We start from the raw sequence: 461,373 nt of genomic DNA on the forward strand, positions 1-461,373 counted from the left end.
TTTTCTTCCAGCAGTTGACCAAGCTGGCGTTGACGCACACGAGTAATCAAAGTAGACATTACTCTTCAACCTCCTCTGCGGGTTCCTCTTCTTCAACCAAATTCATGTACTTCGTTTTTAACGCTTCCTTTTGCAAATCATAAATCTTTTTGCAGCCATCCATCGCCATGGTTACGGCTTTCTCGAACTCTTCGGGAGAGAGGGTGCCGTCCATCTGCAACAGTGTTACTGCGTCCAAGTTTGGCATGTAAGCAACTGGAACGTCGGCGGCGCCTAGTTTGTCTTCGGCGTCGTACAAGTCCAAGACCACGGTGTCTTCAACTTTGCCTGCAGCGCACGCAACAACGAGGTCACGCATGGGTATGCCTGAATCTGCAAGGGCTAATGCGGCTGCGGTTATGCTTGCGCATCGGGTTCCACCGTCAGCTTGCAAGACCTCCACGAACACGTCAACACCTGTGCGCGGATACAAATCCAAGAACAACGCGGGTTCTAAGGATTCTCGGATGACCTTGCTGAGTTCGACTTCGCGTCTGCTGGGTGCGGGGGATTTGCGTTCGGGGACGCTAAACGGTGCCATGTGGTAGCGGCATCTTAGCACCATGCGGTCGGGTCGTGAGAGGTGTTTGGGGTGCATTTCACGTGGACCAAACACTGCGGCTAAGATCTTGTTTTTTCCGTGTTCTATGTATGCTGAGCCGTCGGCGTTTGATAACACGCCTACTTCGAGTTTAAGTGGTCTAAGCTCGTCGGCTTTCCTTCCGTCGAGACGTACACCTTTTTTGTCGATTAGTTTTTCATGTTTTTCATTCATTTTGTGGGTCCTCCACTTTAGCTTTCTCTTCCTTGAGCAACTGCGTGATACGGTCGGTTAACCCTGTAGTGTGGGATTCCTCTTCGATTTTCCGTATAGCAGACATTGCAAGGTCTTCATCTTCAAGGTTCTTGCCCGTGACCAAAATTACGCCGTTCATACCCAAAATTATCTGGCAATTAGACTCCTGCTTTATCATGGAAATCATGGAGCCTTTCCTGCCTATGACTCGGGGAATCTTGGTTGGGGTGACGCGCATGATTTGTCCGCGGGTGATTTTTCCCAATCCAGGTTCGCCGACGGTTAGTTGGGGGTCGTGGGCGCGGTCGTATGAGGCGATTTTTGCTACGATTAAGTCTCCAGAGTTGAGAACTTGGCAGAGTTCGTCGTTTTGGGGCTTAAAAGGTCGGCTTAAAACGTCAGATGCACGCAGTAGCGCATCGTAGGGAGCCTTGATGTCCACGGTCCAACCGTTGAACCCGACTTCCTTAACAGAGCCGATGATTAAATCGCCTACTTTGGGAACGTAGAACGCACGTAACGCCACAACATGGACTTTCTTGTTTTCTAAATCTACAAGTCCAAGGCGAGAGGAGAAAATCTTTCCTGCTTCGTTATACGTGTTTTCTCCTGGTTGATACTCGCCCTCTGCAAGCAGCTCGCCAGGCGTTACCAGTTGTTTTGCTTCAAAATATGTTGGCATGACTCAATTTTTCCTCCATTACTCAAATTCAATCTTTTTTTCGTTACTTCATTACCTTTGCTTCCCCAGCGCCCTTCGTAACCTCGCCTAACTTGTTTAGGAAAGAGGCATAACTACCACCAGGCATCTCAATTACGCCATACCAAGAACCATCAGCACGCCACTGCTCATTGCTTATAGAACCATAAGTTTTGATAGAACCATAAGCGCGAACCGCATACTGGGCAGGTATGGTAACGGCGACTTTGATTTGCTCAACTTTCAAAGGCAAAATAGGACGCAGCAAACGGATGATTTCTCGGGCTTGCTCGTCAATGGATTTGTAGGGGTCTACGGAGTAGCGGATTTGTTCCATGGCGTTTTCTATGCGCATGGGCGGATGGGGCAGGTTGGTTTTGGGGTCAACTGCTTGTCGGCTGATGAAGTCGATGATTTGCCTGCGTTTGTCTTCCACCATTTTGCGGCGCTGGTCAGTGGTTAACTGCAGCTGGCCCTTCTTGATGATGACATCAGCTATGGCGAAAGGGTCAACACTGTCAAAAGCTTTGCGCAGTTGCTCGTCCGCGACGCGGGTGCCTTTGTTGGCATCAGAAAAAACGGTTTCTGCCGCGAGAACATCGGTTATGGCGCTGATTTTGCCGTTGCGGTAGTCTAGAGCCTTTTGGGGTTTAACTAACACTTCGAAATGTTCATTATCCTTTGTGAGACGCGCAATTGTGAACTTTTCACTCATCAACGATTCACTTGCCCGAACTAAACTGTTTGATGTACGCTTCTACAGCTTCGTCCGAGAGCATCTCTAACTTCTTTGTGGCTGTGGGGATAACTGCAAGTTTTATGCGGGGCGGCAGTTGCCGTGCTTCAAGGGCCTTTACGAGGCACTTTACGGTGAGTTTTTTGTTGTCTTCTAGGCTCATGTCTTCTTTGTATTCTTCTTTGAGTATTGAAATAACGGTTTCTCTTCCAGCGCCCAAAGCGGTTGCCTTGTAGCCGCGGTATGTTCCAGAAGGATGTGTGCCAAAGACGCGTGGTCCAGTTTTGTCTGCGCCACCAAAGATTATGCTCACGCCAAAGGGTCTTACACCTGCATGTTGGGTGTACATTTGCTGTATGTCGCAGATGCGTTTGGTTACAACTTCGGTGTCTATGGGTTCATCGTATGTTAGTTTATTACTTTGAGCGTAAACACGTGCTTGGTCAATTAGAATGCGGGCGTCAGAACTCAAACCCACAATAGCCGCGCCAACATGCTCGTCTACACGAAAGATTTTCCAAGAATAACCCGCTTCTTCAAGGGGTTCAAGACTCTCCTCAGCGCCTAAGACAACACCCTCTGCACATTGAATGCCTAAGATGGTGGCTCCACGATTGACCAACTCCATTGCATACTCTACTTGGAAAAGCCTTCCGTCCGGGGAAAAAACGGTGATTGCACGGTCATATGCTCCTGGTGCTGCAAATACGGACATAACTATTACCTCATTTTACTCTTTACACTATTCGCCAAGTCACATACGTTAACCACAGTAAAAACCTTTCCTTTAAACCAACATCGGCATTCGACTATGACAAAAACAGGTTTACAGCTAACTGTCCAGCAAATGGCGAGTTTAGGGCTTTTTTGTTTGGAATATCGTCTTTAGGCAGAGGAGGGGGAGGTTTGTTTTTGTTTTATGGCTGCTAGTTTTCCGCCTGCCTGTATCATTTTGCAGTCTAAATCGCAAAGTTCGCACCGCACGGGAATGGTTGCGCCTGTGGTTAGGTTTTTGATTGTGAGGTCAGCTTGGAGGTTTTGGGTTTCCAGCTCAAGCAGGTCGCCTTGGGAAATCTTGTCGTAGTCGTTTTTATCAGCAAAGGTTAGGGGCACAATGCCAAAGTTAATCAAGTTAGCCAAGTGAATACGCGCGAAGCTCTTGACAATGACTGCTTTTACACCAAGGTACTTAGGCGCTAAGGCAGCGTGTTCTCTACTTGAGCCTTGACCATAATTTTCACCGCCGACAATAAAGCCGCCTTTGCGGTCCAATGCGCGCTCTGCAAATTCGGGGTCCACGGGTCGAAAAGTGTGCTTGCTGATTTCTGGTATGTTACTGCGCAAAGACATAACTTGGCTGCCTCCTGGGAGGATGTCGTCGGTAGATATGTTATCACCCGTTTTGAGCAAAACTTCGCCTGAGAGTTTTTCGGGGAGCGTCGTGAAACTGGGCAGGGGTTTGATGTTGGGTCCCATGAGGATTTCGGTTTGAGCTGCAGTTTCGGGGCGTATGAACATGTTATCGTTTACCAAAAACTCTGCGGGCAGGTTGATTTGGGGGTAATCTTTGAGGTCACGCGGGTCAGTAATTACGCCTGTTAGGGCGGCGGCTACGGCGGTTTCGGGGCTGACTAGGTAGATTTGGGCGTCTTTGGTTCCTGAGCGTCCTTTGAAGTTGCGGTTAAACGTGCGAAGCGTCACCGCACCAGTTGGGGGAGCTTGCCCAATACCAATACAAGGACCACAACCGTTCTCAATCACACGCGCACCCGCACGAATAATATGCACCAAATCACCGCTAACCGCCAAATTTTCCAACACCTGCCTCGAACCCGGCGAGATGGTCAAACTAACAGAGTCGCTAATTTTCTTTCCTTTGAGCAGTGCGGCGACCAGCTTCAAATCGCGTAGTGACGAGTTGGTGCAGCTTCCTATGCAGACCTGCGCAACGGGGGTTCCTGCGACTTCACGCACCGTTTTGACGTTATCGGGGCTGTGGGGCAAGGCGATGAGGGGCTCGACCGTGGAGAGGTCTATGTCGATTGTTTCGGTGTAGGTGGCGTCTTCGTCGGCTTTAAGTTCCACCCATTGGTCTTCGCGTCCTTGGCTTTTGAGGAACTCGTGGGTGATTTCGTCTGAGGGAAAAACCGAGGTGGTGGCGCCTGTTTCGGTGCCCATGTTGGTTATGGTTCCGCGTTCTGGAACAGTTAGGGTTTTCACGCCTGGACCAAAGTACTCTAAGATTTTGTTGACTGCGCCTTTGACGCTTATTCTTCGTAGGACTTCTAGGATGACGTCTTTGGCGGAAACAAACGGTGAAAGTTTGCCTGTTAAGCGTACGCCCACGATTTTGGGCATCTCCAGATAAAACGGCTCCCCAGCCATAGCTGCTGCAACATCTAAGCCGCCTGCGCCTATGGCAATCATGCTCATGCCGCCTGCTGTGGGGGTGTGGCTGTCACTTCCCAGCAAGGTGTATCCAGGGCGCGCAAAACGTTCAAGGTAGACTTGGTGGCAGATGCCGTTTCCGGGGCGGCTAAAGGTTATGCCGTATTTAGCGGCTATGCTTTGCAGGTAGAGGTGGTCATCAGGGTTGCGAAAATCGTTTTGAAGCATGTTGTGGTCAACAAAACTCAGGCTCAGTTTAGTGCGAACCTTGGGAATGCCCATCGCTTGGAACTCTAAATAAGCCAACGTGCCCGTAGAATCCTGCGTCAACGTATGATCAATAACTAACCCGATTTTTCCGCCGCAAACAGTTTTGCCGTTTAAAACGTGATTTGCAATTATTTTTTCAGATAAAGTCTTGCCCATGATTTTTCCCGCCAGACAACATTTTTTCAGTAAAGACCAGGTGATTTAGTAGTTTAGGGGATGAAAAAACACAGATTTAAGGCTCACGCCAAAAAAACAAAAAACATCACACAAAAACAAACAAGCCAAACAACAAACAAAAGGAAGAAGGGGTTACTGTTGGTTTATCATGGTGTGCATGAGGTCGGTTTTGGTGACCATGCCTATGATTTTCTTTGGGTTTTCGGGGTCTACTACGAGGACTCGTCCGGTTTCGTGTTTGGTCATTTTCTTGAAAGCATCCATGGCGGTGTCGTCGGGTTTGACGGATATGGGTTTTTTGTTTAGGATTTCTTTGACGGTTGTGGTTGCGCGTTTTGATTTGTCGGTTTGGGAGGCTTCTTCTAAGGTGATGAGCCCGATGGGTTCTTCTTTTTGGTTTACGACGGGGTAGCCGATGTGGTGTTGTTTTGCCATGAGGTCAAGGAGGTCTTGGACGGAAACGGTTCCTTGGACGGTTTTGACGTTTTTGGTCATGATGTCGGCGACTTTGACTTGGGAGAGTTCTTCGGCTTCGCGTAGCATGAGCACGGGGAGGTAGCCGTATTTTTCTTCGAAGTGCTTGGCTTCTTCAAGGGCAGATTTACGTTTCTGAATCGCAGCGCGAACGACCCGTTCAAACACGCGGGGCTCTTGCTCGATAACCCAAGTGTTAATCACGCCGTTTTCCACTGCGTCATAGAAGAAGTCTTCGCCGTCTTTGGTTCGAATGATTACTGTGGACCATTCTTCAAGCGGGTAGGCACTGCCTACGGATATGTCGGCTAATTCGTTGGTGAAGTCCGTGCAGGTTCGGCAGCTGGGCATGATGATGCTTTCGATTTCGGATATGGGGATGCGTATGGTGTCTTTTTCGGTTTGCACGATAAATTTGGAGGAGAGGCGCATGTGTTTGATTTCTGAGGGTTTAACGTGGTAGTTATCTTCGATGTATTTGAGCAGGGCGCTCATGGAGAATGTGCCAAAACAGAATAGTCCGATGGTGATGTCTAGGTTGTCTCCGATTTTGTGTTGCCAAGCTTCCAGTTTGCGAAGGGCTAAAACGTGGCAGGGCACACCCACGAAGGCGATTTTTTGTTTGCCGTATCCGTAAACTGCGCTGCCGTATGCTTTGGCTACAGGGGAGGGGAAGAATTTGCTGCCCACAGCCGAGATAATGTCGTCTTGTACTACAGCTACGGAGGCTTTGGGTTTAGCGGGATTATCGGGTTCGGCGCGGGATACAATGGCGCTGTCAAAACGCTTCTTTTCTACGCCATAGGTTAGAAGTGAAGTAACCACTCCTCCACCGCGGCTAAGCTTTCGCAGTTCAGGGTCAGTGGCTTGCGCGAGAACTATTTTACGGTAGTAACCCAACGCTTCATTCTTGCCAGGCGCATCAGAAACGGCTTTAAGAGTTCTTAGCAAAAGCGCCTCAGAATGCGGACACGCCTCATAACAAATCGGACACAAATCCAAATCCTTAGAGCAATCATGCAAACGCCGATGCTTTTCACCTTCAATAGATATTGCATGGGTAGGACAAGCAGCCTCACATGCTCCACACAAAGTACAGAACCCATTGCTGATTATTTTTTTGTTCAAAACATTATAGGCTATGAGAGAATCGCTTTTGGTCTGCATGGCACCCTCACTTAACTACATAATGTTAATGACCCCGTTTAAATACATAGCCATATAACCTCCTGCGTTTTGACCTTAAAGAAAAACATTGATGCTTTGCCAACGGTGCAGAGCAGTTAGCGGTAAAAAACAGCGGCGGAGAAAGCAGGTTTAGGGCTGTTTATGTACAAATCGGGGTTGCAGGGTGGTTTAAAGCAGGAGAAGCAGGTTTTTTCTTGATTTAGGATAAACCCGCGTTTGGGTAGTTCTACTTGAAACGGGTTGTAGGGGTTTCTAATTGAATTTATAAGTTAGTTTTACCTATAAAGGATATTTAGCGTTCTGTGCAAGCTGGAGAGACTACACTGGACGCACCATAAACATCAATGAAGGAACAAATAAGGAGGATGAAAAATACGGAAAAACAACAAGACGTCATATTCGTCGGAAACAAACCACCAATGAGCTATGTCTTAGCTATCATAACGGCTTTTTCTTCAGGGAGCCTAAAGGAAATAACCCTTAAAGCAAGAGGTCAAGCAATAACCACCGCAGTCGACGTTGCTGAAATCGCCCGAAACCGCTTCATAAAAGACCTCAAAGTAAGCAAAATCGCAATCGGAACCGCCGAGATGCCACCACGAGAAGGCGAAACCAGAACCCGCATGGTATCCACCATAGAAATAAGCGTAAACAAACCATAGCCACCAAAAAAGAGCAACAACACACAAAAATTGCTCTCCACTTCTTTTCTTCTTATTTTCGCTTAAAAAAAGCACAGGAAAAAGAGAGAGGGGAAGCAGCGTTTAGTCTGGGCTGTTTTGGTTTGGGGTTTGTTGTTGTTCGCGCATTTTGAGGTATGTTTGGATTTTTGAGACGATTTCTTGGAACGCTTTAGCTGCAGCGGAGTCGGTTTGCTCCACAACAAAGGGTTTGCCTTGATCAGCTTGGGCGCCAACGCGGGGGTCTATGGGTATGCTGCCAAGAAAGTCTACGCCTGATTCTTTGGTCATTTTTTGGGCGCCGCCCGCAGGGAATATGTCGGTTTTTTCGCCGCAGTGAGGACAAATAAAGCCGCTCATGTTCTCCACCACGCCGATGATGGGCATGTTTAGCCTACGCGCAAACGTTATAGCCTTCTTAACAATGGTGCTAGACAACTCGCTGGGCATAGTAACCACCACCACGCCATCAATTTCAGGCAACAACTGCGCAACACTCAACGGCTCATCACCAGTCCCCGGAGGCAAATCAATAAGCAAAACATCCAACTCACCCCACACAATATCTTGCAAAAACTGGCGAATAGCCCCCATCTTCAACGGTCCACGCCAAATCGTAGGAACCTCCTCATCCACAAAAAAGTCAATCGAAACCACCTTCATACCCAAAGGCCCAGATACAGGAAACGCACCCGGAGGACCATACTGAACCTGCGCACCAGTCAAACCCAGCAGCCGCGGCACACTAGGACCATGAATATCCGCATCCAAAACCCCCACCGCAAGCCCACTCTTAGCTAACGCCGCCGCCAAATTCACCGTCACCGTACTCTTACCCACGCCGCCTTTACCGCTAATAACCGCAATTTTATGCTTAATTTTACCCATACGGGCCTTGAGAGCTTGCTGCTGTTCCAAAAACCGTTGCCGCGAAGCTTCCATAGGACTAACATCATTTGAAGACATAAAACACCACAAACCCCCAAAAGGCAAACTACACTAAAAAGCATTACGCACCAAACAACAACCCCCCCCCTCCCCCCTTTTCTGCATACAATTAAAAACAGCCAGCCCAATAGACGCCAAACAGAAACACGCCACCCAAACAAAAGCTAAATATCCCTGAACAAACTATGAATGCAGAAAGCCACCAACGGGCTGGTAGTTCAGCGGTATGAATGCTTGACTTGCACTCAAGAGGTCGGGGGTTCAAATCCCCCCCAGTCCACCAATAAAGGGGCACCAAACATGCACAATTTTTTTCAAACTGTTTTTGGCATAGCTTTGTTTTCAGGTAGCCAAATAACTGTGTCGCAGGCAGGGTGACGTAGTTATTTTGGGTTGGTTGTGGGGAGGTGGATGGTGAAGGTGGTGCCTTTGTTTGGGGTGCTGTGGACTTTTATGGTTGCGTTGTGGGCTTCGAGTATGCGTTTGGTTATGGAGAGGCCTACGCCCATGCCTTTTGCTTTGGTGGTGAAGAACGGTACCCAGAGTTTGTCTATGACTTCTTTGGGCATGCCTATGCCGGTGTCGGAGAAGCTGATTTCGGCGTAGTTTCCAGTTTTTTTGCTGGTTATGGTGAGGGTGCCGCCGTTTGGCATGGCGTCAAAAGCGTTTTTTGTTAGGTTGCTAAAGACGCGCTGCATTTTGGTGGTGTCTACCCAGAATTGGGGTTGGTTTTGTGTTTTGTTGATTACTTGGATGTTTTCGGGGATGCTGAAGCGGGAAAGGATTGTGTCGACTAGTTTTTTGGGGTCTGTTTGGGTTTTGTCTAGTTTTATTTCGGTGGAGTAGTCAAGGAGGTCTTTTACGATTTTATCGGAGTATTCTACGCAGTCGTTGATGGTTTCAAGCAGGGCGGTTCCTTGTTCTCCAAGTTGTGCACCGTATTTGTTTTGTAGAAGGTAGGAGGCACCTTTGATTCCAGTTAGGGGGTTGCGCAGGTCATGGGCGACCATGGTGGAGACGTCTCGCATGGCGTCGAGGCGTTGAGTTAGGGAGTCTTTGACGGCTTTTGCGACCAGGGCGGTTTCTTCACTGGCGAATCTTGGGAGGTCATCGGATTCTGTTTTTTCAAAAGAGGTTTCCTGCACGTATGATGCCAGTTTGGTCATGGGTTCTACGACGTTTCTTTCAAGGAAAATCAAAGAGGCAATAGCAACTAAAACTGAAAGCACTGCAAGGAAAATAAAGGAGGTGTTCATGACGAATTGGCTTTGCTGGTAGGCTAACCTGTTTTGGAAAACCTGCAGGACAAACAAGGGTTCTGAATGAATATCCTCAACTATGGTGTAGCCACAGACAACTTCTGGGCTTTGTTCTTTTACCACTATGGGATTGCCTGCAAGCAAAGAAGCCACTGCCTCATTTTCGGTAGCGCTAAAATCAGGTATTGTGCCTAAAGAGAAGTTCATGTACATGATGCTTTGCAGTTGCTCAAGTTCTTGCGCATTCACATATTTGCCAAAAAGCATGCCCCCCGCGATGGGACCTTCAAAGCGGCTGTTCACAATCGGAGCCGTAGCCACAAACACGGGCTCCTCATCCAAGAGCATAAGACCAAAGTTTTTGTCCTCAACAGAAGAAAACAGCCAGATAACATCATCCAAGGCTAGCGCTTGCTTTGTGTTTGCAGAGGTCTCAATCAAGCTTGAATTGTCAAGGGCATAAGATTGGCAATAAAGCAAGGTTCCGTTGTTGCTTCGAACGGCAACGAGGTTGATGTTTAGGTTTTCAAAAGTTTCTCCAATAAAGTTCAAGTCAGGATAGTCAGGGGTTTGGTTTTGGACAAAAGCATAGGTATCATCCAAGGCAGAATGGTCTTTTACGGTTCCCGCTAAAACCGAGAGGCGATAGTCTATTGTGCTTAGGGCCTGATTGATGCCTTCCTCACTTTCGCGGTACTCCAAACTCTCAAAGCTGGGCTCAATAACTATCACTGTCACAACATAAAACGCCAAAAAGAACAATAAAGCTACAAGAGAAACAGCTATTATGGTTTTTGTCTGTAATTTCGTAACAAAAGCCCTCCGAAGGCGGTATCTTGCGCATATTCGAAACCTTTTCCAGCAATTTAAAAGCTATGAAGCGGTGATAAACTAAAAAATCGCATCAAACAAACAACTGTTAGCAAAAACAAGAAATATCACGGACTCACAACGGTTTTTGATACAAAATTCAAAAATCCTACAGCACATATAGAAATAATTTACAGGACAACTAGGCATTTGACACGCAGCACATCCACAGGTGATTTAGCCACAAGCAGCCATTCAGGCACAAACCTAGTGCGGCTTAGTCGAAGATTTTTATCTTTTCAGCCTCTCGCGATTCAGCTTCTATGAGGGTGTAGTATACAGCGAGCAGGGTTAGTATCATGGCGGCGCCGATTATGAGGGCTTCTTTGGACATGCCTATGAGCAGGGTGATTAAGCCGATGATGGCAGCTATGGGGAGGATGGGGTAGAGGGGGGTTTTGAATGTGGCGGGGGTTTTGTTGCGTCTGAAGTGAATCAGGGAGAAGCTTGCGATGAGGTAGCAGAAGATTAAGCCAAAGTTGCTTATGGAGGTCATGATGTAGATGTCGCCTGAGAAGAGCATGAGTATTCCAATTGCTGAGGAGATTAAAACGCCGTTTACAGCTACGTCGCGTTTTTTGTCGTATTTTCTGACGAGTTTGGGTAAGAGTTTGTCTGAGCCTATTTGGTAGAGAACTCTTGAGGAGCCCAGGATTATTGCGAGAACTGCTGAGGCGGTTGCGATTAGAGCGCCGATGGATACGGTGGTGAAGAGCCAGTCAGGGGCACCTGAGGATTGCAAGGCAAAAGAGAGGGGGTCAGAAGAGATTGTGTATTGGCTGGAGGGCAGCAGAAATAGAAGAGAAACTGCAACCAGAACATACAGTATCATGCTAATTATTACGGAGAAGATAATGGCTTTGGCTGCTCCTGCGCCGCCGCCTTTGACGTTGTTGGTTATTGTGGAAATTGACTGAAAACCCGCGTACGCAAAAAATATCACTACGCTAGAAGCAAAAATGGCGCTTATGTTGCCAGGTTGGAAGTCGGAGACAAAGTTTGCGGTTGCCAAGGAAGAGTTGCCTAAAGCAAAAAGCAAGGCAAAAGCCACGAAAACCATTAGAATACCGATTTTTATAACAACCAAACCCAAGTCGACCTTTGCGGCTTTGCTCACGCCTAAAATGTTGACTACGGCGAGAACCAAAATCAGGATGATAGCAAATATGGTGGGGTAAACGTTGGAGTTTAACCCGATTAAGCCGTTTAGGTAGGAGCCAAAGCCAAGGGATATGGGGGCTATTGAGGAGGCGTAGCTAAAATAGAGCATGATGCCAGTTATGAAACCAAGTTCGCTGCCAAAAGCTTCGTAGGCATAAGAGTAAGAGCCGCCTTCAGCTTTAGGCATGATGGAGCCTAATTCGCCCAGTTCAAGCCCAATAATTAAAGCGATAACACCGACGATAACAAAGGCAATAAGCGAAGCCGAGCCAGCCAAGGCAATAGCAGTTCCACTTAAAACAAATATACCCGCACCAATTATAGCGCCAAGCCCAACCGCCGTCGCTGCCTTAACACTTATCATCCAATCAGAATCTGCCTAACCCGTATATTGCATTTACGCCCAAGCAGCCCCGCAAAAAAGAAAAACCACAAAAAGCAAAACAAAAGAGGGAGAGCCCAAAAGGGCGAATTAAGAGTTTTGTCGGTTAATGCCGAGGGAGGCTTTTTTCCCACCAGATCAGAGCTTGAAGAGAAGGGGTTTTGTCTTCGAATTTGTAGTCGCCAGTGCTTGTTTGTTTGAGGGTTTTTTCTAGGTACGCGTGGAGTTTGGTTTGTTCTGCGGGGGTTAATTCTTTGCCGTCGTTTCTTCGGGCAAACCTGTTTTTTATTTCAGATACGGCTTCGTCTACGCTGCGGTAGAGCATGGTGTTGGAGGGTTGGACTTGGAAGATTTCGACGTTGGGGCTGATGCCCATTTGGTAGAGCACGTTGCAAAGAGCCAGGTAGGTACGGGTTTCTCCGTAGGGTCTGCCCATGGCGTTGTGGATGCCGATGTCGAAGATTCGTTTGCTTGCGCCCCAAACTAGGTAGGCGTAGCGTTTTGTTGCTTCATCCATTTTTTTAAGGAAGGTTTGAACGTCCTTTTCAAGTCCCATGGAGCGGCAGGCAATTACTATATCGTGGGGTTCTATGTCCACGCCTATTTCGGTTTGCTCGATTAGCTTGTTTATGCAGGTGATGTTGGATACTCCTGATTCTTTGGCGTTTTGGGCTAGATGGTTTAGCATTTCGCTTGAGCCGTCTAAGGCGGTGACGTGTTTGCAGGCTTTAGCCATGGGAATTGCTAGCATGCCCGCGCCCGCGCCTACATCTAAGGCGGTCCAGTCAGGACGAAGCTTGAGGCGCTCCATAACTTTCTTGCCGTAATCGCTTTCGTTTTGTATACGGTTCCACCGCGCAGCGTTACTATCCCACAAGGAGGCTTTGTCTGCATGCCCCACCATGAAAATAGCGCCTTCACGCCAAACGCTGTTCCAATCAATAGCGTTAACATCCATTATTGAACAAACTCCAAGTTAGATTCGAATGAAAACACCATTTTCTGGAAGTTCCCGATGTATTTTTGCTAAACATAACCGTAACCAATTTAAGTATAACACGATATGTAACTGGAAACATAACGGGAATGGAAGTATAATGGACAATAAAAAAGTTATGATTGTAGGAATAGTCGCAGTTGTCGCAGTTGTCATTGCGGTCGTTTTTGGAGCTCCCGCGTTGATTAACGATGATCCTGGTTCAGGCGCTAATGGAGACCTTGTTCCAGTTACTGTTGATTCGAACCCTGCTGGTTCAGGTCAAATCAAAGTTGACGGCACCGTTGTTGTTACTCCTGCCAGTTTTGATTGGGAAAAAGATTCCACGCATACTTTGGAGGCTTTGTCATCTGATGATAACTCGGCTGATATGAAGTACAGTTGGGTTAGCTGGAGTGATGGCGGCGCTCAGACTCACGATTACACCGTGAATGAAGAAGCAACCGTAACAGCCACCTTTGATGCCCAATACAAAGTCGAAGTTGCACAGACAGGGCTGGACAGTTCTGCAAACGAGAACATAGTCACAGTGCAGATAGGCAGTGATAATAGCCAAGTTTACAGTTTAGCAAGCCTGCCTGTCAGCGCATGGGTAACCCCAGGAACACAGGTAACCTACAGCTTTGAAGGCAACGTTTCAACAACCGTGCCAGACGCATACTTCATGCTATCAAACACACACACCGAAGAAACCCTCACCATAAACGAGCCCCAAACAGTAACAGGCGCATACACACGAGCAATAATTGACGCAAAAGGCAACATAATAAACGTACCCGACCCCTCTGACATCAACCGAATAGCAGACTCATGGCCCGCACACAACACCGTAGTTGTAATGTGTGGTGCGAAAGAAAAACTAGTTGCAACAGCCACCATAAACACTGTTAACCCCATGTTCCAAAAGATTCTGCCGCAGATAGAAACAATGCTAACGCCGTTTAACTCAGATGGCACAGTCAACATAGAAGAACTCATGGTTCAAGACCCCGACATCGTGTTTGTTTCTGCAAGCGGAGAAGATGCAGCAGCCGCAATGGAGAGCAGCGGACTGACAGTTATAAGATTGCAGTTCTACGACTTTGACGACATGGTCCACACCGTACACCTAACAGGATGGATACTTGGAGAAGAAGCACTAGACAAAGCAGTTACATTCATTGACTACTTCAACGGCGTACGAGACAACATATTAACCGTAACTTCGCACATCGCCGAGGAAGACAAACCAGTAGTGCTACACATCACAGGCACAGCTGACTCACCCCTAAGAATCGACGCTGGAGAAGGCCTCATCAACACATGGATTAACCTGTGCGGAGGAATCAACGCAGCAGCAGAAGTCGGCGGCAACATGCAAACAGTTTCATTAGAGCAAATACTAGCGTGGGATCCAGAGATGATCCTTATTGGACAGGCCACAGCCAACGAAATGAAAGACGACCTCTTGCATGATGAATCCTGGAGCGAAGTTACTGCCATACAAAACGGAGACGTAATCGCTAACCCAATGGGCGTCTTTGACTGGGCACGCTACAGCGTTGAAGAAGCATTAAACATCCAATGGGTATCCCAAACACTACATCCAGACCTCTTCGCAGACATTGACATCAGAGCAGAAACACAGTACTTCTACTCAACATTCTATGACTACAACCTTACAGAAGCAGAAATCGACTCAATACTACGGTAAACACAGCAAACATGAGCTGAGAAAATGGATCAACAAAAAGCCAAAAGCAAATGGTCAAACCCAAAACTCAAGGGCGCAGCCTTGCTCTTGGCTCCCATCATCATTTTTTTAATTTCTTTATGTTTAGGAAGATACTCAATTCCAGTAGACACAGTTACCAAGATTTTGGTTTCCCCCTTTGTGCATGTTGAGCCGACATGGCCCAGCATTATGGAAACAATCATATTCAACGTAAGGCTCCCGCGTTTGATAATGGTCTGCCTTGTAGGCGCAAGCTTATCAATTTCAGGAGCAGCATTTCAAGGTATACTAAAGAACCCGCTGGTGTCCTCAGACATCTTGGGTGTAGCGTATGGAGCAGGCTTTGGCGCCGCATTAGCCATTTTGCTGTTTCCAGACGCCAGTTCAATCCAGCTTTTCGCATTAGGTTTTGGCATGCTCGCAGTAGGACTAGCTTACGGCATAAACAGCATGTACAAACGCTCATCCACCCTAATCCTAGTCCTGTCAGGCATAATTGTAGGCGCATTTTTTTCCTCACTAATCTCACTAATAAAATACACTGCTGACCCCGAAACAAAACTGCCAGAAATCGTGTTTTGGCTACTGGGAAGCTTTGCATCGATTACAATTAACGAAGTTATTCAATACGCAATCCCGATGGTGGTCGGTATAGTGGTTCTTTTGCTGCTAAGGTGGCGAATAAATGTCTTGTCGCTTGATGACGCGCAAGCTAAAACGTTAGGGTTAGACATCAAGAAATATCAGGGCATCATCATCTTTTTCGCCACGTTAATTACTGCATCCGCAGTTTGCGTAAGTGGAATAATTAGTTGGGTAGGGCTTATTGTGCCCCACATCGCCAGAATGATAGTAGGTCCCAACAACAGCAAAGTCATACCCGCATCAATTCTGATAGGCGCATCTTACCTCATGATAATTGATGACGTCGCCCGAACATTGGTACCTAACGAGATACCCATTGGTGTTTTGACTGGAATTTTTGGGGCACCGTTCTTTGGGTACTTGTTGTTTAGGCAGAAGGTGGGTTGGTCTTGAAGTTAGAAGTTAATAAGGTATCGTTTTCGTATAAGCAAGGAACTCCCGTGTTCAAGAACATCTCATTTACCCTCAACAAGGGTGATGTTTTTTGTATCTTAGGACACAACGGCGCAGGCAAATCAACACTGCTAAGCTGCATCGGCTCCCTATTCACCTTAGACAGCGGCAACATCCGACTAGACGACAAAGACATCTCAACCCTACCCCGTATGGAATTAGCAAAAAAAATCGGGTACATCCCCCAATTCCACAACCCCGTCTTCCCCTACTCCGTCTTTGACTTCGTTTTAATGGGCAGAACCCCCCACATAGGCACCTTTGCCGCACCCAAAAAAGAAGATAAAAACATAGCCAAAAGAGCCTTAGAAGCTGTGGGCATAGATTACCTGATAGAAAAACCTTACAGTGAAATTAGCGGCGGAGAAAGACAGCTGGTCATGTTTGCCAAAGCATTAGCCCAAGAACCTGACATAATCCTTTTAGACGAACCCACTTCACACTTGGACTTTGGAAACCAATTCAAAGTTCTTGACTTAATAGAAAAACTCTCACAAAACGGGTTCTCAATCATAATGACCTCACACTTTCCAGACCACGCATTCATAGTCTCAAGCATGGTAGGAGCCATGAAAGACCAAGGATTCATAGACATAGGACCCGCAAACGACGTAATAACCGAAGAAAACATGAAAAAAATCTACGACCTAGACGTCAAAATAACCACCGTCGAAAAAGCCAACAGAAAAGTCTGCGTACCCCTAAAACACAACCAAGCCTACAAAAACTTTAACTTCTCAAAATAAACCACATACGCTAACTGCGTGGCACCAAAACCTGCAGGTGCAAGGCGAGGGTTATTCGTTGCAGAGTTTGGTTTTTGCTGTTTGCAGGTCACGTTGTTGTTGCTTGGTAAGTTTGGGGTAAGAGAGATTGAGTTTTTCAATTTGGGCGACGATTATATCTGAGATTAGGGTGCGCGCTATCCATTTCTTGTTTGCAGGTATTATGTACCATGGAGCGTGGGTAGTGCTGGTTTTGTTAAGCATGTCTTGATATGCTTGTTGGTAGTCTTCCCATCTGGCGCGTTCGGAAAGGTCAGATAGCGAGAATTTCCAGTGTTTTTCAGGGTCTTTGAGGCGTTTGAGCAAACGCTGTTTTTGTTCGGATTTGGAGATGTGCAAGAAAAACTTTAGGATGACGGTGCCGCTTCTGACGAGGTGGTGCTCAAAATTGTTGATGTCTTGGTAGCGGTTGTTCCAAAAGTCGCCGTTGCTGTCGGGGGCGGGAAGTTTTTGTCGGGCTAAGATTTCGGGGCGGACTTTAGTTATGAGAACTTCTTCGTAGTAGGAGCGGTTGAAGATGCCTATGCGTCCTCGTTCGGGCAGGGCTTTGGAGTGTCGCCACAAGAAGTCGTGGTCTAATTCTTCTTCGGTTGGGGTTTTGAAGCTGAAAACTTGGCAGCCCTGCGGATTCAAACCCGACATCACATGCCTAATCACGCCGTCCTTACCTGAAGTATCCATACCCTGCAAAACAAGGAGCATCGCGTACGTGTCGCTTGCCCAAAACAGGCGCTGCATCCCTGCAAGCTTTCGTTTGTTCTGGACTAGAATCTTGGTGGCTTGCTCTTTAACGGCGTTTTTATCTTCGCTGCCTGTTTTCTCAGACGCCCAATCTGGAAGCCAAGCAGCATCAAAATCTTTCAAACTAATTTTTCTATCAGAAGCCAATTTAAAACTTTCAACCATGCCCAGCCCCATAAACAAACAGCCACCATACACAACAAACAAGCGCCAATCGCGTAATAACTTTTATCCAAAGACGCCACCACAAAAAAGCATTAAATAAACCAAACAAAAAGCAAAGAATTTTTTGTGGGAAAACAAAGCCAAGTGTAGTGGTGTTGGTTAAGTCGACAGTAAAACCGTGGAATCAGGCAATACTTATTAAGAATTCAGATTCAAGGCTAGGTTGTGATTTAGATGTCTAGTCCGAATTTTAAGAGCATGCCTAAAAAAGAGGTCACTAAGAAAATTGATGCCCGTAGGATAGTGGCAGCAGCACCCAGACGTAACAAAGCTAGTTTGTCGGTTGCGGTGAAGGTTCTTGGGGAAACACAGCCTGAGGTATTGGGAAAAGGTGCAGCGTATGCCTTCTCGAAGGGAGGCGCATTTTTGGGGAAAGCAGCGTTAAACACGCAGGGTACAGCGCGGTTGGATGTTAACTTACCTGTAGTAAATACGGGGCAGTCGTTGCGAGTAGTTGTTGGTCCGAATATGGAAGAGAAGAAGATTTCAGTTGGAGAGCTACTGCGGTTGGGTGGCGAGCAGGTTTTTGTGCAGGTTACGCCAAAGGATTTGCACAAAGCAGTTGAAATCAGGGTTGTTTCTAAACAGGTGCTTTGTTGGTTGCTAAGTGCTTGTGTTGTGCAGGGAACAGTTGTAAAAAGAGTTGTAAGCGGCGGCATCGCCATGGATTTGCCTGTCTGCAATGCAACCGTGGAAATCTACGAAGTAGACGCCATACCCAAAATCATCGCCAAACTGCCCTTGGATATTATCGAGCGTATACGAGAATTCCTAATTGACCCGCCTCCACCAGAACCAGTCATTAACCCACGCTACGAAATCGACATAGGACCATTGCCGCCTCAGCCACTGGTCATAGGTGATTTGAAAACAAAAACTCAGCTGATGGAAGAAGTAGAAAAACCAGCGGCAATGATGCTTAAGAAAAGCAGCTGTGAAGCCGCAGTTACTGAAAACTCTGCCCTGTCACTTCTTGAAGGCGGAGAAACCAAAAAACTCCGTGTACTAGCAAAATCGACAAGTGGAGAACAATTCAGGCAAGTCCTCATAAACAATGCCCCTCTGGTCAAAAGCATAATCTGCCTGTTCCCCTTCGCAACTGCCCACATGGATCTGGTTGCAACAGCCACAACCGCCGAATGCGGCAAATTCAAAGCACTCTTCTTTAGAGGCTGCAACAACCCCGACGTACCCGACCTATACTTCAAGGTAAAACAAAAAATCTTCCCCATACTCCCCCCAATGACCATCTATGCCCCCACGCCTGTTCTGTGCAATACTTTGTGGAATTACCAATGCGGAAGCCAAGAAGTAACCCTGCATATAGATCACCCGCTTGCCAGAGTCTGCCCGCCCTGCCCGCCAGTAAATGCACCATTAAACTGGGTGCTGTTCATGGCTATAGGCAACCATCCCCTAAGCAAAATGCGCGGCACCGGAACCACCCTGCACACCACCACAAACACTGCAAACGTTGGCTTAACAGACACTGATGCACCCTTTGGAGAAACCCTACGACCCCGCATAGAATTTGACAACAGCCTGCGTGAAGATTTAGGCGTCAAGTACTATCAGGTCTCATACCGCAAAGGAACCACAGGAAGCTTCATCCCGATAACCGCGACCATTAACCGCCACTACACCCACGAAGTAGACGACGACTTAGTTCTGGAAGCCTACAATCTTGGACCTAAATCCGAAAAATCACCAGGAGTCCCCTTGGCAAATAAGAACCTCTTTGAAATCCCGCCTGCCCTGCCACCTACTGGACAATGGAGCATACCCAACGCCGTCGAAGACACCGCGAGTGCCAAATTCAACACCTTAGACTTAGCGCCCCTAGAAGATGCAGGAGTACTTTGGCCAGAAAGCGGCTTGTACCAGATAAAAGTCGACCTCTTTGACGAAAACGGGCAACGCGTAGACATCGATGCTTTGGGCATTACCTTCCGCGTGCCAACCTCAACGGACCTTTCAGGAACCGTAGAAACCGAAGATGCCGCATGCGTAGCCCTAACCAATGATGGCGCATTCTCACCTACAGGCTTGGTTGAGGATGATGACGGTGATGGAAAGAAGAGCATGATCATCGCGCTGCACATTGACAACAGCCGCTGCAAAGCAGAAATTCCAGCACCTACCCTTGATGGCGTTGCTGCAGGAGACGACTGTGGCGTAATGAAATACCAAGTTGGTCCACCCCCACTAGAAATACCCCAAGGCTCAGTGCAGATGAACTATCGCCCAGCACATCCCTCAGGCGTAGGAACACAAGGCTTCGCAACATACATATTCACACTGACCCGCGGAGGCAACCCCTCAGTAACCCTCAGCTCAGGACGCACCCCACTACCCCCCACAATGATGTCAACAACAAGCACCGTCAACGACATACTAGGCATATGCGACACCGCAGGCTTTGTCGAGTACATGCGCGTCTACGCAAAAGCAACCTCAGGATGGCGCAGACTCCACGAATACGACGCCCAAACCGTAAGAGGATTCGTACTAGCACCCAAACCCAAAACACCAACAACCCCAAGCCCCTAACCACCCAAAACCAAAAACCAAAGGCAGAAACAACCTGCCCCAACCCTTTTTCTTTTTTTTTAAAAAAAAACTTGAGTTTTCTTCAAACAGACCGCTTGTGTAGACCCCCCTCCCCTTTCTGCATAGAATCAATATTTGGATCCTAATAGGCTGCTAATAGGTTGGTGTAAAAGCAAAGAAAGTCAGAAAGTTCAAAATGTAGGGGAGCAAAGGAGGAGATGACCTAAACAGCGTTTGTCTTCTAAAGTTTGGTTTTCAGGTGGAGGCGGGTTTGGGGTTAGTGTTGGGGGTTTGGGCGGAGTAGTTTTGAGAGTATGGGTAGGACTACGGTCATGGAGCCTATGACGGTTATGGCGACTATTGTTAGAAAGTCGCTGCCCACGATGCCTAGGGCAACGCCTTCGTAGGCGATGATGAAAGACATTTCTGCGCGTACTGTTAGGGCCATTGTGAATGTCCATAAGGTTTTGCCGCGAAAGCCTGAGATGCCTGCGCCCAGCAAGCCGCCGATTATTCTTGCGGCTAAAGCTACACCCAAGACAATTAAGCCTACACCAAGCGCAGCGGGTATGTCAAAGGGGTTTATGACTAGACCGATGCTGGTGAAAAATACTGCCGCGAAAATCTCGTTCATCATAAGGAGCCGGTTGGCTAGTTTTTCTCCTGTTTTTTTGTAGGGTATGATTGCGCCCATGATGAAGGCTCCTGTTACGGCGGCTAAACCGATTTGGGTGGATATGAAGGCTAGAATCAAGCCTAAGCCTAGGAGCATGGGGAAGAGGACTTCGTCGGAGAGGAAGTGTTCGAAGCGTTTTATCATGATGGGGAAGAGTTTGCTGCCTATGGATATGGCTAAGAGGATAAAGAGGGTGGCAACAAGGCTGACTTGCAGTAGGTTATCAACAGAGAAGGCTCCTTGCGAGATTACGCCTAAAGCCACTGTTAGTATGAGAACGCCTGCAATGTCGTCAAGTATGAGAGCGGTGATTAGGGTGGAACCAGGTTTTGTCTCCACCAACCCTGCAGCGCTAAGCATAGAGGCGACCACGCTTGTTCCGCTGGGAGCCAAAACCGCGCCCAAAAGAAAAGCCGCCTGCCACGACCACCCCAAAGACAAAGCCAAACCGTAACCAAACAGCACCGACAAAACCACGCCAAACACAGTCAACAAGAAAGCCTTCTTGCCCAACCGCCAAAACGCAGAAGCATCAAACTCTAAACCCGTAGTAAACAAAATCAACACTGAACCCAGCAGGGCAAGCAGGTTAATCACTGTCAAATCCGTGATGAGCCCTATGCCGCCTGGTCCACCTATGAACAAGCCTACCAAAATGGCGCCTATAACACTGGGTAGTTTGAGTTTTTTGAACAGCTCTGAGCCCAGTGAGGAGGCAACAATGAGCAAGCCTATCTGGAACAGGACAAAAACTGCTGAACTTTCAGCCATAAAACAGAGTAAAACATGAACCTATATGTGCATTACCCGACAAAAACTGGATAAACATCCAACACAAAACGGAGTACGCTAAACAAAAACCGTCAGAAAAGCTTTCAAATGAAAACAAACGCAGAAAAAAGGTGCGGGTTAGGTGTTGGTTCGTTTTAGAGCTACCATGCAGCAGGCAAAAAAGAATACGCCAAAGCCTAAGAGTGTAAAGAATGAGAGATAGGGGAAGGGCTGGGACAGCGCGGTTGCACGTAAGCAGCTGCTGGAGTGGGTAAGAGGCAGGCAGTACAGGGCGGTTTTGAGAAATTCTGGAAGCTCATTTAACGAGAAGAAGGTGCCGCTTAGAAAAGTCATGGGCAACAACACAAGGGCGTTGAAGGTGTTCATGTCCTGATGGGTCTTTGCAGTAACCGCAACGAACACGCCCAGAAAAGAGAAAACAAAACAAGAGCAAATCAGCATAAACACAAAAACGGGCGTGACAGTTATGTCAGGGGATATGACTACGCCTACGATTAGGATGGCGGTGGCGCTTATCATGCCGCGTATAACCCCGATAAGAGATTTGCCTACGGCGATGGCAAACAGGCTAATGGGTGACATCAAAAGTTCGTCGAAGCTTTTGTGGAATATGCGGTCAACGTTAAGTTTGGAAGCAGCACCCGTGAAGCTGTTGGTCATGGACGTTAACGCCAAAATGCCTGGAATAACAAAGGCTAGGTAGCTTACGCCTTCAAAGCTGATGCCGCGTCCCAAGCCATAACCAAAGGCGATCAAGTACAAAAACGGATTAACCAAGCTTGTGGCGATTGTTCGGATTCGATGGCGCCTCATGAACCGCAAATCAGACCACAAAACCGAGTAAATATCTCGCAGTTCGCCAACGGCGCGCGATATGATTGGAGTGTTGCCTGAGTTAGCCAAGTTTGTGTCCTCGTTTAGTTTTACCGTTTTTCGTTTGCTTCTTCTAAGAGTCCTTCCGCAGCCAGATAAAGCCTCTGCAGCTGCTTTTTCATTTCGTCGGTTGTCTGCCACATGCCCCGTTCAATGGCTTCCAATAATCGTTCGGTCATGTTTTGCAGGGCGTAGGGGTTGACTTGTTTGAGCCATTGCTGCATCTTCTCGTCAAGCACGTATTTTTGGGCTAAATCCTCATACATCCAGTCCTCCACGGCTTCAACGGTGGCGTCCCAGCCAAACACGGAATCCATCGAACGCGACAACTCGCCTGCGCCTTGATAGCCGTGACGTTGCATGCTCTCAATGTACTTGGGGTTCAAAAGGCGGCTGCGTAGAACATGGCAGGTTTCCTCTTGGGTGCTTCGGACTTTGACGCGGTCAGGGTCAGAGCTGTCTCCGCAGTAAGAGTTGGGGGCTTGTCCGCTGAAGGTTTTAACGGCTGAGACCATGCCGCCGTGAGCGTCGTACCAGTCGTCGCTGTCTAGTATGTCGTATTCGCGGGTGTTGTCGTTTTTCACGGTGAGGTTTAGCTGGCTAAGACGCTGCTTGAATTGCTCGGGCACTGCGGCGCCATACGTTTTTCGTCCGTAAGCGTAGCCGCCCCAGGTGACGTAGATGTTGGCTAGGTCGGCTTGGTTTTTCCAGTTCTTAGAGTCAATAGCTTCACTTATGCCACAGCCATACGTTCCAGGGCGCGCACTAAAGATGCGGTACTGAGCCTGCTCTTTAACAACCTCCGCGGATTCGCCTTGTGCAAGGCGCCTTTGGGTTTCGGCGGCTACGTGTTTGGCAAGGTAGTTTTTGTCTGGAGATTCGTTTAGCTGGGCAACTGTGCGTACGGCGTCGTCAAGCACGTTGGCAACGTCGGGGAAGGTGTCTCGGAAAAGCCCGCTGATGCGTACGGTAACGTCTATGCGCGGATGCTTAAGCTCCTTTGCGGGTATGGCTTTAACGCCCTTTACTCTGCCGCTGGTTTTCTCCCAAACAGGCTCCACACCCATAAGATACAAAATCTGCGCCACATCATCCCCCTTGGTTCTCATTGTGTCGGTTGCCCAAACGACCATGCCGATGTTTTCGGGGTATTTGCCTTCGTCTTTGAGGTAGCGTTCAAGCAGGGCATCGCCCATGGATACGCCAACGCGCCAAGCAGCAGGTGACGGGATAGCGCGGGGGTCAACAGAGTAAAAGTTCCTGCCTGAGGGGAGTACATCGCACATGCCTCGTGTAGGCGAACCCGAAGGACCCGCAGGAACATAGGCGCCCTCGCAGGCAGACAAAGTGTGCTTTAGTTCATCTCTGGTTTGGGTTATGGCGGGGGCAAGAAAATCTGCGACGTACTCAAGGACGCAGGTTATGTGGGGGCTGGTTTTGCCTAGGACTTCTTGGGCGGTTTGGGTTATGGCTTGTTTGTTGAAGTCTTGGGTGTTGAAGGCTTTTATCAACTCAAGGCTCTGCTGGGTAAGCTGTTTGAGCAAATCGCCGTTAGTTTTGCCCTTGCCACACATTTTTCCAGGGTTTGACAGTAGCTCTTCGTAATTGTAGCCTTGCAGTTGGGCAATTGCTTCTCGCAAAGACGGCACCTCGCCGTTGCTAAGCCGCGTCAATGTAGCCAAAAACGTTTCCAAGTGCAAATCAGAGGGTGCTTCACCTAGAATGTGCAGTCCGTCTCGGATTTGCGTGTCAGAGAGTTCGTGTAGGTAGCTGTGCAGGGTTTCTAAGAAGGCTTCAAAATCTGCAAAGGCGCTTTTTTGGGTGATGTTTAGGTCTTGGTTGAATTTGGTTTGGCAGGTTTTGTCCCAGATGGGCTGTTGCATGTGGGGGAGCTTTTCGGGGTCGGAGAGCTTGGCGTGGTAGTAGTCCTGCAACATAACTTCTAGCTCAGCTATGTCGCCATAAGCATCAGCGTCGTGCATGACAGGAATTAGGTGATCTATAAGGCAGCAGTAGCTTCGGCGTTTGGCTTGGGTGCCCTCTCCAGGGTTGCTGATGATGTAGTGGTAAATGTGGGGCAAATCGGATATGGCGGCGTCGGGGGCGCAGGAGGCAGAGAGCCCTATGGATTTGCCTGGGAGCCACTCAAGGGTGCCGTGGGTGCCTACATGCATGATTACGTCTGCTTTGAAGGTGTCGCGTATCCAGCGGTAGTAGGCGTAGTAGTGATGGGGCATGGAGAGGTCGGGGCTGTGGTAGATGCTTGCGGGGTCTTCGGTGAAGCCACGGGGGGGTTGCATGCCTACGAAGATGTTGCCGTTGATTAAGCCTGCTATGAGAAGGTTGCCGTTTAGGCTTAAGAGTTTGCCGGGGGGGTTTCCCCAGTCTTTTTGCATTTTAGCTTGGGCATCGGCGGGCAGTTCGTTGAACCAGTTCATGTACTGGCGTAAGGGGATTTTGTCTAGGGCTTTTTGGTTGAGTTCTTGACTGCTTGACCAGCGGCAATCATTGGTAAGCCCAGAGAGCACGGTTTCTATGAGGTCTTGGCTGCTTTCGGGTATGCTCTCCACAGTGTAGCCCGCCGTTTTTAGGCCACGCAGCAAATTTAGAACCGACGCGGGGGTGTCAAGCCCAAAAGCTTTGCCGATGGTGTCGTTTCTGGGCGGGTAGTTGTGGAAGATTATGGCTACGCGTTTGTCTTTGTTTGGGGTGTGGCGTAGTTTTGCCCAGTTGAGGCTTAGGCGAACGAGTTTTTGGATGCGCTCGGGTAGGGGTTTGAATTTGATTATCTTGGCGCCCGTTAGTGGGTCGGTTTCGCGAAAATCCATCGCAGCTGCGGGCACGGTGATTAAGTCGCCGTCGAATTCGGGCAACGCAACAGACCTTCCGATGTCCACGGGGTTTAAGCCTTGGGCGCTTTTTTGCCACTCCTCGACGGTGTTGCAGGTTAAGATGGCTTTTATGATTGGGACCCCCAGTTTGTTTAGGAAGACTGTGGAGGCTTTGGGGTCAGAAACGCTCATGGGCAAAGAGAAAGACAACACATTTATGACAACGTCAACTATGGATTTGCCGTCTTTTACGCAGTAATTCTCAACTAGCCACTCCAAACCTTTGGTACCTAAGGCTTCGTCTTTCACGCCTTTGAAAAACAGGGGCAGCACGTTTGCGCCTTGCCGTTCGACTTCACGGATTAAACCGTCGATGAAGTCGGTGTTTCCGCCCAGCAGGTGGTTTTGGTTAAACCAAAGGCAAATGGTGGGTTTGTTGGGGGCGAGCTTGGTTTTTTCGTACTGCTCCAGCGTGGGGTAGTAGTCAAAGTCAGGATGATACAGGCCTTCCCATTGGGGGCGTTGCGATGCGTCTACGGGGTAGGTTGTGCCTGTGAAGCGGTTTGCGAGGTACAAGAGCAGGTTGGCGAGGTTCTTTTTTCCGCCGTACATTAGGTAGCTTAGGATAGCTTGGTAGTCTTCGGGTTCAACAGTGCAGTGCTTTAAGAGGTCTTGGTTGCGCGCCAAAGAAGCAGAAGAAACAAAACAGGGAACTCCCGCAGCCTTCACCACGCCAATTAGGCTCTCAGTTTCAGTTGAGCTGCCCATCAAATGCACAACTGCAACATGCGCGGTTTTAGCAAACTCGGTAAACGAATCCACAGCCCCAAAATCGTCAAAATCGCGAGCATGAGCCACACTTTGAACCCTAAGCTTCACAACTTCGCCGTTTTTGTTCACGTCCTTAACTGCACAAATCAAGGGAACAACATCGTTAGGAATTGTGGTTATAAACGCGATTCGCAGAGGGTTCATAAGTTAACCTCCATATCTAAAGGGGCTACTGCTTTTTTTGTTAATTGATTGTTTGTTTTTGGGGTCATGACCAGTTTTGTCTCCGTTTGCTAAGCAGTAAATACAAGAAGAAGGGAACACCGAGCAGGGCGGTTAGGATGCCTACGGGGATGTCTGAGCGGTACAGGATGAGTCGGGATAGGGTGTCGGAGAACAGGAGCAGGCAGGAGCCTAAGACGACGCTGCAGGGTATGAGGAAGCGGTGGTCGTTGCCTATGAACATGCGAGCTATATGGGGGGAGACTAGGGATATGAAGCCGATGATGCCTGTGAAGGCGACTATGCTTGCGGTTGCTAAGGTCACCAAGACCATGGAGATGCTTATGACACGTTTGGAGTTGACGCCTACGCTGGTGGCTGTTTCTTCGCCTAAGCTTAACGCGTTTAGATCCCATGATTGGCGCATCATCAAAAAGGAAGTTATGGCAACAAAGGGCAAAACAAACAAGACGTTTGTCCAAGTTGAAGAAACAAAACTGCCCAGCAACCAGAAAACCACAGAACGCACAGCTTCATGCTCAGGAGTCACATACTGAATAAACGAAAGCAAAGCCGAAAACAAATAATTCACAGCCACACCCGTCAAAATAATCGTCTCAGGATTCACACCCCGCAAACGACCAATACTAAAAACAATTAGCATAGCAACCAAGCTGAAAACAAAAGCGTTCACAATTACCACGTAACCAGAGTAACCAGAAAAAACTCCAAGCTGAAAAACAATAGCCAACGCCGCACCAAAACCTGCCCCCGCAGAAATCCCCAAAGTATATGAAGAAACCAAAGGATTGCGCAGGGCACCTTGCATGGTTGCGCCTGAAGCGGCAAGACCCACACCCGCAATTATGGCTAAGACGATGCGTGGGAGCCGTATGTTCATGACGATGCTTTGTGTTAGTTCGGAGCCAGGGTCTATGTTAAGGAACGGAAAAAGTTTGGAGAGAAAAACGTTGATGACGTCTCCAAGCCTTGGGTCACCAGCGCCAAAGTTTAACGAGATAAGCAGGACTATTATGAAGATTACAAAAATGGAGAGGATTGCAAGAATTTTTCTTTTCTTGCTTTTAGTGTAGGCTAGTTTAAGTTGTGCAGCGGCACTCACGGGTAAGTATACACGCCTTCAAGTTCTATTCCGTAGAATTTCGTGTTGAGTTCTTGATGTATCGCTGTGGGGTCAATGTCGGTGAACAGGTCAGGGTAGAACCATTTTGCCCAGTTGAGCAAACCAATGGGGTACCTTAATCCTGTGAAGATTGATGAGTCATAGATGAAGACGCGGTCGTTTTTAACTGCGTCAACGGTGCTTAGTTGGGGACGTTCCATGATTTCATTCCATACTGTTTCGTAGTCGGATAGTGCTTTGGTGTCGCTGCTGATCATGCGGACTATAACGTCGGGGTTGGCGCTTGCCACGAACTCCGGAGTTACAGTAGAACCTTCACCGTCAGCATTGATGTTTATTCCACCAGCCTCTACTAGATATTGGTTTCGCACACTGGTTTGGGTAACGCTACGCCAAACAGTGGACATCTCCATGTAAACCAGCTGTTTGTCGGTTTCATCAAGGTTGGCCACGCGAGTATGCACAAGCTCCACATACCCTGACAGGTAATCAATGATTTCATCAGCTTGTTCGGAGTTGTCAGTGAGGGTACCTAGCAATTCTACAAAGTCAGGCAGACGGGTAAAGTTACCTGGTTGTTCAATGATTACTGTGATGCCTGCGTCGTTAAGCATTTGGATGGTGTCGGTTTGGCGTGCAATCATGGTATCAGCAAACAGCAGTTGAGGTTCTTGCTCTACTATCAACTCCATGTTGGGGTAATAGGAAGAATCACCAACTACAGGCACTTCCAGAACTGAAGGTGGATACAGACAACCAGAGCTACGGCCTACAAGACAATCCTGTGCTCCCAAAGCGCAAATCAATTCAGTAATACCCATGTTAAGGCTAACGATACGTGTCGCTGAAGCATTAATGGTCAAGACATTATCTCTCGCATCAACATAGGTTATCTCTGGATTAGGCGTAGGAGTAGGTGTGGGAGTTGCGGTTGGTGACGGGGTTGGAGTAGCGGTGGGGGTAGGGGTGGGAGTAGCAGTGGGTGTTGCTGAAGGCGTGGGGGTAGCAGTTGGAGTGGGGGTTGGGGTGGCAGTGGGTGTGGGCGTTGGAGTCATGGTGGGGGTTGCGGTTGGGGTAGCAGAAGGCGAGGGGGAAGCTTCGGGTGAGGTGAGAGTGTAAATTCCGTAGGCGGAAACACCTACAGCGGCAGCTACGATAACTACGGCGATGATTAGAGTCATTTTATTCATTCTTTCACCTCCAAGGATAACTGTTTGAACATGTTGGTTGGACTGCAAAAGCGGTTTATCACAGCAAATAACGCAAGTAAACAGGGATTTTTGCTTAGGGCGTGCGAGGTTTGGCTGTGGTTAATTGGGGTTTTGGAGGGCATATTTACCACTTTGTTTTTGGTTGGATTAACCATCCACATATATAAAATTTTGTTTAATTGAAAGCAAATCAGGGTTGAATAGAAAAGCTTTGCGAGACAAGAGTAAACAAGGCAGCAACCGCAGAAATCAAGCGCATAACTGCCAAACTGGGCAGCAGATTTTTGAATTGCATTAAAAAAGTTGGGGGAAAGAGGGTGTTGTGGGCGGTGTTTTTGTTGGCGGGTTTAGACGCTTTTTTTGTTGAGGACAAAGATGCTTGCGAAGAAGAATGCTACGCCAAAGCCCGCTAGAGCTATGAGGGATAGCCAAGGGAAGGGTTGTGAGAGGGCAGTGGAGCGTAAGCAGGTACTTGCGTGGGTTAGAGGCAACGCGTACAGGAAGGCTTTGCCGATTTCGGGCAGGGCACTTAAGGAGAAGAAGGTGCCACACAGGAAAGTCATGGGTAAAATCACCAAGCTGTTAAACGCGCTCATGCCTTGATGGGAATCTATCACAAACGCGACCAGCACGCCAAACAATGCGAACGTGAAGCAGGAAATCAGCAACGTCACCAAAAACAGTGGCGTAATCAAAAGCTCAGGGAACAAGACAAACCCAACCGCCAAGATCGCGAAAGAACTAATCAAGCCACGCACTACGCCGATGAGGGCTTTTCCAATGACAATGGAGTACAAGCTTACAGGCGACATCAAAAATTCGTCAAAGCTTTTGTAGAAAAACCTGTCCACTTGAAGCTTTGAAGCCGCGCCGCTAAAACTGGTGGAAAAAGAAGTCAAAGCAACAACACCAGGAATAACAAACGCCAAATAACTAACGCCCTCGAAACTAACGCCGCGTCCCAAACCGTAACCAAACGCTACTAGGTACAAAATGGGCTGAACCAAACTAATAGCCACCAAGTGACGCCAGTGCCTACGCAGGTTTCGCAGGTCAACCCACAAAACCGAATAAACATCGCCTAAAGCGCTAAACATTAGTTGCCCCCCACTTTTTGTCCTGTTAACTCGACGAAGACGTCTTCAAGGTTTGAGTCGCGAATCACTACGGTTTTGGCTTCAGCAGGCAGGGACTGGACGTATTTGTTGGCGGATGCGCGGTCAGCAAAAAAGCGGTAAGTGCTCTCTTTGCCTATGAGGGATTCGACGGCGATGTTTCCGAGTTTTTCACGCAGCGCTAAGGGTGAGTCTAGGGCGATTAGTTTTCCGTGGTGCATGATGCCTACGCGGTTACAAAGTGCTTCGGCTTCTTCGATGTAGTGGGTGGTGAGAAAGATTGTGGTGCCGTCGGCGTTTAGGCGCCTTACTAGGTCCCAGAGTCGGCGTCTTGCTTGAGCGTCTAAGCCTACGGTGGGTTCGTCAAGAAACAGCACTTTGGGTTTGTGCAAGAGGGAGCTGACTATGGCGGCGCGTTTTTTCATGCCTCCTGAGAGGGTGTCGACCATGCGGTCTGCGCAGTCAGAGAGCTCCACGTAGTCGAGTAATTCGCTTATGCGGTGTTTACGCTCCGATTTATCAAGATGATGCAGCCTTGCACGGAATTCCATGTTTTCGCGAACAGTCAAGTCACGGTCCAAACTCAGGTGCTGCTGCACCACCCCAATGACTTTCTTGACTTTGTCGGCGTCCTTGACCACATCAAACCCGCTTATCGTCACGCTGCCAGAGGTTGGCTTAGTCAAAGTCGTCATCACCCGAATCGTAGTAGTTTTACCTGCCCCGTTAGGACCCAAAAACCCGAAAACCTCGCCCGTGTGCACTTTTAAGTCTAAACCGTCAACAGCTTTCACGGAGCCATAGTTTTTTGTGAGTTGGTCAGTTATAATAAATTCATCCAAGTTTGTGCCCCCATTTTATACAGATGTTTACAGTCAAGTTCATTATAGTTTATACTCATTCTGTTTTCTCCTAAGTCACTCTTTTATACCGTCATTGTTTTTCAGTGCTTGGGTAACGGCGGTTTTGGTTGCTGCACCAATTAACTCGCCGATTTTTGTGTGTCCACTGGTTATAAGCAAAGGCTTGCCCAAAGTTCCTGAAACCACAACCACGTTATCAGTACCCGTGCCCGTTGCCTGAGCAGAAGGAGTGTACGTGCTTGGAACATGCAAATCCTCAAGCGCCGCAGTTTTCGCCTCCGTCACCGTAATTACCGCCCGCGCCATAGCACCACTTTTAAGCCGAGCATTTGTCAAAACGAAAATGTTAATGGTTCCAAGGGGACCAACGAATTTTCCGTTGCGCTCTACATAGTTTGCCACGTCCACGCCTGTGCGCAGTGCGTTACCTTTTGCGCCTGCAGTTGCCAAACAGCAAACCTGGAATTCTTCGTAGGATTTCTCGCAGACCGCCAAGTTATCCATGTTCACGCCCGTGCTTAGAAGAGCAACATCTTTGGGTTTAATGCCCAGCGAAAGCGGCAAGCGGCGTTTGAAGGCTTTGTAGTTTTGCATGGTGCACATCGACAGCTTTGTTGGAGTGTAATTGTTAGCTACGTAACTGACTTTTTTGTATCCGTCCAAGGTTGATAGGACACAGCGTTTTTCTTTGAACCCAACAACTAAGGTGTTAAGGTCGTAGCCGTCGTAGTTGTGGTAGACTACTTTTGCTTTTACGCCGTCCAAACTAAGGTTTAGTTTTTTTTGTTTCATTTTTGTTGCTCCTTGTTTTTGGTTTCGTTTTGGCTCTCAAGCAATCCTTCAATTTCTAAGTAGAGTTGTTGAAGCTGTTTTTTCATATCCTCAGAAGCGTTCCACATGTCACGTTCAATAGCTTCAAGCAAGCGCTCAACGATATTTTGCAACGCGCAAGGGTTCACGTCCTCAAACCACTGTTGCATCTGCTTATCCAAAGCGTACTTGTTAGCCAAAGACTCATACATCCAGTCCTCAACCACCTCCACCGTAGCATCCCAGCCCACAACAAAATCAAAAATACGCGAAAAATCCGCAGCTCCCTGATACCCGTGGCGCTTTACGCTTTGGATGTACTTGGGGTTTAAGATGCGGCTGCGCATGACGTGGCAGGTTTCCTCTTGGGTGCTTCTGACTTTGACGCGGTCAGGATCAGAGCTATCGCCGCAAAATGAACGGGGCGCTTTGCCGCCTATAACGCGCACTGCGTTAATCATGCCGCCATGAGCATCATACCAGTCGTCGCCGTCGAGTATGTCATACTCGCGCGAATCCTGGTTCTTCACTGTCACGTTGATTTTGCTAAGGCGCAGTCGGAACTGTTCGGGTACTGCTTTGCCGTAGGTTTGTTTGGTGTAGGCGTAGCTGCCCCATGTGACGTATATGTCGCTTAGGTCTTTTTGGTCGTTCCAGTTTTTAGCGTCAATGGCGTCGCTAACTCCGCAGCCGTAGGCTCCAGGGCGGTCGCCAAAAATGCGGTAGCATGCTTCTTCACGTGCCTGCGCCGCGTTTGCGCCTTCGGCGGTTTTCTGGGTTACTTCGACTTCTACGTGTTTGGCGATAAAGTTTTGCTGATGCGACTCCTTGAGTGAGGCAACCAAGAGTACGGCTTGGTCGATAAGGTGCACGATGTTGGGGAAGGTGTCGCGGAACAATCCGCTCATGCGCACCGTAACGTCGATGCGGGGGCGCTTTAGCTCGTCAAGGGGTATGGCTTCCACATCTACGACACGACCACTGGATTCCTCCCATACAGGGCGCACACCCATCAGGTACAGAATTTCGGCTATGTCGTCGCCCTTGGTTTTCATGGTGTCAGTTGCCCAGATGACTATGCCTACGCTTTCGGGGTATTTGCCTTCGTCTTGCAAGTAACGCTCAAGCAGCGAATCCGCCAAAGCTTTGCCAACGCGCCAAGAAGCCTGCGACGGAACCGCGCGCGGGTCAACAGAATAAAAGTTTCTGCCCGTGGGCAAAATATCTGCTAAGCCGCGGGTTATGGAGCCTGAAGCGCCTGAAGGGACAAAGCCGCCTGAGCAGCCTGATAGCGTGTTAGATAATTCGTCGGTGGTTGCCGCTAGTGAGGGCACTAGAAATTCTGAAATGTAGGAGAGGCAGTGGCTGATTTTGTCGTTTGTTTCGCCAAGGACCTGCGTGGTTATGGTGGGGATTTCTTGTTTGTTGTAGTCTTTAGCGCTGAAGGCTTGGATGAGTTCAAACGCTAAATTGCCCATCTCCTTGAGAACATCACCGTTAGTTCTTCCATCCGCACCAAGTTTGCCCTTGTTGGCAAGCAAAAACTCGTAATCGTAACCCTTCAACTCAGCAAGGGATTGACGCAAAGAAGGAACCGAGCCGTTGCTTAGCCGTGTTAGGGTAACCAAAAACTCTTCTAGGCGCGTATCGGTTGGGGGTTCACCTAAAATGTGGAGTCCGTCGCGGATTTGGGCGTCCGAGATTTCGTGGATGTACCCGTGCAGGGTTTCGATGAAATCATCAAAGGCTTCAAATGCTGATTCTTCGGTTACGTTGAGGTCTTGGTCTAGCTTAGCTTGCACGACTTGTTCCCAAATCAGCTTTCGTATAACGGGCATTTTGTCTTTGTCAACGGCTTTGGCGTGGTAGTACTCTTGCAGTTGCACTTCAAGCGCGGCAAGTTCCTCATACGTGTCAGCGTTGTGCATAACAGGAACCAAGTGCTCGATAATGCAGCAGTAACTGCGCCGTTTTGCCTGCGTCCCCTCCCCAGGGTTTGTGATTACGTAGGGGTAAATGTTTGGCAGGTCTGAAATTGTGGCGTCAGGAGAACATGAAGAGGAGAGACCTACGGATTTGCCGGGGAGCCACTCTAAAGAGCCGTGGGTTCCGATGTGCATGATTACGTCTGCTTTGAAGACGTCGCGTATCCAGCGATAATAGGCGTAATAGTGGTGGGGCATTGAGAGGTCAGGGCTGTGGTAGATGCTGGAGGGGTCTTCTAGGAAGCCACGTGGGGGCTGGAGTCCGATGTAGATGTTGCCGTTGAGTATGCCTGAGATGAGCAGGTGGCTGTTGTGGCTAAAGAGGTTGCCGGGTGGCGCGCCCCAGTCATGAAGCATCTTTTCTTGCAGGTCAGGGGGCAACTCGGCGAACCATTTTAGGTACTGCGTGTTGGGGACTTTGGCTATGGCGCGTTCATCAAGCTCTTGCTTGCTTGCCCAGCGACGGTCATTAGTCAAACCGTTAATAATAACATCCATCAACTTCTGGCTACTCTCGGGCATGTAATCGAGCAAGTAACCCTCATCTCGCAGTCTCTGCAAAATGTTCATAACTGAAACCGAAGCATCCAACCCAAACGCGTGCCCGATAGTATCGTTTCGCGGTGGATAATTATGGAAAATAATCGCCACCCGCTTCTCTTTGTTGGAGAGCCTGCGTAGTTTGCCCCATTTTATGCTTAGCCGAGCCACTTTTGCGATGCGTTCGGGTATGGGTTCGAAGCTAATTATTTTGGTGCCTGTTTGGGCGTTGGTTTTGGAAAAATCCATGGCGGCTATGGGTACGGTTATGAGGGCGCCGTCGAATTCGGGCATGGCTATGCTTGCGGGCAGGTCCATGATGCTTAAGCCTTGGAGGGTGCTGCGCCATTCTTCGTAGGTGTTGCAGGTGGTTATGGCTTTAATCACTGGGACATCGAGCTTTTTTAGCAAATCCGACGCGCCAATTTTAGAAGATGGCGAAGCAGCCAAAGTAAAAGCAAGGGCGCTAACTACGACATCGACTAGGGGTTTGCCGTTTTTCATGCACAGGTTCTCTATGACCCATTCTAAGCCTTTGATGCCTAAGGAGTCATCTTTTATGCCGCTAAAAAACAGGGGAAGAACATTCACGTTTTGGTTTTCGAATTCGCGTATTAGGCTGTCGATGAAGCTTGTGTTGCCGCCTTGCCATTGGCTTTGATGGAACCAGATGCCTACGGTTAAGCGGTTGGGCTGAACTTTTGCTTGCAGGTATTCATCAAGGCTTGGCACGTCTTCAAAATCAGGATGATAAATGCCTTCCCATACAGGCGAAGAAGCAACATCAAAATCGTAGCTGGTGCCAACAAAACGGTTAGACAGGTACAGTAGGAGGTTTTCGAAGTTCTTTTTTCCGCCGTAGTTAAGGTACCTGAAGGCTTTTTGGTAGTCTTCTTCTTCAACCGTGGAAAGCTCGCGGTATTTTTTGTTTTGCGCAAAAAAAGAGCCCGTAATTAAAATGGGGGCACCCACGGTTTTAAGCGAGGAGACCAGCGTGTCAAAGTCTGGCAAATCACCCATCAGATGCACAAGGGTTATGTCGGTGGTTTTAGCGAACTGTATGAATTCGTCTAGGGCGCCAAAGTCTTGAAAGGTGCCGCCGCTCCAAATCCTTGCGGTTGCCACTTCTTTGCCAAAGCGTTTGTTTACTGCGTCAAGGGCAGATATGAAAGGAAGAGCATCTGTGGGTATGGTGGTGGCTAAGGCTAGTTTAAGCGGGCGCATTTTTGCTTCACCGTCACCGTTTAGGCGTGCTGTTTGGCGAATTCTACGGGCATGACGTTGCCTTTGAGTTTGTTGAGTCCCGAGATTAGCGGCGTGATTTGGGGGATGCCCATGAAGGAGCATGAGACTTTGGATTTGATGCCGTAGACTTGTTCGATGTTTGGTTCGTTTATGACTTCTTGGGGGGTTCCGCATGCAAAGATTTTGCCGTGTTTGATCATTACCATTCGGTCTGAGAAGCGGCAGGCTAGGTTTAGGTCGTGCATTGTGACGATTACGGAGCGGTCGCCTTGTTGGGTTAAGCTTCGAAGTATGCATAGGATTTCGAGTTGGTGGCGTACGTCAAGTGAGCTTGTGGGTTCGTCAAGCAGCATCACTTTGGGTTGCTGGGCTAGGGCTCGGGCTATGATGACTTTTTGTTGTTCACCGCCGCTAAGTTCATTGAAGTGGCGCATAGCTAACTCGCCAATGCCTAGATAGTCTAGCATTTCGGCTACGATTTCGGTGTCGCGGTCGCTTAGGCTCCAGTTGACGTAGGGTCGACGCCCCATGAGAACAACATCAAAAACGGTGAAAGGAAAAGTGCTAGTTGAGCTTTGCGGAACGTACCCCATGAGTTTGGATAGTTCTTTGAGTTTGATTTTGCTGCAGTCTTCGCCGTCGATAAGAACAGAGTTTTCTTTAGGTTTTAGGATACGGTTTATGCATTTGAGCAGGGTGCTTTTGCCTGAGCCGTTTGGACCTACAATGCTTAATACTTCGCCTGGCTCCACAAAAAGCTCCAAATCCTTAAGAATTGGAACACTTGCGTAGCTAAACGACAACTTGTTTATAGTTAGATTCATCTCCAACTTTGCCTCCTTTTACTTAATAACATATAAATGAAGAACGGGACACCCAAAAGGGAAGTTACAATACCCACGGGCAACTCAGCAGGCGCAAGAATCAGTCTGCCTACTGTATCAGAGCACAAAAGCAAAGCAGCCCCAACAACAAGGCTACAGGGAATAAGAAAGCGATGGTCGCTTCCAATTAGCATCCGCGCAAGATGCGGAGAAACCAAACAGACAAACCCGATAACGCCCGTGAAGGATATGACTGCGGCTGTGGCTAAAGTTCCCAAGATCAGGGTTACAGCTAGAACCTGTCTAGAGTTTACGCCTAAGCTAACAGCTACAGATTCGCCCATGCTCATGACATTGATGTTCCATGATTGCTGAATCATTAAAACCACCGTCAACACCACAATAGGCAACATAATCATGATGTTTTGCCAAGTAGCCGAGTTAAGCCCCCCCATAAGCCAAAACACCACCGCCCGCACAGCTTCATGCTCAGGCGCAACATACTGAATCAAAGACAACATAGCCGAAAACAAGTAACTAACCGCTACACCTGCAAGAATAACGGTCTCAGTTGTTATACCACGCAGACGGGCAATGCCGTAAACAAGCACCATAGCAAGCATGCTAAACAGGAAAGCATTAGCAATAATCAAGTAACCACCATACGCGGAGATTACTCCTATTCCAAAAACGATAGCTAAAGCGGCTCCAAATCCCGCTGCAGAAGAAATTCCCAAAATATACGAGGACACAAGGGGGTTTCTTAGTACTCCTTGCATGGTAGCGCCTGAAGCTGCAAGACCTGCGCCTGCAATCATGGCTAAGACGATACGGGGGAGCCGTAAATCCAAGATGATGGTTTGGGTTAATCGGGTTCCCGCATCAAAACCCGCTGAGGGAAAAAGCTTTGAAAACATAACGCCCATGGCTTCGTTAAATCCAGGGGAACCAGCGCCAAGGCTAATTGAAACGATAAATGCTATGATTAATGCAAGAAAAATGGAGAATATGGCAAGGACTTTGCGTTTCTTGCCTTTGGTGTAGAGCTGTTTTAGTTCTGCAGCGGTGCTCATGGGTAAACGAACACTCCTTCAACGTGTGTCCCGAAAAACTTTTGATTTACTTCAGCGTTTATGGCATCGGGGTCTATATCGGCAAAGAGGTCGGGCTGACACCATTGTGCCCAGTAGAGGTAACCGACTGCGCAGCGGAATCCACCTCTAGCGACCCAATCGCAGATGTAGACCCTCTCGTTAACTATGGCGTCGACTTCGTTTAGTGCAGGTCGGGTCAGGATTGAGTCACGTGCAACTTGGAAGTCTTCTTCGGTGTGTGTTAGGCTGCTTATCATGTAGATGATAACTTCGGGGTTTTGTTCTATCACGAATTCTGCGCTTAGCACGGGGGCGTATTCAGTTTGGTTTTCGGCAATGTTTACTCCGCCTGCCTGGTCTAAGCCGGGCGTGACGAAAGTGTTGTATGCTTCGTACCATTCGAGCATGACTCGGGGTCGCTGTTCAGGAGTCAAAGTTGCAATGCGCTCCTTGACTAGCTCGTTGTAGTACTGCACGTACGCAACGTATTCCTCGGCGATTTCTTGGCTGCCAACTACGGAAGCGATGTTGGTTACGAGTTTGCAGCTAAAGTCAACTATAGTTTCGTTGGAGTGTTGGGAGGGTTCAGGGTCAGAGGGGTCAGCTACGAAAACGGGTATACCTGCGTCTCGAAGCTGGTTTAGGTAAACTTCGTTGTAGGATAGCATGGAATCTGCGAAGACTACGTCGGGTTCAAGCTCCAAAATCAGTTCCACGTTTGGCAGGTAAGAGTTTTCGGCAACAGCGGGAATTGCAAGTACAGAAGGCGGCAAAGTAGAAGAGGTGTCGCGTCCAACGATGCGGTCTTCACAGCCCAAGCCACAGAGAATCTCTGTTAAGCCCGAGTTTATGCTAACGATACTTTCTACGGGAAGTTGCAGAGTCATTTGGTCTCCAGCGCCGTCAGTAACAGTGATGATTTCGGGGTATGCGAATGTGCCTTCTATGTCTACGCCGTAGAATTCCTGTATCATCTCGGTATGCACTTGAGCAGGGTTGATGTCTGCGAACAGTGTGGGGTGGAACCATTTAGCTAAGTAGAGCAAGCCAATTGCTCGTCTAGCTACGAAAGCGGTGTTTTTTATGACGTAGACTTCGCCGTCTTGGATGGCTTTGACTTCATCCATTCCAGCGCGTCCCATGATGTCGGTTCTTAGAGTTTGGAAGTCACTGTACTCCTCTCCGTCCATGTACGTGAGCATTCGAATAACTACGTCGGGGTTTGCTTCAACAACAAATTCAGCACTCAACGGCGGGTTTTCAGCGGTAGCGTTTTCAGCAATGTTTACTCCGCCTGCGGTTAGTATCATTTCATCGTAGGTAGAGTTTGGACCAGTGCTAAACCATGGCTGATACCATTCAAAGAAGACAAGGGGTTTTTCTTCGCGAGTCAAGTTTGCAACGCGTTCTACCACGAGGTTTTCGTAGTACATTTCAAAGTCTATGAGGGTAGCGGCTGTTTCTTGGGCTTCCAAGATTGTGCCCAAGTTTTGTATGAAGGTGTTTCGTCGGGGCGCCATGGACATTTCAATCATAACGGGTATACCAGCGTTGCGCAGGGTCTGCTCGATGTCATCGTCTAAGCCTTCACTTGCAATCACCAACTCTGGCTCTTGCTCCAAAACTAACTCCAAGTTAACGCTAAACGAGGTCTCTGCAACTACAGGCACCTCCAACACAGAAGAAGGCACAATAGCTGCCTCATCCGTGGTCAAATCTGCGCGGCCTACAATTTTGTCCTCCCCACCCAAAGCACAGATAATGTCAGTTCCGATAATCGAAACTATACGAGTCACAGGCAAAGTCAACTCCATAGAAACACCAGTCGTGTCAACTATGGTAATGACTTCAGGTTCGGGCGTTGGCGTTGGAGTTGCTGTGGGTGTCGGGGTGGGAGTAGCGGTTGGCGTAGGCGTCGCAGTTACAGTTGGTGTAGGCGTAGAGGTGGAGGTGGATGTTGGGGTCAGCGTTGGAGTGGATGTTGGGGTCAGCGTTGGAGTGGCTGTTGGTGTAGCAGTTGGTGTGGGGGTGGGAGTTGCTGAGGGTGATGGGGAGGGTGAGGGTGTTGCGTTAAGGAGGGTGTAGGCTCCGTAGGCAGAAGAGGAGGCGATTAATGCGATGAGGACGATGGATAGAATTGTGGTTTGTTTTTTCATGTTTTTCACCTCCTTGGTTAGTTGTTCCAAGTGAGTTCTGGACTGTAACACAGGTTGTCGCGCACTGCTGAGGCTATGGGGGCAGCGCTGAGTTCTTCTAGCCGTAGGTAGCGCCCTTTCATTTCGTCGCATATCTGCTTTACAAGCCCAAACGTGAGAAAACCACGCTCAGTATCTATAGCAATTGATTTGACCCCTTCAAAACCGATTTCACGAGCCATCAACTTGGCTTCCTCCACGGGGTCACCGCCACTAAGAGGCACATTTGCACGTCCGTCAGAAACTAGAGCCAACAGGGGAATTGCTTCCTTGTCACGCTTGAGGTAATCATGAATTGCTTCCAGCCCTAAAGATAGCCCGTGAGCTAGGGGAGTGCGTCCGCCAGTAGGCAACCCCGACAAGAACCGTTGTGCAAGCTCGACGCTGTTGGTTGGAGGAAGCACCAGCTCTGCACGGTCTCTTCTGAAAACAACCATACCCACACGGTCACGACGCTGATACGCATCAAGCAGCAAAGACAAAACCGCGCCCTTCGTGGCGACCATACGTTCCTCTGCCGCCATTGAACCACTCGCGTCTACCACAAACATAATCAAGCTGCCAACTTTACGTTCTCGAACTTTCTCGCGCAAATCCGACTTCTGGATAAGCAAAGCGTTTTGGCTATTAGTTTCTTGGCGACGTTGACACTGAAAAGGCGCTGCCGCCCGCAAAGTCGCATCAAAAGCCAAATCCGAAAAAGCCCCCTTGGGAACTGCACTATCCACGTACCGGCCCGTCCGGGAGTTGCTTATACTCTTAGACCTGCGACCTGCACCTTTACGTTCAACCTCATCCAAAACAGGCGTAGACAAAGGCTTTACCATGTAGGGCGCGTCGGCTTCGAAGACCTGCTCGTGGGCATCAGCTTGGTTGGATTCAGGCTGCTTCTTGTCTTCAGGTTGATTATCGGGAGAAGAGTCGTCTTGAGGGGGCGGAGGTGGCTGCTGTTGGGGCGGGTTGTTGTTTTGGTTTTTGTTTTCGTTCCATTTCTGCATGGTTTCTTGGAGTTTTTGCTGCTCCAGCTTGGGTTCCTCGAAAGGTTGGCGGCGTCTGCGGTGGGCTAGGGCTAATTCGGCGGCTTCTTTAACGTCTTCTTCGGTGACTTGGGTGCGTCCTTTGAACGCAGCTATGGTACAGGCGGTTTTGTAAATGGTGATGTCGGCGCGGTGTCCGTCCACGGCAAATTCAGTGCAGATAAGAGTGATTAGGTCAAGCATTTCATCGCTTAACGTTACTTGGGGTAGCAGTTTGGTTGCTGCGATGATTTTGCGGCGGATTTCTTCTTGGGCGTCTTGTTGGGCGTCAATAAAACCTGTGGGGTCGGCTTCGAAAGCTATGCGTCGCCTGACGATTTCGGCTCGTGCTTCTCGATATGGGATGCCTTTGACCTCAACGGATAATGCGAAGCGGTCTAGGAGTTGGGGTCGAAGTTCGCCTTCTTCGGGGTTCATGGTGCCGACTAGCACGAATTGGGAGGGGTGCATGAAAGAGACGCCTTCGCGTTCGACGTAGTTTACGCCCATGGCGGCGGCGTCAAGGAGAACGTCAACTAGGTGGTCGTCGAGCAAGTTTACTTCGTCGATGTATAGGATGTTTTGGTTGGCTTCGGCGAGTATACCTGCTTCGAAGCGTTTTTCGCCTGTTTTGATGGCTTTTTCTATGTCTAGGGTGCCTACGAGGCGGTCTTCGGTTGCGCCTACGGGCAGGTCGACTACGGATACAGGGCGTTTGGAAACGGTGAGCACTTCACCAGCGGCTACTTTAGCGCTGCATGTGTTGCAGAGCTCTTTTGGACGCTGGGGGTCACAGTGAAACGGACAATCAGAAACAACACTAACCTCAGGCAAAAGATTAGCTAAAGCCCTAACCGCCAAAGACTTCCCTGTTCCCTTCTCGCCCCTAAGCAAAACACCGCCGATTTTGGGGTTAATCACGTTAAGCATAAGAGCAAGCTTCATCTTGTCTTGACCAACGATGGCGCTAAAGGGAAACACCGCTCGGTTTCTCCATTTCATTTATCCATTCATCTCTTGAGTGGTTGGATTATCCAAGAAATTATATAAACGTTAGTTTAACCAAAATTAACAACCAGTTGAACAAAAATTACAGTGCCAAACAAGCCAGCCGTAAAACCAGAAAGCAGTTCTGAAACTGTGAAAACCAAGCTAAGAGGGGGAGGTTTTGTGGGGGATGGTTTCCTTGAAGTGTATGTTGAGGGGGAGTTTGCTGTTGGGAGCTAGGGTTATTTTGTCGCCGTCTTTTAGGGTTTGTTGCTGGCAGGGTTTTAGCAGGCAGTTGTTAACGGCGGTTCCGTTAGTGCTGTTACAGTCCTCCACAGTGCACTGATTCTTCAAAAGCAACCGTTTAGATTCCCCACAAGAAAAAACGTTAACGCAATCAACCACTCTTATCCTAACATGAGGAACACGGGAGACGAAGGGATTTCGGATGCAAAGATTCTGCTTAAGCGAAGGGTCCACATCGCTTTGAATCATAACAAAGGGGCTTTTTGATTCGCGCCCAATCACCACCCCCGCAGTCAACAGGTATTCAAACGGGGTTTTTGCTTCATCTTCAAAAAACAGTTTCGTCTGTACCTGAACAGTGGGGTTGTATTCGTAGATGGATTTGCAAAACTCGCAGGTCAAAATGGCGCTACCTGTGGTGCATGGAAGTTTTATGGTGCCGCCGCAGTTTTCGCATTTAACCTGTTTTTCGGTTAAAAAAAACCCGTTAGACATCTATGCAGGCTTCCTTTTTGTTATTGCGGGTTTTGTTTTTGAGGCGCTAAAGACGCTAAGTAAGTCGCGGATGCTGGGTCGCTCTGCAGGGTCAGGACTTAGCATGTAGCCGATAAGTTCAATGTACACCTTGAGTTCTTCGCGTGCTTGGTTGCCATAGGATTTTTGCAGGCGCTGCAAATCACCATTAAGAGTTCCCGTGAGGATTTCGCGGAAAACTTGCCCCAGCGAGTAGATGTCACTTTTTGAGGATCCTTTTCCTTCGCGCATTTCAGGTGCCATGTAGGGTAAACTGCCCCGCGGCGCTGCTACGTTGCCTAACGTGATGGCTTTTGCTAATCCGAAGTCGCCTAGTTTCCAGAGTTTCTTTTTGTTGTCGTAGAATACGTTGGAGGGTTTGACGTCGAAGTGTATGGTGCCGTGTTGGTGGGCGTATGAGAGGGCAAGGCATAAATCGTTCATGATTTCGGTGCATTTTAGAAGGTCTAGGGGTTCGCCTAACGCGAGTATGCTGCTTAGGGTGCCGCCGTTGAGGTGCTCCATTATGATGTAGGGGTATTCGAGGTCGCCTTGGTCTTCTATGTCTACTTGGCGTACGCTTACGATGTGATCTTCTCGCAAATCGCTAGTCAGCTTTGCTTCTTCAATGAAGCGCTCAACCACAGAGGGGTTAGTCACAAACTCTGCTTTAAGAGCCTTAAGCGCCAACTCTTCACGAAACTTGGAACGCCGCACACGGTAAACTTTGGCAAAACCGCCCTCACCAACCTCCTCAACAATACGGTACTGTCCACCAATAACGCGGTTAACCCTAAACGGCCAACCTGCACGCTTTTTAGAGCTACTGGTGCCTTCGCCGCCCTCACGAATAGGGACTGCAAAACCAAAAATCCGCTCCGTCAAAGCCGTTCCTTCAACATCTTGCATCTCCACATCAAAATCGGGAACAACCAGCTCGGAAGTTTCAGGAGCCCGCAGCCGCAACAAAAATTCCTCGGTTTCGTCGCTTTTAAGCCGCGGTATGTTACAGTCCACAAGCCCAGACTGTATGACTGCGGGGTCAAGGGGCAGGGCAAAACGCACGTTTTTCGCGTCGCCTTCTCCGATGTTGGAGATTTTCACGGTTAGGGAGAACACCTTTTTTTGTGCTACGGCTTGTGGGATGAGCAGGTCTACTTTGAGGTTGGGTTGGGGGGTTGTGACTGTTATGTCGGTTTTGGGGAGGGGGCTGTTTAGAGGGTTGCCTAAGAGGTCTTCGTAGTACAAGGTGAGGTCGCTAAGGTTGTGGGTTCCGCTTTTTTTGGGTTTGAGGCTGATTTTGAATTTGACGCTGCCATGCGCGGCGACGTTTCCAATTTTTGTTGGCTCCAGCACTTCGAAGGTTGGGTGGCGTTCGAGACCTTTGAGTTCGGTGTTTTGAGCCGCCCCCAAGCCCTGATTACACACGTCAAGAACTAGCCTGAAGGGTTCTTGATAGTAGGCTTCGTAGCTGCGGTTTTCGTTTACCACCACCAGCTTAGGAGACAGCGGCGCAACCTCCAAAACCGCCCAAGTATTAACCTGCGGATCTAAGTCTAAGCCGTTAACTGCTCCACCCAAACCAACCCCCACAGACAGGTTCCCATGCATGTTCGAGTGGTACTGGTATTTGCCTGTGAATTTTCCGCCGTAAAGCTTGTGGGGCAGTTTGGGTTCTTCTTCAAGCTCAAGACCCAAAGGCAACGTCGCCTCGATTTTAGGGTCAGAAATCTTGCAGGGACAAGTTATCTCGATATTTAGGGTTGCTTTTTGTCCGACAGTGACTTTTTGGGGTTCAAACCATGCTTTCACATGGGGTTTGTCTTTGACGTTGGTGTAGTAATCATGCAAGGATTTTTCGATGACCCCGTGGTTTAGCATCTCCAAAAGAAGCCAGTTCACATCCTTAGCGGGAAACCCAAAATGAGCCACCAGATCCAACAAGCCAAGCGTTCCCTGCCCACCTGAAAGGTACTCCACATCCTTTTTTTCTACAACGACTATTTTGGCAGATTGGCCTTTTTCAACGCCGTTGCTTACAAAGTAGTGGTTGCCGACGTTTTCGTTTTGGAGTTGCTTGATTACTTGGGGAATTTCTTCGTAAACTGCGGATTCATCGACATTCAACTCCTGCGCTAAAACTTGAATGCTGATGCTCCTCATGAACACACCCCAGATGATAATACTCTGTTACAAAGCTCATAAATTCTTTTTCCATACACCTCAACCCACAAAAAACTCGCAGCAAACAGACAAAACTGCAAAACCATTGCAAAAACAGGGTTTTCGCTATGAACTGCTTTTGCGTGAGGTCATGCCTGTTATGTCCATCGAGACCAGTTCAATGCCATATTTGGAAAGCTCACAGACAAGGCGCGGACGCAAATCAAAACTAACCAACTGTTCACGGTTAACGTTCTTGAATTCATCCAAACTTTTGGATTTTACCACATCACGCAAAACCGAAACCAAAACCCCACTGCGCAACCAATCAACCACCTGCGCGGCAGCAAAAACACGGCTGCCTTTGACCATTTCCAAAACAAAACTTTTGACGTCTTCTTTGCTAAACATAACCCTAAAAGTAACTGTTCCGCTAAGCCCGATTTGGTAGTTGTCCTTGGTTGTGGGACCATTGTAGACGGGGATGCCAAAGAGTTGGCATTTGGGGGAGATATCGACCCAGACGATTTCGGTTACACCTCTGGGCACCTCGTGTTTGCCTGAAGATAGAACATTTTGCACTACGCCGTCTTTTATCAGGACCGCTTTTTCGAATTCGGTAACCACAATTTCGTCTATGTCGGCGACTTTTGGGTAGGCTTGGTTGGGGATTCGCCAAATCAACTCATCAAGCGAGGGGGAGTTGACGTTTCGTGAGACGGTTTTCTTTTTTAGGAAAGGCAAAAGCCGACCTCCAGGATAGTTCATTCTCTGGTAAAATAGGTATTTTAGGCTAACGCACCATTCAAGAAAACACGCGGGGTTACATGCTGGGGAAGTAGTATCTGGCGGTGTTGTCTTTGCTTAGGACTTTGCGGGCTACGTCTTGGTTTTCGAGTTTTTCTAACACGAGGGTGCTGTAGTCTTTGGGCCAGCTGGTTTGCTGCATGAGCTGCTCAAGGGTTAACCCGCAGGTTTTGAGGTGGGCGTCAGTGTTAACCAAGTCGAGAACGGTTTGGTAATCCAGTTTAAGGATGACGGTTTTTTTGCCGTCAGCAAACAACGCGACGCTATAAATCAAGCCGTGTTCAACCAGAAGACCCAAAGCCCGCTCGACATCAAGGTAGCTTGCGTTGACGTCAAGATTTTGCTTTTTGAAATCGGAGTAAAAATCGTTTAGGGAGACAAAGGGGCATTGTTTTTCTTCGTATATTTTGATTAGTTTGATTGCGCGTTCGCTTACTTGCTCGGTGAAGGCTTTTTTGAATATGCCCTTTTTGGCGTCTGCCTCTGGGAACGCAAAGGCGGCGAGGTCTTTTACTTGATTGTAAATTTGGGGGGCGCGGGTCTGCAGAATCTGCAGGAATTCTCGTTCATCCACCGTGGCTGAGAGGGATTTTACGAGTTGGATTGTTTCCACATTTTTGGCTGCGGCGCGGATGTTTTCTAGGCAGGTTAAGGCTTGGGGTTTAGTTGCGGGGGTTAAGGTGGAGAGTTCTTCACGGGCGGACTCTAGCATGATGAAGCAGTCGCTAAGCAGCATCAAATCCAGATACGCTACTCCGTTGACCGCGGCGTTCTTTTTGGGTTCGACAGGTAAAGAGGAATTCAAGGAACGACAGAGCCTTTCGACCGCGGCGCGGGTAGTTTCTAATTCTGCTAAAAATGCGGGGTCGTTTAGGTTCAAAGCTGTGTGGGAGGCAAGGGAGAGTTCGCGTTGCAGGCGACTGAGCTCTTCTGCGGCTTCCTCTTTCACGCGTCTATCAAAACTTGCCATTTCCGCGGCATTTCGCGGGAGATTGTTTAAAGAAACCACAAGACGCGTACGCGCGGCATCAAGCACCTTCTCTGAAGCTCTAAACGCCGCAGATTTTGCCAAATCAAACAACCGCCCATCCAAAGGAAACGACATGCCAGTTCCCAACAAAAACAAGGCAGAAACAAAATTTAAGCCTTAGCGAAGCAACCGAACAATGCAGTCTTTCTTTTTTATCCACCGCGCCAACTTGCGCTTGACAAGTATTGAGAGAATTTCTTGCTTATCTTCGTCAGGCAACCCCGCCAAAGCAGGCTCCAAATCCGCTAAACCGTCAACCCCGTTGATTATGCGAGTTTTGTTCTCTTTAGTTAAAGCGTCAATTTGGTCTGCCCAGCCATCCAAGGAGCGCCAGTAAACCCTTAACAACTTGCCTTTTTTGTCCCACCATCTGCCATAGCCCGCCTGCACCAAAGCATCCAAAAGAACCTCAAAAGTGTCGGCGTCAAACTTGCTAAAAGGCTCTTGGCGTTGCAGGTCAGCGGGGTTTATGATGTGGAGGTTGCGGGTTTGAGTAAACTCTAAAACATATTTGACCCAAGTGTCCTTCCAGTTCGCTAGCAACTCTGTGCCTTTTGGGGCAACATACATCCACGGCTTGCTAAGCCAGTCATCTTGGGGGGTGGGGTTCAAGATGGATTAGCTCTTTGCTTTCTGTCGGGGTTTTGCTTGTTTTGCTGCAGGTTTAGCTGGGGTTGTGGGTACTTCGGGAAGCTGTGTAGACGTGGATTTTGCTGGGGGTTGTGGGGTTTTTAGTTTTTCGAATTCGGTGTTTATGGCGTTTTCTTCGATGCCGTAGCCTTCCAGCTCGGTCATTGACTGTTCAAGGTTTACTTGGGTGATAAATGAGAGGTGGCTGAGGGCTTTAACGGCTTTGTCTTTTTCTGAGGCAGAATCACGTAGCAGCTTGTTGACTTTCTCTAGGGTTTCAGAAGTAGGATGGTCAGGCTGCATCAACAGTTGAAGCCGCGCAGCGTCTAAGTCAGCCATTATGGCTTCTTCGTTGTTTCGCAGCTTCTTGCACAGCAAATAGACGGCTAAGCGGCGTTTTGCGGCGTCGGTCATGTCTTCTTCGGTTAGGGCTTTGGCTTTTTGCTTGTTTTGCGCGCTTTCTTCTTTGAGGATTTTGCTGCGTTTCTCATGCTCGGAGATTTCTATATCCAACGAGTCTAACAGGTCTTTTTTGTTGTCTTTGAGTTTAAACAAAACCCTCTCGCCTCAAAGGTTATTTTGTGTCCTCGGCACTTTGCCCTTTCAAGCTTTGACGCCGCTGCTGTAACTCTGAGAGTTTAGCTTCAGGAAGCCCTGATGCGGGACCTTCCGCGATGACTTCGCTGACCATTTTGTCCATGACTTTGTCTAGGTCTTTGCCTGTGGTGGGTTCGACGCTGAAGGGTTCGTAGTCTTTGAGTTGGTCGAAGATTTGTCCTGTTTTGAACCCGATTTTCTCCATTTGCTGCCCGACTTTGCCCATGACTTGTCCAACGCCGCGGGTCTTGAGCAGGTTAAGCTTATCTAAGCTTTTGCTTATTTTGCCAAGGCTCAACCCGATGTTTTCAACGGACTGCGCGTTGCTTAAATCAAAAATCAGGTTCTCCATGTTTATGACGAACATGTCTAGGGAAAATGCGGTTCGGTCGGCGCTTAGGTGTTGTTGGGCGTACATTTTGGCGCGGTAATCATCGCCTTTCACTATGCAGTCTTTGGCTTGGTCGTACAGAGTGCTGGCGCGTTGCTTGTACTTATCACGAGTACGAGCAATCTCCTTGCTGTACATCTTTAAGTCAATAACCAAATCCTCAAGCGGTTGACCCCAAATAAAATTCCTAAACTTTTCTGTAATAGGCATGGAAGTCCCTAACCATAAGTCACGATATGCCAATAAAAAACTTGTCCCACCATCAGACAACCCATCTGTTACATCCGTGAAAGCTTATTATGGGTAAACAAGCATCTAGAAAAGAAAAGGGTGCTTTGCGCTTGTCGTCTCGTCTGTATAACATGGCAGTTAATGCAGCTAACGAAGCAGCAAAATGCGATTCAGAAGGAAACAAAGAACAGGCAATAAGCAAGTACCTGCAAGCTTTTGATTTACTTACCTCCATAATCCGCCACACCGACAACAAAAAACTCAAAGACTTCTACGCAACACGCGCCGAACAATACCTGTCTAGAGCCTACGCCTTAAAAACTGCATCAGGCAAACCTGCGCAATCCGCAGCCCAGCAAAGCCCAGCCGACGACGCTGAGGACACGCAAGAAAAAGAACAACTGCAAGCCAAAGTCGCATCCATGATTTTACCTGAAAAACCCAATGTTTCATGGAACGACATCGCAGGGCTACAAACCGCCAAAGAAGCCATAGAAGACGCCATAATCCTGCCACTGCGCCGCGTAGACCTTTTCAAGGGCATGCCAACGTGGAAAGGAATTTTGCTATTTGGTCCACCTGGTTGCGGGAAAACGTTGCTAGCGAAGGCTGCAGCTTCTGAGTGTGAAGCGACGTTTTTTAGTGTGAGCGCGGCGGATGTTATGGTTAAGTGGGTTGGAGATTCAGAGCAACGCGTCAAAGCATTGTTTGAAGCAGCTAGGAAAAATCAGCCTGCAATTGTGTTTATTGACGAGGTTGATTCGTTGGGTATGAACCGAAGCGGGGAAGAATCAGCGGTTTCCACGCGGGTTTTAACGCAGATGTTGCAGATGATGGATGGCGTGCAGGGTAAACCTGATGACCGCGTAGTGGTTTTGGGTGCTACGAATCGTCCGTGGAACTTGGATTCTGCCATGCTGCGCAGATTTGACAAGCGAATTTTGGTGACGTTGCCCGACGCCGCTGCCAGAGAAGAGATGTTCAAAATCACCATCCAAAAAATGCCCAGCTTCAAAGTAGCATCCGACGTGAACATGCACAGGTTAGCCCAACTCACCCAAGGGCTTAGCGGGGATGACATCAAAAAACTCTGCATAGACGCATGGTATCGTCCCATACATGAGCTTAAACAGCAAAATAACCTTGAATCAGGAACCCCGCGCCCCGTAACGGAGCAAGACTTCACTGAAGCCCTAAAAACCAGAAGAGCCTCCGTGTCAACCAACGAAGTAACACTCAACGAGCAGTGGGCACAACAATACGGCATGAACTAAAAAGAAAAAGGGAAGGGGTTATGCCTGGGGGTTTAGGGTGCTAAGCAGGTATTTTCGTATGTAGCTTTTTGAGATGTAGTGTTGGTTATCGTTTGAGAAGACGCCTTCTATTTTTTGGGTTTCCATGCTTTTGGCTAAGAGTTTCATGGTTGCGTCGGTGTTGTATTGCAGCTGGAAAGCTAAAGTGTCAACGGAGATGTGGTCTACATCCTTGAGGGTCTGCAGTAGAGGCTCCATAAAAGTGGGGTCTTGTAGAACTTGGTTTACAACAAAATCCATATCCCCACTGTTGGCTCGTGAAAGGAGGGTTTTGAGGGAGTGGATTTTTTCTATGTCAGAGTCTTGGATGAGTACGCGGGCTTTTTTGTTGTTTAGTTTGTTGTTAAAGTGCAAGTTTGTTTTTGTGAGTTGTGTGATTTTGGAGGTTTTGTTTTTGCTTCTGCTCATGAGGGTTTGCAGGGTTAGGGATTTGGCTAATGTGGTGTATTTGGTTAGTGCTTGCGTGGCTGTTTGGGGCTGGTTTATCTTGATGTAAGCTAAGCAGGCTTTGGCGTAAAGCTTCAAAGCAGAAAACGGCTTGTCTTTTTGCAGCATCTTATCTGCCCGCGCATACAAGACGTTGCCTATGTTTTTGCGGTAAACCCTAATGGCGGGAACAGAAACAACTGCGCCCGTGACGCCAATTAGCCCTACAGTGAAGAGTATTGTGGTGAGTGACCAGAAGGGAGCAGCAGGCGGCGGAGGCGTTGGAGACTGTTGGGGGTCGGGGGTGGTTGTGTGAACGGAAGCTATAGTGTAGGTTACGCCGTTTAGCATGAGCTCATCAGCGTAAAGTGGCTCGCCTATGCCGTTTGAGCTGACAGAGTCGTAGTCTATGGCGACGCCTATGAACAGTACCATAGCGTTGCTGTAGATGTCTTGCCAGTACGTAAGCGGCTCCCAAGTGTCTTCGTGCCCCGACAAAGAGTTAACTGCTGCAGACCACACGCCGTCGGTGTTGGTTATGGCTGCCCATTCGCCATTGTGCGGAGGTTGAGTTGGGCTGAGCAAAACCCTGTCGGAAAAGCCGTCATTGTCCTGATCAAGGTAGAGCAGAAAACGCGGCACCGCATTGAAATACGAAGCGTAAACGGAAAAAGACCCCGCCGAAACCAAATTTACGCTACACGGGTACAACGCAATAGCCCAAGAACCCGCTGCGGCGTTCACAGGAATGTTTAGCCGTGCAGAGTAAGGGCTTGCATGAGTCTTCTCGTTAGAAAACACTGCCTGACCATCATATCTACGGTCCAACTGCACATTAAGAGAAGTGAATTCAGGCGTGGGAGTCGGCGAAGGAGTAGAAGTGGGCGTGGGAGTTGGGTTGGGTGTAGCAGATGCGGGAATAGGGGTTGGTGTTGGGGTTATGGTGGGCATTAGTGTTGGGGTGGGGGTTGGTGTTGGGTCAGGGACGGATGAGGCTTGGGGGGCTGTGGGGTTTGGTTCATTCAAGAGGGGCAGGTATTCTACGGTGCCTAAGTTGAAATCGTCCTTAAAATCTACAATTGACTGGTCGATAGTTTGCGTGTCGGTGGTGCCCCACCAGTTATAGATAGCGCCAAAGACACCAATGTTTTGGCTAGGGGACAAATCTACGCTACGTTGGGTGTTACCGAAAATGTTGTTGCCTAGAATAACGATAGAGTCGGGAATTGATGTTACGTATAAGCCCCACATGTTCTGGGTAAGAGTGTTGTTTTGGATGTTGGCTGACGCGTAAAAGTTGGAGATTCGTATGCCGTTTATGCCTTTTATGATAAGGTTGTGAGTTATGGTGGCTGTTCCTGAGGAGGCTATGTCAACGCCGTTAAAGAAGCTGCAGATTACGTTGTTGTTGATATATGCTGAGGCGTCGTTTGCGATGCGAACGCCGTTGGAGCCAAAGGTGGGCGAAAACAAGTTGTTGTTGGTGAATTCAAGTTTGCCGCCGTTGATTTCTACTTTGCCTGTGATGTAGTTGTTGTTCAGTTTTAGGGAGACATCAGAGAGGACTGCGGTAAAGTTGAGTACAGCGTTTTCGATGATGCACCCAGAATCTGTTATGGCATCCCAAGCAGTTGCAGAGTATTTGAAGTCTACATGTCCATCGTTTAGAACTATTTTTTCTGCGTCGTTGCCTCTTGCAGTTAAGGTGCCGTTTACCTGCAGGGAGTAACCTGCGAGCCCCACAGTAACCCCGGGGTCAATAGTTAAGGTTACGCCGCTGTTCACTACCACAGGTCCCGTGAGAATGTAGGGGCTGCCTGCCCGGTTCCAAGTTGTATCCAAAGTAATCATGCCAGCGACAAAAGTGGGACCAGAAGAGGGTTCAAACAAATCAAAATCCAACGTAACAATGTTTGGCTCTTCAGAGAAAGGAACAAAATCAACCGTGCCCAAAGTGAAGTCATTTTTGAAGTCGTATATGGTCTGGTTTATAGCCTGAATATCGGTGGTGCCCCACCAGTTATAAGCCGCAGCTAGGTCTTCACCAGAACCCAAACAGATGCTTGAGTCGTTGTTATCGTAAAAGTTGTTGTACATAATAACCGACGAAGCATCGGGCGCTTGAATGCCTACAACGTTGTTGGATATGGTGTTGTTTTTAATAGAACCCCCGCCCCCGAATATGCCGTATTTGTTGTTGGAAATCTCGTTGCACAGAAAAGTTGATTGGCTACCGATTTTTGTTCCGTAGACGTTATTGGTTATTTTATTTCCTTCAAGAACCACTGAGCCGCCGACTATGCCGTCCCAGCAATCGGTTATGGTGTTGTTGAAAAGGCTAAGCGGTCCAGACACGGAAATTCCGGTGTTGTGGCGGTTACCAGAGAAGATGTTGCCTGAAATTGTTGGAGACCCCCATTTAACGCTCATGCCGACGTTGCTAAACTGCAAGTTGTTGTTTGTAATTAAGGGGGAACTGGTAATTCCGCTAATGTCGATTACTGTGTAGTAGGTTAACCCTGTAAAGGTGTTGTTGTTAATCTTGGGAGAAGCATCCTCGATGTGCAAGGTGACCTCTTCGAAAAACGCGTTTTCAATAATGCAGCCTAAACCAGTTTGTTCATCCCAAGCTACACTGGCTAACGAGAAAAGTATTTTCTCATTATGGGATATAACGGATTGATTGCTGTCGATGAAGCGGATGCTGTTAGAACTGTTGCCTCTTGCGTGCAGGGTTCCGTTTACGTGCAGGTAGTAATTGGTGAAGTCTACGATGACGCCAGATTCGATGGTCAGGGTTACACCTTCAGATACAAGCACACTGCCCGTTAAAACGTAAGGACTATCCTCTTTTGTCCACACCGTATCCGAAGCTAAAATACCGCTAACAAAAGTAGAGTCCTGCGCACAAACAACAGACACGAAACAGCAAAAGGCAAACCCGCTAAGCAGCACAACAATTAGCAATGCACCCAAGAGCGAATTCTTCATTGCATGCCCCATTATAACCAATACAACAAAGGGTATTATTGCTTGCGGAATCACAAACTACAACGCAAAACAAAGGCACACAAATCAAATACAAACAAACTTGAGCAACGCAAATGTGTAGCAAAAAAGAAAAAGGGTTAAGGTGTAGAGTTGATCCAAACCCAATCAGGATATTCACTAACTGTGGCGGTAAAGGTTTTGCCTACGGGAACAGTAACAACACCAATCAATGGCACCTCAGCACCATCAACAAGTATACTAATTACTTTTGAGGCATCATAATACGCCGTCATAGCTCCGCCATAACACGTAAACGTTGTCCCATTACATGCAACTATATTCGCCATGCCAGTGTATCCACCATATGGTACTATGAGATAGTTTCCGTAATTTGGATAGGTAACTAAACCCACAGGCATTTGTGTAAATCCAGAGAAAGTTCCTCCAGCAGCCACCAAAACCATGTCTTTTACCACTGAACCTTTGGCTACAGTATTATTGACATTTGCATCAGAAACTGCTTTTATATTCCATCCTTTCCAAAGATTTGGGGCAGCATGATTTACATTTGCATCTGTAAAAGCGAAAATGTCGGAAAGTGCATCCAATGAAAAACCTTCAATGACATTGCCTATTGCATTAGCAGTACAAGTGACAAATACTTGATTGGGAGCGGGAAAGCTATAGGAGTTGTCACCATACACCGCATTGTACTCTGCGTAATCAAGCAGTATGGGTCGTGTTAAAGACTCACTGTGAATTCCACCAATACTGTTATGTGAAGCATATTGTAACCAAATGCCAGTTGTGTTGCTGTAAGTTGATGGCAAAGACCAAACTGTTATTCCACCGTTACCGCGCAGCATGTTAATTTGTTCCCCATGAGCATAAGCTTCAGGCGACGCAGTTACAAGCATAGCAACAGCATCATTTTTGAAGAGTTCAATGTTAAGTATGCCGCTAAATGTACAATCCCCAGAGTTTGCGAGCGTACTTGTTTGCGTGAATCGCATACCACCAGAACCATGGATAACATCCATTGCGATGTCTCTAAAATCTATGTTGTTGGGGTTTTCGATGTCAATTAGCCATTTATCTTCGCCACCGCCAGTTATTTCTAAATTATCAAGCGTAGAGATGTCTCTAAATGAAAAACCTGCATAGCTTGTGGTATCCCCGTTATCATCTCCAACAACAGCAGACCCAGTGGTTACAATCTTGAAATCATACAGAGCAACTTTGGCATTATTCTTTATCGTCCAGACATCCCCACCTGGGGGTCCAGTAAGTATTGTTGTTGCGCCTTGACCGTGTATATTCCATTCACCAAGTTCAGGTTCTCCAAAATCTCCAGTTATAACAGCGGCAAAATCCGAGAATTCTCCAGAGGTAAAAACGATTTCTCCACCATTAGGACACAAGGCTAAAACGTCAGCTGCTACTTCGCTAGAATTTATCGATATAAAATCCTCAATGTATCGGCCTGCACGGTCTTGACAGAAGTAATAGTCACTATCAGCGCCGGCTCCAATACTTATAGTATAGGGACTGCCTAAGCCATCTTCATTGTTGATAAACTCTCTTTCGGCACCATTAACAAAATCCTTCACCAAAACGTTTTCTGACACGTTTAATGCAGAATAGTTAAAGGCGATGTCTTTGAGATAGATTTCGTCTCCAGCCGTAGCGATACCCAGTATGCTTTCTTGAATTTCTGTAGCGTTTATAGTATCATAAACCGTTAACGTTTCCATGGTTGACCCGTTTACACAGTAATAAAAGCTGTTTGCTTCGTCTGGTCTGATTATATAATCTGCGGTGGTAGCTGATGCATTAAGATAAAGTGGCAGATACTCTGCAGGGTCTGCGACATGCAGGGTGTAACTGTTGCTTGTTAACCCATTGTTGTCTGTACATTGGACATTTATGGCTACAAAGCTATCTACGGCGTCTATGTAGCAGAACTCCAAAACGTTGTCTGTGGTATGGGTCATACTGTAGCTTTCCCCCTTTCCTAGTTGTAGATTGCGTCCGTTAATTGAAACATGCATTGCATCGTTGGCAGTTACTATCCAATCGTACCTTAGAGGTGCAGCATATTCAGATGTGCTGTTTTGTATCTGAGCTTTGTAAACGGCACTTTCGCCCGCAGACAGTTTTGCACAACCAAATAAAACCAATGCCAAGAGGGATTGGTCAGTTGAATCTGTAGCGGCTGCTGAAGGCACAAACGTATCGAAGGCGTAAAAACCAAAGGCTATACCTGTAAGCAGAATAGCAGATATTAAAATCGCCGATGTTTTGGAGACCGCTTGCTGGTCAAATTTTAAATTTTTCATTTAATTCCCCATTTTATTAGTAACACTTCCGAACATTTAAAATTCACCATCAGGTGAATCATTAAAATATTTTTCAACATAACTAACACATCAAATAATATTACTACTTAAAGAACCAACCACAGCATAAACCAAAGCCACACAGATCAAACATAAACAAAACTTGGGCAACACAAACGTTACAGCAAAAAAAGAAGGGGTGGGTGGTTATTTGCGTCTTCTTAGAACTATAGCTGCGGCTGCAATGACCACGATGATTGCGGCTACTGCGATGGCTATGTAGGTGCCAGTTGGCGTTTCACTTGTGGGTGGGGGTGCAGTTGATGGGGAAGCTGTTGCGGGGGGTTGAGATGGCGCGGGTGTTTGTGTCTGTGTGGGTGGTTGTGTGGGTGTGACGGAGCCTTCGGGTGTTTCGGTTACGGTGAAGTAGGTGGTTGCGTAGGAGCTACCGTAGGATTCGGAGCCTTCAAAGGTTGCAGTGACTTGATATGTGCCGGGTACAGGGGGCATCCAAGCTATGGCAAAGCTGCCGCCCATGTCGCTAACTGCGGTTCCGATGTCTTGCCAGTTGCCGTTGGGGTCAGTGGCACTGATTTTTACGGGGACACCTGTTGCGTCAGCGGGTTTTTCTTGTTGCTCGTAGAGGTATTCCATCCATGCTTGCATGTCATCGTCGCAGATGGCGGGTGTGCCGGGTGCGCCTGGGGATTGGTCGGTTACGGTGCCGGTTATGAGTACGGTGGAGCATTCAGCTACGACGTCGCTGTTGAGTTTGACGGTGGTTTCTGTTGGGCCTTTGCCTACGCAGTAGAGTTGGTTGTCGTAGAAGTTGAGTCCTACGTAGTAGCCGTCGGATATGCCGCCTCCGCCGCCCCAGAAGCTGAGTTTGAAGATTTCGTCGCCGTTTGTGGCGTTGACGCATCTTAGGTAAGAGCCGCGCCACAGAGGCTGCGTTGGGGAGTGCTCGGTGGAGGTGGTGTAGATTTTGTCGTCAGAAACTGCCGCGATGCTAAGCGGGTAGAGTCCGTAGGGGGATTCGAAGCCTTCTTGGCTGGGGGTGTAGATCCATTCGATTTCGCCTGTTTTTATGTCGTACGCGATTAACTCGGAGCCGCTCATGCCGCTGCCAGATGAGAGCAGCAAGCCGTTGTAGATGTTGGTGTTCATGCCGTAGTAGTTCCAGTTATTTTCGGATTCAGTTGGTCCCCAGATCATATCGCCTGTTTCAAGGCTAAAGCCCCAGAACTGGCGCGTCATGGGTTGCTTGAAGAAGAACACACCATCCTCTGGGTCCACTGTTGGTCCACTCATTACGCCTCCGCCAAAGATTCCGCCTGTGACAAGGTCAGGAATTACGGTTTCGGGTGGAGTGTAGGTTATGTTCCACAGTAAGGTGCCTTCTTTTCCAGGTTCAAGGCTTAGAGCCCATAGTTGACCTTCCTCGATGTAGGTGCCGTTGTTCTTGCCAGAAGTTCCGCCAATCACGTACTGGTTTTCGCGCACTGCACGTATGCTGCCTGCGCCTGTCATGTCGGGGAGGCTTGCGTTTAGCGAGTAGCCGTTGTTGCCGTCAAAGGTGTAGTTGAGGTAGGTTCGCCACATCCAGTAGGTGTTGCCGTTGAAGGGGCGCATCCACAGGGCGCGGCTGGTGTTCCAGCATTGCAGGTAAAACGGAGCCGATGCGGGAGCATAGGGGTTGCTGGGGTCGGTTGTTCCAACGATGTTGTAGTATAGGATACTGCCGTCTGCGCCGTAGACGTTAGTGCCTCCTGCGGGGCCAAACATGCTGCCGCCGCCTGCCCATGAGGGAACGTTGATTAGTTCGCAGATGTAGTTGCCGGTGACTGCGTCAAAGAGCATCCAAGTGTTGCTATCGCCAGTTCCTGCGTATCCGCCCATAGCGCCAGTGCTCCATAGGTAGGGGAAGCCGCCGTGCTGGTTGGGGGATTCGTAGTTGTAGATTTGTCCAAAGGCTAGAGCTTCTCCGCTAATGCCGCCTGAGTAGTCAAAGCCTGAGTAGGTTATGCCAGTTACGGGTCCGGTGGTGTTGTGGTAGTATAATGTCTCGCCAGTGTAGAGGTCAACGCACCACCAGCCCATGTGGGGCGCGGCGATGCTGTTGTAGAAGATTTTGCCGTCTAGGATGATGGGGCTAAAGCTTAAGCCGTCGTAGTGGCTTGTTTGGTAGCCTATTGCACCGAATCGTTCGTCCATGATGCCTCCTGCCCATTCACTGCGTGTCCACAGTATGTGGGGGCTTTGGGGGGCTGATCCAAACGCGTAGTTGGTTGTGGATCCATAGTTTTGGGCTGCGCCGCGTAGCCAGTTGCCGACTAGGCTATACCAGCCGCGGTTCATGCTGTTTACTGGGGCTTCCCAGTATTCAGAGGGTAATGAGGGTTCTTGCCATGTTTGTATGGGTTCTTCTTGCACGGTAAAGTATGAGGGGTCGCTTGTGCTAGATAGGTAAATGTCGTTCATGCTTTCGTAGCCAAACGCGCCTGGACCCCAACCTGGATCAAACCCGTATGGGTCACCTGTTATTTTGTGTTCGTGGAAGGTGACGGTTACGGAGTATTCGCCTAGTTGGGTTGGACGATAGTTTGCCCAGCCGCTGCCTACGGGGTCGGATATGAAGTCGCCAAGGTTGTCTATTGTGCCGTCGGGTTTGGTAACTTCGACTGTGAAGGTCCAGCGGTCACCGTATTGTCCGTTTGCAGAAGGCGGGTATGCGTTGAGCCACCAGACAAGCAGTACATCCTGATTCACGCCGATGGGGTCATTGCAGGCTACAACGTAGCTCCATGTGGGCACTTCCCAGGGGGGGTCATGCGCGTTACTGACAGGCAGAGTCATAAGCGAACCAACGAGCGCTAGCAGTAAAAACATTGCAAGAAACAAAGTTGCTTGTTTATTTTTCAAAAGTTTCACTTATCATTTTCTCTCCTTTAGTTCAGGTAGTTTGCAGATGTGATTATATAGTGTATTTATAATTTTGCCATATCGCAAAAAATTCCATGGTTTTGCACGTCATTAAAAGCGTTTTAACGGGTTTTTTAGCGTCAACCCAGAAAAGTAAACAATACTTTTAAGTTGTTTTTGGCATCAAGTATGAATTGTTTTGAGGACTGCGTTATGAAGATGCGTGTGTTAAAGTTGCCCTCAGAGGTTCTCTTAAAGTGCCTGCAGGGCAAAGCCGACTTGGGGGTGGAGTTGCCCGTGGATGTTGAGCTTTTGGATTTAAAGTTTGATTTGGTTTTGGGGCAGGTGGTTGCCGTTGTAAGAAGCGAAAGCTTTGAGGACACAACAGAGTCACACCCCATTTCAGAGTTTAAAGCTGCGCAGAAAACAAGCATCAAACCCGCAGCAGCTAAACCCGTGCAAAAACCGCGTTTAACAACTCCGACGCGAGTTGCCAGAGTCGAACCCAAACCCGTAAAGCAAGAGCACACTTTGCCCGATTTAGACACCAACGCCGTAAAAGAAGAATTCACGCCAGAACAACAAGAACTGCTAAGCTTCCAAGCCCAAGACGACTACGTGCTCATCAAACCCACCCAGTACCTAAAAGCAGAATGGGACGAACTCAACGACATCGTAAAAAGCCTAGGCGGCAAATGGGTAAAAGGCAGCATAATCAGCTACTGGGCAGTACCCATGCACCAAGACTAAACCTGCGCCCCTTTTTGGCAGGTGCCCGTTGGGTTACGCTAGGGCTTTTAAGGTTAGTTTGGTATGTTTGGTGTGGTGTATTGTTTTGAAGGAGTACGATTTAGTGGTCATTGGCACAGGCTCGGGCATGGAGCTTGCAGACGCGTTCATTAGGCAAAACCCCAAAGCGCAAATCGCAGTTATCGACAAAGACGACCCCGGCGGCATTTGCTTGACGCGCGGGTGCATTCCCTCTAAGCTTTTGATTTACCCCGCAGAGGTAGTTAGAACAATCCAGCGGGCGGGGGAGTTTGGGGTGCAAGCAGAGATTTTGAAGGTAGATTCTAACGCGGTGATGGAGCGCATGCGCAGGCTCATAAAAGCAGACATCGACATGATACGTCACGGACTCTCAAACACCGAAAATATCGATTATTACCCCACCACCGCAGAGTTTACTGCGCCCTACACGCTAAAAGTTGGCGAGCAAACCATAAAGGGCAAAATGATTTTTCTGTCCACAGGCTCAAAACCTTCTGTACCCAACATTGAGGGGTTAGAGCAGACGGGTTATTTGACAAGCGATAGCATATTGCAGCTAAAGCAGCTGCCCCAAAGCTTCATCATAATCGGCGGAGGCTACATAGCCGCGGAGTACGGCAATTTTCTCTCAGCCATGGGCTGCAAAGTCACCATAATCGGACGCAACCCCCAATTCATACCCCAAGAAGAACCCGAAATCTCCACATTAGCCAAAAGAGAAATGCAAAAACACGCAACCGTGCTAACAGGCTACGACGTGCGCAAGGTCAACGCCACAAACGAGGGGAAAAAAAGCGTGACAGCCGCGGATAGGGAAAACGGAGAGGAGATGCAGGTCTTGGCAGACGAGATTTTTGTGGCGGCGGGTCGCAAATCAAACGCGGACATGTTGCATCCTGAGAAGGCAGGCATAAAAGTTGATGACAGGGGCTTTTTTGTGGTGGACGAGTACTTGCAGACCACTCAGCCTAACGTGTGGGCGTTTGGGGACGCGAATGGCACGTTGATGTTTAAGCATGTGGCAAATTATGAAGTGCAAGTTGCCTACTTTAACGCGGTTTTTAAAGAGAAGACCAAAGTCAAGTATGGCGCAATTCCGCATGCAGTGTTTACTGACCCTGAAATTGCCAGCGTGGGACTAAAAGAAGCACAAGCCGTCAAACAATTCGGCGAAGAAAACGTGCTAATCGGCTTTCACCTCTACGAGCAAACCGCCAAAGGAGAAGCCATGGCAATAAAAGACGCCTTCGTAAAAATCATAATAGAACGCAAAACCCAAAACATCGTTGGAGCCCACATCATAGGACCCCAAGCATCCACCCTCATACAAGAAGTCATCAACATCATGCAAATAAAAAAACAAAACGCCCTCTACCTACTCCAAGCCATGCACATCCACCCCGCCCTACCCGAAGTCATAATCCGCGCAGTCGGCTCCCTCATGACCCACCACGACTACCAAAACCACTTCTTAGAACACCACACCAACCTACTCCAAAACCAAAAACACAACCACAACCACGAACACGACCATGACCACAACTAGCACACAGAATAGACCCCCCCCTCCCCCTATGGTTTCTGCATAGAATTAAAATTTGGAACCTAATAGGCTGCTGATAGGGTGGTGTTTTTTTGGAAGGTGGGGCGTGACCTTTAGTGGGGTGTTTTGGTTGGGTTTGTTTGTGCCATAATGCTTATCTTTTGAGGTGTGAATCGGTTTGCTTTGTTTGTGAGGAGTAGATTATGGGTAATTTGATGGTTGCGGTTGTGGGTGCTCAAGGCTACAGTGGCAGTTTGGCGAAGAAAGGAACCTCCACCGACATTACATTGTATAATTTGAAGCGGGGGGAGGATACGGTGACGTTGGTTGAGCCTGCAAGGTATCCTGAAAGGTTGGCGCCGTTGTTTTTTGCTGCTTCTGAAGCTCAAAGCGCAGTTGTGGTTGTGGATGAGTTAAACGCTGCGTTGGGTGAGAGTTTGGTTATGCTTCAGTGCTGCGGCATACGAAGCGGTTACTTTGTTCTTCGCAACTATGTACCCCAAGAGAAGATTTTGCCGCTCATAAAAGGCACCAGCTTGGAAAATTTCGAGTTCGTCGCCGATGACCCAAACGTGCTACGTGAAAAACTTTTGACAGACGCCACAAAGCAGCAAAGCGAGCAGGCATCATTTGGGACAGTCCCTGTTGATCACGCTTTCAACGTCAAAGGCATAGGAACCGTCGCTTTGGGTGTAGTCATAAAAGGCGCAGTAGCAAAGCATGATGCCCTCAAAGCCCTGCCCGGAGTTAAGACGGCGCAGGTGCGTTCGATTCAAAAGCATGACGACGATTTTGACGCCGCCATAGAGAACGACCGCGTTGGGTTGGCGCTTAAAAACGTCGCCGTGGATGACCTTGACCGCGGCACCGTCCTAAGCAACGACCCCAACATCAAAGCGTCCAAGCAGCTAAAGGCGCAGGCAACCTTGGTCAAGTACTGGAACACGCCCATGAAAGCAGGCATGGTAGTTCACGTGGGGCATTGGATGCAGTTTCTTAACAGCAAAATCGAAGAAGCCACCGAAGAAAACGACCACCGCAAACCCACTTTGACGCTGTCGCTAGAAAAAGAGCTAGTGTACTGCGCAGGTGACAAAGCGGTGCTGATGTATTTGGAGGGCGGCAAGCTTCGCGTGGCAGGAACCTTGGAGCTAACCTAACCGCCTTAGGGCGCGGGTTGATTAGATTTTGATAAGTGGTTTAGTCAAATAGGCTTAAATTATGTGGGCGCTGCCCCTATTTTGGTGTCTGGTTTGGGCGTTGAAAACGAAGCCTTGCTTGATGTTTTGAAGCACCCTATTCGCCGCAAAACCATCATAGCACTGAGCAAAACGCATAGCCTGTCTTATACGGAGTTGATGAAGCAAACCCAAGCCGCAAACACAGGCAAACTCAACTACCACCTAAAAATCCTCGCCGACCTAATAGAAAAAGACCAAAACGGAAAATACCACCTAACCCAAAAAGGACAAAACGCCGCCCAACTTCTCACCGCCGCAAACAAGAAAACCAACACCGCAGCCCTGCGCACTTCTGATGCTGCGCTTATTGGCTTTGCAGGGTTTGTTTTGACCGTTGCAAATCCTGGGTTTTGGGGCTTTGCCGTAGCGGCGTGGTTGGGCGTGGAGTCTTTGGAGTTGTTTTCTGCCCTAAACATTGTAATGGCAGCGTTTGGGTTGGTTGTTCCAGGCGCGTTAATGTGGTTTTTGTCGGCTAGGCGGGCGGGTTCTCACAAGTTCTATGAGTTGCTCAAGGCACCGTTGTTGATGGTTCCTATAGCAGCGGCGTTGCTTTTGGTTATGGTTCTGCTCCACGCGCCCGTGGGGGTGCAAGTTGCCATTCCTCTTAGCCAAGCCACAGTTTCACACACAGCAGCCGCAGATGGTCCCACGGTTTCTATGTCTCAGTTTGGGTTTTCTTTGCTTTCCACGTCCTTGCTTGCCGTTGTGGTGGCGGGTATGGCGTTTTCGTTTGTAGGAGTCACTCTTGCCGAATGTGCCAGACGCCTAAAAAAGAAGGTTTTCTAAAAAGAGGGTTAGGTGTTGTTGTTTGTTTTGTCGTGGAGCATTAGGGGTAATCCTATGAGGGGAAGCGCCATTGCCCAGAGGTCGACGTTGTGTCCTAGGAACCATGCGTACCAGTCGCTCCAGCCGCCTACGGTTCCAAGGTATGCCCACATGATGTAGAGCCCCAAGAAGTAGGTGCCCATTAACGTGACGATTGCGCCGACTGTTTGCAGGTTAAGTTTGGATATGCTGGGGAGGTGGCTGTTTTTTCGGGTGAAATAAGCGGCGTATACCCCAAGCGCGAGCAAGCCTACTGAGGTTACTATGAAGCTTAGGATGTTGGCGGGGTAAGCCAGCATGTAATCAAGACCTTTTTGCATGATGGCGAAGACCCAGTTGCAGGTGTTGTTTAGCCAGAAAACAAAGATGTATACGGTTCCTGCGGTTAGTGCCCATTTGATTGCGCCTGTTGTGGGTTTGTTTGGGTTTAACTCCAAGAACAGTTTAGCTAAAACTATGGGAATTAGTATGGATTCGATTAGGCAGGGCAGTCCGGTTTCTATGAAGAAGCCTATGCCGTAGAATGTGTCAAAGCTTATGGTACCCCAGATGCCAGAGGGGAAAAGCACTGCAAAGTTGACGGCTTCTAACAGGATTATCCAGCGCAGCGACATCAACGCTTCAGGTCGGGAGAGGTCATGTCGGAACAGGTAGAACAGGATGGTGATTACGGCTATGAAGCCTGCGGCGGTTCGAAAACCTAGTCCGATGACGCCTGCGGTGTCGGTTAGTTCAATCCAGAACATGTTGTGTCCGATGTTGAAGGCGGCTTTGGCGAATTCGTAGAGGGAAAACAAGAACCATGACAGGGCAACGAGTAGTAATCCGAGTTTAAGCGGCATCGTAAAATGTTCTTTGGACATGTCTTAGACTCCACAAGATAGCAAGCAACAGTTGCTATTTTAAGTATATTATGTTTGTTCATTTCCGCGCTGACCAAAAGGGGCGGCGTTTACGTTTTAGGGGGCGGATTGGATGTAAAGGGGAGTTGGGTTAGGTTTAAATGGGGCAGGTGGAGAATAGGAGTTTAGGGTTTCAAGGAGAGTGTAATGAATTGCAGTTGAAAACTCGGCAGTTAAGGCAGTTTTTGCTTGTAGCTGAGGGTGTCGGCGCAGTTTTTATGGGGCTTTTTCTGGCGGCGTACTGGCTAGGTATTCCAACTAACGTGGTTTACCATTCTGACCCCGTGCTTCGGTTGGCTTTGCAGGGTCTTGGCGGCTTGTTGCTTGTTTTGGTACTGGCTGGACTTGTTCTCTTCTTGATTGCACACAAAAACGCTTAGACAGGCGATTCTATGGGTTTCCCCCAAACCGTGAAAGCTATCCAGCAACACATGACAAATAAGCATTCACGAAAAGACGAACTGAAAACAAAACTTTTCCTGCTAATAGCATGGTGCAGACTCAAACTCAGCGACAAATGGCGCCTAGCGTTCATAGGATTCATCCTTACATACATGGTTTTTCTGCTCTGGGATTTATCGTACATGTCTATTCGGTGGGATGAAGTAAACCACCTCAACAGCGGCTTGCTTTTAAGCACGGGACAGTTCACGTCGTACCTCACCGAAGGCGGCTTCTATCCGCCCCTTTTTGACCTTGTAACCACGGTTTTTTTCAAGGTAATAGGTGCAAGCGTGTTTAACGGCAGATTAGTGTCCCTCATGTTCTCGGTGCTCTCGCTTTGGGCAGTCTTTGAATTTGGCTACAAACTCTACGACGCAAAAATCGCCCTAACCGCCAGCGTCCTACTCGCCGTCATGCCCGCCTACATCTGGCTCTCGCGCATGACCATGATAGAAACCATGCTTATCTTCTTCTTCACCGTCTCGGCGCTCCTGTTTTTCATGTGGCTACACAACGACCAACGCAAATACCTACTGTGGAGCGGCATAACATTGGGGCTGGGCGTGTTAGCCAAATACCAAACCGTCATAGTCGCCGCGATAATGCTTTTGGGGCTTCTGTTTCTGTGCAGGGGCTACTTGAAAGAGCGGCTGCCTAAATTTGCGTTTTTGCTAGTGGTGGCAGTTTTGGTTTTTGTGCCTTGGATAGTAGCCGCATATCAGGTTTACGCGTCAGGCATGCTCGAAACGTGGCTCTACGCCATGAACATTGGAAACCCCGAAAAAACCCTCTACAGCCTCGGATTTAACAGCATAGGCATCAACAGGTTCCCCCACATATTCATCTCCATACCCCCGTGGCTACAGGTGCCGCTGTTCTACTTTTTCGAGATGACCTCACCCTACGCTGACATCCACCCTGTCTCGTTCTTCTTGTACGCGTTAGGGATAGGCGGCTTGGTCTTGTTTGCTTGGAGACGAAAACCCCTCGACAAGTATTTGCTTATCTGGTTTGTGGTAGTGTACGTGTTTTTCACGGTAATCCCCAACAGGCACTGGCGCTACATCGTTCCCGTCTTCCCCGTTTTGGCGTTCGCAGCAGCTAGCCTAATTTCTTCAGGGCTTAGCACTATGAGGAAAATCTGGGCAAACAAGCACCTAAGCATGAGCGAGAAACGTTTCTCCCAGTTTTGTGCGTGCATCCTAATCGGGTTTGTTGCGTTAGGTGCATATTATAACGTCCAAGACACGCAGGTCTGGCTATCAAAAGACCGCGTCCACATACCCATCCAAGAAGCCTCTGAATTCGCCGCAACCATCGTGGAGCCCGAAGACGCCATTGTAGTTATGTGTACGCAGAACTTCTTTAGTCAAGACATGGTACGGTTCTACCTAAACGCGCAGGGCAAATACAACAAAGTCCTAAACTACCCCTATCAGCCCGTCGACACCTACACACCCGACTTTGACATAGAAGAATTCATCAACCTATGCAAACAAAACAACGTCAAATACGTCTTCACCTACGAATACAGCGGCGACGAACCCTACTTCAACAGCACCCTAAGCCTGCAAGGCGTCTTCCAAATGCTCTACGACTCAGGCAACTTTAGCCGACTACTGCAAAACAACACCTACGCCTTCGGATACTACCCAAGAAGAATCTTTATACTAACTTTTCTTGGCTAATCCTTGACCTCAAGCAACTCAAAACCCGTTTTCTCATCCAACACGCGCTTAGCCGATGTCTCCGCCAATTCAAGCAGTATGACCTCGCCAATTAGCCAAACATCTATTCCCCTGCGCGTGCATCCTGTAGTTACGGTTTCGCCGCGTCCAAAACTTGCGTGCATATGCAATGTGGGTTTGCCGTCAGGGTTGGAGAAGAGGGTGCCTACGCCGCAGACTTCATGCGCGCCACACAGCAGCCTAACCATGGGGTCAGGGGGAAGCTCATCGTCGTTTTTGGGACCAACCACCACGCAACTCTTGTCCTTGATGCCGCCAACCAAAAAACAAACCCCACTACGAACACGGTTTTCCTTGGCAAAACGTTCAACAGCATCTGGCAAACGGTCACCATCGTGCAGTCGTAAAACAAAAATTCGCCCAAGCTTAGCTTCAGTAAACTCCATGACCAAACAGCCTCACCAATCATAGAGCATGCAGGGTATAAAAACGGTTTCAAACCGCAGTCAGGGGTTTTGGAAGAAGCTGGTTAACTGTTTTTGCTCTTTTTCTTCTTTGCTAAACCCCGCAATTTTTACTCCGACCCTGCGCAGCTCCAGCGTGGATTCGTTTAGGAATTTTTGCGTGAGGTCGTGTACGTGGTTTTGGATGGTTTGTTTGTCTTTGGCGGGTTTCTCAAGCGTGACAGAGCGGGTTTTGGTGCTCAGATTCACAAGTATTGCAAGGATGGCAACTTGTTTGTAGCTCATGTTCTTTGGGGCAAATTCAGCGTAGATTTCGTCGATGAGCTGATTGGTTTTCTCCAAAATGACCTCTAAGTCGCGGGTGTTCTCTTTTAAGGTGGCGATGCGGCTTATGGATTCGGCTTCCCCTGCTTCCTTCACAGGGTCATTGTCTACGCCGTTTGCGGCGTTATGGAAGTACACGCCCAAGGTTTTGCCAAAAACCTCCACCAGACGCTGCACACTAAACCCCGCTAAATCTCCCACAGTTTTGATGCCCAAAGCCGCCATCTTTGCGCTGGTTTTCTTCCCTACCCCCAACAGTTTGCCAACAGCCAACGGAGCCAAAAACTCCTTCACCTGCGCGGGTCGAACAACAGTGACGCCGTCGGGCTTGTTGATGTCGGATGCGATTTTTGCAACCAGCTTGTTAGGGGCAACGCCAACCGAAAACGTCACGCCTACCTCTTGTTTCACCGCCTGCTTCATCTGCGCAACCAACGCCTCCGCCGCCTCAAAATCGCCGCCAAGCTTTTTGGTAACCTCCAAGTACGCCTCGTCAATACCCACCTGCTCAAACACATCCGCAAACCCACGTAGCAGCTCCATTATTTTGTCGGAGAGTTTCTGGTAATAATCGTAATCCACAGACAAGAAAACCGCGTCTACTCCTTCAAGGCGCTTTTTAGCTAAGAACAAGGGCAGTCCTGATTTAACATCGTATTGCCTGGCGAGGTAGTTGGAGGTGCTTACTGCGCCGCTGTCTTGTGTGCGTCCGCTGTACACGCCCACCACCACAGGCTTACCCTTCAACTCAGGATTATGAAGCTCCTCACACTGAGCAAAAAAGTAATCCAAATCAACCAACATCACAACACGCCCATCCACCGCAGTCACCTCTTCTCCTCTTTGTTAAGCAACCATGAACCGTCACATGCTGCCGTGTTTAGCTTGGGTAAGCCTTCCCTGCACACCCCAAACTGCATCCCCTGCGCCACAGCTAAATCGCGTACCCGCTTGAGCATTTTGAAGCGCAACTCTTTGGCCAGCAACGTGTTCCCTGCTTGGCGTTCGCCTTGCTCGAAGTAAAGCGGCTGGAGTTTTTCTGCGATTTGAGGCAGAGCTTTGGTTAGGCGGCGCCAGTTGTCGGGTTTGGCTTTGTAGGTTGAACTGGTTACATGTTTGACACCCATGCCTGCAAGCTCAGCGATAAGCGCTTTGGGGTCATCGTTCACGTAGGGTATTATGGGGTCTATGCGCACGCAAACTGGAATATCCGCAGACGTTAAGTCTTGAGCGGCTCTAAGGCGCTCCTTCACACTGGGCGCAAAAGGCTCCAGCAACTGGGCAACCTGCTCATCCAACGTGGTTATAGTCAGCGCAACTGTTGAGGGCACCTTGCTTAGGAGGTCGTCGTCGCGGACAACAAGGTTTGATTTGGTGATTACTTGAATTTTGCAGTTGCTCTCCACGAGGATTTCGAGGCATTGGCGGGTTAAGCCCAAGTTTGCTTCCATGCGCGGGTACGGGTCAGAAGAGTTGCTTATAGAAACAGTTTCGCCAACAAGTTTGGCAGCTTCGCGCCTGAGCTTTGCTACGAGTTCTTTTTTGGGTCTGCAATCAGAGAAGTTTGGGATATAACTTGACGCGTAACAGTAAAGGCACTGGTGGTCACAGCCGCTATACGGGTTCATAGTCAACTTGGGCGGACAAGTGCACAGGCTATTCTTCCACGGGTCAAAACCAGAAATCAAAGGCGCCACAACAAACCACCACAAACAACAAGAACAAAAGCAGCGGGCAAACAAAAACATTAGCCACAAAAAAGCAACTTCGCGGCTTAATTTTCTTCAGCGGCTTTCTGCAGGGTCTGGGCTAGGCGGGGTTTTTTTGTGGTTTGGGGGGAGAGCATTTCTTGCACGAGTTTGTATTGGCGTTGGTAGATGTGGCAGTTTTTGCTGTGGAAAATCAGCTTGCCGGTTTCGAGGTTGAGGTTGCTACGGCTGTTGATTTCTGAGACAAACGCTTCGTTGAATAGTTGGAGCCCTGCGATGTTGGCGGGTAGTCCTGCGTAGGCGTCCCAGCTGCGAAAGTAGCAGGTGAGATGCATTTTGCCCTCCAAGATTTCGGTGTCGATTAGGCTTAGGCACGGGGGTTCAGATTTTTTGTGTTGTTTACCGAATTTGAGGATATCCTCCGGCAGGCGTATGACCATGGTGACTTGCCGGTCTTGTTGTTCTTCAACGTAGCGTTGCACTGCCTGCTCGATTTGGTTAATTGGGTGATTGAGCCTGCTTCCGTAGGTGTAGGTTTCTTCGTCTTGCTTTTCGCCACACCACAAATACTCCAACGCGTAACCCTGCACGTACTTAAAATCACAAGGCGCCTTATCACTAACCAAAGGACGATTCTCAGGATGCGCAATCTCAATGGACAAATTCAGCTTCCTAGTCTCCGTTTCTTCCGAACCAAACCCAACCCTGAAAACATCGCCCTCACGCCAAATACAGCTCAAAGCCTGAAACCAAGCATCAGAACAATCAAACGCCGAAATCTTCACATGCCTCACAACAACACCTCAAACAAAACAGGACACACAAAACCTACTCTACCCTTAGAGGATATAAAACTGTTCTCAATCCACAAAATACACCCGCACAGCCAACAAAACCAAAAACACTAGAAAAACCATTCACAAAAGAGATATACCTTCACAATCAGACAAAGTATTATGTCAAAACCGCTAACACTCATCACAAATAGAGACGAAAGTAAAAGGGCTCAAGAATTGTTGCTAAAAAAACTCGAGGAGAAGCAGGATAAAGAAGGGTATAACATCAAAATTAGGCATAGAGGAAGAATGCAAAAAAGAACAGTTCATTGGAGCACAAAACTAGGCATTTGGTGGGCACAAAACGATGATCATGACAACCGATTTTGGAACGCATTTGGAGTAGGAGAACCAAAGTGGAACAAGAAATCCAGTCTTAGTATTGTTTGCGAAATTAATCCACCCAGAGAGGGAATTAATGGAAGCAGTGGGGGCGCTTTTGCTAAAGAGGAAGACGAAAGGTATCTTCTTCACCGAGGAAGAATCGGAGGAGGCAAGACGAGAATAACTAAAGAACGCTTTCAAGAAGAGTTTAAAGAAGCCCTAGTAAGAATTGAAGGCGAAGAAAAGCCGCTTGCGGTTGTATCGTCTTTTAATGATTCTAAATTTGCTGAAAACATCGCGGCTTTTGTGAAGAAGGTTTACGGAATCAAAGAGAAACTATCTCAAGAAAACCGAGAAAACTAAACGCGTTTTTGAGAACAAAAAGAAAGAAAAGAAAGGTTTTTGGAGGCTTAGTAGGGCATACCGCCCATGCCACCCATACCGCCCATGCCTGGTGGCATTCCGCCCATTCCGCCTGGGGGCATTGGTGGGGCTCCGCCGCCTGTGCCTTTGATGCTGATGAGGTCGTCGATTTTGAGGATCATGTTGGCTGCTTCGGTTGCGGATTTGATGACTTGCTGTTTGACGCGTAAGGGTTCGAGGACGAGCATGTCGAGCATGTTGACGATGTCGCCCGTGTTGATGTCGATGCCAAAGTATTTGTTGTCGGCGTTTTCGTGTTTGGAGCGTAGGGCAACCATGATGTCGATGGGGTCTAATCCTGCGTTTTCGGATAGGGTTAGGGGTATGGCTTCGACTGCTTCGGCGAATGCTTCAACGGCTAGTTGTTCGCGTCCGCCCACGCTTACTGCAAAGGCGCGTAGGTGTTTGGCGAGTTCTGCTTCGGGTGCGCCGCCGCCTGCGACGATTTTGCCGTCTTCTACGGCGTTGCGTATGACGCATAGGGCGTCGTGTAGGCTGCGTTCGGCTTCGTCTATGACGTGGTCGGTTCCGCCGCGTATGACTACGGTTACGGCTTTGGGGTTTTTGCAGTCGCGGATGTAGATTAGTTTGTCATCGCCGATTTTGACTTCTTCAACAGTTTTGGCTTCGCCTAATGCGTCTGCAGAGAGGTCTTTTACGTTTGCGACGATTTTTGCGCCTGTAGCTCGGCTGAGTTTTTCCATGTCGCTGCTGCTGACGCTTTTGACGGTTAACACGCCTGCTTTGCCAAGGAAGTGTAGTGCCATGTCGTCGATGCCTTTTTCGCAGAAGACAACGTTTGCGCCTGCTTTGGTGACGCTGGTTGTCATTTCTTTGAGCATGCGTTCTTCTTCGTCTAGGAAAAGTTTCATTTGATCGGGGCTTTCGATGTTGATTTTGGCGTCGAACTCGGTTTTCTCGATTTCTAATTTGGCGTTTAGTAGTGCGATTTTGGCGCCTTCGACGAGTTTGGGCATTTGGCTGCTGGCGACTTCTTTGTCGATTACCATGCCTTTAACGAGTTCGGTTTCGTCTAGGCTTTGACCGTGTTTTTTGACGATTTTGATAAGGTCAATGTCTGCTTTGAGGGAGCCGTCTTGGTCTTCAGAGACTTGTTTGACGGCGTCTACGCTGATTTTGGCGAAAAGCTCTTTGGCTGAGGAGATGCCTTTGCTTGCCAGAGTGGTCAGAGCTAAATCCTGCAGGGTCTTCTCGTCGGTTGTTGATACGGGAATTGCGAGTTGGTTTAGGATTTCTTGGGCTTTTTCGCTGGCTTTCTTAAAGCCTTCAATGATTACTGTTGGGTGAACGTTTTTGTCTAGCAGACCTTCAGCTTTTGCTAAGAGTTCTCCTGACAAAACCACGGCGGTTGTTGTTCCGTCGCCAACTTCGTTGTCCTGCGCCTTTGCAACTTCAACAAGCATCTTTGCTGCAGGGTGCTGTACATCAAGTTCTTTCATGATGGTTGCGCCGTCGTTGGTAATTGCCACGTCGCCAAAGCTGGTGACCATCATCTTGTCCATACCGCATGGACCCAAAGTGCTCTTCACGGTTTCAGCCACAATCTTTGCAGCCATGATGTTATTCTTCTGAGCTTCGCGCCCGGTTGAGCGCCCGGTACCTTCCTTCAATACTATAACTGGAACTCCACCTTGAGACATACATTTCACCAATTCTCTTGTTTACAACTGTTAAATTTAAGAACGGAAATGAGTGCTTGGGGATATAAATTTTTTCCCATCTACAAAAACCAAACGTTCCGCAAAGACACACTAAGAACCAAAAAAGGCAGAAGGGGTTTTGCTGTGTGCTGCGTGCTATGGGACGTCGGCTTGTTTTTTGACTTTTATAATGTTGTATCCTGCGGCTTTGCGTAGCCTATTCATAACGGCCAGACCTAGTCCTTCTGGGGGTATGCTTTCAGATATTATCACGTCTATATCTTCTTCATCGAATTCGCGCAGTTTCTTGAAAAGGTTAGCGGCTACGTCGTGCATTTTGCGGCGGCTGCCCAACGATTTAACTACGTCAGCTTCGTATGCCCACGCAGTTTCGCTAGTGGCTAGTACGCCGACTTTTTTGTTGTTGAGCCAGTAGATGCTTATGAGCTCTTTTACGGTGGACATAACGGGGGTGATTCCGCCTTCAACAAGGATGAGTTGGGCTTTGGGCGCGTAATGTTTATGCTTCATTCCTGGGGAGCGCGCTTGGTCTTCGGTTATTTGGGTTTGAGAAACCACAAACGGATGCACTGCCACTTCGCCTATTGCTTGCTGTAGTTCTTCAAGAGTTACTGCACCAGGACGCAAAAGCATCGGCGGCTCCACACTCACATCCAACACGGTAGATTCCACGCCAACCTCAGCGGCGCCGCCATCTAGCACGGCGTCTATGCGTCCAGCCAAGTCCTCCATGACATGCGCGGCGGTTGTGGGGCTGGGTTTTCCTGCCATGTTCGCGCTGGGAGCAGCTATGGGACAACCACACGCCTTGATAAGCGCCAACGCCACGGGGTTTTTGGGCATACGCACCGCCACGGTATCCAAACCCGCAGTGGTCACCTCAGGCACCACCGAAGAACGCTTAAAAACTAAGGTGAGGGGACCTGGCCAGAACTGCTGCATGAGTTTTTCTGCTTTTTCTGAAACCTGCACGGCGAGGCTGTGGACTGTTTGGGGGTCTGCTACGTGCACGATGGGGGGGTTGTCTTGGGGGCGTTTTTTTGCTTCAAACAACGCAGTGACTGCCTTGGGGTTTAGGGCGTCTGCGCCTAAGCCGTAGACGGTTTCGGTGGGGAAAGCAACTAAGCCGCCTGTTTTGATGATTTCTGCGGCGGTTTGGATTGTTTCTTTTTCGGGGTTGGCGGGGTTGATTTGCAGAGTCTGGGTTTGTTTTGTCACGGCTAATGTCCTCCACGAGTTGTTTGATAGTATAGGTCGCTGTGTTTTATGTGTTGAGTTTAAGAACAACCGAAGTTTCCACTTGACGCATTGTGATGCACCAGTACGTCTGCAAGATACGGTCTGTTTCTTGGCGCGAAGAAACCAGCACAAACCCGTTTTTCTCGTAAAACCTTGTTGCCCACCAAGCAGCCTCCCAAGTCCCCACAAAAACTATGGGCGTTTTCGCTAAACCTAAAAGGTACAGGAGCAGTTTTTTGCCTATGCCTTGTTTTTGGCGGCGGGTTAGCGTGTAGGCATGGCGAATTAACGTTACGTCTTTGAAGCGTTCGATGCCCATGACGGCGGTTATTTCGTTGTTTTCTTTGAAGCAGAAAAGCTCTACGCCGCGGGTGATTTCTGCTTTGAGTTCTTGGGGGGTCATGTAGGGTTCTCGCCAGCAGTCAGGTGGAATTACGCCTTTGTATGCTTGCGCTGCGTCATTAACCACGCCCAACACGGCTTCAAACTCGCTGGGCGAAACCTTGCAGATCATACCCGTCACGAACGAAACTATATTTTTTCGGCTTCTTTTGTTTCTGCCCCTTCAGGATGAAGCACTTTGTCAAGCAGATGCATAAAAAACGCTTGCGCCTGCTGCTCGCTTACCTTCTCTAAGTAAACTGAAACCACACCAATTTTCTTCTTCTTGGCTGCCACATGCTCGGCGAACATGCGTGCGGAAATTGCGTTGCGGTCACCAAAAAGAACTGATGAAGAAACCGAGCCTAAATCGTGGGGTTTAGGCACTGCAATAGCCATAGTTCCCATTTTGTCTTCATTTTCGCTAAGCAAAACTAGGCAACTGTTTTTTGCTTCAACATATACGGCTAAGAATTTGTGCCCTTGTTCGGTGAGTTCTTCTTTTATGACGTTTGCGCGTTTATCCAAAGTTTGTGTCTCCAAGTTTAGGTGCGTATGTATGTGTGGTAAGCGCTTTGAAAGTTAAAGGTTTTCTCAACAGCCAAAACAGCAGCGGGCGGATAACTTGCATATTTAGCGCAAACAACAAACGCATAGCTGCGATAGTTACTACGGTGTTTAAGGCAACGCCGCATATTGGGGTGCTGGGGCTTAACGTTTTCTGGATGTACCTTACACTGGGCAGCCGCGTACGTAAAACCAGAAAAGCCTTCAAACAGCAACTCACTGCAAAGGGCATGTCAGCACAAGACACCAAACGCCTAAGCGCCTGCTACGAAGACCTCAAAAACAACCTCACCGCAACCCTCAAACAAGGCATAACAAGTGCAATACCCCGCTAAACCCAAAGCAAACGCCTTTTTCCTTGTTTAACCAAGCAACAAAATGTCTTTTCTGCAAGCTAGTTGGTTTTGTTGTTTTGTGCTGTTGCATTTATAGCTTGGCAGTTTCACTATGTGCTGTAACCACACAGGTTTAGAGGGCGCATCAGGTGATTGATAGGCAGCAAGCACAGAAGATTTTGGGGATACTTAGGGAAACTTTGGTTTTACCTGCTTGGATGAAACGCAAACGCAGCGCTTTTGAAACTTTAGTTGTCACCATTATCTCGCAAAACACTGCGGACACCAATACCGCCAGAGCCTACGAAAACCTGCAAAGCCACTTTGAAATCACGCCTCAAGCCCTAGCCACAGCCGACCTAAACCAGATTGAAGCAGCAATCAAATCGGCAGGTCTTTACAAAGCCAAAGCCCAAGCCATAAAACAGGCGTCACAGGAACTGCTGCAAAACCACGGCGGCACCCTACAAAACATCTTAGCGATGCCCACGCAACAAGCACGCGAGACGCTCATGCAGTTTCCAGGTGTTGGACCAAAAACCGCCGATGTCGTCTTGCTTTTCTCAGCCAACCAACCCACAGTACCCGTGGATACGCACGTTAACCGCGTCTCAAGACGTTTAGGATTGGCACCTGCAAAAGGCGACTACGAGGCAGTGCGCTGTAGCTTGCAAGAACTGTATGACCCCAAGGATTACTTGGCGGTGCATATGCTACTTATTGAGCATGGACGCAAAACCTGCAAAGCAAGACACCCGCGATGCAGCGAATGCGTGGTGGGCACTTATTGTCTAACAAGGGGGCAATGGAAATAGATGTCAAAGACCACTGCGCTGCCTACAGAGGTTGAACCCTACTTCCCCTACAGCAAAGTAAGGGCTAATCAGGACAAGTTCATAAGCACCATTTATGGCGGGGTGAAAGAGCGCCGCAGTGTTCTTATTGAGGGCACAAATGGGTTGGGGAAGACGATTTCTTCGCTTTCTGCGGTTTTGCCAACGGCTATGGAGAAGAACTTGAAGGTTTTGTATGTGGCGCGCACGCACAGGCAGCATGAACGCGTAATTGACGAGCTCAAAGCCATTGGCAGGCAGCGAAAAGTTACGGGGATTTCTTTGCGTGGGCGCAACGAGATGTGCCTGCACAAGTTTGACGCCAAACAAAGCTACGACGCCAAATCCCTCATGGAAGCTTGCGAGTTGCTCAAAGCCAAAGGCGAATGCCCCTACTACAAAAACTCTGACGCCCAAACCTACGACTACCTCCAACTCCAACAGCAAATCGCCACACGCAGCTACACCGCTTCTGAAATCATGCGGGTCTGCAAACGAAAACGCATCTGCCCATATGAGCTCATAAAAACCGCGCTCTCTGACGTCAATGTCATCGCCCTGAGTTACCTGTACGTTTTTGACCCCAACATACGCAACGCCTTCCTCAAAAACTTGGATACGCAGTTGCAGAAAACCATACTAATCGTGGATGAGGCACATAATTTGCCTGAAACTGCCATAGACATCTCCAGCAGCAGCCTCTCCTTGTTTGTTATGCGCCAAGCCGAACGTGAAGCAGAAAGGTTCGGATACGAACAAGCAGAAGCCTTCGCGCGGGTACTACACGACGAAACCGAAAAACGCGCCCAAAGCATCCGCAAAGAAGAACTAATCCCCCACGAATTTCTCACGGAGGTCATACTAGACAAATGCGGCATACCCAACCCAAAAAGCTTTGTGCAGTCGCTGGGTGAAGCAGGAGCCGCCGTAAAGAAAATCCTGTTAGCCGAGGGGAAGCATCCGCGCAGTTACATTCATGGCATGGGCGATTTTCTGCTCAGATGGATAGAAACCACTGGCGATGACTCATACATCAACATCTTAAGCAAATATTTCACCCGCGAAAACGTCCCCGCCGCCAAACTTGAAATCGTCGCGTTAGACCCCGCCAAAGTGACCATGCCCGTTTTCGCATCCACCTACGCAAACGTTGTCATGTCAGGCACGTTGCAGCCGCTGGAAGCATACAGCAAAATCACGGGGCTCCCCGAAAACACCATCCAGCACCTTGCAGCCTCGCCGTTTCCACGAGAACACATATTCTCCGCCGTATGCAGTGGCGTATCCACGTCGATGGAAAACCGCACCAGCGCAACCTACCAGACCATGATAAGGCGCATCCGCGAAGTCGTCGACAGCACGCCTGTTAACACGGGCATTTTCACGGCGTCTTTTGAAGTCTCCCGCGCCTTGCTCGCTGAGGGCTTGGAGGAGGCGTTGGAGAAGCCGCTGTTTTGTGAGCGTCGAGGCATGAGTTCTAAGGCAAACGAGGCTTTGGTGGAAGAATATAAGGAATGCGCGTTGGCAGGCGGCGCCGCCTTTATGGGCGTACAAGGCGGACGAACCTCAGAGGGCGTAGATTTTCCGGGGAACCAGATGAATTCAGTGGTGGTTGTTGGGGTGCCTTATGCGGAGCCTACGCCGCGGGTGAAAGCCCAAATCGAATACTACGAAAAGCAGTTTCCCCAGCAAGGACGCGAATACGGATACATCTTGCCTGCCATGAAAAAAGCTTCACAGGCTGCGGGTCGACCGGTAAGAACCTTGGAAGACCGCGGCGCGATTGTGTTTTTGGATTACCGTTTCGCTTCAGGCTACTGCAAAAGGTTTTTGCCTTCGTGGGTGCTACGTGACCTCAAAGTATTGCCTCAAGCCGACGGCGTTCTGTCAAAAGAGCTAAAACAGTTCTTCAAACCCTAATCCACAGTCTTCTTGGGCAACTCACGCAAGTTACCGTCCAAACGGGTTTCTCCAAAAACCACCAACGCGGGTTTGGCGGTGACGGCGGTTAAGATTTTTAGGCTGTTTCTTGTATAATCGATATCTTGCAGGATGCCTATGCCCAAGAATTTTTTGGTTTTGCCGTAGAGTCCCATGAGTAAGCCTTGTTCTTGTCCTTTGGGCACGCGTTTTTCTTGTTGTATGGTTATGTGGCTTTTGGGGAAGGTGTGCAGTTTAGAGTTTTCCAAGTATCGGGTGTAGCTGAGTTCGCGCAGGTCTTTGCGGTTTTCTTTGCCACGGTCAAGTGCAGCTACGGGAGATTCTACGTATTGTTGACGTAAATCACCAATGGCTGAGCACAGCGGCGAGAGTTCGTCGGCGCGTTGTAGGCAAAAAACCATGTCTGGCTCAAGCATCATAGACAGGCGCGTCTTAAACCGCAAAGCCTCCTCGCCCTCAACCCAGCCATCCGTGTTCACAACCAAAACCTCCGCCAAATCCTTGCCAAAAATTTCGTCACGCAACTGTTTGGTGCCCTCCACGGTCTTATCCGCGGCGCGGCTAGGCGAGGTTGCTCCGACGAAAAACGCGTTTTCTACGTCAAGCTTGAACAGGTCAGTGACGGGTTGGGTTACTTGGGTGTAAGCAACGGTGCTGGGGGCTCCAACGTCGGATTGCCCTAAATCTTCGTCTAAGATGACGACTTTGCGTTTTTCTTTGACTAAGCGGTTGATGAGGAAAGTGCAGAAACTGGATTTGCCTGAGTCCACTGCACCTGTGACCATGACCACGGTTGGCGTGTCTTTTTGGATGCTCTGCAAGGTTTCGTAGGCGTTGAACCATGATGGGGGGATTGTGCTGCCTTCTACTTCTTTAAAGCCAGCTTTTTCGCCTAGGCGCAAGCCGACTTGGGCGGTTTCGGTAACTTCGAAGGGTAAGCGTTTGCCTTCGCGGATTATGAAGCGGCGCGTATCCACCACTGGGTAACCGAAAACTTCTGCTTTGCCTGACGTGATAACGACTGAAGCTGGACCATCCACCAGCAATGTCCGTCCACGCTCAATTGTCCTGTCCACTATTTTTCCTCCTTTGAACATAACGGCCTGTCCTGCTCGCTATGCAAATAGCCGAAGCAATATGCCTCATCCGCCGCCCATGCCTAACCGCGCAATGATGAGTTGTTCCCTCTTCACGAACCACTTCCAAAGCGACCTGAGGTGGCATAACCCCGTTTAACTCTTCCACGAGGGTTTTGTAAACTGGAACGCCGTTGCCGACTTTCACGGTAACTTGCCTAGAGGAAACGCCCACGGTTCGCAGTACGCTTTGCACTTTGCCCAGCACGGCTTGTACGCTAAACTCGTTCTCGGCATCCAACACTGCGCCGTCAGCTACAACGGCTAACCCAAACGCTTTCCCAGGGTCTACGCCTATCACGACGTTGTCGTAAGCGTCTTTTCCCTGCAGAATCTTTCGGGCTTCACTGGCGATTAACTCTGGCTCAGCTTCACCGCTGTAAACCAAGATTCTTTCATGATTTATTAAGTGCTTCTCTCCCTCAGTGGTTAGGACAACTCTAATTTCCGCAGGCAAAGGCTCACTGGGAATCATACTCAAAAAAGGAACCCGTTTCTGTTTTAAAGCCCCAACTATCTGATAATATGCCTTACCCTGAACCGTCGCAACCGCAGCCTTAACCCTCATCAGTAAAACAATAACAACACAACTAACGCATAAACCTTCAGCAACAAAAACCCGAAAAAGCAGTTTTTGTTTTAGTTTCACGATAAACGGGTTTTACGCAAAACTTTATAACCGCGCCCAACGTTTTGCAAGATAAAAGGTGCAAATTGATGAAATTCGGCACATACGTGTTCCTACCAGAGAAAGCTGAAGGTTTTGACTTTCACTTATACCGGGTAAAACCAGAAGTCGGCAGACGCATGCCACCCCTGCCAGATATGTACAGCAACATAGCTATTTTCGGCGACAACGTTACCGCACGCAATCATCCCGACTGGATTAGCCAGTCACCCTTGGGTCCAGCATGGAGAACCAACAACAACTTTAACGTTCGCTGGGACATTCTTTGCCACACACAACCTGAACACAGAGAAGAACAGCTAGACTACATGGAGGACGTCGCACGCAACAGCCCAGGAGTTTGGCTTAACAGCATCCACTTTGCAGAGCACGGACACTGCACATGCCCCCGATGCAACGAGAAATGGAAGAAAAGCGGTCTTAGCTGGCTAGAATGGAGACGCAAAGAAGTCACTGACTACATGGCACAAGTAAGCGAACGAGTACGCGACCGCGCAAAGAAAAAATTTGTCATAGGCTTGCTTCCTGACCCCGTAACCAGCTACGAACGTTTTGGCATAAACTTTGATGACTTAGCCCCACTCACTGACGAATTCCTAGTTGTCATGTTCTCTAAGAACTACGCGACTCCATGGTACTGGGAAATGCTTACCCGCAACTTCAAGAAACTGCTCAAGAAGCCGCTAAACATTTCATTGTACGTGTTTGGTCCAGGTGACGATCCAAGAGAAGTCCCAACTCCAAGCGAGTTGCTTACAGTCTCTGTTCGTATGGCACGCGCTGGCGTAGACAACCTGCTTTACTTGACAGAAAAAGCTAGCCAAATGGAAGACTTCCAAAGAGCAGCTGTTGCCCAAACTGAACTCCGCGAACGCCTAAAAAGCTACGGCGGACAAAAGGGCCAAGAAGTTCTCGACCTGGTCACAAGCTGGGAAAAAATCGTCAAGTAAACCTCGGCAAAAAAATAACACCCTAGCAGGCAGCAACTTTTACGCTGCCACCTCTTTTCTCCCCACCCAAAACCACCAAGCATTTTTAGAAAAGAAAACAACAAGCACCACACAACTGTTAGCGTAGCGCCCACAGCGAAATCAAACAATCAAGGAAAGAAGGGCGCGGTTATGAGACTATGATTTCGGTGATGTATTTGACCCAGAATTGTGCCCATTTGTATTTTTCTGTGGTGGCAAATAGTCTGAAAGGTCCTCCGTCTGCGTGGGGTAGGGGGGTGTCGTTTTCTGCGTATCCTAGGAGCATGCGTCCTTGGCTTAGTTCGCGTAGAGTGTAGTTTTTGCTGTAGCCGTCGACTGCGATTATGGTTACCATGGATGCTTCGGGGGAGATGCCTGCGGTGTCTAGCAGCTCTATCATAGGCAGACCTGTCCAGTTGGAGGTCCGTTTTTCGCTTGCGGCAAATTCTGCTTCTACGGTTAGGGATTCAAACTCGTCAAGGTTATGTGAGTTGATGGTTAGGGGAGTTTCGACTTTGCCGGAGAGGGAAACTGTCCACAGCGTGAAGTCTAGTTGGGCAACGTTTTCTATTTGGTATTCAACTTGGAAGTAGGGCGCTACGAGTTTTATGGGTCCGCCTGTTTGGGGGGTTAGCCATTGTCCGTCTTTTGCTATGGCGAGCATGATGACGTTGTCGTTGTAGAAGTAGGGGTAGGCGCTGCTGTTGTAGGCTTGGTAAATGTTTAAGGTCGCTTGGTTACCCTGTGAACCAATTACGTTTATGGTGCCTGCATCCCAAAGAATCCCCGTGTAATTGCAAAAGTCAAAGAGGGGAACGCCAACGTAGGTTTCGTTCACGCAGTCAACGGGTACTGTGACGTTGGTTACGGGCAGTTCAGAGAGTTCTTTTACAGTCCAAGTTTGGTCAGACTCCACCTCGCCTGTAACTCGGATTTGCCCTTCTGGAGGTTCTCCCGCAGGCAACTGACCATCTGCTGCAGGCATCTGATAGTAAACCGTAGCGACAGTAGCTAAAACTATGACTGCAACTATAACAACTGAAAGACCCTTTGTCCTGTTATTCATTACCTGTTTCACCTAGACTAAACGATGCAGACCGTTATGTTTTAATAGACATGACGAATTCCATCTAATAAGTTTTCACCGCCAAAAAAATAAAACGTTGCGGGGCTTAGAATTGAGGACGAACGTTGTTGGAACCAGAATCTTTGTTTTGTTGCTTGTTGCAGCCGCATTGATGCCGATTCAAGCTACAGCCCAAACGCAAACCAACTCACAAGCACCCACACCGTTAGATGCCGCTTTAGATGCGCAGGTAACCCAAACCGAAGGAAACTTTAGCGTAATCTGGATAACAGACACCCAGTACCTAACAGAAAAGTACCCCACCTACTACGATAGCCTGTGCCGCTGGATAGTTAAGAACCAAGAAAAATACAACGCGAAAATGGTTATCCACACGGGCGATTTGGTCCAAACTGAAGGCAACCTAACGCAGTGGGAATACGCTAACCACTCTATGAGCCTGCTGCTGGACGCAGGCATTCCCTACTGTTGGGACGCGGGAAACCACGATTTCAACCAGACCTGCTGGGTAGGCAACCAGTACGCCGCTTTTGACCCCGAAAACTTTGCAACACAGCCTTACTGGATAGGCAGCAACGGGGACGGACGAAGCACGGCGGTTCACTTCACCGTAGACGACCACGACTTTTTAATTGTCAATCTTGAATACCTCGCCGACAACGACGCCTTAGACTGGGCAAACGAGCTTTTAGATGCTTACCCCCAATCTCACGCCATAGCAGCAACACACTTTTATTTGAACCGAACAGGCAACTATGAAAACTGGGCAGAAAACTTTCGCCAAACCGTTTTGGCAACACACTCCAACGTGTTCCTAACCCTTAGCGCACATGTTCACCCCTTAGCCAATTCAGGTCTTAGAAACCAAGTAGGCGACCGCCACGAACTGCTCTTTAACCGCCAAGACAAAGACAACTACATAGGAGCCGCAAGCCTGCGCATTCTCACGTTCAACATAGAAGAGCAATTCGTAGACGTGAAAACATTCTACATCTATGCTAACACGTTCATAGTTGACGAATACAACCAGTTCACGTTGCAGACAAACTTTAGAAACGATTTAGCTCCTGAAGAAGAAGCGGCAATCCCAGAGATTCCAAATGCGGCGGTTCTGGTACTGCTAATTGCAGGTGTCACAGCCGCACTGTTTGTAGCCAAACCAAAACTAAAACAAAAACCTAGCAGTTCTGCAGCTGTTTAAGCTGTGAAGAGCCTTCCAAAAACGGGCGGGGTTTGTTTTGGGGTGTGAACTCTATGTATTCTTGATGTTTTTTTGTTGTTGCGCTCGAAATATTTTTATGGACATATCGGTGACAGTGTAACAAAAATAAGGAGACTAATGAAATGAATTCTGGAAAAAAAGCTGCAGTTAAAATGCAGGTAATAGCAGTCTTAGCGATAATTGTAATTGGTGTTTCAGCTATAGCCATATGGCAAGCGCCTAACCTTTTGGAGCCGTCTGATTCGCCTTCTCCTAGTCCTAGTGCAAGCCCAGCAGTTACTCTTCCTGAAATGACTTTAACTGTTATAGGCGCCACTGGCGAGCAGGTAGTTCTTGATGAAAACGACATTGCTGAACTTGAAACCTACACAGGACCTTCAGGTTACAAAAGCAGCGGCGGCATGATTCAAGCTGTCGGAACATACACGGGCGTACCAGTACCTGTGCTCTGCGATTTAGTCGGTGGAATGACAAGTGAACAAACCCTAACAGTAACCGCCGCCGACGGATACTCCATGGTTTACACTTACGAACAAGTCCAAGGCGAAGGCTTCACCACATATTACGCCACAAACGGAAGCGAAGCAGAAGCCACCCAACCCATGGTCATGACAGCAAACTACCTCTTCAACGATGAACCCTTCGACGAAGAAAGAGGACCAATACGCATCGGCGTTGTAGGCCCTGAAGGATTACTCACTGAAGGCCACTTCTGGACCAAAATGACTGTCGAGCTAAAAATCACCGCCAACATAGCCGATTGGGTAGTTACCGTTTTTGAGGAAGACTCTGAACCCCTCAACATGGACCGTCAAGCGTGGACCGCTGAAATCAACCACTTCCCATTGGATTACACTGACGATAACGGAAACATCTGGACGGGCACAGCCCTTTGGAGATGGGTATCATGGTACAACTACAACGGCGGAATATCCAACGCCACCCTAGACGAAGGCTACAGCGTAAAACTCATCGCAGGCGACGGATACTTTGCAACAATCGACGACTCACAAGTAAAAATGAATGACAACATCATCATCGCTGGAGAACTAAACGGCGAACCACTCCCTGACCCCTACTGGCCTCTAAGACTCGTCGGCCCAGACGTTACACAATCAGACAGGGTCGGCAACATCATCGAAATCGAAGTAGTCCTAGACAACCCCACCGCATCAACTCCCGCACCCTCAATGACAGCTTCGCCATCAGCTTCCCCCTCTGCCACCCCAACTCCCACACCAACGCCTTCTGCATCACCCTCCCAAGATTACACTTTGGTAGTGAGCGGAACGACCGCGGTGGATATGCTGCGTGCAACTTTTGAAGCCCAAGTAAGCTTAGGCAGCGCAACTTACACGAACGCTGACGGCAGCGTACTTGCAGGCGCCCCCTTATACGCCATAGTTGACTGGGCACAGACGAGCGGCGTAGTAGAAAGCAGCACTTTAGATGACGGATACGTCGTCAAAGTCATCGCGTCTGACGGATACGCCAAAGCATTCAACGACACCTTCGTAGAAGGCAACACAAACATACTCGTAGCAAACACCGCAGACGGCGCTCCCCTTACAGGCGACTACTGGCCCTTAACCCTCACAGGCTCTGACCTTTCCCGCAAAGAAAACATCAAAGGCGTAGCACAAATCCAAATCTTACCCTTCGACCGCACCATAACCCTAACAGTTGTCGGCTCAAACGGAACTGAAGTTACCTTGTACCCCGCAGACATCGTAGCTTTGGAATCTTACAATGCAAACGGCGGAACCATGGGCAGACAAGGAAAAATCAACTACATCGGAACCTACATTGGCGTCCCCATCTTGACCCTATGTGATTTGGTAGGCGGAGTAACAGAATCCAACACCGTCAAAGTCATTTCCTCTGACGACTACGTTACAGAATACACTTACGCAGAAGTCAACGGCGAAGTAGACGTTTACACCCAAGAAGGCGAAGCTACAACCGCAACCGAAGACCTGACAATGATTGTCGCATACAACTGCAACGGAACTAGCATACCCTCTGATTTAGGTCCACTGAGAACTGCGATTCTTGGCCCTGAAGACTTGCTTACCCCTGGCTTCATGTGGGCAAAGATGGCTGTCAGAGTCGAAGTCATCTAACTCGGAGCATAGCATGGAGAAAAAGATGGAACCTGAATGAAGATGAAACAAAAATACGCTGTATTTGCTGTAGTCTTCGCGGTGGTTCTTCTCTCCGCCACCTACTTTTTTATTTCAAGCAACTTTTCGGGTAACGAGCCTAAACGTGTGTTGACGGTTTATTGCGCAACCAGCCTCATGTACCCGCTGGCGCATGTGGAGGAAAGCTTTGAAGCCGCGCACCCAAACGTGGACGTACAAGTTGAAGGACACGGCACCATACAGGTAATTCGGCACGTAACCGAGATGCACCACGACATTGACGTGTTGTTAGCTGCGGATTACTCGCTAATACCTAATATGATGTACCAAGCCACTATTCCAGGCACGGACGAGAGCTACGCAGACTATTATGTACGCTTCGCAACCAACGAGTTAGTTCTCGCGTACCTTGACAGCAGCCGAGGAGCAAACGAAATCAACGAGTCAAACTGGTACGAAATCCTAATGCGCCCTGAAGTTCAAATCGGATTTGCCAACCCCCAACTAGCCGCCATGGGTTACCGCACTTTGAGCGCGGTTCAACTCGCACAAGACTACTACAACTCCCCAACGCTGTTTCATGACCTCATAACCGCCAACATGGAACCTCCTATCAACTCGGTGCCCAACGGAGAAAACCAAACAATCATCATCCCCGAAGTGCAAGAACCCAAAACAGACAAGCTGTTTTTGCGCTCCAGCGAAGTTGACCTAATTGGGCTGCTTCAAACATGCTACGCCGACTACTGCTTCTTGTATCTTAGCAACGCCATCCAGTACGGCTTCGAATACATCGAACTCCCAGACGAAATCAACTTAGGCGCACCCCAATTCCAAGACACCTACGAAAAAATCCAGCTCGTCTACCGCCACCAAAGATACTCCACCGTCTCGCTTGACCGCAGCAGCGAAGTAATCTACTACGGCTTAACCATACCCAAAAACGCCCCCAACCAAGACCTAGCCGAAGAATTCATAGAGTTCCTCTTAGACGGACAAGGCAGAACAGATTTTGCACAAGACCAACACCCAATATTTGCACCCTGCTACACCGACAACCTAAACGCGGTTCCTGAAAGCCTAAAACACATAGTTGTTCCCGAAGGATGATGCGCTTTTAAAGCATCCTCTCCTTTTATTTGAAACAATTAACTGCCTCGCGGATGCGCCCAGTATGGTTTGGCTACGACAAAACTCCCCGTTCATTGCGGTCTCGTTTGTTTTAGGTTCCCTGCTGGTTTTGTTTTTGGTTGTGCCCATCTTAGGTTCCATAGCCAGCTCCGCCCCAGGCTTAACAGACGCCATAACTGACCCCCGCACCCTAAGCGCAATATGGACCAGCTTCTACTGCGCCTTTACAGCAACCGCGCTCATGCTGTTTCTGGGCGTGCCCTTCGCCTACCTGTTTGTGCGCCACAACTTTTTTGGCAAACGCATCCTAGACGCATTAATTGACATTCCGATTTTGATTCCCCACAACACCGCAGGCATCGCATTGCTCACCATCCTTGGTCCAGCTTACCCGTTTGGCGACATCCTAAAAGGCTTGGGCATAGGTTTTGTGGACACCGCTTGGGGGATTGTAATTGCTATGGCGTTTGTGAGTGCGCCGTTTATGGTTCGCAGTGCACAGGAAGCGTTTTTGTCGGTTGACCCTGCTATGGAGAAGGGCGGCAGAAGCTTGGGCGCATCTAAATTCCAAGTTTTCGCGCATGTAACCTTGCCTTTGGCTTTGCGTGGCGTGTTGACTGGGTGTTTGCTTACGTGGGCACGGGCTGTTAGCGAGTTTGGCGCAGTGGTTTTGATTGCGTATTTCCCACGCACAGCGCCAGTATACCTCTACGATGTGTATGTGGGGCAGGGGTTGGCGGCGGCGTTGCCAATTAACGGCTTGCTGATTCTGCTTAGCATCGTGATTCTGATAGTGTTTAGAGCGTTGGTTGCAAAACCGACCAAGGTATGGAGGTAAAAGGAGGCAAACAAAGATGGGGTTGAAACTGCAAGGTATTTCGAAGACGTGGCAGGGGTTTAGGCTGCAAGACATCAGCTTAAATGTGCAGGACGATGAGTACTTCATACTGCTTGGACCCACAGGCTCAGGCAAAACGCTGCTGCTTGAAACCATCATGGGCTTCCACAGACCCGACCACGGCAAAATCCTCCTCAACAACACCGACATAACCACATTGCCGCCTGAGAAAAGAAGAATTGGCTACGTTGCCCAAAACAGCATGCTCTTTCCCCACATGAAAGTCGCTCAGAACGTAGAGTTTGGCTTGAAAATGCAGCGTATCGAGGAATCGGTGCGTAAGCGTAAAGTACGGGAGGTTTTGGAAGCCACGGGCATTGAGTATTTGGCGCAGCGGTATCCTTCGGGTCTAAGTGGGGGCGAAAAACAAAAAGTAGCATTGGCGCGGGTGTTGGCTATTGATTCTGAGACGATTTTGCTTGATGAGCCGCTCTCGGCGTTGGATGCGGAAGCTGCCCGTGACTTGCGCGCTGAACTAAAACGTATCCACCAAACAGGCAAAACTATACTGCATGTGACCCACAGCCAAATCGAAGGCTTCAGCTTGGGCGAGAGCGTAGGCATAATGCGGCAGGGCACGTTGGTTCAGACGGGCAAAATGCATGAAGTCTTCGCAAAACCTAACAGTGAATTTTCCGCCAAGTTCTTGGGGTACGAAAACGTCTTCAAAGCAAACTTGAAAAACCGCGCCCAAGGGGTGGTTGAAGTGGAAGGGGTAGAGGTGAAAACTGCTGGTTCCGCAGGTGAGGGGGCGGGTTTTGTTGCGGTTAGACCTGAAGACATCGCCGTGCACATAGAGCCTGTCGTCGCCGATGAGGAACGCAACGTTTTGGCGGGAGAGATAGTTGACTGTATTGATCAGGGCAGTTTTGTTGCGTTGACAGTTGAGGCAAAGTTGACGCTCCAGACATTGATGACTAAAAGCGCTTTTCTGGAGAGCAGTTTCCAAACAGGACAACAAGTCTGGCTGAGCTTCAAAAAAGAAACCGTTAAAATCATCCCATAAGCCTTGTTCATCAACCAACCTGAACGGGGTATCGAGGCGCTCTAAAAGCGCTAAAAGCCAAAGCAGGGGAAACAGTTGTGCTTAACGCCCAAGTAGTAGAGGAACTGTCCAAGGTGCTCAAGCCTTTCGCGGGTAATCAAGACGCAAGCGCAGCCGTAGCACTCATGATCAAACCCACCAAAGAAGACCTTGAATTCTTGCTGGTAAAACGCGTCCAAAACCCCCACGACCCTTGGTCGGGGCACATGGCGCTTCCAGGTGGAAAACGAGACCTCAACGATGCAGATTTGCTAGAGACGGTGGTGCGTGAGACGTTTGAGGAAACAGGCATCGACCTGCGCGGCGGTAGACTGCTTGGGGTTTGTTCGGTGGTTTGTTCTGAGCGGCGACCTGATATGTGGGTTTTACCGTTTGTTTTTTTGGTGAAGGGCGAGCCGCAGGTGAAGTTGAGCCGTGGCGAGCTGGAAACGTTTGTTTGGGCGTCCTGTGGGCGACTTGAAGAGAGCAGGGGTACTGCTTGTGTGGGGGCGCGTGAGGTTTGCGCGTTTGTTTTGGGGGAAAACGTGGTGTGGGGCTTGACGTATAGGATTCTTGACGAGTTCATCCAGACCATTAAGCGTCTGCTAAAAACGCAAAAACTATAGCAGCAAGCAGGGAATTCATGGAAACAGCTTGGGCTCTTGGGCATCTTTATTAATGAACCAGACGGTTAAGCTGTAGTAGTGGTGAATGCATCGTGATGCGCCAAAAGGCTACCTCTCAAATTCTTGAAGACCTGCTCGTTGAGCTCCAACACAAAAACGTCACAATCCCCGAAAACATCATCAATAATTTGCGTTCGGCAAGAAGCCTCATGAATGTTGTGGAAGCAAGCCAAAACACCCGCGGCGAGGTTCCCGTGAAAATTGACGAGTACCTAAGCAGTGTGGAAGCGTATTTGGTAACGGAGGCAGGCAAAACGTGGGATGGCGAAAAAATTGATTCGTGGCTAAGAAAACTTGAAGTAGCAAACTGCGACGCATGCGCAACAACAATTATAGAACCCAGAAAAGACAACCGTTTCGTCACGGGCGTCCCTCGAGACCAAAAATGGGTACGCGTAGAAGCCATCGCCGAAATACCCCTAGAGAAGCTAGAACAGCTCGCAACGGAGAACAAACTGCAATTCCGCGAAGAAAACACCAAACAACTCGTCGTCTACGGCAGCCAAGACGACATCAAACAATTCATAAAAACCATGACCCAACAAACACCCAAAAAATAGCGGTACACCCCTTCTTTTGGTTTCCTTGCTATTTTCTGTTTATTCTAGGAGGAAGGGATGGTTTCTTTTGGGTTGAAACCCGCGTTACGGCTTTGACGACTTTTGTTGTGAGGGGTTTGGCGGGGGAGGTTTTTAGGGTTGCTTTGCGGTTTGTGGCGCTGGCTTGGGCGAATAGCGCGGCAGGGTTTGTGTTTAGTGATTGCTGGTATAGGGTGGAGAGGTTGTTTTTGAGTTGCAGGTGGTTTTGGTAGAGTTTGTAGCCTATGGAGCCCGTTTTTAACTCGGTTAAATCCAGTATGCGCAGGCATAGATCTATGGTTGCTCGGATAGGTTTGAGTTGGGGGTCAAAAGCTTCCTCGACAACGGTTACGTCGACTAGGCACACGGGCAAAACCCGTTTAGGTCCCCAGAAAAACAGGGTTACTTGGGGTTCTTTGGCTGTTGAAGGTTTGAGGACAGATTCGAGGGCAGAGAGGGCGGGGTGTAAACCGTTTTCGACTGCTATGGGGTTTTGGTTTGGATGCTCAAGCTGGTCAGCGGCGTCAAGTTCGAGTACCAGATAAACAAGCTCACAAAGACTTTGGGTTTTGGGGGCAACTTTAGGTTCATCTTGGTCCAGATTAGACAAGGTACGAGTGAGTGTTTGGGGGTTGTACTGGAAAACAAAAACAGGGTCATTTTTAGCGAAGGATTTAGCGTTGGCGGCTACAGAGACCAAGGCGCCTTTTACAAGGTTGGGTCGGCTGGGCACAGCGGGTCATCCTTTCGTGCTTATTTGCCTGTTTGGGATTTCTCGGTGGGTTCGGTAACTGCGGTGTCGCGTTCCCAGCCTTCGTTTTCGATTCTTATGGTCTGGATGGCGATGGCGTTTGCATTTGCATCTAACTCGGGCAGTGCCTGATACTCTGAAACCCAGCAGCGGTAAACCCGGTACGCGATGGCAAGCTGCCCTGCTTCGTTGTATAACTCAATTACCAAGTCTTTGCGAAAATCCTTCAAAGCCACCTCGTTTCCCAAGCCTGCACCAAAATTCCAGACCTTGTTTGCCCACTGCTCAAACTCTACATCATGCGTCACGCCCCGCTCCAAAACAATGGGGTCATAGCAGGTTCTACCAGGCGATTTATGCTCAATGCTAGGGTCGCCACCTTCCCTGTGCGTTATAACTTCTGTGACGCGACGCAGCGAACTCATTTTTGAAACGCCCGCGACGTAACGTCCATCCCATTTCACGCGGAACTTGAAGTTCTTGTAAGGGTCAAGCCGAGAAGAATTTACAGTAAACTGAGGCATCAAAGGCACCTTCTGTTCCCTATCCGCAGCCACAACTTATTATTTTTGCGGTAACCCCAACAAGGCGAACTTGGCAAAACGGCAAACAACTGACGATGTAGGGTCTAATCCGAAAGCTTAATTCTTTTGGCTACGTACCTGTTAGGGTGGAGGCGTGTTGTTGTCAAGTAAAGAGGAGCTTCCTTGTTGTGAACGGTGCGGCAATCCTATTGACGACTGCAAATGTGCTTGTCCGTATTGTGGCGAAACGTCTGGTTGTGACTGCTGTACAGGGTATGGCAGAGCAACAGGCGGCGGATAAAAACCGCGTTTTCGCAGAAAAAAGTTGATGCATTATTTGATGAGGTAAAGGTATGAAGAAAAGTATGAATTGGATGGCTGGTGGTCCGCAGGGTAGTGGTGTGGATACTGCCGCGAATATTTTTGGCAGAGCCTGTGGCTATGGCGGATTGTATGTTTTTGGAAGAAGAGAATATCACAGCAACATTAAGGGGTTGCATAGCTATTTTCATTTGCGAATGTCAGATGAGGAGTTGCTGGCAAATGTTGATGCGGTGGATTTGCTTGCGGCGTTTGACGCAGAAACCGTGGTTAGGCACATCGAAGAGGTTGTGCCAGAAGGCGGTGTTATAGTTGATTCCCAAACGCTCAGCACCAAAGCTTTAGATATCCAAACGTTGCCCCCAGAATTCAAAGCCGAACTCCAAAAGTACATGCAACAAAACGGCATCGGAGAAACCATAAACGACTTCCTAAACCACGCCAAACAAAAAAACATCCAAACCTTCGCAGTACCCTACTTGGAACTTCTTAATCAGATCGGCGAAAAACTGGGCATCGAGCAGATAAGCAAAATCACCCGCATGATAAACGTCCTCACCATCGGCATATCATTTGCGCTTTTGAACTACGACAAAGAGTTAGTGGAGCGGGCAGTGCAGGCAACGTTTTCACATAAAGAAAAAATCGCTAAAATGAACATAACCGCCCTAAACCACGCATACGACTACGCAGAGAAGAACCTGCCAAAATTCAACCATAAACTGCAAAAAACAGGCGATACGCAGCAGAGGCTTTTCTTAACAGGCAACCAAGCCGTAGCCATGGGCAAAGTTTTGGGCGGATGCCGAGTTCAAACTTACTACCCGATTACGCCTGCAGCGGATGAAAGCGAATATTTGGAGGCGAATGAGATTTTGAAGACCAGCGGCGAAGACGAAGCCATCATAGTTATTCAAACTGAGGATGAGATTGCGGCGATTAATTCTGCGTCGGGGGCTTGCTTGGCGGGTGCGCGAGCGGCAACGTCCACTTCTGGACCAGGCTTGTCTTTGATGGCGGAGGGTCTTAGCTGGGCGGGTCAATGTGAAGTACCAGTAGTGCTGACTTGTTATCAACGGGGCGCACCTGCAACGGGGTTGCCTACACGGCATGGCCAAGCGGATATGCAGTTTGCATTGCACGCGGGTCACGGCGAATTCGCTCGCATAATCTTAGCTTCAGGCGATATTCAAGAGTGCTTCTACGACGCCGCCAAAGTCTTCAACCTCGCCGAGAAATACCAAATGCCCGTCATACACTTGCTTGACAAAGCCATGGCAAACTGCAGCCAAACCTACCCTGTCTTTGATTACGGCAAATTCAAGATTGACCGCGGCGCGCTAGTTGGCGAGAAAGACCTGGAGGGCAAAGAGTACAAACGTTTCGAGTTCACGGAGTCGGGAATTTCACCGCGGGCAACGTTGGGCACCAAGAACGGGCTGCACTGGTACGCGGGAGACGAACACAACGAGGTGGGACACATTAGCGAGGAACCGTTTAACCGCAAAAAGATGGTAGAGAAAAGAATGAAGAAACTGGATTTAGTTGTTAAGGAAGTGCCTTTGGAGGATAAAGTAAAGTTGTTTGGTGATGTGGATGCGGAGAATATGGTGGTTAGTTGGGGCTCACCCAAGGGTGCCATAATTGAAGCTTTGCAGATGCTCAAGGAAGAAGGCTTTAAGGCGGGGCTGATGCAGGTACGCCTAATTAATCCCTTGCCAAAAGCGGAGATTCAAAAGGCGCTGTCAGGCAAAAAACGCATAATTGATGTGGAGCACAACTATTGCGGGCAGATAGGCGAAGTAATTAAGCAGCACACGGGAATTGCGCCTAACTATCACGTTCTTAAGTACACGGGCAGACCCATGACCACCACTGAAGTCTACGAGGCAATCAAACTAGTTTTGTCCGATAAAGCAAAAGAAAGGCAGGTGCTTATGTTTGGTTCTTAAACCTTCAGCTTTCAAAACCGACGTCTACGCTGACTGGTGCCCAGGATGCGGCGACTTTGGAATCATGAACGGGCTACAGATGGCGTTTGCAGATTTAGGGTTAGAACCCCACCAAATCGTATTGGTTTCAGGCATAGGATGCTCAGGCAAAGAAGCCCATAACGTCAAATGCTTTGGAGTCCACACCCTGCACGGACGCACCCTACCATTTGCGTTAGGAATCAAAGCAGCCAACCCCAACCTAAACGTGGTCGCGATAGGCGGCGATGGCGACGGCTTGGGCATAGGCGCAGGACACTTTGTTAACGCGGGGCGTCGCAACTTGGACATGACCTACATCATCCACAACAACGGCGTCTACGGATTAACCAAAGGACAAGCCTCCCCCACGTTGCAGCGCAAGTTGCAGACAAAGTCTTTGCCAAAACCCAACATCAATGAGCCTGTAAACCCTGTAGGGTTAGCTTTGATTTCGGGTTACTCTTTTGTGGCGCGTTCCTACGCTTATGATGTGAGGCATCTGCGGGATATGATAAAGCAGGCAATGCAGCACAAGGGCTTAGCGTTTGTTGAATGCCTCCAGCCCTGTCCCACCTACAACAACATCTACACCAAAGCATGGTACACAGGAGAAGACCGCAAAGACGAGCAGGGCAAGCCGCAGAGCAGACTCTACAAACTCGACGAAGAAGACTTCAAACCCAAAGTCAACAACTGGGAAGAAGACTTTGACAAAAAAGTTGCTGCCCTACAAAAAGCCCAAGAATGGGGCGACCGCATACCCATAGGTGTCTTCTACCAAAACGAACTCGAACCCACCTTCCAAGAACGCTACAGCCAAAGAATACCATTCTACAAAAACCGCCCCCCAGCCAAACAAAAACTATCAAACCAGCAAGGCTACAGCAACGTAAACCTCGACGCATTCATGCAAAACCTAAAAACCCTCTAAAACAACCCCCCACACCTTTTCTTCTTTTTTTGGATTTCACAAGTAAAGCGGATTTCTTGCGCATAAGGTAAGCTGTGTTTTGTTGGCAGCAGGCGTTAAGGTGCGGTTTGGGGGCTTTGCTGCTGTTGGTTGGTGGATAAAATAAGTAGCCGCCGTGTTGGCGGTTTGCGGGTTTGTGGGGTTTAGAGGACGGTTAGTTTGCCGTATTTTCCAACGTTGAGTTGGATTTCGCCTTTGAAGCTGGTTATGTAACCGTTTTCTATTTTGATTTTGTCGCCTTCTTGGACTTGGTCGATTTGTTCGTTCCACAGGGTTAGTTTGATGGTACCGCTGGTGTCTTCAACGATGACATCTGCCACCGTGTAGGTTTCGTCCTTGTAGCGGGATTGGACTTGACGGGGGGGATTTTTCATAACAACTGTTGCTTCAACTTCGACTCTTTTCATTCCATCTTGCAAATCTTTAATTTCCAAACGTGTTCTCTCCATCAATTTTGTCATCTTAGAACATAAGGTTCTGTCGAGAGGATATTACGTGCAAAAAAAGCCCTCCAATCATATAAAGATTACTTACATCGGCAACTCAACTAAAAAGACTATGAATTGCAGAATTAATAGCGGCTTTGGTTTTTTCTAAGTATTATTGCTCCAGTTAACACAGCTAATGCCAACAGTAAGATAACCGTGATGAGTGCCCAAGCTGGAAATTCTGGCGAGGGCAAAGTTGGCGTTGAAGTGGGACTTGAAGAGCCCAATGGAGAAGACGGGGTTGTTATGGTTGGAGTTGCCGTGGATGATTCTGAGGGCAAAGATTGGAGTATTTTTAGGGTTTGGGTGCTGCTCCAGCCGCTTGTTTCCCCACTGAAAACATAAGGATACAAATCAAAGATACTCTCCCCAGTCCAGTTCTGGTTCAGTTCACGATGCACACACCCCAAGTATGCTTGCACCTGAACATCCAACTGCCCGCCCTCAGGAACAATAAACTGCGCAGGCGAGTATCCATCGTAGTAGTAGCGGTCTTTGTCCACCAAATAAAAAAGCAGGGTAGTGTTTTCTGAATCTGACGGCGGGAGCATATCTTCGGGGTTGTATAGAACCCGCCAGTCTTCGTATTTGGTGTTATTTTGCGGGTGATAGTCTTTGACATGGAAGTTGTAATACAATCGGGTCGGTCCATAAGCAGTATCTACAGGAGCATATTTATGGTTCTTAATTGTTAGTTCAATGCCTTTTTTGACGTGATACCCTTCTTCAAGAACTACTGATTGACCTGTCTCAGGGTCAACACCATAAACTGGCGGCGCATCAAACGGTGAATCCAAAAAACGCAAGGTGAATTCTGGAACCGACGGCTTGGTAACCTGCGCCGCACAACATAGAATACTTAGGGGTAAGCCACCAGCAATTATGGCTACTAAAAGCAACGCCACAAGCCGCTTTTGCTTCACCCAACCACCCATTTAAAAATAAGGCATATTCTGCTTAAAAACGCTTACACTGCAAATGCAACAAAACCCGCCTTGGTGAACCTGTTGAATCTGCCTAAAAGAAAAAAGGCGAAAGGAAGGGGGGTTAGATGGCGATGATGTTTAGGAGCAGGTAGATGTAGGGTAGTACGAAGAAGGATATGGTGTAGGCTAGAACGGAGACGAGTGCGCAGTTTCGCCATGTGAGTTCTGTTAGTGCGTGTACGATTATGGTTCCTAATCCTGCGAGCCATGCTAGTGCGGCTATTTGGATGACGTAGTAGAGGGTTAGGAATCCTTCAAGGGCAGATTGGTAAGCCATTACGCCTGCGGGTTGGTCTTCGCCAGGGACTAGGGCTTGAGCTTCGATTGGGAAGTATACGTCGGGGAGGGTTGTAGCTGCGACGGTTGTTATTGCGGCTTGTATGCAGACAACGATTAGGGCAAAGCCTATGGCTATCATCAGGGGCTTCCAGGTTGTTACGCCTTTGAAGGCTTTGATTAGGAAGTAGAAAAGCGCTGAGGTTAAGAGCCATTGGATAAGGATTTGTAGCAGGGCGTTTTGGACGAAGAATATGTAGAAGTCAGTGCCGCTTGCGCTTATCACGGTGTCAGAAAGCCCGCGGAAGAACATGGCGTCAAAACGCAGGGTTATGTCTGAACTGGTGGGGTAGGTGAATTCAAGTTTTAGGTCGGTGAGGCTTCCCCACTGTGCATTGCCCGTGGTTGACCAGCCTTGCACGTCGGGTCCAACGGCTAAAGTGAGGTTATTCCAAACTTCAGTGTCTATGCTGGTGAAATACGAGGTTATGTCTTGGGCAAAGTAGTCGGCGGAGGAGTTATCGGAGTACAAATACAGCATGACACTGTTTGGAGATGCTTGAGGCGAAGCCTGCTTTATACGCATGGACATATTCGGGAACCCATCGGAGCTACAGTTAGCGGTGCCGTTGAAATCCAAGGTCGCCGCGAGGCTACTACTGTCGGAGAGGGCAATTTGCAAACTGCTGTTGCCATAGTTGGTGGCGTTTATGAAATCCGCCAAGTTGCTGTTCACAGATGCAGCCGCGGGAACTGTTGTCCACAAAGTAGTGTTTTGTGTCCAAGAGCCAAGCTGAGTCCCAGTGGGATAAGTTACCTCAAAATTCTGCTTAGAATAATGCGTGTTCCAAAAACTCGTCTGCAAAGCAACAAACAATATAACAATCACAATAGGACCAAAATAACGCGGGTTCTCCACTATCTTCTTGAAAGCTTTATGGGGCTTGTAGAGTACCGCAAGTATGTCAGTAACAAACAATCGCTTAGGCTCCGAATATAGTCAAATTTAAGACCGATTTAATAAGTGTTTGTTACATGCCGCTTTTTAGGCGGCGGTATGTTGTGTAGTCGACGTATTCGGCGAAGGGGTTGTCGGTTTGGTATTTGACGGTTAGTTTTTGTTGTTTGCGTTTCTCGAGCAGTTGGCGGGTTGTTCGCAGCAAGTAGGCGTCGCTTCCTGCGCCTGAGCCGTAGCTGGCAACTAGGATGTGGGCGTCGGGTTTGGCTATGTCAAGCACTGCGGCTAATCCGACAGGAGAGCAACCTGAGTAGGTGTTTCCGAACTTGTTAACCTGCAACGCGCAGCCGTACTGTTCCTCTTTAAAGCCCAGCTCCTTGGCGACTTTCACGGGGAACGCGGGGTTAGGTTGGTGGGGCACGAAGTAGTCCAAGTCGCTGGCTTGGAGGTTTTTTTGCTCCATAAGTTTGGATGCGGCTTTGCGTACGTGTTTGAAGTATGCGGGGTCGCCGGTGAATCTGCCTCCGTGCATGGGGAATGCTTCGCCGTCGCGGCGCCAAAAATCAGGCGTATCTGAAGTGCACGAGTACCAGCCTTCAATTTCGGCGATGACATCGTGCTTGCCAAAGATGAATGCAGCTCCGCCATAACCCACAAACAAATCCAGCTCTCCACCGGGGCATCCTCGCGGCGCAGCTTGGCTGTTGTCGGCGCCTATGACCATGGCGTATTTGACGTTTGAACGCGGGTAATTTACAAGGGCTGCGGCGTCTTTGAACATGCTGGTTGCGGCTTTGCAGGCGAACTCTGTGTCCACAGCGTCCACGCTTTGCAAATCGCCGTCTTCTTCACCAAGCTTTAGCACCTGAGCGACCTTGGAGGCGATAGGTTTTACGGCGTACGGGTTGGACTCTGACCCCACGTAGACCTTGCCTACCTGTGAGCTGTCGATGCCGCAGTGAATCAAAGCGGATTTTCCCGCCTCCACCGCCGCAGTCACAGCGTCTTCATCAACAAACGGCACCGCACGCTCCATACCACCCTCACGAATCCTAAAACGAGACGTGTACACGCCATAACCCACAATGCCGGGAAACTCGTATTCTTTGTTTTTGGCGTTTACGACGTATTCGCGGTGGGGATAGTATTCGTCGGCTAACGTGAAGGCTAAGGAGATGGTGGGGATGACTTCTTTTTTGGTTACGGAGTAGCGTCGGCGAAAACGCGGGACGACTTCGCGTCCTTCTAGGGAGGAGAAGTCTATGGTTTCGCCTTTTTTGATGATTTGGTCGGTGAGTCGGCAGGGGACGCGGATTTTGCCGTTGTGGAAGGCGACTATGCCGTAGACGTAGCTGCCGAGTTTGGTGAATTTGTTAGTGGGTTCGGTGACTAGGGTGCACAGTTCTAGGGTGCCTTTGTCGTAGAAGAGGTCTACGGCGTCCATTTTTTCGTAGCTTTTTCTGCCGCAGTCGCCGCAGTAGTCGCGTACGTCAAAGTATTCTTTGCCGCATATTTGGCATCGGCTGGCTCGGAGTCTATCGCCTAGGTAGGAGACTCTGCGTTCGATGGGTTCGCTGCTCATTGTTGTTTTCTCCCTAAAATGCAAACGTGACCTTTTGTGCCAAAGCCCTCCAGCTCTAGCGAGCATCCGTAACGGAGTTCCGCATCGCTTGGGGCTTGACGTGCACCTGCTTCTCCAAGCAGTTGCTTGCAGATTTCAAAAATCTGGGCGCCGCCAGTTGCTCCCCGCGGGTTACCATCAGCCTTCAAGCCGCCGTTAAGGTTAGTAAAAAGCTTCCTACCCTCAACCTCATAGTACCCCTGATAATCCTCACAGCTACTGTAAATGCTCTTCCAAGCCGTTCCTTCCTTGCAAAAACCCAAATCCTCCAAAGAAACCATCTCCGTCACCGTCGACTGGTCATACAACTGCAGCAAATCAATCTCTTCACGACTAACACCCGACATCTTTAGGGCTTTTTCCATGGCAAGCTTTGTCGCCACAAACCGCGTCAAATCCTCCCTTGTCGGATAATTCAAATAATCAGTTGCGGAAGCTGCGCCCAAAACGTACACGGGCTTGTCAGTTAGTTGTTTGGCTTTTTCTTGGCTGGTCAAAATAAGTGCGGAGGCGCCGTCGGATACAGGAGCAAAATCCAAGAGTCCAAGGGCTCTGCGAGCGGCTTTGCGAGCACCCAAAACTTGGTCTAGGGTGATGTTTCGTTGGTATTGGGCGTAGGGGTTTTTGGTTGCGTGGAAGTGGTTTTTGACGGCGATTTGGGCAAGGGCAGTGTTTAGTGTGTTTAGGTCGTTGCCTTTGATGTTGTATTTTTTGATGTAGGCGCGTAGCATGAGTTCGTGGTTGGCTTCGGGTGTGCAGCCTGCGTAGTAGCTCCAGGGGTCTTCTAGGAGCATGAGGTCGTCGCGGATTTTGTCCCAGCGGTCAGTCATCTTCTCGATGCCACCCACCAGGACAGTGTCATGGATACCCGCGCGTATGGCGTATATAGCCGTCAACAACGCAGCGCTAACCGAGCGCGTGATTTCCATAGGAACATGAAGCTCAGTAAGCTCGGACAGGAAGCCTTCTTCTAATCCGAGTTTGTTAGTAATTGGGAGAAAACAGTCGGACAGGTAGCAAGCTTCAAGTTCACGGCGTTCAACACCGCATTCTCTAGACGCGGCAAGCCAAGCTTCCTCAATTAGCCTCTCTGGCTTTTTGCCATAATGTTCCCCAAAGCTGGTTCTACCAACAGCGACTATAGCTGGACAATTCTGCATAATATCCGCCCTTTATGGACAGCAAATATCCTTTCCAAAAAACACTTTTAAGTGTTTGCCAACATCTAACGCCCAACCACTACGTATCAATTTGGGTTTTCCGCAGTTTCTGCTCCAAATCCTGTATGAGCTCAGTTAGAGCATGGGTTAGCTCCACGGGGTACGGCGTGGCGTTGGCGAGTTTTTTGTGTTTAGCTGGAAGTTTTTGGATGTTTTCCGCCGCAGCTGTGCGTATCTGATCCAAGCTGGGCAGGGCGTAACAGATTTTGCCGTCTTGCATAACCCGCCTAAGCAAGGGCTCGCCGCCCATTTCTTCACTATCTAGAGCGATGTAGTCTTTTTCGTAGCAGCCGTTGGAGTCGCAGAAGCGGTAGACCTGTTTTTTAGCGGGAAGCGTGATTTTGCCTTCGCTAAGCTTCATAATCGGAGAAGCCACGCCGTCTGCGCCTATGGTTTCGGCTAGTTTGTAGATGACATCGATGTAGGGGTAGTCGGCGGAGGTTCCAAGTTTTGTGCCTACGCCAAACGCGTCGATTTGCGCGTTTTCCTCTTGTAGCTTGGTGAGTTTGTATTCGTCCAAGTCGCCACTTGCAAACACTTTCACGTATTCTAAGCCGTTCTCGTCAAGCATGCTGCGGACTTTCTTGCTAATCAAAGCTAAGTCGCCACTGTCTAAACGCACGCCACCAAGCTTATGCCCCGATGCCTCAAGCTCCTTGGCTACGGTTACGGCTTTTTGGGCACCCGCCAAATCATCATACGTATCAATAAGAAGCGTAGATTTGCCTGGGAAGGTTTTGGCAAAAGCGCGAAAAGCATCAATTTCTTTTTCATACGACATGACAAAAGAGTGTGCCATGGTTCCGAAAATGGGGATGCCGTACGCTAAACCCGCAAGCACGTTGGAGGTTCCGCTGGCGCCTGCGAGGTAGCTGCTTCGGGCGACTTTCATGCCTGCGTCTATGCCGTGTTCTCTGCGCAACCCAAACTCGACCACTGTTTTACCGTTTGCAGCTTGCACGATGTGCGCGGCTTTGGTGGCTATCATCGTCTGCAAGTTGACCGTGTTTAACAGGAAAGTTTCGATAAGCTGAGCTTCAATAATTGGAGCGGTGACGCGTATGAGCGGCTCATTAGGAAAAACCACAGTGCCTTCGGGAACCGCCCAAACCTCCCCCGTAAACTTGAAATCGCGCAGGTACTCCAAAAACGCCTCGCCAAAACCTTGCTTTCGCAGGTAAGTCAGATGCTCCTCAGTAAAATGTATGCCCTCCAGATACTGCAGCACCTGCTCCAAACCCGCAAACAAAAAAAAGTTCCGATGCGGCGGCAACCGCCTAACAAACAAATCAAACGTCGCAGGCTCAAACTGGCCATTATCAAAATAACTAGCACACATAGTCAACTCATACAAATCCGTAAACAAAACCATGTGCTCCTCACTTTGAAAAGCCAAATAACCCTTCATACGTAAAACCAGCAACCCAACCACATTTAACAGTTTGCATCAACCCAACCCCCACAGCACCAACCTATCAGCAGCCTATTAGGTTCCAAATTTTAATTCTATGCAGAAACCATAGGGGGAGGGGGTCTACTTTACACTGAAACAGCCAAAAGCCAAAGGCAGAAAAGCGGATATAACCGTGGCGGGATAAGTTTGCGTGGAGATGCGGATGGGTAGGGAGTTGGATGCTTTTTTGGCGTTGTTTAGCAGGGAAACGCGCGAGAACGTTTTGTGCCTGCGTAAACTTGTTTTGGAGGTTTTGCACGGCGCATTTGAGCGGGTGGATTTTAAGGCAAAAATGATTACGTATGGATATAGCAAAAAGGAAGGCGAATGGGTTTTGGCGTTTGTGCCTCACCTAAAGCATGTTAACGTGGGTTTTAGCAGGGGCGCACAACTCTTTGACCCGCAAGGGTTACTGTCTGGTAGGGGCGAGTTAGCGCGGCATCTCAAAATCAAATCAGAAGCGCAAACCCAAGACCCCGCACTACGGCAACTTTTGGAGCAAGCGGCAAAACAAGAGCAAACCTAAAGAAACGTGTGTTTAGGTGAGGTATTTGCGTACGTAGATGCGTGTTTTGATTATGTAAGGCGTTAGAAGGATGGTTAGGATTGTTCCGATGGTTGCTAGTACGATGATGTCTCCAAAGACCCACCCGAAGAACACGGTAGGGGATATGTTAAGGGGTATGTTTCCAAATGCAGCGAGGGCGCCTACTCCAAAGATTCCTGAGACAAGGCTAGCGGCAAAAACTCCAACGATTAGCCATGTGAGCCATGTTTTGCGGTTTTCCAAGGCGGCTTGAGCAAGCAAGAGTCCGATGCTTACAAAGAAGGTTGCAATGAAAACTGTGGTCATCGAGTTCACTAAGGCAACTGCGGAGACCACCACATCTAAAGCTAAAAGCGCTGCTAACCCGTAGGTTAAGGTGGGACGTTTTAGGGTCAGCAGGGGCTTGAGTTTGAGGGAACGGTAAACCATCAAGGGGACTAGTCCTTCGAAAAGGTCAGCCAAAGACCACACAAGCACAAAATCCAAAGAGTAACCAAAATAGAGCCCCATAAACACGCAGCTCAAATAGCCTGCAAAGCAGCCCCAAAGCCCAAACCACAACGCCAAAGGAACATAAACCGCCGCTGCAATGTAAAGACCCGAAACACCAGGAACAGGCGAATTCTCAACAGGCGCAGCAACAACCGCCCAAATAGCCAAAACCGTACAAAGCACAGTTGCAACAACAAAAACCGCAGGCTGCCGCCACGAAACACCCTTACTTGCGTGTCCATCAGTTACCTGCAAAGCACATCACCCCAAAAGCGCAGCAACACCCATTTAAAATTTTTCACACACAAGCAACTGCAAAAAAGAAAACGCAGCTACAATTCAAAGAGGAAAAGAGCAAAGGAGCGGGTTAACTGAGTTTGTTTGTGATTTCTTGGATTTCTTTGGCAAAGTCGGCGGGTTCTTCGGGTTTCATGCCTTTCTTTGCAACGGTTAAAATGGTGAGGTAGCCTTTGTTTCTAAGTGCTTTATCTAAGCTCCTAAATACACTGCCTTTAAACAGACGGTAAGTGCAAAACAGAATCGCTTTTTTCCCGTCAGATTGCGGTAGTTGCTCTAAAAATGCGGAGGTTTCTTTGGCGGGGCGAAAACCCTCCACGGGCGTGCCCAAAACTAGCAAGTCACAATCGGCTACAACCGAAAGGTCACAAGAGTCGATACTGCACGACGGCGCATTTAGGGCTTGGGCGATAGCTTGTGCCATACGTTTAGTGTTACCTGTCCGTGAAAAATACAAAACACAAGGCTTCATAAACGCATATTCAACTGTCTCACCTAATATAATCTTCGCTGGCAGAAAAACAATTATGCGCTGCCAAGTAATGTTGTGTTGGAGTGTTGTTGTTTGCAGTTTAGGGTGGTTCCTAAGAATGGGGATAAGTTGTCTGTTTTGGGGTTTGGGGTTATGCGTTTGCCTCAGAGCAGGTTGGGTACTGTGTATGAAGAAAAAGCGGTAAAGCTGATTCGTTACGCTATCGACAGCGGCATTAATTACTTGGACACAGCAGCTCCGTATCATCGGGGAGAGAGCGAGAGAATTTTAGGAAACGCTTTACGTGATGGCTACCGCGAACGGGTTAAAGTTGCAACCAAGCTGTCTTCTTTTATGGTGAATCGCCCAGAGGATATGCCTAAAATTTTGGAGTCACAGCTAAAGAAACTGCAAACCGACCACATCGACTACTACTTGCTCCATGCCTTGAACGCCAAATCATGGGACAAACTGCAAAAATTTGAGGTGCTGAAATTTTTGGAGAAAGCCAAAAAACAAGGCAAAATAGTCAACACTGGCTTTTCTTTCCACGACTCCACTGCCACCTTCAAAAAAATCATAGACGCCAACGACGACTGGAGCATGTGCCAAATACAATACAACATCATAGACGAGAATTTTCAGGCAGGAAAAGAGGGACTGCAGTATGCGGCGTCAAAGAAGCTGGCGGTTATGATTATGGAGCCTTTGCGGGGCGGGTTTTTGGCAACCAAAGTGCCCAAGGAAGTTGAAAAAATTTATGCACAAACGGGCAAGGGGAGGTCGCCTGCTGAGTGGGGTCTGCGTTGGGTTTGGAATCATCCTGAGGTCACGGTTGTTTTGTCGGGCATGAGCACGCAAGAGCAGGTTGAAGAAAACGTTAGCGCATGTGAGGATGCTTTGCCTAACTCGTTGAGCCCACAAGAACTCACAGCCATAGATAAAGTGGCAAAGTGTTACAAGCGGCTAATGAAGGTACCCTGCACAGGATGTGCTTACTGCATGCCCTGCCCCAACGGCGTAAATATCCCAGGAAACTTTCACGTTTACAACCAGTACAGCATGTTTGGCCAAAAACTCTATTCACGAGGCGTATACGCGGTCCTACTCATGGGCGTAGGAAACCACGCAAAAGAAGACGCATCACTATGCATCAACTGCGGAGCCTGCCTCCAAAAATGCCCCCAACAAATCAACATCTCCCAAGAACTCAAACAAGTACAAAACACCCTCGGCGACCTAACAACAAAAATCATGCTCCCCATCATCAAACACCTCAACCCCCTCAAAACCAAACCCACCAAACCCAAAGAAGAAAACAAAGAAAACAGCAACACCTAAACTCTGCAAAACAAACCGCAAAAACCAAAGGTGGTAGCCCGTGAGAGATTCGAACTCTCGTCAATGGCTCCAAAGGCCACTATGCTTGACCACTACACCAACGGGCTGCGGGCTGGTTTTTGGTGCTAGAAATTTAACGATGCAGGTTTTTCCTAATAAGCATTCTCACTGTAAAAAGGAGGAGTTGTTTGAGGAGAAGGTGAGGGTTGGTTCAGAAGGTTTTTAAGAAATGGTGATATTTGGTATTTGGTATCTGCGAGTTGTGATACTGAATCCACCTATTCAAACCGTAAAGCTTTTATACATCGTCTAATCCTTTGCTTAGAATGCGCGGGCCGTATGTACATTTTTGTAAGCCCCCAGTAGGCGGGTTTTGTAGATTTGTGTCGGTTTTGCGTTTATTGAATGGAAGTGTGAAATGTTGAGCAAGGAAGCACCAAAGGTTCATCAGCGTTTAGCAGATAAATGCCCTGAATGCGGCAGTGAAAATCTTGTTCATGATTATGATACAGGGGAAACCGTGTGCGGAGACTGCGGTTTGGTCCTCTACGAGCAGATGCTAGACAAAGGACCTGAATGGCGTGCTTTTACGCAAGAAGAAAAAGCTTCCAGAAGCCGTGTTGGTGTCCCAACATCTTATAGTGTTCACGACAAAGGCTTATCCACAGCCATTAGCCAAGTTGACCGCGACGCCTTCGGAAGAAAACTCCCCCTCGCCACCAGACTGCAAATGTGGCGTCTTAGAAAATGGCAAATCCGATCCCGAGTCCACTCATCTATTGACCGCAACCTCGCCCAAGCCATGGCAGAACTCGACCGCCTCTCAGACAAAGTCTACATCCCCCCACCCATCAAAGAAAAAGCAGCCGTCATCTACCGCAAAGCCCTCGACAAAGGCTTGGTTCGAGGCAGATCCATCGCCGCCATCGCCGCCGCCGCGCTTTATGCAGCTTGCCGTGGAAGCGGAACCCCCAGAACCCTGCGTGAAATCGCCGAAGCCAGCTTAGTTGATAAAAAAGACGTTGCACGTTGTTACAGGCTGCTACTGCGCGAACTCGAAGTACACATGCCCATTGCTGACCCGCTAACCTACGTATCAAAAATCGCTGAACGCACAGGCATCTCGGGCAAAACCCAGGGCGCAGCCATAACCATCCTACGAGACGCAAGACGCAAACGCGCCGCCGCAGGAAAAGACCCCATGGGCTTAGCCGCCGCAGCACTATACATTGCCTGCCTGCAAAATAACGAAAAGAAGACCCAAAAAGACATTGCAGAAGCCGCAGGCGTTACCGAAGTTACCGTACGCAACCGCTACAAGACCCTAAAGAAACAGCTAAACCTAGAATTGCCTGACTAATTTAGTCGGTAGTTTCTTTTTCGTTTTCTTCTTCTTTTTCAAGTTCCATAAAAACTGGTCCCATGTAGCCGCATTCTTTGCATAGGTACTGCTGGGGCGTTAGCCACAAATCCAAAGCGTGATGCAACTCTAGTTTTGGGCTGGCGCATTTTGGACAGAAAATGTAGGTTGGTTTTTTGTGCTTTATGCGTTTGAAAACGCCGTGCACATCTTTTAGGGACTTCAACTTTGAGCCGCCCTTTTTAGGGTAAGTTATTGGCGTTCGATGTTTTCGGCGGGGTACCCGATTTTGATTAGGTATTGTTTGATGCGGTCGCGGTGGTCACCTTGCAGCATGATTAAGCCGTCTTTGGAGGTTCCTCCACATGCGCAGTACCCTTTGAGTTTATGAGCTATTTCAGATAAATCGGTTGTTTTCTCGTCTATGCCGTCAACGATGGTTGTGGGTCTGCCGAACTTTCGGGTTTCAAGTCTTATACGAATTCGCTGTTGTTCTTTTTCTATCTCGCCACAAACACACAAGTCTTTTGGGAGTCCGCAGGTTGTACAAACTTCAGCCATGACACTCAACAATGCATTGATTCGGCAATATATAAGAGTTTCAAGGGAAAACAGCAAAAACGCGCAGACAAAACCAGCACCAAAAAAGGGTTTAGGAGAAGCAGGGGATGTAGTCGCGGATTCTAAAGGAGGCGCCTAAGGAGTCTACGATGGTTTTGACTTTTTTTAGGTTGACTTCGGGCATTCTTATGGCGGAAACTTCAACGTCGAGTCCTGCGGCTTTGGCTTGTTTGACGAAGTTGGTTACGGCTTGAAAGCCGCCGTTGAAAACAGGTCTGCAGTTCTCGGCGTAGGTTTCTTCGTCGTTTCCGTTTAAGCTGACGCTTACTTTGTCTATGCCCGCCGCTTTGAGCTCACCCGCGACATCGCGGTTAGGATTGAGAACATAGCCGTGTCCGTTAGTGTCTAACCGCAAAGTCAACGTGGGGGCACGTTTTTTTATCCACCGCGCAACCTCAAGCAGCAAATCTAGGCGCTGTGTGGATTCGCCAAAGCCACAGAAAACCACTTCAGTCCAGCGCCGCGCAGTAAGGTTGCCTTCAAGTTCAGATAGGATTTGCTCAAGCGCTGGCTCCGCAGCATGTTTAAGGTTAAAGCCGCCCACGCCTTTTTTGAAGTTTCTAAAGCAGAACCAGCAGTTATTCGAGCATTTGTTGGTGATGTTTAGGTAAAGGCTGTTGTCAAGCCAGTAAACCGCTTTGGGGTTGTCGTCTTTAGCCATACAGTTGCCTTCTGCACCGCATAAATGAGGCACAGCAGCTTTCCATATAGTTTACGGTACAAACAACAAAAACAAGCAAGACTATCTCTTTTTCCTGTTGGCAAAAAACGCGGCTGCGGTAATGGCGGCAAGCAAGGGGAGCAGTATCCAAGGTTGGAGTTCTGGGATGGGGGTGTTGGATAGGATGGCTGCTATGTCGCCGGGGAGGGGTTGATTGTAATGTGAGGTAACGGTGAAGGTTAGGGTCTGCTGGGGGGTGAGGGTTGTGTTTTGGTATTCTATGGGTTGCCAGGTGCTGTTAAGTCCGGTGGTGTAGACGTTGATGTAGGGGAAGGGTTGGTCGAGTTGGATTTGGAAGTGTGCACTGGATTGGCTGCTTGCTGGGGAGAGGTAGGGGCTGATGTTTAAGTCGTAGAGGAATACGTAGCTGCCGTTTATTGTTTGCACGGGGTGTTCATAGTGGATTTCCAGCACAAAATCGTTGCGGGCAGGGTTAGCCAAGCAGGAAATCATTTCCCAATCCCCAATGTCAGTGGGATGCCGCGCCGAAGGGTCAATCTCGTTGTAATTGCGCCACGTCAACTCGGCACCGTCTATTTTGATTTGGATGTTTTGGGTTCCAGGGGGGACGGGATAAATCAAGGGCAAACCGTCCTCGCTGTTTTGGAGGTTGTGGTGCATGGGGTAGAGTCCGTCAACTTTTGCCCAGAGGGCTCCGTCGTGGTTGTAGATTGTGTAGTTGAGGTATTCGTGGGGCATGGCAAGCAGGCTAGATGCGGGGAGGTCTTGGCTGGTTATGGAGTTGCCCCAAGGCGCCATGAGGGGGTGTTGGTCGGTTTCGTTGGAGTTCACGGCGATTTGGTTTGGGTAATCGCTTATGCCGTCTTGGTTGAGGTCAACCCCTGTGAAGCTGCTCCAGTAATTACCCTCAACACCATTATCCCAACGGTTACAAGAACCCAAAAGCAAACTGCCCGACCAGTTGCCCACGAAATTGTTGTGAAACAGCGTGTTATTTGTGGCACCGTTCCAGAAATCAAACAAGCCGTAGTTGCCGAGGAAGTTGTTTTCTGTTAGGGTGCAGTTTGTGGTATCGTCTAGGCGCAGGGCGGTTTGGCTGTTTTGCAAGGTATTGTGGGTTATGAGGCAGTTGGAGGAGTTGACTAAGTGCAGGGCGTTGAAGTTGTTTGTGAGTTCGCAGTTTTCTATGTTGGCGTTAGTGGTGTTGACAAGAAGCAGTCCGTCCCAGTTGGGGGTGGATTTCCAGTTTTGCACGGTTAGGTCGTTGCAGTTTATGGCGGCTACCCAACCTGCATTATGGGTCACGATGAAGCCTGACTTGTTTACTAAGAAATAAACGGGCTTTTCGTTTACGGTGTTTGTCTTATCAATGCTGTGAAGGTGAGTTTCCAGGTTGCTTCCCCATAGCCTAAACCCGCACAGGTTATCACGCAGCACGTTTGCGGTCAAGGTGAGGTTTGTGCTTTGCCAGATGTCTATGCCTAAGCCTTTTTGTTCTATGGTGTTTGCGGTTAGGGTGCAGTTTGCGCTGTTATCCACCGCTATGCCTTGGGTGTAGTTACCCGAGAGCAGGCTGCTGCTGTTTGGAGCGGTGGGGCTTGAGAGATGGTTGTTTGTGAGTTGGACGTTTTGGGACCACAGAATCGAGACGCATCGGGCGCTGTTGGCGTTTAGGGTGTTGTTTTGGCTAAACTCTACGGATATAACCCCCGCATCCGTGTTTTGCAGGACTTGGTTACCCGTTGAGTTTTGCTTAAGTTCGATGCTGCAGTTCCCCAAGCTGTTTTCTTGCACAAGGCACCCGCTGCAATTAATCAGGTTTATGCCACGCAAAAAACGTTCAAAACTTATGTCTCTTAAGGTAACGTTATGCACATTTTCCAAGAGTACGCCACTTTCTGAAGAGTACCCCACCAGCCTATAACCGCGACCATCAAGCACTATATCACTTCTCTCCACCCCAATACCCGTGTAAATATCCCCAGTGAACCTGTACACGCCGTTGACGTATTGAATATGGGCGGTAGGGGGCTCAATTTGCCCATCGCTTCGGATGTAAATCCCAGGAGTGTACTGACCGTAATATGCTTGAACAGTCAAGGGAGAAGAAAATGCAGTCAGCCCTGCAACTACAAAAAACATCATGCAAACAAGAGCAAGGGCAAAGGGTCGTTTCCCAGTCAAAGCAGGTCATTTAACGATGCAACAAACAGGGCTTTATGACTTATGCCAAATCCACCACACAAAAGGGAAGGCAAACAGACTTAAACGCGCAGCCCCACAATTAAGCAGAGTTCTAAGGCAGAGTTGTATAAGAGGGATTTATGCATGAGCAAATCAGAAACAGGTAAGGCAAGTTTTGAGGTGGCAACTTTAGGTGGAGGCTGTTTTTGGTGTTTAGAAGCGGTTTTTAGCATGATTGAGGGTGTAGAAAAAGTGGAGCCGGGTTACGCTGGGGGTTATGTGGCGAATCCAAGTTATGAGCAGGTGTGCTCTGGAAGCACGGGGCACGCAGAAGTTGCACAGGTAACTTTTGACCCTGAAGTTACAAGTTTTAGGGAGATTTTGGAGGTTTTCTTTGCAGCCCACGACCCCACCACGTTAAACAGGCAGGGCGCTGATGTGGGAACCCAGTACCGCTCAGCCATATTCTACTACACACCTAAGCAAAAAGAAATCGCCCAGCAACTCATAGCGGAGCTGGAAAACCAAAAAGTCTACAATCAACCCATAACCACCAAAGTAGAGCCGCTACAGCAGTTTTACCCCGCCGAAAACTACCACAAAGACTATTATCAAACAAACCCCAACGCACCCTACTGCCAAGTTGTCATAAACCCAAAAATAGCCAAACTACGAAAAAAGTACCTATCAAAACTCAAAGCTGCCTACAAAAAATAAGAAGGGCTTTGGAGCCAAAGGGGGATTTTAGAGGTAGTCGTCGAATTGCCAGTAGTGTTCTTCTTCTTGCATGATGATGTCTTCGAAGAGGCGTTTGGTTGTGGTGTCGCCGCGTTTGGTGGCTTCTTGGATGATGGTGCGGTATAGCATGATGGCGTCGTTTTCGGCTTTGCGGTCTAGTTTTATGAAGTCCTCGGAGGTTTCGCCGACTTGAGGAAGCGGGTCAGGGTTGGTTGTAGCTTCTCCGTCAAGCATGTAGATGCGTTCGCTGATTTTTTCGAAGTGGTCCATTTCTGCCATGAAAACTTTTTTGAGCAAATCGCTTACGACTTGGGCTTTGTTGGATTCTTCGATGACTTCTAGAGAGGTGGTTTTGCGTCGGAGGGGAAGGTAGCTTGCTTTTTCGTGTTGGTTGACGTACTGTATGATTGCCATGATTTCTGAGGCTAAGGCTTTGTTAAGTAGGGCAAAGTAGTCGTCAGTGAAGATTTTGAGCCACTCAGAAGCGGGTGCTTCGGGGACGTCTTGGGATTTATCCTGCACGTTTTCGTATTCTTGGAATTTGAACAGGTGTTTTTCTTCTTCGCCGTAGATGCGTTCAAACAGGTCACGGGTTTCCCAATCGCCCAGCTGTTCAGCGGCTTTTATAATTGTGCGGTACAGCACCAAGGCTTCTTCTTCAGCTCTTATGCCAGCTTTAGCAAATTCGCTTAGGCTGTTGCCTACGGTGACTTTGTCGGCTTTGGTTGTGGCGGAGCCGCCAAGATAGTAGATGCGCTCGGTGATGTCGGCGGCGTGTTTCATCTCTGCAATCGCGAAGTCTTTAAGAAATTTACCTACCGCGTCGTAGGTTGTTTTGTCAAGCAAGATGTTTTCGGGGGTGACTTTGCGCATGAGTTTTTCCATTTTTGCATGCTGCAACATGTACTGAACTGAAACTTGAAGTTCCCTAGCAACAGCTTGGTTTAAAAGGTCAAAATATGATGAGGATGCTTTAACTGCCAAAACAAATCACAACTCCAATATAAAATACAATCAAAAAGATATAAAGATTCTTTGCAACCCGCCCTGGGCAGGAAAACCGTCGTGTTACTTTGTCAAGGCAAACAGCGTTTGGAAAAACTTTTATATCTTGTGTAAAATACTACACAGCGATGCAAGATTCTACATCCAAAGGCAGGCACAAAAAATGAAGATAACCACAAGACAAATCGCCATGGTCACCGTATTTGCATCCTTGTACGCTGTTTTAAGAGTAATACCCACTGTCCCCATGATAGGAGTTGAAGGAGCATCATTTTCTGTCGCGGACGTTTTGGCTCCAATTTACGGCATAATCCTTGGGCCATACGTGGGGGGCTTAAGCGTTATTGTGGGCACGTTTATAGGCATGAGCGTAAAGACGCCGTTCTTTTTGGGGCTAGATTTTCTGCCCGCACTGGTGAATACGGTTGCGTTGGGTTTTTTGGTTAGACGCAAATGGTGGCCAGTTGTGCTGCTAAACGTGGCTTTGTTTTTGGGTTTTGTTCTTAACCCGTTAACGCTAAATTTCGTGGAAATCCCAACTGGCAGCGCGTCGATAGCGGTTCCGTTCATGTGGATGCACATAGTTGCCTTCATAGTGCTGCTCTCGCCGCTGGGACGAAACGCAGGCAAATGGATCCAATCCCAAAAACCACAAAAAGCCATCGCAGGCTTTGCAGTTTTAGCCTTCATCGGAACCATGATGCAACACCTCATGGGCAACATACTCTACGAAAACATATTCGTCTACGTCTCAAAATTCCTAACCCCCGAATCCATCATGGTACGCTGGAACGCAGTCTTCTTCCTCTACCCCATAGAAAGAACCATACTAGTAATCTTTGCAACCATCATAGGCGTCGTACTAATCAGAGTCCTACAAAAATCCTTCCACAACATCCTAAACCTACCCCCACCAGAAAACCAACAAAAATAACCCAGCAACCACCGCTTTTTCTTTTTCAGTTAATGCCACGGGTTTAGGGGCAGGCATCGAAGAGGTTGGCGTCTTGCACGTAGGATTTGCCTGTTTTTAGGGCGATTTCTGCTTTGGCTATTTCGCTGCCCAAGTAGGCGGCGTGGTCTAAACGGCTCAACAGCCCCAGTTCTGCGATTTTGCTGTAGAGGTTCGGGGCGGTTTTTGCTTTTACTACGTGTGTGGGCGTGGTGGTTTGGGAGTTGGGAAAATGCAGGGCGATTAGGGTTTTTGCGTTGCGGTCTACGGCGATTTTGAAGATGCCTTTGGGGTCTTCTACCAAAGCGGGCATAGAATCGGCGGTGGTTGTATGCGCGGTTTTTTCTATGGCGGGGTTGTAGGGTTCTTCGCGGCTGCGTTTTTCTTTAAGCAAAAGCAGGTCCAGACCTAGGTCTTTGGGTACGGAGCCGCGGCGTTTAGATAGAAACATCATCTGCGCAGCAACAGCTTCTTCATGCACAGTTCCCTTGGCTTTAACGCTCTTCTCAGTTGCCAGGAGCATGCTCGCGTCCACCTCGGCAGACAAACGCGCAAGCAAAGCATTCACGCCAACAGAATCCGCATCAAACAACTCCGTCACGTTTGAAACACCCACAAACAACGGAACCTCAGGATTCCTGCGCGCGAACTCTTCGTACGCCACAAACGACTCCAAAACGTTAGATGGCTCCAAAATCAAATCCGCCAAAATCCGCTTCACGCCAAGTTTTTGGGCTTTGGCTATGATTTCTTCAAGAAAAACGACGCGTTCATGTGCTGTTTTGGGGAAGATGCCTTCGCGTTGGTTGGTTGGTATGGCGACTACGGCGACGTTTTTGGCGAAAGGCGCAATTTGCTCGACGTTGCCCGCATCCAAACTCAGAATCAACTGGGCACCTGCGTCTACGGAGGCTTTAATCTCGTTTGGGTCAAGCGAGTCGATGCTCACGGGAACATCCACAGCACGTTTGATGGCTTGGACGGCGCGTTTGGCATCTTCGGGTCGGCTGCCTCCTGAAACCATACCCACATCAACCACATGTGCCCCCGCAGAAACAAACTGCACCGCTAAACGCTCCAGTTCCTCATCAGGCATCAGGGCAGCATCCACGATTTCAGCCAAGACCCGCATCGGAAAGCTCTTCCCAACCGCCAAAGCTCCAATTGAAAAGTTTGCGGGTTCTTTTAGGAGGCGGTCGTGGTCGGCTTCAATTTGGGCTAGTTCTTGCAGGGCTTTTTTCTGAAGCCGGCTTCTGAGAAGGTCGCATGCAGGAGTAACAGGCGAGAGTTCTATGTTTTCGGTGAGGGCGTCTAAAACTGTGGGCAAATCCGCCGCGTAGCGTGGACCTTTGAAGGCGGGGGTGCCTGTGGCTTGGGTGATAACAGTGGCGTCTCCGCGAATCAAACCTGGAACCAAGATGACGTCGTACTCTTGGGTTTTTTGGGTTTTGAGTTCTTTGACGATGCCTTCAGGAGTTAGCAGGGCAGCTACGGGCAGTTTTAGGGCAATAACTGTGGTTTGCAGGGAACTTTCTTTGACGTATTGTTTGACGGTTTCTTCTGCGAGTAAGCCTGTTACTAAGAGTACCTTCAACGTTTGAGCCTCAACTTGGTTGGTTAGTGTTGTATGAGCTTGATGGTGGCGCCTTTATTGTTTGCTTTGGCTACAAAAGCCTCGCCACCTGTGCCGCTTTGCAGAAAAGCTTTCATTTTGGAGAGGACGGTTTTGGCGTCTTGTTTTTGGACTACGCCGTAAACTGCTGGTCCCCACGAGCTTTGCCCTGCGCCGTGGGCGCCGATTTTTTGTAGGAACTCGACGCTGTCGGCTACGGTTGTGTGGGAGTAGGTTCCGCCTTGGACAGGGGTGAAGAAGCTTCCGATGGTTGCTTGGACTTGGGTTAGGGCTTCTCCGAAGGTTTCGATGTTGGTTTCGGCTATGGCGGGGAGAAGTTTGAGCATAATTAAGCGGCACATTTTTCCTACGAGTTCGGGGGGCATTTTGGGCAGTTCTTTGAAGGCTTGCACTTCTTTTTTGTCCGACAAACCCGAGTTCACGTTGGGAACAGCAACGACAAAGCGCCAATCCGTGGGGAAGGGCTGGCGGAAAATCAACGGCGGAAACTTGCCCGGAACACACACCCCGTCCTTAAGCAGCTTGCCCCCGTCAACCACAAAACCGCCCTTATCAAAAATAGCAGTGCCAACGCCGGTTCTTCGCACTCTACCCATAGTCAAAGCGAGTTGCTGGGTTGAAACATCCACCTTGTAGAGCCGAGCAAGAGCAGTAGCCACCGCCAACGACATTTGGGTTCCTGAGCCAAAACCCGCATGCGAAGAAATAGCCTCCGCAACGTGAATGTGAGCACCCGATTTTATGGAGTAAGCATCCAAAAACCGCTTCGCCAACTGGGTTACTAACACGGTTTCTTGTCCTGTGACTTTGAGTTTGGATGCTTTTTGGGCTTCCAAGACTACGTTGGGACGGTTTATGCCTATGCCCAAGCCGCCAAACATGCGTCCCATATCGCCGTTAAGGTCAATGAGTCCCAGATGTAGCCGCGCAGGAGTTTTCACGTAAACCTTCACGGATTTGACCTCCAAGAACTGATTTTGCCGTTAATGTCTTCGAGGATTTGAGAGTACACAGAGTCAGGAGCAACCTTGGCTACGACCTCGCCGCACTCGTTAACGGTCTGCAGCAGCGCAGCTAACTCTTGCTGTTTTGTGGGGTCTTGGATGTAGGCTTGTATGCGAGTTGCGTGAATTATGGCTTCTAAGGTGGCTCCAAACGCGCGGCAATACGCCAGCGGTAAGGCAAGGGGGGCATCTATGTGCTTTACGGTGCAAAACACGGTTACGCGCTGCTCATCCAAAGCACAAATGCTACAGACGCAAACTTCCAAGCAGGCATCCGCGGCGCACAAAACAGGAGCCGCCACCGTTTGGGCTTTGGCAAACCAACTGGGCGGTAGTTTGCCGTTTGGGTTTGTGTCTTTGAAGGTAGTTTGGTAGAACAAGTTGATGTCAGAGGTTAGGTTGATTACGGCGCAGCGGATGTCTTGAAGGTTCTGGTAAGTTGAGGAGGAAACAAAAATTTGCAAACGTAACGTCTGCTCATCTTCTAAGGTGACGCCCATAGGAGCCGCGTTTGGGGTACCCTCCAAGTCACAGGTGGACACAATGGTCTCCACTATAGCGCCAGCAGAAAAACCCAAATCAGCCAAATCCACCAACCAATTCACCCCGCACAGAAAGTAAACCCGCTGTCCAATTTATTTTTTTCAACCGAATGTAACTTTTCACAACCGATAATAAAGTTTTTCTTAAACAAAAAAACTTCCGCAAACAAGCAACCCAAACTAAGAAAGACAAAAGAAAGAAAAAGAGGCAGAACCAGAGGGGTTATTTGCCTTTTAGTTTCTTGTAGGTGTGGAGAAAGACTTTTTCGTTTTCGGGGACGGGTTCTTTGAATTTGACTAAGACTTCGCCTGAAGATAGGGGTGCTTTGATTTCGCCTTTGATGCCTGAGGCGGCGACGACGGTTTTTCCTACGAATCTGCGGGCAGCTTCTGAGGCAGCGAAAAGACCGTGTACGGCGTATTCGTCGGGGGCGCTTTTTTGTTTTACAGTTCCTTGTTTGGTCTTTTTTGAGAAGAATTCGGGTTTGTTGTTGGTTTGGGTGATTCTTCCGCCGCCGATTATGCGGAATTCGCGGGTTTGCAGTCCAGGGTTCATTAAGAGGATGTGGTCGCCTCTTTCTGCTACGACTTGCTGTCTAAGTTCAATGTAGACTAGGCATTTTTCTAAGGTTTTCACGGATTTTTTCACGACGAATTTGCCATCTTCCATAACTCCGGGCATGACGTTTCCAAGCATTTCGTAGGAGCCTACGAATACGTCTACGTCGCTGTAGGGCGTCAATGAGCGTTTGTAGTATTTGTCTACTTCTAACTCGGTTATCACGCTACAGGTGGAGGTGATGGAGCCAGGAGAGACAGCTACGTAGCCTCTGTGGGCGTCATCAGGCTTTATGTCTTTAACCGCAATGCCCACCCTCTCACCAGCGGCAGCTTCCTTTTTGTCTTCGCCAAAGGAACGTATCGAACGCACCTGACCCTTCTTGTCAATGGGCTTGATTTCAACGGCGTCTTTGAGTTTCACTTTCCCACGATGAATCGTCCCCGTCAAAACAGTACCTGCACCCGCTATAGTAAACGCATGGTCAATAGGCATCTTAAAAGGTCCAGTCCATTGCCGAATAGGCGGGTTAAGGGAGTTTTGCAGGGTACTTTTGAGGTCATCAATTCCTTTGCCCGTTAACCCTGAAACCTCCACAATCTTTGCGTTCTCGTAGGGGGTTCCTTTGAGCAGAAGCGTGATTTTGTTTTTGACTTCTTCGACGCGTTTGGGAGAGGCTAGGTCGACTTTGTTCAGGGCAACTACGAGGTCTTTGATGCCAAGGTTTTTGATTATGGAAAAGTGTTCTGCGCTTTGAACTTGAAGACCCAAATCGGCTGCTACAATTAGCACGGCAGCATCAATAATGTTCGCACCCGCCACCACGTGTCTAACCAAGCTAAAGTGCCCAGGCAAATCCACCAAGGTAACAAGGTATTGACCCAAATTGAAAGCTGAAAAGCCCATATCCAAAGTCATACCGCGTCTAACGGAGTCGGGTGCCTTGTCCAGAGCAGCGGTTGAAGGTTTCTCGGTTAACTGTCTAGCAAGCATGGTTTTTCCGTGGTCAACATGCCCAAACAAGCCAACGTGAACGGGAATCAGGTCTTTGCCGTGTTCCATCGTGTAGCTTTTTGCAACCGCGTTAGCTTCACGGTGAAACAGCTCAACTGCGTCCACGGGCTTTAACCCATCTGCCAAAGCTTTCTTCACAACTTCTTTGCGTATTCGCGAAAGAGAAATGCCCAAATCAGGGTTCTTGTAGCGCGTCATGACCTCCATCATGGACTTGCGGGTTTCCCGCTCAATTCCTCGCGCTCTCAGGGATTTTTCGTTTTCCACGACTTTTTTGGGTTTAGACCGTTTGGGGCTCTCCAACCGCTTAAGAACTGCTGCGACGATGAGGTCGGCAATTTCGTCAATGTTTTGTTTGGCGGGGTTAACAACTGCGAGGGGTGTGTCCCATTTGTAGTCGCCTTTGGGGGGGTCAAATTTTTGGTTGATTTCTTCGATGAGCTCTGCGGGGATGGGGGTGCCGCGTTTTTGGTTCCATTCGATGGCTTGCTCGGCGGGTGTATCTACGAGGATGATGTCGTAGTCGGCGTCTGCGCGTTTGGCGATGTGGCGTATGTCGCTTCGCATGGACTTGTAATAGTTCAAGTCATCACTGATAACCAAGAAACCATGCTCCAACCCAGTTGCAAGAGCCTTCTCATACAAAGTCTTCACCGACATTTCCCTTTCAGGCTTAAACCCCAAAGAGGAATGCGAAACCATACGACGAAAATCATCCGAACTAATCACCATAGCCGACACCCCATGCTTATCCTCAAGCACAGAGGCAACTTTACGGCTGATAGTAGTTTTTCCCGAAGAAGGCAACCCACACATTATAAGCAGGTAAGGATAATTCTGCGACACCATTTTTCCTCTATTGTCCATCTGGTCTTTCGGTTTATAATTGTGTCTGTGAAAATCAGGCACAAGATACAAAGCAATAAAAGAACAACCTGAGCATTTAAGCCTAAAGACGTGGACTAATCACCTGTTGGGGTATTGTTTGTGTTGCCGTTTGACAAGTTGGAGGATACTGTTCCTAAGAGCATACTTGACCGAGGCTTAACTATACTGGGCACAGAACAGCGACCAATAAAGCTGCTTTTTGAGCAGCGAAGAGTGCCTCAGGAAGGCTGGAAGGATAGCCAAATTGAAACCCTGCTAAACCTGCTCGCTACAATGGATTCAGATAAAGACAGCAAAGCAGCATTTGTAGGCGAAAGAGAAGGCAGAGTCGCATCCCCCGCAGTTTCCAAGTTATCAGGCGGATTTCATCACGGCGTAGGAAGGTCAGGCAACTTAACTAAAGCCCAGCCCAAAGCCGCAGGCGGGTCACTCATGTATTTTTTCGCCAACAAACTGGCTACTGATGCCATCAAACGGTTTGGAGTCCCAAACATCAAACGAGCAGAGGTTTTTCCGATGGCAACAGGAATGACCCTGGCGCTTATTTTGTGTGCAGCAAGAAACCAAACCAAAGGCAAAGAGGTTGTTTATCCGCAGCTTGACCACAAAACGCCGTTGAAGGCAATTGCGCTTGCGGGGCTGCAACCAAAAACTGTGAAAGGAGAAATCCAAGGCGACGCCGTAAACGTCTCTGCTCAAGAGGTAGAGAAAGCAGTTGATGAGAACACGGCAGCGATACTGTCTACGACCACGTTTTTTTCGCCTCGAGAACCAGACAGAATCAAAGAGATTGCAAGAATTGCACAGGAAAAGCAAGTCCCCCATATCATAAATAACTCGTTTGGGGTACAGAGCCGCGAAATCATGAAACTCATAAGAGGCGCGGTGGATGCGGGGCGCGTGGATGCTATAATTCAAAGCACGGACAAGAATTTTCTTACCCCCGTGGGAGGGGCAATAGTTGCTTCGCCCAATGAAGAGTTTTTAGAGGAAGTGTCGGGGGCGTATGCGGGAAGGGCGACGGCTGCGCCTATTGTGCAGTTTTTAGCTGCGATGCTGTCTGTGGGGTTGGATGGCTACGAGGCGCTTAGAACCCAGCAGGAAAAGAACAGAAAACTCCTTGAAGCTGCCCTAAAAGAGGTTGCACAGAAACATTCACAGCGAATACTTGACGTTTACAACCCCATATCAGTCGCCATGACGCTGCAGGGAAGAGATGCCAAAAAAATAGGCAAAGCACTCTACACGGCAAGAGTCTACGGCGCAAGAGCTTTAGAACCCACAGATTTTGGAGTAAGCTGCCCCAAATACACCACGCCCTACATCAACTTCGACGCCAGCATAGGAACCCAACAAAACGACATCACCAAAGCCGCAGAAAGACTAAACACAGTTCTAAAAACCGTAACGTAGTGGCGGCGCCCAAGGGGAATTGAACCCCGAATCCTTCTCGGACTCACCGGATTTGAAGTCCGGTGCCAGGACCACCTAGCTGTAGGGCGCCCCGCATTGCTGACTTTTCGTATTGAAAGAAGGATATATAACTTGTCTCATCAAACGTTGCCTCGTAACGGCAATTTTGCGTTCACACAACAACAAAGCATGTTTTGCCCTAAAACCTCGGGGGCTCAACTAAGCTTTACACAACCCAGCCGCAGCTTATTCAAAAACAAGGGGCGTTTAGCGGACAGTTACCACAAGCAAAAAGGGAAAAAAAGGAGAGCAAGTGCTAAGAGACGGTGTCTAACCATCAGCCCAAGACGATTTTGTTTACTTGGTGGCCGTTTTGTTTTCGGGTTTGGCTGCTGGTGCCGTGGGTGTGGGGTTGCGTTTTAGCATTCTTTCTAGGGTTGGTCGCAGCTTTTCGGTTTCGGCTAGGATTTTTTCTTTGCCCAGCGCTTTTAGGTCTGCGTTTGTTTCGGTGATGACTTCGGCGTAGCGTATTCCTTCTGCGGCTGAGACGTATTCTACTCGGAACCGCTCGGGACTCATGCCCAGTTTGATGAGCATGTTTTTGAGGGCGTCGGTGCGGTCTTTCATTTTGTAGTTGCCGCTGATGTAGTGGCAGTCGTAGGGCAAGTGGCAGGCACCAACTAGCACCATGCCCGCGCCTAGCCTGAGCGCTTCTAAGATGAATTCTTTACCGACCCGTCCAGAGCACATAACACGAACAACCCTAACGTTCGCAGGGTACTCACACCTACTAATGCCTGCTAGGTCTGCACCCGCGTAACTGCACCAGTTGCAAAGGAAAGCCATGATTTTTTCTTCAGGTTTTTCTTCAAGCGCCGCTCGAACTTGAGCTAGGATCTGCGCGTCAGTAAAGTGCATCTGGGTTATGGCGTGCTGGGGGCATTCGGCTACGCAGGTTCCGCATCCATGGCAGCTGGCGGTGATGATTTGGGCGGGGGTTTTACCTTTTTCTACTTTTATGGCGCCATAGGGGCATTTGTCAACGCAGATGCCGCATTTTTTGCATTTGGATTCGTCGACAACAGAGATGATGGGTTCGATTTTCCATGTTTTTTTGGAGAGAACGGTTGCTGCTCGGGCTGCTGCTCCGCTTCCCTGCGAAACGCTTGAGGGAATATCTTTTAAGCCTTGGCAGGCACCCGCGTAAAAGACCCCGTCAGTGGGTGCGTCCATGGGTTTGAGTTTGGGGTGGCTCTCCATGAAGAAACCGTCTGCGCCTCTGGACAGGTTGATTATGCGTGCGATGTCGGCTGAGCCTTCTTTGGGGATGGCTGCGGTTGCTAAGACCACCATGTCAGCGTCCACTTCGATGGGGACACCAAGGTTAGCGTCTTCAGAGTGAATGACCATGCTGTGGGTTTTTGGGTCTTCATCGATTCGGCTGACTCGTCCCCGGATAAAGTTTACTCCGCGTTCTCTTGCGCGGTCATAAAATTCTTCGTAGCCTTTGCTTGGGCTTCGTATGTCCATGTAGAAAACGTAGACTTCTATGTCTTCCTTGTATTTTTCTTTGAGCTGTACAACGTGCTTGAGCGTGTACATGCAACAGAAGTTACTGCAGTAGGGATACTTGTTTTTGTCTCGGCTGCCAACGCACTGGATGAAAGCGATTTTACGGGGTTTTTTCCCGTCGGATTGCCTGATGACTTTGCCGCCGGTAGGTCCCGCAGCAAGAATAAGTCGTTCAAACTCCATAGAGGTGATGACGTTGGGGTATTTACCGTAGCCTAAAAGTGGCATATCGTAGGGTTCATAAACGTCAAAGCCTGTGGAGACAATAATTGTGCCTACTTCAATTTCGACTTCTTCGTCTTTTTGGGTAAAATCTATGGCTTGTCTTGGACCGCAAGCATCTACACATTTGAAGCATTCAATGCAGTAGTCTTTGTCGATTGCGTAGATTAGGGGCACTGCTTGGTCAAGGGGAACAGAAATGGCTCGGCGGGTGCCAAGGTTTAGGTCCCACTTGTTGGGGTACTCGACGGGGCAGACGTCTTTGCATTGCCCGCATCCCGTGCAGCGGTCATCAAGAATATAGCGTGCTCTCTTGCGGATTTTGACTTTAAAGTTACCTATGTAGCCGTCAACTTTGACTAGGTCTGAGTAAGCGAAAATTGTGATGTTTGGGTGTCTGACACAGTCCACCATTTTTGGACCTTCGATGCAGATGCTGCAGTCCAAAGTGGGGAAAGTTTTGTCTAATGCTGCCATGTGTCCGCCGATGCTTTGGGTGTTCTCAAGCAGGTAGACTTTGAAATCCATTTCTGCAAGGTCTAAGGCGGCGTTCATTCCTGCGATTCCACCGCCGATAACAAGTGCTTTTTTGGTTATGGGAACCTCTATGGTGTCAAGGGGCATCAAGAATCGGGCTTTTGCAACTGCCATGCGAACCGTGTCTTTTGCCCGCTCTGTAGCTTCCTGAGGCGCGTTTTGGTGGCACCATGAAGCGAATTCGCGGATGTTAGCCATCTCATAATAGAACGGGTTCAAGCCTGCTTCGCTAACAGTGCGCCTAAAAGTGGGTTCATGCATTCTGGGGCTGCAGGCAGCGATGACAACGCGGTTGAGTTTTTGGTCTTTGATTGCTTTTCGAATTTCTTCTTGCCCGGGGTCAGCGCAAGTGTAACGGTTCTCTTTCACAAAGACTACGTCAGGTATAGTTTTGGCGTAGTCAACTACTTGTTTGATGTCTACGGTTCCAGCGATGTTCAAACCGCAGTGGCAAACAAAAACGCCAATCCGCAAAGGTTCGGGTTGCTTAGCGGTTTCGTTTGTTTCCAATGTTTGTGGATTACTCATTCTAACGCGTCCTTAACAACAATTTTCCATTAGACCAGGTCTTTGGGCAGGCGGACAACAGCTTCACCCATCAACTTTTTTAATCTCACATATCAGCTTTTTTAATAAAGATATAAACGTTACTTGGAGCAGCCAATAATTCTCACGAAAAACAACCAATTACCTAATCACGTTTAAAGCCACACGCGCCAGCAAAAAAAGCAAAGTCTACAAATACTACCGCCGCAACAGCAGGACTAACAAACAAAAACAAATCAAAAAAAATAAACAAAAAGGAAAAGGGTGGCTATTTTGTTGGTTTTGTGTCGGTAGCTGCTTTGGCTGCTGGGACTGAAGTTGTTGTCGTGGTGTTGGCTGCTGGTTTTGGCATTGCTGCTCGGGCTGCTGCTTTGCGTTTTAGCATATTGTCTAAGAGTGGGAAGAGTTTTTTGTTTTCTTCTTTTATCTTGTCTTTGCCGATTGTCTGTAGCTGTGCGGTCATGTCTTTGACTATGCTGACGAATTTTTCTCCTTCAGCAGAGGACACGTAATCAACCCGTAGTCGTTCTGGGCTCAGCCCAAGTTTTTGCAGCATGTTAGATAAGGCGTCCATGCGTGCTTTCATCTTTACGTTTCCAGAGATGTAGTGGCAGTCGCTTGGAAGATGGCAGGCGGTTATCAGTACTCCTGCAGCTCCTTGCCTAAATGCGTCAATTACGAAGTCTCGGTCTACGCGTCCAGTGCACATTACCCGTATCGCTCTTGTCGTCGTCGGGTATTCAAGCCGGCTCGTCCCCGCTCGGTCCGCGCCGGCATAGCCTCACCAGTTACACATAAACGTTAATATTTTGTCTTCGGGGTTCTCCTCCAGAGCGGCGTGTATTTGTGAGGTTAATTGTTCGTCGGTGAAGTGTAGCTGCGTGAGGGCGTCTTGTGGGCATTCGGCTACGCAGGTTCCGCATCCGTGGCATTGGGCGGCGTTGATTTGGGCGGGTTGTCCAGGTGTGATGGTGATGGCTCCGAACGGGCAGCTTTTGGCGCATATGCCACAGGTTGAGGTTACGTTTTTGCATCTGTCGGGGTCGACTATGGAGACGATGGGTTCTATCTTCCAGCTTGGCTGTGAGAGTATGGTGGCGGCTCGGGCTGCTGCTCCGCTTCCTTGCGAGACGCTGTAGGGGATGTCTTTGGGTCCTTGGCACGCACCTGCTAAGAGCACTCCGTCCATGGGGGTGTCCATGGGTTTGAGTTTGGGGTGGCTCTCCATGAAAAAGCCGTCTGATCCGCGGGTTATGTGCAAGATGTTGCCTAGTTCTTCGGCTCCTTTGCTGGGTATGGCGGCGGTGCTTAGCACAACCATTTCCGCTTCAACTTCAAGGGGCTGCCCCAAAGTTGAGTCTTCTGCGCGTATGAACAGGTTCTTGGTTTTTGGGTCTTCCACGATCTGCGAGGGCTTACCGCGTATGAAGTTGATGCCCTTTTCGCGTGCTCGTCTGTAGAATTCTTCGTAGCCTTTGGCGGGAGTGCGCATGTCCATGTAGAAAATGTAGACTTCTACGTCGTCATGATAGTGCTCTTTGAGAAGTATAGCTTCTTTAAGACCGTACATGCAGCAGAAACCAGAGCAGTACTCGTACTTGTTTACGTCTCTTGAGCCGACACATTGGATTATAGCAACGGTTTTAGGCACTTTCCCATCAGAGGTGCGTATTACATGTCCTGTTGTTGGGCCACCTGAGGTGATGAGTCGTTCGAATTCCATGGCGGTTAGTACGTTGTCGTATTTGCCGTAGCCGTATCGGGGGTCGTCAGTTGGCATGTAAATGTCGCAGCCAGTTGTAACGATGATTGCTCCAACTTCTAGCTCCATTTCTTTTGGTTGTTGCTCGAAGTTGATGGCTCGGCGTGTTCCGCAGGCGTCTACGCATTTGAAGCACTCGATGCAGTAGTCCCGGTTAACTGAGTACACTAAGGGCACTGCTTGGTCAAACGGAATCGAGATGGCTTTTCGTACACCCAAGTTCATGTCGAACTCGTTGGGGTACTCAATTGGGCAGACGTCTTTGCATTCTCCACAGCCTGTGCATCTGTCGGCTATAACGTAGTTTGGGTTTTTGCGAACTTTGACTTTAAAGTTGCCTATGTAACCGTCGACGTTTAGTATGTCCGCGTTTGCTATCACTTGGACCTTAGGATGGCGCATTACCTCCACCATCCTAGGCCCTTCAATTCAAATGCTGCAGTCCAGAGTTGGGAAAGTCTTGTCGAGCTGTGCCATGTGGCCGCCTATGCTTTCTTGTTTCTCGACAAGGTAAACGTTGAATCCCATATTTGCTAAGTCTAAGGTGGCGTTGATGCCAGCGATGCCTCCGCCTATGACCAAGGCGTTTTTGTTTACGGGAACCTCCATGGTTTCAAGAGGCTTAAGCAGCCGTGCTTTAGCAACAGCCATCCGTACAGTGTCTTCTGCTTTTGCGGTGGCTTCTTTTGGGTTGTTGGGATGGCACCATGAAGAGAACTCGCGTATGTTCGCCATTTCAAAGAAGTACGGGTTTAAGCCTGCGTCGCTTACGGTTTTGCGGAAGGTCGGCTCGTGCATTCGGGGGCTGCAGGCGGCGACGACGACGCGGTTTAGTTTTTGGTCTTTGATTGCTTTTCGGATTTCTTCTTGTCCGGGGTCAGAGCAGGTGTAGCGGTTTTCTTTCACGAAGACAACGTCAGGTATTGTTTTGGCGTAGTCAACTACCTTTTTAACGTCTACCGTTCCGGCGATGTTGGAGCCGCAATGGCAGACGAAGACTCCCACGCGCAGAGGTTCTTCCTGCGGGGGGGCTTCGGCAGGTTTTTGTGTTTGTGGATTGCTCATTTTACAATCTCCTTGATTACCATTATTTTTTCTAGGGGACTCATCTTATCGTATAACCTCATCAGTTACGAATCGTTTGCTGACTAGGTTCTTTGCGTGCATGGAACATTTTGCCTTCAGCTCTTTTGCGGCGTCCATGGGGGAAGTTACACGCTCCAGCGCCTTGTTCCAAGTCCCAGAGCGAATTGGAGTGTGAAGCACCTTAGTGCGTTTAAGACTCAACGCCTCATCCTCGGGGCATACGACCTTGCAGGCGCCACAGTAGGTGCAGAACAGCTCGTTTGCCTGAACTTTTCCGTCTTTTAGTTCAAGAGCGCCGGGTATGGGGCAAACATCCAAGCAGTCGTGGCAGCCCTCGGGGCATTTGGATTGGTCAATGCAGATTTTGCCTTCAAATGTCTTGCGCACCTTAAGAAGACCAGGGGCACATTTGTATTCGCATACTCTGCAGGTTGGGCAGTACTCTTTTTTGATGTCTATTTGGGTTTTGACGTGGCGCCTTTGGCTGGGCAAGAGGGTGTCGAGGTTTTCTACGGGTTTTCCGTCGTAAGTGTTAGTGACTGTGATTAAGTCTAAAGGACAAGCGTCTTCGCAGCTGACGCATTCTGTGGGCGCGCACTTTGTTGTGTCCACTTTTATATCGCGGATTAACTCGGGGAAGCTTTCTTTGCTCAACACGTTGACGTTGGGTTCGCCGTTGATGGTTACTTTGATTGCGCCGTAAGGACAGATGACGTCGCAGATGCCACAGAATATGCATTTTTTCAAGTCAACGTCGACTTTGGCTTTCTGAGCTTTTTCTCCGTCAACCTTGGGTTGTTTGGTTACGGTTATGGCTTCTTTGGGACAGGCTAAACTGCAGATTTCACAGCCTACACAACGCGCTTTGTCAAGAGTTAACTTGTAATTCTTAACATGCAAAATCCATTCTAACGTTAAGGCTTCTGCCGTGTCTTTCTTTTGAGTTTGTAACGGCATATTTATCATTCACCAGCACACAGACATGAGATGCGCCGAGCTATATTCAACGCCCCATAATGTCTACTTGAATTTTGAGTGAGGTTTTTGTGATATAAAGATTGCTTGCGGATAAAGCGGAATCATACATAAACAGCATGGAAAACAGTTTTACATCAACTAGTAAAAAATAGTCATTCCTGATTTAAAACAGTTGTTACAACATAACACCGAAGTGTATCATCATCCCTAACGCGTACAACGTGCAACCCCACAGCCCCAAGCAAACCCAAAAAATCAGGCAACACAGTAACCCGCTTCAAACCCGTAACCACCACAAAACCCCCCAAAAAAGCAACCCGAACAAACTCGCGCAGCGCCACCAACGGCTCAGGCACATTTTGAAGAACCGTAAAAGCAAAAACTCCACCAAACACCCCCGCCCTAAAAGGCAAATAATCAGCATCCGCCAAAACAACACCAACATTCCCGCAGGCTTTGGCGCGTTTTTTTGCCTGAAGCAGCAACTCGCGCGAAACATCCACACCCACAACATCTTTAGCCTTGCCAGCTATGTGCTCAAAGAATAATCCTGTGCCGCAGCCCACATCCAAAACGGCGCTGTCAGGTTCCAAGTTAAGGTTGTCAAGGGCAGCTTGGTACTTGTCTGTTTGCTCTTGGCGGTAGCGTTGGTCATACATCTGCGCCGTCAAATCATAACGCTGCATTACAGTGCGTTTTTGCTTCCACGAATCCACAGTCTACACGCCTGCCTTCAAAATTCTTATGTACACTAGCGACTTCTAAAACAGTTTGGTTGAAAAACTTGTCGGAGCCCAAAAAAGCAAAGGTTCTAAAAAGCCCCCCGTTAGCGGAAGCGGCAGAAGCCATAGAGGAAGCATTGTCGCGAAGGCGCACCCTAATTGTTGCGGGAAGATGCAGCGTGCAGTATGATGGACGGGCGCGGTCTACTTTGGAGTTAGGCGAACGTCTGCTAATTATCAAGGAGGATGGCGCGTTGCTGGTTCATCGCCCCGTCGGGTACGAGCCTGTTAACTGGCAGCCCTCGGGAGGAGTTTTTCACGTGCAAATCAAAGACGAAACCGTGGAAGTGCAGGGAATTAGAAGAAAACCCCGCGAAAGCGTCAAAGTCACGTTTGAAGAAATCTTTATGGTCTCTGCATTAAAACTGCAGGATTCAGGAGAGTTTTTGCTGCACGCCACCGAACAAGACATGCACCGCGCCATACTACTCAAACCCGACCTTTTCGAAGAAGGCTTCAAACCCATAAGCTGGGAAAAGAAAGTCGAACCAGGATTTGTGGATATTTACGGCGAAGACCAAAACGGCAAACTCGTAATCATCGAAGTCAAACGCAAAACCGCAACCAAAGAAGCTGCCATACAACTCTGCAAATACATACAGCCCATCAAATCCAAAATAAACCGAGAACTACGAGGCGTCCTCGTCGCCCCAAGCCTAGGCAAAGACGTACAAGCACTCTTGGAGAAACAGGGCTTAGAATTCAAAGCCTTAGACCCCAAAAAATGCGCAGCAGCCCTCAAAAAAACCAGCACCACCAAACTCGAAACCTTCTTCAACCAAACCACACCATAACAGGCTTCTTCAACAGGTTTATTTCAAGGATAGCTAAGTTACCCAACAAAAAGCCTTGCGGTAACTTTTTTATGTTGATATTGTTAATTTGGAAATCACAACTTATATATCCGAACTAAGTTAAGACTATCACCTTACTTGACCTGAGGCTCAATAATGAGGGAAATACAACAACTCTTTTACGAAAAAATCCTATTTCTAAAGGAACATAGCACAGGCTTTAATTTTCTCACGTGTGCAAGGGTTTCAACCGACCTAATAACCACAGCTGCCATGTTTAATTACCAAGATGGCGTTTTCATTGCCGAAGTGTTTGAAGGCGTATTTTTTCAACTACAAAAAATGACCGATATTTTTGACATTGAAGAGAATGACCAGAAAAAATTGAAAGACACCTTTGAAAGCAATCTAACCACGGTAGCAGAATCATTTAAGAAAAGTGATAGAAATGAACTTTATCAAGCATTATCAAACCTGCGATATGAAACAACAAAACAGCAGTATAAATGTGCCCATACTCAAAATATGAAAGAGAAAAATTTCAACCCATTTGAAATTGAACAATAAGGTGAAATTATGGTTTTAATGCCACGACCATATAAAGAGGATAAGAAAATAGAACGAGACCTCAATAAAGGAGCAGCAACAGTCGTTAAACGTCCTTGCACTTTCGACCCCCAACGAAGGCACGAACAAATGAAGCGCCTTTCATTTAACATCTCAAAAAAAGACTTCCTTGAGAGAATGTTGAAACAAGAGGCACAAATAAAGTTCTTGATGAATGAACTGGAAAAGATAAAAGCAAACAGTCAACCGAAAATTGTTGTTGTAGAAGAAATTTCTAAAGAAGAGGGAAAAAACCTTATTGAAGAATATTTCAAGGAACATGGAAGCGCGGATATAGAGGATTTAATGTTAAATTTACGAATACCAATTCAAACTGTTGTAGAAATAATTGATGAGTTGCGTGAAGAAGGAAAACTTGTACCTAAAGGTGAATAAACAACTTGCCCCTTCATAGAGAAGCAAATTCCACCTTGACAGGTAAAAAAATTCTGATTGTTCATGATGGAATAAAGAAAGGGCCAGCCCTTTATGCGACAAAGGGTCGCCATAACGCACAGTATATGGAAGTTATTGGTACAGAAAAACCTGCTTTTGCGGTAATAGACTTGAAATTGCAATATGTTACGACGAGGCAATCATGATGCCAAAGTATGTTATGGAAAACGAAGCTATTGAGGGAAAAAAAATCTTTTGTGTTTTTGAAAAAAGACCATTATATGGAAAAGAGGAAAAGAGTAAGAGATCGAACGTATCTATAACTGGAAATCCTGCTGTTGCAGTTGTGAAACAGGTTTGGGAGTATAAAAAGAAGTAAAACTGAGGCGAGTAACTTAGTGGGACCTATTCAGGAAAAGTTTAATTGTAGAGGTTGTGTTTTGCATCCTAACGGTGATGATTGGGCATGAATTTTTGGAAGGATTTGCCTGCGGGGGATAACCCTCCTGAATTGCTGAACATGGTTATTGAAGTCATTAATGGTTCGCGTGACAAGTATGAGTACAATAAGGATTGGGAAGCGTTTGTTTTAGACAGGATTATTCCTTCGTCGGTGGTTTTTCCTGTAGAGTACGGTTTTGTTCCTCAGACGTGGTTTGACGACGGCGACCCCTTAGACATCATGGTCCTCAGTTACGCCCGTTTAACCGTGGGGTGCATAGTTAAAGTCAGAGTAATCGGCGCATTGATTATCGAAGACGAAGCAGGCTTAGACGCCAAAATCCTCTCAGTACTTACCAGCGACGCACGATTCGAAGGCGTCCAAGACATAACCGACGTCCACAAACACCAACTCGTAGAAATCCAAGAATTCTTCGAAACCTACAAACGCCTAGAACCCCACAAATGGGCAAAATCCCGAGGATGGAAAAACGCCAAAGAAGCCAGAGAACTCATCAAATACGCAATGGACAAATACCAAGAAATCAACAAAAAAGAAAAACAAAAACAATAACCCCAACCACCCTTCACCCTAGCTTTTCCGCGGCTTTTAAGCAAATAAGGGTTTTCACAGCAAAACGTGAAACACTCAGCAACCTATTTGGATGCAAATATTAATTCTATGCAGAAGGGGGGAGGGGGTACTTGTGCAGGCAGTTTGGGGAAGCATGGAAACGCTAATTTTTGTGTTGCTGCGGGTTAGGTGGAGAAGTAGTCGTTGAGGCGTTTTTGGTAGAGGTTTTTTCGTAGAAGCTTACCTTGGGTTAGCCATTGTTTTAGGGGGATTTGGAGGCGGGTGCTGGCGAAGTTAAGAGCTTGCTGTAGCGTGTTGAATTTGTGGGGTTTTTGTTGCATGGCGTGGCGTACGTTTTCGCGCACTTGCCAAACGCCTACGGGCATGATGTATCCAGGGCGGGCTTCACGCAAAACAATCGCGGTTGCTTGGCGGCGTTCTTTGACAAGATGTTCGCAAACTGCTAGGCGTGCGGAGTAGTAGCAGCCGCCGATTTGGGCGTAGGTGGTTCGTCCGTTGTAGCCTTCATTGTCAGAGTAGATAACTGTGTTTGCGCCTGCGGGGTTCCAAACAGTGCCAGGGTACCAGGCTTCCATGGATTCGTAGCTCCACGCGCCAGGAATCAAAAAAATCTCAAAGATGTTATCTAAGTAGTTGGATTCATAAACGCGGTATTGGTTGATTTCCGGGTAGGTTTTGACTTGTGCAACTAGGTTTTTGCTTATGATGTCGTCGACGGCGGTTATGCTCCATCGGGTGGGGACTAGGCGCCGGTTTTTTTGCACGCCAAAGGCTCCGACGCTAAAGGCTTTTTGGAGTTTGGTGACCATGACACCTTGTTTGTAGAGGTCAACTACGGCTTGGGTGGATTTGAGGTCAGTGTCGTAGTAGGCTTTCTCTACGCGTTGGTCAAAACGGGCGTTCCCCACATGCATGTTTTTGATGGGGGCGCTGGGTCCAAAGGGTTGGACATCGTCGCTAAGAAACAGGGAGCCTTGGGGTTTTTTGGAAAGGTTAAGTTCCATGGCGGTGCTCTCATCGGCTAGGGCGAGTTCGACGGTTTTGTCCATGATTTTGCCTGCGGACAAAAATTTTGTGGCGTGGACGCGGTGTTTGCCGCGTATGAGCAAGCTGCGAAACCCGACGATTTCATCCATAGACTTGCCAAACCATTGCTCGGGCAAATCATACAGGCTCGTGTCCTCATGCACGGGCGGAACCAAAGGACCCACATACACGTTGGGGTAGCCGATTCTGCCCACAAACACGCTAGGAGGCGAAACCCCCGATATGTCCGCACTAGACATCAAAGGCACGCTTCTTAGAAAACTGTTCACCTTAACCATCAGCGGGCATCTTGTTTTGCCGCATAAAAACCGCGCGCCCTTACACAGTACGCACAGGCTGTTTTGATGTGCCCGCGTAGAGAGTTGGCTTTCGACTTCAGAGCCGCCCGCTTGCTTTATGGCACTACGCAACCAGTTACCCGAAGAAACAACCGCACCCGCACGCAAAGAAGCCATGCCAACTACACAAGTAAGAAACAAGAAAATCTGCTCATATAGGTTCTGCACGCAAAAAACTCAAAAACCCAAAGTGAAAACCAAACAAACACGAAAAACATCGCACAAACAAGCAAGCCGCCGCACCAGAAAAGCCAAACGTGTCAGAAATCGATGCATATCGCCGCTGGAAATTTTGTTTATATCAAATTTTGAGTAGCAACAGTGTATGGAGACTTGCGTAGCATGAGAAAAGATACGGTGTTTGTTGCGTTCTTGGCGATGCTTCTTGTCGCGGGTGTAGGCGCAACTGTTTATGCAAAACCAGCAGTTTCAGTTTATGTGATGAATCCTACTAATCCGTCAACAAGTGCTCAGGGCACTTTATTGGGTACGCATTGGGTAGGTGAAATTCCTGTTAAGCTAACTAGTGGTGCTGAGACGGTTACGACGGTATCGTATTGTATGAACCCTGAGAAGGTCATTGAGGCAGGCAGCACTTACGCGGCGGTACTTGCGGCTGTGGAGGACACGGCGGCGTGGAGAGCAGTAAGTTATGTGTTGAGCTGGAATTACCCCACTGATGATACGTCAGCAGCAGTTGACCAAACAGCGATTTGGAGGTTGCTAAACAGAGGCTTTACGCCAGCATGGCTACAAGGAACAGCAATTGACAACGCAGGCAAAGAACTTGCAGAACTAGCGCATGGCAAAGACGTAGTCAGAAAAACAGACCAGTTCACATGGATTTCCCCCATCGCAGGCAACATGTCCAACGTGCAAGCTGTCCCAGGTGAAACAGTAACCTTTGCCGCCCAACTAACCACCCAAACAGGCGCCCCACGAGCAAACGTTAGAGTAGACTTCACCGCCACATTAAACATGCTACAGTTAAACTCAACCTACCTATCCCCCGCAACCGCGCACACTAACAGCCAAGGCATCGCGCAAGTCACCTTAACCGTACCCGCAGACGCCGCCATGGGCTCAACCATAGAAGTCAAAGCCTCAACACACAGCATATGGCCCCAACAATACGTCAACCTTAAAGACCCCGCAAAACAAGACCTAATTGGCATAAGCGAAAACTTCGAGTTAACCACCTCATGCAACCTGTGTGTACTAGCCAGCGTACTGGTGGTTCCTGAATACACCTTAGGAGCACTTGGCGCTTTGGCAGCATCCGCAGCAGCATTCATAATCGGGACTAAAATCAAAAAAGTAAACGCCAAAAACTAAAGCAGCCCCCACCACTCTTCTACGCACGTACTCTTAGGGATAATTTGCCTTCAAGGTGCTAGAGGCTTTTCCCACCAGTTTTTCTAGCCATTTTGGCATCCTAAACCAGATTTTCTCAGCTAACTGTGCCAGCTTAGAAATCCTGTAAGGTGCCAAGTTGGCGTCGATTAGTTTTAGTTTGCCATTGATTTGTCGGATGTTTTCTGCGCGGACGTCTAAAAGACCATATTTTTCGCCGATTTGCTTGAAACGGTTGAGTTCTTGGGGGGAAACATTTGTTTTTATGCCGTACTCTTGCAGCAGACAGTACTTGGTGTGCCAAAAAAGCTGTGCAAACACGTCATGCCGTAAACGTTTGGGAAGCCGTTTATAGACGCGGCGGTCGTTTTCTACGGCGGTTTTTTGCCCTATCTTAAGAACTAAAGCATTGTTTTCAAAACATAACAAAAAAGCGTGTTTGTACCAGCCTTCACCTTGAACTGAAACATCAGGAAAAACCTTTGAAATAATAACAGTAATCTCTTGAGCTGAAACAAAAGCGCCACCCCTAAGACGACGATACTCATCAACGAGCTTGTCGATGGACTTTGCTTTTCGATACAACGGCCTGTACTGCATAAAACCACCAACCCACAACAAACAAAACAACAAAACAAAGGTTAACCAGCATTAAAGCCACAGCAACAAAGAACAAGGACTACTTTGATAGTTTTAGCTCCTTTTTGAGTATGTTTTTGAAGCGTGTGTTGGAGATGTAGTGGTCGGCGTAGATTCTGCCGTCGTTAATTAGGGTAAAAGTCGCGTAGATGTTGGGGGCGTTTTGGGCGTCTTTTGCGGTTTTGAGCGGGGTTACTTTGAGGTCTAAGCCGTTTTCTTTGGCGATTTCTTGCAGTTCAGGTATGGAGCGGGCAACCCAGGGGCACTGCATGGAGTAGACAACGTTTAAGCCCGTGTATTGGTTTAGCTGTTTTTTCCAGTCTTTGAATTTGGGTTGGGCGCCAGGTTTTAGTTGTTTTACAAGTAGTTCGAAGCGGTCTTGGGTTTCCACGACTTCAAAGCCGTTTTTTAGGAAAAGCTCTTTGCCTGCCATGTGAGCCCCATCACTGGTGACCACAGCAACACCCAGCTTTCCCGCTGCTTTGGAGTCTTTGACTGCTTCCTCAACTAAGAGTGAACCGTAACCTTTGTTCTTGTACTTGTTAGGGTTCATCCACACACAATGAATAAACACGTAATTTTTTGCGTCTACTGCCCGCCAAGCATACTCCCCTGGCACGTACTCGATAAACCCAATGGGTTTTTTTACGCCTTGAGCAAAAAGCAGTTTGATGGTGAAGCCTTCCGCGAATCGTTTAGAGAGCCAATCCAGTTTTTTCTGATGACCCTCATGGGAAGGAGCCATAAAACAGGGACACCCAACTTCGCGATAATTCTTTGGAGTTAAAGCCTCAACAGTTACGGTATCGCTCATTTAGCCACCACAAATACAGTCGGGGGAGTGCCTTTATCGTTTTCTGTTAGATGTCTCGCCATCGTGCTTTGGTTTTGGCAAGAAGGAAAAGAACCATGGCTAGGACAAGTAGCACTGTCCAGTCTAGAGCAATTGTCAAAGTTGAAACGTCAAGGTATCCTGCGGCGTTTTGGGCAATCTGGGCAACATATGTTGTGGGAGAAAAGTAGGCTAGATACTGGAAGGGCATTGGAATGTAGGTTATGGGGTAGTATACTGGGGGTATTGTTGAGAAAAGCATGGAGATTAGCCGTGAGAAGGCAAAGCTTTGCACGATGTCGCTAGAGAAGGTTGATAGGGTAAAGCCGATTGCGATGGATACCAAAAACATCAAAAACAGCACAGCAACAAACTGCAAAAGACCAACTAGGCTAAGAGTTAAAAAGAAATGAGCTAGCACAGAGAGCACAATCAAAGCTGGAAGCGAATAGACAATCTCGCCCAGAGCGATTCCAAACAGGTAAGTTACCCAAGAAGTCGGGGAACTAACCACCATGTCCTGTAGTCTAAAGTCGTTTTTTAGGTGTGACAAATCCGTTTGGATGGACATGCCGCTTTGGAACATGGTCATTATGAAAGCGCCTGCTATGGCGGGTCCAATTAGGCTTCCGCGGCTGACCAAGACGATTAGAAACAGAAAAGAGAAAGGCGCAAAAACCGTGTTAATCAAAACAACAGGGTAATTTTTCATTTCGTAAATGGAGTTAACCAAGACGCCTGCGAGAATTTGGCTGGATTTGCTTCGTTTGCGCAGCGGCGTTTCTTTAGCGTTAGACATTGGCGTGGTCGCCTCTTTCTTGGCTGATGAGGTAAAAGAAAATGTCGTCTATCGAAACGGGGTTTATGGTAAATCGTCCGTTGCCTTTGGAGAGGACGCGGGCAATTTTAAACGCTTCTTCTTCATTGGTTAAAATGCGGACAAACCCGTCCTTGTCAGCTAAGACGTCTCCGCTGAGTTGTTCAAGAAAACTTTTTGACGGCTCAAAAAGCAGTTTGACGCTGTAATTGTGCTTCACGCTTTGCCTAAGCTGCTCTAAAGTCCCAATGCGAACCAGCCGTCCCTTCTCCAACACGCCAATGTAGTCCGCAAGAGCCTCTGCTTCCTCCAGATAATGCGTAGTTAAAAACGTAAAGCGTTCTTTGCCGGTTTCTTTGAGAAGGTCCCACAGTGCTCTTCGGGATATGGGGTCGAGTCCTGTGGTGGGTTCGTCAAGAAAAACAATTTCTGCCTCAGAAGCCAAAACCGTAGCAACGGAGACTTTTCTTTTCATGCCGCCAGAGAGCTTTCGGTTTAGGATGTTGCTGTATTCGCCAAGCCCCACGCGCTCCAGCCAGTAGCGTGCACGCCTCTTTGCCTCGCCATAGCTAAATCCACGCCAAAGCAGGTACGAGAACACGGTTTGCATGGGTGTCATCCAAGGCACTGGACGAGCTTCTTGGGGGACGATGGCGATTTTTTCTCTAAGCCGCTTTGGCTGCGAAATAACATCAACCCCGTTAACCACGGCTGCACCAGAGGTAGGTTCAAGCGCAGTTGCCAAAATCCTAACCAAAGTAGTCTTGCCCGAACCGTTCCTGCCAATCAGTACAAAGATGCCCCGTGAAGGAATAGAAAACGTCACCGAATCAAGCGCACGGGTCTTGCTGTCCCCATAGACCTTCACCAAATTATTGCATGTAACAGCGTGGGTGATATCTGTCATTTAACCGCCAAACATGACCCTGAGCGCTCAGGAATTTGTTAAGTCTTTCGGTCACCAACCCAAAAACCAAGACAACAAAAACCACCACAAAAACGCCAACCAAGAAGGAAGAAGTGGCGCCCAGGCCGGGATTCGGACCCGGGTCCTGCGGGCGACAGCCGCATATACTAGACCTAACTATACTACCTGGGCTTTGATGTGCTTCTTGAATACTTGCGTTTTTAGCTAATTAACCTTTCTTTGTAAAATTATGCGGGTTAGGGTTGGTGGTGTTGTTTTCCTGTTAGGTGGGTTATGTTGATGCGGAGCATGGTGGTTTTGGCGAGTTTTTCAGGTTTGATTTTGGCGAGTTTTTCTTGGGGGCGGTTGGAGAGCTGATTTACTAGTACGGTCATGGCGTGCTGTTTCTCCTCTAAGTCTTTTATAAGGTGTAGGGTGCCTTGGAAGTGGACGCTTTTGTAGGCGTAGTCGCATTCGTCGGTAACGCCGTAGTCCTGGACGGCTTGCCCCCAAACCTTGTTGTTGGCTTTTAGGTAAACGAGTTTTTTGCCGTCAGGGGCACAGTGAAAATAAAGGCAGTTTCGCGAGGGGTCGTAGCCGTGGCTTAAAGCAACCAAGTAAGGCTCATCACCCATGCACAACGCCACAGTAACATATTGAGTAACTGAAAGAACTTTTTTTAACGCTTCTGGGTCGGTGATTTCGCGGTCTTTACGGCGAACATGAAACGACATACCAAACCATAACAGGAAAAAGCCATATTAACCTTCAAGGTGCTCAGCGGGTTTTTGGGTGGCAACGGTTAGGGCTTTTTCGGCGGTGCAGGCGCAAAACAGCAGGTCATCAATGGTGGCTATAAGCGTGGGGAGTTTGCCGTTTAGCTGTATGGTGGTGGTTACGCTGTTGCCGTTTTGCTGGGTGGTTATGGTTAAGCCTTCGGGCGCGGCGTGGTTGTCGGGGGATACTGCGTTTGCTATGGCGACCGCGGTTTTAGGGTTTTGGTAGTTAAGAGTTATCGTCGCTTCCAATTTGTTCGCCTCGAAACTGTTTTGCCACCAACTCGTTTGCCAACGCCACAAACTCATCCACCTTGTCTAGGTCTACTTGGGCGCCTGCTGCGATGTTGTGTCCGCCGCCTTTGCCTTCGAACTGTTCACTGGCAGCTTGCATAACTTTGCCCAGGTTTACTCCTTTGTTTATTGCAAGGTCAGTGGTTCGCGCAGAGAATTTGACGACGTCTTCATCGGGGACTTTGGCGTAAGCTAAAAGCGGTTTTTCAACGTTGGGGAGGTTGGATACGAGTATGGAGGATATGGTGCCGATTATTTTTTCGTTGACGTAGTCTTCGCCGTTGACGACGTAGATGTTGTCGAGTTCTTTGAGGCGCTCAGGCTTTTCCATGACCCAGTTTAGGTATTTGTTGATACTTTTGCGGTATTCGTCGAGGGCTTGTTTGGCTTCTTCAAGTGCGGTGGTTCGGTCGCCCATGCACACGGATACGCCAAGGCTAGGTCGGTCAAGGCGCCCCGTAGAGTTCAAAACCACAGCAAATTCGCGGGCGTCCCGCAGCGGCGTTCCAGGCTCCTCAGCTGTTAAAACGTAGATGTGCCCAATTAGGTTGGTGATTTCGTAGTGCAAACCCTTGGATAGCAGGTACTCCGCCAACGCCGAGCATAAACGTTTCTTCTCCTCCTCAGTAAGGTCACGCAGCGCCCGCCATTTATCACCAGTCTTAAGCGGAATGTTCAAGCTGGACAGAAAAGCGAGGCTTTTGTCTTCTTCGCCGCTAATGCCAGGCAAAAACGGGTTAGTGGTTGAGGAGAGGGTGCGGTGTATGGGGCGAGTTTCCCTGCCAAAAAACGTCAGGTCCCTCTCGACTGCGAGCAGTCCTGCTTCTGTGGCGTCTTTGACCATAAGGGCGTTTAAGCCGTCAAGTTTGCGTTGGTCGTAGCGGTCTTGCATATCACCCAGTGCACCAACTATGGCTATAGGGGCTAAGTCGACGTTTTGGGGGTTTAGGGCGCGGGCTGCAAAGTAGGATACGCCTGAGCCGCTGACATCAGTTGCGCCGTCGATGCCGTGCAGGTGCGGGTTTACGTGGGTAAAGTTGGGGTTCTCGTTTGGCGTGGTGGTTTGGTGATGGTCAAGTATGACAACTTTGGTGTTGGGGACTTTTTCGTTGAGCAAGTCGATGTAGCCGCTGCCAAAGTCTGTGAGGATGATGAGGTCGGGTTTGTCTTCGGCTATTTGGTCGAGGATTTTTGCGTCTAGCCACTGAGTGATGCGTATTCGAAATTTTGCATCTAGGCGCTGCAGGGCTTTGCCCATGACTCCCGCGGCGGATATGCCATCAGCGTCTAGATGAGAGAAGAGGTGGATGAAGCCGTCTTCTTGGATGACTTGTTTTATGATTTGGGCTGCTTGCTCTTCGGTTTTCAAGAAAGCGTCAATTTGGTTTTGGTCAACAGGCATACAATTCACTTGGCGAGTTTGAATTCAAAAGGTTAGAAGGGGGTAGGGGCAATATGTGTTGTGTTTGCCCACAGGGTTAAGATTGGGGTTTAGGTGATGGATGCGATTTTTGGTTTGTATTTCCAGTTTTGCTGGAGGATGCCTTGGCGTTTGTAGTAGCGGGAGAGTTTGTGGATTTTGGCTTCGATGATTTGCATGTTGCGTTTGTTGTGGCTGTCTTTGTGGTTTTTGTCCATGTGAACTGCCATGCGTTGTGCTTTTTTCATGAGGTCTGAGAGGTCTTCGGGCATGGCGGGGGCAAGACCAGAGTCTTTGAGGGTTTGGCTGATGCTTTTGCCCGTGACGGGTTTAGCCAAAGGAATAGCATACTGGTCTCTTAGAACGGTGCCTATGCTGCTTAGGCTGTGACCTTCCTTAGCTAACTTTATGATAAAAGCCTCCACTTCCTCTGGCTCATATTTACACCAGCTAGGAGGACGCCTGCTAACCGGACGAATACTATGTGACTTTCCATGTTCCTGTTTCGGCATGTCTACACCTTAACACTTTGCAACTAAACACCCACATAAAACGCATATTTAAGAATAACTGTAGCAACCACAAAAACCATGTACCACACAAGACAATTTGAGAGAAAAACAGAGCCGTTTTGGCGTAATCTACAGGTCTTTCACAAAGGTACTTGTCTGCCACTACATTTTGTACCAGTTGGCGAATTTTTGCAGGGCTTTTGCACGGTGAGAGTGCTGGTTTTTTTGCTGCGGAGTCATCTGCGCGAAGGTTTGCTTGGTACTTGCGGGTTGGAAGATGGGGTCAAAGCCAAATGCGGTTTGGGGGTTGCTGGCTTGCTGTGTCTGGGTGATTTCGCCTGTGACTTCGCCTTCAAAGCACAGGGGCTCAGTTAGGGTGTCGTCGATGTAGGCTATGGCTGAGCGGAAAGTTGCCTTGTGGTTTTGGGTGCCTTGGAGGAGTTGGAGGATGCCGTCGTTGCCTAGGGTCTTGTAGGCGTACGCTGCGTAGGGTCCGGGGAACCCGTTGAGCGCATCTATGAAAAGTCCTGCGTCTTCGACAATTAGGGGCAGGTTAACGCGGGGGTATGCGTCTTTGGCGCTTGCAACGGCGATTTCTACAAGGCTGTTGCTTTGGATTTCCATGGCTTTTTCACGCAGCATAGCAGTGGCGATGTTGTTTTGGGTCAGTATGACACGGGCTTCGTTGAATTTGTGGATGTTACCTGTGGCGAAGAAAACAACTTTTCCTTTCAAACTAAAACTCACCATTATCCACCTTACCTTACAAGTCGTCTTGTTTTCTTTCAGAGATGTAGCGGCCTCTTTTTTCTATTTCCCTGATTTTCTCTAAAACCTTCCCAGCCGCCGCGGTGCCCCGTAGTTGTGTGTAGCCTTGGAGGATGGTTTTGTAGCAGGCGGGGGCGTTTTGGTAATGGGTGCTTTGCAGGGCGTGTTTGAGCAGGTGTAAATCGACGCCTTGGGCTTCGGTCTCAGAGGTTTTGTCGCCTAATCCAAAATCAACCAGAACTAGTCTGCCAGATGGGTCTATGAGCATGTTGGAGGTTGTTAGGTCGCCGTGGACTAAGCCGCTGCGGTGAAGTTTGCCAATCGCTTCTCCGATTCTAAAGCATAGGTCTTGGCGTTCTTTGTCAGGCAGCGTGTCCAGAAGCTGCTTAGCTTGTTTTCCTTCGATGTACTCCATGGTTATGGCGGCGTTTTTGGTGTCAACCATGTAGACGTTGGGGGTTGCGACGGCGGCGCGTTTGGCTTCATGCATCAGTTGGGGTTCACGGGCGGTTCTAAAGCGTCTAATCGTGTTGTCTAAGGCGGCGGGGCGGTATGCTTTGGGCAGACGCGTCTTAACAACCACTTTTTTGCCGTGCCAAACACAAACACTAAGGCTAGCTTCGGCTCCCTTCTTTAACAAAGTCATGTTTTGTTCACCCATGGCACATCCACCCTATCCACGCGCCACTTCAGGTGCACGTAGCTTTTATCCAAAGGCGTAACCAACCCGTGCAGGTACGCCAAAGTGCCTGTCCATGCAATCATCGCGCCGTTGTCAGTGGCGAATTTTAGGGGAACCACGCTAAATGCAGCGTCGTGCTCTTCAGATATTATTTTTAGCATCTCTTGAAGCCGCTTATTCGCCGCTACGCCACCCGTCAGGAGTACTTCGCGTTTTTCCGTGTGCGCTAAGGCACGTTCGGTAACTTCGGTTACCATGGAAAACGCGGTTTCCTGTAAGCTAAAGCACAAATCTTCAAGGCTGCAAACGCCCTTTTGATAAGCCGTCACCGCCGCCGTAAGCAAGCCACTTAACGACAAATCCATACCCTTCACCACATACGGCAACGAAACCAACCGCTCACCTTTCAAGGCAAGCTTTTCCACCACCGCCCCAAACGGCAAACCCCCCTCACGCTTGAGGCCAACTTCGCGGGCAAACACGTCTAAACAGTTCCCCAACGCGATATCTAGCGTTTCGCCAAATACGCGGTACCTGCCTGATGCGTATGCGGTGACCATGGTGTTGCCTCCTGAAGCGTACAGCGTTAAGGGGTCTTTGGCGCCTGTTTGAAGTTTGCCAATTTCGATGTGTCCCACCGAATGATTCACGCCTACCAGCGGCACTTCTAAATACGAAGCTAAAGCACGCGCGACGGTTGCGCCTGTACGCAAGCATGGACCCAGCCCAGGGCCTTGGGCAAAAGCGATGATCTCTAAATCTGCGGGTTTGACGTTTGCTTGGGAGAGCGCATCTTGGAGGACTTGGTTGGCGACTTGGGCGTGGTGTCTTGCGGCTTCTCGAGGGTGTATGCCGCCTTCTTCTGGGACGTAGCCGTCGGAAACGTTCGCGAGTATGTCGCCTTTGAAGGTTGAGATGCCTACTCCAAAGTCGTCGGCAGTGGATTCTATGCCCAAGCAAAGGCGCTTTTCTGGTGGAGGTTTTGTTGTCATCTTTTTTGTCTCGTCAGGGTTAAATCGGCATACGTGGGGGGATACATATTTTTATCTGCCGCGTTCGCATATATAACGTATATTTGGAACTGATTCAGATGCCAAAACGTAACGATCTAGAACAGAAGGCGTTGCATTTCGTTGTTAACACGGGTTATCAGGGGGTGCTTCAGTCGGAGCTGTGGCGAGAACTAGGTGCAAGCAGCAGGGAAGGTTCAAGAGTAGCTATTAAACTTGAAGAAAAAGGCTTGATCCGCAGGGAAAAAGAGTTGGAGGGCGGCAGATGGACGTACCGTCTTTATCCTAAACGTATGCCCGCGAGCATAGAATCCATTGTTGATTGTCCCTGCCTGTTGTGTCCTGACAGTTCACGATGCGACCCCACAACAGTTATCTCGCCTAAAAGCTGTGACCGCTTAACAGAGTGGATCATTAACTTAGACAAACCCGAAGAAGAAGCGGATTTACCCCAGTAACCAAACAGGGTTTTAGGAGGAATTTTGGGTGGGCAAAACCAAGACGTACATCAAGCAACGTAAAGAGGAATATTACTACAAGAAAGCCAAAGCTGAAAACTACCGCAGCCGAGCCACCTACAAACTAACACAGACCATAAACAAGTACCACTTCATACGCTACGGCGACATAGTCGTCGACTTGGGAGCAGCACCCGGCGGATGGATACAGTCAGCAAGAAAAGCCGCAGGCAAAAAAGGCTTCGTCTTAGGCGTTGACCTCAAACCCATCGAGCCATTTGAGCAAACGTATATTCGAACCATAATCCTTGACATGACCGAGCCCACAGCGGCAGAGCAAATCCTAAGTTTCTTGCCCCGCAAAGCAAACGTCGTAATCTCCGACATGTCCCCTAACATCTCAGGCGTTTGGGAAGTCGACCACGCCAGACAAATCGACCTCGCAACCAAAGCCTTCGAAACCGCACTACAAATCATGCGACCCGACGGCAACTTTTTCACCAAAGTCTTCGAAGGCGAACTCGTCAACGAATACCTACAAAAAATCAAAGAAAACTTTAGAGAAGTCAAATTCATAAAACCCAAAGCAAGCCGCGCCAAAAGCAGCGAAATGTACATACTCGCCCTAGGTCTAAAAGCCAGACACATAGAACCTGCTCCTGAAACTGCGCCTGAACCTGACTTGGAAGCAGTAGAAGAAGAGCAAAACTAATTTTTGTCACACCCCGCTACACCTTTATGTTGGTGGCGTTTGGTGAGGATTGTTTCGGCAGATTCTGCAGCGGCAATTTTGGATGAAGAGTTTGAGCCGCAGTTGATGGTTGCATGCGGAGCCGTATTGGTCGAGGAGCCCTACAATAGGGCGCGTGTGGAGTTGGTTGAGCCACTGTTTTTGGAAGCGGATGATAGCCGCGAAGTTATAGTTCGCGAAGCAGAGATGTGTTTGCGGTTGTTGGATTGTGTGGATGCTGATGTGGTGCATTTGGATATGACGTTTGGGGGCTTGTCGGTGGAGGAGCTCTCGCCTGTGGAGTTGTTTAACCAAAAACCGTCGCTGCGTGCAAGGCAAAACCTACTCAAAATCTTGCCTAAACTACGCAAAGTCGCCGCGGAAATCCACCGAAAACACGACATAGAAACCCTCGCCATAGGCAAAGAAAGCATACCCGTAAGAATCGCCGAGTTAACCACCGCCGCAATCGTCGAAACACTATTAACGGTTACTTCAATGATAGTCAAACCGTTTCACGTCCATAAATTACTGTTTAGGAATAAGCTTAAAACCACGAACCTCAAAGGTACGTACATAAAGTGTTTTGAAACATGAAAAAAACCGTTCAAGCCACCGCCATCATAGCTGCAGCCGCCTGCATATTTGTCATCGCAGGATACGGATTACAACAAAGCACCGCGCAACCCGAAATTGTGCAGACCGAAAATTACTGGGTGGAAACTGAACGGGGAAACCTGTTTCTCCACACCAACATAACCGTAACTAACAAAGGCGCAACAGGCTGGATAACCATATACGCCGAGTACCACAGTAACATCCGCGGTGACCTGCGACTGGGAAAAGCCCTGTACCTTCCCTCAGGCGAAAACTACACCATACACTTTAGCAACGACCGCTTAGACAAATACGCCAGCTTCACCCAAGCCTACGCGGTAGCAGGCAAAAAAACAGACTTCACGGTATAAACCGAGGGAGGGGAGATACTCGTCAAGAGCACTATGCTTAGACTCTTGACACGCTTTAAACTCGCTTTTCATAGTAAATTCCCGCGACTCGACCACACCCAGCTGGTACTCCTCGGCTAATCGCTGCTGCTCCTTAAAAAGACGAGCAACCTGCAAATAAATCGTGTAAGCAAAATACAATATACCCATGCAAAAGCCAAAGTCGCGCCAACACAACTTAACCCGCGGTAACGATTAATCTGGTTAACCTGCTCCCTGTATCTCCAACACTTGGCTAAGCTGTGCCGCCGCCGTAAAACAAAAAGAGTCTGTGCTGTTGGGGTTGCCTACAAGATGCAGCCACCAAATCTCCGAGTTTCCTAACCCATCGCTCGCGGCTTTCGCGCCCTCAAAATCGCCCCACGCTAAACCCTAAAGCCGCCGTAGCACAAACTCGACGGGAAAAACCCGCAGCACCGCATCGTCGAGGGGGAGGTCTAAGGGTTTTGTGTAACCACGTTTCTCGCGCATGAGAAGCTGGGTTTTCAAGGCTGCGCCGCCGCCGTAGCCGCCTAAACCAAAGTTGGATTTGACCACTCGATGGCAGGGGATAAGCGGGGCAAAAGGGTTAGCTGCCATGACGTTTCCGACCGCGCGGGCACCTCCACCAGCAGCTTTAGCTACACTGCCATACGAAGCAACATACCCCACGGGAACCAACAAGACCGTTCTGAGCACGCGTTGAGTGTAGGCGGGCAGGGTTTCTAAAGCTAAATCCACGTGTGAGATGGCGGTGTCTTTGCCGTCGTGGAGGTCTTTTAGAAGTGAGATGGTTTTTTTGGCGAATTCTGATGGGTTGGTGACAGCTTGGAACGGTACATCAAAGGGCAGGCGCTTTAGTAGGCTACGTAAAACCAGTTGTTCTCCGTGGGAAAAAGCTGTGGCATACACTTTTTTCTCTTCATACGCAACGCCAAACCAGACGCCGCCAGAGTTTTGCAGGTAAAGCTGCATCATTTTGCGTTGTTCACCAGTTAGTTTTGGGTGTTGTGGGTTTTTTAGGGTTGTGCAGGTACGTTGGGGTTGCTTGTGGTTTGTTGTGTGTTGAGATTAACTTAATTAGGTCGTCTTGCGTATTTGAACTGGCAAGGTGTAGGAACATTGGAAGGATATGGACCTCAGATTGAATCCCAGTCACCAGCTCAGGCTCCAAACGGAGTCTCTTGGGTTCCAGGCGCCACAACCGTGGGCGTTGTATGCAAAGACGGCGTAGTCTTGGCTAGTGAGAAGCGCGTTTCTTATGGCTACTTGGTTATGAGTAAAGGCGGCAAAAAAGTTTTCAAGGTAACCGATGAAATCGGCGTTGCCTGCGCAGGCTTGGTTAGCGACATGCAGGTTTTGGTGCGTGATGTGGAAGCCAACGCAAACCTGTTCACCATGGACGTAGGCAGAAAAATCTCAGTGCGCGCCGCAGCCAAACTCATGTCTAACATACTGTTTAACCGCAGAATGGCACCACTCATCACACAAACAATAGTTGGCGGCATAGACGACAAAGGACCCTCCCTTTGGGTTTTGGACGTTTTGGGGTCTGTTTTGCCCGACGACTACGCAGTGGTGGGTTCAGGAACAGAAATTGCCATGGCAATCATAGAGGACGGCTACAGCAAAGACATGACCGTGGAAGACGCCAAGAAACTGGTAACCCGCGCCATAAAATCTGCCATAAGCCGAGACATCATGAGCGGCGACGGCATTGACTTGCTGGCGATTACCAAAGATGGTGTAGTTGAAGAAACCGCCAAAATCTAACCTTTCTTTTTAAGGTTTAAAGCAGCAAACCAAAAGCTGCAGTTATTATTGGAGGCATAATAAGTTGTCTTTTGAACTTGCCGAGAAAGAAGGAAAATTCCTAATAGAGCTTGCCCGAAACACCGTCAAAACCTTTTTAGAAACAGGGCGAACGCTTAGTCCACCACAACAAACCCCAAAGAAACTGTTTGAGAAATGCGGCGTTTTCGTCACCATAAACTCAGTCAGGCAAAGCAAAAAGATGCTGCGAGGATGCATCGGCTACCCTTACCCAACTAACCCGTTGGTGGAAGCTGTTATTGATGCGGCTATAAACGCGGCAACTCAAGATCCACGGTTTCCCCCAATGAAGAGTGAAGAGTTGGATGGGGTGGTTTTTGAGGTGAGTGTGCTAACGCCGCCAGCGCTTGTGGAAGTTGCAAGCCCCAAAGAGTACCCAAAACAAATCAAGGTAGGCGTGGATGGCTTAATTGTTGAGCGGGGCTTTAGTAGGGGGTTGTTGTTGCCGCAGGTTCCTGTGGAGTGGGGCTGGGACGAGGAAGAGTTCCTGATCCAATGCTGCATAAAAGCAGGTGTATCCCCAGACAGCTGGCTAAGCAAAGACACGCGCATCTACAAGTTCACAGCCATAATCTTCGAAGAACAACAACCCAACGGCGAAGCCAAACGCAAACCCCTCTCCTAAAAGCAGTTTAGGACAACAAGTCTTCTATGATTTGAGCAGCGCGTTTTAAGCCGTCGTACTGGTTTGAGGCTTCGTTGAGTCTGGTTATGTTTTGTTTGTAGGCTGCGTGGTTTGTTTGGATTTGCTGCATGGCATGTCGGAGTTGGCGTTTATTTTTTGCAGTAATTGAGCAGTGCATGTCGGATAGTTTTGTGGCGTTGGCGAGTTGTTCAGCTTGTGTCGGAATGCAGATGCTGGGTTTGGCGTATTTGACAACTTCGAAACAGGTTATGTGCCCCCCGCTAAAGATAACTGTCGAGGCGTTTTGCATGCATTGTCGGCGTTCTTCTGCAGAAAGCCATGTGTGGACGTCGCAGTTGCCGATTCTGACGGATTTACGAGCTTCACCAGGCATGCCTAAGCTTATTACGCCCGTCACGCCGAGTTCTTGGAAGATAGGAAGCATCATCTGCATTAGCTTGGAGCGGGTGCCAAATGGACCGCTAATGGGTGCGAAGACATATTTGTCGGAGCCTGCTGTCGGAGTGGTGTCGAAGAAGCTGCCGACGTACTCGGTTTTGTCGGATACGCCAACGTGTTGCAGGTTGCCGATGTTGTAGTCGCAGATTGTGTCTGGTGGGGGGTTGTCGGGTATTATGATTTTGGCGCAGTCTTTCACGTAGCGCTCTGTGAATCGTTCGCCAGGGCTTAGCAGCGCAGAGAAGCCGTAGCTGGGGCGTATGAGGTTGGTGATGTAGACGGCGGGTATTTTCCATCGGTGGGCTAGGCGTAGCGCGTTTATGTCGCCGTCGGCTATTAGCATGTCTGGCTGGATTTCATGTATGTTGCGTCGCAGGTCATAGTAGCGGCGGATAACTTCCATGGCGTTGGAGGATTTGATTTGGAGTTTGCCGTTTTCGCCATCAAAGTAGGGCAGCGGAAACAGGGTGTTGATTAACGATGCGGAGGTTAGGATGCCGCTGCTGTTTTCGTACCATGCAGTTGGAGTGGCGAAGTAAACGTTATTGAAGACCTCGTTGAGCACAGAGTAGGCTTTGCCGCCTGAAAAAAAGAACAGTTCATGCCCGTTTTGCTCTAAACGTTTGCCCAAAGCCATAGTTCGGGAAGCATGCCCCAAACCCAACTCAGAACACGCATACATCAACCGCATAACCCTAACATTGAAACAGCCATTTATTTTAGATTATCCACAATCCAAACAAACAAGCCCAACACAGCCCAAGCAGCAACGGCAAATCAGGGAGGGAAAAAGGGTTTTAAGCGCAAAAAGGCAAAGTTAGGGTATGTTTGTTCCACGCAGGGTTTTGGAAGAGAAGCTTTTAGAGTTTGTAGCTGAAGACGTTGGACAAGGAGACGTAACGGCAGCAGCAGTTATTCCCGCGGGGCTAAAAGCGAAAGCAGTTGTTTTAGCTAAAGCAAAGGGCATAGTTGCAGGCGTTGAGGAAGTGGAGGTTTTGGCGCAGGCGTTTGGGTTACAATCCACGGTGCAGGTTACAGACGGCTCACAAGTCAAAAAGGGACAGGTTCTTTTAGAGCTTACAGGAGATGCCCAAACAATACTTTGCGTTGAACGCACCCTACTAAACTTGCTTTCACGCATGAGCGGCATAGCCACAACCACCCACAAAATCGCAGACAAACTAAAACAAGCCAACATAAAAACCCGCATAGCCGCAACCCGCAAGACCTCGTTGGGGTTTTTGTATTTTGACAAGAAAGCCGTCATGGTGGGCGGTGGGGATTCGCATAGGCTGCATTTGGATGATTTGGTTTTGATAAAGGATAATCATTTGGCTTTGGCAGGCGGCTTGGAAAACGCTTTGGAACGCGCCAAGCAGAACGTGTCAGCTTACAAGAAAATCGAAGTAGAAGTCACCTCCGCTGTAGATGCGGTTAAAGCAGTGCAGTTAGGAGCAGACGTGGTTATGCTGGACAATTTTGCGCCCAAGCAAATTAGGGAGTCGGTGGCGTTGCTGGAGGAGGCAGGTGTTTTGGGCAAGGTCCTGTTGGAAGTTAGCGGCGGCGTAACCGAGCAGAACATAGAAGAGTTCGCCGTGCAGGGCGTGGACATAATTAGTTTGGGGGCGCTAACGCACAGCGTGGAAGCGTTGGACATCAGCTTGAAAATGACCCCGCTCTGAAAACTCGTTATATGCCAAACAGTAGCAACGCGAGCACCATAAGGTTCATGGATGCGTGTGCGGTTGCGGCGGTGGTGTAGTTCCATCGGTGATAAATGTAGCCCAAGGCAAATCCGCCTACAAAAGAGGCTATGATGTATACGAATTCAGGGTCGAAGTGGAAGAGCCCAAATACCAAGGCGGAAACTATGGCGGCGGGCAGAAAAGAGAATCTTCGGGTGAGAGCGTTTTGTAGAAAGCCGCGGAAGGCGAATTCTTCGCAGATACCTGCTAGAGCAAGTGAGGTAGCGACTAGTATTAGTCCGAGAGGGGTTTGGCTTGTGTTTATGAGGAGGGTGTTGGATTCTTCGACGGCTTGGCTTACACCAAAGATAGAGGTAAGCAGTGAGGATACGGCAACGTTTAGGAGAATTAGAGCTGCGCCAGCGGAGATGCCTATTGCGATTGATTTTGGGTTGAAGCTTATTTTTATGTAGTTTTTGATGTTGATGCGTTTGAAGAGCAGGTAGCTTAAGGGCACAAGAAGAATGACCAGCTCGCCTAGAACCAAGGTGGGTTCAGTTCCCAAGGTTAACAAGAAAGCGCCGCCTAAGAAGACAAACAAGAAAAACGTGGTTAGGATAACTAAGCCTGCTTCAAAAACGGGAACAACATGGGACTGGTCTGCCAAGAGGATTCCTCTACAAAGTTGCTTGTGCACGCGCACTAAAAGGTTTTGTTACAACCATCTATAAAGGATTTGATTTGGGTTTGGCGTAGTTGTCGGATTCTGCTGAAAAGGTAAAGCTTAAGAAGTTAACTCGGGTTAGTTGTGGTAAATTACTTTGGGGTCAACTAAACTGAGCAGCAAAGTTTGTGTTATTGGTCTTGGGCAAGTTGGTTTTCCAGTTGCAGATTACGCGTACAAGAAGGGACTGGAAGTCTGCGGGTACGACATCAACCCCGCCACGGCAGAAAAAGCAATGCAGACAGGAGGCTTCAAAGCCACCACCCAATGGGAAACCATACCCCCCGCGGATGTCTACATAGTCTGCGTAACCACCAGCCAAACCGATCAGGGACCAGACCTCACACCCGTTTTTGAAGTCTGCAAAAAAATAGCCCAAAAAGCCCCATCAAACGCTTTGATATCCATAGAAAGCACCATAATCCCAGGCACATCCAAAAAAATCTACGAAACCATCCTGCAAAAACGCGTCGGGCTTGTCCATGCACCGCACAGGTACTGGGCAGACCAAGCAGACAAATACGGCGTAAACCAGCTTCGAGTCATAGGCGCCGTCAACACGCAAAGCCTGCAAACGGGATTAAAATTCTACCAAGACACACTGGGCATACCCATGCACACCTGCAACACCGCAGAAGTCGCTGAAATGTGCAAAATCACCGAAAACTCCCACCGTTACCTGCAAATCGCGTTCGCCGAAGACCTAAAGATGCTTTGCAGCCAAATTGGCATGAGCTTTGAAGAACTCCGAGCTGCCTGTAACACCAAATGGAACGTAGACATACCAGAAGCTCGAGACGGCATAGGCAGACACTGCCTCCCAAAAGACATCAAATATGTAACCTCCCTAGCCCCAAGCACCATGCTACAAAGCGCCATGCAAGTAGACAAACAATACCGCGAATGGCTAATCAAAAACCAACAATAGCGCGGCTTTTGCTTTCTGTTCTTTGGGTTATTTTATGTTATGCGTATGAATTGGCAGTTGAGGGTTTGGGCGGCTTTTTGGTCGCTATCTGAGTTGCCTATGAATAGGATGTTTTTGAGGGGGTGGTTGAGTTGTTTGGCGGCGGTTTGGAGTTGTTCTTGGCGGTTTAACGAGTCCTCACGGGTCAGCACCACATCGAAAGGCAGGTTCAGTTCTTGGATTAGCGGCGCGGCGAGTGCTTTACCCTGCAAAGTAACAAGGGCTTTAGGCTTGTTTACGTGCTTCTGATAAAGCGTCATGCCCTGTGGTTTGGGGGTGATTGCGTTTTTGGCGGCGTCTTCTGCTTTGTCCCAAGCAGCAAAAACTTTAGCTTTTAGCTCTGGGGGTAGTTGTGGGATTTTCTGGGTTAACGGGCAAACATCGGCGGTTCCAAGTATCTGCCTAAACTCGGCGTACATAGAAGGGTAGTCTATAGGTATGTCGACCAAGGTGCCGTCTAAATCAAAAATAACCGCAGCTATCACTGATACATAGCTCCCAAAACCTTGCCGTCACGAACCAAGCGTGCAGGAGCATCCATATGCCTAATCCAGTACACGTCTTTGGGCAACACGTCATATTTTGGCATGTCAGGAATGGTTTCTTTGAAGGCGAGGCGTATGTAGAGGTAGGGGATGTTGGCGCAGTAGTCGTTGCGGATTTTTTTGCTGGCAAAGGAGAAGAAGAAGCTGGTGGTGAACATTCTGCCAGGGTTGATTTCGGTAACGCATGCGACACCGTTTTGGTTTTCTTTTAAATCCACGCTTGCGATGCCGCTAAAGTTAGGGTCAATTGCCAAAACCGCTTCCGTGCCAGTTTTGTTTATGTTTTCGTCGTGTACGGTGCGCTGAATGGCGGGGGTTCCTGTGACCGCGGAGGGCGCGAGGTACGCGTAGATGTATTCGAGGCGTTCGCGAGCCATCGAAGTTATCAATTCGCCGTTTTTCCAGATGCTGTGAAAGGCGATGTTTCGTCCAGGCAGGTGCTCTTGAGCCATGAACTCCCAGTCTACGCCTCGGCTTCGCCAGTACTTTATCCACGCAAGGGCGGTTTGGGGGTTGTCTGCGGGGGTGCTGCCTCGTCCGCCTGCTCCGTGGGTTGCCCGTATCCAGAGGGGGCTTCCAAACTCGGCGAAGGCTTTGTCGATGTCGGCGTCACTTTGAATTTTGAGGGTTTTGGCGACAGGAACCAATTTTTGCTGCCATATACTGGCGGATTCAAGCTTATCCTGAGTGGCTTGCACGGCACGTTTTGACGGCAAAAACACGGGCGCATCAAGCTTATCACGACACTCCGACACAACCTCCACCTCCACGTCGGGTTGCGCATGCAAAAACTCCACCTTCTCCTTGCGAATGACCACGTTTAACGCGTCAATGTACCCTGCCTCTTTTGCCAGCGGCACCAAATACTTCTTGTCAGTAGACGCCAAATGCAAATAATCCACGTTCGCTTCTGTGCCTACCAAAAACAACGTTTCAGGCGCAACACGCAACGAACTAACAAAATTAATACCCGCTGGACCCCCAGCACCCGTACACAAGATTCTCTTCAAATTCTTCACACTCATAACCTTTAGTTCTTAGGCATAACTGCGAGTTTGGTTCAATATTACAGTCGCCAGTTTATATTTATTCGCAGTGAAGAGAGGGTTTGTGAGATAACGTAGGGATACAAGTTGGTACAGAATGTTTATATCAAGGCACATTAAAAATGCAACTTGTGATTTAATATGGGCGAGAAAGAAGTGGTTAGCAAGAAAACCTCCAAAGTTGTTGCTGTGGTTTGTTTTGCGTTGGTGGTTGCGTTGGCTGGGGTTTGTGTTTATGAGATGCAATTAGCAGGGCAGTTGTCAGACCAAGTCAGCAATCAAGAGGACATCATTGCAGGTTTACAGTCAACAGTAACGCAGAAGAATTCTGAAATAGCAGCCAAGAACCAGCAAGTCGAAGCTTAACAGAACAGGTCTCAAACCTGCAACATGAAATTGAGGTTAAAATAGAAACAAAACCAAAACTACCAGACCCAAATAGCCCAGCTCAACAGCCAAGTAGATAGCTTAGAAGCCCAAGTATCAGCAAAAGATGCAGAACTAGAAAGCAGCAACCATCAAATTGCCGTGTTAAACACTCAATTAAATGAGCTCAAAGTAGCCAAACTTGTTAACGTGGGCATAGGAGGATACGACAACAGGGCAAACCCTGATAACCCATTCATGATAATCGAGGGGTCAGTTTGCAATGTCGGAAGAGAAACCGCATACAACTGTGAACTAAAAATCATCGCAAACCAAGGAGAAAACCAAAGCATATTCTTCCTTACCCTAGGCACAGGAACAATACACGGACTAGGCACAGAAACATTTAGCACAAACATCTACTACACAGGCAATCCCATAGAAATGCAAAACCTAATCATAACCCCCCAATGGACAACCACACCCTAACCCCCAAACGCCGCACCCCCTTCCGTTAAACATACCACACCACTACAAATCAACAAAACGTATCAGATAACAACTACTCAACTGAGTAAAACAGCGCAAAACATCAAACCCATAAACAAACAAACCAAACCCAAACCACAACATATAAACCCACAAAAACCCACAAAAAGTAAGCACCAACAAACGCGGGGGCTGGTCGTCTAGCCTGGTTAGGACGTTGGCTTTACACGCCAAAGGTCGCCGGTTCAACTCCGGTCCAGCCCACCACAAAATTTCTGGAACCGTTTTTCTGTTTTCGTTTAGGCTACATTGTTTAAAAAAGAGTTGAGTAAGCGACAACCTGTACAGGAACTATTTTTTGTTGGCTTTTTTGGCGCAGGCGTCGCTACAGTATTTTTTCTTCTTATCAAAGGTCATGAAAACTTTCCCGCATACAGAGCATTTCTTTTCCATTTTTAGTTCCTCGTTAAGGCGTATATGTTGTGGATGGTCTAAATCTCTTTTGTGTTATTGTGGGGTTAGCTGGAGTTTTTTGGGGTTATAGACGGCGAATTTGGCTTTTCGTAGGCGTTTGCCGATTCTGCCAATTATGCCTGCGGCGTCGGTTCCTAGTTTGCAGACTAAGGCGTGTTCGAAGAGCCCTAAAGATTCTGTGTTGATGATGTCGCGGTTTAGGTATTCTTGCTCTACGGCAATGTCTATTTGGGTTTTGGAAGCGCCCAAAATGATTAGGCGGTCAAGCAGAGAGTCACGCCAGTTGTGGTATTGGATGATTTGTTTGGGGGCGAGTTCGGCTTCTACTGTGTTTTCTTGGGGGTCTGCGTTGAGGATTTTGAGTTGCAGGGGGAGGTTTTCGGTTATGCCCCATTGTGCAGCGATTTTTTGCAGGGGCAATTCTTCGCCGTTTGTGAGGTGTTTTTGCAGGTGCTTTAGGCTGATTTTGGCGAGAACTGTTTTGGGTTCGAAAACTCCGATGTCCACAAAGAGGTCGGCTTTGTCTTTTATTGGGGTGACGTAGCCTTTTTGGATGGAGAATTTCTTGAGGTTTTCTACTTTGCCGGGGCAGGTTCCTGCTTCGCGGTCAAGCAGGTTTTGGGCGATTTGTTCATCTTCGCCTTCAAGCGAGAGCAGGACCCATTTGCTATTTACGGTGCCCTTTATGGTTACTGTTACGTCTAGTTCGTCAAACATGCCAGAGAAGACTTGGCTGAGTTGTTTGAGTTGGTGAGTGTTGTAAATTCTTGTTAGAAGCGCTATGTCGGTCATGAGTTTTCCTCGAGGAGATGGGTTATTTCGTCGTGTACTTTTTTGACACGGTCAGCGGCGGCGTTTAGGTTTTCTTTTCTAAGCCGCTCAAGCGTTAACTCTACGGATACGCGCCCATAAGGTTCTACAAGTTTGTCGGCGTAAGAAACAATTTTCTCCTCCAAAGACAAAGGCACATACCCGTCTCGGGGCCAACCCAGCTTGCTTGCTTCCACCGCAGTTATTCCCCCGCCCACATGCCGCTTAATTATATCAATTACGCATTCAGGCAAGTTCTGTGCCATGGCGATTTCGGCTCCGACTATAGCGTGGTTTACCGTATGGGTTTTGGCTCTGCCAAGGTCATGGAGCAAAGCGCCGATTTCGACTACGTCAACGTTTACGGTGTAGCCTTTTTGTTGGAGGGTTTGGGCGGTTTCTTTAGCAAGGTCAGCTACTGCTATGCAGTGCTCGATAACTTCGTTTGGGCAGTTGTTGCTGCGAAGAAGCGCTATTGCTTGCTCCCTACTAGGAAGCTTGTCACTCACCTAACTCCTTCCTTAACTGCTCAACTTTTGCGCCTAACGACTCAACCATTTGTTGGTTTTCAAAATGAGACAAGGGTTTGCCGCAGACGTTACAGTGGAAAACTAGCTCCACAGCGTCCTCGAAGGGAACGCGTTTGCATTCGGGAGTGTCGCAGTAGTAAAAATCGTGAGTGGACTCGTATTCTAAGCGCACAGTGAGTTTTTCAAGGACACGGCGTTTTTGGCTTAAAATGAAGCCTTCAAGCTGGTCGGGTTGGAGTTTCCAGTGAAAAATGAACCAGCCTGTTTTGGGGTCGCGGGTGCGCCGTAAACTGACAAGGGAGTGGTCGTAGAGTTTGTAGAGAATTTTACGCACAGAATTTAACCGAATTCCAGTGCTGTTTGCTATCTCATCATCGGTAATCTCATCCTTGGCTTTAAGGTACTCAATTAACTGCACAGCCTCCTCCTCACCCAAAGAAGCCGCCACCTTCATCAAAGTCGCATCGTCAATAGTCGATAACATGGCACAATTCCTTTGTAAACGCGCTATATAATAAGGCAGGCTCTTCCATAAAACTCTTCTTCACTAAACCGCCAAAACCGTCAATTCAAAGTAGCTTCTTGCCTCTTTGCTGAGGAACAATCTTGAGCTTGGCGTCCTCAAAAGTCCGCCCCAACGCCGCGCCCTCAAAGAAACGGTCCAAAAAAATGGCAAGAGCCGCACATTCTGAATGAGGCTGATTCCCAACCGCCACGTTAAAATCCGAAACTTCATCATAGTAAAACTCGCCAGGAACCTTCTGGCTGCCAACTAAAACCAAAACGTCTTTTCCCAAATCACGTATGCGCTGCAGAACGTTGCTGGTTTGGATGTTTTCGCCATACGCGGTTAAGTGAACAACCACGCCGCCGCTTGTTTTCCAGTTGCTGACTGCTTTTTTCCATGGCGTTTTCATTTCAAAAAAGAAGTCGCCGCCCCAACTCTGAGTCACTTTGTCAAGGGTCTGCTTGATTTTTTCGTCAGCAACATCACACAAAATGAAACCTGAAGCACCCAACGCACGCGAAGTCAATGCGACATGCGTGGTAAGGCGCACATCACGCTGTGGACGATGCCCCCAACGCAAAACAACAACACGACCCGCCGCCACAGTTATTGCTCCTTTTGGTTTGGGGTGGTGTGGATTTGGAATTTGCCATTTAGGTCTTTGATGCGGCTTTTGATTTTTTCCACAAATTCAGGTTCAGCTTCAAAAGTTACTTCCACAGAGTCGTTGCTGTAGTTGATGCTTTTAACTTCTGCTTGTTTGTGCACACGCGAAACCAAAGACATAACTTCACTATTTACAGGCACACAAAACGATGCGGCGACGTAACCTTCCAGCTTGCGCAAAACCACTTTTCGCAGCAAATCCAAGTTGGTCTGGTTTTTTGCGGAAATCAAAAGATGGTTTATAGTGTCCCCTTGGAGTTGCGTAACTTTTTGGGTGACTTCTTCGGGGCTAAGGCAGTCGATTTTGTTGAAGACAGTTATTATGGGGACTTGGGAGGCGCCGATGCGGTCAATGGTTTGCAGGCAGACGCGGCGTTTGTTTTCAATCTTCTCTAAGGGCTCGTTTAAGTCCAAAACGAGCAGGATAAGGTCGGAGTATATGGTTTCTTCCAAGGTGGAGTTGAACGCTTCGATGAGCGAGAGTGGGAGGCGGTCGATGAAGCCGACAGTGTCGGTTAGCAGGATTTTGCGTTTGGAAACTTCGATAAGGCGGGTAGTGGTGGAGAGCGTGGTGAAGAGTGCGTTGTCTACTTTCGTGTCCTCTTGCACAATGGCGTTAAACAGGCTGCTTTTGCCCGCGTTAGTATAGCCTGCTAGGGAGATGCTGTAAAAACCCAGTTCTGTTCGCCGTTCACGATGCAACACGCGTTTTTCCCGCACCGCGCGCAGTTTTTTTCGTATGGTGTAGATTTGGCGTTTGATGGCTTCTTGGTAGATGTCGGCTTCGTAGACGCCTATGCCCATGAAGCCTGGTTGTTCGCCTGCTTTGAAGAGGTTGACTTTTTCTTTGGCGTGTTTGAGTTCGTGTTTGAGGGTGGCAAGCTGTATTTGGAGTTTGGCTTCGGTGGTGGTTGCGCGGTTGTTGAAGATTTCGAGGATGAGTTGGAAGCGGTCGATGATTTCGACTTTGGTTGCTTTTGCTAGGTTGTAGGCTTGGATGGGACGCAGGGAGTTGTCAAAGATTACTTTTTCGGCTTTGGCTTCTTTAACTAAGGCGGCGAGTTCTTCGACTTTGCCTTTGCCGATTTGGTAGCGTGGGTCGGCGCGGCGTAGCTGCTCCATTTGGGCGGTTACGGTGTAGCCTGCGGATACGGCTAAGCCTTTTAACTCGTCAAGGCTTGAGCTTTCGCGGTTTAAACGGCGCTGCACTATGATAACGTTCGTTCTAAGGTTTACTCTCCCTTGTCTTTCTTTTTGAACTCGATAAGGTCGCCAAGCGTCAATTCGCGGTTTGAAGCTTTAGAAACACTCTGAGCAACATCCTTCTCCTCCGCCACAGAAACCAACAACGAAACCTTCAACTCATGCTCAAGGCGTGCGATTAACTGGTTGGTTGGCGCAATTTTTCCAAGCTCGATTTTACGCAAAACCGAAGCTTTCTCACTAATTCTCATGCCTAAATCCTCCACACTTAACCCCGCTTTCTCGCGTGCATGCTTGATAACCTCAGCGTAATCCGAAATAACCTCCTTGGTAGTGTCCACCTTTGCTTTAACCACCCGCTTCTTAATTGGGATAGGTCCCTTAAACGGCGAACCCAAAGAAGGCTGCATTTGGGGAACAGGAGCAGGTTTTGGCGCAGCAGGCTCCCAAGTTGCCTGCCCATGCTTTGCACAGCTACCACAAACAGTTAACTTCGCGCCCTCAATAACAACGCGCATCGGACTCTCGCGAATTTTGCGACCACAAACTTCGCAACGCAATATACTCACCTAGATTGTTTTTATTGCATCAACGTATGTTTATAGTTGTCGAAAAAAATCAGGCACATTTAAGGAGAAAAACGCTTTGGAAAACCCCCTCACAAAACTTCGCAGTATTGCGGATTACCAGTTTGGAGCAGGCACAGGCAAAACGTTGTTCCCAGACGACATAGACGTGGAGTACTCCAAAGCCACAGGCAAAATCCGCTACATCAACCACCAAGGAACCCGCATAGCCACCCTACGCCCCACAGACGGCATGCTCTCGCTAAGCATACAAGCCGCAAAAACCCTAACCCAAAACAAAACACCACCCCCGTGCCTCATCACGGTGCAGCAAGACGTAGCGCCATTCATAGCCAAAGGAGGAGACACCTTCGCAGCCCACGTCACCCAAGCCGACCCCGACATACACGCCAAAGACGAAGTCATCGTCCAAGATGAACAAGGACAAGTGCTAGCCGTTGGACGCGCCATGCTTTCTAGCTCTGAAATGAAAGCGTTCAAAACAGGAGTAGCCGTCAAGGTCAGACACGGCACCCAATAAAAGTTAAGTATATTTGGTTCTAATGCAGAATACTTGAATGAAGGTAAACATACATGCCACGACATATGAACCCCCGAGATACCAAGCGCATGATGCAACGTATGGGTATGAATCTAGAAGGCGTAGACGATGTTAAAGAGGTCATAATCCGAACCCCCAGCAAAGAAATCGTTGTTGAGGCGCCTGAGGTGGCGATTGTGAATATGCAGGGGCAAAAGATTTTCCAGGTTGCAGGCGGCAAAATCTCTGAGCGTGCGCCTACTCAAAGTGGTGAAGCGGCGGCGCCGAAGGTTTCTGAGGAGGATGTGCAGTTGGTGGCGGGGCAAACAGGCAAGACTGTGGAGCAAGCCAGAAATGCGCTGCTTGAGTGTGAAGGCGACCTTGCAAAAGCTATCCTGCTGCTTTCTTCTTAATTTTTGTTTGTGGCTAAGCGGTTTATATACGCGGTCTCATACGTTTTTGTGACCTTAGATGGCGCCTTCATCAGATATTGTGGTAGTTGGACATTTTTCAGTAGATACCATCGTGTTGCCTAGTTTAGCGGAGGTGTTTGTGGGTTTGGGGGGTTCGGTGGCGTATTCTTCGTTTGCAGCTAGGCTTTTAGGCAGCAAGGTTGGGGCGGTTTCCAAGGTCGGCAGCGACTTTCTCCAAGAATACGAAAACAGGCTCAAACTATCAGGCATTGACCTTTGCGCCGTAACTCGCGCGCCAGAGTCTAAGACCACGCAATTTGAGTTGGTGTACTCAAAGGATTTATCGCAGCGCAGTTTGACACTTAAAAGCCAAGCTCCCCCACTCACCATCGAAGACTTGCCAGCAGACCTGAAAGCAGAAATCATTCATGTTGCGCCCATTGCCCGCGAAGTAACGCCAGAGGTTGTGGAGCAGTTGCGGGGTTGCTGCAAGGTTTTGTGTGTTGACCCCCAAGGAATGCTGCGGCACTTTGACGCAGACGGCAAAGTAAGTAACAACCAACCCGTAAGCAGGGAACTGTTGGGGTTGATGGATATTTACAAGTCCTCACTCAACGAGATTCTTGCCACCACAGGCAAATCTGACCTAAAACAGGCAATAAAAGCGGTTCATGATTTTGGCGTAGAAACTGTCATTGTCACGTTTGGGGCAAAAGGCGCAATCTTATCCACCAATCAGGGTGCAGCGTACAATCTGCCAACGTTTCCGTGCAGGGGGTATGTTGATCCGACGGGCGCGGGGGACGTTTTCATGGGCGCTTTTCTAAGTGAGCATTTGCGCAAGAAAGAGTTGTTGTGGTGTGGTTGTGTGGGGAGTGCGGCGGCATCGTTGGTTGTTGAGTCGGTTGGTGCTACAGGGTTTGGGTCAAAAGCGGAAGTTTATCGTCGCGCTGGGGTTTTGTATGAAAAAGAAATAAAGCAATGAATGCGTTTAGTGGGGTAGTTATGTGAGGCGTAGACTGTGGGTCGTGTAGATAAAGGTGAAAAATGCGGCGTTTCAGGCTGCAGCAAAGAAGCGGAACGTTCAGTTTCGATAGATAAAGCTAAGGCTGCGGGTTTGAACGTTAGCGGCGAAAAACGTGCGTACCTTTGTAAAGAGCATTATAAGGAATTCAAGAAGAAAACCAAGAAAGACAAGACCCTTGAGAAGTGGCGTTACGGCGCATAGGCTGCGTGAAACCAGATGCGGATATTGCAACTACATTCTAACTACATCGAATACACTCCTGTGGAGAAGGAAATTGCCCAAGCTGAAGAAGCCAGCAAAGAGCAGTGCCACATAAAAGAAGTCGTCGTTTTGTTCACGGCAGTTGAAGAAGGCGATACTGAGGCGTTGGCGCAAAAAGCCATTGACGAGACCCGTGCGTTTCTTGCCAAACTCAAAGTCAACCGCATCCTGATTTACCCGTTTGCGCACCTAAGCAGCGACTTATCCAGCCCGCTTGACGCACTCAAAGTTATCCAAGCCATGGAACAGCACGCCAAAGACAAGAGCATAGAAACCTACCGCGCCCCCTTTGGCTGGAACAAACAATTCACCATATCCATCAAAGGCCACCCCCTCGCCGAGCAAGCCCGCACCTACACCACATCAGACGCCGCCCAAAAAGACGCGGAGAAGGAGGAGCAGGGTGTTTCTGCTGCTTTGAAGGCAGAGGATAAGCTGGAGTCGTTTTGGCATGTCCTAACTCCTGAGGGCGAGCTAATTCCCGTGGCGGATTTCAAATTCAAGGGTCACCAGAACCTGCAAAAATTCACGCAGTACGAAATCAAAAAGGTGCGCGCTAGCCAGCAAATGCCCCCGCACGTACAACTAATGAAGCGCTTGGAAATTGCAGATTACGAGATGGGCAGCGACCCGGGCAACATTCGCTGGTACCCTAAGGGGCGTATGGTGAAGTCGCTTATTGAGCAGTATGTTACGGCGCGTATGGCAGAGTACGGAGCAATGGAAGTTGAAACTCCGATTATGTACGATTTTAATCATCCGACGTTGTCGAGTTATTTGAATCGTTTTCCTGCGCGCCAGTACGTCTTGAAGTCTGAGGATAAAGAGTTGTTTTTGCGTTTCGCGGCGTGTTTTGGGCAGTTTCTTATGGCGCATGATGCCCAGTTTAGCTACAAGCAAATGCCCGTGAAACTTTACGAGTTGACGCGTTACAGTTTTAGACGCGAGAAAAGCGGCGAAGTCTCAGGGCTACGCAGGCTCAGAGCCTTTACCATGCCTGACTGCCACGCGTTCTGCACCGATTTAGACCAGGCGAAAGCGGAATTCATCAAACGCTTCAACATGTCAATAGATGTTTTAAGCAACATCGGCTTTACCAAGGACGACTACGAAATAGCCATGCGCTTCACCAAGGACTTTTACGAAGAAAACAAAGACTTCCTCGCAACTCTTGCAAAGACCTTTGGCAAACCCATGCTCGCCGAAGTCTGGGCGGAACGCTTCTTCTACTTTAGGCTAAAATGGGACCTAAACTTTGTCGACAACCAAGACAAAGCCGCTGCCCTATCCACCGACCAAATTGACGTAGAGAACTCGAAACGCTACGAGATAACGTATGTGGACGAGAAAGGCGAAAAACAGCACCCGCTTATTTTGCACTGCTCGCCCTGTGGAGCTATCGAACGCAACATCTACGGGCTCTTAGAAAAAGCCTACCGCAAGCAAATGAGCGGCAAAGCGCCCATGCTTCCCTTATGGCTCTCACCCACGCAAGTACGCCTAATTCCTGTGTCAGACAAGTACCTTGAGAAAGTCGAGGAAATCGCAGACAAAATCCAAGCAGACTGCATCCGCGTGGATGTTGATGACCGCGCCATGACGCTGCAAAAGAAAATCCGCGACGCCGAAAAAGAATGGATACCCTACACGGTAGTTATCGGCGAAAAAGAGTTAGAGTCAGGCACGCTGTCGGTTAGAGACCGCGAAGTTAAGGGGCAATCCCAAATGCTAGCCGCGCAGGAATTAGCCGAGAAGATTCGGGGCAAAGTTGGGTGCATGCCGTTTAAGCCGTTGCCATTACCGCGTAGCCTTAGCAAACGTCCCCAATTCCATGGATGATAAACGAAACATATAGTTCATTGACGCAAGCTATATCAAATCATCCAGCAATATGGGGGACTACCTTTAGAGGAATAGCTATGGAGCAAGAACTCCTTATCTACATAGACGGCAAGTACGTCCCCAAGTCACAGGCGAAAGTTAGCGTTTATGACCACGGTTTCTTGTATGGCGATGGCGTGTTTGAGGGCATACGCGCGTATAACGGCGTAGTTTTCAAACTAAAAGAGCACATCCAAAGACTCTACGATTCCGCGCGTGCCATGATGCTAAACATACCGATTAGTCAAGAAGAAATGATTAAAGCAGTTGTGGAGTCCTGCAGAAAAAACCAGTTAAAAGACGCGTACATTCGTTTGGTGGTTAGCCGCGGCGTTGGAGATTTAGGGCTTGACCCGCGTAAATGCCCAAAACCTATAGTTATCATCATAGCTGACCACATCGTACTGCACGATGGTAAAGCTAAAACCGAGGGCATCACCGCCATGATTACTTGGGTACGCCGAGACCCCATCGACGCCACCGCCCACGAGATAAAGTCGCTTAACTACCTAAACAGTGTCTTGGCAAAAATTGAAGCCAACAGGAGCGGCGTTGACGAAGCCATCTACTTAGATAAGAACGGTTGCGTCGCGGAAGGTGTAGGAGAAAACATCTTTATAGTCAAAGGCGGCAAAATCACCACGCCCCCAAGCTCCACAGGCGCACTTTCAGGAATAACAGCCAAAGCAGCCAGAGAACTCGCCGCAAAACTGGGCTACACCGTATCCGAAGCCAACGTAACACCCTTCCAGCTACTCAACGCAGACGAAGCCTTCTTCACGGGAACCGCAGCAGAAATCGTGCCCATACGCGAAGTGAACTGGAGACAAATTGGCGATGGCAAACCAGGACCTGTCACCAAAGCTCTGATGGCGGAGTACAAAAAGCGGGTGCAAGACCCCAAGCAAGGCGTACCCATCTAAGCCGCAGCTTGGAGCCCACGTTCTTTTCTTTTTATTGTTTGCTTTTGATGAAGTCTTCCATGGCGTTGAGGGCTTGCTCTAGGGTTTCTATAGGTGGAAGAAATACTGCTCGGGCGTGTCCTGCCCCGTAGACGGGGTCAAAGCCTGAACCGTTAACGATTAACACGCCAGTTTGCTTTAGCAAATCCACTACAAAATCCAAGTCAGTTTTCCAAGTTGAGCCTACGCCGTGGATTTTGGGGAAAATGTAGAATGCTCCTTCGGGTTTTGCGCAGCTTACGCCGTCGATTTCGTTTAGGCGCTTCCAAGCGTAGTCGCGCCGTTCGCGCAGGGTTTGCACTACCTGTTTTATGTGGTCTTGCGAACCATCTAAGGCAGCCACGCCAGCTTTTTGCACGGGAGTGTTAGCAGATAAGCGGATGCGGCATTCTTTTTCCACGGCGTCTTTTAACTCGTCCAGTTCGCCGTTGGGGGCTTTGAAGTACATGTAACCCAAACGCCAACCTGTCATCTGGTAGGTTTTGGAGAAACCGTTTAACCCCACCACGGGCAAATCCTTGGCTAAGTGGGCGGCGCTTGCAAAATCGTCGGAGAAAGTGATTTGGTCGTAGATTTCATCTGATATTATTAGCAGGTCATGCTCAGCGGCTATGTCTACCATTTCTTTGACAAGTTTTCTGCTGTACAAAGCGCCCGTGGGGTTGTTGGGGTTGGTTATTACGAGCGCGCGGGTTTTGGAGGTGATTTTGTTTCGCAGATCGTCTAGGTCGGGTTGCCAGCCGTTTTCCTCTACGGTTTTGTAGGGTACGGGGGTGCCGTCGAAGAATCGGGTGTAGGATACGTAGGGGGGGTAAGTAGGTGCGGGGAAGAGGATTTCGTCGCCTTTTTCGATGAGGGCGGCTAGGAGCATTTGTATGCCTTCTGAGACGCCTTCGGTTACGAGTATGTCTTGCGCGTTTAGGCTGATTTGGTTTACTCGTTTTTCTTTGCGGGCGATGGCTTCGCGCAGTTCAGGCAAGCCTTCGGAGGGGGAGTAGCTGTTGTTGCCTTTCTCTAATGCGTTGCGAAGGGCGTCTTTGATATGCTGGGGCGTGTCTAAATCAAAAGCTGGAGGATCACCGACGTTAAGGTAGTAGATGTCTTTGCCCTGCGCCACCAACTCGTCAGCGTAGGGGATAACATCTCGAATAGCATACTCTATAGACTGCACTCGTCGTGTGACTTTAACGCTTGGCACGCTCTAATAGCCCCTATAAGAAGGCACCAATGTGCCCTTTCCAAAATAAAGTTTACGAAAACAGCAAACCACAAATCCACATAAAAACACAAATTCGCACCCAAAACAGCTCCGCCACCACAGATTTCAAAGTACCAGCCACCAAACAAAACAAAACGCAATTAACCACACAAAAACCAGCACAACACCCATCCATTCTAAAATAAAAGGTAAAGGGGGGAAGAGGGGTTATTTGGTTTGGTTGTGTTTTCGTCGGTTGGTTTCGGTTCGGGTTTTTTTGCGCAGCCACATGCCTTCGCCTAGGAAGAGGGCGGTTGCCATGGCAGTTGGCGAAATCAGGTAGTAGAGGTACATGTCGGGGGCAATTCCCTGAGTTATCAAGGGTAAAGCAATGATTATTAGCTCCACAAGCAAGATGCCCATAAAAAAGAAAGAGTAGAAGATGAGCCTGGGCACCAATGTTCTGCCAATCCATAGGTGTCCGCTGACTCCGACTTTTTCTTTGACTGCGTATTCGCCGTACTGGTTTTTCATGAGCAAGCCTAGGGATTCGAGTTTTTGCAGGTGCCAGTGGGCGATGCTTGGGCTGGTGAGGTTAGTGGCGCGCATGACTTCGCGGGGTCCTACGGGTTTGCCTTCTTTGACGGCGTAGGCGTAGATGTTAAGTGTGGTGCCTTCAAGTTCTTCAGTGGCTAAGTTAGTCACGGCTGTGTCCTCGGCGCAACAACTACTTCTATACGGGAATTGCTTGGCTGGAAGGTCTGGTCGTCAGCTAATATGCCGTTGTATATGTATCCGTTTGCAGTGTTTTCGAATTGCAGCTCGATTGTTTGGGTGGCAGTTGCGGCAGTGTTGTAGTAGGTTCCGTTAACCAACCATTCATCGACGTAATGTGAAGCAGAAGCATACAAGGTGAGTTTACCTGTTTGAATCAAGGTGTTTAAGCCTGCAAAGTCATCTAAGCATGCAAGGTCATCGCCCAGAGTATAGAAGTGCATACCTGTGCCGTTGAACTGGATTAGCTTTGATTCATGCGGCGCCCAGACGTTGCTGAATCCGCCAAGATTGCTTTCCCAGCCAAAAGGCAGCCAAGAATAGCATCTGCCATTACCCCAGTTGCCCCATTTAGGCAACGTAGATAGCGGCGCGCGGGTTCCTGTTTCACTATAATAATCCGCGTAGTAGAGTTCATTGGGCGGCAACCCAACGGTGTACACCAGGTTCTGCAGCATACCAGATGCTATCATAAAAGGCTGCATTGTCTCAACTGTTACTTTGCCTGTCACGTCAACCCATGAGCCGTTAATGTACATCATCGTTATCAAGTGGTTGCCCTGTCGGTCATAGTATTCAGCAAGGGGTACGCCTTCAAACCAAACACCAGTCTCACTTGCGTTCTCAGGCAAAGAAGGAACCGTACTGTTAAGGGTATGGTCTGCGCTAAAGGCGCGTGCCTCATCAGGAGTCAAAGGACCCTGCATAATAGTTTCGTATTCCTCGCCATCCCAACTGGTTCGCCAATAGGTTTGCGTGAGGGCCATCAAGCAATCGGGGTAAGGCATCGGCTGCCATGAACCATTGGACCAGTGGCGACCTTCAGGAATCCAAGTGACGTTTACCCAGTTGCCGTCGAGATAAACACCGTCAACAATCCCGCCGAAAAGGCGGGTGCGGAACCAGCCGTTGTCAGGGATTTCTACTGTGCCGTATATTTCGCCTCCCAGAATTGACTGGTGCACCGAAATTTCTTTGGCAGCGGTAAAGGCGATGTCGTACAATGTTGCGGGTTTGTCGGAGAGGTTAGTAACATTGAGGACAACGTTGTAGTCAACGTTTTTGGAGGTGTACGTTACGTTTACAGGGTCACCTAAGTCGCCATATGCGTTTGCGTTGGGGTATTCTGTGGTGTTGTGCAGGTAGTCGTAGGGGGTAAAGTTGGCGTAGACGATGTTGACGCTAAATTCTGCTTTGGGTCCTTCGGGGACGCGGGGGAGGGGATGAACGTTTGGCGGAGTAATTAGCATAGGCGAAGCATACGCAAAGCCTACGCTTAAAGCTAAACAAGCTACAAGAATCAATTTCACACTTGTTCTCATTCTATCACCACCTAAACCCCTCTACCCAAATGCCCTCTTAGCTCTATTCACCGAACACTTACGTTCGGACAAACGAACACCCACCAGCAAACAACAAACATAGAGGCTACACGAATATACGGTTTTTCACATCCAACAAAAACAGGACCCTTCAGCAGGCAGCAACATAGAAAAACCGTGAAGGACAAACCCGAAAATCCGATTTAAGTTTTCCAGAAAACGCTCATAAACTTTTATCTACTCCCAAAAGGCAGTATCATAAGGGTTTTGTCACTGGTGAATAACATGATTGGCTGGAACGGTTACGCATTACAAGTTGACCTCACCAAAAAAAGCTGGACCAAAAAAGCCTACAGCACAAAAGTCGCAGAGGAGTTCATAGGCGGCAGAGGCTTTGCCATCAAACACCTGTGGGACACACTACCAGCAGGAACAGAGCCCCTCTCACCCCAAAACAAACTCATCTTCGCCGCAGGACCCCTAACAGGATTTGCCCTGCCTAACAGTGGCAAACTAGTGGTCGCATCCAAAAGCCCCCTCACAGGCGGATACGGCGACGGAAACATCGGCACCTACGCGGCAGTGTACATGCGCAAAGCAGGCTACGACGCCCTAATTGTGGAGGGGGAATCCACAGAGCCTGTGGTTTTGCATGTTAAGGATGATTTGGTGGAGTTTGTGGATGCTGCGGATTATTGGGGTTTGAGTTCGTTTGAAGCTGAAGCCAAACTAAAGAAGCGGTATGGGCGTTTTGCGGGTGTTGTTTCGATTGGGCAGGGCGGCGAGAACAAGGTCAAGTTCGCGTGTGTTATGTCTCAGGAGGGACGTGCAGGAGGCAGACCGGGCATGGGCGCAGTTATGGGCTCCAAGAAACTCAAAGCCGTCGTGTTCGAAGGCACCCAAGAGTTGCAGGCAGCGCATCCACAGGAGCTAAAAGCGGATGCCACCGCAGGATTCAAAGACATCCTAACCAAACCCAAATACGAGTTCTGGAAACGCCAAGGAACCCTAGGCAACGTAGACTGGAGCAACCAAACCAGCGTCCTCCCAACCCGAAACTACAGCGAAGGCGTCTTTGCCCAAGCCGAAACGGTTAACGGATTTGCCGCAGAAGCCATTAAAACTGCGAATCGGGGCTGCCCAAACTGTAACATGACCTGCGGAAACGTGGTCACAGACGGCGAGGGATGTGAATCGGAGCTGGATTATGAGAACGTGGCGATGCTTAGCAGCAACATCGGGTTAGACGACATGGCGCAAGTTGCGGTTTTAAATCGCCTTGCCGACGAGGTGGGGTTGGATTCGATTTCTTTGGGGAACGTTATGGGTTTTGCTATTGAAGCGTCTCAGAAAGGCTTGATTCCTGAAAGACTTGAGTGGGGTGATTTTGAGCAGGCAAAACAGTTAATCCAAGACATCGCTTACAGGCGCGGCTTGGGCAATTTGCTCGCAGAAGGCGTACGCAATGTTGCGAGTAGAATTGGCGGTGACTCTGCAGGCTGGGCAATACATGTCAAAGGCTTAGAAGTGAGCGCGTACGACTGCCACGCAACCCCCGCCATGGCTTTAGCATATGGAACCAGCCCCATCGGCGCCCACCACAAAGACGCTTGGGTAGCAGGCTGGGAAATCGCCAACGACCGAGAAGGCTACAGCCAAGAAAAAGTCGCCAAAGTCATCGAATTCCAAGACGGTCGCGGAATCTATGAGTGCCTGGGCGTGTGTAGGTTTCCAGTCATAAACATGGGGTTAGACCGCGACTATTACCTGCGTTACTTGAACGCTGCAACGGGCAAACAGTTTGACTGGGATGTGCTGCTGAGGGTTTCGCAGCGTGTGTTCAATTTGATGCGTGCGTTTTGGGTACGTGAGCACCAAGGCAAATGGAGCAGCCAAATGGACATGCCCCCCGCCCGATGGTTTGACGAACCCTTAACAGATGGCGAGTTAAAAGGAGCCAGACTTGACCGCGCAAAATACGAGCAGATGCTACAGGCATACTATGAACTGCGGGGCTGGGACAAAAACGGCGTGCCAACACCTCAAACCCTAAAAAGCCTTGGGTTAACCCCACTTTAGGCAGCAACGAAACAAACAGGAGACGTTGTTAGTAGGATTTGGCGAAGTAGACGAGGTCTTTGGCTTTTTGGTTGCAGTAGATGCAGTTGGTGGTGGGTTGTTCTTTTTGGAAGGGTTCTACACGTATGGTGGCGCTGGTTTCTTCTTTGATTTTTGCTTCGCATTCGGGGTTGCCGCACCATGCAGCTTTCAGAAAGCCGCCTTTTTGGCTTAGGACTTTTTTGAATTCTTCGTAGCTTTTGATGTGGGTGGTTTTTGCTTCTAGGTTTTCTCGGGCTTTAACGTAGAGGCTGCGCTGAATTTCCTCAAGCAAAGCCTGCACCTGCTCCACCACATCAGCGTCGGCTACGGCGGTTTTTTGTTTGACGTCACGGCGAACCAAAGTAACCTGCCCCTGCTTAAGATCACGCGGACCAATCTCAACACGCACAGGAACGCCCTTGAGTTCCCACTGGTTAAATTTCCATCCAGGCGTGTATTCTTCGCGGTTATCAAAAACCACCGACAGCCCCCGCTCTTGAAGTTTGACCGCGGTTTCTTTGGCTTTAGCGGCTATATCGTTGGGGTCAGCACCCTTATACGGAATAGGAACAATGACAACTTGGATGGGCGCGATTCTAGGCGGCAACACCAAACCTTTGTCGTCTCCGTGGACCATAACTAAGGCGCCGATGAGTCGGGTGGTTATGCCCCAGCTGGTCTGCCAAACGTAATGGTCTTTTTCGTCTTCGCCGATGTAGGTGATGTTGAAGACTTTGCCAAAGTTTTGTCCCAGATTATGTGAGGTGCCCATTTGCAGGGCTTTCCCGTCAGGCATCATGGCTTCTAGGGCGGTGGTGTAGTCTGCGCCTGCAAATTTTTCGCTCTCAGTTTTGGTGCCCACGATGACGGGTATGGCGAGGTAGTTTTCCATGAGGTCACGGTATTCTTCGAGCGCGTAAAGCACCTGTTCTTGGGCTTGCTCGGCGGTGGCGTGGGCGGTGTGTCCTTCTTGCCAGAGGAACTCGCGGGTGCGCAAAAACAGTTTGGTAGCTTTGGTTTCCCACCTTACGATGTTGCACCACTGATTAAGTTTCAAGGGCAAATCACGCCAACTGCGAATCCACTTAGAAAACGCATCATACATTATAGTCTCAGAAGTGGGGCGAACCGCCAACTTTTCCTCCAAGGGAGTGCTGCCGCCTTGAGTTATCCACGCAACCTCAGGAGTAAACCCCTCAAAATGCTCCGATTCCTGCTTCAAAAAACCCTCAGGAATAAACATAGGAAAATAAACGTTCTTGTGACCAGTCGCCTTAATCTTACGGTTAATAACATCCTGAATTTTCTCCCACATAGCATACGCGTCTTCACGAATAATCATACAACCCTTCACAGGCGCATAATCCGCCAACCCAGAACGCAAAACAACCTGCGTATACCACTCAGAAAAATCCTCACCCTTCCGCGCAGTCACACCAATATCCGACATAACAATCGCTCATACGTCTCACACTCCCACAATATAAAACCATACCCAAACAAAAAAACTCAACAAACAACAAACCAAAAAGAAACACGTAAACGGGTAAACAAAACCACTTTTGAACGAGTTCTCGATTCAGCGAACAGGTAAAAAATAGGGATATAAACTTAGGACTTTCTGCGACACAAGAAGACTTTTTGGGACGTTTTAGGACGCAACCTAACCGTTTTTTAGGCGCTAAAGCGCGAAAGCAATCCAAAACGGGTTCTGCGTAAACCTATAGGGGGGCTGTTAGAAAGCAGAGTTAGTGAAATTTATAATAACGGGGGCGTGTTTTCTAAACGAGATTGTTATGCCTGATGTTTGGTTGGATACGGTTACGCCCAAAATTAGCATAGTTATTCATAGTTTGCTGCCAAGTTTGCACGCGAAGGGGTATAGTACGTTGGTTTCAGCTAAGAAACAGACGCAGACCACAGATTTGCTGGATGCGTTGGAGGTGCCGTATTATGCTGTTGGGGATTATGGGGCAACGGTGGAGGAAAAGTTAGCGGCAGATGCTAACCGAACATTAGAGTTTTTAGAGCTCTTCAAGAAAGTAGGCAAACCCAAAGTTTTATGGGCACACGGCGATGTGGCAGCCATTCGAACCGCATTTGGACTAAAAATTCCTATTGTGTACGCAAATGATACGGTGTTTGCTTATCACGTAGCGCGTTTGGCGGCTCCGTTGGTGGATTGGCTAGTTGCGCCTGTGAGTTTTGGTAAGTCATGGAGCAAATATGGCATATCCAAGAGCAGGATTGTGCATTATGATGGGTTGGAGGAGGTTTCGTGGATGCAAGGCAGCGGCTTTGAAGCGCCAGAGTTTGTTAAGGAACTGGCGGATATGCGACCTACGGTGTTGTTTAGGGACGCTGAGTACCAAGCTAGCTACTGTAGCGAAGTCAAGGTCGATACGCAGCGGCTTTTAGAAGAGTTGAGTAAGGTGGCGACGGTGGTTTATTTGCCGCGGTATGAGAAAGAAAAAGAACGCCTCAAGGATTTGGAGAATGTTTGGACGCCGCCTAAGCCCGTGTTAACCGCGCAGCTTTTGCCCTACATTGACTTGATGGTTGGCAGCGGCGGAACCGCATGCAGAGAAACCGCCCTCGCAGGCATACCCACCATAAACTTCCACTTCTGGGATGTGCAAGCGCGCTACCTTCACAAAAAAGGCTTCCCCATCCAAATCCAGAAAAACACAAACAAAATCCTAAAAGAAGCCAAGAAAATCCTGCAAAACCCCAAGCAGTACAAGATGGACACCAAAGAGGCGCTGTCAAAGTTGGAGTCGCCTGTTCCAGTTTGGACCAAATATATTGAGCGTTGCCTGCGCCCGACTTAAAGCCCGCAAAGGCGTGGTTGGTTAGTTGAATTTTCCTGTTTCTAGGTAGCCTTTTAGGTAGTAGAAGCGAATTAGCGGGTGGATGGCTGCGATGGTGGCGTCTTTGGTTTTGAAGGCTACGAAGATGCCTGTTAGGGGGGCGGTGAAGAAGCGTGAGAGGATGCTGTTGCGGGTGATTGGTGGGGGCTTGTTGGTTTCTATTTCGATTCTGCCCCATATCTCGTTTAGCTGCGTTGCATACCAGTATTGATGTTTTAGTTCTTGGTTTAGTCCTTGGCGTATGTGAACGGATTGGACGTTGTAGTCTACAATCCAGTGATAACCAGCCTGTTCGAGCCGATAAGCCAATGTGGTGTCTACGCCCGCGTTAACTTTAATCTTGGGAAAGCCCCCAATTTCGCGTATAGCCGCGGTTTTGTAGATGGTGTTATCCAAGGTTTTGCCTAACGTGAACGCTGCCATCTGTCGTGTCCGCAGCCAAGAAGCCAAATACGCTTCGCCACGGTACTTTTTTGCCACGTACTGCTGAAGCTTCTTAACACCATGGGGTTTGTTGGCAAAACGCATACCTGACGCCGCGCCGACCCCACGTTTTTCGAGCAGGGGCGGAATTGTTTTCCACCAGTTAGGAGTTAAAAGCAGGTCCTGTTCAAAACTTACAAAGTATTCGCTGGTGACGTGTTTGAGGGTGGTGTTTGCGCCGTCGCTTATGCCTGTGCCTTGGTTGTACACGACAGTCCAGCCTAAAGACTCCGCGATTTCCCGTGTCTCATCGGTGCTGTGGTCGTCAGCTATTATGCGATTTTGAACGTTTTTTGCGGGTATGACCTTGTTAATCTGCTTTAAGACGGCAGGCAAGGTTTGTGCCCCGTTTTTAGTCCACATCACCAAGTCAACTTTTTTGTTCATCGGGTCTGCGCAGCCTTCAAGTTATGAGTTTACTGTAGCTCTTAGGGGTAAAAACTTTTCCACTTCCCATCTAAACCTGCCCTTTAGAAAAGGTTTTGTTTAGCAGGGGAGAACTTATAATCTAAGGAGCTTTCAATAACAGAATAGCACGATGCAATCATGATAAAAATCAGGTTAGACGTGGACTACCCGTATCCGTCACGGATTCAAAGCTTCCTATTCACAGCCCTAAACACCCAAGTTGACAAAAACTACCTGAAAAACTCTAAAATCATCGCCAAAATGGTCAACGAATCAAAACAAGACGTCAAAGCATACTGGTTCTTCACTCCCCAAACCATACCCGACAACAAAACCTTCAAACTACTAGACCCCAAAAAACACGAAATCGCTCTACACGTAGCAACCGACCCCTACGGCGAATGGAAAACCCTAGAAAAAGCAACAGGACGCCAAGTCAAATACTACACCGTCCACGGAACCGCCCGCAAAATTGCACGAATAATGTGGAGACGCAAAATCTGGGAAGCAAAAGCCCCCATCCCCAAAAATTTCCCACTAAAATCATTTTACGACTTCCCCACCCTGCCTTTGGATTGGCTGTGTCACCGTGACCCTACGGACTTGGCAGTTAAAATCGCAAAAGAAAAAATCGCCAAAAACACAGTCATACATATTCACCCTGAATGGCTCTTCCAAAGCGGAACCTTCAACCCGCGAGGACCATACTACGAAACATTAAAGATACTTCTTGATGTGGATGGCGAATTGGATGGTTTGGCAGTGCACCGCCGCGTGTTTGCAAAGGTTGCTCAGTATCAAGAAGAGAAAGAATACCTAAAGGATTATGCGCCCTCGGAGAAGTTTTTGGGAAAACTCACAGACAGAGACGCCGACATTTTCACATTCATCGAAAGAACATGGTGCTGCCCCATAACCAACCCGCCCAGCAACTGGCTAAAAACAAAAGACAACATCGCGCTCCTACAAGTGCCCCCCTACGAAAAATGGCTGTCTAATGTGGGCAAAAAAACCCGAAACATGATTCGCAAAGCCAACAAAAACGGCGTAACAACCCAGACCGTGCAGCCCACAAAAGAGCTAGCACAAGGCATCTGGCAAATCTACAATGAAACCCCCATACGGCAGGGCAGGGCTTTTTCGCATTACGGCATATCCTTAGAGGCAGTGGAAAACCAAGTCATCAAAACGCAAAACAGCACGTTTATTGGCGCATTTTTTGAAGAGCAGCTAGTTGGGTTTGTGCAGCTTGTTCACGGCGACCAAATAATGGTCATGGCGCAGATTCTTTCTTTGCAAAAATTCTGGGACAAAGCCGTCAACAACGCCTTAATTGCCAAAGCAGTAGAAGTCTGCGCCACAACAGGCGAGAAATGGCTTATGTACGGTAGAATGGGCAACCATCCTTCACTGGACACGTTCAAAGAAAACAACGGCTTTGCCAAATGCAACCTCACAAGATACTACGTGCCCCTAACCCGAAAAGGACACATAACCGCTAAGCTGGGGCTTCACAAAAAACCCAAAGATGCCCTGCCAGAGAGCCTCAAGGGCGCGTTCATTCCGCTTTTTAACTGGATAAGCCGAACGAAGACCAAAATAAAAACGTAAAAAGTTTGGCTATAGTAGCAGGTCGGAGAGGAGTTTGTTTAGTTGTTCGCGGTTTTTGATGCCTCGAAAGATTGCTTTTCCGCTTGAGTATAGCCTGAAGCTGTAGTTTTGGAATGTGAGTTCGCAGATGATGCCTGCGAGACTGTTTTTTAGCGTGGCTTTTTTGCGTATACGCGCTAGGGCTTCTTCTTTTTTATCATACTTGAAAACGACAATCACGTCGCGTTCGGCGCCGCAGGTTCCTTCTACGCGGGCTACGTAGTCTTCGATGGTGCTCATTGTAGTTTCTCCAACTCCTGCAAAACCTCTACGAAGCGGTCTATTTCTTCTTTAGTATTATACAAGTAGAAGCTAGCGCGGGCGGAGGATTTTAGCTGGAAAATCTGGTGCAGGGGCTGGGCACAGTGGTATCCGCTACGAATCATAACCCCAAAAGTATCCAAAAACAACGCGACATCGTGGCTGCCAAGACCCTCTACGCTAAAAGGCATAATGCCGCATTTAAGCGAGGTATCTGTGGTTCCATGCAACCGAAGTTTACTGCAACACGAGAGCATGCGTTCCATAGCATACTTGGTTAACGTTTTTTCGTGCTCAAAAATCTCTTTCATGCCCCACTGCTGCAAATACTTAATCGCCGCGCCCAAACCAACGGTGCCTGCGATGTTTGGGGTGCCTGCTTCAAACTTCCATGGTGTTTCGTTCCAGCTAATGCTGCACTGCCGTGTTTGGGGACTGTAGGAGACATCGTTTATCATTTCGCCTCCGCCTTGAAACGGAGCCATCTCATCAAGCAAGTGTTTTTTGCCGTAGAGCACGCCTATGCCTGTTGGTCCCAGCATTTTGTGCCCCGAAAAAGCCAAGAAATCCGCGTCTAAATCCTGCACGTCCACAGGCAAATGCGGAACCGACTGCGCCGCATCGACCAGCATCAAAGCTCTGTGGTCGTGGGCAACTTTGGCTACGCGTTTGACGTCGTTGATTATGCCTGTGACGTTGGAGACTTGGCTTAGGCAGGCAAGCTTGGTTTTACTTGAAAACTTGGATTCAAAATCCTCGTAGTCCAAGGTGCCGTCGCTGTGAACCTGCGCGTACTTGATGGTGAAACCTTTGAGTTTGGAGATGAGCTCCCAAGGAACGATGTTGCTGTGATGCTCTAGCAAAGAAAGTAGGACTTCATCGCCTTCTTTGAGGTTGGGTAGCCCCCAAGAATACGCGGCTAGGTTTATGGCTTCGGTGGTTCCGCGGGTGAATATGATTTCGGCGGGTTGTTTGGCGTTTATGAATTTGGCGGTAGCTTCGCGAGCGCCCTCGTGCAGGTCGGTTGCTTCTATGGAGAGCGTGTGGACGGCGCGGTGAACGTTGCCGTTGTGGTTTGCGTAGAAATCGGCGATGGCATCTATGACGGCTTGGGGTTTTTGGGTTGTGGCGGCGTTATCAAAATAGATGAGTCTGTGGTTGTTGGCGGTGCGGTTTAAGATAGGGAAATCGTCGCGTATTTTGGGGACGTCAAGGATTATTTTTCTTCCTCCGTCTTGAGGCGTTTGGAGAGGGTTTTGGCTAGTTCTTCCTCTTCTAGGGCTTGCTTTTCCTCAAACGAGTGCTCTTCGGGTAGCCAGTTGGGTTTTTCGCCTTTCTTTTCGTAGTACGTGCGTATGGCACGTTTTAGGGCACCAACGGCTAGAACGCCGCAGTGGAATTTGATGCTGGGCAAGCCGCCAACTTCCTCGGTGACTTTTTTCCAGGTAATGTCTGTCCAAGCAGCTTGCAAGCTTAAGCCTTTGACGAGTTCAGTGACGATGCTTGAGGTGGCGATGTTCGCAGCGCAGCCGTAGCTCTCAAAAGAAGCCTTCTCAATCACGTCTTTCTCGGTAATTTTTAGGTAAAACGTCACCATATCTCCACATGAGGGGTTACCCGCTACGGCAGTAACGGTGGCGTCCTCCATTTTTCCTAGGTTTTTGGGGTTTCTAAACAAATCCAGAACTTTGGGGTTATAGGGTAGGGGGGTTCGCGACATGTTTTAATCAACTCCTGTTGAGCCTACTATGCCTCGTATGCGCTCCACTGAACTAGGAAGCACATCCAACACATAAGCAATATCATCTTTGGTGTGGTAGCGCGTGGGTTTCATGAGAACGCTGCCGTGGGCTTCGCTGTATTTTCTGCCAATGGCAACTAAGACGTGGCTGGGCTGAAGAAGTCGTCGGCTACACGCGCTGCCGCTGGAAACATACACGCCCTTCAAACTCAACTCAATAGTTAGGGCTTCACCTTCAGCACGCAAAAAACTAATGTTAACGTTATCAGGAGCCCGCTTATCACCCTTAGGACCATTAAAGCGCACATCCGACATCTTGCCCAAGATACCCTCAGCTAACTGGTTGCTCAACGCGCGCAGATGCTTTGTGGTTGCTTCAAAATCGGCAAAGGCCAGCTCGGAAGCTTTTGCAAACCCAGCTATGAGCGGCGTGTTTTCTATGCCTGGCCAGAGTTTTTGGGTACCCAGTTGACCTTCGATGATTTTTTCTGCATTCACGCCTTCACGTATGTAAAGTGCGCCGACTCCGCGAGGACCTTGGATTTTGTAGCTACTCAAAGTCGCCATGTCCACTTTGAGGTCTTGGACGTTGAAGGGAATTTTCCCGTAAGCGTCGCAGGCGTCAGTGTGGAAGAGCGCCTGTGGGTTTTTGTCTTTGACGATATCAACAGCTTCTTTGAGGGGCTGCACGGTGCCGATTTCGTTGTTAACGGCGGCTATGCTCACCAACGCGGTCTCTTTGTCAACGACACCCTTGAGTTGTTCTAAGTCTATGAAGCCTTCAGAGTCCACCTTGACCTTAGTGGTTGTGTAACCGTACTTTTTCATCAAATCCACGGCGACGTTCATCACGTTAATGGGTTCAATTTCGCTAATTACAATCTTCTTGCCCGTCTTAGGCGCAGCAAAAGCGCAACCCATCAGTGCCAAGTTGTTAGCTTCGGTTTCGCCAGGCGTAAAGTTGATTTCCTCCAAAATCTTTGCACCCACGCACTCGGAGATTTTCTTGCTCGACTCCATAATCGCGGTAAAAGCTTCCCATCCAGGCTTATGTGTTAGTGTCGGGTTCCCATACGCCTTCTCACTAAAGTAGGGCAACATCTCATCAAGGACTTCTTTTGGAACAGTGCTGCTGTTCTCGTTATCTAAGTAAACTTCATGCTTGATGCCCTCATGCAACTTCAAAAGCTCACGAACATTCTCAACCAAACAAACCACACCCACAACAACAAAACAATAACAGTCTTATAACTATAGCATCAAAACACTAAAAAACATTGACCCGCAAACCACCAAAACCAACACCAACAAACATTCACAAAAAACCAATCAAAACTAATAAAACCCACAAATACAGCTCACCTAATCAACACATGTTTAATTTATAGCCCAAAATCAGTTGGCTTGTCACGGACGCCACAGAATCCGTATACAAAAGCATCAACCAAACACACAAAAACTGTCACTGGTGGGGCTGGAAATGGGCATGTTTGGCGAATAAATGCTATTAACCTGCAGGGGGCTTTTACTGTAAAGAATTAAGCAGGTTTGTTGGCGAAGTCAAGTGAGAATTTCCGAACTCAATATTCCTTTGCAGCTTAAGGAGCTTTTGGTTCAGGGTGGGGTGGTGGAGTTGTTTCCTCCGCAGGAAGAAGCGGTAGCTGCGGGGGCGTTGGAGGGGGCGAATTTGGTTTTGGCTAGCCCTACGGCGTCGGGGAAGACGTTGGTTGCGGAGCTTTGCAGTTTGAAGCATGTTTTGGAGCGTGGGGGTAAGGTGGTGTATTTGGCTCCGCTTCGGGCGCTTGCCAGCGAAAAATTTGAGGATTTCCAACGGTTCAGTAAGCTTGAGAAGCCTGATGGGCGACCTGTTAGTGTGGGCGTGAGTACGGGAGATTTTGACAGCGGCGATTCGTGGCTGGGAAGATACGACATTATAGTAACCACCAACGAGAAAGCGGATTCGCTGCTAAGGCACCGTGCGAAGTGGATGGACGAAATCTCGCTAGTTGTCGCGGATGAAGTACACCTGCTCAACGAAGCGCAGCGCGGACCGACTTTGGAAGTTGTTTTGGCAAGGCTCATGGAGGTTAACCCTAAAATCCAAGTCCTCGCCCTAAGCGCCACCATGGGCAACGTCGACGAAATCGCCACATGGCTCAAAGCCCAATACGTCATAACCGAGTGGCGCCCCGTAAACCTCAAGGAGGGCGTTTTGCTGCATGATGAAATTCAATACAAGGATGGCGATGCCCGCAAGATTGAACGCGCAACCAGCAATGACGTTGTAAATTTGGCGTTGAATACGGTGAAGACAAAGGGGCAGGCGCTGGTTTTTGCTTCTACACGCAGAAACGCCTCTTCGCTGGCAAAAAAAATTGCGGATCAAACAAGCAAACAGCTTAGCAAATTCGCCAAGAAGGGCTTGGAACATGAGGCAGAAAGAATCCGAGGTGCCTACGAAAAAACCAAACTCAGCGAATCCCTAGCCAACCTTGTCGCTTGCGGCGCAGCATTTCACCATGCAGGCTTGGCGGGGGCACATCGCAGAATAATTGAGGAGCTGTTTAGGCAGGGCAAAATCAAAGTGCTAACCGCAACGCCCACCTTAGCGTTTGGCATGAACCTTCCCGCACGCACCGTCATTGTCCAGGATTACCGCCGCTACGAAGCAGGATACGGCTACTACCCAATTAGCGTCTTAGAATACAAGCAGATGGCTGGACGCGCAGGCAGACCCAAGTACGACAAGAACGGCGAATCCATACTCATAGCCAAAAACGCGGAGGAATCCGATTATTTGATGGAGAATTTTGTGTTGGCGAGTCCTGAGCGTATCTGGTCTAGGCTTGCAGTTGAGAAGATTCTAAGGGGGCACGTGTTGGCGACGGTGGCTTCGGATTTTGCGCATACCGAGAAGGGCGTGTACGATTTTTTTGGCAGGACGTTTTATGCGTACCAGTATGATTTGCGGGCTATGAAGGCGGTGATTAGCAAGATTCTCAAGTACCTCTACGACGAGCAGCTTTTGCATGTGGATAAGAGGAACCTGTTCGCGTCAAGGCTGGGGAAACGTTCCAGCGAACTCTACATAGACCCCGTCTCCGCCGTCACGATTCGCGAAGCCCTCCAAAACCCTCCGCCAAACTTAACCGAACTCAGCCTGCTGCATCTTATTACTCACACACCCGACATGGGACCTGTCATGCGCCCTTACCGCGAAGAAATCGAAATCATGGCAGTCAAAGCCGAACAACACCGCCACGAACTTTTCATAGAACCGCCCAACGAATGGGACGACCAGTTCGCCTTCCAAGAATACTTGGGTGAGTTGAAGACGGCGTTGATTTTGCAGGCGTGGATTGAAGAAACCACTGAGGACGAACTCATGGACAAGTACCGCGTGCAACCCGGAGATTTGTACCGCATCATCGAAAACGGCAAATGGCTACTACACGCAACCCAAGAACTCGCATCGCTACTGGGACAAAAAACGCTGTTGCCAATGCTCTTTGAATTAAACGAGCGCGTCGCTAAAGGAATCAAAAAAGAACTGCTGCCTATCGTGAAGCTCGACGGCGTAGGGCGCACCCGCGGACGCGTACTCTACGATGCAGGCTACAAAACAGTAGAAGACCTAAAACACGTCGACCTCGACAACCTCACCTACCTGCCCACGATTGGACCGCGCCTAGCCAAGAAAATCAAGGAGCAAGTGGGTGGGCAAGTCAAAAAGGAGAAGTGGGAGCAGCTAAAGAAGGGTGATGAGTGGAGCCAGAAATCGTTGGCGGATTTTTAGTTAGCTTTTGCGAAGGCGTGGGCTTGTTGTACTGCGGTGCCTAGGTAGTTTTTGGGGTTGAGTGCTTGGTCTATTTCGGTTTCGTTGAGTTTGCTGCACACGAAAGCGTCACTGAGCAGGGTTTGCTTGAAGGGCTGCTTGGCGACTTCGCTTTTTATGGTCAGTTGCCGTAGTAGTTCGTGGGCTTCTTGGCGGTTCACGCCCTTGCGGGTCAGAGCCATCATGACAGATTCGGACATGGCGCGTCCCTGTGTGAGGTTGATGTTTTGGAGCATGCGTTTTTCGTCTACGCGCAGGTTTAGCAGGATGCGGTTCATCAAAGAGAGCAGGTAATCGGTTAATATGCAGGCTTGGGGCAACAAGAAACGCTCAGTCGAGGACTGGGTTAAGTCGCGTTCGTGCCATGTGGTTACATCTTCAAGGGCAGGTATGGTTAGGCTTCGGATGATACGGGCTAAGCCACAGATACGTTCGCAGGTTTCGGGGTTGCGTTTGTGGGGCATGGTGGAGCTGCCCACTTGCTTTTTTGCTTCAAACGACTCAAACACCTCAGCAATCTCAGGGCGTTGCAGTTCGCGTATTTCAGTGGCAAAATTATCCAAAGACGACGCCACAACAGCCAAAACCCCGATGAGTTCGGCGTAGCGGTCACGCTGCACAATCTGCGTAGAAATCTCTGCTGCTTGGATGCCGAGTTTTTGCATAACCAACTCTTGAATGCGCGTGGCGTGCTCGCCCAGTCCGGCTTGTGTGCCTACTGCGCCGCTGATTTTTCCTACGATTACGCGTTCGCGGCACTGCTGTAGCCTTTGTATGTTGCGTTCAATCTCGTAGCCCCAAACGGAAAATTTGAAGCCCAACGTGATGGGAAGAGCATGTTGACCATGCGTGCGCCCTGCCATGACGGTTTCTGCGTGCTGGGCAGCTTTTTGCTTGAGGATTTGCTTGAGGTCGACGAGTTTGTTTTCGATGATGTCTGTGGCGTCTTTGAGTTGCAGAGCGTTGGCGGTGTCTACGATGTCGTAGCTGGTTGCGCCTAAGTGTACGTATGCGCCGCTGGAGCCGCACTGCTCTGAAAGCGCGCGAACCAAAGAGGCGAGGTCATGTTTGATTTCTTTCTCGATGGCTTTGATTCGCTCAACCTTAACGTATTGGGTAGTGGCTTTGCGGGCGATTTCCTGCGCGTCCTTCTCGGGGATGTTTCCGACTTTTGCGTGTGCCCAAGCAAGGGCGGCTTCTACGTCGAGGTATTTTTGGATTCGAGTTTCCTCATAAAATACACTAAGCATCTCAGGGGTACCGTAACGACCCGTATCTATAGGTAAAATCGGCAACTACTGTTCCTCGCCTGAAATGTTACGCCGCTTAAAGATTAATGTTTTACCAAAACAATACTCAACAAGAAGACGGAGACCATAGAACGTGAAGGTAACAGTTGCGGTTTTGGATAAAAAAGGCGAGAACGCACCCAAAAAAGCCCTCTTGGCAATAGAAACGTTGGATACGCAAACCAGCAAGCATTTTGGATTAGTGACACCCAAGCAAACCACCGTAGAGCAGGACATAGAAAACCTACGCACGCACAATTTGAAATCACAGGTAGCCATGGCGTTTGCCTCCACCCAACCACCCAAAAAGGGCAGATTCGAAATCCAAAACTATCAAAACGCAGCCTTGGTCTTCGACGCAACCATCTACAAGCAAAACCCGCCCACAAACCCTACAGAACCCTTCAACTCCCAACGCTTCACCAAAGATTTTGTCTCCCAAACCGAAGGCGACTACGCGCTTTTGACGCTTACAGAAAACCAAATCACCGCCGCCAGAGACCCCATCGGGATAGCCCCCCTACACTATGGAGAAACCGAGGACGTTTGTGCGTTAGCGTCTAACCGCAGCGCTTTGTGGAGTTTGGGTGTGGAGGATGTGAGGTCGTTTCCGCCTGGAAATGTTGGAGTTGCCAGCCGTAGCGGGTTTGAGTTTGAAGCGATTAGGACATGGTGTTGTGTTGAGCCTGTGGCGGTGAGTTTGGAGGATGCTTCAGCGATGTTGCAAAGGTTGCTAGAGGAAGCGGTTCGGGTGCGTTTGCATGGTGTTGAGCGTTGTGCGGTGGCGTTTTCTGGGGGTTTGGATAGTAGCGTGGTGGCGTTTTTGGTTAAACAATGCGGCGTGGACGTTGAGTTGGTGCATGTGAGCATGGAGAATCATCCCGAAACCAAGGAAGCCCAGAGGGCTGCGGAGGCGTTGGGTTTGCCGTTGCATGTTCACCTGTTCACGGAATCCGACGTTGAAAACATTGTTGGCAGAGTTGTGGGTTTGATTGAGGAATCTGACCCTGTGAAGGCGGGGGTTGGAGTGCCGTTTTACTGGACTGCCCAAAAAGCTGCGGAAGCGGGTTTGGAGGTTTTGCTTGCGGGTCAGGGCGCAGATGAGCTCTTTGGCGGCTATCAGCGTTACGTGACTGAGTACGTGCAGGCGGGGGAGGAGAAGCTTAGGGAGATGATGTTTGGGGATGTTGTGGGGATTTGTGAGAGTAATTTGGAGCGGGATTTGAAGATTTGTGGTTTTCATGATGTTTCGTTGCGGTTGCCGTTTGCGGGGTATGCGGTGGTGGATTTTGCTTTGGGTTTGCCTGCGTCGTTGAAGGTTGAGCCACGGGTGGATTCGCTGCGGAAACTGGTTTTGCGTAGAGCCGCTTTGGAGTTGGGGTTGCCAAGAAGCATTGCACAGAAGCCTAAGAAGGCGGTGCAGTACAGCACGGGGGTTAGCAACGTTTTGAAGCGGTTAGCTAAAAAGCAGGGCGTTACGTTGGGCGAGTACGTAAAAACTCTGTTTGAGAAACAAACAACTGTAGAGAATATTTAGTTAAAGAAAAGAAAGAGTGATGTAGGATAGGTTTGTAGTACTTTAGATGCTTGGTTAACCGAGAAGCAGACGCTTACTCGATTACCTGAATTGCACCTTGTGGGCATTGAGCTTCGCATGCTCTGCAGACAAGGCACTCATCAACTTTGACGGGAACGGATTTGCCGTCTTTCATTTCGTAAACACCTACGGGGCATGTGTTTACACAGGTTTCGCATCCATTGCACTTGTCGTCAACTACGATTTTAACCATTATTTCATACCTCTATTGAATTTTATCAAAAGTATACAAGAAGGATAAAAGCTTTTAGGTAAATCTACAGGGTTCTTAACGTAATCTACCTAAAAGTTCATCAAAGTGCGACTGCGCCTTTTCTTTTCTTCGCTCTAGCTCAGGGAGTTGTTTGCGGTAGGTTTCTATGGAGATTTCTCCGATTTTGCGGCGGGTTTCTAGGTTTTTGATGGCAATGTTGACTTCTTTGAGTTGGGCATCGGCGTGTTCTATTTGCTTGGCGAGGTCAGCGTGTCTGCCGCCTGCGTTTTGCATGGTTTGGTTTAGCTGGGTTATGCGTTGGTTTAGGCTGTTTAATCGGAGCTCGATGTTTTTGGTTTGGACTTTGTAGCGGCGCCGTGAGATTTTGCCTTTTTGCACTTTTGTATCCAAAGCCTGCAAATCAGAGAGCAGTTTGGTTTTTTCTTCACAGGCACTTGCGAGTTCTTCAACGCTATCCGAGCGCTCAGGAGCAGCAGCAACAGGAACGGAAACCTCATGGTGAACGGGGGCGGGTTTTTGGGTTTTGGTTCGGGGTCGCTTGTAGAGAGCTACGCCAAATACGCTTACAAAAGTTATAGCCCAAACCCACGAAGTTGGGCGGAAAGCAACCCATAGGGAACTGTAGTCAAAAGAGACGTGTACGGTGTTGTCTGGGGCAAGAGGGGTGTTAGCGCGGCTGATGCCGTATGCGTGAACGGTTAGGGATTCTTGGAACATGTCGCGGCTTAACGTTACGGCGTTGCCTAGTTCGTTGAGTGTGGGGGCGGTTATGGTTGCGCCTTCTGGGAGAGTTAGGGTTATGGATTCATAGTTAACGTAGTAGTTGAGGTAGGGGTAGGGGTCTATGCTTAAGGTGAAGTGGGACTGCGCCGTGGAGATGCTGGGCAGATTGTATTCCATTGTTATGATGCCTAAATCGTTTGTTGCCATGGGTATGTTTAGAGTTACGTTGTAGACTATGGTGTTGCTGCTTGTTTGCTGGGTTCGGGTGGAGAGGGTTCTGCCGAATTGGTCTTTGGCTACAACGTTTGTGGCGTTAGCAGGCAAGTTGAGCAATATGGAGTTTATGTTGATGCCTGAGTTGCTGGTTATGGTGTAGGTATCCGCGGATTTTACGGTTCCTGCAAAGTCCACGCTAAGGTTACGTTCCAAGGTGGATACTGTTACTGGATGGAAGTACCCGTAGGTTACTGTGAAATTAGCTGTTGCTGGCGCGTAACTGAAGGCTTCTAGGTTGTTTGTTGAGAAGTAGGTTGAGTTAACGCCTCCGTCGGGTTTGTCAACTTTGATGTTGCCAGCGCTTTGGGGAGGCTGCAAGGTCACGTTGCATAAACCCGCGGTTTTGGGGAGGCTTGGGTACGCGGGGAAATCAAGAGTGTAGATTGTTGGTGTCGATAAGGTTGTGAGGAGGTCGTTTTCGAAGGTGAAAACTATGGTGAATGTTGAGGTGGGTTGTGCTGGAAGGTTTATGCTTGCGGCGTAGAAGCCTTGGTCTTGCATTTGAACTCCTAAGGTTACGGGCAAAGCTTGATTGTTACTATCATACGCCATAGCGTTTAGCAGGTGCGAACCATATTTGAAGGGAAAACCAATCTGGAAACTGCTAGGCAACTGACCAGATGTATGGATAGTATCAGTTACGACCAGATGCCCCGACGATAAAACCTGCACCAAATGGTCCACCTGCTCTACAGTATAGTTAGCGGTTTGAGCATTTGCCGACTGCAAATTAACCTGAAGAGACAAAGAAACCGCCAAAAAAACAACAACCAAGACCACAACAGTTCGCTTCACACACTTTCCTCCAACGCAAGATTTTCTTAATGTACCGTAAGCTAATTTATTTACTTTTAGAAGATGCTATGAAACAGGTGTATTTAGATTTTCGGGCAAACCACACAAAACAGCAGCTAAACAGCAAAGCAGCAGAAAAAACTCTGCGCGCCGCAGGGTTAGAAGCCGCCTTCTTTGAGGTAGTAGTCGGCGTCTTTTTTGGAGCCAAAACTGCGTACGCCTTTGCTTTTTAGTTGGGCGCGGATTTCGCAGGCGTATTCGACGGGGATTTCGCCTCTTTTTTCTAGGTAGGCAACGATTTCTTCTGCTTGGGTTTTGGTGTCGCAGCGGCGTATGAAGTCAACTACGGAAGGGTTGTAGTGGCGAAACTTGTCTTCGGGAGCTGCCTCTTGGGGGAGGGCGTTTTCGCCTTGGGCTTCGAGTTCAGCAGCTTCAGGGTCTGCGCGAAGAGAGTCTATAGAGACCTTGTTTTGTTCATCTTCGTCTTCAAGCTCGCGAGATAAATGCGGAAACATTTTTTTGACGGATTCTTTATCAACACTCATGTAGCCACCTCCAAAGCCAAGGGTTACTTGTTCAGGCTAGGGAAAAACAGGTTTATGTCTTTTTTCGTTTCAACAAACGTTTTTGCGTCTAAGGCAAAGGTCAGGGGAGAAAGCGTTGGCTGGGGTTGTTTTTGAGGAGTTGTTCTAGCTCGTTGAGGTTTAACCCTTTGATTTCGCCGCCGAAAAACTCGCAGGTGCGTTTTTGTTTAGCTTCTTGAAGGTCGCGAACAACCACTTCAGCTACACAGTTGGGGGTTTGGATGTAAATGTGAAAGGAACTGCAGGTTTTTCCGTTTACTGTGGCGCGGACGGGTTCAGCTTTCAAAACCCTAAAGCCGCTGCTTTGCAACGTGTATAGGACTTCGTTGGGGTTGTCGTGGTAAGCTGATATGTCTATGTCGCTGCCTTTGCGTATGGTGCCTCGCCAGACACTGCCAATTAAGACGGGCCAAAACCGGTTTAGGGCGTTCATGAGGTTGTGTGCTTGGGTGCGCATTTGTATGAGCCGCTGCGTTCGTGCTTCGCCTTCGATTTCCTGAGCTAAAACGTCCAGTTCTAAGGCAACCTCCAAGTTAGACGGCAAAACGTGCACGCCCAAAGTCTGCGAAGCTCTAAGTTTGGCTTGCTTGTACTCTTTTTCCTGGCCAAAATACAGCATGTAAGCAGCTTCGCGGGCAACTTTACGCCGCGCAGAACCAGAGCCGCCAGCCAAGAACTTCACCGTGGGTTAGCGTCTTTGGATGCCTTCGTAGATTTCAAGGGTTCTTTTGCTGATTTTGTCCCAAGTGAATTCTTCAAGGACCCGTTTTCGCGCATTTTTGCCTAGCCAGAGGCGTTTCTCAGGGCTCTCTAGCGCACTCATGATTCCCCAAGCAATATCAGAAGGGTTGTTTGGGTCTATGTGAAAGCCACATTGTTCATCGCCGCAGCAAATAACTATCTCGCGCATGCCGCTAACGCCTGCTGCGCCTACAACTACGGGTTTTTCCATAGCCATGGCTTCTAAGGTTACGATGCCAAAGGGTTCATAAAAGCTTGGGAACGCGGCTACGTCGCAGGCTGCGTAGTGGATTATGCGTTCTTCTTCTGATATGAAGTCGAAGCGGAACTTGACGTATTTGTCCATTTTTATGGCGCGTGTCAAGTTTGAAAGGTACTCTTGCAGGTCGCCTACGCCTACGATGACCAGCTTGGCGTTGGGGTATTTTACCAGTATGTGGGGCATGGACAAGATGAGTTTGTCAACACCTTTAACCCCAACGAGCCTACCTACGAAAAGAATCATCAAATCATCCTCTGTTAAGCCGTAGAATTCGCGTATTTTGCGGGTTTGTTCTTTGGTTACGGTTTTGGGGTCATATTTTTGGGGGTCTACGCCGTTGTAGGCGACTTGGATTTTTTCTTTGGGAAAACCAAGATGCACCAGCTCATCTTTCATGGCGTGAGAAACCGTCACTATGACATCAGCCATTTTGCCACCGCGAAGTTCAATATTGCTCACTACGCTGCTGCCAGTTCCCATCGTACGCCCATACTCGGTAGAGTGCACGTGAAAAGCCAAAGGCAACCCTGCCTCCTTCTTAACCGTGATACCCCCCATAACCGAGAGCCAATCGTGGGCAACAACCAAATCATACGTTATGGAGTCGCGTTTGATGAGTTCATTAACCAGTTTTGCCGCCGTCAAATAATTGTAAACTAGCAGTTTGCTAAAGAAATGTATACCTCGTCCCCATTTGCGTATGTCTTCGGCTATGACATCAGGCAGCGAATCAGAAACGTCAAGGTGCAAGGGGCGGTAGATTTCTATGCCGCGCCAGATTTCGCGGGTGGGCAGCGTGCCCTCATCATCGTTCATGGTAAACACTGCCACGTCATGGTCTAAGAGAACAAATTTACGGGTAATTTCAGAAGCATAAGTACCCAAGCCCCCAACGATTTTTGGAGGATATTCATAAACAAGAACAGAAATTTTCATCCGTGGCTTCCACCGTTTCCAAAGACAAATGCCACTTGGTGCATACTAATACTTTGCTTATTTCAAAGCAGTAACTTCCCAGAAAGTTTGATTAGCCCCCATGCGCACTGTATTGGTGGGAGTGCGTCAGATGGATTTGTCACCAGCCAAATATGAAGTACTAGAAGAGATGCTACTATGCGATAGGCCCGTTAAACCGACCCCGTTCGCCAAGGATATCAAAAGAGAGTTTCCCGCGACTATGATGCATATTATCGGGTTAATCCGCAAAGGCTATGTGACTTCGCCTGAAAAAGGCTACTACCAAATTACAGAGGCAGGCAAAAAAGCCCTTGGAGTAACTGTCGTGGATAAACAAGCCGCCAAAGCCATGCTTACAAGCTTGCCCCCAGAAAAAGCGTTCCATTTCTACGAAAAAATCGCAACGCCCCTTGACCTGCACGCACGCAGCCTCAAAGACTTCTCAGAGAAAATCACGCAGCTAAGCCCCGAAGCCATAGACTTCCACGTAAAACGAGAAGACTTCCAAGCATGGCTCAACGACATAGGCGACTGTGAACTCTCAGCAAAAATAGAACTTCTAAAAAACAGAAAACTACCCCCTACAGAACAAAAAAACAAGCTCGTAGAAACCATCCAAAACCACTACAACAACCTAACCACAACAGCAACACAAACCCAACCCACATAAAATAAACAGTACCAAAAAAGTTTCTAAACAAAAAAAAACAGCCATAGCGAAGCCAAGGTAGGGAAGCCATAAAAAAGTAAAGTGCAAAGTATCAGGGTAGGTGCCGGGGTTGAGTGAAGTTAAAGTGGTTTCTGCAAAGGTTCCACAGGAGCTGTATAGTGAGTTGGTTTTGCGTGTTCCTGAAGGGGAGCGTAGCGATTTTATCAGGGAAGCCATACTTGAGAAGCTGCAAAAGACGCCTAGGGCGGATAAGTTGTTGCAGTTGGAGGGACGTATGAGCAAAATTGAAAGCGAGTTGGCGCAGGTGCGCAAATACTTGGCGGATTTGGAGTTGCTCACGTATGGACAGCAGAAAACAAATCCGCATAGTTTTTGCATAGACGAGTTAGACCACAAAATCGTCGATTACCTACTGCACTACAAAGGCGCAACCACCCCTGAACTTGCGCAGTACCTCAACGTCAACCGCTGGCTTGTTCTTGGCAGGCTGCGCAAAATCCAAAAAAACAGCAAAAAACAACACGGCAAACCCATCATCGACTACTACGCAGGCGAAAAATCAGGAAAAAAGAAAGCCTGGTGGATAAACGAAGACCTCACCCAAGACGAGTAGCGATTAACTTAAGTCCAAGACCCCACACCTCTTGAAGCACACAAACGGGTCCGTAGCCTAGCACGGATTAAGGCGTCGGCCTCCGGAGCCGAAGACCCTGGGTTCAAATCCCAGCGGACCCGCCACCGCCATGCAAACAAACATTTTTTGTGTTTCAAGCTAGTTTTATTAGCGTAAAGTGCGGTTAGGGTGTTGAGGTGGGTGAGCTGGTGCAGGATAGAGGTTTTTCTGTTCCAGTGGATTTGGTTCGTGCAGTGGCTATTGTAGCGGTTATTGTGCTTCACGCAACAAACGATGCGACTTCGTTTGATCCGCAGGCGCCGTTTGAGGTTTGGCGTTGGTGGATGGTTGATGTTTATCAGTCTATGTCGCGGGTTGGGGTGCCGTTGTTTGCGATGCTAAGCGGCGTGCTTTTGCTTTCTCCAGGCAAAGAGGAGGAACCGCTAAGTGTGTTTTTCAGGAAACGTTGGGCACGTATCGGTTTGCCGTTTCTGTTTTGGGGAGCAATTTATTTTGCTTGGGATTTTTTTTCTAGCCCTGCAACGTTTACGCCAGGCTTTGTAATACAGGGTGTGCTTTCAGGTCCGTACTTTCACTTCTGGTACCTGTACATGCTAATTGGGCTCTACCTTGCCACGCCGCTTCTGCGCATACTAATAGCCCACGCAAGCCGCAAATTAATCAAGTACCTCTTGGTGGTGTGGCTTTTAGGAGCTGTTTTTGTCCCGCTTCCAGCGCTTTTTGGACCTTACCATTTAGACGTTAATGTTTTTGTAATTCCTTTGTGGGTGGGCTATTTTGTTTTGGGGCTGTATCTAGCAAAGTTGCAGGTGCGCCGCGCGGTCCTAGGGGTTTTGTTGCTTTTGGGGTTAGCGTTAACAGCTGTTGGCACGTATTTTATGGCGGCAAATTATGGAGGCGCATTAACCTACTTTTTCCAAGACTACTTTAGCCCAACAATGATTCTAGCCTCCGCTGCGCTCTTTTTGCTGCTCAACACAACCCAAAAACGCCCCAGCCAAACACGCCAACCCAAAACTAATTGGCTACTTAGAAAAATCAGCGAAAACACCCTACCCATATACCTGCTACACGTGATAATAATTGAGTCTCTGCAACGTGGCTATTTTGGCTTCACCCTTAGCAGCAACACATTAAACTCCATCATCGAAGTCCCCCTAATCTCCATAGCTACGCTCTTCATCTGCCTCGCCATCATCCTCCCCCTAAAACAAATACCCATCATAAAAAAAATAATCGGATAAACACCAACCAAATAGTTGCCCACTCTACAGCCCCGTTCACATCTGTAATTGAACAAATGAACTCAAGATTATTTACTGGCTGTGTGGTTTTTTCTAAGATGGATGAGGTTTGCTGGGGCTCTGGAACCAAAATAGGGAGAGAGAAAGAATGAACCTATTTAGTACTGTACGAGTACGACCCCAAGAGACCACTCAGCCCTCATTTTCACCTTATTTTTTGTTAGCCATTTTTTTCTAAAAAAGGAAAGGGGGAGTTGTTTTGTGTTTGTGTTTATGCACGTTTGCGTAGGACGAGAACCGCTGCTGCGACTACGATGACTGCGATGGCTATTCCGATGGCGATGTAGGTGGTGGTTGGCATCTCACTGGTTGGTGGAGGAGCAACGGAGGGTGAAGCAGACTGAATTGGTGTGGGGGTTGGCTGTGTTGGTGGTGTGGTCTCTGATGGACCTGGCTGATCTGGAGTTACGGATGCTGCGACGGTGTCACCTACAGTGAAGTAGGTGGTTGCGTATGAGTTGCCGTATGCTGCTGAGCCTTCAAAGGTTGCAGTGACTTTGTAGGTGCCTGGAACTGGTGGAGTCCATGCAAGGGCAAAGCTGCCGCCTATGTCGCTAACTGCGGTTCCGATGTCTTGCAGGTTGTTGTTGGGGTCAATGGCGGTTAGGTGTACGGTGACACCAGTTGCTGTTTGTGGCATGGGTCGTTGCTGGTAGATGTATTCCATCCATGCTTGCTGGTCAGCATCAGATATTGCGGGGGTACCCATTGCGCCTGGGGATTGGTCTGTTACGGTGCCTTCAATTAGGACTGGTGCGCATTGGTCTGCAACTTTGGGTGAGACAGTTACGGTGGTTTCGCTTGGACCTACGCCGAAGCAGTAGATTTGGTTGTCGTTGGAGTCAAGGGTTATTGCGTATCCATCACCGATGGCTAAGCCGTTTGCCCAGCATTGAATCTTCCAAAGCAAAGTACCTTCGTATGCGTCAACACACCATAGGAAAGCGTCGCGTCGCAGAGGCGTGTTTGGTGAGTGCTCAGTAGAGTACAGGTAGATTTTGCCGTCAGCAATTGCTCCAAAGGACAGAGGCGCGTTTCCGCCGTAATAGTTTTCAAAGCCTACGTTGCCGCTTTCCCAGCGCCATAGTTCATGGCCAGTTTGTACGTCAAATGCGATTAGTTCGCCGCCGTAGCCACAGGATAGTAGCATGCCGTCATAGAAGTTGTAGGTCATGCCGTAGAAGTTCCACTGTTCCATTGGCTCTGTTGGGCCCCAGATCTGGTTTCCTGCTAGGTCGTATCCCCACCATTCACGGGTCATGGGTTGTGTGAACACAAATACGCCTTCTTCAGGGTACAGGTATGGTCCACTCATGAGTCCGTAGGGGTATGAGGACAAAACGTTGCCAGCCACCGTATCAGGGTAAACGGTTTCGGGCGGGGTGTAGGTGATGTTCCACAGTAGGGTGCCTTCTTTGCCTTGTTCTAAGCTCAAAGCCCATAGTTGACCTTCTTCGATGTAGGTGCCGTTGTTCTTGCCAGCAGTTCCGCCAATGATGTATTCGCCTTCGCGGACTTCATAGACTCTGCCTGCATCGGTCATGTCTTGGATTTGAACGTCTAGTGAGAAGCCGTTTCTGCCGTCAAATGTCTGATTCAGGTTAGGTCTCCAGAACCAGTAATCGTTGGAGGTGTAGAGTTCTTTGTACCATATGGCGTAGGTGTTGTTCCAAATTTGCAAGTGGTAGTTCGGGTTTGCGTTGCTGCCCAAGTTTACGATGTTATAGTACAAGATGCTGCCGTCAACGCCGTAAACCTGTGTTCCAGTAGCGCCAATTGTAACAGTTCCAGAGCCAGTTGTTACGCGTTGGGTAACGTTTGCTATGCTGCATACGTATGCGCCGCTGAACTGGTCAAACATATCCCATGTACCAGAGTCTTGATAGCCGTTGGTGCTCCAAAGGTATGCAAAGCCTCCGTGCTGGTTAGGCGAGTCATAGTTATAGATTTGACCAAAAGACAATGACTGCCCAGGGATAGAGCCTGTACCAGAGAAGCTGCCTCCTGAAACGACTGGACCAGTGGTGTTGTGGAAGTAGTCGATTGTTCCTGAGCGCAAGTCAACACAGTACCAGCCTTCTCGCGGGTTGGTTTGGTCGTTGAAGTAGAGTTTGCCGTTTAGAATTATGGGGTTAGACCAGTATCGTTCGTAGGATAAGCCTGTGTAGTAGGTGTTGCTGCCAAAACGTGCATCCATGACACCGCCAGAGTAGTAGGGCAAAGTCCAAAGCACATGGGCGCTTTCGGGGGCTGTACCGTAAGCAAAGTTGCTTGTTGAACCACATTTCTGAAGGGATGAGGGACCAAGCCAGCTAGCAGTAACTGCATACCAGTTTCGGTTTGCGCCGTGAACGGGTCGTGTCCAGTAGCCTTCAGGAACAGGGGTTTCTTGGTAGGCATCTATGGGGTCAGCTTGGACGTCAAGGTAAACAGGGTCGCTTGCGCTGCCTAAGTAGTGGTCACCAACTGTGGCTGCTCCGCGGATGGTATCAATTGTCTGACCTGGAGGCACGGGTAAACCGTCAATAACTTGCCCTGGCCAGCTAAAGACGAACTTGTAGGTGCCTGTCAGCGTTGGCGTGTACGAGGTAAAAGCTGAACCGACAGGGTCAGAATTAAATGGCCCCAAAGTTTCTGTTGACCCATCAGGCTTCGTGACTGTGATTTCAAAGTCGTGCCAACGGTCACCATATTGGCCGTTAGCAGTAGGTGGATAGTTGTTTAGCCACATAACAATGACCACAGACTGGTCTACTCCTACAAGGTTTGGCGTAACACTCATGTATGCCCATGTAGGAACCTCCCATGCAGGGTCATGTGCAGAAGCGATGGGCGTTGAAGCAACTGTCGCAAGGACAAATAAAAACAAAATTGCCGTCGCTGTTGCCTTAGTCTCACTTCTTATCATATTCAAAATGGTCATTTTCTCCTATTTGGTAGTTCTATATATTCGGGAAACGTTCAGCTATCTCTTAAACATTTGAATATAACCTTTTGCTCTAAATAAACACCCAAAAAACTGACAAAGTGAAACAAATACGCGCATCCAACCAGACTTTTAAAGACTAAAACCGCAGATAATACAGAAAATTAACCTAACAAACAAGAAAATCGCAAATATTCATCAACAAAACCGCGGAATGCGTCAAAAAAACCAAATATAAAGCGCAAAAACCAAGATTTGAAGCCTGAAAGGGTTTATGTGCTGCCCCACTTTAGGGTATGAGAGAAGATGACGAATTTGTCTGAAAACATTGTTGTTTCGTGGAGTGGAGGAAAAGATAGTGCCATGGCGCTTTATGAGGTTTTGAAGGATTCAGGCATCAGGGTTTTGGCGTTGTTGGGGACGTTTAGGCAAGATGATGACCGCATAAATATTCATGGTGTGCGGCGCGTGTTGGTTGAGCAGCAGGCGAAGGCGTTGGGGTTGCCGTTGGAGAAGATGCTTGTTAGGAAGGGCGCGTCGGATAGGGAGTACGAAAAAGAGCTGCTTGGGATTTTGCAAAAATACAAGGCGCAAAGCGTTGACAAGGTTTTGTTTGGAGATATTTTCCTAGAGGATATACGCAGGTTTCGTGAGGAGTCTTTGCACAAGGTTGGGATGCAGGGGGTTTTTCCGTTGTGGAAAAAAGATACAGGCGAGCTTGCGCGGGCGTTTATTGAGGCGGGGTTTAAGGCGGTGGTTACGGCTGTGGATTCAAATGTTTTGGGTGAGGAGTTTGTGGGTAAGGATTTTGATGAAGAGTTTTTGGAGGCGTTGCCTTTTGGTGTTGACCCCTGTGGCGAGAACGGCGAGTTCCACTCGTTTGTCTACGATGGACCCATATTCAAAAAGGCAGTTGAGTTCACTTTAGCCGAGAGGGTTTTGAGGGATAACCGTTTTTGGAACTGCGACCTAATGCCGTTGGATAACCAGGGGGTTTAGCCCAGCACGGATTCCACGTTTAAGTTGAGCACAACCTCAGAGATGTCGCTGGCGTACTCGGCGGTTCTGCGCACGCTCTCAATAATCAAACGCAAATTAGCGATTTCTTCAATTTCGACGTTTTGGAAGGAAAGCACTGCAGCTTTCTCTAGTTTATGCACTTCTTTTGTCTTTTCTATCACGGATTCAGCTAATTTGTAATCTCGTTTAAACAGAGCCATCATCGTGTTCTCAAACATGGCAACCGCCAAGTTGCTCATCTGAACAATTTTTTCTAAAAGCTCTATGCTTACGGGGTCTTTTAGAAGCAGCACGTTTTCAGCTATTTTTGTTGCGTGGTCAGCGGTTCGTTCAACAGATTTGGCTATGAGCCTATAGCCTAGGCAGTCGCGGGGGTTGTTTAAGCCTATTTCTTTGACTACGCGTGAGTTCAAGACCGCCAGTTTGAGCAGCCGCACTATGTAGAGGCTAAAGCGGTTGACTTCACGGTCAGTTTCGATTACGGCTTTAGCTGCGGCGTAGTCTAGGTTTTTGAGGGATAAGATGGCTTCGCGGTGCATGGAAGCGGCGATTATGGACATGCGGCTTAGGGCGCTTGTGACGGTGAGGTCAGGATAATTAAGCAGCACCTGCAAAGTCAAATCAGTAGGTGTATCAGTTACGATTTCAGTGCCCACCAAATAGTGCCTAGCAAAGGTTTTGAGGTGGTTGCGCAGTTTTGAAGATAAAGGCTGTTTATTTTGGGATTTTATATGAAGTATGTTGTAGCCAACTAGGTAAGCAGATATGGCTTCTCGTATTATTCCGTCCGAGTTGTCGTTTTGAGAAGCACGTATGAAAGCTTCGTCTTGCTTTTCGTATTTCTCAAATTTTGAAGGCAATATGGAAAGGGAGCCGTCGTCTTCTTCACGAAGAGCCATGGCGCTGCCTTTTTTAAGCTGGTTTCGGGTGACCCAGTCTTTGGGCAGGGACAAAATAAAGGTGGAGCCGCCTGTTACTTGCAGTTTCCGTTGCTCAACATTCAGGCTTTCGGCTATTTTTGTCAAAGTGACCGCCGTTTATGGTTTTTATATTGAGACTAATTATAAGGACATATACATACCATTTCTATATATACTATGAACTCTATGGAGAGCATCTATATAAAATCCACGCGGCACACTCTTTTTTGGAAAAAAGAGGAGATCAGAAAATGAAAACTTCGTATATGATAGGTATCGCAATAGTCGCAATAGCCATAATCGCAGGAAGCATAGTAGCATACACGTATATGGCTGCACCCGCAGATGAACCCTCACCAAGCGCAACCACATCACCAAGCGCTACTCCCACAGCAACGCCCCCCGCAAGTACAATTTCATTGAGCGGACAAGGAGCTTCATTCCCGTATCCATTGCTCAGCACCATGATAACTGAGTATACAGAAAGCGTTGCACCCAACACTATGATTAACTACCAACCCGTTGGAAGCGGCGGTGGTATCTCTGCGCTCATCGCAAAAACTTCAGACTTTGCAGGTTCAGACGCGCCTCTAAAAGCCTCTGAAGCAGAACAAGCACCAAACGCACTTCACATACCCGAAACCATCGGAGCAGTAACAGTAGCATACAACCTACCAGACATACCAGCAGGAGTACACCTAACAGGAGAAATAGTTGCTGACATCTTTGCAGGCACCATAACCATGTGGAACGACCCCGCCATACAAGACATCAACGCAGGCACCACATTGCCAGAACACGAAATTCTTGTTGTCCACAGAGCAGACAGTTCAGGAACAACTTTCATCTTCACTGGTTACCTAACTGCAATGAGCACATCATGGGCAGATGACCTTGGACAAGGCAAAACTGTTGCATGGCCAGTAGGTGTTGGTGCAAAAGGCAACTCAGGAGTAGCAGCTGTCATAATAGGTCAACCATACGCTATTGGTTATGTTGAGTTGGCATATGCTTTGGAGAACGACATGACTGTTGCAGCCATCCAAAATCCATCAGGCAACTGGGTAGTACCATCACTTGATTCAACATCACAAGCAGCCGCCGCAGCAGCATCAGCAGGTCTACCTGCAGGCGCAGACTCATGGAGCAACGTAGACATCCTTAACGCTCCTGGAAATGATGCATACCCCATAGTTAGCTTTAGCTACTTGATAGTCTACCAAGAACTTAACGTAGTCGAAGGCATGACTCAGGAAAAAGCAGAAACACTAGTCGACTTCCTGTGGTATGTGGTACATGACGGTCAAGACTTCGCAGCAGGCCTTGAATACGCACCGATTCCAGACAACGTGGTTCAACTAAACGAAGCCACACTACAGTCAATAACCTTCAACGGCCACACCGTATACACAAGCTAAATGCACACAAAAACCATCTCCAACCACCAAATTTTTTTATTATAACAGCAAATATTCAGCGAGCAGATAGCGAATGAGCAGCAAAATTAAAGGGGACACGGTATTTAAGGGGCTAACTGCGGTAGGTGCCGCATCTGCATTTGTCATCCTTATTGCCACGGCGGGAGTTTTGTTAGCAGGCTCAACCGATGCGCTTGGAAGATTTGGATTAGATTTTCTGGTTGGAACCAAATGGGTTGAAGGCGGAGTAAACCAGGTATTTGGAGTTTTACCATACATACTAGGAACCTTGGTGACTTCGGGTATTGCTTTGCTTATCGGCGTGCCCTTGAGTTTGGGCATAGCAATTTTCTTAGTAGAATTTTCACCTAAAACGCTGCGGGTACCCCTCGCGTACTTAGTCGAGTTGCTGGCGGCGGTGCCAAGCGTAATTTACGGTTTATGGGGCATCTTTGTTTTACGTTTCTGGATACGCGACCTTATCGAGGTTCCCTTGCACAACAGTTTGGGGTGGATTCCCATATTTAGCGGAACACCTTTTGGGTTGGATGTTTTAACGGGGGGCGTTATCTTGGCTATTATGATTATTCCGACCATTGCGTCGGTTTCAAGAGAAGTCATCAGTGCTGTTCCCAACTCTATTCGGGAGGGAGGCTACAGCATCGGCGCAACTAAATGGGAAGTTATCAAGAAATGGGTTCTAAGTTATGGGCGCTCAGGTATTTTTGGAGCTATAATTTTGGGGTTAGGCAGAGCTGTGGGCGAGACCATGGCGGTTACGATGGTTATTGGCAACACGATTGGACCCGCAGCCATTCCCACGTCATTGTTTAAGCCTAGCCAGACGCTGGCGTCTTTGATAGCAAACAACTTCTTGGAAACCGTAACGGGTTCAATGCAGCAGTCAGCATATATGGGTGCAGGCTTGGTTCTGCTGCTAATTAGCGTAGTCATAAACATAGCAGCTTACCTGATGGTTACAAAAGTGTTGAAGGTCAAGGGAGGCGCAGTAGAATGATAAGCGAAAAACTAAACAGCTACGGCTTTAGGAAATTCAAAAACAAGCTGTTCTTTGTGCTGTGCCTATTCTGCGTCATAGTCGCTGTCTTTCCGCTGCTAAGCATCCTCTACGAAGTCATAATACGAGGAGCGCCTCAGCTAAGCATAGACTTTCTAATACAAGAACCAGGACAATACGGAACAGGAGAAGGCGGCATTGGACCAGCCATACAAGGAAGCCTAATCCTAATTGGATTAACCAGCGCAATAGGCATTCCAGTTGGGATTCTTTCAGGAATATACCTCGCAGAGTTTGGAACCAACAAATACGCAGAGTTGATGCGAAACATAAACAACATGCTCACGCAGTTTCCCTCCATAGTTGTGGGTATAGCAGTGTTTGGCGCGTTTGCGTTTATTCTTTTGAATCCAAGGTCGGCTCTAGCAGGGGCGGCGGCGCTTGGGTTCATTTTGGTTCCTGTCGTTGCGCGAACCACTGAAGAATCATTAAAGCTTGTCCCCAACTCGGTCAGGGAAGCCTCGCTAGCGCTTGGGGTGCGTAGGTGGCGAACAATTCTTAGCGTAGTTTTGCCCACCGCAAAGGGAGGCGTCATTACAGGTGCTTTGTTGGCGGTAGCACGTGTGGCAGGAGAAACCGCGCCGCTCATCATGACGATTATAGGCAGCAATTATTTCTTCCAAGGTTTTGGCGCTCAGATGGATGCGTTGCCGCTAAGGATTTATTTGAATGCCATTCAGGCGTCTCCAGTTGAGCAGGCGCATGGTTGGGGAGCAGCGCTGGTTTTGATTTTGATGGTTCTCACGTTAAACATCGGCGTCAGATTGATAGCTAACAGAGAAAAATTGAAGGGAATAAAAATCAGAAGAGGCAACACAAAATGAGTAGCAGCAACAAAATGGAAAGCGTAGAGCTAAACGCATGGTTTGGCCCCAAACACGCATTAAAAAACATCAACATGGTCATAAAACCAAACGCGGTAACCGCGATTATTGGACCATCAGGATGTGGCAAATCCACGTTTATCCGAACGCTAAACCGCATGCACGAGTTAACTCCCAACGCCAAAATGACAGGGCAAATACTGCTGGACGGCAAAGACATCTACGGCTCAGACGTTGACCCCGTGCGAATCCGCCGCAGAGTAGGCATGGTTTTCCAAAAACCTAACCCGTTCCCCACCATGAGCATCTATGATAACGTGGCTGCTGGTTTGAAGTTGACAGGTGAGAAGAAGGGGAAGGATTTGGATGGTGTTGTCAAGCGTAGTTTGGAGCAGGCGTCGCTTTGGGATGAAGTGAAAGATGACTTGAAAAAGCCTGGGACTAGCTTGTCAGGTGGTCAGCAGCAGCGGTTGTGCATTGCAAGGGCAGTTGCCTTAAAACCTGAAGTCATCTTGATGGACGAACCCTGCAGCGCTTTGGACCCCATTGCCACATCAAAAATCGAAGAACTAATCGTGGAACTAAAGAAAGACTACACTGTGGCTATTGTAACCCACAGCATGCAACAAGCCGCAAGAGTCTCCGACTACACAGCATTCATGTACCTGGGCGTACTTGTAGAATACGGCGAAACCGACGGCGTTTTTGAGAATCCCAAAAATGAATTGACAGAAAAATACATAACAGGCAAATTCGGATAAGTGATAGTATGCACAGACTTTTAGATCATGGATTAGAAGAATTAACGGCTACAATTTTCAAGATGGGCGAAGTTGCAGAGAAAGCGTTGGCGATAGCGATTAGGAACTGCATTGAAGGAAAAAAAACAGCCGATGAAGTTAAGGAATTATCTGAAATCTTGGTTACCATGACAGTGGAAGTTGAAGAGAAAGCATTTGGGTTAGTAGCTAAGTATCAGCCTGTTGCATCAGATTTGCGTATAATAAACTCTTACATTAGGGTCGCGTACGATTTTGAACGGTATGGGCGTTATGCTTGGGATATAGCGTTTGTGGGTAAACGTTTAGGCGGGCTTGACAAGTGTGAAGTGTGGATGCTTGAGTACGTCAGAGAAATGGGCGACAAAGTCCTGTCCATGACACACCGAAGCGTAGAAGCATTAAAAGGACATGACACAGAACTCGCCAAATCCATCTCCAAAACCGAACCAGAAGTTGACGAACTCTACCTAAAATATTTTGACAAACTAGTACGAGAAGCACACGTAACCAACCAATGCACCATATCAAGCGTCCTCACCGTCAGGTACCTAGAACGCATAGCCGACCACGCCACATACGTCGCAGAATCCATCGTCTACATAACCACAGGACAAAAACTAACCCTACGATAACTCAGCAGCAAGCCGCAAAAAACCGCGGCGCACCCGGCTCTTTCAACAAACAATTTCTAAGCAAACTAACAAAAAGCTCTAGTTAGTTAAGCAGAGGGGTTTTTTGGTGGTTCTGTTGGGGTTATGAGGTTTTGTGGTGTTTTGAGGCGCAGCAGGCTTAGGCCTAGTCCTAGGAAGGGGATTGTCCAGATGTCCATGGTCATGGCGGAGTCCAAGTTGCCACTTACAAAAGAGTACGCTATGTACACTACGTAGTTTATGCCTATCATGGTTGTGGAGAGGGCGAACCATTGTATGCTGTTGCCTTTGTTTTTTGAGAGCAGGTGGGCGCCTGCAGCTGCGAAGACAACGGCGATGGACATGGCGGTTAGGGAGGCTAAAAATCCCCATGACGCGGAGCCGCGAAGTAGGAAGCTGTTGCCAATTACTTCTATCATGTCAAACCAGCGAAACACGATGTTAAACCACAGGGCGGTTACGTAGCCTACGATGGCGATGCCTACCCATTTGAGTACGCCAAGGCTGTTGTGGTTAAAATCGCGAACTTTAAAGCTTAAAAGCAGCAGAACTGAGCCTCCTGAAACTGCCATAAGCAGGTATGCTATGCCCAAAAAATTCAAGCCCACGCCCAGCCACCAAAGACCCGAAGGAAACAGCAAAACAAAGTAGGTGCCCTCCAAAAACAAGGCGGCTTCCACTAAATGTTCAAGTCGGCTATGGGAAAAAGAGGCTTCGTTGCCGCCCCAAACCATGAAAACACAAATCAAACTCAGGATTACCCCAAAAAACCGCGCGAACAAACCCACAAATGAGGACATGAACATGCCCAAGTTGCCAGTGTAGAAGTCAGGTCTGCCAAAGACGACGTTGAAGAGGTGTTCAAGGTTTGAGGGGAAAGTGAAGACAGCCCAGACCAGTAAAGAGCAAAAGCTAGCGAACACCCAGATTTTCACGCCGTTTCCAAGCTGCACTCCTAAACCGCCTCAACAGAGCAGATATTCATTCAACAGGCAAGAGGATGCTAAAAATGTTAACGCAAAACAGGTTACTTGTTGTTGGGTGCGTAGCGGTCGCAGTAGGCTTCGTGAGAGGGAAAAACAGAGCTTACTCGTTGGGCGCGTTTTTTTGCGTTTATGCGGTCAGCTAAGAGCACGACGTCGTGTATGGTGCTAAATTTTTCTTCTTCGTTGGTTTCTTCGCGTTTTCGCTTGATTTTGATGCAGTCATCCACCATGCAGGACAGCACGCATGCGCCGCAGTGAACGCATAAATCCTCGGTTATGCCAACGCCATCAGTTGTCCAGTACAACGCGTTAGTAGGACACGCTTTTATGCACAGCTTACACTGAACGCCTACGCACGTGTACTTGTTGATACTTATGCTGCCCTCAGGAAAAAGATCCTCAACCTTAGTAGAAGCCAACAGCTCCTTGCGCTGCGACTTCAAAGACTCCTTCTTTTTCTCCTTGGCTTTTTCCTCGCTATCAGAAAGCATATCAAATATATCTACAGCCATGAAATCAACTTGGACAAAGCGTTCAGTTTCGAATCTATACCCCTTAACCAACCGCGGCTGATTATAATTACTTATCCCATCCAAAAACGCAAAAGCAACAAAGAAAACAAACAAAAAGAGGGTTTAAGGGTTGTTTCTTCGGCGGCGCATAATCAGTATAGCCACAATGCACAGGGCAACTACGATTACTACGATGATGACAGTGATTTCTAGGAGTAGTTCGTTGGAGACGTCGACGAAGTTGCGTGAGAGCGTGTCGGTTGCTTGGTTGTCTGCGTTGTCGTAGGCTACGGCTTTGATGATGTGTTCTCCAAAGGAGTAATCAAACGTGTCAAATGACCACCAGAAAGGCGCAGAGTCAGCAGTAAACTGCAACTCATCATCTAAGTAAAACTCAACCGTGACTACGTCGTCGGAGACTTCGGTTCGTGCAGTTAAAAGCCCGCTGATGTCGCCTCCAAACCCGTAGCCGTTATCGCGGCGAAGACTCAAACTAACAGTAGGGTCTGCGTTAACCTGCACAATCAAACCAGTAGAAACACACAAAACAAACAGGACCAAAAACCCACAAACAACACTTCTAAACCTTTTCTGCATTTCCAATCCTCCACACACGGTTACCGATTATCTGTAAAAATGACCTATTAAACATACCCACCCCTAAACCAGCCGGGTTTCGGTACGCTTTAATATAGAGGCTGAGAAGGTTATGGTGTAATTGATGTGGTTCTATGGCGTCTAAAAGTTTGGTTGAATTGTTAAATGATGCGTTAGCGCGTGAACTTCAAGTTTCGATTCAGTACATGTGGCAGTATGTGCAGGTAACTGGCGTGGAAGGTGCTGTGGTTAAGGGTATTTTTAGGGAAACGGCGTTTGCTGAGATGCGACATGCAGAAAAAATTGCGCAGCGCCTAGACTTTTTAGACAGCGTCCCCACAACAGAGCCCCAACCCGTTTTCGTCGGCGGCAGCCTACTTGAAATGCTAAGCCAAGACCAACACGACGAAGAAACAGCCATAGAAACCTACAAACGCGGCATAAACCTCGCCCGAAAAGAAGGCGACTACGCAACCGCCCACCTACTCGAAGAAATCCTAAGCGAAGAAGAAAAACACATAGACACCTTTGGAAAACTCTTAGTAGGCAAAACCGACCCCTTCACACAACCAGACAACCCAACATAACCTCTCCCCTTACAAGACGCAAAAAGACAAAACACGACTTTCTAAGACATTTTACGACGCAACCAAACCCGTTTTCAGGCTTTAAAACAAAAAAACACGCCAAATTAGGGTTTCCTGTAGAATAGGGGGTAGGTGTACTGTGGCGTAAAAGAAAAGTTAACAAAAGAAGAAAGGGAGGGGCTGCTTAGCGCAGTCTCATGAGAATCATTTCGGCGGCGAGCACCATGGGATCCCAGGTTTCGTTTAGTGGGGGTGCGTATGCGGTGTCTGCTTTGGCTAGGTCGCGTACGGTCATTTGTTTTTGTATGGCGAACGAGAGGGCGTTTATGCGTTGGGTGACTTCTTCTCCGCCGACGACTTGGGCGCCGATGATGCGTTGGGATTCTTTTTCGACGATGAGTTTGACTTTTACGGGTTTGGCTGTGGGGTAGTAGTCTGCTTTGGTTTTGGAGGTTATGGAGCCTGTGACGTATTGGATTTTGTTGCGTTTGGCGGTGTTTTCGGTTAAGCCTGTTACGCCTGCTTCGATTTCGAAAAGGCGGGTGACTGCGGAGGCGAGGATGCCTGTGAATTGGGAGTAGCTGCCGGCTGCGTTTGTTCCTCCGACTTTGCCTTGCCTAACGCCTATGGTGCCGAGTTGGGCGCACATGGGTCTGTGGGTTAGCATGTTTGCGCTTTCTGCGCAGTCGCCTACTGCGTAAACGTCGGGGACACTGGTTTCCATGCAGCCGTTAGTTTTTATGCCGCGGCTCTCGCCGATGACAATGCCTGCGTCCATGGCTAGTTTAGTATTTGCGCGTACGCCAAAAGCGCTGATGAACAGGTCAGCTTCGATTTTTTCGCCGCCAGCCATAACAGCCGTGACTTTATCATCACCTAGGAATTCTTCGACACCTTTGCCAGTGAGGATGCACATGCCTTTTTCTTCAAGGTGTGCTTGGACTTGTTTTGCCATATCAGCATCAAGCATGGCAGGCAGGATTTGGGGCAGCATCTCAACAAGGGTAACTTTCAAGCCGCGTTCAATGAGGGCAACTCCGGTTTCAAGACCAATCAAACCCGCACCCATGATGACTGCGGATTTTGCGCCGCTCCTAACAGCTTGCCTGATTTTTTCGCCATCCTCCAAAGTTCGCAGGCTAAGAATGCCCTGTTTTTCTCTGCCCTTAATTGGGGGCATGAACGCGTCTGCGCCCGTGGCAAGTATGAGGCTGTCGTAGGGCAGGGTTTCGGTTTTGCCGTCTTTGTCAGTGTAGGTCACTGTTTTTTCTTTGGTATCTATGGCTGTGACGTTGGCTTCGCTTTTGAGGTTTAGCTTGAGCATTTGGAAGTAAGCTTGAGGATAAACAATTAGGTCTTTGAAGGAGGCAATTTGTCCACCAATAACAAAGGGCAGTCCACATCGTGAGTAACCAGCGTTTTTTTCGCGGTTTAGCAAGGTGATTTCTGCTGTGCGGTCTTTTTTGCGTGCCGCCGAAGCTGCTTCAACGCCTGCAGCGTTCGCTCCGATAACTATGATACGTTTAGCCATGTGAACGCCTTCATTTGCCTTGGTTCTTGTGCCATTCTACTGCTTTGTCAAAATCCATCAAGTTGGCAAGTTCAGCTTGCAGGTCTGCGGGTTTAACAACCAAAAGCCAACCTTGCTCGTAGGGTTCTTCGTTAAGCAACTCGGGGGTTGAGGAAACTTCTTCGTTGACTTCCTCGATAGTTCCGCTTATTGCGGAGATAAGGTCAGAAACAGCTTTTACGGATTCCACCGTACCATAAGGTTCACCCTGCTTTACTTCAGAACCAGCAGAGGGCAATTCAGCGTAGACAATTTCGCGAAGGGACTTCTGCGCGTAGTCAGTGATGCCCATGCGGACTTTGTCGCCTTCCACTTTAATCCATTCAAAATCATTCGAGTAATAGAGGCCTTCAGGCACTTCGTATCCTTCTACTTTAACCATTTAGCTTGCACCTTCTAACTAGGAATAAAGCTTGAGTACCGAAGCTTAAAAGTCTTCACAAAAAAGAAGAAACAAAAAAAGATGGTTAACGGTCTTTTTTGCCGTCTATCCAGTCTTCGGTCCATTGCCTTGCGACGGAATCAGGCACCTGAACAGGCGGATGCTTAAACGCGTAGGAGGGCATACTTAGCAGGGCACCTGAGATTTTGCGGTCTAACGCGATTTTGGCTGCGCGAATAAGGTCGATGACGACGCCTCCGCTGTTTGGGCTGTCCTCCACTTCAAGTTTGGCGCTAATGTTAATGGGGCGGTCACCAAACTTTCTGCCCTTGAGGCTGATGTAGCAGATTTTTTTGTTCTGCAAAAAAGGCACAAAGTCCGAAGGACCAATGCGGGTGGGCAAATCGTAGGGAACTAGGCTAGTGACGGCTTCAGTTTTGCTAATCCGCTTGGATTTGAGGCGGTTCTCCACAGTCATATTCTGAAAGTCCGTGTCGCCGCCAAGGTTAAGCTGATACGTTTCGTCGACGATCACGCCGCGGTCTAAGCAGAGCCTAACTAGGGTGCGGTGCAGAATCGTTGCGCCGACTTGGCTTTTGATGTCATCACCCAAGATGGGTACGCCTGCTTCTTCAAATTTGGCTGCCCACTCTTTGTTGGAGGCTATGAATTCGGGCATGCAATTCACAAAGGCACATCCCGCGTCCATGGCTGCTTGAGCGTAGAAGCGGGTGGCGTCGTGGCTGCCTACGGGAAGGTAGTTAACCAGAACTTGGGTTTTGGTTTCTTTGAGGATTTTGACAACGTTTGCGGGGTCGTAGTTGCTGTCGTCATAAACATTGAAGGTTTCACGCATGTGAGGCGCTACGCCGTCTAAAATTGGCGCGGACGAGACGGTGACGCCTAAGGGTGGGACGTCTGAGAATTTTTCGCAGCAGTTGGGTTTTTCCCATATGGCTTCGGAGAGGTCTTTTCCGATTTTGTCTTTGTTAACTTCAAACGCTGCCACGAACTTTAGGTCCCGTATGTGGTACCCGCCGTAGTTCACGTGCATAAGACCAGGCACGGTCTCATCGTCTTTAGCGTCTTTATAATATTGGGTTCCTTGAATCAGAGCACAAGCACTATTACCCACACCAACCAAAGCTACACGAATCTCAGGCAAACCAGCACCATCCATCAATGCTCACAGCTAACACGAATCTGCGCTATAACTTTTTTCTTTTTCTAACAAAAACCAACAAAGCAACCACAACAAGAATTACGGTTAGGATGATTGCAGCGGCGGTTACAAACGGGTTAAGCGAAGGGGAAGCGACTTTGGCGTATCCGAGGGGCGTGTATTTTTGGTTGAGGGTTATGTTAGTGGTTGTTTGGTTTACGCCGCCAAGAAGATAAAATGTGTCGTTCACGTTTTCTATGGCGTAGCTCCATCGGGTAATTGGCATGGGGACTCCAGTAGTCCAAGTGTCAGTTTTGGGGTCGTAAACTTGAGTGATGTTTGTGCGAGAATAGTTGGTGGTAGTACATCCGCCAAACAAGTAGATGTACGTGGGAGTTGCTGTTTGGGTGGTTGTGCCTGTTGTAGCGTCAAAAACGCCAGTTGGCATTGGTGCACCTTGGTTCCAGCTGTCGGTTTGGGGGTCATAAACCTGCACTGCATCAAAAACCGTGGTGGGATAGGGTGTTTTGTCTGCGCCGCCGATTAGGAAGAATTTGCCGTTGAGGATAACCCAAGAGAATTTTGTGACGAGTATTGGCGGGTTTGAGCCTTGGAGCCACGTGTCGGTTTGGGGGTCATAAACCTGCACGGTTAAAGCGGTTTGGTTTGTTTTGCCAAAGACGTAGATTTTGCCATCTAAAACCTCTGAAAAACCGCCGCTAACCGCCAAAGGAATAGACGCCGCCAAGCGCCACGAGTCAGTTGTTATATCGTAGACTTCGTTTTCGACAAACGGCAAAGCATCAGTTGCCCACGGATTTGTCGTGTGACCCCCTATCACGTAGATTTCGCCATCAACAACGGTGGCGTAGGGGTTCATTCTTGTCGTTGACATGGACGCTTTTGTTGCCCAAGCATCGGTTGCAGGGTCATAAACAAGCGCGGATGGCGGGTTAGTTCCCTCGCCACTAAAGCCACCTACAAAGTAGATTTTGTCTTCGTAAACAAGCAATGAGGCACCGTAACGGCTAAGCGGCGTAGGGGTTTTTGTTTGCCAATTATCTGCTTTGGGGTCGTATTCGTAATTGATGAGCATGTAAGAGCCGTCGCTGTTGTTTACGTAGTCGCCGATGGCGTAGATTTTTCCGTTTACAACTGCGGTGTTAACAGACTGCCACGGCGAAGGCAAAGGAGACAATGTAGTCCAAGAATCCGAACCAGAAAGGGCAGCATTCGCTAGAAGGATAAGAAGCAAAAGAATGGAAAATATTTTGTTCATTTGCGATTAACTCCTGCTTTTCTGCATACGCTTTGCCAAAACAGCAACCGCAGGCAACACCACAACGCAAGCAAACATAATCACCCAAGCAGGGAACTCGGGGACAGAAGGCGAAGGCTTCAGAGTTTGGCTAGGAGAAGTCGAAGGAGAAGATGGGGGGGTTTGTGAAGGCAAAGTGGGAGTTGGGGAGAGCGTATTTGGATTTATGTTGAAACGTATTGTTTCTGAAACGCCTGTGTTTTCTGAAGTAGTTGCTGCATAGACGAAGAGGTTGTGGTACCCGTCAGAAAGGTTGGTGAGGGTTGTGTTTCCCGTTATGGAAACTGGAGGGTTGTGGTCTAGACGGTAGCTCATGGTCGAAACGGGTTTATCCACAGTAAAGGTTAGCGCCACAGATGGGGTTTTGTATGTTGAGGTTGTGGGGGAGAGTATGGAAAGGTAGGGAGCGTTGAAGTCTATGGTGAAGTGGCTGGTTTTGCTGTTTTCAGTGGTTAAGTTGTAGATGCCACAGTAGGTTGCGTAGACGGTTATGTTGTGTTTGCCTTGAGGTAACACGGGCAAAGCGGCTTGCGCCGTAACGGTGGAAAAGAAATCCTCGCCTAATCCCAGATAAACTGTGGATACGGAAACGTTTTCTTCACCATCTAAACTGTACTCAACCTGTCTTGTTGCGTTTTCGAAATCAAAAAACGCACTGAGCGTCACGTTGAGCAAAAGCGAACCCGAATTATACGTCTTATTAGCAGGAGACCCAAACACTATTCCAGGCGGACCAGGAACAAAATTTGCCTCCGCCACTTCAAACTCCAAACCCGCAGGTAACAAAACCAGCAAACCCAAAACCGTCAACGTCGCAGCCACAAAGAAGCAAGGCTTTTGCATAGCCACCACAAAATAACAGACTACAACTGAGCCTAAGAGGGTTTTTGTAAGAGTTTCTTGACTAGAAAGCCAAATCACCACAAGGGCAAGTCAAAGTTTCTTGACCCGTCAGCTGTAAAACAAAAACAAAGCAGAACGTAAAAGCCGTGGCGTGGGAGGATTATGGTAAGATTAAAAAGGGAACTGGGGTTTACATTGGTTTGATGGGTTGATTGTATTTATGAGTAGTAATGAGAGTGAAGTAAACATAAGGTATGAGCCGTTTAAGGAGATAGTTGTTATGGAGCAGACAAAGTTTGCTTCTCCTGATGAGATGGCAAGGTTTACATCGGTTATTGCGGGCGGTAAACTGGCGGGGCTTTACTGGGCGGAAGGCGTGGTTTTCTTGTATTTTCCGTTGCCTCCCTCGAATACGGCGGTTGCCAAGATGCTCATAGAAAACGGTAAAGTCTACTGGACGTTTCTGGGTTACGCAATTATGCCACAGTACCAAGCCATCATAGAAACCAAAGAAAAAATGATAGTTCCCGTCATCGACATATCAAACAACCCTATGCTACGCAAAGTCGCCAAATGGCTCAAAGAACAACAATAAACAAAACCCAAACAACAAAACACAGAAAAAAATCCGCTAACCCCCACAGCTTTTATTGGCAAGTTGACAGCGGCGAAAGCAACATCAAAAATTTATAAGAACGCCGCAGGTTAAAGGCTACACAGTTCAGCTTTAGGGGGGGTTATTTTTTGCGTGTTTTTGCTAGGAAGTCTTTGATGTATTTTTCTGCGCATCCGTTTTTTTGCAGGTAGGCGCCGTAGGTTGAGAGTGCTTTCATGGAGCGGGCGGCGTCTTCAGGGGAGGTGTAAGAGGGAACGCCAAGTTTGTCGAAGCGGCTGCGGGTGTAGAGTGCCATTTCGGTTTCGCCTATGTCGCACATGACGATGGGTTTGGTGTATTTGCGTGAGATTTCGCAGATATCGTCGATGTATTTTTCGCGCAGCCCAGGCATGTGATGCAAGCCAAGGAGGATGATGCCGTGTATGTTGGGGTCTTTGAACATGATGTCGGCGGATATGGTGAACATGTCGTCGGTGACGGAGCCGGTGAGGTCAACGGGGTTGTTGGTGGCGGCGATTTTTAGGATGGTGCCGTCTTCTTTGAGTTTTTGGAATTGCTCAGCGGTTTCTTTGGAGAACGCGTTTACGGTTAAGCCTAAGAGTTCGCATTCGTCCACGGTCATGACGCCTGGTCCGCCTGCGTCGGTTAGTATGCCGATGTTTTTGCCAAGGGCGGGGGGCTGCATGGCTAAGACTTTGCCGATGTCGAAGAATTCTTCCATATCACGGGCGCGTATTATGCCTGCTTGCTCGAACGCGGCGTCGTAGACTTTGTCGGAGCCTGCGATGGCGCCTGTGTGGGAAGCTGCTGCTCGTGCGCCTGCCGCGCTTTTACCCGACTTGATGACCACGACGGGTTTTTTCACGGTGACTTTTTTGGTGACGTTTATGAATCTACGCCCATACTTGATATCTTCCAAGTAGACAAGTACGACTTTGGTTTCTTTGTCGTAGAGCATGTAATTGATGATCTCGGCTTCGGTTACGTCGCATTTGTTTCCAAAACTGACAAATTTGCTAACGCCCATCTGGCGACCTGTGAGGTAGTCTAGGGCGGCTACGCCAAAGGCTCCGCTTTGGGTTACCATGGCTATATCGCCTGGGAGGGGTCGGGGCGTGGCTATGACGTCTTCTCCTGTGGTTAGCACTTTGGTTTCAGGCAAAAACAAAGAGTCCACGCCAGTTTTAGAGTAGTAAACGCCAAGGCAGTTAGGTCCCAAGATACGTATGCCGCCTTTCTGCGCGATTTCCACGACTTCGTCTTCAAGTGCGGTGTTGCCGACTTCTTTGAAGCCAGAGCTGATTATGGCGGCGGTTTGAACATTTTTGGTTATAGCTTCTTCCATTACGCTGGGAACCACTTTTGCAGGAACAATAATAACAATAAAATCAACATCGCCTGGGATAGCCTTCAGTGAAGAGTAGCAGCGAAAACCCAAGATTGAATCGTCCTTGGGGTTGACGGGGTATAGTTCGCCTTTGAAGACGCCGCGTAGTTTGTTGGTTGCAAAGTTTTTGAAAATCACATATCCAGCTTTGTCCACCTTTTTGGTGGCGCCGATAACAGCGACAGAACGAGGATTAAAGAAGGCATCTAACTTTTTGAGTGTTTCTTCCATGGTTTATCCCAGCCGCGTCCGTTAGAATTATGCTCTGTTTTTTATGCTTTACTGCTCAAAAAATCAACTCTGGTTATATGCGACATGGTCAAGAAATGCTGCTTCAAACTAAACAGAGCAAAATTTGCGTGCTCTGCGAACCAAAACCACAGGTTTATGGTGTATCTGTGCAAGCATATCCCAGGTCACCGCGGTTGGAGCAACTTTGAAGCGTGCAGCCATATCCCACACAGTCGCGCCTGAGCCAGGTCCGCTGGCGTGGTCTGCAACGTTAGCTATAGTCAAAGCTTGAGATGCTGCAAGAGAAGCCCCCGCAACAGCAAGAGGCGTAGGGCGCCTGCGAAGCTTAAAGAATCTGCCCACAACATATGCGAAGACTGCGCCGTGGGAGTGGATGCCAACGAGGGGGTTTGGGCGTGGGGTGAAGTGGTAGTTTTTGAAGGTGTAGGTTTTGTCGGTGTCCACGATTAGGACGGCAACGTTTTTGTGGGTCGTGGTGTGGATTTGTTTTTGGATTTCTTGAGCTATAGCTTTTGGGTTGTTTAGGGGCAAGCAGACGTAGGCGTAGGGCAAGTTGGAGCCGTCTATTGCGCCTTCTGAACCAAACAGTAGAGCCTGCCAAAAACCCGCATACTCCAAGGAGACCTGTTTGTGAGCTGCACCCTCCCGTGGATACTGTTGTAGCCTGCGGCGCAAGCGTTGTCCAAGGCGGCAAACAACCCCCAAACAGCCCCCCCAAACATAAGGCATCCAAAAATTAGCCAAAACCCGCGCAGTGAACCCAGCCTCAAAAACTGATTCATCCACCAAGTTCCCCCGCGCAGTTGACAGCGCTTTTTCAGAGACCACCACAAAATCGCCATCCTCCACCCTACCCGATACAGCCCTTGCTATCTCCAGAGCATAATCTGTCTTGGGCTTCCAGTAAGCCATGTGAAGTGCCAAAGCATGATACTGGGTCATGTCCTTCTACAGAGGCACTTCTTGCGAGATTATTAAAAGATTAAGCTCCAAAACAGGCTACACAACAGAAAAAACGATTTTGTCCCCCACGCGGATTTGAAGTTTATCAGCGGTGCTACCTTGGTTTAGGGCGATTTCGAGGTAGCCGTGGCTGCCGACAAGAAGCAAAGGCTGCTTTGGTTCAACGTCGCCGTAAGTCTTGGAAAAACCAAGCTTCAACTGCGCACAAGGCAACTCCACAGCAAACAAATCAACATTCAAAGACTTAACGTCCACAGGGTACACATTAGTGATTACGTTGCCAAAGCCATCCACATGCAAAACCTCCCCCATCACCCGAGTTTCTTGGACGGCAACAGACGCAAAAGTAGGAGTTTCCAGTTCATCAATGGCTATTTTTTCCCCAAATGTGTCGATTGCTACACCGTTTGCGAGATGGGCGGCTGCAGGGGCGAAGATGTCTCTGCCGTGGAAGGTAGAGCAAACGTGTGGGAGGGTGAATTTGGGGTTTGTGATTTGGTGAGCGGCAATTATGGTTTGGGGTTTGGCGGCTAATAAAAGCAAGCCGTTGTCGGGTCCAACAAAGAAGCCTTTTTTGGTTTGTATGATGATGGGGCGTCGTTGGGTGCCTACTCCTGGGTCTACGACGGCGACGTGGATGGTACCTTGGGGGAAGTAGGGGGCAGCGCAAGATAGGGTGTAGGCCCCGTTTCTTATGTTGAATTTTTCTATTTGATGTGTTGTGTCCACTATGGTTGCTTTGGGGCACAGAGTAAGGATTACGGCTTTAAGTTGGGCTGCGTAGGGATCTTTTAAGCCAAAATCGGTTGTTAGGGTAATTATTTGCGGAGGCATTTTCGTTGCTCTACAGTAAGGGGTGTTTATGCTGAAAACGTTTTTGCCTACCAGGCAGGTTTAGCCGCCGTGTACTACAGGTATGAAGACTATTTCGTCGCCGTCTTTTATGGGGGTTTGGAGCCCTTTGAGGATGCTGATTTCTTTGCCGTTAACTAAGATGAGTGCGTTGGGTTTGGGTTCTTCAAGCTGCTCGTCTAAGAGGCTACTACGCATTTGGGGCGCAACCTTGGAGAGTTCGTTAATTAACTCGAGCATGGAAAGCGGCTGTGGACAATCAAGGAAGTAAGTGTCTTTGCCGATGGCGTGGCGCAGTGCCCCAATAAACTTCAAAGTCAAGGTCATAACGTTTGCTTCCTGCCAGTTATAGGAGGACAATTACGGATATATCGTTGACATTTGTTCCTGTGGCGCCTGTGAAGATTTGGTCTTGGAGTTTTTCGAAGAACGGGTAGGAGTCGTTGTCTGCTAGGAGGTCTTGCGCGTTTAAGCCTTGTTTTTGGGCTTTTTGCAGGGTGTTCTCATCAACTATTGCGCCTGCAACGTCTGTTGGTCCGTCTACGCCGTCTGTGCATAAGGAGGCAACTACGCAGTTTTTGATGTTTTGGAGTTTTAGGGCAGCGGCTAGGGCAAGTTCTTGGTTTCGTCCGCCTTTGCCTTCTCCTTTGACGGTGACGGTTGTTTCGCCGCCTAAGACAATTCCTGCGGGTCGGGGCACAGGATTTCCTGACAAGTCTACTTCGCGGGCAACTGAAGCGAGCATGGTGCCTACGTGTCTTGCTTCGCCCTCTAACGTGGAGCTTAGCAGCAGCGTGTTTAAGCCTTCAGATTTTAGGCAGTCAATTACAGCTAAACTGGCAAGACGGTTATTACCCACAACCACATTGTGAACTCGCTCAAACGACTTATCCCCCGGTTTAGGAGTCTCAGCAACGGCACCGGCAATGCCGTCAAGCAAAAACTGGCGTACCGAAAGCGGCGTGTAATCCCACAGTGCGTACTTGTCAAGAATGTTTTTGGCGTCAGAGAAGGTGGTTGGGTCGGGCACGGTTGGTCCTGAAGCGATTACGTCTAGGGGGTCGCCTACTACGTCGGAGAGTATGAGGTTTAGGACGGTTGCGGGGTAGGCTTTTTTTGCGAACCAGCCTCCTTTGAAGGCGGAGGTGTGTTTGCGTATGGAGTTGATTTCGTTTATGGTGGCTCCGCTTCTTAGCATGGCGGTGGTGAGGGCGCATTTTTCTTTTAGGGTGATGCTGTCTGCGGGCAGGGGCATGAGGCTTGAGCCGCCGCCTGAGATTAAACAGATTATGAGGTCATTTTGGGTGGATTTTTCGACGAGGCGTTCCATTTGTTGGGTTCCGTTTATGCCTGCTTGGTCGGGGGTGGGGTGGCGGGTTTGGTTTAACGTGATGATTTGGGTTTGGGGTTTTTCGCCGTAGGGTATGTTTACAAAACCGGTGGTTATGTAGTTACCAATTAAGTCTTCGAGGGCTTGAGCCATTAACCCTGAAGCTTTGCCTCCGCCCACCACGTAGACATGTTCAAAACGGCTTAAGTCAAAAGAGAAATCCTCTACGCTTAACGTGCTGTTTTTTAGCGAAAGCCTAGAACGCAAAAGAGTCTTTGGGTCGATAGCGTTTAGGGCGCATTGGAAGCTTTTGAGAACTATGTCACGGGCTTTTTGCAAAGTCGGCGTCTCACCGTTCTTGACAAGCTGGTTCTGGTTAGCTATTTGAAACATCAAAATACTCCCGCAAACAAGGCTACCACAAAAATAAAGAGTAAAAGCTAATAAACAATTGTGCACCGCCAAAAACCCAAAAGAAGCCGTTGGTTAGTTGTTTTGTTTTTGTTGGGTCAGGGTTTCTACGAAGTGGGATGCTGCTTGTACGATGTTGTCGGCTTGTTTCATCATGGCTTCGCTGTTGATTTCTTCTAGTTGCCCAAGCTGCTGTACGGTTTCTTCGATTTCTACAAGAAAATTCAGTATGGAATCGTCTTCGTTTTGGGGGTTGCCCATTTCTTCTCGAACCAAGATTTCGATAAACGCTGGTTCTCCAAGGCTGTAGTGGATGGCGCTTCGGGCTTTGCGGATGGCTTCCATCATGAGGCTAGGCGCCATGTAAGGGATTTTCTGTGCAGCTTCCAGTTCAGCTTTAGCTTCGCGAAGGTACCGTTGCGCCCATCCTTGCCTGTACGCGTCCATCAGGGGTTCCCCCATAAACAAGTTATACGTCTATTTCTTCTTCAAGCAGGTCGTCTTGGTCAGATTGAACATCCTGAGACAACGCTAAGGTGCGGGTTATGTATCCTGCGACTTTGTTGCGTATGCGGGTGGTGGTGCCTTGTGTTAGCTGGTCAACGGCGTGTTTGTTGTCGTCAAAGGTTACTCCGAATTTCTCTGGATAACGCGCCATGAGAGCTTTGCCCAAGCGTTTTACCTGTTCTGTTTTTACTTTTCCCATGTTTTGTATTCCTCCGTTATTGTGAACGGTTAATTTTGGTGTTTGACGCTTAGAAGCGTGAAAACAAGGTTTCAATAGAAGTGGGGGTTAATTTTAAGCTTACTGCTGTGCTTGGTTGGAAGAATCAAGTTTTAGGTCAAAGAACGCTTCAAAATTAGACATCACCTGTTCAGCGACGTCGTCGGGCTTCATGTTTTTGATTTCAGCCACCGCAGAAACCACCTCACTTACAAATGAGGGCTTAGTCATCTGCCCGTTGAAAGGCGCCTTGCGGAAAATCACTGGCCCGTCGGTTTCAGTTAAAAAATTCTCCAAAGGAACCGCAGTTACGACATCGCGTATGCCCTGCGAGTACACGACGGGGGGACCTTCGGTTATGTAGTAGCCGTGGTCTACGGCTTGTTTGAGCGCGGTCATGGGGTGGCTAAACCAGTGCAGCAAAACCCGCTTCAGATTGTACGAGGGCAACATGTCCACGATAAAGGAGGTGGTCCCGCGTGAGTGTATTATAGCTGGCAGGTCGAGTTTTTCGGCTAGATGTAGCATTTTGTCAAAGACTTTGAGTTGGCTTTCCCAGATGGATTCGTATTTGCAGTCTAACCCGATTTCGCCTATGGCTAAGACGTTGCCTTTCTGGTGCTCTTGCAAGATGAGCTCTGTGAGTTCTTCGGTTTCGCCTGGTTTGAGGACATTAACGTTCCAGGGGTGAATGCCCAAGGCGACATGCACTAGGTTGGGATGCTGCTGGGCAAGTTTTAGGCACTCAACGCTTGTTTGGTAATCCATAGCGTTAGATACCATCGCAGTTACGCCTGCAGCTTTGGCGTCCTCTATTAGCATGTCGGCGCATCCAGCGTACTGGGCGTCAGTAAGGTGTATGTGAGCATCCACTAATCTCATGTCTAAGACCTCGTCGCCAATATACCCAACAATGAGTTTTAAAAATTTTCTTTTTCCTGACAAAAACACAGTCGTAGCGGGCTAATTTAAAGAAATAAACAACAACAAAGGTTAAATATGGCTTCAAAAAGAAAAAGAAGGCACTGAGGGTCGTATATGGCTGATTTAGAACTAGCAGTAGCTCCGATGCACAGATTATGCAAGAAAGCGGGAGCAGACAGAGTAAGCGAAGCAGCGGCAAAAGAACTAGCCGAGGCACTAGAATCAATCGGCGTAAAAATCGCCAAAGAAGCCTTAGACTTCGCCATGCACGCAGGAAGAAAAACCATCAAATCAGAAGACATAGAAATCGCCACCAAAAAAGTAATGGGAAAATAAACAGTTTCCCCTCCTCCTTTTTGTCCCCAAAACCCTTCCAGGCACACCCCTCATCTCGAAGACAAAGCACAAACTGTTTTCTTAGCAAACACTCTACCCCCCTCCCCCTATCGTTTCTGCATACAATTAAAAATTGGAACCTAATAAACGGCAAATAGGTTGGGCGCTGTTGGGTGGGTTAGGCTGTTTTGGAGGAGTCCCAGAGGAACTGGAAGTATTCGCGTGCGAATCCGACTAAGCCGAAGTGGTTGCTCCAGATGACGAGGCTGGGTTTGTCTTCGCCTAGAAAGAGCATGGCTTCTTTGCCGTCTGCTATGACGCCGCCGCCAAACATGTGGTCGCGTACGCGCATTTCAGTTACGGTTGGCGTGTTTTTGAGGGTTTGCCAGTCTTGGGGTTTGCCTGCTGCCATAACCTTGACGCCCACGTGTTTTTTCACAGCCAAAAACAGCTGGTCAGCAGAAGCTATAATGGGTTGGGCGAAGATGGGGGCGGCTATCATGATTTCTTTGTTGGCTTTTTTTAGGACTTCTTCGAGTTTGGTTAGGACGGCTTGTTGCCCGTGCAAGATGAGTATGTCGGGGCGTTCGACGATTTCGCGTTTCTCGTACAGCGGCTGGAGGGCTTGGGCGATTGTTTGTTCCCAGTTTTGGTATTTATCTTCAAGGCGCTGTTTGGTTGAGGCGGTAGCCTCCAAAGGAGGCACGGGGTAATATTTGAAAGGACGGGTTTCGCTGCTTTTTATCCAGCCTTTCTCCTTGAGCGAGTTCAAAACCTCATAGATTTTACTGTAAGGCACCTTGGCAAAATCGCTTATCTCCATGGCGGTTAGCGGGTCATTGTAGAGCAACGTGAGGTACGCGTCAATTTCGTAAGCGTTCAAACCCATCTCGTGCAACGCGTCTTTTGTGTTTTCGCCGACAGACAAAACGGTTTCCCCTAAATCACCTTAGTAAACGTTTGGAAAGCTTATTATTTATTACACTTGCCATTTAGAAGTACAACCGTCCAAAGGTCAAGTGAACAGCATGAATGTAATCAAAGATACAAGGTCTCTTTGCCCTGAATGCCTCAAAGCAGTAGACGCTACCATTTACGAAGAAGACGGCAAAGTCTTCATCAAAAAAGAATGCGCCGAACACGGGTCATTCCAAGAACTCTACTGGTCAGACTACGACCAATACATGCGCGCCGAAAAATTCCGCTTCGACGGCGAAGGCATGGAAAACCCGCGCACCCAAAAAGACAAAGGCTGCCCCCTAGACTGCGGCATCTGCCCCGAACACAAATCCCACACCGCCCTAGCCATCATCGACATAACCAACCGCTGCAACCTCAAATGCCCCGTATGCTTTGCCAACGCCTCCGCAGCAGGATACGTCTACGAACCAACCAAAGAAGAAGTCACAAGCATGCTTGAGAACCTACGCGCCAACAAACCCGTACCCGCCACGGCACTACAGTTTAGCGGCGGAGAACCCACCATACGCAACGACCTCATCGATTTTATTCGCAAAGCCAAAGAACTTGGTTTTCGCCACGTAGAAGTTAACACAAACGGCGTACGCATCAGCAAAGACGTTGAATACGCCAAGCAACTCAAAGAAGCGGGTGTTAGCACGATTTACTTGCAGTTTGACGGTTTAACCTCTGAAGTTTACAAGTTCATCCGCGGCATCGACCTGCTAGACATCAAAATGAAAGCCATAGAGAATCTGCGGCAAGCAGGTTTTAACAGCATCGTTCTAGTCGTTACTCTCGTCAAAGGCGTTAACGACGGACAACTGGGCGATATTATCGATTTTGCCGTGAAAAACTTTGACGTGGTCAGATGCATTAACGTCCAGCCCGTCTCGCTTTGTGGCAGATTGCCCCAGCAGGAACGAGAAAAAATGCGCATAACCATCCCCGACTTCATGCGCTTAGTTTCTGAGCAAACAGAGGACAAAATTGCACCCTCAGACTTCTACCCCGTCCCCACCGTAGCGCCCATAGCCAAAGCCGTCGGGTCACTCAAAGACAAGCATTACATCGAATTCACAGGACACCCCCACTGCGGCATGGCAACCTACCTGCTCGTAGATGACGGCAAAATTACCCCGATAACACGCGTAGCCAACGTGGACAAATTCACCGACGCCATGAAAAAAATCTACGAAGATGCCTCGCAGGGACACAAGAACGTCGCAAAACTGCATTTAGTCGGTGCAGCACGGCACGTGAAGTTCAGCTTCCTGCGCAAATACATCCTCAAAGTCCTAACAGAGGGCAACTACGACAGCTTAGGCGACCTGCAGCGCAAATCTTTGCTGCTTACGTCTATGCATTTTATGGACCCGTACAATTTTGATTTGGAGCGGGTGCAGCGTTGCCTGATTCACTATGCATTGCCTGATGGAAGAATCATACCGTTCTGCACGTACAACAACATTCACCGTCCAGAAGTTGAGAAGAAACTTGGCGTACCAATTAAAGAGTGGCAAAGCAAGCATAAGGTTGAAATAACTCAGCCTTTCTAGAACACGGGAACAAGTGATATTCATGGGTGGAAAAAAGAAGCTCGGCTTAAAGCAGATGGAACGTACGCAGGCTAAAACCGACGACGCTAAAAAGAAAGAAAAAGCAGGTCCTCCAAAAGATAGGAAGACCAATATTAACGTGATTCCGCCAAACGCGAAGAACGAGAAAGTCGTCGCTGAAGCGAAAAAGATGCCTGTTCTGACGCCGTATGCAGTGGCTACAAAGTTTAACGTGCGTATTAGTGCCGCTAAAGAGTTCCTAAGTAATTTGGAGCAAAACGGCGCCGTAGAGTTGGTTTCAAGCAGCCACAGCCTCAAAATCTACAAGCCAAACAAGTAGCTGAGCGTTTTTTTCAGCTACCAAAATATCTACCAAAATTCATTTTTCAATTCATAGGAGTTGTAATTGTGGAGTCTTACCCCAAAAGAGTTTACACGCAAGAAGAACATCAACAAGCTAAACAATTAACCGACTCGGGATACAAACACGAACTAACAGTCAAAGGAAACCCCGAATTCACAGAAAAAGTCAACCAAGCCCTTGAACATGCCAAAACGGCAGGGCAATACGAATTCCTACGGACCTACCTGCGCGAAATTATAGAAATCGATGGGTTAACGCAGCTGCGCGAAACCGAAGTGGCAATCTGGGCAAACAAATTCGCCGTTGAAAACCCCGTTGACTTCGCCAGCCTACTGGTGCAAAAAGCGCATCACATGAAAGAGTACATAGACGGTGAAATGTACTACGGCGGCGCCTCAGAAAACCGTACCATACAAAAACGCATGGAATTCTTAGAAACCCTCAAAGAGAAAAGCAGTGACGAAAAAGTAAAAAAAGAGTGCCAACGCCTCTTAGACATGTGGCGTGACAGCTCACTAGCTTTCTAATCTAATCTAGTAACGTAACCCGTATCGGGGTTCCACTTTTTATCTTCTCGAAAATCTCCAGGTTTTTTGTTATCTTGCCCAGTTTGCTTACGGGGCTGTACGGTTGGGATTTGCCATAGAAAATGCACAGGGCACTGCTCATGGGCCAGTACGCTATGGTTCCTGTTTCCACTTTCGCTTTGGCTTTTTCGCCGCCCAGTTGCAGGGGAACTTCAAAGTAGACCTCTTCTTTCCAAAGAGCCGCACGCCCCTCCAAAGGAAGCTTGCCAACAATTGTTTCCACAGTGCGCGGAGCCAAAAACCTAACCAACTCGCCCTCTGCTTCACCTAAACCCTCAACAACAAACTTTATTTTAATTCTAGACACATCTTCGCCCAAACTTCTCAACTCCTAAAACATCTGCCAAACAAAGCCAGACGGGAAGCTAGTACACAAGTCAATATATAACTTTTACAGTAAACCCGCCAGCCACAACACAGGTTACTCCACGTGCAGTTGGCGCACAACCCCATAATCCGAAATCACCCGCATTTTACGTGCCCGCAACTCGGCATCCAACGCGGCGTCGCCCGTGTCCACTTTCAAGCTTTTAAGACCACGCAGTTTGCTCTCAGTAGCAACCACCACCACGTTATCCAAACCCACCCCCCGCAGAACCCGAGGACTTATCTGCTGGTTTCCGCGACCAAAAACAAACCCTTGCCCGCCAATTGGAGTCACCACAACCTGCACCGCCTCAGCCCCACGCAACGCGTCTAAGAGTTGGGTTTCAGTTACGTCTTTGGCTACAATTTTCTTGTTTACAAAAAGGTCAACACCCAGCAGCGTTTTTTTCTGGTCTAGCAGGTCGGCTATGGTTCGGGTGGTGGTTCCAGGACAGATGATGTAGAGGGTGTTGGGTTGCATGTTTTCTATGATGTATAGGGCAAGGGCGGCTTGGTTTTCTAGTTCGCTTTCGGTCATGGGGCTTGCGAGTTTGTTCGTTTGAATCAAATGCGGCTCATAAGGCGCCAGTACGTAACCGTACAGATGAGCGGATACTCTGCCTTCTCGAAAAACCGCTTCGTCAACATCCATAACCTCTGCCTCATGCAAAGGCAACCCCCGCCACAAAAAACGGGCTACAACCCGCGCCGCCGCCACAGGCGTTAGGGCAAAAACCGCGCTGTGCATCTTCACCCCCGTAGGCACCCCCAAAACGGGAACCTGCAAACCCACCACTGACAAGACGTTGCGGGCAGTTCCGTCACCGCCGCAGAAAACCAGAAAATCCACACCTTCCTTGAGCATACGCTGGGCAACCTCGCAGGTATCCTCAGGCACAGTCGACACTTTTGGTTTGCCAAGTACAGTGCATTCAAACCCACACGCGCGGGCTTCAGATTCACCCATATCGCCAGCACCCACCAGCAAATCCAAACCCGATTTCACAGCAGACAACTCGGAAAAAAACGCTTTTGCCTTCAACGGAGCCACAGGCTTAGCCCCCAACGCCAACGCCCGCTCCAAAATCTCCGCACCATCAGTACCCTTAAGCCCCACAGGACCCCCCATACCTGCAACGGGGTTCACGATAACGCCCAACCGTTTTACGGAAAGTTTCTGGGTGTTTGCGTTGCTGGCTTTGTTTTTTTCCATCTACGCGTGCCTTCTGTGTACTAACAGGGAAGCAACAAAATAAAAGCATACCAAGCTGAAAAACAAAGAATTGAGGAGACCACATGTGTGGTCAGTTGTGGTTTGTGGGGTTTATTGGGCTTCGCAGCCGATGAATTGTTTGTTGACTTTGTCGAGCCAGGGGTAGAGTTCGTGGAGTTTGTCCATAGATTGGGCGACTTTTTCGGTGGGGTATTCGTAGGGTTGTAGATTGCCGTTGAAGTATTCTTCGTAGGCTTGCATGTCGAAGTGCCCGTGTCCGCAGAGTACGAAGAGTATGGTTTTTTCTTCGCCTGTTTGTTTGCATCGGACGGCTTCGTCTATGGCGGCTTTTATGGCGTGTGAGGGCTCGGGGGCGGGGATGATGCCTTCGGTTTGGATGAAGAGTTTGGCTGCGTCGAAGACTTCGATTTGGTTGTAGGCTTGGGTTTGCATGTGGCCTGTTTGGTTTAGGATGCTAATTGTGGGGGCAATGCCGTGGTAGCGCAATCCGCCTGCGTGGATGGGGGCAGGCATGAAGTCGTGTCCAAGACTATGCATGGGAACTAGCGGGGTGATGCGGGCGGTGTCACCATGGTCGTACTGGTACTGTCCTTTGGTAACTTTTGGGCATGCGGTGGGTTCGGTGGCGACGAACTGGGTTTCTTTGGGGGCTTTCTTGGTGATTTTGTCGTAGTAGAAGGGCCAAATCACGCCTGAGTAGCTGCTGCCTCCGCCGATGCATCCGTAGATTACGTCGGGGTAATCGTCGACGAGTTCGAGCTGTTTTTTGGCTTCTAGGCCTTCTACGGTTTGGTGGAGCAAAACGTGGTTGAAGACGCTGCCGATTGTGTATTTGGCTTCGTTTTCATGAACTAGGGCGTCTTCGACGGCTTCGCTAATGGCTATGCCAAGGCTGCCTTTATTGTCGGGGTCTTCGGCAAGGATTTTCCTGCCTGCTTCGGTTTGCATGCTGGGGCTGGCAAAGCATTCGCCTCCAAAAGCGTGCATCATCATCTTGCGGTACGGTTTTTGGTCGTAGCTTGCGCGTACCATGTAAACTGTGGCTTTTAAGCCAAACATCATGGCGGCAAAGGAGAGTGCTGAGCCCCATTGTCCTGCGCCTGTTTCGGTGGTTAAGCGTTTGGTGCCTTCTTTCATGTTATAATAAGCTTGGGGGACGGCGGTGTTGGGTTTGTGGCTGCCTGCGGGGCTTACGCCTTCGTATTTGTAGTAGATTTTGGCGGGGGTTTTAAGGGCTTTTTCGAGGTTTACGGCTCGGAAAAGAGGTGAAGGCCTCCAGAGCTTGTATACTTCGCGAACTTCCTCGGGGATGTCTATCCATCGTTCCTTGCTTAGTTCCTGCTCAAGGATAGCTTTGGGGAAAATTCGTGGAACGATGCCAACGCCTGGTTCTTTGGTGTTGGGGTCAATGAATGGGGGGAGGGGTTTGGGGAGGTCAGGGGTTATGTTGTACCATTGTTTTGGTACGTCATCTTCAGGGAGGAATATTTTTCGGGTGGGCATGAGCTTTTTTCACCTTTAATGATGTTTGACACTGTATAGCGTGTTTGGTACTTAAACATACAGGAACATATTTATGCGTTGCTGTACAGAAACGTACCTGATGTGGAATAATATCAAAAGGCACATGGAAGCCTACCCTGAAAGGCTAAAAGTAGCCCACGTCCTAGTCGAAAACGGCCTAAGCATCAAAGACAAAAAAATCTACCTCAACCAAATCGAAATTCCCCCCGTACGCATCGCCCGAGCCGCAAACGTAGACAGACGCACCGTAAACGAAACCACAAACCTCATCAAAAACACCCCCGAACTCAAACAAATCTTCGAAGAAATCCGCCCCGCAGGACACTCCCTCAAAGAAATCGCAAAACACCTCAACTTAGGCGTCGTAGAAATCTCCGTCGAAGACGCCAAAGCCCACGGAATCCTATCAAAAACCGCAACCGCCCTAACAGAAGGCGGCTTAAGCATCCGACAAGCCATAGTCGACGACCCCGAACTCTCACCCGAACCCAAACTCGCCTTCATCGTCGAAAAAAAAATCCCAGGCGAACTCATATCCGAACTTCTTAAAATCAAAGGCGTCGCCAAAGTCTCCGTATACTAATTTGCCGCGCCCACAAACAGCAGTAAACACTAAACATGCAAAAAAGGTGAAATGCATTAACTGATGCATGGTATCAGACCACAGTTTTAAGAAAAACTTTATATGGCAATTATGTTTTGTTGTTGTTCGCATTTAAGGGGTTTATTGGATTTGTCAAATAATCAATCTAATGGAATGCCAATTCTTGTATTAAAGGAAGGTTCAAAAAGGTCCCGTGGAAGAGAAGCGCAGCACACCAATATTATGGCTGCAAAGATTGTTGCGGAAAGCGTCCGAAGTGCCCTAGGTCCAAAGGGTATGGATAAGATGCTTGTGGATAGTTTTGGTGACGTAACTATAACTAGTGATGGACGCACGATTTTGGATGAGATGGATGTGGAAAATCCCGCGGCGAAGATGCTTGTGGAAGTTTCTAAAGCTCAGGATAACGAAGCGGGTGATGGTACAACCTCAGCTGTTGTTATCGCAGGCGAACTCTTAGGCAAGGCTGAAGAGCTTATCGAGAAAAACATACACCCAACCATCATAGTTGACGGCTACAAACTTGCACAGGAAAAAGCCTTGGAAACTTTGGAGAAAATCGCCGTAAACGTTGACCTGCAAAAAGGGGATTACCTAAAACAAGCCGCAGTTACCTCCATGGCAAGCAAACTCGTTGCCGAACACAAAGACTACCTCGCCGACATGGTCGTTAAAGCCATGATGTCCGTGGCAGAAAAAGACGGCGAAGTCTACAAGGCAGACGTAGACGATGTCACCGTGGAGAAGAAAACGGGTGAGTCCCTCAAAGACACCAGCCTGATACAAGGCATTGTTTTAGACAAAGAAGTCGTACATTCAGGCATGCCCAAACGCGTAGAAGAAGCCAAAATCGCGTTGCTGGACACGTCGTTAGAGAACGAGAAAACCGAGTACGACGCCAAACTAAACATTGAAAGCCCAGACCAAATTGAAGCGTTTCTCAAGCAGGAAGAAGAAATGCTCAAAGGCATGGTTGAAAAAATAGCCTCAACAGGCGCAAACGTGGTCATCTGCCAAAAAGGCATCGACGATATGGTACAGCATTTCTTGGCGCGCAAGGGCATTTTTGCTATTCGCAGGGCGAAAAAGTCAGATATGGGAAAACTTGCCAAAGCTACAGGCGCGAAAATCGCAATTAACTTGGAAGACTTGAGGGCAGAGGATTTGGGTTATGCCCAAGTTGTCGAAGAACGCAAGATCAGCGAGGATAAAATGACTTTTGTTGAAGGCTGCAAGAACCCCAAAGCCGTAACCATACTCATCAGAGGCGGAACCCCACGCATGAACGCTGAAACCGAACGTTCAATCCACGACGCCCTATGCGTAGTACGCGACATCATCCAAGAACCCAAGGTCGTTGCAGGTGGCAGCGCTCCTGAAATGGAAATCGCACGCGTCCTCAAACAGTACGCTGAAACCATGCAAGGAAGAGAACAGCTAGCAGTTAAAGCGTTTGCAGAAGCCCTCGAAGCAGTCGCCATAACCCTCACAGAAAACGCAGGCTTAGACCCCATCGACATACTCTCCGAACTTAGGGCAAAACATGAAAAAGGCGAACAATGGGCAGGCATCGAAGTGCTCTCAGGCAAAATCCAAGACATGTCCAAAGCAGGCGTATTCGAACCAATAACAGTCAAAAAACAAATAATCAAATCCGCCGCAGAAGCAGCCATGATGATCATCAAAATCGACGACGTCATCGCAGCCCAAAAAATGAAAGCCCCCCCAGGCGGAGGAATGCCCGGCGGCGGCATGGGCGGAATGCCAGGAATGGGCGGTATGGGTGGCATGCCCGGCATGGGAGGAATGTAAATGTCTGCTCAAGCTAAAGTCGAAGTTGGTCCGCCAAAGGTTACGCGGTTTGAGAAAGCCCGTATCATTGGTGCAAGGTCGCTTCAGATTTCTATGGGTGCTCCTATTCTTACGGATGTGGATGATAGCTTGTCAAGCCCAATTGACATCGCAATTAAAGAGCTTGAAAGCGAAATCTTGCCCATGACAATTAGGCGAACCCTGCCAGACGGCACCTTCCAAGACATCCCGCTGAAATGGCTCAACGTAGCCTAAACCATTTTTTCTTGTTTTTCTTTTGCTTCTTTTAGTGCAGCGCGAATATTTGTCCAGTGTGCACCCTGCCAGTAAACACTCCCGCAAGCAGGGCATAACCAAAAAACATCATAATACAGTAGCGTGTTTTTCTCTACCTTGCCGGCTATGGTGTCTTTTGGGGCAGTTTGAAGGCGGGTGTTACATTTGGGGCAGCGCGTGTTTTCCAAATCAACTTCTAAAGCAATTCCTGTGCACGCGGCGAGGCGGGCTAGGCGCTCTGGCGAGGTGTTGCCTGTTATGTAGCAGGCGGGGAGATTTTTGGCTTGGGCTTGCTGGTAGAGGCTAAAGTCGCGGGTGAGCAAAACACGGTTTTCCGCCTGCGCCAACACTAAAAGCTCTGCATCAGAGAGGGCGTTGGAGTATTTGGTGTCGTAGCCCATCATGCGCAGCCAACGCGCCAACTTCCCGAGCATAGCATCTAACAGGAATTTCAGGCAAAGTCGCCTCGAAGAATAGGGGCGCTGCCTGCTTTAGCTACGATTTCGTGGTCATCCATAACCAGTTGCCCGTTAACGTAGGTTTTTGTGGGTTTGCCTTGAACTTCCCAGCGGTCAAAAGGCGAAAACTTGGTCTTCGAATAAAACGTGGAAGCATCAATTAGGTATTTCTCGTTGAAATCCACAACCACCAAATCCGCAAAGCCACCCTCAGATAAAACGCCCCTGCCAGATAAACCAAAAATCTCCGCGGGCTTTTCCGACAACAACCGCAAAGCCGTATCCAAGGACAACTTGTTTTTGTGCACCAAAGTCAACACCAAAGGCAAAGTGGTTTCCAAACCAACAACACCTGCTTTGATGTCCCAGATGCTGTTGGCATCTTTTTCATCCAATGTGTGCGGGGCATGGTCAGACCCGATAGTGTCAACTTCGCCTTCGGCTATGGCAGTCCAAAGAGCATCAACGTTTTCTTTGCTACGCAGCGGAGGCATAGTCAAAACGCGTGCACCCAAGTTTGCGTAGGCGTCTTTGGAAAGTAGCAGGTGATGGGGGGTTACTTCGCAGGTTATTTTTTTGCCTGAAGCTTTGGCTTTGGAGAGTGCTTGCAGGGCAGGTTTTGTTGAGAGATGGCAAATGTGCAGTTTAAAGTCGGGAATCGGCGAGGTCAACTTGAGCACGTGGTCTACGGCGGCGGCTTCAACTTGTTCGCTGTGGGCTTTTAGAAACGCGGCTACGTCGTGGCGGTTTTGCCGTCTAAGTTTTTCCACTGCTGCCTTGAGGAGTTGGTGGTCTTCGGCGTGAACTGCCACAACCGCGTTTGATTGGGCAACCTGTTCGAAGGCTTCTTTGAGGGCAACATCATCTGTTATGTCTAAGCCGCCGATTTTTTCTGCCATAAACAGCTTAAAACCCACGGCGCCTTGCGTGAGGATTTTTTTGATTTCGTTGGGGTTTTTGGGGAAGGCACAGTAAAAGCCAGTGTTAACTACTACGCGGCGAGAAGCTTTTTCCATGCGGGTTTTCAGGGAGTCGGCGTTAATGGTGGTGGGGGCGTTGTTTGGCATATCCAAAACCGTGGTTACACCTCCTGCTGCTGCGGCTTGGGTTCCCGTGAAAAAGGTTTCTTTGTAGGCGTTATCTTCGTCTCGCAAGTGAACATGAGAGTCAATAACTCCAGGCAAAACGAGCAGGTTGTGCAGGTTGGTTTTTTCGTCGGCTTTGGGCATGTGGGTTTCTTTGCCGATTTTGAAAATTTTAGTGTCTTCGATGGCTATGCAGCAGTCAACTATTTCGCCTTTAAGGTAAGCTTTGGCGTTGGTTAGTACGGTGTCAACAATCAAGAATACTCGCCTATGCTATGAAAGGAAGAGGGGGTTTATTTTGGTTATTCACACGCGCAGGATGTGCTTGAGAAGTAGGGGTTATTGGGTGTCTGCGCGGCATTCTTCGCACAGGTATTGTCCGTCGACGTTTTTGAGGTCTTCGGAGTAGACGGTGCATTGGTCGCAGTAGCCAGTGAGGGAGGGTTCTTCAAGGTCGACTTCTTCAGAGTTTTCGCATGCGATGCGGGAGCGTTCTTGGATGATTTCGATGAGCTCAGGCATGATGCCTAAGACGTCTTTGCTGGAGATTAACCCGACTAGGTCGCCTTTGTATATTACGCCAAGTCTTCGAATGTCTAGGCGGCTCATTCGACGCGCGGCATCGCTTATGGTGGCTTCAGGATCTATGGTTGCTAGGGGGGCGGTCATTATGTCTTTAGCTTTCACGGTGGCAGGTTGAAGGTTCTTGGATAAAACCCGCATGACCAAGTCACGTTCAGTTATGATGCCCAAAGCTTTGCCTTCCGGGTTGGTTACGATAACACAACCAAAAGCGTTCTCTTCCATGAGCTTTGCAATGCGGTTTGAAGGAACTTCTTCATCAGTAGTCACAACGGGGCTGCTCATAACATCTTTAACCAGCATCCTTGGCCTCAACCCAATTTCAGACAAACACTACACCTCCAAATTCAAGCCAGACTAACCATACAACTCAAAAAAGAGAACGCATAATTTAAGAGTTTTCCAACATCTACAAAGACAACAAAAGAATAAGCCACACAAAACAAAAAACATTTGTCCAAATAAACAAAAAACCCAAAACAAATTTTCAACATAAAACTACGCTAAAAACACGCCAAATACTCTATCAAGTTTTTTGTTGCCCCAAGAACATGTATATAAGGCAGTAGATGGACTATTTGTTTACGAGTTAAAAAGAGGTCCCAAAAAGTGCCATTTAAACGGAAAAGCCGAGGAAGAGCAAAAGGAAGTAAAGGAAGCAGTAGCTTAGTTCAATGCGGAAGTTGCGGACAGATGGTGCCGCGTGACAAAGCGAAACGGTCTACTCGCCGCGTGTCTTTTGTTGAGCCTCAACTAGCCAAGGAACTTAGGCAAAAAGGCACATACCTAGCATCTTGGGTAGACACGAAATACTACTGTATATCCTGTGCAGTCCACCGTGGCATCGTCAAAGTCAGAGCCGAAAACGAACGCCACACAAAATACCGCAGACGCCAATAAACCAGCCTTTTTAACAGGCAATTATTATTTTTCCTTTGTTTTCAAGATTTTGTAAACGTGCAGTGCTCTTTGTATTACGGTAAAGTTTGCCAAAACCGCAATTAAGATGACACCTATGTTTAGGGCGGGAAGCCAGAAAATCGCAACTAAGCTAGCTCCAGCAATTATCAAGAGGCGCTCGGCGCGTTCAGCCAACCCGACGGATTCCATTTTTATGCCCGCTGCTTCAGCTCTTGCACGGCTGTAGCTAACCATCAACGAACCAGCCAACGCAAGCAACCCAAACAGCAAATCACACAAGCCACTAAGAAGTATGCCCATGAGCAAAAACGCGTCAACATAGCGGTCTAGCATGGAATCAAAAAAGCCGCCAAAAACGCTGGTTTGCTTGTATGTACGCGCGATTATGCCGTCTAAAGCATCACAAAAACCCGAGGCTAAAAGCAAAACCACGGCGACAAGCAAGAACAAGGGTTGCTGGGGAGTGGTAACTGCGTAGGCACCAGCCGCAAAAAAAGACAAAACAAACCCGATTATGGATACGATGTTGGGGGTTAAGCCTATGGCGTGGGCGGCTTTTGCTTGCGAAGAGAGCATTTGTTGAACCCGTTGTTTTAGTTTAGTCAGCATAGGCAAAGTCGTAGTTTGTATGTTCACAGTCACTATTAAAGCTGGACTAAAAGCAAAAACAAGCGGTCAAGCTAAAACTTTGCCGCCTCACCTACGGCAGCGTTTTCCCACAGAACATATAAGGAAGGGAGTTCACCTACATAAAATCAGTAACGCTCTGTCGCGGACAGACGCACGCAGACCCGGCAACGTTACATAAACACAAAAGGAGTAAAATAAAATGGCAGAAAATGCAGACGTTATCTTCGTCGGAAACAAACCTCCCATGAGCTATGTTCTGGCAATAATCACAGCTCTCTCATCAGGCACACCCAAAGAAATCACACTGAAAGCCAGAGGCCAAGCAATAACCACCGCAGTCGACGTGGCTGAAATAGCCCGAAACCGCTTCGTAAAAGACCTCAAAGTAAGCAAGATCGCCATCGGAACCGCTGAGATGCCACCACGAGAGGGAGAGACCAAAAGCCGCATGGTTTCCACGATGGAAATAACACTAAAGAAGTAAACCCAAAGCAGAGCAACTAACTCACAAACCTTTCTTTCATTTTTTAAACCCCACAAAACATTTTCAACATCCAGGTTCTGTTCAGCACGTAACTTGTTCTCTAAAAGGAAAAGGTAACTGAGCTTAGGCAGGTTTGGGTTGTTTTCGTTTGTAGTAGACTAGGGGGTGGCGTATGTGTTGGCAGAGTTGGTCGGGGTTGGTGCAGACGCCGTGGGTTTTTAGGGTGGAGCAGCTTGGGGGGGTGTATTTGGTTCCTGAGCCGCGTTCACCAGCTATGTGTTCAACTTGGTAGAGGGTTAGGCGGGCGTTGTAGTCAGAGAAGGTTTTGAAGACTTCGGCGACTTTTTCGGAAGGCATGCCGATGGTTACAAGAAAGGAGGTTAGGGCGAATCTGCCTATGTGGGAGAGGTGGCGTCCATTTGTGGCGGCGTCTTGCAAGGCAACTATGCAGGGGGGAAAAGCGGATTGGGAGACGATTTTGGGGAAGCCGTCCATTTCGGATTCGCCGATTTTTTCTTTTGCTAAGTCGGTTATGTACTCGGCGATTTGGGTGATTTTAGGTGGGAAATCTGGGAGTTCTTTGGTTTCTAAGCGTTTTTCGATGCGTCTTTGGATTTCTTCTTGCAGCAGGCGGGCTATGTCGTGTTGGGGCAGGTAAACTTTGCCGTTTGTTAAGAGGCGGTTGACGAGTTTCCAGTTTTCGTCGCGCAAATGAGTGATGTTTCGCAGGTAATCAGCAACCCCAATCACAAAATCCAAGGCAATTTCGGGGTCTTTGTTTAGTTGTATGTCCCAGTCGAAATCTTTTGCTATGGCTATGAGGCGCTGGTTTGATTCGTGTTGTAGTGCGCTAAAAGCTTCCTTAGCCTCCGCCAGCGCGTAACGTTTCTTGATGAAAGAGTTCTTGGTTGCCAAAGCCAAGATAATTGCCACAGGAAAAGAGGGAATTTCCAAATCATTTGCTACGCGTTCGCCTGTCCACACGTACAAAACCGCGTTTTCCAGCCTTTCCTTGGCGCGGTTAAGGATACCGCTCAGTTCGGGGCTGTCTAACTCGTCAATGTCTAAACCGATAAGTTGCAGGTACGCAGCAGTTTCTTTTAAAAAAGGGTATTTGGCTATGTCGTTGGGAGTGAAACTTTGAGTTTCTTGCGACATACCCTTGGCTCTACTACTCGGTTTCTATGCGTGGCGCTAGGAAAAAGGTTAGTTTGCCTTCGATGGTTTGTTGGAAGTCTATGCGAACGGGCATGTCGCTGGAGAATTCTAAGGTGGCTATGTCGCTTGTGGCGGAGGCGGCTTTGATTATTTCGGAGAGGTAACTTAGACTGAAAGTGGCTTTGGATTCTTCTTTGACGTCTAAATCCAGTAGGGCGTCGTTGCCTTTTTGCAGGGTGATTGTTGCGCCCATGAGGTCGCCTGAAGCGCTTAGCACCAGTTTTTCTGGGTCAGCTTCGAAGCGCACGTGGTCACTTACCAGACCTGCGTCGTCTATGGCTTGACTTAGACCCTGAGTGGTGGTTTTGGCAACAACGTTAAAGGTTATCTTGGGGGTGGGAACCTCTTCTTCGGATGCTTCCAGCGTGGGCATGTTGAATTTTCTTGTGTATTTGCCCGTGATTTTAACTTGCAACCGACCCGTCTTATCATCTAGGGAAAGCTCGACGGCTTCGTCTTTGCTGGCGCGTTTAAGCAGTTTAAGCAACTCACTTATGTTTATGCACATAGCAGAGGATTCAGAGCAGTCGTACTCTTCAAAAATGCTTTTTGGCCATTCAAAATCAATCATGGCAACCCGTGAAGGGTCCATTGCACGCAGTTTCAAGCCGTCAGTTTCAATCTTGAAGGTGGCTTCGTCAACAAGAATAGAAATTGCGTTAGCCATGTCTTTTAGAAGTTTGGCGTCGGATACTTTGAGCTTAAACATTCAGGGTTCCTCTGTTCTAGTGCAATATGCTGTATGATTATTTAGATTTATGCTTTAAGGAAGACGCGGGTACATAAACTGTTCTAGAAGCTACAAAACCCAAACAAAAGGGTAGAGGGGGGATTTTAGCTGTATTCGCGGAAGGTGTAGTTGCATTTTGTGCAGCGTAGGAACTGGGTTGAGGATTCATCTGAGCCGCGGGTTTGTACTTGCCAGACGTAGGCGGTGTTGTTTCCGCATTTGGGGCATTCAATTCTGACGGTGGGGAGGGTTCGTAGCTTTTGCTCTTCTTTGCCGATGACTGCTACAAGCTGCTGGGGGTTGTGATGTATCACTTTTGCTATTGGGGGTTCAATTTTTTGGGGGGCTTCGGGTTTTTTGTATCCGCACTTGGAGCAGACAAGAGCTAAGGAGGGTTCCTTGCCAGCCTTGGTTTTCTTGGGTTCAAGACGGGAACCACATTTGGGACAAAATTCCATAGTTCTTAACTCCCTTTTCCGCTCTTTTCTAAGCATAATAACTTTTAACGTTTTCGTAAATGAGTATCCAACGTTCTATATAGAGCTTGTTCCAGACGCCACCAAATGAGCCACCCGCAAAGCTTCAGGAAGCACACTTCGAGTCGCAGTCAACTTCAAAACCGATTTCGCAAGCTCAGAGGGTATTCCTGCAACCTCAAAATACAAAGGCGTCTTCGCATCACGCACCCGAACATCAAAAAGCTCGCCAGCATTAAGAACCCCGCGCCAGCGAACCTCACTGTGAGGCAAATTAGATAGGGCAACACGGATTTTCTGCAAATCAGGCTTTTTATGCGTCACCGCAATAACGGGCACCCCAGTTTTTTCATAGAGCTCTTTTATGTCAACAACGTTAAACCCTGCAAATGTTATGCCGTTAAGCAGTATAACGCGCAGTTGCTTGTAGTAAGGCGAATTAACAATCATGCTGCTTATGTTTGAGGTAGCATCCAAAGCATCCACAGTTATGGTTGTGCTCATTACGCCTTCAAGCCAGTAGCCGCCCCTAAAAACCACACCCACCACACGAACCTGCTTGTTAGAGTGCGGCGTAAACTTGCCATCATCTATGCCCACAACGCGGATTTCAGGCTTTACAACACGCAACTGCCTACGAACCAACAGCACCCCACCTAAAAAGTAGAGAAACACGCATTATAAAATTTAACATAAAACAAGAAAGAAAAATACAAACCGGTAGGGAAGCAAAAGAGTGGTTAGTCGGCGAGGGCTTTTTCGAGTGCTTTGTTGAATTCTTGGTTGGCTTCGCGTGCTTTTTCTGCGGCTTGCATGAGGGCGTCTACGGGTTTGGCTTTGCCTTTCATTCGAACGTAGATGATGGGGTCAGAGGCTAAGGGGTGGGGGATATCGTAGCCTGCTTGGTCAACGTTTGGGTCTTCAAGCAGCTTCTTTTGCAGCAGGTTGCATACACCATGACCAACATCTTTGATTTCGATTTTGAGTTCGTTTTCGGTTTGTTTTAAAACGTTAATTTTCATTTTCTTGTGACCTCTTCGTTTTAGATGGCGTCGCTTCCGTAGTCAGGTGCTAGTTTGCGTCGTTCGCGGTTGCCGCATCTTGCGCAGTGCAGTTCGTGGCGTTGCTGCTCAAGTAAGTAGCCGCAGTTGGAGCAAAACGCGTGAAGTATGCCAAGGGTGCGGTCGGCGGTGGTTAGGTGGTAGACTTGGTTTTTTGAACTAATAACTTTGGCACGTATGATGTCGCCAGGTTTGCATACGTCACTCATGGAGTTAACGTAACGGTCGGAAACATCGCTTACATGCAAGATGCCGCTAAACACGCCAGACATTTTCTTTTTAGCGCCCACTTCAAAAATACGAACCAAAACGTTGTCGGATTGCGCGTTACCAACTTGCCCAACAACAGTTACACCTGCCTTGGGAACCACGGCGCCTTGAACAACAGGATAAACAGAAACACGCTTGTTTAACAGGTCCATAAGAGCCCTGCCAACGATTTTAGAGTAAATCACGCCATCTTTAACATAAGTTCCAGCGTCAGGAATGAACTCTTCAATAACACCCAAACGCTCACCGGGAAGAACCAACTGCCCGCTTTTCTGGTCAGATTTCAAAGCCATCGAAATATCCCTTTACCTTAAACACAAACATGCTATTTTGAACGTTAGCTAAACGAGTACATCTCATAGATTCGCTGCTGTGCAATAAACCTTTTGATTTGAGTTAGAAAGAAAAACAAGAAAGCTAAGAGGCTACCACGGGTTATATATTGGCAAATCAGTTTCTGATTACGTAGAGGTCAGTTATGATTTCTTGTTTGGCTTTGGTGTGGAAGTCGAACATGTGAGGAATTGTCATGAGTAGGGCGTAGGTGGCTTGAATTGTGCCGCCGTGTTTTTCGATGAATCTTTGAAGAAAGGGTGAAGGCGCAACTTGGAGTAGTCCATTGTTTGCTTTGATTTTTCCTATCAGGTGCTTGTCAGTGTAGGGGTGATTATGAAGCGAATAAACTGCGTTGCCTACTTCAAGGGCTTTTGATAGAAAACGCCTATCAGCCGCATGTTTTTGCACTCCAAAGGGCGGATTTTGCACAACCGTATCAAAAGAGCCCGCTATAGCGTCTATGTCGCCTGTCGCCCAGCCAGTTTTTTCTTTAAAACCCAGTGCAGACGCGTTCTCGTGGGCGGTTTTTGCTGTGGGCTTGTCAAGGTCTATGCCTACAACTGATGCGGCGCCTAGAAAAGCTGCGCCTAAGGCAAGTCTACCTGTGCCACAACCCAAATCCAAAACACGTTTGCCTGCTATGTCACCATAGTTGTAGGCGGCTAAATAGAGCAAATTTGCTGCTACATTTGGGGGGGTGGTGTATTGCTCAAGATGCGCTTTTGGCGTAGTGTGAGGCTTAATTGTTGAGAGGAAGCGCTCTAGATCTAGTTTGCGAATAATCCGTTTTTGAGCAGGTTCTCCCATGAGGATTCGCCAGTTAGCACTTTGAACTCATTTACTGTTAAAAGGGGTTTTTTGAATTTTGAAGCATCATCAAGTGAGATGCGCGGGCACGCAGTGTTCACGTACGCATCTAAAGTGGGAAATTCCAAGAGCACTTCAGGCACGATTTCGCGCACCGACAAAAGACAAGCCGCTTTGCCCAGCTTTTCCAATGCAGTTTTGATTTGCAGGGCGTCTTCAAGGTGTTGCTGTCCAGGCTTTGAGCTAATCAGAACCCCAAAGGTTTTGGCTTGCTGGGCTTCGTGGATGCTGGCGTAACGCTGCCGAATAATCTTTTGCACTTCATCCGTTAGGGTGTAGGCGGTGTTGTCGTAGAGGTCAGCGACTATGGTGGGTTTAGAGGTGGAAAGCGCAACACCTAAAGCATGGAATTTTCCTCCGCCCACAAACAAGAAAGCATCCACTTGCGTGGCTACGGATTTGACGTTGCTAAAGTCGCAGCCCATCACCTGCCCTGCGTAGGATAAGCGGTGGGCGTCTCCGATGATTACGGTTTTTCCTGCGCGAACCAGAATTTCCCTAGCCAGAGCCAAAGTTTGAACGTGCTGCACGGTTGTGGCTAACCCGATTTTGTCATACCCAGATAGCAAATCAAGTGAAGCATGTACGGCGTGGTTGATGGGTATGGTTGAACGGGCTTCTACGTAAACGGTGGGTAAGCGCGTGTGTTTGAGAAGTTTTGCGTGTCCAAAGTGGATGATGAGGTCAACGCCAAGGGCTTCAGCGTCAAAAGTTGCTAGGTCACAGGCGCCATAGCAGGGGTCAGCTGAAACTATGGGCAAAGACCCCGCCTGTTCGACAAGTTTTGCCAGCCGCGGCGCTTCAGGTTTGAAGCCTTCAGGCAACTGGAGCAAAACACGTTTAGCACCAAACGTTGCAATCTCTTGCCTGATGCGTTCTTCTTCAAAATCAAAACCCTTCAAGACACCACTTACCCAGCAACAATCAAAATAGCGTACCAAAGCAACGTTATAAGGATAACGCGAACACACCTGCCATAACAACCCGCATCAGGAAGCTTCCAAGCTTAACAAAAAACAGAAAACAGTTGGGAATTGGATACGAAAAATTGAAAATCAAAGACATAAAGGGTTTGCTGGGGCTCTGGAACCAAATAGGAGAGAGAATGAAACTGCAATGACCCTGCTGCTAACGCGTAAATCATTGCTCAGAGCCCACTCAGCCCCTTTTAGAGTCAAACTATGCCTTTGATGCCTTTCACAAAAAAAGAAAGGAAGGAGTTTTTGATAGATTGTTGGTTGGTTTATTGTCGGCGTCTTAGGAACAGAGCAGCAACACCAGCAACAGCAACAATAACAACTACAGCAGCAGCTAGCAAGATGTAGGTGCCAGTAGCATCATCAGTGCCTGGAGGAGCAACAGAGGGCGAAGGAGAAGCAGATGCAGAGGGCGTAGAAGTTGGCATGGAAGTGTCGGTGGGTGTTGGTGAGACTGATGCGGAGGGTGCTTCGACTGAGGTTAGGTATGTTGTTGCGTATGAGCTGTAGTAGGAGTCTGAGCCTTCAAAGGTTGCAACTATTTGGTATGTGCCTGGGACTTCAGGTGACCAGGTGAAACCGAAGTTGCCTTTGGTGTCAACGGTTGTTTCGCCGATGATGATTTCGTTGCAGTTGGGGTCAAAAGCTGTCAATTTGACAGTAACGCCAATTGCGTCTTGTGGCATGGGCTTTTGCATGTAGACGTATTCCATCCAGCTGCTCATGCTTGCGTCGGACATTGCTGCGTAGCCTTCAGCGCCGGGGGATTGGTCAAGGACTGTACCAGTTATGGTGAAGCATTCGTCGACAGCAACAGAGGTCATAGGAACAGCAACGGTGGTTTCGCTTGGACCTTTACCAACACAGTAGATTTGCATGTCGTACACGTTTAGGTATACGAGGTAACCGTCTGCGATGGGTGCGGGTTCTTCACCAAAGCTGCCGATTGCGTACCAGCCATCCATGGTCCAGATTTCTGAACCGTCAGTGGCGTTGATGCATCGGACTTGTGCGCCCTTGTATGGAGGCACGTTGGGGGAGTGTTCGCTAGTGAAAGCGTATACTTTGCCGTCTGCAATGGTTGCTACGAACAGAGGATACAAGCCCCATGGTGTTTGGTCACCGCTGAAGGTGTTGTTGTATACCCAGTTCACGTCGCCGCTGCGAAGGTCAAAGCAGTGGATTTCTCCACCATAGCCGCCAACGTACAGGTTGCCATAAGCAATTTGTCCGGGTGCTGGTGGGTTAGAAACTTGTCCGTAGTACTGGAAGGCACGGAAGTCTCCAACTGGACCCCACAATTTTGCTCCAGTGTCCATGTCAAAGCCTAGCCATTGCATTGTTTCTTTGTCAGTCATGGTAAAGACGCGGGTTTCAGGGTCAACTGGACCAAAGGTTCGGGTGATGTTTCCGTCAGGTGCATCATATGATTCTTGCCATAGCATTTCGCCGCGGTTTTCTGCTTTAGTGCTGATTGCAGTGACAGTTACGGTTGCGGGTGTTCCAAAGCTGATGAATGATGCAGTTGGGGTAGCGAACAAGACCATGTCGTTAGGAATAGCTCTGAGTATGGATGAACCTGCAGGCAGGTCAGGGATTGTTACGTTCCAGATGTAAGCATCGCTCATGTTGACAACTTTGCCAACAGGACGGTACTGATAAGCATCTGTGGTGTTTCCAGGGCGTGATACTAGACCAGTGGTTGGTTCTGCAGCTGAGCTCCACATTGCTAGCCAGTTATTGGTGTTGTCAAACTGGAAGTTCAAAAGCTCACCGTTTGAGCCAACAGCGCCGCTACCATATCCTCCCAAGATTGAGAAGGCGGTAGAGAAGCCACCGGGGACATCAGTCATGGTGAATAGCCATTCGCCAGTGCGTGAGTCATAAACTGTCCAGTTTGAGGGTGCTGCTGATGCAAAGAAGCCACCGCCGCCAGAAGCCTGGATGAGGTAGCCGTCACCGATAACACCGTGCTGGTTAGGTGATTCGTACAGGTACAGTGTACCAAAGGTTGGAGATATAGCATCGTTTTCCCAGAGGGTTTCGCCAGTTGCCAAATCAACACAGACAAAAGGCCCACCACTGGGGGAGTCGCTTAGGGGTGTGTCGTAGTAGAGTCTGCCGTTCATAATCATTGGGTTACCAAAGCGTCCTTCGTATGAAAGACCTGTGTAGTAGGTTGCTGCGGGGATTGAGAACTCGCCGCCAACTAGACCACCATCTGATAGGGGTTTGGTCCAGAGTACGTGTGCACTATCGGGTGCTGCACCGCTTGATTGGAAGCGGTCAGGGAACAGCGCGCCGCCTGGCCAGTTTGAGGCAAGGAGATCCCATGCGGTGTTTTGTGCTTCAATTGGTCGTGTCCAGTATTCAGTTGGAAGGGGATAGGTTGGTGCTTCAGGTACATCTTCTGCCTGTACTGTAAGGGTTGTAGATGCACTGCTGCCCAAGTAAGTGTCGTTTACGTAGTCGCTTGGGTTACCAGCAACGCCGTTTTCAGGGTTTTCCAAGTCTAGAATTTGGTCGGGCATTGAGAAGTCAAAGGTGTAAACACCAAGTTGGTCGGGAGTAAACAGTGAGAAGGCAGATGCTACAGAGTCAGAATTCATTGGACCAATGGTCATTGTTGTACCATCAGGTTTGGTAACTACAACGGTGAGATCTTCCCAACGGTCTCCACCAATTCCAGTGGATGTTGGTGGAACTTTGTCTAGCCACATGATAACGAAGGCTGTTTGATGAATGCCAACGGGATCAGGTGAGACGGTTATGTATGCGTAGGTTGGGATTTCCCATGGTGGATCGTGTGCGTCGGCAGTCGGTGCAAGCAACATGAAAGCAGATGTTGTCAATAGCAGAATTAAAGCAACTGAGAACAGAGATTTACTTAGTTTAGGTTTCATTCGTTTTTCTCCTTTAGATTTAATAGTAATAGTTGGTTGTTTCCTTATTTATAGTTTAACGAAAAAACTAAAAAAATACGGGCAAAGGTAATATAGCAAACGTAATGATTTGGACAGTGTAAGGAAAATGGGAATGTACAACTTTTTTTATACGGCAATGGAATAGTCTGTAGGGGGCGTGGATACACGAAAATAACCGAAATAGACCTAACGATATTGGGGGCTCTGCTACGGGATGGGCGAACAAAGTTTGCAGACATAGCAAAAGAATGTCAAGTTTCTAAAAACGCAATATGGAAACACTATGACGACATGCGAAGGGCAGGCATAATCAAAGGGTCAACAGTACAAATCAACTACCCGCATTTCGGATTCAAAGCATACGCAACCATAATTGCAAGTGTCGAAACAGAGAATATAGAGCAAATCGTCAAGAAGATGAGACAGATACCTAACGTTTACGTTGCAATGCATGGCTACCCAAAGTATAGCATAAACATTGGAGTTGCTCTCCGCGACATCGAAGAGCTGGACAGCGTCAAAGAGAAAATTAGAAGGGTAGCCAACGCCAAAGAAGTGAAAAGCAGCATCTGGATAGGCGTAAGAAACATTTTTGAAAACATAGAAAGACTATCGCAGGGTCAAAAAATAAAAATCTTCGAAGATGAACCCAAAATAGTAAACGCCCCAGCCAAAGAGGTCAAACTTGACAAAATTGACATGGAAATAGTTGAGAGGCTAGCTAAGGACGGCAGGATGTCGTTTAGAAACATTGCTTTGGAAATAGGAAAATCAACTGACACGATAACTAAACGGTACCAGAAACTAAGAAGAAACAACACTATCAAAGTGGTTGTCCAGTTTGACCCCACAAAAATCGGTTACAAGGCACTTCAGCTTTTTAGTTTATCCTTGTCTTCAAGAGGCGAAATCGAAAAAGTAGTAAACAAACTAACAAGCATGCCAGACGTAACCCACATCATGAAAGTCAGCGGAGAATTTGACTTACTCGTTTTTGCATTCAACAAAGACATAGAAGAACTCTTAGAAATCCAAAACCAAATCGCACACATCGAAGGCCTAACCAGAGTAGAAATGAAAGTAGGAAAAATGGCAAACAAATGGCCAATGCCCAAACAATACACATCTATATTCTAAGAAACAAGCTGCCTTAACACCAAAAAATTAGAGTACACGGTAGCTAAAAAGGTAAAAGAAAAGTTGATGAGGGCTAAATGTTGCCCTGTTGCGTGATGTTTACCATTCCCAGTCGGGAGTGGGTTTTTTGAGGGGACGTCCAGCGGCTATGGCTGCTTGCTCTGCGAGGCGTTCAAGAATAATTTTCTGTTCAATGGCGGCGACGTTTTGTTTTGTTGTTAGGACGGCGTCGTTGTTTACAGATATGCTGTCTATGCCTGCGCGGACAAGGAATTCTGCGAAGTCAGGCAGGTTAGAGGGACCTTCGCCGCAGATGCTTACGGTGCAGCCGTTTTCGTGGGCGACGCGGATTAGGCGTGCGATTATGCGTTTTACGGCGGTTTCTCTTTCGTCAAAGTATCCCATTTGTCCTAGGCGTTCGGAGTCGCGGTCTATCATGAGTATGCCTTGGGTCATGTCGTTGGAGCCTATGGAGAAGCCGTCGACGAGTTTGGAGAATTCGTCTGCCATGATTGCTATGGAGGGGGTTTCTGCCATGAACCAGACTTTGAAGTCTTTGGAGCGTTCTAGTCCTTCTTCTTTCATGATTTGAAGAACTTTCTTGGCTTCCCAGATAGTTCGGACCATCGGGAGCATGACGTAGACGTTTTTGAGTCCCCATTCGGTGCGGCATTTTACTATGGCTTGGCATTCTAGTCGGAAGGCTTTTTCGTACCATTTGCTGATGTAGCGGCTGCATCCTCTCCAGCCAAGCATGGGGTTTTCTTCGACGATTTCGTATTTCTCGCCGCCTTTGAGGTCACGGTACTCGTTGGTCTTAAAGTCGCTAAACCTGACGACTACGGGGCGGGGCTGAATTTCGCGGGCTACGGTGGCGACGCCTTCAGCGAATTTGTCCACGAGCTTTTGGCTTTGACCGCTCTCTACTAGGTAGAGGGGGTGCTCGCCGATGTAGTCTGCAAAGATGAATTCTGTGCGCATAAGCCCGATGCCTTGGAAGGGCAGGTCTTTGTATTTTGCTATCATTTCAGGGATGGCTAGGTTCATGTAAATTTTTGTGGCGGTTACGGGGGCTGCGGCGGCTACTGCTATTGTTGCGCCTTTGTCGTCTTTGGTTTTGACTGCTTCTTGCAAGATGCCTTCGTAGATGATGCCGTTTCGTGAGTCAACAGTGTATTCTTTGCCAGGCTTCATGACTTGGGTGGCAGTTTCGGTGCCTACAACACAGGGGATGTTAAGTTCTCGGCTTACGATTGCCGCGTGAGAAGTAACTCCGCCTTTGTCGGTAACTATGGCGCTGGCGATTTTCATGAAGGGCACAAAGTCAGGGTTGGTCATGTCGGTGACGAGTATGTCGCCTTTTTTCATGTTTTCGTTTGCATCGTCGGGGTTAAGGACGATTTTGGCGGTTCCTAATCCGTATCCTCGTTTGCCTGCGGATATGCCTTTTACGATGACGTTGAGTTTGTCAGCGGGTAAGCCTTCGTCTGCGCCTTCTTCTTCGGCGGGTTTGGAGCTCCAAACGGTTTCAGGTCGGGCTTGAACGATGAACATGTTCTTGGGGAAGGATATGTCTTGGTCAATTGCCCATTCGATGTCCATGGGTTTTTTGTAGTGTCCTTCGATGCGGGTGGCAAGCTTTGAAAGCGCCAAAAGCTCCTCATCGCTAACACAAGTAACCTTCTGCTCGTCTTCAGGAATATCCAAGTGAATAGTCTGACCAGTTTCAGGGTCACGAACGTACTTTATGGTTTTACGGGCAAGACGCCGGTCAATAATTTCCAAGGATTTCTTGTCCACCACAAAATCGTCAGGATTAACTGCACCAGAAACCACGGTTTCGCCCAAGCCGTAATTGCCTTCGATTACGATTTCGTTGGGGTTTCCAGTGACGGGGTTGATTGTGAACATAACGCCAGCGGCGCGGGAGTTAACCATTTTCTGGACGCCGACGCTGATGAAAACTTTTTCGTGGGCAAAGCCCTTTTCGTTACGGTAAAATATGGCGCGTGGCGTGAAGAGGCTAGACCAGCATTTCACGACTTTGTCAAGTAAATCGCTGGCGCCTTTGACGTTGAGGTAAGTTTCTTGTTGCCCTGCAAAGGATGCGTCGGGCAGGTCTTCGGCGGTTGCGCTTGAGCGTACAGCCACAAAAGTGTTTTTGAGCTTAAGTTTCTTGTCAAGCTCTTTATAAGCAGCTTTAATTGCATCCTCAATCTCTTTGGGCATTGGAGTTTTCTCGATAATTTCCCGAATCTTTTTGGATGCAGTATCATACTGTTTAGGATCATTTTTGTCGGTGATTACTTCGTTGATTACCTTGTAGATTTTCTCTGCAAGTTTTGTTTCTTCAAGGAATTTTTCGTATGCGTATGCGGTAACAGCAAAACCGGGGGGTACAGGCAAACCTGCGTTGATCATTTCGCCAAGGCTTGCGTTTTTGCCGCCCACACTGGGGATGTCTGTTACGCGTAGAGTTTCAAACCAGCTCACAAGTTCTCTGCTGTCGCTCATTCGGAGTTCACCTTTGCTTCAGTTGTAGCTTCATCAGCATCTTTTGGAGTGATTTTTTCTACAACTATTCTGGAGGTAAGAGGCAACTTTGCGTTTGCACGTTTAAGAGCGGTTTTGGCAGCTTCAAGCCCAGCGGCTTTAACCTGTACAACCACGATTGTTTGGCCAGGTTCGATTCGGGCGGCGGTTCCAACGGTTCGTCCAAAAGAGCGCCTCATGCCCTGCTGAAGCCTGTCAGCGTGTGCACCAAAAATCATCTTGTTTTCCCGCAGGATAACATGCGGATAAGGCAGAACTCTCATGTAGTATTCGCTAAGTAACTTGTCCATGAGAATACGGTTTGCAGCTATACGGGTAGCTTCCAACGCGCCATGACGAATCTGTTTTCGCTGCAACGCGACAAGACGTAACTCGTAATCCCAGGTTCCCTTTGTGTTACCCATTGTAAATTTAACGATCTTGGGTGGTGGAAAACCTTTCACATATTCCTTCCTAGTGTAAGCTTGCCCTTTAACAGGACCGAAGTTGCGAGCCTTCATTGACAATCCCTTTTTAGGGAATACCTTCACAGGGGTATTTAAACGATTTGTAGTCTGGTATATAGAAGAAACTTTCATCACCCAATAAGCATGAGAAAGGAAGAAACAGCTCCAAGGTGTTGCGGTCAAAAGCCTTTAACGTCTGATTTGAACCTGCCGCCAAGACAAATACAACCCGCGTCTTTAAACTTATTAATTTGTTCAAACCAAGTAAAGGTAAACAAAGAGATAAGGGAAGCCTGTGGCTAAACAAGAAAGACCTGATTGGGACAGATATTTTTTGGATTTATGTGAAGCGGTTTCAAAACGTGCCACCTGTGATAGGGGACGCGCAGGCTGCGTTATAGTTAAGGATAAAAGAATAATGACTACAGGCTATGTAGGTGCCCCTGCAGGACTGCCCCACTGCGACGAAGCAGGTCACGACATGCGCAGAGTCATAAACCAAGACGACAAAATCAGCCAGCACTGCGTACGCACACTTCACGCAGAACAAAACGCCATCATACAAGCCGCACGTTTTGGCATACCACTTGAAGGCGCCACGCTGTTTTGCAAAATGACCCCATGCCGAACATGCGCCATGATGATAATCAACGCAGGCATAAAAAGAGTCGTCTGCGAAAAACGCTACCACGCCGACCAAGACACCATAGAAATGTTCAAACAAGCAGGCATAGAACTAACCATCGCCAACGACGAATTTGAACAGTACGGCGACCAATAACAAGTTATTTTTGTAGTATGCAGATTTCTCTGCCGATTTTGTGACGCTCTTCCGCGTCAATAAACGATGTCAAGGGGCGTAGCGGCTCGCTTTTGTGGATGTCAACAAACGGGGTTTGCGCGAAGATTTGGGCGGGTTTGAACCCAAGCTCCACGGCGGTTTCTTGGATGTTTAGGGTCAAGGGTTTGCCTGAGCGTACTTTGATGTATGGAGCAACAAGAACTAAGTAGCCGTTTTCCCGCAGAATCTGGTAAGCTTCAGAAAGAAAATCCTCATACGCAGGCTTGATTTTCTGCAGAATCTTTTGAGCATAAGGCGTAGTTGGGAACTGTTGCAGGGCAGGTCCTAAGTCGGGTTCAGTTGCGATACAGTCGATTTCTTCACGCAGCTTACTTGTCAGTTTACGGGCGTCCCCTTGCAAAACCGCGTAATCCACATCAACATCTTCAAACGAATATTCGCGGGTTAGCCAAGACAGGTTTTGCCTAGAAGCCTCCACACACCAACGGTTAATATCCAAACCAATCACCTTAGCTTTTGCCAGCAAAGCCTCCTGCAGTATAGTACCCACGCCGCAAAAAGGGTCAAGAAAAACTTTCCCCGCCGTGCAGTGCGACAGGTTCACCATAATTTTTGCTAGCCGCGGCGGTATGGCAAAGATTTTGCGTTGCATGGGTTTTTCTACGTCGCGTTTTTGGAATTCAAACGGGTTATGCACGCCCACGGTTGCGCCCAAATAGGATTGCTGGTTGCCGATACACAGCAAGATTTCAGAGCGGCGGTCTAAGCCTTTTTTGAGAACCTCCACAGGAGTAAGATGGGGCTGTGAACGGTTACGGGGAAAACCCATGAACCTTGCTTTTTTGCCTTGGTTGCGCAGTTCGTCTTTGAGGCGGCTACCCAAGAATCGCTGGAGGACTTTTGAGGCATGGCGAAAAGTGGGATCAAAAGAGTAGACGCTTACGCCAAAAACTGTTTTCCCTGAATCTGCGCGGGGGATGTTGTCGGCTAAAACGTCAAGAGGCAAACTATCTTGGAGTTGCTCTTTGGCTTGCTTATCTTCCTTTACAAATGCTTTAGCAAGCTGTGAGGTGGGCAAGGTTGTTGTGGCTTCTCCGATTTTTAAGGTGCCGCCTAATTCGTCGATTACCTGGGAGTCTATGGGCTGAGAAGTTTTTAGGGCAAAGAAGTCCTTGTTGAAATCTTCCACTTGAAAACTGATGTTTCGGGATTCAAAGAAGGCTACTATCTCGGCTAAGGAGAGTTTCCAGTTCTTGCCTGAGATAAAGCAGTAAAGATTCTGTTCTAAAGACGACATCTGCAAGCTAAGAGGAACAACCGCGGCTTTTGAGAGTAACGGTTCCAAACACACTTAAAAACAGGGTTTAGCAGGCAACTGCGTGCAGCGGCGTAAAGGGTTTAAATGCTTGAGCAGGTACTCACATGAGGGAAAAGCATGGACATCATCACGCCTCTTGACATAGTTGCAAATGCACTTTACAATTCAGGCTGCATAAAATTTGGCGAATTCAAAATCAAATCAGGCGCAATTAGCCCGTACTATGTGGATTTGTCGCGGCTGCTTTGTTGCCCCAAAGAGTTATGCATTGTAGCGGATGTGGCGGCAGAAAAAATCAAGCAAATCTCAAAACAAGACAAAATAGACAAAATCGCATCCATCGAACTAAAAGGCGCGTTAGTTGCACCAAGCATCGCATGCAAAACAGATTTGCCCTGCATAATTGTTAGGAAAGAATCCAAAGCCTACGGAGTTACGGGACGGATTGCAGGCGCAGACGTTGAACAGGGCGAGGAAGTACTGTTTTTTGATGACGTCGTAAGCGAGGGCTTATCCAAAGTGGAGGGCGTAAAACCGTTGCAGGAGCTTGGCGCTAATGTGAAGCATCTGCTGGTTGTGGTTGACAGAGAACAAGGCGGCAAAGAAAAACTCCAAAAACTGGGCTTTCAAGTTCACGCACTCGCAAAGATTTCCCAAATAGTTGTTGCCCTGCACCGAAATCAACGCATCTCAGAAGAGCAAGCCAAAGCCGTTTTGCAGTACATCAAAAAATAACCTTGCAAGTTAGTTAGGGTGGAAGGGCAAGGACTGTGTCGTAGATTTTTTTGGCAGCTTGCGCAACCGAGTCTTTTGTGGTTTGTATGGTTACTTCGGGGTTTAGTGGCGGCTCGTAGGGTTGCCCCATACCCGGCACAGTCTGGGTTTTGCCTGTCAAAGCCTTGGAGTAGATGCCTTTAGGGGCATGGTAGGTTTGTTTGCGAGCGGCTTCGCGTTTGATGCATACGTCCATGGGGCATTCAAGGTAAACTTCGACAAAGCGGGGTAGTTGCTGGCGCAGTTTGTCGCGGTAACGCCGCAAGTTAGCCGTAGCATCCACTATGACGTTCACGCCGTTTTGAGTTAACAACGCAGCTATGTAGGCTAGTGCATCGTAGACTACATCACGTTCTTGGGGCGAGTAGGTGGGGTTGGGGGTTAAGATTTTGCGTAGCGCATCGGAGGATAAAAGCTGCGCGTGCAGATGTTTCTCGTTAAGAAGTTCAAGAAGTTTGCGTGATATGACCGATTTGCCGCTAGCAGGCAACCCAGTGACCCAAACACACCAGCCAGTTTCCACAGTAAACACCACTGCCCTGTAAATGAGAACTAAAATATCAAACTTGCCATAAACCAAAACCGCAACAGGAAAGTAAAAGCAGCTCTAAACAGGCAAACCACAAATTTTCAAGGAAACCAAACCCAAAAGGCACTGTCTGGTGCCCGCGCGGGTCTAGTTTGGAATGGCGGGTTTTGGGGTGAATGTTGCTGTGGTGGTGTACCAGTTTTCGATGGCTGTAGCTGCGGTTTTTGAGTATCCGTAATCTATGAGGAGTTTAAACAGGTTTGAGGTTGGGTTGTATTTCATGCTAATTCGCCAAGCTGTTTTTGTGAAAAAGAGTATATAATAGTGCTTTCCGATTTCGGAATATATCACTGTTTACTTTGAAGAGTTGAGATAAGAGTTTACATCTACCAAGTCGAAGTGGTCGTACTGCAAGATGTTCTTGACGAAGTTCAAGAGTTTGACCCTAACGTCTTCGCTAAGCTGGGGGTACCAAACAGGAGAAGCCACCACTAAGCCGCGCCAAGCAAAGAAGGGCTGGACTACGTTGAGGATTTCGTGGTCTTCGCTTTTTCGCAGGTAATTGTCCCAGAAAAGCCTAAACAAGCGTTCAAAAGGACCTTTTAGTTCGCCGTATTTTTGCACGGAGTAGAACAGGTAGTTTATGGTTAAGGCGGCGATGTCGTCTGCGGGTTCGCCCCATTCGCCTCGGCTGCGGTCTAAGACGGTGAAGTCTGCGCCTTCGCGGAAAAGCAGGTTCCAAGGGTGGAAGTCGCCGTGAACTTGGCTGAGCCTTTGGGGTTTCTCTTTTAAGCGCCAACGCCAGTCCACGCAGGCTTTTTCGACGTCAATTAGATATGAGGGCTGGGCAGAGTTGAATTCTTTGGGGTAGCTGTCTAGTAAGCCCATTATGCATTCGCCGTGCCCCACAAGGTCGCGTATCCTGCGGATGTAGAGGCTGCCGTCAGGGTTTTTACGTTTGTGAATCTTCACCAAGTAATCTGAAAGGGCTAGGCATCGTTCTTCGTCTTGCGCTGTGAGTTGACCTGTTTCTTTTATGCGGTCTAAGTCAAGATGGTAAAGTTTTCCTTCTATGAATTCGGTTACTATGAAAAACTCGAAGCATTTGCCAAGAGACTTGAGGTTTGAGCCTTCTTCAAAAGCGCCCACATCCACTGAGTGGACATGCTTGGGCAACCCGTTGAAAGCAGCGTTTTGCCAGATAAGAACCTGCGCACGGTCAGAGAAGTGGTCATGTCCAAAACCGCCTGGACGCATGGTCTCCAAAACTACGCGTTTGCTTTCTGAACCCATCTTAAATTCGATAACATAGGGGAAACCGTATCCAAACCCTTTGAGGTCACCTGAGTCTTCAGGTTTTTCGCCTAGCCGCCAGACACGCTGGACTTCCAAGGGGGTTTTGTATAGGGAAGTTAGGTAGTTGTGGATGACGGTTTTTGATAGGGAGAGGGGAGTAGCGTCGCTCAAGATTTTTCGCCTTTCAATACATTGATGTGAAAGACCGCTTTTAAGTTTTAAGAAAACTAGTGCACCCAAAGCCAACTGGAGAAAACTTTTAGAGGCGGGTTTGTCGAGGTTCAAAGTAAATTCTAAATAGGTAAGTAACAGTTCATTAAAAAGAAGGAAAGCATCATGGAAGAATTTCAAGTTAAAGATAAATCATTAGCACCCCAAGGGCACTTACAAATTGAATGGGCATCATCACACATGCCTGTTCTAAACCAAATCAAAGACCGCTTTAGCAAAGAAAAACCCCTCCAAGGCTTAACATTAGCGGCGTGCTTGCACGTAACCAAAGAAACCGCAGTTCTTGTTGAAACCCTCATGGCAGGAGGCGCCAAAGTCGCGCTTTGCGGGTCCAATCCGCTTTCCACCCAAGACGACGTCGCCGCTGCACTCGCAGATCATGGAGCTAACGTTTTTGCATGGCGAGGACAAAACACCGAAGAATACTACGAATGCATAAACAAGGTTTTGGATTATAAGCCAGTTATAACTCTTGACGACGGCGCAGACGTGGTTGGAACCATACACAGCAAACGTCCCGAGCAAATCAAAGACGTGAAAGGCGGAACCGAGGAAACCACCACAGGCATTGTTAGGCTTAGAGCCATGGAACAAGACAACAGCCTCAAATACCCCATCATCGCCGTGAACGACGCGTTAACCAAGCATTTGTTTGATAACCGTTACGGCACAGGACAAAGCACCATAGACGGCATACTGCGCGCCACAAGCGTTCTAATCGCGGGCAAAGTCTTTGTTGTCTGCGGATACGGCTGGTGCTCTAGGGGCATAGCCATGCGCGCCCGAGGCTTAGGAGCCAACGTAGTCGTAACCGAAGTCATACCCACCAAAGCCCTAGAAGCCGCAATGGATGGTCTACGCGTCATGCCCATCGCACAAGCAGCCACAATAGGAGACATATTCGTGACTGCCACAGGCGACATAAACGTCATACGCAAAGAGCACATGGAAAAAATGAAGTCAGGCGCTCTAATTGCCAACAGCGGACACTTTAACGTAGAAATCCAAACCAAAGGCTTAGAAGAGCTATCCAAATCAAAACGAACCATTCGCCCAAACCTAGAAGAGTACATGTTAGAAGATGGCAGGAAACTGTTCTTGTTAGCTGAAGGTCGTCTGGTGAATTTGGCTGCTGCAGAGGGTCACCCATCAGAGGTTATGGATTTGTCGTTTGCCAATCAAGCATTGAGCGCAGAGTACATTGCTAAATCGGAGAAGCTGGATTCAAAAGTCTACGCTGTCCCCAAAGACATTGACGAAAAAGTTGCTGAGCTAAAACTAAAAGCCATGGGCATATCAATCGACAAGCTTACAGCGGAGCAGGAAAAGTACCTTGCAACGTGGGAAATGGGAACCACATAATAGGTGTAGGTTCCTATAACACGGCAAACTTTAAAAGCACTGACCATATAAAGATGCTTCTATAAGTGGTGAACACATATGAGTAAAGATCAAGCAATAGGTGGAGCAATACTTGTCGTTTGCGTACTCGTCGCCATAGGCTACGTCATAGGTTTATTCTTCTATCAGCCACTCATTGACGCCTTTCCGATGCTAGAGATTGCATCGCCAGAAACAGTGAGGTACTGGTTTGTGGCTATCCCAGTTTTCGTAGCATTCATAGCGATACTGCTCATCGGCGCTTGGATAGGCTGGACAATGGCAACAACACCCCCGCCAAAACCAATTGAAGAAATAACAACAGAGATGGAAGACAACAGCAGCGCAGCTACAGACGAAAGCACGAAAAAATAACTTATTTCCCCCCTTTAACAATTTTTACCCTTCTAGTTTTTCTATTAAAACCAGCAAGAGCGATTTTTAGCAAACAAAAAAGAGAAAGAGCAAAAAAGGGTTATTCGACAGTGCAGGTTTCACTTGGGGAAGCAAGCTTTTTGAGGTCAGCAACACCCTCAGCGTAACCTGAAGCGATAATGACGTCGCCTTGCTGGATCTTAAAGTCAGGCTTTGGACGCAAAGTTTTCTCGCCACGTCTAATCGCAAGCACCCACATGCCTGTTTCCTCATCTACACGAGCTTCCTTTAGGGTCTTGCCTACCAAAGAGGAATCAGATGTTACGCAGGCTTGGGAAACGGTTTCTTCAGCTTCAGATATGGTGAGTTTGAGTACGGGGTGAGGTTCAATGCCTCTTAAGACGACTTCTGCCATTTCGGCTGCGGCGTCAGCGATTCGTTCAGTAGAGAAAGCCAACCTGATTAAGCCTAAGAGTCCTGAGGCGTCGGTTTTTTTGAAGGGAATATTCAAAGCAAGAAGTTCAAAGTCGGTGTGGAGTTTGTCCATGTACTCTTCAAGCCGCTGAACTTCCTCAGCTAAATCACGACTGTTAAGCAGCAGCGACGAATAAGCCAAATCCATCATCAACTCAGAAGTATCCTTAAGTTCAGCAAGACGCGCAACGATTTCTTCAAACGCTTCATGTTCAGTCAAGAATTATTCCTCCAAAGTGGTCAGCCGTCCCTCGGCAAGGTCCTTGAATTCTTTGGTTCCTTGAGGTGCCCCCCGAGTTATGAGAATATCACCTGAAAGCAGGATTTCAGAGCCTTTGGGGTTTATTATCCAGTCGCGGTTGCGGCGTATGGCTATGATGTCAATTCCCATGCGTGCAGCCAAGTCCAGCTCGCTTATGGATTTACCCGATATGACCGAGTCCACAGTAACTGTGGCTTTCATTAGGCGCTCTTCAACTTTTTCGAAGACCTCGCTGACAATCGGGTGCACGCCAATGTCGTTTTTGACGATGGCGGCTATGTCGGCGGCAGCATCAGAGATTTTGTCGGTTACCGAAGCAACCGTGGATACGCCAATTAAGTCTTCAGCGTCTTTGGGGTCGCCTCCTGCAGCAACCATAATCTCCAAATCAAGCTGGTAAGCTAAATCGTCAATGTGGCTTTCCAAAACCAAAACATCCTCAGCAAGCTCCTTATCATTAAACAAAGCCGCTGAGTAAGCCAAATCAATCATAAGCTCAGATAGGTTCTTCATCTCCACGAGAAGTTCGCGGACAGGTATAGGTTTGTACCGTATTCTTTCAAATTGGGGCATTCGCTTAGAATCGCTCCGACGATATTTATTAAACTGGGATATTTAAGTTTACCATCTTTAAAGGGCTAATACTACTATGGCAGCCAAGAGAGCACCTGTGGTTATGGTTGTTGCCAACGCGTTTTGTATGGGAAGGAAAGTGTTGATATCCAAACCTTTTTGGAAGGTCAGCAGGGAAATCGCGTACGAAGTTAATGTGATAAGGGCTAGGGCTATGGCGTTTGTTATGAGGGTTATGGCAAGGTAGAAGCCCAAGTTGTTTAGGGTGAAAGCTTCAAGCAGGGGTAAAGCCACCAACGCTAAGGCGGTGAAGAGAACAAGAGACGCAGCCCAAGCGCTTAGGATAGTTTTTAGGTGCCCACCAATCGAGGAAAACTTGGGCCTGAGCATACCCAACGCAAGTTTAGTGGTTGCCGTTGACCCAATTAACGAAGCTGCCGTAATGCCCAAACCCACAAGCGCAGGATACAAAGCATAGACAACTTTGAGTCCGTTTGCGTTGTTGATGGTTTGGAGCAAGGTTCCAGCTACGCCAAATATCAGGGCAACGGTGAGCAGTGCGGGAAGGGATTCGCGGATTGGCTGAACAAAATCCGAGCTGCGCAGGTTCTTGAAAACAAGGTAGAAAACCAGCAAAATATGCGCCAAGCCAATTGCGCCCATGGTCCAGGTGCCCAAACGGGGGTAAGAGTAAAACAGGGTGAGCGCGGCAGCGTAGCACAAGGTTATGGCTATGGTTGCGGCTACGGGCATTAGCGAGTACACGGTGACGTCGGGGTCTAAGCCGCGTTTGAAGGAAGCAAAAGCTACTTTTAGGGTAGCAAACAACACGAGCATGCCCAAGGCCATGGTGGAAAAGACAATTAAGCAAATGGAAGTTAAATCGGCAAAGGCTGCGCCCCACAGCAGGTAACCAAAAAGCACGAAAACTATGCTTAACGCGGCGCTTGCAACTAAAGTCAAGGCAACTACTGCGGCAAGCAACTTGTAGAAACCTTTGGTGTTTTTGGAGAACCGCGGATGAATCAGCCCAAGGTGCAGCCCCGTGACTAAGCGGTCAGTAAGCAAGCCCTCCAGCACACTTTTCGCGCCAATAACGCCTGGGTACAACGCAACCGCCCACGGGTAAGCCTGAAAAACTTCAAGCTGAGAAATCAAAACAAAACCCGCAATCAACCCTAACACGTCAAAAGCATAAGCTGAAAAAGCCTCTTTTAACGCATTAAATAACCGGGAGTTGCTAGCATGCGTCATTCAAAGTTGCCTCCAACAGAAGGGCACGAGAAGACACGTACTCAATGAATGCAACGGGGAACTTGGTTGCCAGCACCACTTCAGCAGCTGCCCTGAATTCTAAAAGGGTTGAAACCCGTTATTTAAATAGCTTTCTAAAACCTGCCCACTTGACAGAAGATTTAAAGAAAAAAGCACGCAGCCACCCGTTTTTCCCCAACAGGTTACGGTTTGGGCTTTTTAGGGGGCTGGTAGACGCACCAGGGGTCTTCTGCGAGGTAGTTGCCTTTTATGTTAGCGGGTTCGTGCAGGTCTCCGCAGTAGTCGATGAAGTCGCTTGATAGTCCGTAGGCGCGGGCGCGGCATCCTCCGCAGACGACTTTGTGGTCGCATTCGCCGCATTTGCCTTCTAGTTTGCTGGGGTCACGAAGAGCCTGAAAAACTTCATTGCCAAACCAGATGTCCTTAAACGAGGTTTCACGTATGTTGCCCAGCTTCACGGGCAGGTAGGGGCAGGGGGTTACATCGCCGTTGGTGTAGATGCGACAGTAGTGGAGTCCTGCGAGGCAGCCGCGTATCCATTGACGCATGTCCAGGTGCATGTCTTTGGCGATGCGCATGAACTGTGGTGCGCAGGAGGGGCGTACGTTTAGTTTGTGGTTTTTGGTTTTGGCGAAGGTGCCTTTTATCATGTCCTCGTACATGGCAGGGGATATGTCGGCGATTTTTGCTCCTCGCCCCGTAGGCACAAGGAAGAACAAGTGGAAGTTTTCTACGCCCAAGCTTTCAGCTAGGGAGAGTATGTCGTCGATTTCGTCATAGTTTTGCATGGTTAAGGTGGTGTTAACCTGTACGAGTACGTCGTTTTCCCTTAGCGCCTTGATGGCGTCTACGGCTTTTTGCCATGCACCTTCTACGCCTCGGAATTCGTCGTGCTTTTCGGGAACAGAGCTGTCAAGGCTTATGGATACGGTTTTGATGCCAGCGTCCTTGAGTTGCTTGGCGACCTGCGGGGTAATTAGGCTGCCGTTGCTTCCCATGCCCATGCGCAGACCCTTTTGGGTTCCGTAGCGGATGATTTCGTAAATGTCTTTTCGCAGGAGGGGTTCGCCGCCGCTGAGAATAAGCATAGGTCGACTCACCTGGGTTATCTGGTCAATGAGGTCTTTGGCTTGCTGCGTATCCAACTCGTCTGCGGGTTTTTCTGGGGAGGCGTTGATGTAGCAGTGGGAGCATTTCATGTTGCATTCGCGGGTGACGTTCCAGGAGAGGATGAGGGGGACGTATTTTTCGGTGTTTGTGGCTTTGGGGGAGTGCCCGATTTTGAGGTGGAAGTTGCATTTGCCGTCGGTTGCCATGCGTTGGGGCTGTGTTAGGGTGAAGGGAAAGGGCATTACGTTTTCGAGCATGGCTTTGGCGTGGGCAAAACAAAAGTGGCGGCAAAACAGCGAGGTGACCTCGTCGGGTATGTTGAGGTCTTCTCCGATGTATTTGTGACCGCCGTAGATGGGGCAGTTGAGGAATTGCATGTCGCCGTCCAAGTTTTCCATGTTCATGACGTATTTGATGTAGTGGTCGCTAAGCATGACGGACTGAAGCTTTTCTCTGCGCAGTCCCACTTTTAAAGTGACGTCAAGGGCGATGCTGACGGTTTCTTGACCAAACTTTTCTTGGACTTTAGCCATAGCCTCACTTACGCGTTCAACACCCAACGCCTTGGCGAACTCGCCCAAGTTCAATATGCCGCGGATGGTTTCGTATTCTTGGCGAAGGCGAGTTTGGGCTATGTGTTTTGTCCATTCCTCAAAAAGCGCTTCAAGCTCAGCGTTCAACGCAGAATCGTTGCTGCTTAGCCGTTGGGATAAGGCTTCAGTTTTTTTGTTCAAACCAAGAAACAAGTCAATTTTCTCTTGGGAGGTCAAGTTTTTTTGGGCTGCAACCTCATCGGCGTCTACGCTTACGGGCGCAGCATCTTTTAGAAGGTCATTGAGGTCCAAGGCAAAGTCGCCGTAAAAACGCTTCAACTCCGCAGCAATGTCAGGGGCGGGAACGTTGAGTTCTTTTAGCAGAACACTGGTTTCGGTTTCCATTTTGGTAACCATAGCCATGTGGTACAGCAACGACCCGACCATTCCAGGTTCAGAGTTTTTGCCCGAGGGGACGCCGTAGTAGATTTCTTGGAAGAGGCGTTTGGCTTCGTCAAAGTTTTGCTGTGAGAGGTTTGCTAGGAGTAGATTTTGTTTTTCGCGTCTTTGTTGCAGAAGAAGCGCCCATTTGTGGCAGTGTCTTTGGTCGTATTTTGTTGCCGACATGTCCACCAGCTTAGAAGCTATACACTTTGTTGCTTAGTAAAAACGTAGCGGTTTCTTGTCAAACAAGCAAACATTTCGTGCAGGAGCAGATACACATGAGCAGATAAGCTATTAAGAGGGACAAAACACTCATACGGTTACCTAGCAGGTGAAAAAGTTGAGTTACGATTTAATTTATGCCCTCGTTGGATTTTTGATTATGTTTGGAATTCTTGTTGGCATAGGAATCAATCAGCCACGGGGGGTAAGCGTTAAAACATGGTGTTATGGGTACCTAGCCATTTCAGTAGGCTTTGATGTGCTCGTAGTAATCGCGCTGATAGGAGCAGCCGAATACACATGGCTCACCAACCTCCTTCTCGGACTCGCAGCAGGAGCAGCCACAGGACTAGGCTTCCACGTCGCACACCACATCTCCGAAGAAGACGAACACGACCACAACCACGACAACAAACAAAAATCAATGTTCGGCTTCTAAAAACCAACCACCCACCTCTTCACTTTTTCCAACCCCAAACCCAAACACCAACCTATTAGGTTCCAAATTTTAATTCTATGCAGAAACCATAGGGGAGGGGGTCGAATCCCTCTTTGGCAGTGTAGTTTTGGTTGTTGGGAACCTTTGTTTTAGAGGGGGATGATTATGGGGCGTCCCATGTAGTTGGCTACGTTGACGGGGAGGTTGTAGACGGCTTCGATGTTTTGTGGGGTGATGACTTCGTGGTTGCCTGCGGCGAAGATTTTTCCGTTTTTGAGCATGATGAAGCTGTCGGCGTACTGCATGGCGAGGTTGATGTCGTGCATGGTCATGATGGCGGTTAGGTCGTTTTGTTTGACGACTTCGACAAGCGCGTTCATGATGCGGTGTTGGTTGCACAGGTCTAGGCTGCTGGTGGGTTCGTCAAGAAGCAGGACTTTGGGTTCTTGAACAAGGGCACGGGCGATTTGGACTTTTTGCAGTTCGCCGCCGCTTATTTCGTCAATGTATTTTAGGGAAAGCTCAGAGAGTCCAAGGCGGTTTATGGCGTCTTTGGTTATTTGCAGGTCTTTTTTGGAGACGTCCCAGGTGATGTGGGGTTTTCTGCCCAGTAGCACGGAGTCGAAAACGGTGACTTTGGAAACTTCGGCGCGTTGGGGTACGTAGCCTAGGCGTTTTGCCATTTCAGTTCGTGAGAGCCGCTGGATTTCTTCGCCATCCACCAGCACCGTTCCTGTTTTTGCTTTCAAAAGCCCGTTTATGCATTTGAGCAATGTGGATTTGCCTACGCCGTTTGGTCCTAGAATGGCTAGGATTTGGTGGACGCCTACGTTCATTTGGATATCTTGGAGCACGGGTGCGCCGTTTTTGTACGAGAATTCTACATCTTGCACTTTTAGTTTCATTTGCGATACCCCCGAATTAGTACATACAAGAACAGTGGTCCGCCCAAAAACGCGGTTATGACACCTACGGGAAGAACCAGTGGGGAGAGTATGGTTCGGGCTAATGTGTCGGAAGCAACTAGGATAAGGGCGCCGCCTATGGCGGAGGCGGGGATTACGAAGCGGTTGTCTGAGCCGATGACTCTTCGTACCATGTGTGGAGCAAGCAAGCCTACAAAGCCAATTACTCCCATTAACGAGACAATTAAAGCTGCAATTAGCGAGGAGAGGACCATGCCTACGATTATGTGGCGGTTCACGTTTACGCCTAGGCTGTTTGCCGTGTCTATGCCCGCGTCTAAAGCGTTGTATGTCCAACGGTTATAGAGGAAGAACAAGAACACAGGCACCGAAACCGCCACGATTAAGATGAGGTTATCCCAGGTTATGCGGCTTAAGTCACCAAAGGTCCAGTACACAATAGAGGCGATTTGTACGTCGCTGGCAAAGTACTGAATAGCTGTTAACCCCGCCGCGAATATGGAGCCCATGACTACGCCTGAGAGCACGATAGCTTCAGCAGAAACCCTAGTGAGCCTTGAGAGAACCAAAATCACCGCTGTGGAAACTAGGGAGAAGCCAAAGGCGCAAATGGTGACTATGTATTGGTTGTTTACTATGACCGCGTCGCGTGAGGCGCTGAAAAGTGAGCCTGCACCTAAAACGACGATGGCGAAGGCGGCGCCGAAGGCAGAGGCTTGGCTAAGACCCAGCGTGTAGGGTTCGCTCAACGGGTTTTTTAGCAGGCACTGCATCACAGCGCCCGAAACGGCTAGCATGGCACCTGCGACCACGGCGACAAGCACGCGGGGCAATCTGATGCTCCAGACGATGCCGCTTTGATTTATGATTTGGGTGAGAACTTCGGGAACGGACAGGTCAGCTGAGCCGATGGACAGCGCTAGCAGCACACACAAAACCAAAACGACCGCGCAGGCAACAATGAAAAGCACCTTCTTGCCAATGTATTTGGAGTAGTCAGGTGTGTTGTCTTGCGCAGAAAAAGCTTTGGGGTCTGACATTATTGTTCGCTTTCCACGTTTGTTTGGGGTTTGCGGGCGAAAACCATCTCGGAGATTTCATCGACAGGAACAATTTTGAGCACTTCAAACCCCACCTTCTTGAGCTGCTCAAGGTACTGGGCGCTGTCTACGACTTTATCAGAAGAATGCGGTCTGCTGCCGATTTTTTTGCCCTCAAACCCAAGTAGGTTCCAATCTAACGTTCGCAACGCACCCTCGCGCGTTTCATCCCTAAAGCGGCGTAGCACTACATCTCCTCCCTCTTTGGCGGCGTCAAACAGAATTGGTATGAGGGCGGGGTCGGTGCAGCTTTGGTTAAAGCTAGAGAAGATGGCGTCGTAGTTGGAGCCTACGGGGTCTTTGTAGAAGTCGCCAGGCAAAATGTGTACGTGGTCTGCGCCGTATTTGGCGGTGTATTTGCGGGCTATGGGTACCATGCGGGGTAAATCGAAAACGTAGGCTTCCAGGTCAGGGTTTAGTGCGGTTAACCCGATGGAGTATAGGGCGTGACCGCCGCCTATGTCTAAGACCCGCCGCCAGCTTTGCACGTCTGCGTTTTCTTTAAGCGTGTTAAGTGCGCTGGCTACTGAGCCAACTTCAGCCCATTCGGCAATGCTGTTTAGCCAAACATCGCCAAAAATTGCGGTGCGTTCTTGCATTATGGGTCCGCGTTTTAGGATGCTTGATAGTTTGAGCCAGCGGTTTGCGCTTGAACGCATTCGCTTGAGAGTGTTCTTCATGTAGTGTGGCGATTCTGAGGACAAATACGTGCGCGATAGCTGCGAGTTGACGTAGGCGTTGCTGATTTTTATGAGCAAACCTTCTTCGACTAAGGCTTCGCAAAACAGCTTCATCATATCCTCGTGGCACCCAAAAGCTTCAGCTAGCTGCTTAGAAGTCAAGGGCGAACCTGTTTTCTCAAACAGACCCATAGGCCAAGCTGTAAAAATCAAACAAGAACGCCTCAGTCCATCCAAAGAGCCCTCAAGCAAAACAGAGAACTCTTGGGAGGGAGGATAAGGCGGATTTAGCAGGTCATTAGCATCTTTCACGTTCATTACACTCCACAGTTTTCAAGCAAACTCTAAAGAAGAGGAGTTAGGTTAGGCTGACTTTTTGGAATGGCCCGTAGAGTTGCGTCATTTGGTCGTAGATGGCTGCGCCGACTAGGAAAGTGTAGATTTCGTCTGCTTTCGTGGCGGGGTTAACGTCTGAGAAGCTGTTGGGGTAGAGGACAGTTCCGACGTAGTATGCATCTGACAAGACGACGTCAAAGTTTAGGGCGTACCAGTTGTATCCCATGACGCCGTAGGTTTCGCCGTTTGCGATAGCGTCTAGTTCGCAGTAAACGTCACTGTGGCCTTGTACGTCTTGGCGGCAAAGGTCTAACCCGTTGTAGTCAACGAAAATTTTTTGTGGATTAAGGCTTGGCAGAACTTCGACGTCTATGTTCACCACTGCAGTTGAGTTCTTTGCCATCTCTGCAGTTATGACGTTGTTAGAGTTAGTTAGCGAGAAGGGCGCGTAGTAAGCAGCAGTGGAGGGCATGCCGTGGTATCCGCGTGAAGAAAGCCCGCCCACGTATACGCTGGGTTTGTCTGCGTCAGGTATAGTGGAGGTTCTAGCGTCTAAATCGTCAATTAAGCCGCTTACATAGTATATGACGTTGGTGGCGCGGTCTTGCTTGTTTAGCACATCTCCAATTAGGGTTAAGCCGTCGTAGAAGGTCTGGGTTAGTTCAGGTGTATCTAAGCCGCCGTAAGCAAGCCCAATTACAGGGATTCCTATCTGGTTTTGCAGGGCATCCAAATCAGAAACCACTGTATTTGAGTCAAAGACCACGTCAGGGTTTTGGGCAGCAATGAGTTCGGGGTCACCGCCAAACTGGGGACCAATCACGGGCAAGTCTGCGTAGTGGGGATTTGCCATCGCGTAGGGTCGTCCTGCAAGGTCAGTTTCATGTTGCTCTACTCCGCAGATCATGTCGCTTGCACCCATGTAAGTTACCAAACGCAGGGCACCGGGGTTGAGTGCTATGATGCTGTTGATTTCGGTGGGGATAGTTACGGTACGTCCGGTCATGTCGGTGATTGTGCGGGTTTGAGGTTCAGCGTTGGGGTTTTCTGATAGGGGGTTGTATAGGACCACGAAGGCGGAGGCACAGATGACTGCGACTAAGACAGCGGCGGCTAAAAGCAAGGTTTTGTTTGCCATGGTTTAGGCTCCGTTAATTTTTTTTAGCACAAACTCGGTAAGACCTGAAATGTCAACTTTTGAGGCGTCAAGTTCTTCGCCTGACAAGCCTTTTTGCTGTACATCTGAACTGAAAGCTACAATGCCGACCACGCGGTCTTTGCCCACTTTTTCAGCAACAGACTCTGCAGTTGCCAAATCCATTTTGTTTAGAACAAAATAGGCGGTTTTCTTGGCTTCGTTTGCCATGCTAGAAATTTTCTCAGAGAGACGTATGGATTCATAGGAGGGGTCTAAAACTGCTAAGGCTAAATCTACGTTTCCGCACAAGCCGCGCCCCAAGTGTTCTACGCCTGCTTCGGTGTCGATTATGGCTACGTCTTTTTCGCCCAGCTTTAGTTGGGCTACAAAGTCTCGGGATAAGCCGCCCATGGGGCATGCGCAGCCTTCACCAAAATGCTTGACTTTGCCAATTTGCATCAAATACAAGTTATCTTTGCTAGTTACGCAGTCAGCAGGCAACTGGTCTATGCCCCATTGCTCTTTGAAGAGCTTCTCCTTCTCGTATGCCGAGCGATTAGCCCACATCTTGTCAACCACTGCTTTTTTGCCGCCAAGCTCATCCATAAGCTCCTTAGGCTCATCTAACCCCAACTGGGCGCTTAAGCCAAAATTGGATTCATCAGAGTCCACAATCAAAACCCGGTAACCCTTTGCCTGCAAATTCTTTCCCAACAAAGAAGCAACAGTGCTCTTGCCGCTTCCACCTTTCCCGCATATTAGAATTTTCATTCCGTTAACTCACATCCGTATTACCTTTTCTCTTTTAAGTAGCACTATTTAGATATTACTATCCCAAAAAACAGTAACACCATGCTAAAACAGAAAACACGCTAAAAAAGCAGTCAATCAAGCATTCTTCTTTGAGGGCTTGTAGACTTGGGCTTGTTGGCTGTTTATGCCTTGCCACTTAACCTTGTAACCCAGCTGTGCAAGGATGCAGGAGGCGTCGGTTACGTTTTGGGCTTCGATTAGCTGGGTTGCCTGAGTCAAAGACAAACCCTCCGAGGCATTTAGGCGTGTTTGAAGCTTCGCGTCAATCTCGTCGAGCTTTGCTTTGGTTAGCAGCATGCTAGGCAACGCCACATAACCCTTGGGAGGCTTATCGGTAAGCACCGTTTGAACTGCTTCGACCGAAACCCCAAGGCGCCCAGCAAATTCAGCGTAAGAAAGAGCGGATTCAGTGAATTTGACAGGCAGGCTCTGCAGAAGGGTGATTTCTTTGGTTTTGACCTCTTCAAACGCGTCCTCTAAGTACCGTAGAATCGCCGACAAGGGAAGCCTGTTTTTGTAGTACAAAAAATGCAGATGCGGGCGCTTCTCCAAAGCAACTAGTTTCTCGCACGCCAACGCCTCATCAACCAGCAGAAGCATGCGCTCAGTTACTTGCTGTAGTTTTTTGGCTTTACGCAGCAAATACTCTTCAGTCCAAAAACCCACTACTTCAACGTAAATCTTAATCCCCAAGCGTTCAAGCGTGAAGTCAGGAACCATAACCTGCGTCCCCGCAATCACAGGCTCAGGCTCACGTTTTAGGCTCCACCCCGTGTGCAGGGCTTTGAATTGGGAAGCAAACCGCGCCTCAACCGCACTATCATACGAAGCCTGCGATGGCACAGCTGGTTTTCGCAGAAAGCTGGCGTGTTTTTGGCTTTCAATTTTGAAGCTGCAGATGTCGTTGGTGAATTTCCATAGGATTTTGGCGTTTATGCACCAGTCAGGGTTAGAAAGAATAGCAGGCAAGAGTTTGGCTATGCTTGTGCCGTAGCGTTTGGTTAGCTTAAAGAGGCTAGCTGGTCCGTCGATTTTCACCCAGAAATCTTGGTTTTCGCGGTAAGCATCGTAGATGAGTCCGAGTTTTTTTACGGTGTAAAATAGGCGTTGCCAGTTGCCTGTGGTAGTGAAGCTTAGTTCAGTGGAGTCAAAAAGCAGCGTCTGAGTTAGGCTCAGATTGTACTGTTTAAGCAACTCAGAAGCCTGCGGCGCATCAAAGTGCTCCAAAAACAGTTCCTCATCCAAATCCGCATACAACACCTCCTCAACCTCACTTGCCGACAAACTCACCTCAGCGCCGACCTTAGCAAGGACACTTTGGCGCATCTCCCAACTAGTTGGCACCCCTCGCGTTTCAGTTAACCCAAAAATCCTGCGACGCAAATCCGCGGGTTCCACCTTGCTTTTGCAAACAAAACTACCCCTGCGGTCAAGAAGCAAAGACAACCCACGCACAAAACGGTAATCTGCCCCGCCATCCTCCAACTCCGCCACCAAAGCCTTTACAGCTTTCTTTTTTTCGCCCACATGCTTCGTGTAAGCTTCAATAAGACGTTGGGCTAACGCGAGGTTCTCGTTTGAGAGTTTGGCGTATCGGGGTAAAATTTCGCCTTTGCGCCTCCAAACCATGAGCAGGTTGCTTGGGAGCATTACGGTTTTGCCTCCCGCTCCTTTGAATGCCTGCGGCGACTTATCCCCACTTCCATGGTCTCCTTAGAAATAATCTCGAGCAGCCGCGCCGTTTTTCCTTCGGTCTTGCGCAAAAGCCTACCTAGCCGCTGGACGTATTCGCGTTTGCTGCCTGTGCCACCCAAAACCAACCCAACCGACGCGTCAGGCACATCCACCCCCTCATCCAAAACCTGCGAAGTAACTATAACCTTGTACGTGCCATCGCCAAAGTTGGAGAGAATCTCGCGGCGCTCATCTCGGGGGGTTTGATACGTTACGGCGGGAATTAGAAAGCGTTTGCTTATGGTGTAGACGAGGTCGTTGTAGAGGGTGAATATGAGGATTTTTTCGTTTCTGTACTCCTGCAGCTTTTGGGCGAGCAATTCGAGTTTTGCAGTGGAGTTGACGGCAACACGAAAAGCTTTGTTTCGGGCAAGCAGGGCTTTTCGGGCGCGCGGGTCCTTGCCTGTTGTTAGGATGAATTTTTGAAAATCCGCCGCCCCACGCATAGTTATGCCCTTTTCGCGCAGGTAACTTTTGAAGGTGCCCATTTCCTCATCGTAAATCTGTTGCTCATTGGGCGTGAGGGGTATGGCAATTTTCTCGTATGTGTAGGGGGCTAAATGGGTGCCTGCAAGCTCTTCCACATCCAAGGAGTAAACGGGGTCACCCACAAGAGCGGGCAGCAGAGTGTGGCGGTTGTCGCTTCGCTCGTACGTGGCGGTTAACCCCATGCGGTATGGCGCAACGTACATATGCGCAATTTGCATGTACCCCTGCGAAGCTAGATGGTGAACTTCGTCAAAAACCAAAAACAAGAAACGGTTACCCAACTGATGCGCCTGTGAATAGGCAGAGTCGTAAGTTGAAACAGTAATCATGTGCACGTTGTGGTCGCCGCCGCCAACAGCTCCTGCCTCCACGCCCAAGCATTCTGTTATGCGCCGTCGCCATTGGTCAACCAAATCCAACGTGGGCACCACAATTAACGCGGGAACTTTGAGCTGCTCGATAGCTTTTAGGGCGATGAAGGTCTTTCCTGCGGCGGTAGGCAAAACCAAAACGCCTCGGTTTCCTGTGCGACTCCAGCTGTCCAAGGCTTTGTTTTGGTATTCACGAAGCTCAACCGAACACGCAAGCTGCTCACTGGGCGGCAAATTCAAAACCGCGTCCTCAAACTCCAAACCACTCTCACGCAAATACTCCAAAACCGCCCCATAATGATACGATTTGACACGGTAACAGCCACAGCGCGGGTCCCAACGACCATAAGGCGTCCCCACACCCCCACGCAGCAAAAGCGTACCCTTATCAAACCACAACCGAAGCATACAAAACAAAACACCCCAAAACAATTAAACCTACGCAAACAAGCAAAAACAAAAAAAGAAGCCATGAAGGCGTTGTTGGGGGGTTATTCGGGGAGTTTTTCTACGAATTTTTTGACTTTGTTGCGGTATTCTTTGAAAGCTGCGCGTCCTTTTTTGGTTAGGGCAAGTGTGGTGTGGGGTTTTTTGTCTATGAATTCTTTGGTGACTTCGATGTAGCCTGCGTTTTCGAGTTTGTTTAGGTGGGCGGAGAGGTTGCCAGGGGTCATTTGGGTTTGGGTTTGTAGGAAGAGGAAGTCGGCGCTTTCGATGACGTAGAGTTGTGCCATGATGGCTAGGCGGTTGGGTTCATGTATGAGGCGGTCAAGGTCTTGGATGTCGTTACCGGGCAAGGTTTGCTTCACCGTTTACGGGGTATTTCTTGATGAACGCTGCTAGCATGGCAAATCCCACGGCTATAACCGCTGCGCCTAAGGCTATGAGCAGGTAAGCAAAGAAGATTTCCAAGAAATGCCCTGCAGCCAAAACCGCAAAGGCCACCGCACCGTAGATGTATAGACGCTTGAGCCCCAAGGTGTATCCAAACAGGCAACACAGGGCAAAGCCGCCCACGCCCACGATGAGCAGGCCATTTTGGAATAGGAAGTCTGTCCATTCGCCGCCATGCAAAATGGCAAAGAGGAAGAAAGCTACCAAGCCGCTAGCTAAAAGTCCGATGTAGATTGCTGAGAGTTTGTTTTGGCTATGTCTTCCAAATTTTACAAATCCAATGCGGGGCATGGTGATTTTTTGTTTTGCGCTAATCCAAAGGGGCAGCACCAAGGCAATCAGGAAGGCAGGCAAAAACAAGCCGATGCTGTAGTCAAACATGGCATCCAACGTGATTCCCAGGCCAAAACCCAGAACATACACGCCCGCGAAGATATCCAGCAAACCGTCTTGATTATACGACATGTACGTACGCCGCTCCAACTCTTTTAAATTGGGTTGAGTAGTCAACATTTTCACCTCACACATACAAAGCACTGTCTAACATATAATACTTTGCATTACAAAGTACTCTACAACACCTTAACTAAAAAGGACAAACAACAAAACCAAACAACCAACCAAAACATGAAGGAAAGTGGCGCCGGGGAAGGGACTCGAACCCCTGCGGGCCTAGGGCCCACTGGCTGGCTTGCCCATTTGGCACGGCCCTTGTGTGCAATTTTGGATCTCGAGGCCAGCGCGATAACCACTCCGCCACCCCGGCTTGGAATAGAAAGGATACAGGCTGCATCTAAAAACATTTCCAGTTCTATCGCGTGACTAAGCTGCTGGTTTGACAAAAAGTTGGCACATCTGGCGTGGGGGGTGGGGTTGGCTTTTGATTTTTTTAGTGCAAACGCTTAAAACGCTTCTTTGCGTATCTCCTAAACCCCGTATATCTGGATTTAACTGGTCTGCGAGGTAATGTTGTGCCGTTAAAGCTTAAGCAGTTGGATTTTCGTTTCGAGAATAGCGTGGTGAAGGTTGTTGCTAATCGTAATTTTCCGCGGCTTGAGCTTGCAGGTTTTAGTGTGGGTCCTTTGGAGGAGGGCACTGAATACGACGTGTATTATTGGGTGGGTAAAGAGCTTGCTCAAGAGGGGATTGTGCATTTTCGTGAGGAGGACACGTTGGATTCTGCCAAGCTCAATAAGGTGCAGTGGAAAGAACGAATCCAAGTTGCCGCCAAAATCAGCGAGGTCTCACCTGACTTTTACCCGCAGATTCGCCGTTACCTCTTAAACGCTAAAGAAGAAATCACCAAACGCCCCGAACCCATCAAAGTCCAAGAATACGAAAGAGCCAAACACCTCGCACACGACATCATCAACGCCCGACTAAAAAAAATCGTCACCCTAGCCGCAGGACCCACCCCACAAGACCAATCAACTAGCAAACTCACCACCGAAGAAAAAATCCTCCACCGCCAACTCTCAAAACTAATCAATGAATGGCGCAGCAACATCCTAACCTACAAGAAGGAGACCCACAAACAATGACTACCACGCAAACCACTGTTGACCCGCAAAGCCGCTTCTTAGAATTCTTCAAGGACGAAAAATACCGCCACAAAATCAGTCAGATGGCGATTTTGGGCAAAGAAGACATCGTTGTTAATTTTGAGGATTTGTTTGATTTTGACCAAGCTCTTGCGGAGATGCTTCTTGAAAAACCTGAAGAGTACTTGGAGCACGCAAACAACGCCGCCTACGCGCAGCTAGGCATTGAGGACGCAGAGTACGCCCAGAAAATCGAGAAAATCACCACCCGCATAGTCAAACTCTTAGAACATGAGCAACTGCGCAAACTCGGCTCCAAACAGATGGGCAAACTAATCATGCTAGAAGCCATCGTGGTGCGCGCTACGCCCGTGCGACCCATGGTCATGCAAGCAGCATTCAAATGCAAACGATGCTCCACCATCAACATCGTCGAGCAAAAAGGACAGTTCCTCAAAGCCCCCACGGTGTGCCAAAGCCCTGAATGCGGCAAAGATGGCCCGTTTGAATTTGTTCAGGAACAATCCAAGTTTATAGATTCTCAGGATATTCGGCTTCAAGAACGCCCTGAAGACCTCCCGCCTGGCCAGTTGCCGCGTACATTGGCTGCAAAACTTATCGGCGAGGACGTGGTGGATGTTGCTAGGCCAGGTGACCACATATCGATTGTGGGCATTGTGCAGGCGTTTGCGCCGTCGCGTCCAGGCATTGGGAAGCTGCGTACGTTTATTTTGCAGTTAGAAGCTAACAGCGTTGAGATTTTGGGCAAAGAACCCGAGACTAGCCCGCCTACGCCTGAAGAGCTTGAAAAGATTCTTGAACTCGCCAAAGACCCCGAAGTCTACAAAAAACTCACAACCTCCATAGCCCCCTCCATCTACGGTTACCCCCACATCAAAGAAGCCATACTCTACCTGCTTTGCGGGGGCGTCTCCAAAAGCTTGCCCGACGTCAACGTGCGAGGCGAAATGAACGCACTACTTATTGGAGACCCTGGTACGGCGAAGTCTCAGCTTTTGCAGTACGTATCCAAAGTTGCGCCGCGGGGCTTGTACACGTCAGGCAGAGGAACCACCGCCGCAGGCTTAACCGCTGCTGTTGTCCGCGAAAAAGGAGGCAGCATGAGCCTAGAAGCAGGCGCGCTGGTGCTGGCGGATAAAGGCATTGCGTGCATTGACGAAATGGACAAGATGCGCCCAGAAGACCGCGTTGCCATACACGAAGCCATGGAACAACACACGGTTTCAGTTGCCAAAGGAGGCATCGTAGCCACGTTAAACGCGCGAACATCCGTTCTGGCAGCTGCTAACCCTGCATTGGGCAGATACGAACCCCACCGAACAGTAACTGAAAACATCAGCCTGCCCGTAACCATCCTCTCAAGATTTGACATCATTTTCGTGCTCCGAGACGTCCCCAACAAAGAAGCTGACAGCAAGATGTCTCAGCACATTTTGGAGATTCACCAAAGAGGCATAACCCCAACCGAAGCGCCCGTGGACGCCGAATTGCTGCGCAAGTACATAAGCTACTCGAAAACAATCAAACCCGAGTTAAGCGCAGATGCACTAAATCATTTGCGCGAGTTCTATTTGGCTATGCGTAGCGCCAGCGAATCCGAAGGCTCTCCCGTGGCGATTACGGCGCGTCAGCTTGAATCGTTGGTTCGTGTAGCCGAAGCCAGAGCAAGAGCAGCGCTAAGAGAAGAAGTCACAGGCGCCGACGCCGAAGCCGCCATAGCCATCATGAAACGCTCCCTAGAAGAAGTAGGCATAGACATGTCCAGCTACAAGATGGATATTGACATCATCATGACCGGCAGACCCAAAAGCGTACGCGACAAACTCCAAATAGTCCTCTCAGCCGTCGTAGACATGGAAAAAGAAAAAGGCACCGTAGAAAAAGACGACCTCGTAACAATGCTACAAGAAAAACACAAACTCTCCAGACCAGACATCGAACGCGCCATTAACGACCTACTACGCGAAGGAACCATCTACGAACCTGGAGAAGGCAAACTAAAGAAAATCTAACCAACACCACAACATAAGCCACACAAAACAGCGCAGACCCCCCTCCCCCTACTGGTTTCTGCATACAATTAAAATTTGCAGCCAATAGACGGCAAATAGGTTGGTTTTGGGGTGTGAAATGGGGTTAGGAGATGTAGGTTGTTTTTTTGTCTTCTTCTTTGCGGTCTTCTTCGGCTTGTAGGATGCGGTTTTCTTCGATTTGTTGGAGTTTGGTTAGCATGAGTTGGGTTTTGGTTATTTCGGGGTCTAAGCCTTGGAGGTCGATGTTGAAGTTGAACATGTTTTTTATGGTTTCGAGTACGCTTTGGGCTGCTAGGGGGTCGGGTAGGTAGCCGCGGGTTTCGCCTAGTAGGCATAGGGCTTGGGCTTTTTTGAATCTGGCTAAGCCAAGGATGAGTCCTGCGGTGCCAACTATGGGGCTTCCGTCGGTGCTTAGGGTTGCACCTGCTTTTAGGGCTTGGTCGAGCAGGGTTTGGTTGGTTGCTGCTGCTATGACTTGGGGTTTTTCTTCGGTTTCCACGCGGTAGCCCCCGATTGTTACGAGGGTTTGGGCGTTGTGTTTTTTGGAGAAATCCAGCATGACATCAGCGATTTCGTATTGTCCTTCGATGGTTTGGGATTGGCTATCGCCCGTGAACAAAATCAAATCATTTGGGCCGTCGGGGTTTTTGTAGAAGTAAAATGCTCCGCGCAGCAGGCGTATGCTGCCTTTCTTGTTAACCAAAACAAAATACGGGAAATGGGGCGAGTACAGGTAAGCGAATTTTTTCGCGTTAAGCTGTTTGATTAGGTAGCGCATGCTGATTTTGCCTACCAAGCCTAACCCGGGAAGCCCTTCGATTAATATGGGGTTGTTTGCTTGGATGGGCGCGATTTGTTTGACGTAGGTGGATTTCACTTTGATAATTGCTCCTTTTTGAGGGCTAGGCGGTATTTTAGGTATTTGTCGTCAGGGGAAAACTTTGCTGGGTGGGGTATGTGGACTTTGCCGCCGCATTTAGGGCATTGAGTCGTTTGTAGGGTGTAACTGTTGCATTTTTCGCATCGCCGCAGTAGCCAGACCACTATTTTTCCCTTCTAAAGGAGCCTTGACCGCCCGCCTTGGTTAGGTGGGTGACGACGGTTTGGGAGACTTTTTGCAGGACTTCTTCGGCGCGTTTCCAGTTTTCTGCTGAGACGTCTACGCCGTATTTGGGAGCGGCCAGAACGTAGAAGTGTACTTTTGCGTCCCGAGCTTTTTCTTGTTGTTTTTTGGCTTGGGCAAATGCGTCTTTGATGCATTTTATGCCGTTGGGTTTCATGCACCGCAGCTCCATGGTTCCTTTGACTTGAACCATTTTTACTTTGATGCGTTCGTCGGCAACTTGGGCAAATACGGTGGCGATGTCTTCGGGTATGCCCAGTTTCACAAGGGGTTCGGCGCCGTCTTTGGCTGCTTTTTCAAACCCGTCGTACAAGCCGTATCGGTCGTCAATTAGAACGCCTGCTTTATCGTAGAGTTCCTCAGCGGTCATGCCAACTTTTTCAGCTACTCCACGCAAAAGAGCATCAGCTTTGCGTTCTTTTTTCCACGACTTTATTTTTTCGATGCGTTCGCGTTTTGTTACACGCCTCAAAGAAAGGTCAATGTGCCCCTTGTTTACGTCAACACGCAAAACTTTGAGAACCATTTTTTGATTTTCGCGAACAAAATCGCGTATGTTTCGGATCCAAGAGGAGGAGATTTCGCTGACGTGAAGTAAGCCTCGTTTTTCGTATTCGTCTAAGCGTGCGTATGCGCCATAGTCAGTGACGTTTTCGATAGTGGCAATTATCAGGTCACCGGGTTCTGGCCATTGGGGCTTTCTCTCACTCATCTTGTAGGTTTCCTTTTGGGCGTTTATTCAAGGACTGCTTGAACGTCGCCGTTGATTTTTGCTTTTCCACCTGTAGGTTCAGCGAGCACGGCGTTACATACGTTGCATGTAACTTGGTTGACTGCGTTGCTAAAGACTAGCTGTTCGTTGCCGCATTTACGGCATTTCACACGCAGAAAAGTGCTGCTGGGCTTGGGTATAAGTTTGTTCCATTCACTCATAACTTTTTTCTCCAGTTTATCCAATGGTTAATTTCCTTAGGCGTATACCGTCTTTGTGTCTCATGTAGCTGCAGCTCTTGCATTTGAGCCTCAAAGTCTGTTTTTTGGTGGTTTTGGCGAACTGTTTTTGCAAGGGGAATCCTTGTCCACCGTAGCCTTCTTTTTCTCGGTCGTGGTGGCGTTCACCTTTGGCTAAGGCTCTGCGCTTCCCAGCTTTGTACAAGGAAACCGCGTGAGCTTTGTGAGCTTTGCATCTTGGACAGTACGTGGTCACTTCTTTAGGAACGTTCACGTTATTCACTACCAGCGTCCATTAAGAAAACATACCTTACTCTTATACCTTTTTCGTCCCCCAAAACAACCAGCCCATCCAGAGCAAAACAAAACACACAAAAACCCTACAAAGCTGCCCGAATCAAAACCAACCGCTCAAAAAAAGGCAACCCACAAGACACCACAACCTCCCCACACATACCATTCAAAGCAAACTGGGAAAGTGTCTGCTCCACCCCCGCCAAATTAGACTGCAACAAAAAAACCGCGCCCCCCACAGCCACGTAACCGCCAACTTGGGAGATGAAGCGGTCAATAACCTGCCTGCCCGTTGCACCGCCCGCCCACGCCCGCGCCAACCACGACGCATCCTCGTTTTGCTCAGAGGGAACGTAGGGCGAATTGAAAAAGATAAGGTCAAACTTGGCGGCTTTGTTTAGCGACGTGAAAAGGTCAGCTTGCAAAAACGCCACTTTGTTGTGGACTCCGTTTTTGTGTGCGTTTTGTTTCGCGCACCGTATTGCGTATGGGTTGATGTCTACGGCTACGACTTGCTGGGCTTGTTTTGCTGCTACTACGCTAAGTATTCCGCATCCCGCTCCCACTTCTAAAACCCGTTTGCCCGCGGTGGGGGGCAGGTTTTCGGCGAACAGGAAGGAGTCTTCGGCGGGTTCGTACACGTTTGGGTGTACTTCAAAGACGTAGTCTTCAAAAAACGCTTTTTTAGCTGCAGAGGGCATCGGATAACGCTCCAAAATCTTGAGGTGACAAATCCCTAGCACGCTTAGGGGGCAACTCGATTTTGGCGACCACCGCTTCAGCTTGAGTTTTGTCAAGTTTGCGTTCGTTGCGCAGAAAAGGCACCAGCGCGTTGGATAGTTTTTTATTGCGTTGCGTAAACAGCCACTTGGATAGCCGCCTAAAAACCCCCGTATCTCGCACTGCAAAAGGCAAAGTCTGCCAAGGCGTTAACCTAACAATCACTGAATCCACTTCAGGCTCGGGATAAAACATCCAGCGGGGAACCTCATCAAGCAACTCAGCGTTTGCAGCCTGATACGTAACAACACGCAGCCACCCGTACTGTTCACTGCCCACGGACGCAACCAAACGGTCTGCGAATTCTTTTTGCACAATAAACACCGCACAATCCAAGTTGTGGTCTAAAAGCCAAGTCAAAAGTTGTGAACTAAGATAGTAAGGCGGAATAGATACCGCTTTGTTGAAAACTGGAAGCTCTGCGCGTAGCACGTCGCCTTCGATTACGGTAATGTTGGGCGTGTTTTGGAGTTGTGTTTTGAGGACGGCGGCGATTTTGGGGTCTTTTTCCACTGCGACTACGGCGTGGCATTTGTCGGATAAAAAGCGGGAGAGAAAGCCAAAGCCTGCGCCTGCATCCAAAACCACATCTGAGCCGTTTAGGTTGGCGTGGCGGGTTAGCTGGGGAAAAACCGAGAAGTCCACCATGAAATTTTGCCCCAAGAGTTTGTTTGGGGTGATTTGATTTTTTTGGAGCAGGGACTTCATTTGTGAAAGAGTCATCGCAAGGGCAAACCAAAAGGGTTAGTGGGAGCGGGTGAAGAGGCGGTGTTTGCTGTCTCCTTCGAGTTCTTCTAGGACGCGTTTGGTGATTAGTTTTACGGGGCTGGGCAGTTCGGTTCGGTTTATGATGTCTTCGTAGCTTTGGAAGGGTTTGCGGTCGCGTTCGTTTATGACTTGCCACATGTACTTTTTGCCGATGCCAGGAATAAGTTCTAAAGCGTGCATACGAGGCGTGATTGCTCTGGCGGTGTTGAAAAAGCCTACAAACCATTGTTCGCGGTTGGTTACGATTTTGCTTATGGTTGAGGCTAATTCGGCTTTGGCGGAGGCGGTTAGTTCATCAAAGCCTATGCGGCCGATGATGTAGGTGACTTCTTCGCGGGAGTTCTTGCCCACGTATACGCGGTCAGCAGGCTTTAAGGCTAAGCCTTCCTTGACAAGAGCTTCCAAAACCGTGAAGAACGCTTCCCCCACACATTGAACCAAAGCGCCCGCTCGGTAACCAACCCTACCTGTAGGGCGGTAACCCGCGCGTCCATGAGGCAAAAAGTCCAGTATGTAGGCGTACTCCTCGTATTGCTTTTCCATAGTGTTCCCTCTATGTTATCCGCTTTTCAGCTTAAAAAGACTTGTATTGTTTAGCTACTTCAAAATCCGTTTTTCGTTCAAAAGCTCAACGATTGCAGCTAATTTTTGGGTTTCTATAATCTTGCGTCCGCCCGCCAAGAACACGCGCAACTCATCAACGGTTTCGGGCATGCAGTTGAGTATTTGAACCGCTTCAGATTCGTCGAGTTCATATTCGCCAGTTAGGGTTTGCAACAAAGAAGCCGCCACGTCAGGTTCGACCTTGGTGAATTTGGAGACATAATCCAAAGTGCGCCGCTGGAACTGGTCCAAGTTTTCTTCGCCAATTTCCTCTAGCAACGCTTTAACCTGAGGCAAAGTAAGCCTTTTTTCGTCACCCAAATCTGGACTGGTCATTTGTTTAGCTACCCTTGTATGCTTCTATATGTTCACATCGGACGATAACTTTGCGCAATGCATCACCTTGGGGAACACTAACCACGTAGCCGCGACCGCGTTTCTCAAGAATCTTGCCGATTTTACCGTGGAAACGTTTGTGGGGCAAGCTTTTCTGTTGGCTAGGGTCAATTTTGATGATGATATTCGCGCCGACTTGGTGTTCCTCTAAGTACTTGGTAAGTTTAGGTTTACCCTTCTCGCGAAAATGCTTAGTCATGAGTCGGCGGGTTCCCGCGCAATATCCCTTTGATTTCTTCATCCATTATTCACCTACTGGGTCATCCATTATAACGTTCAATACGTCAAGTTCAAGAGTTTTCGCCGGGTTGTTAAGTAACTCGGAAACACTGGGCGTTGTTCGGTTTTCATCGCCAGACACCAGTTCCTTAACGTAGAGGCCACCCTGGCATCTTACATACACCTCAGCCTCTGCAGGTGACACCTTCTTAACTTTAAGCTTATATATGTACCTTTCTCGGATTAAATCCGCGCGACGATGGACAACACGCAAAGGCGTCTGCTGCCTAATCAACGTACCACACAATTTCTCCTCCAACAATCGCAAATCCGCCTCCGACACCTCCTTTTCAAAGACTACTAGCACGCGATATTCTTTCTGCGCGTTTTCAGCCTTCTTCAACTTGCGAACAACATCACGGCTAGTAAACCGCAACTCAGAAACCTCCACCTTACCCACCGCCGCACCATTAATCGCAGCCGCAGCGGCTTTGAGGTCTAAGAAGCGTTTCTTGGGTTTAGTAACTTCTACAACAAACGGGCGCCCCGTACCTAGCATTCGCGCATCAATATCTTCCCTGCCTGAAGCATGAAAAGACGCATCCTCACCCTCCGCCGCCTCCAGCAACGGATTAGCAACAAACTCTTCCACGGACTCGGCGTACAGTTTGCCTGTGCCTTCGCATTCCTCGCAGCCTCTTCCATGGCAGTTGGAACAGAACCATTTAGACTGAGGCACTGTCCGAACAAGTTTGCGGTAGCGTCCCGCCACAAACAACGGGTTAACCTGGAGCCGAATCTTTTGCGTGAAGGGGTTTAGGATGACCATGATGTCGGGTTTGCGGTACTCGGCGGTTTTGCCGCTTCTAAGAGCTAACTGTTTGCCAATTAAGCGACCAAATTCGTGTTTTATGCTTTCGCTGTAAGCCACATCAAAGGCTGCTTTGAACTCGTCCTCGCGCTCCTCCACCGCAACAGGAAGCTCTATGCCCACTAAGAAAGTCGTGTACTCGTAAGCGGAGAGCTTTTCTAAAGCGGTAGAGACGATATCGTCGATTTGCGCGAATCGTCCTGAGCACAAAAAGCAGGTTGTGGGTTTGTCTTTGGGAAGGCGCCGTTTGAGGTGGTCTAGGGTGTTTTTGGCTTCTACTGAGAATCCGTTGAGCGCTATGGTTTTTAGGGTTTTTACGCCTGTGGCTTCTTTTGCCATGGCGGGTATGCTGGCTTGCAGGGTTAGGCTTAGTTTTATGGCTTCGCCGCGGCGGTTGTTTTCAACTCCGTAACCTAAAAGTGCGTATTGCCGTCCAAGGCAGTGGTTGCATAGGGGATACTTTTCAAGCATCTGCAACGCGGTTTCTAAAACGTTCATGCCAAAAGCCTACTTGAGTCCTTTAAGTCCTTGCGCGCCGCCAAGACCTTGCATGAAAGGCAGTCTGCTCTTTTTGCGTTTCATCATCTTTAGCATACGGCGCATCGTAACGTACTGTTTCAACAGTTCCTTGACTTCTTTTTCGGTGGTGCCAGAGCCGCGGGCAACACGTCTTACACGAGAATAATTGAAAATTTTTGGGTTTTCTTTTTCTTCAGGACGCATCGACTGGATGATAACGCGCCATTTCTCCAAGCGACCCTCAGCCATGTTCAACATGTCATCAGGAACCTTGCTAGACATGCCTGGAATCATCTGCATGACCTTCTTGAAGGGACCCATGCCTTTTACGGCTTCAAACTGCTCGTACATATCTGTGAGGGTGAATTTGCCGCTAAGTAGGGCCTTGGCTTTTTTGTCGGGAACTTTGACCTCGGCTTCCTGAACCTTTTCAAGCAACGTCTCCAAATCGCCCATGCCCAAAAGGCGCCCGACGAAGCGGGAAGGAATAAACTGCTCTATGTCCTCGACTTTTTCGCCTGTGCCGATGAATTTGATGGGAGCACCCGTAGCAGCCACTGCCGAGAGTGCACCTCCACCGCGGGCTGAACCGTCAAGTTTGGTTACCAGAATGCTGCCAATTGGGGTGGCTTCATGAAAAGTCTTAGCTTGCACAAGAGCCTGCTGCCCAATCGTGCCGTCAATAACCATCATGACCTCGTTGGGCTTGATTGTCTTCTCAAGGGTCTTCATTTCTTTGATAAGGTCCCGCTCTTCCTTGTGGCGCCCCGAAGTATCCACAATCACAAAATCCTTATCCTTAAAATGCCTCAACCCCTCAAAAACTACCTTCACAGGGTCTTTAGCTTTGGGGTCACCGTAAATTGGAACGTTAATGCGTTTTGCTAGCTGCTCAAGCTGAGCATAGGCGCCTGGACGGAAGGTGTCGGCGCATATTAATGCGGGTTTTAAGCCTTTTTTCTGGAAGTACCGTGATAGTTTGGCGGCGTGGGTGGTTTTTCCTGAACCCTGAATGCCCACAAGCATAAGCACATACCGCGAGCCAGGCTCCATCTTCAAAGGAACATTTTTTTCGCCCACAAACCGGGTTAATTCTTCGTACACCACTTTTATGACATGTTCACGCCTAGAAATTCCTGGGGGTACCTTTTCTTTTAGGGAGCGTTCTTCGATGCGTTTGGATATGCCCAAAACCAGTTGCACGTTAACGTCTGCTTGCAACAGGGCACGTTGAATATCACGCACCAACTCTTTAACCGTAGCCTCATCTATAACAGAGGAACGAAAAACCTTCTTTATCGCATCAGTAAGCGAAGAACCCAAACGGTCAAGAGCCAACGAGCATCTCCAAACCCATAAACAACCCAGCGCTCTTAAAAATATATTGCAGCAAAACCCCAGCTTCCAAAACAGCCACCTAACCAAACCCAAAACAAAGCTGAAGGTTTGTGAGCCTCAGTTTCCCCATATTAGAGTCTTCTTCATAAATTTCCGACGGCTCTTCATGCATCATCGGCTCAACAACTATACTTGGAAAAGAAGAAATAAACCTATGGAACTAGCTGCCCAGTTTCTAAGGTGTAAAAGGCGTGCTAGCTTGAAGAAGGGGGTTATTTGACGCGGGTGATTTTTATGCGTTCCATGATTTTCCAGTATTCGATTTCTGCGCCTGCGACGAGTTTGGATTTGACTTCTTCTTCGTCTGGGAAGGGCGCATCAAGGTACTCGTAGGTTTCTAGATCCATAATTTGAACGCCCGTGGGGTTAACAGCGAAAACTTGTCCGGGTCTTTTGTCTATGAGGGGAACTTCTGCGTTAGCATCTACAGGTTTTACAAACTGTCTTTTTTGATCGTCAAAAACGCCTATAGCAACTATTCTGGCTTTGGCAGCGCCGTGTTTGCCAGGTTTTGATTTAGTTATATCCACAATGCGGCAGGGTTCGTTATCAATTATCATATAGCCGCCAACACGTAAACTTCCAACGTCCATGGGTTTGGTCATACTCTCACCAATCGTCTAGTTAATTAAAAGCAATTTTAAACAACACCCATATATAGATTAAGGTTTTACCGATGGAATACAGCAGATTCGTTAAGGTTATTCACCCAAACATCTCAAAACTAAACAGGGGCAAGCCCGCGGGCAACCATGTACCCAAAAAACCAAAGTTGCTTCGTAAGAATGCCTAAAAAGGACAAAAAAGGTCAAATATATTCGTGGGAAATTTTATTGTATGGGTCTTAACAATTTTACTATAAAATCTCAAGAAGTTATTCAGAAAGCAGTAGAAATAGCTGCTGCTAATCAGAACCAAGCAATTGAGCCTGTGCATATTTTGAAGGCAATGCTGCTTGTCGACGAAAACGTGGTTCCTTTTCTGCTAAAACAGCTAAACGCAGATGTAACTCGGCTTTCAGCGTCGCTTGACAACCTAATTGATGCGCTGCCCAAGGTTACGGGCGGCGAACCGTACCTGTCTTCTAACTCAAACAAGGTGCTTAGGAAAGCTCAAGAGCTATCTTCGGAGAGCAAAGACCAGTTTGTCTCTATCGAACAGCTACTTGTAGCAATCGCAACGTTAAACGACTCCGCTGGGCGGCTACTGCAAAGCAGCAAAGTCTCAGAAAAAGGACTTAAAGAAGCCATAAAACAACTAAGAAAGGGATCAACTGTGAATTCAAAAACTACAGATGAAACCTACAACGCCCTAAACCGCTTTGCAATAAACCTCAACGGCAGAGCTAAAACAGGAAAACTCGACCCCGTCATAGGACGAGAAGAAGAAATCCGCAGAGTTCTACAGATCCTGTCGCGGCGAACCAAAAACAACCCCATACTCATAGGCGAACCAGGCGTTGGCAAAACCGCAATCGCCGAAGGATTAGCACACCGCATAGTAAACGGCGATGTCCCCGAAAACCTCAAATCCAAACAAATTTTTTCGCTGGACATGGGTTCTTTGCTTGCTGGAGCAAAATACAAGGGCGAATTCGAAGAGCGGCTTAAAAGCGTCGTAAAAGAAGTAGTTTCATCTGAAGGCGAAATCGTCTTGTTCATCGACGAAATCCACACGTTGGTGGGTGCGGGAGCAAGCGAAGGCGCAATGGACGCAGCCAACATCTTAAAGCCTGCTTTGGCTAGGGGTGAACTACGCGCGATTGGGGCTACGACGCTTAAGGAGTACCAGAAGTATTTTGAAAAAGACAAAGCCCTTGAAAGGCGCTTCCAACCCGTAATGGTCAATGAACCCGACTCAGCAGACGCCATCTCCATTTTAAGGGGTCTAAAAGAGCGTTATGAAGTGTTCCATCACGTCAGAATCAAGGACGAAGCCATCATCGCAGCAGTAGAGCTGTCCCAACGCTACATCACCGACAGGTTCCTTCCCGACAAAGCCATTGACTTGATAGATGAAGCAGCATCAAAACTTAAGCTAGAAATCAATTCAGCCCCTGAAGAGCTAGAAACAATAGAACGCAAAATACGCCAACTAGAAATTGAGCGCGAAGCCATAAAACGAGAAAAAGACGAAACAAAACGCAAAACCCTAAACCAAGAAATCGCCAACCTTAGCGAAGAAAGAAACAAACTCAAAGCCAAATGGCAAGCCGAAAAAGAAATCGTCGACCAAATCCAAAACAAGAAAAATGAAATTGAACAGCTAAAATTTGCAGAGGAAGACGCCAACCGCAGCGGTAACTTGGAGAAAGTTGCGGAAATAAAATACGGCAAAATCCCTCAAGCAACCAAAACCATCGAAACCCTAAAGCAAAAACTCTCTGAAATACAAAAAGACTCACCGCTAATCAAAGAAGAAATCGGCGCAGAAGAAATCGCAGAAGTCGTGTCACATTGGACGGGCATACCCGTTAGCAGGATGCTGCAAAGTGAAAAAGAAAAACTGCTAAGCATCGAAGAGGCGCTACACAAAAGAGTCGTTGGGCAAGACGAGGCAATTGCGGCGGTTTCAGATGCAATAAGGCGAAGCCGCGCAGGCCTGCAAGACCCCAAACGTCCCATTGGCTCATTCATCTTTTTGGGCACTACAGGCGTTGGCAAAACAGAACTCACCAAAGCATTAGCCGAGTTCTTGTTCAACAACGAGAACAACATGGTCCGAATCGACATGTCCGAATACCAAGAAAGACACACGGTTTCAAGGCTGGTAGGTGCACCGCCGGGCTATGTCGGCTATGAAGAGAGCGGTCAACTCACTGAGGCTGTAAGAAGAAAACCGTACTCGGTTGTTTTGCTTGACGAAATCGAAAAAGCACACCCCGACGTCTTCAACATCCTCCTGCAAGTCCTAGACGATGGCAGATTAACCGACAACAAAGGCAGAACAGTAGACTTCAAAAACACCATCATCATCATGACCTCAAACATCGGCTCGCACATAATTCAAGAAAACCTAGAAAAAGCAACCCCCGATAACAGAGAAGCAGTTTGGTACCAAACCAAAGAGCAGATTTTTGATTTGCTAAAGAAAACCATAAAACCAGAATTCCTAAACCGCATTGACGAAATAATCATGTTCCAGCCCCTCAACGAAGCTGAAGTGCGTAAAATCGTTGAAAACCAACTCAGAAGCATCCAAACTATGCTTGAGAAAAGCAACATCAAAATACAAGCCACAGAAAAAGCAGTAGACTACATCGCAAAAGCAGGCTTTGACCCCCAATTCGGAGCCAGACCAATAAAACGAGTAATCCAAAAAAGCATCCTCAACGAACTCTCAAAAATAATCCTACAAGGAAAAATCAACAAAGACGCAACCATCACCATCGACGAAAACAAAGGAGCACTAGAATTCAAAAACACCCCATAACAACCCAACCACCAACCCCCTACTTCTTTTAGAAAACTCCACTCAAAACCCCCAAACAACACCAACCACAATCATCTACGATACCGCCGCCTAAACATCACCAACCCAGCAACCAACAAGACGCATAGCACTACAGTCATAACCAGAACAAACGTAGAAGTGCTTACAAAACTGTTTTCTGAATCATCAATGCTAGGTGAAACAGACCCTTCATGGGAAGTCGGTTGCGTTGGAGAAGCAGAAACAGGAGAGGAAGGCAAAGAGGAAGTATGCTGGGGTGTACCCGTAAGCGGTGGAGTGTTTGTGGGGGTTGGGGAAAGCGTGGGGGTAGGCGTTAAAGTTTGCAGAGGCGTTGGCGACAAAGACGGCGTAGGCTCAGAAGACGAAAGGTCCCCACCGCCAATTCCTAGAGGATAAACAGCAAAAACCTCCCCACTATCCGCCCAAAGCTCCACCACAACCAAACTCACAAAACCAGGATACAACTCACACAAAGGCAACTCAACTTTCCAATACGGAAACAAAACCAAAGCCACATCCTTAGGTGTAGTTAACAAATCCGCTTTGATTCCATCGTTAAACACCTTAAGATTTTTTATTTCCTGATTGTCAAACGTGTAAGAAAAGTCAGCGGCTTTGGCTAAAGCTAAATCTACGGCGTCTTCTTTGGAAACGTTCACTGCAGTAGAGCCAATTTGGACATAAGATCTGTCATCTCCAAAAAGGTAAAAGTCTCCGTCTCTATAGCGTATGCCTAATGTTGAGAAAACGGCGCCGCCATAGGTGTTTGACCACCTAAAAGACGTACAAGAAGAACCAGTACTCGTAGAAGTGAGGGACACTTCAAGGGTTATATTGCCACTTGTTTTTGTTGCGTTTTCAGACAGATCAAGCGACTTGACCATGTTATGCATATCAGATATCGAGGAATCCTTAGTTAGGGATTGATATCGTTCAAGAAAGCCACTAATCAAATCGTTCATACTTGACGGTTGCGGTTGGCTGTAAATCGGCATTCCTTTCCGAACGTCCATTTTGCAGGAAGTAAGAGTTCCATTTACGAAGCGGAAAAGAACCTCTATCAAACTGTTTTCAGCACTAAACGAAAGAAGCCCATGGGTTAAAGATAACTTGTTCAAATCCTCAGGATACTCTGTAATTGGACCCACAACCACCTCCACATCATATTCTTCAACATCAAGCAGCACAACATCTGTCAAAAAAGCTAATACACGTTCGGGAGCAGACGAATCAGCAGAGTAAGCAAAAGGAGAGAAAGAAACGGTTGAGAAAGCAATTAGAAGGGTTAGTAGAAAGGCAGTAAGTGGGTGATTTGCTTTCATGTTGTTCTCCCAGTCCAACAAGCAACAGCAGTAAAATAAATTCTTCGCAACAGATTTAATGAGCATTATTCAATAACGCAGCGGATAATTTGAAACTATAGAAAAGAACAAACACATTTTAGTAAAACACACTCAAAAACCATCCAGCAATAACACTGCAAGCCATCCAGAAATCGGCAACAGCAAAAAAGAAATAATTTTTAGCAAAACGTGTGGGGCTTTATCGTGAAGTTAATATAGATTAAGGTGTCGCTATCTACTGAGCAGTGGAAGATGTTGTTTAAAAGCGTGGGGATTGTTGCTCGTTACGATAAGAGGGAAGCTTTGGCGTTGGCGGATGAGTTAGCGGCGCATCTTCAGAGTAGGGGTTTGCAGGTTTGCATGGAGGATACGTTGGCGGGCAAGGTTAAATCTCAAACGCAGATGATTCCGCTACAGGATATGCAGACCGATTTTGTGATAACCATTGGGGGGGACGGAACGGTTTTGCGAACGTGTTTGTCTTTACCTAAGCCTGAGCCGCCCGTGCTAGCCGTCAACATGGGAGTAAGGGGTTTTCTGACTGTTTTGGAGCCCAAAGATGCCTGCGCGGCCATGGACAAAATCTTAAACCATCAATTCCACATCGACAAATGCGCCAAACTTTGCGCAACCACTGCCCAAGGCGAACTACCTGACGCGTTAAACGATGTTGTCATATCGGGTGGTGAGCCGTCCAAGATTTTGTATATGCAAATCTACAAGGATGATGAGCCGATTTTGAAGTGTGAAGCAGACGGCTTTATAGTTTCCACGCAAACGGGCGCGACAGGTTACTCTTTATCTGCAGGCGGACCAGTTTTAGACCCAGAAATTGACGCGATTGTTCTAACACCGATTTGCTCGTTGACAACGTTTCGCTCACTAGTTTTTCCTGCAGATTCTAAAATCACAATAGAACTGCTTAGGCCTAAGGATATGCTAGTTTTGGTTGATGGCAACTACCGCCAAGGGCTGCCTGCTGAAGACGCCTCGGTTACGATTATGCGCTCTAAAAACGTGAGTTCGTTTATCAGGTTTGGAAACGACTTCTACGAGAGGCTAAAAAGCAGGCTGCTTTTCAAAGGAACGGGATAAAAATCCAAGACAAACGGGGTTTAGGCGCGGGCATTATGGTTTTGGACACTTCCGCGTTTATTGCAGGCTTTGACCCCTTTAGTTTGGGGGACTATTTGGTTACTTCGCCGTTAGTTAAGCAGGAAATCAAAGACCCCATGACGGCGCTACGTTTTGAGACCGCGGCGGAAAGCGGGCGGCTATGGGTTCAGGTTCCGCCTCAGGAGGTTTTGGAGCGGGCAAGAGCTGTGGCGTCTACGGTGGGTGATGCGTATTTGCTTTCAGAAACCGACATGCACGTTTTAGCGCTAGCCCTGCAGCTTAAAGAAGAAGGCAAACAACCACGCATCGTAACTGATGATTACTCGATACAAAACGTCGCCACCAAAATGCAGCTACAATTCAACGCACTCGCAACGCATGGCATAAAACGACTCCTAAACTGGATACGATACTGCCCCGCCTGCCACAAAACATACTCTGCCAACACTAAAACCACGACCTGCACAGTCTGCGGAACTCAACTTAAACGCAAACCCCAAAAAACACGCAAAAACCCACAAAAATAAGCTCTGCAAGCAGCGTAGGGGTTAGAGGAAGAGTAGAAGCAGCAGTAAGAGTAGACCTTCGATGCCAAAGATGGGAACAACGAGCTGTTTGGCTTTTTGTATGGCTTTGTCAACTAGGACGGTAAGGGAGGATAGGCTGTCGCTTCCTATGACTTGCACGTCGGGGATGGTTATTGTTAGGCTGCCTGATTTGCAGGGTTCGAGGTTTGCTTGGGCGGTTTGGGCGGCAGCTTTGATGTATTTGATGAGGGCTTGGTGGTTCATGGCTTCGCCTACGGGGTGGTAGCCGCGGCGTCCGACAACTACGGCGCTTACTGCATGAGTGTCAGTGGTGAAGATTTCGCTTTCAGAAAAACCCAGCGCGGCTAGTTCGGGGAGGATTTTTTCTCTAAGCCCTGAAACCATGTTGTTTCCGTCAATTATGATGTAGGAGGCGGTTTGCGTACCTGTTTTGATGGTTATGGCTGTTATGCCGCCTGTGCCCATGCCGTCTTTGAGGGTGAACTCTTCTGGGTAGACGGTGGCTGAGCCGACCTCAAACGGTGTAGGTTTTTGGGCAAGGGCTTTTTTGAGGGCTTTGGAGGCGATATGGTTTAGGGTTTGGATGGTGGCTTCTATGTTTACGTTTTCGGTTAAGCTGTTGTGGGCGTTTACTATGACTACGTCTTCTAATCCGAGGTTTTTTGCTTCTTTGTAGACAAGGTCACCGAGTTCTTGGGGTAGGTCTTCGGTGGTTTTGGGTGCTAGCGTGAAGGATAGTAGAGCGGTTTTGCCAAAAAGCTGGCAAGACGCGCAGACAAAGTCTTCAGAGGCACGTACAAGAGCTGTTGCCTTGTCGTTTTGGGCTTCAAACGCGGCGTGCTGTAGGATATGGTTGATGATTTTGTGGTTTTGCTGTTGCGAGGCTGCGTCAAGCTCATGACCAAGAAGACCAAGGGGAACGCAGGCGTTGCCGCCGTAACGTTGCTCAAAGTTTTGCTTAAGCAAGGAGGGCAAAAGGCTGCTGCCGATATTTTTGAAGGGCCCAGGGTGCACAAGGGGAATGAGGAAGGCGGCTTTGGGTTTTGGCGCGTCGAATTTGAGGATGGAGGCGTTGATGTTTTCGTTTTTTCCTAGTTTTTCTAGGAAGGCTTCTAAGGGGGCGTTTGCGCTTGTGACCCAGTTAAGCATGAAAGCTTGGAATATGGACATGGAAGAGATACCGTAGAGGTTTTTGCCTAAGCGGTCTAAGGAGGAAACCAGTAGCAGGGCAGCGGCTATGGCGATTAGGGGTGAAATGGCGATGAAGGGCACAAATTTCATGTAGGATACATCAAGCCGCAGCCAAAGAAGAACAAACGTAACTATGCAGGCAAGAGGGGAAAGCAGGCAGGCTGTTAGGCGCCGCAGGGAGGTGGCAGAGGAAGCAGCGAATAAGACGACTCCGCGCAGGGTGAGCATGGCGGCAAAGCCCAACAGGCAGAGTCTAATCCACCATAGGAAATCGACGGTTAAGCCAACGCCAACACCTATCAGTATGAAGAGGAGCCATATGAGCCAGCCTGCAAGGGAAAGGACGGTAGTTCGGCGTAGAACAAAAATGGGGTCACCAAGGAGGTACTTGCTTGTGAGTAAGTCGAAAAAAAAGTTCACGGCGAAGAGGCAAACACCAAGGGTAAGGCTAAAGGTTACGCCTTCAAAGGAGAAGTCAAAAACTGCGCTTGAGAGCCCAGCGATTAGGCATATTGTGGCAACTGCTGTGAGGGCGGTTTTAAAAGAGGGGAGAAAGAACATTGAGGAGTAGTGTTTTTGGGCTTTGTTTATTGACTGATTAAGGGCGTTTTCAGTTGCCAAATCCACCATCTCTTTTTGGATTTCTATGAGGTAGGATATGTCTATTAAAGGCTATCTAGGCGTTTTTGTTTGACCTAAAAGACAGAATTTAAGCTAACCACGCAAACAGTTCCCCATAGTTTTTACTTGAAACTGTTAAAGTTAAGGGCTTAAGAAAAGTTCTGGGTGGCGGATGTAACATGAAAATGTCACATTTACATGGGGTAACCGTTTTATCCCTAATGTATACTCTATAGTCAGTTTGCGAATGCTATGCCCGAGCAACAATTGCCCCCCTCCATATTCCAGATGCTCGAAAGAAACGTGGGCAAAAGAATCCAAGCAATAGTTGACCCCGCATATGGATTTGAGGGCACGTTAGCAGCGGTAACTAATGCACCAAACGGAATTTGGCTTTCTGAAGCCGAAGCGATAGTGCTTAGAGCCACGATTGCACAACCCATTCCCCAAGTGGCAAGCAGGGAAGAAAGAGGCGACCTATTTTTGAACCTAAGCTCGGTGCAACGGCTAGAAATACTTCAAACAACAACTACTGCATCAAGAAGAAGCAGAGAATAAAAGTTTTTAGAAGACCTTGGCTAAAACAGAAGCCACAATCAAGCCCACAGCAATAACCATAAGCAATTCAGGCCTAACTTTGATGCCTTCGGTTTCTTCCTCAAAAAACCTTAGCAAACCAGCACTTGCAGCAGGCATAGGACCTTGATCTTTTCGTTTACGACTCATAGCTTTTCTTCCACTTACAACCGTAAGCAAATACAGCTACACGCTTCTGCATTATTAACATTGCGCAGGTAACCCACATAAAAGCAGGTTACGCAACCAAATCGGCTAGGTCTACGCTGTGGTCGTAGATTTGCCTAAGAAAGGCTGTTGCAGCTAAAGTTTGGGGTATGACATCAACGGATTGTTCTCTTACGGCTTTTTCTATGTCTAGGGAGAGGGTTTCGATTTTTTTGCGCATTTGGCGTACGGTTTCGGCTGTGGAGGTGTCTTTGTTTGTGAAGGATTTTAGGGCATTTTCGTGGGCGGAGTAGCAGACAACTTGCAGGTCAGAGAGCAGTTTTCGCAGGTCATCAGAAAGTTTGTCGTTTAGTTCAAGGGTTTTGGAGGCAACTTGCACGCAGGCATCACCCATGTTTTCGACAAGACTTGCGGCCAAACGGTAATCCAAACATTCAATACTTGTTAACCCAAGCTTTTCGCCAAGCCGCGGATTCTGCAAAATAGTACGTAAAATGCGCACCAACAAGAAGTAGAGTCGGTTGTTTTCGTCGTCGCGGGCTATGACACTTTTGGCAAGCTGTAAATCGCCGTCGATAAAAGAGTTTAAGGCGTCACGGTGCATTCCAGCAACTATAGCATAGTTTCGACGCAAAATCTTTTCGGGGGTAAACCCAGAGGGGTCAAGCAGGCACTGCAGGACGATTTGGGAGTGGTTTTCTTCAACTATTTCCAACCCAATTAAGGAGGCTACAGTGGCTTTGACTACGTTGCGGGTATCAAAGTCGATGCGCCCTTTGCTTTCGATGCGTATAATATCAGAACCCAGCAGGTAGCGCCCGATGATTTCGCGCCCAAGATATGGGCCAATGGTTAGGGTGGTGAGTTTTTGTGTGGGTTCAGCGTTGTATTCTGGGTCTATGCAGATTCTCCCTTCGCTGGTTTCGTTTAACGCAACTAAGGTGCCCTTTTTTAGTCCATGATCTTCAGACCATGCACGGGGTAGGCAAACAAAAAAAGTTCCCGTTGGGGTTCTTTGTACTTTGCGTAAATCAGCCATTTAATGACACCTTTCGAGTCGGACTGGTATTATATGTGATGATACTACCTTAGAATTTAAGACCGATATATAAACATGAAATGGGATTTAAAAGGTTAGCATGGAAAGTATAATCGGTATAGATTTGTCAGGGGCTAGCAAAAACCCAACAGGCATCGCTCTGCTGCAGGGCAAAATGGTGCAAGCCAAACTGAGCCATTTTGACGGCGAAATCTTGGAAGATATAGAAATAAACAATCCTGTGCTTGTAGCAATCGATGCCCCACTGAGTTTTCCACAATGTGGGTTTACCCGAAAAGCAGATCGAGATATGTCAAGAAACGGCTACAGGGTTTTGCCGCCCAACTTTCCTCACATGCGCGAGCTCACAAGGCGAGCCGTAAAACTGAATAAACAAATACAAGAAAGAGGGTATAGGACAATTGAGGTTCATCCGACATCAAGCCGAAAAGCCCTGCAGATGCCGCTTAAAGAGTGGCGTGCAATCCAAGAAACCCTAAAAGCATTGGGGCTAAAAGGGGATATAGAAAATCGCCTGTTGGTTACTCATGAAATTGACGCAGTGACAGCGGCTTTAACCGCAAAACTGCACTTAAAAGGGCAAACACAGTTAGTAGGCGATGAGCAAGAAGGCTATATAATTGTTCCAAAGAAGAAGGATTGGAGAATATTAACGATATGACGCAGACGGGGAGGCTTCAAAAAGCTGTTGAAATCACTATTGCAGCAGGATACCAAATCGATAAAGAAGCCTTTGAATTTCTAAGTTCTTTACCCAATACTGATGACCCCACCCAAGTCGTAAACACGGCTTTGCAGAAAATAGAGATGCTAGAAGACAAACCGCTATTCCTTGGCAAAGACTTCTTGGAGTCGGCGCTAAAACAGCCAAAACACGAAAGCGCTAAACATCAGCCGCCTGCTTCGCAACCAAAAACCATACAGAAAACACAAGAAAAAACTAAAACCCCCCAAGAAAACAGCGACGTTAGACCTTACGCCAAGGATATAGAAGCCCAGATTAAAATTCTTGAAGACCCCACAACGCAGTTAACGTCCAACGGAACCATGGAGGAGTTTTTGGGATACTTCCAAGACCGATTCAAACGTATGGAAAAGCTGCTGCGGCAAAGGATGGATGTGAAATCTGCTACGCCGATAAGTGAGGCTTTGAAGTCGCAGCCAAAAACCAAACTCAAAATCATTGGCATGGTAACCGAGAAAAGAGATGCTAAGCAGCAGCTTTTGGTAACTATTGAAGATTTGAAGGCTAGCGCCACGTTTTTGGTTCCTACTAAAGCTGCTGATGAGGTGCAAAGGAAAGCCCAGCTGCTATTGCCCGACCAAGTCATCTGCGCTGCAGTAACCAAAACCCGAGGAAGACTTTTCCTAGCCGAGGACATCATCTACCCCGAAATAAGCCAAAGGTCTCCAAACAGAGCCTCAGAACCCGTTTATGCCGTTTTGACTTCAGATATTCATGTAGGCAGCAACAAATTCAACAAAGAAGCCTTCAAACGCTTCATACTCTGGCTCAAAGGCAAATACGGAACTGACGAAATGAAAGAAATTGCCAGCCACGTAAAATACTTCCTAGTAGCAGGCGACCTAGTAGACGGCGTAGGCATCTTTCCAGGTCAATCAAAAGAACTTACCGTGAGAAACATCCACCGACAATACCAGTACGCCGCAAAAATATTCTCACGTATCCCCGAACACATAGAAATCATAGTCTCCCCCGGAAACCACGACACCTCAAGAAAAGCTCTCCCCCAACCCGCAATATCTGAAGACTATTTACCCACCATCATAGGCAACAGAAAAATATACTCCGTAGGAAACCCTGCCATGGTCAGCATACACGGCGTAGAAGTTCTCATGTACCACGGCAGAAGCCTAGACGACATTATCGGCTCGGTTCCAGGCATAGAACACGAACACCCAGAAAACGCCATGAAACTCTTCATGCAATGCCGACATTTAGCACCCATATACGGCGCAAAAACCACCCTCTCACCCGAAAACCGCGACTTTCTAGTCATAGACAGAGTCCCAGACATCTTCCACGCAGGACATATCCACGTTTTTGGAGCATGCTACCACCGAGGCACCCTCATAGTAAACTCAGGCGGATGGCAAGAACAAACAGACTACATGGCAAAACTAGGCCTAGTCCCCACACCAGGCATAGTCCCTGTAGTAAACCTCCAAACCCTCCAAACTAAAGTACTCTCATTCGCCTAAAAAGAAAACATCAAATTAAAGTTAGTGCCTGTTTTTTAATGGTAAGTTTGGCTTGTAGGCTAGCATAGAGCTTAAGCGTGAGTCGGCTTCAAAGACTTCTTTGATATGTGAACGCGAAATTTCAAGGCGGATTTTTTTGGTTCGTCCATAGCGCCCCATGCTTACAACTTTTGAGTTTAACAGTCCCATGACGTCTAATTCGTTGATTAGGGAGCCTAGGCGGCGTTGGGTGAGAAGGTTGGTGCCGATTTCGTTGCAGAGTTCATTGTAAACGTCGTAGATTTCGCCTGTGGTTGCGCTGCTGTTGGTTTTGTTTAGGTGGTAGACGCTAAGAAGAACCAGTTTTGAATGTAAAGTCAGGTTTTTGAGGGCTTCTACGACCCTGTTGTGTTCAATATGTTTTTCAGCTTGCCTAACATGTTCTTCAGAAATCAAATTAGACCCCTCGCGTTCAGCAACTTCGCCAGCTACACGCAGCAAATCCAAAGCGCGGCGGGCGTCCCCATGTTCAGCAGCTGCAAGAGCCGCACAAATACTCAAAGCCGCCTCAGACAAACAACCATCAAAAAAAGACAATTTAGAACGTTCCAGCAAGATGTTACGGATTTCGCTAGCATCATAAGGTCTAAAAACCATCTCCTCTTCACTAAGAGAACTAAAAACCCTAGGATCCAAGAACTCTTTTAGCCGCAAGTCGTTTGAGATGCCCACCATAGCAACTTTGCTCTTTTTTAAAGCCTCATTTATACGGGTTAACTCGTAGAGCAAACTATCTCCGCGGTCTTTAATCAACGCGTCAATCTCATCTAACACAACAATAAAAATTGTCTGTGAATTATCCAAGCTGTTACGGAACCGTTCAAAAACCTCGCCCACAGACAAGCCAGTGAAAGGAATTGACAAACCCAAACTTTGACTAAGGCTAGCGAATATACGGTATTCTGAACCAGTCATGCGACAGTTGACATAGCAGAATCTGACAGGGGCGCCGTATTCTTTGGCTTTGGCTTCTAAGTGACTTAGGACATATTTGGTGACGGCGGTTTTTCCTGTTCCTGTTTTTCCGTATATGAATATGTTTGAACATCTTGCGGCTTTAAGCACAGGGGCTACTGCTTGGCCAAGAAGACGAATCTGATCTTCACGGTGAGGAAGCCTATTTGGCAGATAATCATGCCTTAGAACCTCACGGTCTTTGAATAATTTGGCTTCGTTAACGAATTTTTCGAAGACATCGTCTAATATGTTTGTGTTGCTCATCCTTTGTCCCCATATACATTCAGAGGTAACACCATTATTTCGAATGGAACAAATAAAGGGTACAGTACAAAAAAATGGTTACAACGCATAACATTTCTAAAACCAGTGGAAAAAACGCCAACACAAACAAGTAAGAAACCACAGGCACACCCCAGAATTTCTACTGGAACTCTGTAATACCTTTGTAAAGGTATGTTTGATTTCTTTTAAAAAGAAATATACTCTGTGAGACCAGTTCAATTTTAAGTATATTAATATATAGTGTTCAAGAAATTAGATGGATGAACTGTAATTTTTTTTTGGGCACATAAACGAGTTTGTTTTCCCCAAAGTTTTCGAGAGGAAATGAAGGGGTGTCTGTCCACTTATATCTGACAATGAAAAATCATGTTTTTTTGTTCACAACATGGTCTACTCCACGTTTGATACCCTTGTTTATACCCCTATTTTTTGTTCTTCAGAGTTTTATGTTCACAACATCTCTTTTTCTTCACACTCTTGTGAATACACTGTGAATCTACATTCTGAATATACTTTAAATGAAGCCCTTTTCTCTCAAAACGCCACGTTTTTGGTTCTTAACAGTAAACCAGACCCCCCTACACTTCTACTGGAAATACCAATACAAACCACTTTCAGAATTCATTTCACAAAACAAAAACATGTGAAGCCTGTAATCTAAAAACCTCTGCAAAAAACCACTATTTCACATATCCGACCGTTTTTATGGGTTTTTACAAACGCTTTTTTCACCATAACATCTATAAGCTGTAACGTACAAACTTGTGAACCCTGCAAAGGTGTGCACCGTAGATGCCTGCTAGAAAAATGCGTGTGGAACTGTTCGATAACGAGGGCAATCGCTATACGGTAGCCTTTGAAGGACAGGTAACCCGCGATAAGGCTTTGCGGCTTTTGGACCTTGTAGAGTTGCTTGGCGGCATGCCTGGAGAAAACCAACCTTCATCAACAACAGTAAGCACTCCTGCAGTTGGCAAAGTATCCAGATTTGAAAAAGTGCGCACAGTTGTCCAGAAAAGCTTCCCTCTTGTCTGGTTCTCCTCCAAAGACGTCCAATCCGTTTACGAACAAGACCTTAAAGAACCCGTAACCCTAAGTACCATCTCAACCTACCTATCACGCATGGCCAACAAAGGCTTCTTACTGCGAAGCGGCAGCTCAAACAACCTAAAATACAAAATTGCAACAACCAACCCCAACTCAGTCATAAAACAAAAAATCAAATAACCAAGCCACTAGCTAAAAGCTTTAATGGTGAATATTTTAGGGCGTAGGGTTTTGGGGGCTGCCAAGGAGGTTTTCCATTTCCTTTTTTATGCTGTACTTGAAGGGTAGTTTTCCTGTTTCCCTCTCTAAGTAGCCTTCTTCGTAGAGTTTTTTCATTAGCCTAGCCGTGTGTTCTCTGCTAAGATTCACTGTTTGCTTGATTTCAGGCGCAGTTTTTGGTCCTTGAGCAGATAAAAACTCTAAAACCTTCACTTCAGTTTCAGTAAGAGAAGCCATTGCTTTGTCACGTTTTATGGGCATAACTGGCACCGCAGAAATCTCTGGGTCGTCTACAGCTTGAGAAACAATTGTAGCGGCGGATGGTGGGTTTGCGATTTTTTCTTCTAAGGTTGTGATTTGGCTTTTGATTTTTTCTTGCCAAACTTCTACTTCAATCAGTTTTGCTGATATCTCGCTTGTGTTGTCTTTTGGTATTTTCTCTAAAACTTTAACGTTCGCCTCAGAGATATCATTAACAACCGCAGTTAAGTTTTCAAACTGGGCATTAATTTGCACAACCTGCTCTTCAAGAGGCTCTATCCTTCTCTCAAAACCATCCATTTTCCTAAGTCCACTATCAGCCCTCAACGAAGCATCCTCAACCTTAAACTCTACAGCATCGATTTTCTCATCCTCTCGCCTAATTTCCCTGTTGAAACTTAGCACAATATCCTCAACCAAACCCCTAGCCTTCTCGTACTCCTTTTGCGCCATCCTCAAACGCCTATGATACTCTAAAGCAGCATACCCTGTAACCGACAACAACACTCCAAGAAGGACACCCACAACAACTATTGCAAACTCAACCAAATCTGTGACCTCTGTGATACAAACGTGATTCTACCGTGATTTACGCGTGATTTTAACTGTTGCATCACACATCACAGTTTCCCATGGAAAATTTAAGGTTTACGGTAAACCCTGTGACATATTCCCTTATGACATCACATCTCACAAACTGTGACCTGCAACATCACAACCTCTATGAAAAACAGCATTTTAAAAATCTGGCAAATAATGGCTTATTTTGGGTAAAGAAACCTTTTTACTGGTATTTATTTGATGGTTTGTATGGTGGTTGTGATTGTGTGATATTTCACACTTCATGTGATTTCTCACATGTTTTGCTTATAAAGGATGTGTGATTTGTGACGTCACAATGGCCATTAAGAGGGGCTAGAAAGCTGTTTTAGACTCGCTTCTAGCTCTTCTCGTATCACATTTATGACCTCCAGGTGGCTTTCTAGTTCATTTTCCCCTTCTGGCATGTCTTGATGTGCTTCCATGTACTCCTTCAATTTGTTTGCTATTTCAAGATATGGGTCAAGAGTTGTGGTCTCAAAAATGCCTAAGTACCCTAGCAGCAACACTGTGTAAATGGATTTTATGATGTTCTCTTTTGCCTGTTTTAACGTCCTGTTAAAGGCTCCGCGGCTTAATTTGGCCTTTTTTAGGCGTAATCTGGCTTTTTCATCGTAGTTTAGTGATTTGCCTGAAATATTTTCGGCTAAAACGTCAATAATCAATGTTTCAAGCTGTGTTTTTGTTAATTGGCTGTTTTTAGCCAGTATTTTGACAACGGGGTCGTTTACGGCTCCGTTTAGCCATATTTGGACGCTGTCTTTGAGCTTCAACCTGCTAACTCCTTGGACATAGTAAATGAATACAATTTTGTATACGTGGGCATCCTTTAAAATTTTACCCTCTTAGACACCCACTTTAACACACAAAAACAGAGGTAAATATCCTTAAAAAATGTTTTCTAACCCCCATCAACCCTTAAAGTCAATGAAAGCTGATATTTGGATCTTTTTTCGATTTTAGGCCATGATTTGCCCTTTTTATTCTTTGATTTGTGGCGGTTATTTCTTTTGGTTTGTAATCAAACATGTTATTTCTTTACTTTATGCTGTTAGTATTGCCTGAACTATTGCAATTATGTGCTCCCCTTTTACTCACTGGATTGCACGTTTACGCTTAGTAGAAAAACATGCAAGACTGGTTTTTAACTCCTTTATGCCCTATCTTTTCACCAGTTTGATTGCTTTTTGCTGATGTGACGTCGTGATGTCACCTATCACATGTGAATCACGCGTGATGCTCTGTGATTAATGCTTGATATCACATGGTGTGATGCGTTAGTGATTCCTGAAAACTGCCTTGTGGCTTGTTTGGGTGCCGTTTTGAAAAGGGAGTGATTTGGGGTTGTTTTTTGTTTTTAGAGGTTTTCTGCGCTTTTCTTCATGTCTTCAAAGAGTTCTGGGCGCAGGTCTCTAAGCGTTGGGATAAACGCTTCAATAGCTCTCATATCACTTAACGTAACATCACAAATCACAAAGTCTTCCTCATCCACCTTTGCCCTGCAAACCACATCCCCAGCAGGGTTTACCAGTCGACTTCCACCCCAAAACTGCAAGCCTTCCTCTACGCCCACAAGGTTAACGTAAGCCAAAAACGCCGTGTTCTCCAGCGCCCTTGCAGCCGTGATAATTTCAAAATAGCTCCTGCGAACCGCCGGCGAAGCTGAAATTGCAACAATCAACTGCGCCCCCTTTAACCGTATCAAACGAGTCACTTCAGGGAAAAATAAATCATAACAAATACACAATCCAATTTTCCCCAATGCAGTATCAAAAACCGCCGCCTGATATCCCGGACGGAAATACCGTTTCTCCTCAAACACACTATGCGTAGGCAAATACATCTTACGGTACTTTCCAATGTATCCTTCAGGACCCACAAGAACTGACGTGTTAAAAATGGTCGCCTTGGTTTTTTCGCTTACCTCTGGCATCCCAAAAATTATGTGCATGCCCGTTTTTTTGGCGATTTCCTCAATTTTTTGTGTGGAGGGTCCTGGGATGGTTTCTGCTAGCTCGTAGATTTGGTCTCTAACTACGTATCCTGTGAGGGAGAGTTCGGGGAAGATTATGAGGTCAGCGTTTTGTTTTTTTGCTTTTAGGGTGTGTTCTTGGATTTTCTTGATGTTTTCCGCTTTATTTTCGCGTTTGCTGCTCATCTGCGCAAGAGCTAACCTTATTGTGTCCTTCATTTTCTTGTTTTCTCCTAGTAGTTGCTTTGGGGAAGCCGAAAATCGTTCCCGATGGTTCGGTATTCAAGTTTGGGTGCTAAGGGCATTTTTCTTTTATGCTCCACTTTTAGCCAACGCGCTTTCACCTGTTTGACTTGGTTTTCGTCTATGTTTAGTTGCTCTGCGATTTCTTTGGTGGTCATGAACCGCTCGAGCCCAAACAGCATCAAATCAAGCTCTTCGTATTTCATTCCTAGCTCGCCTTCTGCTGACTGGTTAGGCCACAGAGCTGGCGTGGAGGGTTTATCTGCAAGTTCCTTGGGTATCCCCAGATGCTTTGCTAGCATGCGGACTTGGGTTTTGTAGAGGTCCAGTATGGGGGCTATGTCTGCGGCGGCGTCTCCCCATTTGGTGAAGTAGCCCATCATTGCTTCTGATTTGTCTGAGCTTCCGCCGACGATCTTGTTTAACTTGTTAGCGTAGTAGTAGAGGTATATCATTCGGCTGCGGGCTTTGATGTTGCCTTTGCAGAGTTTGTTTGTGACGTCAAAGATGGGTATGGACTGGTAGAATCCTTCTAGGGCAGGTGTGATGTCACAGATTTTTGTTTGGATTCCAAATATGTCGGCGACTGTTTGGGCGTCTTGGATGTCTTGGTTGCTACGGGTTTCTTTTTCAGGCAGCATGAGACCCATTACGTTTTTGCCTCCTATGGCTTTGGCTGAAAGGGCTGCTATGGTGTTGCTGTCAACTCCGCCTGAAAGCCCAACAACTATCCCTTTTGCTCCAGTGTTTTCCACGTAGCTTTTGATGAATCTGTTTATCCTTTTTTCAACATCAACTAAATCCAGTTCCATGACCGATGGCGTTAGCTTCATGTCTTTCGTGTCCTTCCTGTTTTATGGTTGTAGGCAACTATTTAAGGACAAGCATAAATACTAAGCACGAATAACCTTTCCGATACAGAGGATGTTAATATGGGGCGAAGAAGAAAAAAAGTTATTCACATTCCAAAGAAACGTTTACCTAAATTCTTCTCCTGCCCTAGATGCGGAAAAGAAACCGTTTGTGTAGATATTTTGCGAGAAGAAAACCGCGCAACCGCAAACTGTAGCAGTTGTGGCTTGCAAGAAGAGTTCCCAATTAAACCTGCACAGGGCGAAGTAGATGTTTACTGCATGTTCACCGACAGCGTCTATGGGTCCTCACGAAAATCATCTATGACAAACACTGAAGGTGCCTAACAGGTAAGGTATGCAGCATGCTTGGGCGTGTTGAAAAGTATTTGCTTGAAAAACTTCGCTCTGACGGCGCAGTTCACATGACACTTTTAGACCCTGAAGAAGTAACAGTTGCCCAAGCCACCCAAATCGCCGAAAACTCTTGCAGCAACGGAACCACCGCCATAATGATAGGCGGCTCCACAGTTTCTTCTCAAAACCACCTCGACGACGTAGTGCAAGCCATAAAAAAAGCTGTAGACCTCCCCACCGTCTTGTTCCCAGGCAACGTAAATGGAATTAGCCGCTACGCCGACGCCATCTGGTTCATGTCCATGCTCAACTCCGTAGACCCATACTTTTTGATGGGTGTCCAAATTCTAGGTGCGCCTTTAGTGAAGAAGTACGGTATAGAGCCTATTTCTATGGGTTACATAATTGTGGGGGATGGCGGAACTGCGGGTATAGTTGGTAGAGCAATATCTGTTCCGTACAATAAACCTGAACTTGCAGCAGCGCATGCTATGGCGGGGCAGTACCTTGGAATGCGTTTCATTTACTTAGAAGGCGGGTCAGGAGCAAAAAATCCAGTTCCTCCTGAAATGATTGGCACCGTTAAGAAACTCATAGATGTTCCCCTTATCGTGGGTGGTGGGATTAGAACCAAAGAACAAGCGTGGACTGCTGCTTCGGCAGGCGCAGACATAATCGTTACTGGTAACGTGGTCGAAAGCGTGGGGTCTGCCCAAAAAGTCGCCGAGATAATTAGCGGCATCAAAAAAGTCAACCAATAACCCTTTTAGCTCTTTCTTGGCAAATGTTTTTCTTTAGAAACCCAAAAAAGCTGCGTTGTTCACCTGATAGGTAGAGAGCCTTATGCCTAGAGAAGTTAGCGCGTCGTATAATGATTACATTTCTTGCATGGAAACTGAGCTTAAGCAAATGTATGACTTAAGCGATAAGGCACGCGCAAAAGGTCTTGACCCCGCATTGAAAACTGAATGCATCATTGCGCATGACATCGCCGACTTGGTTGAGGGCTTGGTGGGTCCAAAAGGCGTAGCAGCTAGCATCCGTGAATTAAACAAAACGTTGGGGCGAGAGGAAATTGCGTTCAAGATTACTGAGCAAATTGTTCACGGCAAGTTTGGAGAGATGCACCCTGAAGAGGCTGCTGAGCAGGCGATTCGAACGGCTCTTGCCATTTTCACCGAAGGCTTAACCGCCGCACCCATCCAAGGCGTCGCTCAAGTTAAAATCAAGGCAAACAGCGACCAAACGCGGTATTTGGCCATTTATTTTGCTGGTCCAATTCGTTCGGCGGGCGGCACTGACCAAGCGTTAACTCTTGTAGTGGGTGACCACGTACGCAAACAGTTGGGACTAGATAAGTACAAGCCAACTCCCGAGGAGGTCTCACGGTTTGTAGAGGAACTTCGCACGTTTGAACGCTCCGTAGGCAGGTTCCAGTACCACATCCCTGACGCCGAACTCAAAAAAGCCCTTGACCTAATACCCGTAGAAGTAACCGGCACAGAATCTGACCCCGTAGAAGTTTCCTCCTACCGAAACCTCCCCCGCATAGAAACCAACCGCGTCCGAGGTGGAGCCCTGCGAGTTGTAAACGACGGCATAGTGGGACGCGCACTCAAAGTTTTAATCATCGTGGAAAAACTCGGTTTCCAAGGCTGGGACTGGCTAGCCGACTTCAAAAAGAAAAAAACTGAACAAAAAAAATCTGGCGGCTTCATGGACGACGTCATTGCAGGGCGTCCCATCTTCGCTTTTCCCTCTCGCCGCGGCGGCTTTAGGCTCAGGTACGGGCGTGCTAGGAACACGGGTTTGTCGGCGGTGGGTATTCATCCTGCTACGATGCTTGTTGTGGAGAGTTTTTTGGCGGCGGGTACACAGATGCGTTTAGAGCTTCCTGGAAAAGGCGGCGTTACCATGCCCGTGGACACGATTGAGCCGCCCGTGGTTTTGCTCAAAGACGACTCAGTGGTTAGGGTTTCCACTTCAAACTTTAAAAGCCTAAAAGGGCAAATCCAAAAAATCCTCTTTTTAGGCGACATACTCATCAGCTTTGGCGACTTCCTCTACACCAACAAGGCTCTTCTCCCCTCTGGGTACGTGGAAGAATGGTGGATAAAAGACCTAAAACACGCAATCAAAACACGTTTCAACGATGACTTAAACAAAGCCGCCACCGCTGCTGGCATTTCATCAAAGACACTTGAGAACTTGTTTTTGGACCCCTTGGGCGGGGAGTTTACTGTAAAAGACGCTTTTGCCCTCTCAAAGAGCTTGGAGGTGCCTTTGTATCCGCGGTTTAATTTTTTCTGGTCTAATCTTTCCTCCGCAAAAGAAGTTCAGCTGCTAAAAGATTGGCTCTCAAACTCCAAAGTAAGCTACGTTGACGGCTGCGTTACCTCGATTACTGGGGAACTAGACGAGAACACCGCGACTGTTCTACGTAAAATATATGCGCCACAAAAAGTCTTGGATGGACAAATTCTGCTTGAAGGCGAAGATGCCTGCGCTTTAGCATGCTTGTTAGGGTACGATAGCTCTCGAACCTTAGCGGATTCTGTGGATTCTGTGTTTGAAGCTGTTAGTGCTCTTTCGGGTGTGGAAGTTAGGGATAAAGCTCCGACTTTTGTTGGTGCACGCATGGGCAGGCCTGAAAAAGCTAAAAGACGCGAAATGAAGCCGCTGGTGCACGTTTTGTTCCCTGTTAGTTTGGCGGGTGGTTCTCATAGGGACTTGGTGGAGGCGGGGCGTAAAGGCCCTGTTTTTGTTGAAACCGTCAAGCGTAAATGCCCCAAGTGCCGTGACTTCACATTGAGCGTTTTGTGCCCCAAATGCGGATGTGAAACAGAGGTCGAGTATTTTTGTCCTCGCTGTGGCAGACCCTTAAAAAAAGAGGTTGGTTGCCCTGAATGCAAGGCTGAGGGCGTTCCGTATCAGCGTCAACCCTTCAATTTCAAGAAGCTAATTGCTGAGGTTTCCACTGGTTTGGGGATTCCTCCTCCTAAGCAGCTGCGCGGCGTTAAAGGCTTAACAAACGAGGACAAAACCCCCGAGATAATCCAAAAAGGCATCCTGCGCGCTAAACATAACCTCTCTGTCTACAAGGACGGCACCATCCGATTCGACGCCACCAACGCCCCTTTAACCCACATCAAACCTGGCGAAATCGGGGTTTCAGTAGAAAAACTGCGTCAACTCGGCTACACCTACGACATCCACGGCGCCCCGCTACGTGACCCTGAGCAGATTTTGGAGCTAAAAATCCAAGACATAGTGATTCCGTGGAACGCTGCGGAATATTTTGTTCATGTGGCTAATTTTATTGATGAGCTTTTAGAGCGCGTCTACAATCTTCCACGGTACTATAACGTGAAGGCTCCTGAAGAGCTTGTTGGGCACTTAGTTATGGGTTTAGCCCCCCACACCTGCGCGTGCATCCTAGGACGCGTAGTCGGCTTCACTAACCTTAAGCTGATTTATGCTCATCCAATTTGGCATTCTGCAAAACGCCGCGACTGCGACGGAGACGAAGACGCCATCATCTTGGCTTTGGACACGCTCCTAAACTTTTCCAAACGGTATTTGCCCGCGGCAATTGGCGGCATAATGGATGCTCCAATGGAGTTGATTCCGTTTGTTAACACGCGTGAGGTTCAACGGCAAGCCCATGACTGCGATGTTGACGGCGACTACCCCTTAGAGATGTACCTGCAAAGCCTCAAAAAAACCGACGCCAAACAACTAACCAAGATAATGGATTTAGTAAGCCACAGATTGGGGACACCCGCGCAGTTTGAAGGGTTCCTCTACACCACTCCCGTATCCAACGTGAACATGGGTAACTCCGAAAGCAGCTACAAACAACTCAAATCCATGATTGAAAAACTCAATCTCCAACTTGAACTGGGCGAAAGAATCGACGCCGTTGACGTTCGCCACGTAGCCATGAAAGTGTTAACCACCCATTTCATACGTGACATATCAGGAAACCTACGTGCATTCTCCACCCAAGCCTTCCGATGCAAATCCTGCAACAAACGCTTCCGACGCCTTCCCCTCCAAGGAAAATGCCCGTTTTGCGGCGGCAAATTCACTTTAACCGTGTATCGCGGCGGCATAGAAAAATACCTTGCGCCCGCCCAGCAAATGGTCGACAAATACGGCTTGCCCAACTACTACACCCAACGAATGATGCTTATCAAAGACGAACTTCACTACATGTTCGATAATAAAAAACCCAAACAAGCCAGCCTCCTAGATTTTGGGCAAACCTAAAAAGCTTTTCAACACCACCCAAATACTAACTATCAAGCAGGTGCCAACCATAAAACGTAGCCTTCACCCCAACGCTTACTTGCTCCACATCAAAAACATACGCAAAGGTCTCTCTGCCCGCTCAAAAATCCTCAACTACCTCGACAGCAACCAAGCCAGCGCCTCAGCCATCGCAACAAAAACGCGGCTCTCTTACGGCGTTGTGATGCATCATCTGCGGCTTTTAGAAACCGCCTCTGCCGTTAAACGCAAGGGCACGCGTCCCTACATTTGGCTAGCTACGGGTTCAGGGCAAACGCGCCTGTAACAGATTTTAGAAGGTGCATTGACAAGGTGCGGCGCCGCATTTGGGGCATTTGTGCGGGTACTTGTTTAATGCGGCTTTTTCCAAGTCAACATCAACAATGTTAGCCAAAGACGCCAGCCACGCGATGACATCTGCAAACTCTTTCTCCAGCGCCTCTTTATCGTTGCCCTCCAACGCTTCAGCTAACTCTTTAACTTCATCTAGTAGCCAATCAAACGTCCCCTTCACACCACGCTCAATATCCCTATGAAAAAACAACTGCCTCATCATATCCTGAAATTCCCTAATCTCCACCGTTCTACGCCTCCGCTTTAGCTGGTTATGGCCACAGTCCCAGAGTTTTTATGGCTTGGGCTACTCTGCCTACTCCGAGCATGAGCGCGCCTGTTCGCATGTCGCTTTCCTCTTTCCTGCTTAAGGCGTAGACGTCGTTGAAGGCTTTGGTCATTTTAGCTTCGAGTTTACGATTTACTTCGTGCAGTGCCCATTGTTCGCGGGTTAGGTTTTGTACCCACTCAAAGTAGCTAACAGTTACGCCGCCGCTGTTGGCGAGTATGTCGGGGATTAGGCAGGTTCCTTTTTCATGTAAAATCCTGTCAGCTTGGGGGGTTGTTGGTCCGTTGGCGGCTTCTGCGACTACTTGGGCTTTGATTTGGTCAGCGTTTTTTTGTGTTATCTGGTTTTCTAAGGCGGCGGGGATTAGTATGTCACATTGGCATTCGAGCAATTCTTCGTTGGTTTTGTTGGCGGCTTCTTTGAAGTTTTGCACTGACCCTGTTTTTTCTTTATGTGCAAGAAGTTTTGTGATGTTTATGCCGTTTGGGTTGTAGACTGCGCCTGTGGAGTCGCTTATGGCTACGACTTTGCATCCGAGTTCGCTGGCGGTTTTTGCAGCGCTGTATCCTACGTTACCAAACCCCTGAACTGCTACCGTGGCGTTCCCGAGTTTGAGGTTTATTTTTGGGGCGGCTTCTTTGATGCAGTGAATTACGCCTCTGCCTGTGGCTTCCAGTCTGCCTTCGGAGCCGCCAATTTCTACGGGTTTGCCCGTAACGCTTTCAGGAACACGGTACCCTTTGAGTTGGCTGTATGTGTCCATTATCCACGCCATCGTCTGCCCGTCCGTGTACATGTCAGGCGCAGGAATGTCGCGTTGGGGTCCTAGGTAGTCAAAGATTAGGCTTACGTATCTGCGGGTTAACCGCTCCAGCTCTTGGGTGCTTAGTTTTTTGGTGTCGACGCATACGGCGCCTTTGGCTCCTCCGTAGGGTATGTCGGCTATGGCGCATTTCCATGTCATGAGCATGGCTAGGGCGGTGGCTTCGTTGAATGTGCTGGTTGGGTAATAGCGAATGCCACCCTTGAAGGGTCCGCGGACGTCCCAGTGTTGCACTCGTAGTCCTTGGAACACTTCTACTGAGCCGTCGTCCATTCGGATATCTATGGAAACCCTGATGGAGCGTTTAGGATGGCTTAGTATCTTGTAGATTCCCCCATCCAAACCCAGTTTTTGAGAAGCCAACTCTAACTGCGCTAAAGCAACACTCAACGGCGTCTGGGTCATACTAGAATCTCCCAAAAGAGTTCTTTCACACAAATTTCAAAACTTCTCCCATTACCCCTTTTATTACGCGTTTATTTTTCGACTGCCTCACGTATCCTACGCAGTTCCTTGAGCATTTCCTGATTCACGTTCTTCGCTGGATCAGCTTTTGCCTCAACCGCAACAGGCTCCACACCCTTAACAAAATTCATAATCACGTCTTTGACCTCCTCGAAATCCTTTACGCCAAAGATTTCTGCTTCGCCTGTTTTGTATCCTGAACTGCTAGCTCCTGAAAAACCCGCCGTCTGTATTGACAGTCTGCCTATTCCATAGCGTCTGGAGATTGGTCCTTGATAGGTGTTAACGTTTGTTATACGATTGTAGGGTACAACACTCTTGGTTTTCCACCATACGCCTTTTCTGACTACTAGCTCGTCATCTTCCAGATAATATTTTATGGATATGTGGAATCTGGGAATCCAGTATGACGCAATTGCCACTACAATTAACAGTGGAGCTAAAACTGAAAGCGCCACTATAATTCCCGCCAACGCTTCTCCAATTAACACCAAACCCACTGTCAGCGGTATTATCCATGAAAGGAACCCGCATAAAAGCGTAATCGCAAGATATGTTTGGTACAGCTTAATCAACTGTACATCTGCTCCAAACTCTTTCACAAGAACCACATACTTCGCCTCTTAAACAAACTGTAACTTCTAATTTTCTTATTTAGCTTCCTAAACATCAAGTTTGCTCTTTAGCTAAAAAAGAATAACTCAAAGCAAAAGCTGCTGTTTTTCTTGACGTATCTTTCCTTCTTCGAGGCAGTTTCCGCAGACGCAGGTGAAGGGCAAGTTTCGGGTGTTGCAGATTTCGTAGTATTTGCATTCTATGCAGGGAAAGTCTTTGCCGCAGATTAGGCAGTTTTGTTTGAAGCCGACGTGTTTGTCGTTTAGGATTTCTGATATAGCGTCTATGGCTTTGTCGATGTTATTGTAGTCTTTTACGCTAAAAGTGCCGCTGCCACGGTCATAATTCAAACCCAACCGCAATAGCAAAACAAACTTTTCCTTTTCCATGCGCGGAAGCCTAAACGATTTTTTATTCAAAACAACCAAGTAGCATGCCTCCTAAAACTTTTTCATCTTCCGTACGAAATCAACCTCTTCAGGCTCCAACTCTAGCCACGTCATCAACGACTCCGCCTCCTGCTTCTCAAGCTTTTCTAACATTATTTTGAGAAACGGTATGAACTCTTCTTTGGCGGTCTGTTTTGAAACGTGACATTGGTGCCCGATTTTGCCGCAGATATTTGCTAGGGTGGTGCGTTTGCCTTTTGACCAAAACAGCGTAATGACCCTGATGGGCGGCGAAATCAACGTGAATGGTTTGTATGTTTCGGGTGAAACCCCTGCCGCTAATGCTAAGCAGTTAAAGAAGTATCGCAAAAGATGCCAGTACTCAACTCCTACTCTGCCACGGTACACGTCTGCTTGAGAAATAAAATCATACGCCCTAGCTAGCTCCTCTGGGTCAGAGTACCGCAACGGTAAATTATCCCCGATAGCCATGAGCAAATCATCATAGTTCGCGTTGGAACTAGACAGCAGCCTAGATGCTTCTTCTACGGATTTAGCTGAGAAATATCCGCGTAGGGTTTCGTCCATGTTGGTGTCTTTGTTTCTTATGCCCAAAACGGTGGTGTCCTGCGCGGTGAGGGTTTTGCCTTTTTCGGCGATGCTTTGCAAATCGTTTATGGCTGAACGCATGTCGCCGCGGCTGTTTTGGGCAATCATCTCTAACGCTTCAAACTCTGCCTCTATACCTTCTTGCTTGCAGATACTGCGCAAAGTAACAATAATAAGCGGGATTCTTACCTGCTGGAACCTGATTAGCACGCAAACTTTTTTGAGGGGACGCAGCTTTTGCAAGTCAGGGTCGTTAGCTGCCATAATCACGGGGGTACGCGCTTGCTCCACGATTTTTATTATGGCGCTTACTCCGCCGCGGTCTTCATTGCCTGCTATGCCGTCAACTTCATCCATGAACAAGATGTTGCCTTTGCTTTCCCGCGAAAACATGTCCAACGCCATAAACGAGGTCGCAGGCGACGCCACAGCTTTCACGGCTTTCTCGGTACGTGTGTCGCTGGCATTCATCTCTATGACTATAAAATTGAATTCTTTGGCTACCGCGTTCACCAGCGTAGTTTTGCCTACTCCGGGGGGACCATAAAGCAGCACCGCCTTTTTTTTGCGGCGTTTACTTTGCAGCCAATCAACAAAGGCAGCTTTGGCTTCTTCGTTTCCTACAACATCAGCTACTCTTTTTGGGCGGTATTTTTCAACCCACAACAAGTCCTCTTTCAAAGGTTCTCCCCTTGGGCTTTGCCAACTTTGCCGAACTGGGCAAGCAACGCACTAAGCTGAATGTCACTGTTGGCTCCCTGTGTCAAACGATAATCATACTCCCCGATAATGTTGGATAATTCGGCTTTATCCTCAGGCGTCAAAGTGGACATTTTGAAGAGTTCACGCTGCATCTGCCTTACAATTTCGGTTCCTGAAAAACCAAACGACCCCATAAGGTCATACATGATTTTTCTTGCCTCCACAAAGCTGCCATACAGTGCTTTGCGTATCATGATTTGCACTTGGGCGGGGCTTGCTTCTCCGATGACTTGGGCGACGACTTTTTCGTCAATCTGCTTGCTGTATGCTGCCGCGGTTTGCAGGGCGTTGATTGCGTGCCTGAGGTCTCCTTCAGCGTAGTCCACAATTTTTTCTGCTGCTTCCGATGCTAAGGTGAGGTTTTCTTGTTTTGCGATGTAACCTAAGTGGTCTATCATGGCTTTGCGTTCAAGCTTGCTAAAGCGAAATACGGCGCATCGGCTTTGGATGGGTTCAATGATTTTTGCTGAATAGTTGCATATGAGTATGAACCTAGACGTGCGGGAGCTGGTTTCCATGATTCTCCTAAGCGCGGTCTGCGCAGGACCTGTCATTTGGTCGCTTTCATCCAGTATAATTAACGCGAAGGGGACGTTTCCAAAGGCGGTTCGGCTGTAGCGCGAGAAGTCTTTGACTCTTTCTCTAACAGTGTCAATTCCTCTTTCGTCAGAGGCGTTGAGTTCAAGCGTAAACGTTCTCCAGTTTTCCCCGTACAGTTCACGGGCGATACAAAGCGCCAACGTGGTTTTTCCTGTACCTGGAATGCCCGCAAAAAGCAGGTGAGGCATAGTTTTTGGGTTTCTCATGAACGCCTTCAAACTTTCCACGACATCTTTTAAGCCTACAACTTCATCTAGCTTCTTGGGTCGGTACTTCTCAACCCACATCAATGCTTCTTCTTTAGCTGCCATGAAATAACCCTCAAATAACGCAAGGTAACGTATTCTGCTTTCCTAATTTACTTTTCCCACTTAAACGCTTAAAGGTGCGAAAACAAAACTTGGTTGTTTGCCGCGTAATTAGCCTATTGTGCTTCCTTCTGCAACGTCTTTTTCGGGCTGCAAAACTGAAACGTTGCCCTCTTGGTCTTCTGCCGCCAAAATCATGCACTGCGACTCCAACCCCGCAAGCGTACGCCTCTGCAAATTTAGCAAAAACACGCATTTTTTGCCCACAAGCTCCTCAGGCGTGTAGTACTGCTTCAACCCAGCTATCGCTTGCCTGTGCTCATCTCCAAAATCAACCACAACCCTAAGTAGCTTCTTAGACTTAGGAACAGCCTCCACCTCAAGAATCTTGCCCACACGCAAATCCAGCTTCAAAAACTCATCAAATGCTATCTCAGGCTTAACCTCTGCTTCAGTTTCCATGTCTACTCGCCAAAAAACCTCTACACAAATACCGTATTAAGGCTTCGCAAACAAAAACCAAAAACCCGCGCCTTCTGTTTTGCCTGCGCACAAAAAGAACTGTTGCCTACTCCTTGTTTGTGTTGGTTTGTAGTTTTGTTTCAAAGCTTTTGAGGTAGTCTTGTAGGGCTTTTCGGCGGACTTCTTGAGTTATGTCGCCGCGGGTGGCTTCGATTATTTTTCGGCTGACATCGTTTTTTCTTCTTAACCCCTGAACCATCATGTATGCTTCATCAAGGGCTTCTAGTTCTACGTAGATTTCATCCATGGTTTGCAGGCACTTTTCTGCTTTTTCCACGTTGCCTTCACGCAGCTCGTCTAGGGCTAATCGTCTGCATTCGCCCACGACATCTGCTAAGCCCAAAGCGTACTCGACGGGGGGCACTTCGATTTCTGCAACTGACAGGAAACGGTCTTCTTCAATGAGTGTTATGAAGATGTTGGCTTCGGCGTATTCTTGAAGGGCGTCGCTAAACATGCCTCCGTAAATTAGGGCGGGGTAGTCTTTGGCTGTTTCGCGAAGGTTGTGTATGTTTTCTTTGGCTTTTGCTAGTTGGGTTTTGGCTTCGTCGAGTTTTTTTTGGTGGCTAAGAAGTATGGCTTGCTTGGATAAACTGAGGGTTTTGCGGGTTTTCTCCTGCATGGCCTTGCGGGTTTCTTCTTTTTGCGTTAGCTCTTTTTTTATTTCTTCTAACAAGTCTTTCAAAGAAGTCATGTTCGCTTTCCACCCAGTATTGGTTATTCTAAAAATAGAGTTGGGGAATGTGCTTATAGGTTTGCTTTTTACTCTTCGGGTTGTTCTGGGCCATCCCATTTTTCAACGACGAGTTTATCGTCTCCAAGTTTAAAGCTTACTTTGACAAAAATGCTGTCAGCTCCCTTGAATGGGAACATGCTGTCTTCTGCTAGGTCCTTGGGCAAATAAACGAGGTATTTGCCGTCTTTTCTTCTGAACAATCGTCCTCTTCCTTCGCTTACCATAAGTCACCCTCCTCTTACTTTGTTCGGAGTTAACTGCAGTGTACCTAAAAGTGGGTATTTAAAGTTTATTTTCACGTTTCTACTGGCAACCCTGCTGATTAACTTCAAAAACCTAAAAAAATGAATGATTTGCTAGGCATAACCCGTTTTTACGAAGAAGAAAATCGGGTAGGCTTTTCCTGTTTACTCAACAAGACGACCCTGCTGTCAGGCGCCTCATCAATAAGCTTGTACCCTGTTTCTTTGGCTAACTGCGACGCAAACTCATAAACGTCCTTATGTTTGGGCATGTTGTCAAACCCTAAACGCAACCCCGAAAAACCAACATGCATGTACGCTTTGGCTTCAATATAGGTGGGGTTGGCTTTATCCACCAGCTTGGCATAACCCGCGATGTCTTGCATGTTCAAGTTTTTAACAAGTGTAGTTCGAATCACCGTTGGGCACTTGAAACTGGGCATAAACTCCAACGTCTCATTAACTTTCTCCCAAAGATTGGGCAACTGCGGGCGGCAGACTCTGTCGTAGGTTTTCTGGTTGGGCGCGCAAACAGAGACATACATTTGCGTGGGTTCCTCACTTAACTGCGAAAGCTTCTGAGGCAACGTGCCGTTAGAAACCAAAAACGTAGTAAGCCCCCGCGAATGAAGGGTGCGTATGAGCTCTCCCAAAGGCGCATAAAGAGTCGGCTCCCCCGTCAAGCTTATTGCAACATGCTTAGGCGTGAAAGCTTCCCTAAAATTTTCCATATTAATCCTCGGGTGCCCCTTATAGCCCCCTAAAATCCTGTTTTGCTCCTCCAGTATCCCTTGGGCGATTTCTTGGGGCGGATCCCACTGGGGTAGTTTCATTTCGTCCCAGCGTATTTGCAGGTCTCCGTTTTGGGCGCGCCAGCAAAACAGGCATTGTTGTGTGCAGTAAAACATGGCGGGCGACATTTGGATGCACTGGTGTGATTTGATGCCGTAGAATTTTTGTTTGTAGCAGGATCTGCCGCTGGTCAATGCTTCATAGAACCATTTGCATCTTTTCACGGCGGAGTGCTTAACTACTCTGTGGTACTTTTGTTTTTTTAGCGCTTGTATTAGCGAGGCTGGAACCAAATCTTCCAAAGGTTTCTCCCTTTTCGTGGCGTTTGTGTTAGAGAAAATGGCTTAAACAGTTATAAGTTAGCCCTGCCAAACGTGCGGTTCTGTTTTCTTTTCTGCACAAACCTGTGGTGGTTTTGGGTTCGTGGATTATGGGCAAAGTTTAAAATGTTTCTCAGGTAGTAGATTGTTCCATCACACGAAAACGTTTATTGAAATGAGGCGACAGTTGGTTGAAACATAAAGCTGCTGCGTTGACTCTTCTGCTTTTGATGAGTGCTGCTTTTCTGCTTGTACCTACCCCCGTTGTTGAGGGGCAATCTCCAGTAGGATTTACAATCCTGCAAGTTGTTATGCAAGGCGAATTCCAAGGTATAACTTCTGCATCTGTTGATGACCCCATAACCGTCAACGCAGGCATGAACACCTTCAATGGACCATACACCATGTTCTTTGACGGCTCTATTGTGGAAACCAACAACGCCACTGGGTATTATGTAGCCTCAAACTTCACTGTTCCACATGTTCCTGCAGGTGCGTATACTATAACCCTGCAAGATGACACTTTAGCAAGCAACACCACCTACAGCTTTGAGGTTATAACAGCCTACATCGTTGAACCCGTCGCTCCCGCTTCTCCTCTGCAGCTACAGGAAGGCAACGATGTAACTTTTGATGTTGCAGTTACTGGAGGCGAACCAAACACCCAATACAACGCCAACATAACCCTAAAACTGCCTGAACCGCTAAACACCACATATTCAAAAATGGTTTCTCTAACCACCTCTGATGTAGGAACCGCACAAACACAAATTACTTTTCCCGACTCAACATTTACCCCCTCAGGCTCCACCACCAACTACGCAGGAACCTACAAAGCATACTTCAACCTCACCGACAACCTAGCCCAAAAAAACTTTGACATAGGCATTACCGATAAAACCCAATACATCCGCCAAGAAACCGTAACCATAAACGCCGTTGACTACCAGCCCAGCCAAACCGCCACCTTAACCATCACACACGACGACACCACCGTTCTCTCTCAAACTCTAACAGCTTCAAGCGAAGGCAAACTATCCGCAACCTGGCAAATCCCAAGCACCGCAACTCTAGGAACCTACAACGTAACAATAACAACCCAAAACTCGCCCAAAGCAATTGTTGACTCACAAACTTTCGAGCTTCCAGGCGCCCCAATGATTTTCCAGACCGTAAACTTGGCTGGAGAACCAGTTAACGACGTTTTGCTTGAGGTATTGGACCATGCTTCAGGGGCGGTGTACAGTGAAACCACTGGAATTTATGGTACTGCTTCTATGAATCTTGAAGAAGGCGACGTGACGGTATCTGCCTACTTGCATTCGGCTAAAGTGGGTGAAACTCAGTTGTCCGTAAAAGAAAACGGAACCTACACCATAACCTGCAGCTTAACTAACCTAGAAATCCGAGTGCGAGAAAAAAATGGTGTTGCCATACCCTTTGTTGATTTGGATTTGTATTTTGAATACACCACACGCACGGGCGCAACAGAATCAGGTTACGCCACTGGGCAAACTAACTCTTCAGGCATCTTCGTTTTTCCCTCAACCCTGCCCAACGTGGACTGCATCGTTAACGCGTCAAAATACGGCGCCGTCTTCAACCTAAACAACAACACCATATCTGACCTGCCCGAGCAACCCTCTTCACAGGTAACCATACTTTGCCCCGAAAAAACGCTCGCCCTAACCGTTGTTGATTCTGGTCTAAACGCAGTACCCAACTCCCGTATTGTTCTTACTGAGCAAGACAGCGGACTATACTACACCAAAACCGCCGACGGCAACGGAGCCGCTCAACTCAGCGTAGTCTTTGGCAGATACGACGTAAGCGTCTACACTGCAAACGACGTTTTACTCAACCAAACCACCCTAACAGTCACAAGCAACACCCAAACCCAAATCAAATGTGTCTACAATCTTGACGTCTCCGTAAAAGTGGTAGACTACTTCGGAGCCCCTATATCTGGTATAAACGTCCAACTTAGCGGCGACAACGCAGAAACGCAAACCGCTACCACTCAAGGCGACGGCACCGTAGTCTTCACCAATTTGATTGGCGGCACCATAGAAATTGCAGCTTATCCGTCAGGCGATGAAAACTCGTTTGTGGCAACCAGCCTCCAGCTTGACTCCTCAACGGATGTGCAGTTGGCACTTGCCCAGTACGTCGCTTTAGGCTCCCTGCTGGTTGATGCGAGTTTGTTGCTGACTTTGTGCGTTGTCTTGGCTGCGGTTTTGCTGTTCTTGGGCATAGAACTGTACCGAAGAAAACGGCGTTAACCTCCTTTTGCAACCTTTGTGTGTAAATGGGCAATGTTTACTGGGAAGCAAAAAAGTTTATATGCTCTTTTTGATGTCTATCTCTTTTTAAGAGACTATCCGTGCAACGTTAAACTCTCTTATGTGGACACTTGAGGTATAACCGTTGGCCCAAGCAAAAGCTTGTTCTCCGAAATGCCCCTCTTTTAAATGCTCAAAAAAATCCGCGTACTTCCGACGTGACTCTGTCTGGTGCAGATGGACTGAAGAACAGTGTGATGTTGCAAACTGCATGTACTCTATGTGCGTTAAACGTCGCCTGCTCCCTCGTGGTATCTGTGGGGAAACCGTGAAACGTAAGACAGTAGAAAAAGATTTCGAAGACGTTCTGGATGAACCTGTGAAACTTAAGGGAAAAGCCCTTCGCAGATTCGGAGACGACGACTTCTACTAAACATACAGGATGCACAAACAGTTTTTTAACTAAACCTAAAGCTGCGCCAACCCTTTTTTGCAGGCGCTTTTGCTTGGTTATTTTGCCTGTATGCGTTTAACTACTGGCGGTTTTACTTTCTTTAGGATGCGGTAACCGCAGATTATGCATTTTGTTTCGCCGCCTCTCATATCCAATTCTTCAGCTGGAACTCTTGAGCCGCAACGCATACACTCGTAAACAATACCTGTTTCTTCCATACAAGTTACCTCGTCTACAAAGGAAAAGTATTTTGCTTTTAAACGTTTCCAATGCCCTTTACTTAACAAAGGGTGAAAGCTTGCCCAAACATGCAAAAAAGTCTCTAGCCAATGTTCTGGCAGCAGAAGGCGTTTTTGGGGTTTACAGTTCTTTTGATGTTGTGGGTGATATTGCAATAGTCAAGTCACCTTCTAAGGAGACCGCTCAGGCGGTTGGGAAGGCTATCCTTAGGCGTCACAGCAACGTGAAGACTGTTTTAGCTCAAACAGGGGGCGTTAGAGGTGACTACAGGCTGCGCAAGCTTTGGGTAGTTGCAGGTGAAAACAAAACAAAAACCGTCCACAAAGAATCAGGCTGCCTCTTTAGCATAGACGTGCAATCATGCTATTTCTCGCCTCGACTGCAGCATGAACGACGGCGCATCGCAAAGCAAACCCAACCCCACGAAACCATCGTCAACATGTTCGCCGGCGTAGGCTGCTTCTCCTTAGTCATAGCAAAAAAAGTACCCTCCACAAAAATATACTCCATAGACATCAACCCCACAGCGTACGAGTTCATTCAAGAAAACATCCAGCTAAACCACGCATCCAACCAAGTTTTTCCTATGCTTGGTGACGCCAAAGAACTCATCCAAAGCCACCTGCAAGGTCAAGCTGACCGCGTTTTAATGCCGCTCCCCGAAAAAGCCTTATCCTATCTCCCATGCGCTATTTCTGCCCTCAAACCCCAAGGCGGCTACCTGCACGTTCACATTTTTGAACACGCCACCAAACATGAAAACCCCAAAGAAAAAACCCGTAAAAACCTGCAAGAACACCTCGACTCCACCAACAAAAACTACGCAATTTCTCATATGCGGCTAGTGCGTCACACGGGTCCAAACTGGTTTCATTTAGTTGCCGACGTACAAATCACCTGACCGTTGTTTGATTTTTTGTTGTTTGGGTTATTCGTTTGCTGAGGAAATCTTAATAGTCTGATCTTGTGATACTCCTTTCGTGGGAATCTGTGATGAAACGAAAACTTATGGAAATTCTTGCTTGCCCCATTGATAAGCATCATCCGTTGGAGCTTCATGTTTTTGAAGAAACAGACGAAGTTGTCGAAGGCTTAATTGTCTGCCCCCAATGCCAAAGGTGGTATCCAATACGCGACGAAATCCCCGAGATGCTGCCTGATGATTTGCGAAAAGAAACCGAAGATTTGCCTTTCCTAAAGAAATGGAAAACTCAGGCACCCCCAAGCATAGTGACTGAGGGTAAACCCTTTAATCTAAAAGGGTAACAGGCCCGTTTTTTATTATAGTTTGATTGCTTGGTTTTTTTCTGATGATTGTTGGGCGGCAATTGCAATCTGTAGAGCTTTTATGCCGTCGGCACCTGTTATAATTGGTTGTTTGTTCTCTAAGATGCACTGTGCAAAATGCTCCAGTTCCGTTTTTAGCGGTTCTTTAAATGCGGTTCTGGGCTGCACCGACTGCTCCTTGTTTTCGATGACTACTTCTTGGGAAATGTAGTCAAGCTGCATAATAGCATCGCTACCCGTGACTGTCAACTTGCGGGTTTTGTACGGCGTTAACCAGTTTGATTCGATAAACGCGCTTCTTCCGCCTTCGAAGGTGAGCATGATTTGGGCGTAATCTTCAAACTGGCGGTGACGCATGCTTCCCAGTTTTGCATACACGCTAATTGGGTCTTCACCAGAAACGTAGCGCATAATGTCTATGTCGTGGATAGCTGTGTCTTTGACGACGCCGACATCGCCTATTCGTTCAGGCCACTGTGAGACTCTTTTGGCGGTTGCCGACACGAATTCTCCGATGCCCTTGGTTTCCACGGCTTCTCTGATTTGCTGCACTCCGGGGATGAAGCGCATCAAGAACCCAACTGAAAGCTTTAAGCCGTTGGCGTCGGCGGTTTTTATGAGGGTTTGTGCTTGCTGCGTGGTTGTTGCCATGGGTTTCTCCACAAGGACATGTTTTTCAGCATGCAACGCTTTTAGGGCTTCTTGGGCAAGCATAGTTGACCACGTACAGATGCTTACGGCGTTGACCTGCTCATCTTTTAGCATCTCGTCGCTGCTGGTGTACGCTTTTGCCCCAAACCTCTCCGCAATACTTTGAGCCCTTTCTTTGTTAACGTCACATATAGCAATTAATTCGGTGGATTCGAGTTCTTTGTAGATTCTTGCGTGGTTTTTTCCCCAAAATCCTGTACCTACAACAGCAACGCCTAGCTTTTTCATTTGGTTCCTGCTCCTAAGCCTTGATAGGTGAATCCTGCTGCATCCGCTTTTTGCGGGTCAACTTTTTGCGTTAAATCCACAATAGCCGCGGGATGCTTCATTACTACATGTAGCTTCTTAAGGTTTAACCTTTTAAGCTGGTCCTGCTCAGACAAAATCACGATGCAATCTGTGCCTTCCACGGTTTCGTTTAGGGTTCTTTTACCCGCGCGTGTGCCCTCCTGCCTTTTATCTGCGCTCTGGGGGTCATAAAAGTTGATTTTCGCGCCCTTAGCTTCTAGCAGCTCCACAAGATCTGCCCCTGCAGTTCCCGCCGTTACTGTGGCGCCTATAACCGCGATTTTTGCGCGTCTTACGGGTTTATTGCAGCTTCTAAGCGCCTGCTGCGTCAAATTAAACGCGTGCCTAACCATGTCCTCGTTTATTTTCCGGGCAACCTTGGGCAAATGAAATCTAAAACCAAGGTTCTCAGCGCTGTCCAAAAGCAAATACACCTCTTCACGCGTGTCCTCCTCCGCTATAGTTGGCAACGCAAGTTCACGTTTTCCCGCCAAAAGCTTGCTTGCTTCCCCGTAATCCACCCCTGCTTTTTCACAAAAAACCGCCAACTCATTAACAAACGCCACTTCTACATCGCGTTTAACAACCGAAAACAACGCGGCGACTTCCGCAGTTTTCAAATCAGAAATTTTTTTTACGCCTTTTTTTGTTAGGGTCTCAAAGATTAGGGCGGTTGCTTCTAGGCTTTTGTTGTCGCTGGCGGCGATTTTGATTTCTTCGTTGCCAATTTGTTCTGCTCCCTGAATTACGGGGTTGTAGGCTAAAGCAAAGTCTTCGCCTGTTTTGTATCCTGACGTGTTCTCCAAAGTTTCTTTAACTGCGGTTTCGATAACGCCCAATCCTGCGGTGCCCCCGTAAACCACCATGCTCCCCTTTGGAAGAGCCACGCCAACTTGCTTACAACAGCTAACAACTTTGGTGTACTGAGCCGCCTTCTTAGAATCAATTCTCGCGCCTACAGTTATTACAATTATGCTGCTTTGGACAACTGCCTTCTTCAAATCTCCCGTAACCGATATTCTCTCTGCCCTGAGGAACCTTTTGAGTTTGATTTCGGTTTCGTGGTCGCCGTTTTGTATACTGCCTTTTGATAAATGTCTGACTGCGCTTTGGTTAGCATCTACGCATGTTACTTTGTAGCCTGCTTCTGCAAAAGCTAGAGCATAAAAAACTCCTTTTTGCCCACACCCTACAATGCATACAGCGTAGGCGTTGCGTTTTTCGGGCGTGTCTACTTCTTCTTTTTTTAGTTGTAGGAGAGCAAGCAAGGAGGTATCGCCGCTTAAAGGATAAGCGGGCTTTCTTAAATTGTTTCAAGTATGGCTTCGAGTTTGCTTTGGTATTCTTTGACTAGGTCTTTGGCTCTTTGGGGTGTTTTGGCTTCTGCATACATCCTAAATGCGGGTTCGGTTCCGCTGGGTCGAAGCAGGATTGCGCTTTTGTCGTCAAACCAGATTTTTGCGCCGTCTAACGTGTTGATGTTCATGCCTTTTAGTTGCTCTAAGAGTTTCTCTAGCAGTTTTGGTTTTTGCTCGTTTGTGCATTCAACTGTGCCTTTTTCGATGAAGTACTGTGGCTGTTCTGCAACAAGCTCTGAAAGACTCTTACCCGTTTCCTCCATGATATTCAAAAGCAAAGCAGTCGTCATAGCGCCATCACGCACAGCTTGATGTGGACCATAAAAGACTCCTCCGTTTTCTTCTCCGCCCAAAACAGCGTTAATTTCCTTCATCTTCTGCGAAACCGTGACGCTTCCAACTTTTGTCCAGACAATCTCGCCCTTGTACGCATCGGCTACGTCCTTGATAAGCGTGGAAGAACTAACAGGGGTGACGATTTTGGAGTTGGGGTTTTTTATCAGGAACTGTTTTTCGACGACTGCAAAGCTTTTGTCGCCCATGTGGATTTGCCCCGTTTCGTCGACGAATATGGAGCGGTCAGCATCGCCGTCAAAGGCTACACCCAAATCTGCGCCTATAGCTTTCACGGTCTTTGATAACACCGAGAGGTTTTCTGGGCGCGGCTCAGGCATCCTTCCTGGGAACGTGCCGTCGATGTTGGCGTTTATGCTGGTTATTTTGCATCCTAATTCACGCATGAGAATCGGCGCGGCTAATCCTCCGACGCTGTTGGCGGCGTCAATGACAACATGGAACTGTTTTTTAGCGATTTTCTCTACGTTAACATGTTTTTTCATGGCTTCCACATATTCGCCGTTTACGTTGTCGAGTTCGTGGGTGCTGCCAAGTTTGTTCCAGGGGGCGTACTGGATTTTGTTTTCGAAGTAGATGTTTTCGATTTCGGCTTCTTGTTCGTGGCTGGTTTCTATGCCGTCGCTCCAGATGGCTTTGATGCCGTTGTAGTGGGGGGGATTGTGTGAAGCGGTTATGATTACTCCGCCGTCCATTTTGTGGTTTTTAACGGCGAACTGCAAGGCTGGGGTGGGTGCCATGCCTGCAAAATATACGTTGCAGCCAGTAGCCATCAACCCTGAAATGACTGCTTTGGAAAACATGGCTCCGCTGGTTCGGGCGTCATGACCTACCAGCAGGTTCTTGTTTGCTCCAAAAAATGTCCCTATCGATGACCCTGCTTTCACTGCTATTTCAGGGGTTAATTCTTGATTAACGACTCCGCGGATGCCGTTTGTTCCAAACAGTTTTTTTGAACTCATACTTTATTCTCCTTTTTTAACAGATTTGTTTTGTATTTATTTTTAGTGTATCTTCTGAAACTTCTTTGGCTGGGCAAACCTTGTATTTTTCTGAAAACGCCACTGCATCTTTGATTTTTGCTTGGTCTGCAATTATGCATCCCTCGCTGACTTGTACGTTCTTGCCTATAACGGCGCTCTCACCGATTAATGCTCCTGATATGACTGCGCCATCTTGGATTTGGGCGTCAGCAAAAACCACTGAATCTTTTATCTGCACGTTTTTTCCAACAGAAACGTTCTTGCCCAATACCGCATAAGGACCAACTATTGAGCCTTCGCCAATAGTTACGCCCTCATCAAACGCGACGGGTCCTTTTACTTCAAAACCGTTGCCTTTGGACTGCGCCTGTTTAGCTGACAGCTTATCAAGCAGCATCATGTTTGTCTGCAAATACTCCTCAGGCTTACCAATATCTATCCACAAACCCTCAACCTTATGCCCAAAAAACGCGCCTTTCTCAGCTAACTTGGGGAAAACCTCCCGTTCCATCGAAACCGCTCGCCCTTCAGGAATGTAATCAAAAATTTCTGGACTCAACACGTAGACTCCCGCGTTTATAAAATTAGTTGGAGCGGTTCCTTTGGGTGGTTTTTCGATGAACCGTTTGATCTGGTTGTTTTCAGAGAGTTCTGCTACGCCGTATCTGCTGGGGTCTTCTACTTCATGCAGGGCAATGGTGGCTATGGATTGACCTTGTTTGTGGTTTTCAAAAATTTCTTTATAGTTTATGTCGGTGAACAAGTCGCCGTTCAAAACTAAGAAGGGTTCGTCGTTGCCGATTAGTTCTTGGGCTTTTTTTATGGGTCCCGCGGTTCCCAACGGCATTTTTGGGGGGTCTTGGGAGAATGATAGTTTTAATCCTGCGGTTGGGGTGTTTTGCTGTCTTATGTGGAATTCTGTTAAGCCGTTAACTGCTAGCACGGCTTCTTCTACGCCGTCTTTTGCGAGGCGTTCAAAAGTCCATTGAAGCAGGGGTTTGTTGACGATTGGGAACAGGGCTTTGGGGCGTGTACACGTCAGGGGTCTTAGCCGAGTTCCAAAGCCGCCGATTAGGATTAGCGCTTTCAGGGAATCTTACACTCCAGCGTAGTATTCACCCCTTTTTGAAATATAAAGTGTTATGGACTTAAGCTCTTTACTCCCACTCTATAGTCGCAGGCGGCTTGTGCGTAATATCATAAACCACATGCGTAACCTCAGGAACCTCATTAGTTATTTTCGTCGAAATCCTCTCCAGCACATCGTAGGGTAGTTGCGCGAAATTAGCTGTCATGGCTTCGCGGCTTTCCATAACTCTTACCGCAACCACGTACCCGTACGCTCGAGAATCTCCCTTCACACCCGTCGCGCGAGTATCAGTTAAAACCGCAAAGTACTGCCAAAGCTTCTCACCCAAACCGTTACGCTCTATTTCCTCACGAACAATTGCATCCGCTTTCTTGGCGACCTTGACTTTTTCTTGGGTTAACTCGCCAATTATCCTAACCGCCAAGCCTGGACCTGGAAACGGCTGCCTATTAACCAATTCGTCGGGCAAGCCTAGCATCTTGGCGACTTTACGCACTTCATCTTTGTAGAGGTCACGCAGGGGCTCAACAATTTTCTTAAAGTCCATCTTGGAGGGTAACCCTGCAACGTTGTGGTGTGATTTGATTACGTCAGAGTTTTTTCTGCAGCCTGACTCGATTCTATCGGGATAAATTGTTCCCTGCAGCAGATACTGGGCACCTGATTTTCGTGCTTTCTCCTCGAAAACCCTGATGAATTCTTCGCCGATGACTTTGCGTTTCCTTTCAGGGTCAACGACGCCCTCTAATTTTTTGATGAAGCGTTCTTGCTCTTTGGCAATTACCAAGTTTATGTCAAATTTTTCAAAGGTCTCTTTGATTGCTTCAGGTTCGCCTTCACGCATGAAACCGTGGTCTACAAACACCGCCGTGAGTTTATCCCCTAACGCTTGAGCCGCCAAAGCAGTTGCCACACTCGAATCTATCCCTCCGCTTAACCCAATAATTGCGGGGGCTTGTCCTACGTCTGTTTTTATTTCTGCAACCATCTTTTCGATGAGGTCTTCCATTTTCCAGTTGGCTTCGCACTTGCATATTTCGAAGATAAAGTTGCGTAGCATGAGCATGCCTTTTTTGGTGTGTATTACTTCTGGGTGCCATTGCAAGCCGTAGATGGGTTTTTGTTTATGCCTGTACGCGGCTACGGGGCAGCTTGAGGTATGCGCAAGGGTTTCAAACTCTTCGGGCAACGACAAGACGGTATCGCCGTGGCTCATCCACACCGTTTCTTTCTCGTCTAACCCTTTTAGCACGCCTGCGGGTTTGTCGATGTTGACTTGGGCGATGCCATATTCTCTGCATGAGGCGGGTTTGACTTCGCCTTTGACTATCTGCGAGATGAGCTGGTGACCATAGCATAGACCTAAAACTGGCAGGTTCTCTAAGATTTTAGGGTTGATTCTGGGCGCGTTTTCGTCGTAGACACTAGAGGGACCTCCTGAAAACACCAGGCCTTTGACGTTGACTTTCTCGTTTAGCGCCTTGATTTCCTGTGGCGAGATGTCGTGGGGAACAATCTCTGAGTAAACGCCGTGCTCTCTTATTCTTCTGCCTATCAAATGGCAGTATTGCCCTCCAAAATCCAAAACCAAAACGGTATCATACTTTGTTTGCATCTGCTATGCTCACAGGTTTACTAGGGGGGCAAATTCTAGTAATTTAAGATTCCTCTTCATGTTTCGCTGTTGCTTGTGCTTTTTTCTGCTTTGTTTGTGTTGTTTGTTTTGAGAACGTGCGTTCGTTTTGTCTGCTGGGAAACTAAACTTTTATAAACACATTTTCTTTTTTATTAAAAGAACGTTTCAAAAAGGTTAACCTATTTGAAAAAACGTGCATGGAGTGAGCATCATGGAGTTAACTGATGTAGATACAAAAATCTTGAAGGCGCTACTGGAAGATGCGCGGTACTCGAGCAGGCAAATCGCCAAAAACGTTGGGGTATCTGTTGGTACTGTGCTTTCAAGAATCAAAAAAATGGAAGATGAAGGACTCATCCAAGGCTACTCCGTCATTTTAGACCACGAAAAACTCGGCTACCAACTAACCGTGGTTACCGAAATTACCGTTGCTAAAGGCAAGCTTGTGGAAACTGAACGTGAAATCTCCAAAATCCCTGGAGTCTGTAGCGTCTACGACGTAACAGGCTTAACCGACGCCGTTATCGTAGCAAAATTCCGAAACCGCGAAGATCTAGGCGACTTTACAAAAAAACTGTTGCACCTGCCCTTTGTAGAACGAACCAACACCCACGTTGTGCTAAACGCCGTCAAAGAAAACTTTCGCCTAATCTAACTTTCTCTGCCGCGTTTACTGCTGGTTTCTTTCTTTTTTGATGTTCTTTTCAGGAATCGCCATGGTCACTTTGGTTCCTGACGGAACAGGCTCGGTTATCCACACGTTTCCCCCAATAACCACATTGTCGCCAATTACCGCATCGGGACCCAGCAGGGTTGCTCCAGAGTAAATAACCACGTTGTTTCCGATGGTGGGGTGCCTTTTCATGCCTTTGATTATGCGTCCTTTTTCGTCTTTGGGAAAACTTAGTGCGCCCAACGTAACGCCCTGATACAACTTGACGTTATCCCCAATCTCGGTTGTTTCGCCGATGACTACGCCTGTTCCGTGGTCTATGAAAAAGTTTTTGCCGATTTCTGCTCCAGGGTGGATGTCGATGCCTGTTAGGGAGTGTACGTGTTCGTTTAGGATTCTTGGAATCAATGGAACTCCGCGTAGGTGAAGTTCATGGGCTACTCGGTGGGTGGTTATGGCGAAAACTCCTGGGTAGCTTATGATGACTTCTTCGGTGCTTACGGCGGCGGGGTCGCCTTTGTATGCGGCTTCTATGTCGCCTTTGAGTAGTTTTCGGATTTCAGGAATGCTTTCTAGCAGTTCGGTGACTACGATTTCTGCGCGGCGTCGGCACACATCTTGAGGGCACTCCTCGATTTTTCGGCATATGTGCTTAAGGCTCTTCTCAACCTCATCAGTTAGTCTAGTCTGAATAGACGTTAACGTGTTACCCAGCACGTATTTCACGTTGGACTTGGTGATTTCTGCTTTTCCCCTGTAGCCGGGGAAGAATACTGTTAGGAAATCTTCTAAAACTTCTATGACAGCTTTTTTTGAGGGCAAATCTTTTCCTTCAAGATGGTCCATGCCGCCAAACGTGTCATAGTTCTCTGCTATATCCTCAACAAGCGCGGGCAAGCTTGTTTGCGCCCAATCCTCCTTAGGCGTTTGTTTGCACTTCATTAACTCCTCTAACATATCATCTGGATTCCAAGGCTCCGCCCAGCGCCCCTTGGCTTTCTGCTTTGAACTATCAGACTTAGAGTTCATCTAACGTGCCTTCCTTGTGTAATTAGAAAAAGTTGGATATAAGAGAACCGACTCCAACCCCCGTGCGTTACTTCTCTTTTTGGGCTTCTTCAAACAGCTCAGTGCTTAGGTACCGCTCTCCAGTGTCGGGAAGAATTGCCACGATGGTTTTGCCCTTGCTTTCTGGTCTTTTTGCTATCTGCAACGCCGTATAAACAGCTGCGCCTGAAGAAATTCCTGTTAGCATGCCTTCCTTTTTGGATAGCAGCTTTGCAGTTTCGATAGCGTCTGCGTCTTTGACTTGGAAGACCTCATCCACCACGTCACGTTTGTAGACTTCAGGGACAAATCCTGCGCCTATGCCTTGGATTTTGTGGGGTCCAGCTTTTCCGCCGCTAAGAACTGGAGAGTTTTCAGGCTCCACCGCCACCGCTTTAAGCGTGGGCTTTAGCGCTTTAATGTACTGGGATATGCCCGTTATTGTACCTCCCGTGCCTACCCCCGCAACCAAAACATCCACCTCTCCCCCAGTGTCCTCCCAGATTTCAGGACCTGTTGTTTCCATGTGCACCATGGGGTTGGCTATGTTCTTGAACTGCTGAAGAACTACGCAGCTTGGCGTAGTTTGGGCGATTTCTTGAGCTTTTTCAATCGCACCGCCCATGCCCTCTGTGCCTTTTGAGAGGACAACTTTGGCGCCGTACGCTTGTAGCAGTTTTCGTCTTTCTATGCTCATGGTTTCGGGCATGACAATTATGATTTTGTAGCCTTTAACTGCCGCCACCATGGCAAGACCTATCCCCGTGTTTCCGCTTGTTGGCTCAACAATAGTGCAGCCAGGCTTTAGGACGCCTTGTTTTTCAGCTTGCTCAATCATACTCTTCCCAATACGGTCTTTGACGCTCCCCCCAGGATTTGACGCTTCAAACTTTACCAAAACTACCGCGTCTAGACCCTGCGCTAAACGGTTTAGGCGTATAAGCGGAGTTTTACCTATGACCTCCAAAACGCTATCATACACACGCTTCAATACTAAACAACAACCTTCTGGGCTTAAACGTTAAACGCCAACAATAGCCACAACCCAACCCCCGCTAATATACCCTACCAAAACCCCGCCAAACACCAAAACCACCCCTCAGGGGAAGTAAAGCCTTTTAACAAGTGCTTGATTTTATATTCTGCCGCCTCATATTTAGCATCGGCAAAACTTGCGGGGGTCGCCCAGCATGGCCAAAGGCGTAGGACTGAGGCTCCTATCCTGCAGAGGTTCGTGGGTTCAAATCCCACCTCCCGCACCAACTTTTCACCTGCAATGCTGATGCTGTGTTTTGGGTGGTTTTTCTTTTTGATTTGGCTGGTTTGTTGTGTTTGAAATGTTTTTCGTTGTTATGAGTTTGTAAAGTCGCTGGTTTATATACTTGTATATATTGTAAGTTGCTTGAGGACAACGGCGAACCTTTAGAAACCAAACCTTGAGGTTCGTAGTGCGTCAGCAATGCTTGACGTCTATCAATTAATTGAAGCTGGTTAAGCGTAAATGGTAAGAATTGGTGCGTACGAGTTTAGTTTGCGCGAGTTCGCGGGCGCATTGGGCGATTTTGGTCCGCTTAACCCGTTCATTTTAGGTTACATCGCCGTTTTAGGCTTAGACCCCGCGGGAATTTTCTTGGCTATGGGCGTCACTAATCTTATCATAGGCTTGGTTTACAAGTTGCCTTTGCCTGTGGAGCCGCAAAAAGCCATTGGGGCAGCGGCGTTAAATGAGCATTGGCTTCCTGGACAAATCTACATTAGCGGTTTGGCGTCGGGTTTGATCTGGTTAGTGTTGAGTTTTTCGGGGGCGGTTAAAAAATTTGCTAAGGTGACTCCAACTGTTGTGATTCGGGGGATTCAATTTGGTTTGATGCTTCTTTTGCTTTGGGAGGCAGTTTTGCTTGTTCAATCTAACATTTTGTTGGGGCTTGCTTCTGTGGGGCTTATCTTGGTTTTGATGAAAAACAAGTACCTGCCCGCCGCAATTGCCCTCTTTGCCGTCGGCTTGGTTCTTACTTTTGTGTATAACCCAAACATCAGCCTGACCATAAACTTTGCAATCCCCCAACTATGGATACCCTCCATAGAAAGCCTAACAGTAGGCGTCATAACCGTAATCCTTGCCCAACTAGTCCTCACCTACTCAAATGCCATACTAGCCACTGCCCTAGCCGTAAACGAACGCTTCCCCGAAAGCAAACTCCAAGAACAAAGCCTATCCAAAAACATGGGCTTCATGAACACCATCCTCTCCTTCATACGGGGCATACCCATGTGCCACGGCGCAGGTGGCTTTGCCTCACAATACTTCTTTGGCGCAAGAACGGGCGGTGCAATGATAATGGAAGGTGCGATAGAAGTGGTTTTAGCCTTCTTTTTTGCAGCTTCTATTGCCAGCATCTTTGACGCTTTTCCCGTAGCCATAATCGGGGGCATGTTGCTGTTTGCAAGCTTTGAACTTGGACGCGCATCCTTCAAACTGCGGGGAACAGATTTAGCCTTGGTGGTTGTTATGGGCGTGGTTTCTTTTGTTAGCAATCTTGCAGTGGGCTTTTTTGTTGGGTTGGCTTTGTTTTATGTTTTGAGAAAGGTGAAGCGTTCTAAAAATCGTGGCAAGTAGCCTTTTGGTGGTTTTGGTTTTTTGTTTTGGGGTTTGGAGTAACGCTTATTACTTAGTTAACTTCTTCTACTGAAGATAGTAATGTCTAACTTTGGTAAGGTGAACTAACTTTGAGTTTGTGTTTAAGCAATCTAAAACCTGGTCAAACCGCCATAGTGGTAAAAATAGCTGCTACAGGCTCAGTGAGACGCCGAATAATGGATATGGGTCTTTGCAGAGGCTCTCGTGTCAAGGTGATTTGCTGTGCCCCGCTAGGTGACCCTATGGAACTTGAACTCCGTGATTACAAACTTAGTTTGCGCAAGAAAGAGGCTCAGACGATTTTTGTGGAGGCGGATTCTTAGTGGATATGCCTTTGAGTGCTTTGCCTTTTGGTTGTGAAGCTAAAATCACAAGGGTCTGCGGAGGATGCAGCCTTGCCAAGCGGCTAACAGAGATGGGGTTAACCTGCGGAACAAAAATCAAAATTGTCTGCGAAGGCAACCTGCACAGCGGGCCTGTCCTTGTTGAAGTCCGCGACTCCCGCCTTGTCTTAGGACGCGGCGTAGCAACCAAAATTTTTGTGGAGGAAAACCCATGACCAAACCCGCCTACACGGTAGCTTTAATTGGCAACCCCAACGTAGGAAAAAGCGTCATATTCAACAGCCTAGTTCCTGGCGCCCGACAGCACGTGGGAAACTGGCCTGGCAAAACCGTTGAAAAAAAAGAGGGCTACTTCTCCTACCAGGGCGTCCAAATTAAAATTGTGGATTTGCCTGGAACCTACAGCTTAACCGCCGTCGCCGAAGACGAATTGGTCTCACGCAACTACATCCTAAACGAAAAACCCGACCTTGTCGTTGACGTCGCAGATGCTTCCAACTTGGAACGCAACCTGTACCTGACTTTTCTACTCATGGAGCTAGACGCGAAGGTCTTGCTGGTTTTGAACATGGCTGACATTGCCCACGAGAAAGGCTACAAAATCAACATCGAAAACCTCTCCGAAAAACTCGGAATACCCGTAGTCTCTACTGTAGCAACTAAAGGCAAAGGCTTAGGTGAGCTCAAAGAAGCCATTCTTGGCTGCGCCCAAAAACCGTTAGGCAAACGCAAGATTTCTTATGGTCCAAAAGTTGAGGGCTTGCTTGATTACCTCGCGGGCATTTTGCAAAAGGATGCGGTTCTTTCTCAAAAGTATCCGCTGCGCTGGTTAGCCATCAAGCTGGTTGAGAAAGACGAACAAGCCTTAGAGCTCATAAAAGATAGCCCCATAAAAACGCAACTTTTGGAGGTTATTTCGTGAAAGCCAAAAAAGTCCTAGGCGAAGATTTCGACTTGGTCTTAGCTGACACCCGATACGAACTCATAAGCGACATACTCAAAACCTCACTGGTACGCGGTGAACGCAAATGGGCAATCTCCGATGTCCTAGACAAGGTTTTCCTAAACAAATTCGTTGGAATCCCCGCTTTCTTTGCCTTGTTGTGGGCGGTTTTCCAGTTCACATTTGAAGCCTCCGCGCCGTTCATGGGGCTCATCGAAATGTTCTTTGCGTGGCTCTCTAACATGTCGGCGCATATACCCAACGAAATCGTTGCTTCTTTGCTAGCTGATGGGATATTTGGCGGATTAGGCTTCATACTAACATTTACTGCGCCTATTATGTTCATGTTCTTGGCGTTGTCTTTGCTAGAAGACAGTGGGTATTTGGCTAGAGCCGCCTTTGTCTTTGACCGCGTAATGTTCAAGCTGGGTTTGCACGGGCGCTCTTTTATTCCCATGCTGTTGGGCTTTGGCTGCAACGTCCCCGCCATCATGGCTACGCGAAGCATCGAAGGCACCAAAGACCGTCTAATAACCATCTTGACCGTGCCGTTCATGTCCTGCGCCGCGCGGCTACCCGTGTACATCCTGATTGCAGGCGCATTCTTTGCAGCCCAAGCCGCAACCGCCATCTGGTCCATGTACCTTATCGGAATAATAGTTGCCATACTCTTTGCGCTGCTTCTTCGAAAGACCCTCTTCAAAGGCGAACCCGCACCCTTCATCGTAGAGTTGCCAACATACAAAATGCCCACCTTCAAAGGGTCGCTGCTGCACATGTGGGAGCGCGGCTCGGCTTTCGTTAAGAAGGCAGGTACTTACTTGCTAATTGGTGCTGTGCTGCTTTGGCTCTTGTCTGTTTTGCCTTGGGGCGTGGCTCCTGGAAGCGGCGAATCGTTTGCTGGGCAAATCGGGCAAGCTCTTCAGCCACTGTTTGCACCCTTGGGTTTCAACTGGCAAATCGTTGCCTCCCTGATCTTTGCGTTCCTAGCCAAAGAAATCATGGTGGAATCCTTAGGTGTCATCTACGGCGTTGGCGGCGAAGCCGATATTCAAGCAGCACTGGTGGCTTCCATTAGCCCTGTTAGCGCCTTTGCACTGATGATCTTTACGTTGCTGTATGTGCCATGCCTTGCCACTGTGGGAGTCATAAAGAAAGAAACAGGCTCTTGGAAATGGACGCTCTTTGCTGTAGCTTCAGAGATAATCTTGGCGTACGTGGTGGCTTGGCTCGTCGTAGGCATAGGAGGCCTAATAATCTAAAGCAGGTGAAAAATGATGACTACAAACATTAAAATGACAAAACCTTGGGCAGTTTACTCTGCATGTTTAGGCTTGGTTTATTTCCTCTTTGGCGCCCTCGAATTAACGACGGGGCTGGGGCAAGCCTACGAACTTAGCTGGATGCAACTAGACATAAGCACCGCAGTAGTCTACCCTGACGTGTTCGGAGGACTTATGCTGGTTATCATCGGCATAATCTTCCTCTTTGGAATCTCGTCGCAATGGAAAGGCAAAACCGAAGGCGCATCGTTCCTAGTTGTTGGCACTTTGCTTGCAGCTGTTTTCTTTGCCGTCTACACTGCCATAATGCTCTCACACGCAGTCGGGTTTGGCTTCTTCCACATCGTCCCTGAAGCATACGCGGATATCATGGCTGACTGGGCAGAATGGGTCTGGCTTGATGATTTGCGTCCTGGCATCTGGCTTTTTGTAGCGGCTCTTCCAAGCTTGTACTTGACGCTAAAGATTTGGAAATCACGGCGATGAAAAATGTTCAAGGACATACTTAGGGCAATTGAGGATTTGGGTGTGATTAACCTTGCAGAGATAGCCCGCAAGGCGGGTGTTTCTGAGGCTATGGTGGAGCAGGTGTTGTCTTTGCTGTTGTCAAAGGGTTACCTCAAACCCCAAGCCTCCCCTCGAGCTGCAGCGGCGGTTTCCTGCGGTGGATGCTGTAGCTCTTGCGGGTCTAATTCTGGACGTTGCAAAAAAGTATATTTAATAACTGAAAAGGGGAAAAGATATCTGGGAACAAATATTGAATGACGCTGGACCTGTTGCTAGGCTAAACGTAACAGAAGAGACTTATGTTGAAACTATAGATGCCCTGTTAAATACGCGCGGATACGCTGTAGTAACTGACATCGCCAAAGAACTCAACGTCAAATCCCCAAGCGTCACCAGTATGCTAAAAAAACTCGACTCCTTAGGATTCGTAAAATACACCCCCTACCGCAACGTCTTTCTAACCCAAAAAGGACAAAGCCTCGCAACTTTTCTCAAAAAACGCCAAACCTCCCTTCAAACTTTTCTTAACCTGCTTGGCGTAGATGAAAAAACCGCTGAAGAAGACGCCTGCGCCGTAGAACACATCGTGCACGGGTCAACCTCCGAGAAACTTTCAAAATTCGTAGAATTCGTACAAACCACCCCCCAAGGCACAAACTGGCTAGACTGCTTCAAAACCTACGAAAAACTCGGCAACTGCCCCTACCCCGCCTGCCCCTTCATAAACAAAAAATGCAGCAACCCCCAAACACCCCAGAAAAGCTCCTAACACAAACATTTGAAAACTATCTCTTGCGTAGCGCATGCCTCTGAACTCAAAGAACGGTTTTTTACGCTTTTCCCTTAAACAGAGCTCTGTTGTTTTTGGGCTGTAATGCGTTTTCATTGGAAGAAGAAACTTGGCTTTAGCAGGCAGCGTTTGTTTTTGTTATTATGTTGTTATTTGGGTTACTTGTTCGCTTAGGGCTTGTATATTTGCGATTTCTCCTGTGTCCGCCCAGACGCCTACTGCTATGACGTTAACTCCTCCAGGGTATGTCATGTCCAGGTGCAATGTCACGTACCAGTACGGTACCAAGGTTAGTGGTTCTGTTCGGGGTTGGGGGTAGAATTCTGCTGAGACGGGGTCGTCAAGTACGATGAAGTTAGAGACGTGTACGCCGTTGGCGTCCCATTCGTAGTCTTCAGCGGCGGTTTTTGCGATTTCTATGGCTTGTTCTGCGGATATGTTTGTTTGGGCGTTTTCCACTTCGTAGATGAACCAGTCGTCTCTTAGTTCGGTTATGATGTGGTTTTCAGATACGATTTGGATTCGTTTGGCTGAGAAGTCGGTTTGGTTTTCGGTGTAGTGGATTAGAATTATGGCGTTGTCTCCTGAGGCTGCGATTTTTAGTTTGGTGTTGCCTAAGACTTGGTCTTCGCTGGTTCTGTTGGCGGCTGCTAAGAGGGAGAGCATTTCGTTGAGGTATTCGTCTCCTGAGGCGAGTTTGTATCTTTCAAGGATTTGGTCGCATGCTTGGATGGGGTCTGTGGGTTGTGTTTGTGTGTAGCGTGGGGGGTAGATGGGGAAGCCTTCAAGCTGGTTGAGTTGGAAAAGAGAGAAGTGTCCGTTTCTAAACCGCAGCGTTAGCTCCAGTTCGCTAAAGCTGTTTCTAAATGAGTACTTGAAGACTTCTTCTATAACGCCGCCTAAGTCTGCGCGTTCTTCTACGGTGCTGCTCTCAAGCGTTGCCTGATACTGGCTAATGTCCAGTTGAATCACGTCCCTGATGATGGTCATGGATTTGGCGGCGGAAGTGCTCCACGCAAGCAACTGCTCATTTTGCTTTTCAAGCCTTTCATAATCTGCGTGCAACGCTTGGTAATCGTCGGATAACTGGTTAAACGAAGCATACTGAACCGCTGACATGGTGGCTAAAACTATGATGGCTATTAAAAAGGCGGCGTAGAGGGTTTTCCATCTTAACGGTAGGGTTGAGAAGCGTTTGGCGTGGATGTCGGGCACTTCTTCTGCGCCTTTCATCATGGACACTGAGGCTTTGCCAAAGCTTGACAGTTTGTATTTGCCTGCCTCATCTTTGACGACAAGCTCACCCAAGTTTTCAAGGTGATACGTTAAATGTGAACTGGGGGTTCCTAGTTCTTCAAGCATCTGCGAAAAAGTCATGTCCTTCTCTGAGAGCATGCGCAAAATTTTTCGCCGAGCCGGATGCTTCAAAGAGCTAAACATTATCGAATAAGTCTCTTCTTCCGAGCTGAACATTCAAACCCCTTCTGAACAATTACACAGTTGCTTTTTTAGAGTTTTCGTAAAAACTCCCTTGTCAATAAACCTGACGTAGAACATTGTATAGTATTATTTTCTTGTGACAAGAAATCTGTACAAAAACTGTTTTATCCAAAAATCGCCCTTGTGCATTAACTGTTTGAGGCTTCACTATGAAGAAAACTACACGGCAACAAAAAAACACCTGCTTGGACACGGGTAGTTTTGGGTCTGGTCTAAAGATAAAATATTTTTCTGTTATGGTTTTTGAAGAGGATGGTAAGACTATTTTTCAGCCGATGGTCAACGGGAAAGACACTAAGGCTCTTGAAGAATTCTTCCAAAACGGCTCTCTTGAAGTTTGGCTTCCCAACGGCGCAGCCGACGCGGAGGGTTTTGATGTTTCCATCTTAAAGTATCGTCCTGTAGTTCAGGTTGCATCCAAGCAAGCCTGCGCAATGGCTAAAAGCGCTTCTAGAACCTCGCTGCGAACAAGCCCCCTAAACTCGACACACGCAGCAACCAAACCCATCGACCCCCACAACCCCAACAGTGAAGTCATAACCAAAAAATTACCGTAACACAGAAGGCAACCAAAATTGACAACTTGTAAAGCTCCCCTGTACATGGTAACGTGGCGGTGTACGCGCCGATGTGTTGGCAACTGCCTGTACTGCAGCTATACTCCTCCTGTTAAGCCCGAGGACGCTGAAGTAGACACGAAACTGGGCTACAAAATAGTTGACGAGGTTTACGATTTTGGTTCTCCATGGTTTGGAATAAGCGGCGGCGAACCGCTAGTGCGTGAGGACATTTTTGATATAATCGAGTACGCAAGGCGCATGGGCTTTGAAATCAGCCTCATCACCAGCGGCTTTGCCTTTGACGAAAAACGCTTAGACAAACTCGTCAAAAACGAAGTCCACACCGCTGTCAGCGTGGACGGCACCCCAGAATCCAACGATATCATCCGCGGCAAAGGCAGCTACAACAAAGCAGTTCACGCCATGAAAAAACTCTCCGAAAACGGGTTACTTGACTGCGTAGTAACCACCATGACCAAATACAACATCAAAGACATGGCGCACCCAGCAGAGCTCGCAAAAGAGTACGGCGCACGCATGGTCGTCTACCACAACTTGGTTCCTGTGGGCAGGGCAGAAAGTAACATGCCTGATTTGGCGCCTACGCCTGACGAGTACGAAACCGCTTTTAACGAAATCTACGATTTGCAGGTCAAGCTTTTGGGGCAAGTTAAGATTAATGTGTATTCGCCGTTTTATGCGCGGATTGTGCGTCAACGTAATCCTGTTGATTTTTGGGATTGGTTTAGGAACGGCTACTTGGGTAAATGCAGCATAGGCGGCAACTACGTTAGCGTAACTGAAAACGGGGACTACCGCGCCTGTGGCTTCCACGAAGGACACCGCATAGGCAACGTTAAAACCAAGACCCTAAAGACCGCGTGGAATGACCTGCAAGAATCCAGCTTGTACCTGAAACTGCGTGATAAAAGCAACATCAAAGGCAAATGCGGCGTTTGCGAGTACCGAGAAATCTGCGGAGGCTGCCGAACCCGCTCTGAATACTACACAGGCGACCTGTTCGAATCAGACCCAGCTTGCGCTTACATCCCAAAAGTGTTGCGAGGGGAATAAAGGGTTTCATTCACTCTCTCTCCTATTTTGGCCTGGTGGGTTCAACTCCCACCCCCCCGCACTCCCACTAACCCCTTCCTTCTCCACTAACAAACACCCCAACCCGCCCAAACACGAACCTATTTGCCATCTATTAGGTTCCAAATTTTAATTCTATGCAGAAACCATAGGGGAGGGGGGGGGGTCTGCCAATCGTTTTTTGTTTCCTACGCCGGTTTTTTTTTGTTTGTGTGTTTGGTGTGTTTGTATATGTTGTTTGGGGTTGGTATGTGTTTTGGGTTGGGTGTATTTAGTTTTCTGTTTGGGGTTGTTTATTGTTTGAATTGTATTTGACGCCGTTTAATTTTTATATACGTGGAAGTTGCTACTTCTCTTCAGGTGCTGCTTTGAATTCACCTTGTATGAGAGTTGAGTATGTTGAAGGAAGATAAACGGAAATTAATGCTTGACAAAGCCATAAAGTCACATAACTACGAAGCAAGCGCTCTTCTGGAAATTCTCCACAAAGCCCAAGAACTCTACGGGTTCCTCAACAAAACCCTCCTAACCTACATAGCCAAAACCTTATCACTTCCGCCCAGCCACGTTTTTGGCGTAGCCACATTCTATAGCTACTTCAAAATGCGCGCGCCTGGCCAGCATGTAGTTACTGCCTGCTTAGGAACCGCCTGCTACGTCAAGGGCGTTGACGCTATCGTGTCAGCCGTAGAACAAGAGTTCAACCTTAAACGCGGAGGCTCCACTGCAGACGGCAAACTTTCTTTGTCTTTAACACGATGCATCGGCGCATGCGCTATGGCCCCCACCATAATCGTGGACGACGAAGTTATCGGTAAAGCCACCAAAGAGGTTGTGCTTGCAAAAGTTCGTCTTGCCCTTGGAGGTGTAAAAGCTTGAAACTAGATGACCTGCAAAAAGTAGCCGAGCACGAAGTCGACTTCCAACACGCCTACAAGTACCGCATCAACGTCTGCTGCTCAAGCGGATGTGTGCCCTTTGGTGCACTCAAAGTTCTCCACGCCTTCGAAGACGCCGTCAAAGAATTCGGCGTAGAAAAAGAATGCAAAGTCGCGCAAACAGGCTGCGTTGGCACCTGCTCAGTTGGTCCCGCCGTAGTCATTGAACCTGGTGACCACCTCTACCAAAGCGTAACCCCCGAAAAAGTCCGCGAAATCGTACGCGACCACATCGTCCTAGGCTTACCAGTCAAAGAAATGCTCTACCGCAACGAAGAATTCTTCAAAAAACAAAAACGCCTTGTTCTTCGCAACGCAGGCAAAATTGACCCCTCTCGCATTGAAGACTACATAGCCATGGGCGGCTACTCAGCCATAGTCAAATGCCTCGCCACCATGACTCCCCAAGGCGTAATCTACGAAGTAAAAAGCAGCGGACTACGCGGACGCGGCGGCGCAGGCTTCCCCACAGGACAAAAATGGAGCCTCGTAGCGCGTTCACAAAGCAAACCCAAATACATCGTTGCCAACTTAGACGAAGGCGACCCAGGCGTTTTCGCTAACCGTACCTTAGCCGAAGCTGACCCTCACGCCATCATCGAAGGTTTGCTCATTGCGGCGTACGCTATAGGTGCTGAGAAAGGCTACATTTACATCCGTGCCGAGTACCCGCTTGCGATTCAGACCCTGCAAAAAGCCATAACCCAAGCGCGGTCTATGTCTTTGTTGGGTGATAACGTTTTGGAAACAGGCTTCAAATTTGATGTTGAGATGCGTTTTGGTGCTGGAGCATTCGTTGCAGGCGAAGAAACCGCCATACTTGCTTCTGTTGAAGGACGACGAGCAATGCCTCGACCCCGACCCCCCTACCCAGCAAACTCGGGACTCTGGGGACAACCAACCCTCATACAAAACGTCGAAACCCTCGCAAACATACCCCTAATCATACAAAACGGCGGTGCATGGTTCTCTAGAATTGGCACCCCCACATGCGCTGGAACCAAATGCTTCTCGCTCACGGGAAACATCAACAACCCCGGACTCATCGAAGTCCCCATGGGCATCACGCTGCGCGAAATCGTCTTTGACATCGGCGGCGGCATACCTGATGACCGCAAATTCAAAGCTGTTCTTGTCGGGGGTCCTTCGGGCGGCTGTTTGCCTGATACGCTGCTGGATTTGCCCATCGACTACGGCTCCCTCACTAAGGCGGGCGCGATTATGGGTTCAGGCGGCATCGTGGTTTTGGATGACCAGTCCTGCATGGTTGACACTGCCAAGTTCTTCACGGACTTTTGTGTAGACGAATCCTGCGGGAAATGTGTTCCCTGCCGCGCGGGGCTGCCTAAGGTGCATGAAATCTTTATGGGCATCATGACTGGGAAAGGCAAGATGGAGGATATAACAACGCTTGACAAGTTTGGCAACTTCATCAAGGACGCTAGCCTGTGCGGTTTGGGTCAGACAGCGCCTAATCCTGTTTTGACTACGCTGCGCTATTTCCGAGAAGAATATTTAGAGCACATAAACGAGCATAAGTGCCGCGCGGGCAAATGCTTCCAAAACAGCGCTAAACCAGAGGAGGCTTCCCAATGAGCATCGGAACAGTACAACTAAAAATCGACGGTACCGACGTAACCGTTCCCGAAGGCATAACCATCCTAAAAGCCGCCAAAGACAACGGCATAACCATCCCCACCCTTTGCGACCTCGAAGGGCTAAAGGGTTATGGAGGCTGCCGCTTGTGTATGGTGGAAATTCACGGCTCCCCCAAACTCTTCGCCGCATGTGTTACCCCCGTTGGAGCAGGCATGGAAGTTGTAACACAATCTGACAAACTCAAAGAATACCGCAAAATGGCAGTTCAGATGATTCTTTCCGAACGCACCCACATCTGCTCAGTATGCGTTGCAAACAACAACTGCGAACTACAAAAAATAGCCAACGAACTAGGCGTAGACCACGTTGGGCTTGAACGCAACTGGACCAACCACCCAATCGACTCCACCCACAACTTTTTGGTCATGGACCCCAACCGCTGCATCCTATGTACCCGATGCATCCGCGTGTGCGATGAAATCGAAGGCGTACACACCCTTGACCTCAAGAACCGAGGCAAAAACGCCGTAATCATCAAAGACCTAGACCAAGACTGGGGAGAATCGCCCTCGTGTACGTCTTGTCGCAAATGCGCTAAGGTTTGTCCTGTGGGCGCGATTTACGTGGAAAGTGAACCTCTCTCAAGTACTAAGGATAAGGAAATAGCTGAATTTGTTTTGTCACGGAGGAATCGTTAGATGGTTGATGTACAAAAAACTCGAGTAGCAACTGTTTGGCTTAGCGGCTGTTCTGGCTGTCACATGTCTTTTCTTGACCAAGACGAAGCCCTTGTAGACTTAGCCAAAAGCATCAAACTAGTCTACAGCCCCATAATGGACGTCAAAGTCTTCCCAGACAACGTCGACGTTACCTTAGTGGAGGGCGCAGTTGCAAACGAAGAACAACTAGAAATGCTCAAGCAAGTACGCGAAAAAACAAAAATCCTCATATCCCTAGGCGACTGCGCCGTAACAGGCAACGTACCCGGCTTAAGGAACTCTCTTGACGACAGCGCCGACACCGTTTTGAAGCGCGCCTACATAGAAACCGCCGACGCACAACCACAAATCCCAAACGACGTCCCAACCCTGCTGCCCAAAGCCCTGCCCCTGCATGAAGTCGTCACCGTTGACTACTACATCCCCGGCTGCCCGCCCCCCGCCGCAACCATAAACTACGTAGTCATAGAGTTGCTGTCGGGTCGAACACCTATCATGGAGGGTAAATCCAAGTACGGGTAAACGGAGGTTATGAAAAATGAAAGAAATTGTGATAAACCCTATAACCAGAATTGAAGGACATGCCAAAGTAACCATCACTCTAAACGATGACGCCTCAGTTAAAGACGCTAAATTCCACGTCATAGACTTTAGGGGCTTTGAAAAATTCAGTGAAGGACGCCCCTACTACGAGATGCCCAGCATAACCGCGCGTGCCTGCGGAATCTGCCCTGTCAGCCACTTGCTAACCTCTGCACAAGCTTGCGATCAAATCGTCTCCATGAACGTTCCCCCAACCGCCGTACTGCTACGACGCCTCATGCATATGGGGCAACTCATCCAATCCCACGCACTAAACTTCTTCCACCTCTCCGCCCCCGACTTCCTCTTAGGCATGGACTCTGACCCCGAAGAACGCAACATCTTTGGCTTAATTACCAAACAACCCAAACTCGCAATGCAAGGCATCAAACTACGCAAGTTCGGACAAGAAATCATCGAAAAAGTCGCAGGCAAACGCATCCACTCAGGAGAATGGATAGTCCCAGGCGGCGTCAAATGGCCCCTAACCAAAGAACGCGCCGACTACCTTCTAGGAAACCTTCCTGAAGCCCTAACCATCACCCTCAAAACGCTGTCGATGTTTAAGGGTTGGCTAAAAAACTGCGACGAAGAAGTCGAAAGCTTTGGTGACTTCCCCTCTTACTACATGGGCTTAGTCACCCCAGACGGCGGCTTAGAGCAGTACCAAGGCAACATACGCATAGTTGACAACGACGGAAAAATCGTAGCCGACCAAATCTGCCCCGACGACTACGCCAAATACGTAGGCGAAGCCGTGGAACCCTGGTCTTACATGAAATTCCCCTACTACAAACCCCTAGGCTACCCGCAGGGCATGTACCGCGTAGGACCCCTAGCCCGCTTAAACGTTAGCTCACACTGTGGCACCCCCTTAGCCGACGAAGAACTCAAAGAATTTAAGGCGATGGGCAAAAACGGCATAGTTCAAAGCACCTTCCACTACCACTACGCGCGCCTCATAGAAACGCTGTTTTGCATAGAAACCGCCAAAAAAATCCTAACCGACCCCGAAGTTCTCTCTGAACGCGTCTGCGCCAAAGCCTACCCCATCAAAACCCAAGGCATCGGAGTTGCTGAAGCCCCCCGCGGCACGCTGATTCACGACTACAAAGTCGACAAAAACGGCATCATCCAAAAAGTCAACATGATAATCGCCACCGAACACAACAACCTCGCCTTCAACAAAGCCGTCACCCAAGTCGCACAAAAATACGTCAAAGCCGAACAACTCCAAGAAGGCATGCTAAACCGCGTAGAAGCCGTCATCCGCGCATTCGACCCCTGCCTAAGCTGCGCCACACACGCCGTCGGACAAATGCCCCTACACCTACAACTCATAAACAGCAAAGGCAAAATCATAGACCAACAAAAACGCTAAACCCTCCTCTCTTTCTTGCTCTTCTTTTTTCACCCAAAATTTCGTAGCGCAGCTTTTGTATATGCGTTCTTAGGCTGAACTGAAAAAAGGAATGGTGGTTACATTTTTTCGGGTGCGGTGATTCCGATTAGGTTGAGGGCGTTGCTGAGGACGGTTTTGATGGCTTGGGTGAGTTGGAGGCGGGATTGGGCAAGTTCTGGTGTGGCTGCTTTTATGACGGGGAGGGCGTTGTAGAGGGTGTTGAATTTGTCGGCGAGGGCGTTTGAGTAGTCGGCTATTGTGTTGGGTTTGAGGTACTCGGCGGCTTCTATGAAGACGTCGGGGAAGCTGGCTAATGTGAGGACGAGTTCGGTTTCAAGTTTTTCTTGCAGCAAACTGCAGTCTGCGGTTTTGTCTTGTTGGGGGGCTTTTCGTAGGATGCTGCAGGCGCGGGCGTGGGTGTACTGCACGTATGGGGCGCTGTTTGTTTCGAAATTGAGCACGCGGTCCCAAGTAAAAACCACAGGTTTGCCTGGGTCAACATCGACTAGGGCGTAGCGTACGGCGCCTGTGCCTACGAAATTGGCGATTTCCCGCTTTTCCTCCTCGGTTAGCTGGGGCGAGCGTTTGGAGACTTCTTGGAAGGCTCTCTCCACGGCTTCATCCAAGACCTCATCAAAAGTTATGTAGTGTCCTCGGCGGCTGCTCATCTTGTAACCTGGCAGCGTAACTAAATTGTAAGCGAAATGCACAAAATTCTCTGCCCAATCACCATAGCCTAGGGCGTAGAGCGCGATTTTTAGCTGCAGCTGTGCAAGAGACTGCTCCATGCCAATTACGTTGATGACTTTTTGGGCTTGGCTAAACTTCCACAGCGTATACGCAACGTCGCGTGTCGTGTAAAGGGTAGTTCCATCACCGCGCACAAGCGTTAACGGCGTGATTTCGTGGTCTTCACGCAAACCCAGCTTCCCCCGCAAATCCAACGTTTCCACAACTTTTTGGGCGTCAAACTCTAACACGCCATCTTCACTGTAGACAAACGCGGTTTCCTGAAGCCTACCCAGCACGTCGCCAACTTGGTTGCTCCACACAAAATCGCTCTCCCAATCCCACGAATCATAAAACACCTCCACGCGCGATTGCGTCTGTCTAAAACCTTCCAGGCACATGTCGCTGACTTCACGAACTAACGCTTTAGCTTGCGCTTCGCCTTTCTCGTAGGCACGATTTAGCTTGTTGATTTCTTCTTCTGGGTTTTGGTCTTCGCCGATTTTTTCTGCCAACGCCGCAAACAGCTCAGGGTGCTTTTGTTGCAGTTCAGCGGCTATGGATGTCCACTCCGAGAGTTCCTTGTTGAGCTTGGCGGTTTTATCACTGTCTTCTGTGGTTTGGGTGAGTTGGCGTTTTAACCTGTTGATTTCGACTAGGCAGCTGGTTAACGTGTAGATTTTACCGATGTAGAGGTCAACTTTTTCGGTGGGCTCGGGTTTGCCTAGTTTGGCGTATCCGTAAGCGATAACGCTGCTTTGCCTTCCCACGTCATCCACGTAGTAGTGTCTTGAAACGTTGTGTCCTCGGCGTGTTAGGATTCGTGCGATGGCGTCTCCGAGCATGGGGTTGCGTGCTTGCCCGATGTGGATGGGATGCAGCGGGTTAACGCTTGTGTGCTCCACGATAGTGCGCTTAGGCGCGTCTGTTTTGACAAACCCGTACTCGTCCCCCAACTCAGAGATGGACTCTATGGTTAAGGCGGTGAATTTGGCAAAATCCACGTAAAAGTTGACGTAGCCGCCTGCCTGCGCGACTTTAGAGATTAGTTTGAACTCTGTGAGGTCAACTGCGTTTGAGACTTTGTTGGCAAGGTCAGCGGGTTTTTGTTTGAGTTTTTTTGCCAACTCAAAGCATACTGACGAAGCGAGTTGCCCAAAGTTTGGGTTGGACGGTTTGCTTAGTGGCAGGTTTTCTACTTGTACTTGGGGAAGTTCCCTGTTCAACGCTTGCTTAAGCACACTTTGGCATTCACAGCGAAACTCAGCAAAAGGATTTTGTGAAGTCACAACGGTTTTTCTCCTGAAATCTGGGGTACTTCAAGCTTTTATTTAGGTGGTTATATGTTTTATTAAAACGTCCTTATCTACGTATGGATGCGTCAAAGCCATGAAAACCCCTATTATTTACTCAGAAAAATGCCTCAACTACGGTGGATGGCACATCGAAGGACCCCCACGCATCAAAAAAGCCCATGACATCCTTAAAGAAAAAGGCTACCACTTCATTGAGCCACAACCTGCGCCTGAAGAGACATTGTTTGCAGCTCACGACGCCGACTACATCTGGAACCTAAAAAAGAACATCGTAGAAGACCCCGACACCCCCGCGTACCCCAACATCTACGAATACGCGGCACTTAGCGCAGGCGGAGCCCTCTTAGCCGCGGAACTCAACGGGTTCTCCATCATGCGCCCCCCAGGGCACCACGCAGGACGAAACGGCGCAGCACTAGGCGCATACACCCGAGGCTTTTGCTACCTAAACAACATCGCCGTAGCCGTAAAACACCTAGCCCTCCCCACTTTGATTTTGGACATTGACGGGCACCACGGAAACGGCACCCAAGAAATCTTTGAAGACGACCCAAAAGTCTGCTACATCTCATTGCACAGCTACCCTCATTTCCCCGGAACAGGCGCTGCCCACAAAGGAAACAGCCTCAACTTTCCCTTGGAGCATGACTGCGGCGAAAAAGTCTACCTTGAAACGTTAGATAAAGCGTTGGGTATGGTGGATTTGGAGAGGTTTGAGTTGGTGGCGGTTTCGGCGGGGTTTGATACGCATAGTGGTGATTTGGCTTCTTTAGGTTTAACAGAGCCTTGTTACCGTGAAATCGGTAAACGCATTGGCAAACTGGGTAAACGCACGTTTTTTGTGTTGGAAGGCGGCTATGTGGGCGAACAAAACGGTTTAGACCTTGACCAGTTGCTTCATGGTTTTGAAGAAAACCGTTAACCTGCCTTTTTTGTTGTTTGTGTTAAAATTGTGTGGTTTTCAAAGTTTACTCTAAAAGTGGAGAGAGGCATGTGCCTCGTGAATTAGGTTTTTCGTTTCCGTTGCTGCCGTAACGAGCAGGTTATTGTTTGCCTTTTTTGGCTTTGCCTTTTCGGCTTAGCCCTTCGAGTTTTTCTGCGACTTTTTGTGAGCGTTGTTCGGCTTCGGCTAGAAGCGGCTTCCAGTCTTTGTTGGTTACTGCGTCGTTTAGCTCTTCGCATTTTTTAGGCATCTGTTCTAGGGCGTCGTTGAATCGTTTTTCTGCTTCCTCATCTGTAGTAATAACCTCTAATGCTTCTTCGGGGCAGAACTCAACACATTGGGGTTCTCCATCACACAAGTTGCAGGCTATAGCCAACCCTGTCTCGGGATGAATGGTGATTCCACCGTGGGGGCATGCTTGTACACACCAGTCACAACCCTTGCATTTCTTCTCGTTAACCATCAATGCGCCAGTTTCTTCACACTGCGACAGAGCCTTCTCAGGACAAGCAGTCACACATTTAGCATCATCACAAGCACGGCAAGTAAGAGCAAAATTAAACAGCGGCTTCATACGGACAACGCGAATTCTAGAGTACAGCGGATTCCAGACTTCTTCCCCTTTCTCTTGGCTGCAAGTGTATTCGCAGATTCCACAACCCGTACACTTCGAAGGATCAACAGAGACGAATTTCCTTTGAGCGAATTTAGCAGATGACATTGCAGTAATCAACAATCCTTGGGCTATCTAAATATTTCTGTAACACAACCCGCTTTCCACGATACCAAACACCCATCCACAGCCACATAAAGCAGACCCCTCCCCTACTGGTTTCTGCATAGAATCTCTATTTGGAGCCTAATAGGTTGGTGTCGGTGGTTTGGCGGCTACTGTTGCGGCGTGGTTTTTAGGAACGTTTGTATTTTCTGCGCGAGTTTTTCGGGTTCTTCGACTGCTTCTCCGTCCCAGAGCAGGTACGGCGCTGCCCACGCATCGGTGAAGCATCCCTGCTGTATGCCCGCACGATTTATCATGCGCAAGTTCACATCAAAACCTTCCAAATTAGCCCCCATAGGACCCGACACCAAGACGATATTGAAGCTGCCATAACCCTGCGCCTTGTAGAACCACAATACCCTGCAGATGCCCTCTGCAAGCCCCATCCACTCGTTCTTGCTCAGCTCAAGCAAATGCGATTTCCCACGAACAACCGCCTGCACCTCATTGAGACCACGCAGCGGCGCAAACGGAACCAACCACTCCACGCCTCCAGATTCAAACAAGTACCGCTCGTTAGCGTCTTTTTCGGCGGCAACCAAATCACTCCAAAAACTGCTCTTGTTTTCTTGGTAGTAGGCTTGGCTTTTCTTTAGCATCAGCTCTGTCAAGTAGAAGGGGCGGTCACGCACCAAAACTTGCATGTGTGGATGGAAAATGCTTGAGCCCGCAGGCGTCAAAAAATTAAACGCAAACACGGGATACTTGATTTCAGGCGCAACCTCGACGAGGCGTTTGAGATATTTTGCCGCTCCTTCAAACCCATCCAGCAACAACTGCGGCGAAAACTCATCCAATTCCAAACTATGCGCCCTAGACAAAATCGCCAAAATGCTCTGCTCCGCATGCCCCAACAAATTCGGAATAACCGTAGCTTCGCCCTGAACTATCCTGCCCTCCGCAAGAAAGTTCTTGGTGAACATGGGCGTTTTTGACCGTACGCTTTCAGGGCAAAACGGGCACGTCGCCTTGGTTTTCTGCGCCAAATCTGCAACCAACTGTGCATCCGACTTTAGGAACCTGTCCACATAGTTTAGCATGCCTTTGATGACGGTGGTGTTTCTGCCCGTCAACGGGTCAGCACGGTACTCAAACGTTATCTGCTCCTCCTCAAAATTCTTCAGTGGACTAAGAATCTTTGCGTGCTTAACAACCCTGCTAAACTCCAAAGTAAACACCACCAAATACAGCGTCAACTAACCCTTAAACTCTTTTCATCACCCAGAAAATAGGGAAAAGACGCTTTTGGGCAGTCTGCGTTTTGCTGTGTCTTTTGGCGTGTTTGTTGTGTTCTTTGAAATGATTTGTGGTTTGCAATAAGTGTTAAATGAATTCTTGTGTCCTGAGCGTTGGATAGCTATGTCTGAAGCTGATTTAAAAGAAATTGCAGATTTGCTGGTAAAGCTAAACAAGAAGATAGACGCCGTTATTGAAAGGAAAAACCAATAATCTAACCCGCAAAATCCACCATCTTTAAACGCTGTTTGTTTTGTTGTGCCGTGTTCTTGGGATAACAAATTTCAAATATGACCCTTTTTATCAGGTTTTAGAAAAGGTGTGGATGTTAATGAGTGATTCTTATTTTCAAAAGAAGCTTGAGCCTATCAAGGTTAAGCCCAAGAGTGTTAATGAGTTATTGACGGATATGGCTAAGACTGCTTATCAGGGCAGGAAATTAGGCGAAGCAGTTGATGTTTGGGAGAACATGGTTAAGGAAAAGGATTTGACTATTGCTTTGGGTTACGCGGGCAGTATGAGTACGGCGGGGCAGTGGACAATTATTAACTGGCTTATCGAAAACCGTTTCATTGACGTTTTGGTTAGCACGGGCGCAAACGTAAGCGAAGACATCGTTGATGCCATGGGCTTTGGGTACTGGCAAGGCAGCCACCTCGCAAACGACCAAGACCTCTTAGACGCCGACGTAAACCGCTACTACGACGTGTATGGAAAAGAAACCGACTACCGCAAAATGGAAGAACTCGTAACCGACTTCGTCATGACGCTTAAAACCGACTACCCCTACAGCAGCGCAGAATTCTTCCACGAACTAGGCAAATACCTCACCGAAAAAAACATACCCGCCATAGCCGCAACCGCCTACCAACACGGCGTCCCCATCTTCAGCCCCGCTTTCCTCGACAGCGCATACGGCGAAACCATCCTCATGGCAAAAAACAAAGGCCACAAAATCATCGTCGACTCCGCCAAAGAATTTGAGCAGTTCGTGCAAATCGGAACCAAAACCAAAGACGTCGGAGTAATCTACCTAGGCGGAGGCGTCCCCAAAGACCTCACCCAACTCATCGCAATCTCCGTATCACCCATGACCAACGACCAAGGTGTAGCAGGCAGAAAAGGCGGCTTGCGCAAAGGTCTGCAGGAGTACTATTACCCCCACAAATACTCCATCCAAATCACCACCGACTCGCCACAGTGGGGCGGCTTAAGCGGCTGCACCCTAGAAGAAGCCATAAGCTGGGGCAAAATCAACGCCCAACCCAACACCCGCGCCGTCTGCTACTGCGACATAACCATCGGACTGCCACTAGTTACCCATGCACTATGCGAACGCGTAAAAACCAAACGCAACGGACCCGACATGTCCTGGATTTTTGAAGGCCTAAAATAAGCCTTCTTTTTTCTTATTTTTTGGTTTTGTTTATTCTGTCGAGTAGTGCTGTTGTCATTATGGGTAGGGCTATGGTGGCGTCGGCTTCTATGTGGGTGTGTTTGGCTTTTTGGCTGATTTTTCCCCATGAGACTGCTTCGCGGGGTCGGGCTCCGCTTAGGCTGCCGTCCCATTCTTCGGCGGTGCTGATGTAGACGACGTAGTCTAATCCGTTTTTGAATTGGTTCCACCATATGGTGTGGTGTTTGCTTATGCCTCCGCCGATGATGAGCGCTCCTGATTGTTTGGAGTCGTAGACAACATCGCAGAGGTTGCCTTCGTCTTGGAGCAGGTTTAAGCGAAAATCGTGGTCTTGGCTAAACATCCATGCTTGGTAGCCTACTGCGCCATCGGTTATGCCTGGTACGTGCACGGGTATGTTGTTTTTGGCTGCCCAATACAGAATCGAGGTTTCATCGCAGCAGCGTAAGCCGATTTCGCGGTTAAGCTCGGTCACGGACATTTCATGTTTGCCTTCCTCGTAGAGCTCCAAGAGCAAACCCTGAATTTTCTTTTCCAAAATCACGCCGTAGCTATCGTTAGGTACCAACACGTTCCCAAGCCTGTTCACGCCTTCGTCGTAGAGTTGGCTATCGTTCATAACAAAGCTGCCGCGGTAGTAGTCTTTCCAGCAGCGTGCAACATCATGATCCAGTGTGCCGCACGTCGTGATGATAACATCGAACAGGTTGCGTTTGACTAGTTCTCGAAAGACGCCGCGCAGACCCGTGGCGATAAGGTTTGCAGTAAATGAGAGGAACTTGGCGCAACCCTCTGCCTTTATCATATCCTCCAAGATGTCTACGCCTGTTGCAAGTTTGCCCGCGGTAAACCCCCATGACTGCCCCATCTGCTCAACTAACTGGTCTGTGGTCATGTTAGGAGAAAACCTGTAATCTTTGACTGCTTCTTTCATGATTTGCTCTCCTTGTGTTTATGCAATGAGTGTTGTTTGTGGATAAATAGGTGTCGAAACCGTTGGTGGGTTGTTTAGGCGGTTAGGTGGGTTATGCTGAGTTGACGCGTTTAATTGTGCGCTTGACTTTGGCTCTTTAGATGCGATACTTAAGATAGCTGAGCCTCAAACTTTCAAAATATGCGAGGAGGCTGACTTGCGCAAATCTTTGTTAGACAAGTTTGGACTTGCACGTTTGTGGCGGGTTTGTGGTTGAGTTGTTTTGGGTGGGGTGTGTATATGTTGGTGTGTTGATTTTGTGGAGATTATAGTTGCCTTTTTATTTGTCTGTGTTGTTGCTTGTTAGTAGGCGCCTATGTATAAAAAAATAGCAACAGAAGATGGAACTTATGTTGTATGATAAAATAAAAAACCCGCGCTCTTTTAGCATGCAAACTCTCCAACCTTGCCTCTTCAAGAAACACCCAAACTTCGCCGCTTTTCTTTGTATGGCTGTGAATTACCAAAATCAAACGCAAATAAACTTGGAATTACATACTGATAACACTGTTTTCTTGCATCAACTTAATAAGCATGGTCAAAGGATTAGTTAACTGGAACCCTTGCAGGTGTGTAATTTTGAAAGATATAGAACGTAAAATGCTCTCTGAACTTGTAAAAAACTCGCGAAGAAGCGACAGGGAACTAGCAAAAGCAATTGGCACCTCCCAACCCACCGCCACCCGCGTGAGGACCAAACTAGAAAAAGAAGGCTACATCAAAGAGTACACTGCAATACCTAACCTGAGCAGAATCGGCTACACAATCATGGCTTTCACCTTCCTGAAACTGAACACAGCTTTCTCTCAATCCCCACAGCAACTGGAGACTTTTAGGAAACTGCATTTTGACTCAATATCTAAAGATGTGCATGCCATTTTGCTAGTTAAGCATGGTATGGGTCTTGGGTACGACGCGGTTGTGTTGTCTTTGCACTCTGACTACTCTTCGTGCGACAGTTTTCGAAACCTCCTAAAAGAAAGCATGAAAGAAAACATAATTGACTTGAGCACTTTCCTTGTGAACCTTGAAGACGAATCTGGCAGTTTACCCCTAACCTTCTCGATGTTCGCTAACCAACTGCTCAATATAAAAAGCTAAAACGCCGCTGCTATCATGATAGTCTATAAGAACCCCGCGTCACGCAGCTTTAACGCTAACGCAATATTTCCCTTAAACTTGACTTTGCCCGTGAAAAACGCTTTTTCTGCGCTTAACTTGTTATTCACCAAGTCCATGTAGTCTTTCTCTGCAATCTTCAATGACAAGTCTGGTGCGGGGTGCTCTTTTTCTTCCACTTTTATTGTTTGGTCTTTTATAGTAACTGTCCAGCTTCCCCCATTAGGTCCTGATATGCTGATTTGAGCTGTAACATCTATCCCTGCCGCTTTGCTGGGGTCGAATCTTTGGGGCAAAACCTTCTCGAAAAACTCTCCGGGCGTAACGGCCTGCATGCCTTTTCCTTCTCGTTTATCTGAATAAATCTTTTTCTTTAGGTCTTGTAAGTTCCTTAGCTGAAACGTCCTTTGCAGGCTTGTACTTGTAGCCGCGCACTATCGCTACAGGTATGCCCTCACTGCTTTGCCCCATAACTAACTCAGCCGCCGAAGCCAACTCATCCCCAACACACGTCTGCTTCACCCTAAGCTTACGCCCAAACAGGTCCTTTTCCCCGCGCCTATCCCTAATTGCTCTAATACCCGCAACCCCTATCGCTATATTGATTTCTCCCATCCTAAACGGACGCCCATGCGTATCTGAAACAATAACTGCCACCTCGCCGCAACCTGCACATTTTTTGATTTCTTCTCTGATTTTCTGTGCGGAAGAGTCGGCGTCTTTGGGCAACAACGCAACCTGCCTGCGGCTATCATACACGTTTGATTGGTCTACTCCTGCGTTAGCTGAGACTATGCCCTGCTTTGTTTGGGTTATGAGACTGCTTGGACCTACCCGCACAATCTCCTCTGTTTCGCTAAGAATAACCTCGATAAGAGCAGGGTCTCTGCCCAGTTTGCCCGCAATTTCCACAGCTTTTTTTGAGGGCGTTATAGTATCCAAATCCACTACGCTTCCCTCTGCCTTGGAAACTGCAACATGCGTAACAACCACCACATCGCCTTCTTGTAGGGGCGTGCCCTGATTTTTGGCTGCTTCACAAATCATTTGCCCCAAATTATCTCCTGCCTTAAACAGCGGCAAGCCTTCAACTGCAATAACCCTAACAGCATCCAAGCGCAATTCCTCAACTATCAAAACTGGCTAACAAGAACCCCTTAAAGCTTACCGCAACTTGACTGCCAAAAGCTTGATGTGCATAAAAATAAGATGGGAGGCATGTTGCCTCTAATGTTTGTTTGAAGCTTTTGTGTTTAGCTTCGGAACTTTTGTAGTTTTTGCAGCATTTCTTTGTCGCCTTCGGCGTCGCCTGCACATGTGGCGATGATGCCGTCGACAAGTCCGTCTAGTTTGCCTGCGACTTCTTCAACTGTGTCCATGGTTGCAACTGTTGGCCAGCCGATCATCTTGACGGTTTCTACGTTTTTGGGTGTGCCTACTAGGAAGTATGCGTAGATGGGTTTGTTTAGGCGTTTGCATTCTGCGGCTACTGCTTTTAGTGTGTCAAAGGATTTTTCTTCGAGCCTCATGAAGTAGATGAAGTCCCAGTCGCCTCTTACGCGTTCTAGGGTTTCTTCAAGGGAGCGGCGTGCAGTGAGCAAGCATCCGAGTTTTATGTTCTTTAGCTTGATGTTTGCGCGCAAAAAGTCGCGGGCTTCCTCAGAGGACTTTAGCATTTTGATGGGGTCTCCGAATTTGGGGTTGTCACCCATGGTGACTGCCAATCCGTCAACACCCACGATGTCAGAGGCCAAAGCTAGACCGCCAACTTCAACGGGTCCTTTGTAGTGAAGAATGAATATGGGTACTATTTCTTTGTCGGGGTATTTGGTTTTTAGGACAGCGCTGACAACAACGCCGCTGGCTGCAGGATAACCCGCTGCGCCGTCAGTTACGTTCCATCCGTCAACTAAATCTTTGAGTTCTTCAGCTAGCTTGAGAAATTTGCGTGTGGGAACAAATTCATTTAGTATTTTCATGGAGCTTCCTCTCGGCTAAACGTAAGCGGGCTGGATTAAAAAACTTTTGCATCCCTCACCCTGCCTTGTTGATGTTGCATCTTGACTAGTTGTGGCTTAATTTTGGGTTGTTTTGTAAATACTTTATTTGACCTGTATAGGGTAATCTGCGGGTTTTGGTAAAAAAGCTGATATTTGTGTTTGTTTGGGGTGCCATGAGCGCGGTGGCTTGGCTGTGTTTTCCGCTGGGGTCTTAGCGGTGTGTGCGCGTCGGGTTTATTTTACCCCAATTTTTTTGGTTTTGACTGTTTCTCTGGGAAATGTAAATTAGTCCTGAAAGAGGCATATTTGTAGTTGTGTGATATAGTATGAAGATTGCAGTTTCTGGTAAAGGTGGCGTTGGCAAAACTTTGATTGCGGGTGGGTTAGCTCGTGGTTTTGTGGAACGCGGTTTTAAGACTATGGCTATTGACGCGGACTCTTCTCCTAATTTGGCTATGACCTTGGGTTTGACTGCCACACAGGCTCGCGAGATTTTGCCTGTATCTGAAAACAAATCACTGCTGGAAGCCAAAACCAACACTGGCTACTCAGGCATCTACCGCCTATCCTTTAGCGTGGATGACATAGTCAAAGAATACTCCGTAGCCACTCCGCTGGGCGTTAACCTCATGGTCATGGGCACCGTGAAATCCATGGGCGCAGGCTGCATGTGCGCTCCCGTAGCTGTCATACGCGCTTTGCTTAGGCACCTAGTTGTTGACCGAGACGAAGCTGTAGTTTTAGATTTTGAAGCAGGCGTTGAGCACATCGGCAGGGGAACCGCCAAAGAAGTCGATGCCCTTCTAACTGTAGCTGACTCTAACCTGAAATCCTTAGAGATTGCCAAACACATACATGATATGGCAGTCGAGGCAGGCATGAAGCATCTTTACCTCATAGGCAACCGCGTCATGAACGACGCCCAAAAACAAGCCATTCAAGACTTCGCCGACAAAAACAACATGAAAATCCTCGCGTTCGTACCTTTCGACCAACGCGTAATCGACGCAGACATGCGCGGAGAAACCCCCCTTCTAGACAAGGACATCTCTGCAGTTAAGACCATAGACAATATATGCGACACGTTGCTTAAAGAGAACCCTAGTCAACCTGCAACGGAGCAGAATTAGGAGGTTGTGTTTGTGAAAACTTTGGTAACTGTTGGTCGTGGTGGAACTGGAAAATCAAGTTTTACAGCTTTGATGGCAAAATGCTTCATAGATGCAGGAGCGGCGCCGTTGCTGCTTGTGGATGCTGACCCTGACCAGAACCTGGCTGAAATGCTAGGCGTAGACCTTGCAGCTGCAGGCAAAGCCACCATGGCAGAACTTATCGTGGATACTTTCATAAAAAAGGGCGGAACCACCGTTGGCGTACCCCCTGCAGAACGTATTGAAAGTAACATTTGGGCTAAGGGTCTTTACGAGGGAGATAATTTTGATTTCATGTCAGTGGGTACCAAATGGGTGGAAGGCTGTTATTGTATGCCTAACTCTGCATTAAAATCCGCGCTGGAATCTTTAACAAAAAACTACAAGTATATACTCATTGATTCCCCTGCAGGTTTGGAGCATCTGAACAGGCGCATAGCGTCAAAAGTAAACGACATTTTTGACATACTCGACCACTCCAAAAAAAGCCTTGACCACGTGAGGCGTGCTTATCGTATTGCTCAGGAGGTTGAGATGCAGTTTGACAATTTCTACCTTGTTGGCGGCTACCGGTTTCCTGAGGAACTTGCTGGTAAAGCGGAGGCAGAGCTGGAGTTTAAGTATGTAGGTAAAATCGTTGCGGATGAACTAGTGGATGATTACGTTCTTAACGGTAAATCGTTGCTTGAATTGCCATCTGACAATTCTGCATATACATCTGTTAAGTCTATCTTAAAAACGGCAGGTTACATACATCAATAAATCAGTTTCTTTTCTATACTAATCCTCCATTTAACCTTGCTTTCTTTGGGGTGCAACATTACTTTTCAGCCGATGCTTTGGAAAGGTTTAAAGCACTGCAAATTCAGGTATAATTCCAAACCTTTACTGAGGTTTGAAATTGACTGCTAAAAACGTGCGAGTTAAAATCGGCGAGATGAAGACCAACTCTGGTCTTATAAAAAACCTCGACTTATCTGTAGGGAAAATAATTGATGATTCATGGGAGGAACCCATGGGGCCTACGCCTCGTCCATCAATAGCGACCTTGAGAAACTGGGACCTAAAGCTTCTCAACCGGTACAAGCCTTTTTACATGCCTGCTTGTGACCTTTGCTGTTTGTGCACTTATGGGAAATGTGACTTGACAGCTGGGAAACGTGGTGCTTGTGGACTTGACATGGCGGCTCAATCCTCACGTATCGTGCTGCTATCCTGCTGTATCGGCGCAGCAACCCACACGGCACACGCGCGACACGTAGTTCATCACTTAATTGAAACCTTCGGACGTCGACACCCATTAGATGTTGGCGGCATGAACGTCAAAGTTGAAGCCCCCGTCACACGGCTAGTATGCGGCTTCAAACCCCAAACCATAGGCGACCTCGAAGACGCATTGGACTACGCTGAACAGCAAGTAACCCAATGTCTAGCTTCAACGCACACTGGACAAGAAGGCGGCAACCTCGATTTCGAGTCAAAAGCGTTCCACGTCGGCATGATTGACCACTTAGGCATGGAAATCGCAGACATCGCCCAGATATCCGTTTACAATTTCCCCAAAGCCGACCCCGAAGCACCCCTAGTGGAAATGGGCATCGGCACAGTTGACAATTCTAAACCCACCATCATGTGCATTGGTCACAACGTCGTGCCCTCAGTTGGCATCATCGACTACATGAATGACAACGGCTTAGGCGACAAGATGGAAGTTGTGGGTCTATGCTGCACCGCCATCGACAACACCCGCTACTACAAACGCGGCAAAATCGTTGGTCCCATTTCTTGGCAGCTAAGGTTCATACGCAGCGGCTTTGCAGACGTTGTTGTTTTGGACGAGCAATGTGTCCGAACAGACGCTTACCTTGAAGCTGAACGCGTAAAAGCCCCTGTAATCGCAGCCTCTGAAAAGAACTGCTTAGGCTTTAAAGACAGAACAGACGACCCCGTAGACGAAATTGTTAATGACCTTGTCAACGCCAAAGTTCCAGGTGTTTTGATTCTTGACCCTGAAAAAGTCGGCGAAGTCGCAGTTCGAGTAGCAAACATTGTTGCTCCGATGCGCAAAAAATACAAGGTTTTGCCCACAAACGATGACATCGTCCAGTTGGCTTCAACATGTAGGCAATGCAGCCTGTGCCAGCGTTCATGTCCTCAAAACCTTGACGTGCCCGGAGCCATACAAGCCGCATCAGAAGGCGACCTATCCAAACTACATCAACTCTACGAATCCTGCATCGGCTGTGGAAGATGCGAAGAAGTCTGCCCCCTCAAACTACAACTACACAGCTTCATCGTAAAAGCTGGCGAACAAGAAATGTACGCAGAAAAGAACTTCTGCCGTGCAGGCCGAGGCGCTGTCCAAGACGTAGAAATCCGCAGTGTCGGTGGCCCCTTGGTTCTGGGTGAAATCCCCGGTATCCTCGCAGTCGTCGGATGCGCTAACTATCCACGCGGCGGAAAAGACGTCTACGATATCTGCAGAGAATTCGCTTTACGACGCTTCATCGTTGTCACCACTGGTTGCTCTGCCATGTCCGCAGGTTCCTACAAGAACGAAGACGGTCAAACCCTCTACGAAGAATTCCCCGGAGAATTCGCAGCTGGAGGAGTAGTCAACATCGGCTCATGCGTTGCTAACTCACACATATCGGGTGCAGCCATCAAAGTAGCCAATATCTTCGCCAAACGCCCCTTGCGAGGTAACTACGAAGAAATTGCTGATTACATCTACAACCGTATCGGCGCAGTTGGTCTGGCTTGGGGAGCGTTCTCTCAGAAAGCCTCTTCGATTGCTGCTGGCTTTTGGCGGTTGGGTATTCCTGTTCTTGTTGGCCCCCACGGTAACAAGTACCGCCGTATGCTGCTTGGCAGACCAGACAAGAAAGAAGACTGGTACACCATTGACGCCCGCACAGGCGAAAAAATCTACGTCGGCGCTGCCCCCGAACACCTGTTCCAAAGCGTAGAAACCAAAGAAGAAGCCATGGTCGCCATCGCAAAACTAACCCTACGACCCAACGACACCTGGAAGGGACGCGCAGGCAAACTCAGCCACTACATCGACCTATACAAACGCCACTACGGCTCAATGCCCCTAGACATACCCATGTACATCCGCACCACGGCAGACATACCCATCACCATGAAAGACGAAATCACCGCGATACTCAAAGAAGCAGACTGGAAAGAAAGCAAGATCCCCGACCCAACGTTGCTTCCAAGAATGGTACGGACCATGAAGGAGTAGGTGAAAGACAATGGAACAAGCACAAACAGGTAAAGAAGTAACCATCACAATTGACGGAAAACAAGTAAAAGCCAAAGAAGGCGACACGTTAATCAACGTAGCAAGGCAAGAGGGCATCGACATCCCCACCCTTTGCTACCACGCTGAAGTTTCAACTTTTGGCGCCTGCCGCCTCTGCTCAGTCGAAGTCACCAAGCACGGCAGAACCAAAGTCGTCACCTCCTGCAACTACCCCATCGAAGAAGGCATAGAAGTTCAAACTAACTCTGAAAAAATCCGCAACGTCCGCAAAGGCATCTTAGCTCTTCTAATGGCAAGGTGCCCCAAATCCGTCAAACTCAAGAACCTAGGCAAAGCCTACGGCATCGAAGAGCACGGCTTATGGGAATCAGACCCTGACGAAGACTGCATCCTTTGCGGTTTATGCGTACGCGTATGCAAAGAACTCGTCGGCGTTTCAGCCATAAACTTTGCCCAACGAGGTGTCGAACGCGAAATCACAGCGCCCTACCACCGCTTCTCAGATGACTGCATCGGATGCGGCGCATGCGCCCTTGTTTGCCCCACAGGTTCTAAGAAAATCCGAATCCACACCTACGCAACAATGGCTCCCATGAAAGGCGAACGCGACGACATCTTTGGTGTGCACACAGACATTTTCTCTGCTAAACTCTCAAACCCCTCAGAGGGCTTCATCAAAGCCTTGCTGGTTGCAGGTTTTAACGCGGGCTTGTTTGACACAGCAGTTTTCGCCCAACGCACCGACAGCGGCTACAACGCCAAAGCAGTCATAGCTGAAAACGCAGAAGCCGTAACCTCGGCAAAGGAAGCACCCTTCATACGAGTAAAAACCATGTCCACTTTGCTAGACGCCATAGATCAAGGCAAACGCAAAATCGCCTTCGTTGGCTTGCCCTGCCAAGTCCGTGCAGTACGCAAAATGGCTCAGACCATGCAGCAAGAAATCCCAGACTTGGACATAACCACAATTGGCATGTTCTGCAGACAATCCTTCAACCCGCAAAAACTCAAAGCTGAAATCCAAAAACTTCTCAACGTCGACATTGACCAAGCAGAAAAAGTCCAGATACGCGGAGACAAATTCGTGGTGCAAGTTGCAGGCAAAGAATACTCTTGTAACGTGGATCAGCTAAACAACGCTATTGAAGCTGGATGCACTTACTGCAACGATTTCCCCGCCATGTTTGCTGACATAGCATTTGGTTCAGAGGGAAGCGCTGATGACTGCTCTACAGTGCTTATCCGAACCGAGAAAGGCCAAAACCTGATTGGCAAACTTGCTTTCACTAAAGGGGAAGTTGCAAAAGACCAGATTCAGCCTTTGTCTGAATCCAAGAAAAACCGTGCAAAAGAAAGCGTTGCTCCTGTCCTCAAAGAAATCATGGCGCAACGTGCAAGGAAGGTGCAATAAATGAGTGAGCTGCAAATAATAGACCAAGTTATAGACAAATACGTAGGCAAAGAAGGCGTTCTAATCCAACTCCTTCTTGACATTCAACAACAACTAAACTGGATACCCAAGGAAGCTGTTACCCGCATTAACGAGCGTTTGGGCATTCCAGTTAGCGACATCTACCGAGTTGCAAGCTTCTACACCGCCATCAGCCTCAAACCACGCGGCAAACACCTGGTTCGAGTCTGCGCAGGAACCGCCTGCTACGTACGCGGCGGACAAAGAATCCTCGACGCTGCTGAACAAGCCATCGGCATAAAAGCTGGCGAAACCTCTGAAGACCTCAAATTCACCCTCGAAACCGTAAACTGCCTAGGCTGCTGCGCCTTGGGACCAGTCGTTGAAATCAACGGCAAATACCACGGAACCGCCACACCCAAGCAGATTCAAAAAATAATCGACTACAAACGGAGTAACTAACCATGCAACCCCTAAAATCTCCCGCAGAACTTGAACAACTCCAAAAACAAATCATCTCACAACGCGACCCCAACCAACTAACCATTTCCATATGCACCAGCACTGGCTGCGAAGCTTTAGGCGGACAAGAAGTCCTTGACGCCCTCAAAGAAGAACTCAAAGCACACGGCTTAGAAGACAAAGTCAAAATCCGCGAAACAGGTTGCCTTGGCTTTTGCGAACAAGGCCCCAGACTTGTCATTTACCCTCAAGAAGTCTACTACTTCAAAGTAAAACCCGAAGACGTCCCCGACATCGTCTCCAAAACGCTGCTCAAAGGCGAAGTCGTCAAACACATCCTCTACAAAGACAACGTAACTGAAAGAATCACCGAAAAACTCTCCGACGTGCCCTTCTACAAATACCAAAACCGTCTGCTGCTCGAAGATAACGCTAAAGTAGACCCCAAGAAAATCGAGGACTACTTTGCACTTGGCGGCTACTCTGCACTAGCTAAAGCACTCTCAAAGATGACCCCTGACGAAGTGCTTGAGGAAGTCAAGAAATCCAAGCTTCGCGGACGCGGAGGCGGAGGCTTCCCCACAGGACGCAAATGGGAATCAACCCGCAAAGCAGAAGGCGAACCAAAATACGTCATAGTCAACTGTGACGAAGGTGACCCAGGCGCTTTCATGAACCGCGCATTGATGGAAGGCAACCCCCACAGCGTGCTTGAAGGCTTGATTTTGGCAGCATACGCCGTAGGCGCAAGCGAAGGTTTCCTGTATGTGCGCCAAGAATATCCCTTGGCAGTTGAAAACATGCAGTTAGCCATCAAAGAAGCCGAAAAATACGGTTTAGTTGGCAAAAACATCCTTGGTTCAGACTTTAGCTTCAACGTCGGCATACACAAAGGTGCAGGAGCTTTTGTTTCAGGCGAATCCACAGCTTTGATGAACGCCATCGAAGGAAAAGTCGGCGAACCCCGACCCAAATACGTCCACACCTCCGATAAGGGTCTTTACGACAAACCAAGCGTCCTAAACAACGTCGAAACATACGCTAACGTTCCCTTAATCATCAACAAAGGAGCAGACTGGTTCCAAACAATTGGCACCGAAGGTAGCAAAGGAACTAAAATCTTCGCTTTAGCAGGCAAAGTCAACAACACTGGCCTAGTCGAAGTCCCCTTAGGCATGACACTGCGCGACATCATATTCAAAATCGGCGGCGGCATCCGAAACAACAAGAAATTCAAAGCAGTACAAACAGGTGGCCCCTCTGGAGGAGTCATACCCAAAAAGTATCTTGACTACCCCGTAGACTTTGACGAACTCACCAAGCTGGGTTCTATGATGGGTTCAGGCGGCATGATTGTTCTTGACTCTGACACCTGCATGGTTGACGTAGCACGGTACTTCATCAACTTCCTCTGCGACGAATCCTGTGGTCAATGTGTCCCCTGCCGAGAAGGTCTTAAACAGGCACGCAAAATCCTTGACGATATCGTCGTTGGAGAAGGCAAACCTGGTGACTTTGAAAAACTAACGCAAATCGCCGAAACCATGAGTTCCGCGTCGCTGTGCGCTTTGGGTCAAACTGCGGCTAACCCCATGTTGACTACTCTTCGTCACTTCAAAGAAGAATACCTTGCGCACATCGAAGAGAAACGCTGCCCCGCTTTGGTCTGCAAGAAACTGTTGACCTTCCACATAGACCCCGAGAAATGCAATGGCTGCCACTACTGTGCCATGAGCTGCTCTGAACAAGCCATAGTTGGTGCTATTGACAAAATCCACGTAATCGATCAGGACAAATGTACCCAGTGTGGAACCTGCTTTGACATGTGTCCGCCTGAGTATTCTGCCGTACAAAAGCTCTCTGGAGAACCAGCGCCCCCAGCTTTGCCTGAAGACCACCGCTGGATCAAGCGTCCGTGGGCATTAGCTGAAATCTCTGCAACCAAGAAGTCCTTGATAATCGCTAACGCAGACATCGCCGCAAACATCGTTAACAGCGCCTGCCGCCCCTTGCTTGTTGCTGGCACTGAACTCATCGGAGCCGAATACGAGGGAAAGAGCCTGATTGACTACATCATAGAGTTCGTCCGCAAAGCTAACATTCCAGTAGTTGCAACCGCGCAAACAGTCAAGGCATTCCTAGACAAAGGCTACAAGCCCGCTGGAGCGATGTCCGCAACTGAAATCGGCAGCAGATTGGTTGACCCTGAATGGATGGGCATTGATTCACAAGGACCCCATGACATGGTACTCTTTGTGGGTGTACCTATGGTTACTGCTGTGGAAGTCCTCTCTGGTCTGAAGAACTTTGCACCCAAGCTAAAGGTCGTCAACTTGGACAACATGTACAACCAGCATGCAAGTTGGTCCCTGCCAAGCTCAACGGTCAAAGATTGGATTGGAACTCTCACAGCAATGACTGCAAAATTGGAAGATGGAGGAGAATAAGAAAATGTCAATGTTTGAAGATATCCCCGTAGACGTGGGCGTAATCTACGAAGGTGAACGTATCCGCAAAAACGACCTACAAGTCGAACTTGGCGGACCCAAAGTCAAAGAAAAATTTGAACTAGCCAAAGTTAGACCCGCAGACCAAGTTGAAGACGGCAAAGTCACCATTATCGGACCCGACATCAAAGACCTCAAAGAAGGCGGTTCTTACCCCTTTGGTATCCTTGTTGAAGCTGCAGGTTCAGAGCTTGACCAAGGACTGGAGGGTGTAATTGAACGACGCATCCACGGTTACCTCAACTACATTGAAGGCTTCATGCACCTAAACCAGCGCTACGACATCTGGACAAGACTTGGCAAAAAAGCATTCAACAAAGGCCTAAACAGCTTCGAACCCATGGGCAAAGTCCTCTACCGCCTCTTCAAGAGCGAACTACCCATCATCGAAAAACTGCAAATAACCTTTGTAACCGACCCCGACAAAATCCACGAAATGTACACTGCCGCACTAGCAGACTATGAAGCACGCGACGCAAAAGCCAGAGGCCTAAAAGACGACGAAGTCGACAAATTCTACGGCTGCGCCCTGTGCCAGTCCTTTGCCCCAAGCCACGTCTGCGTAATCACCCCCCAACGCTACAGCAACTGTGGCGCCATTAGCTGGTTTGACGGTAAAGCCTCAGCAAGCATCGACCCCAAGGGCCCCGTCTTCGCCATAGACCGCGGAGAACTAATCAACGCCGAAAAAGGCGAATTCTCAGGCGTCAACGAAATGGCCAAGAAACGCAGCATGGGCGAAGTCAACAAAGTCTGGCTATACACCGCATTTGACTACCCCCACACCTCGTGCGGATGCTTCGAAGCAATTGCCTTCTACATCCCCGAAGTCGACGGGTTAGGCGTAGTTAACCGCAGCTTCAAAGGCGCAACAGTCAACGGCTTGCCCTTCTCAACGCTTGCGGACTCTGCTGCAGGCGGACGACAAGTCGACGGATTCCACGGAATATCCATCGAATACATGCGTTCCAGCAAATTCTTTGCAGCTGACGGCGGATGGAACCGCATCGTTTGGCTACCTAAAGAAGTCAAAGAACGCGTCAAAGACTTCATCCCCGCAGACATCGTCGACAAAATCCCAACTGAAGAAGACGTGCAAGATGTTGACTCTCTCAAAGCTTTCCTCAAAGAAAAGAACCACCCCATAGTAGCACGCTGGACCGAAGAAGCACCTGCAGAAGAAGCATCTGCCGAAGAAGAAGCAGTTGACGCTGGCATGCCCGTAATGACTGCATCCGCGTTGCCCATAACCGCTGGCGGCTTCAGAATCATACTCAAAGACGCAAAAATCTACGCCAACAAAGTCATCATCAAAACCATCAAAGACGAAAAGAAAGAAAAACGGTGAAAACCTTGCCTCACCACAACAAAAAACCCGAAGATCCCACCGGATTAGGTCTTAGCCCAGACCTGCTGGATCTTCTCGCCAAGTTCCAAGAAATCGAGCTTGAAGACTTCGAGCTGGTCGCTCCAGAAATGGAGCTTGTTTGGGAACCAGCCGTAGGCGGGCGCATCATGCCCAAGCTCAAAGTTCCTGGTGTGGCGGGCGGCAAACCCACTGCTCTGTTGCAGGCAGCGTTTACCCCTCCAGTAGAAACCTACCCCGGCAAGATTGCACAGGTAAAACTTGGTGCCACTAAAGGTGAAGGCGGCAGCCGCGGCAAATCCGTAACTGTAGGCGGAGAAACCTCCCCTGCTTTCTACACTTTTGAACGCCCCATAGCAAATTCTCCAATTGTTACCTTAGACGTCTTCGACATGGAAGTGCCCCTTTCTAAAGCTGTCAAGATGCACGTGAAAGACGTGGTAGGCGACCCTGCAGCATGGGCAAAACTAGCTGTTGAAAAGTTCGGTGCCGACATGGTTACCGTTCACTTAATCAGCGTTGACCCTCTGCTCAAGGATGCTACTCCCAAAGACGCAGTGAAAACCGTTGAAGAAATCCTGCAAGCCGTCGATGTCCCCCTAGTTATTGGTGGATGCGGTGACCCCGTTAAAGACGCGGATGTTTTCGAAGCAATCTGTGAAACATTCCCCGGCGAACGATTCCTCATTAGCTCAATTACTGGCGACATGGATGTTGAGCGCTGCGCTAAATACGTCAAGAAAGCAGGACACGCAGCGTTATCCTTCACACCCATGGACCTAAACCTTGCACGCGAACTAAACCGCAGACTCTACGACTACTTAGCCCCCGAAGACATCGTCATGGATTTAACCACTGCAGCTTTGGGTTACGGACTTGACTATGCCTTCACGAACATGGAACGCGCAAGAATCGCAGGCTTAATGGGCGACAATGAACTGGCTCACCCAATGTCTTCAGGCACCACAAACGCTTGGGCTGCACGTGAAGCATGGCTCAAGATGGACGCAAAATGGGAACCACGAGAACTGCGAGGTCCTCTATGGGAAGTAACCACTGCGTTGACTTTGTTGCTTGCAGGTGTTGACTTGTTCATGATGATGCATCCCGCAGCTGTAAAGACCCTCAAAGACGTAACTAACAAACTTGTATCTGGCGGAAAAGTTGACCCCTCCAAATTCGCTGAATGGGTCTCCGTCAAGGCTTAAGGGAGTGAAAACCGAAAATGAGCAAGAAAGCTGGAATAAAAGAGTTAAGCCCCATAGACGTTTACAAGCTACTGCCAAAAACTAACTGCAAAGAATGCGGACAAGAAAACTGCATGGCTTTTGCCACCAAAATCGTCAACCGTGAACTCAGCATCGACCAATGCCCACCCCTGCTCAAGAAAGAAAACGAGAAATCCTACCAGAAACTCAAGGAACTGCTAAAACCCGCCGTTAAAGAAGTCACCGTAGGCGTTGGCGAAAAAGCCAAAAAATTAGGCGGCAAACTGGTCATGTACCGCCACGAATTCACCTACACTAACCCAACAGCCATAGCCATAGACGTAACTGACGAAATGCCCGAATCTGAAGTTGTTGCCCGTATACAGCGCACGGAAAACTTTAGCTACGAATACATCGGCTACACCCTAAAGCTTGACATGATTGCTGTTAGATGCACTTCTGGTGATGCGGAAAAATTCAAGGCTGTTGTCAAGAAGGTTTCTGAAACAACCAAGCTGCCCCTGATACTGTGCACTTTAGACGCAAACATCGCCGAAGCAGGTCTTATGGCTGCACCCAAATCCAACCCGCTACTGTACGCCGCAACCGAAGCAAACTGGAAAGAAATGGCAGAAGTCGCAATCATGTACAAATGCCCGCTTGTAGCCTCTGCACCAGGCGACCTAGACAAACTTGTCTCCATAGCCAAAACCCTAAACGCGTACGGCGTAACCGACATAGTCCTTGACCCTGGAACCTTCATAAACGAGGGCTTATCCGAAACCATTAACAACTTTACCATGCTGCGCAGAGCCGCATGCAAAAACGGCGAAGAACTCGCAGGGTACCCCCTCATGGGCGTTCCCATGGCAGCTTGGGTAAACAAAGGCGAAACCGCAGACGAAATCATCAAATGGAAAGAATCCTACATTGCCTCCATGCTGGTTGTACGCTACGCTGACATCTTGGTCATGCACGGCGACGACGGCTGGTCACTACTGCCAACAACTGTGTTGCGCCAAAACATCTACACTGACCCACGCAAACCCGTTGCAGTCTCACCCGAACTCAAAGTCTTCGGCACTCCTGACGAGAACTCGCCAGTGTTCTTCACCTCAAACTTTGCCCTCACCTACTACACCGTAGCCTCAGACATCGAAAGCAGCAAAATGAACGCGTACCTCATCGTCGTAGAAACCGAAGGCTCAGCCATTGACAGCGGAGTTGCTGGACGCAAACTAACCGCCGAACGAGTCGCAGACGCCCTCAAAGAATCAGGCGTAGAAAACAAAGTCAAACACAGAACACTAATCATCCCAGGCAAAGCATCAAGAATCAGCGGCGAAATCGAAGAACTCACAGGCTGGAAAGTCCAAGTAGGACCACGCGACAGCTCAGAAATACCCAAATATATCACAGAAAAATGGCAACCCTAAGCCACCCCTTTCTTTTCCCCTAAACTTTCTTTTATTTTGTACCCTTCCCATCAACCCTGACGCTATGTTATATTTGACGCATTACGACAAAAAACGACTTTTTGAGACATTCTACGACGCGTAAAACCCCCAAAACAAACCCCAAAACAAAAACACAGCCCTTAAAACAAACTTCAAATGCCCCTACCTATCTGCGGTTTGAAGCAAACCTGCTCTATTTTTTGCTGTGAACTTTGGCGTATGGTTCCCTGATTTTCGACGGCGCATACATACGTAAGTGAAAAGAAGCAGAAGGATAGTTAGTTTGTGTTTTCAAGGACTAGTCGGGTGGTGTTTACGTCGACTTCTACGATTTTGGTGTTGGAGAATTCTTTGCTTTCTCCGAGCACGTTTTTGACTGTGACGATGTTGTTTTGGGCTTTGGCGTAGACTACGTCTTTGAAGAGGATTTTTCCGTTTAGTATGACGTTAAATTCACACATGCTTTGTCACCACTATAATTGTGGGGTTGGTTGGCTATAAGCACTGCTGTCTTGGCTGTGGGATTGTAAGTTTAAATAGCAAAATTTGTTCTATCATGTTGACGCCGTGACTTGTATGTTAGATATCAAGCTTATCCGCGAAAACCCCGCACTGGTAAAAGCGAATTTAGCAAAGAGAGGCGACCCCGCGAACTTAGCCATGCTAAACGAGCTAATTGAAACTGATGTGGCTTGGCGCCAAAACCTAACCCGCCTAAACGATTTACGCCACGACCGCAAAGTCTGCACCACCGAAATTGGCAAACTCAAAAAAGCCAAACAAGACGCAGCAGAACCCATAGAGAAAGCCAAAGCCATAGACACCCAAATCACGCAAATTCAGCAGCAAGTCACCGCGGAAGAAGAAAAAATCCGCAGCCTCCTCCTTCGCCTGCCAAACCTGCTACACGAAAGCGTTCCCGAAGGCAAAGACGACACCGAAAACGTCATAGAAAAAACCTGGGGCACCCTACCCAAGTTTGACTTCAAAATAAAAAACCACATTGACCTTGCTTTGGATTTGGGCATTGTGGATTTGGAGCGCGCGAGCAAAGTTGCAGGTGCACGGTTCTTCTTTTTCAAGGGCGCAGGGGTGCTTTTGGATATGGCGTTAATCCAGTTTGCTTTGGAAACTTTGCATGGTAAGGGTTACGCGCTTATTGAGCCGCCTTATTTGATGAAGCGTGCGCCTTATGAGGGCGTTACGGCGTTGGCGGATTTTGAAGATGTCCTCTACAAAATAGCTGAAGAAGACCTCTACCTTATCGCAACCTCAGAGCATCCTATGGCGGCTATGTACCAAAACGAGGTCATAACCCAAGACGAGTTGCCGCTACGGCTTGCAGGTTTTAGTCCGTGTTTCCGAAAAGAAGCAGGCTCACACGGCAAGGACACCCGAGGCATATTCCGTACACACCAATTCAACAAAATCGAACAGTTCATTTTCTGCACGCCCGAAGACTCCTGGCAACTGCACGAGGAACTTTCCAACAACGCTCAGGAGCTTCTTCAGCAGCTAGAGTTGCCCTACCGCATGGTCAACGTCTGCACGGGTGATATCGGAACAGTAGCCGCGAAAAAATACGATTTTGAAGCATGGATGCCCGCACAAGGCGCTTACCGCGAGGTGGTTAGCTGTAGCAACTGCACCGATTACCAAGCCCGCCGCCTAAACATACGGTACCGCGAAAAAACAGGTTCCCCACCCAAAGGTTTCCCGCACACATTAAACAGCACCGCTATCGCTACGGGCAGAACCATTGTTGCCATTTTGGAGAATTATCAGCAGCCTGACGGGTCGATTTTGGTGCCAAAAGTTCTGCGCAAATATATGTGCGGTATCGAGAAAATATCTCTTCAGCGGTAAAGCTTTTAATATTGGATTGAGAATGTTGAGGGCGCGTTTGGAGGATTACCTTGTCTTCAAAATCAAAGTCAAAACATCTGCGTGATAAATGGCGAGGCAAATCTTGGTATATGATTGTTGCGCCCCCTTACTTTGGGAACGTTGAGTTAGGCGCTGTGCCCGCTGCAGACCAAGAACTGCTAATTGGCAGAGTCGCAGAAGCTACATTGTACGATATTACTGGCGACTTTTCGCATCAGTACTTGAAAATGTACTTCCAAGTAAACTCGTTAGACGGCAAAACCGCACGTACAGTCTTCAAAGGACATGAGTACAGCCGTGACTACCTAAGAAGCCTTGTACGCCGAAGAACAACCAAAGTCGACGGACTCTTCAACCTAGTCGTCAAAGACGGCTACAAACTACGCATCGCCGTCTCCGCCCTCACCCTCTCACGAATCAAAACCTCCCAAGAACACCAAATCCGCCACATCATGGCACAAACCATCCACGAAAAAGCCCTCAACCTCACTTTGGACCAGTTTGTCCAAGAAATGGTGCTAGGCAAAATCGCCTCTGACATCTACAATGAAGCCAAACAAATAGCGCCGCTACGACACGTTGGAATTCGCAAATCCAAACTCATCGCCCACCCCAAAAACAAACCTGACGCCGCCACCGCAGAAGAACCTGAAGTACCTGACAACACCGAAGCTCCCGAAGTGCCCGACGAAGAACCCGAAGCAGAAGTCGTCATCGAACAAGTCTAACCCCCACCCTTTCCTTTCTTTGCTCTTTTTAACATCAAAAACCTTCTAGTTTTCGGAATTAGTTATCTACCCGTTTCTCCCTAGTTACTGTGGAAGTGGTAAGTGTGTCTGATGTGGGTGTTCACGAAAAAGGAACTTTTACAATCAACGATTTAATGGATAGCATTAAGAAAAACCCCCGTTACCCCCAAACAGGAGGCATAGCCATGTTTGTTGGAGTGGTACGCGGCGAGAGCAACCAGAACCAGAAAGTACAGGGGCTCACTTTGCAGGCGTACGAAGAACGCGCCAACGAAGTTACCAAAGCAATCTGTGCTGACTTGGAAAAAAAATCTGGCATAACCAACGTGCAAATCCACCACCTCCTAGGCGATTTTGCCGTCGGTGACCCTCTTGTCTACGTCTCAGTAGCAGGTTCCCACCGCCATGAACTCTTCCCCGTGCTCCAAGAAGCCGTCGAACGATACAAACACGAAGTCCCCATATTCAAAAAAGAAACCACCCTCACACCCCAAGGAACCAAAACCGCCACATGGGTCTCAGAAAAAGAACATAAAGAACACCCGTAACCCTCTCCATAGCTTTTGCCTGTTTGTTTGTGCCGCTAAATCCTAAATAGACTCTTCGCGTCATATTGCTTGCTAATCTTTGGGGTGTTTTTGTGATTACGGCGTTGGCTGGTGGAATTGGCGCTTCCAAGTTTCTTTCTGGACTGGTACGCGTGGTTGATTCTAAGGATTTGACGGTTATTGTGAACACGGGTGACGACATAGACTTTCATGGTATGCACGTTTCCCCCGATGTGGATATTGTATGTTACACGTTAGCAGGCATTGTTTCTCAGGAGAGGGGTTGGGGCATCAACGAGGACACTTTTCATTTCTTAGATGCGCTCAAAAAGTTCGGGGTGGAAACCTGGTTTAACATTGGTGACCGCGACCTTGCAACGCATGTTTATCGGACCCTGCGCCTAAACCAGGGCTTGACTCTCTCACAGGTAACTACAGAAATCTGCTGCGCCATCAACTTGGGCGTCCACGTTTTGCCCATGTCAAACGACAAATTCGAAACCATAATCAAAACCCCGCAAGGCGCTATGCATTTTGAAGAGTACCTTGTCAAGAACGCTGCGGAGCCCAAGGTTTTGGGTGTAGAGTTTCCAAACGCTAAAAACGCAAAGCCTTCTCCTGGTGTGCTGGAAGCTATTGAAAATTCTGATTTGGTAATTGTCTGCCCCAGCAACCCCGTCGTGAGTATTGGTCCTATTTTGGCGGTTAAGGGGGTTAGGGATGCGTTGAGGCGGTCGGCTGCGTGTAGGGTGGCGGTGAGCCCTATTATTGCGGGGGCGCCTATTAAGGGTCCTGCAGATAAGCTGCTTGGGGGGTTGGGGTTAGAGGTTTGTGCGTTTTCGGTGGCGCAGCTTTACGCGGATTTTCTTGACCTGTTTGTGGTTGACGTATCTGATGCCGATCAAAAGCAGCGTATAGAAGAGCTTGGCGTGGAGGTAAGGGCTGCGTCTATACTGATGAATTGCTTGGAGGATAAGGTTGGGTTGGCTAGAACTGTTTTGAACTATTTTCCAGATCTCTTTACGTAATGTGTCTATATAAATTACTGTTTTCACTATATGTTATTTGGAGACGCTAAATAAACCCGAAGCTCCCTGTATGTGTTGGAGAGCTAAAAGGCAGATTTAGCTACGAAAAAGGGAGAGAAGCGTGAACAGGCTTTTTGGCAATCCAATTCAAATGTGGGGGAGAAAAACTGAAAAGACACGTAAACCGCAAAAGCCGTCAAGACCGCAGTTTTGACCTTGTTGACTGGTTTTTAGCAATTGACGGCTGCTTAGCCTAAAACCAGCATCAGGACAGACCGCGGAACAAAGGGTTATATGCGTATCTGAGAAAGATAATTACAGGTAGATGTTTCTATGGAACGCCGAAGCTACAATTGGTTTGAAAAACGCCGAAAAACCAAAGGCTTAGAGTTAGCTCATGAACAAATCAACAAAGCCTTTGACACCGTAACCTTACTTCACAAAGCCACCAAAAGCTTCGCCCAAGGTGAACTCTCTGACGCAAAAACCTACCTCACAAACCTCTACGAAGCCGAGGAAAAAGTAGACAAACTACGCGCAGACGTTTTCACCGAACTATCCAAAGGCGCAGCGTTGGTTGCTGATTACCGAGAAGACCTCCTACACTTAGTCAAACGTCTAGACACCCTAGCCGACCACACCAAAGACGCCGCCCGATGCCTAGACATGCTCGGAGACGCCAAAATCCCCGACGAACTCTGCGACAAAACCGTTTTCATGACCCAAAAACTCGTCGAAACCGCCCAAGCCCTACGCGCAGGCATAGAAAAAATCAGCGCCAACCCCCACGAAGCCATAGCCGAAGCCCAAAAAGTAGAACAATACGAACACGAACTCGACCAAGAATACCTAAACGCCAAAACCCTCTTCGTGAAATACGGCGACAAAATGAACAGCGGAGCCCTCATCATCTTTGACGACCTCATCGAATTCATCGAACACGCCGCCGACATGTGCGCAGACACCGCCGACTACATAGTCATACTCTCAAACAGCGACTAAACCCCCAGTTCCCTAATCAAATTCTTTCTCTTTTAATCTGGCAGTTAGCGTTTAAGCTGTCCCTGCTTGCTTTGCCGTGTGGGGTTGGTTGAAGCGTGGTTTTTGTATAATCTTTATTAGTTGTTTGCTGTGCTATTTGTTGCAGGTTCTGTGGGGATGTTTTGAGTTTGCACGGTGAATGCGGGGCTAATTTAGGCGTTGGCGTGGTTTTGCCTACCTTTTGCGAAGTATCAAATGTTGGGCGGCTTATCCCAGAAATTAAGCAGTTGCCCTTGCAGACTTCGATTTTGGTGGTGGATGACTCAAGTCCCGACGGCACTGCCGAGGTCGTAAAACAGTTACAAGAGACGTATCCAGATGTTTTTTTGTTGCAGAGGTCAAAGAAGAGCGGTTTGGGCAACGCGATTACGGATGGGTTTAGGTTTTTTTTGGGTTTAGATTGTGCGCCTCATGTTGTGGTTACGATGGATGCGGATTACTCTCATAATCCTCAGGACCTGCCAAGGTTGGTTGCGGGTATGCAGGGTGATTGTGATTTGGTAATTGGCAGCCGTTACTGTAGCGGTGGGGGGACTGCTGGGTGGCCTTGGCTGCGAAAGCTGATTAGCCGAAACGCAAACGCTTTAGCCCAGTCCTTGCTGGGTTTGCAGCCTGCCGACTGCACCAGCGGCTTTCGATGCTACTCCACCACGTTTTTGAAATCAACCATAAACTGCCTACACAGCCAAACCTACGACATCCAAATCGAAACCATCAACCAAGCCCACCAAAAGGGCTTTAACGTCAAAGAAATCCCCATACTCTTCATCAACAGAAAACGCGGAAAATCCAAACTCAGCCTTTTTGAAATCGAAAACTACCTCTCCTATATCCTCAAAACCACCACCCTCAAAAACAACCCCTAAACCCGCATGCTTGGGTTATGGGTGAAGCTTTAAGAGCATTTACAAAGAAAGGTTTGCAAGCAACTACTGTGTGTTGGATGGTTGCAAGCTAAAAGGGGCTGTGTGTTGGTGGAGCAGTTTAGGCGCAAAAAGTTTTGGCTGATTTGTTTTTTGCTGCTTCTTTGCTTGGGTGTAGCTCTTGGCGTAGCTAGCATTTACCCCGTGTCAAGTGCACAGTTGCAGACGCGCACCCTAATTGATGACACTTTTAATTTGACGGCTTTGGAAACTTATCGGCAAGGCTTAGGGAGCTTTCATGGAAACGAAAACCTCACCCTACACGTCAGCAAACCCGACGCTTTTCCCGTTAACTTTTCGCTTATAACTTACGGAGGCTCCCAGTACTCCGCCGTCTTAAACTCTAGCCTTGACTACTCGTTTTGTGCAGGAGCAGACTACTACGAAGCCGTCTTCACCTCTGGCAACACATCTTTTACAACCCTGCATCTGCAAGTGCTTGCCACAAACCCCGCGACAACGTACCCTCTCTCTTGGCTGGGCGGCTTTGCTAAAGCCCTGTTCTTTGTTGGTTTAGCCGCTACCCTGACGCTTTTAATGCTGCCGTACCTGCGCAAATCCACTTTCCCCAAGACCCCAAGAAGCTTGTTGCCTGCTCTGGACAATAAGGGGCGTAGGCGACTGCAGGTTTTCGTGGTTGCCTCGCTGGTGTTTTGGCTGCTGCTTTTGGCGGCAAACAGTCACCCGTTGGCGACGTTTGAGGACTGGTACACTGACAGCGCACGACATCCCTACTCCGCCAACCTGTTCACCAAAGTTGGCTTCTCCATCTTTGATACTTCACTGGGTGGACTCTCTAGCATGGATGATTCCTACTTCAAGTTCGTAACTTGGCCTGAGATGCCGCATTTGTATCCCGTGGGCAGTGTCTTTTTGTTCTTGCCTTTTGGGGCGTTGCTGGAAAACGGCGCGTCACAGGCGTTGGTTTTCAAGTTGGTGATGGCGGTTTTGCTTTTGTTTGCTCACGTGTGCTTGTACATGTTTTTGAAGCAGTTTTCACGGCTGGACGTAGAATTTGTTTTGAAAGCTGTGGGTGTTTACCTGTTTTATGTGGTGCTGGTTGTTTATGCGGCAAATGGCATGTTTGAAGCTGTGCCCTTGCTGTTTTTGCTGCTGGGTTTGGGTATGTTTTTGCAGGAACGCTACGACGTTTTCTTGCTGTTGGTGGCAGTTGCGGTGACTTTCAAGTATCAGGCGGGCATCTTTTTGTTTCCCTTAGTCTTTGTTGGGCTTGTTGGGCTCTTGCACAAAAACGCGCTTTCAAGCATTTTGAGAAGCAAGGTGCTCTGGGCAGCAGCAGGCTTAATTGTTGTTGATTTGTTTACTGCATATTTGAGTGCGCACTTCTTGCTTAGCGCGCGCCCAGAGCTGGTGTTAAACGGCGTGAACGCTTTTAGTCCCCACGCGCAAATTCCGTGGATGCTCCAAGCATTTGCTGTGCTCTTGTTTTTAGCAGCCACAACCGCCACCGCCCTTTACCTCTCAAACCAAAACCGCTTAGCCTCCCTGCTTGTCTTATTCTCTTTGGTGCCCTCCTTGACCATGCCCTACTTCCAATCATGGTACCTGTGCTTCTTCTTCGTGTACCCCCTGCTTCCCATGCAAAAACGCGCCCTCCAAGCAACCCTGCTGTGGGTAGCCTTTGCTGTTGTGGTGTTAGCGTTTGGCGGGGTAGCCTTCAACCCGCTTTACCTGCTCGACAACATCCGCCACGTCCTAAACCTCTAAGCTGCGGTTTGGGTGTAGGTGCCCAAAGAGCTTAATTGTTAATCTGCTAAAGTAACTCACGTGGTGGCGGAGAAAAATTGTCTTCTCGTGAATACGTTTACAAGCGTTTCTGCGATTTCTACCGTACCTCCAAGAACATTTTGCCGCCGCCCAGCGCATTTAACCAGCGCGAGTTTGGGTTTTTACTCTTCAAAGAACGTGTCATGGTACGCCACAAAAGCTTCGCCAACCACCAAGCGCTCTTATCATTTGCCAAAGACCGCATCCCCTCTGATGTCTACTACTCCTCCGCTTACTACGAAAACCCCGCCGCGTCCATGGAAAAAAAAGGGTGGCAAGGAGCCGACCTAGTTTTTGATATTGATGCTGACCACATCCCCACGAGCTGCAACAAAATCCACGACGCCTGGACATGCGCCAACGCCGAATGCGGTTTTAGCGGCAAAGGCATAACCCCTGAAGCGTGCCCCTTGTGTGGCGGCGTAAAGTTTGAGGTTAAAACTTGGGCATGCGAGCTTTGCATAGACACTACCCGTGATGAAACCCGCAAACTTTTAGATATGCTGCAAAACGATTTTGGCTTTGCTGAGCATGAGTTGCACACGTTTTTTTCAGGACACCGCGGCTACCATATTCACGTGGAGAGCGAAGCTGTCAAAGGCTTGGATGCTATGGCGCGCAAAGAAATCGTGGACTACGTTTCAGGTATCGGTTTGTCTTTGCCTGGGAAGGGCAAGCGTGGCGGGAAGGGAAAGCGAAAACCCGCGCCAGCGAAAGGGTTTGTTTTGAGTGATTATGGTTGGAATCGGCGTTTGAAGTTGGGTATGCGCCGTTTTTTGCAGACTGCGTCTAAGGAAGCTTTGGTGGAGCTTGGGTTGAAACGTAACGCGGAGGCTATTTTGAATAACAAGGACGCCATTTTGAAGCTTTGTGTAGAGAAGAATTTGTGGGACAGCATCAAAGGCGTTAGCGTGGAGAGTTGGAGCAAGCTTTTAGAGTACATAAAAACTCAAGAGGCGCCCCAAATCGACACTGTAGTTACCAGTGACATCCACCGCCTCATACGTGCCACAGGCACCCTGCACGGCAAAACCGGCATGCTCAAAGTCGAGTTCCCCATCAACGAGTTGGACAGTTTTGACCCGTTCGTGGGAGCAGTAGCTTTTAAAGAGGGCACCGCTAAAGTTTGGGTCTGGGATGCGCCGCAGTTTAGCCTGATGGGACAAACTTTTGGTCCCTTCAAAAACCAGGGTGTGGAGTTGCCTACGGCGGCTGCGGTGTTGCTTATCTGTAAGGGTAGAGCGAAGGTGCAAGAATAATGTATGATGAGCTTTACGCGGCGTGGCGCATAGAAGTTGAAGACACCGAACTAGATAGCTTGCCCTGCGATTTTTACACGCGACTAGCCGATTACCTGCGACGCATCAAAGAAGAACTCCAACTCACAGACCAAAAAGGCATCAAAACCCGCCTGCTCGACCACGAACTAGAAAACGCCCAAAGCATGGCGCAAGAACTTATCCTAACCCGCTACCGCAAAATCATAAAACGCCTCGCCGCAGGAAAAAAAATCCCCCCCGACTCACTGCCAACCCAAGAAGCCCAACTATGCAACGGCATAACCCCCTGCGCCTGCGAATACAACAAATTCGCCGCCACCATACTAAAAGGACACCTAACCAAACTTAGCGCTAAACCCGCACAGCAAGAAGAACCCCAAGCCACCTCCAACCGCGTCCTTTTACGCTTTGTAAAACCTGTACCCACCATCATCGGCTCCGACATGAAAAGCTACGGTCCCTTCATAGCCGAAGACGTCGCTGCGGTGCCCAAAGAAAACGCTAAAATTCTTGTTAAGCGTGGTCTTGCAAAGCCTGTTGAGCATGCGTAGCCCGCGGCGGTTTGGTTTTTCTGATTTTTCGCCACAGGTTTTGCGCAACCAAAATTATTAGCGGATACGCGACAATCCATGCGACGGCGTAGAGTGGTCCGTAGTAGAAGTGGAACATGTCTATGTTGCCGCCTTGCATGCCTATGAGGAAAATGTTGACGATTCGCAGGGCGTTTATGGTGTAGGTGACTGCGGCTCCGAAGATGAAGTAGCCGAGTTTGGCTTTCCATGAGAGGGGCATGCGTTTTAGGAATAGTAGTATGGTGACGGTGAATATGAGAAAGCTTTCGATGCCTGCGCAGGGCCACGCGACGGCGAAGGTTGCGGTGGTTGCGGGGTTGGCGGGGTCGGTGGCGGTTAGGTGGGGCATGCTGCCTTGCAAATCGCTTCCGACGTAGTTTATAGCTGTGGTGTATCCCATGAGGTTTAGTATGGCGGCTGCGTACGCGGTGGTGGTGGGCACTAAGATTTGAAATGGCGTGAACTGTCCGTAGGGGAATATGTTGTCGATTGTGTAGAGTGTTCCAACTATGATTAGGAAGAATATGGGTAAGGCGAGCGATTTTATGCCTTTGAACCCAAAAACTAGAAAGGCAACGGCGGCGAAAAGCCCCGCGAAGACTAGGTATTCTACTGAGAGGGGCATGGAGCTTGCCCATGTTATGTCGTTTTGGATTGACAAATCAGTTATGGCTTGGTTTAACCCAAAATAAAATGACCACGCCACGTACAGCACAGGCAAAACGGCGACAACTCCCAAAGCTACGGTTCGCACGGAAAACTTTGCAAACTTTTTTGGCTGCAGCTCCTCCCAACCCAAAAACAACTCCAAACAAACCAGCCAGATGAAAAACAGCTGAAACGTTCTGCCCTTCCACATCAACTCAAACGATGATGCATCTAAAAAGTACAGCCACAAAAACGCAGCAGCAAACACAACAACAGGCAAAAGCTTCAAAAACAAAACCCAGCGCGCCTCAAGCTTCCCCAAGATACCAACAACCATTAAGCTCTGCCCTTCACGTACCGTACCTACATACCACCGCGTCCATCTAAAAACAATTACGCAACCACCCCAAACCAACCAGCCCCACCAAAAACAGCAACCACACCTCAAAACCCTGCTTCTCACCACTCTATTAGGTTCCAAATTTTAATTGTATGCAGAAACGATAGGGGGAGGGGGGTCTGTGAGGTGAAATTTTTGTGTTTGGCTTGTTTTTTGCTGTGGGAAACTTGGGGTTTTGCTGGTTTGGTGTCGCAACGGTGGTGCTTGTACAATTTAACGATGAAACGTGACGGTAACGTTTATAACTCTAATTTCTCATTGCTAACCTTCGCGAAGCGGAAGTACAATGGGTCACCGAAAAACTCACGCTCCAAGACATGGTTCATTAGCTTATTTGCCTAGGCAACATTCTAAACGTCCAGTTGCTCGTATTCGTTACTGGCCAAAAGTTGATGCTGAAGCGCCTACTCTCTTGGGCTTTGTTGGTTACAAGGCAGGCATGACGTATGTTTTTGCCATTGAAGATAAGAAACGTTCTCCTAACTTTGGTAAAGAGGTCATGCGTGCTGCTACTATTCTTGAAACTCCTCCTATTCTCGTGTGTGGTATCCGTACATACACTAAGAACTTGTATGGGATGCAGCAGTTAACAGAGTGCTGGATGAAGAATCCTCCTGAACTGCTAGACCGCGCGCTTGTTCTCCCCGAAAGCTTCAACACCGAGGAGATGCTGCAGAAAATCCAAGATAACCTTGAGAAAACCGTGGCTGTACGCGCCATAATCGCTACTCAGCCATCTCAATCCAGCGTTCCACGCAAAAAACCTGAAATCACCGAAATCGAAATCGGCGGCGCAGACATCCCCAAACAGCTTGAATACGCCAAAAGCCTGCTGGGCAAAACCATAACCGCCGAAGAAATCTTCAAAACCGGACAATACATCGACATCGCCGCCATAACAACAGGCAAAGGCTACCAAGGCCCAGTCAAACGTTGGGGCGTAACCAAACTACAGCACAAAGGCCGCAAAACCAAACGTGGAATCGCCACTTTGGGTCCATGGAACCCCCACCACCTCATGTATTCTATCCCACGCGCTGGACAAATGGGTTACCACCAACGCATAGAATACAATAAACGCATACTCAAAATGGGCAGAGACGGCAGCGAAGTTAACGTTAAAGGCGGCTTCATACGCTACGGCGAAGTCCGGGCTCCTTACGTTGTAATCGAAGGCAGCGTTGCAGGCACAGAAAAACGTACTATCAAACTTCGGTTCCCCGCAAGACCCCCAACCGAAGCTCCCCAAGCACCCCCAGAAATCACTCACGTTTCGCTAGAATCTCCCCAAGGAAAATAATCGGTGAAAAACAATGCTAACTCAAAAAACCGCGCAAATCTTTGACCTCGAAGGCAATCCATCAGGGAAACTTAACCTGCCTTCAGTGTTCGAAACTCCACTGCGACCTGACGTAATCAAACGCGCAGTTCTCTCAATACAATCACACAGAATCCAGCCCCAAGGCAGAGACCCCCTAGCTGGAAAACGAACCACCGCAGAATCACGTGGAACCGGCATGGGCATAGCCAGAATTCCCCGCGTAAAAGGAGGCGGCGGAAGAGCCGCGTTTGCTCCTGGAACCGTCGGCGGCAGGCAAGCTCATCCACCCCGTGCACAAACAATAATCACCAAAGAACTTCCCAAAAAAGAGAAACGCCTCGCTTTGCTCTCAGCTATAGCGGCGACTTCTCAAAAAGAAACCGTGCAAGCCCGCGGACACAAAATCGACGACGTCCCCGAGTTTCCCTTGGTTGTAGCTGACTCTTTTGAAGAGTTAACCAAAACCAAAGAAGTCGAAGAGACCCTGTCAAACTTGGGCGTTATCTTGGACGTCCAACGTGTACGTGACAGCCGCAAAATCCGCGCAGGAAAAGGCAAGCACCGCGGCAGAAAAATGAAGCAAGCTGTTGGTCCGTTGATTGTGGTTTCACAAAACAAGGGCTTGATGGGAGCTGCAGGTAACCTGCCTGGCGTAGACGTCGTTGCGGTTGACAATCTTAATGCAGAGTTGTTGGCGCCTGGAACCCACCCTGGGCGATTGACCTTGTGGACAAACAGCGCCGTTGAGCAGCTTAGCACTCTTTACGAAAACGGAGAAGAAGCTTAATGGACGCCCACGAAGTCATCTACTACCCCCTCATGACTGAATCAGCCAGCTTAATGGTTGAAAAAGACAACAAACTCTTGTTCATCGTTAATTTGAAGGCAACAAAAGCTGACGTGAAAAAGGCAGTTGAAGAACTCTACGAAGTTAAAGCAGAAAAAATCACCATGCTCATAACTGCAAAGGGCATCAAAAAAGCCTTCGTCAAGCTAGCACCCGAACACCAAGCATCTGATGTTGCCATAAAACTTGGAATACTCTAAACTATCTGGAGATGTAATTAATGGGAAAAAGAATACGTGTTCAAAGACGCGGTCGCGGTGGCTCAACATACCAAGCCTCAACTCACAAAAGAGTAGCCCCCGCCCAGTATCCAGTGTTGGCGCCAAAAGAATCCTTTGAAACCTCAACCCCCGGCGTCATAACCTCACTCATGCACGACCCTGGAAGAGGCGCACCCCTTGCTTTAATCAAATTCGAAGACAACACTTCCTGTCACATAGTAACCCCCGAAGGTGCCTATGAAGGCCAGCAAATACAGCTAGGTGGAAACGCCCCTGCAGAAGTTGGCAACATTTTGCCTTTGGGCAAAGTCCCTGAAGGTACTTTAGTGTGCAATATTGAGCTTCGCCCTGGTGACCGCGGCAAACTAGCCAAGTCCTCAGGCGCCTACGCCATAGTCGTTGCACACACTCCCCAAGGCGCCATGATAAAGCTTCCTTCAGGTCGTACCCGATACATTAACGATTACTGCCTAGCCACTGTTGGCGTGGTTGCAGCTTCAGGACGCACTGAAAAACCGTTCCTAAAAGCAGGCGAAAAATTCCACCTCATGAAAGCCAAGGGTCACAAGTACCCACGCACCAGAGGACGCGCCATGATCTCTGCTGTACACCCCTACGGAAGCAGCAAACGCAGCGCACGCAAAGTAACCACCACTTCACACGGTGCACCCCCAGGACAAAAAGTCGGTTTGATTGCCGCTCGAGGTGCTGGGCAGAAAAAGAAACGGGCTATGCGTTAGGAAAGCGTTATAGCATAAAAAATGGAATGAGTTGAAAAATATGCGAAAAGAATTCCTGTACCGCGGTCATGCGCTTGAGACTTTGCAGGGCATGTCTATGGATGAGTTCATTAACTTGCTTCCTTCAAGGCAGCGCCGTAGCTTGCAGCGTGGTTTAACCCCTGAACAGCGTATACTGCTTGAGAAGCTGCGTGCAGCCAAAGAATCCCAAAAAGCAGGCAAAGAAGTCACCGTCAAGACTCACGTGCGCGACATGATTGTCTTGCCCGAGATGGTAGGCGTCAAAGTACATGTTCACAATGGCAAAGAATTTGTAGCCGTAGAAATCAAACCCGAAATGATTGGTCACTACATAGGTGAATTTGCTATAACAAACAGGCCAGTTCGTCATGGAACTCCTGGTATTGGTGCATCTCGTTCATCAATGTATGTGCCGCTGAAGTAACACAGTTAAGCAGGTAGAAAGCATGCAAGTTAAAATAGTCTCCAAGAAAGAAAATCCTCTTATGAAGCGTAAAGAGGTAAAGTTTGAGGTAGACCATGTTCAGGGTAAGACTCCTGAACGTTTGGCTATTAAGCGTTCACTTGCCGTTGAGCTTCAGGTAGCTGAAAACTTGGTTTTCGTCAAAAACATGAAAACCATGACAGGCACAGGAACCGCTGTTGGCGTAGCAAACGCATACCAAACCGAGGAATACGCAAAATACATTGAACCTGACTACATCATCAAACGAAACACTGAGAAACCAAAGGAAGAGGCGCAAGAGTAATGTCCAAAAAACCAGGAAAACCCCAACAGAAAGGCGGCGACAAACCTGCTGCTAAAGCTGCAAAAAACAAAGGCGGCGACAGCGTAAGCGTCCTATACAAGATTGAAGGCGACAAAGTAACTAGGCAACGTCCAACGTGCGAACGCTGTGGACCTGGCTATTTCATGGCTGACCACCACGACCGTTACACCTGCGGTCACTGCGGCTTCACAAGGTACAAGCGTGCATAATTATAGCGCACTCTTAAATCCTAGTGCGGCTTGATATTTCTTTGTTGGTGTGCCATGATAAAGGTCAACGTTGCCATAACGAATGTTTCCGCTGAACGTTTTTGGGATGTTAGAAAGCCTGTTCCCAACATACAGATAAGCACTAACATCAATGTTATCAGCATGGAAAAAAAGTCTGAAGGCTCTCTTGAAGTGCCTTTTGTTTTAACCATAAATTATAATCCTTCTGTCTCGCAGTTAAGCCTCAAAGGCAGCGCATACGTACAAGGAGACAACAAAGAAATCAACGAAGTCCTCCAAAGCTACGAACAGAAAAAACCCCCACCACCAATTATACTCCAATCAATATCAAACGTCGTCTTCGTAGAATCCGTCCTAATCTCACGCATAATCGGCGTCCCCCCACCAATTCCCCTACCTATGATTCCCAACGCAAAAAAGCCTGACGCAAAACCCGACACAAGCGACTACAGCCGATAAACCTGCCTACCGCTTTTCCTTTTTACTCTACGATTTCTTCTTTTTTCATTTCATCCAAAATCTTTTTGGCTTGGCTTTGCTTTTCCGTGTTGACCTTCACGACAACTATGCCCTCGTAGGGTTGCCCATAAACTATCAAAGCACCTTCAGGCGCGTGCAAAGTCGCAACGATTGTTAACAGGTCTTCTTCGCCGTCTACAACTATGTGCGTTTGCGCGTTGTTTTCGAGGGCTTTTTGTATGGTGGTTATGGCTTCTTGGGTTATGGTTCCTTGGGGGTTTTTGATTTGGACGGCTTGTTTGTCTGGGAAACTTTGCGGCGGTACGGTTTGCCTTAGGTTCTTGTTGTCTGTTATGGCTATGTTGGTTTTTATGGCGTGAACGTGCAGGTTCTCTGAGACTACATCGCCTACGGCTATAATCATGGGGGGCTTTTCTGTTTCGATTATTTCTTCAAGTTGTATCATGGTTTGAGCAAAGCTGCCTTGGATTACTGCTCCAAAAGGTTCCTTAAGTTTTGCCCGAAGTTCCTTGGTGAGGCTGTAGGTGATGGTCATGTTCGTGCACGCCCTTACTGATTGCTAAGTTCCACTAGAACCATTTTGTACTGGATATAAATTATGCCTAAACCCGCCGCCAAAAAGATGCGCGGAGGGGGGTTTTATCGGACTTTTAGTGCGTAGCGGCCTTTTTCTTTGATGTTCATGGCTTTTCCAACGGCAGAGTTTTCGGGGGTGAAGACGATGACTATGCCGCCGTAATCTTCGCTTAGGCTTGTGGATTTGCATTTGGGGCAAACGTTTTCTTTGGTTATGAAGTGGCAGTTAGAGCATGCTTTTTCGTTCATTTACTTCTCCTTCTTTTGTTTGTCGTCTTTTTTGTCTGCGGCGTCTTCGGCTACGGGTTCTGGTTCTTTTAGCCATTCAAGTTTGCCAAGGCTGGGTTGTCTTGCGGTTACTCCGATTTTGCCTGAGCTGCCTGCTCTGCCCAACGAAACCGCGGTGATTCTTACTCGCACATGATCGCCTGTAGTTAGTCTGCGTTTAGTTTCCTTTCCCAATAAAACGCCTTGTTTTTCGTCGTAAGAAATGAAATCGTCCATAAGCTGTGAAACGTGCAGCAACGCGTCCACTGGACCAATACGCACGAACGCTCCAAAATCTGCGATTTCCACAACATCTCCCTCAACAACTTCTTGGATAATCGGGTAAAATGCTAGCAGGGAAAAGTTTACTTTGTGGTATGTTGCGCCATCGCCGGGGATTATTTTTCCAATTGGGCTGACTTTTACTTTTGTTACGGCTATGACGTAGCCTAATTCTTCGTCTACGATGCCTTCGTATTTTGCTCTGACTTGTTCTCTCCCCACAGCTTCAAGGGGGTTGCCAAAGGTTTCTGGAGGAATACGGATGGTATCTTGTAACGTGGTGAGTTTAAACATGTGTTATGTCATCCCGTCGATGTCTAGACGCGATTTTGCTCTCACATAAATCACTGGCAGACTTATATCTCTTAGCATTCCTTTTAACTGTTTGTCGTTGGTGAATACTGGAGCGCCCCATTTCTTTGCAATTCTTAGAATCGACTCATCTGTTTGTTCCCCCCGCTTTTGCTTCACCTCAACATACGTGCACCTCGCGGCAAGACTCAACGCAAACGTGGCATACTTTTGGGTTTTAACCGACTTTTTCTGCGACAGCATCTCTAACTCTTTTTTCACAGGCGAGATTAAAACTAACTCAAAGTTTCTGTTCAGCACACGTTCAAGCTCTGCGAAAATATCAATCCTAAACTCTAAAGGCGCAAACAGTGCATTCGAATCCACAATCACCCAAAGCTTTGGTTTCTTAATGCCTGTTTCGTTTGTCATTGACTGCTGCCACCTTATTTGCTACTTCTACTTTCCAGCCTGGAGCATTTAAAACTGTCCACCCCCGTTTGTTTGGCGGGAGTTGATTGATTGCTCAAGAATTCCTGTTTAGTTTGGACTTTCGTTTTGTTTTTCGGGTTGTTTTGCTTGAAATTTCAAGTTTGTTGCTGTTTTGTTTGCTGTGTATTTTAGAATCACTTTTAAACCTTCAGCTTATAGAGTAAATTGTTCCTGTAGTCTACCTGGGTGAAGGGGAAAATTATGCTAAATGAGAAGTCTTGTGGAGCTGTGGTTTACCGAAGAAATCCTGAATTAACTTATCTGCTGCTTCAGTACGGGGCTGGGCACTGGGACTTTGTGAAAGGCAACGTCGAAGCAGGTGAAACTGAAAAAGAAACCGTGGTGCGCGAATTAGCAGAAGAAACAGGCATAACCGACGCCACATTTATCGCGGATTTTAAAGAACCCATAAGTTACTTCTACAAACGCCAAGGCAGCACAGTGTACAAAGAAGTTATTTTTTACCTTATGGAGACCCAAACCAGCCAAGTCACGTTATCTTTTGAGCATAAAGATTTTTGTTGGTTGCCCTATGACCAAGCTATGGAGCAGTTGACTTTTAAGAACGCCCGTAACGTTTTGCAAAAAGCCGACTGGTTCTTAAAAATTTCTTCTTAGCTTTTGCTGCTTGGGTCGTCGACTATTAATCCGTAACCGATAAGTCTCCATCGGGACGTTATTTTTCTGCTTATGGCTACTCGAGAACCTGGCAAAACACACACTGGTCTGCTTAGTTTAACTTTGATGGTGTCGCCTTTGGCAGCGGTTACTTTTCCAACGTTCACGGCGGCTCCAACGTGCAACAGCAACGCTTCGTCTAAGTTAATTTTCTCAACTTTAAGCTGGTCCTTGGTTCCCACTGCACGCTCCAACACATGAGTCTCCAACGTCAACTCCGTCAACGTCGGCGGCAACATGTCCTTTTTGCCCGCAACGTTTCCCGTTAAACCATCAGCTTTTGAATATGACGGATCCAAACAGGTGCCTACGCCAACAAGTCCGCCGCAGGTAGCCTCGTTTACCTGATCATCGCCCGCTTGCAAACTCGTAATCTCACTAATTAGCGGGTCATAAACGGTTTTGCCATGACGCTCTGTCATGATTCCCGGGCGAATTTCGATGTCCTCGCCTACAACAAATTTGCCCTGTGCTATGGTTCCGCCTACAATGCCGCCGTCCATTTCGTCTATTTCGGTTCCGGGCTTGTTTACGTCAAAGCTGCGGATGATATACATGAAGGGCGGTTTGGTTTCGTCTCTTTTTGGGGTGGGTATGATTTCTTGGATGGCGTTTAACATAACATCGGTGTTGATTTCGCGTTGAGCGGAGATGGGGATGATGGGTGCGTTTTCGGCGACGGTGCCTTTGACGAACCGTTTGATTTCATTGTAGCTCTCTACCGCTCGTTTTTTGTCTACGATGTCAATTTTGTTTTGCACAATAATGATGTTTTTTATGCCGCTAACTTCTGCTGCCGCCAAGTGTTCTCGGGTTTGAGGTTGGGGGCAGGGTTCATCAGCTGCGATAACTAGTATGGCTCCGTCCATGATGGCTGCGCCTGAAAGCATAGTTGCCATCAACGCTTCGTGCCCTGGGGCGTCAACAAAGCTTATGGCGCGGTCAAACTCTGCTTTTCCGCCGCATTTCTTGCAGACGGGCTTTATGGAGTAGTTGCCTGGGGCTTCGCATTTGGGACACTTGTAAATGGGCAAATCAGCATAGCCGATTTTGATGGTGATGCCTCTTTTTAGTTCTTCACTGTGGCGTGACGCCCAAACACCTGTCAAAGACTGGATCAAAGTAGTTTTTCCGTGGTCTACGTGCCCTATGGTGCCGACGTTGACTTCTGGCTGCTTTAGAATCGCTTTTTCATCACTCATTTGCATTCACAAGTACCTGTTGGATTGTTGAGAGACTAAAAATGATAGAAGTTAATAAGGGTGCCCATTATGCGGGGGCTTCGGGCTTTGCTTCTTCAGGTTTGGCTGCTGCTTTGGCTTCTTTGGGCTTGTTTGGCTTCTCGACAATCTTTGCGTTTATCTGCACAATCTCGTCAGTTATGATGTTGCCGCGAACAGCTTTGCGTCTTCGTTGCCCATCACGTTTAGGCTTAAAACCAACGCCGCCTGCCAAAACAACTTTCCTTCTTACTCCACCATGAACATTAGGACGAATGGGTACACCATCACTATCCGACCCGCCTTGTATACGCAGTTTATGAGCTGGCAAATCCACAACGGATCCATCAACGATCTCGCCGATTCTTTTGCCAATGAACGGTACTGCACGGGCTTCCTCAACTTCAATTGCTTTTGAGGTGCCATCTTCAGGGTCAGACACTATCACTTTGAACTTCGCCATATATTACGAACACTCCAGCGCAGTAGGAAAGCGAACATCTCTCTATTAAGGATTTATGAATGCACCTAAAATTCTTCCAAAAAACCCTGCCTTTTCCACAGGTTCCCAGCCCCAAACCTGCGAACTTTACACAAACCTTTGCCCTGTTTTGACAGGAACACGCAAAATCGCTTCTCACAGAAGGTTTAGCAGCTAAAAACCGTGCATTTTGCCTGCTTGGCGTGCAAACAAAAGAAAGAAAAGAAGAAAGGAGTTGGGGATGGGTTTATTCTACGTGGACTCTGAAGAGGTCTACGTCTTCGCGCATGTTTTGTGTGAGTTCGAGGAAGTCTCGTACTGCGCGTTCGGTGTCTTTGGATTGGGTGACGTATCTGCCGACGATGAGTATGTCTGCGCCTTGGGCTAGGGCTTCTTTGGCTGTTTCGGGTACGATGCCGCCTGCGACTGCTATGAGGAATTTTTTGTCGCTGAATGCTTCGCGTATGAGTTTTATGCGTTCCAACCCGCAGGATCTGCCTGTTTCTTGGTCAATGCCGCGGTGCAGTATGACGACGTCGGGGAAGTTCTTTAGCGACTTGAGTTTGACTAGTACGTCTTCGACGTTGAGCATGTCGATTATGGCGTAGATTCCTAATCGTTTGGCTTCGTGAACAAACGAGTCCAAAGTTTCTGGTGGGGCAAGCCCGGCTGCGACGACGGCATCAGCGGTGTCCTCATAAGCGATGTCTGCTTCGACTTTTCCTACGTCTAAGGTTTTGAGGTCTGCGACCATGAAGGCGTCTTTGGCGGTTTGGCGTAAATCGTTTATGACGCGGGTTCCGTAGCGTTTAATCAGGGGCGTGCCGACTTCGATTATGATGCGGTCGCTTCCAGGCAACTGTGAGAGTATGCGTTTGGCGCCCTCAAGTGATGGTGCGTCAAGGGAAATTTGTAGGTATGGGGGTCTCCATAGGCGCGGAACTTTGAAGCCCATGATTGGGTGTTTGGCGCGGTCTTTGTCGTAGTTGATTTTCTCTATGGTGGGGTACTTCTTTAGCGCTCTTTGCAGTGCCATCTTTGTTGCGCCGTAGTTGTACTGGTAGATTCTGCGGAAATCTGCGGCTTGTGGGTGTATGAAGACGCTGCAGATTATGACCCAGTCGTCGACTTTGTCTGCGGGAACTACGCCTTCTTCCACAGAGTCTGCAACGGCTTTGGCGACGGCGGCTTGGGCGGGACCAAAAATCTTCCCCGTGTCCGCCATGTTTTTGACGGTGACTTTGGGTACGATGAGTGTGTGAGGTTTAGGAGGCAAGTTAGGTCGGATAACAGCGAGCAGGGGGGTGTGTCCTGCGGAGAGGTTTGTCATGCCCTGAGCGAATGCCTGACCGACAGGTCCAGTTTTGTCGCCTATCATCAAGTCAATGTGGGCAACTTCGTTTCCTTCGCCAACTAAGGCTTCGCCAATAAGATACGTGTTTGAGAGGTCTTCAAAGCCGTAGTCATCTGCAATGGGCATTTGGTCAAGGATTTCTTTGAAGTCCACGCTAAAGTCTTTCATCCAAGTATAGAGGGTGTCGCGGTGGATGTTTAGAACTTTGGCGGTTCCGCTAATTGTCGGTTTTGTCGGTTTACCCTTCAACGTGGCTTCTTTTTTCGCTGCTTCTGATAATACTTTTATGAGTTCTTCTCGTGATTCAGGTTTTTTAGTGTCAATACCCGACATGCATTAATGTCTCCGCCCTCAGGGTGTCCGCCCGCGTATATAAGAGTGTCGGGTAAACACGGTCTAGCCGCTATGACAGCGTTCAGGTTTTGCAGGGTTTTGTCGGACACGCCCTTCTGAGGGTTTACAGGTAGCTCTATATATGCTGCTGAAGTACCTTTTTTAGAAATCTTGCAGGAGCCTTAACTCATGTCGCGAAACGACTGCGTATTCACCGTTTCCATCTTGCTAGGCATCATACTTTTCCTTTACGGCGCCAACGCCTATGACCCCATTGTGGGGTGGCTGGGAGTTTTTCTTCTGGTCGGCGGCGTCGTAGCCTTCGTTGGCTTTTACCTATACGACGCTGTATTCAAAGGCAAAACCACGCCACTCAGCAACCATAAAGACTGCAAAACTTTTCCTGCAAATACCCCATGTACCGCTCCACTGATATTGGCGTTTGAACAATTTTTTGTATGAGGTCAGTTGGGTCGTAAAGGTTCGCGTAGCTGTAGACATTGCTTTTTAGCCAGCTGCTAACGGGTTTTAAGTCGCCCTTCTCGACGCTGCTTTCCCAATCTGGCACCTGCTTTTGTAGCGCGCCCAAGATTTGTCCGCTGTAGATGTTGCCCAAAGCGTAAGTGGGGAAGTACCCATACAAGCCGCTTGCCCAATGCGTATCTTGCATAACGCCTTCAGCGTCATTTTGCACCTCAACACCCAGCAAGTCCTTGTATTTTTGGTTCCAAACCTGCGGCAACTCTGCCACATCTACTTTATCCGAGAACAAATCCTGCTCAATTTGGAAGCGTATAATCACGTGCAGGTTGTAGGTGACTTCGTCGGCTTCGATGCGTATTTTGGAGGGCGCAACCGCGTTTACTGCGTGCACAAACTCTTCCAAACCTGCGTTGGCAAGGCTGGGAGCTTTCTGTTTTAGTTTGGGGAACATAAATGTCCAGAAGGGTTTGGAGCGTCCGATGATGTTTTCGTAGAAGCGTGATTGGGATTCGTGAAAGCCCATGCTGCATGCTGCGCCTACGGGTTGATACTTCCACTGCTGGGGTAGTCCCTGCTCATAAAGTGCATGTCCTGCCTCATGCAGCGTGCTAAAGATGGAGCTGGCGAATTTGTCTTCGTAGTAATGGGTGGTTATGCGCACGTCATCGTAGTAGCCTGTGGTGAAGGGATGCTCGGTTTCGTCGAGTCTGCCCGCCGATGCTGGGGAGGTGGTGTCGTAGCCAAGAGTCTGCATAAAAAGTTGGGCAATTTGCTTCTGGTTTTGGGTGGGGACTTTGTGTTTGAGGCTCTCTGGGTTGGGCTGCTTGGGCGCGCTTTGAATCTGCGAGATGAGCTTTTTGAGTTCCCTTTGTAGCTTTTCGAAAACTTGGTTTATAGTGGTCGCCTGTGTTTTGGGTTCGTAAATGTCGATGAGAGCATCGTAGGCGGTTTTGGTCTGTTTAACCTCTTTGAGTATTTGGGCGCCTTGTTTGCTTAGCTCGACGAGTTTTTCCAGTTCAGGCTTAAACAACGCGAAATCTTTGGCGGCTTTGGCTTTTTTCCACACATTAATAGTCAAGGCCTGCTGCTTGGCAAGCTTCGCAACCAACTCACTAGGCAACGCGGTTTGCTCGTTATAGTTCTTCTTGATAAGCTCCACATTACGCTTCTCAACTGCCCCCAAGTTTTCGTAGCTACTGTTTTTGAGTATATCTTCAAGAAGCTTTCCCGTCTTAGGCGAAGTGCTCAATTTGTGACTGATTTGGCTAAGCAAAGCCAACTGCTCACTACGCAACTCCACCGCCCGCGGAGGCATCATAGTTTCCATATCCCAACTCACAAGCGCCTCCACCGAACCCAAAACAACCACTTCACGATTCCGCGCCAAAAGCCGCTTATAATCCAACTCTAAACCAGACGACATAAACAAACTCATCCCATACAACCAACCTGTGTCGGCGCCTTCATTTATGGCTTTGCAACCCCAACCAAACAGCTTCAGACCACTGCCCGCGTCCACTTTTCCTTCAAAACATAGACCCCCTCCCCCTTTCTGCATAGAATTAATATTTGTATCCAAATAGGTTGGCGCTGGGGTGGTTTTGCGCGTAAACGTTTTATGGATTTGCATCTATACTTTGGGGTATGTCGGATAAGAAGGAAGATAGAAGCACGTGGGCTATTGGCGGCGGCGTGATTGCGGGTTTGGGTGTTGGTTTTTTCTTTTTGCCTAATACGATGGCGTTTGTTGGCTCCATGATGCTGGGTTTGGGAATTGGTCTTATCGTGACCGCGTTAGCTTCACGCAAACACTAACCTGCCGTTTTTCTTTGCCGCGCAATCCTAGCAAACTCGTTTTTAAGTGTGTTTTTGTTTGTCTGCGTTGGGTGGAATGCTTTTAAGTTTTTTAGGGCATATTTTGGTTGTGAATGTTTATGAATTCTGTACTTGAAGCCATAAAGAACAGGCGCTCGGTTAGACTCTACGAATCAAAACCCGTTCCCAAAGATGTTCTCAAAGCAATCATTGAAGCGGGGAACCAAGCTCCTTTCACGTCCATGACGCGCGCTCAACCTTGGCGTTTTGTTGTTGTCGAAAACCCCGAGTTTAGGCAAAAACTTTTCGAAACTGCCTTTCCTGTCTGGAAACAATCCATCGAAGGCATGAAACAAGTTGCCCCTGACCTCTACGAAATGGCTATGAGCATACATGACGCTTTAGATGAACCCAAAGACCCCGTTTACTACTCTGCCCCTGCCATTGTCTTTGTTATAGGTCCTGAAGGCAGCGCCGTGAGTTGTGCACTTGCCTGTGAGAACATGATGATAGCCGCCCAATCCTTAGGCGTGGGAAGCTGCTACGTCGGCTTTGGCGCGATGGTCAAAGCAAACCCCGAAGTTGCCTCTGAGTTTGAACTAAAAGAAAAAGAAGAAATCCACGGTCCCATACTGCTCGGGTACCCCAAAGCAAACCCCAACCCCGCCCAAGCCAGCGCTTTTGAAGCCATCCAACCAAACAAACAAAACCCCACAACCAAATGGGTCTAATCCCGCCTTTTCTTTTTTGCCTGATTTTTGCTGTATCCAAAATCACCTGCTTCGTAGACCTTGTGGTGACTTTGGTGGTTAGTGGATGCTGGTTGTATGATCCCATGGACAACCGTTCTGATGCTCACGTTCTCAGCGTTAACCCCCTTCTGCATACGATAACTTTCTCTTGATTGTCAGTTTAGTTTTCAATGTTTTGACGGTTTGGTATGCTTGGACTTGGGTCTAACCCTTTCTGAGCGCAAACTGTTATTACCTCTGTTGGGCTCTTTTGTGTTTATGCTTATGAAGGCTGTTGAGTGGACACGGTACGGTGCTCCTGATGTTCTCAAGCTTGCCGAGGTGGAAAAGCCTGTGCCTAAAGCTGGTGAGGTTCTGGTTAAGGTGCATGCGACATCAGTGACTGCGGGGGAATGCGAAATGCGCAGTTTCAAAGTCCGCGGCTTATTCTGGTTGCCCCTGAGGCTGTGGCTAGGTATATTTAAGCCCCGAAAGAAGCTGCTTGGGCAAGAATTCGCAGGCGAAATCGAAGCAGTCGGGACAAGCATCACACAATTCAAACCTGGCCAGCGGGTCTTTGGAACTACAGGGATAAACTTTGGCGCGTATGCCCAGTACCTTTGCGTACCCGAAAAGGCAGGCGACGGCGTAGTGGCTACGATGCCCAAGAATTTGAGTTTTGAACAAGCCGCCCCTGTCCCCGTAGCGGGTCTTGAAGCCCTGCACTTTCTAAGAACCGCCAACATCCAGCAGGGACAACAAATTCTCATCGTGGGTTCAGGCGGAAGCATCGGCACCTACGCATTGCAACTAGCCAAACACTACGGCGCAACGGTCACAGCCGTGGATAGCACCCAAAAACTAGACATGCTACGCGAATTAGGCGCCGACTTGGTAGTTGACTACACCAAAGAAGACTACCTCCAAACAGGAAAAACCTACGACGCCATCCTTGACGTAGTGGGCAAAGCATCTTTCTCCCGTGCCATAAACACCCTAAAACCTAAGGGGCATTTGCTTTTGGCTAATCCTGGGCTCTTGGATATGCTTAGAGGTTCGTGGGTTTCAGCGACAAGTGGCAAGACAGTGGTAGCGAAAACTGCAGCTTCAACAACAGAGGACCTGCTTTTCCTCAACGACTTAATTGAAACTGGAAAGCTCAAACCCATCATCGACCGCACCTACACGTTAGAGCAAACAGCAGAAGCCCACAAATACGCCGAGACAGGAGACAAAAAAGGCAACATCGTCATAACCGTACCGCACTGAAGCGTTTGCTCCGAAAGTGGGCTGTGTGGCTTTTGTGTGCTAGAGCTAATTAGTTGGGTTGGTCTATGTTTAGGTTGAAACAGGGTGTTGTTGTGGGGTCTTTGGTTGTTGTGTATTCTTATCATCACCATAGCACTGAGAAAATCGCAGAGGTTTTTGCGCAGGTTCTTGGCTGCGAAGTGAAGACGCCTTCCCAAGTAGACCCCAGAGGGCTTGGAAAGTTTGGTTTGCTGGGTTTTGGAGCGGGCATAGAAAGCGGCAAACACTACAAGCCCCTGCTTGACTTAGCCGATAAACTACCTCCTGCAGCTGAGAACCAAAAAGTTTTCCTTTTTTCAACCGCTGGTATTACAAGCGAAAAGAAACTCAAAAAAGACCACCGCGCGCTTAGGGAGAAACTTCAAGCCAAAGGCTACGTGGTCGTGGACGAATTTCAGTGCAAGGGCTACAACACGAATAGTTTTCTAAAGTTCGTGGGCGGCATGAACAGGGGTAGACCTAACGAGGAAGACCTCCAAAACGCCCAAGAATTCGCTTTAAACCTAAAACAGAACCTGTAGCGAAAGTTTGGGCTGCTATTTGGTTTCTTCTGATTCAACTCCGTTTTGCATGTGGATGGCGAATTTGCATTCTTGAGCGCCTGATATAGCTGACTGTAGCAGGTCAACTTTTACGGGTTTGTCCAAAACGGCTCCCCAATATTTTTCTACAAAGCCTTTGGCGCAGTTGCAGTAAGTGATGGATGCGGTTTCTTCTATCGGGAGCTCGCGAAATACGCTGCAGTAGCACCTCATGGGTCGAGTAAACGACTGGGGAGTGTACGATAAGTACAAGACGTCGCCTTCTTTGCTGAGTTTGGTTCCCGCCATAGGGTTTTTCTGTTCAGCTTCCAAAAACTCTTCGATGTTTTCGTATTTATCACGTTTAGCAATGGCACGCTCTATTGCCCTGCGGTTTCGGTTCGCGCAGTTGTAGCCGCATTTTTGCATGATTTCATTTCGGGTTTCCTCATCAACTAGTGAATCTAACCTGTCAACAGCTTCCTTGCCCCACATCGCAGCCTTCTTCTTGGCGGTTCTCACTGTAATATCCGCGCTACCCTCCATAACCTGCTCTGCGACTTCCTTGCCCGCAGCTTGCTCAATGCATTTCTCCATCTCAACTAACATTTTACGCATACTAACAACCCTGCAAAACTTAACTAAACTACATACATATACCCCGCCTGCTCATATAAGCATTGTTTTACACATACCCTTTTCAGCTCAAAGGCATCTTTTGCTGTTTTGGCGGCTGTAGTTTGCTGTTTATGCGCTCTTCACAGTAGATTTTAGCAATTTTTAATAGAACCTGCGCGCTAAAAGGGAAACGGGAGCGAACCTAAATGCTGTTTGGACACAAAAACAAACTGCAAGTAGACCTAGGCGAGTTAAACGACCAAAAACCCCTGCTCCAAACATTCTTGCAGTCAAACCTCAAAACAACCATAACAGACGCAGGCACAAACAAACTAACCATCAATTCAGACGCCCTACCCCCGCAAGAGCTCCAAAGAATAGTAACCAAGTTCATTTACAAACGAAACCTAAACACCAAATACTACGCCTCAACCAAAGGCAACACCATCAAAATCACACCCTTCAAAAACGCCAAAAAACCCGAAAAACCAAACAAAAACCCCACCCCACCAAAATTCGCCCACGGCTTCTAACCTCACACGTTATGTAGCCCTCTTTGGTTGATTAGCTGGAATAATAGAAACAGAACTTACGCAAAACGGATTTTCCCGTGCTGTCGAACTAATGAGTTTTGTTTTGTTCTGTCCGCTCATAATAACTTGGGCAGTACTTTCAAACCTTAGTTGTTTCCCTAATGCATTATTCTTTTTTCTTTATGCTATATGGAACCGCAAATAACGGTCTTTTTTCTTTGACACTAATTTCAATTAACTTTCTAGTACCGTATAAGTCAAGCCAGCGGATGGCGTCCAGGTCTTCTTTAAGATGCGCGTTTATTTCTGCATATTTTCCTTTTGGGTAAAGTTCACGTATTATGCCACCATCCCCCTTATGGGCTGGTGGATTTAAGTGAAGCATTTCAGCTGTGGCAATTATGTTGTCGAGTGTTGCTCTTTTGAATGTGTTCCCGTTTGCTGCCAAAAGCTGTTGTGCATGGTCAATTGTTATGCAATCATGCCACATCTTTGTTGCTTTGTTAAGACTCATTAAAGAGTTTTGGGTACATCTTGCAATAAGTAATGGAATATCAAAGCGTAGGATACCAAACCCAATTATTAAAGTGAATTTATGACTTGAGATCACTTCTTTGATTACAGTGTTAATTTTTGTCACAATTTGGCATTCATTCAAGCCATCCCATTCACTTATGAAAACCGGCTTAATTTGTTCTTTTAAGCTATCTTCGTGGTATATAGTTTCATCAATCAACAGCCCTGCTGAGACTATTTTTTCGTCAACAAAAGCATTTTCTTTTTTACTCCGATAAGTTTCCAAGTCAAGATAGATTCTGGCGATTTTCAACATCTTCTTTTCACAACTCGGTTTTTGTTCGAGAATTTTCATCCGACTGGTTTCTGTTGGCATATTTCATAGTAAAAACCAGTTAATATGCAGATTACGAACAAGTAGTTTTAAAACGGTAAAAATTATGCAATTGCCGAGTTTTCCGTAACCTTCAAGCTAAACTAAAATGTCGAGTGAAGTTGGTGCTCCGGCCGGGATTCGAACCCGGGTCTTCGGCTCGAAAGGCCGGAATACTTGACCGGACTATACTACCGGAGCGCGCCCCTGTTTTGGTGGAGCATCTGTTTGAATGAGTTTTGGTATGAATAAACTTTGCCCTTGTTTTGGGTGTTTGTGGCTTTATTTGGGTGGTTTTTCGTTTTTGAATAGGTGGGCGGTGATTTGTTCGACGAGTTTAGTTGTGGTTTGGGTTTTTTCTTGGAGGTGGTTGATTTCTTGTTGTAGGTTGGTGACTTTGGTTTGCAGGTCGTTGGATAGGATTTTGCCTTCTATGCGGTTGGCTGAGCGGAACATCATGATCATTTTGAATACGTCGGATATGGCTTTTTCTTGTTCTTGTGTGGTGGCGGGTTTGGTTCCTGCGCATATGGAGAGCAAGTCGATGTAGTGTTCCTTGATTTTAAGCTCCGCGTTTACGGAGGGGTCTTTGGGGAAGGGCACCGCCATGGATAAGGGGGTTTGTTTGCTGAGTTCTGCGGCAGTGGGGAAACGGATGATTATGTCGCCTCGCAGCCAGGACGCAACAAATTCGGTCACAAAACGTTTGATGTCTTTTTGGGTGAACAACGTAGTGGGTTCTGGTTCATTTCTTGACCTGCGCACCCTGACCTTGAAGGGTTCTTCAACCTTCGCCGCCGCCGATGGAGCTACCGCCGTTGCTGTTGGGGTATCTTTTTTTGTGCGCCTTCGCGTCCTGCTTGAAGTTTTGCGTTTTGCCGTTCCCGCCATACCAATCACAAATCCAATTTCTAACCTAACATGGGTTTTGCTAATATGAAATTTTTGCTGTTACGGGTATTTTTCCAAGAACCTTTGAGGTTGCTTTTTCCACTTTTGCGCGGTTCTCCGCGTCGGTGTATACTCGCAGTATGTTGATGAAGCCCTTGAGGGTTTCGAAAATCTTTGAAATCTCACTCATCCGATACAGGGCTTTGGAGCTGGACTGCGCCTTGCTAAACACGGGAATCTCCATTTTCTCCATCAACGCCGAATGATGATACGGAACCGACGGCACCGTAGGCACATCAATAACCACTGCGTCCAATTCTACGCCTGCTGCCTGGGCAATTTCTGTTTGCACCTGCTGCCGATACGAGTCACGGCTAAAAATGTTGGATACCATGGTGTCTTTATCGTAGAAAGTGCGTTCGTACGCGCATTTTAGCATCCGCCGCCGCTCCAAATCCTCGATAACGGGCTTTGATTTTTCGCATTTACGCAGAGCCGCCCAGACGGTGTAATCATCCATCGCCAAGTACTCCTCAGGCTCCTTAAACGCGGTCAACCCCAACTCGTCGTTTGCCTTCTCCATAGCCATAGCCAACATAATCTGCGCTACCCTGCCCACACGGTGGAAGTAGATGCTTTTGAACGACTCAATACGCGCAATTATGAATGCCTCCAACGCCGACAATGCGCCTAACTCAACCGCCAAGTTCTCGCCCAAAACATCCAACGCGTGAATTAGCCTAAACACGTCAATAAAACCGTACTCGGCGCCCGTGTGGAACGTGTCTCGTACGATGAAATCTTGTTTATCCACGTCTACGGCGCTGCTAATTACCTGGTCCAAAAACGCCCTGCCAGGTTTGTGTAGTTTTCCTACGGCAAGCTCTGAAACCTCCTGTGCGCTGTAGCCTAGTTTGGATAGTTGGTCAGCTACTTCGCTTTTCTCCACAATCCACGAGGTCAAATCTTCATGGGTTTTGTCCAAGTGGCGAGTGAGCAGGTGCTCGAACACGTGCGAGAATGGGCCATGCCCTACGTCGTGTAGTAACGCAGCTATTCGAGTCATGTCAGCTTCTTCGTCGCTAACTACACTGCTGATGTTGGGGTTTTCCATAACTTTGCCCGCAAGGTACATAACGCCTAGGCTGTGTTCAAAACGCGTATGATTGGCTCCTGGGTACACGTATTCTGAACCCGCCAGTTGCCTAAGCCGCCGTAGCCGCTGCATGGGATACAGGTCTATGACCGTTTTTTCTGCCTTTGTAATATAGACGAATCCGTGTACGGGGTCTTTGATTTCTCCCCAATAAGCCTTAGGCACCCTTATTTTCCTCGCAGTAGTTTTCGAAATACTATTTATGCATCTCTCAATTAATCCTTAATTATGGTTTTCCTGTTTAGGTGTTGCGGGTGTTCTCTTTTTCCAACTGCTTTCAGAATGAAATCTTTTTGGACTTATACGTCACCTTTAAAAAAGGCTTTTTCAATACGGTTGAACACTAAACAAGTAAAATAGGTTTGACTGGTTTGTCCCAAAAAGGCTGTTTAATTGTATTCGAAGGCATTGAAGGTTCGGGAAAAACTACTGCTTCAAGAAATTTAGAGAAATATCTATCAACTAAAGGATATAAAATCCTGTGGACAAGAGAACCAACGATATCAAAAATTGGTACATTAATACAAAGTATTCTAATGGGGTCAACACCAGTGGCTGAAGAAGCAATACCTCTTTTGTTTGCCGCAGACAGAGCAGATCATACTCGACGTAGAATAATTCCTGAAATAAACAAAGGAACTGTAGTCATAAGTGACCGTTATGTACATAGTTCTTTAGCTTATCAAAAAAGTGGAATGAGCAAAGTTTTCAAACAGGAGTGGCTGGAATCTATAAATAAATTTTCAATAAACCCCGATTTAGTTATATTTTTGGATATTTCCCCAGAAGAAGGTTTAAACCGCATTGGCAAATGGCAACGCATCCATGATGACAAATTCTTTGAAAACATTGAAACCCAAAAACGCATTCGCAAAGCGTACTATGAAATACTAAAACTGAACAGACAACAAAAGCAAACGAGTTTGTTTGAAAAACCTTTGTTTTCCACTTCTCTTAATAAAGCAAAAACGACTAGTGACACAGATGGAATGACGATAGTCACAATTGATGCCTCGTTAAAGCAGGGCGAAATACAAAACACTGTTAACGATGTGGTTCAGAGATTCTTAAAAACCAATGGAATAGAAAACCAATTGCCTCGCAGAGGTTCGGCTTTAGACTCAACGCTTCTTTAAATGCATTATTCTGAGTTGATTCGCTTGTTCTGTAGTTCTAAAACAGCGCATTAGTCAGACTTTAGCAACATCTTGAAACTGCAAACCCAAAAAAGCGTCCGCGACATCTACATGCATTTTGTAGGAAACGGGCAACTTTGCAAAATTGGTGGTGACAAATCCAAAGCAGAAGTTACCCAAGCTGTTCACGATGCAGTTATGGCTTTTTTGAAAACCCGCAGCTAATCTTGTGTTAGCCTTAGAATCTTTCTTTTAGATGTCTCGTTGATTTTAACCACGACAAAGTTGATGAGGTCTTCAGGTCCAACGTAACGCAGCCCTTTCTCGTGAAACACTTGTATCTCCAATTTGTCTTGGTCTGCAAAGCTAACCCGCAACATGTAGTAATCAAATTTTAGGGGGGTCTTTTTGCCTTCTGCGTTTTTGTAGTAGCGTATGGAGCAGAACCAGTCCATGATGTGTAGGGTGGCTTTGGACAGCGCTGTTTGGAGTTTTTTTGCTTCTTTAATTGTGAGGTAGTTGAAGTTTTCTTCTTCTGCGATGCCGAACTCAAAAATTAGGGTGCAGTTAGGTACGGTTGGGTTGCAGACTTCTTCAAAGCTAAAAGTGGCTTGGTTGATTTCCAAGAAAACTTTGGTGAGTTTACGTTGCAGGCTGCGCGGCGCAACTGTGGATGTGAGTGTTTGGGTGAGGTGGGTGCCTTGGGGGAAGTTTTCGTAGAACCCAAACATTGCGTTTAGCTCTTCATGCGTTTGATTTTCTCTAAGCTGCCCAGCAACTCCGAAAGCGCCGTTGTTAACTTGCTTAGCTCTTCCACATCGTCAGTTTGCCCTATTTTGTTCTCCAAATTCTGCACTTTCGCCATCAACGTTTTCTCTAACGTATCCATAGCAGAGTTGCCCGCGGCTTTTCCTGCGTCTTCACCGGTCTTGACGTAAACAACTTTTTTTTCGTCTTTGCCACACCACAAGGTTCCATCCTTGAGCCTAAAGAGGGGCGAGGCACACATGGGGCAGGCAAGGTCAGTTAAAGTGGCACCTTGACGAAGCAGGTCTGCCATACGTTTTATGTCATTATCATTTGTTTTCTCTTGCATTTTTGGAGAAACCCCAAAGTAAATACATATCAAAGCATATATAACTTGGTTGTTGCGAGAATGAGTAGGTGACCCAGTATGGTGCGTAAGAAAAAAAGCGAAGAATACGAAGAGCGAACTAATCATGCCTTGTTTGTGCTTGGCGAAGTTTCTGAAGACAGCACCACGCCCCGAAACATAAGGCGTGCAGCCAAAGACTCCATGAATACACTGCAGAGCAAAGAATTCACTCCTGCTGTGCGAGCATCCAACGTTATAAGCATACTAGACGAGATTTTACAAGACCCCAACATGCCCGCTTATACACGGGTAAAACTTTGGAACGTTATGAGTCTCATAGAAGCCATCAAAGACTAACACAACCGTTGTTTCCACAAAACAGACGGCTTCATACCCTTGCTTCTTTGAGGTTATTGCTTGCACAGCTGCAGATTGACACCTGCACCCTACCACTTTTTGTTTTTTCAGTCTTTGCCTATTTTTTGATGCGTTCTTGTGTGGAGGTTGGGCTGCTTGTCGTTAGAAATATATGAGAGTGGTGACATCTAACTTTGGGTTCCAAGGAGTTAATGCCCTTTGAAGTACGATGTTATTGTCGTTGGTGCTGGTCCTGCAGGAATTTTTTCTGCTTTAGAGCTTACGGAAAAGAATAACCTGAGTGTTTTGGTGCTTGACCGCGGTGCAGAGATTGATAACCGCAAGTGCCCCTCTAGCAGGGGTTTTGAATGCAAACACTGTGAGCCATGCTCGATTCTTTCGGGCTGGGGCGGCGCAGGTGCGTACAGCGACGGAAAACTCACCCTATCCAACGAGGTAGGCGGCTGGCTCAACCAGTACGTTTCTGAAACTGAACTCAGAAGCCTTGTCAAGTACGTTGATGATATTTACCTAAAGTTTGGCGCAAGCGAACAAGTCTACGGCGGCGACGTAGACAAAGTCGACGAAATCAAACGGCAAGCCGCCGCCGCGGGTCTACGATTAATTCGCCAAGAAGTCCGCCACATGGGCACCGAAAAATGCGCCGACACCCTACGCATGATGCGCAAACACCTCGACAGCAAAATCACGTTCATGCCCCGAACCGACGTCAAAGGCCTAATAGCCGAAAACCACACCATCAAAGGCGTCGAAACCGTCAACGGCGAGAAATACACGGGCAAATACGTCATAGTTGCACCTGGACGAGGCGGCGCAGAGTGGCTGCAAACCGAAGCGCAAGTTCGCGGACTAAAAACCGTCAACAACCCCGTCGACGTAGGCGTACGCGTAGAAGTTTCCGCAACCGCCATGGAGCGCCTAACCAAGGTTTTGTATGAACCCAAACTGGTCTACTACTCCAAACTCTTCGACGACATGATCCGCACCTTTTGCGTTTCCCCCTACGGCGAAGTCACCACCGAATCCTATGATGGCGTTTTGACCGTGAACGGCGGCAGCTATGCTGAGCGCAAAACTGAAAACACAAACTTTGCGGTTCTGGTCAGCACCTCTTTCACTGAGCCGTTTCGTGAACCCATCGCTTACGGCAAATACATCGCGCGGCTATCTAACTTGCTTAGTGGTGGCGTTATGGTTCAGCGTTTGGGCGATTTGGTTGCTGGAAGACGCAGCACCCCAGAACGGCTCGCACGCAGCGTAGTTACCCCCTCCCTAAAGAACGCAACGCCAGGCGACTTGAGCTTCGTGTTGCCTTACCGTTACCTCTCAGATATTCGCGAAATGCTCCAAGCATTAGATAAAATCGCTCCAGGCGTCCACTCGCGCGACACATTGCTCTACGGCGTAGAAGTCAAATTCTACTCGTCACACCTGCAACTCAACAACTCGTTGGAAACCAAGATTCACAACATGTTCACCATAGGCGATGGCGCAGGCGTTACCCGCGGACTTATACAGGCTTCGGCTTCAGGCGTTATAGTTGCTAGGGAAATTCTTGAGCGTGAGCACTTGAAGGCGTGAGGTCATGGATGCCAGTAGCCCAAGCCATCAAATGCAGCCACTGCGGCGCCCCCGTCACATTCAAACCCGGAGAAATCATCGCCACCTGCAAATACTGCGGCTTCACCACCGTCATTGACACGGGCAAAGCCTTCACTTTTGAGCATTCTTTGGTTCTTAACAAATACGACCCCGACAGCATCGAAGCGCCCATTAAAATGTGGATGCGAAAGGGCTTTCTAAAACCTCAAGACCTTGAACGCAAATCCAAAATCACCACCAAGGAACTGGTTTACTTGCCGTTTTGGGTGGTCTCTGCCAAAGCTAAAACAACCTACAAAGGCATTTTTGAGCGCATCTCGCCCCCGATTGTAAAAGAGGGCACTTTGGAGAAAGAGTATGACTGGCTGATTTTGGCTAGGGAAGCTTCAGATTTTCCCACACGCGAATACGAAGTGCCACTAAAAGGCAAGATACCGTATGATTTTAGGCAAATCAAAGAGTTCGCAAAAGTGTTGAACAGTGAAATTGATCGTGACTCGGCGTTGGAGCTTGCGCGTCAGCGAATCGAAGAGCATCACCGCTACCTGCTACAGCAAGACCTTGACCGTATCATAGAAATCCAAACCAGCCTTGACCTCAAACAAATGGTCTACCTGCACGCGCCCATCTGGTTTGTCAAATACGAGTACAAACGCAAAACCTACCAAATCATACTTGACGCCGCCACTGGACAAGCCCTCAAAGGCGACATCCCCTCATCCAAATTCGGGCTGCTGTAAAATAACGTTTAATAGCCCATTTGAGAATTCATTGCAGTGCAGTAATGGGTGGTTTTTTGTAATGAGCGACAATAAGGACGTGTATTCAGCGGCTAAAGGCCAAATGCGCCTATCTGAGCGTGTTGTGGCAGCTATTCCAGGTTTTCGTGGCTACAAAGAAAAGGAGCTTCGCCGTGAATCTGACAAGCTTATCCGCAACCACCTGTCCGCGCAGTTGTCGGCTGCAAAAACAGAGTTGAAAATGGTTTTCCAAAAACTCTCCGACCGCCGCTACTTCGACGTCTTAACCGACATGGACCGCCTAGTCGCCAAGATGGACCGCGTTGTTGAGAAGGTGGGTCATGCTTCGTATGGGTACACGGGCTTTTTTGATGCAATCAAGGTAAACGAGGAGAATCTTGACCGCATGATAGCGTTTGATAACAAGTTGGTTGACGCGATTGAGGCGTTGGCTGCGGAGGTTTCTTCTCTTAAAGACGAGCTTGTAGGCGGCGAGACCAAAAACCTAAAACCTAAAATCCAGAGCATAACCGACAAGGTGGAAGGTTTCGAAGCTGATTTTGATAAACGTGAAGAAGAAATTTTGGGAGTGAACTAACATGCCCCAGATTGTTGAATGGCAAAACCCAGGCGCAGAAGATATCGTTTGGCGCTACCCCGACACTGAACTCACTTGGGGCGCCCAGCTAGTCGTGCGCGAATACGAAATGGCGGTGTTCTTTAGAGACGGCAAAGCCTACGACGTATTCACTGCAGGACGCCACACCCTAACTACCCTAAACCTGCCCCTGCTCACAACAGTGCTTTCGGCGTTAGCGGGTTTTGGCGGCAAAAAACCCTTCAAAGCCCAAGTTATATTCATCAGCACCAAAGTCTTCGCAGGCAAATGGGGCACCCGCGCCCAAACCACGGAGCTTGCGCCCCTGCAAGTCTTTGGACAATTCTGGTTCAAAGCCGAAGACCCAACCCTATTTGTAAACGAAGTTATAGGCGGACAAAAAGCCTACACCACCGACGCCGTCAACACCTTCCTGCGCGGCTTTCTCAACGAGAAAATCATTGACGAACTTAGCCACTACGACCTCATAACCGTCTTTACACGGCTGGATGAAACCTCAGTTATCGTAAAGAACTCGCTAATTGACTACTTCAAACGTTTAGGCATCGAACTTACTGACCTGCGTTTTGAAGGCATAGACACCACCCCCGAGTACCGCGAACGCCTCTTCTGGCTCAAAACAGGAAAAACCGCCCCCGAAGAAGTCCTACGCATGGAAACCCTCAAAAGCGCAGCAGAATCGCTGGGCAAATCTGGCGGCGGAGGCGGCGCAGCTCTAGGCACAGGCATGGTACTCATCCCCCAAATCATGACTCCCACAGGCACCCAATCCGCGCCCGTAGCAGCACTGGTTATCTGTCCCAAATGCAACTCCAAAGTCCCCGCAACCAGCAAATTCTGTCCAGAATGCGGCAACCCCCTAACCCCACCCACCGCCGAAGCCACCAAATGCAGCAAATGCGGAAAATCCATCCCAGCCAACAGCAAATTCTGCCCTGAATGCGGCAACCCAACCTAAGGCGGCAACCAACAATGGCAGAGGATAAACGAGGACTGCTTTCAATTGGCGTTTTCTTCCTTATCCTTGTCGCTGCCATACTGCTTGGCGCAACCCAAATCATGAGTTGGGGCTTGTTTTTCCCCGTTGTTTTTGTGCTCTTTGGATTGTGGTTGCTGGCTCTATCTGCAATGCAACGCTCTTCTCCTCAAAAATACGAACGGACCGCCTTTAGCACGCTCTCATTAGGCTTAGTTTTAGTAGCCGTTGGCGGAGCATGGTACTTGTTTGCGTTTAGCTGGCTGTATTCGTTGGTTGTGGTTTTGCTGGCTTTGGGCGTCTTGGCTGTGGCGGCGGCGTTGAAGCGAAGCTAAAGCGTCTCTTGCCTGTTTTCTTTGTAAATGTTTTTTTATTTGCTTGTGTAAGGTCACTGTTTGTGTAGAGGTTCTGGTATGAGCGAAGAAATCATTGGTCACGGCACATGGTATGATATGATGGCGAAGAAGGTTGTTGATAGGGAGCGTGAGCTGGGCAGAAGTTTGGATTTGATTCGAACAGAGATGGGTCTTGGAGCTTCAGGTTTTCCGCATATTGGCAGTTTGGGTGATGCTTCACGCTCGTACTCCGTGACACTTGCACTTCAGGAGATGGGCTACAACTCCGAGCTAGTAGCATTTTGCGACGACAAAGACGGCCTACGCAAAGTCCCCGCAGGCTTACCAAAATCCCTCTCCAAATACTTGGGGTTCCCCGTTTCAAGCATACCTGACCCGTTTGGCTGCCACGAAAGCTTTGGCAAACACATGAGTTCCCTGTTACTTGAATCCCTAGATAAATGCGGCATAGAGTACCGTTACTACTCAGCAAAAGAAGCCTATGAAAAAGGCTTGTTGCTAAATGAAATCCGAACCATACTTAGCAACGCTGAGAAAGTTGGCGAAATCGTAAAAGAAGAGGTCGGGCAAGAACGCTACACCGCAGTACTGCCCTTTTTCCCGATTTGCAGCAACTGTGGGCGTATCTACACCACTAAAGCTCACACGTATGAGCCCAAAACCGACAAGGTTCTCTACAAATGTGAAGGCTTGGAAATTCGCGGCAAGCTCTTGGAAGGCTGTGGGCATGAAGGCGAAGCTGACATAACCAAGGGAGAAGGCAAACTGACTTGGAAGGGAGAGTTCGCCGCGCGGTGGAGCGCTTTGGACATACGCTTTGAAGCGTTTGGCAAAGACATCGCCGACTCCGTGCGAATCAACGACCGCATATCCAAAGAAGTACTAAAGTTTGAGCCGCCCAGCCACGCCCGATACGAAATGTTCTTGGATAAAGGCGGCAAAAAAATTTCCAAATCCGCAGGCAATGTTTTCACGCCGCAGATCTGGTTCCGCTACGGCTCTCCCCAATCGCTACTGCTGCTTATGCTAAAACGGTTCGTAGGTGCGCGTACACTTGCGGTTTCTGATATTCCCTCGTATATGAACGAGCTTGACGTGCTTGAAGATGCCTATTTTGGCAACAAACCTGTCAAAGACGAAAAAGAGCTTCTTAAACTCAAAGGGCTCTACGAGTACTGCTGGGTCATGAATCCCCCCAAAGCCGCCAGCATACACGTACCCTACAACCTACTCGCGTTTTTGGCAAAGATGGCGCCCAAAGAAAACCCTGAAGAGTACATACTGCAGACGCTGCAAAGTTATCGTTACCTCCAAAAAAACCAGCAACTCACCGACGACCTCAAACAACGCATACAATACGCCTTTAACTGGGCACACGACTTTGACGAAATCACCGAGAACCCCATAACCCTTGAAGCTAACGAGAAAGCTGCACTGCAAAGCCTAATGCAAATCCTGCAAACCGAAACCGACCCCGACAAAATCCAAAACGCCATATTCAACACCGCCAAAACCAACGACATCAAACCACGAAACTTTTTCAAAACCCTCTACACCATACTCTTAGGCTCCCCCCAAGGACCCCGACTTGGACCCTACGTCTTAGCAATGGGAACCCAAAACGTCATAGACGCCATCCAACGTGCCCTAAACAAAAACGCCTAACTTTTCTTTTTTTGTTCTTGTTTTGCGTGTTTATCACGGGATTTTTTGTTTTGTTTTCCGTCAACGTGTGGGTTTGCTTTTGGTTTTGTTTGGTGTCTGTGCAACGGAGTTGTTTCTTGCAAAATTTTATATACAAATTGCTCTGATAGCTTGACTAACCAAATAGAAGAGAGATGAAAATGAATACCAAACGAACCTTATTTCCTTTAGTCTTGACTATGTTGCTTGTTGTTTCAACCTTTGCGGCAACGATACCCACTGCTGATGCACATGACCCCCCAATAGAAGTCCCCACGTGGACATACGCTACCCTCGCATGCCCTAACCCCATCGGCGTTAACCAAGCTGCATTTGTGCTTTTCTGGTCTAATGCAGTTCCACCAACCGCAAACGGACAATACGGTGACAGATGGACCTTTGACGTAATGGTCACAAAACCTGACGGCAGCACAGAAACAATCCCAGATGTTGTGTCCGACCCTGTCGGAGGCGCATATGCCGTGTACACCCCAAATCAAGTGGGCAGCTACACCTTTGTTGTTGTCATGGACGACCATGTCATAACCAATCCAAACCCCCAGCCTGGAGCACCCCCTAACGCTGCAATGGGTGATACTTACTTGGGTGGTGAAAGCGAACCTGTTGTCCTTGTGGTGCAGGAAGACCCTGTGGAAGCATGGGCTGAAACTCCTCTGCCAGACTATTACTGGACACGCCCCATAAACAACGCCAACCGTAACTGGTGGCCTCTTGCTGGTAATTGGCTAGCAGGTGCCGCTCAGAACGTTGGTCCAACTACTCAGTTTGGCTATGGTGAAGCTCCTGAAAGCGCTCACATTTTGTGGTCACGCCCAATCTGGACTGGCGGACTTATGGATGCACGCTACGGAGCAAAAGGCTACCAAACCTACCACTATGAAGGTCTGCACTTCCAGCCCCCAATAATTTTGGACGGAAAACTATACTACAATGTTTTGTCGCTTCCAAAAGAAGGCTGGTACTGCGTTGACCTCTACACAGGCGAAACATTATATTACCACAACACCACCGGACCCGTAACTGGCGTAGGCGGAGTCTTTGACTATTCAGGTGCTATAACAGGTGAACTGTTGAGTTTTGCTCAAATACTTGACTATGAATCACCTAACCAGCACGGCGGCTTCCCGTATTTGTGGAGCATGTATGACCCTGAACAGCCTAACACTTGGCGTATGTACGATGCCTTCACAGGCAACTACATGTGCAGGATCGAGAACGTTCCTCAAGGCTTTTCCTTCTTTGGAACCCCCGCAGTTTGGGGCACACAAGTCTACGGAAAAGATGGCAGCCTTCTACACTACAACTTGGTCAACTTAGGCTCTCCAGCAGCACCAAACTATTACCTGCAATGCTGGAACACTACCCGCGCAATATGGTACGAAGACACCTGGAGCAGCAATGAATACTGGATGTGGCGACCCACCCTAAACGCTACTTTCGACGGTAACAACGGCTACAGCCTAAACGTGACAATACCTGACATGTCTGGCGCTAGCATACGTGCAGTACGCGAAGACCAATTCGTTATAGCTGGAACTTCTGGCAAGAACAACGGTTCATACAGCCAAGACGGCTGGCTTTGCGCCCTAAGCTTAGAGCAAGGCAATGAAGGAACTATGCTGTGGAACATAACTTTCACTCCACCGCCACAAGTACCTGACATTGCCATATCTGGTGCATTCTCCGCAGGTGCCATGCAAGGACCAACTGTAGACCCTGAAGACGGCGTGTTCCTGTTCAAGGAAGCCATTGGTCTGCAACGTTGGGGCTATAGCCTTGAAACTGGAGAAATGCTCTGGGGCCCAAGCGAACCCGAACCCTCCCTAAACTACTACGGCATGACAGAGAACATCTATGACGGCAAACTCTTAACCACAGGCTATGGCGGTGTACTGATATGCTATGACCTCCAAACAGGCAATGTCCTTTGGAACTACACTGCCTCACAAGAAGGCTGGGAATCCCCCTACGGCAACTACCCCTTAGGCATTGGTCTTATCGCTGACGGCAAAGTCTTCCTAGGCTCTGGCGAACACTCTCCCACACAGCCCCTATGGCGCGGCTCTGCAATCCGATGCATTGACGTAGAAACAGGCACCGAACTTTGGAAATGCATGGACTTTGGTGTCTCTATGCCCTCTGGAAACGGCGGTGACAACTTTGCAATCGCTGACGGCCACTTGGTCGCGTTGAACGCCTATGACAACAAGATTTACTGCTGGGCTAAAGGACCAAGCGCAACAACTGTATCTGCCCCCGACACTGTGATACCCGAAGGTATGCCCATACTGCTTCAAGGCTCCGTAACTGACGAATCTCCAGGTGCAATGGGTACCCCCGCAATATCTGATGCTGACCAGCAAGCATGGATGGAATACACTTACATGCAGCAGTCACGTCCAAGCGACGCCCAAGGCGTACCCGTAGTCTTAACCATCACTGACCCCAACGGAAACGACCACGAAGTTCAAACAACCAGTGACGCAAGCGGACAATACAGTGTAATGTGGGAACCCCCAGTTGAAGGCAAATACACAGTTGTCGCATCATTCGAAGGCAGCAACTCATACTATGGCTCTTGCGCTGAAACCTTCTTTGGCGTAGGACCCGCAGGCGCCGCAGCTGTTGTCTCACCCTCTGTAGCACCCTCAGAATCTGCACCTCCAACCTCTACGCCCTCGCAGTCTGATTCCCCCTCCCCAAGCGTTGCTCCTCCACCAACTAGTGAAATGCCAACCACCACCTACATCGCCATCGGAATAGCCATCGCAGTCATCGTCATAGCAGCCGCAGCCCTAGTACTTAGAAAACGCCAATAACCCCACCCTTTTTTCTTTTTGTCAAAGTTTTTTGTTGCTGCTTTGTGTCTCTTATATAGTGTCAAGAAAACTGCTCTTGCTTTTTGACTGTTAAAACACGGCTCTTACGTTGATATTGAAAAAATTTTTAAAGCAAATGTGTTATACTATCGCCAACCAAAATAGGACTGGGAAAATATTAAATGTTTAATGCTGAAAAGAAACCCAAAAAAACAGTAGTTCCTACGCTTGTATTGATTCTGCTGCTAACTTCATCCGCTTTTGCTGTTATGATGCCAACATCGACCGCACACGACCCACCATGGACCATAAAAACATACGCGTACATGAGCGCTTCACCCAACCCCATCGGCGTCAATCAACCAGCATTGCTCGTCATGTGGGTTAACGACTACCCGATTACTGCAAACGGACAATACGGTGACCGCTGGCAAAACATGGAAGTAACAGTAACAAAACCCGACGGAACCACAGAAACCCTTGGACCATTCACATCTGACCCCGTAGGAGCCGCATACACAACCTACACTCCTAACCAGGTAGGCGAATATACTTTCGTCTTTAGCTGGCCAGGCAAACTCATCACTGGCGAACCTATTCCCCCTCCTGAAATCGGCGAACGTAACCCCGAATACATTGGCGACACCTATCTGGGTGCAACCAGTGACCCCGTTACTTTGACGGTTCAGGAAGAGCAGATTCAGCCATATGAGGAAACTCCAATTCCTGATGGCTACTGGGAACGCCCCATAAGCGCCCTAAACAGAGCTTGGGGATCAATTGCTGGCCACTGGCTACAAGGAGCAGACAACCCTGGAGACTTCAACAGATACAGCTTAGGTCCTGAAAGCAGCCACATCATGTGGACCTTACCCTACTGGGAAGGCGGCATCATGGGCGGCCAACTAGGCGACCTTAGCTACTACACTGGACAATCCTACGAAACCTTCGGAAACGGCTTGATAATTCTTAACGGAAAACTGTACTACAACGTCCGCGCGCCCCCACGAATGGGTTGGTGGTGTGTTGATTTGCGTACAGGCGAACAGTTGTACTTCCACAACACTACAGGCGCAGTGACATACGATTATCCGCCTTATGGCTTTGACTATTCAGGCAGACTCCCTGAAGGGGAACTCTTGTATGGTCAAGTACTCAACTATGACTCGCCTAACCAGCACGGCGGCTTCCCGTATCTATGGGGCACTGCAGGACCATACACCAACGAGCTAATGCTCTTTGACGGCTTCACTGGCAACTACATATGCCGCATCGCAAACGTTTCAACCGCGGGCACCATGGCAACAGGCAAAGACGGCAGTCTTCTATGGTACAACATCGTACGCTCTGACGGAGACACCCGCTTGACCATCTGGAACACAACCCAAGCCATCTGGTACGAAGACGAATTCGAAAGCAACTATTACTGGATGTGGCGACCCGACCTCAACGCGACCTACGATGGTAACGACGGCTACTCTTTAGACGTTTCAATACCTGATGTTGCTGGAAGCATCTACAAGATTATCCCTGACGAAATCATGATCGGTGGTGTTTCAGGAAACAACGATGACAACGGTGTCACCCAAGGTCACATCTGGGCTATAAGCTTAGCACCTGGACACGTAGGCAGCTTGCTTTGGAACGTTAGCTTCACCCCGCCAAAGAACTCCCTAACATACGGTGGAGGTCTCTTCGGCTACGGCAAAGTCAGCGGACCAACAGTCAGCTATGAAGACGGCATCTTTGTCTTCAAAGAAAGCATCCGCCGCGTTTACTGGGGATATGACCTAGAGACAGGTCAGCAGCTTTGGGAAACCGAGTCAAAACCCGCATGGGACTTCTACGGCATGAGCGAATCCATCGCGTATGGTAAACTGCTCTCCTACGGCTACGCTGGCTTCTTGACATGCTATGACATGCAAACTGGAACAAAACTTTGGGATTACACTAGCGGAACCACAGGCTTTGAAACCTTCTACGAAAACGACCCCTTGCAGTTAGGTGCTATTGCTGACGGAAAGATCTACCTCTTCACCTCTGAGCACTCTCCAACCATGCCGCTTTCACGAGGCAAATACATGCGTTGCATCGACATTGACTCAGGCACAGAACTCTGGAAGATTGAACACTGGGGCACTGACCCAGCAATCGCAGACGGCTACCTAGTAGACCTAAACCTCTATGACAACCAGTACTACTGCTACGGCAAAGGTCCAAGCGAAACCACCGTCACAACTTCACCCAAAGTCGTAGCCAATGGCGGAGCTGTCCTAATTGAAGGCACCGTAACCGATCAATGTGAAGGCGCCATGGGTACCCCCGCAATTGCCGACGAATACATGAACGACTGGATGGAGTACATCTACCAGCAACGACCAATTCCTGCTGACGCCAAAGGAGTCTCCGTAGTCTTAACCGCTATGAGTGACGACGGCAGCAGCTACAGCATCGGCACAGTACAAAGCGACATGAGCGGAATGTTTAGCGCCATGTGGCAGCCACCAGCGGAAGGCAAATACACCATCGTCGCAACCTTCGAAGGCTCAGCATCCTACGCAGCATCCTACGCAGAAACCGCCGTAGGCGTATGCTCAGCAGCAGTAGCTGAAGTATCCCCCGAAGTCACCCCAGGCACCGCCGCAGACTTGCCAATGGAAATCCTCGCCGCAGTCGCAGTACTCATCATCGCAGCCATAGCCATAGTCATAGTCGTAGTCCGCAAGAAAAAATAAACAACAATGAACAACCAAAACTCCCCCACCTTTCTTTTTTCTTTAATCCAAATTATTTACAACCTGGCTGAATGGGCTCAAGGAGTGCCATTAAATCACTGGTAGGTTGAATTTGCCCCTTCTCTCTCCCACAAATCAATCTGTCTTGAGCCCCAGCACACACATAACATTTCACAGCAACCAAACAACAGGCTAACTTGGCATCTTTGCCGTTTGCAAAACGAATAATATATCTGTAAGGCAGTAATCAATTGAGGAAGAACAAAGGCAACAACGCAGGCTCAACACTGACACGTCGTAATCCACCACCACATGAGGGTCCGTAGTCTAGTACGGATTATGACACTGGCCTGCGGAGCCGGAGGTCTTGGGTTCAAATCCCAGCGGACCCGCCACCCTTTCCCCCTACCTACTGTTTTGGTTTTTGGTTGTATTTTGGTGGGTTGTATTGTGTTGTTTTGGTTTTTGGTGGAGGGTCAAAAAATTAATTAAGTCAGAGTGTGGTGTTAGAACTCGGAAAACATTAGGTGATTGTAATGGCGATAAAAGTTGGAATTAACGGTTTTGGAAGAATCGGTAGGCTTTTGTATAGAGCCGCTTTGGAACGCAATGCAAACATTGATTTTGTTGCTATCAACGACTTGGCAGACGCCAAAACTAATGCGCATCTTCTCAAGTATGACTCTGTCCACGGCAGGTTCCCTGGCACAGTTGAAGTCCAAGGCAACGACCTAGTTGTCAACGGTAAAGTTCTAAAAGCCATAAGTGAACGCGACCCCGCAGCATTGCCCTGGAAAGATCTGGGCGTACATCTTGCTGTTGAGTCCACTGGCTTTTTCACTAAACGTGCAGATGCAGCCAAACACCTCCAAGCAGGAGCCAAAAAAGTCCTCATCTCCGCACCCAGCCCCGACCCCGACGTAACAGTTGTCTTAGGCGTCAACCACGACACATATGACCCTGAAAAACACGAAATCCTAAGCAACGCCAGCTGCACAACCAACTGCTTAGCTCCAATTAGCAAGGTTTTGGCTGACAGCTTTGGCTTGGAAAAAGCCTTCATGACAACTACTCACAGCTACACTAACGACCAAAAAGTCCAAGACGTCGTCCACAAAGACATGCGCCGCGCACGCGCAGCAGCGGTGAACATTATCCCAACCAGTACAGGCGCAGCCAAAGCAATTGGCGTAGTTTTGCCCAGCTGCAGCGGCAAGATGAACGGTTACTCCCTTAGGGTTCCAACCCCCGATGTATCCATCGTTGACTTGACTGCTGTTCTGAGCAAAGACGTAACAAAAGAAGAAATCAACGCCGCCATGAAAGAAGCCGCTGAAGGTTCACTCAAAGGAATCTTGCAGTACACTGAAGACCCAATCGTTAGCACAGACGTTCTGCACAGCACCTACAGCTCAGTCTTCGATGCACAATTGACCATGGTCATGGGTGAAAAGAGCAACTTCGTCAAAGTATTCTCATGGTACGACAACGAATGGGGCTTTAGCAACCGCATGGTCGAATTCATCGAAATGGTCGGCAAAAAAGCCGGATTATAAAACCCCTGAAACCTTAAAACCCACCCTTCCTTTTCTTTTTTCAAACAAAATTTCAGTTGGGAGATAAAGTAAATGGCTAATTACAAGACTTTAGACGATTTTGACGTGAAAGACAAAGTAGTTCTGGTTCGCGTAGATTTTAACAGTGAAATTGACCCAAAAACCAAAGACGTAACTAGTGATGTGCGTATTCGTGCTCACGGAGAATCCACCATAAAAGAGCTTGCAGATAAAGGCGCTAAAACTGTAATCCTTGCACATCAAGGCAGAAAAGGTGACCCCGACTACACACCCCTACAGCAGCACGCGCAGGTTCTAAGCAAAATCCTAGACCGCCCCGTGAAATATGTTGATGACCTTTACGGCGAAAAAGCCCAAGCCGCCATAAAAACCCTCAAAAGCGGCGAAATCCTCGTGTTGGAGAACGCGCGCAGTTTTGATGGCGAAACCAAAAAAGGCACCCCCCAAGAGCACTCAAAAACCCCCGTAGTGCAAAACCTTGCGCCCCTTGCTGACCTGTTTGTGAACGATGCGTTTGCAGCCGCCCACCGCGGACACGTAAGCATGGTCGGATTCACCGCTGTACTGCCCAGCGCCGCAGGCAGAATCATGGAACGCGAACTAAAATCCCTCTCACGCGCCCTAGAAAAGCCTGAGAAACCCTGCGTTTACGTTATGGGCGGAGCTAAAGCGGATGATTCTTTGGAGATTAGCCGCTATGTTTTGAGCAACAACATTGCTGATTATGTGCTTGTTGGCGGTGTTACCTCGCAGCTGTTTTTGGCAGCAAAAGGCGTTGTGCTAGGACCAAAAACTATGGCGTTCTTAGAGAAAAAGGACCTCGTTCAGTTCATCCCTGGCATCAAAGACCTGCTCGCAGCCTATCCCAAATCCGTAATCCTGCCCGTAGACGTCGCCCTAGACATGGACGGCAAACGCAAAGAAATCAACGTCTCAGACCTCCCCACAGAACACAGCATCTTTGACATCGGATCCAAAACCGTAGCAGAATTCGAAAAAATCATCAGCCAAGCCAAATCCATAGTCGTCTCAGGACCCATGGGCGTATACGAAAGCGAAGAATTCAACTACGGCACCAAAAAAGTCATGCAAGCCATCGCAAACAGCCCCGGATTTAGCCTCGCAGGCGGCGGCAACACCATAGCCTCCATCAACGAATACGGCCTAAGCAACAAAATCGGCTACATCAGCACCGCAGGCGGAGCCCTCATCGAATTTTTGATGGGCAAAAAACTTCCTGGCGTCGTTGCACTAGAAAACGCAGTTGCAGAAAAGAAAATCTAAAGCCTTCTCTTCTTTCTTTTTGTTTGTTTTGTGTGTTTTGTTGATGCTTTTGTATACTGGCAGCGTTGTTTTTCGGTTTTAGTTGGCAGTTTTTGTGGTGTTTGCTGTGTTTTGTGGTGTGGTTTGTTGTTTTTGGCGTTTTTTTGGTTTGTTTTTGTTGGTTTTTTTTACGGCAAGTCTGAAATAATGGTGTTGTTTCTTTACTGGTGTGAGGTCTGCTTGTGACGGATGTTGTGTTTGTTTTTGAGGTGCATCAGCCGCATCGGTTGCGTAAGAACTTGTTTTGGGAAAACAAGCTGTTTAGGCGCCTTGGCAAAGAAGGGTTTTTTGATTACTATTTTGACCGCGAAATTGACCGCGAAATTTTTGGGCGCGCGGCGGCGAAGTGTTATTTTCCGTCGAATCAGATTTTGCTTGACCTCATAGATGCACACAAAAAAGAGCGGCGTCCTGTTAAGGTGGCGTTTAGTTTGTCGGGCACGTTTTTGGAGCAGTGCGAAATGTACAGCCCTGATTTGCTAGAAACGTTTAGGCAACTCGCGCAAACGGGCTGCGTAGAATTCCTCGACCAAACCTACTACCACTCCATAGCCAGTTTATACCCCGAAAAAGACGAGTTCATAGCTCAAGTGCAAATGCACAAGCAAACCATCCAAACCACCATAGGCTATACGCCCCAAGTCTTTGAAAACACGGAGCTTCTCTACAACAACACCATAGCCAAAACCATCGAAGACCTCGGCTACAAAGGCATCTACACCGAAGGCATAGAAAAAATCCTTAAAGGCAAATCCCCCAACCACCCCTACACGCCGCATGGCACCAAAAACTTGCGGTTGCTCCTGCGAAACTACAAACTCACCGACGACGTAGGCTTCCGCTTCAGTGCTCGTTGGTGGAGTGAATGGCCCCTTACTGCTGACAAGTACGCTCGGTGGTTAGCTCAAGAGCAGGGCGACTGCGTTAGCATATTTCCTGATTATGAGACTTTTGGGGAGCATCACTGGCCTGAAACTGGGATTCACCGCTTCCTAAAACACCTGCCCGAGGAGATTCTTAAATGGGGCAACCTTAAGATGGCAACGCCCAGCGAAGTCATAGCCGAGTATCCGTCACAAGGTGAGGTGGATGTTCCTGAATCGGGTGGTACGGTTTCGTGGGCTGATTTAGAGCGTGACAGCAGCGGCTGGCTAGGTAACGCGATGCAATGGGCATACTGCACCAACCTGCAACGCCTCAAACCCTTAGTTCATGAAGCTGCTGACCCCGAGGTTCTTAGACTTTGGCGATGCTTCCAAACCAGCGACCACCTCTACTACATGTTCGCAGCAGGCGGAGCCCCCGGAGAAGTGCACAGTTACTTTAGCCCGTTTGAGTCTCCTGTAAACGCGTTTGTAGCTGCTCAGACGTCGCTGTTGGATTTCGAAAACCGCCTACGCGCCCTAACCGTAGCCGCAAATGAGCCTTTCCTGTTTTGCACTGCCCCCGACAAAGAACACTTCACAGGCACCATGACCTGGACTCTTAAGGGTTTTCAGGCGGCACTACAAACCGTACCAGTCAAATGCGTAGAGTTCCACAACAGCCGCGGCGACTTTGAAAGCTGGGCAAAGCATTCCCTGCGCGACTCCTACTTGGAAAAGCAGCTTGAAGCGATTCGAAACACAAAAACCCAAGGGGAAACCCTGCGCAAACAACTCGCCACAGTTGCCCAGAAACGTTACCTTCAACTTTCCCGTCAGGTTCAAGCAGCAACAGGTCTGTTCTAGCGCGGCGTTGTGTGTATGCTTTTATAAGTTCAGAGCCGTGATTATTGTGTGAAGAGAAGAGGCATCACAGATGAGAGATGAGCTTCCGTTTCCCGAAAAAGTCCTTCAGACCCTGCATAACTTGTGTGCTACTGCCGCGGATTTGGCGCGAAGAAGCGAAGAAGTCGCCCGCATTTTGGAACGTGACCCCCAAGAAATCGAGGGCGTTTTAGACCGCTACAAATCTGACGGCTTTACTGAAAGCTTTTACGACAACGAAGGAAAAAAACGCTTCTACCTCACTGGCAGGGGCATCATAAAAGTCTGTTCAATCTTCACATAGCCAAGTAAGGAAAGTTATCATGCGCGTTGTACTTCTTTGTTGGGAATATCCGCCCCGAATTGTGGGTAAACTATCCGAGTATGTTAGTGAGCTTGCTACGCAGCTTGTGAACCGCGGCGTAGAAACCTTCGTAGTTACCTACCATGACTCTTACACGGGAACCATCCAAGAACCTAACGGCGCCCAAACCACTCGCGTCTCAAACCCTGTCTTAACCCATGTAAGCTTGCTAACTTGGGTTCTAACCTTAAACCCTGAAGTTGAACGTGCAATAGCAAACATTTACTACCAAACCAAAAAACAGCTTGACCTGCTCGACGTGCACGACTGGCACTTCATACCCGCCGCCGTAGCCATCAAAAACGCCCTAGGCGTGCCCTTTGTCTACTCGGTGGATAGCCTTGAAGACCACCGCTCCCCCAACGCCGATGCCCCGCTCAACATGGCAATCAAAGGCATCGAATGGCTGGGCTTTTATGAAGCCGACAAAATCACTGCCAAATCCGAGTGGATGAAAAACGAAATCATCCGCCTCTACAAAGTGCCCCAAGAAAAAATCCAAGTCACCCCCACCAGCCCGCAAGAGCAATGGGTGAACAGCATCCAAACCGTCTACAACAACGCCGTCGCGGAGTCAGGAGGCAAAAACCTGTGAGCCATCCCCTAACTGTTATGATGCTTAGCTGGGAGTTCCCGCCCAGAATCGTAGGCGGCATATCCCCCCACGTGTACTACCTCTCAAAGAGCCTAGTCCAGAACGGCGTTAACGTTCACGTGGTCACCTGCGACTTCCCTGATGCTCCCTCGTATGAGGTTGTTGATGGCGTGCATGTTCACCGTATTGACAGCTACAAAAACCCGTCTCCTGACTTTGCCACTTGGGTTTATTTGATGAACCTAAACATGCAAAAGGAAGCTGCCTCCATAGCCGCCAAGCTAGAGACGCCTGTTGATGTGTTTCATGCGCATGACTGGCTAGTTGCAAACGCGGGCATCGGCTTAAAGCACATCTTCCGCAAGCCCCTTTTGGTGACTATGCATTCTACTGAGATTGGACGACGCGACGGCTTAAACACCAACACAGAGAAGATGATTCACGAAACCGAAGCGTGGCTCACCTACGAAGCCTGGCGCGTGGTCTGCTGCAGCGACTACATGGTCCAACACGTAAAATGGGCATTTGGCTTACCCAACGACAAAATGGTCATGGTCCCAAACGGCGTAAGCCCCCACGTCTACAACAAACTAGAAAAACAAGACCTAAGCAGTTTTCGCAGAAAATATGCTTTGCCCGACGAGAAGATTGTGCTTTACGTGGGGCGTTTGGTGTATGAGAAGGGCGTGCATTTGCTCATAAACGCGGTGCCCAAAGTTCTTGAACAAGCGGACGCCAAATTTATCGTAGCGGGGACGGGTTATATGCGTGACCAACTTAGCGATATCGTGCGCAGTATGGGTTTAGAGCATAAAGTGTTCTTTGCGGGGTTTGTGGATGAAGAAACTCTGCTTAAGCTGCAGAAAATCGCAGATGTTTCTGTGGTTCCTTCCATGTTTGAACCCTTTGGCATCGTAGCTTTGGAAGCTATGGCAGCTAAAAGCCCCGTGGTGGTCTCAGATACAGGCGGCTTATCAGAGATTGTGCGGCATGACAAAACAGGCGTAAAAGTCTACCCCAACAACGCCGACTCACTAGCATGGGGTATAACCAAACTACTCCAAGACGACAACTACCGCGAAAAAATCAAAACAGCTGCCTACAAAGAAATCCTCGAAAAATATGACTGGAACAAAATTGCCCAGCAAACCCGCCAGCAATACCTCTCCGTTATAGGTGAATACTCCAAAAGCTTCTGGGCATAACCGCCTCCACAAGGCAGTTTGTGTTTTAACTTCTGGTTTTCCCTGTTTGTGTCATTATTAATATTAGCAAGATTTCTCATCGGAATTGTTGATGACGCACCCCCATAAGCCCCATCCAGATTCCCTATCTGGCATGCACGAATACGAAGGCGTCGCTAAACACCGCCTGCTCTTAGCCATGGCTGTAACGGGTGTAGTCATGGTTGTGGAGGTTTTTGGCAGCATCCTAACCGGCAGCTTAGCCCTTGGCAGCGACGCAGGACACATGTTCACCCACCTATTCGCATTAATAATTAGTTACACCGCCGCCGTTTTAGCCTGCAAAAAACCCTGCCACCACCGCACTTTTGGGTTTTACCGCGTCGAAATCTTGGCGGCTCTCTTTAACAGTTTGTTTCTTTTCGCCGTTACCGCTTTCATCTTAATTGACGGCATAGCTCGTTTGCTTAATCCGCAGCCTGTAGTGGGCTTTGAAATGTTCCTTGTTGCCCTGCTTGGTTTAGCCGCCAACGGCCTGAGCATCCTTATCTTAAAAGACAGCGCACACAGCAACCTAAACATCAAAGGCGCCTTCATGCACATGTTCGCCGACACCATCTCCTCAGTTGTCATAATCGTCGGCGCCGTAATTGTCTACTTCACCAACTGGTACATCATCGACCCGCTGCTGGGCATTGGAATTTCCATGCTTATTTTGGTCTGGGCAGTGGGGCTCTTCAAAGACTCCGTGAATGTGCTGCTGGAAACCGCGCCCAAAGGCATGAACATCGACGACATAAGCGCACAGCTACACAAGCAGATTCCCCAAATCGCCGCCATAACCGACATGCACATCTGGGAAATCACCTCCCACATGTACTCCTTCACCGCCCACATCCAACTAGACACAACAGACTACAAGCAATCCCAGCAAATCCTACAGCAAATCAACCAAATCCTCGCCCAAAAATACGGCGTAAAACACACCACCATCCAACTCAAACTCGCCACCTAAACAACCCTGTCTATTTGATTCCCCCTTGTTTTCGGCTCTTTTCTTTTTGTGTTCTTTTGGAGAACAATTTTGTTTCTCAGGGAGAATAATTAGGCACTTTTACCTGTAAGGGGAGTGGTGAATAACCAAATGCCTATAGAAAAAAAATTGATTGCAAGTAGCATACTTGTCATAGCAATAGGGATAGCAAGCATAATGCCCTTGGAATACTTGATGGCAGCCCCAGCGCAACCAACTGGAAACCTCCAAGCTTTAGCCGCCGAGCCATTATTCGATGTCAACGCCCTCTACGTAAACTGCAACCTTAACCACAGTCGCCAAAACGAAACAAACACGGTTTACGGCGCCACAATTAACGGACCCCTCAACATGACTATGCTAAAGCCTGACCCCTTGCAGAATTATGACGCCAAAATTGAATATTTCAAGTTCCGTGTCTACTCTGACGAAGGGCCAATCGCTAACCTGACTTTCTGTGTCGGCTACGCAAATCTCACCCTCACGTGGATGATATGCGGTAATGGAACATTAGGCTTTACAAACGGTTTGACCTATACTGGAACCCTCGTCGACGGCGGTCTTACTGTAGGTGACGGATTTGCAAGCACCAATAACACTGGCTTCTTAAATGGTGAAATAGTCAGCGCAGACCCCAATGCTCCGCCTGAGGCAGTTACAAAGCTTCGAAACGCTGACACCATATACATAGACGTGCATCGGCAGTGTATGCTCACCGTGAAAGGCAACACCACAGTTATGACGCCCGAAAACAGCGACGTACTCCAGCATATGATTTTGACAAAGACCGACAACGGTTTTGCCTATGGAACTTACTTAGAAGGAATGGCTCCGATACCCCCCGAACTAGTAACAGGGTAGCTGATGAAACAATGGCTAACGCGGAAATCGAAGGTAACACATTGAACGTCTACACCTACGTTGCCAAAGAAGGCAGACCAGTGGGCACCCGAGATGTCACCCGAGGCGCCAACCTAAGCAGCCCCAGCGTAGCACACAGGCACCTGCTAAAACTTGAAGCATTAGGCTTAATCCAAAAAACCGCGTACGGCGACTACATGCTCAAAGAAAAAGTAGACGTCAGCGGATACGTGTGGGTCGGCAAAAACCTCGTACCCCGCCTGATATTCTACTCCCTCTTTTTTCTGGGCGCCTTCATCGCTGAAATCACCCTGACTGTAAGCTTTCTAGTAATGGGGTCAACGCTTGAAATAAGTTTTCTTTTCCTCACCGCCATGACCGCAATTGCCATGACCCTGTTCCTAACCGAAGGCATCAAAATGCACAAAAAAATCCAGCCCAAACCTCCGCAGCAGACAGGCAACCAGAACTAGCTTTGGCTGTTATTTGCCGATGACTTTCACGTTTTCAGCAAGCAGCCAAGGCGCAATTACCTGCCCCATTTTACGTTCGTTGCTGGCTACTGCAGTTACGTTTTTGAGCAGCTCAAAGATGTTGCCTGCAAGCATGACACCGTTTGTTGCGTGGCTGATTTCTCCGTTTTTGATTTTCCACGCAGGCGTCGCCACCACTGAAAACTCGCCGCTAACTGGGTTGCTGCTGTGCGCCCCTTGCAAGTAATACACGATTAAGCCCTCATCCACCTCCGCTAAAAGCTCTGCTTCGGTTTTGGTTCCAGGCAAAATGTGAAAGTTCGTGATTTCTATACTGGGCGTGGACAGGTAACCTGCGCGTGCGGCGTTTCCCGTGCTTTGTTTATCTTCTTTTTTGGCAGCATAGTTATCGTAGAGAAAACCGTGCAACACCCCATTTTCAATAAGGGGCGTCTTTTGGTGGGGTGCACCTTCAGCATCGAAAGGTCCCGAACGCAACCCCGTGGGGAATAAGCCGTCATCAAAAACCGTAAGCTCTTCTGAGCCCACTTGCATGCCCAGTTTATCTTTGAAGGGCGATTGGTCACGCTGCACGTTATCAGCTTTCACCGCGTTAATCAACGTATGATAAAGCAGGTCTTGGAGGGCAAACTGCGTCAAGATGACTTTGTAGTTGCCTGTTTGCACGGGCTGAGGATTTAGGGCAGAAACCGCCAACCGCGCAGCTTCTTCACCTACCCATTGGAGATCAACGTTGAGGTTACGCTCCGCGTTAAATTCAAAACAAACCGGAGTCACCCCCTGCGCGTCTTTGGCTAAGGTTGCCAAGCTGCATTCCACGGCGGTTCCCTGATCAAAACTGGCGATGCCATTAGAGTTCGCAATCGCATTCGAAGCGTATCCCGCGCCTACGCCGCCTTCAATGGGAAACACCCGCTTATCTGATTCGGTGGCTGCTTCTAACATGCGCGACGCCATATCCACTAAATCCTTAGGGTGCAACTCCAAAATTTGTCTATCGAAGGTTTTTTCTACGGTGGGGTAGGGTTTTGCCTCGGGGAGCCCTTTCCAGTTGGGGTCGGGTTTGCTTGCTTTGGCTGCGGCTATGGCTTTTTGGATGGTGTCTTCAACTGCGGTTTGGCTGCCTATGATGTTGGTGTAGGCAAAGCCTATGGCTTTTTGCAGCTGTACTCTAATGCCTACGCCTCTATCGATGCTGCGTTGGCTCTTGGTGATTTGACCGCGTTCAACTCCTATGCTGGTTGCTTTATCATCGTAAACAAACGCCTCTGCTTCGGCGGCGCCCTGCTTCAACGCCAATTGCACCGCGTCCTGCGCAAGCTGTAACATGAATTCTTTGTTAAGCGCTGCCACCAACAACCACCTCACTCACTCTAACGTGTGGACCCCCATCACCTATAAAGGCAGTCTGCCCCTTCCCGCACCTGCCCGAATGCAGCGAAAAATCTTTCCCCACAGCATCCACCTTATGCAACGTCTCTAATGTGCTGCCGCTAAACGAGGCGTCCCGCACCGCTTCGCCTACTTCGCCGTTTACTATTTCGTAGGCTTCTTGTATGCCCACTTGGAAGGTACCATCCAGATTTGCTTGTCCGCCGCGGAAACTCTTGAAGTAGTAACCAAACTTTACATCCTCCACAAGCTCTTCAAACGAGCGGTCATGGGGTGCCATGTAGGTGTTGCGCATGCGAATAATAGGTTCTACCCGAAAATCTTCTGCCCGAGCATTCCCCGTTGGTTTTGCACCGAATTTTTGGGCGGTTTCCCTGTTATGCATCAAGCCTTTGACGACGCCGTTTTCGATGAGCAGGGTTTTTTGGGCGGGGACGCCTTCATCGTCGTACTTGAAAGAGCCAAAAGCGTCGTTTACGGTTCCGTCATCATAGAACGTGACTAAATCTGACGCGATTTTCTTGTCCATGTTGTTTGCGAGTACGCCGCCTGCTAACGCTAAATCCGCTTCTGCTAAGTGCCCAAACGCTTCGTGAACAAATACGCCCACCACGTTAGGTCCCAAAACCACGGGAAACCCGCCGCCCCGCGGTGATTTTGCCGACAACTGCGACAGCGCACGTTTTGCCAGTTTTTCCCCTAAAACTTCGGGCGTTTGTTGTTCAAAAATTTCGTAGCCCGCGGTGGAGCCAATTTCTTCTCTGCTAAACGTAAAAACCCCCTGTTGCAGGGCGGAAGCGGTTAGTCGTGACCACACATAGAGTTTATCCTGCTCTATGTTGGTGCCTTCGCTGTTTACGAACTGGCTCTTTCCCGTTAAGTCCAAGTAGTCGATGGTGCAGCTTTTGATGCGGCTGTCTTGTTTGAGGGCGATTTGAGTTGTTTTAGCCGCGTTTTTGATTTTATCTTCTATGCTGACTTGTGCGGGGTCAGTTTTCGGTTTAATCTGCACGCGGTCTTCCACAGGGTCAATCTCGGCTAACTCTATGGGGCGTTTGAGGCTGTAGCTGGCTGCTTTTGCCATGGAGCACGCGTCAGAAACCGAATCCATCAACACTGCCCTATCCGCAGAGCCCACTGAAGCAAAGCCCCATGCGCCGTTCACCAAAACCCGCAGTGCCACGCCGTTTTCGATGCCCTGCTTGGCTGCTTCCACGCGCCCTTCTTTCATGGTAAACATGGTCTTGACAAGATTTTGTGCCCGTACCTCTGCATATTTTGCTCCAAACTTTTCCACCGCTGCCTGAGTTAGCTCTATTAGAAGTTCCTTCACAAGTTATCGCCCTGCATCAGTAAATAGGCATAATCAATAAAATCGTTATGCTCGTCAAGTCAGAAAACGTGTTTACCAGAACTCTGAAAGCCCCAACTGTTGCGCCCCATTGCGTGTTTTGGCTGGTTTGGGTTTGATAGCTTCGCGTTTGATTTTCTCAACGTCTAGTTTGCCGTATACGCCGTCGTAGCCTGGGATGACTTTGATGGTGCCTTCCCTGACACTCACGATGGTTTCGGCAACCGCGGGCTGCACAACCGTCTTCAAGTCATGCCGTGGCGTGTCAATAAGCACAGTGTATTCATCTCCAAACTTGTCCACCAACGCATTATACACTTTCCAGACCGTCTGTGTTGAAGGCGACTCCACCCCCAGTACCGCCGCGATGATTTCTGAAAGCGGAAGCAACCGCATAAACCCCGCTGCTCCATCTAGCTTAAAGTTTTCAGGACGGTCAGCGAGCTCTTCTACGCGTTGTTCCACGCCTTTGGTTAGGCTTCTGTGGCATACGGGGCAGATGTTGTTGTGTTCTCTGGCTTGCGCGGGCGAGAGTGAGACGTTGCAGCTGCGGTGTCCTGTCCAGTGGTATTTGCCATAGGCGGGGTCGGTTTCTATGGTGAATTTTAGTTTGGAGGCGTCCTTTTCGCGTATGGCTTGTGTTATTTCTTTGTAGGTTGCGTGTTTTAGTTCGAAGACGTTGGCTTCTCTGCCCATGCGCCAGGGCCAAAAGCTGTGGCTGTCGCTGTTTGAAAGCAATGTGTACTTGTCAAGGTTGCTTAGTCGCCAGTTCATTGGCGGGTCGCTAGACAGCCCTGTTTCTAATGCGTGGATGTGCTTGGTCATGTCTTGGTAGCAGTCTTCAAGGGTGTCAAAGCCGCTAAACGCTCCAAACACGCTAAACCACGGCGTCCAAGCATGCGCAGGAAAAACTATGTTCTCACCTGAAACCTCCATGACCTCCTCCACTAGCTGCGGCGCAGTCATGCCAAGGATGGGTCTGCCGTCCGCACCCAAGTCGCCGTATTCGGCTAGGGCATCGTTGATTTGGATTGCCGTGTCGATGCTGGGCGTAAAAATCACGTGGTGAACTTTGCGGGTTTTTTCTTCATAATCAAATATGGTGCAGACTTCAGCGGTTAACATGAACTTAGTGGCTAACTCGGGGTTTTCTGCGACCTTGAACAGTCCTGTGCCGTCTTCTGGTCGCAGTGTTTGTTGAACCTCCATGAGCCAGTCAGGATGCGTAAAATCTCCTGTTCCAACAACTTGTAAGCCCTTGATTTTAGCGTAACGCGCAATCTCCTCTATACTCATACGCGGACTTGTTGCCCTGCTAAAACGCCCATGAATATGCAAATCGGCAATTAATCGGATTTTTAAGCTCTCCTCCTGTTGCTGCGAAAAGGATTATTGTTGGTAGTAGTCGCGTTTATCTTAAAAACTTATCACCCCTCCTTGTTGGTTTGTCTAAAAAAGAAAAGAAGATGATTTGTGAGGGGTTTATGGGTTAAAGCTGTAGCTTGTTTCGGTTATGGTTCCAGTTTGCCATGTTCCATTCCATGATATCTCGGCGGGGGTCTGCACGCCTGTTTGAGTGTAATTAACAATCACGGTGTAAACTGGGTTTAGAACTACCGCGTAGCTAAGGGTTACTGTCCACCATGCTCCACCGACTTCTCCATGCGTGGTGGTGTAGCTGTAGGTTTGAGCACCAATTAGCTCTGTTTCTATTTTACCGCCTGTCCAGCTAAGGCTTTGCATGTATTGTGCGGTTTCAGGGTGATTAGTTTCAATGTATGTCATGGTTTGGTCGCGTGCCTGCTGCTGTGTTGAATCATCCTCTGAGGGGGGATTCTCGTTTTCGAGCGGAGAACTTTGAGGTGTCTCAGAAGGTGTTGGGGTAAGGGTGGGAGAAGGTGATGGGTTAGATTCAGGCTGATTTACAGTAAAGCCAACGTAACCGCCCACCAACGCTACTATTGCCACCAGTGCTATTGCATAAATCAATTTCCTTTGCATCAAATGTTCACTTGAACCTCTCTTCTAAAATGTCTATATAACTATGTCACTACCAACGGTTTTGCGCATTTATTGTTGAACAAAAATACACTTTATGAATCAAAAATAAATGATGGATGTGGCATCTGTTTTTCGAGGTGGTTCAAGTTGAGATTCTGCTTAACCACCATGAGCTGTTTTAGTGCCTACCAGTTTTGCGCGATGCCTTCCTCTTTTATGTTGTTGGGTGTTTTGCTGTAAGCGGCACTAAAAAGGTAAAAGAAGACTGAAGCAAAGCCACATCCCTACACATATGGTAGGAGGACGAGGGGGAATGAGGGATGCTATTGTGCAAAGATGTAGCTTGCTTCAGTTGCACATCCGTTTTGGTAGGTGCCTGTCCATGTTATGTGGTAGGGTATGCCTATTTGGGTGGATGTGGTCGAATAGTCGACTGTGATTTCGTAGATGGGGTTTGCTACGACGGGGTACTTTATGGTTAGAGTCCAGCCTTCGCTTTGGTAGATGTAGGTTTCTGCGCCCAGAAGACCTGAATCTTGTCTGCCGCCTGTCCAAGCTAGTTCGGTTATGAACTGCATTGTTTCGGGGTGGTTAGTTTTGATGTAGTCCATGGCTGCGTCGCGTGCTTGTTCTTGAGGGGAGAGAGGAGTTTGAGCGTGACTGTTCATAATTGCCCAGCTAACTGCGCCAACACTGCCAAATATAGCCAGCATGAGAGCGAGGGATACGAGTTTTGCGTGCTTCAAGTTTTTCACCAAAACCCATAGCGTCCACGTAGCTTATAGCACCATGCCTTAGAACAAACTGTTCTAAACTGTGAACAACCCTGTTCCACTCTAAAACTGCCCTTTGCTGCTTTGCCAAAAACCTCAAATGCGAAGCTGTTCAAAACAGGGCATACGGAAACGACGACTTGCTTGGGTAGTATTTTCCTTTGATGGGAATTTTTTGTCCGCAGACGGGGCATTCCATGTTTTCGGTAAGGTTCCACTGTGTAACGTCAAAACTGTAACGTTTAATGACGGCTTCGTCGCAGACGGGACAGTACGTGTTTTCTGCGGGGTGGCTTGGGAAATTGCCGATGTAAACGTAGTTTAGCCCCGCGTTTTTGCTGGTGACATAGGCTTGCTCCAACGTTTCAAGGGGCGTTGCGGGGGTGTTGGTCATTTTGTAGTCTGGATGGAACTTTAGCAGATGAAACGGTGTATCCTCGCCTAGGTGCTCGTGTATCCATGTTGCCATTTTTTCGATTCTGTGCATGTCGTCGCCGACTCTGGGTATCACTAGGTTTGTGATTTCTACGTGGACGCCTTGACGCTTGAACTCGTCCAAAGCATCATAAATAGCTTGAACGTTTGAAGCCCCTGACACTCTCTTGTAAAAGCTCGGGTCACCCCCAGCCTTAAAATCGACCGTAACCGCATCCACAAACGGCGATGCCACCTTAACTGCTTCAGGGGTCATGTAACCGTTAGTCACAAAATTGTTAAACAACCCCTCTTTCTGAGCCAACTTGGCAATATCCAAAGCGTACTCCATGTACACCGTGGGCTCCGTGTACGTGTAACTTATGCCCTGACATTTCCTATCCTTAGCTGCCTGCACCACCTCGTCAGGCGCGAAATCTTTGCCTGGAACCTTTGTTTCTTGGCTTATCATCCAGTTATCACAAAACTGACAGCGAAAATTACACCCCGCCGCCGCAATCGACAAAACCCTTGCGCCTGGATTAAAATGCGACAACGGCTTCTTCCCAATCGGGTCAATACACGCCGAAACTGCCTTGCCATAATTAAGAGAATACAAAACGCCCTCAACGTTTTTCCTAACGCAACAAAACCCCGAGTTGCCCTGTGCTATGTGGCATCTGTGCGCACACAAATTACACTGAACCTTGTCATCCTTTTCTTTCTGGTAAAGAATCGCCCTATACACGAAATATACCCCTAACTGCCCTCTAACTAAGCGTTTAAAGAGAGGGTAAACAAAGAAAACTATGGGGTTTTACCCTAAAAACTCTTAGGGCAACTGCTGCTATAAGGGGTTGTGGAAGCAGGTTTTTTTGCCTGTGTGGCAGGCGGGTCCTGTTTGTTCTACCACGTACAGTAGTGTGTCGTAGTCGCAGTCGGTTTGGACGTTTACGATTTTTTGGGTGTGACCGCTGGTTTCCCCTTTCACCCACAACTCTTGCCTGCTCCTGCTCCAGTATGTTGCCTTCCCCGTCTTTAGCGTGTGTTCTAAGGCTTGCTTGTTTGCGTACGCGAGCATCAAAACCTCCAACGTTTTCGCGTCCTGCACTATCACGGGGATTAAGCCGTTCATCTTTTTCCAGTCAAGCTTCTCAAAGTTTGTTTGGGTCATGGTCGAATGGTCACCCCCTTCTTGCGCAGGTACTCTTTGACCACGGGCACGGGGTATTCGCTGTAGTGGAAAACTGACGCCGCCAACGCCGCATCCGCCTTGCCCTTAGTGAAGGCTTCAAGGAAGTGCTCTGGAACTCCTGCGCCGCCGCTCGCTATGACAGGAACCTTGACGCGTTCTGAAATGGCGCTGGTTAACTCCAAGTCGTAGCCGTCTTTGGTTCCGTCGCAGTCCATGGACGTTAGCAAGAACTCGCCCGCGCCCAACTCCACGGCTTGTAGCGCCCATTGGATGGCGTCTTTGCCTGTGGGTTTGCGCCCGCCATAAGTGTAGACCTCAAACCATACGGGTCCTTTAGCGGTTTGCACCACGGTTTTGCCTTCTTGTATGTTGTAGTTGCGTTTCGCGTCTATAGCAACCACCACGCATTGCTGCCCGAACAGCTCCGCCAAATCCGTTATCAACTGGGGATTTTGAACTGCGGCGGTGTTCACTGAGACCTTGTCGGCTCCGCTGCACAAAATCAGCCTTGCATCCGCGGCGTTACGTATGCCTCCGCCCACCGTGAACGGGATGCTTATGGCTCTAGCCACACCCTCCACCACATCGCGCAATGTGTCACGGTTATCTGACGACGCCGTAATATCCAAAAACACAAGTTCGTCTGCGCCTTCATCTGAGTAACGCTTCGCCAACTCCACAGGGTCACCCGCGTTTTGCAGATTCAAAAAATTAATCCCCTTAACCACGCTACCCCCAGTAACGTCCAAGCACGGAATTATTCTTTTTGCTAATGGCATGTTTAAACTCCAATTTTTTCTATAGCTTCTTTAAGGGTGAATCTGTCTTCGTAAAGAGCTTTCCCGATTACAGCGCCTTCAACCCCAATCTTTTTGAGCTTTATCAAATCATTTATGCTGCCTATGCCGCCTGCCGCGATAATTTTTACATTTGGATATTTGACTATGTGGCTAAGGGTTCTTAGATCGGGTCCAGTCAGCATGCCATCTTGGGCTATTGACGTTATTAGAAAACGTGTGATACCGCGTTCAATGAACATTTCTAATGCATCTTTTACGCTTAACTCAGCCAAAACAAAGCGTCTTCTTTTTTTCATTAAAAAGCCTCTAGGTGTTTTCCAGCCTTGTGTCATAACTAATCCAGCTTCATTGTTATCCAAGGCGACAATAACAGAGTCGGCACCAAACCGATTTTGAATTTTGTCAACAGCTGAGGGGTCGCTGAACGCCAATGAGCCCAAAATAACTTCTTTTATGCCAGTTTTAAACAGTTTTGCGGCTATCTCGAGGCTGCGGATACCGCCGCCTACTTGGATAGGTAACGGAACATTGGCTGCAATTTCGGAAATAACTGTATGGTTATCGCCCTTACCGAAAGCAGCATCTAAATCGATAATATGTAATTTACTTGCGCCCTCGGCGTGCCACCGCTTGGCGGCTTCTATAGGTGTTCCAAACTGTTCTTCGTAACTCTTAGCAGTTTTTGAGTCTCCACGGGTTAAACGAACAATTTTACCATTCATCAAATCAATTGCTGGAATCAACTGCATCTTTCATCACTTTACCACGATTTTGGCGAAATTTCTCAGGATTTGTAATCCTATGTCGCCGCTTTTCTCAGGGTGGAACTGCGTGCCATAAATGTTTTTGTTTGCAACGGCTGAAGTGAATGGAGTGGCGTATTGGGTTTGGGTGCAGATGACATCTTTGTTTTCGGGTGCAGGGTAGAGCGAATGCACGAAGTACACGTATGAGTCTTCAGGTACGCCATCAAAGAGCTCGTTTTGTTTTATGATGTTGAGGGTGTTCCAGCCCATGTGCGGAATCTTGACCTGACCTTGGAGCCTCACGTTCTTGCCTGCAAATAAGCCTACGCCTTCGCCTGGTCCTTCGTCGCTTCGCTCAAAAAACAGTTGCAAGCCAAGGCAGATTCCCAAAAACGGCGTGCCCGCGTCTGCAGCATCTTGCAGGGTTTGTTTGATGGGCTGCAGGGTTTTGGCAGCTGCCATGAAGTTGCCTACTCCTGGCAATGCGATGGCATCGGCGTCTTTGAGTTGCGTTGTTGGCGCGGTGATTTCTGCGTTTAGTCCAGTTTTTTCTAGGGCGATTTTGAGGCTAAGTAGGTTGCCTACGCCGTAGTCGACGATTTGTACTTGGGGCATTTAGATTACTCCTTTGGAGCTTGGGACGCCTGTTCTGCGTGGATCCATGGCTACCGCTTGCTTGAGCGCTATGGCTAAGGCTTTGATTGCGGCTTCTGCTTTGTGGTGGTCGTTGCCGCCGTACTGTGCCCAGACGTGGATGTTGGCGTTTAGCGAGACGGATAGGGTTTCAAAGAAGTGCGTGATGTCCTCTGCTGCCATGTCCTCAACTTTTTTGCCCCTGAGTTTGAGGTTTATGACGGCGTAGGGGCGTTTGACTAGGTCGATGGCTGCAAAGGATAATGAGTCGTCCATGGGAACCGCGGCAAATCCAAAGCGGGTTATGCCTTCGCGGGTGCCTAAGGCTTTGTTGAGGGCTTCGCCTAAGCCTATGGCTAAGTCTTCGATGCAGTGGTGCTTCAAATCGCCCGTAACTTTGGCAGTGACGTCAATGAGGCTGTGAGTGGCAAACGACGTTAACAAGTGACTAAAAAAGCCGACATCAGTTTCCACTTGAGCTTTTCCTGTTCCATCTAAGTTAACTTTGGCTGTGACTTGGGTTTCCTTGGTTTCTCGGATTACTTTTTCGGTTCTCATGCTTTCTCACCCATGTATTCGCGTAACGCCATTAAGAGTTTAGCGTTCATAGCGGGTAAACCAACCGTGGTTCGCAAGCAATTCTCATACGAAAGCAGCTTCCCCAATTTTTTGATGACTAACCCTTGTCGTAAAACGCGTTCATACGCTTCCAAGTAGGGCTTGTCGGTTTCGAAGAGCACAAAATTCGCTTTCGAATCAAACGCTCTAATGCCTTCTATCTCGCTGAGGCTGCGTATGAGTTTTTCACGCTCCTGCTTTAGCGCCGCCACAGACGTTTGCATAATATCTATGTTCTGCAAAACCTTCACGCCCATGCTCAGCGAAACTACGCTCACAGGATACGGCGCAGGCGACTTATCCAGTGCCCTTGCTAACTCAGGATTTGCCACGGCGTAACCTAGCCTTAGCCCCGCTAAGCTGAACGCTTTGCTAAACGTGCGCAAAACCACGAGGTTCTCGTATTTGCTCGTCAGCGGCACCATTGAGTAGTCTGCGTATTCTCCGTACGCTTCGTCGATTAGTACGATGCCTGGGAAGTCCTGGATTAGCTCTTCAAGTTCTTCTTGCCCAAGCTGGTTTGCGGTGGGATTGTTGGGCGAGCACAAATACAGCAGCTTCACATCCGCCGAAAACGCCTCCTTCATAGCCTGCATATCCATCGAGAAATCCTCGCGTAGTGGTACCCCGACGAATTTGGAGCCGTGGTAGTTGACGCAGTATTTGAAGACACTAAAGGTTGGCGTGAACGTAACTGCGGTGCTGTTTTTGTCAAGGAAAGTGCGTATGACGTGTTCCATGACTTCGTCGCTAGAATTCCTAATTACTATTGCGTCTGGGGTCACTTTGAGGTAACGGCTTATCTCAGCTTTGAGTTTGGTTTCTTCTTGCTGGGGGTAAATTCGAAAGTCCACTTCGTCGGCGACTTCTTTGAGCAACGCTACGACTTTTTCGCGCGGCGTATACAAGTTTTCGTTGTAGTTGAGTTTGACGATGTCGCTAACCTGCAAACCGTACTGATCCGCAATTTCCTGATTCGTTTTCTCTGCACTGTAAATCTCAAAACCTCTGAGTTCCTCAAGCTTTCTATCTAACCACGCTTTGCCTTGCACGTTCATTCAAATCTTGCCTCCACTGCCCTGTAGTGATTAGGCAGCCTCTCTGCCTTGGTTAACGTCGCAATTGCGGGTTTTACTTTTTGCAGTCCCTCTTTGGTGGCCTCGACAATGTTTATGCGCCGCACGAAATCCAGAACCGACAACCCCGAAAACGACGCTCCAAACCCGCCCGTAGGCAACACATGATTCGTTCCGCTCGCATAGTCGCTAAGCGCCACTGGACTGTAAGGCCCAATTAGTATGAGTCCTGCGGTGGTGATTTTGTCGGCGACTTCTTGGGGCTTTGCCATCATGATTTCAAGGTGCTCAGCAGCAAAAACGTTAGCCAACTTTGTCATCTCCTCTACGCCCTCGCATTTGATGATAAACCCATAGTTGCCAAGTGCTTCCTCAACGATTTCTCTGCGCTTCGCCTTTGCCGCCATCTCTTTTAGGCACTGCTCTACTGCGTCTGCGAGTTTTGTTGAGGTGGTGATTAAGCCGCTGGTGCTATCAGGCGTGTGTTCTGCTTGGCTAATCATATCCGCCGCCACGGCACATGGGTTCGCGGTTTCGTCAGCCAAAACCAAAACTTCGCTAGGTCCCGCGGGCATATCAATGGCGACGTCTTGGGAAACCACCATCTTCGCCTTCATTACGTACTTGTTGCCTGGACCTACGATTTTGCAGACTTTGCCGATACTTTCTGTACCGTATGCCAGCGCCGCGATTGCTTGGGCTCCGCCAATTTTGTAGATTTCGTCTACGCCGCAAAGGTCAGCTGCGACAAGAACCAGCGGGTCAAGATTTTGGTCGCCTTTTACGGGTGAGCAGACGACGACGCGCGGGACTCCTGCGGTTTTTGCTGGTGTTGCGGTCATGATTACTGAGCTTGGATAAGCGGCGAGCCCGCCTGGGACGTAGCATCCTACGCTTTGCAGGGGACGAAGTACCGTTTGAACTGAGATGCCTTCTTGCAGGGTGGAGAGTTGCTGCTGGGTTTGCCTCTGGATTACCTGTTTTTCCCGCGACTCAAGCCTCTGCTTCATGAGCCTAAGTGCATCAACCTGCTCCTGCGCCACAACATCATAAGCAGCCTTGATTTCCTTGGCCGTCACCCTAAGGGTCTGCGGGGTTAGCTGCGCTTGGTCAAAGCGCTGTGCGTACTCCAAAACGGCTTTATCACCCCTGTTTTTTACGTCTGCAACTATGCCCCAAACAATCTCTTCAACACCGCGGTCTTCATTTTCTTGCGTGGCGTTGGCTCGTTTGAACCAGTCCGCCGCAAGCTCCGCAGCTGAGCTGTAGACTTTTATTCCGATTGGGTTTGGCATGCTCCTTCTTTTCTCCGAGTAATCTCATCTAGGGCCAGTACTTGTCGTGGTTCGTAGACTATGATGCCCTGTGCTAGTTTGCGGATTCTGGGGAGTAAGTCGATTAGGCAGTCTTTTTCGATGACGGTGTTTACGCTGTGCCAGCCTTCGTTTGCTAGGGGGGCTATGGTTGGGTTTTTGAGCGCGGGCAGTTCGTCAAGGAGTTTTTGCAGGTTTTCTTTTTGGACGTTGACAAAGAGGTGTATGCGTTTGGAGCCGTCAACTACGCCCTTGAGCAAGGCGAGTATGTCTAGGATTTTTTCGCGTTTTTCGGGGTCTTGCATGGTTTTTTTGTTGGCGATGAGCACGGCTGAGGACTGCATGACGGTTTCGATGATTCTAAGGTTGTTTGCCCTAATCGTGGAGCCTGTTTCGGTTACGTCCATGATACAGTCTGAATTTTCGGGGGGCTTGGCTTCGGTTGCTCCAAAAGACAAAAAGATTTTCACGCGCGGGTTTTCGCCTTTTTTCCACCACGGCGTAACCATCATCGGGTCTTGATCTCCAAAGCGTTTTTGGTAGGCGGGTATGCTTTTGATGTATTCTGAAGCGATGTTTAGGTACTCGGTGCTTATGCGGAAGTTGCCGCCGCTGCTCCAGATTTCTTCCATGAAATCGCCCATTGAGGTTTTCTCGCCGATGCTTTCAGGAACCGCCACAATTAGCCTGATTTTGCCGTACTCCAAATTCTGCAAGATTTCAACGTCTGCGCGGTTTTCCTTAATCCAATCCTGCCCTGTAATGCCCAAATCCTGCAGCCCCTCAGAGACAAACACGGGAATTTCCTGCGGACGCAAAATCTTCATCTCAATTTTGGGGTCATTAATCTTTGGACGATACGTGCGTTCTTGACCTGAAATTTTGTATCCTGAACGACTAAAGAATTCAAAGGTTGCTTTTGACAGGGAGCCTGCTGGTATTGCAAATTTTATTTTATCCATATATTTCACCTAAATTTTGGTTTAAAGAAACATTCAGAGAATCCCCTACTGCTTTGGTGGTTGTTGGGGGAGAACTCTTTGTGGTTTGAGAGATGCATGCGGTAGAATAAGATTTTGCGTTTAAGCATGGTTTAGGCTTGCATTTATCAAAGATGAACACAATCGCCTTTTGTGAATGCAATCCCTCATCTTTTCTCACTAACCGCACCAATACTCGAAAGCTTGCTAATAAACATATCTTCGTAAATTCCTATTAAACTTTAAACGGTCTGCTCTGCGGCGGCTTCGTCGTCTTTGGAGAGTACCTCAAAAACCAGCGGCGGAACAGATGTTTTAACCTCTAACTCTACATCCAGCAGCCCCTCCAGAATGCCCGCGAGAACCTGCGCTTCAGCAAGAAACGGCGTCTTGGTTAGGATGTATTTGTCTTTGGTGTAGAATTCTCCAAACCCCTGCACCCGCAGCCTGTCAAAAACGTGACTCCAGTTCTCGCGTGTTATCTTGGAAATTTCCAGCGTGGTTTCCATGGAAACTTTTAGGGCGGCACCCATGGTTTTGCCTACCTCGCGCCATTTTTGCTTGGGGATTTGCTGCATCAAAATGTTTAGCAACTCAACGTTGACAAAGGCTATGCGGCTTATTCCGCAGTAGTATTCGCCGGGGAAGTGCCAGTCGTAGACCATGAGGTTCTTGTAGATATCCAGCATCTTGCTAATGAGTGGTTTGATGCCTGCTTCTTTGCCTTCTTGAATTAAGCGGTCGATGTATTCTCTTTCTTTTTTTTCAAGTATGATGGTGGTTCTTTTCGGGGCTGGCGGGGTATCTTTGATGCCTTGCATACCTGATATACCCTAAGCAATACCTTATATGCCTTTCCAAACCTGATGATGAGCCAAGAAACCTTAATACCGCCTGTGGGTTATAGGAAAACGCCGATGACGAACTTTAACGAGCTGATTTGATGATGCACCCTAGGGTATCTGAGGCAAAAATTTAGGAAATGATTCCCTTTTGCATCAAGTAACGCATCATGAAAATTCCGACTATGAACAAAACGATTCCCACTGCGGCTGCTGCGATGATGCCCATGTTCAAACCGACCGCTATGCCGTAAACCACGTAGGTGGGTCCAGCAAAAACAAGTAAAACCGCAATTATTGTCAGTATGGCTCTGCCTAAGCTGGAGCCTAAAAAGCTGTTATCACCGTTTTCTGTCATGTTGGTCGTCTCTGCGTTTGTTTGGTTTTCAGTGTTCTTCTTGCGTGGTTCCTTCTTTTATCTCTTTTCCTAATGCCTTCATTAAAAATTTGAAAACCAACGTACCAGCTTCTTTATCCGCGTTAAACCCTGCTGTGGCACCCAAAATGCAAACGCCGTTAACTCCGCGCTCCTTTGCCAACGCTAACGTCAAACCTGTGCCGCCAACAATTTTTCCTTGACTGTACACGACTGCGCCTTTATCTGCGAAATCTCCTGTGAAGCGTTGAGCCGTTCCAGCCACGTAAACATGCGCTTTGTCCTCGTTCATGGGCACACCCCCCATGGTCACCACAAACCCGCAGCCAAGCTTCTCCATGTAATCAACGATTTCGCTGCAGACCTGATAATGCGCCACTACATCATCAAATGAAGGCTGCGACTCCCCAGTCATCACCACAAAATCCGCATCCCCAATCCTAGCCGAGTAAAACTCGTACTTAGGCAAATGACAAATGCCCTTCGAGCTAACCGCCACGTAATCAGGAAAACTAGGCGCATACAACTCTGCAAACAACTTCGCCCCACAATGCTTAACCAAAAGCCGCGCCGCAATCCTGCCAACGTTGCCAAACCCTGGTAGCCCCTGAACAAACGTTGGATTCTCCAACTCAGGCTTATGCAACTCACGCAAATACGGCTTATCCATCAAACAGCCCATCAAACAATACACAAAACCGCCCCTTGCTAAAATGCTTTTCACCAACCAAAAAAAGAAACTATTAATAACTGTGCGGGTGGTAGTAGTAAAGACTCGCCAAAATCCATGGCAGCCAAACAGACAGATGAAGCGGGGTGGGGTAGCCAGGATTAACCCGCTGGGCTCATAACCCAGAGATCAGTAGTTCAAATCTACTCCCCGCTACCAACTAACTTTTACCAAAAACCTCCTCACTAGAAAACAAGCTTTGCTGCCCCCAAACAAATAAGGTTGTGACGTTTAAGGACAAAACACGCCTTTTAGAGACTTTCTAAGACGCAAGAAAAACCCGTTTCAAGCCCTAACACCATGAAACAACCCAAAAACGGCTCTGCAAGAAACTGGGGGGTAGACCCGATTTTGCTGGTTTAGAGCACTGGTTGGTTTGTTGAAAAGGAAAAACTGGTGTGTGGTGTAGGTTTGGTTTTGCGTGTTTTGTGTGGTGGGTTAATAAGTGTGTTTTGTCTACTTTTTCTACTTGGTGGTATTTATGGTTGAGACGAAGACGATTAAGGTTAGTAAGGAGACGTATGCGGAGCTTAGTGGGATTGCGGGGGAATTGCAGGTCAAGTTGAAGCGGCCTGTTTCTCTTGATGAGGCGATTAAGCATCTTGCGCGGAGAAAAAAGAGGGTGACCAAGATTTCTGATCTTGCTGGTTCGTGGGATGTGTCGGATCAAGAGGCTAAGGAAATTGAGGAGGCTATTGAGGGGTCGTGGGAGAAATGGAGCCTTCCCAAGTAGTTCTTGATACTGACATCCTTATTGACCTGCTAAGGGGCAAAAAGGACGCTGAGGTTCTCATTTCCACATTAGAGCGCAAAAGATTCACGTTCTTCACAACCGCAGTAAACGTGTATGAACTGCACTATGGCGCGCACAAGTCAACAAAGAAAGAGCAAAGTTTACAGGCAACCAAAAAGTTGCTGCGCCGAATGCCTATTTTGCCCTTCACCAACAGGGCTGCTGCGAAAGCGGGGCACATATTTGCTGGTCTGGAAGCTAAGGGTCAATCCATCGGTCTCTCAGATGCCTTCATAGCTGCCATTGCCTTAACCCGCGGATACAGCGTAGTCACCCGAAACAGCAGCCATTTTAACAAAATTGACGGGCTAACTGTAATTTCGCCTCAGAAAACATAACAATGAGAAAAAATGGTTGTGGTGTGTGGTTGGTTGTGCGGTTTATGCTTTGCCTTTTTCTTCTTTGCCGAAGTATTCGGTCCATTTGAGTTTGCGGGGGTCGCGTTTGAAGTGTAGTGAGCTTTTTCGGCATTTGGCGGTGCAGAACCATAGGATGGTTCCGTCGTTTTTGATGTACATCATGCCAGTGCCCGCTGGGAATTCGATACCGCAAAATGAGCATTTTTTGTCTTTTGGCATGGACTGGCTCCTCTTTATCTGTTAATTTTCTTTGCTTCGCGTTCAGTTTCCCGCAGCATCAGGATGTCTTGTTCGCGTACTGGTCCTTTGACGTTGCGTGTTATGATGCGTCCTTTGTCTCTGCCTTCGAGTATGCGTACTCTTGCTTGTGTGATTTCGCCTGTTACGCCTGTGCGTCCGATGATTTGGATGACTTCTGCTGGTATTAGTTCAGTGGCTGCTGCGGCTTTGGCGTCTTTGCTCATTACTGTGAGCCTCTTTGTATCTGTTCAAGTCTGGAAATGATTTCTTTGATTAAGCCTGCGGCTTCTCCTTCTTTGAGTATACACGCGGACGCTGCTGGGACGTCGATTCCTAATGCTTTGCCAATTTCCTGCTTGCTTGGAACAAACACGTACGGAATTTTTCTTTCGTCACAAAGGAGCGGCAAGTGTGCAATCACTTCTGGAGGCTCCACGTCCTCAGCTATAACCACAAGCTTAGCCTGTGTTCTTTCTACAGCTTTGGTCGCCTCGTTTGTTCCTTTCCTGACGATTCCTGATTTTGAAGCTATCTGCAGGGCTTCATAGGCTGCATCTACTACTTCTTTTGGTGCTTCATATTTTACATAGAATGGTTTTGACATATTTCTTGGCCTCACCCTTTTAAGGCACAGTTTTAACGCAACTTCTTGTTTAAGAAGCTTTCTGCCGGGAGATTAGCTTATGAAACGTCCAAAAACCCTTTTTGTCGAAAGATTTATAAGCTGTACTACGGTGAACGTGTTTGTTTTTCGGAGGGGAATGTGTTGCAGAGGTTAGGTAAAGTTCTCAACGTGACCCCGTCGCAAAGTGTCATTGTAAAGCTTGAAAAAACCCCGAAAATGGGGGCTGCCATCATCGATGAAAAGCTCAACGTTGTTGGCAGGGTCTTTGACATAATTGGTCCTGTGTCTTCTCCGTATGCCGTGATTAAACCTTCTGTAAAGCATCCTGAAACGCTGGCTAACCACAAATTGTATGTTTCTCCCTCGAAAAAGGAACGGCGTTAAAAGAATGAGTGGAAATAACAGGCTACACGATGAAAACGAACCCTCATCGTCGTCGCAGCAAGTGGAAGCTGTAAAGGTCCAGTCATGTCCTGAATGCGGAAGCACCCGTCTTATGCGTGATTATGAATGCGCAGAAATCGTTTGTATGGACTGCGGATTTGTTGTAACCGCCAAAATAGCCGACCGAGGACCTGAATGGCGCGCTTTTGACGATGAGCAGCGTTCCAAACGCACCCGCGTGGGCGCTCCCCTGACCTACACCATACATGATAAAGGCTTATCAACAACCATAGACTGGCACGACCGAGATGTCTACGGCAAAAGCCTCAGCCCCGGACAAAAAGCCCAAGTCTACAGGCTACGCAAATGGCAGCGGCGTATTCGAGTTTCTGATGCAACCGAACGAAACCTAGCTTTTGCCCTCTCAGAAATCACAAAGATCTCTAATAATTTGACTTTGCCCAAGAACATTTTGGAAACTGCCTCAGTTATTTACCGCAAAGCCGTAAAGGAACGGTTGATTCGGGGACGTTCAATTCAAGGCGTAACCTCCGCCGCGCTCTACCTCGCCTGCAGGCAATGCGGGTTGCCCAGAACGTTAGATGAGATTTCCCAAGCCTCCACCGTTAACAAAAAAGAAATCGGACGCAGCTACCGCTTCCTCATAAAAGAACTCAACTACTCCATCCCACCGCTCAAACCCAGCCAGTACATCACAAAGTTTTCCAACCAACTCACCATGCAAGGAAAAGTCGAAGAAATCGCCCACAAAATCTTAGCCTCCGCCAAAGCGCAAAAACTAACCTCCGGACGCGGTCCAACAGGCATCGCCGCAGCCGCAAGCTACATCGCTTCTGTTTTAACTGGCGAACGCAAAACCCAACGTGAAATCGCAGAAATCGCCCAAGTCACCGAAGTGACCATCCGCAACCGCTACAAAGAACTTGTCGAACGTATGATGTTCGAAATAAGCCTGTAGCTTTCTTTTCCTTTTTGTTTATTTTGCTCTGGAGCAGGCAATTTTTAGGCAAAACCAAAAACCCCCACAACAAGACAACAACCCGAAAAAATCCAACCCCCAATAAAATGCTCGTTTGGGATATTCTTTTAAGTTTGGGGTTTTATTGTTGAGTTATGCCCTATAAGTTTACTTTCGATATTTCTAAGGCGCCACAGCGTTTTTTTGCAGAAATTGCCATGGAAAGTTACCAGAGGGGCGTTCACAAAGTTTTTCTTAACACGTTGCAGGATATGGTGAAGCGTTTTCGGATTCAGGAAGCTACGGGACTTAACGTCCAAGACGCGGTGCTTTTAATCCAAGACCTCATCGACATGCAGGCCCTGAATTTGATGTACCGCAAACGGTTTTTGCAAACCAAAAAACGCGCGCTCTTCTTGCCTCACTGCAGCCGCAAATACATGGACGGCAGATGCAAAGCCGACTTTGACCCCACATTACCCTCCTACATCTGCAACCACTGCTCACAAGACTGCGCCATAAACAAAGCCGACCAAATCGCCCGCGAAAAAGGCTACGACGTCTACATCCTAGCAGGCGGCTCATGCATACCCCAAATCCTAAACAGCAAACAATACGAAGGCATAGTCGGCGTAGCATGCGGCGGCGAACTCAAACTCTCAGACGAAGTCCTAAACAACCTCCAAGTCGCAGGACAAGCCGTGCCTCTACTTAAAAACGGCTGCGCCAACACCAAATTCAACCTAACCACCCTAACAAAAACCCTCTAAAACCTTCTTCTTGGGCAGAGCATATTCTTGTTTTACCTTGCTAAAAACAGTGCAGTTTTGGAAATGTTAGGTTTTTGTGCAAAAATGCTTGTACTTTGCAGTAGCTGTTTTTGATTGTAGAGAAGAAGTGAGAAAGAGAAGTGGTTACTTGACTAGTTCTCGTTTTTTCCAGCGCAGGTTTTTGCTGTGGCATTTTCTGCATTTGTTGGCTGTGGCTGCGTTTCGGACTCCGCAGTCTCTGCAGATTTTTTTGTAGAGGCGTGCTTTTTGCGCTATGGATTTCTTGATTGGGTCTAATATCGGCATTTAGAGTTGACCTTCCGTCTTAGGCTTAAACCAAGATGGTTAGCTTTTAGATATACTTTTTGCCCCGAAAACCTTGTGGTGTTTGGTTGGTTTATTTTATGACTTCAATTGTTATGTGGCTGCAGGTTTGGGTTATGCCGTCTATGGTGTAGAGTTTTTTTAGGGTTTCGTCTATGTTTTTTCTGTCGACCATTATGAGGGCGTCTGCGTTGCCTGTTATGCGAAAGGCTCTAGCGATGGCGAGTTCTTGGATTTTTTCGAAAACGTGCATGCGTTTTTGGGGGCTGGTTTTGATGAGTATGAATGCGGGGGTGGTTGATACGCCAAGTACGCTTAAGCCTTTTTCGGTTACGTCTATAAAGCCTCTGCCTGTGCGTATGTATCCTGTGCTTTTTAGTTTGCGCAGGTGCACGTTTAGGGCTTGCCTGCTTATGCCCAGCTGTTTTGACAGCTCGTCTTGTTTGATTCTTAGCGTGTAGGCGTTGGTGGATTTTCCTTTGTCGTAGAGAGTTTTGAGAAGCTGAATTGACCTTTTAGTTAACGGCTCCAAAGTTACCATCTTAACGTTAGTTTGTTAACGTAAACCTTTACAATTGTGAAGACCCTTAAGAACATAGTGCTTTAAAACATACACAGCAACCTTACAACCTCCCCTGCCCTGATATGCCATTTGGAATGTGCCGTTTTGGTTGCGGAGCGTGGTTTGTCTGCCTGTTTTTTCTTGGTTAATCCAACTTTGGAGCCAACTTTTAGATTAACAAACCCGAATTTCCTGTCCAAACAATTCGTAGATACGTCACCACAACATATTTATGAGCGGAACGAAGACCTTTTACGAGCCGACAAAATTAGGAGTAACCCTGAAGTCATGTCAGAAAGCAACTCGGTGCTGATCGGAAAGAAGCCGGTGATGAACTATGTGCTTGCTTGCATAACGCTCTTCCATGGCGGCGCTAAAGACGTCAGCATAAAAGCGCGTGGAAAATCCATCTGCCGCGCTATAGATGTAGTCGAAGTGGTCAGACGCCGATTCTTGCCTGATGTAAAGGTCAAAACCGTTAACATAGGAACTGATTCGGTATCGCCTCAGTATGATGGGGCGGATGAGAACCTCACCAACGTGAGCACTATCGAGATAATCATCCAACGTTAAACTCGCTTCCTTTCATCGCCTTCCGACATACGGCAACTCCTGAAAACTTAGCGGGAAGGTATCTTCATGAAGACTGAGCTATGCAGTTTCTGTCTAAAAAGTGGCATGCTATGCCAAAAATGTTCAGCCAAAGTTAAAGCTGGAGAAATCAGCGAGTTAGACCTAAAAATCGCCCGTCTGCTTTTGCAGCTGGAAGAAAAGTATCCTTCTCTGCAGAACGTGAGTTTTTACAAAGCTATAGACGCCAACAAAACCATCGCGTTAATTGTAGGGCATGGAGATGTTCCAAAACTTTTAGGTTACGGCGGCAAAATAATCAAAGCCTTAGGCGACGAAGCAGGCAACAAATCCATCCGCGTCTTGGAAAGCGGCGTGGACGACCGCAAATTCTTAGAAGACCTGTTCACGCCCCTTAATATCTTGACCATTAACACCATCTGGTTGCCCGATGGAACCACCGAGACACGAGTTATCCTGCGCAAAAAACGCGGTTCACAGCTGCCTTTTGACTTAAACGCCATAAAAGACATCGCGCACGCCGTGCGTAAGATGAGCTTACGTGTAGAATTCGCCGATTAAAGGAGGCACATACAGCATGGTTTTTGATTCGCTAACCAACTGGGATAGAACCTACTCTTCCTTGGTCACGCCCGAAATGGACGGCAAAGAAGTCGCCCTCTTAGGCTGGGTGCAAGAAGTCCGCGACCTAGGCGGTATACGCTTCATCATACTGCAAGACCGCGAAGGAACCATCCAAATAACCATACCCAAAAAACGCGTCGCACCAGAAGTTCTCTCCAAATCCGACAGCCTGCAAAAACGCTTTAGCATAGGCGTAAAAGGCTCTGTCAAACAAACCAAGATGACTCGGCGCGGCGTTGAAGTAATTCCAACTGAAATCCGCGTTTTCAACTCTGCCGCAGAGCAGCTGCCCCTTGATATCACAGGGAAGACTCCTGCGCTTATTGATGCCCGTTTGGATGCGCGCGCGTTGGATCTGTGCCAGGAACAAAACACGGCAGCCTTCAAAGTCCAGCACTGCGCCCTGCAAGCCATCCGCGAATTCCTATTCGAAAAAGGCTACTTAGAAGTTCACACTCCCCGCATCATCGCCTCCGCCACTGAAGGCGGCGCTGAACTCTTCGCCGTAGACTACTTTGGCAAAAAAGCCTACCTCGCCCAGAGCCCACAACTCTACAAAGAACAGCTAACCATGAGCATAGAACGCGTGTTCGAAGTTGGTCCCTTCTTTAGAGCTGAAACCTCGCACACCCGCAGGCACCTAAGCGAATTCGTCTCCGTAGACGTTGAAGAAGCGTTTGCCAACGACGAAGACGTCATGGCGCTTTTAGAGCAAGTCATCCACCGCGCAGCCACGGCAGTTAACGAGAAATGCGAAAAAGAACTTGGCGTATTGGATTACAAGGTTGAGGTTCCTGATGTTCCGTTTCAACGCTTCACTTACGACCAGATTATTGAAGAGCTCAAAGCCGAGGGCATCGAAGTTCCGTGGGGCGAAGACATACCCACTGAGGCTTTTCGCGTCTTTGGCAAAAACCGCAACTACTATTACTTCATAACCAACTGGCCTACTTCTTCCAAGGCGTTTTACATTAAGCCCTGCGACGATAACCCCAAACTGTGTGAAGGTTTTGATTTGATGCATGGTTGGGTGGAGCTGGTTTCAGGCGGCACCCGAATCGCCAACAAAGACCAACTCATAGAGCGCATGAAAGAAAAAGACCTAAACCCCGACTCCTTCAAATACCACCTCCAAGCCTTCGACTACGGCATGCCCCCCCACGCAGGATGGGCAATAGGACTAGAACGCCTAACCATGATCCTAACAGGCAAACAAAACATCCGCGAAGTCACCCTCTACCCCAGAGACCAAATGCGCCTAACCCCCTAACCCAACGCTTCCCCCGTCTTTTGACTGGCAGACCCTCCCCCTACGGGTTTTTGCATTGAATCTCTATTTGCCGTCTAATATTGGTGTGTGGGATGGTTTTTGGGGTTTGTTCTTATATTTTGGGGTGGTTGTTTTGGTGAGGTGTATTTGTTGTCTGAGGGTGTTGGTGATGTTTTCCAAAAAGACACAAAGTATGTTTTGGGGCAGTCCTTTAGACGTTTTCTTTCATGGTCTACTAAACCCCAAACCTACAAGAGCTACCCTGTGGAGAAGATTCCGCTTGCCGTGGATTTTGATGTGAAGTCTAGGGCACATATGCCCTTAAGCGAGGTGATTAAGAACCGTAAAAGCATAAGGCGCTTCTCTTCTAAGCCGCTAAGTTTTGCTGAGCTATCCTATTTGCTTTGGGCATCCACAGGCATACGCAAACAAAACAACCCCCACCAGTTTCGAACCGCCCCCTCCGCTGGCGCTTTATACCCCATAGAAACCTATGTTGCCGCAAACAACATCCAAACCCTTACGCAGGGACTCTACCACTACAACATAGAACACAACGCACTTGAACAACTCCAAACAGGCAACTTCTCAGATGCTCTAACCCAAGCCGCCCTAAACCAAGAAATGTGCAGCGAAGCCCCAGCAGTCTTAATCTGGACCGCCGTTTTCCCCCGCCAAAAATGGAAGTACCAACAACGCGCCTACCGCTACGTCTACATAGACGCCGGACACATAGCCCAAAACCTCGCCCTAGCCGCCACCAGCCTAGAACTGGGAACCTGCCAAATCGGAGCCTTCTACGACGACCAAATCAACCAACTCCTACAAGTAGACGGCACAAACGAAAGCACCATCTACCTAAGCGTAACAGGACAACCCCTACGCCTTTAACTTGACAGTATTTTTCTACAAGAAACAGAAAGTGCAAGGTTGGTGTGGTGCGGTCGCCGGGATTTGAACCCGGGTTGTCAGCGTGGGAGGCTGGAGTCCTGCCGAACTAGACTACGACCGCGTGGCTAACAAATAGACCGTTTTTGGAACTTAAACTTTTAGCCGTTTAGCTCCTAAATAGAGTGGTCTGGGTAAAAATGGAGTTGAAAAAAATTAAAGTTGTGTTACTAAGCTTGGGGCTTAGTTGGTTTTTTGTTTACTTGTTTGTTTGCGGATAAGTACCGCGGCTGCTATGGCTAGTGGGATGGCTATGGGTCCTAAGGGGTATTCTGGTACGACAAATGGGCTGTTGGGGCATATGTGGAAGTAGTCAAATTCAGCGTTGAAAGTGGCGCTGCCAACGTTTATGGCAAACAATCCGACTTCGACGGGGTCTACGGTGTTAAGGGTGTAGGAGTAAATGGTAATCCATGAGATTTCGTTATAGCTGTAGCTTGCTGTTACTGTGCTGCCGAATTTCTCCAGTTTTAAGTAAAGCATATCGCAGCTGGTTGTGGATACGTGTTTGTTGTTTTCAAAGCCGTTTAGGTATCCGTAAAGCAAGAGTTTGTCTCTTCCCCATTTTTCAAAACGCAAGTAATTGTCTTGGTCTCCCCATACGAGTAATCCTGCGCGAAAACCATCTTGGTCAAAGTTTCCAGTTACGTTGGTAGTTGCAATGAAGTCGCCTGTGACGTTTTGAAGAATTCTGGGTGCATCAAAGTTTGATTTTTGAGATAATGCGATGTATTGGTTGCCTGGTGCTGTTATGGTTAACCATGTGGGTTTGTCAGTTAAGTTGTATGAACCAAGGCCTGAAGGGTTAACAAATGTCCAGAATGGCTGTAGGGTTGAGTTGGTGAATTCGTCTTCATGTCCTGTTAATGGGCTTGCTGCAGCGGTGCTGATTCCAAGACCCAAAACGATTGTCATTATTGACAGAAGCGTAAACACTACTGTCTTTGTTTTGTTCATTATACTTTTCCTTGCCTATCTCCTTCCTAAGAATCACCACGTGATTATTGCATTTAACACTTCTTCTGTGATAAATAATGTTATGTTTCGAAAAACCTGACGATTTTTTTCATATTTCGAAAACAATGTTACATCCAACCACGAAATTCACATCCAAAACCCCTTCATCTTTAGCCAAAAACAAAATCGTTATCAACACCAACCCCAAAGAACATAAGCAGGAGAAAACTAAGCGTGCCCAAAAACTTTACCTACACAAACGCAGGCGTAAACCTTTTGTTGAGCCCAACGCTTTTGCTACACCGCGTGGGTTCTGTTTTTTGTTTCTGTTCTATCTGAATATTTTAAATTTTAGAAAATCTATGTGATTATGCATAGGAAGTGTTGACCGTTAAACATGTGAAAGGTTTCTCTCTGGATAACTTGGATTCCGATGAGTTCCAAGAATTTATTGTAGCTCTTTTCACAAAGCTTGGGTACGTTAACATTAAAGTGGGTTCTGATACAGCTGTTAAATCTGTGGATTTAACTATGGAAAAAGCGACAAATATTGGTGGGGTGATTAAGTATCTTGTTGAATCCAAACATCAACCACGTGGAACTGTGGGTCTTTCTGCAGTTAAAATCCATCACTCAACAGTTGTTGCAACACCTGAGTTAGACAAGGGTTTGATTATTACTTCTGGACGGTTTAGCCGACAAGCAATAAAATTCGCAGAAACTGTAGGTGTTGAGCTTTTAGACTCTCAAAAACTGGTTGCCCTCAGCATCAAAACTGGTTTGAATACCACTAAAGACTATGAACAGACTTACTACACTTTTCCTATAGCACCTGTCTCGCAAGTCAAAACAGATACTCTTTCTTTCCTTAGAAATAATCTAACACAATTCGAGGGGGAAATAACAATTGATACCATAAAATTATCATTGGTTCCCTCCTTTATGATTAGTTATTCTATAGACGCCACTTTTTCTACATCTGTGGGCGTAATACATGAAATAAACGGTGATTTCACTCTCTTTCTTTCAGATGACGAAAAAATACTGCCTCCCAAAATAACTGAAAATTTGGATGAACTAAACATTTCCCCTTTTACTCTCCCTACTGAAGAACTCAATTTAGAAAAAAATGATTTTAAGAACTCTATTGACGACATCGAAACAGACGCAAAAGAAAAAGTTTCTATAGCACAAACTGAGGATGTGGTTTATGTTGGCGGTAATAACCACCACTATGAAAAACAATGTAAGCCTAAACATAAAGATATTACAATTTTGGGTATTAAGCAGGTTTACATTCCGTTATGGATTGTTGTATCCTCAATCATAAACAAAAAGTATGTTTTATCTGTACTTGATGACGATTCTGAATTGAATGTTCTTCCCCCTGATTTACTCCGCTTAGAAAAATCGTCTGAAGTTGACCCTTATCCACAGTCTTGCATGTGTTGCTATGGTGATTTTCGATTAGGCAAATTTGTTTGTGCTGAATGCGGGAAAATAACCTGTTCTAAAGACAATTACATATGTGATTCCTGCGGTCGCCAAGTATGCAGCGACCACATATTTAATGTCAGGAAATACTTCTTCTTGAAAGCAAAATACTGCCCTGCGTGTAAAGCGGAAAGAGACCGAAAAAAGTAGTTTTTTAACAAAATGATTATCAACAACCTTTAACAGAAAACTCACTTCAAGGAAAAAACAGGCAATGACAAAAAACTTTACCTACACGGATGCAGGCGTAAACCGCCAACAACGCCACGAATCCAAAAAAGCCCTCAACATGCTGCAGGAAACCTACGGGTTTAACCGTTTTGGCTCCGTAATGCATCTGCCCTACAGCAACATCTTCCAGTTCTCAGACAAGACCTATTTGGATTTGACCATAGAAGGCGTGGGCACCAAAGTTCTTCTAGCACAGCTTGCCAACCGATATGACAGCATAGGCGTAGACGCCGTGGCAATGGCAGTAAACGATGTCATACGCTCAGGAGCAACACCGCTGGCGATATCGGATAACATCCACGCACAAGCCAGCAACCCCCAACTCGTACACCAATGGTTGCAGGGCATAACCGAAGGCGCCAAACAGTCCCTGTGCCCCGTGGTTAGCGGCGAAATTGGAGATGTCGCAGAAATCATCAACGGCATCAAAGAAGGCGCAGGATTTGACATGATAGTTGCTAGCATCGGAGAAGTCAAAAAAGAAAACATCATCACCGGATGCGACATACGTCCAGGCGACTCAATCATCGGTTTACCCAGCAGCGGTCTGCACAGTAACGGCATAACCCTAGCCCGAAAAATCCTCTTCAAAGCTTGGGGAGGCAAATACCAACCCAACCAAGTCCCCGAAGAATTGGGTCGCAGCGTGGTCGAGGAAACGCTTGAACCCACCAAAATCTACGTAAAACCCTTCCTCAAAGCCGCAGCCGCCGCCAAAATCAAAGCCGCCATACACATAACAGGCGACTCTTACCTCAAATTCAACAACCTCACCGCGTACTCACCGGGCATCGGCTTTGAATTCAACAATTTCCACCCACAACCCATCTTCAATCTTATGCAGAAAACTGCGTTGGAGCTTGGTTATAGCATAACTGATGAGGAGATGTTCAAGACCTTCAACATGGGCTGGGGTTTCGCGGTTATAGTGGACAAAAACGAGAAAGACGCCATCTTGGATGCGTTTGAGCAGGCAGGCGAACAAGCCGAGCAAATCGGCGCCATAACCAACACGCCCCAAGTTACCATAAAACACGCGGACAAGAAGCTATCTCTTGCGTAGGCTTTGCCAAGTTAGTTGCGGAAGCGTTTAAATCTCCACGTTTTTACATTTAAGCATGAAATACTGCGCCAAAATCGAAGTCAGCCTCAAACCTGGACACACTGACCCTGAAGGCGAAACCACACAGCGCCTACTTAAGGAACTGGGCTACAAAACAGAAGCCGTCAACGTCAGCAAAGCCTACACCGTAACCCTAACCGCCCAAACCCAAGCTGACGCGCAAGCCAAAGCAGAAGAGATGGCTAAGCGGCTTTTAGCAAATCCCACAAAGGACAATTACTCAATTGTTGTAGAGGAGCAAAAATGAGCCTTCGCCCCCGCAAAGACGCCCCGTTTAGGCTGCATGAAGCCGCCATCCAAGACGCAACGGATACGCAGTTGCAAACGCTAAGCGGCGAGTTGGCTTTAGGTCTAAGTTTAGTTGAGATGCAGCAGGCACAAGCGTACTTTAAATCACAAAACCGCAACCCCACCGACGTGGAACTTGAAATAATCGCGCAGACTTGGAGTGAACACTGCTGCCACAAAACCTTCAAAGGCAAAATCCTCCTCGACGACGGCAAACAAATCAACAGCCTTTTCAAAACTTACATAGCCAAAGCCACCAAACAATTAGACCCGTCATGGTGTGTAAGCGTCTTTGAAGACAACGCGGGTATTATAGAATTCGACAAAGGCTACGCCATAGCCGCCAAAGTCGAAACCCACAACCACCCCTCCGCCGTAGAGCCGTTTGGAGGCGCAGCAACAGGTGTAGGCGGCGTAATACGCGACGTCCTTGGCGTTTGGGCAGACCCCATCGCATGCACCGACGTCTTAGGCTTTGGACCCCTAAATTACGATTACAAAAAATTACCCGCAGGCGTAAAACACCCAAAATACATCTACATGGGAGTCACCGCAGGCATTGGCGCTTACGGAAACAACATGGGCATCCCAACCGTGAACGGCGCCATCTATTTTGATGAATCCTACACTGGCAACGTGGTAGTTTACTGCGGCTGCATCGGCTTACTCCCGCTCAAGAAATTCAAGAAAGAAGCCCAAGCAGGACACATCCTCATGGTCGTAGGCGGCAAAACAGGACGCGACGGCATCCACGGCGTAACCTTTGCCTCAGCCGAGCTCACTGAAAAATCCGAAGAAATCAGCCGACCTGCTGTGCAAATCGCCGACCCCATTGAAGAAGAAAAAGTAAAACGCGCCATGATGGAAATCCGCGACCGTGAACTCGCTTCAGCAACAACAGACCTAGGCGGAGGCGGCATGTCCTCGGCAGTAGGAGAAACCGCAGACCGATACGGATGCGGTGTGGTCGTAGATTTAGACAAAGTACCCCTAAAGTATGCGGGGCTCGCGCCGTGGGAAATCTACATTTCCGAATCGCAAGAACGCATGCTCATAACCGTGCCCCCAGAAAACCTGGAAAAAGTCTTGGAGGTTTTTGAAAAAGAAAACGTGCAAGCAACCGCCATCGGAACCCTCACCAAGCAAAAGCGTTTGCACCTGCGCTTTGAAGGCGTAACCGTTGCGGATATGGACATGAAATTCCTGTTCCAAACTTTTGAGAGCACCAAAACCGCCCGCATCCAAAAACCAGACCTCAAAGAACCCCACATTCCCCAACCTAAAGACCTGACCCAAACCCTGATGCAACTGCTCTCTGCTCCTAATATCGCCAGTAAGGAAGCTGTAGTGCGCAGCTACGACCACGAAGTCAAAGGCAACACCGCGCTCAAACCTTTGCAAGGCGAGTATGCAGGACCCAACGACGCCGCCATCATCAAGCCGCTTAACAACTCGTGGAAGGGTGTCTCTATTTCGTGTGGCATGAATCCTAACTACGGCAAGATTGACCCGTACTGGATGGCAGCCTCTGCGATAGACGAAGCTGTGCGAAATAACGTGGCTGTGGGTGGGGGTCGAATTGCGATTTTGGATAATTTTGTTTGGGGTAACCCTGAGAAGCCTGAACGGTTGGGTTCTTTGGTTCGCGCCTGTGAAGCTTGCTACGACACTGCCATGGCTTTCAAAACCCCGTTCATCTCAGGCAAAGATAGCCTCTACAACGAATCTCCCATGGGACCTGTAACTCCTACGTTGCTCATAACTGCTGTTGGTATCGTCTCTGACGTGCGCTCTGCGGTTTCTATGGAGCTTAAAGAGCCCGCTGATTTGCTCTACGTGGTGGGCAAAACTTACAGTGAGCTGGGCGGCTCTGAATACTACAAACTCCACGGCTTCCTAGGCAAATCCGTACCTAAACTGCGCGCCGCCAAGGCTAAGAAAACCTACAAAGCCCTAACCAAAGCCATAACCCAAGGAGCAGTCAAAGCATGTCATGACCTCTCAGAAGGCGGCTTAGCAATCGCAGCAGCCGAAATGGCGCTCGCAAGCAAACACGGCGCCCAACTAGACCTCACCAAAGCCCCCCACGACAAAATCAGCCGCGACGACTTCTTGCTGTTCTCCGAATCCAACAGCCGCTTCCTTGTCGAGGTCGCCCCCCAAAACCAAGCGGACTTTGAAAAAATCATGAAAAACACACCCCACGCCCCAATCGGCAAAGTCACCCAAACCCCCCGCATAGTAATAGCTGGGCTCCAAGGCAAAACCGTAGTGGATGTTTCTGTGGCGGATTTGCGGGCGGCGTGGAAACAAACCCTAAACGTGGAGGCCTAAAAGTGAAGCTTGAAGAAATCAAAGTATTAGTTATGCGGGTGGGTGGAACTAACTGTGATGCGGAAACCAAACGCGCCTTCACCGAACTGGGCGTTCACGCAGAAATCCGACACCTCAACGAACTCGTCAAAAACCCCAACCTGCTAGATTACCACGCACTGGTTTTTCCTGGCGGCTTTAGCTACGGCGACTACGTGCGTTCTGGCGCGATATTTGCTCGCATGCTCACCGCAAAACTCGGCAAAGAGCTGCGCAGCTTCCTTGAAGACAACCGCCCCATACTGGGCATATGCAATGGCTTTCAGATTCTTGTTGAAGAGGGTTTGCTTCCAGGGTTTGACGCGCAAAGCGGGGTTACGCAGGCTTCGTTGGCAGCCAACATTCCTCAGGGCTTCAAATGTGAATGGGTTTACCTGAAAAACGAAAACCACAGCAAATGCGTTTTCACCAGCAAAATCCCCCCCAAGAAGGTGCTGCGTATGCCCATAGCCCACGGAGAAGGTCGCTTCCTATTCTCTAAAGAAAAAGAGCAACAGCTGCTGCAACGGCTATACGATGAGGATATGGTGGTTTTGCGTTACTGCAACAAAGACGGCTCCGCAGCAAACGACAAGTACCCCCAAAACCCCAACGGTAGCCTAAACGACATCGCAGGCATATGCAACCGCGAAGGCAACATCTTTGGATTAATGCCCCACCCCGAACGTGCCCTGTACTGGTGGCAACAACCCGACTGGACCGCTCAACAAAACATGTCGCAGTATGGTGATGGCAAACTGATCTTTGAGAGCGTTTTGGAGTACTTGTTATCTAAGAAGCTCTAAGGCTTTGGCGTTAGGCAGGCTGGTTCTTGCCCCTAACTCCATGACACAGCGCGACGCGACGAAATTGCCGATTCTGCCACACTCCAACAGGTCTTTGCCATTTAGCAAGCCGTAGATGAAGCCCGCGTTAAAAGCGTCGCCTGCGCCTGTTGTGTCCACAAGCCTTCCTTTGTGGGGTTCTATGGTGTGGGTTTGTTTTCCGTCTGTTATGTAGCAGCCATTTGCCCCCAGTTTTACCGCGCAGATTTGCACGCCCAACTCCAGCAGCGCCGCGGCTCCTTTGGTGGGATCTTGCTCGCCTGTTATGAGTTTTAGTTCAGAGCGGTTTGGCATCATCAAATACGTTCGCTGCAGAATGGGTTGTAGTTTGGTTTTGCCTTTTTGCGCGTACAAAACGCCAGGGTCAAAGCTGACCTTCACGGTTCGGGGGAGGGTTTCGAGGAGGTCTTTTTGGGTTTGGAAGCTTTTTTCGCCTACAAACGAGGTTAAATGCAAGAACCTTGCGTTGGCGGCGTAGTCTTTGCTGATTTCTTCTATGGCTAAGGCGTCGTTTACGCCTGAGTGAATGTAAAGTGCGCGTTGTCCTTGGTCGTCTACGAATCCCATGACGGTTCCGCTTTCGCCGTATTTGGCGTGGATGATGCCTTGGGTGTCTACGCCTTCTTTGCAGAAATCTTCCACAAGCAGTTTGCCCTCTTTATCCCCGCCCACTTTGCCGATAAAACCCGTTTTGCAGCCTAATCTTGCTAATCCAACGGCGGTGTTAGCTGCAGAGCCCCCACAGTTTACGCTGCGGGTTTTGATGTAACTCTCATCTTCCGCGTGGGCTATACGGTTAACCTGAAAGAGCTTATCCACATTAAGGGCGCCAAAACCCACAAAATCCAGACCAGTCATGCAAATAAATCACAGAGATTAATTTTATACTTTCCTAATTTCCCCTCATAATTCCCCGCTGAAATCCCAACAACACCCTCCACCTCTGCGGCGGCTTGTATGCCCTTTTTCATGGCGGTTTGAACGGCTCGCATGGAAACGCCGTTTACAACGATTTCAGGAATATAGTTAACGCCCTGGGGTACTTTGGATTCTGCTCCAAGTTTTGGTTTGAGGGTGGGGCAGTAAGGGTGGTTGGTGGTGGGTCCAATTTGTGGGTAATGGGTTTGGGGTTTGGAGCCTGCCGAGCAAACATCAAAGGGGGTTATTACGCCTTCAACTTGGTTAATGGCTTCTAAGGCTTTCGCGGAGGCTTCTTTGACTGCGGTTTTGGTTTGGCATAGTATCCAAAAGTTTCCGCCTGTTACGCCTTGGGCGTAGCCGATGTAGCGTTCAATTACAAAGTCGGGAACCATAAGCGGAACCACAATAACTTCTCTGCCCCCGCGCTTTTCCGTCCACTCGTAGCCGTCACCGCAGTGTCCCACACGATCCATCATATCCAGCTTACCCTCTGCCTGCGGTAGGAAGTCGTAAACTGCTGTGAAGGGTTTTACCAAAATGTCTTGGCGAATACGGTACGATAACTCTTTCTCAAACTTGGCAAGTCCGTCTGCAAAGGGTTTGTTGGGGTTGATTTCTGCCCAAAACTGCACTACCGCGCCTACCCGATTATCAGGAGTCCCTTTTGCCGTGAGGTAGCGTTCTACGCCGCCCTCGACCCTGCCAATAACCACACTGGGAGTAGCCGTTGCATCCTGAGCCGCTGCCACAACTGTCTCTTGGTCGTCTGCGGTTATGATTACTCTGCAAAATATGCCTTCAAACGCTTCTGCAAACGTGTCCTCAACCACGGCAGGTTTACCCAAGCATCCCAACTGCTTCGCCTCGTACTTTTTTCCTAAACGCGTTGCTTTCAAAAGACAACTGACTCATATTTTCCTCTGTAACTATTTGAACTTTGGGCAACGCTTCAGGATACAGTCTAAATAGCTGCTTTGTTGTGGTGGGGTCTGCAATGCAGTTTTCCAAGGTTTCGCGGTTCCAGTTCGCCGCCAAATCCAACGCCTGCTCTGTTCCATGCTTAAGAAAAACATCTGCCAAAACCGCCGTAACCACGCTGCTCTCCGACTGCACCGCAACCTGCGCGTTCTCCACCGCGTACCCGTTGCCATTAAACGAAACTGCCAACCCCCCATTCTCCCTAACCAACTGTAGAGCTTGGACATCAGTTATGCTATCCCCCACGTACATGACTCCCGAAAACGCAACGCCCAACCTTGTTACTACATCACAAATCGCCTGCGCTTTCTGGTCTCCCCCAACAGCCGTGACCTCTGAGACGATTTCTCCACAACTCATGGACGCGATTTCCTCCCAAAAGATTTGGTCAAGGCGACTAAGATTTGTTTGGTCTTGCCCTGAAAAATCCTCTATGCTTTTTGCGCCGTTTGGAATGGTTGGGAGGGGCATGGCTGCGATTTCTTTGGCTAAGGTTTTGAGCGTGGTTTTTTCGTGTTGGGGCACGTGGTAGTTGTTCATGGAAAGTTTGGTGCAGTACGTGTTTTCAAAGGGTAGCTCTACGCATTTGCAAAGGGCTTTGATGTAATGTTCGTAGCTGGTGCTGACGATGAACGCTTCCGACAAACACTGAATATGCTGCAGGGTTTCTTTGCTGCCCAAAATCAGCCGCAGCGTCTTGGCAGAGAATTCCTGCATCATCTCATCCGAAACATCAAACGCTCTTAGAAACGGCAAAACAAGCTTTAACGTATCTCCCGCGTTGTACACCGGCTTTTTTAGCACGTCAGCGAGCACATCATCATAGCGGCTTATAACCGAAAAAAGCTTATCGCCCTTGGGAACGAACTGGGCAGTTAGTTCGAAGGCGTTGTCGTTTTTAGATATGGGGCCTTCGCAGTCGGATACGAAAACGTGTTTCAAAGCTTTAGCCCCTTAGCTGCTTCATGTGTGCAATGCTTTGTGCAATGCCCTGTTCAGAGGCGACATCGCTTCGGCTCCACAAATCCCCACCCTTAATAGCGCCTATACCTTCCAAGCTGATTTGCCTAGCCTCCTCAATGGATTCGCCAATGCCCAAAACACCTACCACTCGGGATTTTAGTGCGTAGGTTTGGTTGTCTTTGAGTTCCATGGAGCCTGGGTAAACTTGGATGCGTTCGCCGTATTTGCGGCTTAACTCGTATGCGCCTGACAAATCCACGGGCGTCTGTGCCTGTGCGGGGTTTATGCGGTCGGGGTAAACTTGTGCGTAGCCGCCGTAGCTGGGTGGAACCTTGTACGTCAAAACAGTTGCTACGTCTTTGACTTGGACGCGGTTTAGGTTGCCCTCTACCATCTTGTAGCAGACATCCACGAAGTCGTCTTTAAGCACGGGCAAGATGTTGATGATTTCAGGGTCGCCAGGGCGGCTGTTGTTCTCCAAAATCTTCGCTCCCGTGCGTGTATGCATAAACGCTAAGTACAGGGGTACGCCGCGTAGGGCGGTTGGGTCTTGGATTTTCTGTGCCCACTTCTCAAAGATGCGCTGCGCAATTTCTAGTTGGTTTTCGCGATCTGCCTTGGTCATGAACGGCAAAACGTCGCCTGTGTCTTTGTAGCTGCCCATGCCGCCTGTGTTAGGTCCTTTGTCGTCGTCAAACGCACGTTTGTGGTCGCGCGTAGCAGGCAACGGAGCTAAATGTTTGCCGTCGCTAAACGCCATGTAACTGGATTCTTCTCCGTCAATTTTCTCTTCGATAAGCACGGTGCCGTATTGGAAGTTGGACATGAAATGTTCAAAAAGTTGTTCGCGTGTGTTGAAGTGGTCTCCCCAAACACCCACACCCTTGCCTGCAGTTGGCTTGTCGGGCTTTACCACCGCTTGGTTGTTTAGCTCGTCGAGCCATTTGTAAACTGCGGTTTTTGCGTCTTGGGTGCTCTTGTAATCTTGGGGGTTGAAAACTTTGAATTTTGGGTTGGCTTCAGGCGCAATTTCCTCAAACAGCAGGCGCTGCTCAACTTTGCTAACTTCTATGGCGCAGGACTGTTTAGGACAAATAACAGGTATGCCCGTTTGGGCTTCGATAAGGTCGCGTGCGCCTTCAATGATGGGTTTTTCTGGTCCCACCACGGCGAAGTCTATGTTTGCTTTGTTGGCTTTCGCAAAACTGCAAATATCCTGAACGTTCAAATCTGGAATGACTACGTGTTTGGCGGCTTTTTCTACGTTAAACGGGTTACGTTGCTTATCGGCTACGTAGAGTTCCACTTTGTAGTTTGGGCTTTTGCTTAGAGCGTCGACCATGGCGGCTTCGCGGGCACCATAAGAAACAACAAGTACGCCTGTTTTCTCCATCTAACACACCGTTTGTAGAGAATTGGCGTAAGCGTTTAAATTGTTTCCCACATCACGCGAAGGTTAGGTTTAGTTGCAGGTGTCTTCTTCGTAGATGCGGTTTTTCTCTTGGTAGCCTTCGAGGAACTTCTTTTTCATTTCATCTGCCATTTTCTGCGCTAACGGAGTGGGGTATTTGCCTGTGACACAAGCTAAGCAGAGTTCGTCTTTTTTGCAGCCTGTAGCTTTAACTAAATCGTCAACTTTTTGGTAGCAGATGGCGTCGGCGCCTATGATTTTGGCGATTTCCTCTTCAGTATGTTTGGAGCCAATTAGCTGCCCGTAGGTGGACATGTCAATTCCGTAGAAACAAGGACCGATGATTCTGGGGAAAGTGACGAACATGTAAACTTTTTTGGCGCCAAACCTGCGCAGCTTCTCGATGACGACTTTGGTTGTGTCGCCTCGTACGACGCTGTCTTCGGTTATGATGACTCGTTTGTCTTTGACTTTGGGTGCGAGTACGTTGACTTTGCGGTCTATGGTGGAGCAGCGTTCACTGTTTAGCAAGATAAACGCGCGTTCGGTGACGTAGCGGTGTCTGCGACTGGCGCGTTCCCAACGCAAACCTGACGCTTCGTGCACGCCCATGGCGGGGTCATCGCCTGTTTCAGGCACCGACAATACGATGTCTGAGTCCTTGATGATTTCGGGGTGCTCATTTACGATGTTTCTGCCAAAGTCCTCTCGGATTTCATAGACGTATTTGCCGTCAAAGCGTGAGTCGGGGCGGGCAAAGTATGCGAATTCAAATGCGCAGAACGCTTTTTTGGGTTTCTCGATAAGCTGCTGGCGTTTAAAGCCGTCTTGGGTGGCTACTACGAGTTCTCCTGCTTCGAGTTCAAAGTCTCGTTCAAACCCGTTTATGTCCAAGCTTACGGTTTCAGAGGAAAACACGCGGGTTTTGCCATCTGGGCTGTGTCCTGCACAGAGCGGTTTTATGCCGTGGGGATCTTTGAAAGCAAAAAACGTACCCTCGCCAGTTATGCCTATGACAGAGAATGCGCCGTCTAGGCTTTGCATGACAGTTTTGGCGGCTTCGGGTAAGGTTTTGCCTTTGGTGAGTTCTAAGAGAAGTTTGTTGCAGACCAGATCTGAGTCGCAGCTGGATACGAAGTCTTGGAAGCTGTCGGCGAGTTCTTGGCGTATTTGTTGCGTGTTAACTATGTTGCCGTTAAAAGAAACCGCGATTTTAATACCGTCTGATTCCGCCGTCATGGGCTGTGTGCCCTGCACGATGGATTGCTCATCACATTTGCCTGACGTGGTGTACCTCACGTTGGCTATTCCTATGTTCCCTGGTAATCGCCCAAACCATTCGTTGATGGCGCTTGATTTTAGTTTAGGCACTAAATCTAAGTTTTTGTAGCCGTGAAATTTCCCTTCGTGATACGTTAGGAAGCCGTGGGATTGATGCCCCCTGTGGTTTTGTGCGCGAAGACCCCAATACACGTATGGGAAAACCGGTTGTTTTTCGAAATTTATTGCGCCAAAGACACCGCAGCCTATATGAATTCCCCTTATGCAGTGGGTAGTGAAAGGGGTTGTTTATGAGTTTTTAGTACATTTTCAGTTAAAAGTCATGGAGTCTTTTTTGGTTGAAGAAAAAGCCTTGGGGAATTAGGGGGCGGCGTAGCAACAGGTTATTTGGCTGTGATTTCGTCTTGGGTTAATTCGGCAGTTAACCCCATCTTAAGGCAGTTTTGTTCTGCTGCTTTTTCTGTTGCAAACTCTCTTTTGGCGGAAGCAATGTTCTTTGCTGCTTTTGGTTCTGATAGCGAGTAAAGAACCCAGCCTGCAAGAAAGATTGCAGCAAAAACTGGGAACAGCAAAATGGTTACTGCACGTCTCTTATGCACTCTCTCCACCAAAGACAGTATTGGCGGCAAAATATTTAAAGAGTATGATTTCGTAATACAGTATACTGTTTTTGGTTTGTGTTTTACTGCTTTAGCGCTGTTTTTGCCATTTGCTGGACTTTTTTTCCAAGTTTGGTTTCCAAAAGCTTTCGAGTGCTCCCTATCGACGCTTCTATGTTTTGGTCGTAGGGAATCTCGCCTAGAAAATTTATGCCTAACGCGCGAGTTTGTTCTTGCACACTGATTGCCTGGGTCATTTTCATGTTTTCGGCTACGCCAATTACAGGCACTTTTTGCTCCTTGAGCAGCGCGATTTGTTTTTTTACGGTTTCAAATGCCAGTTGCGAGGGGGTTGTTATTATGAAGAATTCTATGCGTGGCACAAGCCGTATCAAATCCAGCATGGCATCCCCAATGCCTGGGGGCGTGTCGATAATCAGGTAGTCCAAGTTGCCCCACAAAGTCACCGCCAAAAGCTCTATGAGCGCATTAGACGTATCTGCGCCCCTCAACGGCGCAGCTTGGTTGCCTGAATAATAAATCAAAGACATATACTCCAACCCCTCAACAACAGGCGGAACCAACCCCTTCTCTTCCTCAGGCCAAACTTCGTCTTTAACGCCCAAGATGATGTGTGTAGAGGGGCTGGTGAAGTCTAAATCAAACAGTCCAACTTTGCATCCCTCTTTTGCAAGCGTCAACGCCAAAGTGGTCGCAACCATACTCTTCCCCACTCCGCCTTTACCGCTTGAAACCGCAACTATACGCCCAACCTTTCTAAGCCGCTCATCAATAATTACTGTGCGCGGGTCGGACAAATTATCTGGCTCCTTTTATGCTGTCAAGCCAAACCCCGCGTCCTTGGGCGATTTCAAAGTCTGGGCTGTTGCATTTTGGGCATTTAATGTATGTGTGGGCAACTTCAGGTACAAAATGGATGGCTTCAGCGGTTTGCTCGTCAAGGTTTTGTTTGTCAAATTCCCAAATGTTCCCGCACACGCGGCATTTAAGAGTGGATTTAGCAGTGCTTACCTTAAACTTGGCTTCCTTGAGGATACCTGCCTTTAGCTGCGCCAATGCAAAACGGAAAATCTCGTGCTCCACATCCTGCAGCTCCCCCATCTTAACTACAACCTCAGTAACCTGCTTAAGACCTTCTTTCTCAGCAATCTGTTTTGCCGCCGCAATAACAGCTTCGGCTAAAGCCCATTCATGCATGGAAAGCAAAGACGCAAAGAATCAATTAAATATATTGCAGCAATCTGCGGTTCCCTGTGGCTGCGGGGAAGAGTTATTAGTAAAACCTTTGCTTAGTTTATTTTATGCCAGATAAAGTTCGTTGTGCTCACATACTTGTCAAAACCCTAAGCGAAGCCAACGCTATAAAAGAAAAACTAGCAAACGGCGCAAAGTTCGGCGATGTTGCCAAGGAGGTTTCGCTTTGTCCTTCCAGCAAAAAAGGCGGAGACCTTGGAACGTTTGGTCGCGGACAAATGGTCAAAGAGTTCGAGAAAGCAGCTTTTGCCCTACAAGTCGGCGAAGTTTCCGACCCCATAAAAACCCAGTTCGGCTACCACATAATAAAACGCCTCTAACACCCTTTTTTGCGACTGCTGATACGCGACGGGTGCGTCGTGTTACCCTGTCTTCTTCTTTGTTGTTTGTGGGTTTTATAGGAGTCCTATGCTTTGTTTGTAGGCTGCGGCGCAGTGTATGCAGCAAAAGGAGTGGTCTTTGTTTTGGATGGTTTCTTTGTAGCCGCCTTGGTAGACTTTGCAGCCGCAGTGTGAGCAGACGTCTAGGCTGGGTTCTAGGGTGATGCTGATTAGTTCTGAAAAACGTTTGAAGAGTTTTTGGGCGAACTCTTTTCCTGAGGAGGTGAGTTCAAAAACTTTCTTTTGCTTTGCTCCCACAGGCTTTAGGGTATACGTGACCAAGTTTTTTTGTTCTAGCTTGCGCAAAAACGGGTACACCAAGCTTGGGCTTACGTCTTTTCCTATGGCTTTCTTAAACGTCGCTATTATTTCGTAGCCATGTGCGGGTCCTTGATAGAGTATGGTTAGCATGTAGACACGAGAAAAATCAGAGACTATCTCGTCTATTTCCTTTTGTTTGGTCATCTCGCTTGACCTATCGTATAAAGATATATTTATAGGAGACTCTTAAACCTGTATTTCTAGCACACACGGTAATTTGCTGCGTACCTTTATCGCTATCTGGTTGGTACGCCACTTGCTGGCTGCATTTCCTTTCAGAACGCTCTAATGGGGGCAGAAAGACCGTTCGTAGAGGAAATCCCCTTTTCCGCCTTTCCTCCTTTCTCCCAAAAGGCTATTCTACGGCGGTCCTGCACACACCACACCACCAAGCCAAAATATGAAAAACTTTTCACCAAACCCTTGAGCACAAAAAAGGGATAAAAAAAGAAAATAGACCGCAAGAAGCGGTTAGTGCTTTCCACAGCAACAGCCACTGTGGTTGTGTCCTTCACCTTTTATGTATTTTTCAGGGTTTTCTTCAAATTCTGTTTTGCATCCTGGCGCACAGAAATAGTAGGTTTTTCCCTGATAGGTTGTTGTCCACTTCGCTGTTTTCTCGTCCACATCCATGTTACAAACCAAATCTTTTGCCATACGTTTTTCACCTCCACTTTTGTTGTTGTGTGACTTTAGTTTGGGTTTAAAGCGCCTCAGCAAGGAAGCGTTTGTTACAACTGTCACTGAACTACTTGCCATCGCAGCCGCTGCATATACGGGGTCAAAAAGCACATGCAACACCGGATACAAGGCACCTGCCGCCAACGGAATCAAGATGATGTTGTAGAAGAACGCCCAAAACAGGTTCTGGCGAATCTTACGCATAGTTGCCCTGCTCAACTGAATCGCCACTACCACATCACGCAAATCATTTTTGATAAGCACGATATCGCCTGTTTCCACGGCTACGTCGGTTCCCGTGCCTACTGCGATTCCAATGTTTGCCTGTGCCAACGCGGGAGCATCATTAATGCCGTCTCCAATCATAGCGACCACTTTGCCCTCGCTTTGCAGCCTTTTTACTTCGTTGGCTTTTTCGTTAGGCAAAACCTCTGCCAACACGCGGTCAACTCCCACTTGCGATGCGATAGCTTGGGCAGTACGTGCGTTATCGCCCGTGAGCATGACAACTTCCAACCCCATATCCCTAAGCGTCTCAACCGCTTCAGCCGAGTTCTCCTTTAACGTATCCGCAACCGCAAACAACCCCGCCGCTTCGCCGTTAACTGCCATAAGCATCGCGGTTTTGCCTGATGCCTCAAACGTTGCCATCTTTGCTTCCAACCCGCTTATGTCTACGTTGCGGTTTTGCATGAGCTTGCGGTTACCCAAAAGAACCACTGCACCCTTATGCTTGACCTCAACGCCCTGTCCAGGTATAGCATTGAACTCTTCAGGGTCAACTGCTTCTACGCCCTGTGCGGCTGCTTTTTTGACGAGGGCTTCTCCAAGGGGGTGCTCTGAATTCTTTTCTGCCACCGCCGCGTACTCCAACAACTGTTTTTCAGTAAACGGTTTTGTGGTTGTGATGTTGGTGACTTCGGGTTCGCCTTTGGTTAGGGTTCCTGTTTTGTCGAAGACTACGGTTTGGAGTTTGTAGGCGGTTTCGAGGGCTTCGCCGTTTTTGATGAGTATGCCGTTTTCTGCGCCTTTTCCTACTCCGACCATGATGGCTGTTGGCGTTGCAAGTCCTAATGCGCAGGGGCACGCGACGATTAGGACGGCTATGAACACGGTGAGTGAGAAAATGTAGGTTTCGCCGACAAGGAAATACCAAACCAAAGCTGAAAGCGTGGCGGTGAGTATGATGGCTGGGACAAAGTAGCCTGCAGCCACATCTGCTAACCGCTGCACAGGAGCCTTGGAGGTTAAAGCGTTTTCAACCATGTTTATGATCTGCGCAAGCATGGTGTCTTTGCCAACTTTGGTTGCCCTGAACTTGAGCATGCCCGTCTTGTTCATAGTCGCGCCGATAACTTGGCTGCCCTCACGCTTCTCCACAGGAATGCTCTCGCCTGTGATGACTTTCTCATCCACTGCTGAGTACCCCTTAACAACCACGCCGTCCACAGGAATTTTCTCGCCTGGACGAACAACCACCACATCACCCACCTGCACCTCCTCCACGGGAACCTCCAACTCCTCGCCGTCTCGAATTACGCGGGCGGTTTTGGCTTGTAACCCCATAATTTTCCTAATTGCTTCGGAGGTTCTGCCTTTGGCGATGGCGTCTAGCAGTTTGCCTAGCAGGATGAATGACATTATCATGGTTGAGGTGTCAAAAAAGACGCCTGAGTCGGGGAATATTGTGGGTGCGAAGGTGACGATGGTGCTGTAGATGTAGGCGGTGCTGGTGCCCATGGCAATTAAGGTGTCCATGTTGGCGGTTTTGTTGCGCAAGCCCTTGTAGGTGCCTACGTAAAATGTCCAGCCCACCACAAACTGCACAGGCGTTGCAAGAGCAAACATCAACAGCTTGTTTTGCTCCATAGGCAGGGGTGAGAGCCACATTATCGCCATGATCGGAATGGTTAGGGCGACGCTGGCGGTCAGGAGCAGTTTTAGGCGGTTTATGTGTTTTTTGCGGGCTTTGCTTTCGGTATCTTCCACGGTTTTCTGTTCTGGCTCAACAACTTTGTACCCCACGTCCTCGATGGTTTTTTTGATTGCTGCCCTGCTTATCTGCTCCGCGTTATACTCCACCAAAACAGATTCAGCAGCAAAATTTACCGCGGCTTTGTAGATGCCTTCTTTTTTGTTAAGCGCTTTTTCTATGCTTTTGGCGCAGTTTATGCAGCTCATGCCACCGATTTGCAGCGTGGCTTTTTCATGTATGACTTGGTAGCCAACGTTGGTTATAGCCGCTTCAATTGCTTCTTGATTTACCTTGTCGGGGTTGTAGTCTATGATGGCTTTTTCAGCAGCCAAATTCACCGTAGCCTGCGTAACACCCTCAAGCTTGCCAAGAGCCTTCTCAATAGCACGCGCACAATTAACACAACTCATACCCCCAATACCCAAAACAACTTTCCGGGTTCTCTCTTGACTCATAAACGCCCTCCCACAAACCATAGTCATGGCGCCTAAAATGGATATAGCTTCCTACAAAAGATACATCTTTTCAAGACACAAACCCCAAAACCCTGTATCCGCCACAACACCTGATTCTCTGGCTATAGACCCCCTCCCTCCCCTTCTAAGAAAACCCCGTTTCAAACCGCTTTCTTGCCTTACTGCCTGCTTCGGGTTTTGGTTGCGTCCTAAAAAGTCCCTAAAAGTCCTCTTGCGTCCCAAAACGTCAACCTTAACATATGGTGTAATTTCGTTGGAATCAGGCTTTTCCTTATGATCTGTTTTTGTTCTGTATCTTTTGCCTATCCTGTGATGTTGTTATTAAGCAAATTGTTATAAATAAAACTGAACCAATACACAAAAGTGGGGTTAGCAGGCAAGTTGAAAAAAGCTATCTTCTTTGTGCTTACTGGTTTAGTTTTTGTCTGTTTAATTACAAGAGTTATTGGTGGGTTTAATGAAACAAGAAGTATCTAAACTGGATGCAGTTCCTTCAAAACGGTTGTTTCTTTCGATAATAGCCGATTATGATGTGAATCGTTCAATTTGTGAACTGGTAGATAATGCTATTGATCTTTGGGTTAAAAGTGGTAAAACAAAAAAGCTTGCTATACAGATAGTTGTTGATGCCCGTCAGCAATCAATATGTATTCGTGACAACGCTGGTGGTGTAAAAAAGGATGATATGCGTGTTATCGTTGGTCCTGGTCAAACAACTAATCATCCAACCGATGAGGTTATTGGGATTTTTGGTGTGGGAACTAAAAGAGCAGTTGTTGCATTAGCGCAGTACATCAAAATCACAACTCGTTATAAACGAGATAGAACTTACCAGGTTGAATTCGATGATGCTTGGCTTGAAACTGATGGTTGGGATTTGCCTCTATATGAAGTGGATTCCATAGCGGAAAGTACAACAATAATTGATCTGCAAAAACTGCGGCTTCATATAACTGACGATGTCGTATTGCATCTTAAGCAACATATTCGTGCTACATACGCCAAGTTTTTGACAAATGATCAACTTCTTCTAACTCTAAATGGGGAGAAATTGCAGCCGCTTGGCTTCGAAAATTGGGCGTATCCTCCAAAATATGAGCCGCGTAACTATGCTGGTACTTTGGTAACAGAAGATGGTCAAAGTGTAAGTGTGGAAGTTACTGCTGGTCTTACTTTGGAATCCAGTCCTGCTACAGGTGAGTATGGCGTTTACTTCTATTGTAATGATCGTCTTATCGCGCGGGCTTTAAAAACCTACAATGTAGGTTTTACAAAGGGCTTGGCAGGTGTTCCCCATCCAAGTCTTTCCCTGGCAAGAATCATAGTTTCTCTCAAAGGTGAAACACAGTCAATGCCTTGGAATAGCAGTAAATCGGCTATAAACCCTAATCATCAGGTCTTTGTGGCTCTGCGGGATTGGTTAGTTCAGGTGGTGAAGGATTATGCTTCATTGTCTCGCAGGCTTGAAGGCGATTGGGAGGAAAAAGTATTTGCCTACCCTGAAGGTGAACCCATGCAAGTTTCAATATCTAACTTTCCAGAAGCTCGGAAGTCCTACCTTCCTCCTCTTCCCCAATCAAAGCCAAGATACGTTGATAAAATGAAGCAAGTAAACAAAAAAATTGCTAAAGAAAAACCTTGGACAATAGGTCTCTATGAATCTATTGTCGCTGTAGATTTAATCTATAATCAAAAGTTACAGCAAAAGAATCGTATTTGTTTGATACTGTTAGATAGTACCATAGAGATAGCTTTCAAAGAGTTTTTAGTTAATGACATTGACTTGAAAACCAACGATGAGCGGTTAAGCCAGCTTTTTTGCAGAAGAGCTGCTGTTCAGAAGGAGGTTAGCGCGCTTCAAAAGAACATCTCTTATACTGAATGGAAAAAAATTGACTATTATTACAAGATGCGTTGTAAGCTTGTGCATGAACGGGCCTCAGTTCAAGTGAGTGATTATGAGGTTGAAGATTATCGGCGTATAGTTGAAACTGTTCTTCACAAATTATTCAAACTGTGTTTTTAACAAAAATGCTTGGTGTTATCTTGAGGTTTGCCCGATATTGTGTTCAACTGACCTTTTGTGCGCTTATGGTCTGTTTAACATATAGAATAAAAGTCAAGAACTCTTAGTATTATATGAAGGTAGAAATTTATGGTCAAAGTTAACTTAGCTGAGAATGTTTTTTGGGTTGGTGCTGTTGATTGGAATATTCGTGATTTTCACGGGTATACGACGCAGCGTGGTAGTAGTTATAATGCGTATTTGATTGTGGATGAGAAGGTTGCGTTGGTGGATACGGTTAAGCATACGTTTAGTGATGATTTGCTTGCGCATATCTGTGAGGTTATAGACCCCGCCAAAATTGACTACATCATCGTAAATCATGTGGAGATGGATCATTCCAGTTCGCTGCCAAGAATTGCGCAGGTTGCCAAGAACGCTACTATCATCTCGTCGGAGCGTGGCAAGGACGCGTTGGTGCAGCATTACGGCGAAGACTTCAACAAAGTCCAAACCGTCAAAACAGGCGACCAACTCAAATTGGGCAAGCGTACCCTGAGCTTTGTGGACGCGGCGATGCTTCACTGGCCTGACAGCATGTTCACCTACATCGTAGAAGACAAAATCTTGCTCTCCAACGACGCATTTGGACAGCACTTAGCCGCGGTGCAACGATTTGACGACCAAGTCGACGAACACATACTCATGGAGGAAGCCAAAACCTACTACGCCAACATCCTCATGCTCCTAGGACCCTTGATCATCAAGAAAATCCAAGAAGTCGTCAAAATGGGCATCCCCATTGACATGATAGCCCCAAGTCACGGCATCATCTGGCGCAAAAACCCAACAAAAATAATACAAGCTTACTTGGATTGGAGCGAAGAAAAATCCAAAGAAAAAATCGTTATCGTGCACGATACTATGTGGGGCAGCACTGACAAGATGGCACGTGCCATAGCAGAAGGCGCCGCAAGCGAAAACGTCGACGTCAAAGTCCTCAAACTGCGCGCTGCAAACACCACAGAAGCCATGACTGAAATCCTTGACTGCAAAGCCGTCCTCGTCGGCTCACCCACCTTAAACAACGGTATGTTCCCCACCATCAGCGCTTTCCTCACCTACGCCGCAGGACTAAAACCCAAAAACAAGCTCTGGGGCTTCTTTGGCTCCTACGGATGGGGAGGCGGAGCAGTACGCGCCATGACAGAGATGGCAACCAAAGCAGGCTTCCAAATCCACGACACCAACCTACAAGTAAAATACATCCCCAAACCCGACGACCTCAAACAATGCCGCGAACTAGGCAAACAAATCGCCCAAAAAATCAAAACCTAAACCCCTCGGGCTCAACCTTTCTTTCTTTTCTTTTTTGTTTTCTGATGTTGCTGTTGTTAGTATTGGATGCCTTTGGTTTGTGTGAATGTTTTTGGCATTTTGACGGGTTCGACGAAGTTGACAAAGTCGGCTCGGTCTATGAAGCTTTTGGGCGCGTATCTGCCTGTTAGAACCACCGTGGTTTGTTCTGGCACCTTGCTTAACAAATCCAGCACCGCCTCTTCCGCTACGAGTTTCCAGTGCGCCGCCAAATTCACCTCATCCAAAACCAGCAAATACGGCTCCCGCTCAAGCATAACCTTCAAGGCTAATTCTAAGCCCTGCTGCGCCAAAGCCTTATCCTCTTGTGTCACCCCTTCGATTTTGAAGGCTTCTCCGTCAATTTTTACGGTTTTGTCTTTTGTGCCCAGCCACGCTTTTCTGCCAAACTGGTAAATCTCATACAGCCCTGCCAGCTTGTCTTGGATTAGAACTTCGCCCGTGTCTTTGCTCCACTTGCAAAACTGCACAACCACAACTTTTTTGCCGTGCCCAACACAGCGCAGCGCTAGCCCCAAAGCGTTTGTTGTTTTGCCTCCGCCCAAACCCGTGTACAAGTAGACGTAACCCATTTTGGTGCCTCCTTATGCGGGGACGGGGCAGTTTTGTGAGGGACAGCCGCCTGCGTATTCTGAATCTGCCGAGACGAACGTGCCTTTTTCGGTTTTGATTTCGCCCACGTACAGCACCTGTTCAGGTTTGCTGCCGTAACGAAAAACCGTAACGCCCTTGCATTTGAGCTTCCACGCCAACTCATAAACCTCCCGTACGTCCTTGACGGTGGCTTCATGGGGCAGGTTCACGGTTTTGCTGACCGCGTTGTCGGTGTTTTCCTGAAACGCCGCCTGCATTTTTACGTGCCATTTGGGCGCAATATCTAACGCCGTAACAAAAACGCGCTGCACCTGTTCTGGTACGCCTTGGATGTTTTGCACTGAACCTGTCTTTGCGATTTCTTCTAATAATTGGGCGTTGTAGAAGCCCTGTTGCTTGGCGGTTTCCTCAAAAAACAGGTTCGTCTCAAACAATCTTGTGCCGCCCAAAACCTTGCGCATAAACGAAATAGCAAACAACGGCTCAACTCCAGATGAGCACCCCGCAATAATGCTTATTGTTCCTGTGGGTGCAATCGTGGTTATTGTTGCGTTTCTGAACGCTTTGTATTTTCCGTCCCAGATGCTGCCCTTAAAGTTGGGGAATGAACCGCGTTTCTTGGCGATTTGGGCAGATTTTTTGTGGCCTTCTTCTTTGATGAACTTCATTATTTGCCTGCCCAACTGCAGCGCTTCTTTGGAGTCGTAGGGCACATTTAGCATCAGGAGCATGTCGGCAAACCCCATAACGCCAAGCCCAATCTTGCGGTTTGCACGCGTTATCTCCCCCGTGGCTTTAAGCGGGTAAACATTCGCGTCCACCACGTTATCCAAAAAATGCACCGCCGCCCGCGCTGTCGTGCGCAGTTTCTCCCAATCCATCTCCTTCTTGTCTGCGGTCAGCATTTTGGAGAGGTTAATCGAACCCAAATTACACGATTCATAGGGCAAAAGCGGTTGTTCTCCACACGGGTTTGTCGAATCAATCCTGCCTATCTGTGGGGTTGGGTTGTGCTTGTTGATTTCGTCAATAAAGACTACGCCGGGGTCGCCTGTTGCCCACGCGGTCTGCGCCATCAGGTTCCAGATTTGTGAGGCTTTGAGTTTTTGGGTTCTCTCTTTGCTGCGCGGATTAACCAAATAGTACTCGCCGTCTGTTTTGAGTGCCTCCAAAAACTCGTTGGTGACGGCTACGGATATGTTGAAGTTGGTTAGGGCTGTGTGGTTTTGTTTGGCGGTTATGAACTCTTTGATGTCGGGGTGGTCTATGCGTAGGATTGCCATCATGGCTCCTCGGCGTTTTCCTCCTGCTTTGATGACTTGGGTGGCGGTGTTGAAGATTTGCATGAAGCTTATGGGTCCTGAGGCTACGCCTTTGCTGGAACGCACAAGGTCGCCTTGGGGTCTGAGTTTGGAGAAGTCAAAGCCTACGCCGCCGCCTGTTTGCTCGATGAGCGCCATGTTTTTTACGGCATCAAATATGCTCTCCAGAGAATCCTCTACGGGCAATACAAAACAAGCTGAAAGCTGCCCCCGCTGCGTACCCGCATTAAACAGTGTGGGCGTGTTGGGCAGGAACTCAAGTTTAGCCATCAGGTTGTAGAAGGTTTCTTGGGTTTTCTTGGGGTCTTCGCCATACGCTGCGTCCACCTGAGCAATAGCAGTTGCAACGCGGCTAAACAGTTGCGCGGGGGTTTCGATGATTTTCTCTTTTTCGTCGCGAAGCAAATACCTTTTCTTCAAAACCTCCATCGCGTTAACCGTCAACTTGGGCGCTACCCCCAGTAGCCCCCGCAGCCTGCGCAGCTCCTCCTTCTTCACCCTAAACTCCTCATACGCCACCGCCACTTTCCCGTAACCTTTTTCCTGTAAAACCTCAACTACAGCGTCTTGGGCATCCTCCACCGACGGCACCGCCTCCCCAAATTTCTCTTCTAACCGCTTGACCACTTCATAAGTTACATTTTTGGATTTGTCGCCGTTGCCCAGTTCTACTGCAAGAAACGCCTTATGCATGGCACTTTCAATTCTGCCCGCATCAAAATCTACAATCCTGCCATCACGTTTTTTTATCTTACCAGAAAACATAGCAGCCACACACAAACTTGTCCACGTTGTGATATAGAGTTTTCTGATGCCATGTTTCCTGTGTTTTTTGCTGTTTGGTTGTGGCTTGGTTTGAGGGCTACCGCAAATTATTAGACTTATATTGATATGGGTGACCTGTTATAGGATAAAGCAGACTCTGTTTGGGGGTTGTTACGTGAAAGTTTGTTTGGTGTTTCCGTGTTTGAAGAATTTTGGCGGCTTTGATAGCCTTGGCAAGCACAGTGAAGGCATATACGTTAACCATGGATTGGCAAGTATCGCGGCGGTGTTGTCTGCGAAGGGACATTTGGTTACTTTGGTTGATTTGCGTGAATGCAAAAGCTGGGATGATGTCCAAGCAAAGTTTGCTGAGGCAGACGCTGACTACTACTGTGTGTACATGCAGACTCTGGATTTTTACGAGGCAAAACGCTGCGGCGATATAGCTCACGATTTAGGAAAAAAAACCATAGTCGGTGGTCCCCACCCCAGCATACTGCCCGAACATGTCATAGCAACAACCAGCTTTGACTACGTGTTTGTCGGCGAAGCCGAAGTCACATTACCTGACCTGCTTGAAAACCCCCAAAAGTACGAGCGCCTAGTTGTTGGGGCGCATCCTGACTTGGATAGCTTGCCCTACGAGCAACGAGAAATTTTTAATCTGAAGAAGGTTTTTGCAACAAAGCATCCCTTTTTCCCTTCGCCGTTTTTAAGCGTAATTGTCGGGCGTGGGTGTCCGTTTACGTGTTCGTTTTGTAAGCCTGGCGAGGACAAGATTTTTGGCAAATTCCGCATGCGCAGCATTGACCATCTAATGGGCGAAATTGAAATGCTAAAAGACCGTTACGACTACGCTATTTTGATGATTGACGATGACAGTTTTACTTTGAAGCCTGATTACGTGAAGGAGTTTTGTGACCGCTACGAAAAAATTGGGTGCCCCTTCATAACTCAAAGCCGCGCGGATTTCATCGTCAACCATCCTGACTTGGTTAAACGCATGAAAGAAGTTGGGCTGTGGATGTTTATCGTCGGGTTTGAATCTGGCAACCAACGCATTCTTAATTTGTATCGCAAAGGCACCACAGTTGAGACAAACTTGCAGGCGGCTAACATCTGCAAACAAGCAGGCGTCAAGTTGTGGGCTAACTTCATTTTGGGCGCCCCAACTGAAACCTTAGACGAGGTGCGTGATACGTTGCGGATGGTGAAGACCATGAACCCCACGCATTACAGCCCCTCCTTTTACACTCCTGTAGTGGGCACTGACCTGTATGAGTACTGCCGCGAAAAGGGGCTTTTGCTGTCTGAGGACCCTGTTGATTGCGGTTCGCGCAGCCCGACGGCGCCAAAGATTAAGGGGCAAGACTATGAGGAGCTGCATAAGCTGCTGATGCGTGAATTGCATGGCGAATTGAAATACCAGAGTTGGCGTGCGCTGGGCAAAATTAAGCGGTTGCTGTCCTGATTCGCCTGTATAGACGTTTGGGTACAGCCTTGGACATCTGGTTTGGGTATATCTTAAATTCTGCTTTTTTGTCCATAAACTTTATTATTTAGGCTACTATCTTTTCGAGGTGCGTATTGTACGGTGACTTATTGAGTGTCCTTTGAAATCCAAGAGCTTCCTGATGTTATTAGGATTGTTATATTGCTGAACCTGAGCACCGGCAAAGCGGTTCCCAAGTTGTCTCTTAAACGCAAACTTGACAAAGTCTGCGCTAGCCTTTCCTGCATTGACATGCCTGACTTGGAAGAAGCCCTAACTGAAATGGAGCAAGAAGGCTTAATTACGCGCGAAAAAGACGCCGTGCAGCTAACCAAGCAGGGACTGCGCCTAGGCAAAGAATGGAAAAGCCTGTTGCTCAAAAAAGAACCCATCCTCGAAGTAGTCGCGGGCTTAGTGGATGGCTCCATAACAGGGCTTGTTGTTATTCTCTCATCTTTCATCTCGCTGCTAACTGGCAGCGGCGCCCTATCCTCCCCAAGCACCGTAGTGTTCGCAGCTTTTCTCACCCTAACCGCCGTAGCCATAACCAACTTCTCTAGCTTCTTCCTAGGAGGCGTAACAGAAGACCTCGCCGACATCCTGACCCTGCGAAACCTCATGAACTTTAGCTTAAGCGACATCCCAGACAAAATCGAACGCAAAAAATCCCTCATACTAGTCAAAAACCTCTTCCTCGCCCTAGACAAAGAAATCCGCAACGCAAACCTTTACGCCGCCGTAATCGTAGCCACCACCACCTTCGTAGCAGGAAGCATACCCATCGCCGCTTTCCTACTGCTACCCTACCCCATCAACGCTGTCGTATCGCTCTCTGTTGTCGCCGCCATCTCAGGCATATTCCTAGTGCGGTACCGCTCCAAGAAAACGCGGGTACACTGGAAAGTAACGCTGCTCGAAACCCTCGCTATAGTAGGCATAGCAACCCTAGCATCTGTAATTCTAGGGCTTGTCTAAGCCCCATTTTTTGTTGCTATATAGCTGGCTGGTTTGGTTTTTCTTTTCAAAAGTGCCCCTGCCAAAACCGTAGCCGCCAAAATCAGCGGCAAAACACTCCACAGCGCAAACTCAGGCACCACCAAAGCCTCCAACCGTGGGTAATAATCCGCGTTGTTTTCATCTATCCCGTAGGGCGTATCTGCGATTCCCGAACCCGCAATTTCTGAGGCTTCAGGATACCTTGCGGCGTAGTCGCTCCAATAATTACCCACTTCGCCGTTATCCCACAACACCTCATCCGTAGTTCCCGCCATAACCACTACCTGCTGTTGATTATCCACAAAGTTATTGCTGAAAACCACGTTTCCTTTGCCTACATTATCTGCCGTGACGTTGTTTAGTTGGATGCCGATGTTGTTGTCTGTTATGCTGTTGTCGTGGATTGAGGCGTTGCTGCAGTTTTCCCCAAAGGTTATGGCGGCTTTACCGTTTTGAGTTATGTTGTTGCCGTAGACGTAGAATGGTCCCCACCAGCGAAGGAATATCCCGCCGTTCTCATGGGTGTTTGTTGGGTCGGTTATGCTCCTGCCCGAGATAAAGTTTCCAGCTATGGTTATGTTGGCGCAGGAATCTGCAATTATCGCACCTGCACCGTTTCCCGCTATAGTGTTGTTGGTTATGGTGGTGTTTGAGGAGGAAACGTAAATGCCAAAGCCTTTGTTGTCGCTGATGTTGTTATTGCAGAAGACGTTGAAAGAAGGTTTTGCCATCTCTGCTATGTCTTTGTTGTTGCCGCGGGCTAAAATCCCCTCTAAGTTGCCCACGATGTTGTTGCCTATTATGTTGCACCTTGAAGGCACATGATTAGAACTGTCTTCTATGAGTATGCCCACGTTGCTGGGGTCGCCTAAAATAGTGAAGCCTAAAACCGTCACGTTATCCGCAGTGATTTGGATTACGCTTTGGGGGTATCGGTACCAGCTCTTTTTTATGATGGTTGTTTGGGGGTCTTCGCCTATGAGCGAGATTTGTTTGTCAATGACTATTCCGCTATGTCCCTGTGCATAGTACGTGTCTCTTCTAACAAAGATGGTGTCGCCGTCGCTGGCGTTGTCGATGGCTTCTTGGATAGTGTAGTAATCGTCTGGAACAACAATGGCTCCAGTTGGCGGATTTGCTGGGCGCGGCGTTGGCGTAGGGGCTGGAACCTCAACGGTCTGCAGCTTGAACGCGTAGACTGCTCCACTTTTCAGGTAAGTGCTGCTGTAATGAGTCACTTCATCTGCGGCAATGTAGACTACATCATCAACGACCACCACGGGATTGTTGACAACGTTTTCGATTGTATAGTTCCAGATTTTATTTCCAGACACGGCATCAAGGGCGTAAACGTTGTGCTCAAGCCATTTGTTGAATGTCAATGGACCTCCAGAGCCAACGAAAATGCTTCCGTTAGAGTACGTCAATGCTGTAGCTACTGAGCCGTCTTCTGCTCCTGGCGCGTAGCTGTAGTCTCGGGTTGGGTTGGTAAACTTCCAGATTTGCGCTCCATCCAACGCGCTTAGGCAATGCACGCCGCTATAATCCGCAAAATACACGCGGTCATTGACTAGTAACGGCTCCGAAGCACCGCCAAAAACATCCAACTCCCCAACCTCAGGTTGCGCCTTATAACTCCATAGCGTGTTCCCGTTCAAGGCATCAAAAGCGTAGGCTTCCCCATTTTCTGCCGTTACATACAATACGTCATTAGCGTAAACAGGTCGCCCCAACCCGTAAATGCTCAACTTGTCCCACAGTTTTGCTCCGCTTTTTGCTTCAAGGGCAATAATCTCTTTTGCGTCTTCGTCTCCCGCCGCGTTTTGGCTTTGATGACCTAAACAGAGGCAATTCTTTGCCATGACCTGCCATTCAAAAACTCCTGCCACGGTGTAATTCCACAGTTTTTCCCCGCCAGAAGCATTTACCGCGTAAACAGAGCATCTGCGTGAGTTGTCTGTGCTATTGTATAGATTGCTCAGGGCGTATATGGTCTCGCCGCTTTTTATTATGCCGTTGATTTTTGCGTCTATTTCGGTGTACTCCCAGATTTGTGTGCCTGTTGAAGCGTTAAGTGCCTGAATAATGCCTGCGCTCGCGGTTCTAGCGATAACGCTGTTTTCGTCGCGGTAAACATCAACCTGCCTGTTTGCGGTGCTTCCAACGTAGATGACTCCACCGTCAAGTACGCAGTAGCTGCTCCATCCTGAATAGGTTATGTTCCAGAGTTGTTCTCCCGTTGACGCGTTAAGTGCATGAAAAATCGAAGGGTCAAGAACGTTACTGCCGCGTGAACTTGCAAATACGGTTTCTTGAGTGATAACTGGGTTGTACCCGTTGAGCTCCCAAACTTGCTCTCCAGTTTTGGCGTCAAGGCAAAAGATGTTGTCTGTTGGCGCGCTTGTCCAGCTTGAGGTGCCGTAGACTAAACCGTTGTGCACCGTTAAATCTGAAACGATGGGGGCGGCTGTGGGGTAGCGCCAAAGCTGTAGTGCTTGTGTTCCCATAATCGTTGTTGATGAGTCGTTTTGGGCAGCATTTGATACTGCGGGACTAAAAGATAGAAAACTCAAACACAGAAGAGAAACCAGAAATGCAACCTGTGCTGGTTTTGCCATGCCAACTCACCTGTGACAGTTGCTTTTTAGCAGATAAAAGCGTGTTTGTACAGATTTCTTGACGCAAGAACTCTACGGCATGCCCTTGAGTTTTAACTCAAAAAAGTGTTCCTTGCTGTTGCGTAGTGCAAATACCCGTACTTGTTCGCCGACTTTTCTTTTGCGAATCTCCTCTGCCAAGTCTTCTACGCCGTGAGTTTCCCTGTTGTCTACTTCCAAGATTATGTCGCCTTGCGTGATGCCTGCGTAGCCTGCTGGGCTTCTTGCTGCAACTTTGCTGACAAGTACCCCGTGTCCAACGGGAAATCCATAGTATCGTGCAATCTCGGGTGTTAACGTCAAGCCGACTATGCCTAGCCATGGTCGTTTGCCTGTTTCTTGGGTTAAAATATCAGTGGTGCAGGTTTTTGCCGCGTTGATGGGGACTGCAAATCCGATGCCTTGCGCGTAGGGTATGATGGCAGTGTTTATGGCTACGATTTTGCCTTCGAGGTCTATTAGGGGGCCTCCGCTATTGCCTGGGTTGATGGCGGCGTCGGTTTGGACGAGGTTTTCTATGAGTCCGCGTTTGGATTGGATGGTGCGGTTTAATGCGCTGATGACTCCTGAGGTGACCGTTGGGCTGCCTGTTAAGCCAAAGGGGTTTCCTATGGCGAAGACTCTTTGTCCGACACGTAGCTTGTCTGAGTCGCCTAGTTTTGTTGGGGGCAGGTTTTTGTCTTTGACTTGTATGACGGCTATGTCGCGGGCTACGCATGAGCCTACTATGGTGCCTTGGGCGACTTGGTTGTTGTAGAATGTAACGTTGATTTTGTCTGCGCCGCCCACCACATGGTTGTTGGTGAGGATTAAGCCTTCTTTGTCGTCGTATATGGTGCCTGAACCCATGCCGCTTGCTGGAGTTGCTGTTTGATAGAACAGGTTCTGAGCGCGCCTGACAGTGCTTATGTTAACAACGCCCTTAGTCGCCTTCTCTATACCATCCAGAACCTCTTTTTCATCATGCGCAGACACAGCTCTCGCCTAGTAGCACAGTTCGTTTAAAGATTTAATAAACCTTCAACAGCCACCCTACTGCTGATGCGTAGCTTCAAAACCCTGCAGGCTACGGCTTCCCTCTTTTGCAGTACCTCGTAGGAGTAGCACTGTTTACCAATATGGTAATCATCTGGGAAAATCTATAAGAATATGCCAAATGTCATTTTGCTTCTGACGTGTGCTTGACGGGGGCATCCTCCTTTAAAATCGTCTCACGCCGATTTATTTCCTCTTCCCGTCAAGACTTCGTCACTTAAAATGAGTGGGTGACTATGAAAGCCCAAGAACATCTGATAATATTTCCTGGTAAAGTAGATAGTGAACGTGAAAATTCAATTGCGGATACATTGAATGTTTTAGACCGTCAATGTAAAGCCTGTAAGCCTGTTTCTCCTCTTGAATGCATGACGCGATGTAAAGTTTGGAAACTGCGCAACGAACTTAGGCACCTTTGTGAAACCATGGAAAACCCCAACTTCCTAAAAGACCTCCTCAACGTTCTCAAAAACGACACTCGCATAGCCATTTTGCAAGCCACCGCCAAATCGCGCTACTCTGCAGGTAAACTTCAAACCGAACTTCGCAAAGAAGGCTACATCCACAGCCAAGATACCCTAATCAACGAGTACCTAAAACCCCTGATGGATGTAGGGTTGGTAACAGAAGCACAAGACCAGTTCTACGCAACAATATTTGGCGGCAGATTCGCCAAGCTCATTAAAAACATCCCCGACTTTGGCTCTGTTTTGCCTGCACGTAGCGAATGCTACGAAGAAACCCTGCTCGTTGTCCTGCTCGATGGACCCAAAACTTTTGAAGAAATTGACGGCTTAGTTCCCTCTAACATTGTCTCTCGAATTCTTAAGCGCCTAAAAACCAGCGAACTCATAGCCACCTCCCAAGACCGCGACTACATCTTCTTTTTCCGTTCCAAACGTGACCCCGCAAAAGAAACCCTGCGTCCCACTGAAAACAAAGTATACTGGA

General features: G+C 48.2%; 453 protein-coding genes, 12 tRNA genes and 5 pseudogenes (2 of these 470 running past the window's edge). 198 read left to right on the top strand and 272 right to left on the bottom strand.

What is annotated here, in order from left to right:
- From rrp42 to NWF04_07160, 7 genes are all read right to left on the bottom strand, one after another.
- Positions 1-59 carry the 5' portion of an exosome complex protein Rrp42 gene (gene rrp42 / locus NWF04_07130; GenBank protein MCW4006349.1) on the bottom strand. Its footprint begins 733 nt before the window's first position, so the window shows 59 of its 792 coding nt (coding positions 1-59); its start codon is at positions 57-59; its stop codon lies beyond the left edge, outside the window.
- The gene (rrp41, locus tag NWF04_07135) at positions 59-814 is read right to left on the bottom strand and encodes an exosome complex exonuclease Rrp41 (protein ID MCW4006350.1); all 756 of its coding nucleotides are present in this window, start codon (positions 812-814) and stop codon (positions 59-61) included. The genes rrp42 and rrp41 overlap by 1 nt, the downstream gene beginning before the upstream one ends.
- Positions 807-1,517, bottom strand: coding sequence for an exosome complex RNA-binding protein Rrp4 (gene rrp4, locus NWF04_07140; protein ID MCW4006351.1), 711 nt, complete (start codon positions 1,515-1,517; stop codon positions 807-809). The genes rrp41 and rrp4 overlap by 8 nt, the downstream gene beginning before the upstream one ends.
- 43 nt (positions 1,518-1,560) lie before the next feature.
- Positions 1,561-2,250: a ribosome assembly factor SBDS gene (locus tag NWF04_07145; protein MCW4006352.1), complete on the bottom strand. Its 690-nt coding sequence runs from the start codon at positions 2,248-2,250 to the stop codon at positions 1,561-1,563.
- Between the two features lie 7 nt (positions 2,251-2,257).
- Positions 2,258-2,986 carry an archaeal proteasome endopeptidase complex subunit alpha gene (locus NWF04_07150; protein MCW4006353.1) on the bottom strand — a complete coding sequence of 243 codons (729 nt, stop codon included), beginning with the start codon at positions 2,984-2,986 and terminating at the stop codon, positions 2,258-2,260.
- A gap of 170 nt (positions 2,987-3,156) precedes the next feature.
- Positions 3,157-5,085: an aconitate hydratase gene (locus NWF04_07155; GenBank protein ID MCW4006354.1), complete on the bottom strand. Its 1,929-nt coding sequence runs from the start codon at positions 5,083-5,085 to the stop codon at positions 3,157-3,159.
- A gap of 153 nt (positions 5,086-5,238) precedes the next feature.
- Positions 5,239-6,747, bottom strand: a complete 1,509-nt coding sequence (locus NWF04_07160; GenBank protein MCW4006355.1) for a Coenzyme F420 hydrogenase/dehydrogenase, beta subunit C-terminal domain — start codon at positions 6,745-6,747, stop codon at positions 5,239-5,241.
- A 386-nt stretch (positions 6,748-7,133) separates the two neighbouring features.
- Here NWF04_07160 and albA (NWF04_07165) point away from each other — a divergent pair, with 386 nt between their 5' ends.
- Entirely contained in the window at positions 7,134-7,430 is a 297-nt protein-coding gene (albA, locus tag NWF04_07165; GenBank protein MCW4006356.1) for a DNA-binding protein Alba, read from the top strand.
- 102 nt (positions 7,431-7,532) lie between these two features.
- Here albA (NWF04_07165) and NWF04_07170 read toward each other — a convergent pair whose 3' ends face one another.
- Positions 7,533-8,336, bottom strand: a complete 804-nt coding sequence (locus tag NWF04_07170) for an Mrp/NBP35 family ATP-binding protein (protein ID MCW4006357.1) — start codon at positions 8,334-8,336, stop codon at positions 7,533-7,535.
- A 267-nt stretch (positions 8,337-8,603) separates the two neighbouring features.
- On the opposite strand from NWF04_07170, the gene NWF04_07175 reads away from it, so the two are divergent.
- Positions 8,604-8,679: transfer RNA gene (locus NWF04_07175), tRNA-Ala, on the top strand.
- Between the two features lie 100 nt (positions 8,680-8,779).
- On the opposite strand, the gene NWF04_07180 is transcribed toward NWF04_07175, so the two are convergent.
- The 3 genes from NWF04_07180 to NWF04_07190 all read right to left on the bottom strand — a co-directional run bounded on the left by NWF04_07180 (position 8,780) and on the right by NWF04_07190 (position 13,026).
- Positions 8,780-10,393 (bottom strand): ATP-binding protein, encoded by a 1,614-nt coding sequence (locus NWF04_07180; protein ID MCW4006358.1) that lies wholly within the window; start codon positions 10,391-10,393, stop codon positions 8,780-8,782.
- Positions 10,394-10,742: 349 nt separating this feature from the next.
- Positions 10,743-12,050 carry an amino acid permease gene (locus tag NWF04_07185; GenBank protein MCW4006359.1) on the bottom strand — a complete coding sequence of 436 codons (1,308 nt, stop codon included), beginning with the start codon at positions 12,048-12,050 and terminating at the stop codon, positions 10,743-10,745.
- A gap of 124 nt (positions 12,051-12,174) precedes the next feature.
- The gene (locus NWF04_07190; GenBank protein MCW4006360.1) at positions 12,175-13,026 is read right to left on the bottom strand and encodes a methyltransferase domain-containing protein; all 852 of its coding nucleotides are present in this window, start codon (positions 13,024-13,026) and stop codon (positions 12,175-12,177) included.
- Between the two features lie 139 nt (positions 13,027-13,165).
- On the opposite strand from NWF04_07190, the gene NWF04_07195 reads away from it, so the two are divergent.
- From NWF04_07195 to NWF04_07205, 3 genes are read left to right on the top strand one after another with little or no spacing between them, the layout of a single operon-like run.
- Positions 13,166-14,758, top strand: a complete 1,593-nt coding sequence (locus NWF04_07195) for an ABC transporter substrate-binding protein (GenBank protein ID MCW4006361.1) — start codon at positions 13,166-13,168, stop codon at positions 14,756-14,758.
- 24 nt (positions 14,759-14,782) lie between these two features.
- Positions 14,783-15,817: an iron ABC transporter permease gene (locus NWF04_07200; GenBank protein MCW4006362.1), complete on the top strand. Its 1,035-nt coding sequence runs from the start codon at positions 14,783-14,785 to the stop codon at positions 15,815-15,817.
- Complete coding sequence (locus NWF04_07205) at positions 15,808-16,623, top strand: ABC transporter ATP-binding protein (GenBank protein ID MCW4006363.1); 816 nt, start codon at positions 15,808-15,810, stop codon at positions 16,621-16,623. Before NWF04_07200 ends, NWF04_07205 begins: the two co-directional genes overlap by 10 nt.
- Positions 16,624-16,674: 51 nt before the next feature.
- On the opposite strand, the gene NWF04_07210 is transcribed toward NWF04_07205, so the two are convergent.
- A complete protein-coding gene (locus NWF04_07210; protein ID MCW4006364.1) occupies positions 16,675-17,568 on the bottom strand; it encodes a polyphosphate kinase 2 family protein in 894 nt (297 codons plus the stop codon).
- Positions 17,569-17,802: 234 nt separating this feature from the next.
- On the opposite strand from NWF04_07210, the gene NWF04_07215 reads away from it, so the two are divergent.
- Positions 17,803-20,178, top strand: a complete 2,376-nt coding sequence (locus tag NWF04_07215; protein ID MCW4006365.1) for a hypothetical protein — start codon at positions 17,803-17,805, stop codon at positions 20,176-20,178.
- Between the two features lie 277 nt (positions 20,179-20,455).
- Here NWF04_07215 and NWF04_07220 read toward each other — a convergent pair whose 3' ends face one another.
- The 20 genes from NWF04_07220 to NWF04_07315 all read right to left on the bottom strand — a co-directional run bounded on the left by NWF04_07220 (position 20,456) and on the right by NWF04_07315 (position 47,959).
- On the bottom strand, positions 20,456-21,625 hold the full coding sequence (locus tag NWF04_07220) for a cation:proton antiporter (GenBank protein ID MCW4006366.1): 1,170 nt from the start codon (positions 21,623-21,625) through the stop codon (positions 20,456-20,458).
- 138 nt (positions 21,626-21,763) lie between these two features.
- Complete coding sequence (locus NWF04_07225; GenBank protein MCW4006367.1) at positions 21,764-22,660, bottom strand: ABC transporter permease; 897 nt, start codon at positions 22,658-22,660, stop codon at positions 21,764-21,766.
- The gene (gene cobN, locus NWF04_07230; protein ID MCW4006368.1) at positions 22,570-26,325 is read right to left on the bottom strand and encodes a cobaltochelatase subunit CobN; all 3,756 of its coding nucleotides are present in this window, start codon (positions 26,323-26,325) and stop codon (positions 22,570-22,572) included. Before cobN (NWF04_07230) ends, NWF04_07225 begins: the two co-directional genes overlap by 91 nt.
- A gap of 64 nt (positions 26,326-26,389) precedes the next feature.
- On the bottom strand, positions 26,390-27,466 hold the full coding sequence (locus NWF04_07235) for an iron ABC transporter permease (protein ID MCW4006369.1): 1,077 nt from the start codon (positions 27,464-27,466) through the stop codon (positions 26,390-26,392).
- Positions 27,463-28,677, bottom strand: a complete 1,215-nt coding sequence (locus tag NWF04_07240) for an ABC transporter substrate-binding protein (GenBank protein MCW4006370.1) — start codon at positions 28,675-28,677, stop codon at positions 27,463-27,465. Before NWF04_07240 ends, NWF04_07235 begins: the two co-directional genes overlap by 4 nt.
- 368 nt (positions 28,678-29,045) lie before the next feature.
- The gene (locus tag NWF04_07245) at positions 29,046-29,795 is read right to left on the bottom strand and encodes an ABC transporter permease (protein ID MCW4006371.1); all 750 of its coding nucleotides are present in this window, start codon (positions 29,793-29,795) and stop codon (positions 29,046-29,048) included.
- On the bottom strand, positions 29,795-30,655 hold the full coding sequence (locus NWF04_07250; protein MCW4006372.1) for an ATP-binding cassette domain-containing protein: 861 nt from the start codon (positions 30,653-30,655) through the stop codon (positions 29,795-29,797). Before NWF04_07250 ends, NWF04_07245 begins: the two co-directional genes overlap by 1 nt.
- A 75-nt stretch (positions 30,656-30,730) precedes the next feature.
- Positions 30,731-31,468, bottom strand: a complete 738-nt coding sequence (locus NWF04_07255; protein ID MCW4006373.1) for an adenosylcobinamide amidohydrolase — start codon at positions 31,466-31,468, stop codon at positions 30,731-30,733.
- On the bottom strand, positions 31,465-35,235 hold the full coding sequence (cobN, locus tag NWF04_07260) for a cobaltochelatase subunit CobN (GenBank protein MCW4006374.1): 3,771 nt from the start codon (positions 35,233-35,235) through the stop codon (positions 31,465-31,467). The genes NWF04_07255 and cobN (NWF04_07260) overlap by 4 nt, the downstream gene beginning before the upstream one ends.
- Positions 35,236-35,255: 20 nt before the next feature.
- Positions 35,256-36,080 carry an ABC transporter ATP-binding protein gene (locus NWF04_07265; GenBank protein MCW4006375.1) on the bottom strand — a complete coding sequence of 275 codons (825 nt, stop codon included), beginning with the start codon at positions 36,078-36,080 and terminating at the stop codon, positions 35,256-35,258.
- Positions 36,077-37,153, bottom strand: coding sequence for an iron ABC transporter permease (locus NWF04_07270; GenBank protein MCW4006376.1), 1,077 nt, complete (start codon positions 37,151-37,153; stop codon positions 36,077-36,079). Before NWF04_07270 ends, NWF04_07265 begins: the two co-directional genes overlap by 4 nt.
- The gene (locus NWF04_07275; protein MCW4006377.1) at positions 37,150-39,330 is read right to left on the bottom strand and encodes an ABC transporter substrate-binding protein; all 2,181 of its coding nucleotides are present in this window, start codon (positions 39,328-39,330) and stop codon (positions 37,150-37,152) included. The genes NWF04_07270 and NWF04_07275 overlap by 4 nt, the downstream gene beginning before the upstream one ends.
- 17 nt (positions 39,331-39,347) lie before the next feature.
- On the bottom strand, positions 39,348-41,387 hold the full coding sequence (locus NWF04_07280) for a putative cobaltochelatase (GenBank protein ID MCW4006378.1): 2,040 nt from the start codon (positions 41,385-41,387) through the stop codon (positions 39,348-39,350).
- Positions 41,388-41,537: 150 nt separating this feature from the next.
- Positions 41,538-42,113 (bottom strand): FHA domain-containing protein, encoded by a 576-nt coding sequence (locus NWF04_07285; protein MCW4006379.1) that lies wholly within the window; start codon positions 42,111-42,113, stop codon positions 41,538-41,540.
- Positions 42,114-44,294, bottom strand: a complete 2,181-nt coding sequence (locus tag NWF04_07290) for a serine/threonine protein kinase (protein ID MCW4006380.1) — start codon at positions 44,292-44,294, stop codon at positions 42,114-42,116.
- A gap of 126 nt (positions 44,295-44,420) precedes the next feature.
- The gene (locus tag NWF04_07295) at positions 44,421-45,038 is read right to left on the bottom strand and encodes an SPFH domain-containing protein (GenBank protein ID MCW4006381.1); all 618 of its coding nucleotides are present in this window, start codon (positions 45,036-45,038) and stop codon (positions 44,421-44,423) included.
- Positions 45,039-45,117: 79 nt separating this feature from the next.
- Positions 45,118-46,206 carry a hypothetical protein gene (locus tag NWF04_07300; protein MCW4006382.1) on the bottom strand — a complete coding sequence of 363 codons (1,089 nt, stop codon included), beginning with the start codon at positions 46,204-46,206 and terminating at the stop codon, positions 45,118-45,120.
- A 42-nt stretch (positions 46,207-46,248) separates the two neighbouring features.
- Positions 46,249-46,743 carry a vacuolar protein-sorting-associated protein 25 gene (locus NWF04_07305; protein ID MCW4006383.1) on the bottom strand — a complete coding sequence of 165 codons (495 nt, stop codon included), beginning with the start codon at positions 46,741-46,743 and terminating at the stop codon, positions 46,249-46,251.
- A 6-nt stretch (positions 46,744-46,749) separates the two neighbouring features.
- Positions 46,750-47,316, bottom strand: coding sequence for a hypothetical protein (locus NWF04_07310; protein ID MCW4006384.1), 567 nt, complete (start codon positions 47,314-47,316; stop codon positions 46,750-46,752).
- Positions 47,317-47,335: 19 nt separating this feature from the next.
- Positions 47,336-47,959, bottom strand: a complete 624-nt coding sequence (locus NWF04_07315; protein ID MCW4006385.1) for a hypothetical protein — start codon at positions 47,957-47,959, stop codon at positions 47,336-47,338.
- 131 nt (positions 47,960-48,090) lie between these two features.
- Here NWF04_07315 and NWF04_07320 point away from each other — a divergent pair, with 131 nt between their 5' ends.
- A complete protein-coding gene (locus NWF04_07320) occupies positions 48,091-49,254 on the top strand; it encodes an ATP-binding protein (GenBank protein MCW4006386.1) in 1,164 nt (387 codons plus the stop codon).
- Positions 49,255-49,272: 18 nt separating this feature from the next.
- Here the strand turns inward: NWF04_07320 and NWF04_07325 are convergent, their stop codons facing one another.
- The 3 genes from NWF04_07325 to NWF04_07335 all read right to left on the bottom strand — a co-directional run bounded on the left by NWF04_07325 (position 49,273) and on the right by NWF04_07335 (position 57,905).
- A complete protein-coding gene (locus NWF04_07325; GenBank protein MCW4006387.1) occupies positions 49,273-52,710 on the bottom strand; it encodes a hypothetical protein in 3,438 nt (1,145 codons plus the stop codon).
- 137 nt (positions 52,711-52,847) lie between these two features.
- Positions 52,848-55,049 (bottom strand): hypothetical protein, encoded by a 2,202-nt coding sequence (locus tag NWF04_07330; protein ID MCW4006388.1) that lies wholly within the window; start codon positions 55,047-55,049, stop codon positions 52,848-52,850.
- 207 nt (positions 55,050-55,256) lie between these two features.
- A complete protein-coding gene (locus NWF04_07335; protein ID MCW4006389.1) occupies positions 55,257-57,905 on the bottom strand; it encodes a carboxypeptidase-like regulatory domain-containing protein in 2,649 nt (882 codons plus the stop codon).
- Positions 57,906-58,160: 255 nt separating this feature from the next.
- Here NWF04_07335 and NWF04_07340 point away from each other — a divergent pair, with 255 nt between their 5' ends.
- The 4 genes from NWF04_07340 to NWF04_07355 all read left to right on the top strand — a co-directional run bounded on the left by NWF04_07340 (position 58,161) and on the right by NWF04_07355 (position 62,312).
- Entirely contained in the window at positions 58,161-58,721 is a 561-nt protein-coding gene (locus tag NWF04_07340; protein MCW4006390.1) for a hypothetical protein, read from the top strand.
- 85 nt (positions 58,722-58,806) lie between these two features.
- Positions 58,807-60,288: a dihydrolipoyl dehydrogenase gene (locus tag NWF04_07345; protein MCW4006391.1), complete on the top strand. Its 1,482-nt coding sequence runs from the start codon at positions 58,807-58,809 to the stop codon at positions 60,286-60,288.
- 200 nt (positions 60,289-60,488) lie between these two features.
- Positions 60,489-61,445, top strand: a complete 957-nt coding sequence (locus tag NWF04_07350; GenBank protein MCW4006392.1) for an elongation factor Tu — start codon at positions 60,489-60,491, stop codon at positions 61,443-61,445.
- Positions 61,446-61,538: 93 nt separating this feature from the next.
- The gene (locus NWF04_07355) at positions 61,539-62,312 is read left to right on the top strand and encodes a hypothetical protein (protein ID MCW4006393.1); all 774 of its coding nucleotides are present in this window, start codon (positions 61,539-61,541) and stop codon (positions 62,310-62,312) included.
- An 8-nt stretch (positions 62,313-62,320) separates the two neighbouring features.
- On the opposite strand, the gene NWF04_07360 is transcribed toward NWF04_07355, so the two are convergent.
- On the bottom strand, positions 62,321-63,214 hold the full coding sequence (locus NWF04_07360) for a hypothetical protein (GenBank protein MCW4006394.1): 894 nt from the start codon (positions 63,212-63,214) through the stop codon (positions 62,321-62,323).
- Between the two features lie 191 nt (positions 63,215-63,405).
- Between NWF04_07360 and NWF04_07365 the strand changes: the two genes are divergently transcribed.
- Positions 63,406-63,633, top strand: coding sequence for a hypothetical protein (locus NWF04_07365; GenBank protein ID MCW4006395.1), 228 nt, complete (start codon positions 63,406-63,408; stop codon positions 63,631-63,633).
- 12 nt (positions 63,634-63,645) lie between these two features.
- The gene (locus NWF04_07370; protein MCW4006396.1) at positions 63,646-65,385 is read left to right on the top strand and encodes a glycosyltransferase family 39 protein; all 1,740 of its coding nucleotides are present in this window, start codon (positions 63,646-63,648) and stop codon (positions 65,383-65,385) included.
- On the opposite strand, the gene NWF04_07375 is transcribed toward NWF04_07370, so the two are convergent.
- The 4 genes from NWF04_07375 to NWF04_07390 all read right to left on the bottom strand — a co-directional run bounded on the left by NWF04_07375 (position 65,382) and on the right by NWF04_07390 (position 68,544).
- Positions 65,382-65,831, bottom strand: coding sequence for a DNA-binding protein (locus tag NWF04_07375; protein MCW4006397.1), 450 nt, complete (start codon positions 65,829-65,831; stop codon positions 65,382-65,384). The genes NWF04_07370 and NWF04_07375 overlap by 4 nt on opposite strands.
- A gap of 60 nt (positions 65,832-65,891) precedes the next feature.
- A complete protein-coding gene (gene dinB / locus NWF04_07380) occupies positions 65,892-66,995 on the bottom strand; it encodes a DNA polymerase IV (GenBank protein ID MCW4006398.1) in 1,104 nt (367 codons plus the stop codon).
- Between the two features lie 5 nt (positions 66,996-67,000).
- Positions 67,001-67,870 (bottom strand): radical SAM protein, encoded by an 870-nt coding sequence (locus NWF04_07385; protein ID MCW4006399.1) that lies wholly within the window; start codon positions 67,868-67,870, stop codon positions 67,001-67,003.
- Positions 67,871-67,947: 77 nt separating this feature from the next.
- The gene (locus NWF04_07390) at positions 67,948-68,544 is read right to left on the bottom strand and encodes a thymidylate synthase (protein ID MCW4006400.1); all 597 of its coding nucleotides are present in this window, start codon (positions 68,542-68,544) and stop codon (positions 67,948-67,950) included.
- 294 nt (positions 68,545-68,838) lie between these two features.
- On the opposite strand from NWF04_07390, the gene NWF04_07395 reads away from it, so the two are divergent.
- Positions 68,839-69,405: a hypothetical protein gene (locus NWF04_07395; GenBank protein MCW4006401.1), complete on the top strand. Its 567-nt coding sequence runs from the start codon at positions 68,839-68,841 to the stop codon at positions 69,403-69,405.
- 47 nt (positions 69,406-69,452) lie between these two features.
- On the opposite strand, the gene thsB (NWF04_07400) is transcribed toward NWF04_07395, so the two are convergent.
- The 4 genes from thsB (NWF04_07400) to NWF04_07415 form a co-directional block, all read right to left on the bottom strand.
- Positions 69,453-71,126 (bottom strand): thermosome subunit beta, encoded by a 1,674-nt coding sequence (thsB, locus tag NWF04_07400; protein ID MCW4006402.1) that lies wholly within the window; start codon positions 71,124-71,126, stop codon positions 69,453-69,455.
- Between the two features lie 156 nt (positions 71,127-71,282).
- Entirely contained in the window at positions 71,283-72,365 is a 1,083-nt protein-coding gene (locus NWF04_07405; GenBank protein MCW4006403.1) for an L-threonylcarbamoyladenylate synthase, read from the bottom strand.
- Positions 72,366-72,411: 46 nt separating this feature from the next.
- Positions 72,412-72,900, bottom strand: a complete 489-nt coding sequence (locus NWF04_07410; GenBank protein MCW4006404.1) for a GNAT family N-acetyltransferase — start codon at positions 72,898-72,900, stop codon at positions 72,412-72,414.
- A 17-nt stretch (positions 72,901-72,917) separates the two neighbouring features.
- Entirely contained in the window at positions 72,918-73,295 is a 378-nt protein-coding gene (locus NWF04_07415) for a hypothetical protein (protein MCW4006405.1), read from the bottom strand.
- Between the two features lie 47 nt (positions 73,296-73,342).
- Here NWF04_07415 and NWF04_07420 point away from each other — a divergent pair, with 47 nt between their 5' ends.
- From NWF04_07420 to NWF04_07430, 3 genes are all read left to right on the top strand, one after another.
- A complete protein-coding gene (locus tag NWF04_07420) occupies positions 73,343-73,669 on the top strand; it encodes a hypothetical protein (GenBank protein MCW4006406.1) in 327 nt (108 codons plus the stop codon).
- 149 nt (positions 73,670-73,818) lie between these two features.
- Positions 73,819-74,484, top strand: coding sequence for an endonuclease III (locus NWF04_07425; protein MCW4006407.1), 666 nt, complete (start codon positions 73,819-73,821; stop codon positions 74,482-74,484).
- Positions 74,485-76,422 (top strand): hypothetical protein, encoded by a 1,938-nt coding sequence (locus tag NWF04_07430; protein MCW4006408.1) that lies wholly within the window; start codon positions 74,485-74,487, stop codon positions 76,420-76,422.
- On the opposite strand, the gene NWF04_07435 is transcribed toward NWF04_07430, so the two are convergent.
- Both NWF04_07435 and NWF04_07440 read right to left on the bottom strand, forming a co-directional pair.
- The gene (locus tag NWF04_07435) at positions 76,419-77,519 is read right to left on the bottom strand and encodes a Clp1/GlmU family protein (protein ID MCW4006409.1); all 1,101 of its coding nucleotides are present in this window, start codon (positions 77,517-77,519) and stop codon (positions 76,419-76,421) included. The genes NWF04_07430 and NWF04_07435 overlap by 4 nt on opposite strands.
- A complete protein-coding gene (locus NWF04_07440; GenBank protein MCW4006410.1) occupies positions 77,503-78,147 on the bottom strand; it encodes a hypothetical protein in 645 nt (214 codons plus the stop codon). The genes NWF04_07435 and NWF04_07440 overlap by 17 nt, the downstream gene beginning before the upstream one ends.
- A gap of 149 nt (positions 78,148-78,296) precedes the next feature.
- Between NWF04_07440 and NWF04_07445 the strand changes: the two genes are divergently transcribed.
- Positions 78,297-79,217, top strand: coding sequence for a hypothetical protein (locus tag NWF04_07445; GenBank protein MCW4006411.1), 921 nt, complete (start codon positions 78,297-78,299; stop codon positions 79,215-79,217).
- Between the two features lie 169 nt (positions 79,218-79,386).
- On the opposite strand, the gene NWF04_07450 is transcribed toward NWF04_07445, so the two are convergent.
- On the bottom strand, positions 79,387-80,304 hold the full coding sequence (locus NWF04_07450) for a molybdopterin-dependent oxidoreductase (protein MCW4006412.1): 918 nt from the start codon (positions 80,302-80,304) through the stop codon (positions 79,387-79,389).
- Between the two features lie 112 nt (positions 80,305-80,416).
- Between NWF04_07450 and NWF04_07455 the strand changes: the two genes are divergently transcribed.
- The 7 genes from NWF04_07455 (at position 80,417) to NWF04_07485 (ending at position 87,990) form a co-directional block, all read left to right on the top strand.
- Positions 80,417-81,526, top strand: coding sequence for a metallophosphoesterase (locus NWF04_07455; protein MCW4006413.1), 1,110 nt, complete (start codon positions 80,417-80,419; stop codon positions 81,524-81,526).
- Between the two features lie 143 nt (positions 81,527-81,669).
- Entirely contained in the window at positions 81,670-83,670 is a 2,001-nt protein-coding gene (locus NWF04_07460) for a hypothetical protein (GenBank protein MCW4006414.1), read from the top strand.
- Between the two features lie 36 nt (positions 83,671-83,706).
- Positions 83,707-84,801 (top strand): tungstate ABC transporter substrate-binding protein WtpA, encoded by a 1,095-nt coding sequence (gene wtpA, locus NWF04_07465; GenBank protein MCW4006415.1) that lies wholly within the window; start codon positions 83,707-83,709, stop codon positions 84,799-84,801.
- 64 nt (positions 84,802-84,865) lie between these two features.
- On the top strand, positions 84,866-85,660 hold the full coding sequence (locus NWF04_07470; protein MCW4006416.1) for an ABC transporter permease: 795 nt from the start codon (positions 84,866-84,868) through the stop codon (positions 85,658-85,660).
- Positions 85,661-85,676: 16 nt separating this feature from the next.
- The gene (locus tag NWF04_07475; GenBank protein MCW4006417.1) at positions 85,677-86,726 is read left to right on the top strand and encodes an ABC transporter ATP-binding protein; all 1,050 of its coding nucleotides are present in this window, start codon (positions 85,677-85,679) and stop codon (positions 86,724-86,726) included.
- Positions 86,727-86,803: 77 nt separating this feature from the next.
- Complete coding sequence (locus NWF04_07480) at positions 86,804-87,370, top strand: CoA pyrophosphatase (GenBank protein MCW4006418.1); 567 nt, start codon at positions 86,804-86,806, stop codon at positions 87,368-87,370.
- Positions 87,371-87,465: 95 nt separating this feature from the next.
- Positions 87,466-87,990, top strand: a complete 525-nt coding sequence (locus NWF04_07485; protein ID MCW4006419.1) for a DUF2096 domain-containing protein — start codon at positions 87,466-87,468, stop codon at positions 87,988-87,990.
- A gap of 28 nt (positions 87,991-88,018) precedes the next feature.
- Here the strand turns inward: NWF04_07485 and NWF04_07490 are convergent, their stop codons facing one another.
- On the bottom strand, positions 88,019-88,741 hold the full coding sequence (locus tag NWF04_07490) for a hypothetical protein (GenBank protein MCW4006420.1): 723 nt from the start codon (positions 88,739-88,741) through the stop codon (positions 88,019-88,021).
- A gap of 20 nt (positions 88,742-88,761) precedes the next feature.
- On the bottom strand, positions 88,762-89,283 hold the full coding sequence (locus NWF04_07495) for a phage tail protein (GenBank protein ID MCW4006421.1): 522 nt from the start codon (positions 89,281-89,283) through the stop codon (positions 88,762-88,764).
- 160 nt (positions 89,284-89,443) lie between these two features.
- On the opposite strand from NWF04_07495, the gene NWF04_07500 reads away from it, so the two are divergent.
- The 3 genes from NWF04_07500 to NWF04_07510 are packed head-to-tail and all read left to right on the top strand — an operon-like array spanning position 89,444 to position 92,508.
- Positions 89,444-89,584: a hypothetical protein gene (locus tag NWF04_07500; GenBank protein MCW4006422.1), complete on the top strand. Its 141-nt coding sequence runs from the start codon at positions 89,444-89,446 to the stop codon at positions 89,582-89,584.
- Positions 89,585-89,636: 52 nt separating this feature from the next.
- Positions 89,637-91,556, top strand: a complete 1,920-nt coding sequence (locus tag NWF04_07505; protein MCW4006423.1) for a 2-oxoacid:ferredoxin oxidoreductase subunit alpha — start codon at positions 89,637-89,639, stop codon at positions 91,554-91,556.
- Positions 91,546-92,508, top strand: coding sequence for a 2-oxoacid:ferredoxin oxidoreductase subunit beta (locus NWF04_07510; GenBank protein ID MCW4006424.1), 963 nt, complete (start codon positions 91,546-91,548; stop codon positions 92,506-92,508). Before NWF04_07505 ends, NWF04_07510 begins: the two co-directional genes overlap by 11 nt.
- A 182-nt stretch (positions 92,509-92,690) precedes the next feature.
- Here the strand turns inward: NWF04_07510 and NWF04_07515 are convergent, their stop codons facing one another.
- The 6 genes from NWF04_07515 to NWF04_07540 all read right to left on the bottom strand — a co-directional run bounded on the left by NWF04_07515 (position 92,691) and on the right by NWF04_07540 (position 99,504).
- On the bottom strand, positions 92,691-92,981 hold the full coding sequence (locus NWF04_07515) for an OB-fold nucleic acid binding domain-containing protein (protein MCW4006425.1): 291 nt from the start codon (positions 92,979-92,981) through the stop codon (positions 92,691-92,693).
- 137 nt (positions 92,982-93,118) lie between these two features.
- A complete protein-coding gene (locus NWF04_07520; GenBank protein ID MCW4006426.1) occupies positions 93,119-93,958 on the bottom strand; it encodes a hypothetical protein in 840 nt (279 codons plus the stop codon).
- 124 nt (positions 93,959-94,082) lie between these two features.
- Positions 94,083-95,276 (bottom strand): hypothetical protein, encoded by a 1,194-nt coding sequence (locus tag NWF04_07525; GenBank protein ID MCW4006427.1) that lies wholly within the window; start codon positions 95,274-95,276, stop codon positions 94,083-94,085.
- Between the two features lie 52 nt (positions 95,277-95,328).
- Positions 95,329-96,837 carry a hydroxymethylglutaryl-CoA synthase gene (locus NWF04_07530; GenBank protein ID MCW4006428.1) on the bottom strand — a complete coding sequence of 503 codons (1,509 nt, stop codon included), beginning with the start codon at positions 96,835-96,837 and terminating at the stop codon, positions 95,329-95,331.
- Entirely contained in the window at positions 96,834-98,036 is a 1,203-nt protein-coding gene (locus tag NWF04_07535) for a hypothetical protein (protein ID MCW4006429.1), read from the bottom strand. The genes NWF04_07530 and NWF04_07535 overlap by 4 nt, the downstream gene beginning before the upstream one ends.
- Before the next feature lie 79 nt (positions 98,037-98,115).
- Positions 98,116-99,504, bottom strand: a complete 1,389-nt coding sequence (locus NWF04_07540) for a nicotinate phosphoribosyltransferase (GenBank protein ID MCW4006430.1) — start codon at positions 99,502-99,504, stop codon at positions 98,116-98,118.
- A gap of 208 nt (positions 99,505-99,712) precedes the next feature.
- On the opposite strand from NWF04_07540, the gene NWF04_07545 reads away from it, so the two are divergent.
- The gene (locus NWF04_07545) at positions 99,713-100,075 is read left to right on the top strand and encodes a DUF1801 domain-containing protein (protein MCW4006431.1); all 363 of its coding nucleotides are present in this window, start codon (positions 99,713-99,715) and stop codon (positions 100,073-100,075) included.
- Positions 100,076-100,087: 12 nt separating this feature from the next.
- Here the strand turns inward: NWF04_07545 and NWF04_07550 are convergent, their stop codons facing one another.
- Complete coding sequence (locus NWF04_07550; protein MCW4006432.1) at positions 100,088-100,843, bottom strand: hypothetical protein; 756 nt, start codon at positions 100,841-100,843, stop codon at positions 100,088-100,090.
- A 112-nt stretch (positions 100,844-100,955) separates the two neighbouring features.
- Positions 100,956-101,357, bottom strand: coding sequence for a hypothetical protein (locus NWF04_07555; GenBank protein ID MCW4006433.1), 402 nt, complete (start codon positions 101,355-101,357; stop codon positions 100,956-100,958).
- Positions 101,358-101,450: 93 nt separating this feature from the next.
- On the opposite strand from NWF04_07555, the gene NWF04_07560 reads away from it, so the two are divergent.
- Positions 101,451-102,698, top strand: a complete 1,248-nt coding sequence (locus NWF04_07560) for an aldo/keto reductase (GenBank protein MCW4006434.1) — start codon at positions 101,451-101,453, stop codon at positions 102,696-102,698.
- Positions 102,699-102,729: 31 nt separating this feature from the next.
- Here the strand turns inward: NWF04_07560 and NWF04_07565 are convergent.
- A tRNA-Gln gene (locus NWF04_07565) sits at positions 102,730-102,805 on the bottom strand.
- A gap of 311 nt (positions 102,806-103,116) precedes the next feature.
- On the opposite strand from NWF04_07565, the gene NWF04_07570 reads away from it, so the two are divergent.
- Positions 103,117-104,058 carry a transcription initiation factor IIB gene (locus tag NWF04_07570; protein ID MCW4006435.1) on the top strand — a complete coding sequence of 314 codons (942 nt, stop codon included), beginning with the start codon at positions 103,117-103,119 and terminating at the stop codon, positions 104,056-104,058.
- A 1-nt stretch (position 104,059) separates the two neighbouring features.
- Here NWF04_07570 and NWF04_07575 read toward each other — a convergent pair whose 3' ends face one another.
- The 4 genes from NWF04_07575 to NWF04_07590 form a co-directional block, all read right to left on the bottom strand.
- Complete coding sequence (locus NWF04_07575; protein ID MCW4006436.1) at positions 104,060-104,284, bottom strand: hypothetical protein; 225 nt, start codon at positions 104,282-104,284, stop codon at positions 104,060-104,062.
- Positions 104,285-104,310: 26 nt separating this feature from the next.
- Positions 104,311-104,619 carry a translation initiation factor gene (locus NWF04_07580; GenBank protein MCW4006437.1) on the bottom strand — a complete coding sequence of 103 codons (309 nt, stop codon included), beginning with the start codon at positions 104,617-104,619 and terminating at the stop codon, positions 104,311-104,313.
- A 91-nt stretch (positions 104,620-104,710) separates the two neighbouring features.
- Positions 104,711-105,340, bottom strand: a complete 630-nt coding sequence (locus NWF04_07585) for a TatD family nuclease-associated radical SAM protein (GenBank protein ID MCW4006438.1) — start codon at positions 105,338-105,340, stop codon at positions 104,711-104,713.
- An 81-nt stretch (positions 105,341-105,421) separates the two neighbouring features.
- A complete protein-coding gene (locus NWF04_07590; protein MCW4006439.1) occupies positions 105,422-107,545 on the bottom strand; it encodes a right-handed parallel beta-helix repeat-containing protein in 2,124 nt (707 codons plus the stop codon).
- A 144-nt stretch (positions 107,546-107,689) separates the two neighbouring features.
- On the opposite strand from NWF04_07590, the gene msrA reads away from it, so the two are divergent.
- Positions 107,690-108,262 carry a peptide-methionine (S)-S-oxide reductase MsrA gene (gene msrA / locus NWF04_07595; protein ID MCW4006440.1) on the top strand — a complete coding sequence of 191 codons (573 nt, stop codon included), beginning with the start codon at positions 107,690-107,692 and terminating at the stop codon, positions 108,260-108,262.
- 27 nt (positions 108,263-108,289) lie between these two features.
- Here msrA and NWF04_07600 read toward each other — a convergent pair whose 3' ends face one another.
- Positions 108,290-109,267 carry a ferritin-like domain-containing protein gene (locus NWF04_07600; protein ID MCW4006441.1) on the bottom strand — a complete coding sequence of 326 codons (978 nt, stop codon included), beginning with the start codon at positions 109,265-109,267 and terminating at the stop codon, positions 108,290-108,292.
- Positions 109,268-109,451: 184 nt separating this feature from the next.
- Here NWF04_07600 and NWF04_07605 point away from each other — a divergent pair, with 184 nt between their 5' ends.
- Complete coding sequence (locus tag NWF04_07605; protein MCW4006442.1) at positions 109,452-110,222, top strand: hypothetical protein; 771 nt, start codon at positions 109,452-109,454, stop codon at positions 110,220-110,222.
- Between the two features lie 43 nt (positions 110,223-110,265).
- Here the strand turns inward: NWF04_07605 and NWF04_07610 are convergent, their stop codons facing one another.
- The 4 genes from NWF04_07610 to selB all read right to left on the bottom strand — a co-directional run bounded on the left by NWF04_07610 (position 110,266) and on the right by selB (position 115,859).
- Positions 110,266-111,834, bottom strand: a complete 1,569-nt coding sequence (locus tag NWF04_07610; protein ID MCW4006443.1) for a dihydropteroate synthase-like protein — start codon at positions 111,832-111,834, stop codon at positions 110,266-110,268.
- A 23-nt stretch (positions 111,835-111,857) separates the two neighbouring features.
- Entirely contained in the window at positions 111,858-112,826 is a 969-nt protein-coding gene (locus tag NWF04_07615; GenBank protein ID MCW4006444.1) for a kinase, read from the bottom strand.
- A complete protein-coding gene (locus NWF04_07620) occupies positions 112,823-113,470 on the bottom strand; it encodes a DUF447 family protein (protein MCW4006445.1) in 648 nt (215 codons plus the stop codon). The genes NWF04_07615 and NWF04_07620 overlap by 4 nt, the downstream gene beginning before the upstream one ends.
- Positions 113,471-113,642: 172 nt before the next feature.
- Complete coding sequence (gene selB, locus NWF04_07625; GenBank protein ID MCW4006446.1) at positions 113,643-115,859, bottom strand: selenocysteine-specific translation elongation factor; 2,217 nt, start codon at positions 115,857-115,859, stop codon at positions 113,643-113,645.
- Positions 115,860-115,982: 123 nt separating this feature from the next.
- On the opposite strand from selB, the gene spcS reads away from it, so the two are divergent.
- A complete protein-coding gene (spcS, locus tag NWF04_07630; protein MCW4006447.1) occupies positions 115,983-117,293 on the top strand; it encodes an O-phosphoseryl-tRNA(Sec) selenium transferase in 1,311 nt (436 codons plus the stop codon).
- On the opposite strand, the gene NWF04_07635 is transcribed toward spcS, so the two are convergent.
- The 8 genes and pseudogenes from NWF04_07635 to NWF04_07670 all read right to left on the bottom strand — a co-directional run bounded on the left by NWF04_07635 (position 117,294) and on the right by NWF04_07670 (position 124,712).
- Positions 117,294-117,384: transfer RNA gene (locus NWF04_07635), tRNA-Sec, on the bottom strand.
- A gap of 266 nt (positions 117,385-117,650) precedes the next feature.
- Complete coding sequence (locus tag NWF04_07640) at positions 117,651-118,139, bottom strand: hydrogenase iron-sulfur subunit (GenBank protein MCW4006448.1); 489 nt, start codon at positions 118,137-118,139, stop codon at positions 117,651-117,653.
- 75 nt (positions 118,140-118,214) lie between these two features.
- Positions 118,215-118,469: pseudogene (locus tag NWF04_07645) on the bottom strand (4Fe-4S binding protein).
- Positions 118,458-119,711 (bottom strand): annotated as a pseudogene (locus tag NWF04_07650) (CoB--CoM heterodisulfide reductase iron-sulfur subunit A family protein). The pseudogenes NWF04_07645 and NWF04_07650 overlap by 12 nt, the downstream one beginning before the upstream one ends.
- 727 nt (positions 119,712-120,438) lie before the next feature.
- Positions 120,439-120,936: pseudogene (locus NWF04_07655) on the bottom strand (hydrogenase iron-sulfur subunit).
- 15 nt (positions 120,937-120,951) lie between these two features.
- Entirely contained in the window at positions 120,952-122,997 is a 2,046-nt protein-coding gene (locus NWF04_07660; GenBank protein ID MCW4006449.1) for a CoB--CoM heterodisulfide reductase iron-sulfur subunit A family protein, read from the bottom strand.
- Positions 122,998-123,042: 45 nt separating this feature from the next.
- Complete coding sequence (locus NWF04_07665) at positions 123,043-123,975, bottom strand: 4Fe-4S dicluster domain-containing protein (GenBank protein ID MCW4006450.1); 933 nt, start codon at positions 123,973-123,975, stop codon at positions 123,043-123,045.
- Between the two features lie 173 nt (positions 123,976-124,148).
- Positions 124,149-124,712 (bottom strand): methyltransferase domain-containing protein, encoded by a 564-nt coding sequence (locus tag NWF04_07670; GenBank protein MCW4006451.1) that lies wholly within the window; start codon positions 124,710-124,712, stop codon positions 124,149-124,151.
- Positions 124,713-124,780: 68 nt separating this feature from the next.
- Between NWF04_07670 and nucS the strand changes: the two genes are divergently transcribed.
- The 5 genes from nucS (at position 124,781) to NWF04_07695 (ending at position 127,589) form a co-directional block, all read left to right on the top strand.
- Positions 124,781-125,572, top strand: a complete 792-nt coding sequence (nucS, locus tag NWF04_07675) for an endonuclease NucS (protein ID MCW4006452.1) — start codon at positions 124,781-124,783, stop codon at positions 125,570-125,572.
- A 156-nt stretch (positions 125,573-125,728) separates the two neighbouring features.
- The gene (locus tag NWF04_07680) at positions 125,729-126,139 is read left to right on the top strand and encodes a hypothetical protein (protein MCW4006453.1); all 411 of its coding nucleotides are present in this window, start codon (positions 125,729-125,731) and stop codon (positions 126,137-126,139) included.
- A gap of 9 nt (positions 126,140-126,148) precedes the next feature.
- On the top strand, positions 126,149-126,574 hold the full coding sequence (locus tag NWF04_07685) for a hypothetical protein (GenBank protein ID MCW4006454.1): 426 nt from the start codon (positions 126,149-126,151) through the stop codon (positions 126,572-126,574).
- Between the two features lie 202 nt (positions 126,575-126,776).
- Positions 126,777-126,953: a hypothetical protein gene (locus tag NWF04_07690; GenBank protein MCW4006455.1), complete on the top strand. Its 177-nt coding sequence runs from the start codon at positions 126,777-126,779 to the stop codon at positions 126,951-126,953.
- Positions 126,954-127,040: 87 nt separating this feature from the next.
- Positions 127,041-127,589 (top strand): inorganic diphosphatase, encoded by a 549-nt coding sequence (locus NWF04_07695; protein MCW4006456.1) that lies wholly within the window; start codon positions 127,041-127,043, stop codon positions 127,587-127,589.
- Positions 127,590-127,774: 185 nt separating this feature from the next.
- On the opposite strand, the gene NWF04_07700 is transcribed toward NWF04_07695, so the two are convergent.
- Positions 127,775-129,112, bottom strand: coding sequence for an Nre family DNA repair protein (locus NWF04_07700; protein MCW4006457.1), 1,338 nt, complete (start codon positions 129,110-129,112; stop codon positions 127,775-127,777).
- A 225-nt stretch (positions 129,113-129,337) separates the two neighbouring features.
- On the opposite strand from NWF04_07700, the gene NWF04_07705 reads away from it, so the two are divergent.
- Positions 129,338-130,330, top strand: coding sequence for an Ig-like domain-containing protein (locus NWF04_07705; GenBank protein MCW4006458.1), 993 nt, complete (start codon positions 129,338-129,340; stop codon positions 130,328-130,330).
- A gap of 33 nt (positions 130,331-130,363) precedes the next feature.
- On the opposite strand, the gene NWF04_07710 is transcribed toward NWF04_07705, so the two are convergent.
- From NWF04_07710 to kae1, 12 genes are all read right to left on the bottom strand, one after another.
- Positions 130,364-130,948, bottom strand: coding sequence for a hypothetical protein (locus NWF04_07710; GenBank protein MCW4006459.1), 585 nt, complete (start codon positions 130,946-130,948; stop codon positions 130,364-130,366).
- 79 nt (positions 130,949-131,027) lie between these two features.
- Positions 131,028-131,801 carry a GNAT family N-acetyltransferase gene (locus NWF04_07715; GenBank protein MCW4006460.1) on the bottom strand — a complete coding sequence of 258 codons (774 nt, stop codon included), beginning with the start codon at positions 131,799-131,801 and terminating at the stop codon, positions 131,028-131,030.
- Between the two features lie 46 nt (positions 131,802-131,847).
- A complete protein-coding gene (locus tag NWF04_07720) occupies positions 131,848-132,618 on the bottom strand; it encodes an ABC transporter permease (GenBank protein ID MCW4006461.1) in 771 nt (256 codons plus the stop codon).
- Positions 132,611-133,543 carry an ABC transporter ATP-binding protein gene (locus tag NWF04_07725; GenBank protein ID MCW4006462.1) on the bottom strand — a complete coding sequence of 311 codons (933 nt, stop codon included), beginning with the start codon at positions 133,541-133,543 and terminating at the stop codon, positions 132,611-132,613. Before NWF04_07725 ends, NWF04_07720 begins: the two co-directional genes overlap by 8 nt.
- Before the next feature lie 114 nt (positions 133,544-133,657).
- A tRNA-Asp gene (locus tag NWF04_07730) sits at positions 133,658-133,735 on the bottom strand.
- A 65-nt stretch (positions 133,736-133,800) separates the two neighbouring features.
- Positions 133,801-134,277: a pyridoxamine 5'-phosphate oxidase family protein gene (locus tag NWF04_07735; GenBank protein MCW4006463.1), complete on the bottom strand. Its 477-nt coding sequence runs from the start codon at positions 134,275-134,277 to the stop codon at positions 133,801-133,803.
- Between the two features lie 27 nt (positions 134,278-134,304).
- The gene (locus NWF04_07740) at positions 134,305-134,571 is read right to left on the bottom strand and encodes a KEOPS complex subunit Pcc1 (protein MCW4006464.1); all 267 of its coding nucleotides are present in this window, start codon (positions 134,569-134,571) and stop codon (positions 134,305-134,307) included.
- A complete protein-coding gene (locus NWF04_07745) occupies positions 134,549-136,015 on the bottom strand; it encodes a DHH family phosphoesterase (GenBank protein MCW4006465.1) in 1,467 nt (488 codons plus the stop codon). Before NWF04_07745 ends, NWF04_07740 begins: the two co-directional genes overlap by 23 nt.
- 89 nt (positions 136,016-136,104) lie before the next feature.
- Positions 136,105-136,545, bottom strand: coding sequence for a 30S ribosomal protein S15 (locus tag NWF04_07750; protein ID MCW4006466.1), 441 nt, complete (start codon positions 136,543-136,545; stop codon positions 136,105-136,107).
- A gap of 162 nt (positions 136,546-136,707) precedes the next feature.
- Positions 136,708-137,280 carry an RdgB/HAM1 family non-canonical purine NTP pyrophosphatase gene (gene rdgB, locus NWF04_07755; GenBank protein ID MCW4006467.1) on the bottom strand — a complete coding sequence of 191 codons (573 nt, stop codon included), beginning with the start codon at positions 137,278-137,280 and terminating at the stop codon, positions 136,708-136,710.
- Between the two features lie 28 nt (positions 137,281-137,308).
- Positions 137,309-137,974 carry a Kae1-associated kinase Bud32 gene (locus NWF04_07760; protein MCW4006468.1) on the bottom strand — a complete coding sequence of 222 codons (666 nt, stop codon included), beginning with the start codon at positions 137,972-137,974 and terminating at the stop codon, positions 137,309-137,311.
- Positions 137,956-138,987, bottom strand: coding sequence for a KEOPS complex N(6)-L-threonylcarbamoyladenine synthase Kae1 (gene kae1, locus NWF04_07765; GenBank protein ID MCW4006469.1), 1,032 nt, complete (start codon positions 138,985-138,987; stop codon positions 137,956-137,958). Before kae1 ends, NWF04_07760 begins: the two co-directional genes overlap by 19 nt.
- 98 nt (positions 138,988-139,085) lie before the next feature.
- Between kae1 and NWF04_07770 the strand changes: the two genes are divergently transcribed.
- From NWF04_07770 to NWF04_07785, 4 genes are read left to right on the top strand one after another with little or no spacing between them, the layout of a single operon-like run.
- On the top strand, positions 139,086-139,463 hold the full coding sequence (locus NWF04_07770) for a transcriptional regulator (protein ID MCW4006470.1): 378 nt from the start codon (positions 139,086-139,088) through the stop codon (positions 139,461-139,463).
- Between the two features lie 28 nt (positions 139,464-139,491).
- Positions 139,492-140,175, top strand: coding sequence for an RlmE family RNA methyltransferase (locus NWF04_07775; GenBank protein MCW4006471.1), 684 nt, complete (start codon positions 139,492-139,494; stop codon positions 140,173-140,175).
- A gap of 42 nt (positions 140,176-140,217) precedes the next feature.
- On the top strand, positions 140,218-140,790 hold the full coding sequence (locus tag NWF04_07780; protein ID MCW4006472.1) for a DUF4152 family protein: 573 nt from the start codon (positions 140,218-140,220) through the stop codon (positions 140,788-140,790).
- Positions 140,787-141,161 carry a hypothetical protein gene (locus tag NWF04_07785; GenBank protein ID MCW4006473.1) on the top strand — a complete coding sequence of 125 codons (375 nt, stop codon included), beginning with the start codon at positions 140,787-140,789 and terminating at the stop codon, positions 141,159-141,161. The genes NWF04_07780 and NWF04_07785 overlap by 4 nt, the downstream gene beginning before the upstream one ends.
- Positions 141,162-141,572: 411 nt before the next feature.
- On the opposite strand, the gene NWF04_07790 is transcribed toward NWF04_07785, so the two are convergent.
- Entirely contained in the window at positions 141,573-142,157 is a 585-nt protein-coding gene (locus NWF04_07790) for a methylated-DNA--[protein]-cysteine S-methyltransferase (protein MCW4006474.1), read from the bottom strand.
- A gap of 144 nt (positions 142,158-142,301) precedes the next feature.
- Between NWF04_07790 and psmB the strand changes: the two genes are divergently transcribed.
- Together psmB and NWF04_07800 are read left to right on the top strand one after the other, a co-directional pair.
- On the top strand, positions 142,302-142,952 hold the full coding sequence (gene psmB / locus NWF04_07795; GenBank protein ID MCW4006475.1) for an archaeal proteasome endopeptidase complex subunit beta: 651 nt from the start codon (positions 142,302-142,304) through the stop codon (positions 142,950-142,952).
- Between the two features lie 64 nt (positions 142,953-143,016).
- The gene (locus NWF04_07800) at positions 143,017-143,637 is read left to right on the top strand and encodes a TIGR00296 family protein (GenBank protein ID MCW4006476.1); all 621 of its coding nucleotides are present in this window, start codon (positions 143,017-143,019) and stop codon (positions 143,635-143,637) included.
- A 7-nt stretch (positions 143,638-143,644) separates the two neighbouring features.
- Here the strand turns inward: NWF04_07800 and NWF04_07805 are convergent, their stop codons facing one another.
- A complete protein-coding gene (locus NWF04_07805) occupies positions 143,645-144,778 on the bottom strand; it encodes a hypothetical protein (protein ID MCW4006477.1) in 1,134 nt (377 codons plus the stop codon).
- Positions 144,779-144,920: 142 nt separating this feature from the next.
- Here NWF04_07805 and nadC point away from each other — a divergent pair, with 142 nt between their 5' ends.
- Positions 144,921-145,778 (top strand): carboxylating nicotinate-nucleotide diphosphorylase, encoded by an 858-nt coding sequence (gene nadC / locus NWF04_07810; protein ID MCW4006478.1) that lies wholly within the window; start codon positions 144,921-144,923, stop codon positions 145,776-145,778.
- A 7-nt stretch (positions 145,779-145,785) separates the two neighbouring features.
- Here nadC and NWF04_07815 read toward each other — a convergent pair whose 3' ends face one another.
- Entirely contained in the window at positions 145,786-146,448 is a 663-nt protein-coding gene (locus NWF04_07815; protein ID MCW4006479.1) for a CPBP family intramembrane metalloprotease, read from the bottom strand.
- A 154-nt stretch (positions 146,449-146,602) separates the two neighbouring features.
- Between NWF04_07815 and NWF04_07820 the strand changes: the two genes are divergently transcribed.
- Positions 146,603-147,433 carry an NAD(P)-binding domain-containing protein gene (locus NWF04_07820; protein ID MCW4006480.1) on the top strand — a complete coding sequence of 277 codons (831 nt, stop codon included), beginning with the start codon at positions 146,603-146,605 and terminating at the stop codon, positions 147,431-147,433.
- 32 nt (positions 147,434-147,465) lie between these two features.
- Here NWF04_07820 and NWF04_07825 read toward each other — a convergent pair whose 3' ends face one another.
- The gene (locus NWF04_07825) at positions 147,466-147,957 is read right to left on the bottom strand and encodes a hypothetical protein (protein MCW4006481.1); all 492 of its coding nucleotides are present in this window, start codon (positions 147,955-147,957) and stop codon (positions 147,466-147,468) included.
- Positions 147,954-149,036, bottom strand: coding sequence for a hypothetical protein (locus NWF04_07830; protein MCW4006482.1), 1,083 nt, complete (start codon positions 149,034-149,036; stop codon positions 147,954-147,956). The genes NWF04_07825 and NWF04_07830 overlap by 4 nt, the downstream gene beginning before the upstream one ends.
- 168 nt (positions 149,037-149,204) lie before the next feature.
- On the opposite strand from NWF04_07830, the gene NWF04_07835 reads away from it, so the two are divergent.
- The 3 genes from NWF04_07835 (at position 149,205) to NWF04_07845 (ending at position 150,185) form a co-directional block, all read left to right on the top strand.
- Entirely contained in the window at positions 149,205-149,429 is a 225-nt protein-coding gene (locus NWF04_07835; protein ID MCW4006483.1) for a hypothetical protein, read from the top strand.
- 162 nt (positions 149,430-149,591) lie between these two features.
- A complete protein-coding gene (locus NWF04_07840) occupies positions 149,592-149,918 on the top strand; it encodes a hypothetical protein (GenBank protein ID MCW4006484.1) in 327 nt (108 codons plus the stop codon).
- Positions 149,919-150,107: 189 nt separating this feature from the next.
- Positions 150,108-150,185: transfer RNA gene (locus NWF04_07845), tRNA-Val, on the top strand.
- 240 nt (positions 150,186-150,425) lie between these two features.
- Here NWF04_07845 and NWF04_07850 read toward each other — a convergent pair.
- From NWF04_07850 to NWF04_07875, 6 genes are all read right to left on the bottom strand, one after another.
- Positions 150,426-151,184 carry a DUF2110 family protein gene (locus NWF04_07850; GenBank protein ID MCW4006485.1) on the bottom strand — a complete coding sequence of 253 codons (759 nt, stop codon included), beginning with the start codon at positions 151,182-151,184 and terminating at the stop codon, positions 150,426-150,428.
- On the bottom strand, positions 151,181-151,711 hold the full coding sequence (locus NWF04_07855; GenBank protein MCW4006486.1) for an HDIG domain-containing protein: 531 nt from the start codon (positions 151,709-151,711) through the stop codon (positions 151,181-151,183). The genes NWF04_07850 and NWF04_07855 overlap by 4 nt, the downstream gene beginning before the upstream one ends.
- A complete protein-coding gene (locus NWF04_07860) occupies positions 151,704-152,216 on the bottom strand; it encodes a transcription factor (GenBank protein ID MCW4006487.1) in 513 nt (170 codons plus the stop codon). The genes NWF04_07855 and NWF04_07860 overlap by 8 nt, the downstream gene beginning before the upstream one ends.
- A gap of 85 nt (positions 152,217-152,301) precedes the next feature.
- Complete coding sequence (locus NWF04_07865; GenBank protein MCW4006488.1) at positions 152,302-152,844, bottom strand: tRNA (cytidine(56)-2'-O)-methyltransferase; 543 nt, start codon at positions 152,842-152,844, stop codon at positions 152,302-152,304.
- Positions 152,845-152,846: 2 nt separating this feature from the next.
- Positions 152,847-154,115: a GTPase HflX gene (gene hflX, locus NWF04_07870; protein MCW4006489.1), complete on the bottom strand. Its 1,269-nt coding sequence runs from the start codon at positions 154,113-154,115 to the stop codon at positions 152,847-152,849.
- 23 nt (positions 154,116-154,138) lie between these two features.
- Complete coding sequence (locus NWF04_07875) at positions 154,139-154,669, bottom strand: multiprotein bridging factor aMBF1 (protein ID MCW4006490.1); 531 nt, start codon at positions 154,667-154,669, stop codon at positions 154,139-154,141.
- 85 nt (positions 154,670-154,754) lie between these two features.
- On the opposite strand from NWF04_07875, the gene NWF04_07880 reads away from it, so the two are divergent.
- The 6 genes from NWF04_07880 to ilvE all read left to right on the top strand — a co-directional run bounded on the left by NWF04_07880 (position 154,755) and on the right by ilvE (position 159,721).
- On the top strand, positions 154,755-155,216 hold the full coding sequence (locus NWF04_07880; GenBank protein MCW4006491.1) for a pseudouridine synthase: 462 nt from the start codon (positions 154,755-154,757) through the stop codon (positions 155,214-155,216).
- A 53-nt stretch (positions 155,217-155,269) separates the two neighbouring features.
- Positions 155,270-155,629, top strand: a complete 360-nt coding sequence (locus NWF04_07885; protein MCW4006492.1) for a nascent polypeptide-associated complex protein — start codon at positions 155,270-155,272, stop codon at positions 155,627-155,629.
- A gap of 58 nt (positions 155,630-155,687) precedes the next feature.
- Positions 155,688-156,614: a PfkB family carbohydrate kinase gene (locus NWF04_07890; protein MCW4006493.1), complete on the top strand. Its 927-nt coding sequence runs from the start codon at positions 155,688-155,690 to the stop codon at positions 156,612-156,614.
- 36 nt (positions 156,615-156,650) lie between these two features.
- On the top strand, positions 156,651-156,857 hold the full coding sequence (locus NWF04_07895) for a hypothetical protein (GenBank protein ID MCW4006494.1): 207 nt from the start codon (positions 156,651-156,653) through the stop codon (positions 156,855-156,857).
- A gap of 15 nt (positions 156,858-156,872) precedes the next feature.
- Positions 156,873-158,756: a threonine--tRNA ligase gene (locus NWF04_07900; protein MCW4006495.1), complete on the top strand. Its 1,884-nt coding sequence runs from the start codon at positions 156,873-156,875 to the stop codon at positions 158,754-158,756.
- Positions 158,757-158,836: 80 nt separating this feature from the next.
- On the top strand, positions 158,837-159,721 hold the full coding sequence (gene ilvE / locus NWF04_07905; GenBank protein MCW4006496.1) for a branched-chain-amino-acid transaminase: 885 nt from the start codon (positions 158,837-158,839) through the stop codon (positions 159,719-159,721).
- Between the two features lie 31 nt (positions 159,722-159,752).
- On the opposite strand, the gene NWF04_07910 is transcribed toward ilvE, so the two are convergent.
- From NWF04_07910 to NWF04_07920, 3 genes are all read right to left on the bottom strand, one after another.
- The gene (locus NWF04_07910) at positions 159,753-160,958 is read right to left on the bottom strand and encodes an aminotransferase class I/II-fold pyridoxal phosphate-dependent enzyme (protein MCW4006497.1); all 1,206 of its coding nucleotides are present in this window, start codon (positions 160,956-160,958) and stop codon (positions 159,753-159,755) included.
- A 228-nt stretch (positions 160,959-161,186) separates the two neighbouring features.
- Entirely contained in the window at positions 161,187-161,663 is a 477-nt protein-coding gene (locus NWF04_07915) for a hypothetical protein (GenBank protein ID MCW4006498.1), read from the bottom strand.
- Complete coding sequence (locus NWF04_07920; GenBank protein ID MCW4006499.1) at positions 161,660-163,054, bottom strand: hypothetical protein; 1,395 nt, start codon at positions 163,052-163,054, stop codon at positions 161,660-161,662. Before NWF04_07920 ends, NWF04_07915 begins: the two co-directional genes overlap by 4 nt.
- Positions 163,055-163,339: 285 nt before the next feature.
- On the opposite strand from NWF04_07920, the gene NWF04_07925 reads away from it, so the two are divergent.
- Complete coding sequence (locus NWF04_07925; GenBank protein MCW4006500.1) at positions 163,340-165,133, top strand: aldehyde ferredoxin oxidoreductase family protein; 1,794 nt, start codon at positions 163,340-163,342, stop codon at positions 165,131-165,133.
- Positions 165,134-165,161: 28 nt separating this feature from the next.
- Here the strand turns inward: NWF04_07925 and proS are convergent, their stop codons facing one another.
- Positions 165,162-166,604, bottom strand: a complete 1,443-nt coding sequence (gene proS / locus NWF04_07930) for a proline--tRNA ligase (GenBank protein ID MCW4006501.1) — start codon at positions 166,602-166,604, stop codon at positions 165,162-165,164.
- 346 nt (positions 166,605-166,950) lie between these two features.
- Here proS and NWF04_07935 point away from each other — a divergent pair, with 346 nt between their 5' ends.
- Positions 166,951-167,985: a DUF354 domain-containing protein gene (locus NWF04_07935; GenBank protein MCW4006502.1), complete on the top strand. Its 1,035-nt coding sequence runs from the start codon at positions 166,951-166,953 to the stop codon at positions 167,983-167,985.
- Positions 167,986-168,006: 21 nt separating this feature from the next.
- On the opposite strand, the gene NWF04_07940 is transcribed toward NWF04_07935, so the two are convergent.
- Positions 168,007-168,894, bottom strand: coding sequence for a glycosyltransferase (locus NWF04_07940; protein MCW4006503.1), 888 nt, complete (start codon positions 168,892-168,894; stop codon positions 168,007-168,009).
- Positions 168,895-169,053: 159 nt separating this feature from the next.
- Between NWF04_07940 and NWF04_07945 the strand changes: the two genes are divergently transcribed.
- Positions 169,054-170,526: a hypothetical protein gene (locus tag NWF04_07945; GenBank protein ID MCW4006504.1), complete on the top strand. Its 1,473-nt coding sequence runs from the start codon at positions 169,054-169,056 to the stop codon at positions 170,524-170,526.
- Between the two features lie 9 nt (positions 170,527-170,535).
- On the opposite strand, the gene NWF04_07950 is transcribed toward NWF04_07945, so the two are convergent.
- From NWF04_07950 to NWF04_07965, 4 genes are read right to left on the bottom strand one after another with little or no spacing between them, the layout of a single operon-like run.
- Positions 170,536-170,805, bottom strand: coding sequence for a hypothetical protein (locus NWF04_07950; protein ID MCW4006505.1), 270 nt, complete (start codon positions 170,803-170,805; stop codon positions 170,536-170,538).
- On the bottom strand, positions 170,802-172,043 hold the full coding sequence (locus NWF04_07955; protein MCW4006506.1) for a cysteine desulfurase: 1,242 nt from the start codon (positions 172,041-172,043) through the stop codon (positions 170,802-170,804). Before NWF04_07955 ends, NWF04_07950 begins: the two co-directional genes overlap by 4 nt.
- Positions 172,043-172,546, bottom strand: a complete 504-nt coding sequence (locus NWF04_07960; GenBank protein MCW4006507.1) for an iron-sulfur cluster assembly scaffold protein — start codon at positions 172,544-172,546, stop codon at positions 172,043-172,045. The genes NWF04_07955 and NWF04_07960 overlap by 1 nt, the downstream gene beginning before the upstream one ends.
- Before the next feature lie 3 nt (positions 172,547-172,549).
- Positions 172,550-173,776 (bottom strand): cysteine desulfurase, encoded by a 1,227-nt coding sequence (locus tag NWF04_07965; protein ID MCW4006508.1) that lies wholly within the window; start codon positions 173,774-173,776, stop codon positions 172,550-172,552.
- Positions 173,777-174,131: 355 nt separating this feature from the next.
- On the opposite strand from NWF04_07965, the gene NWF04_07970 reads away from it, so the two are divergent.
- Positions 174,132-176,363, top strand: a complete 2,232-nt coding sequence (locus NWF04_07970) for a DEAD/DEAH box helicase (GenBank protein ID MCW4006509.1) — start codon at positions 174,132-174,134, stop codon at positions 176,361-176,363.
- Here the strand turns inward: NWF04_07970 and purB are convergent.
- Positions 176,360-177,697, bottom strand: coding sequence for an adenylosuccinate lyase (purB, locus tag NWF04_07975; protein ID MCW4006510.1), 1,338 nt, complete (start codon positions 177,695-177,697; stop codon positions 176,360-176,362). The genes NWF04_07970 and purB overlap by 4 nt on opposite strands.
- Before the next feature lie 88 nt (positions 177,698-177,785).
- Between purB and NWF04_07980 the strand changes: the two genes are divergently transcribed.
- Complete coding sequence (locus NWF04_07980; protein ID MCW4006511.1) at positions 177,786-179,228, top strand: asparagine synthetase B; 1,443 nt, start codon at positions 177,786-177,788, stop codon at positions 179,226-179,228.
- 73 nt (positions 179,229-179,301) lie between these two features.
- Here the strand turns inward: NWF04_07980 and NWF04_07985 are convergent, their stop codons facing one another.
- The 5 genes from NWF04_07985 to NWF04_08005 form a co-directional block, all read right to left on the bottom strand.
- A complete protein-coding gene (locus tag NWF04_07985) occupies positions 179,302-179,481 on the bottom strand; it encodes a 4Fe-4S binding protein (GenBank protein MCW4006512.1) in 180 nt (59 codons plus the stop codon).
- Between the two features lie 75 nt (positions 179,482-179,556).
- Positions 179,557-181,296 (bottom strand): hypothetical protein, encoded by a 1,740-nt coding sequence (locus NWF04_07990; GenBank protein ID MCW4006513.1) that lies wholly within the window; start codon positions 181,294-181,296, stop codon positions 179,557-179,559.
- 158 nt (positions 181,297-181,454) lie between these two features.
- Positions 181,455-181,841 (bottom strand): DUF2095 domain-containing protein, encoded by a 387-nt coding sequence (locus NWF04_07995; protein MCW4006514.1) that lies wholly within the window; start codon positions 181,839-181,841, stop codon positions 181,455-181,457.
- A 100-nt stretch (positions 181,842-181,941) separates the two neighbouring features.
- Positions 181,942-182,553: a hypothetical protein gene (locus NWF04_08000; protein MCW4006515.1), complete on the bottom strand. Its 612-nt coding sequence runs from the start codon at positions 182,551-182,553 to the stop codon at positions 181,942-181,944.
- Between the two features lie 15 nt (positions 182,554-182,568).
- A complete protein-coding gene (locus NWF04_08005) occupies positions 182,569-183,819 on the bottom strand; it encodes a glycosyltransferase family 4 protein (protein MCW4006516.1) in 1,251 nt (416 codons plus the stop codon).
- 130 nt (positions 183,820-183,949) lie between these two features.
- Here NWF04_08005 and NWF04_08010 point away from each other — a divergent pair, with 130 nt between their 5' ends.
- From NWF04_08010 to NWF04_08025, 4 genes are all read left to right on the top strand, one after another.
- Positions 183,950-184,510 (top strand): DUF5752 family protein, encoded by a 561-nt coding sequence (locus NWF04_08010; GenBank protein MCW4006517.1) that lies wholly within the window; start codon positions 183,950-183,952, stop codon positions 184,508-184,510.
- A gap of 109 nt (positions 184,511-184,619) precedes the next feature.
- Positions 184,620-185,123 (top strand): ribbon-helix-helix domain-containing protein, encoded by a 504-nt coding sequence (locus NWF04_08015; protein MCW4006518.1) that lies wholly within the window; start codon positions 184,620-184,622, stop codon positions 185,121-185,123.
- 46 nt (positions 185,124-185,169) lie between these two features.
- Positions 185,170-185,248 (top strand) — tRNA-Arg (locus tag NWF04_08020).
- A gap of 84 nt (positions 185,249-185,332) precedes the next feature.
- Complete coding sequence (locus tag NWF04_08025) at positions 185,333-186,388, top strand: acyltransferase (GenBank protein ID MCW4006519.1); 1,056 nt, start codon at positions 185,333-185,335, stop codon at positions 186,386-186,388.
- Between the two features lie 271 nt (positions 186,389-186,659).
- Here the strand turns inward: NWF04_08025 and NWF04_08030 are convergent, their stop codons facing one another.
- Entirely contained in the window at positions 186,660-189,371 is a 2,712-nt protein-coding gene (locus NWF04_08030; protein ID MCW4006520.1) for a hypothetical protein, read from the bottom strand.
- A gap of 309 nt (positions 189,372-189,680) precedes the next feature.
- Between NWF04_08030 and NWF04_08035 the strand changes: the two genes are divergently transcribed.
- Positions 189,681-190,373, top strand: a complete 693-nt coding sequence (locus NWF04_08035) for a diphthine--ammonia ligase (GenBank protein MCW4006521.1) — start codon at positions 189,681-189,683, stop codon at positions 190,371-190,373.
- Here the strand turns inward: NWF04_08035 and NWF04_08040 are convergent.
- Positions 190,370-191,419, bottom strand: coding sequence for a phosphate uptake regulator PhoU (locus tag NWF04_08040; GenBank protein MCW4006522.1), 1,050 nt, complete (start codon positions 191,417-191,419; stop codon positions 190,370-190,372). The two genes, NWF04_08035 and NWF04_08040, sit on opposite strands and share 4 nt — an antisense overlap.
- Positions 191,420-191,565: 146 nt before the next feature.
- On the opposite strand from NWF04_08040, the gene pstS reads away from it, so the two are divergent.
- The 5 genes from pstS (at position 191,566) to phoU (ending at position 196,048) form a co-directional block, all read left to right on the top strand.
- Positions 191,566-192,732 carry a phosphate ABC transporter substrate-binding protein PstS gene (gene pstS / locus NWF04_08045; GenBank protein ID MCW4006523.1) on the top strand — a complete coding sequence of 389 codons (1,167 nt, stop codon included), beginning with the start codon at positions 191,566-191,568 and terminating at the stop codon, positions 192,730-192,732.
- Between the two features lie 73 nt (positions 192,733-192,805).
- Positions 192,806-193,750 (top strand): phosphate ABC transporter permease subunit PstC, encoded by a 945-nt coding sequence (pstC, locus tag NWF04_08050; protein ID MCW4006524.1) that lies wholly within the window; start codon positions 192,806-192,808, stop codon positions 193,748-193,750.
- Positions 193,747-194,634, top strand: a complete 888-nt coding sequence (gene pstA, locus NWF04_08055) for a phosphate ABC transporter permease PstA (GenBank protein ID MCW4006525.1) — start codon at positions 193,747-193,749, stop codon at positions 194,632-194,634. Before pstC ends, pstA begins: the two co-directional genes overlap by 4 nt.
- A complete protein-coding gene (gene pstB, locus NWF04_08060) occupies positions 194,631-195,395 on the top strand; it encodes a phosphate ABC transporter ATP-binding protein PstB (GenBank protein ID MCW4006526.1) in 765 nt (254 codons plus the stop codon). Before pstA ends, pstB begins: the two co-directional genes overlap by 4 nt.
- A gap of 8 nt (positions 195,396-195,403) precedes the next feature.
- Positions 195,404-196,048 (top strand): phosphate signaling complex protein PhoU, encoded by a 645-nt coding sequence (phoU, locus tag NWF04_08065; GenBank protein MCW4006527.1) that lies wholly within the window; start codon positions 195,404-195,406, stop codon positions 196,046-196,048.
- Positions 196,049-196,134: 86 nt separating this feature from the next.
- Here phoU and NWF04_08070 read toward each other — a convergent pair whose 3' ends face one another.
- The 3 genes from NWF04_08070 to NWF04_08080 all read right to left on the bottom strand — a co-directional run bounded on the left by NWF04_08070 (position 196,135) and on the right by NWF04_08080 (position 198,161).
- Positions 196,135-197,019: a hypothetical protein gene (locus NWF04_08070; protein ID MCW4006528.1), complete on the bottom strand. Its 885-nt coding sequence runs from the start codon at positions 197,017-197,019 to the stop codon at positions 196,135-196,137.
- A 74-nt stretch (positions 197,020-197,093) separates the two neighbouring features.
- A complete protein-coding gene (locus NWF04_08075) occupies positions 197,094-197,564 on the bottom strand; it encodes a hypothetical protein (protein MCW4006529.1) in 471 nt (156 codons plus the stop codon).
- 123 nt (positions 197,565-197,687) lie between these two features.
- The gene (locus NWF04_08080) at positions 197,688-198,161 is read right to left on the bottom strand and encodes a hypothetical protein (GenBank protein MCW4006530.1); all 474 of its coding nucleotides are present in this window, start codon (positions 198,159-198,161) and stop codon (positions 197,688-197,690) included.
- A 134-nt stretch (positions 198,162-198,295) separates the two neighbouring features.
- On the opposite strand from NWF04_08080, the gene NWF04_08085 reads away from it, so the two are divergent.
- The gene (locus tag NWF04_08085; protein MCW4006531.1) at positions 198,296-198,748 is read left to right on the top strand and encodes a ferritin-like domain-containing protein; all 453 of its coding nucleotides are present in this window, start codon (positions 198,296-198,298) and stop codon (positions 198,746-198,748) included.
- Between the two features lie 184 nt (positions 198,749-198,932).
- Here the strand turns inward: NWF04_08085 and NWF04_08090 are convergent, their stop codons facing one another.
- The 5 genes from NWF04_08090 to NWF04_08110 form a co-directional block, all read right to left on the bottom strand.
- On the bottom strand, positions 198,933-200,279 hold the full coding sequence (locus NWF04_08090; GenBank protein MCW4006532.1) for an FAD-dependent oxidoreductase: 1,347 nt from the start codon (positions 200,277-200,279) through the stop codon (positions 198,933-198,935).
- A 10-nt stretch (positions 200,280-200,289) separates the two neighbouring features.
- Complete coding sequence (gene gcvH, locus NWF04_08095) at positions 200,290-200,700, bottom strand: glycine cleavage system protein GcvH (protein MCW4006533.1); 411 nt, start codon at positions 200,698-200,700, stop codon at positions 200,290-200,292.
- 85 nt (positions 200,701-200,785) lie between these two features.
- Positions 200,786-201,880 carry an inositol-3-phosphate synthase gene (locus NWF04_08100; protein ID MCW4006534.1) on the bottom strand — a complete coding sequence of 365 codons (1,095 nt, stop codon included), beginning with the start codon at positions 201,878-201,880 and terminating at the stop codon, positions 200,786-200,788.
- 28 nt (positions 201,881-201,908) lie between these two features.
- The gene (locus NWF04_08105; GenBank protein MCW4006535.1) at positions 201,909-203,141 is read right to left on the bottom strand and encodes a hypothetical protein; all 1,233 of its coding nucleotides are present in this window, start codon (positions 203,139-203,141) and stop codon (positions 201,909-201,911) included.
- 6 nt (positions 203,142-203,147) lie between these two features.
- On the bottom strand, positions 203,148-204,023 hold the full coding sequence (locus tag NWF04_08110) for a hypothetical protein (protein ID MCW4006536.1): 876 nt from the start codon (positions 204,021-204,023) through the stop codon (positions 203,148-203,150).
- Positions 204,024-204,243: 220 nt separating this feature from the next.
- Between NWF04_08110 and NWF04_08115 the strand changes: the two genes are divergently transcribed.
- Positions 204,244-204,618: a hypothetical protein gene (locus tag NWF04_08115; GenBank protein ID MCW4006537.1), complete on the top strand. Its 375-nt coding sequence runs from the start codon at positions 204,244-204,246 to the stop codon at positions 204,616-204,618.
- A gap of 142 nt (positions 204,619-204,760) precedes the next feature.
- On the opposite strand, the gene NWF04_08120 is transcribed toward NWF04_08115, so the two are convergent.
- From NWF04_08120 to NWF04_08155, 8 genes are all read right to left on the bottom strand, one after another.
- Positions 204,761-206,257: a CoA-binding protein gene (locus tag NWF04_08120; GenBank protein MCW4006538.1), complete on the bottom strand. Its 1,497-nt coding sequence runs from the start codon at positions 206,255-206,257 to the stop codon at positions 204,761-204,763.
- Between the two features lie 108 nt (positions 206,258-206,365).
- Entirely contained in the window at positions 206,366-207,190 is an 825-nt protein-coding gene (locus NWF04_08125; protein MCW4006539.1) for a coenzyme F420-0:L-glutamate ligase, read from the bottom strand.
- Between the two features lie 87 nt (positions 207,191-207,277).
- Positions 207,278-208,075, bottom strand: a complete 798-nt coding sequence (locus tag NWF04_08130) for an S-adenosyl-l-methionine hydroxide adenosyltransferase family protein (protein MCW4006540.1) — start codon at positions 208,073-208,075, stop codon at positions 207,278-207,280.
- Between the two features lie 60 nt (positions 208,076-208,135).
- On the bottom strand, positions 208,136-208,420 hold the full coding sequence (locus NWF04_08135) for a MoaD/ThiS family protein (protein MCW4006541.1): 285 nt from the start codon (positions 208,418-208,420) through the stop codon (positions 208,136-208,138).
- 19 nt (positions 208,421-208,439) lie between these two features.
- On the bottom strand, positions 208,440-209,816 hold the full coding sequence (locus tag NWF04_08140; protein MCW4006542.1) for a glycerate kinase: 1,377 nt from the start codon (positions 209,814-209,816) through the stop codon (positions 208,440-208,442).
- Positions 209,817-209,909: 93 nt separating this feature from the next.
- Positions 209,910-210,281 (bottom strand): hypothetical protein, encoded by a 372-nt coding sequence (locus NWF04_08145; protein ID MCW4006543.1) that lies wholly within the window; start codon positions 210,279-210,281, stop codon positions 209,910-209,912.
- Positions 210,282-210,303: 22 nt separating this feature from the next.
- On the bottom strand, positions 210,304-210,540 hold the full coding sequence (locus NWF04_08150) for a 30S ribosomal protein S17e (GenBank protein ID MCW4006544.1): 237 nt from the start codon (positions 210,538-210,540) through the stop codon (positions 210,304-210,306).
- Positions 210,541-210,639: 99 nt separating this feature from the next.
- Complete coding sequence (locus NWF04_08155; GenBank protein ID MCW4006545.1) at positions 210,640-211,440, bottom strand: TatD family hydrolase; 801 nt, start codon at positions 211,438-211,440, stop codon at positions 210,640-210,642.
- Between the two features lie 156 nt (positions 211,441-211,596).
- On the opposite strand from NWF04_08155, the gene NWF04_08160 reads away from it, so the two are divergent.
- Positions 211,597-211,818, top strand: coding sequence for an NFYB/HAP3 family transcription factor subunit (locus NWF04_08160; GenBank protein MCW4006546.1), 222 nt, complete (start codon positions 211,597-211,599; stop codon positions 211,816-211,818).
- 178 nt (positions 211,819-211,996) lie between these two features.
- Here the strand turns inward: NWF04_08160 and NWF04_08165 are convergent, their stop codons facing one another.
- Complete coding sequence (locus tag NWF04_08165) at positions 211,997-212,746, bottom strand: hypothetical protein (protein ID MCW4006547.1); 750 nt, start codon at positions 212,744-212,746, stop codon at positions 211,997-211,999.
- A 100-nt stretch (positions 212,747-212,846) separates the two neighbouring features.
- Here NWF04_08165 and NWF04_08170 point away from each other — a divergent pair, with 100 nt between their 5' ends.
- The 3 genes from NWF04_08170 to NWF04_08180 all read left to right on the top strand — a co-directional run bounded on the left by NWF04_08170 (position 212,847) and on the right by NWF04_08180 (position 215,228).
- Positions 212,847-214,337, top strand: coding sequence for a radical SAM protein (locus tag NWF04_08170; protein MCW4006548.1), 1,491 nt, complete (start codon positions 212,847-212,849; stop codon positions 214,335-214,337).
- A gap of 22 nt (positions 214,338-214,359) precedes the next feature.
- A complete protein-coding gene (locus NWF04_08175) occupies positions 214,360-214,677 on the top strand; it encodes a hypothetical protein (GenBank protein MCW4006549.1) in 318 nt (105 codons plus the stop codon).
- A gap of 68 nt (positions 214,678-214,745) precedes the next feature.
- Complete coding sequence (locus NWF04_08180; GenBank protein MCW4006550.1) at positions 214,746-215,228, top strand: hypothetical protein; 483 nt, start codon at positions 214,746-214,748, stop codon at positions 215,226-215,228.
- A gap of 1 nt (position 215,229) precedes the next feature.
- On the opposite strand, the gene NWF04_08185 is transcribed toward NWF04_08180, so the two are convergent.
- The 3 genes from NWF04_08185 to NWF04_08195 form a co-directional block, all read right to left on the bottom strand.
- Positions 215,230-215,595, bottom strand: a complete 366-nt coding sequence (locus NWF04_08185; GenBank protein MCW4006551.1) for a cyclophilin-like fold protein — start codon at positions 215,593-215,595, stop codon at positions 215,230-215,232.
- A 114-nt stretch (positions 215,596-215,709) separates the two neighbouring features.
- Positions 215,710-216,867 (bottom strand): ATP-NAD kinase family protein, encoded by a 1,158-nt coding sequence (locus NWF04_08190; protein MCW4006552.1) that lies wholly within the window; start codon positions 216,865-216,867, stop codon positions 215,710-215,712.
- Between the two features lie 111 nt (positions 216,868-216,978).
- A complete protein-coding gene (locus tag NWF04_08195; GenBank protein ID MCW4006553.1) occupies positions 216,979-218,391 on the bottom strand; it encodes a TrpB-like pyridoxal phosphate-dependent enzyme in 1,413 nt (470 codons plus the stop codon).
- 73 nt (positions 218,392-218,464) lie between these two features.
- Here NWF04_08195 and NWF04_08200 point away from each other — a divergent pair, with 73 nt between their 5' ends.
- The 3 genes from NWF04_08200 to NWF04_08210 all read left to right on the top strand — a co-directional run bounded on the left by NWF04_08200 (position 218,465) and on the right by NWF04_08210 (position 221,083).
- Positions 218,465-218,995, top strand: coding sequence for an amino acid-binding protein (locus tag NWF04_08200; GenBank protein ID MCW4006554.1), 531 nt, complete (start codon positions 218,465-218,467; stop codon positions 218,993-218,995).
- 174 nt (positions 218,996-219,169) lie between these two features.
- The gene (gene thsB / locus NWF04_08205) at positions 219,170-220,828 is read left to right on the top strand and encodes a thermosome subunit beta (protein ID MCW4006555.1); all 1,659 of its coding nucleotides are present in this window, start codon (positions 219,170-219,172) and stop codon (positions 220,826-220,828) included.
- Positions 220,829-221,083 carry a DNA-directed RNA polymerase subunit K gene (locus tag NWF04_08210; GenBank protein ID MCW4006556.1) on the top strand — a complete coding sequence of 85 codons (255 nt, stop codon included), beginning with the start codon at positions 220,829-220,831 and terminating at the stop codon, positions 221,081-221,083. It abuts the gene before it with no gap.
- On the opposite strand, the gene NWF04_08215 is transcribed toward NWF04_08210, so the two are convergent.
- The 3 genes from NWF04_08215 to NWF04_08225 all read right to left on the bottom strand — a co-directional run bounded on the left by NWF04_08215 (position 221,080) and on the right by NWF04_08225 (position 223,559).
- Positions 221,080-221,550: a Mut7-C RNAse domain-containing protein gene (locus tag NWF04_08215; GenBank protein MCW4006557.1), complete on the bottom strand. Its 471-nt coding sequence runs from the start codon at positions 221,548-221,550 to the stop codon at positions 221,080-221,082. The two genes, NWF04_08210 and NWF04_08215, sit on opposite strands and share 4 nt — an antisense overlap.
- A gap of 5 nt (positions 221,551-221,555) precedes the next feature.
- Positions 221,556-222,905: a dihydroorotase family protein gene (locus NWF04_08220; protein ID MCW4006558.1), complete on the bottom strand. Its 1,350-nt coding sequence runs from the start codon at positions 222,903-222,905 to the stop codon at positions 221,556-221,558.
- A gap of 81 nt (positions 222,906-222,986) precedes the next feature.
- Positions 222,987-223,559: a CBS domain-containing protein gene (locus NWF04_08225; protein MCW4006559.1), complete on the bottom strand. Its 573-nt coding sequence runs from the start codon at positions 223,557-223,559 to the stop codon at positions 222,987-222,989.
- A 279-nt stretch (positions 223,560-223,838) separates the two neighbouring features.
- Here NWF04_08225 and NWF04_08230 point away from each other — a divergent pair, with 279 nt between their 5' ends.
- Positions 223,839-224,129 (top strand): 30S ribosomal protein S26e, encoded by a 291-nt coding sequence (locus NWF04_08230; GenBank protein MCW4006560.1) that lies wholly within the window; start codon positions 223,839-223,841, stop codon positions 224,127-224,129.
- 24 nt (positions 224,130-224,153) lie between these two features.
- Here the strand turns inward: NWF04_08230 and pgsA are convergent, their stop codons facing one another.
- A complete protein-coding gene (gene pgsA / locus NWF04_08235; GenBank protein ID MCW4006561.1) occupies positions 224,154-224,759 on the bottom strand; it encodes an archaetidylinositol phosphate synthase in 606 nt (201 codons plus the stop codon).
- Positions 224,760-224,979: 220 nt separating this feature from the next.
- Here pgsA and albA (NWF04_08240) point away from each other — a divergent pair, with 220 nt between their 5' ends.
- Positions 224,980-225,264, top strand: a complete 285-nt coding sequence (gene albA / locus NWF04_08240) for a DNA-binding protein Alba (GenBank protein MCW4006562.1) — start codon at positions 224,980-224,982, stop codon at positions 225,262-225,264.
- 123 nt (positions 225,265-225,387) lie between these two features.
- Here albA (NWF04_08240) and NWF04_08245 read toward each other — a convergent pair whose 3' ends face one another.
- The 9 genes from NWF04_08245 to NWF04_08285 all read right to left on the bottom strand — a co-directional run bounded on the left by NWF04_08245 (position 225,388) and on the right by NWF04_08285 (position 234,102).
- On the bottom strand, positions 225,388-226,422 hold the full coding sequence (locus NWF04_08245; GenBank protein MCW4006563.1) for a DNA primase large subunit PriL: 1,035 nt from the start codon (positions 226,420-226,422) through the stop codon (positions 225,388-225,390).
- Positions 226,423-226,435: 13 nt separating this feature from the next.
- Entirely contained in the window at positions 226,436-227,191 is a 756-nt protein-coding gene (pcn, locus tag NWF04_08250; protein MCW4006564.1) for a proliferating cell nuclear antigen (pcna), read from the bottom strand.
- A 125-nt stretch (positions 227,192-227,316) separates the two neighbouring features.
- A complete protein-coding gene (locus NWF04_08255; GenBank protein ID MCW4006565.1) occupies positions 227,317-227,670 on the bottom strand; it encodes a transcription factor S in 354 nt (117 codons plus the stop codon).
- Between the two features lie 75 nt (positions 227,671-227,745).
- Positions 227,746-228,333 (bottom strand): DUF99 family protein, encoded by a 588-nt coding sequence (locus tag NWF04_08260; GenBank protein ID MCW4006566.1) that lies wholly within the window; start codon positions 228,331-228,333, stop codon positions 227,746-227,748.
- A 95-nt stretch (positions 228,334-228,428) separates the two neighbouring features.
- Positions 228,429-228,710, bottom strand: coding sequence for a DNA-directed RNA polymerase subunit L (locus tag NWF04_08265; protein ID MCW4006567.1), 282 nt, complete (start codon positions 228,708-228,710; stop codon positions 228,429-228,431).
- Between the two features lie 20 nt (positions 228,711-228,730).
- Positions 228,731-229,312: an exosome complex RNA-binding protein Csl4 gene (locus NWF04_08270; protein ID MCW4006568.1), complete on the bottom strand. Its 582-nt coding sequence runs from the start codon at positions 229,310-229,312 to the stop codon at positions 228,731-228,733.
- Between the two features lie 157 nt (positions 229,313-229,469).
- On the bottom strand, positions 229,470-230,162 hold the full coding sequence (locus NWF04_08275; protein MCW4006569.1) for an METTL5 family protein: 693 nt from the start codon (positions 230,160-230,162) through the stop codon (positions 229,470-229,472).
- Complete coding sequence (gene dph2, locus NWF04_08280) at positions 230,123-231,124, bottom strand: diphthamide biosynthesis enzyme Dph2 (GenBank protein ID MCW4006570.1); 1,002 nt, start codon at positions 231,122-231,124, stop codon at positions 230,123-230,125. The genes NWF04_08275 and dph2 overlap by 40 nt, the downstream gene beginning before the upstream one ends.
- Positions 231,125-231,465: 341 nt before the next feature.
- Complete coding sequence (locus NWF04_08285; GenBank protein MCW4006571.1) at positions 231,466-234,102, bottom strand: PQQ-binding-like beta-propeller repeat protein; 2,637 nt, start codon at positions 234,100-234,102, stop codon at positions 231,466-231,468.
- A 201-nt stretch (positions 234,103-234,303) separates the two neighbouring features.
- On the opposite strand from NWF04_08285, the gene NWF04_08290 reads away from it, so the two are divergent.
- Positions 234,304-235,260, top strand: coding sequence for an Lrp/AsnC family transcriptional regulator (locus NWF04_08290; GenBank protein ID MCW4006572.1), 957 nt, complete (start codon positions 234,304-234,306; stop codon positions 235,258-235,260).
- 99 nt (positions 235,261-235,359) lie between these two features.
- Here the strand turns inward: NWF04_08290 and ppsA are convergent, their stop codons facing one another.
- A complete protein-coding gene (gene ppsA, locus NWF04_08295) occupies positions 235,360-237,774 on the bottom strand; it encodes a phosphoenolpyruvate synthase (protein MCW4006573.1) in 2,415 nt (804 codons plus the stop codon).
- A complete protein-coding gene (locus NWF04_08300) occupies positions 237,771-238,313 on the bottom strand; it encodes a 50S ribosomal protein L16 (GenBank protein MCW4006574.1) in 543 nt (180 codons plus the stop codon). Before NWF04_08300 ends, ppsA begins: the two co-directional genes overlap by 4 nt.
- Positions 238,314-238,554: 241 nt before the next feature.
- On the opposite strand from NWF04_08300, the gene NWF04_08305 reads away from it, so the two are divergent.
- The gene (locus NWF04_08305; GenBank protein ID MCW4006575.1) at positions 238,555-239,040 is read left to right on the top strand and encodes a cytidine/deoxycytidylate deaminase family protein; all 486 of its coding nucleotides are present in this window, start codon (positions 238,555-238,557) and stop codon (positions 239,038-239,040) included.
- Between the two features lie 4 nt (positions 239,041-239,044).
- Here NWF04_08305 and NWF04_08310 read toward each other — a convergent pair whose 3' ends face one another.
- Positions 239,045-240,358, bottom strand: a complete 1,314-nt coding sequence (locus tag NWF04_08310; GenBank protein MCW4006576.1) for a DNA methyltransferase — start codon at positions 240,356-240,358, stop codon at positions 239,045-239,047.
- A 138-nt stretch (positions 240,359-240,496) separates the two neighbouring features.
- Between NWF04_08310 and pyrE the strand changes: the two genes are divergently transcribed.
- Positions 240,497-241,114 carry an orotate phosphoribosyltransferase gene (gene pyrE, locus NWF04_08315; GenBank protein ID MCW4006577.1) on the top strand — a complete coding sequence of 206 codons (618 nt, stop codon included), beginning with the start codon at positions 240,497-240,499 and terminating at the stop codon, positions 241,112-241,114.
- 13 nt (positions 241,115-241,127) lie between these two features.
- On the opposite strand, the gene NWF04_08320 is transcribed toward pyrE, so the two are convergent.
- The 3 genes from NWF04_08320 to NWF04_08330 all read right to left on the bottom strand — a co-directional run bounded on the left by NWF04_08320 (position 241,128) and on the right by NWF04_08330 (position 243,149).
- The gene (locus tag NWF04_08320) at positions 241,128-241,676 is read right to left on the bottom strand and encodes an adenylyl-sulfate kinase (protein ID MCW4006578.1); all 549 of its coding nucleotides are present in this window, start codon (positions 241,674-241,676) and stop codon (positions 241,128-241,130) included.
- A 153-nt stretch (positions 241,677-241,829) separates the two neighbouring features.
- Positions 241,830-241,964: a hypothetical protein gene (locus tag NWF04_08325; protein MCW4006579.1), complete on the bottom strand. Its 135-nt coding sequence runs from the start codon at positions 241,962-241,964 to the stop codon at positions 241,830-241,832.
- Positions 241,965-242,036: 72 nt separating this feature from the next.
- Complete coding sequence (locus tag NWF04_08330) at positions 242,037-243,149, bottom strand: aminoglycoside phosphotransferase family protein (GenBank protein ID MCW4006580.1); 1,113 nt, start codon at positions 243,147-243,149, stop codon at positions 242,037-242,039.
- A 165-nt stretch (positions 243,150-243,314) separates the two neighbouring features.
- On the opposite strand from NWF04_08330, the gene NWF04_08335 reads away from it, so the two are divergent.
- On the top strand, positions 243,315-244,571 hold the full coding sequence (locus NWF04_08335) for an adenosylhomocysteinase (GenBank protein MCW4006581.1): 1,257 nt from the start codon (positions 243,315-243,317) through the stop codon (positions 244,569-244,571).
- Positions 244,572-244,649: 78 nt separating this feature from the next.
- Complete coding sequence (locus tag NWF04_08340; protein ID MCW4006582.1) at positions 244,650-244,964, top strand: hypothetical protein; 315 nt, start codon at positions 244,650-244,652, stop codon at positions 244,962-244,964.
- 100 nt (positions 244,965-245,064) lie between these two features.
- On the opposite strand, the gene NWF04_08345 is transcribed toward NWF04_08340, so the two are convergent.
- From NWF04_08345 to NWF04_08360, 4 genes are all read right to left on the bottom strand, one after another.
- Positions 245,065-245,658: a PhoU family transcriptional regulator gene (locus NWF04_08345; protein MCW4006583.1), complete on the bottom strand. Its 594-nt coding sequence runs from the start codon at positions 245,656-245,658 to the stop codon at positions 245,065-245,067.
- Between the two features lie 3 nt (positions 245,659-245,661).
- On the bottom strand, positions 245,662-246,273 hold the full coding sequence (locus NWF04_08350; protein ID MCW4006584.1) for a potassium channel protein: 612 nt from the start codon (positions 246,271-246,273) through the stop codon (positions 245,662-245,664).
- Between the two features lie 57 nt (positions 246,274-246,330).
- Complete coding sequence (locus NWF04_08355; protein MCW4006585.1) at positions 246,331-247,527, bottom strand: magnesium transporter; 1,197 nt, start codon at positions 247,525-247,527, stop codon at positions 246,331-246,333.
- A 203-nt stretch (positions 247,528-247,730) separates the two neighbouring features.
- Positions 247,731-249,818 (bottom strand): radical SAM protein, encoded by a 2,088-nt coding sequence (locus NWF04_08360; GenBank protein ID MCW4006586.1) that lies wholly within the window; start codon positions 249,816-249,818, stop codon positions 247,731-247,733.
- Between the two features lie 157 nt (positions 249,819-249,975).
- On the opposite strand from NWF04_08360, the gene NWF04_08365 reads away from it, so the two are divergent.
- Complete coding sequence (locus NWF04_08365) at positions 249,976-250,296, top strand: hypothetical protein (GenBank protein ID MCW4006587.1); 321 nt, start codon at positions 249,976-249,978, stop codon at positions 250,294-250,296.
- A gap of 149 nt (positions 250,297-250,445) precedes the next feature.
- On the opposite strand, the gene NWF04_08370 is transcribed toward NWF04_08365, so the two are convergent.
- From NWF04_08370 to NWF04_08415, 10 genes are all read right to left on the bottom strand, one after another.
- The gene (locus NWF04_08370; GenBank protein ID MCW4006588.1) at positions 250,446-251,201 is read right to left on the bottom strand and encodes an ABC transporter ATP-binding protein; all 756 of its coding nucleotides are present in this window, start codon (positions 251,199-251,201) and stop codon (positions 250,446-250,448) included.
- Positions 251,198-252,262, bottom strand: a complete 1,065-nt coding sequence (locus tag NWF04_08375) for an iron ABC transporter permease (protein MCW4006589.1) — start codon at positions 252,260-252,262, stop codon at positions 251,198-251,200. The genes NWF04_08370 and NWF04_08375 overlap by 4 nt, the downstream gene beginning before the upstream one ends.
- A complete protein-coding gene (locus NWF04_08380) occupies positions 252,262-253,314 on the bottom strand; it encodes an acetylserotonin O-methyltransferase (GenBank protein MCW4006590.1) in 1,053 nt (350 codons plus the stop codon). Before NWF04_08380 ends, NWF04_08375 begins: the two co-directional genes overlap by 1 nt.
- A 46-nt stretch (positions 253,315-253,360) precedes the next feature.
- Positions 253,361-254,476, bottom strand: a complete 1,116-nt coding sequence (locus NWF04_08385) for an ABC transporter substrate-binding protein (GenBank protein MCW4006591.1) — start codon at positions 254,474-254,476, stop codon at positions 253,361-253,363.
- Positions 254,477-254,479: 3 nt separating this feature from the next.
- Positions 254,480-255,247, bottom strand: coding sequence for a P-loop NTPase (locus tag NWF04_08390; GenBank protein MCW4006592.1), 768 nt, complete (start codon positions 255,245-255,247; stop codon positions 254,480-254,482).
- Positions 255,248-255,364: 117 nt separating this feature from the next.
- Complete coding sequence (locus NWF04_08395; protein MCW4006593.1) at positions 255,365-256,939, bottom strand: DUF790 family protein; 1,575 nt, start codon at positions 256,937-256,939, stop codon at positions 255,365-255,367.
- Entirely contained in the window at positions 256,939-258,291 is a 1,353-nt protein-coding gene (locus tag NWF04_08400) for a DEAD/DEAH box helicase family protein (protein MCW4006594.1), read from the bottom strand. The genes NWF04_08395 and NWF04_08400 overlap by 1 nt, the downstream gene beginning before the upstream one ends.
- A gap of 83 nt (positions 258,292-258,374) precedes the next feature.
- Entirely contained in the window at positions 258,375-258,680 is a 306-nt protein-coding gene (locus NWF04_08405) for a transcriptional regulator (GenBank protein ID MCW4006595.1), read from the bottom strand.
- On the bottom strand, positions 258,670-259,287 hold the full coding sequence (locus NWF04_08410; GenBank protein MCW4006596.1) for a hypothetical protein: 618 nt from the start codon (positions 259,285-259,287) through the stop codon (positions 258,670-258,672). Before NWF04_08410 ends, NWF04_08405 begins: the two co-directional genes overlap by 11 nt.
- 128 nt (positions 259,288-259,415) lie before the next feature.
- Positions 259,416-259,543: transfer RNA gene (locus tag NWF04_08415), tRNA-Ser, on the bottom strand.
- Between the two features lie 205 nt (positions 259,544-259,748).
- Here NWF04_08415 and NWF04_08420 point away from each other — a divergent pair.
- Positions 259,749-260,318 carry a DNA replication complex GINS family protein gene (locus tag NWF04_08420; GenBank protein ID MCW4006597.1) on the top strand — a complete coding sequence of 190 codons (570 nt, stop codon included), beginning with the start codon at positions 259,749-259,751 and terminating at the stop codon, positions 260,316-260,318.
- Entirely contained in the window at positions 260,315-262,351 is a 2,037-nt protein-coding gene (locus tag NWF04_08425) for a minichromosome maintenance protein MCM (protein MCW4006598.1), read from the top strand. Before NWF04_08420 ends, NWF04_08425 begins: the two co-directional genes overlap by 4 nt.
- Positions 262,352-262,475: 124 nt before the next feature.
- Here NWF04_08425 and NWF04_08430 read toward each other — a convergent pair whose 3' ends face one another.
- The 13 genes from NWF04_08430 to NWF04_08490 form a co-directional block, all read right to left on the bottom strand.
- On the bottom strand, positions 262,476-263,249 hold the full coding sequence (locus NWF04_08430; GenBank protein MCW4006599.1) for a PAC2 family protein: 774 nt from the start codon (positions 263,247-263,249) through the stop codon (positions 262,476-262,478).
- A complete protein-coding gene (locus tag NWF04_08435; GenBank protein ID MCW4006600.1) occupies positions 263,246-263,416 on the bottom strand; it encodes an RNA-protein complex protein Nop10 in 171 nt (56 codons plus the stop codon). The genes NWF04_08430 and NWF04_08435 overlap by 4 nt, the downstream gene beginning before the upstream one ends.
- The gene (locus tag NWF04_08440; protein ID MCW4006601.1) at positions 263,416-264,207 is read right to left on the bottom strand and encodes a translation initiation factor IF-2 subunit alpha; all 792 of its coding nucleotides are present in this window, start codon (positions 264,205-264,207) and stop codon (positions 263,416-263,418) included. The genes NWF04_08435 and NWF04_08440 overlap by 1 nt, the downstream gene beginning before the upstream one ends.
- A 23-nt stretch (positions 264,208-264,230) precedes the next feature.
- Complete coding sequence (locus tag NWF04_08445) at positions 264,231-264,428, bottom strand: 30S ribosomal protein S27e (protein MCW4006602.1); 198 nt, start codon at positions 264,426-264,428, stop codon at positions 264,231-264,233.
- A gap of 16 nt (positions 264,429-264,444) precedes the next feature.
- Entirely contained in the window at positions 264,445-264,720 is a 276-nt protein-coding gene (locus NWF04_08450) for a 50S ribosomal protein L44e (GenBank protein ID MCW4006603.1), read from the bottom strand.
- Between the two features lie 106 nt (positions 264,721-264,826).
- Positions 264,827-265,441 carry a class I SAM-dependent methyltransferase gene (locus NWF04_08455; protein MCW4006604.1) on the bottom strand — a complete coding sequence of 205 codons (615 nt, stop codon included), beginning with the start codon at positions 265,439-265,441 and terminating at the stop codon, positions 264,827-264,829.
- Positions 265,425-266,243, bottom strand: a complete 819-nt coding sequence (rsmA, locus tag NWF04_08460; GenBank protein MCW4006605.1) for a 16S rRNA (adenine(1518)-N(6)/adenine(1519)-N(6))-dimethyltransferase RsmA — start codon at positions 266,241-266,243, stop codon at positions 265,425-265,427. The genes NWF04_08455 and rsmA overlap by 17 nt, the downstream gene beginning before the upstream one ends.
- 21 nt (positions 266,244-266,264) lie before the next feature.
- A complete protein-coding gene (locus NWF04_08465) occupies positions 266,265-266,831 on the bottom strand; it encodes a DUF655 domain-containing protein (GenBank protein MCW4006606.1) in 567 nt (188 codons plus the stop codon).
- A gap of 54 nt (positions 266,832-266,885) precedes the next feature.
- Positions 266,886-267,227, bottom strand: a complete 342-nt coding sequence (locus NWF04_08470) for an RNA polymerase Rpb4 (protein ID MCW4006607.1) — start codon at positions 267,225-267,227, stop codon at positions 266,886-266,888.
- A 4-nt stretch (positions 267,228-267,231) separates the two neighbouring features.
- Positions 267,232-267,528 carry a 50S ribosomal protein L21e gene (locus tag NWF04_08475; protein MCW4006608.1) on the bottom strand — a complete coding sequence of 99 codons (297 nt, stop codon included), beginning with the start codon at positions 267,526-267,528 and terminating at the stop codon, positions 267,232-267,234.
- A 3-nt stretch (positions 267,529-267,531) separates the two neighbouring features.
- Positions 267,532-268,875, bottom strand: a complete 1,344-nt coding sequence (locus tag NWF04_08480) for a tRNA pseudouridine(54/55) synthase Pus10 (protein ID MCW4006609.1) — start codon at positions 268,873-268,875, stop codon at positions 267,532-267,534.
- Between the two features lie 9 nt (positions 268,876-268,884).
- On the bottom strand, positions 268,885-270,234 hold the full coding sequence (locus NWF04_08485; GenBank protein ID MCW4006610.1) for a signal recognition particle protein Srp54: 1,350 nt from the start codon (positions 270,232-270,234) through the stop codon (positions 268,885-268,887).
- Positions 270,235-270,506: 272 nt separating this feature from the next.
- A complete protein-coding gene (locus tag NWF04_08490) occupies positions 270,507-270,911 on the bottom strand; it encodes a translation initiation factor IF-5A (protein MCW4006611.1) in 405 nt (134 codons plus the stop codon).
- Between the two features lie 220 nt (positions 270,912-271,131).
- Between NWF04_08490 and clpB the strand changes: the two genes are divergently transcribed.
- Positions 271,132-273,726, top strand: coding sequence for an ATP-dependent chaperone ClpB (gene clpB / locus NWF04_08495; protein ID MCW4006612.1), 2,595 nt, complete (start codon positions 271,132-271,134; stop codon positions 273,724-273,726).
- 71 nt (positions 273,727-273,797) lie between these two features.
- Here the strand turns inward: clpB and NWF04_08500 are convergent, their stop codons facing one another.
- Entirely contained in the window at positions 273,798-275,069 is a 1,272-nt protein-coding gene (locus NWF04_08500; protein ID MCW4006613.1) for a hypothetical protein, read from the bottom strand.
- A 273-nt stretch (positions 275,070-275,342) separates the two neighbouring features.
- Between NWF04_08500 and NWF04_08505 the strand changes: the two genes are divergently transcribed.
- Entirely contained in the window at positions 275,343-276,185 is an 843-nt protein-coding gene (locus NWF04_08505; protein MCW4006614.1) for an NAD(+)/NADH kinase, read from the top strand.
- A 35-nt stretch (positions 276,186-276,220) separates the two neighbouring features.
- Entirely contained in the window at positions 276,221-276,733 is a 513-nt protein-coding gene (locus NWF04_08510; GenBank protein MCW4006615.1) for a DNA-binding protein, read from the top strand.
- Positions 276,734-276,754: 21 nt separating this feature from the next.
- On the opposite strand, the gene NWF04_08515 is transcribed toward NWF04_08510, so the two are convergent.
- Positions 276,755-278,566 carry a DUF2070 family protein gene (locus tag NWF04_08515; protein ID MCW4006616.1) on the bottom strand — a complete coding sequence of 604 codons (1,812 nt, stop codon included), beginning with the start codon at positions 278,564-278,566 and terminating at the stop codon, positions 276,755-276,757.
- Positions 278,567-278,818: 252 nt separating this feature from the next.
- Between NWF04_08515 and NWF04_08520 the strand changes: the two genes are divergently transcribed.
- Entirely contained in the window at positions 278,819-279,124 is a 306-nt protein-coding gene (locus NWF04_08520; protein MCW4006617.1) for a hypothetical protein, read from the top strand.
- Positions 279,125-279,130: 6 nt separating this feature from the next.
- On the opposite strand, the gene NWF04_08525 is transcribed toward NWF04_08520, so the two are convergent.
- Both NWF04_08525 and NWF04_08530 read right to left on the bottom strand, forming a co-directional pair.
- Positions 279,131-279,292 carry a preprotein translocase subunit Sec61beta gene (locus NWF04_08525; protein MCW4006618.1) on the bottom strand — a complete coding sequence of 54 codons (162 nt, stop codon included), beginning with the start codon at positions 279,290-279,292 and terminating at the stop codon, positions 279,131-279,133.
- A gap of 88 nt (positions 279,293-279,380) precedes the next feature.
- Positions 279,381-280,349: a hypothetical protein gene (locus NWF04_08530; protein MCW4006619.1), complete on the bottom strand. Its 969-nt coding sequence runs from the start codon at positions 280,347-280,349 to the stop codon at positions 279,381-279,383.
- A 100-nt stretch (positions 280,350-280,449) separates the two neighbouring features.
- Between NWF04_08530 and NWF04_08535 the strand changes: the two genes are divergently transcribed.
- Both NWF04_08535 and NWF04_08540 read left to right on the top strand, forming a co-directional pair.
- A complete protein-coding gene (locus tag NWF04_08535; protein MCW4006620.1) occupies positions 280,450-281,031 on the top strand; it encodes a DUF429 domain-containing protein in 582 nt (193 codons plus the stop codon).
- Entirely contained in the window at positions 281,028-282,593 is a 1,566-nt protein-coding gene (locus NWF04_08540) for a DNA-directed DNA polymerase II small subunit (GenBank protein MCW4006621.1), read from the top strand. Before NWF04_08535 ends, NWF04_08540 begins: the two co-directional genes overlap by 4 nt.
- A gap of 21 nt (positions 282,594-282,614) precedes the next feature.
- On the opposite strand, the gene NWF04_08545 is transcribed toward NWF04_08540, so the two are convergent.
- Positions 282,615-283,853, bottom strand: a complete 1,239-nt coding sequence (locus NWF04_08545; protein MCW4006622.1) for an ORC1-type DNA replication protein — start codon at positions 283,851-283,853, stop codon at positions 282,615-282,617.
- An 813-nt stretch (positions 283,854-284,666) separates the two neighbouring features.
- Here NWF04_08545 and NWF04_08550 point away from each other — a divergent pair.
- Positions 284,667-285,101, top strand: coding sequence for a hypothetical protein (locus NWF04_08550; GenBank protein ID MCW4006623.1), 435 nt, complete (start codon positions 284,667-284,669; stop codon positions 285,099-285,101).
- 36 nt (positions 285,102-285,137) lie between these two features.
- Here NWF04_08550 and NWF04_08555 read toward each other — a convergent pair whose 3' ends face one another.
- From NWF04_08555 to NWF04_08570, 4 genes are all read right to left on the bottom strand, one after another.
- Complete coding sequence (locus NWF04_08555) at positions 285,138-285,950, bottom strand: MarR family transcriptional regulator (GenBank protein MCW4006624.1); 813 nt, start codon at positions 285,948-285,950, stop codon at positions 285,138-285,140.
- A gap of 356 nt (positions 285,951-286,306) precedes the next feature.
- A complete protein-coding gene (locus NWF04_08560) occupies positions 286,307-286,774 on the bottom strand; it encodes a hypothetical protein (protein MCW4006625.1) in 468 nt (155 codons plus the stop codon).
- A gap of 584 nt (positions 286,775-287,358) precedes the next feature.
- On the bottom strand, positions 287,359-288,192 hold the full coding sequence (locus NWF04_08565) for a carbon-nitrogen hydrolase family protein (protein ID MCW4006626.1): 834 nt from the start codon (positions 288,190-288,192) through the stop codon (positions 287,359-287,361).
- A gap of 14 nt (positions 288,193-288,206) precedes the next feature.
- Positions 288,207-289,049 (bottom strand): NAD+ synthase, encoded by an 843-nt coding sequence (locus tag NWF04_08570; GenBank protein ID MCW4006627.1) that lies wholly within the window; start codon positions 289,047-289,049, stop codon positions 288,207-288,209.
- A gap of 99 nt (positions 289,050-289,148) precedes the next feature.
- Here NWF04_08570 and NWF04_08575 point away from each other — a divergent pair, with 99 nt between their 5' ends.
- From NWF04_08575 to NWF04_08590, 4 genes are all read left to right on the top strand, one after another.
- Positions 289,149-289,415, top strand: coding sequence for a hypothetical protein (locus NWF04_08575; GenBank protein MCW4006628.1), 267 nt, complete (start codon positions 289,149-289,151; stop codon positions 289,413-289,415).
- Between the two features lie 17 nt (positions 289,416-289,432).
- Positions 289,433-290,185, top strand: a complete 753-nt coding sequence (locus tag NWF04_08580; protein MCW4006629.1) for a geranylgeranylglyceryl/heptaprenylglyceryl phosphate synthase — start codon at positions 289,433-289,435, stop codon at positions 290,183-290,185.
- Positions 290,186-290,267: 82 nt separating this feature from the next.
- The gene (locus NWF04_08585; GenBank protein ID MCW4006630.1) at positions 290,268-293,696 is read left to right on the top strand and encodes a DNA polymerase II large subunit; all 3,429 of its coding nucleotides are present in this window, start codon (positions 290,268-290,270) and stop codon (positions 293,694-293,696) included.
- Positions 293,683-294,003, top strand: a complete 321-nt coding sequence (locus tag NWF04_08590; GenBank protein MCW4006631.1) for an ArsR family transcriptional regulator — start codon at positions 293,683-293,685, stop codon at positions 294,001-294,003. The genes NWF04_08585 and NWF04_08590 overlap by 14 nt, the downstream gene beginning before the upstream one ends.
- 6 nt (positions 294,004-294,009) lie before the next feature.
- Here NWF04_08590 and NWF04_08595 read toward each other — a convergent pair whose 3' ends face one another.
- From NWF04_08595 to twy1, 10 genes are all read right to left on the bottom strand, one after another.
- The gene (locus NWF04_08595) at positions 294,010-294,297 is read right to left on the bottom strand and encodes a nucleotide pyrophosphohydrolase (GenBank protein ID MCW4006632.1); all 288 of its coding nucleotides are present in this window, start codon (positions 294,295-294,297) and stop codon (positions 294,010-294,012) included.
- Between the two features lie 25 nt (positions 294,298-294,322).
- Positions 294,323-295,567 carry a Glu/Leu/Phe/Val dehydrogenase gene (locus NWF04_08600; protein MCW4006633.1) on the bottom strand — a complete coding sequence of 415 codons (1,245 nt, stop codon included), beginning with the start codon at positions 295,565-295,567 and terminating at the stop codon, positions 294,323-294,325.
- Between the two features lie 71 nt (positions 295,568-295,638).
- On the bottom strand, positions 295,639-296,238 hold the full coding sequence (locus NWF04_08605) for a PH domain-containing protein (GenBank protein MCW4006634.1): 600 nt from the start codon (positions 296,236-296,238) through the stop codon (positions 295,639-295,641).
- Between the two features lie 90 nt (positions 296,239-296,328).
- Positions 296,329-296,670 carry a hypothetical protein gene (locus NWF04_08610; GenBank protein MCW4006635.1) on the bottom strand — a complete coding sequence of 114 codons (342 nt, stop codon included), beginning with the start codon at positions 296,668-296,670 and terminating at the stop codon, positions 296,329-296,331.
- Positions 296,671-296,682: 12 nt separating this feature from the next.
- Positions 296,683-297,921: a replication factor C large subunit gene (locus NWF04_08615; protein MCW4006636.1), complete on the bottom strand. Its 1,239-nt coding sequence runs from the start codon at positions 297,919-297,921 to the stop codon at positions 296,683-296,685.
- A complete protein-coding gene (locus NWF04_08620; protein ID MCW4006637.1) occupies positions 297,918-298,913 on the bottom strand; it encodes a replication factor C small subunit in 996 nt (331 codons plus the stop codon). The genes NWF04_08615 and NWF04_08620 overlap by 4 nt, the downstream gene beginning before the upstream one ends.
- A gap of 108 nt (positions 298,914-299,021) precedes the next feature.
- Positions 299,022-299,372 (bottom strand): methionine--tRNA ligase subunit beta, encoded by a 351-nt coding sequence (gene metG / locus NWF04_08625; protein MCW4006638.1) that lies wholly within the window; start codon positions 299,370-299,372, stop codon positions 299,022-299,024.
- A 106-nt stretch (positions 299,373-299,478) separates the two neighbouring features.
- On the bottom strand, positions 299,479-300,126 hold the full coding sequence (locus NWF04_08630) for a hypothetical protein (GenBank protein MCW4006639.1): 648 nt from the start codon (positions 300,124-300,126) through the stop codon (positions 299,479-299,481).
- Between the two features lie 68 nt (positions 300,127-300,194).
- Positions 300,195-300,392: a hypothetical protein gene (locus NWF04_08635; GenBank protein ID MCW4006640.1), complete on the bottom strand. Its 198-nt coding sequence runs from the start codon at positions 300,390-300,392 to the stop codon at positions 300,195-300,197.
- Positions 300,393-300,541: 149 nt separating this feature from the next.
- Positions 300,542-301,504, bottom strand: a complete 963-nt coding sequence (gene twy1, locus NWF04_08640; protein MCW4006641.1) for a 4-demethylwyosine synthase TYW1 — start codon at positions 301,502-301,504, stop codon at positions 300,542-300,544.
- A 209-nt stretch (positions 301,505-301,713) separates the two neighbouring features.
- Between twy1 and NWF04_08645 the strand changes: the two genes are divergently transcribed.
- Positions 301,714-303,804, top strand: a complete 2,091-nt coding sequence (locus NWF04_08645) for a hypothetical protein (protein MCW4006642.1) — start codon at positions 301,714-301,716, stop codon at positions 303,802-303,804.
- Between the two features lie 510 nt (positions 303,805-304,314).
- On the opposite strand, the gene NWF04_08650 is transcribed toward NWF04_08645, so the two are convergent.
- Positions 304,315-304,476, bottom strand: coding sequence for a DNA-directed RNA polymerase subunit P (locus NWF04_08650; GenBank protein ID MCW4006643.1), 162 nt, complete (start codon positions 304,474-304,476; stop codon positions 304,315-304,317).
- An 80-nt stretch (positions 304,477-304,556) separates the two neighbouring features.
- On the opposite strand from NWF04_08650, the gene NWF04_08655 reads away from it, so the two are divergent.
- Both NWF04_08655 and NWF04_08660 read left to right on the top strand, forming a co-directional pair.
- Positions 304,557-305,399 carry a class I SAM-dependent methyltransferase family protein gene (locus tag NWF04_08655; protein MCW4006644.1) on the top strand — a complete coding sequence of 281 codons (843 nt, stop codon included), beginning with the start codon at positions 304,557-304,559 and terminating at the stop codon, positions 305,397-305,399.
- A gap of 92 nt (positions 305,400-305,491) precedes the next feature.
- Entirely contained in the window at positions 305,492-305,764 is a 273-nt protein-coding gene (locus NWF04_08660; GenBank protein MCW4006645.1) for a Trm112 family protein, read from the top strand.
- Between the two features lie 15 nt (positions 305,765-305,779).
- Here the strand turns inward: NWF04_08660 and NWF04_08665 are convergent, their stop codons facing one another.
- The 5 genes from NWF04_08665 to guaA form a co-directional block, all read right to left on the bottom strand.
- Positions 305,780-306,724 (bottom strand): Gfo/Idh/MocA family oxidoreductase, encoded by a 945-nt coding sequence (locus NWF04_08665; GenBank protein ID MCW4006646.1) that lies wholly within the window; start codon positions 306,722-306,724, stop codon positions 305,780-305,782.
- Positions 306,721-308,052 carry a nucleotide sugar dehydrogenase gene (locus NWF04_08670; GenBank protein MCW4006647.1) on the bottom strand — a complete coding sequence of 444 codons (1,332 nt, stop codon included), beginning with the start codon at positions 308,050-308,052 and terminating at the stop codon, positions 306,721-306,723. Before NWF04_08670 ends, NWF04_08665 begins: the two co-directional genes overlap by 4 nt.
- Positions 308,053-308,087: 35 nt before the next feature.
- The gene (glmM, locus tag NWF04_08675) at positions 308,088-309,458 is read right to left on the bottom strand and encodes a phosphoglucosamine mutase (protein MCW4006648.1); all 1,371 of its coding nucleotides are present in this window, start codon (positions 309,456-309,458) and stop codon (positions 308,088-308,090) included.
- Positions 309,459-309,474: 16 nt separating this feature from the next.
- Entirely contained in the window at positions 309,475-310,557 is a 1,083-nt protein-coding gene (locus NWF04_08680; protein MCW4006649.1) for an NDP-sugar synthase, read from the bottom strand.
- 79 nt (positions 310,558-310,636) lie between these two features.
- Positions 310,637-312,184, bottom strand: a complete 1,548-nt coding sequence (gene guaA, locus NWF04_08685; GenBank protein MCW4006650.1) for a glutamine-hydrolyzing GMP synthase — start codon at positions 312,182-312,184, stop codon at positions 310,637-310,639.
- Positions 312,185-312,416: 232 nt separating this feature from the next.
- Here guaA and NWF04_08690 point away from each other — a divergent pair, with 232 nt between their 5' ends.
- On the top strand, positions 312,417-312,860 hold the full coding sequence (locus NWF04_08690) for an Lrp/AsnC family transcriptional regulator (GenBank protein MCW4006651.1): 444 nt from the start codon (positions 312,417-312,419) through the stop codon (positions 312,858-312,860).
- 15 nt (positions 312,861-312,875) lie between these two features.
- Here NWF04_08690 and NWF04_08695 read toward each other — a convergent pair whose 3' ends face one another.
- Both NWF04_08695 and cysK read right to left on the bottom strand, forming a co-directional pair.
- Positions 312,876-313,907 carry a serine acetyltransferase gene (locus NWF04_08695; protein MCW4006652.1) on the bottom strand — a complete coding sequence of 344 codons (1,032 nt, stop codon included), beginning with the start codon at positions 313,905-313,907 and terminating at the stop codon, positions 312,876-312,878.
- Positions 313,908-313,974: 67 nt separating this feature from the next.
- Positions 313,975-314,916, bottom strand: a complete 942-nt coding sequence (gene cysK, locus NWF04_08700; GenBank protein ID MCW4006653.1) for a cysteine synthase A — start codon at positions 314,914-314,916, stop codon at positions 313,975-313,977.
- Between the two features lie 183 nt (positions 314,917-315,099).
- Between cysK and NWF04_08705 the strand changes: the two genes are divergently transcribed.
- The 7 genes and pseudogenes from NWF04_08705 to NWF04_08735 all read left to right on the top strand — a co-directional run bounded on the left by NWF04_08705 (position 315,100) and on the right by NWF04_08735 (position 320,409).
- Positions 315,100-315,187 (top strand) — tRNA-Leu (locus NWF04_08705).
- A 239-nt stretch (positions 315,188-315,426) separates the two neighbouring features.
- On the top strand, positions 315,427-316,542 hold the full coding sequence (locus NWF04_08710; protein MCW4006654.1) for a putative sulfate/molybdate transporter: 1,116 nt from the start codon (positions 315,427-315,429) through the stop codon (positions 316,540-316,542).
- A gap of 116 nt (positions 316,543-316,658) precedes the next feature.
- Complete coding sequence (locus NWF04_08715; GenBank protein ID MCW4006655.1) at positions 316,659-316,886, top strand: ferrous iron transport protein A; 228 nt, start codon at positions 316,659-316,661, stop codon at positions 316,884-316,886.
- 5 nt (positions 316,887-316,891) lie between these two features.
- A complete protein-coding gene (locus NWF04_08720; GenBank protein MCW4006656.1) occupies positions 316,892-317,122 on the top strand; it encodes a ferrous iron transport protein A in 231 nt (76 codons plus the stop codon).
- Positions 317,119-319,112, top strand: a pseudogene (gene feoB, locus NWF04_08725) (ferrous iron transport protein B). The gene NWF04_08720 and the pseudogene feoB overlap by 4 nt, the downstream one beginning before the upstream one ends.
- Before the next feature lie 15 nt (positions 319,113-319,127).
- A complete protein-coding gene (locus NWF04_08730) occupies positions 319,128-319,619 on the top strand; it encodes a hypothetical protein (protein MCW4006657.1) in 492 nt (163 codons plus the stop codon).
- Positions 319,620-319,890: 271 nt separating this feature from the next.
- Positions 319,891-320,409, top strand: coding sequence for a metal-dependent transcriptional regulator (locus tag NWF04_08735; protein ID MCW4006658.1), 519 nt, complete (start codon positions 319,891-319,893; stop codon positions 320,407-320,409).
- 162 nt (positions 320,410-320,571) lie between these two features.
- On the opposite strand, the gene NWF04_08740 is transcribed toward NWF04_08735, so the two are convergent.
- On the bottom strand, positions 320,572-321,858 hold the full coding sequence (locus NWF04_08740) for a winged helix-turn-helix domain-containing protein (protein MCW4006659.1): 1,287 nt from the start codon (positions 321,856-321,858) through the stop codon (positions 320,572-320,574).
- A gap of 221 nt (positions 321,859-322,079) precedes the next feature.
- On the opposite strand from NWF04_08740, the gene NWF04_08745 reads away from it, so the two are divergent.
- From NWF04_08745 to NWF04_08775, 7 genes are all read left to right on the top strand, one after another.
- The gene (locus NWF04_08745) at positions 322,080-322,487 is read left to right on the top strand and encodes a hypothetical protein (GenBank protein ID MCW4006660.1); all 408 of its coding nucleotides are present in this window, start codon (positions 322,080-322,082) and stop codon (positions 322,485-322,487) included.
- An 18-nt stretch (positions 322,488-322,505) separates the two neighbouring features.
- Entirely contained in the window at positions 322,506-323,564 is a 1,059-nt protein-coding gene (locus tag NWF04_08750) for a radical SAM protein (GenBank protein ID MCW4006661.1), read from the top strand.
- A gap of 414 nt (positions 323,565-323,978) precedes the next feature.
- Complete coding sequence (locus NWF04_08755; GenBank protein ID MCW4006662.1) at positions 323,979-324,461, top strand: NAD(P)H-dependent oxidoreductase subunit E; 483 nt, start codon at positions 323,979-323,981, stop codon at positions 324,459-324,461.
- A complete protein-coding gene (locus NWF04_08760) occupies positions 324,458-326,116 on the top strand; it encodes an SLBB domain-containing protein (GenBank protein ID MCW4006663.1) in 1,659 nt (552 codons plus the stop codon). Before NWF04_08755 ends, NWF04_08760 begins: the two co-directional genes overlap by 4 nt.
- Positions 326,113-326,817 (top strand): 2Fe-2S iron-sulfur cluster-binding protein, encoded by a 705-nt coding sequence (locus NWF04_08765; GenBank protein MCW4006664.1) that lies wholly within the window; start codon positions 326,113-326,115, stop codon positions 326,815-326,817. The genes NWF04_08760 and NWF04_08765 overlap by 4 nt, the downstream gene beginning before the upstream one ends.
- Positions 326,818-327,360, top strand: a complete 543-nt coding sequence (locus NWF04_08770; GenBank protein MCW4006665.1) for an oxidoreductase — start codon at positions 326,818-326,820, stop codon at positions 327,358-327,360.
- 16 nt (positions 327,361-327,376) lie between these two features.
- Positions 327,377-328,801 carry a Ni/Fe hydrogenase subunit alpha gene (locus NWF04_08775; GenBank protein MCW4006666.1) on the top strand — a complete coding sequence of 475 codons (1,425 nt, stop codon included), beginning with the start codon at positions 327,377-327,379 and terminating at the stop codon, positions 328,799-328,801.
- Positions 328,802-328,899: 98 nt separating this feature from the next.
- On the opposite strand, the gene NWF04_08780 is transcribed toward NWF04_08775, so the two are convergent.
- Positions 328,900-330,840 carry an arginine--tRNA ligase gene (locus tag NWF04_08780; protein ID MCW4006667.1) on the bottom strand — a complete coding sequence of 647 codons (1,941 nt, stop codon included), beginning with the start codon at positions 330,838-330,840 and terminating at the stop codon, positions 328,900-328,902.
- A gap of 100 nt (positions 330,841-330,940) precedes the next feature.
- Here NWF04_08780 and NWF04_08785 point away from each other — a divergent pair, with 100 nt between their 5' ends.
- A complete protein-coding gene (locus NWF04_08785; protein ID MCW4006668.1) occupies positions 330,941-331,789 on the top strand; it encodes a histone deacetylase in 849 nt (282 codons plus the stop codon).
- A 121-nt stretch (positions 331,790-331,910) separates the two neighbouring features.
- On the opposite strand, the gene NWF04_08790 is transcribed toward NWF04_08785, so the two are convergent.
- Together NWF04_08790 and NWF04_08795 are read right to left on the bottom strand one after the other, a co-directional pair.
- Positions 331,911-332,531: a 4Fe-4S dicluster domain-containing protein gene (locus NWF04_08790; protein MCW4006669.1), complete on the bottom strand. Its 621-nt coding sequence runs from the start codon at positions 332,529-332,531 to the stop codon at positions 331,911-331,913.
- 167 nt (positions 332,532-332,698) lie between these two features.
- The gene (locus NWF04_08795; protein ID MCW4006670.1) at positions 332,699-333,757 is read right to left on the bottom strand and encodes a hypothetical protein; all 1,059 of its coding nucleotides are present in this window, start codon (positions 333,755-333,757) and stop codon (positions 332,699-332,701) included.
- A 398-nt stretch (positions 333,758-334,155) separates the two neighbouring features.
- On the opposite strand from NWF04_08795, the gene NWF04_08800 reads away from it, so the two are divergent.
- Entirely contained in the window at positions 334,156-335,220 is a 1,065-nt protein-coding gene (locus NWF04_08800) for a deoxyhypusine synthase (GenBank protein ID MCW4006671.1), read from the top strand.
- 13 nt (positions 335,221-335,233) lie between these two features.
- Here the strand turns inward: NWF04_08800 and NWF04_08805 are convergent, their stop codons facing one another.
- A complete protein-coding gene (locus tag NWF04_08805; GenBank protein MCW4006672.1) occupies positions 335,234-336,175 on the bottom strand; it encodes a deoxyhypusine synthase in 942 nt (313 codons plus the stop codon).
- Positions 336,176-336,793: 618 nt separating this feature from the next.
- Between NWF04_08805 and NWF04_08810 the strand changes: the two genes are divergently transcribed.
- Entirely contained in the window at positions 336,794-337,315 is a 522-nt protein-coding gene (locus NWF04_08810; protein MCW4006673.1) for a winged helix-turn-helix transcriptional regulator, read from the top strand.
- Between the two features lie 23 nt (positions 337,316-337,338).
- Here NWF04_08810 and NWF04_08815 read toward each other — a convergent pair whose 3' ends face one another.
- The 3 genes from NWF04_08815 to NWF04_08825 form a co-directional block, all read right to left on the bottom strand.
- Positions 337,339-337,668 (bottom strand): SCP2 sterol-binding domain-containing protein, encoded by a 330-nt coding sequence (locus NWF04_08815; GenBank protein ID MCW4006674.1) that lies wholly within the window; start codon positions 337,666-337,668, stop codon positions 337,339-337,341.
- Positions 337,669-337,684: 16 nt separating this feature from the next.
- Positions 337,685-338,467, bottom strand: a complete 783-nt coding sequence (gene cofE / locus NWF04_08820) for a coenzyme F420-0:L-glutamate ligase (GenBank protein MCW4006675.1) — start codon at positions 338,465-338,467, stop codon at positions 337,685-337,687.
- Between the two features lie 119 nt (positions 338,468-338,586).
- Positions 338,587-339,312 carry a hypothetical protein gene (locus NWF04_08825; GenBank protein MCW4006676.1) on the bottom strand — a complete coding sequence of 242 codons (726 nt, stop codon included), beginning with the start codon at positions 339,310-339,312 and terminating at the stop codon, positions 338,587-338,589.
- A 347-nt stretch (positions 339,313-339,659) separates the two neighbouring features.
- Here NWF04_08825 and NWF04_08830 point away from each other — a divergent pair, with 347 nt between their 5' ends.
- From NWF04_08830 to acsC, 9 genes are all read left to right on the top strand, one after another.
- Complete coding sequence (locus tag NWF04_08830) at positions 339,660-340,463, top strand: AAA family ATPase (protein ID MCW4006677.1); 804 nt, start codon at positions 339,660-339,662, stop codon at positions 340,461-340,463.
- Positions 340,464-340,475: 12 nt separating this feature from the next.
- Complete coding sequence (locus NWF04_08835) at positions 340,476-341,246, top strand: AAA family ATPase (GenBank protein MCW4006678.1); 771 nt, start codon at positions 340,476-340,478, stop codon at positions 341,244-341,246.
- A 175-nt stretch (positions 341,247-341,421) separates the two neighbouring features.
- Positions 341,422-343,734 (top strand): CO dehydrogenase/acetyl-CoA synthase complex subunit alpha, encoded by a 2,313-nt coding sequence (gene cdhA / locus NWF04_08840; protein MCW4006679.1) that lies wholly within the window; start codon positions 341,422-341,424, stop codon positions 343,732-343,734.
- 10 nt (positions 343,735-343,744) lie between these two features.
- A complete protein-coding gene (locus tag NWF04_08845; protein ID MCW4006680.1) occupies positions 343,745-345,166 on the top strand; it encodes a Coenzyme F420 hydrogenase/dehydrogenase, beta subunit C-terminal domain in 1,422 nt (473 codons plus the stop codon).
- On the top strand, positions 345,167-345,628 hold the full coding sequence (gene nuoE, locus NWF04_08850) for an NADH-quinone oxidoreductase subunit NuoE (GenBank protein MCW4006681.1): 462 nt from the start codon (positions 345,167-345,169) through the stop codon (positions 345,626-345,628).
- Between the two features lie 2 nt (positions 345,629-345,630).
- A complete protein-coding gene (locus tag NWF04_08855) occupies positions 345,631-348,075 on the top strand; it encodes an NAD(P)H-dependent oxidoreductase subunit E (protein MCW4006682.1) in 2,445 nt (814 codons plus the stop codon).
- A 10-nt stretch (positions 348,076-348,085) separates the two neighbouring features.
- Entirely contained in the window at positions 348,086-349,483 is a 1,398-nt protein-coding gene (cdhC, locus tag NWF04_08860) for a CO dehydrogenase/CO-methylating acetyl-CoA synthase complex subunit beta (GenBank protein MCW4006683.1), read from the top strand.
- Between the two features lie 5 nt (positions 349,484-349,488).
- On the top strand, positions 349,489-350,709 hold the full coding sequence (gene cdhD / locus NWF04_08865; protein MCW4006684.1) for a CO dehydrogenase/acetyl-CoA synthase subunit delta: 1,221 nt from the start codon (positions 349,489-349,491) through the stop codon (positions 350,707-350,709).
- A gap of 17 nt (positions 350,710-350,726) precedes the next feature.
- On the top strand, positions 350,727-352,145 hold the full coding sequence (gene acsC / locus NWF04_08870; protein ID MCW4006685.1) for an acetyl-CoA decarbonylase/synthase complex subunit gamma: 1,419 nt from the start codon (positions 350,727-350,729) through the stop codon (positions 352,143-352,145).
- A gap of 299 nt (positions 352,146-352,444) precedes the next feature.
- Here the strand turns inward: acsC and NWF04_08875 are convergent, their stop codons facing one another.
- The gene (locus NWF04_08875; protein ID MCW4006686.1) at positions 352,445-352,627 is read right to left on the bottom strand and encodes a CooT family nickel-binding protein; all 183 of its coding nucleotides are present in this window, start codon (positions 352,625-352,627) and stop codon (positions 352,445-352,447) included.
- Positions 352,628-352,742: 115 nt separating this feature from the next.
- On the opposite strand from NWF04_08875, the gene serS reads away from it, so the two are divergent.
- The 10 genes and pseudogenes from serS to NWF04_08925 all read left to right on the top strand — a co-directional run bounded on the left by serS (position 352,743) and on the right by NWF04_08925 (position 361,961).
- A complete protein-coding gene (serS, locus tag NWF04_08880; GenBank protein ID MCW4006687.1) occupies positions 352,743-354,032 on the top strand; it encodes a serine--tRNA ligase in 1,290 nt (429 codons plus the stop codon).
- 50 nt (positions 354,033-354,082) lie between these two features.
- Positions 354,083-354,694, top strand: a pseudogene (locus tag NWF04_08885) (30S ribosomal protein S3ae).
- A 191-nt stretch (positions 354,695-354,885) separates the two neighbouring features.
- A complete protein-coding gene (locus tag NWF04_08890) occupies positions 354,886-355,350 on the top strand; it encodes a molybdenum cofactor biosynthesis protein MoaE (GenBank protein ID MCW4006688.1) in 465 nt (154 codons plus the stop codon).
- A gap of 92 nt (positions 355,351-355,442) precedes the next feature.
- Positions 355,443-356,378, top strand: coding sequence for a 2-phospho-L-lactate transferase (cofD, locus tag NWF04_08895; GenBank protein MCW4006689.1), 936 nt, complete (start codon positions 355,443-355,445; stop codon positions 356,376-356,378).
- A gap of 134 nt (positions 356,379-356,512) precedes the next feature.
- On the top strand, positions 356,513-356,635 hold the full coding sequence (locus NWF04_08900; GenBank protein ID MCW4006690.1) for a hypothetical protein: 123 nt from the start codon (positions 356,513-356,515) through the stop codon (positions 356,633-356,635).
- A 76-nt stretch (positions 356,636-356,711) separates the two neighbouring features.
- Positions 356,712-357,380 carry a DUF47 family protein gene (locus NWF04_08905; GenBank protein MCW4006691.1) on the top strand — a complete coding sequence of 223 codons (669 nt, stop codon included), beginning with the start codon at positions 356,712-356,714 and terminating at the stop codon, positions 357,378-357,380.
- Between the two features lie 161 nt (positions 357,381-357,541).
- Positions 357,542-358,285, top strand: coding sequence for a polyprenol monophosphomannose synthase (locus NWF04_08910; protein ID MCW4006692.1), 744 nt, complete (start codon positions 357,542-357,544; stop codon positions 358,283-358,285).
- Between the two features lie 108 nt (positions 358,286-358,393).
- Positions 358,394-360,070, top strand: a complete 1,677-nt coding sequence (locus NWF04_08915; protein ID MCW4006693.1) for a hypothetical protein — start codon at positions 358,394-358,396, stop codon at positions 360,068-360,070.
- A gap of 77 nt (positions 360,071-360,147) precedes the next feature.
- On the top strand, positions 360,148-361,389 hold the full coding sequence (locus NWF04_08920) for a DNA primase small subunit PriS (protein ID MCW4006694.1): 1,242 nt from the start codon (positions 360,148-360,150) through the stop codon (positions 361,387-361,389).
- Positions 361,389-361,961 carry a hypothetical protein gene (locus NWF04_08925; protein MCW4006695.1) on the top strand — a complete coding sequence of 191 codons (573 nt, stop codon included), beginning with the start codon at positions 361,389-361,391 and terminating at the stop codon, positions 361,959-361,961. Before NWF04_08920 ends, NWF04_08925 begins: the two co-directional genes overlap by 1 nt.
- Here the strand turns inward: NWF04_08925 and NWF04_08930 are convergent.
- Positions 361,924-362,967 carry an archaeosortase/exosortase family protein gene (locus NWF04_08930; GenBank protein ID MCW4006696.1) on the bottom strand — a complete coding sequence of 348 codons (1,044 nt, stop codon included), beginning with the start codon at positions 362,965-362,967 and terminating at the stop codon, positions 361,924-361,926. The genes NWF04_08925 and NWF04_08930 overlap by 38 nt on opposite strands.
- Before the next feature lie 349 nt (positions 362,968-363,316).
- Between NWF04_08930 and NWF04_08935 the strand changes: the two genes are divergently transcribed.
- From NWF04_08935 to NWF04_08970, 8 genes are read left to right on the top strand one after another with little or no spacing between them, the layout of a single operon-like run.
- Complete coding sequence (locus tag NWF04_08935) at positions 363,317-364,330, top strand: 50S ribosomal protein L3 (GenBank protein ID MCW4006697.1); 1,014 nt, start codon at positions 363,317-363,319, stop codon at positions 364,328-364,330.
- A gap of 13 nt (positions 364,331-364,343) precedes the next feature.
- Positions 364,344-365,138 (top strand): 50S ribosomal protein L4, encoded by a 795-nt coding sequence (gene rpl4p / locus NWF04_08940; protein ID MCW4006698.1) that lies wholly within the window; start codon positions 364,344-364,346, stop codon positions 365,136-365,138.
- Positions 365,138-365,398, top strand: coding sequence for a 50S ribosomal protein L23 (locus tag NWF04_08945; protein MCW4006699.1), 261 nt, complete (start codon positions 365,138-365,140; stop codon positions 365,396-365,398). The genes rpl4p and NWF04_08945 overlap by 1 nt, the downstream gene beginning before the upstream one ends.
- Before the next feature lie 20 nt (positions 365,399-365,418).
- Positions 365,419-366,159 (top strand): 50S ribosomal protein L2, encoded by a 741-nt coding sequence (locus NWF04_08950; GenBank protein MCW4006700.1) that lies wholly within the window; start codon positions 365,419-365,421, stop codon positions 366,157-366,159.
- A 31-nt stretch (positions 366,160-366,190) separates the two neighbouring features.
- Positions 366,191-366,604, top strand: coding sequence for a 30S ribosomal protein S19 (locus NWF04_08955; protein MCW4006701.1), 414 nt, complete (start codon positions 366,191-366,193; stop codon positions 366,602-366,604).
- A gap of 22 nt (positions 366,605-366,626) precedes the next feature.
- The gene (rps24e, locus tag NWF04_08960) at positions 366,627-366,929 is read left to right on the top strand and encodes a 30S ribosomal protein S24e (GenBank protein MCW4006702.1); all 303 of its coding nucleotides are present in this window, start codon (positions 366,627-366,629) and stop codon (positions 366,927-366,929) included.
- Positions 366,929-367,159, top strand: coding sequence for a 30S ribosomal protein S27ae (locus NWF04_08965; protein MCW4006703.1), 231 nt, complete (start codon positions 366,929-366,931; stop codon positions 367,157-367,159). The genes rps24e and NWF04_08965 overlap by 1 nt, the downstream gene beginning before the upstream one ends.
- Positions 367,160-367,213: 54 nt before the next feature.
- Positions 367,214-367,639, top strand: a complete 426-nt coding sequence (locus NWF04_08970) for a hypothetical protein (GenBank protein ID MCW4006704.1) — start codon at positions 367,214-367,216, stop codon at positions 367,637-367,639.
- Between the two features lie 22 nt (positions 367,640-367,661).
- On the opposite strand, the gene NWF04_08975 is transcribed toward NWF04_08970, so the two are convergent.
- From NWF04_08975 to NWF04_08990, 4 genes are all read right to left on the bottom strand, one after another.
- Positions 367,662-368,195, bottom strand: coding sequence for a DUF359 domain-containing protein (locus NWF04_08975; GenBank protein ID MCW4006705.1), 534 nt, complete (start codon positions 368,193-368,195; stop codon positions 367,662-367,664).
- Positions 368,196-368,299: 104 nt separating this feature from the next.
- Complete coding sequence (locus tag NWF04_08980; protein ID MCW4006706.1) at positions 368,300-368,485, bottom strand: DNA-directed RNA polymerase, subunit E''; 186 nt, start codon at positions 368,483-368,485, stop codon at positions 368,300-368,302.
- On the bottom strand, positions 368,486-369,079 hold the full coding sequence (locus tag NWF04_08985; GenBank protein ID MCW4006707.1) for a DNA-directed RNA polymerase: 594 nt from the start codon (positions 369,077-369,079) through the stop codon (positions 368,486-368,488).
- 3 nt (positions 369,080-369,082) lie between these two features.
- Positions 369,083-369,508 carry a DNA-binding protein gene (locus NWF04_08990; GenBank protein MCW4006708.1) on the bottom strand — a complete coding sequence of 142 codons (426 nt, stop codon included), beginning with the start codon at positions 369,506-369,508 and terminating at the stop codon, positions 369,083-369,085.
- A 261-nt stretch (positions 369,509-369,769) separates the two neighbouring features.
- On the opposite strand from NWF04_08990, the gene NWF04_08995 reads away from it, so the two are divergent.
- Entirely contained in the window at positions 369,770-370,186 is a 417-nt protein-coding gene (locus NWF04_08995; protein MCW4006709.1) for an NUDIX domain-containing protein, read from the top strand.
- Here NWF04_08995 and NWF04_09000 read toward each other — a convergent pair.
- The 4 genes from NWF04_09000 to NWF04_09015 all read right to left on the bottom strand — a co-directional run bounded on the left by NWF04_09000 (position 370,183) and on the right by NWF04_09015 (position 375,540).
- Positions 370,183-371,448, bottom strand: a complete 1,266-nt coding sequence (locus NWF04_09000; GenBank protein ID MCW4006710.1) for a translation initiation factor IF-2 subunit gamma — start codon at positions 371,446-371,448, stop codon at positions 370,183-370,185. The two genes, NWF04_08995 and NWF04_09000, sit on opposite strands and share 4 nt — an antisense overlap.
- Positions 371,449-371,515: 67 nt before the next feature.
- A complete protein-coding gene (locus NWF04_09005; protein MCW4006711.1) occupies positions 371,516-371,929 on the bottom strand; it encodes a 30S ribosomal protein S6e in 414 nt (137 codons plus the stop codon).
- A 265-nt stretch (positions 371,930-372,194) separates the two neighbouring features.
- Positions 372,195-373,427, bottom strand: a complete 1,233-nt coding sequence (locus tag NWF04_09010) for a bifunctional 5,6,7,8-tetrahydromethanopterin hydro-lyase/3-hexulose-6-phosphate synthase (protein ID MCW4006712.1) — start codon at positions 373,425-373,427, stop codon at positions 372,195-372,197.
- A 580-nt stretch (positions 373,428-374,007) separates the two neighbouring features.
- The gene (locus NWF04_09015; protein ID MCW4006713.1) at positions 374,008-375,540 is read right to left on the bottom strand and encodes a carboxypeptidase M32; all 1,533 of its coding nucleotides are present in this window, start codon (positions 375,538-375,540) and stop codon (positions 374,008-374,010) included.
- A gap of 221 nt (positions 375,541-375,761) precedes the next feature.
- Between NWF04_09015 and NWF04_09020 the strand changes: the two genes are divergently transcribed.
- The 4 genes from NWF04_09020 to NWF04_09035 all read left to right on the top strand — a co-directional run bounded on the left by NWF04_09020 (position 375,762) and on the right by NWF04_09035 (position 378,492).
- Positions 375,762-375,932, top strand: coding sequence for a hypothetical protein (locus NWF04_09020; GenBank protein MCW4006714.1), 171 nt, complete (start codon positions 375,762-375,764; stop codon positions 375,930-375,932).
- 119 nt (positions 375,933-376,051) lie between these two features.
- Entirely contained in the window at positions 376,052-376,663 is a 612-nt protein-coding gene (locus NWF04_09025; GenBank protein MCW4006715.1) for a nitroreductase family protein, read from the top strand.
- Positions 376,664-376,948: 285 nt separating this feature from the next.
- The gene (locus NWF04_09030) at positions 376,949-377,932 is read left to right on the top strand and encodes an NAD(P)-dependent alcohol dehydrogenase (GenBank protein ID MCW4006716.1); all 984 of its coding nucleotides are present in this window, start codon (positions 376,949-376,951) and stop codon (positions 377,930-377,932) included.
- A gap of 65 nt (positions 377,933-377,997) precedes the next feature.
- On the top strand, positions 377,998-378,492 hold the full coding sequence (locus tag NWF04_09035) for a flavodoxin family protein (GenBank protein ID MCW4006717.1): 495 nt from the start codon (positions 377,998-378,000) through the stop codon (positions 378,490-378,492).
- A 15-nt stretch (positions 378,493-378,507) separates the two neighbouring features.
- On the opposite strand, the gene NWF04_09040 is transcribed toward NWF04_09035, so the two are convergent.
- The gene (locus NWF04_09040; GenBank protein ID MCW4006718.1) at positions 378,508-379,110 is read right to left on the bottom strand and encodes a DUF6144 family protein; all 603 of its coding nucleotides are present in this window, start codon (positions 379,108-379,110) and stop codon (positions 378,508-378,510) included.
- A gap of 206 nt (positions 379,111-379,316) precedes the next feature.
- Here NWF04_09040 and NWF04_09045 point away from each other — a divergent pair, with 206 nt between their 5' ends.
- Entirely contained in the window at positions 379,317-379,643 is a 327-nt protein-coding gene (locus NWF04_09045) for a hypothetical protein (protein ID MCW4006719.1), read from the top strand.
- A gap of 166 nt (positions 379,644-379,809) precedes the next feature.
- Here NWF04_09045 and NWF04_09050 read toward each other — a convergent pair whose 3' ends face one another.
- The 4 genes from NWF04_09050 to NWF04_09065 form a co-directional block, all read right to left on the bottom strand.
- Positions 379,810-380,475 carry a hypothetical protein gene (locus tag NWF04_09050; GenBank protein MCW4006720.1) on the bottom strand — a complete coding sequence of 222 codons (666 nt, stop codon included), beginning with the start codon at positions 380,473-380,475 and terminating at the stop codon, positions 379,810-379,812.
- Positions 380,476-380,655: 180 nt separating this feature from the next.
- A tRNA-Glu gene (locus NWF04_09055) sits at positions 380,656-380,733 on the bottom strand.
- Between the two features lie 81 nt (positions 380,734-380,814).
- Positions 380,815-381,423, bottom strand: coding sequence for a hypothetical protein (locus NWF04_09060; protein MCW4006721.1), 609 nt, complete (start codon positions 381,421-381,423; stop codon positions 380,815-380,817).
- A 40-nt stretch (positions 381,424-381,463) separates the two neighbouring features.
- Positions 381,464-382,744, bottom strand: coding sequence for an HD domain-containing protein (locus NWF04_09065; protein MCW4006722.1), 1,281 nt, complete (start codon positions 382,742-382,744; stop codon positions 381,464-381,466).
- Between the two features lie 197 nt (positions 382,745-382,941).
- Between NWF04_09065 and tmk the strand changes: the two genes are divergently transcribed.
- Positions 382,942-383,715 carry a dTMP kinase gene (gene tmk / locus NWF04_09070; GenBank protein ID MCW4006723.1) on the top strand — a complete coding sequence of 258 codons (774 nt, stop codon included), beginning with the start codon at positions 382,942-382,944 and terminating at the stop codon, positions 383,713-383,715.
- 72 nt (positions 383,716-383,787) lie between these two features.
- Entirely contained in the window at positions 383,788-383,940 is a 153-nt protein-coding gene (locus NWF04_09075) for a hypothetical protein (protein MCW4006724.1), read from the top strand.
- On the opposite strand, the gene NWF04_09080 is transcribed toward NWF04_09075, so the two are convergent.
- A complete protein-coding gene (locus tag NWF04_09080; protein ID MCW4006725.1) occupies positions 383,937-384,446 on the bottom strand; it encodes a hypothetical protein in 510 nt (169 codons plus the stop codon). The two genes, NWF04_09075 and NWF04_09080, sit on opposite strands and share 4 nt — an antisense overlap.
- 5 nt (positions 384,447-384,451) lie before the next feature.
- A complete protein-coding gene (locus NWF04_09085) occupies positions 384,452-384,811 on the bottom strand; it encodes a hypothetical protein (protein MCW4006726.1) in 360 nt (119 codons plus the stop codon).
- 78 nt (positions 384,812-384,889) lie between these two features.
- On the opposite strand from NWF04_09085, the gene NWF04_09090 reads away from it, so the two are divergent.
- The 19 genes from NWF04_09090 to NWF04_09180 all read left to right on the top strand — a co-directional run bounded on the left by NWF04_09090 (position 384,890) and on the right by NWF04_09180 (position 405,898).
- The gene (locus NWF04_09090) at positions 384,890-385,168 is read left to right on the top strand and encodes a UPF0147 family protein (protein ID MCW4006727.1); all 279 of its coding nucleotides are present in this window, start codon (positions 384,890-384,892) and stop codon (positions 385,166-385,168) included.
- 219 nt (positions 385,169-385,387) lie between these two features.
- Positions 385,388-386,770, top strand: a complete 1,383-nt coding sequence (locus NWF04_09095; protein MCW4006728.1) for an FAD-dependent oxidoreductase — start codon at positions 385,388-385,390, stop codon at positions 386,768-386,770.
- An 8-nt stretch (positions 386,771-386,778) separates the two neighbouring features.
- Positions 386,779-387,531, top strand: a complete 753-nt coding sequence (locus tag NWF04_09100) for a hypothetical protein (protein ID MCW4006729.1) — start codon at positions 386,779-386,781, stop codon at positions 387,529-387,531.
- Between the two features lie 61 nt (positions 387,532-387,592).
- Complete coding sequence (locus NWF04_09105; protein MCW4006730.1) at positions 387,593-388,129, top strand: hypothetical protein; 537 nt, start codon at positions 387,593-387,595, stop codon at positions 388,127-388,129.
- 1 nt (position 388,130) lies between these two features.
- Positions 388,131-389,108, top strand: a complete 978-nt coding sequence (locus NWF04_09110) for an SPFH domain-containing protein (protein ID MCW4006731.1) — start codon at positions 388,131-388,133, stop codon at positions 389,106-389,108.
- Between the two features lie 14 nt (positions 389,109-389,122).
- Positions 389,123-389,461 (top strand): hypothetical protein, encoded by a 339-nt coding sequence (locus NWF04_09115; protein ID MCW4006732.1) that lies wholly within the window; start codon positions 389,123-389,125, stop codon positions 389,459-389,461.
- Positions 389,462-389,539: 78 nt separating this feature from the next.
- Complete coding sequence (gene lysS / locus NWF04_09120) at positions 389,540-391,147, top strand: lysine--tRNA ligase (GenBank protein MCW4006733.1); 1,608 nt, start codon at positions 389,540-389,542, stop codon at positions 391,145-391,147.
- Positions 391,148-391,326: 179 nt separating this feature from the next.
- Positions 391,327-394,005 carry a hypothetical protein gene (locus NWF04_09125; GenBank protein MCW4006734.1) on the top strand — a complete coding sequence of 893 codons (2,679 nt, stop codon included), beginning with the start codon at positions 391,327-391,329 and terminating at the stop codon, positions 394,003-394,005.
- A 182-nt stretch (positions 394,006-394,187) separates the two neighbouring features.
- Complete coding sequence (locus NWF04_09130) at positions 394,188-396,740, top strand: PQQ-like beta-propeller repeat protein (GenBank protein MCW4006735.1); 2,553 nt, start codon at positions 394,188-394,190, stop codon at positions 396,738-396,740.
- Positions 396,741-397,056: 316 nt separating this feature from the next.
- Positions 397,057-397,135: transfer RNA gene (locus tag NWF04_09135), tRNA-Arg, on the top strand.
- 141 nt (positions 397,136-397,276) lie between these two features.
- Positions 397,277-398,296, top strand: coding sequence for a type I glyceraldehyde-3-phosphate dehydrogenase (gene gap, locus NWF04_09140; GenBank protein ID MCW4006736.1), 1,020 nt, complete (start codon positions 397,277-397,279; stop codon positions 398,294-398,296).
- A 72-nt stretch (positions 398,297-398,368) separates the two neighbouring features.
- Positions 398,369-399,601 (top strand): phosphoglycerate kinase, encoded by a 1,233-nt coding sequence (locus NWF04_09145; protein ID MCW4006737.1) that lies wholly within the window; start codon positions 398,369-398,371, stop codon positions 399,599-399,601.
- Positions 399,602-399,822: 221 nt separating this feature from the next.
- The gene (locus tag NWF04_09150; protein ID MCW4006738.1) at positions 399,823-401,370 is read left to right on the top strand and encodes a glycoside hydrolase family 57 protein; all 1,548 of its coding nucleotides are present in this window, start codon (positions 399,823-399,825) and stop codon (positions 401,368-401,370) included.
- A 70-nt stretch (positions 401,371-401,440) separates the two neighbouring features.
- Positions 401,441-401,692, top strand: a complete 252-nt coding sequence (locus NWF04_09155) for a hypothetical protein (GenBank protein MCW4006739.1) — start codon at positions 401,441-401,443, stop codon at positions 401,690-401,692.
- Positions 401,693-401,711: 19 nt separating this feature from the next.
- Positions 401,712-402,347, top strand: a complete 636-nt coding sequence (locus NWF04_09160) for a glycosyltransferase (protein ID MCW4006740.1) — start codon at positions 401,712-401,714, stop codon at positions 402,345-402,347.
- Positions 402,344-403,552, top strand: coding sequence for a glycosyltransferase family 4 protein (locus NWF04_09165; GenBank protein ID MCW4006741.1), 1,209 nt, complete (start codon positions 402,344-402,346; stop codon positions 403,550-403,552). Before NWF04_09160 ends, NWF04_09165 begins: the two co-directional genes overlap by 4 nt.
- Positions 403,553-403,643: 91 nt before the next feature.
- A complete protein-coding gene (locus tag NWF04_09170; protein MCW4006742.1) occupies positions 403,644-404,546 on the top strand; it encodes a cation diffusion facilitator family transporter in 903 nt (300 codons plus the stop codon).
- A gap of 129 nt (positions 404,547-404,675) precedes the next feature.
- Entirely contained in the window at positions 404,676-405,425 is a 750-nt protein-coding gene (locus tag NWF04_09175; GenBank protein MCW4006743.1) for a hypothetical protein, read from the top strand.
- An 11-nt stretch (positions 405,426-405,436) separates the two neighbouring features.
- A complete protein-coding gene (locus NWF04_09180) occupies positions 405,437-405,898 on the top strand; it encodes a hypothetical protein (protein ID MCW4006744.1) in 462 nt (153 codons plus the stop codon).
- Between the two features lie 9 nt (positions 405,899-405,907).
- On the opposite strand, the gene NWF04_09185 is transcribed toward NWF04_09180, so the two are convergent.
- The 17 genes from NWF04_09185 to NWF04_09265 all read right to left on the bottom strand — a co-directional run bounded on the left by NWF04_09185 (position 405,908) and on the right by NWF04_09265 (position 421,099).
- A complete protein-coding gene (locus NWF04_09185; GenBank protein MCW4006745.1) occupies positions 405,908-407,272 on the bottom strand; it encodes a TldD/PmbA family protein in 1,365 nt (454 codons plus the stop codon).
- Entirely contained in the window at positions 407,259-408,644 is a 1,386-nt protein-coding gene (locus NWF04_09190) for a TldD/PmbA family protein (protein ID MCW4006746.1), read from the bottom strand. Before NWF04_09190 ends, NWF04_09185 begins: the two co-directional genes overlap by 14 nt.
- Before the next feature lie 72 nt (positions 408,645-408,716).
- Entirely contained in the window at positions 408,717-409,958 is a 1,242-nt protein-coding gene (locus NWF04_09195; protein MCW4006747.1) for an endonuclease Q family protein, read from the bottom strand.
- 186 nt (positions 409,959-410,144) lie between these two features.
- Positions 410,145-410,663: a hypothetical protein gene (locus tag NWF04_09200; protein MCW4006748.1), complete on the bottom strand. Its 519-nt coding sequence runs from the start codon at positions 410,661-410,663 to the stop codon at positions 410,145-410,147.
- A gap of 323 nt (positions 410,664-410,986) precedes the next feature.
- Entirely contained in the window at positions 410,987-411,409 is a 423-nt protein-coding gene (locus tag NWF04_09205) for a hypothetical protein (protein MCW4006749.1), read from the bottom strand.
- Positions 411,410-411,548: 139 nt separating this feature from the next.
- Complete coding sequence (amrS, locus tag NWF04_09210; GenBank protein ID MCW4006750.1) at positions 411,549-412,598, bottom strand: AmmeMemoRadiSam system radical SAM enzyme; 1,050 nt, start codon at positions 412,596-412,598, stop codon at positions 411,549-411,551.
- A gap of 99 nt (positions 412,599-412,697) precedes the next feature.
- Positions 412,698-413,024: a phosphoribosyl-AMP cyclohydrolase gene (hisI, locus tag NWF04_09215; GenBank protein MCW4006751.1), complete on the bottom strand. Its 327-nt coding sequence runs from the start codon at positions 413,022-413,024 to the stop codon at positions 412,698-412,700.
- The gene (hisF, locus tag NWF04_09220; GenBank protein ID MCW4006752.1) at positions 413,021-413,824 is read right to left on the bottom strand and encodes an imidazole glycerol phosphate synthase subunit HisF; all 804 of its coding nucleotides are present in this window, start codon (positions 413,822-413,824) and stop codon (positions 413,021-413,023) included. The genes hisI and hisF overlap by 4 nt, the downstream gene beginning before the upstream one ends.
- A gap of 2 nt (positions 413,825-413,826) precedes the next feature.
- Positions 413,827-414,594, bottom strand: a complete 768-nt coding sequence (locus NWF04_09225) for a 1-(5-phosphoribosyl)-5-[(5-phosphoribosylamino)methylideneamino] imidazole-4-carboxamide isomerase (GenBank protein ID MCW4006753.1) — start codon at positions 414,592-414,594, stop codon at positions 413,827-413,829.
- 6 nt (positions 414,595-414,600) lie between these two features.
- The gene (gene hisH / locus NWF04_09230) at positions 414,601-415,206 is read right to left on the bottom strand and encodes an imidazole glycerol phosphate synthase subunit HisH (GenBank protein ID MCW4006754.1); all 606 of its coding nucleotides are present in this window, start codon (positions 415,204-415,206) and stop codon (positions 414,601-414,603) included.
- Positions 415,207-415,782 carry an imidazoleglycerol-phosphate dehydratase HisB gene (hisB, locus tag NWF04_09235; GenBank protein ID MCW4006755.1) on the bottom strand — a complete coding sequence of 192 codons (576 nt, stop codon included), beginning with the start codon at positions 415,780-415,782 and terminating at the stop codon, positions 415,207-415,209.
- Positions 415,779-416,900 carry a histidinol-phosphate transaminase gene (gene hisC, locus NWF04_09240; GenBank protein ID MCW4006756.1) on the bottom strand — a complete coding sequence of 374 codons (1,122 nt, stop codon included), beginning with the start codon at positions 416,898-416,900 and terminating at the stop codon, positions 415,779-415,781. Before hisC ends, hisB begins: the two co-directional genes overlap by 4 nt.
- Complete coding sequence (gene hisD / locus NWF04_09245) at positions 416,897-418,213, bottom strand: histidinol dehydrogenase (protein MCW4006757.1); 1,317 nt, start codon at positions 418,211-418,213, stop codon at positions 416,897-416,899. The genes hisC and hisD overlap by 4 nt, the downstream gene beginning before the upstream one ends.
- Positions 418,192-419,193: an ATP phosphoribosyltransferase gene (gene hisG, locus NWF04_09250; GenBank protein MCW4006758.1), complete on the bottom strand. Its 1,002-nt coding sequence runs from the start codon at positions 419,191-419,193 to the stop codon at positions 418,192-418,194. Before hisG ends, hisD begins: the two co-directional genes overlap by 22 nt.
- Positions 419,194-419,453: 260 nt before the next feature.
- The gene (locus NWF04_09255; protein ID MCW4006759.1) at positions 419,454-420,032 is read right to left on the bottom strand and encodes a hypothetical protein; all 579 of its coding nucleotides are present in this window, start codon (positions 420,030-420,032) and stop codon (positions 419,454-419,456) included.
- Positions 420,033-420,186: 154 nt separating this feature from the next.
- Positions 420,187-420,411: a hypothetical protein gene (locus tag NWF04_09260; protein MCW4006760.1), complete on the bottom strand. Its 225-nt coding sequence runs from the start codon at positions 420,409-420,411 to the stop codon at positions 420,187-420,189.
- Positions 420,412-420,439: 28 nt separating this feature from the next.
- Positions 420,440-421,099, bottom strand: coding sequence for a PAC2 family protein (locus NWF04_09265; GenBank protein MCW4006761.1), 660 nt, complete (start codon positions 421,097-421,099; stop codon positions 420,440-420,442).
- 140 nt (positions 421,100-421,239) lie between these two features.
- Here NWF04_09265 and NWF04_09270 point away from each other — a divergent pair.
- The 3 genes from NWF04_09270 to NWF04_09280 all read left to right on the top strand — a co-directional run bounded on the left by NWF04_09270 (position 421,240) and on the right by NWF04_09280 (position 422,290).
- Positions 421,240-421,318: transfer RNA gene (locus NWF04_09270), tRNA-Met, on the top strand.
- Positions 421,319-421,640: 322 nt separating this feature from the next.
- A complete protein-coding gene (locus NWF04_09275) occupies positions 421,641-421,892 on the top strand; it encodes a hypothetical protein (protein MCW4006762.1) in 252 nt (83 codons plus the stop codon).
- Positions 421,874-422,290 carry a type II toxin-antitoxin system VapC family toxin gene (locus NWF04_09280; protein ID MCW4006763.1) on the top strand — a complete coding sequence of 139 codons (417 nt, stop codon included), beginning with the start codon at positions 421,874-421,876 and terminating at the stop codon, positions 422,288-422,290. The genes NWF04_09275 and NWF04_09280 overlap by 19 nt, the downstream gene beginning before the upstream one ends.
- 42 nt (positions 422,291-422,332) lie before the next feature.
- Here NWF04_09280 and NWF04_09285 read toward each other — a convergent pair whose 3' ends face one another.
- The 3 genes from NWF04_09285 to rpl7ae are packed head-to-tail and all read right to left on the bottom strand — an operon-like array spanning position 422,333 to position 423,155.
- A complete protein-coding gene (locus tag NWF04_09285) occupies positions 422,333-422,530 on the bottom strand; it encodes a 50S ribosomal protein L24e (GenBank protein ID MCW4006764.1) in 198 nt (65 codons plus the stop codon).
- A gap of 14 nt (positions 422,531-422,544) precedes the next feature.
- A complete protein-coding gene (locus NWF04_09290; GenBank protein MCW4006765.1) occupies positions 422,545-422,775 on the bottom strand; it encodes a 30S ribosomal protein S28e in 231 nt (76 codons plus the stop codon).
- The gene (gene rpl7ae, locus NWF04_09295; protein MCW4006766.1) at positions 422,775-423,155 is read right to left on the bottom strand and encodes a 50S ribosomal protein L7Ae; all 381 of its coding nucleotides are present in this window, start codon (positions 423,153-423,155) and stop codon (positions 422,775-422,777) included. The genes NWF04_09290 and rpl7ae overlap by 1 nt, the downstream gene beginning before the upstream one ends.
- A 45-nt stretch (positions 423,156-423,200) precedes the next feature.
- Between rpl7ae and NWF04_09300 the strand changes: the two genes are divergently transcribed.
- The 3 genes from NWF04_09300 to NWF04_09310 all read left to right on the top strand — a co-directional run bounded on the left by NWF04_09300 (position 423,201) and on the right by NWF04_09310 (position 425,309).
- Positions 423,201-423,560, top strand: a complete 360-nt coding sequence (locus NWF04_09300; GenBank protein MCW4006767.1) for a Gar1/Naf1 family protein — start codon at positions 423,201-423,203, stop codon at positions 423,558-423,560.
- Between the two features lie 4 nt (positions 423,561-423,564).
- On the top strand, positions 423,565-424,539 hold the full coding sequence (locus NWF04_09305; GenBank protein MCW4006768.1) for a transcription initiation factor IIB: 975 nt from the start codon (positions 423,565-423,567) through the stop codon (positions 424,537-424,539).
- A gap of 218 nt (positions 424,540-424,757) precedes the next feature.
- Positions 424,758-425,309 (top strand): DUF116 domain-containing protein, encoded by a 552-nt coding sequence (locus tag NWF04_09310; protein MCW4006769.1) that lies wholly within the window; start codon positions 424,758-424,760, stop codon positions 425,307-425,309.
- 144 nt (positions 425,310-425,453) lie between these two features.
- On the opposite strand, the gene NWF04_09315 is transcribed toward NWF04_09310, so the two are convergent.
- Together NWF04_09315 and NWF04_09320 are read right to left on the bottom strand one after the other, a co-directional pair.
- Positions 425,454-425,615, bottom strand: a complete 162-nt coding sequence (locus NWF04_09315; protein MCW4006770.1) for a 50S ribosomal protein L40e — start codon at positions 425,613-425,615, stop codon at positions 425,454-425,456.
- A gap of 91 nt (positions 425,616-425,706) precedes the next feature.
- On the bottom strand, positions 425,707-426,165 hold the full coding sequence (locus NWF04_09320; GenBank protein MCW4006771.1) for an Lrp/AsnC family transcriptional regulator: 459 nt from the start codon (positions 426,163-426,165) through the stop codon (positions 425,707-425,709).
- Positions 426,166-426,483: 318 nt separating this feature from the next.
- Here NWF04_09320 and albA (NWF04_09325) point away from each other — a divergent pair, with 318 nt between their 5' ends.
- From albA (NWF04_09325) to NWF04_09340, 4 genes are all read left to right on the top strand, one after another.
- Entirely contained in the window at positions 426,484-426,768 is a 285-nt protein-coding gene (albA, locus tag NWF04_09325; protein ID MCW4006772.1) for a DNA-binding protein Alba, read from the top strand.
- 66 nt (positions 426,769-426,834) lie between these two features.
- Positions 426,835-427,347, top strand: coding sequence for a hypothetical protein (locus NWF04_09330; GenBank protein ID MCW4006773.1), 513 nt, complete (start codon positions 426,835-426,837; stop codon positions 427,345-427,347).
- A gap of 16 nt (positions 427,348-427,363) precedes the next feature.
- Positions 427,364-428,680, top strand: coding sequence for an aspartate--tRNA(Asn) ligase (gene aspS / locus NWF04_09335; GenBank protein ID MCW4006774.1), 1,317 nt, complete (start codon positions 427,364-427,366; stop codon positions 428,678-428,680).
- Positions 428,681-428,830: 150 nt separating this feature from the next.
- A complete protein-coding gene (locus tag NWF04_09340) occupies positions 428,831-429,571 on the top strand; it encodes a SagB/ThcOx family dehydrogenase (GenBank protein MCW4006775.1) in 741 nt (246 codons plus the stop codon).
- A 45-nt stretch (positions 429,572-429,616) separates the two neighbouring features.
- Here the strand turns inward: NWF04_09340 and NWF04_09345 are convergent.
- A tRNA-Gly gene (locus tag NWF04_09345) sits at positions 429,617-429,692 on the bottom strand.
- 119 nt (positions 429,693-429,811) lie between these two features.
- Positions 429,812-430,585: a DUF1349 domain-containing protein gene (locus NWF04_09350; protein ID MCW4006776.1), complete on the bottom strand. Its 774-nt coding sequence runs from the start codon at positions 430,583-430,585 to the stop codon at positions 429,812-429,814.
- A gap of 381 nt (positions 430,586-430,966) precedes the next feature.
- Between NWF04_09350 and NWF04_09355 the strand changes: the two genes are divergently transcribed.
- From NWF04_09355 to purQ, 5 genes are all read left to right on the top strand, one after another.
- Positions 430,967-432,229 carry a restriction endonuclease gene (locus NWF04_09355; GenBank protein ID MCW4006777.1) on the top strand — a complete coding sequence of 421 codons (1,263 nt, stop codon included), beginning with the start codon at positions 430,967-430,969 and terminating at the stop codon, positions 432,227-432,229.
- A gap of 64 nt (positions 432,230-432,293) precedes the next feature.
- Complete coding sequence (gene purM, locus NWF04_09360; protein MCW4006778.1) at positions 432,294-433,373, top strand: phosphoribosylformylglycinamidine cyclo-ligase; 1,080 nt, start codon at positions 432,294-432,296, stop codon at positions 433,371-433,373.
- Between the two features lie 55 nt (positions 433,374-433,428).
- Complete coding sequence (purS, locus tag NWF04_09365) at positions 433,429-433,680, top strand: phosphoribosylformylglycinamidine synthase subunit PurS (GenBank protein MCW4006779.1); 252 nt, start codon at positions 433,429-433,431, stop codon at positions 433,678-433,680.
- Positions 433,677-436,055, top strand: a complete 2,379-nt coding sequence (gene purL, locus NWF04_09370) for a phosphoribosylformylglycinamidine synthase subunit PurL (protein ID MCW4006780.1) — start codon at positions 433,677-433,679, stop codon at positions 436,053-436,055. Before purS ends, purL begins: the two co-directional genes overlap by 4 nt.
- A 2-nt stretch (positions 436,056-436,057) precedes the next feature.
- Positions 436,058-436,879, top strand: coding sequence for a phosphoribosylformylglycinamidine synthase I (gene purQ, locus NWF04_09375; protein ID MCW4006781.1), 822 nt, complete (start codon positions 436,058-436,060; stop codon positions 436,877-436,879).
- On the opposite strand, the gene NWF04_09380 is transcribed toward purQ, so the two are convergent.
- From NWF04_09380 to hypA, 8 genes are all read right to left on the bottom strand, one after another.
- Positions 436,862-437,776, bottom strand: coding sequence for a carbohydrate kinase family protein (locus tag NWF04_09380; GenBank protein MCW4006782.1), 915 nt, complete (start codon positions 437,774-437,776; stop codon positions 436,862-436,864). The genes purQ and NWF04_09380 overlap by 18 nt on opposite strands.
- A complete protein-coding gene (locus NWF04_09385) occupies positions 437,773-438,684 on the bottom strand; it encodes a formylmethanofuran--tetrahydromethanopterin N-formyltransferase (GenBank protein ID MCW4006783.1) in 912 nt (303 codons plus the stop codon). Before NWF04_09385 ends, NWF04_09380 begins: the two co-directional genes overlap by 4 nt.
- Complete coding sequence (locus tag NWF04_09390) at positions 438,677-439,759, bottom strand: HAD hydrolase family protein (GenBank protein MCW4006784.1); 1,083 nt, start codon at positions 439,757-439,759, stop codon at positions 438,677-438,679. The genes NWF04_09385 and NWF04_09390 overlap by 8 nt, the downstream gene beginning before the upstream one ends.
- Positions 439,760-439,763: 4 nt before the next feature.
- A complete protein-coding gene (locus NWF04_09395) occupies positions 439,764-441,173 on the bottom strand; it encodes a hypothetical protein (protein ID MCW4006785.1) in 1,410 nt (469 codons plus the stop codon).
- 69 nt (positions 441,174-441,242) lie between these two features.
- A complete protein-coding gene (locus tag NWF04_09400; GenBank protein ID MCW4006786.1) occupies positions 441,243-442,664 on the bottom strand; it encodes an amidophosphoribosyltransferase in 1,422 nt (473 codons plus the stop codon).
- 191 nt (positions 442,665-442,855) lie between these two features.
- A complete protein-coding gene (locus NWF04_09405; GenBank protein MCW4006787.1) occupies positions 442,856-443,071 on the bottom strand; it encodes a hypothetical protein in 216 nt (71 codons plus the stop codon).
- Positions 443,072-443,154: 83 nt separating this feature from the next.
- Positions 443,155-443,889, bottom strand: a complete 735-nt coding sequence (locus NWF04_09410; GenBank protein MCW4006788.1) for an Mrp/NBP35 family ATP-binding protein — start codon at positions 443,887-443,889, stop codon at positions 443,155-443,157.
- Position 443,890: 1 nt separating this feature from the next.
- Positions 443,891-444,289, bottom strand: coding sequence for a hydrogenase nickel incorporation protein HypA (hypA, locus tag NWF04_09415; GenBank protein ID MCW4006789.1), 399 nt, complete (start codon positions 444,287-444,289; stop codon positions 443,891-443,893).
- Between the two features lie 104 nt (positions 444,290-444,393).
- Here hypA and NWF04_09420 point away from each other — a divergent pair, with 104 nt between their 5' ends.
- Positions 444,394-444,666 carry a peptidylprolyl isomerase gene (locus NWF04_09420; GenBank protein ID MCW4006790.1) on the top strand — a complete coding sequence of 91 codons (273 nt, stop codon included), beginning with the start codon at positions 444,394-444,396 and terminating at the stop codon, positions 444,664-444,666.
- 75 nt (positions 444,667-444,741) lie between these two features.
- Here NWF04_09420 and NWF04_09425 read toward each other — a convergent pair whose 3' ends face one another.
- Both NWF04_09425 and NWF04_09430 read right to left on the bottom strand, forming a co-directional pair.
- Positions 444,742-445,191: a PadR family transcriptional regulator gene (locus tag NWF04_09425; GenBank protein ID MCW4006791.1), complete on the bottom strand. Its 450-nt coding sequence runs from the start codon at positions 445,189-445,191 to the stop codon at positions 444,742-444,744.
- A 327-nt stretch (positions 445,192-445,518) separates the two neighbouring features.
- Complete coding sequence (locus NWF04_09430) at positions 445,519-448,158, bottom strand: heavy metal translocating P-type ATPase (protein ID MCW4006792.1); 2,640 nt, start codon at positions 448,156-448,158, stop codon at positions 445,519-445,521.
- Between the two features lie 478 nt (positions 448,159-448,636).
- On the opposite strand from NWF04_09430, the gene NWF04_09435 reads away from it, so the two are divergent.
- Positions 448,637-450,205, top strand: a complete 1,569-nt coding sequence (locus tag NWF04_09435; protein MCW4006793.1) for an ATP-binding protein — start codon at positions 448,637-448,639, stop codon at positions 450,203-450,205.
- A 129-nt stretch (positions 450,206-450,334) separates the two neighbouring features.
- Entirely contained in the window at positions 450,335-451,522 is a 1,188-nt protein-coding gene (locus tag NWF04_09440; protein MCW4006794.1) for an FprA family A-type flavoprotein, read from the top strand.
- A gap of 56 nt (positions 451,523-451,578) precedes the next feature.
- Here the strand turns inward: NWF04_09440 and NWF04_09445 are convergent, their stop codons facing one another.
- Positions 451,579-452,133, bottom strand: a complete 555-nt coding sequence (locus NWF04_09445) for a cob(I)yrinic acid a,c-diamide adenosyltransferase (protein MCW4006795.1) — start codon at positions 452,131-452,133, stop codon at positions 451,579-451,581.
- A 12-nt stretch (positions 452,134-452,145) separates the two neighbouring features.
- The gene (locus NWF04_09450; GenBank protein ID MCW4006796.1) at positions 452,146-454,242 is read right to left on the bottom strand and encodes an adenosylcobalamin-dependent ribonucleoside-diphosphate reductase; all 2,097 of its coding nucleotides are present in this window, start codon (positions 454,240-454,242) and stop codon (positions 452,146-452,148) included.
- Between the two features lie 175 nt (positions 454,243-454,417).
- Here NWF04_09450 and NWF04_09455 point away from each other — a divergent pair, with 175 nt between their 5' ends.
- Positions 454,418-455,713 (top strand): B12-binding domain-containing radical SAM protein, encoded by a 1,296-nt coding sequence (locus tag NWF04_09455; protein MCW4006797.1) that lies wholly within the window; start codon positions 454,418-454,420, stop codon positions 455,711-455,713.
- A 135-nt stretch (positions 455,714-455,848) separates the two neighbouring features.
- Entirely contained in the window at positions 455,849-456,709 is an 861-nt protein-coding gene (locus NWF04_09460; GenBank protein ID MCW4006798.1) for a hypothetical protein, read from the top strand.
- Here the strand turns inward: NWF04_09460 and NWF04_09465 are convergent.
- Positions 456,706-459,348: a PQQ-binding-like beta-propeller repeat protein gene (locus NWF04_09465; protein ID MCW4006799.1), complete on the bottom strand. Its 2,643-nt coding sequence runs from the start codon at positions 459,346-459,348 to the stop codon at positions 456,706-456,708. The genes NWF04_09460 and NWF04_09465 overlap by 4 nt on opposite strands.
- 72 nt (positions 459,349-459,420) lie before the next feature.
- Positions 459,421-460,362 (bottom strand): trypsin-like peptidase domain-containing protein, encoded by a 942-nt coding sequence (locus NWF04_09470; GenBank protein MCW4006800.1) that lies wholly within the window; start codon positions 460,360-460,362, stop codon positions 459,421-459,423.
- Between the two features lie 296 nt (positions 460,363-460,658).
- On the opposite strand from NWF04_09470, the gene NWF04_09475 reads away from it, so the two are divergent.
- Positions 460,659-461,373 carry the 5' portion of a hypothetical protein gene (locus NWF04_09475; protein MCW4006801.1) on the top strand. It continues 248 nt past the right edge of the window, so only the first 715 of its 963 coding nucleotides appear in the window; the start codon lies at positions 460,659-460,661; its stop codon lies beyond the right edge, outside the window.

The organism is Candidatus Bathyarchaeota archaeon (assembly GCA_026014465.1).
Taxonomy (GTDB): domain Archaea; phylum Thermoproteota; class Bathyarchaeia; order Bathyarchaeales; family Bathycorpusculaceae; genus JADGNF01.

Bases quoted from the DNA above. Each gene is read 5' to 3' on its own strand.
- NWF04_08390 (MCW4006592.1), bottom strand. From the start codon at position 255,247: ATGAAAATTCTAATATGCGGGAAAGGTGGAAGCGGCAAGAGCACTGTT.
- NWF04_07935 (MCW4006502.1), top strand. From the start codon at position 166,951: ATGCCTGATGTTTGGTTGGATACGGTTACGCCCAAAATTAGCATAGTT.
- NWF04_09160 (MCW4006740.1), top strand. From the start codon at position 401,712: ATGCGCGTTGTACTTCTTTGTTGGGAATATCCGCCCCGAATTGTGGGT.
- NWF04_08800 (MCW4006671.1), top strand. From the start codon at position 334,156: ATGAGTGATTCTTATTTTCAAAAGAAGCTTGAGCCTATCAAGGTTAAG.
- NWF04_08545 (MCW4006622.1), bottom strand. From the start codon at position 283,853: ATGAGCAACACAAACATATTAGACGATGTCTTCGAAAAATTCGTTAAC.
- NWF04_07885 (MCW4006492.1), top strand. From the start codon at position 155,270: ATGCCACGACATATGAACCCCCGAGATACCAAGCGCATGATGCAACGT.
- NWF04_07430 (MCW4006408.1), top strand. From the start codon at position 74,485: ATGTCAAAGACCACTGCGCTGCCTACAGAGGTTGAACCCTACTTCCCC.
- NWF04_09260 (MCW4006760.1), bottom strand. From the start codon at position 420,411: ATGACAGAAAACGGTGATAACAGCTTTTTAGGCTCCAGCTTAGGCAGA.
- NWF04_08720 (MCW4006656.1), top strand. From the start codon at position 316,892: ATGCCTTTGAGTGCTTTGCCTTTTGGTTGTGAAGCTAAAATCACAAGG.
- NWF04_08635 (MCW4006640.1), bottom strand. From the start codon at position 300,392: ATGGTAAGCGAAGGAAGAGGACGATTGTTCAGAAGAAAAGACGGCAAA.
- NWF04_09145 (MCW4006737.1), top strand. From the start codon at position 398,369: ATGGCTAATTACAAGACTTTAGACGATTTTGACGTGAAAGACAAAGTA.
- NWF04_07275 (MCW4006377.1), bottom strand. From the start codon at position 39,330: ATGAAAAAACAAACCACAATTCTATCCATCGTCCTCATCGCATTAATC.
- NWF04_08445 (MCW4006602.1), bottom strand. From the start codon at position 264,428: ATGAGTGAATGGAACAAACTTATACCCAAGCCCAGCAGCACTTTTCTG.
- NWF04_07445 (MCW4006411.1), top strand. From the start codon at position 78,297: ATGAAATTCGGCACATACGTGTTCCTACCAGAGAAAGCTGAAGGTTTT.
- NWF04_09025 (MCW4006715.1), top strand. From the start codon at position 376,052: ATGAATTCTGTACTTGAAGCCATAAAGAACAGGCGCTCGGTTAGACTC.
- NWF04_09315 (MCW4006770.1), bottom strand. From the start codon at position 425,615: ATGCCGATATTAGACCCAATCAAGAAATCCATAGCGCAAAAAGCACGC.
- serS (MCW4006687.1), top strand. From the start codon at position 352,743: ATGTTAGATATCAAGCTTATCCGCGAAAACCCCGCACTGGTAAAAGCG.
- NWF04_07720 (MCW4006461.1), bottom strand. From the start codon at position 132,618: ATGTCTAACGCTAAAGAAACGCCGCTGCGCAAACGAAGCAAATCCAGC.
- NWF04_07750 (MCW4006466.1), bottom strand. From the start codon at position 136,545: ATGCCGAAACAGGAACATGGAAAGTCACATAGTATTCGTCCGGTTAGC.
- NWF04_08255 (MCW4006565.1), bottom strand. From the start codon at position 227,670: ATGGAATTTTGTCCCAAATGTGGTTCCCGTCTTGAACCCAAGAAAACC.
- purL (MCW4006780.1), top strand. From the start codon at position 433,677: ATGAGCCTTCGCCCCCGCAAAGACGCCCCGTTTAGGCTGCATGAAGCC.
- NWF04_07580 (MCW4006437.1), bottom strand. From the start codon at position 104,619: ATGGCTGAAGTTTGTACAACCTGCGGACTCCCAAAAGACTTGTGTGTT.
- NWF04_08630 (MCW4006639.1), bottom strand. From the start codon at position 300,126: ATGACTTCTTTGAAAGACTTGTTAGAAGAAATAAAAAAAGAGCTAACG.
- NWF04_09130 (MCW4006735.1), top strand. From the start codon at position 394,188: ATGTTTAATGCTGAAAAGAAACCCAAAAAAACAGTAGTTCCTACGCTT.
- NWF04_08765 (MCW4006664.1), top strand. From the start codon at position 326,113: ATGAGCATCGGAACAGTACAACTAAAAATCGACGGTACCGACGTAACC.
- NWF04_08565 (MCW4006626.1), bottom strand. From the start codon at position 288,192: ATGAAGGACACAATAAGGTTAGCTCTTGCGCAGATGAGCAGCAAACGC.
- NWF04_09430 (MCW4006792.1), bottom strand. From the start codon at position 448,158: ATGAGTCAAGAGAGAACCCGGAAAGTTGTTTTGGGTATTGGGGGTATG.
- NWF04_08085 (MCW4006531.1), top strand. From the start codon at position 198,296: ATGGCGTCTAAAAGTTTGGTTGAATTGTTAAATGATGCGTTAGCGCGT.
- NWF04_08830 (MCW4006677.1), top strand. From the start codon at position 339,660: ATGAAGATTGCAGTTTCTGGTAAAGGTGGCGTTGGCAAAACTTTGATT.
- selB (MCW4006446.1), bottom strand. From the start codon at position 115,859: ATGGACAATAGAGGAAAAATGGTGTCGCAGAATTATCCTTACCTGCTT.
- ilvE (MCW4006496.1), top strand. From the start codon at position 158,837: ATGGAGCAAGAACTCCTTATCTACATAGACGGCAAGTACGTCCCCAAG.
- glmM (MCW4006648.1), bottom strand. From the start codon at position 309,458: ATGAGTTCAAAAAAACTGTTTGGAACAAACGGCATCCGCGGAGTCGTT.
- NWF04_09015 (MCW4006713.1), bottom strand. From the start codon at position 375,540: ATGTCGTCTGGTTTAGAGTTGGATTATAAGCGGCTTTTGGCGCGGAAT.
- hisB (MCW4006755.1), bottom strand. From the start codon at position 415,782: ATGAGAACCGAAAAAGTAATCCGAGAAACCAAGGAAACCCAAGTCACA.
- hisF (MCW4006752.1), bottom strand. From the start codon at position 413,824: ATGCCATTAGCAAAAAGAATAATTCCGTGCTTGGACGTTACTGGGGGT.
- NWF04_08005 (MCW4006516.1), bottom strand. From the start codon at position 183,819: ATGAAAATTTCTGTTCTTGTTTATGAATATCCTCCAAAAATCGTTGGG.
- NWF04_07330 (MCW4006388.1), bottom strand. From the start codon at position 55,049: ATGAAAAATTTAAAATTTGACCAGCAAGCGGTCTCCAAAACATCGGCG.
- pgsA (MCW4006561.1), bottom strand. From the start codon at position 224,759: ATGCTGACTAAACTAAAACAACGGGTTCAACAAATGCTCTCTTCGCAA.
- NWF04_08980 (MCW4006706.1), bottom strand. From the start codon at position 368,485: ATGAACGAAAAAGCATGCTCTAACTGCCACTTCATAACCAAAGAAAAC.
- NWF04_08300 (MCW4006574.1), bottom strand. From the start codon at position 238,313: ATGAAGGCTCGCAACTTCGGTCCTGTTAAAGGGCAAGCTTACACTAGG.
- NWF04_08080 (MCW4006530.1), bottom strand. From the start codon at position 198,161: ATGCAGAAAAGGTTTAGAAGTGTTGTTTGTGGGTTTTTGGTCCTGTTT.
- NWF04_08355 (MCW4006585.1), bottom strand. From the start codon at position 247,527: ATGACGCATGCTAGCAACTCCCGGTTATTTAATGCGTTAAAAGAGGCT.
- rrp4 (MCW4006351.1), bottom strand. From the start codon at position 1,517: ATGCCAACATATTTTGAAGCAAAACAACTGGTAACGCCTGGCGAGCTG.
- NWF04_08805 (MCW4006672.1), bottom strand. From the start codon at position 336,175: ATGAAAGAAGCAGTCAAAGATTACAGGTTTTCTCCTAACATGACCACA.
- NWF04_08100 (MCW4006534.1), bottom strand. From the start codon at position 201,880: ATGGATGGTGCTGGTTTGCCTGAGATTCGTGTAGCTTTGGTTGGTGTG.
- NWF04_09280 (MCW4006763.1), top strand. From the start codon at position 421,874: ATGGAGCCTTCCCAAGTAGTTCTTGATACTGACATCCTTATTGACCTG.
- NWF04_08150 (MCW4006544.1), bottom strand. From the start codon at position 210,540: ATGGGAAAAGTAAAAACAGAACAGGTAAAACGCTTGGGCAAAGCTCTC.
- cdhA (MCW4006679.1), top strand. From the start codon at position 341,422: ATGAAGACCAACTCTGGTCTTATAAAAAACCTCGACTTATCTGTAGGG.
- NWF04_09125 (MCW4006734.1), top strand. From the start codon at position 391,327: ATGAATACCAAACGAACCTTATTTCCTTTAGTCTTGACTATGTTGCTT.
- NWF04_09255 (MCW4006759.1), bottom strand. From the start codon at position 420,032: ATGCAAGGCATCAAAGATACCCCGCCAGCCCCGAAAAGAACCACCATC.
- NWF04_07245 (MCW4006371.1), bottom strand. From the start codon at position 29,795: ATGTTTAGCGCTTTAGGCGATGTTTATTCGGTTTTGTGGGTTGACCTG.
- NWF04_07850 (MCW4006485.1), bottom strand. From the start codon at position 151,184: ATGACCGACATAGCGCTTCTAACAAGAATTTACAACACTCACCAACTC.
- NWF04_08575 (MCW4006628.1), top strand. From the start codon at position 289,149: ATGGGGCGAAGAAGAAAAAAAGTTATTCACATTCCAAAGAAACGTTTA.
- NWF04_07805 (MCW4006477.1), bottom strand. From the start codon at position 144,778: ATGTATGCGTGTTCTGAGTTGGGTTTGGGGCATGCTTCCCGAACTATG.
- NWF04_08140 (MCW4006542.1), bottom strand. From the start codon at position 209,816: ATGTTTCAAATAGCTAACCAGAACCAGCTTGTCAAGAACGGTGAGACG.
- NWF04_07695 (MCW4006456.1), top strand. From the start codon at position 127,041: ATGAATTTTTGGAAGGATTTGCCTGCGGGGGATAACCCTCCTGAATTG.
- NWF04_08115 (MCW4006537.1), top strand. From the start codon at position 204,244: ATGAGTAGTAATGAGAGTGAAGTAAACATAAGGTATGAGCCGTTTAAG.
- NWF04_07920 (MCW4006499.1), bottom strand. From the start codon at position 163,054: ATGAGAACAAGTGTGAAATTGATTCTTGTAGCTTGTTTAGCTTTAAGC.
- albA (MCW4006562.1), top strand. From the start codon at position 224,980: ATGGCAGAAAATGCAGACGTTATCTTCGTCGGAAACAAACCTCCCATG.
- NWF04_08580 (MCW4006629.1), top strand. From the start codon at position 289,433: ATGCTTGGGCGTGTTGAAAAGTATTTGCTTGAAAAACTTCGCTCTGAC.
- metG (MCW4006638.1), bottom strand. From the start codon at position 299,372: ATGGAAACTGAAGCAGAGGTTAAGCCTGAGATAGCATTTGATGAGTTT.
- NWF04_08195 (MCW4006553.1), bottom strand. From the start codon at position 218,391: ATGCCCACCCGAAAAATATTCCTCCCTGAAGATGACGTACCAAAACAA.
- NWF04_07495 (MCW4006421.1), bottom strand. From the start codon at position 89,283: ATGCCTCAGTTTACTGTAAATTCTTCTCGGCTTGACCCTTACAAGAAC.
- hypA (MCW4006789.1), bottom strand. From the start codon at position 444,289: ATGCATGAATGGGCTTTAGCCGAAGCTGTTATTGCGGCGGCAAAACAG.
- NWF04_08755 (MCW4006662.1), top strand. From the start codon at position 323,979: ATGTTGAAGGAAGATAAACGGAAATTAATGCTTGACAAAGCCATAAAG.
- NWF04_07640 (MCW4006448.1), bottom strand. From the start codon at position 118,139: ATGGCTTTCCTTTGCAACTGGTGCAGTTACGCGGGTGCAGACCTAGCA.
- NWF04_09180 (MCW4006744.1), top strand. From the start codon at position 405,437: ATGGCTAACGCGGAAATCGAAGGTAACACATTGAACGTCTACACCTAC.
- NWF04_08875 (MCW4006686.1), bottom strand. From the start codon at position 352,627: ATGTGTGAATTTAACGTCATACTAAACGGAAAAATCCTCTTCAAAGAC.
- NWF04_08520 (MCW4006617.1), top strand. From the start codon at position 278,819: ATGCCCGAGCAACAATTGCCCCCCTCCATATTCCAGATGCTCGAAAGA.
- NWF04_08090 (MCW4006532.1), bottom strand. From the start codon at position 200,279: ATGGCTAAACGTATCATAGTTATCGGAGCGAACGCTGCAGGCGTTGAA.
- NWF04_09285 (MCW4006764.1), bottom strand. From the start codon at position 422,530: ATGCCAAAAGACAAAAAATGCTCATTTTGCGGTATCGAATTCCCAGCG.
- NWF04_08270 (MCW4006568.1), bottom strand. From the start codon at position 229,312: ATGGCTTTGAAATCTGACCAGAAAAGCGGGCAGTTGGTTCTTCCCGGT.
- NWF04_09330 (MCW4006773.1), top strand. From the start codon at position 426,835: ATGAAGACTGAGCTATGCAGTTTCTGTCTAAAAAGTGGCATGCTATGC.
- NWF04_07395 (MCW4006401.1), top strand. From the start codon at position 68,839: ATGTCAAAACCGCTAACACTCATCACAAATAGAGACGAAAGTAAAAGG.
- NWF04_08175 (MCW4006549.1), top strand. From the start codon at position 214,360: ATGGGTGGAAAAAAGAAGCTCGGCTTAAAGCAGATGGAACGTACGCAG.
- NWF04_07705 (MCW4006458.1), top strand. From the start codon at position 129,338: ATGAGAAAAGATACGGTGTTTGTTGCGTTCTTGGCGATGCTTCTTGTC.
- NWF04_08845 (MCW4006680.1), top strand. From the start codon at position 343,745: ATGGAACAAGCACAAACAGGTAAAGAAGTAACCATCACAATTGACGGA.
- NWF04_08585 (MCW4006630.1), top strand. From the start codon at position 290,268: ATGCCTAGAGAAGTTAGCGCGTCGTATAATGATTACATTTCTTGCATG.
- NWF04_08690 (MCW4006651.1), top strand. From the start codon at position 312,417: ATGGAGTTAACTGATGTAGATACAAAAATCTTGAAGGCGCTACTGGAA.
- NWF04_09435 (MCW4006793.1), top strand. From the start codon at position 448,637: ATGAAACAAGAAGTATCTAAACTGGATGCAGTTCCTTCAAAACGGTTG.
- NWF04_08970 (MCW4006704.1), top strand. From the start codon at position 367,214: ATGATAAAGGTCAACGTTGCCATAACGAATGTTTCCGCTGAACGTTTT.
- NWF04_08335 (MCW4006581.1), top strand. From the start codon at position 243,315: ATGGAAGAATTTCAAGTTAAAGATAAATCATTAGCACCCCAAGGGCAC.
- NWF04_07530 (MCW4006428.1), bottom strand. From the start codon at position 96,837: ATGAGCAGCGAACCCATCGAACGCAGAGTCTCCTACCTAGGCGATAGA.
- NWF04_09010 (MCW4006712.1), bottom strand. From the start codon at position 373,427: ATGCCCATTGCAGATGACTACGGCTTTGAAGACCTCTCAAACACGTAT.
- NWF04_09100 (MCW4006729.1), top strand. From the start codon at position 386,779: ATGCCAGTAGCCCAAGCCATCAAATGCAGCCACTGCGGCGCCCCCGTC.
- NWF04_08425 (MCW4006598.1), top strand. From the start codon at position 260,315: ATGACTACCACGCAAACCACTGTTGACCCGCAAAGCCGCTTCTTAGAA.
- rpl7ae (MCW4006766.1), bottom strand. From the start codon at position 423,155: ATGTCAAAACCATTCTATGTAAAATATGAAGCACCAAAAGAAGTAGTA.
- NWF04_09030 (MCW4006716.1), top strand. From the start codon at position 376,949: ATGAAGGCTGTTGAGTGGACACGGTACGGTGCTCCTGATGTTCTCAAG.
- NWF04_09020 (MCW4006714.1), top strand. From the start codon at position 375,762: ATGTCGGATAAGAAGGAAGATAGAAGCACGTGGGCTATTGGCGGCGGC.
- NWF04_07690 (MCW4006455.1), top strand. From the start codon at position 126,777: ATGATGCCAAAGTATGTTATGGAAAACGAAGCTATTGAGGGAAAAAAA.
- NWF04_08395 (MCW4006593.1), bottom strand. From the start codon at position 256,939: ATGCTCCCAAGCAACCTGCTCATGGTTTGGAGGCGCAAAGGCGAAATT.
- clpB (MCW4006612.1), top strand. From the start codon at position 271,132: ATGGGTCTTAACAATTTTACTATAAAATCTCAAGAAGTTATTCAGAAA.
- NWF04_07770 (MCW4006470.1), top strand. From the start codon at position 139,086: ATGCCAAAACGTAACGATCTAGAACAGAAGGCGTTGCATTTCGTTGTT.
- NWF04_08210 (MCW4006556.1), top strand. From the start codon at position 220,829: ATGTCTGCTCAAGCTAAAGTCGAAGTTGGTCCGCCAAAGGTTACGCGG.
- NWF04_07725 (MCW4006462.1), bottom strand. From the start codon at position 133,543: ATGACAGATATCACCCACGCTGTTACATGCAATAATTTGGTGAAGGTC.
- NWF04_08385 (MCW4006591.1), bottom strand. From the start codon at position 254,476: ATGGCAAACAAAACCTTGCTTTTAGCCGCCGCTGTCTTAGTCGCAGTC.
- albA (MCW4006356.1), top strand. From the start codon at position 7,134: ATGAAAAATACGGAAAAACAACAAGACGTCATATTCGTCGGAAACAAA.
- NWF04_07335 (MCW4006389.1), bottom strand. From the start codon at position 57,905: ATGACTCTGCCTGTCAGTAACGCGCATGACCCCCCCTGGGAAGTGCCC.
- NWF04_09105 (MCW4006730.1), top strand. From the start codon at position 387,593: ATGAGCGACAATAAGGACGTGTATTCAGCGGCTAAAGGCCAAATGCGC.
- NWF04_07945 (MCW4006504.1), top strand. From the start codon at position 169,054: ATGATAAAAATCAGGTTAGACGTGGACTACCCGTATCCGTCACGGATT.
- NWF04_07735 (MCW4006463.1), bottom strand. From the start codon at position 134,277: ATGTCGTTTCATGTTCGCCGTAAAGACCGCGAAATCACCGACCCAGAA.
- NWF04_08030 (MCW4006520.1), bottom strand. From the start codon at position 189,371: ATGACCATTTTGAATATGATAAGAAGTGAGACTAAGGCAACAGCGACG.
- NWF04_08935 (MCW4006697.1), top strand. From the start codon at position 363,317: ATGGGTCACCGAAAAACTCACGCTCCAAGACATGGTTCATTAGCTTAT.
- NWF04_08170 (MCW4006548.1), top strand. From the start codon at position 212,847: ATGAATGTAATCAAAGATACAAGGTCTCTTTGCCCTGAATGCCTCAAA.
- NWF04_09080 (MCW4006725.1), bottom strand. From the start codon at position 384,446: ATGTTTGGGTTCTACGAAAACTTCCCCCAAGGCACCCACCTCACCCAA.
- NWF04_08130 (MCW4006540.1), bottom strand. From the start codon at position 208,075: ATGCCTCCGCAAATAATTACCCTAACAACCGATTTTGGCTTAAAAGAT.
- NWF04_07215 (MCW4006365.1), top strand. From the start codon at position 17,803: ATGTCTAGTCCGAATTTTAAGAGCATGCCTAAAAAAGAGGTCACTAAG.
- NWF04_08310 (MCW4006576.1), bottom strand. From the start codon at position 240,358: ATGTCGTCTTTAGAACAGAATCTTTACTGCTTTATCTCAGGCAAGAAC.
- acsC (MCW4006685.1), top strand. From the start codon at position 350,727: ATGAGCAAGAAAGCTGGAATAAAAGAGTTAAGCCCCATAGACGTTTAC.
- NWF04_09035 (MCW4006717.1), top strand. From the start codon at position 377,998: ATGTTTAGGTTGAAACAGGGTGTTGTTGTGGGGTCTTTGGTTGTTGTG.
- NWF04_08540 (MCW4006621.1), top strand. From the start codon at position 281,028: ATGACGCAGACGGGGAGGCTTCAAAAAGCTGTTGAAATCACTATTGCA.
- NWF04_08975 (MCW4006705.1), bottom strand. From the start codon at position 368,195: ATGACCATCACCTACAGCCTCACCAAGGAACTTCGGGCAAAACTTAAG.
- NWF04_09090 (MCW4006727.1), top strand. From the start codon at position 384,890: ATGGTGCGTAAGAAAAAAAGCGAAGAATACGAAGAGCGAACTAATCAT.
- NWF04_07160 (MCW4006355.1), bottom strand. From the start codon at position 6,747: ATGCAGACCAAAAGCGATTCTCTCATAGCCTATAATGTTTTGAACAAA.
- NWF04_09005 (MCW4006711.1), bottom strand. From the start codon at position 371,929: ATGGCGAAGTTCAAAGTGATAGTGTCTGACCCTGAAGATGGCACCTCA.
- NWF04_07145 (MCW4006352.1), bottom strand. From the start codon at position 2,250: ATGAGTGAAAAGTTCACAATTGCGCGTCTCACAAAGGATAATGAACAT.
- nadC (MCW4006478.1), top strand. From the start codon at position 144,921: ATGTTTGTTCCACGCAGGGTTTTGGAAGAGAAGCTTTTAGAGTTTGTA.
- NWF04_08855 (MCW4006682.1), top strand. From the start codon at position 345,631: ATGCAACCCCTAAAATCTCCCGCAGAACTTGAACAACTCCAAAAACAA.
- NWF04_08570 (MCW4006627.1), bottom strand. From the start codon at position 289,049: ATGAAGCTAACGCCATCGGTCATGGAACTGGATTTAGTTGATGTTGAA.
- NWF04_07470 (MCW4006416.1), top strand. From the start codon at position 84,866: ATGGTTTGGCTACGACAAAACTCCCCGTTCATTGCGGTCTCGTTTGTT.
- NWF04_08245 (MCW4006563.1), bottom strand. From the start codon at position 226,422: ATGTCGCAAGAAACTCAAAGTTTCACTCCCAACGACATAGCCAAATAC.
- NWF04_07360 (MCW4006394.1), bottom strand. From the start codon at position 63,214: ATGTCCAAAGAACATTTTACGATGCCGCTTAAACTCGGATTACTACTC.
- NWF04_07255 (MCW4006373.1), bottom strand. From the start codon at position 31,468: ATGAAACAAAAAAAACTAAACCTTAGTTTGGACGGCGTAAAAGCAAAA.
- NWF04_07315 (MCW4006385.1), bottom strand. From the start codon at position 47,959: ATGCCTATTACAGAAAAGTTTAGGAATTTTATTTGGGGTCAACCGCTT.
- NWF04_09450 (MCW4006796.1), bottom strand. From the start codon at position 454,242: ATGTTTTCTGGTAAGATAAAAAAACGTGATGGCAGGATTGTAGATTTT.
- NWF04_07505 (MCW4006423.1), top strand. From the start codon at position 89,637: ATGAAGAAAAGTATGAATTGGATGGCTGGTGGTCCGCAGGGTAGTGGT.
- ppsA (MCW4006573.1), bottom strand. From the start codon at position 237,774: ATGAGCGACAGCAGAGAACTTGTGAGCTGGTTTGAAACTCTACGCGTA.
- NWF04_07540 (MCW4006430.1), bottom strand. From the start codon at position 99,504: ATGAAGGGTTATTTGGCTTTTCAAAGTGAGGAGCACATGGTTTTGTTT.
- NWF04_07605 (MCW4006442.1), top strand. From the start codon at position 109,452: ATGAAGATAACCACAAGACAAATCGCCATGGTCACCGTATTTGCATCC.
- pstC (MCW4006524.1), top strand. From the start codon at position 192,806: ATGAGCAGCAAAATTAAAGGGGACACGGTATTTAAGGGGCTAACTGCG.
- NWF04_08660 (MCW4006645.1), top strand. From the start codon at position 305,492: ATGAAACGAAAACTTATGGAAATTCTTGCTTGCCCCATTGATAAGCAT.
- NWF04_08200 (MCW4006554.1), top strand. From the start codon at position 218,465: ATGCGTTGCTGTACAGAAACGTACCTGATGTGGAATAATATCAAAAGG.
- NWF04_07555 (MCW4006433.1), bottom strand. From the start codon at position 101,357: ATGAAGCCTTGTGTTTTGTATTTTTCACGGACAGGTAACACTAAACGT.
- pstB (MCW4006526.1), top strand. From the start codon at position 194,631: ATGAGTAGCAGCAACAAAATGGAAAGCGTAGAGCTAAACGCATGGTTT.
- proS (MCW4006501.1), bottom strand. From the start codon at position 166,604: ATGTCGGATATTGGTGTGACTGCGCGGAAGGGTGAGGATTTTTCTGAG.
- NWF04_08985 (MCW4006707.1), bottom strand. From the start codon at position 369,079: ATGTTTAAACTCACCACGTTACAAGATACCATCCGTATTCCTCCAGAA.
- NWF04_08135 (MCW4006541.1), bottom strand. From the start codon at position 208,420: ATGACCTTGACTTTGAAGTTTATTGGGGCACTGCGCCACGCCATCGGC.
- NWF04_07680 (MCW4006453.1), top strand. From the start codon at position 125,729: ATGAGGGAAATACAACAACTCTTTTACGAAAAAATCCTATTTCTAAAG.
- NWF04_09275 (MCW4006762.1), top strand. From the start codon at position 421,641: ATGGTTGAGACGAAGACGATTAAGGTTAGTAAGGAGACGTATGCGGAG.
- thsB (MCW4006402.1), bottom strand. From the start codon at position 71,126: ATGTCTCAAGGTGGAGTTCCAGTTATAGTATTGAAGGAAGGTACCGGG.
- NWF04_08530 (MCW4006619.1), bottom strand. From the start codon at position 280,349: ATGGCTGATTTACGCAAAGTACAAAGAACCCCAACGGGAACTTTTTTT.
- NWF04_07790 (MCW4006474.1), bottom strand. From the start codon at position 142,157: ATGATGCAGCTTTACCTGCAAAACTCTGGCGGCGTCTGGTTTGGCGTT.
- hisD (MCW4006757.1), bottom strand. From the start codon at position 418,213: ATGCCAAACCCAATCGGAATAAAAGTCTACAGCTCAGCTGCGGAGCTT.
- NWF04_07340 (MCW4006390.1), top strand. From the start codon at position 58,161: ATGAATTGTTTTGAGGACTGCGTTATGAAGATGCGTGTGTTAAAGTTG.
- NWF04_07350 (MCW4006392.1), top strand. From the start codon at position 60,489: ATGGGTAATTTGATGGTTGCGGTTGTGGGTGCTCAAGGCTACAGTGGC.
- NWF04_08375 (MCW4006589.1), bottom strand. From the start codon at position 252,262: ATGTCAGACCCCAAAGCTTTTTCTGCGCAAGACAACACACCTGACTAC.
- NWF04_08190 (MCW4006552.1), bottom strand. From the start codon at position 216,867: ATGGAAAAAAACAAAGCCAGCAACGCAAACACCCAGAAACTTTCCGTA.
- NWF04_07325 (MCW4006387.1), bottom strand. From the start codon at position 52,710: ATGAAGAATTCGCTCTTGGGTGCATTGCTAATTGTTGTGCTGCTTAGC.
- NWF04_07860 (MCW4006487.1), bottom strand. From the start codon at position 152,216: ATGTTATCGACTATTGACGATGCGACTTTGATGAAGGTGGCGGCTTCT.
- NWF04_08785 (MCW4006668.1), top strand. From the start codon at position 330,941: ATGAAAACCCCTATTATTTACTCAGAAAAATGCCTCAACTACGGTGGA.
- NWF04_09170 (MCW4006742.1), top strand. From the start codon at position 403,644: ATGACGCACCCCCATAAGCCCCATCCAGATTCCCTATCTGGCATGCAC.
- NWF04_08340 (MCW4006582.1), top strand. From the start codon at position 244,650: ATGAGTAAAGATCAAGCAATAGGTGGAGCAATACTTGTCGTTTGCGTA.
- NWF04_07185 (MCW4006359.1), bottom strand. From the start codon at position 12,050: ATGATAAGTGTTAAGGCAGCGACGGCGGTTGGGCTTGGCGCTATAATT.
- NWF04_09290 (MCW4006765.1), bottom strand. From the start codon at position 422,775: ATGAGCAAAGACGCCAAAGCCGCAGCAGCCACTGAACTAATACCAGCA.
- kae1 (MCW4006469.1), bottom strand. From the start codon at position 138,987: ATGACAACAAAACCTCCACCAGAAAAGCGCCTTTGCTTGGGCATAGAA.
- NWF04_08790 (MCW4006669.1), bottom strand. From the start codon at position 332,531: ATGTCATCTGCTAAATTCGCTCAAAGGAAATTCGTCTCTGTTGATCCT.
- NWF04_07210 (MCW4006364.1), bottom strand. From the start codon at position 17,568: ATGGTTGAAAGTTTTAAATTGGCTTCTGATAGAAAAATTAGTTTGAAA.
- NWF04_07950 (MCW4006505.1), bottom strand. From the start codon at position 170,805: ATGAGCACCATCGAAGACTACGTAGCCCGCGTAGAAGGAACCTGCGGC.
- NWF04_09060 (MCW4006721.1), bottom strand. From the start codon at position 381,423: ATGGCGGGAACGGCAAAACGCAAAACTTCAAGCAGGACGCGAAGGCGC.
- NWF04_09195 (MCW4006747.1), bottom strand. From the start codon at position 409,958: ATGAGTATAGAGGAGATTGCGCGTTACGCTAAAATCAAGGGCTTACAA.
- NWF04_07785 (MCW4006473.1), top strand. From the start codon at position 140,787: ATGAAAAAAACCGTTCAAGCCACCGCCATCATAGCTGCAGCCGCCTGC.
- pcn (MCW4006564.1), bottom strand. From the start codon at position 227,191: ATGTTTAAGCTCAAAGTATCCGACGCCAAACTTCTAAAAGACATGGCT.
- NWF04_07300 (MCW4006382.1), bottom strand. From the start codon at position 46,206: ATGTCGTTTCCTTTGGATGGGCGGTTGTTTGATTTGGCAAAATCTGCG.
- guaA (MCW4006650.1), bottom strand. From the start codon at position 312,184: ATGCAAACAAAGTATGATACCGTTTTGGTTTTGGATTTTGGAGGGCAA.
- NWF04_08730 (MCW4006657.1), top strand. From the start codon at position 319,128: ATGACTACAAACATTAAAATGACAAAACCTTGGGCAGTTTACTCTGCA.
- NWF04_07475 (MCW4006417.1), top strand. From the start codon at position 85,677: ATGGGGTTGAAACTGCAAGGTATTTCGAAGACGTGGCAGGGGTTTAGG.
- NWF04_07270 (MCW4006376.1), bottom strand. From the start codon at position 37,153: ATGAGCACCGCTGCAGAACTAAAACAGCTCTACACCAAAGGCAAGAAA.
- NWF04_07700 (MCW4006457.1), bottom strand. From the start codon at position 129,112: ATGGCTTCTTTGCGTGCGGGTGCGGTTGTTTCTTCGGGTAACTGGTTG.
- wtpA (MCW4006415.1), top strand. From the start codon at position 83,707: ATGAAGATGAAACAAAAATACGCTGTATTTGCTGTAGTCTTCGCGGTG.
- NWF04_07195 (MCW4006361.1), top strand. From the start codon at position 13,166: ATGGACAATAAAAAAGTTATGATTGTAGGAATAGTCGCAGTTGTCGCA.
- NWF04_07570 (MCW4006435.1), top strand. From the start codon at position 103,117: ATGTTGAGCAAGGAAGCACCAAAGGTTCATCAGCGTTTAGCAGATAAA.
- NWF04_08945 (MCW4006699.1), top strand. From the start codon at position 365,138: ATGGACGCCCACGAAGTCATCTACTACCCCCTCATGACTGAATCAGCC.
- NWF04_07290 (MCW4006380.1), bottom strand. From the start codon at position 44,294: ATGAGGAGCATCAGCATTCAAGTTTTAGCGCAGGAGTTGAATGTCGAT.
- NWF04_08650 (MCW4006643.1), bottom strand. From the start codon at position 304,476: ATGGAAGAAACAGGTATTGTTTACGAGTGTATGCGTTGCGGCTCAAGA.
- NWF04_08350 (MCW4006584.1), bottom strand. From the start codon at position 246,273: ATGCCCCAATTTGAAAGAATACGGTACAAACCTATACCTGTCCGCGAA.
- NWF04_07370 (MCW4006396.1), top strand. From the start codon at position 63,646: ATGGGTTTCCCCCAAACCGTGAAAGCTATCCAGCAACACATGACAAAT.
- phoU (MCW4006527.1), top strand. From the start codon at position 195,404: ATGCACAGACTTTTAGATCATGGATTAGAAGAATTAACGGCTACAATT.
- NWF04_09000 (MCW4006710.1), bottom strand. From the start codon at position 371,448: ATGAGTGATGAAAAAGCGATTCTAAAGCAGCCAGAAGTCAACGTCGGC.
- NWF04_07285 (MCW4006379.1), bottom strand. From the start codon at position 42,113: ATGTCTAACGGGTTTTTTTTAACCGAAAAACAGGTTAAATGCGAAAAC.
- NWF04_08455 (MCW4006604.1), bottom strand. From the start codon at position 265,441: ATGCCCTCTGCAGCTAAAAAAGCGTTTTTTGAAGACTACGTCTTTGAA.
- gcvH (MCW4006533.1), bottom strand. From the start codon at position 200,700: ATGGTTAAAGTAGAAGGATACGAAGTGCCTGAAGGCCTCTATTACTCG.
- NWF04_07715 (MCW4006460.1), bottom strand. From the start codon at position 131,801: ATGAGCGATACCGTAACTGTTGAGGCTTTAACTCCAAAGAATTATCGC.
- hisH (MCW4006754.1), bottom strand. From the start codon at position 415,206: ATGCCCCAAGTACAAATCGTCGACTACGGCGTAGGCAACCTACTTAGC.
- NWF04_07240 (MCW4006370.1), bottom strand. From the start codon at position 28,677: ATGAATAAAATGACTCTAATCATCGCCGTAGTTATCGTAGCTGCCGCT.
- NWF04_07940 (MCW4006503.1), bottom strand. From the start codon at position 168,894: ATGAACAAAAAAGTTGACTTGGTGATGTGGACTAAAAACGGGGCACAA.
- NWF04_07410 (MCW4006404.1), bottom strand. From the start codon at position 72,900: ATGATCTGCAAGGTTTCGCCCAGCGAGTTTGAAGCCGTGTTGGGCGTG.
- NWF04_08510 (MCW4006615.1), top strand. From the start codon at position 276,221: ATGGTTTTGGACACTTCCGCGTTTATTGCAGGCTTTGACCCCTTTAGT.
- NWF04_09395 (MCW4006785.1), bottom strand. From the start codon at position 441,173: ATGGAGAAAACAGGCGTACTTGTTGTTTCTTATGGTGCCCGCGAAGCC.
- NWF04_09420 (MCW4006790.1), top strand. From the start codon at position 444,394: ATGCCAGATAAAGTTCGTTGTGCTCACATACTTGTCAAAACCCTAAGC.
- NWF04_07150 (MCW4006353.1), bottom strand. From the start codon at position 2,986: ATGTCCGTATTTGCAGCACCAGGAGCATATGACCGTGCAATCACCGTT.
- NWF04_07985 (MCW4006512.1), bottom strand. From the start codon at position 179,481: ATGGTTAAAATCGTAGTTGACGACAAGTGCAATGGATGCGAAACCTGT.
- NWF04_07460 (MCW4006414.1), top strand. From the start codon at position 81,670: ATGAATTCTGGAAAAAAAGCTGCAGTTAAAATGCAGGTAATAGCAGTC.
- NWF04_09445 (MCW4006795.1), bottom strand. From the start codon at position 452,133: ATGGGTTACGTCTACTTGTACACGGGTTTGGGCGGAGGCAAAACAACA.
- rsmA (MCW4006605.1), bottom strand. From the start codon at position 266,243: ATGACTCTTTCACAAATGAAGTCCCTGCTCCAAAAAAATCAAATCACC.
- NWF04_07485 (MCW4006419.1), top strand. From the start codon at position 87,466: ATGCGCCAAAAGGCTACCTCTCAAATTCTTGAAGACCTGCTCGTTGAG.
- NWF04_07900 (MCW4006495.1), top strand. From the start codon at position 156,873: ATGCGGATATTGCAACTACATTCTAACTACATCGAATACACTCCTGTG.
- msrA (MCW4006440.1), top strand. From the start codon at position 107,690: ATGAGCAAATCAGAAACAGGTAAGGCAAGTTTTGAGGTGGCAACTTTA.
- NWF04_08035 (MCW4006521.1), top strand. From the start codon at position 189,681: ATGACGAATTTGTCTGAAAACATTGTTGTTTCGTGGAGTGGAGGAAAA.
- NWF04_08075 (MCW4006529.1), bottom strand. From the start codon at position 197,564: ATGGCTGTAGATATATTTGATATGCTTTCTGATAGCGAGGAAAAAGCC.
- NWF04_08120 (MCW4006538.1), bottom strand. From the start codon at position 206,257: ATGGAAGAAACACTCAAAAAGTTAGATGCCTTCTTTAATCCTCGTTCT.
- NWF04_07745 (MCW4006465.1), bottom strand. From the start codon at position 136,015: ATGCCTGTTGACCAAAACCAAATTGACGCTTTCTTGAAAACCGAAGAG.
- NWF04_07280 (MCW4006378.1), bottom strand. From the start codon at position 41,387: ATGAAATGGAGAAACCGAGCGGTGTTTCCCTTTAGCGCCATCGTTGGT.
- NWF04_07710 (MCW4006459.1), bottom strand. From the start codon at position 130,948: ATGCAGTACAGGCCGTTGTATCGAAAAGCAAAGTCCATCGACAAGCTC.
- NWF04_08325 (MCW4006579.1), bottom strand. From the start codon at position 241,964: ATGAAATACAACCCAACCTCAAACCTGTTTAAACTCCTCATAGATTAC.
- cobN (MCW4006368.1), bottom strand. From the start codon at position 26,325: ATGAACCCTCTGCGAATCGCGTTTATAACCACAATTCCTAACGATGTT.
- NWF04_08480 (MCW4006609.1), bottom strand. From the start codon at position 268,875: ATGAACGTTTTAGAAACCGCGTTGCAGATGCTTGAAAAGTATCCCCTA.
- NWF04_07155 (MCW4006354.1), bottom strand. From the start codon at position 5,085: ATGGGCAAGACTTTATCTGAAAAAATAATTGCAAATCACGTTTTAAAC.
- hisI (MCW4006751.1), bottom strand. From the start codon at position 413,024: ATGACCCAAACAAACTTTGAGAAGCTTGACTGGAAAAAGATGAACGGC.
- NWF04_08145 (MCW4006543.1), bottom strand. From the start codon at position 210,281: ATGGACGCGTACAGGCAAGGATGGGCGCAACGGTACCTTCGCGAAGCT.
- NWF04_08505 (MCW4006614.1), top strand. From the start codon at position 275,343: ATGTTGTTTAAAAGCGTGGGGATTGTTGCTCGTTACGATAAGAGGGAA.
- NWF04_09155 (MCW4006739.1), top strand. From the start codon at position 401,441: ATGAGAGATGAGCTTCCGTTTCCCGAAAAAGTCCTTCAGACCCTGCAT.
- NWF04_08110 (MCW4006536.1), bottom strand. From the start codon at position 204,023: ATGCAAAAGCCTTGCTTCTTTGTGGCTGCGACGTTGACGGTTTTGGGT.
- NWF04_08535 (MCW4006620.1), top strand. From the start codon at position 280,450: ATGGAAAGTATAATCGGTATAGATTTGTCAGGGGCTAGCAAAAACCCA.
- NWF04_07995 (MCW4006514.1), bottom strand. From the start codon at position 181,841: ATGAGTGTTGATAAAGAATCCGTCAAAAAAATGTTTCCGCATTTATCT.
- rrp41 (MCW4006350.1), bottom strand. From the start codon at position 814: ATGAATGAAAAACATGAAAAACTAATCGACAAAAAAGGTGTACGTCTC.
- NWF04_09310 (MCW4006769.1), top strand. From the start codon at position 424,758: ATGGAAAGTTACCAGAGGGGCGTTCACAAAGTTTTTCTTAACACGTTG.
- NWF04_09175 (MCW4006743.1), top strand. From the start codon at position 404,676: ATGCCTATAGAAAAAAAATTGATTGCAAGTAGCATACTTGTCATAGCA.
- NWF04_08930 (MCW4006696.1), bottom strand. From the start codon at position 362,967: ATGGTTGTTGGTATCTTGGGGAAGCTTGAGGCGCGCTGGGTTTTGTTT.
- NWF04_08160 (MCW4006546.1), top strand. From the start codon at position 211,597: ATGGCTGATTTAGAACTAGCAGTAGCTCCGATGCACAGATTATGCAAG.
- hisG (MCW4006758.1), bottom strand. From the start codon at position 419,193: ATGGATAAAATAAAATTTGCAATACCAGCAGGCTCCCTGTCAAAAGCA.
- NWF04_08995 (MCW4006709.1), top strand. From the start codon at position 369,770: ATGCTAAATGAGAAGTCTTGTGGAGCTGTGGTTTACCGAAGAAATCCT.
- NWF04_07200 (MCW4006362.1), top strand. From the start codon at position 14,783: ATGGATCAACAAAAAGCCAAAAGCAAATGGTCAAACCCAAAACTCAAG.
- NWF04_07220 (MCW4006366.1), bottom strand. From the start codon at position 21,625: ATGGCTGAAAGTTCAGCAGTTTTTGTCCTGTTCCAGATAGGCTTGCTC.
- NWF04_08775 (MCW4006666.1), top strand. From the start codon at position 327,377: ATGAAAGAAATTGTGATAAACCCTATAACCAGAATTGAAGGACATGCC.
- NWF04_08770 (MCW4006665.1), top strand. From the start codon at position 326,818: ATGGTTGATGTACAAAAAACTCGAGTAGCAACTGTTTGGCTTAGCGGC.
- NWF04_08925 (MCW4006695.1), top strand. From the start codon at position 361,389: ATGTATGATGAGCTTTACGCGGCGTGGCGCATAGAAGTTGAAGACACC.
- NWF04_08440 (MCW4006601.1), bottom strand. From the start codon at position 264,207: ATGAGTGAGAGAAAGCCCCAATGGCCAGAACCCGGTGACCTGATAATT.
- NWF04_07440 (MCW4006410.1), bottom strand. From the start codon at position 78,147: ATGAGGGTTAAGGCTGCGGTTGCGACGGTTCAGGGTAAGGCATATTAT.
- NWF04_08275 (MCW4006569.1), bottom strand. From the start codon at position 230,162: ATGGGAGAACCTGCTCAAAAACGGATTATTCGCAAACTAGATCTAGAG.
- NWF04_08990 (MCW4006708.1), bottom strand. From the start codon at position 369,508: ATGACAAACGAAACAGGCATTAAGAAACCAAAGCTTTGGGTGATTGTG.
- pyrE (MCW4006577.1), top strand. From the start codon at position 240,497: ATGGACATCATCACGCCTCTTGACATAGTTGCAAATGCACTTTACAAT.
- NWF04_09115 (MCW4006732.1), top strand. From the start codon at position 389,123: ATGGCAGAGGATAAACGAGGACTGCTTTCAATTGGCGTTTTCTTCCTT.
- NWF04_09465 (MCW4006799.1), bottom strand. From the start codon at position 459,348: ATGGCAAAACCAGCACAGGTTGCATTTCTGGTTTCTCTTCTGTGTTTG.
- NWF04_08360 (MCW4006586.1), bottom strand. From the start codon at position 249,818: ATGTCGGCAACAAAATACGACCAAAGACACTGCCACAAATGGGCGCTT.
- albA (MCW4006772.1), top strand. From the start codon at position 426,484: ATGTCAGAAAGCAACTCGGTGCTGATCGGAAAGAAGCCGGTGATGAAC.
- rpl4p (MCW4006698.1), top strand. From the start codon at position 364,344: ATGCTAACTCAAAAAACCGCGCAAATCTTTGACCTCGAAGGCAATCCA.
- NWF04_09380 (MCW4006782.1), bottom strand. From the start codon at position 437,776: ATGACTGGTCTGGATTTTGTGGGTTTTGGCGCCCTTAATGTGGATAAG.
- cdhC (MCW4006683.1), top strand. From the start codon at position 348,086: ATGTTTGAAGATATCCCCGTAGACGTGGGCGTAATCTACGAAGGTGAA.
- NWF04_08155 (MCW4006545.1), bottom strand. From the start codon at position 211,440: ATGAGATTAGTGGATGCTCACATACACCTTACTGACGCCCAGTACGCT.
- NWF04_08665 (MCW4006646.1), bottom strand. From the start codon at position 306,724: ATGAAAAAGCTAGGCGTTGCTGTTGTAGGTACAGGATTTTGGGGAAAA.
- NWF04_09440 (MCW4006794.1), top strand. From the start codon at position 450,335: ATGGTCAAAGTTAACTTAGCTGAGAATGTTTTTTGGGTTGGTGCTGTT.
- NWF04_09225 (MCW4006753.1), bottom strand. From the start codon at position 414,594: ATGCAGTTGATTCCAGCAATTGATTTGATGAATGGTAAAATTGTTCGT.
- rps24e (MCW4006702.1), top strand. From the start codon at position 366,627: ATGCAAGTTAAAATAGTCTCCAAGAAAGAAAATCCTCTTATGAAGCGT.
- NWF04_08905 (MCW4006691.1), top strand. From the start codon at position 356,712: ATGGAACGCCGAAGCTACAATTGGTTTGAAAAACGCCGAAAAACCAAA.
- cobN (MCW4006374.1), bottom strand. From the start codon at position 35,235: ATGCGCCCGCTTAAACTAGCCTTAGCCACCACCATACCCACAGATGCT.
- NWF04_08600 (MCW4006633.1), bottom strand. From the start codon at position 295,567: ATGACCCAGACGCCGTTGAGTGTTGCTTTAGCGCAGTTAGAGTTGGCT.
- pstA (MCW4006525.1), top strand. From the start codon at position 193,747: ATGATAAGCGAAAAACTAAACAGCTACGGCTTTAGGAAATTCAAAAAC.
- nuoE (MCW4006681.1), top strand. From the start codon at position 345,167: ATGAGTGAGCTGCAAATAATAGACCAAGTTATAGACAAATACGTAGGC.
- NWF04_09050 (MCW4006720.1), bottom strand. From the start codon at position 380,475: ATGTTGAAAATCGCCAGAATCTATCTTGACTTGGAAACTTATCGGAGT.
- NWF04_07665 (MCW4006450.1), bottom strand. From the start codon at position 123,975: ATGCCGTTACAAACTCAAAAGAAAGACACGGCAGAAGCCTTAACGTTA.
- NWF04_07585 (MCW4006438.1), bottom strand. From the start codon at position 105,340: ATGGCTAAAGACGACAACCCCAAAGCGGTTTACTGGCTTGACAACAGC.
- NWF04_09045 (MCW4006719.1), top strand. From the start codon at position 379,317: ATGCTGTTTGGACACAAAAACAAACTGCAAGTAGACCTAGGCGAGTTA.
- NWF04_07375 (MCW4006397.1), bottom strand. From the start codon at position 65,831: ATGGAGTTTACTGAAGCTAAGCTTGGGCGAATTTTTGTTTTACGACTG.
- NWF04_07960 (MCW4006507.1), bottom strand. From the start codon at position 172,546: ATGTCGCGAACCCCCCTACCCTATAACCCCAAAGTTCTGGATTTGTTT.
- pstS (MCW4006523.1), top strand. From the start codon at position 191,566: ATGAAAACTTCGTATATGATAGGTATCGCAATAGTCGCAATAGCCATA.
- NWF04_07925 (MCW4006500.1), top strand. From the start codon at position 163,340: ATGATTGGCTGGAACGGTTACGCATTACAAGTTGACCTCACCAAAAAA.
- NWF04_08710 (MCW4006654.1), top strand. From the start codon at position 315,427: ATGGTAAGAATTGGTGCGTACGAGTTTAGTTTGCGCGAGTTCGCGGGC.
- NWF04_08470 (MCW4006607.1), bottom strand. From the start codon at position 267,227: ATGACCAGTCCAGATTTGGGTGACGAAAAAAGGCTTACTTTGCCTCAG.
- NWF04_08965 (MCW4006703.1), top strand. From the start codon at position 366,929: ATGTCCAAAAAACCAGGAAAACCCCAACAGAAAGGCGGCGACAAACCT.
- NWF04_08550 (MCW4006623.1), top strand. From the start codon at position 284,667: ATGCCTGCTAGAAAAATGCGTGTGGAACTGTTCGATAACGAGGGCAAT.
- NWF04_08400 (MCW4006594.1), bottom strand. From the start codon at position 258,291: ATGCTTCGGTTGTGGTTTGATAAGGGTACGCTTTTGCTGCGTGGGGGT.
- lysS (MCW4006733.1), top strand. From the start codon at position 389,540: ATGAGCGAAGAAATCATTGGTCACGGCACATGGTATGATATGATGGCG.
- NWF04_09040 (MCW4006718.1), bottom strand. From the start codon at position 379,110: ATGCGTAAAATGTTAGTTGAGATGGAGAAATGCATTGAGCAAGCTGCG.
- NWF04_07685 (MCW4006454.1), top strand. From the start codon at position 126,149: ATGGTTTTAATGCCACGACCATATAAAGAGGATAAGAAAATAGAACGA.
- NWF04_08125 (MCW4006539.1), bottom strand. From the start codon at position 207,190: ATGGCTTACTGGAAGCCCAAGACAGATTATGCTCTGGAGATAGCAAGG.
- NWF04_07535 (MCW4006429.1), bottom strand. From the start codon at position 98,036: ATGCAGAATTGTCCAGCTATAGTCGCTGTTGGTAGAACCAGCTTTGGG.
- NWF04_08825 (MCW4006676.1), bottom strand. From the start codon at position 339,312: ATGAAAATACTAAATGAATTTGTTCCCACACGCAAATTTCTCAAGCTA.
- NWF04_08265 (MCW4006567.1), bottom strand. From the start codon at position 228,710: ATGAAAATTAACGTTTTAAAACAAACCGAAAACGAACTCAAAATCGAA.
- NWF04_07170 (MCW4006357.1), bottom strand. From the start codon at position 8,336: ATGGGTAAAATTAAGCATAAAATTGCGGTTATTAGCGGTAAAGGCGGC.
- NWF04_07890 (MCW4006493.1), top strand. From the start codon at position 155,688: ATGGCGCCTTCATCAGATATTGTGGTAGTTGGACATTTTTCAGTAGAT.
- NWF04_08105 (MCW4006535.1), bottom strand. From the start codon at position 203,141: ATGAACAAAATATTTTCCATTCTTTTGCTTCTTATCCTTCTAGCGAAT.
- NWF04_08475 (MCW4006608.1), bottom strand. From the start codon at position 267,528: ATGAAGAAATCAAAGGGATATTGCGCGGGAACCCGCCGACTCATGACT.
- NWF04_08285 (MCW4006571.1), bottom strand. From the start codon at position 234,102: ATGAAACCTAAACTAAGTAAATCTCTGTTCTCAGTTGCTTTAATTCTG.
- NWF04_08620 (MCW4006637.1), bottom strand. From the start codon at position 298,913: ATGGCAGCTAAAGAAGAAGCATTGATGTGGGTTGAGAAGTACCGACCC.
- NWF04_07760 (MCW4006468.1), bottom strand. From the start codon at position 137,974: ATGGGTGAACAAAACATGACTTTGTTAAAGAAGGGAGCCGAAGCTAGC.
- NWF04_07190 (MCW4006360.1), bottom strand. From the start codon at position 13,026: ATGGATGTTAACGCTATTGATTGGAACAGCGTTTGGCGTGAAGGCGCT.
- purS (MCW4006779.1), top strand. From the start codon at position 433,429: ATGAAATACTGCGCCAAAATCGAAGTCAGCCTCAAACCTGGACACACT.
- NWF04_08500 (MCW4006613.1), bottom strand. From the start codon at position 275,069: ATGAAAGCAAATCACCCACTTACTGCCTTTCTACTAACCCTTCTAATT.
- NWF04_08815 (MCW4006674.1), bottom strand. From the start codon at position 337,668: ATGCAGGCCGTTACGCCCGGAGAGTTTTTCGAGAAGGTTTTGCCCCAA.
- gap (MCW4006736.1), top strand. From the start codon at position 397,277: ATGGCGATAAAAGTTGGAATTAACGGTTTTGGAAGAATCGGTAGGCTT.
- NWF04_09110 (MCW4006731.1), top strand. From the start codon at position 388,131: ATGCCCCAGATTGTTGAATGGCAAAACCCAGGCGCAGAAGATATCGTT.
- NWF04_09350 (MCW4006776.1), bottom strand. From the start codon at position 430,585: ATGAACAAAACAAAGACAGTAGTGTTTACGCTTCTGTCAATAATGACA.
- NWF04_08370 (MCW4006588.1), bottom strand. From the start codon at position 251,201: ATGAAACTAAAAGTGCAAGATGTAGAATTCTCGTACAAAAACGGCGCA.
- NWF04_09265 (MCW4006761.1), bottom strand. From the start codon at position 421,099: ATGGATAAGCCGTATTTGCGTGAGTTGCATAAGCCTGAGTTGGAGAAT.
- NWF04_07545 (MCW4006431.1), top strand. From the start codon at position 99,713: ATGGGTAGGGAGTTGGATGCTTTTTTGGCGTTGTTTAGCAGGGAAACG.
- NWF04_08010 (MCW4006517.1), top strand. From the start codon at position 183,950: ATGGATTTGTCACCAGCCAAATATGAAGTACTAGAAGAGATGCTACTA.
- NWF04_07450 (MCW4006412.1), bottom strand. From the start codon at position 80,304: ATGAATAACAGGACAAAGGGTCTTTCAGTTGTTATAGTTGCAGTCATA.
- NWF04_08695 (MCW4006652.1), bottom strand. From the start codon at position 313,907: ATGAACTCTAAGTCTGATAGTTCAAAGCAGAAAGCCAAGGGGCGCTGG.
- NWF04_08745 (MCW4006660.1), top strand. From the start codon at position 322,080: ATGAAGAAAACTACACGGCAACAAAAAAACACCTGCTTGGACACGGGT.
- hisC (MCW4006756.1), bottom strand. From the start codon at position 416,900: ATGAACGTGCAAGGCAAAGCGTGGTTAGATAGAAAGCTTGAGGAACTC.
- NWF04_09305 (MCW4006768.1), top strand. From the start codon at position 423,565: ATGAGTGGAAATAACAGGCTACACGATGAAAACGAACCCTCATCGTCG.
- NWF04_08950 (MCW4006700.1), top strand. From the start codon at position 365,419: ATGGGAAAAAGAATACGTGTTCAAAGACGCGGTCGCGGTGGCTCAACA.
- aspS (MCW4006774.1), top strand. From the start codon at position 427,364: ATGGTTTTTGATTCGCTAACCAACTGGGATAGAACCTACTCTTCCTTG.
- purM (MCW4006778.1), top strand. From the start codon at position 432,294: ATGACAAAAAACTTTACCTACACGGATGCAGGCGTAAACCGCCAACAA.
- NWF04_09425 (MCW4006791.1), bottom strand. From the start codon at position 445,191: ATGACCAAACAAAAGGAAATAGACGAGATAGTCTCTGATTTTTCTCGT.
- NWF04_09085 (MCW4006726.1), bottom strand. From the start codon at position 384,811: ATGCAAGAGAAAACAAATGATAATGACATAAAACGTATGGCAGACCTG.
- NWF04_09200 (MCW4006748.1), bottom strand. From the start codon at position 410,663: ATGCAAAGGAAATTGATTTATGCAATAGCACTGGTGGCAATAGTAGCG.
- NWF04_07265 (MCW4006375.1), bottom strand. From the start codon at position 36,080: ATGAATCTAACTATAAACAAGTTGTCGTTTAGCTACGCAAGTGTTCCA.
- NWF04_08525 (MCW4006618.1), bottom strand. From the start codon at position 279,292: ATGAGTCGTAAACGAAAAGATCAAGGTCCTATGCCTGCTGCAAGTGCT.
- NWF04_08465 (MCW4006606.1), bottom strand. From the start codon at position 266,831: ATGGAAAAGCAATACGAGGAGTACGCCTACATACTGGACTTTTTGCCT.
- thsB (MCW4006555.1), top strand. From the start codon at position 219,170: ATGCCAATTCTTGTATTAAAGGAAGGTTCAAAAAGGTCCCGTGGAAGA.
- NWF04_07835 (MCW4006483.1), top strand. From the start codon at position 149,205: ATGGGCGAGAAAGAAGTGGTTAGCAAGAAAACCTCCAAAGTTGTTGCT.